This is a genomic window from Basilea psittacipulmonis DSM 24701 (genome assembly GCF_000743945.1).
GTDB lineage: Bacteria > Pseudomonadota > Gammaproteobacteria > Burkholderiales > Burkholderiaceae_B > Basilea > Basilea psittacipulmonis.
Genome location: NZ_CP009238.1, coordinates 864739 through 1326111 on the forward strand (window position 1 = coordinate 864739; position 461373 = coordinate 1326111).

Annotated in this window: 398 protein-coding genes, 6 tRNA genes, 1 other RNA gene, 1 pseudogene and 1 CRISPR repeat array (2 of these 407 cut by a window edge); of the genes and pseudogenes, 169 read left to right on the plus strand and 237 right to left on the minus strand. The window is 40.0% G+C overall.

Annotation, left to right across the window (positions count from 1 at the left end; genetic code table 11):
* Positions 1-1039: the 5' portion of a Na+/H+ antiporter family protein gene (locus IX83_RS03735; RefSeq protein WP_038499363.1), read on the minus strand. The gene continues 323 nt to the left of window position 1, outside the view; 1039 of the gene's 1362 nt are visible here — the first part of the coding sequence; it begins with the start codon at positions 1037-1039; its stop codon lies off the left edge, out of view.
* Between the two features lie 119 nt (positions 1040-1158).
* Positions 1159-2955, minus strand: coding sequence for a M61 family metallopeptidase (locus IX83_RS03740; protein WP_038499366.1), 1797 nt, complete (start codon positions 2953-2955; stop codon positions 1159-1161).
* A 250-nt stretch (positions 2956-3205) separates the two neighbouring features.
* Between IX83_RS03740 and IX83_RS03745 the strand changes: the two genes are divergently transcribed.
* The 12 genes from IX83_RS03745 to IX83_RS03800 all read left to right on the plus strand — a co-directional run bounded on the left by IX83_RS03745 (position 3206) and on the right by IX83_RS03800 (position 12800).
* Positions 3206-3601 (plus strand): ATP synthase subunit I, encoded by a 396-nt coding sequence (locus IX83_RS03745; RefSeq protein WP_038499369.1) that lies wholly within the window; start codon positions 3206-3208, stop codon positions 3599-3601.
* A 27-nt stretch (positions 3602-3628) separates the two neighbouring features.
* Positions 3629-4519: a F0F1 ATP synthase subunit A gene (gene atpB, locus IX83_RS03750; protein ID WP_038499372.1), complete on the plus strand. Its 891-nt coding sequence runs from the start codon at positions 3629-3631 to the stop codon at positions 4517-4519.
* 114 nt (positions 4520-4633) lie between these two features.
* Positions 4634-4855, plus strand: a complete 222-nt coding sequence (gene atpE / locus IX83_RS03755) for a F0F1 ATP synthase subunit C (protein ID WP_038499375.1) — start codon at positions 4634-4636, stop codon at positions 4853-4855.
* A 151-nt stretch (positions 4856-5006) separates the two neighbouring features.
* Positions 5007-5477 carry a F0F1 ATP synthase subunit B gene (locus IX83_RS03760; protein WP_038499378.1) on the plus strand — a complete coding sequence of 157 codons (471 nt, stop codon included), beginning with the start codon at positions 5007-5009 and terminating at the stop codon, positions 5475-5477.
* Between the two features lie 12 nt (positions 5478-5489).
* Positions 5490-6032, plus strand: a complete 543-nt coding sequence (locus IX83_RS03765) for a F0F1 ATP synthase subunit delta (RefSeq protein WP_038499381.1) — start codon at positions 5490-5492, stop codon at positions 6030-6032.
* Positions 6033-6065: 33 nt separating this feature from the next.
* Entirely contained in the window at positions 6066-7601 is a 1536-nt protein-coding gene (gene atpA / locus IX83_RS03770; RefSeq protein ID WP_038499384.1) for a F0F1 ATP synthase subunit alpha, read from the plus strand.
* Between the two features lie 44 nt (positions 7602-7645).
* Entirely contained in the window at positions 7646-8551 is a 906-nt protein-coding gene (gene atpG, locus IX83_RS03775; protein WP_038499387.1) for a F0F1 ATP synthase subunit gamma, read from the plus strand.
* Between the two features lie 37 nt (positions 8552-8588).
* The gene (atpD, locus tag IX83_RS03780; protein WP_038499389.1) at positions 8589-9989 is read left to right on the plus strand and encodes a F0F1 ATP synthase subunit beta; all 1401 of its coding nucleotides are present in this window, start codon (positions 8589-8591) and stop codon (positions 9987-9989) included.
* Between the two features lie 11 nt (positions 9990-10000).
* Positions 10001-10417: a F0F1 ATP synthase subunit epsilon gene (locus IX83_RS03785; RefSeq protein ID WP_038499392.1), complete on the plus strand. Its 417-nt coding sequence runs from the start codon at positions 10001-10003 to the stop codon at positions 10415-10417.
* 282 nt (positions 10418-10699) lie between these two features.
* Positions 10700-11671, plus strand: coding sequence for a phage head morphogenesis protein (locus tag IX83_RS08555; RefSeq protein WP_051919229.1), 972 nt, complete (start codon positions 10700-10702; stop codon positions 11669-11671).
* The gene (locus IX83_RS03795) at positions 11671-11961 is read left to right on the plus strand and encodes a hypothetical protein (RefSeq protein WP_038499395.1); all 291 of its coding nucleotides are present in this window, start codon (positions 11671-11673) and stop codon (positions 11959-11961) included. The genes IX83_RS08555 and IX83_RS03795 overlap by 1 nt, the downstream gene beginning before the upstream one ends.
* An 83-nt stretch (positions 11962-12044) precedes the next feature.
* Entirely contained in the window at positions 12045-12800 is a 756-nt protein-coding gene (locus IX83_RS03800; protein ID WP_051919232.1) for a DUF2213 domain-containing protein, read from the plus strand.
* A gap of 427 nt (positions 12801-13227) precedes the next feature.
* Here IX83_RS03800 and IX83_RS03805 read toward each other — a convergent pair whose 3' ends face one another.
* The 3 genes from IX83_RS03805 to hslV all read right to left on the minus strand — a co-directional run bounded on the left by IX83_RS03805 (position 13228) and on the right by hslV (position 16246).
* Positions 13228-14019 carry a (S)-acetoin forming diacetyl reductase gene (locus IX83_RS03805; RefSeq protein ID WP_038499398.1) on the minus strand — a complete coding sequence of 264 codons (792 nt, stop codon included), beginning with the start codon at positions 14017-14019 and terminating at the stop codon, positions 13228-13230.
* Between the two features lie 342 nt (positions 14020-14361).
* On the minus strand, positions 14362-15681 hold the full coding sequence (hslU, locus tag IX83_RS03810) for an ATP-dependent protease ATPase subunit HslU (protein ID WP_143244855.1): 1320 nt from the start codon (positions 15679-15681) through the stop codon (positions 14362-14364).
* 28 nt (positions 15682-15709) lie between these two features.
* Entirely contained in the window at positions 15710-16246 is a 537-nt protein-coding gene (hslV, locus tag IX83_RS03815) for an ATP-dependent protease subunit HslV (protein ID WP_038499404.1), read from the minus strand.
* A gap of 442 nt (positions 16247-16688) precedes the next feature.
* Between hslV and IX83_RS03820 the strand changes: the two genes are divergently transcribed.
* On the plus strand, positions 16689-18980 hold the full coding sequence (locus tag IX83_RS03820; protein WP_158074733.1) for a TonB-dependent receptor domain-containing protein: 2292 nt from the start codon (positions 16689-16691) through the stop codon (positions 18978-18980).
* A gap of 168 nt (positions 18981-19148) precedes the next feature.
* On the opposite strand, the gene IX83_RS03825 is transcribed toward IX83_RS03820, so the two are convergent.
* Positions 19149-19400 (minus strand): GNAT family N-acetyltransferase, encoded by a 252-nt coding sequence (locus tag IX83_RS03825; RefSeq protein WP_038499409.1) that lies wholly within the window; start codon positions 19398-19400, stop codon positions 19149-19151.
* Between the two features lie 392 nt (positions 19401-19792).
* Here IX83_RS03825 and IX83_RS03830 point away from each other — a divergent pair, with 392 nt between their 5' ends.
* The 5 genes from IX83_RS03830 to IX83_RS03850 all read left to right on the plus strand — a co-directional run bounded on the left by IX83_RS03830 (position 19793) and on the right by IX83_RS03850 (position 25941).
* On the plus strand, positions 19793-21271 hold the full coding sequence (locus IX83_RS03830; RefSeq protein ID WP_038499413.1) for an aldehyde dehydrogenase family protein: 1479 nt from the start codon (positions 19793-19795) through the stop codon (positions 21269-21271).
* Between the two features lie 173 nt (positions 21272-21444).
* The gene (gmd, locus tag IX83_RS03835; protein ID WP_038499416.1) at positions 21445-22536 is read left to right on the plus strand and encodes a GDP-mannose 4,6-dehydratase; all 1092 of its coding nucleotides are present in this window, start codon (positions 21445-21447) and stop codon (positions 22534-22536) included.
* Positions 22537-22547: 11 nt separating this feature from the next.
* A complete protein-coding gene (gene fcl / locus IX83_RS03840) occupies positions 22548-23510 on the plus strand; it encodes a GDP-L-fucose synthase (protein WP_038499419.1) in 963 nt (320 codons plus the stop codon).
* Between the two features lie 8 nt (positions 23511-23518).
* Positions 23519-24949, plus strand: coding sequence for a mannose-1-phosphate guanylyltransferase/mannose-6-phosphate isomerase (locus IX83_RS03845; RefSeq protein WP_038499422.1), 1431 nt, complete (start codon positions 23519-23521; stop codon positions 24947-24949).
* Positions 24950-24951: 2 nt separating this feature from the next.
* Positions 24952-25941: a glycosyltransferase family 10 domain-containing protein gene (locus IX83_RS03850; RefSeq protein ID WP_038499425.1), complete on the plus strand. Its 990-nt coding sequence runs from the start codon at positions 24952-24954 to the stop codon at positions 25939-25941.
* A 127-nt stretch (positions 25942-26068) separates the two neighbouring features.
* Here the strand turns inward: IX83_RS03850 and IX83_RS03855 are convergent, their stop codons facing one another.
* The 3 genes from IX83_RS03855 to IX83_RS03865 form a co-directional block, all read right to left on the minus strand.
* Entirely contained in the window at positions 26069-27202 is a 1134-nt protein-coding gene (locus IX83_RS03855) for an NADH-dependent flavin oxidoreductase (protein WP_038499428.1), read from the minus strand.
* Positions 27203-27307: 105 nt separating this feature from the next.
* Positions 27308-27619 (minus strand): ArsR/SmtB family transcription factor, encoded by a 312-nt coding sequence (locus tag IX83_RS03860; RefSeq protein WP_038499431.1) that lies wholly within the window; start codon positions 27617-27619, stop codon positions 27308-27310.
* Positions 27620-27797: 178 nt separating this feature from the next.
* Entirely contained in the window at positions 27798-28244 is a 447-nt protein-coding gene (locus IX83_RS03865) for a MarR family winged helix-turn-helix transcriptional regulator (RefSeq protein ID WP_038499434.1), read from the minus strand.
* 127 nt (positions 28245-28371) lie between these two features.
* Between IX83_RS03865 and IX83_RS03870 the strand changes: the two genes are divergently transcribed.
* Complete coding sequence (locus IX83_RS03870) at positions 28372-29226, plus strand: ABC transporter six-transmembrane domain-containing protein (RefSeq protein ID WP_038499437.1); 855 nt, start codon at positions 28372-28374, stop codon at positions 29224-29226.
* Positions 29227-29552: 326 nt separating this feature from the next.
* Here IX83_RS03870 and IX83_RS08560 read toward each other — a convergent pair whose 3' ends face one another.
* Positions 29553-29828, minus strand: a complete 276-nt coding sequence (locus IX83_RS08560) for a hypothetical protein (RefSeq protein ID WP_162472469.1) — start codon at positions 29826-29828, stop codon at positions 29553-29555.
* Positions 29773-30063: a transposase gene (locus IX83_RS09175; protein WP_077315958.1), complete on the minus strand. Its 291-nt coding sequence runs from the start codon at positions 30061-30063 to the stop codon at positions 29773-29775. Before IX83_RS09175 ends, IX83_RS08560 begins: the two co-directional genes overlap by 56 nt.
* A gap of 69 nt (positions 30064-30132) precedes the next feature.
* On the opposite strand from IX83_RS09175, the gene IX83_RS03880 reads away from it, so the two are divergent.
* From IX83_RS03880 to IX83_RS08565, 3 genes are all read left to right on the plus strand, one after another.
* A complete protein-coding gene (locus IX83_RS03880; RefSeq protein ID WP_077315959.1) occupies positions 30133-30372 on the plus strand; it encodes a transcriptional regulator in 240 nt (79 codons plus the stop codon).
* 106 nt (positions 30373-30478) lie between these two features.
* Positions 30479-32815, plus strand: coding sequence for an N-6 DNA methylase (locus IX83_RS03885; RefSeq protein WP_038499442.1), 2337 nt, complete (start codon positions 30479-30481; stop codon positions 32813-32815).
* Positions 32815-34176 (plus strand): restriction endonuclease subunit S, encoded by a 1362-nt coding sequence (locus tag IX83_RS08565; protein ID WP_051919237.1) that lies wholly within the window; start codon positions 32815-32817, stop codon positions 34174-34176. Before IX83_RS03885 ends, IX83_RS08565 begins: the two co-directional genes overlap by 1 nt.
* 134 nt (positions 34177-34310) lie before the next feature.
* Here the strand turns inward: IX83_RS08565 and IX83_RS03895 are convergent, their stop codons facing one another.
* The 3 genes from IX83_RS03895 to IX83_RS03905 all read right to left on the minus strand — a co-directional run bounded on the left by IX83_RS03895 (position 34311) and on the right by IX83_RS03905 (position 37094).
* On the minus strand, positions 34311-34604 hold the full coding sequence (locus IX83_RS03895) for a PoNe immunity protein domain-containing protein (RefSeq protein ID WP_158074734.1): 294 nt from the start codon (positions 34602-34604) through the stop codon (positions 34311-34313).
* A gap of 150 nt (positions 34605-34754) precedes the next feature.
* A complete protein-coding gene (locus tag IX83_RS03900; protein ID WP_201770258.1) occupies positions 34755-35270 on the minus strand; it encodes a plasmid fertility inhibition factor family protein in 516 nt (171 codons plus the stop codon).
* A 672-nt stretch (positions 35271-35942) separates the two neighbouring features.
* The gene (locus IX83_RS03905) at positions 35943-37094 is read right to left on the minus strand and encodes a DnaB-like helicase C-terminal domain-containing protein (RefSeq protein WP_038499449.1); all 1152 of its coding nucleotides are present in this window, start codon (positions 37092-37094) and stop codon (positions 35943-35945) included.
* Positions 37095-37303: 209 nt separating this feature from the next.
* Between IX83_RS03905 and IX83_RS03910 the strand changes: the two genes are divergently transcribed.
* A complete protein-coding gene (locus IX83_RS03910; RefSeq protein ID WP_051919240.1) occupies positions 37304-37687 on the plus strand; it encodes a TrbG/VirB9 family P-type conjugative transfer protein in 384 nt (127 codons plus the stop codon).
* Between the two features lie 446 nt (positions 37688-38133).
* On the opposite strand, the gene rho is transcribed toward IX83_RS03910, so the two are convergent.
* Positions 38134-39390, minus strand: coding sequence for a transcription termination factor Rho (rho, locus tag IX83_RS03915; protein ID WP_038499452.1), 1257 nt, complete (start codon positions 39388-39390; stop codon positions 38134-38136).
* A gap of 112 nt (positions 39391-39502) precedes the next feature.
* A complete protein-coding gene (gene trxA / locus IX83_RS03920) occupies positions 39503-39823 on the minus strand; it encodes a thioredoxin (protein ID WP_038499456.1) in 321 nt (106 codons plus the stop codon).
* A gap of 134 nt (positions 39824-39957) precedes the next feature.
* Here trxA and parE point away from each other — a divergent pair, with 134 nt between their 5' ends.
* The 12 genes from parE (at position 39958) to IX83_RS03980 (ending at position 56487) form a co-directional block, all read left to right on the plus strand.
* Positions 39958-41928 carry a DNA topoisomerase IV subunit B gene (parE, locus tag IX83_RS03925; RefSeq protein WP_143244854.1) on the plus strand — a complete coding sequence of 657 codons (1971 nt, stop codon included), beginning with the start codon at positions 39958-39960 and terminating at the stop codon, positions 41926-41928.
* Positions 41929-44226, plus strand: a complete 2298-nt coding sequence (gene parC, locus IX83_RS03930) for a DNA topoisomerase IV subunit A (RefSeq protein ID WP_038499460.1) — start codon at positions 41929-41931, stop codon at positions 44224-44226.
* Positions 44227-44389: 163 nt separating this feature from the next.
* Positions 44390-45418: a Fe(3+) ABC transporter substrate-binding protein gene (locus tag IX83_RS03935; protein WP_038501504.1), complete on the plus strand. Its 1029-nt coding sequence runs from the start codon at positions 44390-44392 to the stop codon at positions 45416-45418.
* Between the two features lie 193 nt (positions 45419-45611).
* The gene (locus IX83_RS03940) at positions 45612-47045 is read left to right on the plus strand and encodes an ABC transporter permease (RefSeq protein ID WP_051919243.1); all 1434 of its coding nucleotides are present in this window, start codon (positions 45612-45614) and stop codon (positions 47043-47045) included.
* Positions 47042-48058: an ABC transporter ATP-binding protein gene (locus IX83_RS03945; protein ID WP_038499463.1), complete on the plus strand. Its 1017-nt coding sequence runs from the start codon at positions 47042-47044 to the stop codon at positions 48056-48058. The genes IX83_RS03940 and IX83_RS03945 overlap by 4 nt, the downstream gene beginning before the upstream one ends.
* A 69-nt stretch (positions 48059-48127) precedes the next feature.
* Positions 48128-49150, plus strand: coding sequence for a CDP-6-deoxy-delta-3,4-glucoseen reductase (locus IX83_RS03950; RefSeq protein ID WP_038499465.1), 1023 nt, complete (start codon positions 48128-48130; stop codon positions 49148-49150).
* 78 nt (positions 49151-49228) lie between these two features.
* Positions 49229-51601, plus strand: a complete 2373-nt coding sequence (locus IX83_RS03955; RefSeq protein WP_038499468.1) for a DNA internalization-related competence protein ComEC/Rec2 — start codon at positions 49229-49231, stop codon at positions 51599-51601.
* Between the two features lie 10 nt (positions 51602-51611).
* Positions 51612-52448 carry a PHP domain-containing protein gene (locus tag IX83_RS03960; RefSeq protein WP_038499471.1) on the plus strand — a complete coding sequence of 279 codons (837 nt, stop codon included), beginning with the start codon at positions 51612-51614 and terminating at the stop codon, positions 52446-52448.
* Positions 52441-52923 (plus strand): transcription elongation factor GreB, encoded by a 483-nt coding sequence (gene greB, locus IX83_RS03965; protein ID WP_077315961.1) that lies wholly within the window; start codon positions 52441-52443, stop codon positions 52921-52923. The genes IX83_RS03960 and greB overlap by 8 nt, the downstream gene beginning before the upstream one ends.
* Positions 52923-53690 (plus strand): glycerophosphodiester phosphodiesterase, encoded by a 768-nt coding sequence (gene ugpQ / locus IX83_RS03970; RefSeq protein WP_392387053.1) that lies wholly within the window; start codon positions 52923-52925, stop codon positions 53688-53690. The genes greB and ugpQ overlap by 1 nt, the downstream gene beginning before the upstream one ends.
* Entirely contained in the window at positions 53683-54519 is an 837-nt protein-coding gene (locus IX83_RS03975) for a 23S rRNA (adenine(2030)-N(6))-methyltransferase RlmJ (protein ID WP_038499474.1), read from the plus strand. Before ugpQ ends, IX83_RS03975 begins: the two co-directional genes overlap by 8 nt.
* A 48-nt stretch (positions 54520-54567) precedes the next feature.
* On the plus strand, positions 54568-56487 hold the full coding sequence (locus IX83_RS03980) for a SurA N-terminal domain-containing protein (protein WP_038499477.1): 1920 nt from the start codon (positions 54568-54570) through the stop codon (positions 56485-56487).
* 293 nt (positions 56488-56780) lie between these two features.
* Here the strand turns inward: IX83_RS03980 and IX83_RS03985 are convergent, their stop codons facing one another.
* Genes IX83_RS03985 through gmk form a run of 3 tightly spaced genes read right to left on the minus strand, consistent with a single transcriptional unit; the run spans position 56781 to position 59877 of the window.
* A complete protein-coding gene (locus IX83_RS03985; protein ID WP_077315962.1) occupies positions 56781-59009 on the minus strand; it encodes a RelA/SpoT family protein in 2229 nt (742 codons plus the stop codon).
* Between the two features lie 23 nt (positions 59010-59032).
* Positions 59033-59239 carry a DNA-directed RNA polymerase subunit omega gene (rpoZ, locus tag IX83_RS03990; RefSeq protein WP_038499480.1) on the minus strand — a complete coding sequence of 69 codons (207 nt, stop codon included), beginning with the start codon at positions 59237-59239 and terminating at the stop codon, positions 59033-59035.
* Positions 59240-59256: 17 nt separating this feature from the next.
* Positions 59257-59877, minus strand: coding sequence for a guanylate kinase (gene gmk / locus IX83_RS03995; RefSeq protein WP_077315963.1), 621 nt, complete (start codon positions 59875-59877; stop codon positions 59257-59259).
* A gap of 98 nt (positions 59878-59975) precedes the next feature.
* On the opposite strand from gmk, the gene IX83_RS04000 reads away from it, so the two are divergent.
* A complete protein-coding gene (locus IX83_RS04000; RefSeq protein ID WP_038499483.1) occupies positions 59976-60632 on the plus strand; it encodes a DedA family protein in 657 nt (218 codons plus the stop codon).
* Between the two features lie 418 nt (positions 60633-61050).
* Here the strand turns inward: IX83_RS04000 and IX83_RS04010 are convergent, their stop codons facing one another.
* On the minus strand, positions 61051-61956 hold the full coding sequence (locus tag IX83_RS04010) for a YicC/YloC family endoribonuclease (protein ID WP_038499489.1): 906 nt from the start codon (positions 61954-61956) through the stop codon (positions 61051-61053).
* Positions 61957-62032: 76 nt separating this feature from the next.
* On the opposite strand from IX83_RS04010, the gene rph reads away from it, so the two are divergent.
* Genes rph through hemW form a run of 3 tightly spaced genes read left to right on the plus strand, consistent with a single transcriptional unit; the run spans position 62033 to position 64594 of the window.
* On the plus strand, positions 62033-62755 hold the full coding sequence (rph, locus tag IX83_RS04015) for a ribonuclease PH (protein WP_038499493.1): 723 nt from the start codon (positions 62033-62035) through the stop codon (positions 62753-62755).
* A complete protein-coding gene (gene rdgB, locus IX83_RS04020; RefSeq protein WP_038499496.1) occupies positions 62755-63363 on the plus strand; it encodes an RdgB/HAM1 family non-canonical purine NTP pyrophosphatase in 609 nt (202 codons plus the stop codon). The genes rph and rdgB overlap by 1 nt, the downstream gene beginning before the upstream one ends.
* Positions 63350-64594 (plus strand): radical SAM family heme chaperone HemW, encoded by a 1245-nt coding sequence (hemW, locus tag IX83_RS04025; RefSeq protein WP_051919247.1) that lies wholly within the window; start codon positions 63350-63352, stop codon positions 64592-64594. Before rdgB ends, hemW begins: the two co-directional genes overlap by 14 nt.
* A 38-nt stretch (positions 64595-64632) precedes the next feature.
* On the opposite strand, the gene IX83_RS04030 is transcribed toward hemW, so the two are convergent.
* From IX83_RS04030 to IX83_RS04040, 3 genes are read right to left on the minus strand one after another with little or no spacing between them, the layout of a single operon-like run.
* Positions 64633-66288: a formate--tetrahydrofolate ligase gene (locus IX83_RS04030; RefSeq protein ID WP_038499499.1), complete on the minus strand. Its 1656-nt coding sequence runs from the start codon at positions 66286-66288 to the stop codon at positions 64633-64635.
* Positions 66289-66309: 21 nt separating this feature from the next.
* Complete coding sequence (locus IX83_RS04035; protein WP_038499502.1) at positions 66310-67542, minus strand: D-amino acid dehydrogenase; 1233 nt, start codon at positions 67540-67542, stop codon at positions 66310-66312.
* Positions 67539-68339: a ferritin-like domain-containing protein gene (locus tag IX83_RS04040; RefSeq protein WP_038499504.1), complete on the minus strand. Its 801-nt coding sequence runs from the start codon at positions 68337-68339 to the stop codon at positions 67539-67541. Before IX83_RS04040 ends, IX83_RS04035 begins: the two co-directional genes overlap by 4 nt.
* Before the next feature lie 179 nt (positions 68340-68518).
* Between IX83_RS04040 and IX83_RS04045 the strand changes: the two genes are divergently transcribed.
* From IX83_RS04045 to IX83_RS04065, 5 genes are all read left to right on the plus strand, one after another.
* Positions 68519-70624 (plus strand): ABC transporter ATP-binding protein/permease, encoded by a 2106-nt coding sequence (locus IX83_RS04045; RefSeq protein WP_236620624.1) that lies wholly within the window; start codon positions 68519-68521, stop codon positions 70622-70624.
* Entirely contained in the window at positions 70624-71403 is a 780-nt protein-coding gene (locus tag IX83_RS04050; protein ID WP_236620625.1) for a TSUP family transporter, read from the plus strand. The genes IX83_RS04045 and IX83_RS04050 overlap by 1 nt, the downstream gene beginning before the upstream one ends.
* 21 nt (positions 71404-71424) lie before the next feature.
* A complete protein-coding gene (rnr, locus tag IX83_RS04055) occupies positions 71425-73788 on the plus strand; it encodes a ribonuclease R (protein WP_038501522.1) in 2364 nt (787 codons plus the stop codon).
* 6 nt (positions 73789-73794) lie between these two features.
* Positions 73795-74544, plus strand: a complete 750-nt coding sequence (gene rlmB, locus IX83_RS04060) for a 23S rRNA (guanosine(2251)-2'-O)-methyltransferase RlmB (RefSeq protein ID WP_038499507.1) — start codon at positions 73795-73797, stop codon at positions 74542-74544.
* A gap of 171 nt (positions 74545-74715) precedes the next feature.
* The gene (locus IX83_RS04065) at positions 74716-75006 is read left to right on the plus strand and encodes an HU family DNA-binding protein (RefSeq protein ID WP_038499511.1); all 291 of its coding nucleotides are present in this window, start codon (positions 74716-74718) and stop codon (positions 75004-75006) included.
* 523 nt (positions 75007-75529) lie between these two features.
* Here the strand turns inward: IX83_RS04065 and IX83_RS04070 are convergent.
* Positions 75530-75605: transfer RNA gene (locus tag IX83_RS04070), tRNA-Val, on the minus strand.
* A gap of 20 nt (positions 75606-75625) precedes the next feature.
* A tRNA-Val gene (locus IX83_RS04075) sits at positions 75626-75701 on the minus strand.
* Between the two features lie 846 nt (positions 75702-76547).
* Here IX83_RS04075 and IX83_RS04080 point away from each other — a divergent pair.
* From IX83_RS04080 to purF, 8 genes are all read left to right on the plus strand, one after another.
* A complete protein-coding gene (locus IX83_RS04080) occupies positions 76548-78173 on the plus strand; it encodes a lactate permease LctP family transporter (protein WP_038499514.1) in 1626 nt (541 codons plus the stop codon).
* Positions 78174-78280: 107 nt separating this feature from the next.
* Positions 78281-80965, plus strand: coding sequence for a pyruvate dehydrogenase (acetyl-transferring), homodimeric type (gene aceE / locus IX83_RS04085; RefSeq protein ID WP_038499517.1), 2685 nt, complete (start codon positions 78281-78283; stop codon positions 80963-80965).
* A 12-nt stretch (positions 80966-80977) separates the two neighbouring features.
* A complete protein-coding gene (gene aceF, locus IX83_RS04090; RefSeq protein ID WP_051919257.1) occupies positions 80978-82294 on the plus strand; it encodes a dihydrolipoyllysine-residue acetyltransferase in 1317 nt (438 codons plus the stop codon).
* Between the two features lie 14 nt (positions 82295-82308).
* Positions 82309-84405 carry a dihydrolipoyl dehydrogenase gene (lpdA, locus tag IX83_RS04095; RefSeq protein WP_077315965.1) on the plus strand — a complete coding sequence of 699 codons (2097 nt, stop codon included), beginning with the start codon at positions 82309-82311 and terminating at the stop codon, positions 84403-84405.
* Positions 84406-84442: 37 nt separating this feature from the next.
* Positions 84443-85738: a bifunctional tetrahydrofolate synthase/dihydrofolate synthase gene (folC, locus tag IX83_RS04100; RefSeq protein ID WP_162273007.1), complete on the plus strand. Its 1296-nt coding sequence runs from the start codon at positions 84443-84445 to the stop codon at positions 85736-85738.
* A gap of 12 nt (positions 85739-85750) precedes the next feature.
* Entirely contained in the window at positions 85751-86512 is a 762-nt protein-coding gene (locus IX83_RS04105; protein ID WP_038499523.1) for an SPOR domain-containing protein, read from the plus strand.
* Between the two features lie 3 nt (positions 86513-86515).
* Positions 86516-87019, plus strand: coding sequence for a CvpA family protein (locus IX83_RS04110; RefSeq protein WP_051919259.1), 504 nt, complete (start codon positions 86516-86518; stop codon positions 87017-87019).
* 5 nt (positions 87020-87024) lie between these two features.
* On the plus strand, positions 87025-88482 hold the full coding sequence (gene purF / locus IX83_RS04115; RefSeq protein ID WP_038499526.1) for an amidophosphoribosyltransferase: 1458 nt from the start codon (positions 87025-87027) through the stop codon (positions 88480-88482).
* A gap of 98 nt (positions 88483-88580) precedes the next feature.
* Here the strand turns inward: purF and gshAB are convergent, their stop codons facing one another.
* From gshAB to map, 5 genes are all read right to left on the minus strand, one after another.
* Positions 88581-90854: a bifunctional glutamate--cysteine ligase GshA/glutathione synthetase GshB gene (gene gshAB / locus IX83_RS04120; RefSeq protein ID WP_038499529.1), complete on the minus strand. Its 2274-nt coding sequence runs from the start codon at positions 90852-90854 to the stop codon at positions 88581-88583.
* Positions 90855-90860: 6 nt separating this feature from the next.
* On the minus strand, positions 90861-91358 hold the full coding sequence (locus IX83_RS04125) for a disulfide bond formation protein B (RefSeq protein ID WP_038499532.1): 498 nt from the start codon (positions 91356-91358) through the stop codon (positions 90861-90863).
* Positions 91355-92074: a MarC family protein gene (locus IX83_RS04130; protein ID WP_038499535.1), complete on the minus strand. Its 720-nt coding sequence runs from the start codon at positions 92072-92074 to the stop codon at positions 91355-91357. Before IX83_RS04130 ends, IX83_RS04125 begins: the two co-directional genes overlap by 4 nt.
* A complete protein-coding gene (locus IX83_RS04135) occupies positions 92071-94650 on the minus strand; it encodes a [protein-PII] uridylyltransferase (RefSeq protein ID WP_038499538.1) in 2580 nt (859 codons plus the stop codon). Before IX83_RS04135 ends, IX83_RS04130 begins: the two co-directional genes overlap by 4 nt.
* A 152-nt stretch (positions 94651-94802) precedes the next feature.
* Positions 94803-95615: a type I methionyl aminopeptidase gene (gene map / locus IX83_RS04140; RefSeq protein ID WP_038499541.1), complete on the minus strand. Its 813-nt coding sequence runs from the start codon at positions 95613-95615 to the stop codon at positions 94803-94805.
* A gap of 180 nt (positions 95616-95795) precedes the next feature.
* Here map and rpsB point away from each other — a divergent pair, with 180 nt between their 5' ends.
* From rpsB to IX83_RS04245, 20 genes are all read left to right on the plus strand, one after another.
* Positions 95796-96572, plus strand: coding sequence for a 30S ribosomal protein S2 (gene rpsB, locus IX83_RS04145; RefSeq protein ID WP_038499544.1), 777 nt, complete (start codon positions 95796-95798; stop codon positions 96570-96572).
* Positions 96573-96591: 19 nt separating this feature from the next.
* On the plus strand, positions 96592-97470 hold the full coding sequence (gene tsf, locus IX83_RS04150) for a translation elongation factor Ts (RefSeq protein WP_038499545.1): 879 nt from the start codon (positions 96592-96594) through the stop codon (positions 97468-97470).
* Between the two features lie 730 nt (positions 97471-98200).
* Positions 98201-98917 carry a UMP kinase gene (pyrH, locus tag IX83_RS04160; protein WP_038499551.1) on the plus strand — a complete coding sequence of 239 codons (717 nt, stop codon included), beginning with the start codon at positions 98201-98203 and terminating at the stop codon, positions 98915-98917.
* Positions 98918-98941: 24 nt separating this feature from the next.
* Complete coding sequence (gene frr / locus IX83_RS04165) at positions 98942-99502, plus strand: ribosome recycling factor (RefSeq protein WP_038499555.1); 561 nt, start codon at positions 98942-98944, stop codon at positions 99500-99502.
* 4 nt (positions 99503-99506) lie between these two features.
* Entirely contained in the window at positions 99507-100256 is a 750-nt protein-coding gene (uppS, locus tag IX83_RS04170; RefSeq protein WP_038499558.1) for a polyprenyl diphosphate synthase, read from the plus strand.
* 4 nt (positions 100257-100260) lie between these two features.
* Complete coding sequence (locus tag IX83_RS04175; protein ID WP_038499561.1) at positions 100261-101145, plus strand: phosphatidate cytidylyltransferase; 885 nt, start codon at positions 100261-100263, stop codon at positions 101143-101145.
* A gap of 1 nt (position 101146) precedes the next feature.
* The gene (gene dxr / locus IX83_RS04180) at positions 101147-102325 is read left to right on the plus strand and encodes a 1-deoxy-D-xylulose-5-phosphate reductoisomerase (protein ID WP_038499564.1); all 1179 of its coding nucleotides are present in this window, start codon (positions 101147-101149) and stop codon (positions 102323-102325) included.
* Complete coding sequence (rseP, locus tag IX83_RS04185; RefSeq protein WP_038499567.1) at positions 102315-103664, plus strand: RIP metalloprotease RseP; 1350 nt, start codon at positions 102315-102317, stop codon at positions 103662-103664. Before dxr ends, rseP begins: the two co-directional genes overlap by 11 nt.
* Before the next feature lie 82 nt (positions 103665-103746).
* Positions 103747-106098 carry an outer membrane protein assembly factor BamA gene (gene bamA, locus IX83_RS04190; RefSeq protein ID WP_038499570.1) on the plus strand — a complete coding sequence of 784 codons (2352 nt, stop codon included), beginning with the start codon at positions 103747-103749 and terminating at the stop codon, positions 106096-106098.
* An 18-nt stretch (positions 106099-106116) separates the two neighbouring features.
* A complete protein-coding gene (locus IX83_RS04195) occupies positions 106117-106635 on the plus strand; it encodes an OmpH family outer membrane protein (RefSeq protein WP_038499572.1) in 519 nt (172 codons plus the stop codon).
* Between the two features lie 6 nt (positions 106636-106641).
* The gene (gene lpxD, locus IX83_RS04200; RefSeq protein WP_038499575.1) at positions 106642-107721 is read left to right on the plus strand and encodes a UDP-3-O-(3-hydroxymyristoyl)glucosamine N-acyltransferase; all 1080 of its coding nucleotides are present in this window, start codon (positions 106642-106644) and stop codon (positions 107719-107721) included.
* A 4-nt stretch (positions 107722-107725) separates the two neighbouring features.
* On the plus strand, positions 107726-108172 hold the full coding sequence (fabZ, locus tag IX83_RS04205) for a 3-hydroxyacyl-ACP dehydratase FabZ (RefSeq protein ID WP_038499578.1): 447 nt from the start codon (positions 107726-107728) through the stop codon (positions 108170-108172).
* A gap of 21 nt (positions 108173-108193) precedes the next feature.
* Positions 108194-108979 carry an acyl-ACP--UDP-N-acetylglucosamine O-acyltransferase gene (gene lpxA / locus IX83_RS04210; RefSeq protein ID WP_038499581.1) on the plus strand — a complete coding sequence of 262 codons (786 nt, stop codon included), beginning with the start codon at positions 108194-108196 and terminating at the stop codon, positions 108977-108979.
* Positions 108980-110125: a lipid-A-disaccharide synthase gene (gene lpxB / locus IX83_RS04215; protein ID WP_038499585.1), complete on the plus strand. Its 1146-nt coding sequence runs from the start codon at positions 108980-108982 to the stop codon at positions 110123-110125.
* Positions 110126-110140: 15 nt separating this feature from the next.
* Positions 110141-110752 (plus strand): ribonuclease HII, encoded by a 612-nt coding sequence (gene rnhB / locus IX83_RS04220; protein ID WP_051919261.1) that lies wholly within the window; start codon positions 110141-110143, stop codon positions 110750-110752.
* A gap of 72 nt (positions 110753-110824) precedes the next feature.
* Positions 110825-111910 (plus strand): fatty acid desaturase, encoded by a 1086-nt coding sequence (locus IX83_RS04225; protein WP_038499588.1) that lies wholly within the window; start codon positions 110825-110827, stop codon positions 111908-111910.
* Between the two features lie 106 nt (positions 111911-112016).
* Complete coding sequence (locus IX83_RS04230; RefSeq protein WP_038499591.1) at positions 112017-112772, plus strand: TrmH family RNA methyltransferase; 756 nt, start codon at positions 112017-112019, stop codon at positions 112770-112772.
* A 3-nt stretch (positions 112773-112775) separates the two neighbouring features.
* On the plus strand, positions 112776-113543 hold the full coding sequence (locus IX83_RS04235) for a TatD family hydrolase (RefSeq protein ID WP_038499594.1): 768 nt from the start codon (positions 112776-112778) through the stop codon (positions 113541-113543).
* Positions 113540-114523 carry an ankyrin repeat domain-containing protein gene (locus IX83_RS04240; protein WP_038499597.1) on the plus strand — a complete coding sequence of 328 codons (984 nt, stop codon included), beginning with the start codon at positions 113540-113542 and terminating at the stop codon, positions 114521-114523. Before IX83_RS04235 ends, IX83_RS04240 begins: the two co-directional genes overlap by 4 nt.
* A gap of 62 nt (positions 114524-114585) precedes the next feature.
* Positions 114586-115872: a Glu/Leu/Phe/Val family dehydrogenase gene (locus IX83_RS04245; protein ID WP_038499600.1), complete on the plus strand. Its 1287-nt coding sequence runs from the start codon at positions 114586-114588 to the stop codon at positions 115870-115872.
* 224 nt (positions 115873-116096) lie between these two features.
* Here the strand turns inward: IX83_RS04245 and galE are convergent, their stop codons facing one another.
* From galE to ndk, 22 genes are all read right to left on the minus strand, one after another.
* Positions 116097-117131: a UDP-glucose 4-epimerase GalE gene (gene galE / locus IX83_RS04250; protein ID WP_038499603.1), complete on the minus strand. Its 1035-nt coding sequence runs from the start codon at positions 117129-117131 to the stop codon at positions 116097-116099.
* 531 nt (positions 117132-117662) lie between these two features.
* Positions 117663-118136 carry a hypothetical protein gene (locus IX83_RS04255; RefSeq protein WP_038499606.1) on the minus strand — a complete coding sequence of 158 codons (474 nt, stop codon included), beginning with the start codon at positions 118134-118136 and terminating at the stop codon, positions 117663-117665.
* Positions 118137-118275: 139 nt separating this feature from the next.
* Positions 118276-118352, minus strand: a tRNA-Ile gene (locus IX83_RS04260).
* A 21-nt stretch (positions 118353-118373) separates the two neighbouring features.
* Positions 118374-120725, minus strand: a complete 2352-nt coding sequence (gene rpoD / locus IX83_RS04265; RefSeq protein ID WP_077315891.1) for an RNA polymerase sigma factor RpoD — start codon at positions 120723-120725, stop codon at positions 118374-118376.
* A gap of 120 nt (positions 120726-120845) precedes the next feature.
* Entirely contained in the window at positions 120846-122768 is a 1923-nt protein-coding gene (dnaG, locus tag IX83_RS08570) for a DNA primase (RefSeq protein ID WP_077315890.1), read from the minus strand.
* Positions 122769-122771: 3 nt separating this feature from the next.
* Positions 122772-122984 (minus strand): 30S ribosomal protein S21, encoded by a 213-nt coding sequence (rpsU, locus tag IX83_RS04275; protein WP_038499609.1) that lies wholly within the window; start codon positions 122982-122984, stop codon positions 122772-122774.
* Between the two features lie 109 nt (positions 122985-123093).
* On the minus strand, positions 123094-123636 hold the full coding sequence (locus IX83_RS04280; protein WP_038499612.1) for a phosphoribosyltransferase: 543 nt from the start codon (positions 123634-123636) through the stop codon (positions 123094-123096).
* A 9-nt stretch (positions 123637-123645) separates the two neighbouring features.
* Positions 123646-124938: an adenylosuccinate synthase gene (locus IX83_RS04285; RefSeq protein WP_038499615.1), complete on the minus strand. Its 1293-nt coding sequence runs from the start codon at positions 124936-124938 to the stop codon at positions 123646-123648.
* Positions 124939-124957: 19 nt separating this feature from the next.
* Positions 124958-126157 (minus strand): ATP phosphoribosyltransferase regulatory subunit, encoded by a 1200-nt coding sequence (locus IX83_RS04290; protein ID WP_038499618.1) that lies wholly within the window; start codon positions 126155-126157, stop codon positions 124958-124960.
* A gap of 2 nt (positions 126158-126159) precedes the next feature.
* On the minus strand, positions 126160-127035 hold the full coding sequence (gene hflC, locus IX83_RS04295; protein WP_038499621.1) for a protease modulator HflC: 876 nt from the start codon (positions 127033-127035) through the stop codon (positions 126160-126162).
* The gene (gene hflK, locus IX83_RS04300; RefSeq protein WP_077315848.1) at positions 127028-128170 is read right to left on the minus strand and encodes an FtsH protease activity modulator HflK; all 1143 of its coding nucleotides are present in this window, start codon (positions 128168-128170) and stop codon (positions 127028-127030) included. Before hflK ends, hflC begins: the two co-directional genes overlap by 8 nt.
* Positions 128139-129242: a GTPase HflX gene (hflX, locus tag IX83_RS04305; protein ID WP_038501537.1), complete on the minus strand. Its 1104-nt coding sequence runs from the start codon at positions 129240-129242 to the stop codon at positions 128139-128141. Before hflX ends, hflK begins: the two co-directional genes overlap by 32 nt.
* Before the next feature lie 33 nt (positions 129243-129275).
* On the minus strand, positions 129276-129524 hold the full coding sequence (hfq, locus tag IX83_RS04310) for an RNA chaperone Hfq (RefSeq protein WP_038499624.1): 249 nt from the start codon (positions 129522-129524) through the stop codon (positions 129276-129278).
* Between the two features lie 77 nt (positions 129525-129601).
* On the minus strand, positions 129602-130675 hold the full coding sequence (gene hisC / locus IX83_RS04315; RefSeq protein WP_038499627.1) for a histidinol-phosphate transaminase: 1074 nt from the start codon (positions 130673-130675) through the stop codon (positions 129602-129604).
* Positions 130672-132048, minus strand: a complete 1377-nt coding sequence (gene der / locus IX83_RS04320) for a ribosome biogenesis GTPase Der (RefSeq protein ID WP_038501539.1) — start codon at positions 132046-132048, stop codon at positions 130672-130674. The genes hisC and der overlap by 4 nt, the downstream gene beginning before the upstream one ends.
* Positions 132049-132058: 10 nt before the next feature.
* The gene (gene bamB, locus IX83_RS04325; RefSeq protein WP_038499630.1) at positions 132059-133210 is read right to left on the minus strand and encodes an outer membrane protein assembly factor BamB; all 1152 of its coding nucleotides are present in this window, start codon (positions 133208-133210) and stop codon (positions 132059-132061) included.
* 3 nt (positions 133211-133213) lie between these two features.
* Positions 133214-133870, minus strand: a complete 657-nt coding sequence (locus tag IX83_RS04330; protein ID WP_038499631.1) for a YfgM family protein — start codon at positions 133868-133870, stop codon at positions 133214-133216.
* 2 nt (positions 133871-133872) lie between these two features.
* Positions 133873-135153: a histidine--tRNA ligase gene (gene hisS, locus IX83_RS04335; protein WP_038499634.1), complete on the minus strand. Its 1281-nt coding sequence runs from the start codon at positions 135151-135153 to the stop codon at positions 133873-133875.
* Positions 135146-136375, minus strand: coding sequence for a flavodoxin-dependent (E)-4-hydroxy-3-methylbut-2-enyl-diphosphate synthase (ispG, locus tag IX83_RS04340; RefSeq protein ID WP_392387057.1), 1230 nt, complete (start codon positions 136373-136375; stop codon positions 135146-135148). The genes hisS and ispG overlap by 8 nt, the downstream gene beginning before the upstream one ends.
* Positions 136376-136404: 29 nt before the next feature.
* The gene (locus IX83_RS08575) at positions 136405-136884 is read right to left on the minus strand and encodes a helix-turn-helix domain-containing protein (RefSeq protein ID WP_051919271.1); all 480 of its coding nucleotides are present in this window, start codon (positions 136882-136884) and stop codon (positions 136405-136407) included.
* Between the two features lie 20 nt (positions 136885-136904).
* A complete protein-coding gene (gene rlmN / locus IX83_RS04350; protein ID WP_038501545.1) occupies positions 136905-138053 on the minus strand; it encodes a 23S rRNA (adenine(2503)-C(2))-methyltransferase RlmN in 1149 nt (382 codons plus the stop codon).
* 8 nt (positions 138054-138061) lie between these two features.
* On the minus strand, positions 138062-138466 hold the full coding sequence (ndk, locus tag IX83_RS04355) for a nucleoside-diphosphate kinase (RefSeq protein WP_038499637.1): 405 nt from the start codon (positions 138464-138466) through the stop codon (positions 138062-138064).
* Positions 138467-139029: 563 nt separating this feature from the next.
* On the opposite strand from ndk, the gene IX83_RS04360 reads away from it, so the two are divergent.
* Positions 139030-141894, plus strand: coding sequence for a valine--tRNA ligase (locus IX83_RS04360; protein ID WP_038499640.1), 2865 nt, complete (start codon positions 139030-139032; stop codon positions 141892-141894).
* Positions 141895-142232: 338 nt separating this feature from the next.
* Complete coding sequence (locus tag IX83_RS04365) at positions 142233-144284, plus strand: site-specific recombinase (protein WP_051919273.1); 2052 nt, start codon at positions 142233-142235, stop codon at positions 144282-144284.
* A gap of 130 nt (positions 144285-144414) precedes the next feature.
* Here the strand turns inward: IX83_RS04365 and IX83_RS08970 are convergent, their stop codons facing one another.
* The 7 genes and pseudogenes from IX83_RS08970 to tldD form a co-directional block, all read right to left on the minus strand.
* Positions 144415-156390 (minus strand): YadA-like family protein, encoded by an 11976-nt coding sequence (locus IX83_RS08970; protein ID WP_038499643.1) that lies wholly within the window; start codon positions 156388-156390, stop codon positions 144415-144417.
* A 229-nt stretch (positions 156391-156619) separates the two neighbouring features.
* Complete coding sequence (locus tag IX83_RS04375) at positions 156620-157057, minus strand: c-type cytochrome (RefSeq protein ID WP_038499646.1); 438 nt, start codon at positions 157055-157057, stop codon at positions 156620-156622.
* A gap of 71 nt (positions 157058-157128) precedes the next feature.
* A complete protein-coding gene (purB, locus tag IX83_RS04380; RefSeq protein ID WP_038499649.1) occupies positions 157129-158511 on the minus strand; it encodes an adenylosuccinate lyase in 1383 nt (460 codons plus the stop codon).
* Positions 158512-158521: 10 nt separating this feature from the next.
* The gene (gene mnmA, locus IX83_RS04385; RefSeq protein WP_038501549.1) at positions 158522-159622 is read right to left on the minus strand and encodes a tRNA 2-thiouridine(34) synthase MnmA; all 1101 of its coding nucleotides are present in this window, start codon (positions 159620-159622) and stop codon (positions 158522-158524) included.
* Between the two features lie 183 nt (positions 159623-159805).
* Positions 159806-160027: pseudogene (locus IX83_RS09080) on the minus strand (barstar family protein); the annotation flags it as partial.
* A complete protein-coding gene (aroG, locus tag IX83_RS04390; RefSeq protein ID WP_038499652.1) occupies positions 160027-161085 on the minus strand; it encodes a 3-deoxy-7-phosphoheptulonate synthase AroG in 1059 nt (352 codons plus the stop codon). The gene aroG and the pseudogene IX83_RS09080, both read right to left, overlap by 1 nt.
* 56 nt (positions 161086-161141) lie before the next feature.
* Positions 161142-162584, minus strand: a complete 1443-nt coding sequence (gene tldD, locus IX83_RS04395) for a metalloprotease TldD (protein WP_038499654.1) — start codon at positions 162582-162584, stop codon at positions 161142-161144.
* A gap of 102 nt (positions 162585-162686) precedes the next feature.
* Here tldD and pepN point away from each other — a divergent pair, with 102 nt between their 5' ends.
* Positions 162687-165329 (plus strand): aminopeptidase N, encoded by a 2643-nt coding sequence (pepN, locus tag IX83_RS04400; protein ID WP_038499657.1) that lies wholly within the window; start codon positions 162687-162689, stop codon positions 165327-165329.
* Positions 165330-165336: 7 nt separating this feature from the next.
* The gene (locus tag IX83_RS04405; RefSeq protein WP_392387058.1) at positions 165337-166329 is read left to right on the plus strand and encodes a class 1 fructose-bisphosphatase; all 993 of its coding nucleotides are present in this window, start codon (positions 165337-165339) and stop codon (positions 166327-166329) included.
* Positions 166330-166615: 286 nt separating this feature from the next.
* Here IX83_RS04405 and IX83_RS08580 read toward each other — a convergent pair whose 3' ends face one another.
* Positions 166616-167032 carry an RnfH family protein gene (locus IX83_RS08580; RefSeq protein ID WP_051919276.1) on the minus strand — a complete coding sequence of 139 codons (417 nt, stop codon included), beginning with the start codon at positions 167030-167032 and terminating at the stop codon, positions 166616-166618.
* A complete protein-coding gene (locus IX83_RS04415; RefSeq protein WP_038499663.1) occupies positions 167019-167456 on the minus strand; it encodes a type II toxin-antitoxin system RatA family toxin in 438 nt (145 codons plus the stop codon). Before IX83_RS04415 ends, IX83_RS08580 begins: the two co-directional genes overlap by 14 nt.
* A gap of 64 nt (positions 167457-167520) precedes the next feature.
* Between IX83_RS04415 and smpB the strand changes: the two genes are divergently transcribed.
* From smpB to IX83_RS04430, 3 genes are all read left to right on the plus strand, one after another.
* A complete protein-coding gene (gene smpB, locus IX83_RS04420) occupies positions 167521-167976 on the plus strand; it encodes an SsrA-binding protein SmpB (RefSeq protein ID WP_038499666.1) in 456 nt (151 codons plus the stop codon).
* A gap of 926 nt (positions 167977-168902) precedes the next feature.
* Positions 168903-169388 carry a HugZ family pyridoxamine 5'-phosphate oxidase gene (locus IX83_RS04425; RefSeq protein WP_038499669.1) on the plus strand — a complete coding sequence of 162 codons (486 nt, stop codon included), beginning with the start codon at positions 168903-168905 and terminating at the stop codon, positions 169386-169388.
* Positions 169389-169618: 230 nt separating this feature from the next.
* The gene (locus tag IX83_RS04430; RefSeq protein WP_038499672.1) at positions 169619-170278 is read left to right on the plus strand and encodes an NAD(P)H-dependent oxidoreductase; all 660 of its coding nucleotides are present in this window, start codon (positions 169619-169621) and stop codon (positions 170276-170278) included.
* A 263-nt stretch (positions 170279-170541) separates the two neighbouring features.
* Here IX83_RS04430 and ppsA read toward each other — a convergent pair whose 3' ends face one another.
* Positions 170542-172914: a phosphoenolpyruvate synthase gene (ppsA, locus tag IX83_RS04435; protein ID WP_038499675.1), complete on the minus strand. Its 2373-nt coding sequence runs from the start codon at positions 172912-172914 to the stop codon at positions 170542-170544.
* Between the two features lie 287 nt (positions 172915-173201).
* Here ppsA and ppsR point away from each other — a divergent pair, with 287 nt between their 5' ends.
* Positions 173202-174053 (plus strand): posphoenolpyruvate synthetase regulatory kinase/phosphorylase PpsR, encoded by an 852-nt coding sequence (gene ppsR, locus IX83_RS04440; RefSeq protein WP_038499678.1) that lies wholly within the window; start codon positions 173202-173204, stop codon positions 174051-174053.
* Between the two features lie 426 nt (positions 174054-174479).
* Here ppsR and holB read toward each other — a convergent pair whose 3' ends face one another.
* From holB to mltG, 3 genes are read right to left on the minus strand one after another with little or no spacing between them, the layout of a single operon-like run.
* Positions 174480-175505 (minus strand): DNA polymerase III subunit delta', encoded by a 1026-nt coding sequence (gene holB / locus IX83_RS04445; protein ID WP_051919660.1) that lies wholly within the window; start codon positions 175503-175505, stop codon positions 174480-174482.
* Entirely contained in the window at positions 175502-176107 is a 606-nt protein-coding gene (tmk, locus tag IX83_RS04450; protein ID WP_038499680.1) for a dTMP kinase, read from the minus strand. The genes holB and tmk overlap by 4 nt, the downstream gene beginning before the upstream one ends.
* Before the next feature lies 1 nt (position 176108).
* Entirely contained in the window at positions 176109-177110 is a 1002-nt protein-coding gene (gene mltG / locus IX83_RS04455; protein WP_038499683.1) for an endolytic transglycosylase MltG, read from the minus strand.
* A 49-nt stretch (positions 177111-177159) separates the two neighbouring features.
* On the opposite strand from mltG, the gene ygfZ reads away from it, so the two are divergent.
* Both ygfZ and IX83_RS04465 read left to right on the plus strand, forming a co-directional pair.
* Positions 177160-177993: a CAF17-like 4Fe-4S cluster assembly/insertion protein YgfZ gene (gene ygfZ, locus IX83_RS04460; RefSeq protein WP_051919281.1), complete on the plus strand. Its 834-nt coding sequence runs from the start codon at positions 177160-177162 to the stop codon at positions 177991-177993.
* Positions 177990-178778, plus strand: a complete 789-nt coding sequence (locus IX83_RS04465; RefSeq protein ID WP_038499686.1) for a TatD family hydrolase — start codon at positions 177990-177992, stop codon at positions 178776-178778. The genes ygfZ and IX83_RS04465 overlap by 4 nt, the downstream gene beginning before the upstream one ends.
* A 168-nt stretch (positions 178779-178946) precedes the next feature.
* Here IX83_RS04465 and fdx read toward each other — a convergent pair whose 3' ends face one another.
* The 13 genes from fdx to IX83_RS04530 form a co-directional block, all read right to left on the minus strand.
* Positions 178947-179285 (minus strand): ISC system 2Fe-2S type ferredoxin, encoded by a 339-nt coding sequence (fdx, locus tag IX83_RS04470; protein WP_038499689.1) that lies wholly within the window; start codon positions 179283-179285, stop codon positions 178947-178949.
* Positions 179285-181144, minus strand: a complete 1860-nt coding sequence (gene hscA / locus IX83_RS04475; RefSeq protein ID WP_038499692.1) for a Fe-S protein assembly chaperone HscA — start codon at positions 181142-181144, stop codon at positions 179285-179287. Before hscA ends, fdx begins: the two co-directional genes overlap by 1 nt.
* Before the next feature lie 13 nt (positions 181145-181157).
* Entirely contained in the window at positions 181158-181646 is a 489-nt protein-coding gene (hscB, locus tag IX83_RS04480; RefSeq protein WP_038499695.1) for a Fe-S protein assembly co-chaperone HscB, read from the minus strand.
* A gap of 3 nt (positions 181647-181649) precedes the next feature.
* Entirely contained in the window at positions 181650-181973 is a 324-nt protein-coding gene (gene iscA, locus IX83_RS04485) for an iron-sulfur cluster assembly protein IscA (RefSeq protein ID WP_038501556.1), read from the minus strand.
* 16 nt (positions 181974-181989) lie between these two features.
* Entirely contained in the window at positions 181990-182373 is a 384-nt protein-coding gene (gene iscU, locus IX83_RS04490) for a Fe-S cluster assembly scaffold IscU (protein ID WP_038499698.1), read from the minus strand.
* 15 nt (positions 182374-182388) lie between these two features.
* The gene (locus IX83_RS04495) at positions 182389-183615 is read right to left on the minus strand and encodes an IscS subfamily cysteine desulfurase (protein WP_038499701.1); all 1227 of its coding nucleotides are present in this window, start codon (positions 183613-183615) and stop codon (positions 182389-182391) included.
* 9 nt (positions 183616-183624) lie between these two features.
* Positions 183625-184113: an Rrf2 family transcriptional regulator gene (locus IX83_RS04500; RefSeq protein ID WP_038499704.1), complete on the minus strand. Its 489-nt coding sequence runs from the start codon at positions 184111-184113 to the stop codon at positions 183625-183627.
* Between the two features lie 498 nt (positions 184114-184611).
* Positions 184612-185097, minus strand: a complete 486-nt coding sequence (locus tag IX83_RS04505; protein ID WP_236620598.1) for a low molecular weight protein-tyrosine-phosphatase — start codon at positions 185095-185097, stop codon at positions 184612-184614.
* 89 nt (positions 185098-185186) lie between these two features.
* Positions 185187-185939 (minus strand): tRNA (guanosine(37)-N1)-methyltransferase TrmD, encoded by a 753-nt coding sequence (trmD, locus tag IX83_RS04510; RefSeq protein WP_038499708.1) that lies wholly within the window; start codon positions 185937-185939, stop codon positions 185187-185189.
* Complete coding sequence (gene rimM, locus IX83_RS04515) at positions 185939-186583, minus strand: ribosome maturation factor RimM (RefSeq protein WP_038499710.1); 645 nt, start codon at positions 186581-186583, stop codon at positions 185939-185941. Before rimM ends, trmD begins: the two co-directional genes overlap by 1 nt.
* Positions 186584-186592: 9 nt before the next feature.
* Entirely contained in the window at positions 186593-186844 is a 252-nt protein-coding gene (rpsP, locus tag IX83_RS04520; RefSeq protein WP_038499712.1) for a 30S ribosomal protein S16, read from the minus strand.
* 75 nt (positions 186845-186919) lie between these two features.
* Complete coding sequence (locus tag IX83_RS04525) at positions 186920-187756, minus strand: SDR family oxidoreductase (RefSeq protein ID WP_038499714.1); 837 nt, start codon at positions 187754-187756, stop codon at positions 186920-186922.
* Entirely contained in the window at positions 187756-189918 is a 2163-nt protein-coding gene (locus IX83_RS04530; protein WP_051919284.1) for a carboxy terminal-processing peptidase, read from the minus strand. The genes IX83_RS04525 and IX83_RS04530 overlap by 1 nt, the downstream gene beginning before the upstream one ends.
* A 136-nt stretch (positions 189919-190054) precedes the next feature.
* On the opposite strand from IX83_RS04530, the gene IX83_RS04535 reads away from it, so the two are divergent.
* Positions 190055-191287, plus strand: coding sequence for a lytic murein transglycosylase (locus IX83_RS04535; protein ID WP_051919287.1), 1233 nt, complete (start codon positions 190055-190057; stop codon positions 191285-191287).
* Positions 191288-191365: 78 nt separating this feature from the next.
* Positions 191366-191442: transfer RNA gene (locus tag IX83_RS04540), tRNA-Met, on the plus strand.
* A gap of 181 nt (positions 191443-191623) precedes the next feature.
* Here the strand turns inward: IX83_RS04540 and IX83_RS04545 are convergent.
* The 9 genes from IX83_RS04545 to IX83_RS08590 all read right to left on the minus strand — a co-directional run bounded on the left by IX83_RS04545 (position 191624) and on the right by IX83_RS08590 (position 200617).
* A complete protein-coding gene (locus IX83_RS04545) occupies positions 191624-192124 on the minus strand; it encodes a ribonuclease domain-containing protein (protein ID WP_077315828.1) in 501 nt (166 codons plus the stop codon).
* Positions 192125-192211: 87 nt separating this feature from the next.
* Positions 192212-193111 carry a formate dehydrogenase accessory protein FdhE gene (gene fdhE, locus IX83_RS04550; protein WP_038499716.1) on the minus strand — a complete coding sequence of 300 codons (900 nt, stop codon included), beginning with the start codon at positions 193109-193111 and terminating at the stop codon, positions 192212-192214.
* A gap of 1 nt (position 193112) precedes the next feature.
* A complete protein-coding gene (fdhD, locus tag IX83_RS04555) occupies positions 193113-193919 on the minus strand; it encodes a formate dehydrogenase accessory sulfurtransferase FdhD (protein ID WP_038499717.1) in 807 nt (268 codons plus the stop codon).
* Positions 193916-194569, minus strand: coding sequence for a formate dehydrogenase subunit gamma (locus IX83_RS04560; RefSeq protein WP_038499720.1), 654 nt, complete (start codon positions 194567-194569; stop codon positions 193916-193918). Before IX83_RS04560 ends, fdhD begins: the two co-directional genes overlap by 4 nt.
* The gene (gene fdxH, locus IX83_RS04565; RefSeq protein WP_038499722.1) at positions 194566-195483 is read right to left on the minus strand and encodes a formate dehydrogenase subunit beta; all 918 of its coding nucleotides are present in this window, start codon (positions 195481-195483) and stop codon (positions 194566-194568) included. Before fdxH ends, IX83_RS04560 begins: the two co-directional genes overlap by 4 nt.
* 10 nt (positions 195484-195493) lie before the next feature.
* Positions 195494-198565, minus strand: a complete 3072-nt coding sequence (gene fdnG, locus IX83_RS04570; RefSeq protein WP_077315827.1) for a formate dehydrogenase-N subunit alpha — start codon at positions 198563-198565, stop codon at positions 195494-195496.
* Positions 198566-198950: 385 nt separating this feature from the next.
* Entirely contained in the window at positions 198951-199409 is a 459-nt protein-coding gene (locus IX83_RS04575; protein WP_038499724.1) for a hypothetical protein, read from the minus strand.
* A gap of 88 nt (positions 199410-199497) precedes the next feature.
* On the minus strand, positions 199498-199992 hold the full coding sequence (locus IX83_RS08585; protein ID WP_143244774.1) for a hypothetical protein: 495 nt from the start codon (positions 199990-199992) through the stop codon (positions 199498-199500).
* 73 nt (positions 199993-200065) lie between these two features.
* Positions 200066-200617 carry a hypothetical protein gene (locus tag IX83_RS08590; RefSeq protein ID WP_051919296.1) on the minus strand — a complete coding sequence of 184 codons (552 nt, stop codon included), beginning with the start codon at positions 200615-200617 and terminating at the stop codon, positions 200066-200068.
* Positions 200618-200683: 66 nt separating this feature from the next.
* Between IX83_RS08590 and IX83_RS04590 the strand changes: the two genes are divergently transcribed.
* On the plus strand, positions 200684-201394 hold the full coding sequence (locus IX83_RS04590) for a cytochrome b/b6 domain-containing protein (RefSeq protein WP_038499726.1): 711 nt from the start codon (positions 200684-200686) through the stop codon (positions 201392-201394).
* Positions 201395-201483: 89 nt separating this feature from the next.
* Here IX83_RS04590 and IX83_RS04595 read toward each other — a convergent pair whose 3' ends face one another.
* The 6 genes from IX83_RS04595 to glnA form a co-directional block, all read right to left on the minus strand.
* Positions 201484-202419, minus strand: a complete 936-nt coding sequence (locus tag IX83_RS04595) for a LysR substrate-binding domain-containing protein (protein ID WP_038499728.1) — start codon at positions 202417-202419, stop codon at positions 201484-201486.
* Between the two features lie 5 nt (positions 202420-202424).
* A complete protein-coding gene (gene recG, locus IX83_RS04600; RefSeq protein WP_038499730.1) occupies positions 202425-204476 on the minus strand; it encodes an ATP-dependent DNA helicase RecG in 2052 nt (683 codons plus the stop codon).
* 5 nt (positions 204477-204481) lie between these two features.
* Positions 204482-204868, minus strand: coding sequence for a Rid family detoxifying hydrolase (locus tag IX83_RS04605; protein WP_038499732.1), 387 nt, complete (start codon positions 204866-204868; stop codon positions 204482-204484).
* 99 nt (positions 204869-204967) lie between these two features.
* Positions 204968-206416, minus strand: coding sequence for a nitrogen regulation protein NR(I) (gene ntrC / locus IX83_RS04610; RefSeq protein WP_038499734.1), 1449 nt, complete (start codon positions 206414-206416; stop codon positions 204968-204970).
* Positions 206413-207489 carry a nitrogen regulation protein NR(II) gene (gene glnL / locus IX83_RS04615; protein ID WP_038501570.1) on the minus strand — a complete coding sequence of 359 codons (1077 nt, stop codon included), beginning with the start codon at positions 207487-207489 and terminating at the stop codon, positions 206413-206415. Before glnL ends, ntrC begins: the two co-directional genes overlap by 4 nt.
* Before the next feature lie 82 nt (positions 207490-207571).
* Positions 207572-208987, minus strand: a complete 1416-nt coding sequence (gene glnA, locus IX83_RS04620) for a type I glutamate--ammonia ligase (protein ID WP_038499736.1) — start codon at positions 208985-208987, stop codon at positions 207572-207574.
* Between the two features lie 460 nt (positions 208988-209447).
* On the opposite strand from glnA, the gene yccS reads away from it, so the two are divergent.
* On the plus strand, positions 209448-211565 hold the full coding sequence (gene yccS / locus IX83_RS04630; protein ID WP_051919300.1) for a YccS family putative transporter: 2118 nt from the start codon (positions 209448-209450) through the stop codon (positions 211563-211565).
* Between the two features lie 521 nt (positions 211566-212086).
* On the opposite strand, the gene IX83_RS04635 is transcribed toward yccS, so the two are convergent.
* The 4 genes from IX83_RS04635 to metK form a co-directional block, all read right to left on the minus strand.
* Positions 212087-212503: an ExbD/TolR family protein gene (locus IX83_RS04635; protein WP_038499746.1), complete on the minus strand. Its 417-nt coding sequence runs from the start codon at positions 212501-212503 to the stop codon at positions 212087-212089.
* Positions 212504-212508: 5 nt separating this feature from the next.
* Complete coding sequence (locus IX83_RS04640; protein WP_051919303.1) at positions 212509-213456, minus strand: MotA/TolQ/ExbB proton channel family protein; 948 nt, start codon at positions 213454-213456, stop codon at positions 212509-212511.
* A gap of 12 nt (positions 213457-213468) precedes the next feature.
* Entirely contained in the window at positions 213469-214239 is a 771-nt protein-coding gene (locus IX83_RS04645; RefSeq protein ID WP_051919306.1) for an energy transducer TonB, read from the minus strand.
* A 566-nt stretch (positions 214240-214805) separates the two neighbouring features.
* A complete protein-coding gene (gene metK, locus IX83_RS04650) occupies positions 214806-215963 on the minus strand; it encodes a methionine adenosyltransferase (RefSeq protein ID WP_038499748.1) in 1158 nt (385 codons plus the stop codon).
* A 177-nt stretch (positions 215964-216140) separates the two neighbouring features.
* On the opposite strand from metK, the gene IX83_RS04655 reads away from it, so the two are divergent.
* Genes IX83_RS04655 through xerC form a run of 4 tightly spaced genes read left to right on the plus strand, consistent with a single transcriptional unit; the run spans position 216141 to position 219483 of the window.
* The gene (locus tag IX83_RS04655; protein WP_038499750.1) at positions 216141-217028 is read left to right on the plus strand and encodes a lysophospholipid acyltransferase family protein; all 888 of its coding nucleotides are present in this window, start codon (positions 216141-216143) and stop codon (positions 217026-217028) included.
* Positions 217021-217908: a diaminopimelate epimerase gene (gene dapF, locus IX83_RS04660; protein WP_038499752.1), complete on the plus strand. Its 888-nt coding sequence runs from the start codon at positions 217021-217023 to the stop codon at positions 217906-217908. The genes IX83_RS04655 and dapF overlap by 8 nt, the downstream gene beginning before the upstream one ends.
* Positions 217905-218546 carry a DUF484 family protein gene (locus tag IX83_RS04665; protein WP_038499754.1) on the plus strand — a complete coding sequence of 214 codons (642 nt, stop codon included), beginning with the start codon at positions 217905-217907 and terminating at the stop codon, positions 218544-218546. The genes dapF and IX83_RS04665 overlap by 4 nt, the downstream gene beginning before the upstream one ends.
* Positions 218539-219483: a tyrosine recombinase XerC gene (gene xerC, locus IX83_RS04670; protein WP_038499756.1), complete on the plus strand. Its 945-nt coding sequence runs from the start codon at positions 218539-218541 to the stop codon at positions 219481-219483. The genes IX83_RS04665 and xerC overlap by 8 nt, the downstream gene beginning before the upstream one ends.
* 123 nt (positions 219484-219606) lie before the next feature.
* Here the strand turns inward: xerC and IX83_RS04675 are convergent, their stop codons facing one another.
* Both IX83_RS04675 and IX83_RS04680 read right to left on the minus strand, forming a co-directional pair.
* Positions 219607-222336 (minus strand): restriction endonuclease, encoded by a 2730-nt coding sequence (locus IX83_RS04675; RefSeq protein WP_051919309.1) that lies wholly within the window; start codon positions 222334-222336, stop codon positions 219607-219609.
* A gap of 9 nt (positions 222337-222345) precedes the next feature.
* Complete coding sequence (locus IX83_RS04680) at positions 222346-224175, minus strand: site-specific DNA-methyltransferase (protein ID WP_201770232.1); 1830 nt, start codon at positions 224173-224175, stop codon at positions 222346-222348.
* Between the two features lie 561 nt (positions 224176-224736).
* On the opposite strand from IX83_RS04680, the gene IX83_RS04685 reads away from it, so the two are divergent.
* Both IX83_RS04685 and IX83_RS04690 read left to right on the plus strand, forming a co-directional pair.
* Positions 224737-225528 carry a hypothetical protein gene (locus tag IX83_RS04685; protein ID WP_038499758.1) on the plus strand — a complete coding sequence of 264 codons (792 nt, stop codon included), beginning with the start codon at positions 224737-224739 and terminating at the stop codon, positions 225526-225528.
* Positions 225525-228755 (plus strand): DEAD/DEAH box helicase, encoded by a 3231-nt coding sequence (locus IX83_RS04690; RefSeq protein WP_038499760.1) that lies wholly within the window; start codon positions 225525-225527, stop codon positions 228753-228755. The genes IX83_RS04685 and IX83_RS04690 overlap by 4 nt, the downstream gene beginning before the upstream one ends.
* Positions 228756-228840: 85 nt before the next feature.
* Here IX83_RS04690 and IX83_RS04695 read toward each other — a convergent pair whose 3' ends face one another.
* Positions 228841-233922 (minus strand): autotransporter outer membrane beta-barrel domain-containing protein, encoded by a 5082-nt coding sequence (locus IX83_RS04695; RefSeq protein WP_158074688.1) that lies wholly within the window; start codon positions 233920-233922, stop codon positions 228841-228843.
* 222 nt (positions 233923-234144) lie between these two features.
* On the opposite strand from IX83_RS04695, the gene IX83_RS04700 reads away from it, so the two are divergent.
* Positions 234145-235101: an FAD:protein FMN transferase gene (locus tag IX83_RS04700; RefSeq protein WP_038499764.1), complete on the plus strand. Its 957-nt coding sequence runs from the start codon at positions 234145-234147 to the stop codon at positions 235099-235101.
* A 78-nt stretch (positions 235102-235179) separates the two neighbouring features.
* On the opposite strand, the gene IX83_RS04705 is transcribed toward IX83_RS04700, so the two are convergent.
* Both IX83_RS04705 and IX83_RS04710 read right to left on the minus strand, forming a co-directional pair.
* Positions 235180-235812: a DsbA family oxidoreductase gene (locus IX83_RS04705; RefSeq protein WP_201770233.1), complete on the minus strand. Its 633-nt coding sequence runs from the start codon at positions 235810-235812 to the stop codon at positions 235180-235182.
* Entirely contained in the window at positions 235809-236693 is an 885-nt protein-coding gene (locus IX83_RS04710; protein ID WP_038499766.1) for a DMT family transporter, read from the minus strand. Before IX83_RS04710 ends, IX83_RS04705 begins: the two co-directional genes overlap by 4 nt.
* Before the next feature lie 105 nt (positions 236694-236798).
* Here IX83_RS04710 and IX83_RS04715 point away from each other — a divergent pair, with 105 nt between their 5' ends.
* From IX83_RS04715 to IX83_RS04725, 3 genes are all read left to right on the plus strand, one after another.
* Complete coding sequence (locus IX83_RS04715) at positions 236799-237689, plus strand: LysR family transcriptional regulator (RefSeq protein WP_038499768.1); 891 nt, start codon at positions 236799-236801, stop codon at positions 237687-237689.
* Positions 237690-237935: 246 nt separating this feature from the next.
* Positions 237936-238625 carry a pirin family protein gene (locus IX83_RS04720; protein ID WP_038499770.1) on the plus strand — a complete coding sequence of 230 codons (690 nt, stop codon included), beginning with the start codon at positions 237936-237938 and terminating at the stop codon, positions 238623-238625.
* Positions 238626-238773: 148 nt separating this feature from the next.
* The gene (locus tag IX83_RS04725) at positions 238774-239004 is read left to right on the plus strand and encodes a hypothetical protein (protein ID WP_038499772.1); all 231 of its coding nucleotides are present in this window, start codon (positions 238774-238776) and stop codon (positions 239002-239004) included.
* A gap of 84 nt (positions 239005-239088) precedes the next feature.
* Here IX83_RS04725 and IX83_RS04730 read toward each other — a convergent pair whose 3' ends face one another.
* Positions 239089-240297: an ATP-binding protein gene (locus tag IX83_RS04730; protein ID WP_038499774.1), complete on the minus strand. Its 1209-nt coding sequence runs from the start codon at positions 240295-240297 to the stop codon at positions 239089-239091.
* Positions 240298-240497: 200 nt separating this feature from the next.
* Entirely contained in the window at positions 240498-240653 is a 156-nt protein-coding gene (locus IX83_RS09020; RefSeq protein ID WP_158074687.1) for a hypothetical protein, read from the minus strand.
* 376 nt (positions 240654-241029) lie between these two features.
* Between IX83_RS09020 and IX83_RS04735 the strand changes: the two genes are divergently transcribed.
* Both IX83_RS04735 and IX83_RS04740 read left to right on the plus strand, forming a co-directional pair.
* Positions 241030-242085, plus strand: coding sequence for a HindVP family restriction endonuclease (locus tag IX83_RS04735; protein WP_038499775.1), 1056 nt, complete (start codon positions 241030-241032; stop codon positions 242083-242085).
* On the plus strand, positions 242082-243056 hold the full coding sequence (locus tag IX83_RS04740) for a DNA cytosine methyltransferase (protein WP_038499777.1): 975 nt from the start codon (positions 242082-242084) through the stop codon (positions 243054-243056). Before IX83_RS04735 ends, IX83_RS04740 begins: the two co-directional genes overlap by 4 nt.
* Positions 243057-243336: 280 nt before the next feature.
* Here the strand turns inward: IX83_RS04740 and IX83_RS04745 are convergent, their stop codons facing one another.
* The 5 genes from IX83_RS04745 to IX83_RS04765 all read right to left on the minus strand — a co-directional run bounded on the left by IX83_RS04745 (position 243337) and on the right by IX83_RS04765 (position 247507).
* Positions 243337-244119 carry an ABC transporter ATP-binding protein gene (locus tag IX83_RS04745; RefSeq protein ID WP_038499779.1) on the minus strand — a complete coding sequence of 261 codons (783 nt, stop codon included), beginning with the start codon at positions 244117-244119 and terminating at the stop codon, positions 243337-243339.
* An 8-nt stretch (positions 244120-244127) separates the two neighbouring features.
* Complete coding sequence (hisM, locus tag IX83_RS04750) at positions 244128-244838, minus strand: histidine ABC transporter permease HisM (protein WP_038501584.1); 711 nt, start codon at positions 244836-244838, stop codon at positions 244128-244130.
* A gap of 35 nt (positions 244839-244873) precedes the next feature.
* A complete protein-coding gene (locus tag IX83_RS04755; protein ID WP_051919320.1) occupies positions 244874-245593 on the minus strand; it encodes an ABC transporter permease in 720 nt (239 codons plus the stop codon).
* 216 nt (positions 245594-245809) lie between these two features.
* Positions 245810-246595, minus strand: coding sequence for a transporter substrate-binding domain-containing protein (locus IX83_RS04760; RefSeq protein WP_038499781.1), 786 nt, complete (start codon positions 246593-246595; stop codon positions 245810-245812).
* Positions 246596-246613: 18 nt separating this feature from the next.
* Positions 246614-247507, minus strand: a complete 894-nt coding sequence (locus tag IX83_RS04765; protein WP_038499783.1) for a recombination-associated protein RdgC — start codon at positions 247505-247507, stop codon at positions 246614-246616.
* A 222-nt stretch (positions 247508-247729) separates the two neighbouring features.
* Here IX83_RS04765 and recA point away from each other — a divergent pair, with 222 nt between their 5' ends.
* A complete protein-coding gene (recA, locus tag IX83_RS04770; RefSeq protein ID WP_038499785.1) occupies positions 247730-248806 on the plus strand; it encodes a recombinase RecA in 1077 nt (358 codons plus the stop codon).
* Positions 248807-248880: 74 nt separating this feature from the next.
* Positions 248881-249315 carry a recombination regulator RecX gene (gene recX, locus IX83_RS04775; RefSeq protein WP_038499787.1) on the plus strand — a complete coding sequence of 145 codons (435 nt, stop codon included), beginning with the start codon at positions 248881-248883 and terminating at the stop codon, positions 249313-249315.
* Positions 249316-249319: 4 nt separating this feature from the next.
* Here the strand turns inward: recX and IX83_RS09180 are convergent, their stop codons facing one another.
* The 4 genes from IX83_RS09180 to IX83_RS04790 all read right to left on the minus strand — a co-directional run bounded on the left by IX83_RS09180 (position 249320) and on the right by IX83_RS04790 (position 253070).
* Positions 249320-249469, minus strand: a complete 150-nt coding sequence (locus IX83_RS09180; protein WP_077315824.1) for an IS3 family transposase — start codon at positions 249467-249469, stop codon at positions 249320-249322.
* Positions 249470-249537: 68 nt separating this feature from the next.
* Positions 249538-251103 (minus strand): IS1634 family transposase, encoded by a 1566-nt coding sequence (locus tag IX83_RS04780; protein ID WP_038498512.1) that lies wholly within the window; start codon positions 251101-251103, stop codon positions 249538-249540.
* An 82-nt stretch (positions 251104-251185) separates the two neighbouring features.
* Positions 251186-251512, minus strand: coding sequence for a hypothetical protein (locus IX83_RS04785; protein WP_038499788.1), 327 nt, complete (start codon positions 251510-251512; stop codon positions 251186-251188).
* A gap of 355 nt (positions 251513-251867) precedes the next feature.
* Complete coding sequence (locus tag IX83_RS04790; protein WP_038499790.1) at positions 251868-253070, minus strand: amino acid aminotransferase; 1203 nt, start codon at positions 253068-253070, stop codon at positions 251868-251870.
* A gap of 77 nt (positions 253071-253147) precedes the next feature.
* On the opposite strand from IX83_RS04790, the gene uvrB reads away from it, so the two are divergent.
* The 9 genes from uvrB (at position 253148) to IX83_RS04840 (ending at position 261567) form a co-directional block, all read left to right on the plus strand.
* On the plus strand, positions 253148-255166 hold the full coding sequence (uvrB, locus tag IX83_RS04795; protein WP_038499792.1) for an excinuclease ABC subunit UvrB: 2019 nt from the start codon (positions 253148-253150) through the stop codon (positions 255164-255166).
* A 751-nt stretch (positions 255167-255917) separates the two neighbouring features.
* A complete protein-coding gene (gene lexA / locus IX83_RS04805; protein ID WP_038499797.1) occupies positions 255918-256568 on the plus strand; it encodes a transcriptional repressor LexA in 651 nt (216 codons plus the stop codon).
* 347 nt (positions 256569-256915) lie between these two features.
* Entirely contained in the window at positions 256916-257419 is a 504-nt protein-coding gene (locus IX83_RS04810; RefSeq protein WP_051919323.1) for a MarR family winged helix-turn-helix transcriptional regulator, read from the plus strand.
* A gap of 85 nt (positions 257420-257504) precedes the next feature.
* On the plus strand, positions 257505-258233 hold the full coding sequence (locus IX83_RS04815) for a YebC/PmpR family DNA-binding transcriptional regulator (protein ID WP_038499799.1): 729 nt from the start codon (positions 257505-257507) through the stop codon (positions 258231-258233).
* Between the two features lie 2 nt (positions 258234-258235).
* Positions 258236-259519, plus strand: coding sequence for a phosphoribosylamine--glycine ligase (gene purD, locus IX83_RS04820; RefSeq protein ID WP_038499802.1), 1284 nt, complete (start codon positions 258236-258238; stop codon positions 259517-259519).
* The gene (gene nadD, locus IX83_RS04825; RefSeq protein WP_077315874.1) at positions 259495-260103 is read left to right on the plus strand and encodes a nicotinate (nicotinamide) nucleotide adenylyltransferase; all 609 of its coding nucleotides are present in this window, start codon (positions 259495-259497) and stop codon (positions 260101-260103) included. Before purD ends, nadD begins: the two co-directional genes overlap by 25 nt.
* Positions 260104-260105: 2 nt before the next feature.
* Entirely contained in the window at positions 260106-260492 is a 387-nt protein-coding gene (gene rsfS / locus IX83_RS04830; protein ID WP_038499805.1) for a ribosome silencing factor, read from the plus strand.
* 5 nt (positions 260493-260497) lie between these two features.
* Positions 260498-260968 carry a 23S rRNA (pseudouridine(1915)-N(3))-methyltransferase RlmH gene (gene rlmH / locus IX83_RS04835; RefSeq protein WP_038499807.1) on the plus strand — a complete coding sequence of 157 codons (471 nt, stop codon included), beginning with the start codon at positions 260498-260500 and terminating at the stop codon, positions 260966-260968.
* Positions 260969-260970: 2 nt separating this feature from the next.
* On the plus strand, positions 260971-261567 hold the full coding sequence (locus IX83_RS04840) for a Maf family protein (RefSeq protein WP_051919325.1): 597 nt from the start codon (positions 260971-260973) through the stop codon (positions 261565-261567).
* Here the strand turns inward: IX83_RS04840 and IX83_RS04845 are convergent.
* From IX83_RS04845 to IX83_RS04920, 16 genes are all read right to left on the minus strand, one after another.
* Complete coding sequence (locus IX83_RS04845) at positions 261544-262320, minus strand: BUD32 family EKC/KEOPS complex subunit (protein ID WP_038499811.1); 777 nt, start codon at positions 262318-262320, stop codon at positions 261544-261546. The two genes, IX83_RS04840 and IX83_RS04845, sit on opposite strands and share 24 nt — an antisense overlap.
* 97 nt (positions 262321-262417) lie before the next feature.
* Entirely contained in the window at positions 262418-263977 is a 1560-nt protein-coding gene (locus IX83_RS04850) for an AbgT family transporter (protein WP_038499813.1), read from the minus strand.
* A 326-nt stretch (positions 263978-264303) separates the two neighbouring features.
* A complete protein-coding gene (gene ppa, locus IX83_RS04855) occupies positions 264304-264831 on the minus strand; it encodes an inorganic diphosphatase (RefSeq protein WP_038499815.1) in 528 nt (175 codons plus the stop codon).
* A gap of 21 nt (positions 264832-264852) precedes the next feature.
* Positions 264853-266166 (minus strand): heme biosynthesis HemY N-terminal domain-containing protein, encoded by a 1314-nt coding sequence (locus IX83_RS04860; protein WP_038499817.1) that lies wholly within the window; start codon positions 266164-266166, stop codon positions 264853-264855.
* A 12-nt stretch (positions 266167-266178) separates the two neighbouring features.
* Positions 266179-267645, minus strand: coding sequence for a uroporphyrinogen-III C-methyltransferase (locus IX83_RS04865; protein ID WP_038499819.1), 1467 nt, complete (start codon positions 267643-267645; stop codon positions 266179-266181).
* A gap of 29 nt (positions 267646-267674) precedes the next feature.
* Positions 267675-268442, minus strand: coding sequence for a uroporphyrinogen-III synthase (locus IX83_RS04870; RefSeq protein ID WP_038499821.1), 768 nt, complete (start codon positions 268440-268442; stop codon positions 267675-267677).
* Positions 268427-269353, minus strand: a complete 927-nt coding sequence (hemC, locus tag IX83_RS04875) for a hydroxymethylbilane synthase (protein WP_038499823.1) — start codon at positions 269351-269353, stop codon at positions 268427-268429. The genes IX83_RS04870 and hemC overlap by 16 nt, the downstream gene beginning before the upstream one ends.
* Positions 269346-270050 (minus strand): TerC family protein, encoded by a 705-nt coding sequence (locus tag IX83_RS04880; protein ID WP_038499825.1) that lies wholly within the window; start codon positions 270048-270050, stop codon positions 269346-269348. The genes hemC and IX83_RS04880 overlap by 8 nt, the downstream gene beginning before the upstream one ends.
* Positions 270051-270115: 65 nt before the next feature.
* Positions 270116-271000: a succinate--CoA ligase subunit alpha gene (sucD, locus tag IX83_RS04885; protein WP_038499827.1), complete on the minus strand. Its 885-nt coding sequence runs from the start codon at positions 270998-271000 to the stop codon at positions 270116-270118.
* An 11-nt stretch (positions 271001-271011) separates the two neighbouring features.
* Entirely contained in the window at positions 271012-272172 is a 1161-nt protein-coding gene (sucC, locus tag IX83_RS04890; protein ID WP_038499829.1) for an ADP-forming succinate--CoA ligase subunit beta, read from the minus strand.
* A gap of 72 nt (positions 272173-272244) precedes the next feature.
* Entirely contained in the window at positions 272245-272904 is a 660-nt protein-coding gene (locus IX83_RS04895) for a sulfate/molybdate ABC transporter ATP-binding protein (RefSeq protein WP_038499832.1), read from the minus strand.
* Entirely contained in the window at positions 272898-273575 is a 678-nt protein-coding gene (gene modB, locus IX83_RS04900; protein WP_038499834.1) for a molybdate ABC transporter permease subunit, read from the minus strand. Before modB ends, IX83_RS04895 begins: the two co-directional genes overlap by 7 nt.
* Positions 273576-274322 carry a molybdate ABC transporter substrate-binding protein gene (gene modA / locus IX83_RS04905; protein WP_038499836.1) on the minus strand — a complete coding sequence of 249 codons (747 nt, stop codon included), beginning with the start codon at positions 274320-274322 and terminating at the stop codon, positions 273576-273578.
* 179 nt (positions 274323-274501) lie between these two features.
* On the minus strand, positions 274502-274732 hold the full coding sequence (locus IX83_RS04910) for a sulfurtransferase TusA family protein (RefSeq protein ID WP_038499838.1): 231 nt from the start codon (positions 274730-274732) through the stop codon (positions 274502-274504).
* On the minus strand, positions 274725-277346 hold the full coding sequence (alaS, locus tag IX83_RS04915; RefSeq protein WP_038499840.1) for an alanine--tRNA ligase: 2622 nt from the start codon (positions 277344-277346) through the stop codon (positions 274725-274727). Before alaS ends, IX83_RS04910 begins: the two co-directional genes overlap by 8 nt.
* Before the next feature lie 182 nt (positions 277347-277528).
* Entirely contained in the window at positions 277529-277819 is a 291-nt protein-coding gene (locus tag IX83_RS04920; RefSeq protein ID WP_038499842.1) for a DUF3579 domain-containing protein, read from the minus strand.
* 63 nt (positions 277820-277882) lie between these two features.
* Here IX83_RS04920 and argF point away from each other — a divergent pair, with 63 nt between their 5' ends.
* Positions 277883-278818 carry an ornithine carbamoyltransferase gene (gene argF / locus IX83_RS04925; protein ID WP_038499844.1) on the plus strand — a complete coding sequence of 312 codons (936 nt, stop codon included), beginning with the start codon at positions 277883-277885 and terminating at the stop codon, positions 278816-278818.
* Positions 278818-279537: a thermonuclease family protein gene (locus IX83_RS04930; protein ID WP_077315872.1), complete on the plus strand. Its 720-nt coding sequence runs from the start codon at positions 278818-278820 to the stop codon at positions 279535-279537. The genes argF and IX83_RS04930 overlap by 1 nt, the downstream gene beginning before the upstream one ends.
* A gap of 176 nt (positions 279538-279713) precedes the next feature.
* Here the strand turns inward: IX83_RS04930 and IX83_RS04935 are convergent, their stop codons facing one another.
* A complete protein-coding gene (locus IX83_RS04935) occupies positions 279714-280649 on the minus strand; it encodes a 2-hydroxyacid dehydrogenase (protein ID WP_051919327.1) in 936 nt (311 codons plus the stop codon).
* Positions 280650-280723: 74 nt separating this feature from the next.
* On the opposite strand from IX83_RS04935, the gene IX83_RS04940 reads away from it, so the two are divergent.
* Together IX83_RS04940 and IX83_RS04945 are read left to right on the plus strand one after the other, a co-directional pair.
* Entirely contained in the window at positions 280724-281995 is a 1272-nt protein-coding gene (locus tag IX83_RS04940; RefSeq protein WP_038499848.1) for an aspartate kinase, read from the plus strand.
* A 27-nt stretch (positions 281996-282022) separates the two neighbouring features.
* Positions 282023-282116: transfer RNA gene (locus IX83_RS04945), tRNA-Ser, on the plus strand.
* Positions 282117-282579: 463 nt separating this feature from the next.
* Here IX83_RS04945 and IX83_RS04950 read toward each other — a convergent pair.
* The 5 genes from IX83_RS04950 to msbA form a co-directional block, all read right to left on the minus strand.
* Positions 282580-283548, minus strand: coding sequence for an ArsA family ATPase (locus tag IX83_RS04950; RefSeq protein ID WP_038499850.1), 969 nt, complete (start codon positions 283546-283548; stop codon positions 282580-282582).
* Between the two features lies 1 nt (position 283549).
* On the minus strand, positions 283550-283807 hold the full coding sequence (locus IX83_RS04955) for a cory-CC-star protein (protein WP_038499852.1): 258 nt from the start codon (positions 283805-283807) through the stop codon (positions 283550-283552).
* A gap of 66 nt (positions 283808-283873) precedes the next feature.
* Positions 283874-285562, minus strand: a complete 1689-nt coding sequence (locus IX83_RS04960) for a carbon starvation CstA family protein (RefSeq protein ID WP_038499854.1) — start codon at positions 285560-285562, stop codon at positions 283874-283876.
* A gap of 149 nt (positions 285563-285711) precedes the next feature.
* Positions 285712-286056, minus strand: coding sequence for a hypothetical protein (locus tag IX83_RS04965; RefSeq protein WP_038499856.1), 345 nt, complete (start codon positions 286054-286056; stop codon positions 285712-285714).
* 11 nt (positions 286057-286067) lie between these two features.
* Complete coding sequence (gene msbA / locus IX83_RS04970; RefSeq protein WP_077315871.1) at positions 286068-287852, minus strand: lipid A export permease/ATP-binding protein MsbA; 1785 nt, start codon at positions 287850-287852, stop codon at positions 286068-286070.
* Between the two features lie 132 nt (positions 287853-287984).
* On the opposite strand from msbA, the gene IX83_RS04975 reads away from it, so the two are divergent.
* Both IX83_RS04975 and IX83_RS04980 read left to right on the plus strand, forming a co-directional pair.
* Positions 287985-288899: a glycosyltransferase family 9 protein gene (locus IX83_RS04975; RefSeq protein ID WP_158074703.1), complete on the plus strand. Its 915-nt coding sequence runs from the start codon at positions 287985-287987 to the stop codon at positions 288897-288899.
* Complete coding sequence (locus IX83_RS04980) at positions 288892-289650, plus strand: YdcF family protein (RefSeq protein ID WP_038499860.1); 759 nt, start codon at positions 288892-288894, stop codon at positions 289648-289650. Before IX83_RS04975 ends, IX83_RS04980 begins: the two co-directional genes overlap by 8 nt.
* Positions 289651-289665: 15 nt before the next feature.
* Here the strand turns inward: IX83_RS04980 and dnaE are convergent, their stop codons facing one another.
* Positions 289666-293103, minus strand: a complete 3438-nt coding sequence (dnaE, locus tag IX83_RS04985; protein ID WP_038499862.1) for a DNA polymerase III subunit alpha — start codon at positions 293101-293103, stop codon at positions 289666-289668.
* Positions 293104-293198: 95 nt separating this feature from the next.
* Complete coding sequence (gene hrpA, locus IX83_RS04990; protein WP_077315870.1) at positions 293199-297074, minus strand: ATP-dependent RNA helicase HrpA; 3876 nt, start codon at positions 297072-297074, stop codon at positions 293199-293201.
* Here hrpA and argA point away from each other — a divergent pair.
* Both argA and IX83_RS05000 read left to right on the plus strand, forming a co-directional pair.
* Positions 297063-298454 carry an amino-acid N-acetyltransferase gene (argA, locus tag IX83_RS04995; protein WP_038499864.1) on the plus strand — a complete coding sequence of 464 codons (1392 nt, stop codon included), beginning with the start codon at positions 297063-297065 and terminating at the stop codon, positions 298452-298454. The two genes, hrpA and argA, sit on opposite strands and share 12 nt — an antisense overlap.
* A complete protein-coding gene (locus IX83_RS05000; protein WP_038499866.1) occupies positions 298451-298723 on the plus strand; it encodes an oxidative damage protection protein in 273 nt (90 codons plus the stop codon). The genes argA and IX83_RS05000 overlap by 4 nt, the downstream gene beginning before the upstream one ends.
* Before the next feature lie 206 nt (positions 298724-298929).
* Here the strand turns inward: IX83_RS05000 and phoU are convergent, their stop codons facing one another.
* The 8 genes from phoU to alr form a co-directional block, all read right to left on the minus strand.
* Entirely contained in the window at positions 298930-299694 is a 765-nt protein-coding gene (phoU, locus tag IX83_RS05005; RefSeq protein ID WP_236620599.1) for a phosphate signaling complex protein PhoU, read from the minus strand.
* 45 nt (positions 299695-299739) lie between these two features.
* On the minus strand, positions 299740-300438 hold the full coding sequence (gene rpiA / locus IX83_RS05010; RefSeq protein WP_038499868.1) for a ribose-5-phosphate isomerase RpiA: 699 nt from the start codon (positions 300436-300438) through the stop codon (positions 299740-299742).
* Between the two features lie 12 nt (positions 300439-300450).
* Positions 300451-301275, minus strand: coding sequence for an ABC transporter permease subunit (locus IX83_RS05015; RefSeq protein ID WP_051919329.1), 825 nt, complete (start codon positions 301273-301275; stop codon positions 300451-300453).
* Complete coding sequence (locus IX83_RS05020) at positions 301275-302168, minus strand: ABC transporter permease subunit (protein ID WP_038499870.1); 894 nt, start codon at positions 302166-302168, stop codon at positions 301275-301277. The genes IX83_RS05015 and IX83_RS05020 overlap by 1 nt, the downstream gene beginning before the upstream one ends.
* On the minus strand, positions 302165-303292 hold the full coding sequence (locus tag IX83_RS05025) for an ABC transporter ATP-binding protein (protein WP_038499872.1): 1128 nt from the start codon (positions 303290-303292) through the stop codon (positions 302165-302167). Before IX83_RS05025 ends, IX83_RS05020 begins: the two co-directional genes overlap by 4 nt.
* 104 nt (positions 303293-303396) lie before the next feature.
* A complete protein-coding gene (locus tag IX83_RS05030) occupies positions 303397-304497 on the minus strand; it encodes a polyamine ABC transporter substrate-binding protein (protein WP_038499874.1) in 1101 nt (366 codons plus the stop codon).
* Between the two features lie 109 nt (positions 304498-304606).
* A complete protein-coding gene (gene radA, locus IX83_RS05035) occupies positions 304607-305962 on the minus strand; it encodes a DNA repair protein RadA (RefSeq protein WP_038499876.1) in 1356 nt (451 codons plus the stop codon).
* 3 nt (positions 305963-305965) lie between these two features.
* On the minus strand, positions 305966-307075 hold the full coding sequence (alr, locus tag IX83_RS05040) for an alanine racemase (RefSeq protein WP_038499878.1): 1110 nt from the start codon (positions 307073-307075) through the stop codon (positions 305966-305968).
* 67 nt (positions 307076-307142) lie between these two features.
* Here alr and IX83_RS08595 point away from each other — a divergent pair, with 67 nt between their 5' ends.
* Both IX83_RS08595 and IX83_RS05050 read left to right on the plus strand, forming a co-directional pair.
* Positions 307143-307988, plus strand: coding sequence for a squalene/phytoene synthase family protein (locus IX83_RS08595; RefSeq protein WP_051919334.1), 846 nt, complete (start codon positions 307143-307145; stop codon positions 307986-307988).
* Positions 307989-308001: 13 nt separating this feature from the next.
* Complete coding sequence (locus tag IX83_RS05050) at positions 308002-308343, plus strand: fluoride efflux transporter FluC (protein ID WP_038499879.1); 342 nt, start codon at positions 308002-308004, stop codon at positions 308341-308343.
* Between the two features lie 57 nt (positions 308344-308400).
* Here the strand turns inward: IX83_RS05050 and thrC are convergent, their stop codons facing one another.
* From thrC to alaC, 3 genes are read right to left on the minus strand one after another with little or no spacing between them, the layout of a single operon-like run.
* The gene (thrC, locus tag IX83_RS05055) at positions 308401-309822 is read right to left on the minus strand and encodes a threonine synthase (protein ID WP_038501602.1); all 1422 of its coding nucleotides are present in this window, start codon (positions 309820-309822) and stop codon (positions 308401-308403) included.
* A gap of 2 nt (positions 309823-309824) precedes the next feature.
* Positions 309825-311132 (minus strand): homoserine dehydrogenase, encoded by a 1308-nt coding sequence (locus IX83_RS05060; protein WP_038499881.1) that lies wholly within the window; start codon positions 311130-311132, stop codon positions 309825-309827.
* A complete protein-coding gene (gene alaC / locus IX83_RS05065; RefSeq protein WP_038499883.1) occupies positions 311122-312318 on the minus strand; it encodes an alanine transaminase in 1197 nt (398 codons plus the stop codon). Before alaC ends, IX83_RS05060 begins: the two co-directional genes overlap by 11 nt.
* A 130-nt stretch (positions 312319-312448) precedes the next feature.
* Here alaC and IX83_RS05070 point away from each other — a divergent pair, with 130 nt between their 5' ends.
* From IX83_RS05070 to IX83_RS05085, 4 genes are read left to right on the plus strand one after another with little or no spacing between them, the layout of a single operon-like run.
* Positions 312449-312880: an Mth938-like domain-containing protein gene (locus tag IX83_RS05070; protein ID WP_038499885.1), complete on the plus strand. Its 432-nt coding sequence runs from the start codon at positions 312449-312451 to the stop codon at positions 312878-312880.
* A 5-nt stretch (positions 312881-312885) separates the two neighbouring features.
* Complete coding sequence (locus tag IX83_RS05075) at positions 312886-313518, plus strand: LysE family transporter (RefSeq protein WP_038499887.1); 633 nt, start codon at positions 312886-312888, stop codon at positions 313516-313518.
* Positions 313519-313539: 21 nt separating this feature from the next.
* Positions 313540-314004 carry a peroxiredoxin gene (locus IX83_RS05080; RefSeq protein WP_038499889.1) on the plus strand — a complete coding sequence of 155 codons (465 nt, stop codon included), beginning with the start codon at positions 313540-313542 and terminating at the stop codon, positions 314002-314004.
* 11 nt (positions 314005-314015) lie between these two features.
* On the plus strand, positions 314016-315833 hold the full coding sequence (locus tag IX83_RS05085) for a PhoH family protein (protein WP_158074702.1): 1818 nt from the start codon (positions 314016-314018) through the stop codon (positions 315831-315833).
* 66 nt (positions 315834-315899) lie between these two features.
* Here IX83_RS05085 and IX83_RS05090 read toward each other — a convergent pair whose 3' ends face one another.
* Positions 315900-316358, minus strand: a complete 459-nt coding sequence (locus IX83_RS05090; protein ID WP_174407398.1) for a GatB/YqeY domain-containing protein — start codon at positions 316356-316358, stop codon at positions 315900-315902.
* Positions 316359-316404: 46 nt separating this feature from the next.
* Here IX83_RS05090 and IX83_RS05095 point away from each other — a divergent pair, with 46 nt between their 5' ends.
* From IX83_RS05095 to IX83_RS05110, 4 genes are all read left to right on the plus strand, one after another.
* Positions 316405-317073 (plus strand): alpha/beta hydrolase family protein, encoded by a 669-nt coding sequence (locus tag IX83_RS05095; RefSeq protein WP_038499893.1) that lies wholly within the window; start codon positions 316405-316407, stop codon positions 317071-317073.
* Positions 317064-318272 carry a bifunctional phosphopantothenoylcysteine decarboxylase/phosphopantothenate--cysteine ligase CoaBC gene (coaBC, locus tag IX83_RS05100; RefSeq protein WP_038499895.1) on the plus strand — a complete coding sequence of 403 codons (1209 nt, stop codon included), beginning with the start codon at positions 317064-317066 and terminating at the stop codon, positions 318270-318272. The genes IX83_RS05095 and coaBC overlap by 10 nt, the downstream gene beginning before the upstream one ends.
* A 33-nt stretch (positions 318273-318305) precedes the next feature.
* Positions 318306-318752: a dUTP diphosphatase gene (gene dut / locus IX83_RS05105; RefSeq protein ID WP_038499897.1), complete on the plus strand. Its 447-nt coding sequence runs from the start codon at positions 318306-318308 to the stop codon at positions 318750-318752.
* Between the two features lie 504 nt (positions 318753-319256).
* Positions 319257-319499: a cold-shock protein gene (locus IX83_RS05110; protein ID WP_038499899.1), complete on the plus strand. Its 243-nt coding sequence runs from the start codon at positions 319257-319259 to the stop codon at positions 319497-319499.
* Between the two features lie 243 nt (positions 319500-319742).
* Here IX83_RS05110 and IX83_RS05115 read toward each other — a convergent pair whose 3' ends face one another.
* From IX83_RS05115 to IX83_RS05240, 26 genes are all read right to left on the minus strand, one after another.
* Positions 319743-320573, minus strand: a complete 831-nt coding sequence (locus IX83_RS05115; protein ID WP_038499901.1) for an HAD family hydrolase — start codon at positions 320571-320573, stop codon at positions 319743-319745.
* A 613-nt stretch (positions 320574-321186) separates the two neighbouring features.
* Positions 321187-321765 (minus strand): superoxide dismutase [Fe], encoded by a 579-nt coding sequence (gene sodB / locus IX83_RS05120; protein ID WP_038499903.1) that lies wholly within the window; start codon positions 321763-321765, stop codon positions 321187-321189.
* A 386-nt stretch (positions 321766-322151) separates the two neighbouring features.
* Complete coding sequence (locus tag IX83_RS05125) at positions 322152-322724, minus strand: nitroreductase family protein (protein WP_038499905.1); 573 nt, start codon at positions 322722-322724, stop codon at positions 322152-322154.
* Complete coding sequence (locus IX83_RS05130) at positions 322708-323439, minus strand: pyridoxine 5'-phosphate synthase (RefSeq protein ID WP_038499907.1); 732 nt, start codon at positions 323437-323439, stop codon at positions 322708-322710. Before IX83_RS05130 ends, IX83_RS05125 begins: the two co-directional genes overlap by 17 nt.
* Before the next feature lie 2 nt (positions 323440-323441).
* Complete coding sequence (locus tag IX83_RS05135) at positions 323442-324830, minus strand: efflux transporter outer membrane subunit (RefSeq protein WP_051919336.1); 1389 nt, start codon at positions 324828-324830, stop codon at positions 323442-323444.
* A 1-nt stretch (position 324831) separates the two neighbouring features.
* Positions 324832-327990: a multidrug efflux RND transporter permease subunit gene (locus IX83_RS05140; protein ID WP_038499908.1), complete on the minus strand. Its 3159-nt coding sequence runs from the start codon at positions 327988-327990 to the stop codon at positions 324832-324834.
* Positions 327991-328000: 10 nt separating this feature from the next.
* Complete coding sequence (locus IX83_RS05145) at positions 328001-329167, minus strand: efflux RND transporter periplasmic adaptor subunit (protein ID WP_051919340.1); 1167 nt, start codon at positions 329165-329167, stop codon at positions 328001-328003.
* Positions 329168-329268: 101 nt separating this feature from the next.
* Positions 329269-330063: an ABC transporter ATP-binding protein gene (locus tag IX83_RS05150; protein ID WP_038499910.1), complete on the minus strand. Its 795-nt coding sequence runs from the start codon at positions 330061-330063 to the stop codon at positions 329269-329271.
* Positions 330063-330953, minus strand: a complete 891-nt coding sequence (locus tag IX83_RS05155; protein WP_038499912.1) for an ABC transporter permease — start codon at positions 330951-330953, stop codon at positions 330063-330065. Before IX83_RS05155 ends, IX83_RS05150 begins: the two co-directional genes overlap by 1 nt.
* 75 nt (positions 330954-331028) lie before the next feature.
* Positions 331029-331997: an ABC transporter substrate-binding protein gene (locus tag IX83_RS05160; protein WP_038499913.1), complete on the minus strand. Its 969-nt coding sequence runs from the start codon at positions 331995-331997 to the stop codon at positions 331029-331031.
* Between the two features lie 60 nt (positions 331998-332057).
* Positions 332058-332798, minus strand: coding sequence for a spermine/spermidine synthase domain-containing protein (locus IX83_RS05165; RefSeq protein WP_038499915.1), 741 nt, complete (start codon positions 332796-332798; stop codon positions 332058-332060).
* Complete coding sequence (locus tag IX83_RS05170; protein WP_038499917.1) at positions 332788-333372, minus strand: IMPACT family protein; 585 nt, start codon at positions 333370-333372, stop codon at positions 332788-332790. Before IX83_RS05170 ends, IX83_RS05165 begins: the two co-directional genes overlap by 11 nt.
* Before the next feature lie 9 nt (positions 333373-333381).
* Entirely contained in the window at positions 333382-334407 is a 1026-nt protein-coding gene (locus tag IX83_RS05175) for an LD-carboxypeptidase (RefSeq protein WP_051919343.1), read from the minus strand.
* Positions 334388-334867, minus strand: a complete 480-nt coding sequence (gene tadA, locus IX83_RS05180) for a tRNA adenosine(34) deaminase TadA (RefSeq protein WP_038499919.1) — start codon at positions 334865-334867, stop codon at positions 334388-334390. The genes IX83_RS05175 and tadA overlap by 20 nt, the downstream gene beginning before the upstream one ends.
* A gap of 91 nt (positions 334868-334958) precedes the next feature.
* A complete protein-coding gene (locus IX83_RS05185) occupies positions 334959-335390 on the minus strand; it encodes a molybdenum cofactor biosynthesis protein MoaE (protein WP_038499921.1) in 432 nt (143 codons plus the stop codon).
* A gap of 3 nt (positions 335391-335393) precedes the next feature.
* Positions 335394-336233, minus strand: a complete 840-nt coding sequence (moaC, locus tag IX83_RS08875; RefSeq protein ID WP_081888801.1) for a cyclic pyranopterin monophosphate synthase MoaC — start codon at positions 336231-336233, stop codon at positions 335394-335396.
* Positions 336211-336825, minus strand: a complete 615-nt coding sequence (gene mobA, locus IX83_RS05195; RefSeq protein ID WP_051919346.1) for a molybdenum cofactor guanylyltransferase — start codon at positions 336823-336825, stop codon at positions 336211-336213. Before mobA ends, moaC begins: the two co-directional genes overlap by 23 nt.
* Positions 336822-337355, minus strand: a complete 534-nt coding sequence (moaB, locus tag IX83_RS05200) for a molybdenum cofactor biosynthesis protein B (protein WP_038499923.1) — start codon at positions 337353-337355, stop codon at positions 336822-336824. The genes mobA and moaB overlap by 4 nt, the downstream gene beginning before the upstream one ends.
* 4 nt (positions 337356-337359) lie before the next feature.
* Positions 337360-338337, minus strand: a complete 978-nt coding sequence (moaA, locus tag IX83_RS05205; RefSeq protein ID WP_038499925.1) for a GTP 3',8-cyclase MoaA — start codon at positions 338335-338337, stop codon at positions 337360-337362.
* Positions 338334-339566, minus strand: coding sequence for a molybdopterin molybdotransferase MoeA (locus tag IX83_RS05210; RefSeq protein ID WP_038499926.1), 1233 nt, complete (start codon positions 339564-339566; stop codon positions 338334-338336). The genes moaA and IX83_RS05210 overlap by 4 nt, the downstream gene beginning before the upstream one ends.
* A gap of 260 nt (positions 339567-339826) precedes the next feature.
* On the minus strand, positions 339827-341212 hold the full coding sequence (locus IX83_RS05215; protein WP_316242962.1) for a NarK family nitrate/nitrite MFS transporter: 1386 nt from the start codon (positions 341210-341212) through the stop codon (positions 339827-339829).
* 19 nt (positions 341213-341231) lie between these two features.
* Entirely contained in the window at positions 341232-342455 is a 1224-nt protein-coding gene (locus IX83_RS05220; RefSeq protein ID WP_038499931.1) for an MFS transporter, read from the minus strand.
* 60 nt (positions 342456-342515) lie between these two features.
* Positions 342516-343190 carry a respiratory nitrate reductase subunit gamma gene (gene narI / locus IX83_RS05225; RefSeq protein WP_038499934.1) on the minus strand — a complete coding sequence of 225 codons (675 nt, stop codon included), beginning with the start codon at positions 343188-343190 and terminating at the stop codon, positions 342516-342518.
* Positions 343187-343855 (minus strand): nitrate reductase molybdenum cofactor assembly chaperone, encoded by a 669-nt coding sequence (narJ, locus tag IX83_RS05230; RefSeq protein WP_038499936.1) that lies wholly within the window; start codon positions 343853-343855, stop codon positions 343187-343189. The genes narI and narJ overlap by 4 nt, the downstream gene beginning before the upstream one ends.
* On the minus strand, positions 343855-345414 hold the full coding sequence (gene narH, locus IX83_RS05235; protein ID WP_038499938.1) for a nitrate reductase subunit beta: 1560 nt from the start codon (positions 345412-345414) through the stop codon (positions 343855-343857). The genes narJ and narH overlap by 1 nt, the downstream gene beginning before the upstream one ends.
* Before the next feature lie 32 nt (positions 345415-345446).
* The gene (locus tag IX83_RS05240; protein ID WP_038499940.1) at positions 345447-349142 is read right to left on the minus strand and encodes a nitrate reductase subunit alpha; all 3696 of its coding nucleotides are present in this window, start codon (positions 349140-349142) and stop codon (positions 345447-345449) included.
* 298 nt (positions 349143-349440) lie between these two features.
* On the opposite strand from IX83_RS05240, the gene IX83_RS05245 reads away from it, so the two are divergent.
* Genes IX83_RS05245 through IX83_RS05255 form a run of 3 tightly spaced genes read left to right on the plus strand, consistent with a single transcriptional unit; the run spans position 349441 to position 352408 of the window.
* Positions 349441-351330, plus strand: a complete 1890-nt coding sequence (locus IX83_RS05245; protein ID WP_038501616.1) for a type IV pili methyl-accepting chemotaxis transducer N-terminal domain-containing protein — start codon at positions 349441-349443, stop codon at positions 351328-351330.
* Positions 351327-351989 carry a response regulator gene (locus tag IX83_RS05250; RefSeq protein ID WP_077315814.1) on the plus strand — a complete coding sequence of 221 codons (663 nt, stop codon included), beginning with the start codon at positions 351327-351329 and terminating at the stop codon, positions 351987-351989. Before IX83_RS05245 ends, IX83_RS05250 begins: the two co-directional genes overlap by 4 nt.
* Complete coding sequence (locus tag IX83_RS05255) at positions 351986-352408, plus strand: TOBE domain-containing protein (protein WP_077315813.1); 423 nt, start codon at positions 351986-351988, stop codon at positions 352406-352408. Before IX83_RS05250 ends, IX83_RS05255 begins: the two co-directional genes overlap by 4 nt.
* Before the next feature lie 381 nt (positions 352409-352789).
* On the opposite strand, the gene ssrA is transcribed toward IX83_RS05255, so the two are convergent.
* From ssrA to IX83_RS05265, 3 genes are all read right to left on the minus strand, one after another.
* Positions 352790-353119: a transfer-messenger RNA gene (ssrA, locus tag IX83_RS08880) on the minus strand.
* Positions 353120-353322: 203 nt separating this feature from the next.
* The gene (gene ispH, locus IX83_RS05260; protein ID WP_038499946.1) at positions 353323-354246 is read right to left on the minus strand and encodes a 4-hydroxy-3-methylbut-2-enyl diphosphate reductase; all 924 of its coding nucleotides are present in this window, start codon (positions 354244-354246) and stop codon (positions 353323-353325) included.
* The gene (locus tag IX83_RS05265) at positions 354246-354704 is read right to left on the minus strand and encodes an FKBP-type peptidyl-prolyl cis-trans isomerase (RefSeq protein ID WP_038499949.1); all 459 of its coding nucleotides are present in this window, start codon (positions 354702-354704) and stop codon (positions 354246-354248) included. The genes ispH and IX83_RS05265 overlap by 1 nt, the downstream gene beginning before the upstream one ends.
* 65 nt (positions 354705-354769) lie before the next feature.
* On the opposite strand from IX83_RS05265, the gene radC reads away from it, so the two are divergent.
* A complete protein-coding gene (gene radC, locus IX83_RS05270; RefSeq protein ID WP_038499952.1) occupies positions 354770-355444 on the plus strand; it encodes a RadC family protein in 675 nt (224 codons plus the stop codon).
* Positions 355445-355635: 191 nt separating this feature from the next.
* Positions 355636-355896: a type B 50S ribosomal protein L31 gene (locus IX83_RS05275; protein WP_038499954.1), complete on the plus strand. Its 261-nt coding sequence runs from the start codon at positions 355636-355638 to the stop codon at positions 355894-355896.
* A gap of 346 nt (positions 355897-356242) precedes the next feature.
* Here the strand turns inward: IX83_RS05275 and rlmD are convergent, their stop codons facing one another.
* Genes rlmD through surE form a run of 5 tightly spaced genes read right to left on the minus strand, consistent with a single transcriptional unit; the run spans position 356243 to position 360812 of the window.
* Positions 356243-357622 carry a 23S rRNA (uracil(1939)-C(5))-methyltransferase RlmD gene (rlmD, locus tag IX83_RS05280; RefSeq protein WP_051919349.1) on the minus strand — a complete coding sequence of 460 codons (1380 nt, stop codon included), beginning with the start codon at positions 357620-357622 and terminating at the stop codon, positions 356243-356245.
* A 19-nt stretch (positions 357623-357641) separates the two neighbouring features.
* Positions 357642-358427 (minus strand): 3'-5' exonuclease, encoded by a 786-nt coding sequence (locus IX83_RS05285; RefSeq protein ID WP_038499956.1) that lies wholly within the window; start codon positions 358425-358427, stop codon positions 357642-357644.
* 1 nt (position 358428) lies between these two features.
* Positions 358429-359256, minus strand: coding sequence for a peptidoglycan DD-metalloendopeptidase family protein (locus tag IX83_RS05290; protein WP_167931240.1), 828 nt, complete (start codon positions 359254-359256; stop codon positions 358429-358431).
* 21 nt (positions 359257-359277) lie between these two features.
* Positions 359278-360069, minus strand: a complete 792-nt coding sequence (locus tag IX83_RS05295) for a protein-L-isoaspartate(D-aspartate) O-methyltransferase (protein WP_077315812.1) — start codon at positions 360067-360069, stop codon at positions 359278-359280.
* Entirely contained in the window at positions 360054-360812 is a 759-nt protein-coding gene (gene surE, locus IX83_RS05300; RefSeq protein ID WP_038499958.1) for a 5'/3'-nucleotidase SurE, read from the minus strand. Before surE ends, IX83_RS05295 begins: the two co-directional genes overlap by 16 nt.
* 106 nt (positions 360813-360918) lie before the next feature.
* On the opposite strand from surE, the gene plsY reads away from it, so the two are divergent.
* Positions 360919-361548, plus strand: coding sequence for a glycerol-3-phosphate 1-O-acyltransferase PlsY (gene plsY / locus IX83_RS05305; RefSeq protein ID WP_038499960.1), 630 nt, complete (start codon positions 360919-360921; stop codon positions 361546-361548).
* Positions 361549-361560: 12 nt separating this feature from the next.
* Here plsY and tsaD read toward each other — a convergent pair whose 3' ends face one another.
* Positions 361561-362589, minus strand: coding sequence for a tRNA (adenosine(37)-N6)-threonylcarbamoyltransferase complex transferase subunit TsaD (gene tsaD / locus IX83_RS05310; RefSeq protein WP_038499961.1), 1029 nt, complete (start codon positions 362587-362589; stop codon positions 361561-361563).
* A gap of 223 nt (positions 362590-362812) precedes the next feature.
* Here tsaD and xth point away from each other — a divergent pair, with 223 nt between their 5' ends.
* Complete coding sequence (gene xth, locus IX83_RS05315) at positions 362813-363586, plus strand: exodeoxyribonuclease III (protein WP_038499963.1); 774 nt, start codon at positions 362813-362815, stop codon at positions 363584-363586.
* Between the two features lie 9 nt (positions 363587-363595).
* Positions 363596-364129 (plus strand): SecDF P1 head subdomain-containing protein, encoded by a 534-nt coding sequence (locus tag IX83_RS05320; RefSeq protein WP_038499967.1) that lies wholly within the window; start codon positions 363596-363598, stop codon positions 364127-364129.
* A gap of 86 nt (positions 364130-364215) precedes the next feature.
* Here IX83_RS05320 and IX83_RS05325 read toward each other — a convergent pair whose 3' ends face one another.
* From IX83_RS05325 to IX83_RS05335, 3 genes are read right to left on the minus strand one after another with little or no spacing between them, the layout of a single operon-like run.
* A complete protein-coding gene (locus IX83_RS05325) occupies positions 364216-364950 on the minus strand; it encodes a pseudouridine synthase (protein WP_038499970.1) in 735 nt (244 codons plus the stop codon).
* The gene (locus IX83_RS05330; protein WP_038499973.1) at positions 364950-365288 is read right to left on the minus strand and encodes a P-II family nitrogen regulator; all 339 of its coding nucleotides are present in this window, start codon (positions 365286-365288) and stop codon (positions 364950-364952) included. Before IX83_RS05330 ends, IX83_RS05325 begins: the two co-directional genes overlap by 1 nt.
* Before the next feature lie 12 nt (positions 365289-365300).
* Complete coding sequence (locus IX83_RS05335) at positions 365301-366965, minus strand: NAD+ synthase (RefSeq protein ID WP_038499975.1); 1665 nt, start codon at positions 366963-366965, stop codon at positions 365301-365303.
* A 197-nt stretch (positions 366966-367162) separates the two neighbouring features.
* Here IX83_RS05335 and argH point away from each other — a divergent pair, with 197 nt between their 5' ends.
* From argH to IX83_RS05380, 9 genes are all read left to right on the plus strand, one after another.
* Positions 367163-368557: an argininosuccinate lyase gene (gene argH / locus IX83_RS05340; protein ID WP_038499978.1), complete on the plus strand. Its 1395-nt coding sequence runs from the start codon at positions 367163-367165 to the stop codon at positions 368555-368557.
* A gap of 2 nt (positions 368558-368559) precedes the next feature.
* On the plus strand, positions 368560-370314 hold the full coding sequence (locus IX83_RS05345) for a hypothetical protein (RefSeq protein ID WP_051919351.1): 1755 nt from the start codon (positions 368560-368562) through the stop codon (positions 370312-370314).
* A 5-nt stretch (positions 370315-370319) separates the two neighbouring features.
* On the plus strand, positions 370320-371702 hold the full coding sequence (locus tag IX83_RS05350; RefSeq protein ID WP_038499980.1) for an MATE family efflux transporter: 1383 nt from the start codon (positions 370320-370322) through the stop codon (positions 371700-371702).
* A 119-nt stretch (positions 371703-371821) separates the two neighbouring features.
* Entirely contained in the window at positions 371822-372058 is a 237-nt protein-coding gene (gene rpmB / locus IX83_RS05355; RefSeq protein ID WP_038499983.1) for a 50S ribosomal protein L28, read from the plus strand.
* A gap of 27 nt (positions 372059-372085) precedes the next feature.
* Positions 372086-372253: a 50S ribosomal protein L33 gene (gene rpmG, locus IX83_RS05360; RefSeq protein ID WP_038499986.1), complete on the plus strand. Its 168-nt coding sequence runs from the start codon at positions 372086-372088 to the stop codon at positions 372251-372253.
* A 585-nt stretch (positions 372254-372838) separates the two neighbouring features.
* Positions 372839-374569 carry a dipeptide ABC transporter ATP-binding protein gene (locus IX83_RS05365; protein ID WP_038499989.1) on the plus strand — a complete coding sequence of 577 codons (1731 nt, stop codon included), beginning with the start codon at positions 372839-372841 and terminating at the stop codon, positions 374567-374569.
* Between the two features lie 11 nt (positions 374570-374580).
* The gene (locus IX83_RS05370) at positions 374581-376131 is read left to right on the plus strand and encodes an ABC transporter substrate-binding protein (protein WP_038499992.1); all 1551 of its coding nucleotides are present in this window, start codon (positions 374581-374583) and stop codon (positions 376129-376131) included.
* Positions 376132-376198: 67 nt separating this feature from the next.
* Complete coding sequence (locus IX83_RS05375; protein ID WP_038499995.1) at positions 376199-377185, plus strand: ABC transporter permease; 987 nt, start codon at positions 376199-376201, stop codon at positions 377183-377185.
* A complete protein-coding gene (locus tag IX83_RS05380) occupies positions 377182-378090 on the plus strand; it encodes an ABC transporter permease (protein WP_038499998.1) in 909 nt (302 codons plus the stop codon). The genes IX83_RS05375 and IX83_RS05380 overlap by 4 nt, the downstream gene beginning before the upstream one ends.
* Positions 378091-378377: 287 nt before the next feature.
* Here IX83_RS05380 and IX83_RS05390 read toward each other — a convergent pair whose 3' ends face one another.
* The 5 genes from IX83_RS05390 to cysS form a co-directional block, all read right to left on the minus strand.
* On the minus strand, positions 378378-378905 hold the full coding sequence (locus tag IX83_RS05390) for a methylated-DNA--[protein]-cysteine S-methyltransferase (protein WP_051919354.1): 528 nt from the start codon (positions 378903-378905) through the stop codon (positions 378378-378380).
* Positions 378906-379489: 584 nt separating this feature from the next.
* A complete protein-coding gene (tilS, locus tag IX83_RS05395) occupies positions 379490-380566 on the minus strand; it encodes a tRNA lysidine(34) synthetase TilS (protein WP_038500004.1) in 1077 nt (358 codons plus the stop codon).
* On the minus strand, positions 380566-381525 hold the full coding sequence (locus IX83_RS05400; RefSeq protein WP_038500007.1) for an acetyl-CoA carboxylase carboxyltransferase subunit alpha: 960 nt from the start codon (positions 381523-381525) through the stop codon (positions 380566-380568). Before IX83_RS05400 ends, tilS begins: the two co-directional genes overlap by 1 nt.
* 3 nt (positions 381526-381528) lie before the next feature.
* Positions 381529-382179, minus strand: a complete 651-nt coding sequence (locus tag IX83_RS05405) for a DNA-3-methyladenine glycosylase family protein (RefSeq protein ID WP_051919357.1) — start codon at positions 382177-382179, stop codon at positions 381529-381531.
* Between the two features lie 17 nt (positions 382180-382196).
* Positions 382197-383642, minus strand: coding sequence for a cysteine--tRNA ligase (gene cysS, locus IX83_RS05410; protein WP_143244813.1), 1446 nt, complete (start codon positions 383640-383642; stop codon positions 382197-382199).
* Positions 383643-383702: 60 nt separating this feature from the next.
* Between cysS and IX83_RS05415 the strand changes: the two genes are divergently transcribed.
* Genes IX83_RS05415 through IX83_RS05425 form a run of 3 tightly spaced genes read left to right on the plus strand, consistent with a single transcriptional unit; the run spans position 383703 to position 385470 of the window.
* Positions 383703-384197 carry a tetratricopeptide repeat protein gene (locus tag IX83_RS05415; protein WP_038500013.1) on the plus strand — a complete coding sequence of 165 codons (495 nt, stop codon included), beginning with the start codon at positions 383703-383705 and terminating at the stop codon, positions 384195-384197.
* A 24-nt stretch (positions 384198-384221) separates the two neighbouring features.
* A complete protein-coding gene (locus IX83_RS05420) occupies positions 384222-384722 on the plus strand; it encodes a peptidylprolyl isomerase (RefSeq protein ID WP_038500016.1) in 501 nt (166 codons plus the stop codon).
* A gap of 1 nt (position 384723) precedes the next feature.
* The gene (locus IX83_RS05425) at positions 384724-385470 is read left to right on the plus strand and encodes a UDP-2,3-diacylglucosamine diphosphatase (protein WP_038500018.1); all 747 of its coding nucleotides are present in this window, start codon (positions 384724-384726) and stop codon (positions 385468-385470) included.
* Positions 385471-385480: 10 nt separating this feature from the next.
* Here the strand turns inward: IX83_RS05425 and IX83_RS05430 are convergent, their stop codons facing one another.
* On the minus strand, positions 385481-386323 hold the full coding sequence (locus tag IX83_RS05430; RefSeq protein ID WP_143244814.1) for an undecaprenyl-diphosphate phosphatase: 843 nt from the start codon (positions 386321-386323) through the stop codon (positions 385481-385483).
* Entirely contained in the window at positions 386323-387111 is a 789-nt protein-coding gene (locus tag IX83_RS05435; protein ID WP_038500025.1) for an inositol monophosphatase family protein, read from the minus strand. The genes IX83_RS05430 and IX83_RS05435 overlap by 1 nt, the downstream gene beginning before the upstream one ends.
* A gap of 56 nt (positions 387112-387167) precedes the next feature.
* Between IX83_RS05435 and IX83_RS05440 the strand changes: the two genes are divergently transcribed.
* From IX83_RS05440 to IX83_RS05455, 4 genes are all read left to right on the plus strand, one after another.
* Positions 387168-387926, plus strand: a complete 759-nt coding sequence (locus IX83_RS05440; protein WP_236620600.1) for an RNA methyltransferase — start codon at positions 387168-387170, stop codon at positions 387924-387926.
* Positions 387927-387996: 70 nt separating this feature from the next.
* The gene (mutS, locus tag IX83_RS05445; protein WP_051919666.1) at positions 387997-390561 is read left to right on the plus strand and encodes a DNA mismatch repair protein MutS; all 2565 of its coding nucleotides are present in this window, start codon (positions 387997-387999) and stop codon (positions 390559-390561) included.
* Positions 390558-391742, plus strand: a complete 1185-nt coding sequence (locus IX83_RS05450) for a JmjC domain-containing protein (protein WP_038500030.1) — start codon at positions 390558-390560, stop codon at positions 391740-391742. The genes mutS and IX83_RS05450 overlap by 4 nt, the downstream gene beginning before the upstream one ends.
* 165 nt (positions 391743-391907) lie before the next feature.
* Positions 391908-391983 (plus strand) — tRNA-His (locus IX83_RS05455).
* Positions 391984-392213: 230 nt separating this feature from the next.
* Here IX83_RS05455 and csm6 read toward each other — a convergent pair.
* The 10 genes from csm6 to IX83_RS08600 form a co-directional block, all read right to left on the minus strand.
* Positions 392214-393359, minus strand: a complete 1146-nt coding sequence (gene csm6, locus IX83_RS05460; protein ID WP_038500033.1) for a CRISPR-associated ring nuclease Csm6 — start codon at positions 393357-393359, stop codon at positions 392214-392216.
* Between the two features lie 244 nt (positions 393360-393603).
* A complete protein-coding gene (locus IX83_RS05465) occupies positions 393604-394785 on the minus strand; it encodes a Card1-like endonuclease domain-containing protein (protein ID WP_077315903.1) in 1182 nt (393 codons plus the stop codon).
* Entirely contained in the window at positions 394775-395080 is a 306-nt protein-coding gene (gene csx16 / locus IX83_RS05470) for a CRISPR-associated protein Csx16 (RefSeq protein WP_038500039.1), read from the minus strand. The genes IX83_RS05465 and csx16 overlap by 11 nt, the downstream gene beginning before the upstream one ends.
* 57 nt (positions 395081-395137) lie before the next feature.
* Positions 395138-396070, minus strand: a complete 933-nt coding sequence (cas6, locus tag IX83_RS05475; RefSeq protein ID WP_038500042.1) for a CRISPR system precrRNA processing endoribonuclease RAMP protein Cas6 — start codon at positions 396068-396070, stop codon at positions 395138-395140.
* A 1-nt stretch (position 396071) separates the two neighbouring features.
* Positions 396072-397691, minus strand: a complete 1620-nt coding sequence (locus IX83_RS05480; RefSeq protein ID WP_038500045.1) for a hypothetical protein — start codon at positions 397689-397691, stop codon at positions 396072-396074.
* 12 nt (positions 397692-397703) lie between these two features.
* Complete coding sequence (csm4, locus tag IX83_RS05485) at positions 397704-398660, minus strand: type III-A CRISPR-associated RAMP protein Csm4 (protein ID WP_201770234.1); 957 nt, start codon at positions 398658-398660, stop codon at positions 397704-397706.
* A 16-nt stretch (positions 398661-398676) separates the two neighbouring features.
* A complete protein-coding gene (gene csm3, locus IX83_RS05490) occupies positions 398677-399390 on the minus strand; it encodes a type III-A CRISPR-associated RAMP protein Csm3 (RefSeq protein WP_201770235.1) in 714 nt (237 codons plus the stop codon).
* A gap of 18 nt (positions 399391-399408) precedes the next feature.
* A complete protein-coding gene (csm2, locus tag IX83_RS05495; protein WP_038500048.1) occupies positions 399409-399801 on the minus strand; it encodes a type III-A CRISPR-associated protein Csm2 in 393 nt (130 codons plus the stop codon).
* A 9-nt stretch (positions 399802-399810) separates the two neighbouring features.
* Positions 399811-401802, minus strand: a complete 1992-nt coding sequence (gene cas10, locus IX83_RS05500) for a type III-A CRISPR-associated protein Cas10/Csm1 (RefSeq protein WP_236620633.1) — start codon at positions 401800-401802, stop codon at positions 399811-399813.
* Entirely contained in the window at positions 401802-402197 is a 396-nt protein-coding gene (locus IX83_RS08600; protein ID WP_051919362.1) for a hypothetical protein, read from the minus strand. The genes cas10 and IX83_RS08600 overlap by 1 nt, the downstream gene beginning before the upstream one ends.
* A 388-nt stretch (positions 402198-402585) precedes the next feature.
* On the opposite strand from IX83_RS08600, the gene IX83_RS05505 reads away from it, so the two are divergent.
* Positions 402586-403635, plus strand: a complete 1050-nt coding sequence (locus tag IX83_RS05505; protein WP_038500051.1) for a glycosyltransferase family 9 protein — start codon at positions 402586-402588, stop codon at positions 403633-403635.
* 310 nt (positions 403636-403945) lie between these two features.
* Here the strand turns inward: IX83_RS05505 and IX83_RS05510 are convergent, their stop codons facing one another.
* Entirely contained in the window at positions 403946-405688 is a 1743-nt protein-coding gene (locus IX83_RS05510) for a proline--tRNA ligase (protein WP_038500054.1), read from the minus strand.
* Positions 405689-405758: 70 nt separating this feature from the next.
* Here IX83_RS05510 and IX83_RS05515 point away from each other — a divergent pair, with 70 nt between their 5' ends.
* The 11 genes from IX83_RS05515 (at position 405759) to IX83_RS05565 (ending at position 415382) form a co-directional block, all read left to right on the plus strand.
* Positions 405759-406313 carry an RNA pyrophosphohydrolase gene (locus tag IX83_RS05515; RefSeq protein WP_038500057.1) on the plus strand — a complete coding sequence of 185 codons (555 nt, stop codon included), beginning with the start codon at positions 405759-405761 and terminating at the stop codon, positions 406311-406313.
* 187 nt (positions 406314-406500) lie between these two features.
* Positions 406501-408053: direct repeats of the CRISPR family, unit length 36 nt; unit sequence AGAATAGACTCCCTGATTGCAAAGGGATTCGGATAC.
* Between the two features lie 337 nt (positions 408054-408390).
* Positions 408391-408585, plus strand: coding sequence for a hypothetical protein (locus tag IX83_RS05520; RefSeq protein ID WP_038500060.1), 195 nt, complete (start codon positions 408391-408393; stop codon positions 408583-408585).
* A gap of 263 nt (positions 408586-408848) precedes the next feature.
* Complete coding sequence (locus IX83_RS05525) at positions 408849-409070, plus strand: hypothetical protein (protein WP_038500063.1); 222 nt, start codon at positions 408849-408851, stop codon at positions 409068-409070.
* 420 nt (positions 409071-409490) lie between these two features.
* Positions 409491-409895 (plus strand): tol-pal system-associated acyl-CoA thioesterase, encoded by a 405-nt coding sequence (ybgC, locus tag IX83_RS05530; protein WP_077315892.1) that lies wholly within the window; start codon positions 409491-409493, stop codon positions 409893-409895.
* Position 409896: 1 nt separating this feature from the next.
* On the plus strand, positions 409897-410556 hold the full coding sequence (tolQ, locus tag IX83_RS05535) for a protein TolQ (RefSeq protein ID WP_038500069.1): 660 nt from the start codon (positions 409897-409899) through the stop codon (positions 410554-410556).
* A complete protein-coding gene (locus IX83_RS05540) occupies positions 410556-410981 on the plus strand; it encodes an ExbD/TolR family protein (protein WP_038500072.1) in 426 nt (141 codons plus the stop codon). The genes tolQ and IX83_RS05540 overlap by 1 nt, the downstream gene beginning before the upstream one ends.
* Before the next feature lie 10 nt (positions 410982-410991).
* On the plus strand, positions 410992-412140 hold the full coding sequence (tolA, locus tag IX83_RS05545) for a cell envelope integrity protein TolA (RefSeq protein ID WP_038500075.1): 1149 nt from the start codon (positions 410992-410994) through the stop codon (positions 412138-412140).
* An 11-nt stretch (positions 412141-412151) separates the two neighbouring features.
* Positions 412152-413384, plus strand: a complete 1233-nt coding sequence (locus tag IX83_RS05550) for a PD40 domain-containing protein (protein ID WP_051919365.1) — start codon at positions 412152-412154, stop codon at positions 413382-413384.
* Positions 413385-413401: 17 nt separating this feature from the next.
* Positions 413402-413893: an OmpA family protein gene (locus IX83_RS05555; RefSeq protein ID WP_038500078.1), complete on the plus strand. Its 492-nt coding sequence runs from the start codon at positions 413402-413404 to the stop codon at positions 413891-413893.
* Between the two features lie 11 nt (positions 413894-413904).
* Positions 413905-414561, plus strand: coding sequence for a tol-pal system protein YbgF (gene ybgF / locus IX83_RS05560; protein ID WP_038500081.1), 657 nt, complete (start codon positions 413905-413907; stop codon positions 414559-414561).
* Positions 414561-415382, plus strand: coding sequence for an alpha/beta fold hydrolase (locus IX83_RS05565; RefSeq protein ID WP_038500084.1), 822 nt, complete (start codon positions 414561-414563; stop codon positions 415380-415382). Before ybgF ends, IX83_RS05565 begins: the two co-directional genes overlap by 1 nt.
* Here IX83_RS05565 and IX83_RS05570 read toward each other — a convergent pair.
* The 11 genes from IX83_RS05570 to IX83_RS05620 all read right to left on the minus strand — a co-directional run bounded on the left by IX83_RS05570 (position 415379) and on the right by IX83_RS05620 (position 425113).
* Positions 415379-416035, minus strand: coding sequence for a phosphoribosylanthranilate isomerase (locus IX83_RS05570; RefSeq protein WP_038500087.1), 657 nt, complete (start codon positions 416033-416035; stop codon positions 415379-415381). The genes IX83_RS05565 and IX83_RS05570 overlap by 4 nt on opposite strands.
* Positions 416035-417678 carry a TRAP transporter large permease gene (locus tag IX83_RS05575; protein ID WP_038500090.1) on the minus strand — a complete coding sequence of 548 codons (1644 nt, stop codon included), beginning with the start codon at positions 417676-417678 and terminating at the stop codon, positions 416035-416037. Before IX83_RS05575 ends, IX83_RS05570 begins: the two co-directional genes overlap by 1 nt.
* Before the next feature lie 18 nt (positions 417679-417696).
* Positions 417697-418269 (minus strand): TRAP transporter small permease subunit, encoded by a 573-nt coding sequence (locus IX83_RS05580; RefSeq protein ID WP_038501641.1) that lies wholly within the window; start codon positions 418267-418269, stop codon positions 417697-417699.
* Between the two features lie 5 nt (positions 418270-418274).
* Positions 418275-419063 (minus strand): tRNA pseudouridine(38-40) synthase TruA, encoded by a 789-nt coding sequence (gene truA, locus IX83_RS05585; RefSeq protein WP_038500093.1) that lies wholly within the window; start codon positions 419061-419063, stop codon positions 418275-418277.
* Between the two features lie 2 nt (positions 419064-419065).
* Complete coding sequence (locus IX83_RS05590) at positions 419066-419254, minus strand: hypothetical protein (protein WP_038500096.1); 189 nt, start codon at positions 419252-419254, stop codon at positions 419066-419068.
* Between the two features lies 1 nt (position 419255).
* Positions 419256-420386: an aspartate-semialdehyde dehydrogenase gene (gene asd / locus IX83_RS05595; protein ID WP_038500099.1), complete on the minus strand. Its 1131-nt coding sequence runs from the start codon at positions 420384-420386 to the stop codon at positions 419256-419258.
* A 25-nt stretch (positions 420387-420411) separates the two neighbouring features.
* Positions 420412-421485 carry a 3-isopropylmalate dehydrogenase gene (gene leuB / locus IX83_RS05600; RefSeq protein ID WP_038500102.1) on the minus strand — a complete coding sequence of 358 codons (1074 nt, stop codon included), beginning with the start codon at positions 421483-421485 and terminating at the stop codon, positions 420412-420414.
* Positions 421486-421487: 2 nt separating this feature from the next.
* The gene (leuD, locus tag IX83_RS05605; protein WP_038500105.1) at positions 421488-422138 is read right to left on the minus strand and encodes a 3-isopropylmalate dehydratase small subunit; all 651 of its coding nucleotides are present in this window, start codon (positions 422136-422138) and stop codon (positions 421488-421490) included.
* 1 nt (position 422139) lies between these two features.
* Positions 422140-423546, minus strand: coding sequence for a 3-isopropylmalate dehydratase large subunit (gene leuC, locus IX83_RS05610; protein ID WP_038500108.1), 1407 nt, complete (start codon positions 423544-423546; stop codon positions 422140-422142).
* 123 nt (positions 423547-423669) lie between these two features.
* A complete protein-coding gene (aroC, locus tag IX83_RS05615) occupies positions 423670-424737 on the minus strand; it encodes a chorismate synthase (protein WP_038500110.1) in 1068 nt (355 codons plus the stop codon).
* Complete coding sequence (locus tag IX83_RS05620; RefSeq protein ID WP_038500112.1) at positions 424727-425113, minus strand: DUF2069 domain-containing protein; 387 nt, start codon at positions 425111-425113, stop codon at positions 424727-424729. Before IX83_RS05620 ends, aroC begins: the two co-directional genes overlap by 11 nt.
* Positions 425114-425206: 93 nt before the next feature.
* Between IX83_RS05620 and IX83_RS05625 the strand changes: the two genes are divergently transcribed.
* Together IX83_RS05625 and IX83_RS05630 are read left to right on the plus strand one after the other, a co-directional pair.
* Entirely contained in the window at positions 425207-426409 is a 1203-nt protein-coding gene (locus tag IX83_RS05625; RefSeq protein ID WP_051919367.1) for a YihY family inner membrane protein, read from the plus strand.
* 1 nt (position 426410) lies between these two features.
* The gene (locus tag IX83_RS05630) at positions 426411-426872 is read left to right on the plus strand and encodes a CBS domain-containing protein (protein ID WP_038500114.1); all 462 of its coding nucleotides are present in this window, start codon (positions 426411-426413) and stop codon (positions 426870-426872) included.
* Positions 426873-427039: 167 nt separating this feature from the next.
* On the opposite strand, the gene IX83_RS05635 is transcribed toward IX83_RS05630, so the two are convergent.
* The 6 genes from IX83_RS05635 to IX83_RS05660 form a co-directional block, all read right to left on the minus strand.
* The gene (locus IX83_RS05635; RefSeq protein ID WP_143244802.1) at positions 427040-429094 is read right to left on the minus strand and encodes a TadE/TadG family type IV pilus assembly protein; all 2055 of its coding nucleotides are present in this window, start codon (positions 429092-429094) and stop codon (positions 427040-427042) included.
* A 299-nt stretch (positions 429095-429393) separates the two neighbouring features.
* Positions 429394-430581 (minus strand): cytochrome-c peroxidase, encoded by a 1188-nt coding sequence (locus tag IX83_RS05640; protein ID WP_201770236.1) that lies wholly within the window; start codon positions 430579-430581, stop codon positions 429394-429396.
* Positions 430547-431482: a sterol desaturase family protein gene (locus IX83_RS05645; RefSeq protein ID WP_038500118.1), complete on the minus strand. Its 936-nt coding sequence runs from the start codon at positions 431480-431482 to the stop codon at positions 430547-430549. The genes IX83_RS05640 and IX83_RS05645 overlap by 35 nt, the downstream gene beginning before the upstream one ends.
* A 20-nt stretch (positions 431483-431502) precedes the next feature.
* Entirely contained in the window at positions 431503-432537 is a 1035-nt protein-coding gene (locus tag IX83_RS05650) for an imelysin family protein (protein ID WP_038500121.1), read from the minus strand.
* Positions 432534-434030: a di-heme oxidoredictase family protein gene (locus tag IX83_RS05655; protein WP_077315865.1), complete on the minus strand. Its 1497-nt coding sequence runs from the start codon at positions 434028-434030 to the stop codon at positions 432534-432536. Before IX83_RS05655 ends, IX83_RS05650 begins: the two co-directional genes overlap by 4 nt.
* Before the next feature lie 318 nt (positions 434031-434348).
* Positions 434349-435704, minus strand: coding sequence for an imelysin family protein (locus IX83_RS05660; protein WP_038500124.1), 1356 nt, complete (start codon positions 435702-435704; stop codon positions 434349-434351).
* A 272-nt stretch (positions 435705-435976) separates the two neighbouring features.
* On the opposite strand from IX83_RS05660, the gene IX83_RS05665 reads away from it, so the two are divergent.
* Together IX83_RS05665 and IX83_RS05670 are read left to right on the plus strand one after the other, a co-directional pair.
* The gene (locus tag IX83_RS05665; protein WP_051919371.1) at positions 435977-437203 is read left to right on the plus strand and encodes an MFS transporter; all 1227 of its coding nucleotides are present in this window, start codon (positions 435977-435979) and stop codon (positions 437201-437203) included.
* Positions 437204-437457: 254 nt separating this feature from the next.
* On the plus strand, positions 437458-439638 hold the full coding sequence (locus tag IX83_RS05670; protein WP_143244800.1) for a fused MFS/spermidine synthase: 2181 nt from the start codon (positions 437458-437460) through the stop codon (positions 439636-439638).
* A gap of 276 nt (positions 439639-439914) precedes the next feature.
* On the opposite strand, the gene IX83_RS05675 is transcribed toward IX83_RS05670, so the two are convergent.
* Together IX83_RS05675 and IX83_RS05680 are read right to left on the minus strand one after the other, a co-directional pair.
* A complete protein-coding gene (locus IX83_RS05675) occupies positions 439915-440718 on the minus strand; it encodes a nitrilase-related carbon-nitrogen hydrolase (RefSeq protein WP_038500126.1) in 804 nt (267 codons plus the stop codon).
* Positions 440715-441914, minus strand: coding sequence for a phosphoglycerate kinase (locus IX83_RS05680; protein ID WP_038500129.1), 1200 nt, complete (start codon positions 441912-441914; stop codon positions 440715-440717). The genes IX83_RS05675 and IX83_RS05680 overlap by 4 nt, the downstream gene beginning before the upstream one ends.
* 282 nt (positions 441915-442196) lie before the next feature.
* Here IX83_RS05680 and IX83_RS05685 point away from each other — a divergent pair, with 282 nt between their 5' ends.
* A complete protein-coding gene (locus IX83_RS05685) occupies positions 442197-443279 on the plus strand; it encodes a glycosyl hydrolase family 28 protein (RefSeq protein WP_158074701.1) in 1083 nt (360 codons plus the stop codon).
* Positions 443280-443505: 226 nt separating this feature from the next.
* Here IX83_RS05685 and xseA read toward each other — a convergent pair whose 3' ends face one another.
* The 3 genes from xseA to IX83_RS05700 all read right to left on the minus strand — a co-directional run bounded on the left by xseA (position 443506) and on the right by IX83_RS05700 (position 447706).
* Complete coding sequence (gene xseA, locus IX83_RS05690) at positions 443506-445215, minus strand: exodeoxyribonuclease VII large subunit (protein ID WP_051919377.1); 1710 nt, start codon at positions 445213-445215, stop codon at positions 443506-443508.
* Between the two features lie 562 nt (positions 445216-445777).
* Entirely contained in the window at positions 445778-446581 is an 804-nt protein-coding gene (locus IX83_RS05695) for a hypothetical protein (RefSeq protein ID WP_038500134.1), read from the minus strand.
* Positions 446582-447106: 525 nt separating this feature from the next.
* Positions 447107-447706 (minus strand): hypothetical protein, encoded by a 600-nt coding sequence (locus tag IX83_RS05700; protein ID WP_038500137.1) that lies wholly within the window; start codon positions 447704-447706, stop codon positions 447107-447109.
* 125 nt (positions 447707-447831) lie between these two features.
* Here IX83_RS05700 and IX83_RS09025 point away from each other — a divergent pair, with 125 nt between their 5' ends.
* Positions 447832-448005, plus strand: a complete 174-nt coding sequence (locus IX83_RS09025) for a hypothetical protein (RefSeq protein WP_158332741.1) — start codon at positions 447832-447834, stop codon at positions 448003-448005.
* 513 nt (positions 448006-448518) lie between these two features.
* On the opposite strand, the gene IX83_RS08605 is transcribed toward IX83_RS09025, so the two are convergent.
* From IX83_RS08605 to aroA, 10 genes are all read right to left on the minus strand, one after another.
* On the minus strand, positions 448519-450339 hold the full coding sequence (locus tag IX83_RS08605) for a hypothetical protein (protein ID WP_051919380.1): 1821 nt from the start codon (positions 450337-450339) through the stop codon (positions 448519-448521).
* A 1-nt stretch (position 450340) separates the two neighbouring features.
* Positions 450341-452467 (minus strand): RecQ family ATP-dependent DNA helicase, encoded by a 2127-nt coding sequence (locus IX83_RS05710; RefSeq protein ID WP_038500140.1) that lies wholly within the window; start codon positions 452465-452467, stop codon positions 450341-450343.
* A gap of 386 nt (positions 452468-452853) precedes the next feature.
* Positions 452854-454581, minus strand: coding sequence for a D-lactate dehydrogenase (gene dld, locus IX83_RS05715; RefSeq protein WP_038500142.1), 1728 nt, complete (start codon positions 454579-454581; stop codon positions 452854-452856).
* Between the two features lie 335 nt (positions 454582-454916).
* Positions 454917-455237, minus strand: coding sequence for a ComEA family DNA-binding protein (locus IX83_RS05720; protein WP_051919384.1), 321 nt, complete (start codon positions 455235-455237; stop codon positions 454917-454919).
* A gap of 228 nt (positions 455238-455465) precedes the next feature.
* Positions 455466-456458 carry an ADP-glyceromanno-heptose 6-epimerase gene (rfaD, locus tag IX83_RS05725; protein ID WP_038500145.1) on the minus strand — a complete coding sequence of 331 codons (993 nt, stop codon included), beginning with the start codon at positions 456456-456458 and terminating at the stop codon, positions 455466-455468.
* 16 nt (positions 456459-456474) lie between these two features.
* On the minus strand, positions 456475-457437 hold the full coding sequence (gene rfaE1 / locus IX83_RS05730) for a D-glycero-beta-D-manno-heptose-7-phosphate kinase (protein WP_051919386.1): 963 nt from the start codon (positions 457435-457437) through the stop codon (positions 456475-456477).
* Positions 457438-457521: 84 nt separating this feature from the next.
* Complete coding sequence (lapB, locus tag IX83_RS05735; RefSeq protein ID WP_038500148.1) at positions 457522-458682, minus strand: lipopolysaccharide assembly protein LapB; 1161 nt, start codon at positions 458680-458682, stop codon at positions 457522-457524.
* A 101-nt stretch (positions 458683-458783) separates the two neighbouring features.
* Positions 458784-459077, minus strand: a complete 294-nt coding sequence (locus IX83_RS05740) for an integration host factor subunit beta (protein WP_038500151.1) — start codon at positions 459075-459077, stop codon at positions 458784-458786.
* A 1-nt stretch (position 459078) separates the two neighbouring features.
* A complete protein-coding gene (rpsA, locus tag IX83_RS05745) occupies positions 459079-460794 on the minus strand; it encodes a 30S ribosomal protein S1 (RefSeq protein WP_038500154.1) in 1716 nt (571 codons plus the stop codon).
* A 72-nt stretch (positions 460795-460866) separates the two neighbouring features.
* On the minus strand, positions 460867-461373 hold the 3' portion of the coding sequence (gene aroA, locus IX83_RS05750; protein WP_051919389.1) for a 3-phosphoshikimate 1-carboxyvinyltransferase. 1461 nt of this gene lie beyond the right edge of the window; the window shows 507 of its 1968 coding nt (coding positions 1462-1968); its start codon lies off the right edge, out of view; the stop codon is at positions 460867-460869.

A 461373-nucleotide genomic window follows, 5' to 3' on the forward strand; every position in this document is an offset into this window, starting at 1 on the left:
CTAATCCTTTGCTTGCATAAATACTTTGACTAAAGGAATCAACTAATTCAGGGATGCCACCTGTTGCCTTAATAACCGCGGCATAACCAGATGCAGCAATCATCACAAATCCAATCATCGCCATCAGTTTGAGGCCTTGTTGCATGATGTCTGTGCTGTCTTTAAGTTTGTAAATGCCACATACACCAAAAATAACCAATCCCACTAAACCCGCAATAATAGTGGAGTCAACAATAAGTTGAAGTGCAAACGTTACGATGATGGCAAGAATGCTTACGATGATATGAAACGGATTGATTTGGAGGATACGTTCAGCAATATCATCTGCTGTAGGTTCTTGAACATCGGCATAAATTCTAGGTTTGCGATAAGAAATAAATACGGCACATAGAAGACCTAAAATCATTCCGATCACTGGAATTACCATACCGTAAGAAACTTGTGAAACAGTGGTCACGAAAGGGTGCTCCAGTGTTGCGGCCGCTTCATTAATGTTTTTAACCAAAATGCTTTCAATAAAAATCTTACCAAAACCAATAGGCAGTAACATATACGTCGCTGTTAGACCGAATGTCAGTACGCAAGCAATGGCACGACGGTCCATTTTTAGGTAATTAAAAATGCTTAATAGGGGTGGAATAACAATGGGAATGAACGCAATATGCACCGGTAGAATGTTTTGAGAAGAAATGGAAAACAATAAAATCACGGTGATTAAAGAACATTTAACCCATAACATCACTTTTGAGTTAGGTGCTTTACCTAGGCCTTTGATGATTTTGTAAGCTAATAAATCGGTAATGCCTGAACGTGAAATAGCCACTGCAAAAGCACCTAAAATAGCGTAGTTCATGGCAACCGTTGCTCCGCCGCCTAAACCACTGGTAAACGTTTCAATAGTTTTGCTGGTTCCTAATCCCCCTAATAAACCTGCAACGAGTGCAGCAATAATGAGCGATAGGATAACGTTAATACGCAGCACACTCAGTACCAGTAGCACGATAACAGACAGTGTTACCTCGTTTGTAAGTAATGACATAATTTTCCTTTGGTCTTGAAAAAGACAGTGTATTCGAGCAAAGTGTCGATCGCTCAGATATTCAGAGATAGATCGACACTACAGTATTATGGTGAAAAAAAATAATAAAAGCAAATAAATTACTTTTTGCTAGACTTTTTTGTAGTCATAACGTCAATTTTTTTGGCTAGGGCCTGAATACGGCACTGAGGCTGTGTGTAAGTGGTGAACGTCAGTTTAAATTCACGCAGTTCATCGCGTCTAAATGCATGAACCATTGCCGTATCGCCTTTTTGATAACGTTGTAGGATTTTGTCTAATGATTTGACACGAATGCCGTCTATCGCCACAAGTGTATCGCCAGCACTTAATCCTGCACGATGAGCGTCAGAGTGCTCTAAAACAGATTGGATAACGCAATCGTTTTGAGTTTGGTAGGTGATGCCGATATTGACTTGAGTAGGCTGATCATCCCATGATAGCTTGAGTTGATGGGGTTTTAAAAACTTGTTATAGGGGAGATCTTTGGTGCCATAAACATAATGATCAAGGAATTTATGAATCTTAACGCCCGTGACATGATAAACAATATCGGCAAATTCATCTTCGGTCAATCCTTTTGCATCGCCTGTGAAGAAGTTTTGGCCAAAGGTTTGCCATAAGTGACGCATCACATCGTCAAGGCTGTACGCACTATTGGTTTGGATAAATAAATCCAATAACCAAGCCACGACGGCACCTTTAGTGTAGTAACTAATGAGGCTGTTGCGAGCGTTTTCATCTTGTTTGTAATACTTGGTCCATGCATCAAAAGAACTCTCTGCCAAAGACATCTTGTAACGACCTGGCGTTTGTTCGATATATTGGATATTTTTTTGCATCAGTTGATGGTATTGCGATTGACTGATTAAGCCTGTTCGGTAGAGGATTAAATCATCATAATAGCTTGTGAATCCCTCAAAAATCCACAATAACCGAGTATGATTTTCTTTTTGTAACTGGTAAGGGACAAACGCTTGAGGTTTGATGCGTTTAACATGCCATGTATGGAAATATTCATGGCTGACTAACCCCAAAAATTTAATGTAATCTGCAGAGGTCTCTTTTTGGCCTTTTACGGGTAAATCATAACGAGAAGCTAGTAAGGCAGTACTACTTCGATGTTCTAAGCCGCCATAATCATTGCCTGTCACAAAGGTAATAAACAAGTAACGGTCACTTACATCTAAGAAAGGTGCTTTTTTGTGTTGTGGATCAAAAAAAGCTATTTCGTATTCACAGATTTTTTTGCAATCGTCAGCGATGCGTTTAAGATCCAAATTAGGTACGATGCCAGAGAATACCATTTCATGTAAAACACCATGTGCTTTAAAGCGGATGTAATGGGGCGTGCCCAGTTCAACGGGGTGATCGATCAGATCATCGTAATGGCGAGCTTGATACATACCAAAGTGATGTCGTTTGGCTTTTTTAGGGTGTTTGGATGCCTCTGGTAGGGTGGTGTAAACTTTCCAATCCTTATGTTCTTCGGGTGCTTGAATGTGAACCCAACACGGTTCTTGTTCTTTGCCATCAACCGCCAAAAATACGCTACTTCCATTGAAAAAGCCTCGTTTTTCATCCAGATAAGCTGAACGAATGGAGGTATCACAAGCATAGACCGTATAGGAAATTTTTATGTGATCGGCACCTAATGTCGTGACGGCCCAAGTATGGCTGTTTAACTTTTCAATCTTTAGTTTTTTTTCAGTCTTATCCAAAGAAACTGCTTCAATATGCTCAATGTGTTTGGAAAAATCACGGATCATATAAGAACCAGGGATCCAAGCGGGCAGTTTGAGTAATTGTTCACGCGGATCGGGGTGGTGAATGTCTAACTGAATATGAAAACGGTGACCCGCTAAATCAATAGGCTTAATGGTATAAATAAGATTCATGATATTCCTTTGTGGGGTGTTTTTATTTATTGCTATTTTTCTCAAATGCTTAGTATTTTAGCCTAAAGTGACTTGTAAAATAAGTTATCTAACTGTATTTTGCTTTGTGTGGGAAATATCTGACGAAATCATAAATTTTGTTTGCCATTTAAAGAAACATCATATAAAATTAACACGCTTGGTTCATATCATATCAAGTGATGAGATAAGCAGAAATACAGAGGGGTGGTAGATAGGAGTCGCTAGTGTGATGCAGATAAGTGAAGCTGATCAGAGAATGATTAAAAAACGTTCGATTCATCAGCTCAGAACATTAGTGATAGCACAGTGTCTGTTGCTACTAGTTGCCAGTCTTTTTTGTGGGATATTTTTCGGTTTAAATGCAGGTTTATCAGCCTTAGCGGGCGGCATAACATGTTTAATTCCTACTTGTCTTTTTGTGGCTCATTTATTACTTAAAATGCAACTAAAAAATCAGCTGAATGTGTTCGGTATCTTTTTTAGTGAAGCAGGTAAGATAATGTTAACCTTGATAATGATGGCATTGATGATTAAATATGCTAGAGATGTGTTGGTATTTCCTGCATTTGTTTTTGGTATAATCGTTGTGCTAAAAGCGTATTTGCTTGCCTTGCTGAAGGCGTAGTTTGTTAATAATTTTGGAGTAAGCATAATGGCCACAGAAGCCTCTGTTAACCCAGCATCAGAATATATTACCCACCACTTGGTGCATTTTAATAATTTTGGCGAGAAACAAGCGAATATCGCTGATTTTAGCTATATTAACTACGATTCTATTTTTTGGTCTTTGTTTTTAGGCCTAATCGTTGTCTTTCTTTTATGGTTGGCAGCACGTAAAGCGACGGCAGGTAAGCCAGGTCGTTTCCAAGCTGCTGTTGAGATGGTTGTGGATATGGTTAGCGAACAAGCTAAAGGCATTATCCATAATGAACAGTCTCGTAAATTCATGGTGCCGTTAGCTTTGACGGTCTTTCTTTGGGTAATCTTTATGAATACGATGGACTTGTTGCCAGTAGATTTACCTGGCCAAGTGTTCTCGTGGGTAGGTTTGGCAGGTGATCACCATCATCGCGGTCCTTTGTACTACCATCGTATTTTACCGACAGCTGATTTAAATATTCCGCTTGGCATGTCTTTGGGTGTATTGTTGATATCGATTTACTATGGTATTAAGATTAAACATCCAGGTGGTTTTGTGAAAGAATTGTTTACAGCACCGTTCCATGCTCATAGTGCAGTAGGCGTAATCTTATTAGCACCTGCTAACTTTTTGATGAATTTAGTTGAATATTTTGCCAAAACAGTTTCCTTAGCGATGCGACTTTTTGGTAATATGTTTGCAGGTGAATTGGTCTTTATGCTGATTGCTTTAATGGGCGGTGCATGGTCTGGATTGAATGCGTTGAGTTTAAGCTTAGGCATTGGACAAGTTATTGCAGGTTCTGTGTGGGCGATTTTCCATATTATGATTATTGTCTTACAGGCCTTTATCTTCATGATGCTGACTCTGGTATATGTGGGTCAGGCTCACGAAGGGCATTAGAATTGAGTGTGACGGTTGATCAAAGTGGTCAGTCGTCACATTTAATATATGAGTAGTAATACTCGATCCATCTTTAATTAACTTTATTGGTTCATAACCACAAGGAGTATTTTCATGGTAGCTATTGCTTGCGCAATTATCATTGGTTTAGGTGCGATTGGTGCCTGCTTAGGTATTAGTTTGATGGGTGGTAAGTATCTAGAAGCTTCTGCTCGTCAGCCTGAATTGATGAATGCTTTGCAAACTAAGATGTTGCTATTGGCAGGTCTTATCGATGCGGCATTCTTGATTGGTGTTGGTATTGCAATGTTATTTGCATTTGCAAGTCCATTCTAATTTCTGACTTTCAATCAGAGTTTTCTTCGTTCAACTGAATGGTAAGTGAACCAGATGGGAAGACCCTGTCAAGCTGGCAGGGTCAGAAAGCCAGAAGGTTCAAAGTTGTTCATAGTTTGTAAAAACTATTTTTAATTATAGGGAAACGACCGTGAATTTAAACGCGACGCTCATTTTCCAGATGATTGTGTTCTTCGTCTTAACGTGGTTTACCGTTAAATTTGTGTGGCCACCGTTAGTGAAAGCCATTGACGAACGTCGTCAGAAAATTGCTGACGGCTTAGCTGCGGCAGAACAAGGCAAAGAGGATTTGGCAAAGGCTGAAGAACGTGTTCGTCTGATTGAAGCTACAGCTAAACAAGAGACACAAGCTCGTTTAGGTGATGCAGAAAAACAAGCTACTTCTATTATTGAAGCGGCTCGTGCAGAAGCTGAAGAAGAACGTGCAAGAATCCTTGCTCAAGCGAAACAAGATGTACAGGCGGAAGTCCAACGTGTACGTGAAGGTTTGCGTGAAGAAGTGGCTGCATTAGCAGTACAAGGAGCACAGCAAATTCTTAAACGTGAAGTGGACGTAAAAGCTCATGCAGATTTGTTAAATCAGCTTAAAGCTCAACTCTAATCGGGATTACTTATGGCTGAATTATCAACAATTGCACGCCCTTATGCAGAGGCGTATTTTCAAGTGGTTAGTATTGATGCTACGAAAACAGAAACCGCATCAAATGAACTAAAAAGCTTGGTGGCAATCTCTCAGGTACCCGAGGTGCGTGAGGCGATGGCTGATCCTCGTTTGGATAAAGTACAACGTGCTGAGCTTTTTTTAAGCTTAGTTAAGTCTGAACTATCCGAATCATCTAAGAATTTTGTTCGCTTGCTGGTTGACAATGACCGCTTGCTGTTATTGCCTGAGATTTTGGAACATTTTGAACAGCTCAAAAACGCCAAAGAAGGGTCGGCAGCATGTGTGATTACAAGTGCTTTTGAACTCACCGAAGATCAACTGCGCGAACTCACAGCCATGCTTGAGAAAAAATTCGGCTATAAACTTAAACCTGTCGTTAAGGTTGATAATACACTTATCGGTGGGGTACGTGTCACTGTAGGTGACCAAGTTTTAGATACATCTGTGCAAGGCCAGTTGGTGCGCTTGCATGAAACTTTAACTGCCATTTAAGCAGGCAAATAACAGGATTTCAGGAGTCCGATTATGCAACTTAATCCGTCAGAAATTAGCGAATTGCTCAAAAGCCGTATTCAAGGCTTGGGTTCTTCAGCTGACATTCGTACACAAGGTACAGTGATTTCTGTCACCGACGGTATTACTCGTATTCACGGTTTATCAGATGCCATGCAAGGGGAAATGCTTGAGTTTCCAAATGGTATTTATGGTTTGGCTCTAAACTTAGAGCGTGATTCTGTAGGTGCAGTAATTCTTGGTGATTACACTCAAGTATCAGAAGGTGACATTGTAAAAACAACTGGTCGTATTTTAGATGTGCCAGTAGGTCCAGAATTATTAGGTCGTGTTGTGAACACTTTGGGACAACCTATCGATGGTAAAGGTCCTATCAACACGAAACAAAGAGATATTATTGAAAAAGTGGCTCCAGGTGTGATCGCTCGTCAATCAGTCTCTCAACCACTACAAACAGGTCTTAAAGCGATTGACTCAATGGTGCCTATCGGTCGTGGTCAGCGTGAGTTGATTATTGGTGACCGTCAGACAGGTAAAACAGCCGTCGCGGTTGATGCGATCATTAACCAAAAGGGCAAAGGCGTAAAATGTATTTATGTCGCGATTGGTCAGAAAGCCTCTACGATTAATAACGTTGTGCGTAAATTAGAAGAAGCGGGTGCTTTAGAGTACACGATTGTGGTGGCGGCTTCTGCTTCTGACTCTGCAGCGTTACAGTATCTTGCTCCTTATGCAGGTTGCACAATGGGTGAATACTTCCGTGATCGTGGTGAAGACGCGTTGATCGTTTATGATGATTTAACTAAACAAGCATGGGCTTATCGTCAAGTATCCTTGCTATTGCGTCGTCCTCCAGGTCGTGAAGCGTATCCAGGTGATGTATTCTACTTACACTCTCGCTTGCTAGAACGTGCAGCACGTGTGAACGCTGATTATGTTGAAAAATTCACAAAAGGCGAAGTAAAAGGCCAAACAGGTTCTTTGACAGCATTGCCTATCATCGAAACTCAAGCTGGTGACGTATCGGCATTCGTTCCAACGAACGTGATTTCGATTACAGACGGTCAGATTTTCTTGGAAACTGACTTATTTAACGCAGGTATTCGTCCAGCGATTAACGCGGGTATTTCGGTATCTCGTGTTGGTGGTGCGGCTCAGACAAAAGTTATTAAGAAACTTTCAGGCGGTATCCGTACTGACTTGGCTCAATATCGTGAATTGGCTGCGTTTGCACAGTTCGCTTCAGACTTAGATGCGGCGACTCGTAAACAGCTAGAACGCGGTAAACGAGTAGTAGAACTATTGAAACAGCCCCAATACCAACCTCAACAGGTTTGGGAATTAGCCGTCGCTTTATATGCCGTGAACACAGGTGCGCTTGACGATATCGAAGTTGAGAAAGTATTAGTGTTTGAAAAAGCTTTAAAAGACGACTTGAAAGTAAAACACGCTGATTTGATCGAACGTATTGAAGACAAGAAAGAATTGTCTAAAGAAGACGAAGAAGTGTTGAAAAAAGCGATTGAGGATTTCAAAAAAATCTTCTAAGGTAATTAGTGTGAATGTTTCACACTAAAGTGAAAGGAAAGTAAATGGCTGGAATCAAGGAAATCCGTACGAAGATCAAGAGTGTACAGAACACTCGTAAGATCACGAAAGCGATGGAGATGGTGGCTGCTTCTAAAATGCGTAAAGCACAAGAAAGAATGCAAGCGACTCGTCCCTATGCGACGAAAGTGCGTGAAATTGCCATGCATATGATGCAGACCAATCCTGAATATTCACATATTTACCTAGAAGAACGTAAAGATGTGAAATCGGTTGGTGTGATTTTAGTGACAACTGATAAAGGCTTATGCGGTGGTTTGAATACCAATATCACTCGTATGATGCTCAAGAGCTTTAAAGAGTTTGAACAAAACAACGTTAAAGTTCAGGTAACCGCTTTTGGAAACAAAGGACTTGGCTTTTTAACACGTTTAGGAGCTAATTTAGTTTCAAAAGAAGTTCAGTTAGGCGATACACCTAGCTTTGAGCGACTTATCGGTGCACTAAAAGTCCAACTAGATGATTATGCGTCTGGTAAGATTGATGCACTTTATATTGCGACAACACGTTTCATCAACACCATGAAACAAGAGCCAACGATGATTCGTTTGCTACCTTTGCCAAATGGTCTAGAAGATCCGTTCCAAGTGAACATGGCGGAAAACTCTTCTGAACAGAAAGCACATAACTATCATTGGGATTATATTTTTGAACCTGATGCGGCTTCTGTGATTGATGAATTGTTGAAGCGTTATGTAGAAGGTTTAGTATATCAAGCTGTTGCTGAAAATATGGCCTCTGAGCAATCTGCTCGTATGGTGGCGATGAAAGCAGCATCTGATAATGCTAAGAAAGTAATCGGTGATTTACAACTTGTCTATAACAAAACACGACAAGCGGCGATCACTAAGGAAATTTCAGAAATTGTAGGGGGTGCAGCCGCCGTCTAACGGCAGCAGCCTTTTATTAATAAACTAAGGAATCGATATGAGTAACGGAACAATCGTTCAGTGTATTGGCGCAGTTGTGGATATTCAGTTCCCACGTGACAATATGCCAAAAGTTTACGAAGCGCTCGTTTTGGTGGATGAATCATCAGAGTTCGCTGAAAAAGGTCTCACCCTCGAAGTGCAGCAACAATTAGGTGATGGTGTGGTACGTGCTATTGCTTTGGGTTCAAGTGACGGTTTACGCCGTGGCATGAAAGTTGATCGTACGAATGCACCGATTTCAGTACCTGTTGGTCAAGGTACTTTGGGTCGTATTATGGACGTGTTGGGTCGCCCAATTGACGAAGCAGGTCCTATCGCTCACGAAGAAAAACGTGCGATTCACCAAGATGCACCTAAATTTGACGAACTTTCTCCATCTGTTGAATTGTTAGAAACAGGGATCAAAGTGATTGACTTAGTTTGCCCCTTTGCAAAAGGTGGTAAAGTGGGTCTGTTCGGTGGTGCCGGTGTGGGTAAAACCGTTAACATGATGGAATTGATTAACAACATCGCTAAACAGCACAGCGGTCTTTCAGTATTTGCTGGGGTAGGTGAACGTACTCGTGAGGGTAACGACTTCTACCACGAAATGGAAGAATCTAAAGTACTCGATAAAGTAGCGATGGTATTCGGTCAGATGAACGAACCTCCAGGTAACCGTTTACGTGTGGCTTTGACAGGTTTGACAATGGCGGAAAAATTCCGTGATGAGGGCCGTGATATCCTATTCTTCGTGGATAACATCTATCGTTATACTCTAGCAGGTACTGAGGTATCGGCTTTGTTAGGTCGTATGCCATCAGCAGTAGGTTATCAGCCAACGCTAGCGGAAGAAATGGGTAAACTTCAAGAACGTATTACATCTACGAAGACTGGCTCTATTACGTCTATCCAAGCGGTATATGTACCAGCCGATGACTTGACTGACCCATCTCCAGCGACAACATTCCAGCACTTGGATTCAACCGTTGTATTATCTCGTGATATTGCTTCATTAGGTATTTATCCTGCGGTCGATCCTTTGGACTCAACTAGCCGTCAGCTTGACCCACAAATTATCGGTCAAGAACACTATGAAGTGGCTCGTGCTGTTCAACAGACATTACAACGCTATAAAGAATTGCGTGATATTATTGCCATCTTGGGTATGGATGAATTGTCTCCAGATGATAAGTTGGCAGTGGCTCGTGCACGTAAGATTCAGCGTTTCTTGTCTCAACCATTCCACGTAGCGGAAGTATTTACAGGTTCTCCAGGTAAATATGTTCCATTATCTGAAACCATTCGTGGCTTCAAGATGATTGTGAATGGTGAATGTGATCACATTCCAGAACAAGCATTTTACATGGTAGGAACAATCGACGAGGCCTTGGAAAAAGCTAAGTCAATGCAATAAGGAGTCAGATGATGACTACCATTCATGTTGATGTCGTTAGTACCGAAAAATCGATTTACTCGGGTAAAGCAAAATTCGTTGCCTTACCAGGTGAATCAGGAGAACTCGGTATTTTACCAGGACACACACCTTTGATTACTAAGGTGCGTCCTGGAATGGTCAAACTCGTTCATGAAGATGGACAAGAAGAAAGCGTGTTTATTGCAGGGGGTATTTTAGAAGTACAACCTTATCACGTAACCGTGTTGGCTGATACGGCTATTCGTGCGGATGACCTTGATGAAGCGAAAGCTTTGAAAGCGAAAGAAGAAGCACAAATTGCCCTTCAAAATACCAAAGACAAAGCGGATATTGCGACACTAGAAGCTGAATTAGCGATGTTAGCTGCTCAGATTCACGAAGCTCGCAAGCTATCAAAAAGACGCTAATCTTTAAACGAAACAGAAAAAGCCTGAGGTATGATGCCTTGGGCTTTTTTTATGGGTGTTTGGTGTTATGGGGGCATGTGAACAGAAAAAGCACGAAGTGTGATGCTTTGGGTTGATTGCTAATTGAGTGTTGGTACTGTGTGAAACAGATCATATTGAGTGAAATGAGGGATAGATATCACTGTTGATGCATTGTTTTCTAAATAAATTTTCATTATAGCTTATTAAGTCGGCATCGATTTAAAGGGCTATTTAAGTGCGTCTCCGCTTGTCACAATGAAAATGCACGAGGCACTACAGGACAACGTTTCGCTCATCTCAAGCATTGCCAGTAAATATTACGATGATATCGAAAAGCACGTCAATAAAGCGGTACTCAATGGAACGCTTAACCGTGACCTTTCTAAAATCATACAAGAACGCTATGACGTATCTAAGAGCCGAGCTAACCTAATCGCACGAGACCAATCTGCCAAGCTTAATAGCACGCTATCACAAGCACAGGCACAGGCGTGTGGGGTAACCCAATACAGGTGGCACACGTCAAAGGATAGCCGTGTACGTGAAAGTCACGCAGTGCTAGACGGCAAGGTATTTTCGTATGACAACCCGCCGTCAGTAGGTAACCCGGGTCAGGATTTTCAATGCCGTTGTGTAGCGTTGCCAATCTTTACGAATCTATTCGAGAAGGAGCAAGAGGCACAACAGCAGGCAAGTACATTTGAACGCTTGATGACTAAATCCGATTATGCGATTGCATTACAACACTTTCAGAAGCCTCATATACAGCAAGCAATGGCAAGCATGAATCTTACGCATGAGGAAGCTTTTGCGATATCAGCTTATACAGGGCAGTTCGCTAAAGTGTTAAATGAATCATTACGCAAGGGCGAGTTTAACGTTTATACGAAGCATTTCGTTAAGCACCTTAATTCAGGGTTAGACAAGGCACCTATTTACAATAAAGTGACGTACCGAACGGTTAAATTAACCCAAGAGGAAATAAATAGGTATAAAATAGGTAGTATTATCGAAGAAAAACAGTTTATTAGCACATCGAAGCTTAATGAGAATGTAGGTTTTCACGGTAATGTTCGTTATGAAATACGAGGTAAAGACGGACGAGAAATTGAAAACCTATCTCAATACCCTCATGAACAAGAGGTATTATTCAAGACTAATAGGCGGTTTTTAGTCAACGATGTAAAAGTTAGAGGAAAATTAAGAATTATTGAAATGACAGAGGTAGACTAATGAGCGTTTTAGATTTACCAATAGAAAGACAAAGAGAGATAGCGAAAATCTGTGGTTACGATTCGTTAGAGAAATGGCAAGCGGATAAACGTGCAGAGCTTGAGGAAAACGAAAGATTGCGTGCAGAAATGGAAGCCTATAAACCTACTAAGGCAGAAATTAGGATACGAATAGACGCACTTAGAAAGCACCCTAATGCGATTTGTTACTATCAACGTATTAGCGGAGATTTTGACCTGACCGCAGAGGAAGTAATACGAAACCTAGAGAACACAGAAACAATCGATTAAGAAGCCACTACTAGCCTAGTGGCTTTTTTCATATATACGCCGATTAGATTAAGTCTAGTCGGCTTTTTTATTGGACAAACAGCATGAATATTGTTGACAGTATTGAACGCCCTAGCGAGCGGGTCTATACGCAGGACGGCTATTTGATCGCCAATGCGAAGTTATCCAAGCTAGGCACGTTCGATTATTTACACAAGGAACTAGACCCTGATGTTAAGACAGGGGGCGAGGAAATTAAACGCGTCAAACGAAGCGAATATAGCCTTTTCACAGACGAGACGATTAAAAGCTTTGAGGGCTTGCCGATTACCTTAGGACACCCTCAAGACAAGCGCGTCAATTCAAAGAACTGGAAAGAGCTTGCAGTAGGCACGGTGCGAAACGTCAAACGTGAGGGCGACTACCTAACCGCACAAGCCTACATCTATGACGAGAACGCGATTAAAACAATTCAAGAGCATGGCATTAAAGAACTCTCATGTGGCTATGCTTGTGAAGTGATTCCGTCACAAGACAAAGACGCAGATTACGAATTAACGCCTATGATAGGCAACCATGTCGCATTAGTGGCTAACGGGCGATGTGGTTCTACTTGTACGTTAGCCGATGAGGATAGACCAATGAGTATCTTACAAAAAGTACTGAAGAAGCTAGGAGTCGAGCTAACGGACGAGCAGGCTAAACGCTTGCAGGACGCAGAAGCAGACGCAACCAAAGACGAGAATGAGGACGGCGAGAACAAGCAAGCTCAAGCCTCTCAAGACCCTCAAGGTACTAGCGAAGACGATAACACCAAGGAAGACGAAAACGCAGAGGACAAGCAAGATATAGAAACTTAAAGAAGATTTGATGGCAAGACAGAAACGAGTCATATGGCGTGAGTTTTCTTAACGAATATGCTTCTCAGCCTAACTTAGAGATTTTTTATTGGGTAATTTTTTTGTATTATATACTTCATGAATAAATAGTGTGGTTTTTAGTATATTGGAGATAAATTTTGATGTTAGATTGACAAGTTGGTAAACATTAAAATTTGTTGTTTATTTTAATTGGTTAGAAAAATATACTGATAGGATAATGTTTTTCAATATTTGAATCGGGTTGAAAAAGATGATATTGATATACTGTTTTAGAGTATCTCAGATATTTTCTATTTATCAGGTAAAAAACAACCCCTTGTCTATGAATTCATCAGTGGATGTTGGTACTGATGAAGCAGATGAAAGGGGGTGTTTGATATGTTTAAATCAGGTAGTGACTGAGTGATTAGTTGTAAGTCATGCCACCATCAATGATTAAGGCTTGTCCAGTCATATAGTCTGAATCAGGACCAGCGAGGTAGGAGACGCAAGCAGCCACTTCTTCAGGTTCAGATAGACGACCTAGGGCAATGTTTTTGGCAAATGTATTCATACCCCAATCAAAATCTTTGCCATTTTCATCGGCAACTTGTTGTGCAATGCCGTACATCATTGGAGTTTTAACGATGCCTGGGCAGAACGCATTGACGGTAATGCCTTCTAGTGCGAGGTCTTTGGCAGCGGTTTGTGTGATACCACGAACGGCAAATTTAGTCGCTCCGTAAACCGCTAAGCCAGGGTTGCCGACTTGACCTGCTTGAGAAGAGGCGTTGATGATTTTACCGACGATTCGTTCGCGACTGGTGCCTTGTTTTCTAAATTGTTCCACGGCAGCTTGGATACCCCAATAAACGCCACCCACGTTGACATCAAAAACTTTACGATAGATTTCTGGGGTGATTTTATCAATCGGCGTTTGTGGTCCTAAGCCTGCGTTATTCACCATTACATCTAAGCGCCCAAATGTTTTGACCACTTCAGCCACACCTTGAAAAACGTTTTCACGATTGGCAACATCAACCGTTACCGCATGGGCTTTTCCACCTGCTTGAGTGATGAGATCTGCGGTTTCTTGGTTCAACTGAGGGTTTAAATCGGCACAACCGACTGCGAAACCATCTTTGGCAAGGCGAATCGCAATGGCTCTTCCAATACCTTGTCCAGCACCTGTGACGAAAGCAACTTTTTGTACACTCATTCTATTCTCCTAGTGTGTATGTTGAAGCATGAGGTAAAACACACGATAGGGATTGAGGTGTCTTTTACCTCGAATGTAGTTGTTTGATTTTAAATAAATTTCTCTAAAGTTTTTAGAGGGGTATCAAAAACCTACTTTATTTAATACCTATAACAACTGTGCTTATTGTACTGCTAGAAATGATGTTATTTTTTGCGGTGTAACAATATTTTTGCTAATTCACAGCTCACAAGATAAATCAGGTGGTGTTCTTAGCCAGTTTCATACAATGGGTATCATCTAAAACTGGCTAGATTCATCGTTTATATACGTCTGATAAAACCTTGTTGTATTAATTCGTTGTTACAACACGTATCGTGCTAGGTCTTCACTGCTAGCAGTTTCTTCCAATTTGTCATTGACATAGGTTTTATCAACGACAACGACTTTGCCTTGTGAGTCGGTAGCATGGAATGAAAGGTCTTCTAACAGTTTTTCCATCACGGTATATAGGCGACGGGCACCGATGTTTTCTGTTTTCTCATTAACGTTATAAGCAATTTCAGCGATACGACGAATACCATCTTCTTGGAATTGTAAATCCACACCTTCGGTTTTCATCAAAGCGGTATATTGCTTCGTGAGTGAGGCATCGGTACTATCCAAAATCTTGATAAAGTCTTCAACGCTTAATGACTCAAGTTCCACGCGAATCGGTAAACGTCCTTGTAATTCAGGAATGAGGTCACTTGGGCGAGATAGGTGGAAAGCTCCGGAGGCAATGAATAAAATATGATCGGTTTTAATCATGCCGTACTTAGTATTAATGGTCGTGCCTTCAACTAAGGGTAATAGGTCGCGTTGGACACCCATACGTGAGACATCAGCGTTATTACTGCCTGAACGACCAGTGATCTTGTCAATTTCATCTAAGAATACAATACCGCGTTCTTCAGCTGCTTTTAGAGCCTTTTCGCGGATTTCTTCTTCGTTTAGGTGCTTACTCGCTTCTTCGTCAGTAATTAAACGTAGAGCTTTCTTTACAGTCATTTTTTTCGTGGTTTTACGACTATTTTTCATGCCAGACAGCAAGCCTTGTAGCTGTTCTGAAATTTCTTCCATTCCAGCAGGAGCCATGATTTCCATCTGAGGTAGGGATGGACTGACTTCGATTTCAATTTCTTTATCATCGAGTTGACCTTCACGTAGGCGTTTACGGAAAATCTGGCGTGTATTATTTGCTTCATCACGGATCGGATCGCCATTTGCATCTCTAGAAGGGGGCAAAAGTGCATCCAATATACGATCTTCTGCTGCATCTTCAGCAATCGAACGTACGCGTTTTAGTTCCTGTTCGCGAGTCTGTTTAACAGAGATTTCGACTAAATCACGGATAATGCTATCGACATCGCGTCCCACATAACCGACTTCGGTAAATTTAGTGGCTTCAATTTTTACAAAAGGGGCTTTCGCAAGTTTTGCTAATCGTCTGGCGATTTCGGTTTTCCCCACGCCAGTGGGTCCAATCATCAGGATGTTCTTAGGGTAGATTTCATGTCTAAGTGGCTCTGGCACTTGTTGGCGTCTCCAACGATTTCTTAACGCCACCGCCACTGAACGTTTTGCTTTCTGCTGTCCAATGATGTTCTTGTCTAATTCAGAGACGATCTCTTTAGGGGTCATAATGTCTAAATTATTCATAGGGTTCTCTTTATTCTAACGTTTCAATTACATGATTGCCATTTGTGTAAATACACATATCACCAGCGATTTCTAATGATTTCTTAACAATTTCAGCTGGCGTTAAATCGGTGTTTTGTAATAGTGCAATGGCTGCAGATTGGGCATAAGGACCGCCAGAACCAATCGCAGCCAAGCTGTGTTCAGGTTCTAATACATCGCCATTACCGGTCAACACTAAGGTGTTATCTTTATCCGCGACAATTAACATGGCTTCTAATCGTCTTAATACTCGGTCAGTACGCCAGTCTTTGGTTAATTCAACTGCTGCACGCATGAGATGACCTTGGTGTTTTTCTAATTTTGCTTCAAATAATTCTAATAAAGAAAAAGCATCAGCTGTGGCACCGGCAAATCCAGCTAATACTTTTCCATGAAATAAGCGGCGAATTTTACGTGCGGTGCCTTTGATAACGATATTTCCTAATGTCACTTGGCCATCTCCACCAATGGCGACTTGATTTCCACGACGTACACAAACAATCGTAGTAGCATGAAATTGTTCCATATTTGTTCCTTTTTATTAATATCTTGAGTGTAGATGGGGGCAAAGAATGAAATTTCAAGCAAAAAAATTTCTAGCCGAACAGGGTAATGCTTTTTCTTTCACTTGATTTTGAAAATGATTATGATTATTATTTACAATAACAGTTTAAATATAAAAAAAGAGGGGATAAATGCTGAGAAAGGAATCGTGTTTTCAGAAGTTTAAAAAGTGTTTTTTATGGACGAACAGAAAAATAACTGTAAAACAAAACTTTTCTCAGTATCACTTTAAGGCACAACGGTCTTATCAACAAAATCGATCGTGGTTAAGTTTTTACATTTTGAAAAACATTTCTCAAGGCATGTTTAAAAGGCAAGGAGTACATCAACAAAAACGATCGTGCTTAAGGTGTTATCTTGCTTTGACAGGTATGCTGATGTGTTTGTTCAGTTCGTCATTGGTCATGGCAGCACAACCGTCTGCTATCTTAAAAAAGATAGAGGTAAAAGGGCAAAGAACGGTGGTAACTCGTACGATTGGCAAAACCACACAAATGAGAGCTGACCCAAACGTTTCTTTAAGAGATTTTCTAAATGACAGTCCAGGTGTGAATTTGGTGACGAATAGTGAAGGGGGTATTGCTAATTTGAATATTCGGGGATTGGGAGGCAAACCGGATATGTACGGGCAAAATTCTGGTCGTATTCAGATGACATTGGATGGTTTAACTTTGCCTGAGAGCTTTGCTTTTTCTCACCAAGCCAAAGATCATGGTATTGGCTATTTTGATTCATCCACGATTTCTACCGTTACGATTGATCGAGGACCGACGGTTTCTAGTGCGGTTAGTGCAATGGGTGGTGTGGTGGCGTTGCGTACCAAAGAACCAGAGGATGTGTTGTTGCCTGATCGTAAGCTGGGTGGTCAGTTACGAACTGGCTATGATGGACGTTATCGAGGGAAGTTTGTAACAGGGGCTACGGCAATTAAAACAGATAAGTTTTCGATGCTGTTGCAGTACACAAAAAGACGTACGCATGAGGTGCAATTTGATCATTTGCACAGTCAAGAGGTGATTGATGAAGAGGGAAAGTGGCCGTATTTTTTAGAGGATATGCAAGAGTCGGGTTTTGATGTGAGTGAGATGACGCAAGAAGAGATAGATGAGCTTTATAACGATATCTATGGCGACGAACCCAAGTACGATACCTATAAAACCGTCACTAAAGATATCTCCGATAAATATGTATTGAACACGTATAGTTTTTTAAATAAATGGCATTGGGATATTAATGAAAGAAACCGTTTGTCTTTGACCATTGATCGCTTTGAAAGTATGAGGAAAGAAGCGGTAAAAGAAGAATTGAAATTTGAACAAACACATGAAAAAGTGTGGGATTCACGACAAATGAAGCGATTGACTTTAATGTTAAAAGGTGAACATGATGAGGTTACGCCTCTAACGGACCAGATTAGCTGGACCTTAGCGAGTATGAAAACGGAACAAGTGCATCAAAATCTTCTCAATCAAAAAACCTTGGGAACGGATAATTATGCCGATATTCTCGCCCATAATATGTATCACACGCGTACCAAAACGATTCAGCTTAATGCGATTAAGTGGATGGAAACGGGATTGCTGAAACATAGATGGGATTATGGTGTGAATTATCGTCAATCTGAATTAACGAACCGGATTGCTTATCAAAATACGATATATCAGAATCGAGAGTGGACGAAAAAAACGGGAGCCTCTTCTTATTTTCCTGATTCTAAGCGTGTTGAACAATCAGTTTTTATCAGTGATCGCGTGCAATATCGAGATGGGCCGATTAGTATGACACCTAGCCTTAAATACACCAAACTTAAAGAACATTCTTTTGTGGACGGTGATTATGAATTGAGGGAAGGAGAAAGCCACGATCTTTATCAAAGCAATCAAGCCAAGAAATTTTATGCTTGGGATTATGCTTTGGCATTCGGTTGGGAAATAAATACCTCGCATTATGTGAGTTTATCTTATTCTCAGGCTCATCGATTTCCAGGATATGCTGAATTAAATCCATCCACTTATTTTCATTGGGAAGCACTTCCTAATCCTAATTTGAAACCTGAAAAATCACAGGCGGTTTCATTAGGTTGGGCTTGGAAAACCGCTTGGTACCAGCAAAATATTGAATTAGCCGATACCAAAGTGATTGATAAATTAGAAGGTAAAAGCATGAATTGTCATGCAGGGACGTGTCGCTCCAGAATGCTTGTTAATTTTACAGAACCTGTTCGCATCCGTTCGATTGAATATAAGGGCGAGGTGGACTTTGGTGGGTTAAGTGATGCATTGAAATATTGGCGATTAGTGGCCGCCATTTCTTATTCAAAAGGAAAGGATAAAGCTCATGGATTACCTGTCAATTCTATCGCTCCGTTAAATGGTTATGCGAGTTTAAATTTTAAACGTGGCGATATCAATGCCTTTGCTCGAGTTAATTTTTCTAAAGCAAAGAAAGCCAAGGATATTGGACAATATGATAATGTGATCGGTGGAACACCGCCTCCTATGGCTGGTTGGGCAACCTTGGATGTAGGTGTAGGGTATTCGCTTGGCAAACGGTTGGACTTAAATATTATGCTTTACAACGTATTTGATAAACAATATCAACGTTGGGAAAATGTTAATGCTCAAAATGCTTCGTTTCGCGATCAGTTTTGGGAGCCCGGACGTGCTTGGGTAGTGAATTTAGGCGTGAAATTTTAAAACTAAACGCGATACATAATGAGAGTTTGACGAAGCGAAAATGCTGATGTTTATATCAGCTGGACTTGCCATATGGATGTGGCTGTCAGATATAAAAGTACGAGAATCTCGTGGCGATATTAGCCTCATCTTTAAAATTCGTTTTCATACACGAGACTCTCTTCATGCTTACATCAAACGTGCAACAAAAGGGCATGTCGCTTTGACCTTGATACCATGTTCTTTGGCATAGTTTAAAGCAAAAAGTGCTAGTTTTTTACCAATGCCTTGTCCACCTAGCTCTGGAGCAACTTCCGTGTGATAATAGTCGATTTCTGAGGGTTCATTGATCCATCGATAGGCTAAAAATGCTTTGTCCTCATATCCTTCTAATTCAAAGCGGTGCGTGATTGGATTATGAATAATCGTATGTGAACTCATCTCTGTCTCCTTAATTAAGGAATATCTATAATATCGTATTCGATACTGCTTATTCAATCAATTGTCTTAGTCTATTGGAGATTTCGCAAACATCAGTGTTCATAATAAAATTATCAAGTATAAAGGATCCGACTATCTTAGTTCAATCCAGTAAATTCAAATGGTTTAACCACTGTTCTTACTCTAATCAACATTCTTAACTAATTAAAATAACGTAGGATTTTTGATGAATTTTATAGGGATTTACCCTTGTTTATCTTGCATATTTGTTAAATAAGTTTATACTAAAAATAAGTGTATTATGACACTTTGATGGGATGTGTGGAGTCGATTGTAATAAGTTGATTTTGTGCATATTATCGTTAAATTTGTTCTAATAAAGGGGACATATTATGACAAAAAATTTAAATGTATTTGATCAAGAATACGGTTTATTGATTAACGGCGAATGGGAAATGGGTGGAGAGTTGATGAGCTCTTATAACCCAGCCAACGGACAGGAGCTTGCCAAGTTTGTGGATGCGTCTGATGCCGATGTTGATGCAGCGGTAGTTGCCGCTCAGAATGCGTTTAAAACATGGAAGAAAACAACCGTCGTTGAACGTGCAGCGATTTTGAATAAGATTGCGGATGTAATCGATGAACACGCAGAATTATTTGCGCTACAAGAAACACTAGATAATGGTAAACCGATTCGTGAAACACGTGCGGCAGATATTCCTTTAGCATCTGACCATTTCCGTTATTTTGCAGGAGTTATTCGTGGTGAAGAAGGCAGTGCTAATCAGTTAGATGAAGAAGATTTGTCTTTGATCCTACGTGAACCGATTGGTGTGGTGGGGCAGATTATTCCTTGGAACTTCCCGTTCTTAATGGCAGCTTGGAAGATTGCGCCCGCTTTGGCAGCAGGTTGTACGATTGTGATTCACCCATCAAGTAGTACGTCTCTAAGCCTATTATCCTTTGCTCAAAAGATTAATCATTTGCTACCGAAAGGCGTTTTGAACGTGATTACAGGTCGTGGTAGTAAGTCGGGTGAGTATATGTTGCAACATAAAGGCTTTAACAAACTAGCCTTTACAGGATCGACAGAAATTGGTCGTCGTATTGCGGTGGCTGCAGCAGAAATGTTGATTCCTGCTACGTTGGAGTTGGGTGGTAAATCTGCCAATATCTTCTTTGATGATATGCCTTTTGATAAAGCGATTGAGGGGGCCCAAAAAGGTATTCTGTTTAACCAAGGGCAGGTATGTTGTGCAGGTTCTCGTATTTTTGTGCAAGAGTCGATTTATGACTGTTTCATCGAGGCATTGAGTGCTGAGTTCAAAAAAGTGAAAGTGGGCTTGCCTTGGGAAGATGATACGCAAATGGGCTCTCAGGTCAATGCACATCAGTTAGAACAGATTTTGAAATATGTTCATATTGGTGAGCAGGAGGGATGCAAATTAATCACAGGTGGTAAGAAAATTGAACAAGGGGCATTAGCTCAAGGTCAGTTTTTAGAACCTACTTTGCTTGAAATCGGCACTAACCACGCTAAAGTAGCCCAAGAAGAAATCTTTGGTCCTGTCGCAACAGTGATTAAGTTCAAGACTGAAGAAGAAGTGATTCAGATGGCAAACGATTCTGAATATGGCTTGGGTGGCGGTGTTTGGAGTAAGGATATTAATCGTTGCTTGCGTGTCGCACGTGGCTTAGAAACAGGTCGTGTTTGGGTGAACTGCTATAACCGTTTGCCTGCAGCAGCACCATTTGGAGGCTATAAAGCTTCTGGTATTGGTCGTGAGACGCACAAAATGATGTTAGATGCTTACACTCAAGTGAAAAATATTTACATCAGCACACGTGAAGAACGTGAAGGTATGTATTAATCACTGATTAAACATTAAGATAACCATTCATGCTGGCTTATTGCAAGTGTGAATGGTTTTTTTATGGACTAAAGAAATGTGCGTGAATCAAAAAAACTATCACAATAAATCTAGTTCTCATGCACTCAATAAAGTATAATGAAGACTATTCAATAATTTGGTGGAACGATAAGATGAAGAAGGCGTTGATAACAGGTGTTACAGGGCAAGACGGTTCGTACCTTGCTGAATTTTTATTGGAAAAAGGTTATGAGGTTCATGGTATTAAACGTAGAGCATCATCGTTTAATACGGATAGGATTGACCATATTTATCAAGACAAACATCAGGAAGCAGCTAATTTCTTTTTGCATTATGGTGATTTGACGGATTCTTTGAATTTAACACGATTAATGGCAGAAATTCAGCCTGATGAGGTGTATAACTTGGCTGCTCAAAGCCATGTGGCGGTTAGTTTTGAAATGCCTGAATATACCGCGAATGTGGATGCTTTGGGGACTTTGCGTTTATTAGAAGCCATACGCTTTTTGAGTTTAGAAAACAAAACTCGTTTTTATCAAGCCAGTACTTCTGAGCTTTATGGTTTGGTTCAAGAAATCCCCCAAAGAGAAAGTACGCCTTTTTATCCTCGTTCTCCTTATGCCGTAGCGAAGTTGTATGCTTATTGGATTACGGTCAATTATCGTGAAGCTTATGGTATCTATGCGTGCAATGGTATTTTGTTTAACCACGAATCACCACGTCGTGGAGAAACGTTTGTGACGCGTAAAATCACTCGAGAATTAACTCGAATCGCGATGGGTTTGTCAAAATGCCTGTTTTTAGGTAATTTGAATGCGTTGCGTGATTGGGGACATGCTAAAGACTATGTCAAAATGCAATGGATGATGTTGCAACAAGAAAAACCTCAAGACTTTGTGATTGCTTCTGGAAAACAATGCAGTGTTCGTGATTTTGTACGATTATCCGCTAAAGAACTAGGTATTGAGTTACGTTTCGAGGGCGAGGGCTTGTCGGAGATAGGGATTGTCGAAAAAGTAGATGAGGCCTTTAGTCAGCATATTAAAGTAGGCGATGTGTTGGTTCGTGTACACCCTGAGTATTTCCGTCCGTCAGAGGTGGAAACGCTGTTAGGGGATGCGTCTTTGGCTAAAGACAAATTGGGTTGGCAGCCTGACATCACCATGGAACAAATGTGTTCGGAGATGGTTGCAGAAGACTTGAAGTTAGCAAAACAAGAGTATTTACTACGTCAACACGCTTAATGGTTTAACGTATGAAAAAAAGAATTTTTGTCGCTGGACATAAAGGCATGGTTGGATCAGCACTGCTTAGGGCATTGCAGAAAGATCCTAATGTTGAGGTGTTAACGGCTGATCGCCAAACGTTAGATTTATTAAACCAGTCAGCAGTTCATCAGTTTTTTGCGACTCATGCGATTGATGAAGTTTATTTGGCCGCTGCAAAGGTCGGCGGTATTCATGCCAATCATGCCTATCCCGCTGAATTTATCTATCAAAATCTCATGATTGAGTGCAATGTGATTCATAGTGCGTATCAAACGGGTGTCTCTAAATTATTACTGTTGGGGTCCAGTTGCATATATCCCAAACATGCGACGCAACCTATGCAGGAATCGGCTTTGTTAACGGGAGCTTTGGAGCCGACTAATGAACCGTATGCGATCGCAAAAATTGCGGGTATTAAATTATGTGAAAGTTATCATCGTCAGTATGGATGCGATTTTCGTAGTGTGATGCCAACGAACTTATATGGTCCGCATGATAATTTCCATCCTGAAAACAGTCATGTCGTTCCTGCCTTATTACGTCGTTTTCATGAGGCTAAGATTGAACGCCAACCTACGGTTACGGTCTGGGGCAGTGGACAAGCCAAGCGTGAGTTTTTGTATGTAGATGATATGGCAGCAGCTAGTATTTTCGTGATGAATTTGCCTCAAGAAACGTATCAATCTGTGACGCAGCCGATGTTAAGTCATCTGAATGTAGGCACGGGTCAAGATTGCTCGATTAAAGAATTAGCCGTTGCGATCGCAGAAGTAGTGGGCTATACGGGTGAGATTATGTGGGATCAAAGTAAACCCGATGGCACGCCTCGAAAATTATTAGATGTCAGCAAATTAAAGTCATTGGGTTGGGAGGCTCAAATAGACTTAAAAGAGGGATTAAAAGCAAGTTATGAATGGTTTTTAAACCATCAAAACGACTATCGATCTTAGGAGGAATAATGAGTTTATATCCTGTTATTTTGGCTGGCGGTAAAGGTAGTCGTCTGTGGCCAGCCTCTCGTGAACAATATCCCAAACAGTTTTTATCTTTTGGTCATAAAGAAACTTTTTTTCAACGTACGTTAAAACGTGTTCAACACCTTGATGAACAGATGAATCTGCCGTTGGTAGTATGTGCCGAAGACCATCGGTTTATCGTGGCGGAACAGTTACGACAGTTGGGGTGTTTGAAAGAAAATATTTTATTAGAACCGATTGCTCAGAATACTGCCCCCGCTTTAGCGATGGCGGCTTTTTATGCCTTAGAAAAAGATGCTGAAGCGGTGTTATTAGTGATGCCAGCGGATCATCTTATTGAACCTCAAGAGACGTTTAAACAAAGTGTACGCGATGTGTTGTCGTACGCTAGTCATGGTCATATCGTTACGTTTGGGATGGTGCCGAATCGTCCTGAAACGGGATATGGTTATATTAAGAAAGGAACGTTGTTAGCTAATGAAGATGCGGTTTTTGAACTAGAAAAATTTGTAGAAAAACCACCTTTGACCCAAGCACAGCAGTTTTTAGATAGTGGAGAATATCTTTGGAATAGCGGTATTTTCTTGCTGTCGGCTAAACAATACTTACAAGAATTACAGCAATACGCCCCTGATGTGTACCAATCCTGCCTGTTAGCGTGTGAATCCTTTCAAAAAGACGGCGATTTTGTTCGTGTTCATGCCTCATCTTATTACGCAGATTGCCCTAATATTTCTATTGATTATGCTGTGATGGAGCATACACAAAATGCTTTGGTAATGGCTTTAAATCTTGCTTGGAGCGATGTTGGGGCATGGGATGCACTATGGCAAACCGCTGAATCAAAGGATGCACAAGGTAATGTTACTTTAGGCGAACAGATTGTCTTGCATGATTGTCGTGATAACTTGGTGATGAGTGAAACGGGAGTGGTTGCGGCGATTGATGTGGACAATATGATTATTGTGCATACCAAAGATGCGGTGTTAGTGGCGCCTCAATCTTCTGCCCAAAAGGTTAAAGACGTTGTGCAAACACTGGCTGAACAGGGGCATGATTCGATTTATCAACATACTAAGGTGTATCGCCCTTGGGGACACTTTGAAACCATCGATTCAGGTAGTCGTTTTCAGGTAAAACGTATTACGGTAAAAGAGGGAGCCAAGTTATCGTTACAACTACATCATCATCGCTCAGAACATTGGGTGGTGGTGTCGGGCACCGCTAGAGTCACTTTGGATAATCAAGTGCATTTGGTCACAGAAAATCAATCGATTTACATACCGTTGGGTAAGCAACATTGCCTTGAAAACATTGGTAAGATTCCTTTGGAGTTGATTGAAGTGCAGACAGGCTCTTATTTAGGAGAAGATGATATCGTGCGGTTTAGTGATGATTATGGGAGAAAATAATCATGAGCGTGTTAAAAAAATTAGTCAGGACATTAAAAAAGAAAAAAGATATTCCGTCTGAAAACCAAGAAGACATTAAGCCTCAAGAATTTGGGCATATCAAACATTATCATTTCTGGCCCTTATCAAATGAAACTTTTTTTAATCAGTTTGCTCAAGAAAAAAATCTAGATTTAAGTCAAACGGCACTGATTTCTTGTTTTGGAGAACTCTCCGCTATTCCCAAAATCCCCGAACGCTATAAAGTGTTTTTTACAGGCGAAAACATCTATCATCCTGATCGTATCAGCTATTCAGATCCTGAGCTTTATCGTATGGTGGATTTATATTTGGGTTTTGAATACCGCACGGAACCTAAGTATCTGCGTTTTCCTTTATGGGTTTGGTATTTGTGTGGTTTAACCAAAAAACCTCATTTTTCGCATGAATCGATTGCTGAATTTATTCGCAAAATGAATCAGCCCGAGTTTCGTTTACAATCCTCGCGGAACCGTTTTTGTAGTCATATTTCTAGTCATGATACCAATGGTATTCGCAAAAGAATGATTGATTTGATTTTGCCTATTGCTTCGGTGGATTGTGCAGGTAAGTTTATGAATAATACGGATGAGTTGAAAGCTAAGTTTAACGATGACAAGATCGACTATCTCAAACAATATCGATTTAACCTTTGCCCCGAAAATTCCGAATCCGTAGGCTATATCACAGAAAAGATTTTTGAATCGATTATGGCAGGCTGTATTCCAATTTATTGGGGGGGGGTAAAGCAACTATTTGTAGAACCTGATATTTTGAACCCTGAAGCGTTTATTTACTACGAAAAAGGCAAAGAAGAGCAGTTGGCTAAACAAGTTGAAGAACTATGGATATCGCCCAAACGATATGAAGAGTTTGCCGCCATTGCACCTTTTAAAGAGGACGCGGCAGAAGTGATTTATACTTGGATTGAAGAATTAGAAAAACGACTCAGAGCGTTTGAACCAAAAGCATAATGATAAGGTGGTGGTGAGTGAGGTGTTTAATTGAACATCCTATGTTTTTAGCAGAATAGTGATAAGATACGCTAAAAACATGGATGTTTAGACCTGTTTAGATTCAAGCTATTTCTTTCTGACTCAATCAAATATCCAACGGACGCCAATCTTTTCCTTTGAGTGGAGGTAAATAAGCCAGTCCTTGTAGTTGCTGTGCCCAAAGGTTATCGGGTAGGTCGTAATGATCGGCACGGTTAGGATCAATGCTGGTTTCGATTTGGTCATATTGTCCCGTTTGGATAAGGGTTGCAAGGTTAGGGTTCATCATGACTGCTTTACCGACTGCGATGAATTCTGCCCAGCCAGTGTTGAGTGCATGGATAATTTGTTCGGCACTTAGTAGATTACCCACACCGATTAATGGTAGTTTGCCAGCGATACGTTGATGGATTTGTTCGATACGAGTTTTGTTCGTATCCGCACCGCGTTTGGCTAGTTTGTAAAAATCCCATAGCGAAACATGCAGGTATTGCAGCGGTTGATCCACGAGTGCATCAATAAGGTCAAAAGTATCTTGCATGGTTAAGCCCTTGTCGCCTGCTTCTTCAGGGGAGAAGCGGTAACCGATAATAAAGTCTTCTCGTTGTGCCTGTTGTTTGACTTGGTGTACCGCTTGGATCACCGCTAATGGAAAACGTAAACGATTTTCAAGTGAACCGCCCCATTGGTCTTGGCGTTGGTTGCTTTGAGCGGAGAAGAATTGTTGGATCAAATAGCCATTAACGCCGTGAATTTCTACACCATCAAAACCCGCTTGAATAGCGAGCTCTGTGGCTTTGGCAAAACCCTTAATAATTTCTTCGATCTGTGTTTGCGTCAAAGCTTGACTACCATTCGTGCCTGATGGTGAGTAGGTTTGGTGGTTGGGTACAATATCCGCTACCGCACGATCGCCACCGTGATGAATTTGTAAGATGGCTTTTGCTCCTTGTTGTTGGATAATTTGTGCAGTCGCTTTTAAACTATCTAGGTGTTTATCATCGAATGCATAAGGTTGTCCTACAAAGGCTTTTCCCTCTGGCGAAACCAATGTGGCTGCGGTAATAAATAAGCCAAAGCCTGTGGCACGATGAGCTAAAAATCGGCGTTCTTGTTCGCTGATCGAACCATCTTCATTGGACGCATAATGCGTCATAGGTGCCACAACAAGGCGGTTTTTAATGTTCACACCATTATTGAAAGTGTAGGATTGAAAAAGAGAAGGGGAATGTGTATTCATGATAGTTCCTTTTATCTTTAAATCTAAAATTGTAGATTTGTTTTATTCAATAAAATGCCAATCGGAATTGGCAAGAATAATCGTCATAACAGATGACGTAATAACTTAAATCTGTTGTTCTAACTGGCTTAAAAACTCGGCAACTGCTGGAGCGTTATAACGGTAATAAGTCCATTTACCGATACGCTTGGTTTCCACTAAACCAGTTTGCTTCAAGCTATTTAAGTAGCCTGACACTACCGATTGAGCCAACCCTGACTTGGTGGCAATCGCCCCCACGCAAACACCGCCTGTAAATGCTTTTTCTGTACTGGCAAGATGTTCAGCAGAAAAATGCAGGGCAGGCTCTTTCAGCCACTGCAACATTTGGAGGCGATAATCATTGCCTAAGGTTTTTAAAATATCAATAAGTTCCATAGTACGAGTATTTTATATCTATATTTATAGATATGTCAAATTGTGATGGATGAAAAGTGCGGTGAAAATTGATTTTAATATTGATGGGAGAGGCTTGTTCATGGTTAAAGATGATAGTGAGTGAGAAAAGCCTCGTTATAATGGTGGTGATGCGGTATATAAATGTTAGTTTGGCGATTTAATTATTTTTGTGTTCGATTTGGCTTAATACTTGTGTGTAACTCTCTGAAAATTCTTGTAATAGTGCAAAGAGTTGTTGGGTTTTTTGACTGCCAAAACGCTGAAAGACTTGTTGGCTAACAGCTTGGGTGGCATAAAGTACCGGCATAGCTTGCTGGTTACCCAGATCAGTAAGTTGTAGAATTTTCTCACGTTTGTCTTTGGGGCTTTCTTGAAATAGAATCCAACCCTTTTGTTTATAGTCTTGGCAAATATTAAATACGGTCTGTTTAGGCAAAGACCATTCCTCACTAATTTGTTTTTGTGTGACTTGATTGTCCTTTGATGAGGCAAGGCAGTACAGTACAGCATAATGATTGTAGTGAAACCCTAAGTTTTTTACCATTAAATTCATTGCTGTTTCAATTTCACCAAGGTATTGTGCAAGTTTATCTAACTGCTGCATATCATTTTATTAGTCATTTTTAAGATGGATTAATTTTAACTTAAAAACATGAAAATAAGAAATAATATTTTACAATAGTCCCAAAATTTACTATAATTTAGTCAATTTTAATACTATTTAAAATGCTATGAAAACGATCTTAAAACAAATTGCTATCCATCATCACCTTAAATTAATTCAAACTTTTGCTCTGGTATTATTAGAAAATGCTTTGATTTTGATTTATCCGCTCATGGCTAGTTTTGCCATTAATGCCATGGTGGCTAAACAAACAGGGTTGGCATTAAGTTATGCTGCTTTTGTTTTATTCGTTTGGTTAATTGGATCAGCTCGGCGTGCGGTGGATACACGAACATTCGCACGTATTTATGCACAAACGGTTGTACCAATTATTGTGAACCAACGTAAACAAGGGCAAGCAGTATCAGCAATTACTGCAAGAGTGGCTTTATCACGGGAGTTTGTGAATTTTTTTGAAGAACATTTGCCAACCTTTGTAACCGCAGTGATTTCCTTATTTGGAGCGGCTTTAATGTTGTGCGTATTAGAGCCACTAGTAGGAGTGACAGGCTTGTTGATTTTATTGATATTTATGGGGTTTTTGCCTAAATTTGCCCAAATCAACGATCGGCTTTATTTCAAGCTGAATAACCGCTTAGAGCAAGATGTACATATGATTTCAGGTGGCAAAGAGGCCCAATTAACCAAGCATTACCGCTTTATTGCCAAATTGCGGATTTTAATTTCTAACCGTGAAGCATTAGGTTACCTCTGTATAGGTACAACCATGAGTTTATTATTTACCATTGCCATTATTAAGCTTAGCTTAGCTCCCAACCTTTCCGCAGGGCATATTTACGCATTATTTAGCTATCTATGGACATTTGCTATTAGCTTAGACGATGCCCCTAGATTGATTGAGCAATATTCAGAACTGAAAGATATTGGTAAACGGGTGCAGTTGGAGCAAGAAGTGGTGTAGGGGGGCATTAAGTTTCTTTTAGGCAGGTATAATGGGTTTTGGGAAAGTTTTGCGGTATTACGTAGCAGTTGCACAAAGATTTAATCGATTGAAGACACTATAAATCCTGTTGAAATTTATTGTACAGCAGAAATCTATTGTGCTACAAAACTTACCTAAAACCGATCTTTTTGATAATAAACTATTGAGGCAATTTTTTAATCACAGAAGCGCTTTCAGAATAGATAACAAACACATGGGTACGCTTTGCCCCTTTTTTTCCCTTCTTCTTTTTCAATGTTTACGAGCGACTATCACACAACGTTTATTGGGATTTTTATTTTCTTTTAAACGATTAAACGATAATCAATATGCTCAACTTTTCGATTGGCTTTACGAGGGACAGGATGAACATACATTCTATCCATATCAATTTCTCTGTGCATAAGGGTTAGTTCTCTTTGTTCAAGTAGGGCTTTGCATAATTTATTAGCAAGGACATAGGTAGTTTCATACTGTACCTTCAAATCTCGTGATAATTGCAAAGTAGAAATGCCTTTTATCGCGTTAACAAATAACACAACGGCGATCATGGGTTTGGATAGATAGTTTATGATTGGCAAAAATCGTGCCTGAAGTAGGGCTAAAGGCATGTCGACAATGTTTACAACGAAATTGTTTTCGACTTGTGATAAAATAGGCTTGATGAATACAACCGCACTTAAGGCAAGTTACTTTATTTTGACTTCCCTCTCTCAAGTCACAAAGCAAATTAAACGCCTGTTTATCGGTCAAGTTGACTACTTGACGGATGGAAAGGGTTTTGGCTTTGCTTGAAAGTAGAAAGTGTTGAGGCATAGTTGTAATGCTTCCTTAATTAAACTAGAATAAAAAATAAGTCTGTACTAAATTTCTTATCGTTCAGCGATGAACTATCGTAATGAAGGGCGTGATCCAAATGTGGAAGGGTTGGCAAAAATTCACGAAGCGTTAGAAATTAGCCTCTCTTGGCTATTAACAGGTAAAGGGGCGATGTTCCAATCAGCAACCAAAGAAAGTGATCTGTCTAATCAAGAGGAAAAATTGATTTCTGATTATCGTTCAATGCCTGAAAATCTTAAAGAAGCTTTTGCTATTGATTTTAAAGAAGTCTTTTATAATCAATAAATTACTTGATATTCTAAAATTAAAAAGGACGCAAAAATGTTCCATACAATTAATCTAAATTCCTCTGCTTATTTGTCAAACCTCTTTATTCTGAAAGGGGTATAACATGACTCTTGACTATCAATTCAATGAAAAGAAAAATCAAATTTTTGCTCCTCTTAAAAATAGTTGGTTAAGCTACTCTCCTGAAGAAGAAATACGTCAAAAATTCATCTGCACATTAGTTAATGAATATGGCTACTCTCTTGAACAAATGGCACAAGAATTAAGCCTAACTAATTCCAGTCGTGGCACAGGGCGGGCTAGAGCAGATATTGTCATTTGGAAAAATGAGCAATCAAAAAAAAATAATGAACATGCCGCTATTGTTATTGAATGCAAATCTGATAATGTAACTATTCAACCTGAAGATTATTACCAAGGATTGAATTATGCTACTTGGGCTGGAGCCGATTTTTTTGTTACTCACAACAGCAAAGAAACACGCTATTTTCAAGTTTTTAAAGAAAAATTACCCAAACATTTAGGTAAAGAGTTATCTGATTTACCTACAGCAAAACAATTAAACAGTAACGCCATTGAGCAAATCCTAAAAGAAGAAAAAGTTTTTGAACGAGATGAATTTGCCAAACTACTGCAACAATGCCACAATGTCATCCGCAACAACGACAAATTATCGCCTGAATCTGCTTTTGATGAAATCAGTAAAATTTTGTTTACCAAAATCGTATTTGAACGTGATAACCGCAACAATAATGATAAAACTAAAATTTTCTCAAAAGCAGAATTTGAAAGCCAAGAACAAAACTACAATGACAACGTCCGCCCTTATCTGCAAGGCGATGACAAAAAAACTGATTATGTTCAAATTATTTTCCGCCAAACCAAAGAAAAATATTCACAAGAAGTCCTATTTTCAGAAGATGATGTGATTAAAATCCGCCGTGAAAGTTTCCTTTCTATTGTAGAAAAATTGCAGATTTATAATCTTTCTAAAACATCCGATGACGTTAAAGGTATTGCGTTTGAGAAATTTTTAGGTACGACATTCCGTGGCGAATTGGGACAATTTTTCACACCACGTACCATTGTGGAATTTATGACCGAAATCCTAGATCCACAAGAAGGCGAGCGAGTATGCGATCCTTGTTGCGGTTCAGGTGGATTTTTAATTAACGCTTTTGAATATATGCGTGAAAATATCAAGCAATCCATTGAAAGAGAAAAAGAAAATATCAAAAACCGCTATTTCAATGAGCAATACGAAAACGCCAATGACAGCGAAAAAGCACGCATTGAAAAACAAGTAGATGATTTATTTGTAGAATTAAATAATGAATTAAACTTGGATAATAAAAACAGCCGAATTTATCAGCTTTCACACAATTGTATCTACGGCACAGACGCAAACCCACGAATGGCTCGTGTTTCCAAAATGAATATGATTATGCATGGTGATGGGCACGGTGGCGTACACCATAATGACGGCTTGCTAAACATTAACGGCATTTTTGAAGAGCGTTTTGATGTGATTTTAACTAATCCACCTTTTGGTTCTCGTGTGGCAAAAGATTTAAAAATAACCGCTGAAGACAGTTTAAAAAGTAAACCGCATTACAAAAAATGGATTGATAAATATCCTAACTATACTGACATTGTTGACAAACGAGAGCAAGACATTAAAGAAAATAAAGCAATCGTAGAGAAATACGATGTAGCTCAATACAGCACATTAACCGAGGTGATGTTTATTGAACGTTGCCTAAAATTGTTACGCAAAGGCGGGCGTATGGGTATTGTGCTACCCGAAGGTGTATTAAATAATGGCGATTTACAAAAAGTTCGTCAATATTTTGAAGGCAAAGCAAAAATTATTTTAATTACTTCCATTCCGCAAGATGTGTTTATTGCGTCAGGTGCAACTGTCAAACCTAGCCTTGTCTTTTTAAAACGCTTTACCAAAAGTGAAGAGCAAGCCTATCTGACCGCACAAACACAAGCAATCAACGAAATTGAGCAAAAATACGCCAGTAAAAAAGCTCAATTACAAGCAATTTTGGATAAGAAAGCGAATAAATTGCCAGCCAAAGCCACGAGCGAACAAAAAGCCGAACAGGAAATCTTTAAAAAACAACTTAAAGAGGATAAAAAACAAGCCAAAGAGGAGCTTAAATCGCTAGAAACTCAAATTCGAGATGAAATCCGCCAATCAATCAAAGAAAAATTTGATTATCAAATTCCGCTTGCCGAAGTGGAAAAAACAGGGATTGACAGCAAAGGCGTAGCGATTGAAAACCAGTTGCCAGCGCTTAAAGACGAATATACGCAATACCGCCAATCTGCCAATATTTGGGAAAATCATACCGCTTGTCATTACGAATACACCGAAAGTAACGGAAAATTAAACCGCACTTTACGCACAGTTGAACAGAAGGTGGAATAATGGGAGCGACAAATTTTCAGGCAGCATTTTTGCATTTTGTGGATTTTTCACAATTAACAAATTGGAGTGTTAGTCATTTATTAAAAAATGAGATAAGCTACAATCATAACTTTCAATTAGTGCCTTTGAATAAAATTTTAAAAAGAAACAAAACAGCTATTCAAGTAACTGATAATAAAAAATATAAAAGAATAACTATCAAAATGAATAATGGCGGTGTTTTTGTACGAGATGAAGTTTTAGGCAAGGAAATTGGTACAAAAAATCAATTTTTAGTAAAAGAAAAGCAATTTGTTTTATCTAAAATTGATGCAAGAAATGGGGCTTTTGGCATTGTTAAGAAAGATACCAGTAATGCAATTATTACAGGAAATTTTTGGGCTTATGATGTAGATTATTCATTAATTGAACCTGTATATCTTGAGCTAATTACGACCACAAAACAATTCATTAAATTTTGCCAGCAAAGTAGTGTTGGGACAACAAATAGACATTATTTACAAGAAGATTTATTTCTGGTGGAAAAAATCCCATTACCCGACATCAATACCCAAAAAGCATTAGTCCAAACCTACCAAGACAAAATAGCAAAAGCTGATGAATTGGAAAAACAAGCCAATCAAATAGATAGCGATATTGAGAAATATTTGTTTGAAGAGCTTGGTATTGAAATCCACCAAACTGAGAGAGCCGAAACAGGTAAATTACGATTTGTGAATTTTAGGGAGTTGAATTTGTGGGGTGTCGCCAGTCAAGATGCGATTACTGCCGAGACCATTTTTATATCTAAACAGTTTAAAAATGAACCAATAACAAATTTTTTTGAAATTAATCCAACAACAAAGATTCCGAATAATCAAATAATTAGCTTTATTCCAATGACAAACATTTCTGATATTTATGGAGAAATTACTGTTCATGATAAACAAATATTAAAACCCAACTATACTAAATTTAAAGAAAATGATTTGATTTGGGCAAAAATTACGCCATGTATGGAAAATGGAAAGTCTGCGATAGCAACAAATTTAGAAAATGGCTTTGGGTTCGGCTCAACGGAATTTCATGTTTTACGAGCAAAAAATAATGATTTTTCCATTCATTTATTGCATATACTTTTACGTACTAAACATTTAAGAAGAATTGCAACTCAATATTTCACGGGTTCAGCGGGTCAACAAAGAGTACCAAAATTATTTTTGGAAAAGTTAACACTACCTATCTTAAATTTAGAAATACAAACCCAAATCGTCACCCACATTCAAACCCAAAAGCAGCAGCAAAAAAGCCATCTAACCACTGCTACTGCTTTACGTTGGGACGCACTGGCAGAATTTGAACAAGCTATTTTTCATGCATAAATGCTTAAAATATTTCTTATCTTAAATTTGTAAAATAAAATTAGGAACAACATGTTATTTTTGTTGTTCCTATTTTTTAACTCATATCTTACATTTACTTTTTAATCAATTATTTTGATTATTCTTTAATATCATCACTTAAATAATAGTTTATTATCAAAAAGATCGGTTTTAGGTAAGTTTTGTAGCACAATAGATTTCTGCTGAACCATAATTGAAAACCCTGCAGAATATGTTGAGATTAATATCTCACTTTGATATTCAAAAATAGTTTCTAATATAGACTGTATAATATTTGAGTTTGTTTTTTTATTTCTTTGTATATTATTAACTTCATCATTTTTCAAATAGTTTATTTTTTCATATCTTTTAGAAATAGCATTTCTATTAAATAAGATATTAGCTTTATAATTTTCTAATGTATTCAAACAATCTCTTACTTTCATTTTTCTATAACCGTAAACTTTTCTCAATGATTTTAATTTTATCTACGTTATTATCTTGACTTATATTCCGATAAGGCGTTAGTACTAAAAGGTTGGAGTATTTCATTTAAAGCTTAAATATTATCAGTACAGTTAGTGTGGATTATAAATATTAATTTCACTTATCTTTTCAAGCTCTTTGTTTAGCTCTAGTGATCCATAATATGCTTCTGAATATATACCAGCGTATTCTGCGAGTAATCTAGCATTTTCTTTGCTGTATGTATATACTGGAAACGGTTGTACCTCATTCGCAAACAACCAAATGGTTCGACTTATTCCATCTATAAATGAACAAGCAGTTTCAGTTCTTTGAGAATATCTGATTAATTTATTAAACCAGATAAATGGTTTAATATATACAGACTCCTGTTTTATGTATTGCTCATACGCTATTTGAGCAAGTGGTACTGGGTTTGAGAGACCATAGCTAAATCCTGTTTCAGCATCTCGGAATTTATAGTCATTACGCCAATCCATTTCATTTCCAAACCTAAGTTCGGGGGTTTGTGGAAATTGCGTATTTTGCCACATTTTTAAAAATTTTGTTGATTTGACAAAAACGATATGATGTTCATTATCTGGTTTGCGATAAATAGGGTGTTTCATATAAACCTATTTTTGCTTATTTGTCATTAACTCAAAAACCAGATAATTTTTAAGGTGATAATCGGGACATTCAATATAAATATTATGATTAGGAAATTTTTTTAATTCCATTTTTAATTGCCTCTTTTATAGAATATTAATTTGATCAACTCTCAGAATTGATAGATGAGTTCTGTATTGTAAATATATCGTTATTTATGAACAATATTTTTTAAGATATGTTTATATAACTAATAAACTTAATTTTGTATGAAAACCTTGTCAAGGTTGGGATATTGCAAGATAGATACAGTGGCTCATTTGTTTTGATGATAACAAAAAATGGCAATGGCTTTAAAGTTCGTCACATTTGAACATACAAAACTTAACTTCATTAAGAATGATACTCGGTTTAGTATAGAGCTTAATTGTCTCAGATACGGCTTGTATGTGACAGAATAGTCGATATATTATAAAAAGTTTTTTATGGTTATAACCATAAAATTTAAGTTAAACGAGAATTCTCACCGTTACAGTTTATTGCTCTAATGTAGACCTTAAATTACATTACATGCCAGTTTACAATAATAAGAAAACCCAACCAATCGACTTGATTTTATTGTGTTTTTTACATTTAGATATTATTTGTATGCTATAAAATGAAGGGGAATTAGCTTTGACATATTCTCCACATCAAGGTGGGTAGTTCGTTAAAGGTTGCGAAATAAAAGGTTCAAAGTACATAAATGTTTGATGATATTTCAGTAAAAACATATCTAATTTTGCTTGGTTATAGACTTTGATTACTTTTTCGGTTTCTGTACGTTGTCTCTTATGTTCAAATAATTGAATCACTTCATCAAAGAATGTTGGACAAATACCTGTAAATGCTAATTCTTCATAGTCTTCAATATAATCATCATAACTTCGATTGCTAAGAATAATAGGAGCTTTCAGTCTTTTTGCAATATCTTTAAATGCATCAATTACAAATTTACTTCTAACTAAGTCGGTGTGATAGGGTAAAAATCGTAGTAATCCGTCAATGATAATAACGGGCTGAATGTTTGGTATTTTTTTCTTATTTTTGCATTGGTGTAAAATTGCTTGAATCCAAATGTCATCTGCAGTTTTTAGTTCAAAATCAAAGTGATACAACTTTAATTTGCTTAATTTTTCTTGAATGGATTGAATGTAATCTTTTTCTTTTTTATTAAGAAAATCAGGGTATTTAATATCTTTTAAAGCAAGGCGAGTATATTTTGGAATGAGATGATATTTGATTTTTTCTTTTAAATACTCTCCACAGATAAAAATAACGCAATGAGTATGTGCCAAATATTCTGCAATAGATAGTAGTAATTGTGTTTTACCAATGCCTTTGGGACCAAAAATAAGACTAATTTTTCCGGGCGTTAGCAATTTCCATTCTTTAAGAATTTGACCGATCCAGTCGTATTCTTGAATAATTGAAGTATCAGAAGATGTTGGGGATAGATATAGTTTTTGATTTTGAATTTTTAAATTTGCTGAAGAATGATTAAGTCTTGAGTTCTTATGGATGCTTTCTTGAGTGATTTCTGTTGCTTTTTCTTTATCTGTTGGTAATTTGTTGTTCATTTTGGCAGGCGTAATTTTATTAACAAATAGACTTGCTTCTTGATGAATGGCTTGATTGTAGCTTGTATTAATAGGGGTTGTTGGCCTGTTTGAAAGTGTTTGGGCGGTGTTCGATGGTTCACAAGAATTGAGTTTCTTGTTAAGACGTAGAGATTTCACATTTTTGTTTATTGAAGTGATTTGACGTACACCTCTTTTTTCCACAAAGAGTTCTTTCTTCCCCATGATGATCTCCTATTACCTCATATTGTCTTTATTTTAAGAAAAATATATTAAATTTAAAATAATTTAAAATTAAATTCCCAAAAAATATGCTGAATCATGTGGTTATATGGATAAAGTAATAAGTGAAACTACTTATTTGCGTAGAGTCCACAATATTTTTTTTCATCAAAACAGTGCAATATGATGATGAAGAACAAAAAGGAGTGAAAATGAAAAAACTTGTTTTATTCGTATTGACCATATTTTTAACGGGATGTATGTCCGATCAGCCAGCTTGGTTAAAAGTCAGACGTTCCTCACCGAATTGGGAAAGTGTGAATCGATATGCACAGCAGTATGATTTTCATTGGAATTTGTATGGAAGTCGTAAAACGATGGTCACACAGGTCTTTAGCACCGAAAAAGAGGTATGGGTGCAGTTGGCTTCGATGGAAAGCATTCCTGCCGTATTTGTTGAATTAGAAGATGGTAAAGTTTGGCCACTAAAAACATACCGAAATGAACCCTATCTCGTTATAAAAGGTAATTATCAGCGTTTGGTCTTTCAGATTGGGAAAGAGAAAACCACAGCGGTTTATATGGGTAAAAAGTGAAGTTTGAAACGTTTATCAGGCGATCAGCATCACATCATACAGACAAGTCATCAGCCACGAGATGGGAGGATGTAGGCCTGTGATGTAGGTGGCGACACCGTGTTAGTGTCAGAAATGAAGTGATGACCTCAGCCTTATCTATCATACAGATAAGCCCTTAGCCACGAGATGAGATGAGTGGAGCTGTGATGTAGATGGCGACACCGTGTTAGCGTCAGAAATGAAGTGATGACCTCAGCCTTATTCGTCATACAGACAAACCCTCAACCGCAAGATGGGAGGATGTAGGCTTGTGATGTAGGTGGCGTAACACTGTGAATCTGGATTTGAATGATGTGCGTTACTGATCAGAAAAACGTGAGGTGATAAAAAATACCGACCAGTCTTGGTCGGTATAAAAGAAGTGTTATTTCTTCATTATCTCTGAGTCAGTATGAGAAGAACGTTTATTTTTTCATCATATCGAAAAATTCGTCATTTGTTTTTGTTGCACGAATTTTATCGATAATAAACTCCATGGCTTCCACTTCATCCATATCATGGATAAATTTGCGAAGTACCCACACTTTTTGGAGAATTTCTGGAGGCAGTAATAGTTCTTCACGGCGGGTGCTGGATTTATTCAGGTTAATAGCAGGGTACAAGCGTTTTTCAGCTAATCGACGTTCTAAGTGAACTTCAGAGTTACCTGTGCCTTTGAACTCTTCATAAATCACTTCATCCATACGACTACCTGTTTCAATCAATGCCGTACCAATAATTGTCAAAGAACCGCCTTCTTCAAGATTACGAGCAGCACCAAAGAAACGTTTGGGACGGTGAAGTGCATTAGCATCCACCCCGCCTGTTAATACTTTTCCAGAAGAGGGAATAACTGTGTTATAAGCACGTGCTAATCGAGTAATCGAGTCAAGCAGGATGATAACATCTTTTTTCATTTCAACTAAACGTTTGGCACGTTCGATCACCATCTCCGCTACTTGTACGTGACGATTAGCAGGTTCATCAAACGTAGAGGCAATCACTTCGCCACGAACAGTGCGTTGCATCTCAGTAACTTCCTCGGGACGTTCATCTACCAATAAGACGATTAAAGTCGCATCAGGATTATTTTCAGAAATAGAATGAGCAATTCTTTGCATCATAATAGTCTTACCTGATTTAGGGCTGGCAACGATTAAGGCACGCTGACCAAATCCTAATGGGGCAAAAATATCTAAAATTCGTCCAGTACAGTTTTCTTCGCCTTTTAGGTTTCGTTCCAAACGTAGCGAACGATCGGGGTGCAAAGGTGTTAAATTATCAAACATAATGCGATGTTTCATAATTTCAGGTGCGACACCGTTTACACTGTCAACTTTAACCAAAGCAAAGTAACGTTCACTGTCTTTAGGAACGCGAACTTCACCCTCAATCATATCGCCGGTATGAAGATTAAAACGACGGATTTGGGACGGTGAAATATAAATATCTTCCGTACTGGCCAAATAAGATGTTTCTGGCGAACGCAAAAAACCAAAACCGTCAGGTAATACTTCTAATACGCCGTTACCGAAAATTTGTTCGCCTTGTTTTGCATGTTTTTTTAAGATGGCAAACATGAGTTCTTGTTTGCGAAAGCGGTTGGCGTTATCAATTTCTAGTTGCTCTGCCATGTTTAATAACTCAGATACATGAAGAGCTTTAAGATCATTAAGATGCATGAGATTTTACTATTTTATGGGAGAAAAATTAAGAATATTAAGTGTCTATCTCATTATTAATCATTCGTCTTTTCGACCTTTAGATAGACACTTAGCAATGAATTGGTTCAGATTATACAAGATTTTTAGAAACAAATTCAAGTAGTCCGTTCGCACCGACATGAGAAGCGGCTAACTGTCCGTTTTTAAACATTAATAATGTTGGGATGTTACGAACACCGTACTGAGCAGGTGTTTCACGATTTTCATCAACATTGACTTTAACCACTTGCAATTTTCCAATATTATCCTGGGCGATTTTTTCTAATAAAGGTGCAATGGCTAAGCATGGATTACACCAAGGGGCCCAAAAATCAACTAATACGGGAATATCAGATTCTAAAACATCTAATTCAAAAGAGGCATCATTGACGCTTTTTATTAAATTACTCATTTTTATCGATTCCTTTTTCGCACAATTTATCAATTATATATTGTTATCAAATTTTTTTTCAATAGAAACAGACAAGACTTCACGAAATCATATAAAATATATCTGTAATTAATAACAGTACTAATGAGGTATTATTGGTGTCAAAAAGTCATTATGATGAGTCGTCCATTCGAGTGTTAAAAGGACTTGAACCCGTACGTGAACGTCCTGGTATGTATACTCGGACAGATAATCCTTTACATATTGTCCAAGAACTTATTGACAACGCGGCAGATGAGGCTTTGGCGGGGTTTGCTAAACGTATTGAAGTGATTTTACATGCCGATCAGAGTGTAACCGTAGCAGATAATGGTAGGGGAATTCCGACAGGATTGCATCCCGAAGAAAAAGTACCCGTTGCCGAGATTGTGTTTACTCGTTTGCATGCAGGTGGAAAATTTAATAAAGAAGCTGATGGTGCTTATGCTTTTGCAGGCGGACTGCATGGTGTAGGGGTTTCGGTGACGAATGCACTATCTACCCGACTAGAAGTAGAAATTCAGAGAGATGGGCATCTTTATGGTTTATGCTTTGAAAATGGAGGGCAGGTTGCTGAACCGTTGCATATCATAGCTGAAACGAAGAGTAAACGAACTTCTGGGACGAAGGCTCATGTATGGCCAGATCCCAAGTATTTTGATTCTGCTATTATCCCCGTTAATGAACTTATCCATTTGCTAAGATCGAAGGCAGTGTTGATGCCAGGGATTAAGGTCAGTTTAAAAGTTGAAAAAACGGATACGGAATACGACTGGTGTTATGAAGATGGGCTAAAAGGCTATTTGGCGGAGAATCTGGATCCTGAGTGGATGTTGACCTCTATTTTTACTGCTCAGGAATATATGAGTGAGTCAGATGATCATTTCTCAAAGGGTGAGGGAGCACAGTGGGCTTTGGCTTGGACCACAGAGGGAGCGATAACACGTGAGTCTTATGTGAACTTGATTCCCACTACAGCAGGAGGTACGCATGAAGCAGGTCTAAGAGAAGGGCTGTTTAATGCGGTGAAAAACTTCATTGAAATGCACAATCTGATGCCAAAAGGAATCAGATTATTGCCTGACGATGTGTTTTCAAGAGTAAGCTTTGTTTTATCAGCTAAAGTGCTCGATCCTCAGTTTCAAGGACAAACCAAAGAACGACTCAACAGCCGTGATGTTTTGCGTTTAGTCAGTAATTTTGTGCGTTCACAATGCGAGCTTTGGTTAAATGCAAATGTAGAATACGGTAAAAAACTGGCTGATTTTGTGATTAAACAAGCTCAAGCACGTGCTAAAGCTACGAAGAAGGTAGAAAAGCGTAAAAGTTCAGGCGTGGCCGTTTTGCCAGGTAAACTGACCGATTGCGAATCACAAGATAGCACTCGCACGGAAATCTTTTTAGTGGAGGGGGACTCTGCTGGTGGATCGGCCAAAATGGGGCGTGATAAGGAATTTCAGGCGATTTTGCCTTTGCGTGGTAAGGTGCTAAATTCTTGGGAAGTCGAAAAAGATCGTTTATTTGCGAATAATGAGATTCATGATATTTCAGTGGCTATCGGTGTGGATCCGCATCGACCCGATGAAGATGTCGATTTGTCTGGCTTACGTTATCGTCGTATTTGTATCTTATCGGATGCGGATGTGGATGGTTCGCATATTCAGGTATTGTTGTTGACTTTGTTTTATCAGCATTTTCCCAAGTTGGTTGAAAATGGTTTTATTTTTGTGGCTCGTCCGCCTTTATTCCGTGTGGATGTCGCGGCACAGGGAAAACGTCCTGCTCGTAAAATCTATTGTTTAGACCAAAAAGAATTGAATAAAACAATCGATAAGTTGAAAAAAGAAGGCCATAAAGAAACCCAATGGTCAGTCAGTCGTTTCAAAGGTTTGGGTGAAATGAATGCCCAACAGCTTTGGGAGACAACGTTAAATCCCGATACGCGTCGTTTAAGTCCAGTCGGCTTGGGTCAAATGACCGCAGAAGAAACTCAAAAAGTATTTTCGATGCTGATGTCAAAAAGTGAATCACCAAGCAGACGTAGTTGGCTAGAAGAAAAAGGAAATTTAGCACAGGTAGATATTTAAATGCAGAACGAAATTCATTCTATTTTTAATCAAGACGATGATGCGATTACATTGGGACGATATGCCGAACAGGCCTATTTAGACTATGCAGTCTCCGTCGTCAAAGGTCGTGCCTTACCCGAAATTAGCGATGGACAAAAACCTGTCCAAAGACGTATTTTATACACCATGAATCAAATGGGCCTAAAGGCGGGGGCTAAGCCTGTTAAGTCGGCTCGCGTAGTAGGGGATGTGCTAGGGAAATTCCATCCACACGGTGATAGTGCTGCTTATGAAGCAATGGTTCGCATGGCTCAGGATTTTTCATTACGTTATCCTTTGATTGATGGACAAGGTAATTTTGGGTCGCGTGATGGGGATGGTGCCGCTGCCATGCGTTATACAGAGGCCCGTTTAACGCCGATTGCCTCACTTTTATTGGATGAATTGGATGAGGGAACAGTCGAATTCACGCCTAATTATGACGGTACACAAGAGGAGCCTGTTTGTTTGCCTGCTCGTTTGCCAATGATGTTATTAAATGGTGCCTCAGGTATTGCGGTGGGCATGGCGACTGAAATTCCATCACATCATTTAGGTGAGGTGGCACAAGCCTGCATTAGTTTATTAAAAAATCCTTTGCTCAGTCATGAAGAATTAATGACCTTGATTCCTGGTCCTGATTTTTCGGGGGGAGCACAGATTATCAATACACCAGAAGAGTTGTCAGAAATGTATCTCACGGGGAAAGGCAGTTTGAAAACCCGTGCAAGATGGGAATTTGAAGAGATGGCAAGAGGCCAATGGCAATTAGTTGTTTATGAATTGCCTCCTAGTACGTCCTCCCAAAAGGTGCTTGAAGAGATTGAAGCGATAACGAATCCGAAAATCAAAGCAGGCAAAAAAACATTAACCTCTGAGCAACAACAAGCAAAACAAGCGATGTTGAATGTGTTGGATACGGTCAGAGATGAATCAGGTAAAGATCATCCTGTACGATTAGTGTTTGAGCCAAAATCCTCGCGTATTGATCGCGATGAGTTTGTTAATATGTTATTAGCTCACACTAGCATGGAATGTAATGTTCAGCTTAATTTGGTTTGTATTGGTTTAGATGGTCGTCCTGCACAAAGAAGCTTGCTTGATATTCTCAAAAACTGGTTGGCTTTTAGACGAAATACGGTTCTAAAACGTACACAATATCGTTTGGACAAAGTCATGGACCGTATTGAGGTGCTAGAGGGAAGACGCATTGTTTATTTAAATATTGATGAAGTCATTGCGGTGATTCGTGAATCTGAAACGCCTAAAGACGCACTAATGGCTCGATTCCAGCTTACCTCGCGTCAAGCCGAAGATATTTTAGAGATGCGTTTGCGTCAGTTAGCAAAATTAGAAGGTATCAAAATTGAACAGGAATTGGCCGATAAGATCCTCCAAAAACAAGAGCTGACACATTTATTGACTGATGGCAAGGCACTTGAAAAATTGATGATAAAAGAAATTCAAGCCGATGCCAAACAATTTGGTGATGAACGCAGAACCTTAATTCAAGCGGCAGATAAAGCCAGTGTTGAAGAAAAAATCATTGATGAACCCGTCACGGTCGTGATCTCGAAGATGGGCTGGATTCGTTCTCGCCAAGGCCATGGTCATGATTTAAGTAATGTAAGTTTCAAAACAGGGGATAAGCTCTACGCTGTTTATGAATGTCGCACCGTTGATAAGATGATTGTTTTGGGGACAAACGGGCGTGTCTATACCTTGCCAGTTGCGAATTTACCTGCATTTAGAGGTGATGGACAACCCATTACTACCATGATAGATTTAGAATCAGGCACGAAGTTTGCCCATGCTATCGTGGGTGCGTCAGATTCTCGTTGGATTTTGGCCAAAACATCGGGATTAGGGTTTGTTTGTCAGTTCTCTGATATGGAAAGTCGCCTAAAAGCGGGTAAAAACTTTATCACGATGGACGATGAATCTAAGCTTTTAAAACCTGTTTTATTAGATGAAACGGCCCAAATGATTGGTTTGCTCAGTGAATCAGGACGTTTCTTGGTAATCTCAAAAGATGAGCTTAAAGTACTATCTTCAGGTGGATTAGGTACGATATTAATGGGCTTAGATCCTAAAGATTCATTGGCTCAGGTCATTCCTATTGGTCCACAAGGAATTAAAGCCAGTGGCATTTATCGTAGCAAACACACCGAAGATTTGCTTACTTTGGATGATTTGAAAGAGTATGAGGGTAAACGTGCCAGAAAAGGTAAGTTATTGCAAGTACGCATGAAACAGGCAAGTTTATTTTCTTTATAAACAAAAAAACAACATTTTTAAAGAAAATCGTCCCTAAATGAGGATGATTTTCTTTTTTATTTAAATTATTTTTGATAATCATTCTCATTCTTATTGAAAAATATTAAAACCTCAAGTATGATAGCTTGAGTAATCGAAAACGAAATTATTTTATATGGGAGGAATGATGAAACTTCGTTCATTAAATTACGCATTACTTAGTGTTTTAGGTTCAACTATCATCGCCACAACAGCATCAGCAGATGTAAATGTGTATTCATACCGCCAAGAATATCTTATTAAGCCGATGTTAGATGAGTTTACTAAAGAAACAGGCATTAAAGTCAATGCAATTTATGTCAAAGAGGGGATTGCAGAACGTTTAAAACGTGAAGGTAAATTAAGCCCAGCGGATATTGTTTTAACGGTGGATATTAGTCGTTTACAGGAATTAGTGAACGAGGGATTGGTCCAGTCATTTGACTCAAAAGTCGTGGACGCAAATATTCCAGCGAATTTCCGCACTGATGATTGGGTAGCATTGACATCAAGAGCCAGAGCCATCTACACGTCTAAAGATAGAGTGGGTCGTTTACCTGAAAACTTTACTTACTTAGATTTGGCCGATCCTAAGTATAAAGGTAAGGTATGCGTTCGTTCTGGTAAACATCCTTATAACGTTTCATTATTGGCATCTATTATCGAACACCATGGTGAAAAAGCGGCTAAAAAATGGCTTGAGGGCGTTAAAGCTAATTTAGCGAGAAAACCTCAAGGTGGCGATCGTGATCAGGTCAAAGCGATCATGGAAGGGGTGTGCGATTACGCGTTGGGTAACTCTTATTACTACGGTAATATGTTGACGAATGATAAGAAACCTGAACAAAAACAGTGGGCTGAATCAGCTTATATTAACTTCCCTAACCAACAGGCGGAAGGAACGCATATGAACGTTTCAGGTGTCGCGTTAACTAAATACGCTCCTAATAAAGCAGAAGCGATTAAATTAATCGAGTTCTTAACGGGTGATAAAGCTCAGGAAATGTATGCTGATGTGAATTATGAATATCCCGTTAAACCTGGTGTGCCTACTTCAAAATTAGTCGCGTCTTGGGGAACATTTAAGCAAGATTCTGTTGATTTGAAGAAGATTGCCAAATACCATAAACAAGCGTTAAAGTTAATTGATGAAGTGAAGTTTGACGTTGAATAAGAAGAATCGTTCATTAACTAAAAAAAGCTGGCACCATCTTATATGGTTGCTAGCTTTTTTACTCTTTTTACCTATTTTTGCCTTATTTTGGGAATCTTTTTCGGGATTCTCTGAACATTTTTCACACCTATATCATACGGTGTTGTTCATCTATATCAAAAACTCCCTGATCCTTTTAGTAGGGGTCTGTTTAATGGCCATTATATGGGGCGTTCCCAGTGCTTACTTTGTTAGTCGCTTTCAGTTTCCAGGGAGAAAGTTTTTTAGATGGGCCTTGTTATTGCCATTGGCCTTGCCAGCCTATTTAGTGGCTTTTGTTTATACGAATATCTTAGATTATGCGGGACCGATTCAGATTTTTTTAAGGCAGTTATTTGAATGGCAGACGGCATCAGACTATTGGTTTGTGGATATGCGAACCATGGGAGGTGCTATCTTTGTGCTATCTTTGGTTTTTTCGCCCTATATATTTTGGCTAAGTAATATTAACTTTTCTGAACAGTCTATGTCCTTGATCCATGCCGCAAAGTTGCAGGGGAAAAGCCAACAACAGATTTTCTGGCGCATACAATTACCATTAGCTAGACCTGCGATTGCCGTGGCATCCACGCTGGTGGCGATGGAAACGTTGGCTGATTACGGTACCGTCGCGTATTTTTCAGTATGGCATATCACCACGGCGATTTTTAATGCATGGATTGATTTGGGAGATTTGCCACTGGCATCGCAATTGTCCTGCTTGACTTTATTATTTGTGGTCGTACTCATTGTATTAGAAAAAAGAAGCAGAAGAAAAACGACATTATACGCTCATGAATATGAACCCATTGTGCTAGAGAAACCAAAGAAAGTGAATGCTTGGTTGATGACAGGCTGGTGTACATTAGTCTGGAGCTTGGCTTTTTTAGTTCCTAGTATTTGGTTAATAAATGAAGCATATGTGTATATTGATCAAACGGATTGGTCCGTGTTTTACCAAATGTCCATGACTTCTTTTTCCTTAGCTTTTTGGGTGGCTTTGATCGCAGTCATCATCGCGTTTATCCTCCAAGTGGCTAAAAGAGTGAATTTTCCTCATGCCACCTTGTTAACACGAATGGCCTCGTTAGGGTATGCCATACCTGGCACGGTATTGGCCATTGGGGTGCTAATCGTGACAAGTACCTTGGATCATTGGATAAATGATGGGGTGGTTTATTTTGGAGGTTCCATTATTGGCTTAGTCTTTAGCGGTACCTTATTGGCGATTGGCTTTGCCTTTCTTTGTCGATTCAGTGCTGTTGCGATTGGATCGGTGGAATCTGGATTTGAAAAAATTCCAAATAGTTATGATGAAGCCGCTAAGCTACAAGGCCATTATTTGAGGTCAATCGCACAGAAAATTTGGTTGCCTTTGTTAAAAAGTAGTTTGTTTACGGCTTTTTTGCTGGTGTTTTTAGAGTCTCTAAAAGAACTTTCTGCGGCTTTATTACTGCGTCCATTTAATGTAGAAACCTTATCAACTTATATTTATCAATATATGGCCACTGAACGTTTTGAACTGGTTTCTATTCCAGCATTATTGATGGTTTTGATCGGATTGCCTCCTGTTTTATTATTGACGTATTCTATGGATAAAAGAAAATGACATTAAGCTTGGAAATAAAGGATTTAAAGGTATCTTACGGACAGCAAACCGTCATTCAATCTTGTCATTTAAGTTTGAACAAAGGAGAAATTTTAAGCTTGCTGGGGGCTTCGGGTTGTGGAAAAAGCACGATCCTACGAGCGATTGCTGGCTTGAAATCGATTGACGCTGGCACGATTCGTATTGCGGGTCAGATTGTTGATGAAGCAGGGTACTGCCTACCGACACAAAAACGTCCTGTCGGCATGATTTTTCAAGACTATGCTTTATTTCCACATATGACCGTGAACGAAAATATTTGCTTTGGCTTGGAACATTTAGATAAAACGACTCAAACGCAGCTAGCCAGAGAAAGCCTAGCGATGGTTCGATTAGAACATTTTTCTGATCGCTATCCGCATGAGTTATCAGGTGGTCAACAACAGCGAGTGGCTATCGCTCGGGCATTGGTGCGTAAACCTCATTTACTGTTATTAGATGAACCGTTTTCTAACTTAGACCAAAGTGTCAAAGAAGAGTTAATGAGTGAAATGAGACAGATATTTAAACAATCACAAATGAGTGCGATTATGGTCACCCACCATAAAGCTGAAGCGATGTTTCTATCTGATCGCATTGCCGTGATGGGACAGGGAAATATTCAGCAAATTGATACCGTGATGGCCATTTATGATTTTCCTCAAAATAACGCTATTTCAACGATGCTGGGCCATACTACCTTATTAAAAGCAAAGAAAAATCACCATGGTTATGAAACGGCTTTGGGGCCGTTAAAAACCTTAGAGGGCTTGCATTATGAACATCAGGAAGCGGACATTATCCTACATTTGAGGCCACATCAAATTAGTCTCAACACAGACACGATGCCTCATAATGCAGTGGTTAAGTCGTTTATTTTTATGGGCGATTACTGTATTTATGATTTATTGTTGACATCGGGTGAGATCATCAGTGTGATGGCGTTTAAACGTTATCATCCAGGACAATCGTTACATTTACAAATTGATCTTTGAGATAAATCGAATCCTTAATCGCTATATTGTATTAAAATCCTAAGTTTCAATTTTCAGAAGGACGTTGACATGAGTTATCAGGTTACTGTTTTGCCATCTGGCCATCAGTTCCAAGTTAATGAATATCAAAGTGTATTGGATGCTGCGTTAGAGGCGGGTATCATTATTCCTTATAGTTGCAAAGGCGGTAATTGCTGTAGCTGTAAAGGAAAAATTGTGGAAGGAAAAACCACGGATGTGCCGTTAGAAAACTTGCTGGAGACTACCGAAATCCAAGCAGGATACACCTTATTATGTCAGGCTAAACCGCTTTCTGATTTAAAAATTGAGGTCAATGAAGTTCGTTTGGCGGGTGATGTTCGTATTCGCAAATTACCTGTACGGGTGATGGGTTTAGATCGTTTATCAGATGATGTGATGAAAGTAACGCTTCAACTGCCTGCAAACGAAGATTTTCATTACTATCCTGGCCAATATATCGAGTTTATTCTAAAGGGAAATGTCAGACGTGCTTACTCCATTGCCAATATTAGCAATGAACAGAAACAGCTCGAATTACATATTCGCCACCTCCCATCTGGAATGTTTACCGATCATGTATTTGGTGCAGGTCAAACCGCGATGAAAGTAAGGGAAATTTTGCGTATTGAGGGGCCTTTAGGTACGTTTTACTTACGTCAAGATAGCGATAAACCTATTATTATGTTGGCAACGGGTACGGGTTTTGCACCGATTAAGGCTTTGGTTGAAACGTCGATTAACGCCTCATTACAACGTCCGATTCATATTTACTGGGGTGGACGCTACCAAAAAGATCTGTATATGCAGTCTTTAATTGAACAGTGGGTCCAAACCTATCCTCATATTAAATTTACTCCAGTTCTATCGCGAGAAAAACCAGCAGAAAATTGGCATGGAAAAACAGGTTATGTGCAAGATGCGGTGTTGTCCGATATACCGAATTTAACAGGGTATGAGGTATATGCATGTGGCTCACCTGCGATGATTGAGTCAGCTAGACATGCGTTCTTAAAATCGGGGTTAAATGCGGATGATTTTTATGCGGACGCTTTTATTATCCAAAAAACTTAATCATCGAATAGGACAAAATATACCTAGTTAGTATTCTTTGATTTATTTACACTAGGCATGACCATTAAGGTTGTGCCTATGTTTTTTAGATTACTCATCTTTGCTGTTTTAATCTGCATTGCCAGTGTCCAGCTTTTACCTGATTTATATATTCTCCATGCACTGCTTGCTTTGGGGATATGCGTTCCGTTTTTCTTTTTTCAGAAAACGAGAACAGGTGCCTTTTTTGTATCGATTTGTATCTTGGCGTTTTTATACAGTCATTATCGAGCTTGGATGCGTCTGGAACAAAGATTAGATGCTGCAGTCGTCAATCAGTCCATTTCCTTAACGGTTAAAGTGATTAGCTTACCCGTTAAACGTCCTAATCAAATAACGATGATGGTCAAACGAGTTGGGCAAGATAATCAGGCTTCATGGCCAGAATATTTTCAATTACACATTAAGTCTTCTTTATATGAGTCTGAAGCGGACCTTGAACCTTGTGATGAAATCGCTTTGACCGTATCATTGCGTCCTATCCACGCTTTACAGAATTTTCATGCCTTTGATTACGAACAATATGCTTTTGCTCATGATGTACTGGCAGTGGGGCAAGCAAAGCAAATCCGTGCCATCGAGAAAGGTGATTGGTCTGCGGACTGTGCGATAGATTTGCTTCGACAAAAAATCAAGCAACAATTAAGTCGCATATTACCCAATAAAGCATATCAACCCATCATGATAGCCTTGGTGGTAGGGGATCAAGCTTCAATCACTCAAGAACAATGGAATTTGTTTAATATATCGGGCATTACGCATTTGGTTTCCATCAGTGGCTCGCATATCACCATGTTATGCACGATGGTCGTGTTTGCATTAAGTAAATTGGGGGCAAGAATCAAGCGACGTGGTTTATGTCTGGGTGACTACATCAATATCAATCATATGGCATTGGTGCTGGGGCTGATGGTGGCTTGTTTTTACTGTTTTATTGCAGGGTGGGGGATTCCTGCACAAAGAACCTTTTTTATGCTGGCCATTACCAGTATGAGTTTGGTGTTTATGAGAAAAGTGGCCTTAATCGATTCCTTATTATTGGCAGCTTTGGGCGTGTTGTTATGGGATCCTTGGGCGGTTTTAGCTAGCGGTTTTTATTTATCATTTATTGCGGTCGCTATTTTGTTTTATGCCTCTCAGTTGCATTTGGGGTTTGCACTGATCAAAGCTCAGCTGGTGATTACCTTTGCACTGATTCCTATACTTATTTTTTTATACCATCAAGTTTCGTTAATTTCACCGATTGCTAATGCATTAGCGATTCCTTTAATCGGCTTTATCATTACGCCATTAAGCCTGTTATTGGCCATTCTGAGCTGTTTTGAATCCATGGATGTCGTGAGTATTCAGTTGGCGGCATTGACCTATTTTTGTCTAGAAAGCTTAATGATATTCATACAGTATTTGGCGGATTGGAAATGGGCGTTAATTCCTATGTCAGCACCCACCACGAATGTGTTTTTATTAAGTTTAATCGGCATGATTATGTTGGCTTTGCCATGGAAGAAAACAGCAATATTACTAATGATACCTTTGCTGACGTTAAGCTCGGTTATACCTGTGGCCAATTGGCAATTAGTCGCTCTTGATGTCGGACAGGGAAGTGCCATTATCATCCGCGAGAAAGACAAAGTACTACTGTATGATACGGGCATTGCTTATGGTTTAGATTACGATATGGGCAAAAGGGTGATTTTGCCTTATTTACAAGCCAAAGGTATCGATAAGATTGATGTGCTGGTTTTATCTCATTCTGATAATGATCATGTGGGTGGTTTGATCAGTCTATTGGAAAATATAAAGATCGAACATATCTATGCTTCATTTCAGGTAGATGCTTGGTTGGCTTTACAGGAAGCAAATTATCAAACTCAGATTAAGCTACATTCTCCTCAAGTGATGTATGAACCATGTGATGATAAGCAGTCATTTAATTGGGAGAATTTAAGTTTTCGTTTTTTAAATCATCGTTCTTTGATGCGAGCAAAAAGTAGTAACGATGACTCTTGTGTCTTATGGGTTCAAGATGCAAAAGGGCGTTCAGCCTTGTTATTAGGGGATGTGAGTAAACGTATTGAAAAACAGATAATCGCGACCCATCAATTAGGACAGGTTAGTGTGCTAATGGCTGCTCATCATGGTTCTAAGACCTCCTCCAGCCGTGAACTCATTGAACACTTAAAAGTCGATCATGTTGTGTTTCAAAGTGGCTTTTTGAATCGATTTAAACATCCTCATTTTTCTGTTTGGAATCGCTGGAAAGACAGTCATCGTTGGGCAAATGTGGTAGAGGGGGCGATAGAATTTAATTTCTTTGAACAGGATATAGAAATTTCAACGGCCAGAAAAAATCGTTATTGGTCTCAAAAGTGGTTATTTAAAAGATTACATGGTATGCTAATGCCTGAATAAAGGTCTGCTTATGAGTAAAGATTTACACTGTCATTCAAATGTTTCGGATGGTATTTATCGCCCCAGCCAATTAGCCCATATGGTTTATGAACATGGTGCGGATACTTGGTCTTTAACGGACCATGACGAAATAATGGGATTGGCTGAAGCCCGACAGGCCTCTGAATCCTTGGGATTGACGTTTATTAACGGTGTGGAAATTTCATGTTTGTTTATGGATAAAACCGTGCATATTGTAGGCTTAGGTTTTGATGACCAACATGAGGGGTTGAAACAGTTTTTACGTTCGATACAGGAAGATAGAATCCGACGAGCAAAATTAATGGCTGAAAAATTAGAAGACCTTATTCATATTCCCCATATTTATCAAGGAGCATTACAATATTGCCAACGCGAGCTACAAATTGGCAGAGTGCATTTTGCACGCTACTTGACTGATAAAGGTTGCGTGGAACATATTAATGAAGCGTTTGATCGATATTTGGCCGATGGAAAACCCGCTTATGTGCCTGGAAAATGGGCCAGTATCCAAGAAGCCGTTTCTTATTTGAAACAAGCTGGTGGCGTGGCGGTGATTGCTCATCCAGGCCGATATGCGTTAACCAAAATGGAATTTTATGCTTTGTGCTTAACGTTCAAAAAGTCGGGAGGACAAGGTATTGAGGTAGTCACTGGTTCGCATCGTAAGGAGTTGTATCGAACTTACGCTGAGATAGCGAATGAATGGGGGTTTTATGCCTCATGTGGTTCAGACTATCATGGGATAAAACCTTATGAAATGATGATCGGTAAGGTGCCAGCATTACCGAGTCATGTAACGCCTATATGGAAGTTGTGGTGTGAGTGAAAAAAATTACATAACCAAAGCAGGTTATCGACAGTTAAGAGATGAACTTCAACATCTCGTCAATAAAGAACGTCCAGAAGTGGTGAATATTGTTTCATGGGCCGCTTCAAATGGCGATCGTTCGGAAAATGGAGATTATATTTATGGCAAAAAACGTTTAAGAGAAATTGATAAGCGTATCCGTTTTTTGACCAAACGTTTAGAGTTGGCTGAAGTGATAGACCCTTCAGAACAACCTAACCAAGACTATGTGTTTTTTGGTGCTTGTGTTGATTATATTGATGAACAAGACGAAGAAGTGCATGTACAGATTGTTGGTGTGGATGAAGCCGATCCTTTGGCAGGGAAAATCAGTTGGGTTTCGCCCGTTGCTAAGGCCTTATTACGTAAAAAAGTAGGGGATACGGCTTTTTTGCAAACACCTTCAGGACCGAAAGAATTAGAAATTATTGATATTACTTATCCAGAGAGTTAATGATGAATACAAAAAATTGGCCTTATCCTAAATTAATCGCTCATCGTGGTGCAGGTAAGTTTGCACCTGAAAATACCTTGGCTGCCATGAGATGTGGGGCAGATCATGGATTTGAAATGTTTGAGTTTGATGCTAAGTTAAGTAAAGATAATCATGTGGTTTTATTGCATGATGATGACGTTGATCGCACTTCAAATGGCAAAGGAAAAGCGGCACAGAAAACCTATTTGGAATTATTGTCTTTAGATTTTGGTTCTTGGCATAGTGCTTATTATGCGGGTGAATCGATCCCTAGTTTGGCGAGTATTGCCTCATACACGATTGAAAATGGTTTGTATTGTAATGTAGAGATTAAGCCTTGCCCAGGACGTGAAGAAGAAACAGGTACCTTAGTTGCTCGTGCGGTGAAAACCTTATGGAAAGACGCAGATTTGCCCGTGTTGCTTTCTTCATTTGAGGAAAAAACATTAAGAGCCGCTCAAGCAGAAGCACCTGAGATCGCTCGAGCTTATTTATGCGAAGCTTTGCCTGAAAATTATATGCAAGTGTTTAAAGAGTTGGGATGCGTAGCGGTTAACTTAGATGACAAAATCGTCACTAAGCCTTTGATCGATGAATTCCATCAAGAGAATATTCGCGTATGCGTGTGGACGGTCAATGATTATCGCCGTGCCAAAGAGTTGTTTTCATGGGGATGTGATGCCATTATTACTGACGAAATGGAGCGTTTAAGTCCATTGAGTATGGGACTGACTCAATATGTTTAGCTATCGACATGGGTTTCATGCAGGTAATCATGCTGATGTGTTAAAGCATGCGGTGTTTTTGGACATTATTCGCTATTTTCAACAAAAAGATAATCCTTTTTGGATAATTGATACGCATGCAGGTGCAGGGGTCTATGACTTAACTAGCCAATGGGCCCAGCAATCAGGGGAGTTTTATGATGGGGTCGAACGACTTAAAGAACGTCCTCATTGCCCCGAACTGATCGATCATTATCTTACGTTTATTCACGATACGATGGAGGATAATGTGTATCCTGGATCGCCGTGGATAGCGATGTCTATGTCACGTGACCGAGATAAATTACGCTTTTTTGAATGGCATCCTAATGAGTTTCAAAATCTAAACGCGTTTGTCCAATCCCAAGACAGAGCCTTGCAAAGAAATATCATGACGTTTCATGCTGATGGTTTTGTGGGAATTAAAGCTTTATTACCGCCACCCACTAAACGAGCTATTACCATCATTGATCCGTCTTATGAAAATAAGCGAGATTATCAGTCGGTGATCACGTGTTTACAAGAAGCATTAAAACGCTTTGCCACGGGGTGTTATATCGTTTGGTATCCTTTGGTTAAACGGGTAGAACGACAAGAGATGCTTAAACAGCTTGAAAAAATGAAGGTCTCATGGTTGCATGTTTCATTGCAAGTGAAATCGCCCGAAGCGGTGGGTTTATATGGAAGTGGCTTATTTATCGTGAATCCTCCTTATCAACTTGAACAAAAGTTAAAGGAGGCCATGCCTGTTTTATGTGAAATGTTGGCACAGGATGAAAATGCTCATTTTGTGATAAAAACATCCGCGTAACATGATAAAATCATTTGTTTTACTTTATTAATCGTAGAGAGTTGTTTCATGTTGGAATTTATTCGAAGACATCAACGAGTCGTACTAATTTTATTAGCATTACTGGTATTTCCTTCCTTTATATTCTTTGGCGTAGCAGGATATACGAGTTTTCTGACTCATAAAGTGGTTATTGCTAAAGTGAATGACACTGAAATCACAGAAGACCAGTTTAAACAGGCATGGAATCATTATATTGAGAGCCAACGTTCTGAATTAGGTGCAAACTTTGATGTTTCTATGATTGACACTCACCAAAATCGCCTAGATTTTCTTAATGCGATGATTAATGAAGTGGTAACACGTGATACGGTTCGTAATAACTATTTCCGTGCGACAACAGCAATGTTACGTCAGGTTATTGCAAGTAACCCTGAATTCCAAGAAAACGGTGTGTTTTCTCAAGAAAAATATTTGAATTATTTGCGTTCATTCCGTATTACAGCTGAGCAGTACGAAAATTATTTGGCTAATAATATTGCTTTGTCTCAAGTGCTTGACCCCGTGGTCAAAACCAGTATCATTTCAAATAAATTAGAAAATGATATGAAACAGTCACTAACTCAAGTGCGTAAAGCTACGTTGAAAAATTTCTTAGCCAGCGATTATCAGTCTTCGATTAATGTTACAGACGAGGAAATGCATCAGTGGTATGAGAAAAATAAAGATACGTTGAAAATTCCTGAGACAGTGGACGTTTCTTTTATCTTGTTAAACCGTGAAGCAGCTGAAAAACAATTAAACGAAACGGTGACAGAAGCCGATTTAAAACAGTATTATGACCAAAATATCCAAAAATACGGTACACCAGAAAGACGTGAAATCAGTGATATTATTTTAACGATTCCAGCATCGGCTTCTGAGCAAGAACAGAAAGAAATTGAAGCAAAAGCCCAATCATTGGCACAAGAGGCGAGAAAAAATCCATCTAAGTTTGCTGAATTAGCAAAATTACATTCAGATGATTTAGCCACGAAATCCTCTGGTGGTCATATTGGCTTTATTTCAAAAGATGAGTTTGGTGTATTAAGCCAAGCGGTTTACCAAGCTTCGTCTAATGCGGTTTTGGATCCCATCTTGTATGCAGGAGCATGGCACATTGTTCATATTGATAAAGTAGAACCTGCCGTGGTGAAATCGTTTGATGCGGTAAAAGAATCGATTAAGAAAGAAGTTTATGAACAGCTATTAGCAGAAAAATTCAATGCGATGGCCACGACATTGCAAGATAAGGCTTATGAAATTCATGATGAGTTAGAAAGTATTGCTAGTGCTGTAGGCGTGCCTGTTTATTCCATCAAAGGATTAACACGTGATGGACTGATCGACCCAGAAATCTCAGGTAAAAGCATATCGCCAGAATTTGTTCAGTTATTTGAAATTCCAAGAGTGCGTGCCACGGTTTTTTCTAAGGAAGTCTTAGATGAAAAACAAAATTCTGGTGTTATTGAAATTTCGCCTTCTGAACAGTTGGTGTTACGTGTCACACAGGTGACACCTGCGTTTTCTCCAAACTATATTGAAGCCAAACCTATTATTGTGAACCAATTAGTGGCCCAAAAAGCCATGGAGAAAGCCAAACAAGCGGCTGAAAAATATCAGGGTAAAAACGATAAGGTCGTCGAATTGAGTTACTTTACAACAGGATTATCGTTGAATACCTTACATGATGTATTGTCAGTCCCAGAAAAAGATTTTCCTAAAGTTGTCTTAGAATCGAATCCAAATGGTTATACGGCGATTCGTGTTTTATCTTCATCGAAGTTGGATAATAAGATAATCGACCAAGCCTTTATTCATAATATCGAGCCTAATATATTATCAGGTATCCAATCGCAAGAAAGATTGATCTTCTTTGAGGGTTTAAGACAGTTAAATAAGGTAAAAATTATGCCTGAAGCAGAGGCTGTATTACAACCTGAATCCTGATAGAGGTTGATGATTCGATAGATCCGCTTATTACTTAATAAGCGGATTTTTTTATTTAAAGGACGCAATGATGCTTGGCAGTTGTCTGGGAATTAAAGACTAGACGATGGCAACAGCTTGTTTCGAGAGAATGGGGGTGATAGGTGGTTATTGGATGGACGATAAAATGATATTTGGAGCTAGCTCTACCCAGAATTAAAGACAAGACGATGGCAACAGTTTGTTTCCAGAGAATGAGGGTGATAGAGGCTTGTGGGATGGACGATGGTGTAGGACACCATCTCCATTCTGAACTAATCTCTAATACGAGAGATTTTGCCCACTTGTCCAATATTCCGAATGCTTTTAATCACGCGTGCTAGATGTTGTCGGTTATCCACTTCTATCGTGATGTCAACATCAACAATCTCGGTGCGTTGATCAGGCATATTTAACTGAGTAATATTGGCATTAGCATTTGAAATTTGTGCGGCAATGCGAGCAATCATGCCTTTTTCATTCAGATGTGACACACGGATTCTGACGGGTAATCCTTTGGCAGGCTGACTATCCCAGTTAACCTTAATCCATTTGTTGGGTTCAAGTGATTTCTGCTGGAGAGCAAGGCGACAATCATCCGTATGGACAATCAAACCGCTACCTGGGCGAATAAACGCAATAATTGAATCTCCAGGAATAGGGCAACAACAATGAGATAACTGTACAGTTTGGCCTTCGTTTCCTTGGATGGTAATGCCTTGTTCTTTGAGTTCATCCGTTTGTTGGTAATCGTTTACCGTCGTTTCAAAAATCTCTAGATTATTTGTCGAGGTAAAACGATGAGCCACCACTGCTGCTAAACGATGTCCCAAGCCAATATCGGCCAGAATTTCTTCAATAGAATTTGCATTCGTACTTTTGATTAAATTCGTCCAGATAGGGTTATCATCGCTAGGATAGGGGATGTTCAAAGATTGGGTCGCTTGTTCCAATAATCGTTTCCCAAACTCAACGGCATCTTGGTATTTCAGTGTTTTGAGATAATGACGAATTTGGGCTCTGGCACGTCCTGTTTTCACGACATTGAGCCATTGGATGTTTGGAACCGCATCAGGAGCTGTCACAATCTCAACCATGTCTCCACTTTTGATGACGGTCTCTAAAGGCACGACTTCCTGATTAATTTTGGCACTGACCGCATGATTACCAATAGAGGTATGGATATTATAAGCAAAGTCAATGGTGGTCGCTCCACGTGGTAGCGAGATAATCTTACCTTTGGGGGTGAGTACAAAAATATCTTCAGGGAATAAATCAACCTTGATGGCATCGATAAATTCTTGAGAGTCGCCAGTTGTCTGGTTTTGGATATCCAAAAGTGACTGCATCCATCGATGAGTTTGTTGTTGTAATTCACTGAGCGTGACTTGATCGTTTTTGTAAATCCAGTGAGCAGCTACCCCAGTTTCGGCTATTTGGTCCATCTCTTTTGTACGAATTTGGAATTCAATTGGCGTACCATAAGGGCCTACCAAGGTCGTGTGCAACGATTGATAACCATTGAGTTTAGGAATAGCAATATAGTCTTTGAATTTTCCAGGTACAGGGCGGTAAATCTGATGAATCACGCCTAAAGCAAGGTAGCAATCCGACAGTTTTTCGACCACAATACGAAAACCATAAATATCCAACACGTCTGAAAAAGACTTCTTTTGTTCCAACATCTTATTGTAGATGCTGTATAGAGATTTTTCGCGTCCAGAAATCGTAGCCTTGATGCCTTGTTGTGGCAAGGTTTCTTGAATCTTTTTGGAAATCGTTTCAAGAACTTGTCGGCCATTGCCTTGGGCACTTTTAATCGCTTTCTCAAGGGTTTTATAACGATTAGGATAACTGGCCGCAAAACACAAATCATGTAATTCTCTCACTAAGCCATTCAGTCCTAAACGATTGGCAATGGGAGCGTAAATATCTAAGGTTTCTCGCGATACTCTGCGTTTTTGGGCGGCTGAACAAGCATCCAAAGTTCGCATATTATGTAGCCTGTCTGCTAGTTTTATCAAAATAACGCGAATGTCTTTTGACATGGCCAAAAGCATTTTTCGGAAACTTTCAGCTTGTTGTTCGGCTTTCGATGCAAATTGGATTTTGTCGAGTTTGGTTAAACCATCCACCAAGTCTGCTACATCGTCATTAAACTTTTCTTTTAGTGTGTCTTTCGAGACGTTTTGGTCTTCAATCACATCGTGAAGCAAAGCAGCCATCAAGGCGTTTGCATCTAACTTCCATGAGGCACAAATCTCCGTGACGGCCACAGGGTGAGTAATATAGGGTTCTCCACCGTGTCTGAACTGGGTTTTATGAGCTTCTTTAGCAAAAAGATAAGCCTGTTTCACTTTTTCAACGTCACTGACGTTCATATAAGTGTGACAAATTTCTGCTAAATGTCTGAAGTAATATCCTGACTCGGAGGGGGTAGGTGCATCTTCTTTGGACGCGTTGTATTTAAATACTTTAAATAAAGAAGATTTACTCAGCCGCATAAGACGCACCTCATGATGTGGAATTAGGTCGATAGTTTTCTAAGCATCTCTATGCCTGTTTGTCCAGCAGCGATTTCGCGAAGTGCCGTAACGGTAGGTTTATCTTTATTCGGTTCAACGCGAGGTTCGTGTCCTTGGGCAAGTTCGCGAGCACGACAAGTTGCCGCTAAAGTCAATACAAAACGGTTAGGAATTTTCTGGATACAATCTTCAATAGTAATACGAGCCATATGGGTTCCTTAAATGATTAAATCGTAAAAGAATCAAAGAGTTTTTCGTGACGCAAGCGTTGTTTTTCATAAGTAAGTCTTGCTGCAGAAAAAATGCTCTGTAGTTCTTTTAAGGCAGTGTTGAATTCATTGTTGATAATAACATATTCGCACTCGTTTGCGTGTTCGATTTCATGACGGGCAGCGAATAGGCGTTGTTTTATTACATCTTCCGAATCTTGTGCACGATTTCTAAGACGTTTTTCTAATTCCTCAATAGAGGGGGGCAAAATAAAAATACTGGTGATATCAGGGTAAATATTTCTGACTTGTTTGGCACCTTGATAATCAATTTCCAGTAGAATATCTTCGCCTTTTGCTAAACATTCATCGATAGGTGGTTTAGGCGTGCCATAGTAATGACCATGGACTTTGGCCCATTCTAATAAGTTGTTTTCATCACGTAGCTTAAAAAATTCCTCTTCTTCTAAGAAATAATATTCTCGACCATTTTGTTCGCCAGGACGCGGTTTTCGGGTGGTGCAAGAGATGGATAATTTAATGTTAGGATTATCTTTTAGAAGTGCTTGGATTAAGCTAGATTTTCCTGCACCGCTGGGGGCAGAAATCATAAACATATTACCGATATAGTTGTGCATCATTTTTGGTTTAGTTTTTGAAAAAATAGCATATGGGCGTGTTAGAATGATTCACTTATTTTACTCTAGCTTGCTTAACGAAACAACGGAAAATACGGATGGAATATATATCATTTATCGTTGACTTTATTCTTCATATTGATCAGCATCTCATGTTTTTAACCAGTCAATACGGTGCTTGGATATATATTATTTTGTTTTTAATTGTTTTCGCTGAAACAGGGTTGGTGGTAACGCCTTTCTTGCCAGGTGATTCCTTATTGTTTGCAGCAGGGAGCATCGCTGCCTTAGGTGGCATGAATATTTATGCGATGATAGGCTTGTTACTGGTGGCTGCTATATTGGGCGATGCGACGAATTTTGCGGTAGGAAAATATTTTGGCGAAAACTTGTTCAAACATCCTGATTCTAAAATTTTCAAACAGTCTCATCTTGAGAAAACGCATGCGTTTTACGAGAAATATGGTGGTAAAACCATTATTCTGGCGAGATTTATTCCTATCGTTCGCACCTTTGCTCCTTTTGTTGCGGGGATGGGAAAAATGCACTACGGAAAATTTGCTTTGTACAACGTTGTGGGTGCTTTCTTGTGGGTGATTGGGTTTTCTTTACTGGGCTATTTCTTTGGTAATTTGGATATCGTTAAACGCAATTTAAGCCTTGTATTAATCGCTATTATTGTGATTTCCTTTTTGCCAATATTGATTGAATGGGGTCGATACCGGATGCAAAAAAATCGTTCCTCAAAAAATTAATGATGAACGATGATGGCCCCAAGATCTGATTCACTTTTTGGTGAGCTGCAAAAAGAAATGATACTAGCACCTTGGGCCACACATCCAAGATCTGATTCACTTTTTGGTGAGCTTATCACTAACGACACATCAATAAGGTTTCTAACACACAGAGAGGCTTTCGATCTGACTATAATTAGCACGGCACATAGACATACCTTGTAACGGGCGACAATTAACACACAAACACGCCTTGGGAACAGTAGCCATTAGTGAACGATTAACCAGTGCTTCCATCCAAAGGCGTGTGACATAGGCCTACCTTGTAAATGACGACAATTACCACACAAACACGCCTTGGGAATAGTAGTCATTAGTGAACGATCAACCAGTGCTTTCATCCAAAGGCGTGTGACATAGAAGTGCTAAACACTCACTATTATTCAATGTTTTGGACCTGCTCGCGAATTTTATCGATGAATAGTTTCAGATCCATGGATGCTTTGGTTTGCTCCAAAGAAAATGATTTTGACCCTAAGGTATTAGACTCTCTATTCATCTCTTGACATAGAAAATCTAATCGTTTTCCACTAGAATCTGAGCCATTTTTCAGGATGTTTTTGGCCTCGATAATATGAGATTCTAAACGTGTGATTTCTTCAGCCACATCATTACGAATCGAAAAAATATTGATTTCTTGATTGATGCGTAAACTCAATTCTTGTCCTGAAATTTGACTTAAATTTTCCAATGCAATGACAGAATTTAAGGTCTCGGTCAAACGCTGTGTCATACGTTCTTTTTGTTGGGCCAATAAATCGGGTAATTGGGATTTTAAAAACGTGATGATTTGACTCATTTGCTCAAGATAGTCAAATAGGGCGGTGGCTAATCGTTGTCCTTCGCGTAAACGATTGGCGTTAAAATTCTGGATAGCATGCTCAAATGCTTCATTAAACAAAGCAATCCACTGTTCATCGGTTTCACTTGGCAGTTTTTGTTGTGTTTGCCAATTAAGCATTTCATTTAAGCTCGGTGGTGCTGTGTTGGGGATTTTGTTTAGTGCTTGTTGATAAAGGGCTTGAAATAAAGCGAGTGTCTCATCTTTTAGTTGATAAGATACGGCATCAATACGACGTTGGTAGTTCAGTTTTATTTCAACCTTTCCTCTTTTTAGATGAGAAGCGATTTTTTCACGAATCATGGCCTCTAATCCATTTAACTCTTCAGGTAAACGAATATTCAGATCCAAATAACGACTATTGACAGAACGTAGGTCAATGTTTAAGGTGCCAAAATTAGATTGGGCTGTGCCATTGGCAAAAGCAGTCATGCTATGAATCATGTTTCTTCTCATTAGATGGTTAGCGTAAAATGTTATTATAACGCTATGATGAGAAGATAACATTTAGGAAAAAAGAATGAATACGAATTTTCACCGTCCATCAGGCCGTCAATATAATGAAATACGCGATGTCAAAGTCACCCGTCAATACACCAAATATGCAGAAGGATCGGTATTGATTGAAGTAGGTGATACCCATGTTTTATGTAATGCCAGTGTCATCGATTCCGTGCCTGGTTTTTTGCGTGGCAAAGGACAAGGTTGGGTGACGGCAGAATATAGTCTTTTGCCTCGTGCGACGCATACGCGTTCTGATCGTGAGGCAGCACGCGGTAAACAGTCTGGTCGTACGCAAGAAATCCAACGTTTAATTGGTCGCAGTCTGCGAGGTGTTGTGGATTTAGAAAAGCTAGGCGAACGAACGATTCATCTGGATTGTGATGTGATTCAGGCTGATGGTGGTACGCGTTGTGCCAGTATTACAGGTGCTTGGATTGCATTAAGAGATGCGATCAATAGCCTGATGGAAAACGGTTTATTAGATGAAAATCCTTTGAAGGATCAAGTTGCGGCTATTTCTGTGGGAATGTATAAAGGTTATCCTGTATTAGATTTGGATTATGCAGAAGATAGTGATTGTGATGCCGATATGAATATTGTCATGACAGGGAAAGGCAAGTTTATTGAAGTTCAAGGTACAGCAGAAGGGCATGAATTCAGTCGTTCAGAGCTTAACACATTGTTGGACTTATCTGAGTTAGGTATTGCTTCATTATTAAACATTCAGGAGCAAGCATAATGTCCGTGAAACGAAAAATCGTATTGGCTTCTAATAATAAAGGCAAAATCGCTGAATTTCAAAAAATGTTAGCACCTTTGAATTGGGAAGTGCTTGCTCAAGGCGATTGTGGAGTTAGTGAGGTCAACGAGGTTCATCATACTTTTTTAGAAAACGCTTTATTGAAAGCCAGACATGCCAGTGAAGTCACAGGATTGCCTGCTTTGGCAGATGATTCGGGTATTGTGGTAGAGGCTTTAAATGGTCAGCCAGGTGTCTATTCTGCTCGATACGCTTTGATGAATGGTCGAGAAAAGGGAGATGTATCAAATAATGCCTATCTGATTGAACAATTACAAGGTTGTGCCAATCGTCGAGCATCTTATGTGGCTGTGTTAGTGTTCCTTAACCACGCTCAAGATCCGAACCCTTTGGTGGCTCAAGGTATCTGGACAGGAGAGATTGTTGACGATGCTCGAGGCGAACATGGATTTGGCTATGATCCTCATTTCTATTTGCCTGATTTAGGCTGTACGGCTGCTCAGTTATCACCTGAACAAAAAAATACATACAGTCATCGAGCTCAAGCACTGAAAAAACTTTTTGAGATGATTCATGCTGTCGATTAAGCCACTTCAACCTGATTTATCGCATGGTTTGCCGCCTTTATCGTTGTATATTCATGTACCTTGGTGTGTACAAAAATGTCCGTATTGTGACTTTAATTCACATGGTATTGGTCAACAATCTTCCGACCAAGTGATTCAGTTTTTTTATTCCAAACAAAGCTTACCTGTTGCTCAAGAGATTCCTGAGGAACGTTATTTTCAAGCATTAAAAAGCGATTTAGAACAGCAGTTACCTGATTTTTGGGGTCGTCCGATTTATTCTGTTTTTTTTGGTGGCGGTACGCCTAGTTTATTATCTGCAGAGACAATTGATCGTATTTTGTCCATGGTGAGAAGTTACTGTCAACTCGTTCCTGATGCAGAAATTACCCTAGAAGCAAACCCTGGAACAGCAGAAGCCGCTCGTTTTGCTGACTATGTATCAGCAGGCGTGAATCGTTTTTCTCTGGGTATTCAAAGTTTTGATGATACCTTACTACGCAGAATTGGTCGTATTCATGATGCACATCAAGCACGTTGTGCGATTGAAATGGCACAAAAGCTGACTCATCGCGTGAACCTAGATATTATGTTTGGCTTACCCGGTCAAAGTCTAGAAGCGAGTAAAAAGGATATTCAAGAGGCGTTATCCTATGGCACAGAACATTTGTCTTTGTACCAGTTTACGTTAGAACCCAATACTTATTTTGCTACCCATGTGCCTGATGATTTGCCTGATGATGAATGTTTATTTGAGATGCAAGAACAAGCAGAACATCTCACTGCTGCAGTAGGAATGGAGCGGTATGAAGTCTCTGCTTATGCACGTGGTGTTTCAGCTCGTTGCCTGCATAATCTGAACTACTGGAGCTTTGGCGACTATATTGGGATTGGTCCAGGCGCTCATGGAAAGATTAGTTTTCCTAATCGTATTATGCGGACGGTCAAAGTCTCTCACCCAGAACGTTGGATACAAGCCTGTTTACAGCAAGATGGCAGTCATGTGAATACTCATGATGTGACGGTCGATGATCTACCATTTGAATTTATGTTAAATGCGTTGCGTCTAAAAAATGGCGTACCCACTCATTATTATCAAGATCATACGGGACTGCCTTTGAATACCGTGATGAAATCTATCGATAGGGCGGTGCAAAAAGGTTTGATGAGTGATGATCCTTTGGTCATTAAAACCACCGAAACGGGTTGGCGTTTCTTAAGTGATGTCCAAAGTCTGTTTTTGGAAGCGTAAAAAAAGGAGCGAGTCGTATCGCTCCTTTATGCTAAAGCTTAGAATAAACCTGAAATCACACCGTTTTCATCGATATCGATCTTGTTGGCTGCAGGTTCTTTGGGTAAACCTGGCATCTTCATCATATTGCCACATAAGGCAACGACAAAGCCAGCCCCAGCCGATAAGGTTAAACCGCGAACGGTGATATCAAAGCCTTCTGGGCAACCTAATAATTTTGCATTATCACTAAGTGAGTATTGAGTTTTTGCCATACAAATAGGTAAGTGACTATAGCCCAACTCAGTGAAACTGCGAATATCCTCTAGTGCCTCAGTGGTAAACTGTACATCACGAGCTCCATAGACACGTCTAGCGATGGTACGGATTTTTTCTTCAATGCTAAGATTTAAGTCATAAGCATATTGGAAATTAGCTGAGCTATGTTCAATCGCTGCCAATACTTTTTCAGCAACGGGAACACCACCTAAACCGCCTTTTGCCCAAACTTCGGCTAAAGCGACTTCAAAACCATGTTCTTTGCCTGCGTTTTGAATCACCGCTAATTCATCATCGGTATCCGCGACAAAACGATTGATAGCCACAACAACAGGCAGTCCAAACACTTCTTTTAGGTTTTTAACATGTTTGAGTAGGTTAGGAAGTCCTTTTTTCAAAGCTTCAACATTTTCTTCGTTTAACTTCGCACGTTCAACACCACCATTGTATTTTAAAGCACGAACGGTTGCGACAACCACGGCCACGTCGGGTTTGTTACCAGATAAGCGGCACTTGATATCGCAGAATTTTTCTGCTCCTAGATCCGCACCAAAGCCAGCTTCTGTAACAACATAATCGCCTAAGCTTAATGCTAAATCCGTGGCAATGACAGAGTTACAACCATGAGCGATATTGGCAAATGGACCACCGTGAATAATCGCTGGTGTACCACCTAAAGTTTGTACAAGATTAGGCTTGATGGCATCTTTCAATAATGCAGCCATCGCCCCTTGAGCTTGTAGTTCTTTGGCATAAACAGGTTTTTTGTCATACGTATAAGCTACGAGGATATTGCCGAGTCTTTCTTTAAGATCATTTAAATCTTTGGCTAGACAAAAAATTGCCATCACTTCAGATGCCACCGTAATATCAAAACCATCAGCACGAGAAACGCCATCGACAGGTTTACCCAGACCACTAATAATATGTCTTAATTGACGATCATTCATATCGATCACACGTCTCCATAGTACACGTTTCGGATCGATGTTAAGACTATTGCCTTGGTAAATGTGATTATCTATTAAAGCCGCTAATAGGTTATTGGCAGAGGTAATGGCATGAAAGTCTCCCGTGAAATGTAGGTTAATATCCTCCATCGGTACAACTTGTGAGTAACCACCTCCTGCAGCACCACCTTTGACTCCAAAAACAGGACCTAGTGAAGGTTCGCGAAGTGCCACAACAGCTTTTTTGCCCATACAACGTAGGGCATCTGTTAAACCAATCGTAATCGTGGTTTTGCCTTCACCAGCGGGCGTAGGGTTAATGGCCGTTACTAGAATCAGTTTTCCTTTTTTGCCAGAAGGTTGTTTATTGATTTTTGCCTTATAGTGACCATAAGCTTCATATTCATGTTCGGATAAACCTAGTAATTTAGCAATCTCATGAATAGGTTGCATCTTGTGTTGCTGTGCGATTTCTACGTCTGTCATATTGTGACTCCCAGTGTCAGTTTAAAGTCTAAAAGCGTTGGTATCAATGGATGTTTTTTCTTTCAATATCAGTTCTGTTATAAGTTTGGCAGAACCCATGGATAATGTAAAGCCTAACATTCCATGTCCTGTATTCAACCATAAATTTTTGTAAGCGGTTCGATCAATAATCGGTTTGCCTGTAGGGGTGGAAGGGCGTAATCCTGCCCATTGTTGAGCTTGATCGTAGTTGCCAATGGGGAATAAATCCTTGGCTTCTTTTATCATGGTACGAATTCTTTCTGGGTCGATGCGACGGTCCATACCGACACGATCGCCAATTCCAGCCACTCTGAGCTTATGGCCTAATCTGGTATAGACGACTTTGCGTTCATAATCTGTAATGCTTAACTGAGGTGCTTTGGCTTCTTCCTCAATATCCAACGTCAAACTATACCCTTTTAGTGGGCTAATAGGCACGTTGACTGAGATCTTGCTTAATAAATCCGTGCTATCACTGGCAAGACAACAAATAATATGGTCGGCTGAAAAGCTACCTTGTGAGGTTTGGACACTGACGGTTTTATCCATATGTGTGATGAAACCCGTGATATTTGTGTTAAATACAAACGATACGCCTTCTTGAGCGAGATAGGTTTGTAATGCTTGGCATAATAAGTAGCAGTCAGCTGCTTGTTCAGAGGGCGTATAGATCCCACCGCTAAATGAACGTGCAGAAAGTGCGGGTTCCTTTTCTAAGCAAGCTTCGCGATCTAAGGCGTATTGCTCGCAACCAAGTGCCTGCATCGTTTTCATTTCAGCTTTGGCATGCTCAAAAGATTCTGGTGAACGATGAATGATCAGTTTTCCTTTTTGAGAAAAAGCAAATTCAAATCCATGCGTATCGCGTAGTGTTTGGATTAAATCACGCGTAAGGTAGGAGAGTGTTAATAATTCAGCGGTCGTTTGATGATGTTGTCGTTCATTGCATGCCGCGATAAATTTTAAATTCCAACATATCTCTGATGGCCTGAAGTTTAATTTCATTCTCATTGGAGAGTCTGGATTTAAAAGCCATTTGGGGACGTTTTTCAATACACCTGCCGAGGCCAAAGGCGATACATAACTGTAAGCGAGTTGTCCTCCGTTTGCAAAACTTGTCTCCATTCCCGCTGCGGATTGTCGGTCAATAACCGTTACGTCAAAACCAGCTTTTTTTAGATAATAAGCGGTGGTGATACCAATAATACCAGCACCTAGCACGAGTGCTTTCATAGCATTTCCTCCTTGTTTGATTCTGTTGAAAACCAGGTGATTTCTGTGTCAGAAAAGCCTGCCTGTTCACGAGCTGAAAGATTGATCTTTCCTTGTGGTTTGGCTAATTGATAAGCGTTGAGTAAATCACGATAAGTTTTTGCGGGATCAAGATTTCTTTCTTGACATAAATAATGAAACCAAATCGATCCAAATCGTACATGCCCAATCTCATCTCTAAGAATAATAGTGAGAATATCAATGCCTTTTTGATCGGCGATGGATTGTAGTTTTTCTTGAATAATTGGATTAACATCCAAGCCTCTAGCTTCCAAATAACGAGGAACTAGGGCAATGCGAGCTAATAAATCGTCTTGAGTTTTTTCCGCCATATCCCAAAGTCCACGATGGGCGGGAAAATCGCCGTACTGATAACCTAATTCATTTAAATAAGCATTCACTAAACTGAAGTGATACACCTCTTCTTTGGCAACTTGTAACCAGTTTTGATAATAAGCCGTTGGCATGGAGTCAAAACGCCAAATCGCATCCAAAGCAAGATTAATCGCATTAAATTCAATGTGAGTGATGGCATGAAGCATAGCAGCGTGGCCTATTTTAGAGGTGACGCTTCTGACGGGAACCGTTCTAGGATCGACTAATTCAGGTTTAGCGGGAATGCCTGGGATGGGAAGATGGGGCGTTAATGTTACATGCGTATCAATAGGGCTATCCTGTGATATGGCTTGAACGAGTTGACATTTTTTTTCAATATCGGTTTCACATAAAGCATTTAAAGCCTGACGACGCATATCCATAAGAGGTTCCAATGAATCAAAGATAAATTTACTGTAAAATTCTAATATAAAAAATAGATATTGTTAAACAGTCTCATTACTTTTAATTTAAATATTGTTGTAATTTATTTTTCTATCATAAGAAAACTTATGTATTAGATAAAATATAACGTTTTTATCCTTATCAAGGCAGGACATTTGTGAGTTTTTCAGCAGATATATCTTCCATTATTATTTGGTTAGCGCAAGCATTTACCTATAGTTTAATTGGTTTGATTGTTGTAGGTTATCTTTTGATTCGTTATACGCTGTGGGGACAACAATTTTGGAGAATCGCTCATACATTTGTTTTACCCATGAGTGCCAAAAAACTGATACGTCCTTTGACGATAGGTTTGATAGCCAGTTTAATCTTATTTTATTCACTGGCGTTTTTTACTTATTCGGGTGCAAAACTAGCGGTTGAAGCCTTTTCATTATTGATTCCAGAAGAAACGAGTCACTGGTTCTTGGGATTAGGGTATCAGTTGGCGTTTACGGTTTGCTTTATTGTTTGTGCCTTTGCTTTGGGATTATGCTTGCAAGTGGCGGGGGCATATGTTTTAAAGCTATTGGGTCAAGCAAAATACTGGCGAGAACGAGCTTTGCCAGTTTTTCCCATCTTTTTATTTGTCGTTATTTTATTTTTATCGTTGTTTGCCGTTAAGTTAAATGTGTTATTTTCGGACTGGTATAACGCGATGTATAACTCATTACAGAACCACAATGAAGCGAATTTTTGGTTCTTAATGTTGGTATTTGCGATTTTGGCTGGCATTCATATCGTACGCATTTTGTTATCGTATTATTTGGATCAGTTCTTTGGGATTATCTGGCGAACAGAATTAAATGATCGTTTGGTCAAAAAATGGATGACACACCAAAATTATTATCGCATTCATTATCTAAAATCCTCGATTGACAACCCTGACCAACGTATTCAACAGGATGTGGTGACGTTTGCCAGTACGTCCATGGATTTAATTTTGGGGGTCATTTCTTCTTTGGTCTCAACGGTGGCGTTTACACAGATTTTATGGAAGTTGTCTGGACCGCTGACTTACGCAGGTGTGACGATTCCTCATGGTATGGTGTTTATCTTGTTTTTGTATGCTTTGATAGCCACTGTATTTGCTTACAAAATCGGAAAACCTTTGATCCGCTTAAATTTCTTGAATGAAAAGTTTAATGCGAATTACCGTTATTCCTTAATTCGTGTTAGAGAATATGCAGAAAGTATCGCGTTTTATCATGGTGAGAAAGTTGAACAATCCAAACTCACGCATCATTTTAGCCATGTTATTAAAAATGCATGGGACATTGTGCATCGAAACTTGTTATTCCAAGGATTTAACTTTGCGATTTCTCAAATTGCTGCAGTATTTCCGTTTATCGTGCAAGCAGGACGTTTTTTTACGAAACAGATTCAATTAGGTGATATGGTGCAGACGGCCAATGCATTTGGCACCTTACATGGCAATATTTCGTTCTTTCGTAATGCGATCGATAGTTTTGCAGCATTTAAAGCGGTTTTAGATCGTTTGATTCAGTTTCTGGATTGTGTGGAAGAGGCGGAAACCTTAAATCGCCCTCAAGTCAGTGTGGGGGCCACTCAGTTAAAGGATTTAAGTGTATGGTCACCTAATGAACGGTTACTTATTAAAGATGTGAATATCCAACTTCATGCTGGTCAAGCTTTGTTATTAAAAGGCCCATCGGGATCAGGCAAAACCACGCTTTTGAGAACGATTGCGGGATTATGGCCTTATACAGAAGGACAGGTGACACGTCCAGATGTCGTAACCTTATTTTTGTCTCAAAAACCCTATTTACCAGAAGGGACGCTTTTAGATGCTTTGTATTACCCGCAGATGGCCCCTGAAAATGTGAATGATGAAATTTCACAAGTGCTTAAAGCGGTGAATTTAGGGCATTTAGACAATCAATTGTTCAAAGAAAGTAACTGGATGATGAGCTTGTCTTTGGGAGAGCAACAAAGAGTGGCTGTTGCAAGATTATTATTGATTAAGCCTGAAATTGCCTTTATCGATGAAGCGACTTCGGCAATGGACGAAGGTTTGGAAGATGCCATGTATCGTCTTATTAGAACGAGCTTGCCTAATTTATGCTTATTGAGTGTGGGTCACCGTTCTACTTTGATCAAACATCATGATCTTGTATTGGAATTAGAGGGGCAAGATGGTAAATGGCAGTTACAAACACCCCAAGAGGCGATACAAAAGATTGAACAAATGTTAAATGGTTAATGATGATGGATGTTGTAAATAGTCAATTAGGTATTGAGTGGATTTTTCTAATCTTGTTAGGTGTCTCTTTTGTCGCTGGCTTTATTGACGCGATCGCTGGCGGTGGGGGCATGATTACCATTCCTGCTTTATTATTATGTGGTATTGCACCGATTAATGCCTTAGCCACGAACAAATTACAAGGCACATTTGGTGCATTAACGGCATCCATTGCCATGCTAAGGAAACGAATTATTCATTTCTCTCAAGTAAGGATAACGGCACTATTTGCTTTTTTGGGTTCGGTAATAGGCACGATTACGGTCCAATTCATTGACTCTAATCAGCTTAGTTTTGTCATTCCCATTGTCTTATTGCTGATTGCCTTATATTACTTATTTAATCGTTCTATCGGTCAAATCGAATCCAAACCCCGTGTCAGTGATAAGGTTTACCAGACGACCGTGATTCCTGCTATTGGGTTTTATGATGGCTTTTTGGGCCCAGGTACGGGTTCGTTTTTTGCTTTAGCAAATGTTGCCTTAAAAGGGATGGATTTAGTTAGGGCTACTGCTGCGTCTAAGGTATTTAATTTAGCGACAAATATTGCGTCATGCCTTTTATTTATAATGGGGGGCAAAGTGATATGGAGTATTGGTGCGGTGATGATAGTGGGGCAGATGACAGGTGCTTATTTTGGTTCGCGTCTGTTGATTGCAAAAGGAGCCAGTTTTATTAGACCGATGGTGGTGATCACCTGTTTTATAATGCTCGCTCGTTATATGTACAATTATTTTTAATCGATAAAAAAAGGTATTGGTTTGAATAACGATAAAAAAATATTAAGAAAAAAAAGTATTCGTCAAATGAATTATGAGTTTTCTGTCCCCAGCAGAGAACAAATTTTGTCTTTATTGAGAAAACGTAAGACGGCCGTAAGCCTGTCTAATATCATTAAAACGTTTGAATTATCAGGGCCTGATGCTTTAGAGGGCTTAAATCGTCGTCTGACCGCAATGAAAAAAGACGGCATTATCGTTCAAAATAAAAGAGGATCTTGGCTATTAGGTGACTGCACTTCATTTGTTATCGGCACGGTTATTGGTCATAAAGATGGCTTTGGTTTTTTAAGCCTTGATGATGGTAGCCAAGAGGATATGTTTATTCCTCAACACGAGATGCTTCAATTAATGCACGGTGATAAAGTCATGGCACGTGCATCAAAGAGTGCAAAAGGTGGCAGTGAAGCCAGTGTGGTTGAAATTTTGCAAAGAGCGAATACCCACATTGTGGGTCGGATAGTCTATGAGGGGACTCATTATCTGTTAGTGCCTGAAGATCAAAGAATTAAACAGGATATTTATATTGCCAAAAATCATCTTGGAGGTGCAAAATTAGGGCAGGTCGTGGAAGCGGTGATTCTTGAACAACCAACCAAATACACGCATCCACAGGGTAAGGTGATTGAAGTATTAGGCGAGATTGACGATCCCGGCATGGAAATTGAAATCGCTGTTAGAAAGTTTAAAGTGCCGGTAACGTTTTCTTCATCTACCCAAACACTGCTACAAACAATGCCAGATGGGGTTTTGCCTAAAGAGTTGCGTAGTAGAATTGATTTAAGAGACATTCCTTTTGTCACGATTGATGGTGTTGATTCAAGAGACTTTGATGATGCCGTATTTGCGACACCTTGCACCCATCAAGGCAAAAAAGCTTGGCGTTTATTGGTTGCGATTGCGGATGTTGCCCATTATGTGAAACCTGAAGAGGCACTGGATTTGGATGCACGAGAAAGAGGGACATCTGTTTATTTTCCTCGTCGTGTGATTCCGATGTTGCCCGAAAAATTATCTAATGATTTGTGTTCGCTTAATCCTCAAGTCGATCGTTTGTCCATGGTATGTGATATGGTCGTCGATCAACAAGCCAACGTTGTGGCGTATCAGTTTTATGAGGCGGTAATTCATTCCCATGCTAGAACCACTTATGATCAGGTATGGCAAGTGTTACAACATCAGGATCCAGCCCTTGCTTTGCTGTGGGAGGAAAAAGGCGTACGAGAAGTCATTGAACACCTGTATCAACTTTATCAACTTTTGGATAAGGCTCGTCAAAAAAGAGGAGCTATGGATTTTGATACGGTTGAAACCCAGATTATTTGCGATGAGTTAGGAAAAATTCAAGAAATTAAGCCCTTGGTAAGAAATGATGCTCATAAATTAATTGAAGAATGTATGTTGTTGGCCAATACATGTGCGGCTGATTTCATCATTCGACATAAAAAAGAGGCCTTATTTCGAGTGCATGAAAAACCGAATGAAGAAAAGTTAAGTGCATTACGAGAGACGCTTAAACCCTTGGGTTTAAATCTTCCGGGTGGCAGTACACCTACAGGAAAAGATTATGCCAGTTTGTTACAAGCCGCTTCTAATCGTTCAGATTATGCCATCATCCAAACCTTATGTTTGCGTTCTATGCAACAGGCACTATATAGTCCAGATAATATCGGCCATTATGGCTTAGCTTATGAGGCTTACACGCACTTTACTTCTCCCATTAGACGATACCCAGATTTACTCGTACATCGTGTGATTAAGTCCATTTTAAAACGTCGAAAATATCAACCCAAGCTCCAAGAATTGGTTCGTGCAAAAGGTGAGACCGCTAAAAGCTATGAACATGAAGTTTGGAAATATTTGGGCGAGCATTGTTCTTGGACGGAAAGAAGAGCGGATGAGGCATCGCGTGATGTGCTGGCATGGCTAAAATGCTGGTATATGAAAGAAAAAGAGGGAGAGGTGTTTCAAGGAACCATATCTTCAGTGACGAATTTTGGTGTCTTTGTGACCTTAGAACGGTATTATGTAGAGGGAATGATTCATGTGACGGCTTTGGGCAATGATTATTTTGTATTAAATGAATCATTGAATGAGTTAAGAGGACAGCGTTCAGGGATACGTTTTCGTTTGGGCGATAAGATCCCCGTCCAAATTTCCCGAGTGGATTTAGATAATCGTCGAATTGAACTTTGCTTAGCTAAAAACACGGGCTTTAAATCTTTGATGAAACCTGAAAAACGAAAGCTTAGTCAAGCCAAAAACCTCAAGAAAGCAAAAGCCAAAACCAAGAAAGTCCAACAAGCCATCGATAAACGTCGGGAAGCGAAACGAAAAAGGAAGTAGATAGCGATGAAAGGAAATAAACAGTTATTAGCAGGATTTCATTCTATTGAAGCAAGATTACGTCATGCACCAGATAGTGTGATTGAGGTATTTATCGATGTTTCACGCCATGATAAACGTATCCAAAGTTTAATGGATAGATTAAAGCAATTTGCCTTTATTAACATCCATCTAACGGATTCAGTTGAGCTGGATAAGATGGTGGAGGGCGTTCGACATCAAGGCGTGGTGGCTTGGGTAAGTCATCGTGTGTTGGCAACAAGTGTTGAGGAACTTTTGAGTGATTTGTCGGGACCCGCACATTTATTGGTTTTAGATGGAGTGACGGATCCTCATAATTTAGGAGCTTGCTTGCGAACGGCTGATGCGGCGGGCGTTCATGCCATTATTGCTCCTAAAGATAAATCGGTAGGATTGACAACCACCGTTCAAAGAGTTGCTTGCGGAGCGGCTGAAACGGTTCCTTATTTAATGGTGACCAATCTCTCACGTACTTTGAAAACCTTAAAAGAACACCATATCTGGGTGGTGGGAACGACCGATCAAGCAGAACAATCAATGTTTGATCTAGATTTGAAGATGCCTATTGCGTGGGTGATGGGGGCAGAGGGCGATGGCATGCGTCGTTTGACCAAGGAAACATGCGATGAATTGGTGCGTTTGCCTATGATGGGAACCGTAGAGAGTTTGAACGTTAGTGTTGCGTCTGCATTATGCATGTATGAGACGTTAAGACAGCGTAAATTCAGTGCTTAGCTTGCTTTATAAGGGGTGAATCGCTTGTTTTTGTTGTTTTATTGTAATAAATACGGTCTTTATTTCTGAAAATGTAATAATTTTAAGACGATAGCTTGACAAAAAACGCATATAGGTTGAATATTGATATTGCCTTATTTATTAACTATTAATTAAAGGGAGTTTTCCGACATGAATAAGTCACAACTAATTGATAGCATTGCAGCAGAATCTAAACTAACTAAAGCTGACGCTGGTCGTGCTTTAGATGCAACATTAGCTAGCATTAAAAAAGCTCTTAAAAAGGGTGATACAGTAACTTTAGTTGGTTTTGGTACTTTTGCAGTAGCAAAACGTAAAGCTCGTACTGGTCAGAACCCACGTACTGGTGAAGCGATTAAAATCGCTGCTGCGACAGTACCTAAATTCCGTCCAGGTAAGGCACTAAAAGAAGCTGTTAACGGAGCTAAACGTAAAAAATAATTAGCTTTGATAAAGCTAGAAGCCACTCGTGATAGAGTGGCTTTTTCTTTTTGGTATATCCGCTTACTTCCTTACCAATCCTAGTATTTCCTGCAATCACCGCAACAATCACAACCCTTTAGTTTGCATCCGCCTTTATCAATGGTGGTCGAGGAGGTTGTTAGCTGAAGAGGTGAGTGTGGGAGATCGTGGGTGATGGAAGGTTAAGGGAGATGGTGATGAGGTTTGTGGATAGCGAGCGGGTAATGGTGAAGTTTGCTGAATGAGAATAGTTAAAGGTGGTGACAAGGATTGGAGATAAATGAAGAGTTAAAGGTGACGGCAAGGTTTGGAGACAAATGAACGGTTGAGGGGGATGACAAGGATTGGAGATAAATGAAGAGTTAAAGACGATGGTATTTTGTGGGTATGTAAATGGTTAAGAGTGCTTGCTGATTGGTGAAAAGATGATGAGATTTTTTTCAAATGAGTGATTGTCGATAAATAATTGCAAAGTGGGAAATAGAGTGATTGTGTGGACTAGTGGTGGGTGCTACAGGGGTCGAACCTGTGACCTACGCCTTGTAAGGGCGCCGCTCTACCAACTGAGCTAAGCACCCACTAGTGTGAGGGATTCTGATGGTGGGTGCTACAGGGGTCGAACCTGTGACCTACGCCTTGTAAGGGCGCCGCTCTACCAACTGAGCTAAGCACCCATCAGTAAAAACATAATTATGTCTCATCTATCCTTGGTCAGTCAAGCAATATAGTAGATTTTTTTTACTCATGTATTTTTTTTGCTACAGATGAGTGGTATTTTCGATGATTCATCAAGCATATCCTTTCGTGTAAGAACGTGTATCGATGGTACATCACGCTCGTCTCACGTTTTTAGAAAACTTGAAACTTAAATTAGGTGCAAAAAAACATAAAAAAGATGGCTTGAATGGTGAGAGGTGGATAAAAAAGAGGAGAACCCCTCATAAGCCCTTATAAGGAAAACGAACAGAAAACACCTTTAAAGAAAAAAAATACTGATAAAGAAAGCGGGCGATAAGAGGCAGACAGAAAAACGCTCAGATGGAAAGCGGTGTGAATAGGCCTTCATAAAATGAAAAAGCCGAATACCTGATGCGATATTCGGCTAAAAAGGGCGTCCGACTTGGGTATCTTAGGTTTGGAAACTACCTGGGTAAACCGTAGGATACCAAGGCGGACATTGACTGTTCAAATTGATTATTATTCTATCACTAAATCCTTTAATATTTGAAGTTTTTAATAAATGTTGTGTAGCAAGAATCATTTTGCAAAATACTAAATAATTCATCGATACTCATTATAATTCCTATTTATCAGCATTCTTGCAATGCAAGATATAATTTTTTGCGTGTGTTGTGAAAATGCACTTTTTTGTTTTTTATCGTATTTAATAACGGTAAAAATGATAAACTGCCACGTCCTAAATTATTTTATTTAAAATAAGCCTCATCATCATGATGATTCTTTAGTCGTTATAATGATGTTTTTCCCCATAATCGATTGACATTTATAGGAATCACCTTATGGATATTTGGGTTCAGAATTATCTTCCGATTAATGGGAGCTTGTGGCTATCATCTTTGGTAGCGGTGTTGCCGATTGTATTTTTCTTTTTGGCACTGACCAAGCTCAAATTAAAAGGTTATGTTGCTGGCGGTCTAACCATGCTTATTGCATTGGGCGTGGCGATTTTTGCTTATCGTATGCCAGTTGCTTATGCAGTTTCTTCGGCATTATATGGGTTTTTATATGGTTTATGGCCCATTGCGTGGATTATCATTACGGCTGTTTTTTTGTACAAAGTGACGGTAAAAACAGGGCAGTTTGATATTATTCGTAACTCCATTATTTCTATTACGCCAGACCAAAGGATTCAAGTGATTCTGGTTGCCTTTTGTTTTGGTGCGTTTTTAGAGGGTGCAACAGGATTTGGGGCATCTGTAGCGATTACCGCCGCTTTATTGGTGGGTTTAGGCTTTAATCCACTGTATGCTGCGGGATTGAGTTTGATTGCGAATACAGCACCTGTGGCTTATGGGGCTATGGGCTTGCCTATTTTGGTGGCAGGACAGGTGACTGGGGCGGATCCGTTTTATATTGGTCAAATCGTGGCCAAACAATTAACCGTATTGACGATTATTTTGCCTTTCTGGTTAGTGGCTATGATGGACGGTATCAAAGGCATTAAACAGACGTGGCCAGTGATTTTGGTATCAGGTATCTCATATACCATCACGCAATTGATTACCTCTCATTATATTGGGCATGAATTACCGAATATTACGTCTTCATTAGTCAGTTTGGTAGTAACAGCCTTATTTTTAAAAGTTTGGCATCCCAAGGAAATCTTTACCTTTAATAAAGAGTTATCTTCTGAAAAAGACGAGAAAAAGGTGGCCTTGAGCGCCAAAACAGTCTTAGTGGCATGGTCTCCCTTTATTATTCTGACCGTGATGGTTTGCTTATGGTCTGTGCCATCCGTAAAAGAAGCCTTGTCTTTTGCGACGATTAAGTTTGATTGGCCATATTTAAATCAGTTAATTGCCAAAGCCGCTCCGTTTGCTCAACAAGAAAATGATTTGATAAAAGTGGTTTACAAAGTGGATGTATTAGGGGCGGTCGGGACATCCATTTTCTTAGCCGCCGTGTTAAGTATTTTGTTCTTACGTTTACCTTTGTCTCAAGCGGTCAAAACATTTGGCGAAACACTCTATGAGTTAAGATATCCAATTATTTCGATCGGGTTTGTATTAGCCTTTGCCTTTATTGCTAATTACTCGGGACTTTCTTCAACATTGGCCTTATTGCTTGCACATACTGGTTTAGCATTCCCATTCTTTTCACCATTTTTAGGTTGGTTAGGGGTGTTTTTAACGGGTTCAGATACATCTTCAAATGCTTTGTTCTGCTCGTTGCAAGCTAATACGGCTCATCAGATCGGCGTTGATTCTAACCTTTTGACGGCTGTCAATACAACAGGTGGTGTAACGGGCAAGATGATCTCTCCTCAATCCATTGCCGTTGCTTGCGGTGCCGTTGGTATTTCGGGACAGGAATCAAGTTTGTTTAAGTTTACCGTTAAACACAGTTTAATTTTCTGCGTGATGATAGGGATAATTACTGTTTTACAGGCTTATGTGATCACGTAAGGTTAAAAGGTTTTAATGAGGAAAATAGGGGCTTAACTTGAACAAAGCCTCTATTTCGTCTTAAAATTTACAGGTTAAATCTGGCATATTCCAAAAAGGAGTAACCTATGTCAAATACAATAGATAAAGATATTGATGCAGTAGAAACACAAGAATGGTTGGACGCGTTAGCTTCCGTTTTAGATAGAGAAGGTCCAGAACGTGCTCACTTTTTGTTAGAAAAACTTATCGATGAAGCTCGTCGATATGGCTCAAATATCCCTTATTCCCCAAATACAGCTTATGTTAATACGATTCCTCCAGGTCTAGAGCCTCCACATCCAGGTAATTTGGCCATTGAGGAACGTATTCGTTCTTACATTCGTTGGAATGCGATGGCAATGGTGGTACGTGCTAACCGCTTACATCCTAAAGATGGCGGTGATTTAGGTGGCCACATTGCTTCCTTTGCTTCTTTAGCCACGATGATTGGTACAGGCCAAAACCATTTCTGGCATGCAGAAACCGCTGATCATGGTGGTGATTTGGTTTATTTCCAAGGTCATTCGTCTCCAGGTGTTTATGGACGTGCTTTCTTAGAGGGACGTTTAACAGAAGACCAAATGAATAATTTCCGTCAAGAAGTAGGCGGAGAGGGCTTGTCTTCTTATCCTCATCCTAAATTAATGCCTGATTTCTGGCAATTCCCAACGGTATCAATGGGTCTAGGACCATTGATGGCGATTTATCAAGCTCGTTTCTTAAAATATTTACATGCTCGTGGCATTGCCGATACCAGCAAACGTAAAGTATGGGTATTTTGCGGGGATGGTGAGATGGATGAGCCTGAATCACTTGGTGCGATTGGCATGGCCGCTCGTGAAAAACTTGATAACTTAATCTTTGTGGTGAATTGTAATTTACAACGTCTTGACGGTCCAGTTCGTGGTAATGGCAAAATCATCCAAGAACTAGAAGGTGAGTTCCGTGGTGCAGGATGGAATGTGATTAAGTTAATTTGGGGCGGTTATTGGGATCCATTATTAGCAAGAGACAAAGATGGTATTTTGCGTAAAGTCATGGAAGAGACGGTTGATGGAGAATACCAAGCATGCAAAGCAAATGATGGTGCTTATGTAAGAGAACATTTCTTTGGCAAAGATCCACGTTTATTAGAAATGGTTAGTCGTATGTCTGATGAAGATATTTGGCGTTTAAACCGTGGTGGTCATGATCCTAAGAAAGTGTACGCGGCTTTTGATGCAGCGGTGAAAACAGAGGGTCAGCCTACTGTTATTCTTGCTAAGACCGTTAAAGGCTATGGTATGGGGCGTGTTGCGGAAGCGAAAAACCCCGCTCACCAGCAGAAAAAACTAGATGGCGACTCTGTTCGTTGGTTTAGAGATCGTTTTAATATCCCCGTTCCAGATGATAAGTTAGATGAATTGCCATACTTGAAATTTGCTGAAGATTCAGCAGAGATGAAGTATTTGCGTGAACATCGTGAAAAATTAGGCGGTTACTATCCAGCTCGTCGTATAAACAGTGATGAACAACTAAAAGCCCCTGATTTAAAATTCTTTGAGTCTATTTTGGAACCAACCCAAGAGGGACGTGAGATTTCAACCACACAAGCATTTGTGCGTTTCTTAAATCAGTTGCTTAGAGATAAAACGCTTAAAGACCGTGTGGTGCCTATTTTGTCTGATGAATCACGTACATTTGGTATGGAGGGTTTGTTCCGCCAAATCGGTATTTATTCACCAGAAGGACAGAAGTATGAACCTGTTGATAAAGCTCAGGTGATGTACTATAAAGAATCGAAGAACGGTCAATTACTTCAAGAGGGAATTAATGAAGCAGGTGCCTTTGCATCTTGGATCGCAGCGGCAACTTCTTATTCAACCAATAATAAGATCATGATTCCTTTCTTCATTTACTACTCTATGTTTGGATTCCAACGTGTCGGCGATTTAGCTTGGGCGGCAGGCGATATGCAAGCACGTGGTTTCTTACTAGGTGGTACAGCAGGTAGAACGACATTAAATGGTGAAGGCTTGCAACACGAAGACGGACATAGTCATTTGCTTGCTTCAACGATTCCAAACTGCGTGTCATACGATCCAACCTTTGCTCACGAAGTAGCAGTTATCATGCAACATGGTTTAAAACGTATGGTAGAAAACCAAGAAAATGTTTTCTATTACTTAACCGTGATGAACCAAAACTACGCTCATCCCGGCCTTAAAGCAGGCGATGAAGAGGGTATCATCAAAGGGATGTATAAGATTCAATCTAATGATGGTCAGGAACGTGTCCAATTACTCGGCTCAGGCACTATCTTGTTAGAAGTGTTAGAAGCTGCAAAATTGCTTAAAGAAGATTGGGGTATTGGTTCAGATGTTTGGAGCGTCACTAGCTTTACCGAATTACGCCGTGATGGTATGGATTGTGTTCGTTACAATACCTTGCATCCAACGACTGATCGTCCACATATTCCTTATGTTGCTCAGTGTTTGTCAGCAACTTCAGGTCCAGTAGTGGCTTCAACAGATTATATGAAGATTTACGCTGACCAGATTCGTGAATATATTCCGAACAATCGCACTTATCGTGTTCTGGGTACAGATGGTTTCGGTCGTTCTGACTTCCGATTCCGTTTACGTTCTTTCTTTGAAGTGGATCGTTATTATGTCGTGCTTGCAGCATTGAAAGCATTGGCTGACGATGGCAAAATCCCAGCAGAGAAAGTCTTGGAAGCGATTGAAAAATACAATATTCCACAAGACAAACCTAGTCCACAACATTCATAATAAGGAACTAAGATGAGTAAAGATATATTAGTACCAGATATTGGAGATTTCAAAGATGTTGAAGTTATCGAGGTATTGGTATCTGTAGGCGATTTAGTCAAGGAAGAACAAAGCCTTATTACGGTTGAATCCGATAAGGCTTCAATGGAAATCCCCGCTCCAGCAGCTGGAAAAATCACTGAAGTTTTAGTGAAAGTAGGCGATAAGGTTAGCAAAGATTCTTTGATTATGCGTTTTGAATCCGCTGCAAGTGAACCTACCATGGTCGCGACGGCACCACAACCTGTTGCCGCACCTCAAGTTGAGAAACAGCCCTCTGAGGTTATGGCACCAGAAGTCACGGCAGTTCCTGCTACGGTTTCGCCTACCGCTGCCTTTGCAGGGATTCCGACTTCCACGAGAGGTTTGCCTTTTGCTTCTCCCTCTGTTCGTAAGTTTGCAAGGGAGTTAGGTGTTGATTTAACGCAGGTTAATGGTACGGGTAATAAAGGTCGCATTACGCCTGATGACGTGCGCGCCTTTGTTAAAGCGACTTTACAATCAGCTTATCATCACCAAACTTCGTCTTCTTCAAGTGCGACCGTGTCAGGGTCTGGATTTAAGGTATTAGATTGGCCAAAAATCGATTTTGCTTCGTTTGGTCCAGTTGAAAGCAAGCCTTTATCACGCATTAAGAAAATATCAGGTGCCAATCTTCATCGTAACTGGGTGATGATTCCTCATGTTACTAACAATGAAGACGCGGATATTACGGACTTAGAAGAGCTTCGCAAAACGTTGAATAAAGAATATGAACGTGAGGGCGTGAAATTCACGTTATTGGCGTTCTTGATCCGTGCGGTTGTGCAAGCACTTAAAAAATTCCCTGAATTTAACGCCTCTTTGGATGGTGATAATTTAGTTTTGAAAAAATACTATAACATTGGTTTTGCTGCCGATACGCCGAATGGCTTGGTAGTGCCAGTGATTAAAGAGGCAGATAAAAAGTCTATCTCTGACTTGGCGAAAGAAACCAGTGAGTTAGCAAAAATGGCTCGTGATGGTAAACTCGGTCCTCAACACATGCAGGGCGGTTGTTTTACGATTTCATCTTTAGGAGGCATTGGTGGTACCAGTTTCACACCTATTGTCAATGCACCAGAAGTAGCGATTTTGGGTGTTTCTCGTTCTGCGATGAAACCTGTTTGGAATGGTAAAGAGTTTGTACCACGTCTGATCATGCCATTGTCATTGTCTTATGACCATAGAGTGATCGATGGGGCGGCTGCCGCAAAATTTAACGCTTATCTTGCTAGTTTATTAGCAGATTTTCGCCGTGTGATTATCTAAGGAGTCTTACAAAGATGAGTCAAATTGAAGTCAAAGTCCCCGATATTGGTGACTTCAAAGAGGTTGATGTAATTGAAGTCTTGGTGTCCGTTGGCGACGAAATTACAGAAGAACAAAGCTTAATCACCGTAGAGTCAGATAAGGCATCGATGGAAATTCCAAGCAGTGCCGCAGGTAAGGTGACCGCGATTGCTGTGAAAGTAGGCGATAAGGTGAGTAAAGGTAGTTTGGTATTGACCGTAGAATCGAGTGGGGCACAGCTTGAACAGCCTGCTGCACCACAGGTCAGTACACCCGCAGCCCAAACTACCACACCCGCTCCACAGGCTAGCACACCTGCTAACTCGGCAACGTCAAGTGTAGAGGTGTTTGTTCCTGATATTGGTGACTTCAAAGAAGTTGATGTCATTGAAGTCTTGGTGGCGGTGGGAGATGATGTTAAAGAAGAACAAAGTCTAATCACCGTAGAATCAGACAAAGCTTCGATGGAAATTCCAAGCAGTGCCGCAGGTAAAGTGACTGCGATTGCGGTGAAAGTAGGTGATAAGGTGAGTAAAGGTAGTTTGGTGTTAACGTTAGCATCTCATGCTTCAACACCTGCTTCATCATCGGCCTCATCAGATGTCCCACAAAAACCCGTGGCATCAAGTAATCCTGCACCTGTTCAACAAACGGTTGCAACCGATAATTTTAACGATCCTAATGCCTATGATGTCATGGTATTGGGGGCGGGTCCAGGCGGTTATTCAGCTGCCTTCCGTGCAGCGGATCTAGGCCTAAAAGTTGCCTTGGTGGAAAAATATGCTACGCTTGGTGGGGTGTGTCTGAATGTAGGATGTATCCCCTCAAAAGCTTTACTTCATAATGTAGCCGTACTGGAAGAAGCCAGAGAATTGGCTCATAACGGTATTGAATTTGGTGCACCCGTTGTGAATCTTGAAAAACTACGTGCCTATAAATCATCGGTAGTGTCTAAATTAACAGGTGGTTTGGCCAGTATGGCTAAAATGCGTAAAGTCACGGTGATTCAAGGTCAAGCAACATTTGTCGATAATCATCATCTTGAAATTCATAAACCTGATGGTACTCAAGAGACGATTAGCTTTAAAAACGCGATTATTGCTGCAGGTAGTCGTGCGGTTCATTTACCATTCTTGCCCGATGATCCTCGTATTATCGATAGTACAGGTGCTTTGGAATTACCAAAAGTGCCCAAACGTATGTTGATTATTGGTGGTGGCATTATCGGTCTTGAAATGGGTACCGTTTACTCGGCATTAGGTGCTCGTTTAGACGTAGTTGAGATGATGGATGGTCTGATGCAAGGTGCCGATCGTGATTTGGTCAAAGTATGGCAGAAAAAGAATGCTCATCGTTTTGATCATATTATGACGAACACGAAAACAGTGTCCGCTGAAGCCAAAGAAGATGGTATTTGGGTAACTTTTGAGGGCGAGAATGCTCCTAAAGAGCCCCAATGCTATGACTTAGTTCTACAGTCTGCAGGCCGTGCCCCTAATGGAAAACTCATTGGGGCTGAAAAAGCAGGTGTCACGGTAACGGACAGAGGCTTTATTCCTGTGGATCAACAAATGCGTACAAATGTACCGAATATCTTTGCTATTGGTGATATTGTTGGTCAGCCTATGTTGGCTCATAAAGCCGTTCATGAAGCACATGTTGCGGCAGAAGTGATTGCAGGTCATAAAGCTTACTTTGATGCACGCGTGATTCCAGGCGTTGCCTTTACGGATCCTGAAGTTGCTTGGGCAGGGTTGACTGAAGATCAAGCCAAAAAAGAAGGGATTAAAATCGATAAAGCGGTATTCCCTTGGGCAGCTAGTGGTCGTGCCATTGCCAACGGTCGCGATGAGGGCTTTACTAAACTCATTTTTGATGCAGAAACTCATCGTTTACTGGGCGGCGGTATCGTGGGTACCAATGCGGGTGACATGATTAGTGAGATTGCATTGGCCATTGAAATGGGGTGTGATAAAGAAGACATCGCACATACGATTCATCCTCACCCAACACTTGGAGAGAGTGTGGGTATGGCGGCAGAAGTGGCCATTGGTTCGTGTACCGATGTACCACCCACTAAAAAACGATAATTAGTACGATTGGCTAGGTTAATAACCTAGCCAAAACATTATGATGATAAAACCTAACCTATCTTCTAGCTTAGATACTTGGCTACATTATTTAGAAAATATTCATACGAAAACCATTGATATGGGCTTAGAACGAGTCAAAACCGTGGCCACTCGTATGAATCTCTCTCTTAACAACAGCATCATTGTAGGCGGCACAAACGGCAAAGGTTCTGTTTGTCATATGTTAGAGTCGATTTATAAAGCAGCAGGGTATCGCACAGGGCTTTATACATCGCCTCATTTGGTTCATTACAACGAGCGTATTCATCTCGATGGAGCCCCTTGTTCAGAAGAAAAAATCGTTGAAGCATTGGCAACGATTGAGCAGTTTCGTGGTGACGTAAGTTTGACTTATTTTGAATATAGCACCTTGGCAGCCTTATATTTGTTCTCACAAGAGCAAGTGGATGTGGCGATTTTAGAAGTCGGGCTAGGTGGACGATTAGATGCGGTGAATATTATCGATGCAGATTGTTCCATTATTACGAGCATTGCCCTTGATCACACGGATTATTTGGGCGATACCAGAGAAAAAATTGCTTGGGACAAAGCTCATATCTATCGTGCTGGAAAAACCGCTATTTGTGCCGATCCCGAACCTCCCTCAACGCTTATTGAATATGCAGAACAGATTCAAGCTGATTTATGGTTGTTTGGTCGAGATTTTAACTACTCGGGCGATAAACAACAATGGGCTTTTGCAGCAAGAGGTACACATAGAAGTGCCTTACCTTGGCCCTCTTTACGCGGTGCCAATCAGCTAATTAATGCTAGTGCGGCCTTGGCAGCCATTCAAGCCTTGTCTCATCGTTTGCCTGTACACAACCAAGCGATCAAAGAGGGTTTGTTGCAGTTAAATTTACCGGGTCGTTTTCAGATTTTACCTGGCCAGCCTACCATTATTTTAGATGTGGCTCACAATCCTCATGCCGTTGCTACATTGGGACATAATTTGGACCATATGAGTTATCATCCTTATACCCATGCTGTCATTGGTATGTTAAAAGACAAAGATAGTCTAGAAAGTATCAAATGTATGGGCAAACGCATCGATCATTGGTATTGTGCCACCTTAGAGGGCGAAAGAGGGCGAGCAGGTGATGAACTGGCCGAAACGATACGTGCTTTAAATCCCGCTGATAAAGATGGACTGCCTAGTGTTCAAAGTTTTAATACCCCTGAAGAAGCCTTTGAAAAAGCCCTACAGAATGCTCATCAGGATGATAGAATAGTAGTATTTGGATCTTTTTTGACGGTTGCCGCTATTCTAAAAAAACTCGGCCGAATCTGATAAAGGAAGACTATGACACAACCCGAAAGACAAACGGATGCTTCTTATTTACGTGCTAGAAATAGACTAATCGGTGCCATCATTTTGGTGGTATTGGCGATTATTATCGTGCCGGTTGTTCTAAAAGTTGATACCGAAAACAGAAGACAGTCACTCCAAGTAACCTATCCTAATGGGTTAACGACCAATAATGCTAAACCTGTGGCCGCAACGGTACCAGGTGAGGGGCGTGAATATGTTGAAACACCTGCCCAGACAGAGGTAACTGAAAATGCTAAGAAGGTTGAAGTGCCAGTTGCCCAAGTCACAGAAGCCCCCAAGCCTGAACGAAAACTGGTGCAGAATGAGCCAACGAAGACAGAGAAAAAGCCTGTAGCACCGATTCAGAAAGTAGAGAAAAAGACAACCCCTAAAAAAACGGTGAAACCTACGCCAGAAGCCAACCCTACGCGTGATCAGGATGGTGCTGAAGCATTGGCTATTTTAGAGGGTAGAAAGACTCCTGTCGCCACCCAAACCGCCAGTCGAACAGCGTATTATATCCAGCTGGCTGCGTTTAAAGAAGAGTCATATGCTAAACAGAGATTACGTCAGCTCCAAACGAATGGTATTTCAAATGGTTATATTGAGCCAGCCGTCATCAGAGGACAGAAACTATTTCGTTTAAGAATAGGGCCGTTTGTGCAGAAAAAAGAGGCTGATGCGGTGCTTAAAAAAGCAGCTGCACTAGGTTATAAAAACTCTAAACTACAGTCATTTGATACCAAAAGGTAAGTAATGAACACATTTGATATTTTATTATTATCAATCATTGTTTTATCTGGTTTGGTAGGGCTTTTAAGAGGTCTGGTTAGAGAGATTTTTTCTTTAATTTCTTATGCAGTTGCTTTGATAGGAACCTTATGGCTTGGCCCTAAAGCATATCCTTTGGTTTACAGTTATATTGAGCATGAGTTAATTGCCTTGGTCATGTCGTATGTCCTAGTGTTTATTGCTATTTTGCTGTTGATGGGCGTGATTAACTATTTATTTGCTAAATTAATCACAGGAACAGGGCTTACGCCAGCCGACAAAGGCTTGGGAATGATTTTTGGGCTGGTAAGAGGGTTCATTATTGTTGCGATTATCGTGGTGTTTAGTGATTACTTGGGCTTTTCTAAAGAAGATTGGTGGCAAAATGCTCGGATGCCAACGCCCATTCAACAGTTAGTGAAAAAAGTAAGCAGTGAATGGTCGCTTGAATATCAGAATTTCGAGTCTATAAGTAGTGGGAGTGAGTAATTATTATGTGTGGCGTGGTGGGTGTCGTTGGTAACAATAGTGTTAACCAATTAGTCTATGATAGTCTTTTGTTGTTACAGCATCGCGGACAAGATGCGGCGGGGATTGCAACCGTTAATGGCAGTATCTTTGGCTTATTTAAAGCAAATGGAATGGTCCGTGATGTTTTTCGCACACGAAATATGAGAAGTTTGTTGGGCAATAGCGGTGTTGGGCATGTACGTTATCCGACCGCTGGTTCATGTAGCAGTGAGGAAGAAGCTCAACCTTTTTACGTGAACGCACCTTTTGGTCTCATGTTTGCCACTAATGGTAATCTGACGAATGCTCAACAACTTCGCAAACATCTTTTCCGTGTGGATAGACGACATATTAATACGAACTCTGATTCTGAAGTCTTGCTGAATGTATTGGCACATGAGATTCAAAATCACGTCACAGGACTTAATCCTACGCCAGATGAGTTATTTGCAGCGGTGGCACAGGTTCACAAACGCGTGAAAGGGGCGTATGCAGTGGTTGTCCAAATCGCCGATTATGGTATGTTGGCTTTTCGCGATCCGAATGCGATTCGTCCCTTATGTATGGGTAAGAATGAGACAGAGCAAGGCACAGAATATATGTTTGCCTCTGAATCAGTGGCTTTATCTGGTGTGGGCTTTGAACTAGTTAGAGACATTGAACCTGGTGAAGCGGTATTTATCAATAACGAACGCCAAATTTTTAGTCAACAATGTGCCGAACATTCTCAGTTAAGACCTTGTTTATTTGAATATGTTTATTTTGCACGTCCAGACTCTACGATAGATGGTATTAATGTGTATAACGCTCGTTTAGCCATGGGTGAGGTATTGGCCGATAAAGTAGCAAAAGAACTGCGTTTGGGCGATATTGATGTGGTGATGCCGATTCCAGACACTTCACGTCCCTCAGCAATGCAGCTGGCCTCACGTTTAAATTTAGATTATCGTGAAGGCTTTATTAAAAACCGTTATATCGGTCGCACCTTTATTATGCCTGGCCAAGCGGTGAGAAAAAAATCAGTTCGTCAAAAATTGAACGCTATGAGTGCTGAATTTAAAGGCAAAAGCGTTCTATTAGTGGATGATTCTATTGTTCGTGGCACCACCAGTCGTGAAATTGCAGAGATGGCTAGAGATGCGGGAGCTCGTAAGGTGTATTTTGCTAGTGCGGCACCTGCTGTGCGATTCCCTAATGTTTATGGAATTGATATGCCCACTCAGAAAGAATTGATCGCCTTTAATCGTAGTACCGAAGAAGTGGCTAAGGCGATTACAGCAAATGGATTGGTGTATCAAGATTTAGATAGCTTAAAAGACTGCTTACGTGCTATCAATCCTCATATTAAAGATTTTGAATCGTCTTGCTTTGATGGTTATTACGTCACAGGCGATGTGGATGAGGCGTATTTAAAACGTTTGGGCGAAAGTCGAGAAAGTTAAGGCCAAGCCATTCATCAAAAAGCGGGGCCTCGTGTCACGCCAATCAATCATTAAAAGCCATTCATCAAAAAGAGGTGAATGGCTTTAATGAATAAGAATCAAATAATTTTCAGCTCAGGAAAGAGCATTTGCAAAACATTTAAGCTGATTCTTCTGGATTTTCCTTGGTAGGGGAAGATGTGCATCATCATCATGGGATTGAAATTCGTTTCAATGACTCCCCAATTGTTTTCAGACGCTGGCTGGGTATAATCGGTAATCATCATATCGACACCACATACCGCCGCACCCATTGCCTGCGTGATACCAACAGCTAGTTTTTTGTAAGATTCATCCATCTGATCCGTCATATCAATCGAGTCACCACCCGTACTGATATTGGAGTTGGCACGAAGCAAGACATGTTCACCTTTTTTAGGAATGCTGTCTAGCGTTAATCCCTGTTCTTTTAATTGCAGTATTTCTATATCACCTTTTTGTATTTTTTTCAAAGGCGTACGACTACCATCCCCGCGTAAAGGATGACGATTTTTCTCATCAATGAGTTCAGAAACGGTATGTTCTCCATCACCGATAACGTGGGCGGGAACCCTTAATAAGATCGCTAAGGTTTCATTTCCCAAAACAAAAAAACGATACTCTGTGCCTGGAATAAACGCCTCAATCATGATTTCTTTGTCTTCTTTAAAGGCTATTTTGACAGCTTGTACAAAGTCTTCAAAATTTTGAGGGCCTTGACGGAAGATGGTAATGCCTAAACCAAAATTGGTGCTTTTGGGCTTAATCACAATGGCTTTATGTTCATATAAAGCAAAGTCGGCGATCGCTTGTTCCAACGTGAGGTATTGCGTGCTTTTAGGTACTCGAAAACCCGCTTTTTCTAACACTTTCTTCGTGACCACTTTGTTTTCCATGATTAAGGGAGCAATGTATTGGTCACGAGAAGTCATATTGCCATTTTTGACATATTCGATATGAGAGCGGTGCTTGAGACATAGAAACTGATCTTGCTCATCTAAAATTTCAGTAGCAATACCTTTTTGTATCGCATCAAAAATAAGTGCTTGAGTGGATAATTCCATATGTTGAAAAGCAGATAAGCAGTAGGGAGTTTCTAATGCTTGAGCTTTGTTTTTTATCGCTATCTCGCTTGCTAATTGTTTCGCACTGCCAGTCGATTTAATGGCGGTGACGAGTTGTGCTGATAGGGTTTGTTCGGGATGGTGGAATAAATCAAGTTTTTGCTGTGCAATATCTAGATAAGACGGATCCGCATGTAAGGTTTGAAGCATCGCCATCATTTGTTTAATTAACTGAATTCCCTCATCTTGATGAACAGTGGGCTCAAAAGGATTCTCCAAAGCGACTTGATTTAAATAATCTTGTCCTTTTTTGACCCCCTCATTATCTGCTGTCTCGTCCATCCAAGCCATCAGTAAGATAAACGCATGTATAAACTGTGCGTCGGCCTGCGTGATCCCGTAAGGAGCAAATGGATTAAGATCAAATAAACGAAACTCTAAGTACTGGATGCCTCGGCTCAGTAATTCTCTGGCTTGTGAGCCCCCTCTAAAACGAACATTCGAGTAGAATTCTTTTTCAGCGATCAAACGTCCTGCTTGAACATGTTCTTCTAACGTTCGAACGTAGTCTTCAATACTATTAAAAGATACTTGAATATCAGGATGGTTGACATAGCCATATTGGCTAGAACGTAAACTACGCACAAAAGGAATGGCAGGGGCTTTATTAAAAGACGAGAAATAAGCAGGATCAACGGTTGGGGATGCACTTAATAAATAAACCAATACCCATTGATAACGAAAGAAGTTCTTGGCGATTTTTAAATAAAATGCATTGTTGAAATCGAGGTAATGGCTGTATTTTTCTTGTTTTTGGAAGATTTGCTCCGTGACAAACGGATCGATTTGAAAATTATAATGAATGCCACTGACCATTTGTTTGGCTTTTCCGTAAACATTCACTAAATAATCACGATAGGCAACATCTTTTGGGTCATCAAACTGAGCAACCTTAATGCTTTCAAGATTACTGAGATCCGTTGGCATGCTAAGCGGGGTGATGTATTCATTTTCAGGTAAAGAACGCCAGACGACCTCATGAATCGTACCTAACCAACGCAGGCATTCTTGAATACTTTTGGCGGTAGGCGTGATGAGTTCTAATTGACTTTCAGCAAAATCAGTTTGGATGTAAGGATGGTAGGAACGGTTGCCGAAAATATGAGGATGAGGGGAGGTCATGATATTTCCGTGTGCATCAATGCGATGTCCCTCTTTTTCTATGCCAAATGTTCCTTGAAAAAACCATTGTTCTAAATGATTTTCCTTGATGATTTGCTGAATATTCATCGTTTGTCAATCCTCCTGTACGTTTTTTTTCTGGTCACGAATAAATAAAGCGATTAAAGAAATAAAAGCTAATAAAGAAAATAAAAATAATGACCATAATGCGTAATCAATGCCCCAAATGCTTACTTTTGCATCCATGCAACTGGCGTAAATACCAAATAACCAAGGCACGGCCGTATCTAATCCGCTGATTTGGTGCATAAATCTATCTGCAAACGTCATATCGCAACTAAATAAGTTTTGTGCAACGGAATACTGGAACCATGCTGCAGAAATCCCCGCTACACTGATGCCTAGACTCAGCAGTGCCCAAAATCGACGTATCACGCGGATAGGCGTAAAAAAGCTCACTAAGCAAACGGCCGCAAGACACAGATAGATGAAACGTTGGAATGAGCACCATGCACAAGGCCTCATATCAAAAAAGTGTTGAGAGATTAAGGCAAAAACGACGGCCAACAAAGACAAAAGACAGTTAAGATTCAGTAAACGTTGAGTATTCATTTTTTAAAATTAAAAATAGTAGGGGTTTGAGTTTCATAGTATAACTGCACGTACAAATCATGTAATCCTAGCCATACGATTTGTATGCCAATACATAATAATATAAATGCAGAGAGTTTCATAAAAATAAGCGTGCCTGTTTCACCTAAGAAGTGCAAAATCTTGGTAGCAAATCTTAGACAAAAATACACCATCACCGCTAATGCGAAAATGCCCAGTAAGTTTCCTAAACTACTTAATAAGAAACTGCCGGTATCGCTTTGACCATGAATGACCGAACCAATGGTAATGGCGGCAGAAATACTTCCAGGTCCGCAAAGAATAGGGAATGTAAAGGGGAAAAAAGTGCTTTGTTCCGCTTTTTTGACATTGTGAGATTCCGCATAGGCCTCAGTTGTGTCGGCATCGACATCTTTAGCGTTTAATAAGCTCCATGCACTGCTCATCACTAACAAGCCCCCACCTAAACGTACGATCGGGATGGAGATGCCAAAAAAGCCCAAGATAATACTGCCAATCCACGTCGAGATCGTAAGGATAATAAAGGTGTTTATCGCAATGCGTTTGGCCAATATTTGTCTTACGGACTGTGAAGCCCCTTTTGTAAAGGATAGAAAGATAGGGGCCGCACCAGGTGGGTTGATGATCGGCAATATCGTACCAATAATCAGTAAAAAGCTTTGGGTCAGAATAATAAAAGATTCGTAAACAGTCATGATTTATATGGGTTAATGTTACTTAAAGCATCTAATACATCACGCTTAAAATCCAGTTGTGTTCTAGGATTATTAAGTGCCTGTCCATTCAGGATAAAAACGTCTTCCACGCGATCACCTAATGTCATTACTTTGGCCATTTTAATCTCAATATGATATTTGGCAAAGTAATAACTCATGGTATAAAGCACGCCAGGCATATTGATACAGACTAAATCAAGACGCCAGTTGGCATTTTTTTCATCTGGACTAAGATCGATAGTGGGGACCAAAGGAAATGTTTTCAACCGTCTATGTCTTTCGCCAAATGTAAAATCGGTACCAATAGCAGGTAATTGGGGGTTTAACAACTGTTCTTGTAGTTCGACCTCAATAATCGAGGCACAAGAACGAGCATCTTCTTTAATCTGGGGGCTGGTCACGAGAAAGCTATCCAATGCTTGCTGATTTGGGCAAGTATGGATTTTGGCTTCGAGAATATTGATTTTACGTTTATAAAAATAAGCACAGATAATCTCAAATAAATTCTTTTTGTCGTGAGTATATACCATGATTTGCAAGGCATTGATCAAAGGCCGAGAACGAATGATGGTGATATCATCCTTTTGCATATAGGGGTGTAAAATCCGCGTATGCCAAGCGATTTCATCTGAGGTATGTCTTAAAAAATAAGCGACATCCATGGCATTCCAAAAAGTATCTCTGTCCTGTTTTAATATCCCCGATAACTCCACTTTGTGAGCCGCTTCTTGTTTTCTTTGGCTCAATACGCTTTGATTATCGTGAGATTTACCGCCCATATAGGCTAAGGCAGTTTGATAGAGTTGGTTAATCTGCATGGATTTCCACTGAGTCATCACCTTGGGGCTGGTGCCTTGAATATCCGAAATGGTTAATAAGTATAAAGCGGATAAGTGCTGTTCATCTTTGACTTTTTGAACAAAATGTTGAATGACCTCGGGATCCGATAAATCGCGTTTTTGGGCGGTGGCCGATAAGAATAAATGTTCTTTGACCAAAAAGACCATCAGTTCCGTTTCGGACTCGCTCAGGTAATGACTGCGTGCAAAATTCTCAGCATCAATCGCCCCTAATTCTGAGTGATCGCCACCACGTCCTTTGGCAATATCGTGAAAAAGGGCTGCTAAATACAGTAGCCAAGGGTGTTCAAAATTATTCATCACGGCACTGGCAAACGGATCTTCTTGTGCATGTTCATCCATGGAATATCGTCTGAGATGGCGAATAACCTGAATGGTGTGTTGATCAACGGTATAAATATGGTAATGATCGTGTTGTAGCATCCCCACAATCTTTTTAAACACTGGAAGATAGCGGGGCAGTACATCTAGCATAATCATGCGGCGTAGATTGTGCACAATGCCACGATTTCGTTTAAAAATCTCGATAAACTGTTTTTTGTTGACAGGATTTTCTCTAAATTGTTTATTGATTTTTGAACCTGCTTTCCATATCGCTCGTGCTGTATTGACATGAAGTTCTGAAATCTCAGGATGATCCGCCATGACAATAAATGTGCGTAAAATTTCCTCTGGTTTTTTGATAAATAAGTTTTGATCATAAATATCTAAGCGACCAGAACGATTAAAAAAATGTTCATCGATGGGAATGCTTGTCTGGGTGGCATTAGGGTAGAAATAATCCTGAAAACTTTGCAATAAAAACCGCATGAGTTGATAGACAATTCTGGCTCCCCAGTAATAATTTCGCATGAGTATTTCACTGGGTCTTTTTTGATGTGAATCGCCTAATTTAAAAATTTCAGCTAATTGTGGTTGCCAGTCGTAAATAAGCCGATCTTCATTTTTTTTCGCCAATAAATGCAATGCTACTCGTAAGCGGATAAACTCATGTTCAACTTTTGTTAAGGTTTTTGCTTCATTCGCCAGCATAAGACCCGCTTGTATTAGTCCTTCCCAAGTGGAGCCTAACTTAGCCGCTTTTGCTAACCAATGTATCAGATGAATATCTCTTAATGCCCCTGGAGATTCTTTACAATTAGGCTCAATCACAAAAGGAGTATCGTTAAATCGTTGATAACGCTGTTGTAATTCTAGTTTTTTGGCCAGAAAAAAAGCACCCGCATCAAACTGTTGCCAAAACTGGGTGTTAAAGGTGTCATAGGGCGTTTTATCGCCTGCTAAAAAACGAATATCCAAAAAAGAAGTTTCTGTGGCAATGTCCTGATGGGCTTCTTCTAGGCATTGTGCGATGGTGCGAACGCTGTAACCAATTTTTAGCCCTAAATCCCAAAAAGCCGTCACCAATCTTTCCAACTTTTCTGTATCTTGATCACTGATTTCATCGGGGGTGATGATCAGCAAATCCACATCAGAATAGGGAAACATTTGTTCGCGACCATATCCTCCTACGGCACATAAAGCGGTCTGAGGCGGTAAGGGATAGTGCTGAATAAATGCGTTAAGTAAATTATCGGTGGCACGAGAAAGTGATAAGATAAGACCATTAGCATCTATTGAATTATTTCTATAGGATAGAATAACTTCCTCGCAATCAGCCTTATATTTGTCTTTTAACTTTATGATATTATTCATATTAACACCAAAAAAATCATCAAATCACTTTAACTTGTCACCATAACTTATTGAATATTAATAAAATTACCTAATACTTAAGCATAACTTTAAGTTATTTGTATAACCCATTGTTATGTATGGAATATTACCTTGCTAAAAAGCTTGTAAGGCTAAGTATTTGCAGATTTAACAAAACTCGGTGGCGGTGGGCAGTTCGGTGAAAGTGTTAATACCTCGTAACCATCAGCCGTCACGCGTACGACATGTTCCCACTGGGCAGTCAAACTATGATCCTTGGTAACGACTGTCCAGCCATCACTTAAATGTTTAATATCTTTTTTGCCTGCATTAATCATGGGTTCGATGGTAAAGGTAAGTCCTTCAAATAGCTTCATCCCAGTATTAGGTTTACCATAGTGAAGTATCTGGGGTTCATCGTGAAAAATCTTACCCACGCCGTGACCGCAATACTCGCGAACAACGGAAAAACCAGCATTCTGAGCATGTGTTTGAATCGCGTGTCCAATATCCCCTAAGGTAGCACCTGGGCGAACTTTTTCAATCCCTTTCCACATCGATTCGTAAGTAATATCAATCAGACGTTTAGCAAGTATGGATGGGGTGCCAACGGTAAACATGCGACTGGTATCCCCATACCAACCATCTTTAATAACCGTTACATCAATATTCAAAATGTCGCCGTTTTTAAGTTTCTTGTCATTTGGAATACCATGACATACCACGTGATTAGGTGAAATACAAACACTTCCGGGGTAAGGAGGGAATTCTGGGCTCATTTGATAGCCAATAGTGGCTGATTTAGCGTGCAATACCTCAGTGATATATTTCAAGCATAGCTGATCAAGCTCGTAAGTGGTCACACCTGCTTGTATAAAAGGTTCAATATAATCGAGTACACTGGCAGCAGCTTCGCAAGCAGCTTTCATTTTGGCAATATCTTGAGTTGTTTTTAAAATTTGCATAGTACTTGAACAAATAAGTTAAATAGGTGTATAATCAAAAGTCTTTGCTATTGATTTTAACATTTTCTTAGCAAAGAGAGTTATCTTTTTTAATATGTTTGGGTTTTTTCCTTAGGTGTTGGTGTTAAGGAATGCCAATTATCTAAACCCAAAAAAACGTAACCTTTGGAGTTATTTATTATGTCACTAATGCGTGAATTATTGGAAGCAGGTGCTCACTTTGGTCACCAAACTCGTTACTGGAACCCAAAAATGGCTCAGTACATTTTCGGTCAACGTAACAAAATCCATATCATTAACCTAGAAAAAACAGTAGAAAAATTTATCGATGCTACGGATAAAATTCGTAAAATTGCTGCGGAAGGCGGTAATATTCTATTCGTAGATACAAAACGTGCCGCTCGCGACATCATCGCTCAAGAAGCAGCTCGTTGCGGTATGCCTTATGTTAACAGCCGTTGGTTGGGCGGTATGATGACGAACTTTAAAACTGTAAAAAGTTCAATTAAACGCCTAAAAGACATGGAAGCAGCGGTTGAAAACGGTACAGCTGACCAGTTGACTAAGAAAGAAGCTTTGTTGTTTAAACGCAATCTTGAAAAATTAAACAAATCTTTTGGTGGTATTAAGAACATGACTCGCTTACCAGAAGCGATCTTTGTTATCGACGTAGGCTACCACAAAATTGCGATCCAAGAAGCTCGTACATTAAAGATTAAAGTATTTGGCGTGGTGGATACTAACCATAGCCCAGAGGGTATTGATTACGTGATTCCAGGTAACGATGACTCTGCAAAAGCAGTTGCTATTTACGCAAAAGGCGTTGCTGATGCGATTCTTGAAGGTCGTCAAGAGCGTCTAGATGGTACATTAAGCGAAATCAGTGCAAATGCTGACGAAGACGAAATCGCGGAAATGGACGCTGAAATCGTTACAGAAGATAATGCTCAAGAGTAATTAATTAACGGAGAATAGGATGGCTGCAATTACTGCTGCATTGGTAAAAGAACTGCGTGAAAAAACTGACGCTCCTATGATGGAGTGTAAGAAAGCTTTAACAGAAGCTGAGGGTAACTTAGAACGTGCTGAAGAGATTCTTCGTGTCAAACTAGGTAACAAGGCTAGTAAAGCTGCCACTCGTATTACTGCTGAAGGTCTAATTGGCTTGTTCATTTCTGATGATAACAAAACAGGTGCTATCATCGAAGTTAACTGCGAAACAGACTTTGTAGCGAAAAACGACGAGTTTGTGAACTTTGTAAACAGCTTGGCAAAACTAGTAGCTGAGAAAAACCCTGCTGACGTTGAAGCATTGGCTCAGTTGCCATTAGCTGATGGTACAGTAGAATCTGTACGTTCAGAGTTGGTTGGAAAAATTGGTGAAAACATGACGATTCGTCGTTTCCAACGTTTCCACACTGACCAACAATTAGCTAGCTATGTTCACGGTGGTCGTATTGGTGTATTAGTGGACTTCTCAGGTGCACCAGAAGTAGGTAAAGATTTGGCGATGCACATCGCTGCTACGAAACCTAAAGCATTAACAGCTGAGGGCGTGTCTGCTGAGGACGTGGCTCGTGAACGTTCAGTTGCTGAACAAAAAGCAGCTGAATCAGGTAAACCTGCTGATATCGTTGCTAAGATGGTTGAAGGCTCAATCGCTAAATTCCTAAAAGAAGTGACTTTATTGGCTCAACCATTCGTTAAAGATCCTAACGTTAGCGTTGAACAAATGCTTAAATCAAATAAAGCGAGCATCTCTGCATTTGCTTTATTCGTAGTAGGCGAAGGTATTGAAAAACGTACATTAGACTTTGCTGCTGAAGTGGCTGCTGCCGCTGCAGGCAATAACTAATCGTTCGTTTTAGTAAAAACCCGACAATAAACTGTCGGGTTTTTTTTATGAGCGCTAACCTGAAACGGTTATTAAATCATCAAAAGATCATCGAGCGTAAGATCGCTGAAAATAGAGAATCACCGAAAGAACATCAAGCCTTAGATCACTAAAAACAGAGGATCAGAAAAGACCCTCAAGCGTAAGATCACTGAAATCCAATAATACTCAAAGGACCATCGAGTGTAAGATGGCTGAAAATAGAGAATCATCAAAAGATCATCGAGTGTAAGATCGCTGAAAATAGAGGGTCACAAAAGACTATCAAGGGCAAGATCGCTGAAATCCAAGAATACTCAAAGGACCATCGAGTGCAAGATGCCTGAAAATAGTGAATCACCGAAAGAACATCAAGCCTTAGATCACTAAAAACAGAGGATCAGAAAAGACCATCAAACGTAAGATCGTTGAAAATAGAGAATCACCAAAGACAATCGAGCGTAAGATGGCTGAAAATAGACGATTACCAAAGATCATCAATCCTTTGATCACCAAAAACAGAAGTAAATAATTAAAAAGGGTAATGATCTCGCTGCATGCAGAATATTCAGCGATTCGTTTAAGGCCACACAACATACCAATATGAACCAAACATCCTATTTATCTTATCTGGGATGTGCTTGGGCTATTGTTTTATGGGGGCTAAGCTTGTTAAAATAGACGGAATTTTATTTACCCTCTTGGAACGAAAATGTCTGAACCAAAATTTAAACGTGTACTTTTAAAACTATCTGGCGAAGCACTTATGGGCGATGATCAGTTTGGTATCAATCGCTCAACGATTATTCGTATGACGGAAGAGATTGCTGAGATCGCAAAAATCGGAGTGGAATTAGCCATAGTTATTGGCGGCGGTAATATTTTTAGAGGTGTTGCTCCAGGTGCCCAAGGTATGGACCGTGCCACGGCTGATTATATGGGGATGATGGCAACCGTCATGAATTCGCTAGCACTTCAGGATGCTTTGAAACATCATGGGGTAGAGTCGCGTGTTCAATCTGCCTTAAATCTTGATCAGGTAGTAGAGCCTTATATTCGTTTGAAATCTTTGCATTATTTAGATGAAAAACGTACGGTAATCTTCGCCGGTGGTACTGGTAATCCGTTTTTTACCACGGATACGGCCGCAGCGTTAAGAGGTGCTGAGATAGGGGCTGAAGTTGTATTAAAAGCCACGAAAGTTGATGGTATTTACAGCAGCGACCCTAATAAAGATCCTAATGCGACGCTTTATCACAAAATCAGTTTTGATGAGTGCATTAGTCGTCGTTTAGAAGTGATGGATGCCACGGCGTTTGCCTTATGTCGTGATCAGAAGTTACCCATTCAAGTCTTCTCAATTAATAAGCCAGGTGCCTTAAAACGTGTTATTATGGGCGAACAAGAGGGTACTTTGGTACATATTTAATAGAAAATATAGAAAAGGGAATATATGAGTTTGTCAACTATCTTAAAAGAAACCGAACAGCGTATGAAAAAATCGATTGAAGCGCTGAAAACCAATCTTTCTAAAATCCGCACAGGACGTGCACATGCAGGCATTTTGGATCATGTACAAGTCGAGTATTATGGTTCTTTGGTGCCCGTTAGCCAAGTGGCTGCTGTTAACGTCGCAGACGCACGAACATTAACGGTTCAACCTTGGGAAAAGGGCATGGGTGCGGTGATTGAAAAGGCGATTCGTGAATCAGACCTAGGTTTGAATCCCGTAACAGCAGGCGATAGTATTCGTGTCCCGATGCCAGCTTTGACAGAAGAGCGTCGTAGAGACCTCACAAAAGTAGTCAGAAGCGAAGGGGAAGATGCGAAAATTGCTGTACGTAATCTAAGACGTGATGCGAACGACGATTTGAAAAAATTAGTAAAAGACAAGGAAATCTCTGAGGATGATGAACGTCGCGGTCAAGGCGATGTCCAAAAACTTACCGATAAATTTGTGGCGGAAATTGATACATTAGTGGCTCAGAAAGAATCTGAGATCATGACGATTTAATCATATGTATCAACAAAGTTCCACTTTGGTGATTCCTAATCATACAGAAAAGCCCAATCACATTGCCATTATTATGGATGGCAATGGAAGATGGGCAAAACAGCGTATGATGCCTCGAAATTTAGGACATATTTACGGCACCCGTGCGGTACGCCGAGCCGTTAAATACTGTCTGAAACATCAGATTCCGTATCTCACTTTATTTGCGTTTAGTTCAGAAAACTGGCGAAGACCTAAAGACGAGGTATCTTTACTGATGAATCTTTTTATTCGTTCACTAAAACGTGAGGTCCAAAAACTGAAAGCTCATGGTGTGCGATTAAAAGTGGTTGGAAAATTAAGTGATTTTTCTCAAGAATTACAACGAGAAATACACTACGCAGAAACCGAAACTGCTTGTAATGACAAGCTGGTATTAACGATTTGTGCGAATTATGGTGGCCGATGGGATATTTTAGAGGCAATCAAAAAAATGATGAATGAATATCCTAATCTGGCTGCAGAAGAATTACATGAGTCTCATTTATCGGCTCATTTGAGTATGTCTTGGGCCCCAGAACCTGATTTACTCATTCGAACTGGGGGAGAGAGTCGTTTGTCTAATTTTTTAATTTGGCAACTGGCTTATACCGAATTGTATTTTACTGACAAGTATTGGCCTGAGATGAATGATCAGGAGTTTGATAAAGCTTGTCAGTGGTATGCCCAAAGAGAGCGAAGATTCGGTCGTACCAGCGATCAACTAAAAGGTTAAAAAGATGCTTTTAAAGAGAATAATTACCGCTGTTGTTTTATTTGTTATTTTGCTGATAACGACCTTATCGAATAATCCTGTTTATTTTGGCCTGTTTTCGGCTTTGTTGGCCTCGCTTTGTGTGTGGGAAATGTTACGCATGATTTACACTCCTAATGCCAACAAGTATCTAAATTTGATGGTGTATTATGCGGTGCCAGCAGCGATTTACGGTTTGTTTTGTCTTATGATGACGCACCCCGCATGGATCGAAGCGGTATTAGGAGGATTTTTCTATTTGAATATTCTATTAGCGTTTTCGTGGTTAATTATTGCTCCCATGATTATGATCGCTAGAGAAAAAGCCTTACCAAAACTTAGCGTCCAACTTTTCATTGGTATATTCTGCATTTTAAGCATGATCTCAACTTGGATGACCGTATATACGTCTTACACCTTTGGCAAAAATGCAGGCATTCTCTTTCTTATCTCGTGGATGGCAATTGTCTGGGCTGCGGATATTATGGCTTATTTTGGCGGAAAATATTTCGGTGGCAGAAAGTTGGTCGTCTCTATTAGCCCTGGGAAAACCTTATCAGGTGCTTTGTGCGGTATTGCGGCAGGGGTATTTTGGACATGTTTATCCGTTGCGTTTAACGGTTCATTTGGACATGCATTATATGCGAATCCTTACAGTTTAGATTGGTCAGCCCCCATTATTGCGGGTTTGGTGATCTCTGTCTTGTCCATCGTGGGCGATTTATTTGAATCCATGATTAAACGTTATGTGGGCGTAAAAGATTCCAGTCAATTATTGCCAGGACATGGCGGTGTATGGGATAGAATGGACTCACTGCTAGCGATTGCACCAGTCATCTATATTTTTTGGTATTTAAGTGGCCTACAATAATATGGAAAATGTTGTGATATTGGGTGCTACGGGATCCATAGGTAAAAATACCTTAAATGTTATAGCTAGCCACCCTGATAAGTTTAAGGTGTATGCGTTAACGGCTCATCGTAACACTAAAATGCTATTTGAACAGGCGAAAGTTTTTTTGCCCAACGTCTTGGTCGTAGGGTCAAAAGATGCTGTACAAGAACTCAATACCTATTATGAAAGTTGTCCCGAACTGACGGTCCCAAAAATTTTAGTAGGGCAAGAGGGCTTGTGTGAAGTGGCTCAAGATTCAGCGGTAGATACCGTGGTGGCAGCGATTGTGGGCATTGCAGGATTATCGTCTGTGTTCTCAGCAGCGAAAGCAGGCAAAAAAATTCTGTTAGCCAATAAGGAATCCTTGGTGGCAGCAGGCGATTTGTTCTTAAAAACCGTACAAGCCAGTGGCGCTACCTTATTGCCAGTAGATTCTGAGCATAATGCGATTTTTCAGTGCCTAAACCAAAATCAAGCCAAGATGCTTAGAAGACTGATTTTAACCGCATCAGGTGGCCCATTCTTGAATACACCATTAGCGGAACTGGCCCAAGTCACTCCTGAACAAGCCTGCAAACATCCTAACTGGTCGATGGGAAGAAAAATCTCGGTTGACTCGGCTACCATGGCTAATAAAGGCTTAGAGGTAATTGAGGCTTATTATCTTTTTGGGGTTCAAAGAGAACAGATAGAAGTGTTGATTCACCCCCAAAGTGTCGTCCATTCAATGGTAGAGTATGCAGATGGTTCCATTTTGGCACAAATGGGCTATGCCGATATGCGTATTCCTATTTCTTACGCACTCGCTTATCCTGATCGCATCAGTAGCAATGTGCCAACGTTTAACCTAAGCCAGTTAACAGAATTACGTTTTTCATTGCCAGATTATGACAAATTTACCTGTTTGAAACTGGCTTACGATGCCTTATCATTAGGTTCTGCCTACTGTAATGCGTTTAATGCGGCTAATGAAATGTTGGTTAATACATTCTTGAATAAAGAAATTAGCTATCCTCGCATTGCACAAGGGATTGAAGCGATATTAAATGATATGGTGGCCGAGAATTTACCCGCACCTCAATCCTTAGATGATGTCTATGATACAGATTTAATGGTGCGTGAAAAAACAATTTTATGGATAAGAAATGCTCAGTAGTCTTATATTTTTTATTATTACGATTTTAATCACGGTAAGTTTTCATGAGTGGGGACATTATCTCGCTTGTCGTTTGTTTGGCGTGCGAGTTGAACGTTTTTCGATTGGGTTTGGCAAAATTCTATTGAAAAAAATAGACAAAAAGGGGACTGAATGGGCGATTTCGGCGGTTCCTTTAGGTGGTTATGTGAAACCCTTAGCTGAGCCGATAGAAACGGATATTCACAAAAATGAAGCCTTATCGCAAAAAACACCTTTTCAACGATTTATCATCTTTTTTGCAGGGCCTTTCTTTAGCTTATTATTAGCGGTGATTATCTACACAGGTATCAATATTTACGGTCAAGAAGAGCCGATTCCCTTGTTAGAAACGCCCGTTGCTGGGTCTATTGCACACGCAGCAGGCATTCAAAAGGGAGATTTAATTCTTGAAATTAATGGTGTGCCCGTAAAAGGTTGGAACCAATTTAACGCTCGTTTGGTGGGGCCGATGACTTTGGGCGGTCAGGTAAATTTAAAATTGCTTCAAGCTAATGGTGAGAGTAAAAGTATTACCTTAAATTTTCCCACCCAAACAGGTAATCTTGAAAAAGTCGATTTTAATAAATTATCAGGTATTCGTCTAAAATCGCCTATCACCACCATTGGTGAGATTATTCCAGGCGGACCTGCTGAACAAGCTGGATTGAAAGCAGGGGATGTGATTCTCTCTATCCAAGGCTTATTGCCGAATGAGGGCCTAAATCCGAGTAGTTTAGTCGATATGATTGCCAAACACCCCGAAGAAACCTTAGTTTTTAATATCGAAAGAGATCATAAATTACTTGATATCCCAGTGAACACTATTCGTGTTGCGGTGCCAAATCAAAAAGGTGGCAAAGACTTCCTCGGCAGAATCAATGCTCGTATTCAAGCAAAATACGCCACTGAAGTGATTAAAATGTCTCCTGTAGAGGCCATCTTTGCTGCGTTTTCACAGACTTACATGACATTTTCTCAAAGTGTGACCTCGATCATTAAAATGGTTCGTGGCGAAATCTCTGTTAAAAATTTAAGTGGCCCGATTTCTATTGCCAATTATGCTGGCAAAACAGCCAGTTATGGTGTTATCACTTTTTTAAAATTCATTGCTTTGATTACCATTAGTTTGGGCGTGTTTAATTTAATCCCCATCCCTGGCTTAGATGGCGGTCAAATGCTCACTAGCGTTGTCGAAATGATTATTCGTCGCCCCTTGTCAGCACAGGTGCAGATGGCCTTAACTGTCACGGGTTACACTATTTTATTGGCGTTAATGATTTTTACGTTTACATTGGATATACAAAGATTAAGCTCCTAGCGTATTTTCAGTGTATTTTTTTTATTTATGGCTTAAAATCTAAACTTACAGACTTAGTTAAATATCATCAAAGGAATTATGTATGGCATCGCGTCCATTTAAAACATTTAAAAAATCAGCTTTATTTGTCGCTTTGGGCTTGAGTACGTCTATGGCAGCTCAGGCTTTTATCGTTAAAGATATTCAAATAAAAGGGCTAGAAAGCACGGATTCATCGATGATTTACTCTCGCTTGCCTATCAAGGTAGGTCAAGATTTTAATGCAGCGAGTTCATCTCGTTTAATTCACGCTTTGTACAACACAGGTCTTTTTTCTGATGTACAGTTATTTTCAAATAATGGCGTATTGACTATCCAAGTTAAAGAGCGTCCGATTATTTCTGCCATTACCATAAAAGGGGCACGCGTATTTTCCGCTGATGATATTACGAAAGGTTTAGCAAATGGTGGACTAAGCACTGGTCGCACGTTTGACCCCTCTATGGTAGAGTTGGCGATTAACCAGATTAAACAAGAATACCAAAACAGAGGTCGTTATGGTGTTGATATTCAAGCCTCCCAAACACCGTTACCTAATAACCGCGTAGGGATTAACTTTACGATTAACGAGGGGGTGAGTGCGAGAATTGAGAATATTACCATCATCGGTAATCACGCTTTTTCAACCTCTAAAATTTTAGATAGCATTACCTCTACAACACCTGGTTTTATGACGTGGTACACAGGTAGTGATAAGTACTCAGCTGATAATGTAACCGCTGATATTAATGCGATTAGAAACTTGTATCTGAATAACGGTTATTTTAATGTTATCGTTGCTCCGCCACAAGTCGCCATTTCACCTACACGTCAGAAGATTAGCCTTACTTATACGATTACAGAGGGTAGTCCGTATCACATCCAACGTGTGCGTTTAGCAGGTAATTTATTGGACAGAGATGGTGAGTTATATGAATTGGTCACGATTAAAGACGGTGAACTATATAACGCAGAGAAGTTGAATAAAATTATCTCCAACATTACAGACCATTTGGGCAAATATGGTTTTGCCATGGCTAAAGCGACACCTTCTATCATTCCAAACGAACAAGATAAGACGTTGGATATCGTGATTGATGTCCAACCAGGTCGTCCTGTTTATGTACGTCGAATTAATATCGGCGGTAACACACGAACACGTGATGCGGTGATTCGTCGTGAAATTCGTCAGCAGGAATCAGCATGGTATAACTCTGAACAGTTGGCACTATCGCAGTTGCGTTTGAATCGTTTAGGTTATTTTGATGATGTCAAAATCACCCAAGCCCCTGTTGCAGACACCAATGACCAGATCGATATTGACGTAAATGTCGTTGAAAAACCGCTAGGGATGATTAACCTAGGGGTGGGGTATGGTAGTACGGATAAGTTGTCTTTCCAAGGAAGTATCTCACAATCGAATATTTTTGGTTCAGGTACAGACTTGGCTTTGGCGGTAAATACAGGCCGCACCAGTACCGTATATTCGATTACCCACGTGGATCCTTACTTTACCTCTAGTGGGATTAGTCGTACTACGTCTTTGTACTATCGTAAACTAAAACCTTATAACAACAGTAGCTATTACTCAGGTAACTATTCGACTAAAACACTCGGTTTGAGCATGAATTTTGGTATTCCTATTTCAGAAACCGATCGTGTTTACAGTGGATTTACCGTTGAACGAAACATTATTGAATTGCCAGACAGTAATTCAAATATTCCTGTTGCTCGAGCTTATCACGACTATGTGGACGAATACGGTAAGACCAATAACTCGTTAGTATTGAACTTTGGTTGGGGTAAAGATACGCGTAATGACTCGATCGCACCAACAGAAGGTCATGTGTTATCGTTAAATGCTGATGTGGGCGTATGGGGGCTAAAATACTATCTATTAAGTGCAACTGCCCAAAAATACGTACCGCTATCAAGCGATTTTACGTTGGCCTTTAACTTTGCAGCGGACTACGGTAGAAGCCTAGACAGCAGCAAGAGTTATCCTGTTATTAAAAACGTTTATCTAGGCGGTATTGGCTCGGTAAGAGGATATGATTCGTCTTCATTAGGCCCACGCGATTTGGATACAGGTGACTATATTGGTGGTCAAGCTCGTCTTTATGCCAATGCACAGCTTTATCTTCCATTCCCTGGTACACACCATGATCGCAGTTTAAGATGGTTCTTATTTGCCGATGCAGGTAAGCTGACAACCACTGGAAAAACCGTTTGCGTAAATGGTAATAACCGAGTAGGTACGGTTGAAGATCCTTGCGGTTGGCGTTATTCTGCTGGGGTAGGATTGTCATGGAATTCTCCTATCGGACCATTGCAGTTCTCATACGCCAGACCGTTGAACAAAAAACCGGGTGATGCGACAGAATATTTCCAATTCCAAATTGGTACCTCTTTCTAATTTTTTAAGGATTCTTATATGAAAAAATTAATTATTTCTTCTGTTATTGCAGGTCTTTGTGCCGTTTCTGTTGCCGCTACTCCTGCGACTAATGAAGCGCCTTTAAAGATTGGTTTTGTTAATACGAATAAAATCTTGCATGATTCTGCTCCTGCTAAAGAAGCCCAAAGCAAACTTGAGGCTGAATTTAAAAAACGTGAAGATGATTGGCAGAAGAAATTTAATGATTTGCAAGCTAAGTATGAACAATATAAAAAGAATTCTTCTATCATGAACGATACACAGCTGAAAAAAGCTGAGAATGAGATCAAAGACTTAGAAACGTATTTAAGTCGTCAAAAACGCGAAATCCAAGAAGACTTTGATCGTCGTCGTAATGAGATTATCGCCTCTATCGTTGAAAAAGCTAACCAAGCGATTGATGATATTGCGAAAAAAGAAAACTATGATTTGATTTTGCAAGATGCGGTAACCGTTAGTGACCGTATTGATATTACGGATGAAGTATTAAAACTTCTTGGTACTAAAAATAACTAAGCTGATATGACCGCGATTCATTTATCTGCACTGATGCAGCAGGCACCGTTACAAGGGATTGAGTACACCATCCATGGTGATGAACAGGTGCTGATTGAGCATATTGCTTCGCTTGAAAAAGCCGATAAGAAGAGTATTTGTTTTTTGGCGAATCCCAAATACTTTCCTTTGCTTTTAAGCAGTCAAGCGACGGCGGTGATCATGCCACAAAGAGGGCTGGATGAGATTAAAGAAAGACAAATCCCCATCTCTTTTACCGTGGTGGTCTGTGAAGATCCTTACCTGATGTTTGCTCGTCTAAGCCAGTACTTTGACCAAGAACGCTTGGATCAGATGCACACAGGTATTTCGGATAAAGCCGAGATTCATCCAACCGCAAAACTAGGTAAAAACGTGACGATTGGTCCTTTTGCGGTGATCGAAAAAGACGTGGTGATTGGTGATAACACGATTATATCGGCAGGCTGTTTTGTCGGGGCCTCGACCGTTATTGGTCACCATAATATTCTTTACCCCAACGTCACGATTTATCATCACGTAACGATTGGAAATCAGTGTATTATTCATTCTGGCGTGGTGATTGGTGCCGATGGTTTTGGTAATGCTCCTGATCATACGGTGGAAAAAGGGGCGTGGTCTAAGATTGCTCAGTTGGGTAGTGTACAAATTGGCGATAAGGTAGAAATTGGGGCGAACACCACGATTGATCGCGGTGCAATTGATGATACGATTATCAAAGATGGGGCGAGAATTGATAATCTGGTGATGATTGCACATAATGTTCATATCGGCCGTCATACCGCCGTTGCAGGTTGTGTTGCCATCGCGGGTTCTACGCATATTGGCGATCATTGTATTCTGGGTGGTGCCGTGATGATGTCGGGACATCTGGACATTGCTGATGGCGTCACTTTTTCAGGCGGTTCAAGTGTGATGTCAAACATCAAAAAACCTGGACAATACACTTCTGTATTCCCGCTTATGGAACACAAAGAATGGCAAAAAAATGCAGCAGTCGTTACCCAATTAGCTTCATTGAGAAAGAGAATTCAACAGTTAGAACATCAACTTAAACAGGAAACTTGAGAAAATGCAAATTGATATTCAAGGGATCATGGAACGTATTCCACATCGTTATCCGATGCTTTTAGTCGATCGCGTATTAGAAATGCAACCGGGCAAGAGTATAAAAGCCATTAAAAATGTGTCTATTGGCGAACCATTTTTCACTGGCCATTTTCCTCATTTGCCAGTCATGCCAGGTGTATTAATCATCGAGGCGTTAGCACAAGCAGCGGCTATTTTTACATTCAGTACCGAAGATGGTAGCACTTTGGATCCATCTAAAACAGGTTATTACTTGGTGGGGATTGATAATGCACGTTTTCGTCGTCCTGTTGTGCCAGGCGATCAGCTCGTGTTAAATGCCGAAGCGATCCGTGTCAGCAAAGCGATGTCAAAATACAAGGCATGGGCCACTGTCGATGACCAATTAGTCGCCGAAGCCACGATTATGTGTGCGGTGCGTGATTTATAAAAGATTGAAGAAGGTTATTGCATGAACATCCATCCTACGGCCATTATCCACCCAGGTGCTAAGTTACACCCCAGTGTGAAAGTGGGGGCCTATACTGAAATTCATGAACATGTCTCTATCGATGAGGGGACCGTTATCGGTTCTCATTGTGTGATTGATGGACATACTCGTATTGGTAAACACAATCATTTTTATCGTTTTTGTTCCATTGGTGGTATGCCTCAGGACAAAAAATATGCGAATGAACCGACCCGCCTAGAAATCGGTGATCACAATACCATACGTGAATTTGTGACGATCAGCACAGGAACCATCCAAGATCAAGGGGTCACCAAACTGGGCGATGATAACTGGATTATGGCCTATGTGCATATTGCCCATGACTGCGTGATCGGCAGTCACACGATATTAGCCAATGGTGTCCAATTAGCAGGTCATGTTCATATTGGTGATTGGGCGATTATCGGTGGATTAAGTGCTTCACACCAGTTTGTCAATATTGGGGAACATTCCATGACAGGCGGAATGAGTGCGATTCGCCAAAATATCGCTCCTTACAGCTTGGGGGCAGGTCAACCTTATCATCCTGTTGGCATTAATAGTGAGGGGCTAAAAAGAAGAGGGTTCACCGCTGAACAAATCGCTTTGTTAAGAGAGTGTTTTAAAATTATCTTTAAACGCCAACTTAGCACCAGCGAAGCGTTGATACAAGTTCAAGCCCTACAACAAGAACATCCCGAACATAAAAATATCATCGAACCCTATATCCAGTTTTTGTCTCATTCAGAACGAGGCATTGGACGTTAAATGAAGAAAATTGGTATCGTTGCAGGTGAACCATCTGGCGATCTCATTGCTTCAAGACTGATGCAATCGATGAATGCCCAATACATCGGGATAGGTGGTCCTCATATGCAAAAAGAGGGCTTAGACAGTTTGTACAATATGGATGTACTGAGCGTATTTGGTTATGTAGATGCGTTAAAAAGTCTGCCTAAGCTCATCCATACTTATTATGGACTAAAAGACCAATTACTAAAAAGCCAATTAGATGTGTTTGTGGGAATTGATGCACCAGACTTTAATTTAAGACTGGAACACGCCCTTAAACAAAAAGGCATTCCCACTGTTCATTACGTCAGTCCTTCGATTTGGGCATGGCGTTATGAGCGTATCCATAAGATTCGTGAAGCGGTTTCACATATGTTGGTTTTGTTTCCCTTTGAAGTAGCGATTTATGAGAAAGAGGGGATTCCTGTCACATTTGTTGGCCATCCATTAGCGTCACAAATCCCCGCAAACCCCGATCCTTTGATCTCTAGAGAACGATTAGGGATTGCAAAAGACAAACCTGTTTTGGCGATTTTGCCAGGTAGTCGCCAGACAGAAATTGAGCTTTTGGCGCCTCGCTTCTTAGAAACGGCCCAAAAACTCCAACAAGAACATCCTGACATCTGTTTTATCGTGCCGCTGGTAAATGAAAAAAGGGCCAAACAGTTTAAAGCGATCTTAAAAAATTATCCTCTTAAAAACCTTTTCTTATTCCAAGAACCTGTTTCAAACTGGCCGATTGCTTGGGATGTGATGCAAGCCTGCGATGCGGCACTGGTCGCTAGTGGGACTGCCTGTCTAGAACTGGCTTTATTCCAGAAACCCATGGTCATTTCTTATGTGTTAAGTCCTTTGATGAAAACGATTATGAAATGGAAATCAGGCCAAGACAAACCAAATATACCTTGGGTAGGCTTGCCTAATATTCTTCTCAGTGAGTTTGCGGTACCCGAGTTATTGCAAGATCAGGCAACGGTAGCCAATTTATATCAAGCCTGCATAGAAGCCTTGTTTGATACGAGTCACCGTGATGTGGTGAAGAAAAAATTCCAGACGATTCATCAGATGTTGCATCAAGACACGGCTAAACTTGCTTCAGAGGCCATTGCACGTCTTGCCTGATATCTAGAGATGATCATGTATCAAAGCGAACTTAATTTTGAGGAATCTTTGCAACCATCTATTTATATCGCTGGGATTGATGAAGCGGGCAGAGGTCCTTTGGCTGGCGATGTATTTGCGGCGGCCGTGATACTGGACCCTCAGTGCGAAATCACGGGGTTAAATGATTCAAAAAAATTAAGTGCCGCTAAACGAGAGGCATTGGCACAAAGGATCAAAGAAAAAGCACTGGCCTATGCAATTGCTCATGTGTCGCCTCAAGTCATCGATGAGATCAATATTTTGCAAGCTACGTTACAAGCGATGAGAGAAGCTTTTTTGCAACTTCCCATACCTGCTCAACGTGCATTGATCGATGGCAATAAAATCCCTGAAAACATGCCTGTTCCTTGTGAAGCCGTGATTAAAGGGGACCAAAAACATCCTTGCATTATGGCCGCTTCGATCCTAGCGAAAACCGCTCGTGATGAACATATTATGCAAGCACATCAACAATATCCTGAATACGGCTTTGACCAACATAAAGGCTATGGTACTGCCTTGCATTTAGAGAACTTAAAAAAATACGGGCCAAGTCCGATTCATCGTTTTAGTTTTGCACCCGTTAAACAATCTATAAAAAAATAATCTGTCAGTTTTTTGTCAGCTTTTATAAAATTGGTTATAATGCTGGTTTTACATTACGAATATAGGACGTTTATGTCTTCTGATACACACATTACACCTATTCCACCTAATGAGACTTTACCACCACGTAAAGTCATCCGTGGTTGGATCGCTGGCTTTGCTAATGAGAAAAACACAGTAAGAGCGATTATCTTGATGAGTATTGATATCGTACTGTTTTTCGCCACGTTAGCAGGGGTGGTTTTATTTGATTTTTGGCTTTGGAAACTATTTTGTTCCTTGCTTTGCGGGTTTGTCATTGGTCGTTTATTTATTATTGGACATGATGCGTGTCATCAGAGTTTGACGGACAATCGTAAATTAAACAAAATTTTAGGTCGCATTGCTTTTTTACCCTCTGTCTCGCCCTATAGTTTGTGGGATGTAGGGCATAATGTGGTCCATCATGGTTATACGAATTTAAAAGGTGTGGACTTTGTATGGGCTCCCTCAAGCAAAGAGGAATACGATGCGATGAGTCCTCTACGCCAGTGGCTAGAACGCGTGTATCGTAGTGGCTGGGCCCCAGGTTTGTATTACATGATTGAAATCTGGTGGAAACGTATGATGTTCCCCTCTAAGGCCTATATGGGTACACAGCGTAAAAGCTTTTTCTGGGATGGCTTATTGTGCAGTGTTTTTGGTATCGCTTGGGCAGGCGTGATGATTGGCTTGGCGATGATAACGCAACAGTCGATTGTGTTGTTATTATTGCTTGGCTGGGCCGTACCATTATTCTTTTGGTTCAGTATGATTGGATTGGTAGTATATGTTCATCATACTCATACGAAAGTTGTTTGGCATGATGATAAGAAAGAGTGGGCCGAAGCAGCACCGTTTGTTTCAACGACCGTGCACCATACCTTTAAAATGAATTTTGGAGCGTTGTTGCATCATATTATGGAACATACTGCTCATCACGTGGATATGAGTATTCCTTTATATGAGTTAAAAAAGGCCCAATCCACATTAGAAGAGATACTCCCAGAACGTATCGTGATTCAACCATTTAGTTGGGATTGGTATATGCGTACGGCTCGTGCATGTAAACTTTACGATTTCAAACATAAGGTTTGGACGGATTTTGACGGCAAGCCTATTGAACGAGACGAAGTTTAAAGCTGTATAGAAAACCGATGTATCCCAGCATCGGTTTTTTACTAATTCAGACCTCTTTTTATGATACATTAATCCAAGAACGATCACGATACCTGTTGGAGACCTTATGAATTTTATTACCTCAAAAGAAAATCATTTATTTAAACGATGGAAAAAGCTTCCTAAAGAACAGGTATTGCTAGAGGGGGAACATCTTTGTCAATCATGGTTATCGACTTATGGAAAGCCAAAAGCCACGCTGATTTCGGAACATGCCGTCGGTAAATATGCTCGTTACGGTCACCAAGATGGACAAACCTTTATATTAGCCGATCGATTATTTAACCAATTATCCTCTGTTCCGAGTCCACAAGGGGTGATGTACTGGGTCGATATCCCCATCGAAAACACCCAAGAGGTCTTAGAAGAAAATGCTTTATTACTGGACCGCATACAAGATCCTGGTAATTTAGGGACGATACTCAGAAATGCCGCTGCGGCAGGCGTTCGCTTGGTGTATCTGTCCTCAGGCTGTGCTAATCCTTGGTCAGACAAAGTATTAAGAAGTGCACAAGGGGCTCATTTTGTGCTAAAAATCTTAACTCAACAAAACTTATCTCAAGTGATTCAACACAAAAAAATTCCAATTTTTGCGACCACCTTGTCTAAAACCGCTAAAAATCTATATACGTTTAACATTCCACCATCATGTGCTTGGTTGATGGGAAACGAGGGTAGTGGGATAGAAAAAACATTATTAGACTTGGTTGATGACAGTATTTTTATTCCCCAAGACTCATGCGTAGAGTCTTTAAATGTAGGCGTTGCCAGTGCATTGGTTTTGTTCGAGCAGCGCCGACAATCTTTTTATAGTCAAAAATAAATTATGTATATCGATTCACATTGTCACTTAAATTTTCCTGAACTGAAAGAAAATTTGCCTGATATTTTACAAAAAATGCAAGCTAACCAAGTAAAGATGGCACTTTGCATTAATGTTGATTTGGCAGAATTTGAAGAAGTATTGGCGATTGCTCAAGCACATGAACAGTTGTATTGTTCAGTAGGCGTTCATCCTGAAGAGGCCAAAGCCTGTGAACCAACGGTTGAACAGCTTGTCAGCCTTGCCCAACATCCCAAGGTCGTAGGTATTGGCGAGTGTGGCTTGGATTATTATTGGCCACAGGATAGCTATGATTACCAAACAAAACGCTTTGCCACACATATTCAGGCTTCTAAGCAAACGCAGTTACCTTTGATTGTGCATACTCGTTCAGCACGTGAGGCGACCATCGATGTATTGCAAGCAGAACAAGCCGAAAGCGGGGTATTGCACTGTTTTACAGAAGACGAGGAAATGGCGAAAAAAGGCTTGGATATGGGCTTCTATATTTCTTTTTCGGGCATTATTACATTTAAAAGTGCCACCGCATTACAAGAAGTCGTGAAATACGTGCCTTTGGACCGTATGTTGATTGAAACGGATTCGCCTTTTTTATCACCAGTGCCTTATCGTGGCAAAACGAACGATCCCTCGAAAGTCATTTATGTGGCAGAGAAAATCGCTGAATTAAAGGGATTGAGCGTTCAAGAAGTGGCGAGACAAACCACCGCCAATTTTTTTCAATTATTTTCAAAAGTGATCCCGATATGAAAAAAATCGTCATACTTGTTTGCGTTGGTTTATTAACTGTCCATCACGCTTGGGCCAAAGATCCTGACTATGTAGGCAGTAACTGGGGGACGGCATACGGACAAAGCGTGACCTCTGATTTTGATGAGCCAAAAATAGATAAAACCAGTGATGCAGCGTTTATTGATGCGACGGGGATAAGTGAAGAAGAGGGTTTGAAAACTAGTGATGCGGTGTTTACTGATACGACGGGGATAAGTGAAGAAGAGGGTTTGAAACAGACGGATGACGAATCATTATCGTCTCAAACCGCTGAAAACGCTTTTGATAAACAGTCAAAAACAAACGATGCGATGACACCATCCGCTGAAAACGCCTTTGATAAACAGTCAAAAACAAACGATGTGATGACACCGTCCGCGACGATTCAAGACAGCACCAAACAAGCTTTTCGAGTGGCGATCCGAAACAATCGTTATCAAGATGTGGCACGCATGATTCAACAGTATCCAAAGATTGTGAATACTGTGTTGCCAGATGGTCAAACACCGTTGCAGGAAGCAATTATCGCATCGGCTTGGAATAGTTATGAACAGATATTGAATGCCCGTGATCTGAATATCAATACCGTTAACCAATTTGGCGAAACGGCTTTGATGTATGTCTCCATCATCGGTGATTTAAAACGTACCCAACAGCTGATTAAAAAAGGGGCCATGATCGATAATTGGGGCTGGAATGCTGTACATTATGCGGTAATCAAAAAACATCCCAAGGTGTTGGCGTATTTACTAGAACAGCATCCTTGGGTAGATGCTCCTACGCCTGATGGAAGCACGGCTTTATTACTGGCGGTTGAAAAAGATTGTGATGAGTGTGCATTACAGCTTTTTGTGGCAGGTGCAGACCCTTATTTGAAAAATTCAAAAGGTGTCTCGGCCTTTGATCAAGCCAAAGCACGAAACAATCAAAAGATGATAAATATTTTCGATGTAAAGTAATAATTCATTGATTTTTGTATGTTATGATGAAAAATGTTTCATTTGAAAATAAGGATAGAAATATGAGTTCAAAACATGATTTACCTTCATGGATTCAAGCAGATAACCCAGGTCCTTGGGGTATTTTCCTGAAACAAGTTGATCGTGTTGCCCCTTACCTAGGTCATTTAAGTAAATGGGTCGAAACACTGAAACGCCCCAAAAGAGCCTTGATCGTTGATATTCCTGTTGAGTTGGATAATGGCACGATTGCTCACTTTGAGGGGTATCGAGTACAGCATAATTTATCGTTAGGTCCTGGTAAAGGTGGGGTGCGTTATCACCAAGACGTTTGCCTTTCCGAAGTCATGGCGTTGGCAGGCTGGATGTCGATTAAAAATGCGGCGGTTGGCTTGCCTTACGGTGGTGCAAAAGGGGGGATTCGTATTGATGTGAGCAAGTATTCCCAAAAAGAAATCGAACATGTCACACGTCGTTATACGAGTGAAATTGGCATGATTATTGGTCCTCAGAAAGATATTCCTGCTCCTGATGTGAACACAAACGCCCAAATCATGGCTTGGATGATGGATACGTATTCCCAAAACACAGGCAGTACCGCAACAGGCGTGGTAACAGGTAAACCCATTGTTCTAGGCGGGAGTTTAGGGCGTGTTGAAGCGACTGGACGGGGTGTTTTTGTCGTCGCGTCAGAAGCAGCTAAAGATAAAAACTTATCGATTCCAGGTGCCAAAGTGGCCGTACAAGGCTTTGGTAATGTAGGCAGTATTGCGGCAAAACTTTTTTATGAAGCGGGTGCAAAAGTACTGGCCATTGCGGATCATACAGGCGTGGTTTATCACCAAAATGGCTTAAATATTCATGCTTTACTCGATTATGTGAAAGAACATAAAGGAGTGAAAGGATTCCCAGAGTCTGAGCCTATTGATGTTGATCAGTTTTGGCGTTTAGATCTGGATATCTTAGTTCCTGCTGCATTGGAGCAGCAAATTACACGTGATAATGCACCGCATATTCGTGCCAAAATCATCGTTGAAGGGGCAAATGGTCCAACCACACCAGAAGCCGATGATATTTTGAAAGAAAAGGGTGTTTATCTCGTCCCTGATGTGATTGCGAATGCAGGTGGTGTTACGGTTTCGTACTTTGAGTGGGTACAAGATTTCTCAAGCTTCTTCTGGACAGAACAGGAGATTAATGAACGCCTTGAGCATATTATGAAAAATGCCTATCGTTCGATTTCAGAAGTGGCCGCTGAACATCAAGTCAGTTTACGTACAGCGACTTATATCGTAGCGTGCAAACGTATTTTAGGAGCAAGGGATCTAAGAGGTTTGTATCCGTCTTAATTGAGCGTTTTGTTCGCAAGTTCATCGCCAAAGCTGGTTTGTGCACGAACACCTAAGCTAGCTTGTGCATGGTGACTGTCTATGGTCATGGGGATACAATCAGCTTATACAGGAACACCCAAGCTGGCTTGTGCATGGTGGCTATTAGGCTTAAAAGTTTGGAAATATCGGGCTAGGCATAAAAAAACACCTAAGATAAAAAATACCTTAGGTGTTTCATTTATTTATTCTTTCTCATCATAACCAGCAGGGTATTGATGTTGCCATTGTAAGGTGTGCTTCATCATATCTGCCAAAGTATAACGGCATTGCCAGTTTAATTCGCGATACGCTTTGCTTGCGTCCGCATAACAAGTGGCAATATCGCCCGCACGACGAGGCTGGATTTTGTAAGGAAGTGGTTTTTGGCTTACGGATTCAAAAGCTTGAATAATCTGCAAGACAGAAAATCCTTGACCGGTACCCAAGTTATAAACATAAAAACCTGCTTGAGGATTGTGTTCCAAAGCTGCCAAATGACCAGAAGCCAAATCCATCACGTGAATATAGTCTCGAACTCCCGTTCCATCAATCGTAGGATAATCATTACCAAATACATTTAAATAGGGGAGTCGTCCAGCATAAACTCTGGATATATAAGGCAGTAAATTATTCGGGATACCTTTTGGATCTTCTCCCAACATACCACTCGGATGTGCACCGATAGGATTAAAATATCTCAAAACAGAAACTTTAAGATGAGGGTAAGCTTTTTGTGTGTCTTCTAAAATCCGCTCAACCATATATTTGCTTGTGCCATATGGATTCGTTGTATTGCCAGTCGGTAAGTTTTCATGCAAAGGCATCACTTCGCTGAATCCATACACCGTTGCTGACGAGCTAAAAACGATTTCGTTAACCTGTGCTTTTTTCATCGCTTCCAACAGCACCAATATCCCTGTGACATTATTGTCATAGTAAAGAATAGGCTTTTCAACGCTTTCGCCAACCGCTTTCAATCCCGCAAAATGAATCACGGCATCAATCTGATAGGTCTCAAATAGCTGATCTAATACCTTTTGATCACGCACATCACCTTGAATAAACGTTAAATCGTTTTGTTTTTCGGGATACAAAGCCTGTAAATGTTTTAAAACTTTTGGACTGGCATTACTTAAATTATCCAATAAAACAACATGATAACCTTTATCTAATAGACAAGTAGCGGTATGTGAACCAATAAATCCCAAACCACCCGTTAATAAGATACGTTTAGACATAAAAAGCCTCATTGATCAATCTAACGCACATTATAAAGGTATCAATAAAATAATCAAAGCATAATGTAAAAATGTAAATATGGAATATTAGAAGTTTAAGAAATATTAGAAGACGTTAAGTTTGAAAAATATTAGAAGACATTAATAAGGCTTAAAGCATAAAATTTAAATGCCTTAAAAATGTATATCAATAAAATAATCAAAGCATAATGTAAAAATCAAAATATGGAATATTAGAAGCTTGAGAAATATTAGAAGACGTTAATAAGGCTTAAAGCATAAAATTTAAATGCATTAAAAACGTATATCAAAAGTAAAAGAAAGCTTAGGGTATAGGGTATAGGGTAGCTTGGGATTTCTAATAATCACCCATTTTAATATTTATATTATTCGTATAATGTATATTATGTTAAATTAGATAGATCGATTTATAGGGATACTATCAATATACGCCACCCAGTATTCACCTCTGGTACTAAAGGAACGTGTTCACTGCTCATCTCGTATTTATCACTCATCAGCACCATCTATTCACTTTTCATCCGTACGAGTCATTGAGGACATGGGAATCAGGTCTCTACGTTTCATATCGTCCCAACAGGCTTGAACATCTTTTTTGTGAACCCAATATCCCTTTTGACGTAAAACATACGTTAAAACGCGTGTGCTATGAATAGTACGTTCATTTAAACTTTTTTGGATTTCCGATTCCAACAGAACATCACCAAAGACTAATTTTTTCCCTTTGTTTTTATAATTGTAATAAGTGCTTTTGGAAATACCGTACAGTCCTAGCAAATAATCCAAAGAATAAATACCTAATAATGAGGTGATGTGTTTGACGCACTCAGCAGTATCCATCTCAATCAGATGCCCACTTTGTTTTAGTTGACTGTAAATCTGTGCTTTTAAAATATTAATGTCTTCCAGCAATTCCTCTCTGGTTTTTTCACTATCTGGTTTGTTTAATAAGCGTTTGACCAGATCTTCGTACTCTCGTTTCATGATACAACCTCCCTTTTCTCATTACTTTATATTATTTTTTTTATAAATACATGAAAACAAAAATAAACTAGGGTTTCTACCAAGATGAAGACAAAAAAATACTCGCACCCTATTATCAAGTGCGAGTATATAAGTGAATTGGTAGGCCCTGCGGGACTTGAACCCGCGACCAACGGATTATGAGTCCGCTGCTCTAACCAACTGAGCTAAAGGCCCAATTTGTACAAAGTCTCTATTTTACAAGAAACCTTTTAATTTGTCAGCTCGACTAGGATGTCTAAGCTTACGAAGTGCTTTCGCTTCGATTTGACGAATACGTTCACGAGTCACATCAAACTGTTTACCGACTTGTTCCAAAGTCTGTGGCGAGCTGATACCAATACCAAAACGCATACGTAGGACTTTCGCTTCTCTTGGCGTTAAAGAATCTAACACTTCTTTAATCGCTTCACGCATCGATTCATACTGAGCCGATTCTACAGGAGACATGGTATTCGTGTCTTCCAAGAAATCGCCTAAATGCGAATCATCGTCATCCCCAACAGGTGTTTCCATCGATACAGGGTCTTTGGCGATTTTTAGGATCTTACGAACCTTATCTTCACTTAACCCTGTCTTCTGTGCAATAACAGATGGATCGGGCTCTGAACCTGTTTCCTGCAAAATCTGTCGTCTGATACGCGTGATTTTATTGATCGTTTCGATCATATGAACAGGAATACGAATAGTACGAGCATAATCCGCAATCGCACGCGTAATCGCTTGACGTATCCACCAAGTAGCGTAGGTTGAGAACTTGTAACCACGACGGTATTCAAACTTATCAACCGCTTTCATCAAACCGATATTACCCTCTTGAATCAAATCCAAGAACGATAAACCACGGTTAGTATACTTTTTGGCAATAGAAATGACAAGACGTAAGTTGGCCTCAATCATCTCTTTTTTCGCGTTTTTCGCTTTCGTTTCGCCAGTAACCATGCGTTTATTAACGTCTTTTAGATCTTTAATCGGTAGGTAAACTTCTTTTTCCAAATCGATAAGTTTCTGTTGTAATTCTTGGATATCTGGCGTGGTACGTTCCAAAACATCCGCGTAAGGAGGTTTTTTCGCCAATTGGTTTTTCACCCAGTTCATATCCGTTTCATGGTCAACGAACGTGGCGATAAACGTCGCACGAGGCATGCCAACACGATCCACACATAGGTGTAAAATCGCACGTTCATGTTTACGCACTTCTTCAACCTGATTGCGTAGAATCGTCGCTAAACGTTCTACCATCTTAGCGGTAAAGCGAACGCCCATTAAATCTTGAGCGATTTTATCTTGGACTTTCTGATACGCAGGTGTGCCGTATTTGCCATCATGATAAAGTTTTTTCATATCGGCAAGATTCTTACCTACTGCAGCAAACTTCGTTAACGTCTCTTCTCTCAAAGTATCAATCTGAGAGCTCGTCATACCGCCTGTTGGGATATTAGAATCTTCTTCCTCTTTATCAACGACCCCTGAACCAGCAATTTCCTGTCCATCGTCAGAAATTAATCCATCAATAATCTCTTCGACTGAAACAGAGGTATCTTTAATCTTTTCGATCTCTAATAAGATTTGTTCAACGATACTTGGACAAGTAGCAATGGCCGTTACCGTGTGTTTCAAACCGTCTTCAATACGTTTGGCGATGTCGATTTCTTGGGCACGACTTAATAACGGTACATTACCCATCTCACGCATATACATACGTACAGGATCAGTAGTACGACCAAAGTCTGAATCTACCGTGGTCAACGCAGCTTCTGCTTCATCTTCCACATCATCGTCTTGACTGATAGAGGTTTGTTCTAACAGGATCAAATCATCTTCATCAGGGGCTTGATCGTAAATTCGGATACCCATATCCGTAAAGGTACTGACCATGCCGTCAATCGCATCAGTATCAACCAAATCATCTGGTAAATAATCGTTAATTTCAGAATAAGTGAGGTAACCACGACTCTTACCCAACTGAATTAACATCTTGAGACTGGTTTTACGTGCTTCTAATTCCTCAACAGATAAGGCACCTCTAGACTTCTCAACAATAATATCTTTATTGTCTTTAGAACGTTTTCCACGCTTAGGTTTGATGACTTCGATTTCGCTGTCATCATCGTCATCATCACCATAATCATCGTCTTTATCGTCCAAATCGTCGTCTTTTAGATCGAGGTCGTCGTCTAAAAAGTCATCATCTTTTAGATCATCACTATCCTCGAACTTGGATTCTTTTACTTTCTTTTTCGTCTCTGTTTTCGCTTTCTTGGCAACCGTTTTCTTAGATTCTTTCGTTGCAGAGGTCTTAGCGGGTTTCTTCACCTTTTCAGTGTCTTGAGACGAAGTCGTTGCTTTCTTCGCACTGACTTTTTCTGTCGTTTTCTTTTTCGCGGTCACTGGTTTTTTGGTGGTGACTTTCTTTTCTGTTTTAGTCGAAGCGGTGGCTTTTTTAGTTGCTACTTTCGCTTCACTCACCTCTTTAGTAGAGGTTTTTTTGAGAGTTTTCTCGCTTGAGGTTGTTTTAGGTTTTTTTACCTGGGTTTTCTTAGCTACCATCGAAATATCCACTATGCCAAAAAACTCCTATGCCCCCTATTTATCTCAAGGGCAATAGAAGTAAAATTTATCATGATAATCTTGTGATTATACACTATCTAAGAACAAAATACTAAAGATTTATGATGAAGATAACTTGCTGTTTATTTCATTAATACGATTAATACGTGCCTTGATGTATTTAATTCTTTCGATAGTATCGTTATCTGGATCCTCAATGAGGTATAACTTATTTACTTCGTTATGCAGTTGTTCACGCTCCAAAAGATATAAACAGCCTTTTAAGTACTGCTCTGCTTCTTGTCGCCACTGCTGATAATCAAATTCAGAAGCCATCAGTTTTGGATCCTCATTAATGCTCAGCATCTGGCCTAACATTTGAGCAAAAGGTTCTGGCAAATCCTGTCGTTGGGATAATTGATACAGTTCAGCGGTGGTTTTAATATGATTCGTTTGGATGTAGGCAACGAGTTGGCTAACGAACTCCATCCCTACTTGATTATCTAAAATAAACAAATCATCCTCAGATAAGTTCAGTCCCAAAGAGGGATCATTGATCAGATAACGTAAAATTTTCTGAGCAGATGATGTCGGAGGTGCCATAATGTGGCGAGCGGGTTGGGCTGGTGTGAACCGATCGCGTTCCGTCGCAAGCGATCGAGTCGCCTGTCGTTCTTGCGTATAAGCGGATTTGGCAGGACTTAACTGGTGATGACTTTGGAAAAATGAAGCTTTTTCTTCCTGAGCTTGCTGATAATCCTGAATATTCTTTTGTAGTTCTTGTTCCAGCATGGCCAGTTTGGGAGCAAATTCTCGAATAAACTGTTGTAAGATTAGTTCATTACGAATACTGGCTAATAAAGGTCTGGCATGATTTAAACAGGACAAACGCCCCTCTGCTTCATTTAAATCAAACTGTTCTTGGAAATATTTTTGAAAAAATACCGATAAAGAAATAGACTGGTCCAAAGCCTGAAAAAACGCGTCTTTACCCTTTTCACGAACAAAACTATCTGGGTCATGTTCAACAGGCAAGAATAAAAAACGAAACACAACATCTTCGCGTAACAGCGGTAAACACACTTGCAGGGCTTTCCATGCTGCTTTTTGTCCCGCATTATCTCCATCAAAGCAAAAGATAATACGATGGGCGTAACGCATCAGTTTCTGGATGTGAAATTCTGAAGTAGCGGTTCCAAGTGTGGCCACCGCAAAGTCAATACCATGTTCATAAAGGCCCACCACATCCATGTAGCCCTCTACAACAATCACTTGTTTGGCTTTGTGAATACCTTGTCGATTTTCAAACAAACCGTACAGTTCTTTTTTCTTCTCAAAAATTGGTGTTTCTGGAGAATTAAGGTATTTGGGCTGACCTTGGTTTATCACACGACCGCCAAACCCAATTAAAAGCCCCTTATCATTACGTATCGGGAACATCACACGTTCACGAAAGTAATTGTGAGCTTTTCCTTGTTCATTTTCCTTAATTAGTCCTGATTCAACGAGTAAATGACGTTGGGCCGGTTCGACCAGTTTCGTCAAATCGTCATAAGCATTTCCCGAATAGCCAATCCCAAAGACTTTGGCTGTTTCGCCACTCATTCCCCGCCCTTTTAGATAGTCGATAACGGGAGACGATTGTTTGAGAAACTGTAGATAATGCTTTCTTGCTTTTTCCAGCACCCCGCTTAAACTAAGTTCTTCTTGTTTTTTCTGAGCGATTTGTGCTTTACGTGCAGGACTCATTTTCTCTTCAGGAACGGTCATCCCAACGCTAGAAGCTAATTGTCTAATCGCTTCAGGATAATTCAGTCCCGAATACGCCATTAAAAAACCAATGGCATTTCCATGGGCCCCACAACCAAAACAATGGTAAAACTGTTTAGTAGGAGAAACGGTAAAAGAGGGAGATTTTTCGTCGTGAAAAGGACAAAGGCCAGTTAGGTTAGCACCAGCTTTCTTTAATGAAACATACCTACCTACCACGTCTGTAATATCGACGTGGTTAAGTAGGTCTTGAATAAAATACTCAGGTATCACCTATTAGTATAAACGTGTAGGCAATTGTTGGCTACGAATACGTTTGTAGTGACGTTTTACCGCAGCAGCGTGTTTACGCTTGCGTTCAGTCGTAGGCTTCTCGTAAAACTCGCGAGCACGAAGTTCTGTTAGTAATCCAGTTTTTTCAATCGTACGTTTAAAGCGACGTAATGCTACTTCAAACGGTTCATTCTCTTTAATACGTATTGATGGCATATCTTAAAAATTAAATAAAGGTTTAAAAAACCAGCATTATAACAAAAACAACGCTATTTGTATAGGGTTTTTGTTAATTTATTGCATAAATTCAACACTTACCAGTTTATCAGCCCTCTTGACCTTTACGAATCCAAGCTTCCAACTGATGAGGACGAATACTATCATAATCTTCAAAAGGCTGATGAATCCAAGGATTATGAGGAAGTTTATCCACATAATAATCAGGTGTAGCCTTAGAATGACCTTTCCACCATAACACGGCGGTTCGGATCTCCGTAATCGCAGGATACTGTCTAAGCAGGTGTTCATGAACACGATTAAACGTTAACCCTGTATCCACCATATCGTCCACTAGCAATACCTTTCCCTCTAGTTCACCTTGCGTAATCGTGATGAACTTGGCAATATCGAGACTGCCTTGTTGGGTGCCAGCCGCCTCGCGATAACTACTCGTGGCCAAAATACCCAAAGGAACATCAAAGATTCTCGATAACACATCGCCAACTCTCACCCCTCCTCTTGCCAAGCATAAAATCTTGTCAAATTTCCATGAAGAGTGATAAACCGCCAAAGCTAGTTTTTCGACTAAACGATTATATTCTTCCCAACTTATCCAAAGATCTTTTTCTGTTGAAACGGGTGTGGACATATTGACCTCTTAATCCAAAGGGTTGTGTTTAACAATAGTTTCCAAGCGATCTGGGCCGGTTGAAATCATGGCAATCGGCACCTCACATAAATTTTCGATGCGTTCTAAGAATTTACGTGCATTCTCGGGTAATTTATCGTATTCTTTTACGCCGACAGTTGACTCACTCCAGCCTGGAATCATCTCAATCACAGGCTCTGCACGGCCTACCTTCGCCGCACCATAAGGTAATAAGCCAACGTCTTTACCGTCGATTCGATAACCTGTGCAAATACCGATTTCTTTAAACCCGTCCAACACGTCTAATTTAGTCACACAAAGTCCAGAAATACCGTTTAAAATCACGCTACGTTTTAAAGCAGCGGCATCAAACCAACCACAACGACGTGGACGACCTGTTACGGCACCAAATTCATTACCGATTTTTGCGATTTGTCCGCCTGTTTCATCAAACAATTCAGTTGGGAATGGCCCCGAACCAACGCGAGTCGTATAAGCTTTTGTGATACCGAGTACATAATGTAAGTTCTGAGGGCCTGTACCCGCTCCTGCACTGGCTGCACCTGCCACACAATTAGAACTAGTCACAAATGGATAAGTACCATGATCCACGTCTAATAAAGTGCCTTGAGCTCCCTCAAACAAGATGTGTTTTCCTGCTTTTTGAAGCTGATACAACTCTGCCGATACATCAGCGACCATCGACTCAATCTCTTTGGCAAGTGCCATCGCCATATCATAAACCTGTTCAAACGAAACCTCAGGTGCATGATAGTAGTGTTTAAGCATGAAATTATGATGAGCCAAAACCGCCTCTAAGCGTTCTTTAAACGTTTTCTCATCATATAGATCTTGGACACGCAACGCTCGTCTAGCTACCTTATCTTCATAAGCAGGGCCAATTCCACGTCCAGTCGTACCGATCTTACCATCGCCTAGTTTTGCTTCTCTAGCTTGGTCAATCGCGATATGGTAAGGCAAAATTAAAGGACATGCTTCAGAAATTTTTAATCTTTCGCGAACGTTAATACCTGCACTTTCCAACTCACGAATCTCTGAAAGCAAGGCTTCTGGCGACAATACAACACCGTTACCAATATAACAAGTCGTATGAGGGTGCATAATACCAGAGGGAATTAAACGCAACACCGTTTTCTTACCACTAATCCATAAGGTATGACCTGCATTATGTCCACCTTGGAAGCGAACCACGGCGGCAGCCGATTCTGCCAACCAGTCAACTATCTTACCTTTACCCTCATCGCCCCATTGGCTACCAATTACAACAATATTTTGCTTCATATCTTTTCGCTTTAAAAAATTAAAAATCCTCTAAACACCAAGTGCCATTTTTCTTGACTATTTTACTGACAAAAACAAAATTTTCATACGTTTCTGTCGAATTAGGAAAAACTTCTATCACGATATTTCCTGCTTCTCTGAGCTGTTGAATATATTCGTGAAGCGTTTTGTCATGCGTAAAGTCAGCTCGAATAGCCTTTGTTTTTTCCATTGTGTGAACATCAATCAAGCTTTTTAGATTTAAACTAAAGCCTGTTGCGTGTCGATAACGACCAAATGCCTTACCTGCCCCATCATAACGCCCACCTTGTACCAAAGCACTTCGCCAACCGAGGGCATATAAAGAGAAACTCAACCCTGAATGATAGGCATAACTACCCACATCTGATAAATCGATGTAAACATCATCAAAATAATCACATACCTTATCCAAAGAAGCCAAAATCTCTTGGGGATAAAAGACGGCTGGCAAGACTTCACGGGCTTTTTGAATCACTTCTCGATTACCGAACAAGCCCAACAAACCTAGTAACGCCTGTTTACGTAATGGAAATAATTCTTTTACGTCCGCAGACATTTCCTCGAATGCCATTTGGGATAAGATATCCAAAAACGCGGATAAATCTGTACGATTTTTGTTTTGGAGGTAGGTATAAATCGTTTCTTCTACATCCTTTGTAAAACGTGGGTCGGGTATCGGTCCAGACAGAATCTGACGCACGATACCTGGATCACAAATATGGATGCGAACATCGTGAATCCCGCATAAATGCAAGGCTTCTTTTGCAAGTTTAATCAAAAGAATATCGGCTTCGATGCTCTCACAGCCATAAATCTCGGCCCCCATTTGAAACAACTCACGTTCACTGAGTGCATCAGCGGGTCTAGCATGGACCACGGGACCTGCATAACACAAACGTGTTTCAGCACGATTTAATAAATGAGCGTCAATTCTCATAATCTGAGAAGTCATATCCGCACGAAGCCCCATCGTCAAGCCTGACAGCTGATCGACGAGCTTCATCGTCCGTTTTTCCAAATCAGGTGCCTGAAAAACCTTGAGAGACGTTTCGTATTCAAGCAAAGGCGGTTGTACGAATTCAAAGCCATGCAGAAAAAATACATCTAATATCTTTCTGCGTAGCTGTTCAAACGCTCTGGCCTTTTGAGGGAGCAAATCGCTTAAATGTTCTGGCAAAAGCCAATACTGCTCATTCATCCTTATTTACTCTGTGATTGGTGAAAAAAGTTAAAAAATTCAGATTCAGGATCCACCACAATCATATCATTAGGCTGTTTAAAGCTCTCTTTATAGGCTTCTAAACTGCGATATAACTTGAAGAACTCAAGGTCTTTATTATAAGCGTTTGCATAAATCGATGCGGCGGTAGCATCACCTTGACCGCGAATTTCTTGAGATTTTGCGGTAGCTTCAGCCAAAATTTCCTGAACTTTACGATCGGCTTCAGCACGAATTTTCTCACTTTCAGCATAACCAGTCGCACGCAGATTATTGGCTTCTTGCTTACGTTCTGCACGCATACGAGCATAAACAGAATCAGATACCTCTGCAGAGAATTCAATACGTTTAAGACGTACATCCACCACTTGGATACCAAAAGGTCTTGCTCTTTCTTCCATGGTTTTAAGAATCTCTGCCATCACCACATCACGTTCTTGGGCAATAACAGCTCTAACCGTTCTTGTGTTCACTGACGCGTTCAAGGCATCACGAATCAAAGCACCGAGGCGACTTTGGGCCGAATAATCACTTGAACCGAATGAAGTGTAGTATTTAAGCGGATCAACAATACGCCATTTAATGTAAGAATCAATAATCAAATTCTTTTTCTCAGATGTCTGAATACGTTCTGTATCGCGTGATTCAATCGTCTGGATACGTCTATCCAAATAAACCACATTCTCAAATGGTGTCGGCAACTTCCAATGCAAGCCCGGTTCACTTACCGTTCGTTGCCATTGACCAAATTTAAACACTAAGGCATAACGCGTTTCAGGCACGGTAAATAAGCAACTCACCATCACAAATACCGCTACGATTATTAATAGTAACAAAGCCAGTAATTTTTTATTCATGGTTGGCTCCTACTGAGGTTTGGGTGGTGGCTGGATTTATCGCTTGAGGCGTGCTACCAGGCAAATATAAGATATTATTTTTGTTACGTGTATCCAGCATAACTTTTGGTGTGCGTGCATAGATTTCTTGCATAGTGGAGATATACAAACGATCACGCGTTACTTGAGGGGCTTTTTGGTACTCAGCGACGATTTGTGAATAACGAGAAGCTTCCCCTTTCGCCGCACCCACTACCGTAGCCGCATAACCCTCGGCACTTTGAACCATGCGAGCAGCTTGACCTTGAGCTTCAGGAATGACTTTAGAGGCATACGCATTCCCTTCGTTTTTCTGTTTCTCATTATCTTGTCCTGCTTTAATCGCATCTTCAAAAGCAGCTTGAACCTGTTCTGGTGGCTGTACGTTCTGAATCGCGACACTGGTAATATCCACGCCGACTTTATAACGATCTAGAATTTGTTGCATTAACTTCTTCACCTGTTCAGCCGCTTCAACACGTGACTGATAAAGGATTTTGTTCATGGATTGTTTACCAACGACTTCTCTCATCGCACTTTCAGCTGCTTGACGAACGGCATCATCAGGATCTTTGGCCGAGAATAGATATTGAGCAGCAGAAGAAAAACTACCATCAGAAAAACCAAATTCAGGTTTTAAACGATACTGCACATCAAACTGTATATCCACGATGTTCTCATCTTCTGTGAGCATCAAGGCTTCGGGTAGCACCTTGTTTTTCGTGTTTTCGCGATAGCCCACATTAAAAGAACGCACCTTAGCAATATCGACTTTTGTGGCAGACTGAATAGGATACGGAATATGCCATTGGATACCAGGCAAAACGGTTTTATCGTATTTACCAAACTGCGTAACGACCGCCACATTCCCCTCTTTTACGATGTAAAAACCTGAGGCTAACCAAATAACGATGATTAAACCGAGTATGGTTAAAAAACCAGACCATGAAAAATGGCGACCAGACGAAGGATCCGAAGAACCATTATCTGAAAAAAGGTGTTTTTTAAGTTTGGAGAAAAAATCGGTAATTATCTTATCCAGATCAGGTGGTGATGATGAGTGAGGATCTTTTCCCCAACCGTTATCATTCATATTCTTTAATGGTGTATTGTTCATATTTTCCTAATTTTCGTGCATATTCAGCAATCGCATGCCTAAGTTCGCTCAAGCCTTTTGTCTCCAAAGCACTTACAAAAACTTTTTTAGGCATCCCCTCTTCATCAAGTATGACCTTAGGTTCTAGGCCCGCTTGATCTATCTTATTGTACACGAGAATAGCAGGAATTTCATTAGCACCAATTTCCTCTAAAACTTGATGAACAGAACGTATCTGCTCATCTCTTTGCTCACTACTGGCATCAACTACGTGCAAAAGTAAATCGGCCTCCACCGTTTCCTCTAAGGTTGCTTTAAAGGCCGCAATCAAAGTCGTTGGCAAATCACGAATAAATCCTACTGTATCGGAAATAATGACATTCCCGCACTCTTGAATCCATAGTTTGCGAGTGGTCGTATCTAATGTGGCAAATAATTGATCGGCAGCGTAGGTATCTGCTTTCGTGAGGGCGTTAAATAAAGTCGATTTACCTGCATTGGTGTACCCAACTATCGAAACGGTCAGGATATTACTGCGATAACGAGATCGTCTTTGTGTATGGCGTTGTCGTTCCACCTTATCGAGACGTTCTTTAAGGGTTTTGACTTTCGCACCAATCATCCGTTTATCCATCTCGAGCTGCGATTCACCCGGGCCTCGCATACCAATTCCCCCACGTTGACGTTCCAAATGTGTCCATAATCGGGTCAAACGTGTCACCAGACGTTGTAATTGGGCGAGTTCCACCTGAAGTTTACCCTCATAACTTCTTGCTCTTAAGGCAAAAATATCTAAGATCAAAGCCACTCGGTCAATGACTCGGATTTTAAATAAACGCTCGAGGTTTCTTTGTTGGGCGGGAGTCAGTATCTGATCGAACAAAACAATATCTGCCTGAACAGCAGACATCTGGGCAAGTGCTTCTTCTGCCTTACCCGAACCAATAAACAGGGCCGAATCAGGTTTATCTCTCTTTGCTTCTAAATATCCGACAACCTCAGCTCCAGCCCCTTTCGCTAGCATCATAAACTCATCAGCGTGTGCTTGGTAATCAGGGTCACCAAAATTAACACTGATAATATATGCTCGCATCATATAAACAAAAATACATTAGGATGTAGGAAATTATCCCTCTGCACTTTCATTAGCGGGTGCATTATTGAAACTAACGGCTCTTGCAGGCACCACCGTTGAAATAGCGTGTTTATAAACCATCTGGGTCACGGTGTTACGCAACAAAATAACATACTGGTCAAAAGACTCAATCTGTCCTTGTAGTTTAATGCCATTTACCAAATAAATGGAAATAGGCACATGTTCTTTTCTAAGTGCGTTTAAAAAAGGATCTTGTAATGTCTGTCCTTTGTTACTCATTATACTGACTCCTATTCTAGTGAGTTTTTGTTAAAACTAATAATAGTTATACTATTTACTAGCATTGTAATGTTAAATCACTTTAAGATATTATTCAATGCTTGAATCAATGTTTCACACTCAAAACGAGTTCCAATCGTAATTCTTAGATAACGATCGATCTTGGGTCGATTAAAGTATCGAACCAAAATAAATTGTTCTTTCAACTTTTCCTGTAATAAAGCAGCGGGATAATCAGGATGGGTGGCAAATATAAAATTTGCTTTAGAATCAAGCACCTTAAATCCTAACCCTTTCATCTCTTGCGTTAAAAAATCGCGATTTTCCTGCACTTGACACGTGGTTTCTTGAAAATACGTCACATCTTCCCATGCGGCCACGGCGGCTAATTGTGCCAATGTATCGACGGGAAAAGAATTTGTACTGTTTTTAAGACGATACATCGCTTCCAAGGTGTTTTCTTGGGCAAAAGCAAAGCCTACTCGCATACCCGCTAAGGCTCGAGACTTTGATAAAGTCTGAACGACAATTAAATTAGGATACTGTTGTATTAGAGAAACACTTGATTGTGCACCAAAATCAACATACGCCTCATCGATAACGACAGGTAGATCAGGTTGGGCCTTTAATAAACGCTCAATCTCTTCTAAGCTAATCGCCAAGCTTGTCGGGGCGTTCGGATTGGCAATGATAATCCCTGCATAGTCATTGGGGTTGGCTTGAATATAGGGCGTTAAATCCAAAGAAAAATCATCTCGCAATGGCACATACGCTAAATCGATACCATAAAGATTGGCATAAACAGGATAAAAACTATACGAAATCTCAGGGGTTAATACCTTTTTTTGGCCATGTTTAAAATAAGCTTGAAAAATTAAGGATAAGGTATCATCTGAACCATTACTAACGATCACTTGGCTATCTTGAATGCCATAAAAATCCGCTGCAGCTTTTCTAACCGCATCAGACTCGATGTTAGGATAAAACCTTAGCTTTTCCCCTATTCCAGACGCTATCGCTTCCAGTACTTTCGGAGATGGCGGATAACACGCCTCATTCGTATTTAATCTAATATAAGAACCTGTTTTAGGCTGTTCGCCTGGCACATAGGGCTGTAATGCCGCAATGTGGTCACTCCACCATTTACTCATTTATCGTCCTGAACATAAGGATTATTGGATGATTTGAATTCAATTCTTAACGGCGTTCCCTCTAGCTTAAAGACCTCACGAATACGAGATTCCAAAAAGCGTTTGTAAGAATCTGAAATACTATCCAAAGCGTTACCGTGAATCACCACAATAGGAGGATTTTGACCGCCTTGGTGAGCATAACGTAACTTGGGTCTAAAGATGCCTTTTCGAGGAGGCGGCTGTTCACTACTAGCATCTCGAATCACTTGCGTTAATTTAGACGTAGATAGTTTCTTAAAGGCAGCTTGATGAGCTTGTTGAACAGACTTGAGCAAGGCCTTGATACCAAACCCTTTCAAAGCAGATGTCGTGTGCATATTGGCAAACGATAAGAATCTTAACTTGCGATTAAATTCGCGTTTAATCCATTCTTTTCTATCTTCTTCCAGCCCGTCCCATTTGTTGATGGCCACCACCAAAGAACGTCCACTTTCTACAATAAATCCAGCGATATGTGCATCTTGTTCGGTAATATCAGACTGAGCATCCAACACCAATACCACGACATTAGAAGCCTCGATCGCTTGTAAGGTTTTGATGACTGAAAACTTTTCTATCGTCTCAAATACCTTGCCACGTTTGCGTAACCCTGCCGTATCGATTAGCGTGTATTTCTGATCGCCTCGATCAAAGTCGATCGAAATCGCATCTCGCGTCGTTCCGGGCATATCAAAGGCAATAACTCGTTCTTCGCCAAGAATCGCATTGATCATCGTTGATTTACCGACATTGGGGCGACCCACAATCGCTAATTTTAAGCGATGCTGATGTTCCCCCTCTTCTGTATCAGCGTCAGATTCAGGTTCTGAAACAAAGGTATCGGCTTTTTGTGCCACTATCTTTTCTAAAGCATGCTGGATCATATCCACCACACCATCGCCATGTGCCGCAGAAATGGGAATCGGCTGTCCTAAGCCCAATTCATAAAACTCTGCCATCGCCTTGGTATGCGTCATACCTTCTGCTTTATTGACGGCCAAAATAATCTGACGACCTGTACGACGAAGACGTTGAGCAATCTCGTGATCATGGGCATTAACGCCAGCTCGTGCATCCACCAAAAACACCACGATATCAGATTCCATGACGGCTTGCTCGGTTTGTTTCGCCATCTCTAATAAGATTCCCTCTTTGGCAACTGGCTCAAAACCGCCTGTATCAATCACCAAAAACGGAATATTAGACACACGCCCCTCGCCATAGTGACGATCGCGTGTTAGGCCAGAAAAGTTAGCAACAATGGCATCCCTTGAACGTGTTAAACGATTAAACAAGGTTGATTTTCCGACATTGGGGCGCCCTACCAAAGCGACAACAGGCTTAAAAGTTATATTACTCACATTAATCACTAATCATTACCAGTTTACCAGAACCGTTTTGGACTAATACGCCATAAGACGTAGTCATCAACGGTGCATAAATTCGAGTACTGTTACCCGAAGAAATACGACCCACTAACTGTCCCGTTTGTTCGTCAACAAAATGCACATAACCCTCGTAATCCCCTACCACAATGGCTTGATGATACTTCGTGGGAGTGGTTAAGAAACGATTTTTAAGTGCATCATTGGTCCATGCAAATTCGCCTGTATGGATATCTGCCTTAACGATCAAAGCATGTTGGTTAATCGCATAAAGGTTATGTCCATCGATTGCAGGACCGACATAGCTAGAGAAATTTTTGTCCCAAATCTTGGAGATATTTTGATTCGCGGCGATTAAACAACTTAACTGACTTTGGTATGAGGCCACACAATAGGTATTTCCTGACACAGCAGGCAAGCCAACAACAGAGGTAATGGATTCCACTTCGGTATTACCTAATGCAGGTGCCACGTAAACATCCCAGTTTGGCTGACCATTCGCTAAGTTAATGGAAACCAATCGTCCTGCAGGTAAGCCAACTAAAATCGTGTCACCTTGCACTAACATGCGACTATTGGCTTTTACCATTAAACGTGGCTGTGTGCGTGCATACACCCATTGTAATTCGCCAGTATGCTCATCAAAAGCTTGTAAACGATAATCATCTGAACGCACCACTACTTTACCACCAGCCACCACAGCAGGTACAGAACTGTTGGTACTTAATGTTTTGGACCAAAGATGCTCACCACTTTGGGCATCTAGTGCATGAACGTTTCCATCATCGGTTGTGTAAACCGCGACCTGTCCATCTGTGGCGACACCCCCGATAATCTTACGCTTTTCTTTGGCACGCCATACGATCGTCCCATTATCCAATCTAACTTTTGCAATGTTTCCATCAGGTGTGGCCGCATAAACGTCGTCACCCACGATGGCAGGTGCAAAACCATAATCTGACCCCGAACCAATAGAAGTGGACCAAACAATTTTAGGCTGAATCGTTGCTTGATAAGATGGTAATGACACGGGCTCAAAGCCTGTTTCATTTTCAAAAATACCGCATGCTGACAAACCTAGAGTGCTAGCCAGTATCAAGCTGACGATAGCTGTTCTTCTTATTTTCATACCTTACTCCTTTGATTTTCCCAATGTACTAATCTTAAATACAATGTAATTTCTAAATCCAGGGCTAAGGGTCAAATGCTCATCCTGAATGATAGAACGCCACATATCCACGGCTTTTTGAACCTCACCTTGGGCAAAAGCCAAATCAGCTAATTTATCCTTAACCATCGCTTGGGCTTTTTCATCTTTAATGGCATTTAGGTTGTTTTGGGCTGCCTCATACTCACCCTGCTCAATCTGAATGGTTGATAATCTTAAACGAGCAATATCCGTAAATTCTGGAAACTCTGATGTTTGGGCAATCAACCATGAAAGGTTGTCTTTTGCCAAATCCAAACGATTGGCCTTATAAAAATAATCAGAAGCAATCATGATCGCACGACTGGCGTAAGCGGTGCTTGAATACGATTCGCGCAACTTATCGATCGACACTTTAATGCGAGCCGTATTTTCCTCAGATATATCGCCTGATGCATTGACGATCTCATCGTAATAAGCCAAAGCATTTTCAGCATGCTGTGCTTGGTACCATTTCCATCCTGTATGGGCAAAAAATGCGACCACCACTAGCACGACAGCGATAGTAATCAAGTTACTCCATTTGTCCCACCATGCTTTGATGGCGGAGATCTTCTCTTGTTCTTCTAAGTTAAAGGCCATTTTTATAACATCCTTTTAAGTTGATTGATAAGTTCGGATTGTGGGATATTTTGCTGATTCAGCTCACTATTTCTCAATGCTTTGATACCAATAGTGCCTGTCTCGATTTCATTATCGCCCAAAATCAACGCTAAGGTAGCACCACTATTGTCGGCACGTTTAAATTGTGATTTGAAGCCCGTACTGCCTGCATGAACTTGAGTATGATAACCATGAGAACGACATAACTCACCGATTTCAAATGCTTTGAGACTGGCTTGTTTTCCTTGGTGAATCACATAAATATCACAAGTCACTGTTTTTTCGGACGACTCGTTTAGCTCCATCAGTTCTAATAAACGTTCAATGCCAAGCCCAAAGCCCACAGCAGGCGTGGGTTTACCACCTAACATTTCAACCAAACCATCGTAACGACCGCCACCGCAGACCGTTCCTTGAGCACCTAATTTATCGGTGACCCACTCAAATACAGTTAAATTGTAATAATCCAACCCTCTTACTAAACGAGTATTGAGCGTATAGGGAATGCCTATTTGATCCAATCGTTCGCAGAGTTCATCATAATGTTGGCGAGATTCCGTACCTAAAAAATCAAATAATTTAGGTGCCGCATTAGCCATATCCTGCATGGTGGGGTTTTTCGTATCTAAGACCCTAAGCGGATTGGTGTACATACGACGTAAGCCATCTTCATCCAAACTATCTTTGTACTTTTCCAAATACTCGATTAATACTTGTCGATGTGCCAAACGTTCTTGAATATTCCCCAATGAGTTCAATTCTAGGCGAATATCCGTTAAGCCTAGTGTTTGCCAAAGACGATTTAACAAGGCAATCAGTTCTGCATCAATATCTGGACCAGTAAATCCTAAAGCCTCTACAGAAAGCTGGTGAAACTGGCGATAACGACCTTTTTGGGGACGTTCATGACGAAAAACGGGGCCAAATGAAAATAATTTCTGAGGACGATCATAGACCAAATTATGCTCAATCACCGCTCTGACAATCCCTGCGGTAAATTCTGGACGTAAGGTCATCATATCGTCAATCGTTGGATTCGGTTTCATGCTGAACGAATACATTTCTTTCTCAACAATATCCGTCACATCTCCAATACCCCGTGCGAAAAGTTTTGTCTCTTCCATAATCGGTGTACGGATATTCTCAAAACCGTATAAAGCCATTAAAGACGTAATCGTACGTTCTAATTTTTGCCATTTAGGACTGTCGCTAGGCAGAATATCATTCATGCCTCGCAATGCTTTAATCTTCTCTTTACTCATGTTTTTTATAACGCTCTTTTACATACTGCTGCACAATCGCCTGAAAATCTTTGGCAATCGTCTCACCTTTTAACGTAACCGTTCTTTCGCCATCCACAAAAACAGGGGCTGATGGCACTTCACCTGTACCTGGCAAGCTAATACCAATGTTTGCATGACGACTTTCACCAGGTCCATTTACAACACAGCCCATCACTGCGACTTTCATATCCTCAACACCTGAATATTGTTGACGCCATATGGGCATTTGATCGCGTAACCATGATTGAATATCATCGGCTAACTCTTGGAAAAACGTACTACTGGTGCGACCACAACCGGGACAAGAAATCACCGTCGGCGTAAAGGCACGTAATTCCAAGGCTTGTAGGATTTCTTGGGCAACGATGACCTCTTTACTACGACTGCCTCCCGGTTCTGGCGTTAAAGAAATACGAATCGTATCGCCAATCCCCTCTTGTAACAATACGCTCAAAGCGGCCGTCGAAGCCACGATACCTTTACTTCCCATCCCTGCTTCCGTTAAACCAAGGTGCAAAGCAAAATGAGAGGTCGCTGCCAACTCACGGTAAACAGCAATCAAATCCTGTACCATACTGACTTTACAGGAAATAACAATTCTATTTTCGGGCAAGCCTAAAGCGATGGCTCGCTGGGCATTTTCCAAAGCCGAACGAACCAAGGCCGCACGCATTAATTCATCAGATGACCATGGTTCGGCACGAGCACGATTTTCATCCATCATTTTGGCCATCAAATCATGATCCAAACTTCCCCAGTTCACGCCAATACGCACGGGTTTATCGTGTTGGCAAGCCACTTCAATCATCTGTGCAAAATTATCTTCACGACGTTTACCGCCGCCTACATTACCAGGATTAATACGATACTTAGACAAGGCTTTGGCACAATCGGGATACTGCAGTAATAACTTATGTCCATTAAAGTGAAAATCACCTACTAATGGTGTGTGAATCCCCATTTTATCCAGCTGTTCACGAATCTCAGGAACGGCTGCAGCGGCCTCTGGCGAGTTGACCGTAATACGCACCAACTCCGATCCTGCTTGCGTGAGTTCTTTGACCTGAATGGCTGTGGCAATCGCGTCTGCGGTATCCGTATTCGTCATCGATTGGACAACGACGGGGTGATGACCACCGATATACACATGATGATCGCCCCAAGAAATATCTACGGTATGCGTGCGATGTCGCTGGGTAATGCCTTTCACACAAGGTCTATTTTCTTGATTCACTGTTTTGTTCCTAACCAACCTTTTACAAATTCGATGACAGAGGTGCCCGTCGCTAAACTAATCATTAACACAATAATAACTGCAATAATGATGATTAAAAATAACCATGAAAAATTGCCTGAATGCATTTCACCATGCGGTTCTTCAATACTGGGAGCATGCTCGTTCACATAGACTGTTTTATTGAATAGCGTGTATTTTTCTTGTTTAGGTAACATCGCCAACGCACGATCAGCCGACACCCCCACTCTTTTGCAGTATTTTTTAATGAGACCTCTTAAAATAAAATCTTTTGGCAACTTATCCCATTGTTCTTTTTCAAGTAGTTCGATGGTTGAGGGTAAAAACTTGATATCTTGAGAAATCTCTTCAATCGTCAACCCTTTTTGTTCTCGATGAAATGATAGATACAAGCCTAATGACTGAGGATCTTGTCCACTCGAATTTTCGTCTGTATGCAATAGAGAATCACTCATAAAAACTACCCTTTCAGAGATTACAAAATTTCCTTAATGGGAATGTGTTTTAAGCGTAACATACGCTCGGAGATTTTTGTGCGATCTTTGACATCGCCCGCTAATTGGCCACAGGCGGCATCAATATCATCCCCTCTTGTTTTTCTCACTGTCGTGACAATACCCGCATCTTGCAAACGTTTGGCAAAACGAGTCACGCTGTCACGTGGAGAACGCTGTAAACCTGATTCTGGAAAAGGATTAAACGGAATCAGATTTAATTTACAATTCACTTGTTTAGCAATTTGAATTAATTCCTTTGCGTGTTCGTCTTGGTCATTCACCCCATCCAACATAATGTATTCAAAGGTAATAAAATCACGTGGTGCAAATTCCAAGTAACGATTACAGGCTGCGATCAACTCTTTCAAAGGAAACTTCTTATTTAACGGGATAAGTTTATCCCTTAACGCATCATTGGGTGCGTGCAATGATACCGCTAATGCGACAGGACAGTCTTGTGATAGACGGTCCATTAAAGGCACTACACCTGAAGTAGAAACGGTAACACGACGACGCGATAAATTATAAGCATGATTATCTAACATCAAGCGTAAGGCGGGTAATAGCTGGTCATAATTCAGCAAAGGCTCGCCCATCCCCATCATGACAACGTTAGAGATAATATGCTCGTTTTCATTAATCGCACCATCACCTGTACGTGCCGATGCTAAATCTTTCATCAACTCACGACGTGCGACCCATAATTGGCCGATAATCTCAGCTGAAGTTAAATTTCGACTAAACCCTTGATGCCCTGTAGAACAGAAACGACAAGCCACTGTACAGCCGACTTGACTACTAATACAAAGTGTTCCACGGTCATCTTCTGGAATAAAAACCGTTTCAATCGCATTATGCTGCCCCATATCAAACAGCCACTTGCGTGTACCATCAGAAGCGACTTTTTCTAAGATAATGGAGGGGGCTTGTATATCGCATTCATCAATGAGTCTTTGGCGAAAAGTTTTAGCCAAATCACTCATTTGATCAAAAGAATCAACTCCCCGCTGATGTATCCAGCGAGGAAGTTGCGTTGCACGAAATGGCTTATCACCCCAAGAGGTGACCAAATCACGTAATGCCGCAGCATCCATGCCTAATAAATTAATTTTGCCATTCGTACGTATTGTCATGATTAACCAAAGAAGTAAGCAATTTCTACTTTTGCTGTTTCTGGTGCATCAGAACCGTGTACGGCATTAGCATCGATGCTTTCAGCGAAATCAGCACGAATGGTACCAGGAGCCGCTTTCTTAGGATCCGTAGCGCCCATTAATTCACGGTTTTTAGCGATCGCATCTTCACCCTCTAATACTTGGATGAATACAGGGCCAGAGATCATGAACTCAACTAGGTCATTAAAGAATGGACGTTCTTTGTGAACCGCGTAAAAGCCTTCAGCTTCAGCACGAGTTAAGTGTTTCATTTTCGCTTCAACCACTTTAAGACCGTTCTTTTCAAAACGAGAAATGATTTCACCGATTACATTTTTCTTCACTGCATCAGGTTTGATAATAGATAACGTACGCTCAATAGCCATCGTAAACTCCAGATATTTAAATAAAAATTAAAAACAAAATGGTACCAATCGTTTATGATACCCAAGATAAACTTTATATTTTATCATGTAAACAGGAATTTGATGTGCGACATCAAAGCAAAGGCGTTTAACGCGTCGATCGGTGCCATATCAATATTCATTAATTTAATGTGCAGCATCAGAATAAAGACTTTTAACAACCCTCTTTTCCCTAAACTACGCCTTTTTCTTTAAGTCCCCCCTCTGTTCACTTCCCTTGTCTTTTCTTTCAGACAAGCCTCTCTCACCACTTATTCCTACCATGTTCGTAAGATAATCCCTCTCTCTTCACTTTCTCCTATCGCTTTCTTTAAGATATCCCTCTCCATCACTCCCTCTTGTCACGTTTATTAAGACAAACCCTTGTCATCACTTTCTTCCGCCACTTTCTTTAAGTCATCTCCTCTCATCATCCCCTCTCACCGCTTTCTTCACTAAGAATCCGCCAACAGCTCTTTTCTGCCCTAACACCCTCACAATATATTAAAATATAGGGTTATTTAATTTTTATGGACAAAAACTAAATGAGTGATTCAACAACTCCATTATTAGATGAATTAAGCCCAAGCTTTGATCCAGCAGGTATTGAGAAAAACTGGTATGAGCGTTGGAATGCCTTAGGTGTGTTCAAAGCGGGTCAGCATACGACAACAACGGCACCAGAGTCTGGTCAGCCTTATACGATTCAGTTCCCGCCTCCTAATGTCACGGGTACTTTACATATGGGTCATGCGTTTAACCAAACGATTATGGATGGTTTGGTACGTTATCATCGGATGTTGGGTTGTGATACGGTTTTTGTTCCAGGTACAGACCATGCAGGGATTGCGACACAAATCGTGGTGGAGCGTCAGCTAGATGCTCAGCATATTTCACGTCATGATTTAGGGCGAGAAAAGTTTTTGGAACGCGTTTGGTCATGGAAAGAGCAATCAGGTAATACGATTACATCTCAGGTGCGTCGTTTAGGCTCTTCAGCGGATTGGTCACGTGAATATTTCACCATGGATCCTCAGATGTCACGAGGGGTGATTGAAACCTTTGTTTGTTTATATGAACAAGGATTGATTTATCGTGGTAAACGTTTAGTCAACTGGGATCCTGTTTTAGGTACAGCCGTTTCTGATCTAGAAGTTGAAAGTAAGGAAGAACAAGGGTCTTTGTGGCATATTCACTATCCATTGAAAGAAGCTTCAGGTGATTTGAAGTTTTTAACGGTTGCCACCACACGTCCTGAAACGATGTTTGGTGATGTGGCTATCATGGTTCACCCAGAAGATGAACGTTATGCTCATTTAATTGGCAAAACCGTTATTCTGCCTTTAGTGGGTCGTGAAATTCCGATTATTGCTGATGAGTATGTTGATAAAGAATTCGGTACAGGCGTGGTAAAAGTGACCCCTGCTCACGATTTTAACGATTATGCTGTCGGACAACGTCATCAGCTTGCCATGATTTCTGTCTTAACACTTGATGCCAAAATGAATGATCAAGTACCAGAAAAATACCAAGGTTTAGATCGCTTTGAAGCTCGTAAATTAGCGGTAGCCGATTTAGAAAATCAAGGTTTATTAGGCGAAATTAAACCTCACAAATTAATGGTGCCTCGTGGTGATCGCACGAATTCAGTGATTGAACCCATGCTCACGGACCAATGGTTTGTGGCCATGAGTAAACCTGCTCCTGAGGGTACATTTAATCCCGGTAAAAGCATTACAGAAGTGGCTTTGGAAGTGGTTGACAATGGTCAGGTGAAGTTTTATCCCGAAAACTGGTCAAATACCTATCATCAATGGTTAGATAATATTCAAGACTGGTGTATTTCACGTCAGCTTTGGTGGGGACATCAGATTCCTGCTTGGTATAGTGCTAACGGCGATGTGATTGTAGCCCGTTCAGAGGAACAAGCCTATGAACAAGCCAAAGTCAAAGGGATTACAGGTACGTTAACACGCGATCCCGATGTTCTGGATACATGGTTCTCATCTGCTCTTGTCCCCTTTACGACCATGGGTTGGCCTGAGAAAACACCTGATTATGAGCGTTACCTGCCCTCTAACGTGTTAGTGACAGGTTTTGATATTATTTTCTTCTGGGTCGCTCGTATGATCATGATGAGCATGCATTTGACGGGACAAGTGCCTTTTAAACAGGTCTATGTGCATGGCTTAATTTTAGATGCCAATGGTCAGAAAATGTCAAAATCTAAAGGTAACACCTTAGATCCCGTGGATTTGATCGATGGGATTGATTTAGACCGTTTATTAGAAAAACGTACAACAGGATTGATGAATCCTAAACAAGCTAGCCAGATTGAAAAGCAAACACGTAAAGAGTTTCCCGATGGTATTCAAGCGTATGGCACAGACGCATTACGCTTTACCCTATCCGCTTATGCAACGTTGGGACGCAACATGAACTTTGACCTTAAACGTTGTGGCGGTTATCGTAATTTCTGCAATAAGCTGTGGAACGCAACCCGCTTTGTATTGATGAATACGGAGGGTAAAGTCCTTGCTCCTTCTCATGGTGGTTTGGGTGCTAAAGAACATACGTCTTTTGTGGACAAATGGATGGTATCTCGTTTACAACAAGTCACGGCAGACATTAACAAAGCCTTTAAAGACTTACGTTTTGATTTTATTGCCAATAGCCTCTATCACTTTATTTGGGACGAATATTGCGATTGGTATGTGGAATTAGCGAAAGTTCAGATCCAATATAGCACGCCTCAAGAACAAGCGGCCACACGTCGTACACTGATTGATGTACTAGAGGTATTGCTACGTTTAGCACACCCCATTATTCCTTTTATTACCGAGGAATTATGGCAAAAAGTGGCCTTAGTCAGTGGTAAGATAACGGCAGAAGACGAACTCACTATCAGCACGCAGTCTTATCCTTTGCTTCAGGAATCTTATGTTGATACGGTGTCCATGGAACAGATGAAACAGCTACAGGCCCAAGTCGATTCGATTCGTGCCTTACGCGGTGAAATGAATCTATCGCCTGCCGAACGTGTCCCTTTAATCGCTCAAGGCCAGACAGATTTGCTGAAACATCATGCTCCTTATTTGAAAGCATTGGCGAAGCTAGAGGATGTTGAAATTGTCGATCAGCTACCTGATTTAGGTGCACCTGTTCAGATTTTAGACAATACGCATTTGATGTTACGTGTGGAAATTGACGTAGAAGCCGAATTAGCACGTTTATCCAAAGAGCAACAACGTTTAGAAACTGAACTTGCCAAAGCTCAAGGTAAATTAAATAATGAAAACTTTGTCTCGCGTGCCCCTGCTGCTGTGGTGGCACAAGAAAAAGAACGCGTGACACAGTTTAGTGAATTATTGACTAAAGTCAAAGAACAGATAACGAAGCTTCAAGCTTAATGATGAACTCAGTGATCTTTTCGTCTATTCGGAAAGGTCACTGAATACGTGCTTAAATCCATGACAGGTGATCGTTTCTTTAGCAAGTATATCGTGTTGACAAACATTCAGAATGGCTAATAGACTTGAATATAGGCATGCCCCAAGTTTGACGTGAGTGATATACTTTTATGCTTTACATTCAAGAACGAGACTATAAGCGCTATTTCAGCACGTTGTGAACAACGCCGTTGTTTAAGAAAACAGAATGTATTGATCTTATTTCATCTATTTTAAATATCCGTGTGTAAAATATGGTTTTTTTTACACTTTTTCCCTTTTAATGCTAAGTGTTGACTATGATTTTTAAACTATCTCGTCGTACTCAAAAATCTATCAGAAAGGCTACTGCTGTGCAATTGGTACAGATACTGGCTCAAGAAAATCGCCCTTTTGTCGAAAAGCTCAGTTGTTTTACACTGTGGTTTCGTAAACAGACCCATACGGAGAAAGCATTTGATGAATTGATTCAAGCACTTTATCAACAGACAGAAGATACTGAGAAATTAGCCACTGCTTTTTATGAATGGGTCTCTAAAATCCGCTGGTATCCTAGCTTTGTGAGTATGGGCTTATTTTCACGAGAAGGATTGTTTAAAGATATGGTGGATATTATTTACCGAAAAATCAATCCACCTCCCCGTTCTGCTGACTCCCTGCAAGATGTATTGTCAATTGCATTTGATTGGACAATTGATCAGGTTTGGTTAGATAAAATTCAAGCAAAAGATTGGACAAGACTTTATCTCATTCTTAGTCGTAGTGGCGATCACGAAAAAAATGCACATGTAGCCTCCTTACAGTTTTGTAATGAATGTCTTTATGCGATGGAAATGTTATCTATTTGGATAGCTGCTGAAGAACTTGATCCAGATTTATTGCGTTTAGATGCTTGTTTACAAGATGTGGATTCCCCTTTTGTCGCTTTGCATCGTGAAATCACGTTATTTGTACATAGTTTCCATGAACACATGATCCATCCTGATGTTCCTTTGCATGATAATAGTCATGCCTTGGTGATGATTGAACAAAGTCAGGAATTAATTACCCGTTTAAAAAAACGAGGGATTGTGGCCGGTACAGGATCATCCATGAAAGTATCTTATTTACTTGAACGACTGGAACAAACGTTATGGCGCTTAAAAGATCTACTTGATATCCAAACTACTGACAACTTTGTTCAACGTAATCAAATGATTCAACGTTTAAGTTATGAATTTATTCGTATTAGTTCTAACAAAAAAACATTGGGACAAGTTTGGAAAACCAGTACACGGATGCTTTCACAAAGTATTACCCAGAACAAAAGCGATCATGGTGAACATTACATTACGCAGGATAGCACACAATATTGGCGTATGTTCCGATCAGCTGCGGGCGCTGGGGTAATCATCGCCTTAATGGCATTATTAAAAATTTATATCACTGGATTAGGATTGAGTAAATTTCAGACTGCTGTACTGGTATCTTTAAATTATGGTTTGGGCTTTATGTTGGTGCATATCCTGCGATTCACTATTGCCACCAAACAACCCGCCATGACCGCTACCAGCGTGGCATTGGCTGTCCAAAAAACAGCCACAGGTTCTGCTAGCCAGCATTTAAGTCAGTTACTGATCGATGTAAATCGTTCCCAAAGCATTGCTGTGATTGGTAATGTGAGTATTGCTATTTTAGTAGCCTGTTTCCTCAGTTTAGGATTTGCTTATTTTAGTCAGGGCATAAACCTGATTGATCAGGCTACAGCAGAACATTTAGTTCAAATGAACGAACCTATTTCGGGTTTGGCGTTGTTTTATGCGGCTATTGCGGCGATATGGTTATTTTGTTCCGGTATTATTACAGGTTTTTTTGATAATCGTGCCGATTATTTAGAACTGAACAAACGCATTGAACAGCATCCAATCCTCAATCGCTTACTAGGACATCGTATTTGTCAATGGTTAGGAAATTATTTACATGAGCATTATGGTTCTTTAATTGGAAATTTCTCATTTGGCGTATTGCTAGGCATGACGGGTTATATAGGCTATCTCACCGGATTGCCTTTAGATATTCGTCATGTAGCTTTTTCATCAGCAAACCTAGGGTACGCCGCCACTAGTCAAGGCATGAGTATCCTAATGTTTATACTCAATCTCCTTTTTGTCTTGATGATTGGACTCGTCAATCTCTGGGTCAGTTTTGCATTAGCATTAGTGGTGGCATTACGTGCCAGAGATGCTCATATTGGTGATATTAAAGGATTAATGCGAGAAGTAATTCGACGTATTATTGACAACCCTATCAGTTTAATCTATCCGCATAAAATGGTTTTAATAAAAACAGATAATCCTTTAAATAAAAATTAAGCTTATTCGTTAACCACTCAGAAGAAAACACCTTTTAGTGAAACTAAAGATGGATAAGGGTTTATCTCAATTAAATAAAAAAACCATTCCACCAAAATTAGTGGAATGGTTTTTAAATATTTAAAGGAAATTACCAAGAATAGCCAACACCCGCTCCAACGCCTACGTCTCCACGACTGTTTGTGCTACCACTAAATTTCACTCTAAATTTATTATTTTCGCTTACACGAGCATAACCGACCGCCATAGCTGTTTGACCTTTATAGCTACCAGCTGCCACCGATACCGTACTTCTACCTGCTCCGCTATCCATGACTAGATTAGACATAGCAATCGTACCAGCAATACCTGCACGCAAATCTTTGTCAACAGTGTCTATATGCTTACTTAGATTATTAATAGCCAATTTATTATTCAAAACCTGCATATTGGTTGCATGTAACTGGCTACCGTTAATCGCATCGGTTGAAGTTGCCGAAATCACGCCAGGAGCTACATGTTGTAACTGACGTTCAGCACCTTCAGTACCAAAGGACACAACAGCTGGACCGGTTGGGTTCTGGTCGTTCACCGTTAAGCCGGCGACTTCACCGTCAAATGCCGCATAATAACCGTTATTATCTTGTGTTGGTTTATGTGCTGCTTTTGCTTTTGAACCTGCACCGATAGCCACAGAGCCTTTGGTTGCACCGTCTTCAACCGTCGCACCACTACCTACAGCGACACCTTCCTCACCTTTGGCTACTGCTGCCTCTCCGCTTGATTTAACGTTCACGTATTTGTTGGACACAGAAGCTACTACTGCTTTCAACTGTCCATAGTTCACCGCATCGGTGTCTTGTTCGCCAGCTTTCACATTGGTAATCTTATTACCGCCATTATCTAAGCCATTTGCTGATAAAGCGACTGTTTTACGGTCTGTCGTTTCGCTTCCATCGGTTGCGGTAGTCGTTGATGTTGTACTTAGGACTAATCCATTCGTAGCATCAATCCTTGCCGTTGTTTCAGTCTTCACAGAGTTACCCTCACTATCTTGAGTCGTTTGGGCTTCTGATTTAAATGATGCGCTATTCATATCTACTAAGTCTTTCGATAATTTCACATTGAGCGAGCCTTTATCATCTGCCACCACACCAATATTACCGTCACTTAGATTCATTGTCGCACCACCTTTGATCGTTAAGGTCTCGCCAAGTGTCTTCGATACCGCCTGACCATCATCACCTTGGAAGCTTAACTTGCTCTCCTTAATACCTTTAACAGCATTTTGAATTGCAAATAATTGGCTACCATTCACTGCATCGGTGCTAGCTGCGCTAATATCGCCAGCAGCCACGCCAGTAATCTTGTTACCACCGTTATACAAGCCATCTGCAGAGATGCTGACTGTCTTGCCATCAGCTCCCATATAAGTGCTGCCTGCCGCCATATGTAAGGCTTTGTTACCTTGATCATCTGTGCTGATCACGCCCATATCTGATACCGATGTACCGTTGGACTTATCAGCCACCTTACCAACAGTCAAGCCTTTGTCGCCATCTAGCGTTACGTTAGCCTTACCTTCCTTGTTATTCAAGGTCACCTTACCTGTTGAGTCTTTTTTACCCAATGTTACTTGGTCGTTTAAGGCAACTTTCACGGCATTATTATCCACCGATGTAGTGATATTCTGATTATCGCCATTCACAGTAATGGTATTACCTAAATTAGCTTTAACCTCGTTATTATCATCAGCTTTCAGACCAAATCCACCTGTAGCAGAGGAGGTGATCGCGTTCATCGCATTTTTCAAGTCACCAATATTAGCTGCATTGGTCAAAGTATCACCAGTTGCAACGGCAAGTTTCGTGTCTCCTAGACCACTAGCCACCTTCGTGATCTTCTTATTACCTGCATCGATACCGCTCGTGGTTACACTTGGGCCGCCTGTAATCGTTAAGCCATTGCTGTTCAAGCTTGCTGCACCATTATTTTCAAACGTAATACCGTCCGCAGATACCTTCGTATTACCTGCCTTCAGACTTCCGGTGCTACCTAAGTCCACGTCCTTAGCCAGTTTCACCAACAAGTTCGTGCCGTCACTTTCAACTTTGATGTTGCCTGTGCTTGCTTCACCTGTCGCTTCACCTTTAATGGTTAAAGTCTCGTTCAATTTCTTAGCAATCGCGTTACCGCTATCACCTGCAAACTTCAAGCCATCTTCTAAGGTCGCTACCGTGTGACTACCGCCCTTATCATCAGCATACACCACTCGTGTAATGCTTTCGCCGTTAACGCCTGCATCACCTTTCTTACCGTCAACGCCATCTTTGCCTTTCACAGTTAAGGTCACGCCGTCTTGACCGTCAGCTCCATCTGTGCCTTTCTCTCCTTTAATCAAGACCTGCTCTGTTTCCACTTTCGTGACTTGAACATTGTCCGCTGCATTGACAGTTACCACTCCATCTTTATTCTCTAAACTGATGTTGGTTCCTGCTTTAAGCGTCACTTTCTTGTCTTTAGCCGTTACGTTCTCAGTAGTCTCACCATTCTGTACTGCCAAGCTCCACTGATTGCCTTCTAGTGCACTCTTCGCAGTTTCAATTGCGGTATAAACTTCACCTCCAGTTACAGCATTCGTTGAACCATTCGTTACACCACCGCTTGCAATGTTGGTAATTTGTTTATTGCCTGCATTAATACCTTCTTTAGTGACACTTGGTCCACCTGTGATGCTTAAACCATCAGTGTTGATTGTGGTATTTCCTGCTGTAAATGTATCCGCACTTACACTGCTTAAGCCGGTTAATGCTTTCGCTAGTTTCACCACAAGGTTAGTACCGTCACTTTCAACTTTGATGTTGCCTGTGCTTGTTTCACCTGTTGCTTCACCTTTAATGGTTAACGTCTCGTTCAGTTTCTTAGCAATCTCTGCACCACTGTCGCCTGCAAACTTCAAGCCATCTTCTAACGTCGCTACCGTGTGGTTTGTTGTACCATCTGGGTCGGTGTACACAATACGCGTGATACTCTTACCGTCTAAGCCAGCTTCGCCAGCTGCACCTTCAGTACCACTCTGACCATTCGTACCGTTCTTACCATCTTTACCTGCAATGGCGATCACAGTGCCGTTGCTACCGTTAGTGCCACTTGAGCCGTCAGTACCAGTACCACCAATAGTAATCGTCTTCGCTCCAACATTGTCCGCTGCTAGCTTCTGTGCCGATGTTGCAATCGTGACTTCGCCATTAGCACCTTTTGTTAAGGTGACATTGTCGCCTGCTTTCAACGTGACTTTCTTATCGCTGCTTGGCGTGATGCTTTCAGCAGCTGCCTCACCATTCTGTACCGCTAAACTCCACTGAGCATCACCAGCATTATTTGCTGCAGTTTGAGCTGCTTCTGCTGCTGCTTTAGCTGCATCGGCTGTACCTTGAGCTTTCTGTGCCGCTGTTTGTGCGTTGTCAGCTTTCGTCTCTACGCCTTTTAACTGACTAAAGTTCACCGCATCACCATCAGCTGTGCCATTCGCTACGTTGCTGATTACCTTGTTACCTGCATCAATACCGCTAGCTTTAACACTTGGTCCGCCTGTGATGCTTAAACCATCAGTGTTGATTGTGGTATTTCCTGCTGTAAATGTCTCCGCACTTACACTGCTTAAGCCTGTTAATGCTTTCGCTAGTTTCACCACAAGGTTAGTACCGTCACTTTCAACTTTGATGTTGCCTGTGCTTGCTTCACCTGCCGCTTCACCTTTAATGGTTAACGTCTCATTTAGTTTCTTAGCAATCGCTTTTTCATCATCGCCTTGGAACTTCAAGCCATCTTCTAATGTCGCTACGGTGTGGTTTGTTGTACCATCTGGGTCAGTGTACACAATACGCGTCATGCTTTCGCCATCTAAGCCTGCTTTACCAGCTTCGCCTGTCGCACCATTGGCACCATTCGTACCGTTCTTACCGTCTTTACCTGCAATGGCGATCACAGTGCCGTTGCTACCGTTAGTGCCACTTGAGCCGTCAGTACCAGTACCACCAATAGTAATCGTCTTCGCTCCAACATTGTCCGCTGCTAGCTTCTGTGCCGATGTTGCAATCGTGACTTCGCCATTAGCACCTTTTGTTAAGGTGACATTGTCGCCTGCTTTCAACGTGACTTTCTTATCGCTGCTTGGCGTGATGCTTTCAGCAGCTGCCTCACCATTCTGTACCGCTAAACTCCACTGAGCATCACCAGCATTATTTGCTGCAGTTTGAGCTGCTTCTGCTGCTGCTTTAGCTGCATCAGCTGTACCTTGAGCTTTCTGTGCCGCTGTTTGTGCGTTGTCAGCTTTCGTCTCTACGCCTTTTAACTGACTAAAGTTCACCGCATCACCATCAGCTGTACCATTCGCTACGTTGCTAATAACTTTGTTACCCGCATTGATACCGCTCGTGGTTACACTTGGGCCACCTGTAATCGTTAAGCCATTGCTGTTCAAGCTTGCTGCACCATTATTTTCAAACGTAATACCGTCCGCAGATACTTTCGTATTGCCTGCCTTCAGACTTCCGGTGCTACCTAAGTCCACGTCCTTAGCCAGTTTCACTAACAAGTTCGTACCGTCACTTTCAACTTTGATGTTGCCTGTGCTTGCTTCACCTGCCGCTTCACCTTTAATAGTTAAAGTCTCGTTCAGATTCTTCGCAATCTCTGCACCACTATCACCTGCAAACTTCAAGCCATCTTCTAACGTCGCTACCGTGTGCTGTTTGTTATCTGGATCAGTATAAACAATACGTGTAATGCTATTACCGTCTACACCCGCTTTACCAGCTTCTCCATTTGCTCCATTCGCACCATCTTTACCCGCTATCGCAATGGTTGTGCCGTTCGTACCATCACCTAACTTCACGGTCTTACTCTCTATCGTGTCTGTATTCGCGTTGATCGTGACCGTTCCATTCGCATTATCCAAGCTTACGTTCTTACCAGCTTTCAACGTCACTTTCTTCGGTGTGCCATCTGGCGTAACATCTTGGCTTCCAGAACCGTTATCTACTGCTAAACCCCATTGAACGCCTTGTGCCTCTGTAATCTTACCGGTCACCGTCTCAATGGCTTTATCTAACTGGCCTTTATTCACCGCATCACCATCAGCTGTACCATTCGCTACGTTGCTGATTACCTTGTTACCTGCATCAATACCGCTAGCTTTAACACTTGGGCCGCCTGTGATGCTTAAACCATCAGTGTTGATTGTGGTATTTCCTGCTGTAAATGTATCCGCACTTACACTGCTTAAGCCTGTTAATGCTTTCGCTAGTTTCACCACAAGGTTAGTACCGTCACTTTCAACTTTGATGTTGCCTGTGCTTGTTTCACCTGTTGCTTCACCTTTAATGGTTAACGTCTCGTTCAGTTTCTTCGCAATCTCTGCACCACTATCACCTGCAAACTTCAAGCCATCTTCTAACGTCGCTACCGTGTGCTGTTTGTTATCTGGATCAGTATAAACAATACGTGTAATGCTATTACCGTCTACACCCGCTTTACCAGCTTCTCCATTTGCTCCATTCGCACCATCTTTACCCGCTATCGCAATGGTTGTGCCGTTCGTACCATCACCTAACTTCACGGTCTTACTCTCTATCGTGTCTGTATTCGCGTTGATCGTGACCGTTCCATTCGCATTATCCAAGCTTACGTTCTTACCAGCTTTCAACGTCACTTTCTTCGGTGTGCCATCTGGCGTAACATCTTGGCTTCCAGAACCGTTATCTACTGCTAAACCCCATTGAACGCCTTGTGCCTCTGTAATCTTACCGGTCACCGTCTCAATGGCTTTATCTAACTGGCCTTTATTCACCGCATCACCATCAGCTGTACCAGTAGCTACGTTGCTGATTACCTTGTTACCTGCATCAATACCGCTAGCTTTAACACTTGGTCCGCCTGTGATGCTTAAACCATCAGTGTTGATTGTGGTATTTCCTGCTGTAAATGTCTCCGCACTTACACTGCTTAAGCCTGTTAATGCTTTCGCTAGTTTCACCACAAGGTTCGTACCGTCACTTTCAACTTTGATGTTGCCTGTGCTTGTTTCACCTGTTGCTTCACCTTTAATGGTTAACGTCTCGTTCAGTTTCTTAGCAATCTCTGCACCACTGTCGCCTGCAAACTTCAAGCCATCTTCTAACGTCGCTACCGTGTGGTTTGTTGTACCATCTGGGTCGGTGTACACAATACGCGTGATACTCTTACCGTCTAAGCCAGCTTCGCCAGCTGCACCTTCAGTACCACTCTGACCATTCGTACCGTTCTTACCATCTTTACCTGCAATGGCGATCACAGTGCCGTTGCTACCGTTAGTGCCACTTGAGCCGTCAGTACCAGTACCACCAATAGTAATCGTCTTCGCTCCAACATTGTCCGCTGCTAGCTTCTGTGCCGATGTTGCAATCGTGACTTCGCCATTCTCACCCTTAGTTAAGGTGACATTATCACCTGCTTTAAGCGTCACTTTCTTATCGTCACTTGGTGTGATGTCCTGTGCAGCTTCACTACCATTCTGTACCGCTAGGCTCCACTGATTGCCTGCTAGCTCAGTCTTAGCGTTTTGAATGGCGGTATTCGCCTCATCGGCTGTTTTTTGAGCTTTCTGTGCCGCTGTTTGTGCGTCAGTAGCTTTCGTTTCCACCGCACTTAACTGGCTAAAGTTCACCGCATCACCATCAGCTGTGCCATTCGCTACGTTGCTGATTACCTTGTTACCTGCATCAATACCGCTAGCTTTAACACTTGGTCCGCCTGTGATGCTTAAACCATCAGTGTTGATTGTGGTATTTCCTGCTGTAAATGTCTCCGCACTTACACTGCTTAAGCCTGTTAATGCTTTCGCTAGTTTCACCACAAGGTTCGTACCGTCACTTTCAACTTTGATGTTGCCTGTGCTTGTTTCACCTGTCGCTTCACCTTTAATGGTTAAAGTCTCGTTCAATTTCTTAGCAATCGCGTTACCGCTATCACCTGCAAACTTCAAGCCATCTTCTAAGGTCGCTACCGTGTGACTACCGCCCTTATCATCAGCATACACCACTCGTGTAATGCTTTCGCCATTAACGCCTGCATCACCTTTCTTACCGTCAACGCCATCTTTGCCTTTCACAGTTAAGGTCACGCCGTCTTGACCGTCAGCTCCATCTGTGCCTTTCTCTCCTTTAATCAAGACCTGCTCTGTTTCCACTTTCGTGACTTGAACATTGTCCGCTGCATTGACAGTTACCACTCCATCTTTATTCTCTAAACTGATGTTGGTTCCTGCTTTAAGCGTCACTTTCTTGTCTTTAGCCGTTACGTTCTCAGTAGTCTCACCATTCTGTACTGCCAAGCTCCACTGATTGCCTTCTAGTGCACTCTTCGCAGTTTCAATTGCGGTATAAACTTCACCTCCAGTTACAGCATTCGTTGAACCATTCGTTACACCACCGCTTGCAATGTTGGTAATTTGTTTATTGCCTGCATTAATACCTTCTTTAGTGACACTTGGTCCACCTGTGATGGTTAAACCATCTGTATTAATCGTGGTATTTCCTGCTGTAAATGTATCCGCACTTACACTGCTTAAGCCGGTTAATGCTTTCGCTAGTTTCACCACAAGGTTCGTACCGTCACTTTCAACTTTGATGTTGCCTGTGCTTGCTTCACCTGTCGCTTCACCTTTAATGGTTAACGTCTCGTTCAGTTTCTTAGCAATCTCTGCACCACTGTCGCCTGCAAACTTCAAGCCATCTTCTAACGTCGCTACCGTGTGGTTTGTTGTACCATCTGGGTCGGTGTACACAATACGCGTCATGCTTTCGCCATCTAAGCCTGCTTTACCAGCTTCGCCTGTCGCACCATTGGCACCATTCGTACCGTTCTTACCGTCTTTACCTGCAATGGCGATCACAGTGCCGTTGCTACCGTTAGTGCCACTTGAGCCGTCAGTACCAGTACCACCAATAGTAATCGTCTTCGCTCCAACATTGTCCGCTGCTAGCTTCTGTGCCGATGTTGCAATCGTGACTTCGCCATTCTCGCCTTTAGTTAAGGTGACGTTATCACCTGCTTTCAACGTGACTTTCTTATCGCTGCTTGGCGTGATGCTTTCAGCAGCTGCCTCACCATTCTGTACCGCTAAACTCCACTGAGCATCACCAGCATTATTTGCTGCAGTTTGAGCTGCTTCTGCTACTGCTTTAGCTGCATCAGCTGTACCTTGAGCTTTCTGTGCCACTGTTTGTGCGTTGTCAGCTTTCGTCTCTACGCCTTTTAACTGACTAAAGTTCACCGCATCACCATCAGCTGTGCCATTCGCTACGTTGCTGATTACCTTGTTACCTGCATCAATACCGCTAGCTTTAACACTTGGTCCGCCTGTGATGCTTAAACCATCAGTGTTGATTGTGGTATTTCCTGCTGTAAATGTCTCCGCACTTACACTGCTTAAGCCTGTTAATGCTTTCGCTAGTTTCACCACTAAGTTACCGCTACCATCATTGACGACACCGATGTTGTTGTCAGTTAACTTGCTTGCCTCACTCTCACCACCTTTAATGGTTAAAGTCTCGTTCAGTTTCTTAGCAATCGTGTCACCACTATCACCCTTGAACTTCAAGCCATCTTCTAACGTCGCTACCGTGTGGTTTGTTGTACCATCTGGGTCGGTGTACACAATACGCGTCATGCTTTCGCCATCTAAGCCTGCTTTACCAGCTTCGCCTGTCGCACCATTGGCACCATTCGTACCGTTCTTACCATCTTTACCTGCAATGGCGATCACAGTGCCGTTGCTACCGTTAGTGCCACTTGAGCCGTCAGTACCAGTACCACCAATAGTAATCGTCTTCGCTCCAACATTGTCCGCTGCTAGCTTCTGTGCCGATGTTGCAATCGTGACTTCGCCATTAGCACCTTTTGTTAAGGTGACATTGTCGCCTGCTTTCAACGTGACTTTCTTATCGCTGCTTGGCGTGATGCTTTCAGCAGCTGCCTCACCATTCTGTACCGCTAAACTCCACTGAGCATCACCAGCATTATTTGCTGCAGTTTGAGCTGCTTCTGCTACTGCTTTAGCTGCATCAGCTGTACCTTGAGCTTTCTGTGCCGCTGTTTGTGCGTTGTCAGCTTTCGTCTCTACGCCTTTTAACTGACTAAAGTTCACCGCATCACCATCAGCTGTACCATTCGCTACGTTGCTAATAACTTTGTTACCCGCATTGATACCGCTCGTGGTTACACTTGGGCCACCTGTAATCGTTAAGCCATTGCTGTTCAAGCTTGCTGCACCATTATTTTCAAACGTAATACCGTCCGCAGATACTTTCGTATTGCCTGCCTTCAGACTTCCGGTGCTACCTAAGTCCACGTCCTTAGCCAGTTTCACTAACAAGTTCGTACCGTCACTTTCAACTTTGATGTTGCCTGTGCTTGCTTCACCTGTCGCTTCACCTTTAATAGTTAAAGTCTCGTTCAGATTCTTCGCAATCTCTGCACCACTATCACCTGCAAACTTCAAGCCATCTTCTAACGTCGCTACCGTGTGCTGTTTGTTATCTGGATCAGTATAAACAATACGTGTAATGCTATTACCGTCTACACCCGCTTTACCAGCTTCTCCATTTGCTCCATTCGCACCATCTTTACCCGCTATCGCAATGGTTGTGCCGTTCGTGCCATCACCTAACTTCACGGTCTTACTCTCTATCGTGTCTGTATTCGCGTTGATCGTGACCGTTCCATTCGCATTATCCAAGCTTACGTTCTTACCAGCTTTCAACGTCACTTTCTTCGGTGTGCCATCTGGCGTAACATCTTGGCTTCCAGAACCGTTATCTACTGCTAAACCCCATTGAACGCCTTGAGTAACATTTGATGCTATATTTTTTATTTCTTTAATGGCATCATTAATATTATTTTTTCCAGTTCCGCCAATATCCGTCATGGTTACTGTGCCATTTGTGGCGACAGCAGCGTTTCCACCTAGAAGTGTTTTAAGGTTATTTTGTTGGGCTTTTAACTGTGCAACCGTAGCAACATCATCATTTAATACACCATCCGCTACGTTGGTAATACGTCGGCGACTAGTGTCTGTACCCACTGAGATAACGCCATTTGTGCCGTTAGTAACGGCATTGGTTAAATAACCATTATTTGTAGTAATATCTCTTGTAATAGTAGTTGAGTTTGACCCCAAGGCTACGGAATCAGCTACTGAAGCATTCGCAAAATATCCCAATGCAGCTGAAGAATCCCCTGAAGCCTTCGCTTCTGCACCGATGGCGAGTGCATTATTATTCGTTACATTAGCTAAAAAGCCGATTGCAAGAGACCTATACCCTTTTGCGCTTGCATATGCTCCTAATGCAATAGAAGACGCTGCGAATGAAGTACTCTTATTATTAGCATCGGTAATATTTTCAATGGAAGCACCTTTACCAATGGCGATATTCATTGAGCCATCGTCTTTATATTTACCCTCATATGCAGCATTGAAGAACCCAGTTCCCTTAGTAATAGCTCCACCAATTGCAATATCATTTTTTCCTGAAGCATTTGAATTAGCCCCTAATGCAATAGTATTAGTATTTGACGCCTTAGCGCCACTACCAAACGCCATACTATCGCTTCCTGTGGCAGTTGGTGCGGTGAAAGTTGAGCCTTTTTTATAGGTGAGCCAATCCATACTGTCCGCAACGGATTTAATGGCATCATGAACGGTTGTTTTGCCAGTGCCACCAATATCCGTCATGGTTACTGTGCCATTTGCGGCAACAATAGCGTTTCCGCCTAGAATATTTTTGACATTATTTTGTTGGGCTTTTAACTGTGCAACTGTAGCAACGTCATCATCTAATACCCCATCTGCTACGTTGGTAATACGTCGGCGAATAGCGTCTTTACCCACTGAGATAACGCCATTTGCCTCCCTAGTAACTACATTGGTTAAATAACTTTTATCTGATGTTACATCACCTTGGGAAGCTGTTGAGCCTGAACCTAAGGCAACAGAATTCATCACTGAAACATTTGCATATGTTCCCAATGCTACAGAATTAATTAATGAAACTGTTGCATTTAAGCCTAATGCAACAGAGTTATCCCCTGTAGCATTCACATTCACCCCCAACGCAACTGAATTCTGCCCTGAAACCTTTGTATTCACCCCCAATGCAGTGGCATTAGCTGCTGAAGCAGTCGCATTCACCCCCAATGCAGTGGCATTAACTGCTGAAGCATTTGCGTAAAGTCCCAATGCAGTGGAACTTCCCCCTGAAGCATTTGCGAAATGTCCCAATGCAGTGGAACTTCCCCCTGAAGCATTTGCGAAATTTCCCAATGCAGTGGCATTAACTGCTGAAGCAGTCGCATTAAAACCCAATGCAATGGCATCCCTAGTAGCAGTTGCATTAACACCCAATGCGGTAGCATTCCACCCTGAAGCGTTCGCATTATCACCCAATGCGGTGGCTCTCCACCCTGAAGCGGTCGCATTATTACCCAATGCGGTGGCATACCACTGTGAAGCAGTTGCATTATAACCCAATGCGGTGGCATAATCCTGTAAAGCAGTTGCTTTATGTCCTACAGCAGTTGAGCTGTTGGCATCTGCTTTCGCATCATTACCTAATGCCGTAGCTGACGTTGCATTTGCCCTTGTTCCAGAACCTACTGCAACAGAAGACACCCCAAGCCCATTAGCACCATTTCCCAAGGCAGTTGCCCAATTTGCCAAAGCATTTGCGGAACGCCCCAATGCAATAGAACTCTCTCCATTAGAATTTGCCTTTGACCCCAAAGCAATTCCATAGTTTTTTAAAGATGTTGTGTCATCTCCTATTGCAATAGCAGAGGCAGCACTGGATGAAATGTTTACATTATCACCTTGTTTAATAGATGATGCGATGGCTAATTGTGGATAAATAGAGGAAAGTAAGAAAAGAGATAGCAGGCCCAAACGAAACGATTCAGTTCCTTTACGATAAGAGGTATTTTCAAGTTCATTACCTTGACTTGAAGACTTCACATGCCCTTTTGCTAACTCACTTACAACAACAAAACGACCAACACTATGACGATAAATAACTTTATAAATTCGATTCATTTCTATCTCATTAACTTACAATTCTTTTGACTTTTACTTCTAATAAAATCATTAAAAAAAAGAGAGAGAGTTTACAATAATTAAACTGCATTACAACAAATATATTTCATTAGTTTGTTTTATTTGCAATAATCCCCCTCCCATATGAAACATTTCAATCATTTATGTTGTTTAGACACAACATATTTTTAATAAAAAGAATCATCTTTTTTCTCATTAGCAATAGAGCTTAGTTTCTAAAATCGTTGTGACAGGATTTACAGCTTGCACCTACTTTACCAAAAGCAATCTTCACTTGGTTTAAATCACTTGTATCAGCTGCTTCCTGTAGGGCTTTGACCGCGACCTTAAAATCATCTGTTTTCTGATTAAAGGCAGATGCTTGGCTCCAAATTTCTGTTTTTGCATCACCTCCTTCAGTACCTACATCAAACCCTTCAAAAGGTAAATCAGCTAAGGTGGCAATCAACGCGACTTGTGCTTTGACCTGATCGGCTTGGTAAGGGGTACCCCCTTTTACCACTGATGCTAATTTACCAAACTGGTTGGCTAACACAGTAAAAGCAGATTGGCGATATTTAATCGTACGTTCCTGCGTAGTAGGCGCCGCTTGGACAACCCCAACCGTAATACAGACTAATAAAAAAGCTAATAATATTTTTTTCATCTTCCATTCTCCTTGTAAAAAAAGTCTATGCAATATTTTAAATACACAGACTAATGATAAAACGATAAAACTTATTTACCAACATTCTTCGCCAATTGAACCGCTAAGCCCAAATAACTTCTCGGCGTCATCGCTAATAGTCGATCTTTAGCTTCAAACGGCAAATCTAACTCTGAAATAAAGGCTCTTAATGTTTCTTGCTCAATCCCCTTACCTCTGGTTAATGCTTTGAGCTGTTCATAAGGCTGTGGAAGCCCATAACGTCTCATCACGGTTTGAACGGGTTCAGCCAAAATCTCCCAGCAAGCATCGATATCGGCATCAATCACTTCAGAGTTCAATTGTAATTTCGATAAGCCTTTCAAACTTGCCTCCCAAGCCACGACAGAATAACCTAATGCCACGCCTAAATTTCTTAATACGGTGGAGTCTGTTAAATCCCTTTGGAAACGAGAAATAGGCAGTTTCGCTGATAGATGGTTTAATAAGGCATTTGCTACACCAAGGTTACCTTCAGAATTTTCAAAATCAATTGGATTCACTTTATGCGGCATGGTAGACGATCCCACTTCTCCCTCTTTGAGCTTTTGTTTAAAAAAGCCTAAAGAGACATAACCCCAAATATCACGGTCCATATCCAAAATAATGGTATTGGCACGAGCGATCGCATCAAATAATTCTGCCATCCAATCATGTGGCTCAATCTGAATGGTATATACATTCTGAGTCAGCCCAAAGCCCGTAATCACTTTTCTTGCCAATGCCTGCCAATCGACATTAGGATAAGCACTAAGATGAGCATTGAAATTTCCTGTAGCACCATTCAGTTTTGCCAAAGGTTTTACTACTTCAATCGCTTCAATCGCACGATGTAGACGAGCTGCAATATTCGCAAACTCTTTACCCATCGTAGTAGGCGTTGCAGGTTGACCATGCGTACGGGATAACAAAGGCTGCCTAGCATATTCATGTGCTTTATTTTGTAGCTGCGTCAGTAACTGTCTCAATGTCGGCAGAATCACTGTTTCTACCGCACGAGTAAGCATCAACGCATGTGAGGTGTTATTGATATCTTCCGAAGTACATGCAAAATGGATAAATTCTGCTGCCTTAGTTAATTCAGGATTAGTTTGCACCTTTTCTTTCAGAAAATATTCCACTGCTTTCACATCATGGTTGGTGGTTTTTTCAATTTCTTTAATGCGGGCTACATCAGCCTCACTAAAATCAATCACAATCTGATGTAACTGATCTTTTGCCGTTTGAGAAAATGCGGCTAACTCAGGAAGTCCCGCCTCAGATAAAGCAATCAGCCAAGCAACTTCTACTTCCGTACGATGTGCCATAAACGCAGCTTCTGAGAAATAGGGACGTAAACTGTCCACACGTGAAGCATAACGCCCATCGAGAGGCGATAAGGCATTAAGGCTACTTAATTCTGTATGAATCTTCATCATCTTCCTTTTATAAAATAATTCCACCCCCCAAACATACTTCTCCATCATACAAGACGGCAGATTGTCCGGGGGTAATCGCCCACTGGGCTTGCGTAAACTTCAAAGTAATGTGCTTAACATCAGTATTAACCAAATCACACATAGCATCGGTCTGACGATAACGTGTTTTGGCAGCATAAGCACCTTCATGTGGCGGATAACCCGAGATCCAACTCACTTCATCAGCTACCAAGGTCTTTTTCAATAACCACGGGTGATCATGTCCATTGACCACATATAAGGTATTTGTATTAAGATCCTTTTTGGCAACGTACCAAGCATCTACCTGACCATCGGCTTGTTGATGTCCCTTGACCCCGCCAATACCGAGACCCTTTCGTTGTCCCAAAGTATAAAACGATAGACCAATATGTTCACCGAGATATTCACCCTCTGGTGTCATCATCGGACCGGGCTGAGTAGGCAAGTATCGATTTAAAAATTCTCTGAAAGGACGTTCTCCAATAAAGCAAATACCGGTCGAGTCTTTTTTCTTGGCATTCGGCAGACCAATTTCTAGGGCAATCCGTCTGACCTGTGTTTTAGGCAGTTCGCCGACAGGAAATAAGACACGATCTAACTGCTGTTGGGTTAAACGGTGTAAAAAATAACTCTGATCTTTAGCCGGATCTAAGCCTTTTAGCAATTGTACTTCTCCACCCACACGACGTACACGAGCATAATGCCCCGTAGCAATATAATCGGCCCCTAAGGTCATCGCATGATCTAAAAAAGCTTTAAACTTAATTTCAGCATTACACAAAACATCGGGATTCGGCGTGCGACCTGCTGAGTACTCTTTCAAAAATTCCGCAAATACGCGTTCTTTGTATTCGGCTGCAAAATTTACCGCTTCAATATCAATCCCAATCAAATCAGCAACGGCAACCGCATCGAGCCAGTCTTGACGAGAGGAACAATATTCTGAATCATCATCTTCCCAGTTTTTCATGAATAGCCCGATTACTTCATAGCCTTGCTGTTTCAACAACCAAGCACTCACGGAAGAATCCACCCCACCCGATAGACCGATAACCACACGTGGTTTTTTAGGAGATAGCGATGAGATAGCATCTCCTGTGATGGCAGATGCTATGAGATCCGAATTTGCCACAACGGTGGCCTTACTCGTGACAGCAGTGTCCGCCTCTTCAACGAGTATGTTTTTTGAAACCTGTGCGGGTGGAACGTGGTTGACTGCCCCATCCGTTTCCTCATCTAACTGAATCACTGGTTCTGGTAGCTGTTCGATTAACGCCCTTAGTTTCTGTGTAAAATTCGGATCAAACTGGTCCAAAGCATGGATATGCTGGATCTGAATGCATACTTCTTCGGGCTGACACGATAAGACATCCCACAAAGCATCTAAATTAGCCCCAAGTTCCTCAAACTGTTCCTCTGCACCTAACAGACGATACAGCGACTGATAAAACTGAGCTAATGATTCAACATGTTGACAATCTAATACTAACATTATTTCAAACGACGACGTTGACGTACTGCCGAAGCAAGACGCTCCAATACTTGAACAGAGGTATCCCAGTCGATACAACCATCGGTAATACTTTGACCATAAACCAATGCCTGACCTTCGACATAATCCTGACGACCTGCTTTTAGATGGCTTTCAATCATCATACCAAAAATACGTTTATCACCTGCTTCGATCTGCTTAGCGACATCTTCTACCACCAAAGGCTGATTTTCTGGTTTTTTACTACTATTGGCATGACTTGCATCAATCATAATGCGAGGTGATAAACCCGCTTTTTCCAATTCTTGTGCGGCTGCTTCAACACTGGCCGCATCATAATTTGGCTGTTTACCACCGCGTAAAATCACATGACAATCCTCATTACCAATGGTACTAACTATAGCAGAATGCCCACCTTTCGTAACTGACAAGAAGTGATGAGGATGAGCAGATGCTTTCATCGCGTCAATTGCAATCTTCACATTTCCATCTGTACCATTTTTAAAGCCGACTGGACAGGATAATCCTGATGCTAATTCACGATGCACCTGACTTTCTGTGGTTCTGGCACCAATCGCTCCCCATGAAACCAAATCAGCAATATACTGAGGCGTGATCATATCCAAATACTCACAACCGGCTGGCAAGCCCAAGGCATTCACGTTTAATAAAAGTTCACGTGCAATACGCAATCCTTTATTAATATTAAAACTATTATCTAAATCGGGGTCATTAATCAAACCTTTCCAACCAACTGTGGTACGCGGTTTTTCAAAATAAACACGCATAATCACTTCCAGATCTTCAGCAAAACGTCCCCTTTCTTTAGCCAAACGCTGAGCATATTCTAGGGCCGCTTCATGATCATGGATCGAGCAAGGACCAATAATCACAGCCAAACGATCATCTTTGCCGTGTAAAATCTGATGCAAGCTATCACGCGTATGATGCACAATGCCTGATACTTCAGGAGTACAGGGAAATTCTCTCAACAAATGAGATGGAGGGCTTAACTGTTTAATTTCGCGTATGCGTATATCGTCTGTGTTATATGACATATTACTTTTTCTCCTTTATAGCCTTTATCCTAGCATAACTGAGTACACGTGTATAGCTATGCTGTACCGCCTACTGTGATACGATTCAGTTTAATGGTCGGCATGCCCACGCCCACGGGAACAGACTGACCTTGTTTACCACACATCCCCATACCGGGATCTAAGGCTAAATCATGTCCAATCATTCCAATTTCGTTCATGGTGTCAGCACCTGTACCTATTAATGTCGCACCTTTGATCGGACGGGTAATCTTCCCATTTTCAATCAAATAAGCACGTGAGGCGGAAAACGTAAAGTTACCGTTAGTGATATTCACCTGACCGCCACTAAAATTCTTGGCATAAATCCCTTTTTTAACGGATGCAATCATCTCATCTGGTTCATAATGACCTGCCATCATAAAAGTATTTGTCATGCGTGGCATCGGAACGTAAGAATAATCCTCACGACGACAATTACCCGTACTGACACTGCCCATCAAACGAGCATTTAAACGGTCTTGCATATAGCCTTTTAAAATACCATCTTCAATGAGTACGGTCCTTTGTGTAGACGTTCCCTCATCATCAACATTCAAGGAACCGCGTCTATCCTGAATCGTAGCATCATCAATCACCGTCACGCCAGGCGAGGCCACACGTTCCCCAATACGTCCTGAAAACGCGCTACTGCCTTTACGATTAAAGTCGCCCTCTAAACCATGTCCGACCGCTTCGTGCAATAAGATACCGGGCCAGCCATTACCTAGCACCACTTCCATCTCACCTGCGGGAGCTTCGTCGGCCTCTAGATTATGATGTCCCTCATCAATCACTTCTTGAATATACGTATCGATTAGAGCATCGGTATAAAAATCAAGGTCACGTCTTGCACCGCCACCTGTGCGAGCCACTACCTTTTTGTCCCCTTTTTGCATCAAAACAGATAAACTTAAATGCACCAAAGGACGAATATCCGCCAAACGACGACCATCTGAACAAGCAATGTAAATCACTTCATAATCCATCGACAAGGACGCATTCACTCTGATAACATGAGGACTTTTTAGACGACATTTCGTATCTAAGGACTCTAATAATTGGATTTTTCGGCTTGTCTCCCAACTCGGCAAAGGATTGACACACTCGTAATATTTTTTAATGGCTTGAGTGCTCACATTCACCGCAGGATAAGTCGAGTCAGTCTGGGCTTGAGCAATCGACTTAACCGTTTTACCCGCTTGCATTAAGGAATCTTTAGACAAAATATCAGAATAAGCATAGGCCGTTTTTTCGCCACTTACTGCTCGAACGCCCACGCCCTGTGAAATTGAGAATCCACCTGATTTAACCTGTCCCTCATCTAAAGACCAAACTTGACTACAGGCATATTGAAAATAAAGGTCCGCAAAATCAGCATGCCCAGACATAATCTCATCTAAGACCTGCTTTAGGTCGGTTTCAGATAGTCCCCAAGGATCTAATAATTTTTCTTTTGCTATTGAAATAGCCGAATTCATACTGCATTCCTTAACTTAGACATATTTAACTAAATTACAATCATAACACGTAAAGAAAGGCTAAAATAGATAGATTTACAACCTTTAGACTTTTAATGAGTTATGGCGAATTCAACCATCTATCGAAAAGATTATCTACCTTTTGATTTTGATATTCTTCGTGTTCATTTGTGTTTTGATATTCATCCCGAAAAAACCTATGTCACCAATACCATGAATATCCGTTCTAAACACAGCTCTGACACCGCTCACGGACTGAAACTGAATATTCAAGACATTACTATCGATAAAGTATTTTTAAACCAAAAAGAACTACACCCTCATGAATACCAGCTTAGCGAGCAGTTTTTAGAGATTCCTAACTGTCAAGGTGACTTTGAATTAACGGTCCAAAGCCATTGTCACCCTCGCACGAACAGCACCCTAATGGGCCTGTATGAGTCGAACCAGTCTTTATTTACCCAGTGTGAAGCTGAGGGATTTCGCCGTATCACCGCTTATCCAGACAGACCCGATGTTTTGTCTTCTTTCACAGTGACCATTCGCGGTGATAAACAACGCTATCCATACATGCTATCCAACGGTAATCTTATCGTTTCTCGAGATTTGGCCGATGGTCGTCATGAATGCGTTTGGGAAGATCCTTTTAAAAAACCTTGCTATCTATTTGCTTTAGTGGCAGGCGACTTTGATGTGCGTGAAGAAAAATATCGCATTAAAAGCGGAAAAGAAGTCTTATTACAGGTGTATAGCGACAAAGGTAATTACGATAAAACCGCTTGGGCGATGCAATCACTGATTCATGCGATTGAATGGGATGAAACAAGATTTAATCTCGAACTGGACTTAGACCGTTTTATGGTTGTCGCTGTGAATGATTTTAATATGGGGGCCATGGAAAATAAAGGATTGAATATTTTCAATGCCGCCTATGCATTGGCAGACCCAGAAACCGCGACCGATGCGAGTTACGCTGATATTGAGGCGGTAATCGGACATGAATACTTTCATAACTGGACAGGCAATCGTGTCACGTGTCGTGATTGGTTCCAGCTCAGTTTAAAAGAGGGGTTGACCGTATTTCGCGATCAAGAATTTTCAGCCGATATGATGTCCAAAGGACTAGATGAAGAGACAGCAAAAAGTGCTCGTGCGGTTAAACGTATCGATGATGTGAGTGTGCTCAGAACGGCCCAATTTGCTGAAGACAAAGGTCCCATGGCCCACCCTATTCGTCCAGATAGTTATGAGGAAATTGGTAACTTCTACACCGTTACCGTGTATGAAAAAGGTGCTGAAATTATCCGTATGCAACACACCTTACTGGGCGAAGCTGGTTTTCAAAAAGGCATGAACATCTACTTCCAACGCCATGATGAACAGGCCGTTACTTGTGACGATTTTGTCGATGCGATGGATACGGTTTATCGTGAACAACATCCTGGCAAGAGTCTGGAACGCTTTAAAAACTGGTACAGCCAAGCAGGAACGCCCACTGTTCATGTTCGCACGGAATACGATGATAAAGCACAGACTTTGACCCTGCATCTAAAACAGACTTGCCCACCTGTAGGATTAGAAACAAAACGTGAAAACTGGGTAAAACAGCCTTTTCACATTCCGTTATCCATGGGGATATTGAATGAACAAGGTCAGGAAATCCTCCCAACACAGGTGTTACAACTGACAGAAGCGGAACAGACATTTACGTTTGATCAGATAGCGTCACGTCCGATTTTATCGTTACTGAGAGACTTTTCTGCACCGATTATCATCAATTACCCCCAGCAAACACAAGCCGAAAAAGTCTTGTTGGCCTTACATGATACCAATGCCTTTGCACGTTATGAAGCCAAACATCAGTTAGCGGCCCAAGAAATCATTCGCCTTAGCCAAGCACCTGATAGCGAGGTTTCGCCTGATCTCATTCATATCTGGGAATCGAACTTATTAAATCCCTCGTTTGATGCCAATTACCGTTTTGTTTTATTATCCTTACCCTCTGAAACGGGCTTATATACGATGGTAAAACAGATTGACCCGATCGCGATCCATCAGGCCCATCAGAAAACGATACGAACACTGGGTGAACGTTTAAAAACACATTGGCAGACGCTGTTAGCCAATCACCTCCCCACTGCTTCTTATCAACCTGATTTTATCAGTGCGGGAAGACGGGCTTTATGTAGCAAAGCATTGCAACACCTCATGGCGATTAAAGATCCCCACGCTATCGAACAAGCGATTTACATTCATGAACACGCTAATAACATGACCGATGCGTTTAATACCTTAGCGTTAATCAGTGAATATGGCCCTCAAGAGGTGAAAGAACGCTTACTGGCTGCTTTCTACCAAAAATGGAAAGATAATCCGCTTGTTTTGAACAAATGGTTCTCTTTAGTGGCACGACACGCCGATCAAACCCGTATTCGTGAACTTATCAACGATCCTTTGTTTACCATGCGTAATCCTAATCGCGTGCGTGCGGTGATGGGAAGTTTCTGCACCGCCAATCCTATCGCCTTTCATCAATCTGGTGGACAAGGTTACCAATTCTGGGCTGATTGTGTCGTGGCATTAGATAGCATTAACCCAGAAGTGGCTGCACGTATGGCCAGAATCATGGACCAATGGAAACACTATGTTCAAGCCGATCGCATGAAACAATCATTACAATACGTGCAACAACACACGCATTCAAGTAATGTACAAGAGATTGTCAATAAAGCCCTTAACATCTAAAGGACACATCATGAATTTAACGCTATCACAATACTTACATCAACACACGAACGATCCATCGCTAAAAGAGTTATTACAACAGCTTTGCCATACTTGCACGATGATTGCTCATGCCGTGAGCAAAGGAGCTTTGTCTGGGGTTCTCGGCAGTACCACACATGAAAACGTTCAAGGTGAAGTCCAGAAAAAACTCGATGTCATCTCTAACCAAATGCTATTAGAGGGGCTAGAATGGACGGGAACCTTGTCTGGGATGGCTTCTGAAGAGATGGATGAGATTTACCCTATTTCATCCTCGTACCAAAAAGGCCCTTATTTACTGTTATTTGATCCTTTAGATGGCTCGTCTAATATTGATGTCAATGTTAGTATTGGTACGATTTTCTCGATTTTAAAAGCACCACATCACGCTGATCATCAAGCCATTACCGAAAAAGATTTCTTACAAAAAGGTCGTGAGCAAATCGCGGCAGGTTATGTGATTTATGGCCCTCAAACGATGTTGGTGATGACCTTAGGCAAAGGCGTAGTCGGCTTTACATTAGATCGTGATACCGCTACTTGGTATTTGACCGTACCTGAATTTAAGATCCCTAGTACCACTAAAGAATTTGCAATCAATATGTCTAATATGCGACATTGGGAACCCAATATGCGTGCGTATATTGAGGATTGCTTAGCAGGTGAAACAGGACCTTTGAAGAAAAATTACAATATGCGTTGGATTGCTGCCATGGTGACCGACGTGCATAGAATTTTAAACAGAGGTGGCGTATTTGCGTATCCTTGGGATGCTCGTGAACCGGGTAAAGCTGGTAAATTACGCTTAATGTATGAAGCCAATCCGATGAGCTTTTTGGTGGAGCAAGCAGGTGGCAAATCCATCACAGGCAAAGAAAATATTCTAGATATTGAACCTGAAAAAATCCATCAACGTGTTCCTGTGATATTAGGCAGTGCTCAAGAAGTGGATTGTATTCAGGAATATTTAAATCGATAAAGAAACGCGTGATTGAAGTTAGAAACCGTGAAAATAGCGTGATCACGGTTTCTAAGAGATGATTCAAGGTGTGAGTGTTTGAAGTTGTTAGGTGGGTATGTGATTCGTTTCTGTGACGATCGGCTTATTTATTTACTTACTCACGACAGCCTCATCATCACTTTATTAGAAACGTTTTTAATCCACCCACGATCATTGCGAGATCCGTCCACGATCACTGTGAGAACCGCCCACGATCACCGTGAGTGTTAAGGTGGGTATGTGATTCGTTTCTGTGACGATCGGCTTATTTATTCACTTCATTAGCCAATATATGGTTTCTTTGTTCGGCCAGAATCTGTTTACGTTTCGCATTTAAGCGATTATGTTCTTGCGGTTTTACTTTTTTCAATCTTCTAGGAGGCGGTTGTTTTTTGGCTTGTGCTTTGTGAGCCGCCCTTCTTCGTCTGGATTCCATTGGATCAAAACTTAATTCACGACAAATTTCGATGCGATCAGTAGGTTTTAAGACATCCTCCAAACCTATCTTTTTACCAAAAATAGCCAGCCCCATTTTATCAATCGATAAATGAGGAAAATCCTTAAAAAAATCAGCTTGTTCTAATGCTGTTTGGACCGTTAAATTTTCCGACCATGCAATATGCTTTTGCCAAATATGAGCCTGAGCATCTACAAAATACAATGAAACTTTATGATTGACCATAAACCGCCTCAGCCCTATTCGTGAAGGAATCAATAAATGTATTAGCCACCTTGTTAAATACGGGAGCAATCAAACGTTCAACCAGTATATTGCTAAAACTGTAGTCCAAATTAAATACGACCTTACAAGCCTGTTCATCTAAAGCCTGAAATTCCCACACCCCTTTTAATGAGGAAAAAGGCCCCTCTACTAAATCCATCTGGATGCTGTGAGGAAACACTCGTTTATTCTGGGTCGTAAAGTGTTGCTTAAGTCCTGCAAACTGTATGTAAATAGTGGCTTTCATACTGTCTGATGTTTTTTCATGGATGGTTGCACCCCCGCACCAAGGCATAAATTCAGGGTATTTATCAACATCATCGACTAATTGAAACATTTGCTCAACGCTGTATGGGACCAAAACACTACGATTTACTTGGTACATATTGAACTTCATCTCATTTTTAAGGATAATGAAACATTATACATTTAACTCAGGTTAATCGGATATGGTTATCGCAGAAAATCGCAAAGCAAGACACGACTACTTTATAGAAGAACATTTTGAAGCGGGTCTCGTCCTACAAGGTTGGGAGGCTAAAGCCATTCGTGCTGGACATATTCAGCTTAATGACACCCATGTATTGATCAGGGAGGGCGAACTATTTGTCTTTAATATGCACATCAGCCCTTTGAGAACGACCTCTACACACGTAAAAGCCTATCCCGATCGTTCTAGAAAGTTACTCATGCACCGCTCACAAATCAATAAACTTATTGGTAAAGTGGAGATGAAAGGCTACGCTCTTGTGCCATTAAACTTACATTTTTCAAAAGGCAGAATTAAATTAGAACTCGCCTTAGCAAAAGGTAAAAAATCATTTGATAAACGTAATACGATTAAAGACAGAGATTGGGCAAGAGAAAAAGAAAGGCTGATGAAACACGACATCCGCAATACCTAACCCTACCCCCCTTTACATCAAAGGGGTTTTTATTTACCAAGCATCCATGCAGTAGTTGTGCGGACGTTAACCGTTAAATCTTTGTGATGCGTGGTACGTTAGTGTTTATGCAGTGATACAGCGATTAGGTTTTATCGTTTAATATTTTAATCACACGAAATCGTTGTCTCGAACGTCACTCCGAAGCCTTGCCATCGTTAACTATTAAATCTGTCTGATGCGTGGTATCTTAGTGTGTATGCAGTGATACAGCGATCGGGTTTTATCGTTTAATATTTTAATCACCCGAAATCGTTGTCTCGAACGTCACCCCGAAGTCTTGCCATCGTTAACTGTTAAATCTGTAAGATGCGTGGTATCTTAGTGTCTATGCAGTGATACAGCGATTAGGTTTTATCGTTTAATATTTTAATCACCCGAAATCGTTGCCTCGAACGTCAGCCCGAAGCCTTGCCATCGTTAACTGTTAAATCTGTGTGATGCGTGATATGTTAGTGTTTATGCAGTGATACAGCGATTAGGTTTTATCGTTTAATATTTTAATCACCCGAAATCGTTATTGCGAACGTCAGCCCGAAGCCTTGCCATCGTTAACTGTTAAATCTGTGTGATGCGTGATATGTTAGTGTTTATGCAGTGATACAGCGATTGGGGTTTATCGTTTAATATTTTAATCACCCGAAATCGTTGCCTCGAACGTCACCCCGAAGTCTTGCCATCGTTAACTGTTAAATCTGTGTGATGCGCGATATGTTAGTGTTTATGCAGTGATACAGCGATTAGGTTTTATCGTTAAATATTTTAATCACCCGAAATCGTTGTCGTTTCATGTTAATGTGAATAAATGAGATACACTATTTCTAGCGATAAGTAATTTATTTTCGTGGAGTCATCCACTATTTTTTCATGAGATGTAGGTTATTTTTATGGACTTAAAAGACATTCATCAGCAGGCATTAGCGTTTCCTCATCAATTTTCTTCTTTGATTTTGGCAACCTCTTCTTTGAACAACATCCCGTTAAGCAGTTACGCTTGTTATGTTTATGATGACCATAAATACTATCTGTACCTCAGCGGGCTGGCTGCACATGAAAAAAATCTCATTGAAAACCCCGTTGCAAGCTTGATGTTCATTGAAAACGAGGAAAATGCTAGACAAATTTTTGCTAGACAACGTTTAACTATTCAATGCAAGGTATCATTAATTCCTCGTGATAATGCAGTGTTTACGCAAATCTTAGACAAATTTTCTGATAAATACGGTCATTTTATTAAAGCGATTCGTTCATTAACTGACTTTCAATTGTTTGAACTCACCCCAGAATCCGCGAATTACGTCTCAGGCTTTGCCAAAGCATACGACCTGTCAGGCCCCAACCTTTCCCATATCGAACATAAAACGGTAAAATAATATCGTTTCAAAACCTCATGGCCAGTTTCAAAACCTCAACGCCATTTCGTTTAACAGAAGTTTGAGAAAGGATTTTCGCCTGCTTGTCTGATGCCAAAGCATACGACCTGTCAGCCCCTAACCTTTCCCATATCGAACATAAAACGGTAAAATAATATCGTTTCAAAACCTCATGGCCAGTTTCAAAACCTCATGACCATTTCGTTTAACAGAAGTTTAAAAAGGATTTTATGATGATCGACAAAAAAACGATTTTAGATATATTCAATTTTAGACATGCTTGCAAAGAATTTCGTACCGATAAAAAAATACCTCAAGAAGATCTACAAGTTATTTTAGAAACAGCCAGACTCTCGCCCACCTCTTTAGGCTATGAGCATTGGAAAATCTTAGTCTTACGTGATCCCGCACTCAGAAAAGCGATCCAACCTTATTCTTGGGGAATGGTTAAACACTTAGATAACGAGGCTTGCGAAGTATTATTTTTTATCGTTGAAAAAAATCCTCGCTATGATAATGAAAAATTTCCTAAGATCTTTGAGCGTCGTGGTATTCCAGCTGACAAATTGCCTAAGGCCTTAGAACGTTATAAAAGCTTCCAAGTTGAGGATATGAAGTTATTAGAAACGCCTCGTGCCTTGTATGATTGGGCTTGTAAACAATCCTACATTGCTTTGGGAAATGTTATGACTGCCGCTGCGATGATGGGTATTGATTCATGTGCCATCGAGGGAATGCATTATGACTCTGTGAATAAGATTTTAGCGGATGCAGGTGCGTTTGATCCTGAAAAATATGCGGTTTCCGTTGCTGTGGTATTTGGCTATCGTGCCAATGACGCACAAAAACGCCTCAGATTAGATTTAGATGAATTAGTCACCTATCTTTAATTAAAAAACTGACAGGCAACTCTAGTTCTTTAATCTTCAAAAAATAAGAGCTGTTCAAACAGAACACGATAAATACATGTTAAAGTCGTGTGCTTTAATCTCCAAAAAAATAAGGGGGTACTCAAACTTTATAAAGGTCTCCCCCATTCCCTCTAGGGTGCTTTAATTTAAAAAAATAAGGGGTATTCAAACCCCTTATTCTTTTCGCCTTTCCTACTAACGTCACACCAATGTGCAACGCTAGTATTTAAGCGGTTTTCAGATTATCCCTGCAAACGCTTCCATGTTGAGACAACTGTATCCGGACTCAATGAAATAGACTGTATGCCTTTTTCACATAGCCATTGTGCCAAATCAATATGATCGCTTGGCCCTTGACCACAAATACCAACATATTTGCCCAGTTTATTGCATGCCGTGATGGCTCGTTCTAGCATAAACTGTACGGCCTCATCTCGTTCATCAAAGTCTTGAGTCAGAATATCCATGCCTGAATCTCGGTCTAAACCTAAGGTTAATTGGGTCATATCATTAGATCCAATCGAGAATCCATCAAAATATTCAAGAAATTTTTCAGCTAGGATGGCGTTCGTAGGTACTTCACACATCATCACGATACGTAAACCATTTTCCCCACGTTTCAAACCGTATTTGGCCAGTAAATCAATCACTTTTCTGCCTTGTTCAATGGTTCTTACAAACGGTACCATCAATTCCACGTTTGTTAGGCCCATCTCTTCACGCACAAACTTCATCGCTTCACATTCCATACGGAAACATTCAGCAAAGTCCTCTGCCAAATAACGAGACGCACCTCTAAAACCAAGCATAGGGTTTTCTTCAATCGGTTCATAGCGTGAACCACCCACTAACTTACGATACTCGTTAGATTTGAAATCCGACAATCTAACAATCACAGGTTTAGGATAGAAAGCCGCCGCAATGGTCGCTACACCCTCTGCCAGTTTTTTCACAAAATAATCTCTGGGACTTGCATACCCTCTAGCAGCAGATTCCACCGCCAATTTCAAAGTATGGTCGATGTTCGGATAGTCCAATACAGCTTTAGGATGTAGGTTAATGTGGTTATTGATAATGAACTCTAAACGAGCTAATCCAACACCTGCATTAGGAATTCTAGAGCTTGCAAAGGCTAATTTTGGATTACCCAAGATCATCATCAATTTTGCGGGTTTTTCAGGGTGTTCAGGCATATCTTGATAATCGATTTCTTCGATAACCGTCTCTAAAAGGCCCTCGTAAATCTTACCCTCATCGCCCTCAGCACATGAAACCGTCACTTCTTGACCGTCTTTCAATACTTCAGTCGCATCCCCACAACCTACTACCGCAGGCACACCTAATTCACGTGCAATAATCGCCGCATGACAAGTACGACCACCACGGTTTGTCACAATAGCCGCCGCACGCTTCATCACGGGCTCCCAGTTTGGATCCGTCATATCGGTAACTAATACATCACCCGGTTGAACTGCATCCATCTCACAAGCACTATTGATAATACGAACAGGGCCTGAACCAATCATCTGTCCAATCGCACGTCCTGATGTCAATACCGCACTGCTGGCTTTTAACTTATGACTGCGGATAATGCGTTCTTCTGACTCTTGGGAACGTACGGTTTCAGGTCTAGCTTGAAGAATGTAGATTTTACCATCGACACCGTCTTTGCCCCATTCAATATCCATCGGACGACCATAGTGTTCTTCAATGATGCACGCGTATTTCGATAACTCAATCACTTCTTCATCAGTGATAGAAAAACGATTGCGATCACTAATATCCACACTGACATCTTTTACCGACTCATGAGCATCAGGATCATCGTTAAAAATCATTTTCACTAATTTAGAACCCATGCTACGGCTGATAATGGGATATTTGCCCGCTTTTAGCGTAGGTTTAAACACATAAAATTCATCTGGGTTCACCGCACCTTGGACCACTTTTTCGCCCAAACCATAAGATGAAGTCACAAACACCACGTCTCTAAATCCTGACTCTGTATCCAATGTGAACATCACACCAGAACTACCTTTATCAGAACGTACCATACGCTGAACACCCGCAGAAATAGCCACTTCCGCGTGCGTAAACCCTTTGTGAACACGATAAGAAATCGCACGGTCGTTATATAACGAAGCAAACACTAAATGTACTTTTTCTAAGACATCCTCAATGCCTGCGACGTTTAAATAAGATTCTTGTTGACCTGCAAAAGAAGCATCGGGCAAATCCTCCGCAGTAGCTGATGAACGAACGGCAAACGATCCTTTACCATCGGCATCTAACTGAGCATAAGCCTGGCGAATCGCATCATCAAGTGCTTGGGGAAAAGGTGTGTCGATAATCCATTGTCTGATTTCTTTACCTGCTTCAGCTAAAGCAATTACGTCCTCAGGATTCAGATCTTCTAAACGTGCTTCAATGCGTTTATCCAAGTTATCGGTTTTCAAAAAGTCTCTAAACGCATCGGCCGTCGTGGCAAAACCACCCGGAACACGAACACCTGCAGAAGAAAGCTGACTAATCATTTCGCCCAACGAGGCATTTTTACCGCCCACCGAGCCAACATCAGTCATACGCAACTGCTCAAAAGGTAACACATAAGACATATCACGTCTCCTAATAATTGAAAAAAATTAAAAAAGCGAATTAATTAGAAACACAGCCATGTCGTTATACTTCTAGTTAATGAGCCTTTTATTATCGATAAGTTTATGTGACCTTTTTAAGCAATTATCACTATCAAGGATTGTACTATTTTGAGGGGGCTTTGTCACAGAATTATGACTCATTCACCGTAAAACCCTTTCACTTTTTTTGTATCAAAGGTAACTTGTTTTAAAATCAATGCTAGCTTATGGATAAACAACTGTATTGACTCAAAACGGGGAACACTATGTCAACTACCTTACCACAAAGAACCGTATTTATTGTTTCGGATAGCACGGGGATTACTGCCGAGACGTTTAGTAACTCTGTCCTGACTCAATTTATTTCAGATTTTGATTTCAAACAAGCCAGAGAACCTTATATTACAACGGTTGAGAAAGCAAAAGAAGTTTTTTACGCCATCAAAGAAGCCCATATTGCGGACAATGCCAAGCCTATCGTGTTTAGTACGCTTGTCGATCATGAACTACAAAATATTATCAAAGAGGCTCCTTGTATTTTTCTGGATATTTTTGGTTCTTGTGTTCAACAACTATCTAACGCTTTGGAAGTCAGCCCCAAACGCGTGGTCGGTCGTTCACATTTAGATGCAGAATCCGCCGCTTATCGCAAAAGAATGGATGCCATCAACTTTACCCTTGCCCATGATGATGGACAGTTTGTTCATGGTTTAGATCAGGCAGATGTCATTTTAGTGGGAGTCTCACGTTGTGGCAAAACGCCTACTAGCCTGTATCTTGCCATGCAGTATGGTTTAAAAGTGGCCAACTTTCCGTTAATTCCTGAGGATTTTGAGCGAGGCACTTTACCCTCTACACTTCATCCTTTCAAAGACAAACTTTTTGGCCTCTCTATCAATCCTGAACGATTAAGTCAAATTCGTGAGGAACGACGACCAAATAGCAAATACGCGTCTATCGTCCAATGCGTGATGGAAGTGGAAGCGGCCGAAGATATGATGAAACAAGAAGGCATCGAGTGGTTATCCACCACCACACGTTCTGTGGAAGAAATCTCAACTACTGTTTTGCATATTTTAGGATTAGACAGAAACATGAAGAAAACGCTGTCTGTTTAAGATAAGTCGATGGTGTTAAGGTGATGTATGAAAAAAACACTGTCTGTTTAAGATAAATCGATGGTGTTAAGGTGATGGATAAAGAAAACGCCGTCTGTTTAAGATAAGTCGATAGTGTTACGGTGATGTATTTTAGATAAATACGGAAGTTAAAAACGATAGATTATTTGCGATCTTAGTTTTATGTTCGGATTTCATTCGTTTTTACATTTCATTTTTTGCGTTTTAGTTAGATTAGCCAGAATAAGTCATACGAAAGATACTCTGGCTAATTTATTTTTAACCTCGTCACGAACACACCAATCTACCACACATTCCGAGTAAAACAAGCATCTACCTACGTATCGAAGTAAACGACCTATTCATGCGGGATCGAGATAACTGTTAACATCATCAACATCCACACGTTCCGATCGCACCGTCAATTTATTTTTTTAAATTTTGAACAACCTTTTGCAAAACCGTTAACGCAAAGTTTTTAGGATTGAGGTTAATATTCAAATTATTTAATGCAATTTGTTCATTTAACCATTTTTGTAATTGGCTGATCACCAGACAATTAGTCTGTTGAGCGATGGTCTGATAATATGATTGCAATGAGGGATAGTAGTGCGAATGGCCTGTTCGTTGGACCAAAGCAATATCTAACAAGAAACGATATAAACTGGCCAACCACTCTGAAATCGTTATATTTTCTAGCTTTTCAACATAGGATGAAAGACTTGGAAACTGAGGCAAGCATAAATGATGAGCAAAGTCTTTTAACCAATAAGCAATCGGTTCATTTTCTGATGAAGCATAACTTGCAGCCTGCAAAGGGGCTCCACTACCGGCCGCCAGATAGTCCTGAGGATGTTCAATGCCTTGTTGTGTTAACCATGCGATGGATTGCGATTCAGGCGGAATGGGCAAGAAAAGACGACGACATCTTGAAATAATCGTCGGCAACACACGGCCCATCGAATGTGAAACCAGCAAAAAGACGACTTCTCCATAGGGCTCTTCAATCGACTTTAATAAAGCGTTTGAGGAAGCAATATTTAAGTCTTCGGCCAAATAGATCATCACGACACGTCGCCCACCTCGGTGACTGGAGATGCTTAGAAAATCATCTAATTCACGTACTTTGCCAATCAGAATTTGTTTTGAAGTCGCTTTCTGAGGATCGTCAATTAAATGCGTCAATAATCCTCGTTCTGAAGCTTCCATATCTGAAATCAATAATCGAAAATCAGGATGATTCCATGATGCAAATAAATGACAAGATTGACAATGACCACAAGCCAAGCCATTTTTAGGCGATTCACACAACAAGCTAGCACTGCCAGCCAAGGCAAATTGAAACTTACCTATTCCCTTTTGACCATGAATTAACCAAGCATGATTCATTCGGGGGTCGGTTAACCAAGCTTCAGGAGACTGCCAAGGATAAAACTCAAATGGACTCATCATAAACTCACCACTTTTTGCCATAATTGCTGACGAATAACATCCATCGATTGGCTACTATCGATTAGACAGTACCTAGCTGACGTTTGACTTTGCTTGATAAATCCATGTCTGACCTTATTAAAAAAATCTAAGGCTTCTTGTTCAAAACGATCTTTATGCGTGCGAGAGGCCGCCATTCGTTCATTAGCAATCATCGGATCAATATCAAAAACAAAGGTAATATCAGGTTCTAGCCCTTTCTGAATCAAATCCTTAAACTGCTGAATCACATTCAACGATACCCCTCTACCATAGCCTTGATAAGCAATGGTGCTATCGGTAAAGCGATCACATAACACCACTTTACCCGCCGCCAATGAGGGCAAAATCACTTTTTTTAAATGATCGTCACGTGCTGCAAACACCAATAACAACTCTGATAAATCCGACATATCTTCGTTTAACACTAACTGTCTTAACTGTTCTGCCACAGGTGTGCCGCCCGGTTCACGCGTTCTGACTACCTGTCTGCCTTGTTGGACAAACTGTTGTTCTAACCAATCGATATGCGAGCTTTTGCCTGCTCCATCAATCCCCTCAAGTGTAATAAATAAGCCACTCATCTCACTGTCCTTTTTTCAGTATGTATTTTTTGACGTTTTTATTATGCTCATTTAAATTTCGAGCAAATGCACTGGTTGTATCGCCTTTTGAGACAAAATAATAGTAGTCATGTTCTTCAGGATGTAACACTGCTTTAATAGAGGCCAAACTGGGATTGGTAATAGGTGTGGGTGGCAAACCCAAGCGTGTATAAGTGTTCCACGGTGTATCGGTTTGTAAATCTACTTTTCTGATTCGACCTGTATAGTTCTCACCCATGCCATAAATCACGGTCGGATCAGTCTGTAGCTTCATATTGGCTCTCAAACGGTTGATAAACACGCCAGCAATTCTTGCACGATCTTCTGGATGACCCGTTTCTTTTTCCACAATAGAGGCCAGAATTAAGGCTTCATAAGGCGTTTTCAAAGGTAGGTTCGCTTGCCTATTTGCCCATTCTTGTTGCAAAATTTTCTGAGCTTGTTCATAAGCTTTCTTTAGCACGACAAGATCTGAAGCCCCATAATAAAATACATAAGTATCAGGATAGAACAGGCCCTCCATGCTTTCATAAGGAATGCCTAATTTTTCTTTTAGCTGGCTTAAATCAGTGTGAACTAAGTTCGGATCAGCGTTCACCGTGTTTAAATAATCCTTGGTCGTGCGTCCTTCTACCAAAGTCACTTTAAACTGCAATACCTGTCCGTTTTTAATCTTATCAATAATGCTTCTTGGCGTATCTCCACGATGAATTTCATACGCACCTGCTTTAAATAATTTCGCATCCCCCTCCCAATTCACGTAAGCAACCCATAAATCAGGAATAATCTCAACGCCCTTTTCTTCCATGGTTTTAGCGAGTTTTCTAATGGATGTCCCTTTGGGAAACTCGATAATTACTTTGTCTTCTTTCATCGCAACAGGGTGATCAATCCAATGATACACTTTTCCGATGATTGCCACCACTAAGACTAGGCATAGAAAAATTAATGCCGAAAAGGTATACTTAATAAAACGCCACATAATTCGTTGGTAATTTAAAAAAATTATTTATCCTCTATTATAGAAAACTATGTCATATACTACATCTAAAACCACATTATTCGCTATTTTAACTTTCCAAGGCGAAGACGCTAGCACTTTTTTACAAGGACAAATCAGCCAAGACGTTCGCACACTAAACGAGACGGAACTTAAACTAGCTGCTTACTGTTCGCCAAAAGGCCGATTGTTAGCGAATTTCTGGCTGTGGAAAGATCAAGAAACCATTTATGCTTTAGTGCGTGCAGACATTGCAGAAAGCGTCCAAAAACGCCTAAAAATGTATATTTTGCGTGCTAAAGTTACCATTGATATTCATGATCAAATTGGCATGAGTTTTGAGCCCTCTGAACAGCCTAAACTCTCTGTCAAGAAAATCAATGACACCTATCACTTGTATTTTGGTGCGGATCGCCATCTTATTTTCCCTTATACCGAGAATACGGCCGTTTCTAAAGAAGATGAATTTGCTTGGCAAAAAGCTGATATTCTTGATGGATATCCTTGGATTACGGCTGGAACGCAAGAAAGATTTCTCGCACAAGCGTTGAATTTTGATGCTTTAGGTGGCATCTCTTATACAAAAGGTTGTTATACAGGGCAAGAGATTATCGCTCGCACGCATTATCGCGGACAGATTAAACGTGGTTTACGTAAAGCTGAATTGTCTTATGAAAGCCTCTCTCTTGGCGACACACCGCTAAACGAAGACGGGGATTATAGCGATCCTCTGTATTTAAAACCGGGCCAAGATCTGACCTTTCCGAATAATGAAATCGGAGAAATCGTGAATGTCTGTCATCATGACGGAACGGTTTTTGTTCTATGTGTCGTCTCCCTCACTCCCGCTAAAGAAGCACAATGAAACTGATCGATACACACTGTCATCTTGACTTTATTTCTTTTGAAAAAGAGATTGAACATGTATTAGAACAGTCCGCCCAAGCAGGTGTTGGGGCCATTATCATACCGACAGTCAGTATGTCCAAGTATGAAACCGCCTTAGCATTAAGTGCTCGTTATAAACAGCTGTACTTCTGTTTGGGCATCCACCCTCTTTTCATGCACGAAACGCAAGAAAAGGATATTGAGACCTTAGAATCCTTAATCAAAGAACAGCTCGATAACCCTAAGTTCCTAGGTTTGGGCGAGATTGGATTAGATTTTTATTATCCTGATAACGAGGAAGAAAAACAGATTCAGATTTTTAAGGCACAACTATCCTTGGCTAAAAAATACCAATTACCCGTGATGTTGCACACACGCAAATCCGCTGATCAAGTAATCAAATACCTCAGACAATACCAAATCACTCGAGGCATTGCTCATGCGTTTAATGGTAGTATGCAACAAGCTGAATCCTATATTAAACAAGGGCTAAAACTTGGGTTTGGCGGTGCTTGTACATGGTCCAGAGCCAAAAATATTCGTCGTCTTTTATGCGAAGTGGATCTATCGTCCATCGTGTTAGAAACGGATGCTCCCGATATTCCGCCTTATTGGCTAGATAAAGATGAGATGAACCTACCTCATGAATTAGGCAGAATCGCAGAAGAAATCGCACAGATTAAAGGCGTTCCTTTGGATACCTTGATTCAAAGTAGCACAAAAAATACTTTAGAGATCTTTCAGAAAGACATCGTTTTTTAATAGTTTTTTTTTCGTCTATCACGAATGCTTTTTAAGTCTTATTCATACAAGAAACTGAAGTGACTGATTTTAGAGACATCGTTTTTTTGTAGTTGCTATAGATATAAAAATAAGCTGAAACGCCCTGTTTTTGGACATTTCAGCTTAATCTTTTATTTTCACCAAAGATTAATGATGTTCTCTAGCGTGATTTAAAGTGTATTTTGGAATTTCAATGACTAAATCTTCATCACCCATCTTTGATTGACAGGACAAACGAGAATACGCTTGCAAGCCCCATGCTTTGTCCAACATATCCTCTTCTTCATCCGTTGCCTCGTTTAATGAATCAAATCCCTCTTTGACAATCACGTGGCAGGTTGTGCAAGCACAGGACATTTCACAGGCATGTTCGATTTCAATATCCGCTTCCAACAAAGCCTGACACAGATTTTTACCCGTTGGAACTTCTAGTTCAGCTCCTTGCGGACATAAGGTTTCATGAGGCAATACAGTTAATTTTGGCATTATAAATCTCCTACAGACTTACCAGACAATGCTTGGCGAATACTTCTATCCATTCTTTTGGCAGCGAAACCATCCGTTGCTTGGCTTAAAGCGGATACATTAGCACGAATCTCTTCTGTACTGCCCTGTTCAACCGCTTGCATAGTGGTCTGGATTAATCGTTCAATTTCAGCTTGTTCTTCTGAGCTTAATAAATCAGCATCCGTTTTCAACGCGGAGTGAACAGACTCTATCAGCTGTTTAGCCGACACTTGCTGTTCGCGATGAATGCGAATTTGGGCATCTTCATTAGAATGTTCTATACTATCGCGTAGCATATTAGCGATTTCTTCCTCACTGATGCCGTAAGAAGGTTTTACCGTCACGCCTGCATTAACGCCTGTACTTAACTCTTGGGCTTCAACATTTAACAATCCATCCGCATCCACTTGGAATGTCACACGAATACGTGCTGCACCTGCCACCATGGGCGGAATACCTCGTAATTCAAAGTGTGCCAAAGAACGGCAAGCTTCTACCGTATCACGTTCTCCTTGCAGAATATGCAAGCTCATGGCAGTTTGACCATCTTTATAAGTGGTAAATTCTTGAGCTCGTGCCACGGGAATAGTGCTATTTCTAGGAATAATATGTTCAACCAAACCGCCCATTGTCTCCAATCCTAACGATAACGGTGTCACATCCAATAACAACCAATCCTGATCAGCCATTGTATTACCGACTAATAAATTGGCTTGGCGAGCCGCACCTAATGCCACCACTTCATCGGGATTTAAATTTGACAAAGGAGCTTGTCCAAAAAACTTCTCTAATTCATCACGGATAATCGGCATACGTGTCGCACCCCCTACCAACACCACGCCATCAATATCTTTAACGGATAATTGGGCATCTGAGAGGGCCTGTTTCACAATATCCAACGTTTTATGTACCAAAGGCTGTGCAATGTTTTCAAAATGGCTTCGCGGATAATTTTGATCAATATGCAAACCATCTGACAAACTAATCTTAATATCAGCCCTAGGTTCTGTACTCAATCGTTCACGTGCTTTGCGTGCCAAAGTCAACAAGGAACGCTTATCTTGGGCGGTTAAATGATCTTTGTCATGGTGACGCAAAATATCGTCCACCACTAATTTATCAAAGTCATCGCCTCCTAACTGCGTATCACCTGCGGTGGCAATAACTTCAAAGACTCCTTTGCTTAACTTTAAAATCGATACATCAAAGGTACCACCGCCCAGATCATAGACCACAAAAACGCCCTCGATCTGATTGTCTAATCCATAGGCCAAGGCTGCTGCAGTCGGTTCATTAATCAAACGAAGTACATTAATGCCTGCTAATCTTGCTGCATCTTTAGTTGCTTGTCTTTGGGTATCATCAAAATAAGCAGGTACCGTGATGACGGCCCCCACAATATCATCTTTTAAAGTGTCTTCTGCACGCTTTCGCAAAACTTCTAAAATTCTGGCCGATACTTCCACTGGTGTGACCACTTTGTCATAAACCTTGAGTTTCACCATCGTATCTGAGGCTTCAAGGTGATATGGCAGTCCGAGACTTTGGGCCTCTTCATATGATCGCCCCATTAAACGTTTCACAGAAACAATGGTATTAACGGGATCTTGGTTTTGACTACTGATGGCTTGATAACCGTATTCATATTGACCATTCTTTAAATAACGAATCACAGAAGGCATCAACACGCGTCCGTTCTTATCAGGGAAAGCTTCGGCAACATCATTTCTAACGGATGCCACCAAAGAATGAGTCGTTCCTAAATCAATACCAATTGCTAAACGTTTTTGGTGAGGTTTGGGAGATTGACCCGGTTCAGATATTTGAAATAATGCCATAATGTATTGTTAATTAATTAAATTCTTTAAAAACTTTTTGCAAAAACATACCCTCACGAACAAGCGTAGCACCGCGAACAAAGTCTTTTTCTTGATCAAGAGCGTTGGCCAATTGTTGAATCAATTGATGCCAGTCTTTGTTTAAATCGGACTTTAACGCTTGCATCGCTTGAGGGTTAGAACGAGCCATATCAATGGATTCACGCAGTTGCATCTGTTTCATCAGAAATTCAGGAGACATCGCTGTATTCGTTTCCGACTCAATCTCAACGCCATGAAGTTGACACAAATAACTGGCACGTTTAATCGGATCTTTCAAGGTTTGGTAAGCATCGTTAATTCGCGTAGCCCAAACCATAGCTGTTTTCTTTTCTGCAGCACTGGCCCAAGCAAAGCGATCAGGATGGACTTTGGCTGAGGCCGTTTTCCATCGCTGATCTAAATCTTCTAACGATAATTCAAACCGCTGCGGTATGCCTAAAAGTTCAAAGTAATTGTCCATAGGTTATACGCTAAAGGATTCACCACAGCCACAAGATGCTTTTTGATTAGGATTAGTAAATTTAAATCCCTCGTTTAAGCCTTCACGCACAAAATCCAGTTCCGTGCCAGCAATATAAGGCAAACTCTTAGGATCCACAAATACTTTTACACCAAAGCTTTCAAAAACATTATCACTGCTTTCAGGATCATCCACGTATTCCAGTTTATAAGCCATCCCTGAGCAACCTGTCGTGGTCACCCCAACTCGCAAGCCTAAACCTTTACCGCGACGTTCAAGATATTTTTTGATATGTTCTGCTGCACGTTGTGTGAGTGTCACTTCCATTGACATGATTCACCTCTTACTTTTGATGTTTTTTGCGATAGTCTTCTACCGCTGCTTTAATCGCATCCTCTGCCAAAATAGAACAATGAATTTTTACAGGTGGTAGTGCCAATTCCTCAGCAATATCGGTATTACGAATGTCTAAGGCTTGATCTAAGGTTTTACCTTTGACCCATTCTGTTACCAAAGAACTCGATGCAATCGCCGATCCACAACCATAGGTTTTAAATTTTGCATCTTCGATGACCCCCTCTTCATTTACTTTGATTTGGAGTTTCATCACGTCACCACAGGCGGGTGCTCCCACCATACCTGTTCCTACATCTTGATCATCTTTATCAAATGCACCTACATTTCTAGGATTCTCATAATGATCCAAAACTTTATCACTATATGCCATGTTATATCCTTTAAATTAGTGAGCTGCCCATTGGACAGTGCTTAAATCAATACCCTCTTTGTACATATCCCACAAAGGCGACATGTCACGTAATTTGGCAACATTTTCAATAATCAATTTTGCGGCAAAGTCCACGTTTTCTTCTGTGGTAAAGCGTCCCAATGTCATGCGAATAGAACTATGTGCCAATTCATCATTACGTCCCAAGGCTCTCAATACATATGAGGGTTCCAAACTGGCTGATGTACAGGCCGAACCGCTAGATACCGCCAATTCTTTTATCGCCATCATCAAAGACTCGCCCTCAACATAGTTAAAGCTAACGTTTAAGTTGTGAGCAATGCGGTGTTCCATATCACCATTGATATAAATTTCTTCAATATGACTGAGCTGATTCCACAAACGATCGCGTAGAAGACGAATACGTTTATTTTCTTCGGCCATCTCTAATCTAGCCAATTCATAAGCTGCCCCCATACCCACGATTTGGTGAGTAGGCAACGTGCCCGAACGCAAGCCTCTTTCATGGCCACCACCATGCATTTGAGACAAAATTCTGACTCTTGGTTTACGGCGAACATACAAGGCACCAATGCCTTTGGGTCCGTAGCATTTATGTGCCGAAAAGCTCATTAAATCGACAGGTAATTGGGCCAAATTAATCGCTACTTTTCCTGTTGCTTGAGCAGCATCAACGTGAAAAACAACGCCTTTTTCACGACAGATATTGCCAATTGTTTCAATGTCTTGAATAACACCAATTTCGTTATTTACCAACATCACGGATACGACGGTCGTATCCGGTCTAATGCTGTCTTTTAGATAATCGATGTCGATCAAACCATTTTCTTGTACATCAAGATAAGTGACTTCAAAACCAATTCTTTCTAACTCACGACAGGTATCTAACACAGCCTTATGCTCTGTTTTTACCGTGATAATATGTTTACCTTTCGGTTCATTAAAAAGTGCGGCACCTTTGATCGCTAAGTTATCCGATTCCGTTGCACCTGAAGTCCAAATAATCTCTCTCGGATCGGCTCCAACCAAATCTGCCACTTGTTTTCTAGCCTGTTCAACCGCTTCTTCAGCCTCCCAACCCCAAGCGTGACTACGTGAGGCAGGATTACCAAAATGCTCAAATAACCAAGGAACCATCTTATCTACCACTCTCGGATCAACAGGCGTTGTGGCCGAATAATCAAGATAAATAGGTAGATTGGGATTAAGTTGATAAGTCATGAATGCTCCTTAGATACCAGTTGTATTTTGAATAAATTTGGCTGGATGAATAATGGCTTGTTGCTGATTCATTGTCATACGATTTTCATCTACCAAACTTTGTAAACTTACAGAATCTAAAAACTGTAGCATCGTGCGATTGAGTCTTGACCAAAGATTATGGGTCATGCAACGACCATCTTCCATACCGTTGCGACCCGTTGTACAGGGCTCATTATTCCCACAGGAAGTCGCATCAATCGGTTCGTCCACAGCTAAAATAATTTCTGCAATACTTATACTATTTGCGGAACGGGCTAATACATACCCACCTCCCGGACCGCGAAAGCTATCGACCAGTTTGACCTTTTTTAGCTTTCCAAATAATTGCTCCAGATAAGAAAGTGAAATGTTCTGACGTTCAGCGATAGAACTTAATCGAACAGGCCCTTTATTCTGTCTCAGAGCAATGTCGATCATTGCTGTTACAGCAAATCTGCCTTTTGTTGTTAGACGCATCACTATCCTCTTAATATGTATTGGGTCATTAAAACAGACGATAGTATAACATAATTCCCGAGTAAATTACTAAGGAATTATCGAGACATGAGAAAATAATGATAAAAAGATGAGTTTCTGAGGTACAAGAGGGTCAAAAGTGGTAATTTAAGCCAATCTCGGTTTAATTAAAACTAAAAATATATGATTCTTATCGTTAACCAAACCAGACAAAATTTCTATTATACAATGAATTAAGTGAGTTTTTTCTTATTTAAGACATTCGGGAACAAGTCTGTCAACTTGAGCGTGGGTTAACTTAGAGCGACATGGCGTGGTTGTGTTGCGGACACCTGACTTAAGTGCGTTAACTCAGTACGGCGTGATGTCGCATGTTGTGGATACATGACCTAGATGTGGGTTAACTTAGTACGGCGTGGCTGTGTTATGGACACCAGCCTGAATGCGAGTTAACTTAGAACCGCACAACGTATCTATATCATTAAAAAAACTTAAACTTTAATCCACTTGGAACTGGGCCGAACGTTTAGAAACATTCTCAAACACGCCAGCACACGCGTCTTCTAGGTAATCCATCATCTTCACAAATCCCTCCAATGGACCATAGAACGGATCTGAGACGGTCGCCTCTTCATGATCGTTTGCAAAACGCATCAACAACATGATTTTATGATGTAATGAACGTGGACAAATCTGTTGCATATAGGTGATATTGTCCCAATCCATAGCAAGAATTAAGTCATACTTTTTAAAATCTTCTGGTGTAATCATTCTTGCTCTGTGCCCAGAAATATCAATATTACGTTTCTTGGCCACTAACTGAGCTCGACCATCAGGCGGTTCGCCCACATGATAATCACTTGTCGCCGCTGACCCTACTTCAATCTCAGACTCCAACCCATGTTCAGCGACCATTTTTCTCAAAATGCCCTCAGCACTGGGAGAACGACAAATATTGCCCATACAAACAAAAAGTACTTTCATTTTTCCAAACGTAATTAAAAATAATTTCTGACGAACCTAAACTAGCATTCTACACTAAAATACCGTTTTTTTATAGACCTAAAAATATTTCAAAAATCTGATGAATGTAAGGTTTTTAAAAAAGCCAAATCTTTATCACTTAATCGATGAGCTGCTTGTTCTAATAATTCTGGACGACGTTCAAAAGTAAGTTTTAAACTCTCTTGACGACGCCATTGTTCAATCAAAGCATGATTACCTGACATCAACACTTGAGGCACCGTCATACCCTCAAAATCCACGGGTCTTGTATAATGAGGACTGTCTAACAAACCTGACAATTCTTCTTGAAAAGAGTCTTGTTTATATGAGGCTTCTGAGTTCATCGCTTGTGGAATTAAACGCACACTCGCATCCATGAACGCCATGCATGCCAGTTCACCTCCACTTAACACAAAATCTCCCAGACTATATTCTTCATCCACACATAAATCAATAAATCGTTGATCAATCCCCTCATAACGGCCACAAACAAAAATCGCCCCAGATTCCTCTAACAATCGTTGAGCATCCGCCTGAACAAAAGGTTTTCCACAAGGGCTTAATAAAATCGTTCTTCTTTGGCTAGGGATTTGAGTTTGAATATCTTTCCACGCATCATGCAAAGGCTTTGCCAACATCACCATTCCAGGCCCACCTCCATAAGGACGGTCATCAACCGTGTGGTGAACATCTTGCGTATAATCGCGAGGATTCCAACACCTTAACGTCCATAGACCTTGTTGCCAAGCCCTGCTCGTAATACCGTACTGAGTAAGGGCTTGAAACATTTCTGGAAACAAAGTAATGACATCAAAACGCATTAATTTTCTGGAGGTATATCAGTAATAATGACCGCTGTCTGCAAGTCAACATAAGGGACGCGTTGTCTGACAAAAGGAATAAGCTGATCAACATACTGCCCTTTCGGTGTACGTTTAAAATCCTTTTGGCCATCAGCCAACTCCACCTCTGGACAAACATGCAAAATCGCATGAACGCCGTTTTCAGAAACAGTTCTGACCTTGCCCATATAGGTCAATGCCTCGGCTATCGGGTCAATTTCCTCAAACTCTTGAGACTCAGGGCCTGCAAACAAGCGTTCATCCTGTTCTTCATTTGCATAAAAGACATCACAGCCAATAAGATCAACCCAATAAAAGGTTTCATCATCTGTTTCAGGAAAATCATCTCGTGCCACTTGGACGGTATAACCGCGTAAAGCCTGAGCCGCGTCACGATCATTAATTCCCTCAAACTGACAAATAATCTCATCGCCATGCAACTTAATCTGCTGAATGGTGAGTTTTTTGGTTTCTGAATTTCTTTGGTTCAAAAGAGAAAGATAGCACTCTTTCTGAGAAAAAAGAATGCTATCTTGGGGATGACAATATACCTTTAGTTTCACCATGCCTTTAATACCAAAGGCACCTGAAACATAACCTAATTCGATAAGGTTACTGTCCATAGCATGAGATTAGGCAACGTTAGCTGCGTATTCTTTTACAAGACGTTGTACAGTTAATGATACCTGTGCACCGTTATTTGTCCAGTGATTCAAACGTTCCAAATTAATACGAAGATTTTCAACACCCTCTTTACCTACTGGGTTGTAAAAACCTAAACGTTCAATAAAACGACCATCACGACGATTACGAGAATCAGTAGCTACGATGCTGTAAAATGGGCGCTTTTTAGAGCCACCACGAGATAAACGAACAACTACCATAAAATCGGTATTCCTTATTTTTAAAAGATTAAATTAAAAAATGGGCTAAAACCTAAAGATTATACCTAGTTAGCGTTAAATTGTAAAGGTCTTATATATTTTTTCTTGACTTAATTGTAATCTTAATGGTCGTTTTGCAAAATCAGCGTGTTGTTTTTGCAACCATTCTTGAGTAGAAATCGGCACTATTTCATTCGCTAAAAACAAGCCTTTTTCTTTCTCTTGCTGCCAAACCTCTAAAGCATATTGGTACAACGATTTTGCTTCTTTAGGAACCAGATGATAAATACCCGCATTGTCAGGAGCAAGCTGATTTAACAACTGGGCAAGCTGTGTTGAGACCCATTGCGTATCCGTAAAATGGCCCCATTGGTCGTCCACCACCTCTACTCGCTTTTGCTTGCTTAATTGTTGTTTCAAACGAGCCGCAAAATGTTGCGAGGAATCAACACTATATAAACGACTTAAACGAAATATCCAAGTCTGTTGAGGTAATGCCTGCCTTAATAAACGCTCACTTTCAGCTTTAGTGATACCGTAGTAATTGATGGGCGATGGCGTATCCTCTTCCACATAAGGACGATAAAAGTTTCCTGCAAAAACAAAGTCAGTGGAAAAATGGATAAAAGCGGTGGGTAATTGGGCGGCACGGATTTTTTCAGCGATCAAAAAAGGAATGTGAGCATTCACTTGATACGCTGTTTCTTGTTGCTTTTCGGCCTGATCCACCTGCGTAAAGCCTACGGCATTGATTAAAATATCAGGCTGATAATCCTCAATCTTCTTAAAATCAAAGGACGTTTGAAAACAAAAGTCTTCTCTTGACCATGCTTGTACATCGTGTTCTTGAGCCAATCTCAAAAACAAAGAACGGCCGAGTTGACCGTTCTTTCCTAGTATTAAAATTCGCATTATGGTTTTTTCTTAGACAAAGCAATTTGATCGACTAAGATATAAGCGGCTTCACGTGCAGCAGAGTCAATATTCTCACGCATTTTTTTCTCATCCGCCACTTCATCTTTGATATTGCCCTCACCATAAGACAAGCCGTCATCCAGTTTAAAACTATCAACTTCAGACTCGCCTAGCGCTTTACGTCTTTGTTCAAAACCCTCACGCACTTTTTCTTGTTCCTCACGTTCAGATAAACGCACTTTGTAATTCAAGGACAATACTTTCTTATCACGAACTTTCTTCACGTACTCAATTCTATCCACCATCAAATTCCATGATTTAGATTCTTTTGTACGTTCCTTATGAAGCTGTGTCAGTTTAGATAAATACTGTCTGACATCGCCAACAGGACGATAATCCGCAGGTTCAATCTCTGTCCATGGCATAGCGTTTTCATAGCTCGACTCGCCTAACTCACTTGTATCCACACTGCTTGGGAAAGCGATATCAGGAATGATGCCTTTAAGCTGATTCGACGCACCACTGACCATAAAGAATTTTTGTTGCGTCCATTTTAAAGCTCCAATCGAACTTTTTTGACGATCTCTTGCAGACAAGAAATTATCAAGCGATTGGTACACTTGAACCGTACCTTTGCCCCATGTAGAATCGCCCACAACCAAGGCTCTACCATAATCTTGCATCGCACCTGCAAAAATTTCAGACGCTGAAGCAGAGAATTTATTGACCAAAACAATAATGGGCTTATCCCAGAATGTTGGTGTGCGAGGCGAACGCACATAATCGATATGACCATTAGCGTTTTGGATTTGGACCACAATGGAATCAGGTTCTAAAAACAAACCACTTAATGCAGCAGCTTGTGGCAATGAACCGCCTCCGTCATTACGTAAATCCAATACCAAGCCCGCAACATTCTCTTTTTGAAGTGATTCAATAGCTTTTTTCACGTCGGTACTGACGTTTTTAGTCGCCCCGCTTTTATCAGATGAAGAACGAAATTCCTCATAAAAGCTAGGAATCGTGATAATACCAATATTAATCACTTCTTTACCGCGTGTCACAGGCAAAACCTTAGAACGCACGGCCTGTTCTTCCATCAATACTTTTTCTCTGACGATACGCACAACCTTATGCTTGGCATCTGCCCCTTGATCAGAAGACATCAACTCCAAACGAATAACCGTGCCTCGTTTACCACGTACCTTTTTGACGATATCGTTTAAACGCATATCGATAACATCCTCAAAAGGCCCTGTATCACCTTGGGCGATCGCTACAATCTTGTCACCTGGGTTAATCATGCCAGATTTTGCTGCTGGACCACCTGGCACTAATTCACGAATTTGGGCATATTCATCCGTTTTCTGTAATACCGCACCAATCCCCTCAACCGATAAGGACATAGACACCGCAAAGTCTTGTGCAGAAGACGGGCTATAGTACTCACTATGAGCATCTACTGCTTTAGTGTAAGCATTGATAATTAACTCGCCCACATCCTCGCTATTCATGCGTAGCACTTGGTTTTTCGAGTTATTGTAACGACGTTTTAAAATCGTTTTGATTTTTTCATCAGAATTATTAGCAAGCTTCAAACGCAAATAATCGTTCTTCACTCGCTTTCTCCAAATATCTTTTATATCGCTTTCATTCTTAGCCCAAGGCGATTTTTTTCGATCGATTTCAACACTTTCTTTCTTAGTGAAATCAAACCCTTTGTCCAGTAAAGAAATCGCGTATTCATATCGCTCCTGAACACGATGACGATAATGAATAAAAAAGTCAAAACAGTCATCAAACGAAGAACGTGCAATGTAACTCGCCATTTTATTTTTCATATAGGCGTAGTCATCAATATCTTTCTGAGTAAAAAAGACTCTTTGGGGATCCAAACTTTTTAAGAAAGTCTTGTAAATTAATGCAGATGTCTCGAGATTAAGCGGTTTCGGGTCATAGGCTAATTTACTTAAAATCGCTGCGGTGATGTAACTGGCCTCTTCTTGGGCAAGCTGAGGTATAAATGTGTCATCCGCAGGAATCGTATTGGATGAGCTAACATTCGATACAGGCTCAGTGACAGAGATTTCAGTCGCAAAGCTAGCTGTACTAACCGCAGTTAGCAATCCTAGCGTCAATAGTAATTTTTGCACTTTCATAAAAATTCATTTATTTTTTACTAATAAAACGTTACTATACAAGAAAACAAGGAGAATTTCTTAATTTTGCAATTTTTTTAGCAAACAAAGTGAATATCCATGTTTTCATCATGCTTTTATTCAGGGGGATTATCTTATGACATCACTTCATATCTCCAAAACACTTTTTACCTGTGCCGTCTTAACATTCAGCACCAGTGCACTGAGCCAAACATTACCCCAAACCAAAGAAGCACTACTGACTTGTCTAAACTCGATAAAGCCTAAAGATATTGATACGGCGTTATATCAGAAGATTACTGCCTCTATCGAACCCGATTTCTCTGTATTAGACAAGCTTAACTATCAGCCTGAATTTAAGCTACCCAGCTGGGATTATTATTCAGTGTTAGTCGATCAGGAACGTGTGAATGATGGACTGGTGATGATGAACCAATACAAAACCGTTTTAGATCGCATCCATCAACAATATAAAGTCCCTCCTCAGGTAATCGTAGCTATTTGGGGTATCGAAAGCAATTATGGCAAAAACATCGGACAAACGCCGATCTTAAATTCACTGGCCACGTTAAGTTGTTACGGTCGTCGCCAAAACTATTTTAGAACAGAACTAACAGCCGCCTTGAAGATTATTGCTTCGGGAGATGTACGTGCTGAGGATTTAAAAGGTTCTTGGGCAGGTGCTTTTGGCAATACCCAGTTTATGCCTAGCACTTATCGCCGTCTTGCAGTAGATTTTGATAAAGATGGCAAAAAAGATCTCGTTAATAGCGTGCCAGATGCATTAGCTTCTACCGCGAACTTCCTGATTAAATCAGGCTGGAAACCAGGTCTAGCATGGGGACTTGAGGTCAAACTACCCCAACATTTTGATACCAGTCAAACTGCATGGAACAAAAGAAAAACCGCCAAACAATGGCAAGATCTAGGTTTAAAGCCCTATGCATCCAGACAGTCTATTACCCAAGTGTTTCCTGAACACACATCACTTGGTTTGTTATTGCCTGATGGACCGAATGGGATTGCACTTTTAGTGAGTCAAAACTTCACCGCTGTCTATCGCTATAATGCATCGACTAATTATGCCTTGGCTATTTTAGGACTTGCTCAAAAACTCAATTTAAAAACGGATTTTGAGAAAAAATGGTCTCGACAAGGCCTATCGCGTAAAGATAGAGTCCAATTACAAGATCATCTAAAGTCTTTGGGTTATGACATCGGCAGCAGCGATGGTATTCTGGGAAGTAAGAGCCGACACGCCATTCAAGCATTACAGCAGGAATGGGGAATGACGGCTGATGGCGTGGCGGATAAGGAGTTTTACCAAAAACTTATCCATCATTCCCAAGCCACCTCCTCTCAAGAGTAAGGCGGATGTTGTTTTTATTCACAGGATGGCAAAAAAAGATTGACCTTGTACCATTGATTCATTAAAATTATGTTTCTTGGCTCTTTAGCTCAGTCGGTTAGAGCGACGGAATCATAATCCGCAGGTCCCCCGTTCGAGTCGGGGAAGAGCCACCAGAATTTAAGATGCCTGATATTTGTCAGGCATTTTTTATTGCCTGAAAGATGTTACCCCGCCTCTGGTGCATACCGAGTGATCGAGTGACCTCTCCACACTGAGTGATCGAGGCACGCTTCATACAAAAAAGCCCGCTCAAATACGTGACTTGAACGGGCTGTTCAGATGAGCTATTGTCTATCACTGACAATCTGGAACTTTTCTAAATGACTGGTAATGGTCAAAAGTAATGTATTGCTGGGTTTTTGAAAAAATAATACGTTTAGCATTACGCTGACGACTTCCTTGGTAATCAAAATCTGCCTCTTGCCATCTGCCTTGAGGGAGTTTTTGTTCAAAATTACCAAAATAATCACCACCGATCATCTTACCCTCTAAAACGTCTTCATCCCATAAAGAACGGCCTGGGCGCCATCCTCGATGCATGGCTTTTTGTTTCGTGATATAAAAACTAGGCAAACTCGCTTTGTTTTTTAGCATTCTGATGGTCAATGCTAACTTAGGCAAATCATAGATGCTGGCATTTTCTTCTCTAGCGAGGTTTCTTAATACATTCTCACAACTATTGGCAGCACGTGCAACACGGGCAGACGCACGCAAATCATTAATCATCAGGTATGCCACTGCAATAATCGTGACAAATACCAAACCTAATAAACTGATAAACATTTTCCTAGTCATCTTTTATCCTTGTCTTAATCTAATTTCCTGTGCATTGAGAATCCAGTCCACATTAATCAAACCGATCTTCTACCTCTTTGACTGAGCCTAATTTCCCGTAGATTGGGTATCGCTTTCTAATATCAAATAAGGATTTTCTCCACCTCTAGAATACGTGTCTGATACCAAAATGTCCAGAATAACACTCGCAATATCATCCGCAATGGGGTCTGCGTGTGGTTGTTTAGTCTGAAATATAATTTTGGCATAATGTGAGCATTCCTCGCAAATATGAGCTTTTGCTCCCAAATAACTTGGATTCTCGCCGTTTTCCATATCTTTTAATGAAATCGACTTTTGAGAATCGCAAAAAGTACATTTTGCTCTCAATACATTCCAACGTGCATTACAACGAGGGCAATGCTGATAACGAAGATTGTAATAATCCGATTTTAGCAAAACGATACTAGAAACCGCTTCATGACCACAACAAGGACAATGAACACGTTCTTTTTTTATAGGCACATCTTTTTCTTTCAATGTGATACAAGCACTGGTCCACAGCACTTCTAACAATGCTCGCACGATGATTGTCTGAACAACGGGTTTACGTGGGCCGTCAGTTTGGGCCAACTGCCATAAAGCATCTATGCTTTTTTCTTTTACGGCTTGGACGGCCTGCTTGATTTTTTCTTCTTTTGTTTGTTCCTGCAATATCGACAAAAATTGAGAAAAATACGTTTGAAAAACATCAGGAACTTCCTGTGTATCAAAAGGTTTTAAAATCGTCTGCTCTCGAATAATAAAGCTTTCTAACGGTGCAATGGATCGTAATAAAGTGTCTTGAGCATGACAAATATCTGCCAATATTCGCAAATATAACGACCAAGGAGTTTGATCGGCTTGAGCTAATTCTTCATAACGAGCCGCCCTTAAAGCAAAGACATCTTGGCTGGGGGGCATAAAAAAAGGTTTATGAAAAAACTCATCAACTTGTATTTCTATCATCTTATTGTTCACTCACTAATTCAGCATGCGTGTAAATTGTAAATCTATCTGGTCTGGCAAATCCAATTAAACACATACCTGCTTCATCCGCCATATCGATCGCCATAGAGGTTGCTGCCGAAACGGCGACAAGGATACTGACTCCCATAACATTGGACTTTGCAACCATTTCATAGCTTGCACGACTGGATACTAATATAAATCCTTGGGGCAACACAGGATGCTTTTGAGATAAATCGCCTAATAATTTATCCAGTGCATTGTGTCTGCCTAAATCCTCAAAAATTGCTTGTAACTGACCATGCGTGTCAAACCAAGCGGCGGCATGCATAGAACCCGTCATATAACGCATAGCTTGGTGATTGGGAAAGTCAATAATGGCTTTTCTAATGGCTTGTGCCTTCACTGAAAATTCAGGATGAATCTTTTGGATAGGCATGACTGCCTGTGAAAGACTATCAATACCACACAAACCGCAGCCTGTTCTTCCCGAAAGATTTCGACGACGTTCTTTTAATCGATGAAAACACGCACTACTAATCTCAATTCTTAGTTCTATGCCTTGCTTCAAGTAATGTATATCGATATCATAAATATCGGTGATACGCGTCACAATCTGTTCACTCAGACTAAAGCCAATGGCCAATGCTTCTAAATCCTGAGCCACTCCCATTAACACAACATGAGAGATACCATTGTAAACCAGGGCTATCGGAACCTCACAAGAAATGATATCTGTTTCGGTTTTTTCTAGCCCTGATGCGTCACTTCTTTTTACCCAATATGCCTTGATGGCTTCATGGTTCATTCTGGTGTTTTTTCCTCAGTTTGATGTTGTTCTGCTTTTTGCATCATTTCACGATACCAACGAGGATGATGTTTCTTTGCCCAGTGTTGGGTCACCACACCCTCGATCATGGCACGAATCGTTCCTCTTACCCAAATCGCTGCATAAACATGAACGATGATGCTGGCAATTAAAATCGTTGCCGACCAAGCGTGGAACAATAATGCCAAGCGAATGACAGGAATAGAAAAATGAGGAGCAAAGTAAGGACGCCAAGCAATCAAGCCCGTTACCACCATGACTAACATACAAAGAGTCATCACCCAGAACATGGCTTTTTGGCCACCATTGTACTTGCCAATATCGCCCACTTCATGACCTTTTAGTACTTGTCTAACTGCCAACATCCACTTGACGTCTTCTTTGTTGATAAAGTTATGACGAAAATATCTAAAAAACTGCACCGTAAACCCTACAAACATGACAACGCCAACAATAGGATGAATCATGCGTGCCAGTTGAGGCGTACCAAACACATTACTTAACCAGAAAAAAGCGGGATAAAAGAATGCTAATCCTGAAATGGCCAATAGCACAAAACAAACCGCCACTACCCAGTGGTTAATCCGTTCAGAACGCGAATATCTTTGAAGTAAAGGTTTTTTCATCATTTATCATCCCCTTTGTGCAATTTTCCATCTTTACCAATAACCGTCATGTCCTCCAATTCATCATCTGAACGATTGGGGCCCACTGTAATATAGTGGAAAAAGCCAAATAACGTAGCCGCTGCGATACCGAATGTCGCTAAAGGTTTTAATAGGCCTTTCCAAAATCTTACCGTAGGACTAATCTCTGGATTCTCTGGCAATCCGCTATATAAGTTAGGATTATCGGCATGGTGAAGCACATACATCACGTGTGTACCGCCAACGCCTTGGGGATCATACAAACCAGCATGCTCATAACCTCTTGCTTTCAAATCATCAATACGTTCTTGGGCAAGCTGTTTCATGTCTTCTTTGCTACCAAAACGAATGGCCCCTGTTGGACAGGTTTTCACACAAGCAGGCTCTTGTCCCACAGCCACGCGATCTGAACACAAAGTACATTTGTAAGCACGATTGTCTTCTTGATTGATGCGAGGAATGTTAAACGGACAGCCCGAAATACAATAACCGCAACCAATACAATTTTCCTGATGAAAATCCACAATACCATTTTGATATTGAATAATGGCACCAGGTGAAGGACAGGCTTTCAAACAGCCCGGTTCACTACAGTGCATACACCCGTCTTTACGAATTAACCATTCTAATTTACCATGTTCTTCAACCTCATTAAATCTCATGACCGTCCAGCTTTTTGCCGTGAGATCAATGGGGTTATCATACACACCATGACAGGTGCCAATCTCATCTCTTAAATCATTCCATTCTGAACAAGCCACCTGACATGCTTTACAGCCAATACAGGTACTCACATCAATAAGTTTTGCAACTTCTACAGGTTTACGAACACCAGGTGGCGGTGTCACTTCTACCGTTGCAGAACGGCGTTTAATATCTAATGATTGTAATGCCATTTTCTGCTCCTTATACTTTCTCAATATTGACTAAAAATGCCTTGTATTCTGGCGTTTGGGTATTACAGTCACCCACAAAAGGCGTTAAAGAATTAATCAAATAAGCCTTAGGTGCTGTTTTTTCTTTCTCCCAACCCCCGTGCAAAGGAATACCGACTTGATGAACTGTTTGTCCATTAACGGTCAACGGTTTAATACGTTTCGTTACGACTGCAACGGCTTCTACCGCACCGCGTTTGGATGACACACGCACCATATCTCCTTTGACAATTCCTTTTTCTTTTGCCAATTCCTCACTGATTTCCACAAATTGTTGAGGCTGAGCAATCATCAAAAGCTTGACGGATTTTGTCCAAAACTGGAAGTGCTCTGTTAAACGATATGTCGTGCCCACATAAGGGAATTCGCTCTTATCGCCAAAGCGAGATTTTACGCCCTCTAACAAACGAACGGCTGGCGATTGTACCTGTTCGGGATGCAAAGGATTCGTACCCAAAGGAGATTCCATTGGCTCATAATGTTCAGGGAATGGACCATCCACCATTTTTCTTTGGCTAAATAATCGTGCCACGCCCTCTTCGTTCATGATAAACGGATTCATGCCAGATTCAGGACTTGCATCGGCTTTAAAGTCCGCCACATCAATACCAGTCCATTTCGTGCCATCCCACTCGATTAACACGCGTTTAGGATCCCATGGTTTGCCACTCGGATCACATGAAGCACGGTTATACAGAATACGACGGTTAGCAGGCCATGCCCATGCCCAATTTGGCGTATTACCTAGACCGACGTTTGTATTATCGCGGCGGTCCATTTGGTTACCTTTTTCCGTCCAAGAACCTGAGAAAATCCAAGTCGCACAGCTAGTCGAACCATCCGCACGCAATTCTGAGAAACTGCTCAATAACTCGCCTTTCTTACGAATTACTTTACCATTCGCATCGGTAATATCAGCCAAAGCCATACCGTTATTTTCTTTTGCCATCTCTACAGGCTTAGGTGCACGAGGATCATAATAGTTCCACGCACAATTCAAGATAGGTTCAGGACTAACACCCCCTTCTTTGCGATATAAATCTTTTAGACGTGTCATTAACTCACCTAAAATATCTAAATCAGGCAAAGCTTGTACAGGTGGTTCTGCCGCTGGATGGTGCCATTGTAACCAGCGTGATGAGTTCACGATCGATCCCTCTTCTTCCGCAAAACAAGGCGTTGGTAAGCGGAATACTTCTGTCGCAATCTTGCTAGGATCCGTATGGTGATTAATATCTTCGTGATTTTCCCAGAAAGACGCTGTTTCTGTTTTCAAAGGATCCATCACGACCATGTATTTTAATTTTGAGAAAGCTTCCGTCACATAGTTAGCATCAGGGAATGAGCCTTGTGCATTAAAGCCTTGTACCAAACAACCATTCATTTTGCCTTGGTGCATCAGTTCCACCATTTGTAGGACATCGTACATTTTGTCCCATTTAGGCAACCAATCATAGCCCCAATCATTTTCTTTTGTGGCATGTTCACCAAAGAACCATTTCAAGCAACTTACCATGAAAGCAGGTGTATTATTCCAATAATTAAGCTGTCCTGCTTCCAATGCTTTAGGTGTTTGTTTGGCCAAATAAGTCGCTAAATTCGGATGTTCTTTTTCGCTAGGTAAACTTAAATATCCTGGCAAACTGGTCGATAACAAGCCTAAATCCGATAAACCTTGAATATTAGAGTGACCACGCAAGGCATTCACACCGCCACCAGCCATACCAATGTTTCCTAGCAATAGCTGAATCATGGCCATCGTACGGATATTCTGAGCACCTGTCGTATGTTGTGTCCAACCCAATGCGTATAAAATGGTCATCGTTTTATTCGGAGCACAGGTCTCACCAATGGCTTGTGCCACTTTCAAAAAGTCTTCTTTTGGCGTTCCTGTCAACGTCGTCATCATCTCTAAACTATAGCGAGAGAAATGATTTTTCATGAGCTGGAATACGCAACGTGGGTCTTGTAAGGTCATATCGCGTTTAGCGTAACCCTGTTCATCCAATTCATAGAACCAAGTGTCACGATCATAAAATGGCGTGCGTTTTTCGCCATCTTCTGGATGCCCCGAAAATAAGCCATCATGGAAGTCATAACCATCTTTGACAATAAAGGAAGCATTCGTGTACGCACGGATATATTCCCAATGAATCTTATCGTTTTCAATCAACCAATTAATGATGGCTCCTAAAAAGCCAATATCTGAACCTGCACGAATTGGTGCATAGAAATCGGCCACTGAAGCGGTTCGATTAAAGCGTGGATCGACGACATAAAGTTTTGTGCCTTTGTGTTTTTTGGATTCAATCGCCCATTTAAAGCCCACAGGATGAGCTTCGGCAGCATTACCACCCATCACCAAAATAAAATCGGCATTCTGGATATCTGTCCATGTATTTGTCATCGCACCACGACCAAAGGTAGAGGCAAGTGCTGATACCGTTGGACCGTGACAAACGCGAGCTTGAGCATCTGTTGCTACGATCCCTAATGAACGCATGAATTTTTGGGTCAAAATCCCTGTTTCATTTGAAGAAGCTGATGCCGTTAACATCGACAAGGTTTCCAAACGATTAACCGTCACACCTTGCTCATTTTTTACTTTTAGATTCGCATCACGATCATCTTTTAAATGACGAGCGATACGATCAAACGCCTCTTCCCAAGAGATTCGCTTCCATTCATTGGAATAAGGTTCTCTTACTTCTGGATAATGCAATCGATTATCGCTATTGACAAAATCGACTAATGAAGCCCCTTTTGGACATAAAGATCCTCTACTTACAGGATGATCTGGGTCTCCCTCAATGTGATAGATTTTCTTTTTCGCATTTTTTGCCCCATCACCTAAGCTGTATAACAAGGTACCACAGCCCACAGAACAGTAAGTACAGTTATTTCTAGTTTCGTATGAGTGAGTTAGTTTGTATTGTCTAACCTCAGAAAACGCTGTTCCTGGTGCCATGCCCAAAACAGTTGCACCCGTTGCACTCAATCCTGCAGCGGTGATTTTAAAAAATTGCCGTCTATTAATATTCATAAATGTTCTCTGCAAAAATTACTTGAGAATGCTTATCATTAAGATTAAGTTCTTGTTATCTAAAAGATTTTTCTATTTTATCGAAGTTTTACCCATTTACCAATGATTTATTCGCTTTTGTCATTCTTGAACAACAGCTACTTTGCTTGATTTACACATACGTTAAGTTCACTACTTGGCATCGCTTGCGTAAAGCATGAAAAAAGCATAGTATCGCCCTGCATTAATGTTAAGTTCACCACTCAGCAACACCCGCGAAAGGCATGAAAAAAAAACATAGTATCGCCCTGCGTTAATGTTAAGTTCACTACTTGGCAACACCTGCGAAAGGCATAAAAAAAGCACTGTATGACAGTGCTTTTAAGGGATTAGATTGGTCAAACGTTTATTTTCCTATAGACTTAATCACGTTTTGTGAAACTTGATGATCTTTTACTCTAAAAATAAAACGTTTCTTGTTGTGACTGAGTGTTCCCGCCGCTGAAATAATTTGATCCTGATACTTTAAGACCCAGCCATACTGACCTTTTAGTTTAGAAATCTTGACAATGGCTTCTAAGGGTAAGTCAAATACGAGGTATTCATTGTTAAATTTATCGTGATAAGAACTGACCGCATTAAAATCTTGGGCATTCAAAATAGCAGCACGCGATAAAAACACCTGTTCTTTTTCAGTAATATTTACTTTGTGCTGAGTGTGGGGGCTGGCTTTTTTAGTGGCTGCAAAAATCTGCACCACTTCTGGCGACACAGGTGTTGTGCTTGTCGTCGTTGGCTTTAAAAACGCACATCCTGTTAACCACACGATCAAATATAAACTAAAAATTATCCTCAATCTTTTCATGTCCACTCCGTCTTAACATTTGTCTCATGTAACCCGATTTTCTCGGGATTAGCGAAAAATAAAATATCGATGATGAGGGAGGACGAGATTACTCTCGCTGACGAATTAAACGAGCGATATTTCTAGCGTACACAAGACTGGGAGTAGGCACTAACAAGACTTCGTCCTGCAAAGTGGCTTGATCCAAATTTAATCTGGCAATCGTATCACCATCTACGGTCACCATAAAACTATCGCCTTTTGTTCTCAAACTTCTAAGCAATTTAGTAAAGTATTTTGCCGAGTTAGGCATGAGACGAACACCTAATGCGGGTTCATCGCGAACCGTTTTTGAAACAAATGCTGTTTTAATATCTTCTTTTTTAATGACTGGATTGCGGCTCATATAGTAAGACTGTCCTTGGTATTGGACTTTATGAGCATTAGCAAAAGGCTTAGCACTTGCAGTATGAACCGTAAACTTCACGGTTTGGTAAACTGGGGCACGATTAGCAAACGCATCGGTTGTTTTTGTATTTTTCTGAGTCATGCCACAAGCCGTCATCAAAGTAGAGACAAGCACTAATCCAATTATTTTTTTCATTTTCATGAGTGTCTATTTTATAAACTATCGATTAAAGGGTCATTCTTTCGAATATCAAAGGCGTTATTTTATTCTATAAATCCTCAAAAAAACCAGCACACGCGTCTTTATCAGTAATATTTATTTGATTCGTACCTGCCACCAGATCGATTTTCTTTGCAAGCAAGCCTCCGTACTGTGTCACGCCTGAATCCCATTCGTATCGCGACCAATAAAATTCAGCGACAAGATAATAGCGTCCTGGATGGATCTGATCAAACACATAGGCACCTTGATCTTGTGTATCGGTTTTTTGAATAAATTGTTGATAACGACTATCGATCTCCCCTTTTAAATAATTACCTTTCTGGCACACTTCACGATACCATTGCTGACTCATATTAGAATAAGGATTTAACACAACCTTGATTTGTTCGGCGGTAAACAAACGTTGTGCTTTTTTGTCGTCAATCGCCACCTGCCCTTTTAGTAAGGCATTAGTATGCTGTCTATCGATACGAAGACTAGATGGATCAAAGGCTGTGCGAAGTATGGTCAAACGTTCTTTTGGTGCCGTTTCAATATGCGATGAAGTGGCACATCCAACTAAACATAAGGCCAAACAATAAGATAATTTTCGTCTCATAAATCACAATCAGATTCAAGCGAGCCTATTATACAATAATACTATTTCTACGTTTTAGGATAAAAAATGAATAAGATTCGTGTTTGGGACTTACCTACCCGCCTTTTTCACTGGTCGCTCGTCATTTGTGTGGTCGGTGCATTTTGCTGTGTAAAATTTGCCAGTGTTACCCAAGGCTGGATTGCAAACCTAGGTGTTTACTGGCTATCGTACCACGTCTTCTTTGGTTACTGTGCATTGACTTTAATTCTTTTTAGACTGATTTGGGGCTTGGTAGGCGGTCATTATTCTCGTTTTACAACCTTTATCAAAGGCCCGCGTTATATTACCCGCTACCTAAAAGGAGAATATCATCCTTTGGGACACAACCCTTTAGGTGCTTTATCCGTCATTGCTTTATTAGGTTTATTCGGCCTACAAGCCGTCAGTGGTTTGTTTGTCAGCGATGATATTGCTTATATCAGCAGCGGACCTTTTGCAGGAACAAGCTATAGCAAAGTTTTATCGAGCATTCACAAAAGTACCGAACCTCTTCTTATTTTGTTAGTCTGTGTGCATGTTTTGGCGATTATCATCTATCGTTTAAAAAATAAAAACCTCGTGATTCCTATGATTACAGGTGATATGCTAAGTGATCGTCATGCAGCCGTATCACAAGACAGTACCAAAACTCGATTATTTGCATTAATCATCTTCATCGCTTGTATCGTACTTGTTTACTACATCAGCGGAATTAAACTGGGTGGAACAACAAGCAGTTTTGATGATTTTATGTAAGCGATAAAATACGAGTCACCGTTTAATCTTCTGAATCGCTGTTATTTCCTACATCAGCGACATCACAGTCGGTGGCTCGATGGATGATTTTATGTAGTCGGAAAAAAATTCAGTCCCTCGATTTCTACTTTTTTAATCGCTTTGGCCAAAGCATAAACGGCTTCTTTGCGAATAAAACTTTGGCGACACACTAAAGCAACGGTTCGTTTAGGGAGAAAGCCCTCTTTATTCGGTTTAAGCGAAATATAACTTAGCAATTTACTTTTATTTTTATACGTTGCCGAAAGCGGTAAGATCGTATAACCCAAGCCTGTTGCCACCATATGGCGTATCGTTTCCAAAGATGAACCCTCTAAGGTATGTGAGGCATCTTGCGCTAATTTAGAATAATGATTATTTTCTGGACAATATTCCAACACCTGATCTCTGAAACAATGCCCTGGCCCTAACATCAACAGCGTTTCATTTTTCAATTCGTCCATACAGATAACGTCTTGATGGGCCAATGGATGATGAGCAGGTAAGGCCGCCACAAACGCTTCATCGTACAAAGGAATAATTTCTAAACTTTTGTCTTCGATGGGTAAAGCCAAAATAGCACAGTCTAATTCACCTGATTTCAAAGCAACCAATAGATCGGCGGTATATCCCTCTGATAAGACCAAAGGCATCTCAGGAGTCATCTTTTGTTCAATCGGAATGAGATACGGCAGTAAATACGGTGCAATTGTATAGATCGCTGCCAACTTTAAACTCCCCACCAATGGGTTTTGACCTTGTTTTGCCAAGGCCTTCAGATCATTCACCTCACTCATGATCTTATGGGCTTGTTCGATAATTTTTTTGCCAATATCGGTAACACTTATTTCAGGGCCTCGTTCAAAAATCACGACCCCTAATTCATCTTCTAATTTTTTAATCGCGATCGATAAAGTGGGTTGGCTAACAAAACAACTATCCGCCGCCTTTCCAAAATGCCGTTCTTTGGCCACGGCAATAATGTATTTGAGTTCTGTGAGTGTCATTTTAGTTAACTCCTTAAATACTGCGAGGATTGGGCTACCCAGCGATCCATATGTTCTTTTGCTAAATCAGGATAACGTTGTAACGTCATCGCAATCTCTTTGGCAACCTCGATTAAATCAGCATCTAATGAAAGATTGACAAATCGAAGCTCAGGAGCACCCGATTGTCGAATACCTAACATCTCTCCTGGTCCACGGATTTCTAAATCACGACGAGCAATTTCAAAACCGTCATTTGTCTCATACATCGCTTTAAGACGTTCTTTGGCCTCATCACTTAACTTATGCCCAAACATCAACACGCAAAGTGATTCTTTGGATCCACGCCCCACACGCCCTCTTAACTGATGTAACTGAGCTAAACCAAAGCGTTCTGCATGTTCGATCACCATCACAGAGGCATTAGGAACATCAATACCCACTTCAATAACGGTCGTGGCCACCAAAATATCAACTTCTTGTTGACTGAATGCTCGCATGATTTCTTTTTTCTCGTCCGCTTTCAAACGCCCGTGAATCAAAGCAATTCGTACATTGGGCAAGCTATGTTGTAACTGTTCATAAGTTTCTTGAGCCGCTTGTAATTGCAATTTTTCACTTTCTTCAACCAAAGGACAAACCCAATAAATCTGCGATCCTTTTTGCACCTCGTATTCAATATTTTGGATAAGCTCCATGCGTTTTTGATCCGAGACAAGCTTTGTTTTTACAGGGGTTCTGCCAGGTGGTAGTTCATCGATAACCGAAATCGTCATATCTGACAAATAAGTCATCGCCAAAGAACGCGGAATGGGCGTTGCACTCATGCTTAATTGGTGCGGATACAGCTGAACGCCTTGCCGATCCTGTCCACCTTTTTCTAACAAGGTTAAACGCTGGCCCACACCAAAACGATGTTGCTCATCACTGATGACCAAAGCTAAATTTTTAAACATCACTTGATCTTGAATGATGGCTTGTGTGCCAACCACTATCTGAAAAACACCGTCTTTCAAACCCGTTAGAATTTGTTTTTTTTCTGAAGCTTTTTGGCTTCCTGATAACCAAACAACAGGGATACCTAAAGGTTCAAACCACGCTTTAAACTTGTCATAATGCTGATTTGCTAAAATTTCAGTCGGTGCCATAATGGCCACCTGATACTGATTTTCAATCACTTGGCAAGCTAATAAGGCCGCGACAATGGTTTTACCTGCACCCACATCACCTTGTAACAGACGATGCATAGGATAAGGACTTTGCATATCTTGGCTAATTTCTGCTAAAACACGTTCTTGGGCATTCGTAAGTTTAAAGCCAATGGTATTTAATAGTTTTTGGGCCAATACACCAGTATTTTTAATCTGGTAAGATTGAAACTGTAATCGACTTTGCCTAGCTTGGTCCAAAGCAAGCTGTTGAGCCACTAATTCATCAATTTTTACGCGTTTCCAAGGCTGATTAACACGTGGCATAAATCCTTGGAGATCCGTGCCTTGTGTGGGTAAATGTATCGATCGAATCGCTTCTTGGATACCCATCAAATTCCAACGTTTTAATATCTCTTGAGGAAAAGTTTCCTTTAGCGTCACTTGATCGACATAAGATAAAATCGTTTCTCTTAATTTTTCTTGTGGAACACCTTTAATGGTGGAATATATCGGCGTTAAGGTCTTGGATAAGGGTTCACCGTATTTTTTAATAGTAGGATGCAACATCTGAAGATTCCATCCATTTTCCCTTACCTCGCCAATGACCCTGATACGTGTTTGTGCCTCTAAAAACTTTACCTGATTAGGATAAAAATGAAACCACGTTAATATAAGCCGATCACCTGCATCATCCGTGAAATAAGCTTGTAATCGTTTTTGACCAGGGCGAATTTGATGTATTTGTATATCGCTGATAGTTCCATCAATCACCGCCAACTGCCCCACTTTCACTTGAGCAATCGGGGTCAAATGCGTGTGATCTTCATAACGAAAAGGCAGATGCAATAAAAAATCTATCGGCCTATTCAAGCCCATTGAGGCAAGTTTTGATGCCCATCCTGAGCTTGTTTTTTTAGAGGCTACCATACGGTTTAAACAACAATAATCGCTTCTACCTCAAACTGTGCATTTTTAGGTAACGCACTAGCCTGAACACAAGAACGAGCGGGATAAGGAGCAGGAATCAAGTCAGACATGATTTGATTAACGGTTGCAAAATTTTTCAAATCCGTTAAAAAAAGCGTCAACTTAACGATATGTTCAAAACGACCACCTGCCGCTTCAATCACCGCTTTCATATTTGAAAAAGCTTGTTTCACTTGGTCCTCAAAAACTTCTGAGACCAATTCGCCTGTTTCAGGATTTAAGCCAATTTGACCAGAAAGATATATCGTTTTACCTGCAGGTGCCACCACGGCTTGCGAATAAGGACCTAAGGCAGCAGGAGCTTGAGACGTTGCAATTATTTCTTTCATCATTAACCTTTTCTTCAACTATAAACTCTTCATATCATAGCACACGAACGAGATACGATTCTTGCTTCACATGCTGATAACACGGTGCATATTTTGATCTTATCAATCCTTTATCTCTAATTCTTTTAATTTACGACTCACTGTATTTCTCCCCATTCCTAATCGTTGAGCAATATTAATTTTCTTACCTTGGCAAACTTCAATGGCCGTATTTAATACTGTTTTCTCAAAGTCCATTGTGAGTGCTGCCATCACATTCTCACGCCCTAACTGCAACTGTTCTCGCACTGTTTCAGCCAATAACGTTTGCCATGTTTGACCTTGCAACGATAAGGTATTATCAATCGTGGGCAGCTGTGATGCGGATACATCTTTTTCCGTTAATTTCGACTCAACCGCCTTATGTTCTTGATGTGCTAACACCTCTTGTGGCAAGTCTGATACCTGAATAACCGAGCCTGAAGACAATACCATCATGGATTGACAAAAATTCTCTAACTGACGTACATTGCCTGGAAACGAAAAAGCCATCAAAGCGTTCATCGCATCTGCTGATACCTGTTTAATCGGCACCTCCAAAAACATAGCCGCTTGTTGAATAAAATAGTTGACCAACTGGGGAATATCTTCTTTTCGCTCTCTTAAAGGCGGCACTCTTAATCGAATCACATTCAAACGATGAAACAAATCTTCACGAAATAAGCCCTGTTTGACTCTGTCTTCAAGTGGTTGATGAGTGGCGGCAATAATTCTTACATCGACTTTAATCGGTTGTGTACCGCCGACCCGATAAAAACTCCCCTCTGACAATACTCTTAACAATCTCGTTTGTAGTTCTAGAGGCATATCGCCAATTTCATCTAAAAATAAAGTACCGCCATTAGCCTCTTCAAATCGACCTTTTCGGGTGACATTTGCTCCCGTAAACGATCCTTTTTCATGACCAAACAACTCAGCTTCCAACAAATCTCTGGGAATAGCCGCCGCATTTAAGGCAATAAACGCTTGTTTATTTCTCAAACTATGTTCATGTACAGACTTAGCGATTAACTCTTTGCCCGATCCTGATTCTCCTGTAATCAGCACCGTTGCTTTAGATGGAGCCAGTCGTCCAATCGCTCTAAATATTTCCGCCATGGCTTTAGCGTGCGATTTAAATACATGCGAGGGTTCTACATTCGTTTCTGGCTTAATCGTTTCGCACGCACGTTTCACTAAGCCAATCATTTCCTGCACATCAAAGGGTTTTGATAAATAATCAAAGGCCCCGTCATGAAAGGCGTTAACCGTACTATCTAAATCATTAAATGCTGTCGTCACGATGACAGGCAACTGCGGATATTGCTGTTTAACCTTTTTCAACAACTCCAATCCTGATATATCTGGCATGCGAATATCCGTGATTAAAACATCGGGGGCATGCTGTTTTAACGCCTCAAACAAATCTGACGACGCACTAAATGTTCGTGCCACAAACTGCTCTCTTTGTAATGATTTCTCTAATACCCATCTTATGGCAGGATCATCATCAATTACCCACACTTCTCTCATTTGTTGACCTCCAATGGAAGAAAAATCCTAAATTCTGTTTTCAAAGCATTAGAATCAAAATCAATAAATCCGCCATGTAGATGCATCAGTTCTTGAGCCAAACTCAAGCCCAAACCTGTTCCCGTTGGCTTGGTTGTCACCAGTGGATGAAACAACTTGTCTTTAACACTCGCACTAACTCCCACGCCATTATCAATAACGGAAATGCACATCATTTTTCCAGACGATTGCCCTGGCATGATTTCTGACACATTCACTCGCGTTTTAATCAAAATCTCAGGCTGATAATCGCTTTTTTCTTGGCGTTTTTGCATACAAGATTGAGCAGCATTTTGAACCAGATTCAAGACCACTTGCACAAATTTATCAAAATCAGCCTGCACCAAAGGAATGGAGGCATCATAATCTTTTAACAAACGTATCTCATCGCGATATTGAGCATGAATCAAGCTTATGACTCTTTCGCACACTTCATGAATATTCAGTTTAATTTTGTTTAAAGGATGTTGAAAGGATCGACCTAATTGGTCCACCAAAGACTGCAGTCTGTCCACCTCTTGCGTAATGACCTGTGTATATTCGACATAATCACTATTTTCCAGCTCTAAGGCTAATAATTGGGCCGCTCCTTTTATACCTCCTAAAGGGTTTTTAATCTCATGGGCTAAATTTCTCAACACTTCTTGATAAATCGTGACTTGTTGTGAAGATTGCTGATGATTCGTTTCAAACGCTGCAAGGTTTCGAATCTCGACCATATAGGAAAAATCAGCTTGTTCGAGTTTTTGAATCGTACACACAACTGGGATATGAAACGACAATACGTCTTGAAATATCGAGGCATAGAACGTCACCATGCACTCTTGCGGATGTTGCAAGCGTGCCCAAGCCAATTGATAACTATCTGTTGACTCGCGATCCTGCAAAATAAACGCATCTAGCCGATGTCCATATAGATATTTTTTAGAACGCATGAAGATATTTTCTGCCGCATTATTGGCATAAACAATTTCTCCTTGTTCATCTAGACACAATACAGCTGTCATCAGAGAATTGGTTAAATCATCTTGCATCGCTTTTTCATTCACCATGGTTTAAAAAAAAGTGCTGGAAATTGGCTCCAGCACTCAAATTTTCGACATGAATCCACTTTTATTATAGAGAGTAATACATATCAAACTCTACAGGGTGTGGGGTCATACGTAAACGATTGACTTCTGCCATTTTCAATTCGATATACGCATCAATCATATCATTACTAAACACACCGCCACGAGTTAAGAACTCACGATCTTTGTCCAAAGCCTCTAATGCTTGTTCTAAAGACTCTGCCACCGTTGGAATTTTCTTATCTTCTTCTGGAGGTAAGTCATACAAGTTTTTATCCGCTGGATCCCCTGGATGGATTTTATTTTGGACCCCATCTAAACCAGCCATCATCAAGGCAGCAAAGGCTAAGTAAGGGTTTGCCATAGGATCAGGGAAACGGCATTCGATACGACGTGCTTTAGGATTAGCCACGTAAGGAATACGAATCGAAGCTGAACGGTTACGTGCAGAATAAGCCAATTTCACAGGGGCTTCAAAACCTGGAACCAAACGTTTATAAGAGTTAGTCGTTGGGTTAGTAATCGCATTTAAGGCACGAGCATGCTTGATAATACCGCCAATGTAATACAAGGCAAATTCAGACAATCCTGCATAACCATTACCTGCGAATAAGTTTTGACCATCTTTCCAGATAGATTGGTGAACATGCATGCCTGAACCATTATCACCACAGATTGGTTTTGGCATAAACGTTGCAGTTTGACCATAAGCATCCGCCACGTTCAATACAGTGTATTTTAAGATCTGGTTCCAATCTGCACGCTCAACCAAGGTGCTAAAACGTGTACCAATCTCTAACTGACCTGGAGAAGCAACTTCATGGTGATGAATTTCAACAGGCACACCTTGCTCTTCCAAAATCAAGCACATCTCTGAACGCAAGTCGCTAAAAGAATCTACAGGGCTAACAGGTACATATCCGCCTTTGTGAGCTGGACGATGTCCTTTATTTCCCTCAGGATAGTCTTCGCCACTTGCCCATGGTGCTTCTTTAGCTGTAATTTTCACAAAGTTGCCTGATTTATTATCTTCCCAACGAATACCGTCAAAAACAAAAAACTCTGGTTCTGGGCCAAAATACGCTGTATCACCGATTCCTGATGATTTTAAATACGCTTCAGCACGCTTAGCGATAGAGCGAGGATCACGGTCATACCCTTTCAAATCAGAAGGCTCAATGACATCACACGTTAAAATCAAAGTCGCTTGTTCACGGAAAGGATCCATGCGAGCTGTGTTGGCATCAGGAATCAACAACATATCAGACGCTTCAATCCCTTTCCAACCCGCAATCGATGAACCATCAAATGGCTGGCCTGATTCAAATTTATCTTCATCAAATTGGTGTACGGGTAACGTCATATGATGTTCTTTACCCATCGTATCAGTAAAACGCAAATCCACGAAAGCGACTTCATTTTCACTGATAAAACTCATTACATCTGCTGGTTTTTTTGCCATTTCTTTCTCCAATAAAAGACATTCGTTACTATTATACAAGCAAAAACTGTGCCAAAATTTTTATCATTACTCTTACTAACTGAAATATCGGGATATTTTTTTATATACCCATCCTAAAGCGTTTAGTAAACGTCGATCCATGATGATAAAAATGCACCAATATGAATCACTTTTGCACCATTATAAATCAGACTAATACAAAAGTCAGATTTTTTGCACTCTTTTAAGTCAGATGGTTTGTATGTATTTACGGCGTTTTGTTTGGATGCCTTTCAATCAGATTGTTTGCCGTTTTTCCTGCTTTTTTTTGGACGCTTTTCAATCAGATTGTTTGCATGCATTTACACACTTTTTATCATTCATATAAAAAAGCAAGCCAAACAAGTCACGGTGGCGGTTGTGGAAGCCTATTTAACAAAGGATTATAATAATAGCGTTTTTTTTACCGCTTTTATCAAAGATGAAACACATATTAAAACCTCTACATCTTGACAATAAAACCGTACAGCTTTTGCCTGTGATTGCTAGTTTTATTTTAGTGGGCGTGATTACTTCTTTATTTCATTTAAGGTATGAGGCAACGGCCCTGTTTCTGGGAGTGATTGCAGGAGGCTTGGGCGATGTTGACCATCGAATTACCGGTAGAATCAAAAACCTTATTATCATTATTCTTGGGTTTGGTTTATGTGCGTGTCTCGTTCAATTGGCCCTCCCCAACCCCTACTATACAACGTTATTAATCACCTTTATCGCCTTTGCCACGATTATGATGGGGGCGATCGATTCACGTTATCGAATTATTTCCTTTGCTACATTACTAGTGGCCATATACGTTCTTTTGACCTACGTTCCCGATCAACTAGAATGGTATATTAACCCGCTGATGCTGATTATTGGCTGTCTTATCTATCAAGGCGTTAATCTAACCTTTCAAATTATTTTTCCTAATCACCCTGTACAAGAAAGTTTGGCCAAAAGTTTTTATCATCTCTCTGCCTACATTCAGATTAAAGCACGCTTTTTTGCGATTGATGAATACGATGAGTTGAATATGGCTGAGTATGAACTCGCCACCAAAACGCGTGATGTAACAGAGTCTTTTAATGCTACACGCGATATTTTGTTTAATCGTTTGGCAGGCCAACGTTTACCTAATCGACGCAGACGTCAATTAAATGATTTTTTTATCGCTCAAGATATTCATGAACACGTCAGTGCTTCTCACGTTGATTATCGTGAAATCGTGCCAGAATTAGAGCACACGGACTTATTATTTAGAATCGAGCGATTATTAAACTTACAGGCTCGTGCTTGCCGACAATACGCTAATACATTAATCGACGATACGGAATTCAAAATCTTTCCACAACTTGAACGTGCTTACGAGGGGCTAGAACACTCGCTTGAACGATTTATTAAAGAACATCCTAATAGACCTAGAAACGCCGATCTCATCAGACTGGTGACAAACTTGGGCGATATCAATGTTCAAATCAAACGTTTAGGCACCCTACCTGCTCATTTGAACGATGCATCCTTAGCCACCAGCAATGCCAGTCATTTTAAAGAAAGCATCACTCGTTTAAAAAACAATTTAACCGTCAAATCGCCTTATTTTAGACATGCCGTGAGAATGGCGGTCGTTGCGTTTATCGACTGCGTCATCATTCGCAGCTTTGATATTCATTTAGGTTATTGGATTTTATTAACATCTGTATTAGTGTGCCAACCCAACCACAAAGCCACTAAAGAACGACTTCGCCAGCGTGTATTAGGTACTGCAGCAGGCGTTTTATTTAGTTACCTACTATTGATTTTGCAACTCAATAGCACGGGATTCCTATTATGTATGGTGTTAGCTAGTATTTTATTTTTCTGGTCTCGCACCAGCAGTTACTCACTCACCAGTTTTTTCATTACGGTTCAGGTATTTTCGGGCTTTGCTTTTATTGGCATCCTCACGCCGTCCGCCCTATTTTCTCGTATTATCGATACAACATTAGGTGCCTTTATTTCACTGGTTCTTTTAATTTATTTATGGCCAGATTGGAAGTTTATGTCTTTAAAATCTGTCTCTAAAAATGTGATTACCTCTAATGCGAATTATCTAAGAATCATCTTAAAACAACTTCAAGAAGGTGAAGAAGACGATATCGAGTATCGTATTGCACGTCGTGCTGTTCACGAAAACGCAGCGTCTCTAGCAAGCATTGCAACGGAATTACAAGACCACCAAAAACATCACGGTAATCTCATTGATATTACCAATAAACTGGTACAACTGAACTACAAATTAGTCAGCCATATTTCTGTTTTAGGGGCTTATCGCGGACATCTACATGACAAAGACAAAGAAATACTCAATGATGTGGTTCAAAGCGGGTTAAACCTATCCAATCTTTTGGAACAAATCCCCGTTTTAGACACAGTTAACTTTAACGAACATCTAAACAGCGTACAACTTGCTTTACATGAGCAAAACACCCAAAACGACAGCATCATGACGCATCCTTTGGAACGTTGTACTGAGTTATTAAATGAATATGCCCAGTTAATCAAAGTCTGCCAACAAAGTTAAAAATTGCCTCTCGGAGTCGATGTTAAATTGTTATCAGCTGATTTTTTACTACGAGCATGAGTGCGTGCTCGTTTTTAAGAGTGGCTTAAATGCTTCATTTATGATGCGAAATAGGCCGAATGAGTTTAAATCGAGATACCTTAAATTAAGGAATGGGCGTTAAAGATTCGCTCTCGGATGCTGATGTTAAATTGTTGTCAGCTGATTTTTTACTACGAACATGGGTGCGTGGTCGTTTTTAAGAGTGGCTTAAACGCTTCGTTTATGATGCGAAATAGGTCGAATGAGTTTAAATCGAGATACCTTAAATTAAGGAATGGGCGTTAAAGATTCGCTCTCGGATGCTGATGTTAAGTTATTGTCAGCTGATTTTTTTACTACAAACGTGAGTGCGTGCTCGTTTTTAAGAGTGGCTTAAATGCTTACCTCTTTTTGATAACAAAAACCCATAGAATTTAAACACACTTTAAATAAAGATACGCTGAATAAGATAAACGAGGCATTTCGCCTCGTTTACTCATTTACTTTTGTTTTACTTCTGTCACAAACCCTATTTTTGTCAAACCAATTTGTCTGGCTTCATCTAATACTTTTGCGACATATTCATACTGTGCGGTTTTATCTGCTTGAATCGCGATTACTGCCGCATTATTTTTCTGATAAATCTCAGCCAATTCAGCACGAATGGTATTAATAGAGACTTCTTTGTCATTCACAAAGTACTCACCAGTGGGCTTAATCACCACTCTCACCAAATCCGTGTCTTCCAGTTTTTCTTGCGTACCAGATTTTGGCAATTGAACCTTAATACTTGACGTAAACACGGGCATTGCAATCATAAATACAATCATCAACACCAACATAACATCCACTAAAGGGGTTACGTTGATATCGGACATCTCGTTTGAACCCGAATTATTAAGCCCACCAAATGCCATAATGTTTACTCCTTATTTTCAGATAAGAATGCACCATAAATATCATGTGCAAATACATCGATTTGTCTTGCAAATACACGATTACTACGATTAAACAAGTTATAGGCCAATACAGCTGGAATCGCCACAAACAGACCAAACGCCGTAGCAATCAACGCTTCACCAATAGGACCCGAAATCGTCGCAATATTAATCGTTCCCATTGAAGCAATGTTTGCCAAAGCATGATAAATCCCCCAAACCGTACCAAACAAACCTACGAATGGAGCGGTTGCACCGATGGTCGCCAAAAACGTCAACCCTGCTTCACGTGATGCCAAAATCGAATCATAGGCAAAACGCACATTTCTCATTAAATAATCACTGTAAGAAATACTTTGAAGACGCTTGCTTTGAGACTGTTGATAAGTTTGAGTCGCTTCTACAGCAGATGCCAGTATTTGTTTAAAAGGTGATTCGCCTTGCAATTCCTCATAAACCTCAGCATAACTGCGTGACATATCTTTTTCCAACGCCAAACGGTGTTGTTTCATTTTTGATTTCACGCGTAATGCCGAGAAAATGCGTCCCACTATAACGGTCCAGCTTACCACTGACATCAACACTAGGAATAAGAAAGTGCCTTGTAACACCCAATCGCCGTGACCAAAAATCAAATCCAATACACCTGGTTGAGCATTATCAATCACGCCAGGAACTTGTGCCATGTCTGCGGCTTGATGAACAGTTGAAGTAGCCAGATCCGATGCTTGATTGACCACCGATGATGCGGTATCCACTGTGTTTTGCAATGTTTCCTGAGTGTGCTCTAAAGTTTGTTGAACGGTTTTTGCACCCTCTTGCAAGACTTCTTGAGTGTGTTGTGACACCTCGTTAACCGCTTTGGCTCCCTCTTGCAAAGAATTAGTCACTGCTGTTGCTTTGTCTGTTAAATTATTTGTTACACTGCTCATAATCAAAAACTCTTAATCAATTTTAAATTCAATACTAAACACATAACTACTACGAACTGGCACACCTGCTCTTTTGGCAGGAATGAAGCGGTAGCGTTTTTTGACCGTCTCTACGGCCGAACGATCTAAACGTCGATAACCACTCGATTTCTCGACGGCTACGCTAGACGGTAACCCATCTGCTTCAACCATCACTCTCAATGTCACCGTTCCCTCCTCACCATTCTCTAAGGAATAAGACGGGTAAGGTGGTTTAGGGTTATTCAAATAGCCACCCGATTCTGAGGCCGAGGTAAAGTCATTGGCACCATCTCCTTTATTGCCCCCTGCATTCTCGTGCACGCCACCATTACCTTTCAAAGCATTTTTCTCAGATTTTGCAACCTTTGGCTTCTCAGTCTTTGGTTTCTGCTTGGGCTTAGGCTTAGGAGGTGGTTCAGGCTTTTTCTCAGGCTTGACTTCTGGCTCTTTCGGCTTCTCCTCTTCCTTTTTCACGTCCGCTACTTCCGTTTCTGGTGCCACGACCGCAAAATTCTCCTCTTTAATCTCCACCTGAGGAGGAGGCAGTATTTCTTGTACTTCAATATACTGAACTTCTCCTCCCTTTGATCTCCCTTCCTCCTTATCAAACCGTCCACCTTGCGTGCCAACCATCACATTAGCATCACTTTGCCAAAATACCCCCACTGCTACGAGGATATGAGCGACCAAGACGATAGTCCCTGAAACCACCCATGGATACTTAACGGGGACCATACGATACTTAGATTTTTTGTTAAACATCTTTAAATAAATTTTTTAATTTCAAAACAAACTATTCACTAATATTTGAATGAGAATAATTTTCATTCTTGAATGAATAAAGCAAAAGTATATCAAATTAAAAATAATTCGTCATCACTTCTACTTTATTTTCTTTAAATACGTCAAATTAATTGAGGTAAAACCTTAAAACAAATATATATGCAATGCAAATTTTCAAAGGCATATTTCTTTAATTTCTATATAAAAAGAGTTCACTTTTGCAAAATAATAAGTATTTTTCAAGCAGTTAACGCAAACACTTAACTATAGTAGTTTTGCAACAATTTTCACTTTGCCAAGCCTTAATAAACCTTGTTTTATCTATCGCGTAAGACTAAGAAAGGCTTAAATCGTGCGTGACATAAGCAACTGGTAAGCAATCCCCGAGCATAGCAAAAGTTATAAATTAAATCGACCAAACATTTGCTGTGTATCGAAAAAATTACTATCACAAACAAAAAAGACCCTCACTATGGAGAGTCTTTTATCTTAGAAATTTATATATTTTAAAGGATAAGGCGTGAAATCCTTTTAAAACCCGTATCTTATGCTTTTAGCACATTCACCTTATCCAAGGCTTCCCAAGTAAACTCGGGTTCATTACGACCAAAATGGCCATAACTAGCTGTTTTTGCATAGATAGGTCTTAACAAATCAAGCATATGGATGATACCACGAGGACGCAAATCAAAGTGTTCGCGAACAAGTTTGGCAATCTCATCATCAGGTATCACGCCTGTACCCTCTGTATATACCGTGATATTAATCGGTTCCGCAACGCCAATCGCATAAGAAAGCTGTACTTGACACTGACGAGCCAAACCTGCGGCAACAATGTTTTTGGCCACATAACGAGCCGCATAAGCCGCAGAACGGTCAACTTTCGAGGCATCTTTACCTGAGAATGCACCGCCACCGTGAGGGCAAGCACCACCGTAAGTATCCACGATAATTTTACGACCTGTCAGGCCACAATCTCCCTCAGGACCGCCAATAATAAACTGTCCCGTTGGATTGACCAAATAACGTGTTTTAGGGGTTAACAAACCTTCTGCAAAAGAGGGTTTAATAATCTCTTCAATCACCGCCTCGCGAATATCGGCTTGGCTGATTTCTGGATGATGCTGTGTTGAAAGCACTACCGTATCTACCTCAACAGGTTGACCATCCACATAATGGAACGTCACTTGAGATTTTGCATCAGGACGCAACCAAGGTAATTTGCCACTCTTACGCAATTCGCTTTGGCGTTGGACCAAACGATGAGCATACCAAATCGGTGCTGGCATCAAATCAGGCGTTTCATCACACGCATAACCAAACATCAACCCCTGATCACCTGCCCCTTGATCAAGAATGTTTTCATCTGAACGATCCACGCCTTGGGCAATATCAGGTGATTGGCGACCATATGCCACCAACACTTTACACGTGTCATAATCAATCCCGTAAGCAGGATCATCATAACCAATGCGTTTAATCGTATCTCTGGCAATTTTTTCGTAATTTACATCAGCTGTCGTGGTAATCTCACCTGCCAACACCACCATCCCCGTGCTACATAAAGTTTCGGCCGCAACACGTGCATTAGGGTCTTGGTCTAATATCGCATCCAAAACGGCATCGGAAATCTGGTCAGCTACTTTATCAGGATGCCCTTCTGATACAGATTCTGAAGTAAATAGAAAATCTTTTGACATAATATGCGTCCTTTATCCTATAATTGTTTAGACGCGTCATTACGCTATAATAAGCGTACGACGCTTTAGCGGTATCACATTAAAGTACATTAAAGTAATATGTCGCCCCGCAAGTAGTCGTTTAAATCAGCGACAAACTTATATCGTAACTTTTAATAGACAACTAGTCAATATCTTTTCATGAAGAAATTTTTATTAACTTTTCTTTTTAAATTTTTGGCGATTTTGCCTACCCGTATCAGACTGCTGATCGGTGCATCGATAACGCTTGCTTCTCCCTTGTTTTTCAAAAAACGTATAGAAGTTGTAGAAAAAAATCTTTCACTTTGTTTTCCTGAACTTTCTGAAACACAACGTCATCAGCTTTGCCAACAACATATTCGTGCCTTATTTCAATCCTTTATCGATCGCAGCGTGTTATGGTACGGCTCTACACAACGCATTCAAGAAATGGTTGAGACCCAAGGTGAACATTATCTGCATGACGCTATCGCAAAAGGAGATAGTATTTTATTACTGGCTCCCCATTTTACGGGGCTTGATGCGGCTGCCACACGTTTAACCATGAACGTTAAAGAAAGTGCCACCATGTATGCCCCCCAAAAAGACCTTGTATTCGATGAGATCATTCGACATGGTCGTGCAAGATTTAATACCGTGCATTTATGCAGTCGTCATGAGGGAATTCGCCCTATTTTGACCTATTTAAAAAAAGGCGGGATTCCTGTTTATTATTTGCCCGACATGAGTTTTAGCAAAAAGGACTCTATCTTTGTTCCTTTTTTTGGTATTGATACCGCCACCCTACCCAGTACCGCTATTTTAGCAAAACGATTTAATACCACCGTTTTACCTATCTTAACTTTTTGGAACCCAAAAACAGGAAAGTATTTGGTCAAAGTTTTGCCTGCCATGCAGAATTTTCCTGGCGATCAAGACATTGCCTCTGCTACAGCTGAACTGAATCTTATCTTGGAAAATTGGATAAGAGACAATCCTAGCCAATACTACTGGGTACATAAACGCTTTAAAACACGCCCTGAGGGAGCCCCTAATCTTTATGAGTAATATTTGGACTTTTACAAAAATGCAAGGTGTCGGTAATGACTTTATCATGCTAGACGGCGTTAGTCAGCGAATTGATCTTACCGCAGAAATCGCTCAAGCCTTGGCAGATCGTCATTTTGGCATTGGTGCGGATCAAATCTTATTAGTCGATACGCCTTTGCACCCCGACGCTGATTTTCGTTACCGTATTTTTAATGCTGATGGTAGCGAAGTTGAACATTGTGGCAATGGGGCGAGATGTTTTGTGCGATTCGTGCATGAACAAGGATTATCTCAACGTAATCCGCTAAAAGCCGAAATTTGCACAGGATTGATTGAATTATACGAAAACCCTGATCACACGGTTAACGTGAATATGGGCTTAACAAGCTTTGAGCCAGAACGCTTGCCCTTTGATCCCCAAGGATTAAGTCAGCGTATGGTTGGCGACATTCCTCTTTATACCTTACCGATCGATGGTCATCACGTTGAGTTAGCGACCGTCGCCATCTCAAATCCGCATGCCGTCATCACGGTGCCAGATGTGCTTCAGGCCCCCGTTCAAGAAATAGGCAAACAAATAGAATCTCATCCTCGTTTTGCTAACCGCGTCAATGTTGGATTTATGCAAATATGTTCCGAACATGAGATTCGCTTACGTGTGTTTGAGCGAGGCGTGGGCGAGACCTTGGCCTGTGGCACGGGTGCTTGTGCCGCCGTCGCAGCAGGCATAAAAATGCATCGCCTCAAGTCTCCTGTTGTTGTTCACACTCAAGGTGGCCAATTAAACATCGCTTTTGATGGACAACAACTAACATTAACTGGACCTGCAACCACCGTGTTTTCAGGCACTATTGATATTGATGTATTACTGAAAAACGCTCGAAAGGCCGTATTATGAACACACAAGAAATCATTCAATTTTTTCAATCAGAACCCGATTTTTTCAAAAAAAATCCTGAATTGTTAATTCATCTTAATTTGCCTCAACCCGAGGAATTGGGCGTGCTTTCATTAACAGACTATCAACTCAAAGAGTTAAGAGACACCAATCGCACCTTAAATGAACACTATCAAAAACTGCTTCAAAATGCTTCGATCAATACAGATATTAACGATGCTATTTTGAAATTATGTGTTCAGCTATTATCTATTAAAAACGACTCACAGATACCCGAAACACTGTTAAAGGAACTAGAACAGTCTTTTGATCATCTTCATGTCGCTTTGCGTTTATGGTCTTTAGAAAATCTTTCTCATTCTGATATATTTTGTGTTGACGAGAATTTACAACAATGGACTGAAACGCTTGAAAAACCTTACTTAGGCACCACTCCATATTTAGAAATTACTCAGTGGTTCACCTCTAGCATACAGTCTTATGCTTGCATTCCTTTGAAACACGATGAAAAAAGCATGGGTTTATTAGTGTTTGCGTCTCAAGACAAACAGCACTTTACGCCCGATATGGATACTTATTTCCTTGGTCTTATCCGAGATATTTGCCAAGCTACATTAAGTCGATTAAAAAATGAATAAGCCCACTGAATCGCTTCTTTTGCCCAGTGATATGCAAGCATGGCTCGCCTATTTAAAAGCTGAAAAACGCTATGCTCAGCATACATTAATCTCCTACGAACATGATCTTAAACGACTGGTTCAAAAAAATGAAGCAAAAGCTGTTAAAGACTACAGCGAGACAGATTTAAGGCTGACGTTGGCTCATTATCATGCAAGTGGCATGCAAGCAAAATCCTTGGCGAGAATGGCTTCTTGTTGGCGAAGTTTTTTTCATTGGTGGTCCATTAAAAACAGAACAGACATCAACCCAGCCAAAAATCTCAAGTCCCCCAAAACCCCTCATAGCTTACCCAAAGCACTTTCGATCGAACAGGCCCAAGTCTTGTTAGACACCCCTGCTCCCGATGATGAAACGGGGATTCGTGACCATGCGATGTTTGAATTACTCTATTCATGTGGTTTACGTTTATCGGAACTCACTAGTCTAGATTGTTATTATCTCAAAACCCCTGATTACGAGTCAGAAAGCTGGTTAAACCTAGATGAAGCTGAAGTCACTGTTAAAGGAAAAGGTCAAAAAACAAGGATTTTACCTGTAGGTAGCAAAGCCATTGAAGCATTAAAAAAATGGTTATTAGTCAGAGAAAACTTTGTTAAACCTCAATCTGGAAACGCTTTATTTCTGGGAGTTAGAGGTGCTAGAATCACCCCCAGAGTCGTTGAATTACAACTTAAAAAATACGCTCTCCAAAGCAATATTAACATCGATATGCACCCCCATATCTTTCGACATAGCTTTGCCAGCCACATCCTACAATCCAGTCAGGACCTACGTGCCGTCCAAGAACTCTTGGGCCACGCCAACATCTCCACCACCCAGATATACACCAAATTAGACTTCCAACACCTTGCCAAAGTCTATGACCAAGCCCATCCCCGAGCAAAGAAAAAATGATTATTCAGGCGTGGTTATGGTTGTCAACCGCGAGAATCTGTAAATAACAAACATCGGGTTAACAACCGTTATGGGCGATTGATGCCATGTTGACGCATTCAGTATATCGATAAACCTTCGCGATCAGTCAGGATCCTGCGATTCTACGTTATGATTTAAACTCGAGAATGTTGAATTTTCAGACTGATTCTCTGGATTAACACATTCATCAAGATCGGAGACCTTTTGTACCACTCGATAATTCACATTATCAAACTCTTTTAAACACATCTTTGCACAGTGAACTTTTTGCTGTTCACTCATGCGTAGCTTGTCATAAGTAATACCTTTTTTATCGTCGCCCGTATTTTTGGTTTCAGCGATAAAATAAACCTGTTTCAGTTCTTCATTCTGCTTACCTTTTAATTCTTCATTTAGATCTTTTTTTACCAATGCCCAATCAGGATTGTAGTCACCAATAGGCGTGGCAATCTTAAACCATCTGGGAAGCTTGAAATACAGTAATACATCATCGCGACTTTGACAATCCTCTGCAAATTTCTTTTCTGTTTCAGAGTCTAACGCGATATAGTCCGCATGAACAGTTTTAACTTTTTCATCTGGTTTAATCGCAAAGGTATAATGATTTTCAAAAAACTCCACCCCTTTATCTTGCATTTCTTTCCATTTATTTATATTTTGCTCATAAACGGCCTCATCCTGCGTTTCTTGTTTCAAATACACGACACCATCAACCATTAAATCTTTTAGTTTCGAGGCAATCCTTTCACTGACTTGCTCAATAAAACGTTGAGGATTATTTTTTAGATCACCAATACGGCCTGAATCTTTGATGATGTTAAAAATCGTTTGTCGCGTTAATCCTGTTTTACGTTGAATCTCATACAGTACATCAGGAATATTCCAATCATGTTCAATATTCTGAACATAAGAAAGTTTTTCTTCACCCCACACGCCTTTTTCCTGACTCTGATGAATCACGGCCCTCTGTATTACCAGTTGAGGAGGCTGAATAGAGGGCATATTTTTAACGTCTTCACTGGCTTGCTTAATGAGTTCTGCACTATCAAATTTAACGGCATAAACGGTTTTACGTGATATTCTTTTCCAAATTTCAGAAAAGTAAGGACTCAACTTTTCATCCACACGGAAAGTTTGTTGTTTGCGTGCACCAGATGATTTGGCACCACCATTTTCAAACACAATCCCACACTCTTCTTCATACTCTCTTTGCAAATTGGTAGCAAAACTTTCATAACTTTCATTAGGAATCACCGTTAATATATTGATGCTTTCATCATAGACACGTTGACCTTCCTGATTAACCGCTAATCTCAAGCCACGACCAATTTCCTGACGTTTTTTAATAAGTGATTGCGTTTCATTAAGTGTACAAATTTGAAAAACATTAGGATTATCCCATCCTTCTTTCAAAGCAGAATGTGAAAAAATAAATCGTAATGGACTATCAAAAGACAATAACTTTTCTTTGTCTTTCATAATTAAGTTATACGTCGCCTCATCTGCTTGACTATCACCGTTAGTATCCTTATCTTGAGAGAAATAGCCTTCATGAACACCTATTGCTGGTTTACCTGTCAAACGTTGATATATTTCCTCAAACCATTGGAAGAATTTACCGTTGTTTCGGTAATGGGCAACTTTATCAATAAAAAATAAAGAAAGTACCTTAATGCCTAGTGGATTCAAGCGTGCTTCTTTTTTTAAATGTTCAGCAATCGTACATTCGATTTGTTTTTTCATGATCTCATCACGAATCACATCATCTTGTTCCCCTGCACCACTTATCTCTCCATTTGAAAAAATGATCTCTTTGCTTTCAGCATTTAAGCCATTCACCACAAAACCTTGTCGATAGCTTTCATTACCGCCCGATTTTTCAAACAGATCATCGCCTACTTTCACAGCAACTACTTTTTTCTTGAGTATTTTGTCTTTATCTAAACAATGCAGTTCTACTTTGGCTGTCAGCTTTTTCTTACCTTGAACAATTTCTTTAAGAAAAACATAAGCACCATTCACTTCATTTCTGACCGATACAGGATGAACCTCAACTTGTTTCACCAGTTTTTGTTTATAAGCCTCTACAGGATTTAAACTATAGACCTTATGATAGTCATGTTTATGAGTGGCTGAATAACGCAAAATAAACAAAGGATTCAAGGAAGCAATCGCTTTTTTTGCTGAATCCGTTTCCATATTTTGAGGTTCATCAATAATCACAATGGGATGAGTCTCACTAATTTTCTTGATAGGTGCTTCACCATCTTCGTTGACACGATTAATCACATTTTCATCTTTATTAAAAGCACCAATGTTCATCACCAGAATTTGAATACCTGTTAATTGTTTAAATGTATTTAAATCTGATAATTTGTCACGATAATATTCATAATGCTTAACGATGACATTATTAAATTCAGTTTCAAAATGCGATTTCGTCGCCCGTAAACTTTGCAATACACCTTCGCGAATCGCCACATTAGGCACAACAATCACAAACCTTGACCAACCATATTGAAGATTAAGTTCAATAATCGTTCGCAAGTAAACATAAGTTTTACCTGTCCCCGTTTCCATTTCAACAGAAAAGTTAGGCACTTCATTACTTGCAAGAAGCGTTTCTTTCAATTTATTTTCTTTCTGTATTTCATTAAGATTCTTGTTTATTTCTTGTAAGCTTAATTCCAGCTGATTGCTTATCGCCGTTCTATCATTAGGTGCAACTAAGACAAAAGATTCCATTTGGCCGTTTGATTGACCTTGAAATAAACGAATCACAGAATCAATCGCCTGACGCTGATACGCTAAACGTTCAAATTTTAATTCCATTACACTCTCCTAGAACGTTTCAAAAGCGATCCCTGCGTCTTTGAGTTGGCAATCCATATTTGTTTTAAACGCATCTCGGTTTAAAAACAATTTATCCAAAGCAAATACCTTAACAGGCGATTCAGCAAGCAGTTTATTTAATAAATTATCATCTACCGATTCCAGTAACAACGCTGTTTTACGCGTACCTCGTTGATTATTCACCCAGAAGATTTGATCCGAATAAGTCAATGGATCGGTCAATGTAAAACCTAAGCGTAATATCAGTTCAACAGCCATATGTTCAACACGTACATTATCTTTCACTACATCTTGATACTTTTCAAATAGCTTTAATTGCTCCTCTTCACTCAAGCCCTTAAAACTAGGATTTTGCCATTGTTTGAAATTACTTTCGCTGAGTTTAAAGACTTTAAAACCTGTGTCGATTTTTTGATTTTCTTTTAAGTTGTTTTGAATATGTTGACCAGCACGGCGAATACGTTCCTTAGCAATATCGGCGATAGTTGCAAAACCCGCTTTATATGCTTCGCTTTTTTCGTCTGTGGCTTCAGGCAGTTGCACACAAATATAACGGCGATTACCACCATCCTCAGCATTCAATTGCATCACCGCATGGGCGGTAGTGCCTGAACCTGCGAAAAAGTCGAGGATGATTTGATTATTATTTAATGATCCAATTTGCATTAATACTTTAATAAGTGGTGTTGGTTTTGGATAATCAAAATAGCGTTTATTGTTGAAAAGTAATTGTGTTTGTTTTGTACCGTATGCTGTATTTCTGGCATCTTCATAACTTAAAACTTCTTCTAATTCTTCTAAGATTTCATCTTGTAACCATGCTGAATATAGTCTTGTTCTATATTCTCCATCTAAAGGTTGATAAATTTTTTCATAAATTTCAACAACTCCATTATTTCTCTTTAAAAATTCTACATCTTTATTCTTGATGGCTTGTTCTAATCTTTCTTTTTTCCAACGCCAGCACCCATCTTCGCCATTTGGCAAAATAGGAAATATTTCATTGCCATCATAATCAAGTACTGAATAATAAAGATTAGGTCGATCTTCTCTTTTGGAATTACTTCCCCACTTCCTTGCAAGTTGTATTTTGTAATTACGCTGTTTCTCCACATCAAATTTTGGAAAAATTTCATTATCTTTAATTTTTCTTCCTACAGTAAACTCCTCCTTATTCTTTACATACATTAAAATATATTCGTGATTTTTCAAAAGATTTTTATCATCTGCACCACCTCCACGACCTCTCCAAGGCAACTCCGCCACAAAATTCTCCGATCCAAATACCTCATCACACAGCAATTTCAGCTGAGCCTGTTCGTTATCGTCAATCGAGATAAAAATCACGCCATCATCGCTTAACAAGGTTTTGGCAAGGTGCAGACGGGGCAACATCATAGAAAGCCAGTTACTATGGTAATGTCCATTATCTTTGCTATTTTTACGCCACGCACCTTGAAAGGCTCCTTCACGATTAAGGTAACCCTCTTGATTTACATCCCCTACTCGCTTAGCATATTCATCACGTGTTTCAGAAAACTTATCAGGATAAATAAAACTATCATTGCCCGTGTTGTAAGGTGGGTCGATGTAAATCATTTTGACTTGCCCAGCATAGGATTTTTGAAGGATTTTCAAGGCTTCTAGGTTTTCAGCTTCAATAAATACATTCTGCGTATTTTCAAAATCTACGCTTTCTTGAGGACAAGGCGTTAAGGTGTTGTAAGTGGGAGATTGTAATGTTCGGTAAGCCTTTGATTTACCCGCCCAGTTTAGGTGATACCGTTCATTATTAAGATCAATATTTTCTTCACCCAAAACTAATTTTAATTTCTCAACATCTACTTTTTCTTCGCAAAATATTTCTGGAAAAATTTGCTTTAATTGTTCAATTTTATTTTCGATGTAAAGACTATTTTCTCTATCTTGCGAACATGTTTTTAGTGTATAATTGTTCTGTTCTGTTCTGTTCTGTTCTGTTCTGTTCTGTTCTGTTCTGTTCTGTTCTGTTCCATTAGTGCACCCATAAAATCTAGAATCTAACTAAGTAATTTTACTCATATTAAAATACGCAGTAAAGCGAAAAGTATATAACATTCGTTTATTCTGAAATCATCAATGCGTTTGGATATTAAGTGGTACTAAGACCTTTAAATCGTGTGGATGTATGAGAATAAACCTGCTCACATTGAACGTATCAAGCTATTGTTTATGATTGATAATTCTATTCTTCCTATATAACTAATTTTATTTTTTCAACCATATTTATCAAATTCCGTAAAACTACTTCTTTGCTATTTTTCGTCATACTGGACATGCAACAATATAATATAATTTAAAAAAATCGTTATCTACTCAAAACTTTCTGGGACAAATGACATGACCATTGCTATAGGAAAAATAGAATACCAACGCGGAACACATCCTGTCACCGCCCTTGGTTTTTCTTATTCTGAGATGGAATTAAATGAAGCTTTGGCAAACGACGTGAAAAAGATTGTTTTTGATGTAGAAGAAACACAAGAAATCAGTAATATTCTTCAAAATACAGGTTTTGTGAAGGAAAGTATCGAAAAAATTTTCAATCCTAGTTTAATCTCTACAGAAAATTGGCGCATAGGTGAAAGTATTGCCCAATGTTATCTAAGCAATCATCGTCAGTGCTTTTTCCCTTGGCATAGCCATAGAGACGAACGTCAAACAAAATCTTCTTTACCTGGTGCTGATTTGGTAGGATTTCAAATCATAGATAACCACACTTATTTTGCCTGTGTAGAAGTAAAAACTTCCAGTGAAAATCAACATCCACCCCGAGTCATGACGGGAAATTCAGGATTAGAATCTCAAATTAAAAAAATCGTGGAGAATGAAACTTCCAAAAGCGTATTAATTAAATATCTTGCTTACCGATGTGTAAATGTAAATTGGGAGCATCTTTTTAAAGAAGCATTCCAAAACTTTCTGGAAAACTCTAATAATATGAGGTTATTTGGATTTTTAATTAGAGATACAAAACCTAATTCCAAAGATATTGAAAGAAGTATCGAAAATTTAGCTAAATATACCTCTTCCAACCCATATATTGAATTTCTTGTCCTTTATCTACCCGATAAAAGCATTCCGTCTTTAAGTAGTAAAATCACAAACTATCAATATGGCGGTGTAGCATGACCATCACACAAGAATCTTTAGAAAAATTAAATACACATTGGGCCATTCAAGCTATTAGCGAAAATGAAAGAAAAGAGGCATTTAATCTAGCTAATAAATTAATGGTAAATAATGCTGTCGGCTCACAGTTTAATCTTGAATTATCTTCTATCAATTTTGACTTATTAGAACGCATTGCTTTAGCATATGAAGTGGCTGCCATAGAACATCTTAATGCTTTATTAAATCCCACGTCTAACGATACTGAATTAAGAGAACAATGCATCGCTGCATCACATCAAGCTTTTGAATTTTATAGATTATTACCCATCCCCACTCAACAAGAACAAAAAATATTTCATACATTACATTTAGCCTGTTTAGCTTATTGCGGACAAAGAAGTGTTGATTTATATCGATGGCTAAATGAAAATAAAGATAAGATTGTTATTTCAACATCTTCTGATGCCACTTGGGATATTAAAATTCTTCATACCTTGTATCGCTGTTGGCTACGTCTATTTCAACATAACGATTGGCAAAGTATTAACGAAATCATCCATTTTGTAAACGAGCTAAGAACATCTCAAAAAGCATATGAGGCAGATTTTTTTAATCATGGAAGTGTTGCCGAAAATCAGGCTAAAGCACTACATTTAGTCAGTTTGTATCATTGGGCAAAGGCAACCGACATTCAAGCCAATTACTTATTAAAAGGTGAACCGATTACGGTCGCCCAGCTACTAGACAAACATTTTGAATCTGCCATTGAAGCTGCTTTTAACTACTCTGACATGCAACTTGAAATGTTACTTAGATGGATGCAAGTCGCTTCACGCCAAATGGTAGAGACCTCAATATGGTGGGTGGCTCGTCGCATTAACTCACGAGTCACGAAATTTATTAATCACGTGACTAAATCTAACGCTTTATTTGAACTTATTCCGCCTCAGAAAACTGCCATACAAGAACAAGGTTTATTAGACGTTGCCGCCACTGCCATTGTTGTTGACATGCCTACATCTGGCGGAAAAACTTTACTTGCCCAATTCAGAATTTTACAAGCTTTAAATCAATTCGCAGAAAGCGAAGATGGATGTTGGATTGCCTATATTGCTCCAACTAAAGCACTAGTATCCCAAATTACACGGCGTTTACGAAAAGATTTTGAACCTATCGGCGTTAAAGTTGAACAGCTTACTGGATCAATTGATATTGATACATTTGAAGAAGCACTTTTAACGCAGGAAAACGGACAAAAAAGCTTTGATATTTTAGTTGCTACTCCTGAAAAACTACAACTCATTATTCGTAATAAAAAAGTACCTCGCCCATTGGTATTGGTAGTTATGGATGAAGCTCATAATATCGAAGATGAACAACGAGGCCTAAGAATAGAACTTTTATTAGCCACCATAAAAGCTGAATGCGATAAAGCCAACTTTTTATTATTAATGCCTTTTGTAGAAAAAGCTGAAACCATCGCACGTTGGCTAGCTCATGACCGTCATGCAGGACGAGCCATCAGTCTTGGAACCACTGCATGGAAGCCTAACGAACAAATGGTAGGAATATTTCGACCTATCAATGAACATGATGAAAAAAGTAGTTGGCGTTTAGAATATGAAACATTGACGACCACACGCAATACTATTCATTTAAAAGGAAAACATTATGTAGGGGGCATCAATCCCCTTAATATAAACAAGCGTCAATGCAATCTATCCTTACAAGCGGTTGCCATGGCAAAAATTATGTCTGTACGAGGAACCAGCATTGCTATTGCTACCCGGATAAATGACGTTTGGAATATGGCTCGAACAGCGGCAAAAAATATGCCCCTCCTTCACCCTATTCCAGATGAAATTGTATTAGTTCAAAAATTTATTCAAGCCGAAATTGGTGAGAACTTTGAACTAATCGATATGCTCTCAAGAGGGATCGGTGTCCATCACGCAGGGCTATCTGATGAGATAAGAACCTTGATGGAATGGCTCGCAGAAGAAGGAAAGTTAAAAATACTTTGTGCCACCACCACTATCGCTCAAGGTATCAATTTTCCAGTTTCATCAGTATTTTTAGCTTCTCGATACTTACCTAGCAAAAAATACTGCAAAGAAATGTCAACACGTGATTTTTGGAACTTAGCTGGTCGTGCTGGACGAATGAATCATGAAAGTGTTGGCATAGTTGGTATCGCCGCTGGACAGCATCCCGATAAAACGATTAATTTTGTAAAAAATAAAACGGGCGAGTTGGTTTCTCGTTTAATTCAAATGCTCGAAAAGTTAGAAGAAGTCGGGCAGTTGAATGAATTAAATAAAAAAATATACCTTCCTGATTGGGAAGATTTTCGTTGTTATGTGGCACACTTATGGAATGAGAAGAAAAATCTTGATCTTGTATTAGCCGAAACAGAACAGCTTTTACGCAATACATTAGGTTACGGTGTTTTAGAAAGTGATTCAAAAAATAAACAAAAAGCTCAGAAACTATTAGATGTTACGCGTCAATACGCACAATCTTTAAACGAGAAAATAAAATTTGTCACCTTAGCTGATATGACAGGATTCTCTCCCGAGGGTATTAGCAAAGCCATAACGGGATTCAATCAGCTAGAACAAAAACTAACTATTAACGATTGGAAACCCGATAGCTTATTTGGTGAACATTCTGGTATGTCTGAACTTTATGGGATTATGTTAAAAGTACCCCAATTAAAAAATTTAGAAAACATCGCTTCAGATGGCACAAAACATACACTAATAGCTGATATCACCAAAGCATGGGTTTCAGGCCAACGCATTGAAGATATTGCAAAAGCTTATTTTCAGGATAGTGATAAGACCACTTCAATTAGCAATACTTGTAAAGCTATTTATCAAAAATTAATAAATAATGGTACTTGGGGATTTTCTGCACTGAGTAAGTTAGGATTAGACTTCGATAATCTTTCTCAAGAAGAAAAACGCCATATCAATCTCTTACCAGCTATGATTTATCACGGTGTTAAAACGGAAGAAGCTGTTTTGATGAGAATGAATGCTTTACCTCGTAGCATCGCTGAATCTTTCGGCGAAATATTAAAAGACTGCGTTTCAAGTACCGAATATTCTGTCCAACAAACAAGACAATTTCTTAAAAATGCTGATACCTCCCAATGGAATCAAGCCTCGAAAAACTATGCAAATATTTTAAGTGGTCAAGAATATAAAAAGATTTGGAATATATTATCAGGCGAAAGCTAATTTAACCACATCATTCTAAATGCAAAGGTTCTTTTAAAGATTCACTCACCCACCTCGAAAGATGGATGAGTGTTGAATATCATTTTTAGAATTTTACGTTTAATTTTAATTGAGCTTGGTGATCGATGTAATGCTGACGCATTCGTGTTTGATACTGTACACCTAATTCAGCAGCTTTTCCCAGATGATACTGTACTCCAAGCCCAAACTTACCTTGTATTCGTCCTCTTTTAACCGCATGAATATCAAAAGTTTTATCAGGAGCGACTGTATATGAGGCTTGTACTGTATTTTGGGTATCCTTTAGATCAACGCCAACGCCTAACACAGCATTAAACCGTAAAGTGTCTAAGGGTCGATACTCACTCCACATCCCTAATTCAGTTGTCCAAGTATCATAGTGATTTTTTGCAAACCTCAAGCTGTAAACAGATCCTGTCTCTTGATACCCCGCTACCTTAGTTTTTTGATAATCCATTTTGACATAAGGTTTAAACTGCCATTGATCATTGATTTTCATCTGATAAGCCGTTGCAAGTGAGGCATACCATACATCTGCATGGTATTTTGCTTGAGCTTTTTCTGATGCAAAGGCTATATCTCGTTTACCCTTTATCGAACTTCTGGCATAACCCAACTGAGCAGACATTAAAACTTGGTCACTCATATAGGCTTGACCATATACGCCTAACTGCCATGTATTGAGCTTATTTTCCTCGTGTCTTGCTTCATCTAAACCTGTGACTTTAGAGTCCATATAAGCAGTTAACAGTCCTAACGTAGCACGTTCTCTTTGCAAAATATCCGCCCCCAATACAAAGCCATAGTGCTGAGCTTTATATCCTGGTAAACCATGTGAAGACTGTTGTTGCCAGCTTGCCATTGGTTTGAACCAAAGCGACTTTTCTGGACTGGCTTCTGGCGTGCGTAATAAACCAATGCCCAAATGATCATTTACCTCACTTATCTCTTTTGAAAGCGAATGAAGAATAATTGCTGTGTTAGGACTTAACCAAGCGACCATATTGAGTATCGCTTGATTGACTTGCTCACTACTGCTTAGCTTTGTAAAAGAATCGGCTAATTCACTATCTCCCTTTTCATCAAGCACTTCATCTAAAATTGTAGCGACTTCTGTTATGGTTGAATTATCTGGATTCAACATATCAACAATCGATTCTGTTTTTGTCGCCACTGCATGAATAGCGGTTGAAAGTGTGGTAGCGGGACTTGGAGCATCACCCTCAGCCCTGCTACTGCCAATGGATTCGTCAACTAAGTCTTCCATATTCACCCAAGCGTCATCATAGTGTAATGTAAAGTCATATAAAGCACTATTATCCGAGACTTGAGCAAATTTCCCTTTAATATAAAATCGTTGTTCCGTCACTAATGCTTCAGATTGTTGTTCTGCCATACGTTGAACAGAAACAATATGATTTAATGTCTCTTTCAAAGCACCGTCGGTAAAATTTTCTGCATCGATGAAAAGTTTCCCTTTGCTAATATCGAGATGACCATTTTCTACCAATAAACTTCCGTAATCATCTTTAGCGTGTACAGTCAACACTATGGTCTGCCCTTCACGCATCGCATAATTTCCCTGATAGACCAACGCATCATTTAATACCATTTCATCGACGGGCTCTAATGCGGCCACTTCTTGAATCACCGCAGGCGTATTGACCACGATACGTTCTAATGATGCCAACGGTGTTGAAACTTTAATAGGTTGATCTAACGTGGCACTCACACGATCCTTGCCTAAAACCAAGGTATCACGCCCCTCTCCAAAGTTTACTAAACGAGCATTTAAACGTACGGTATCATCAGCGATGAGTAATTGATCATCCCCCTCTTTGAAATCAATATCCCCATTTATAATGGCGTGATGTTCTAATATCAAGGTATTCGGTGATTCATCGCCCAATACAGCATAGGGTAAAAAAGCCAATTTTTCGCCCTCTTGAGACATCGCTAATACTTCAAAACCATTAGCATTTAGGGTACTTTCATTTAACGTTACCTTTGTATTATTGCGAATCCCCAAAGCATTGACCAAGCCATTAACCGTTGTTTTATTAAGCGATAAATCTTGATTGGCGACCAAAGCAGCATTCGATAAACCTACTCCATTAATAATATGATTTTCTATATGGCTGTCCATAGCGGTATAACTACTATCTAAGCCACTGTTATCTTTAGGTGCATTTAGAATCTGATACTGTTCGCCATTCCATTCTATCGTACTATTTTCAGCCACCACCACCGACTGAATCGCACCATAACGCGAATTATCAGATTTCACCACACGTATTAAATGTTCATCTTTTAACTCAGGTTTCTCTGGAGCACCATAACGTTCTGTCAATAGTTTATTAACGGTATTCAATTGATGATTCATGATTGAAATTTCACTATTAACAAAATCATGATACAAATCTACTAACTTTTGGAATCCTGCTCCCAAAGTGATGTCTCCCAAGCTCTTTAAATATGCATCAAAATCTTTACGACGATTCATCAATTTGTTTTTGTAACCTAAGAAATCTCGTGCATTTTTCTCTAATGCAAAATGCCCCTGAGCTTTAGTTAGCCAAGATAAATCTGCTATACGAAACTGAGATGAACTTTCATTATGATTATTAAGCGCATCATATATCTTATAGAAAAAATCCAACCGCTGATCAATACTTAAACCTGTCGTAACACCGCCATAATACTGTTCAACTTTTTCTACTGAACGAGCATAGCTAGCGCGCATTGTTATACCAAAATTCTTTACACGTTTTCTTACTCCCTTTACCGTTTTAATGTCAATTTTTAACATAACATCTGTCGATTTTTCAAAATTCTTATCTAACTCTGTACGCACCGTATCAATCTGCTTCCTATTGTATTTTGCAGTAGCCAACTCATATCGGTCAGGTACCTTGGGAGCAAAATAAACCAATGTTCCCTTATTCTGTACGGGGTCTTCATCCGCATTAAAATAAAGATACGTATCTTGTTTGGCCTCTGTACCCGTGCGTGTACCATCATAATTACCTGCAATCATGGTACCTGCCATTAATCCATAATTTTGAATTTGCCCTTCATATCCTGATAAATACTTGGGTTCATTCACACTATAAGCATCATCAATCTTAGATTTTGCCAATAACGCTGCGTGATTGCCTGAGATAATTCCTGTATTGATAATGTCGGATTTCATCTTTTGATCAAAGGCTATTCCTACACCTGATGCTAAGTAATCAATTCGTGCATAACTGCCGTTGGAATAACCATGATACATCTTGGCATAACCACTAATGACACCGCTATTATTGATATGACCCAAAGAAGCCGTATCGCCATTATGTCGTCCTGTAAACAAACTGATACCATTACCACTACCTTTGATATCGCTAATAGCATTGACCTCACGACACCCGTCAGAACTGCAAGTACGAACATTCTGTGGCGCATCAGGAACTTGATTGGGGCGTTGAAGTTTTGACCAAGTATCATTCGTAATGAGTAAAAATGCCAACTCAGGGGATTCAATATGTTCATTTCCACCTATTCCAGCTTTAGTCACCAAAGACCCACTAATGATCCCTTTATTATCAATATTACCCATACTAGCAGAATAGGTTTGGGCGGCTCCTGCCTGTAAAAAAGCAGAAATACCGTTACCCGAACCATAAGCAATCGCTCGAATATCGCCGTAGCCATTACCAGCACGTATATCGGCTTGTCCACTGATAACACCTATATTATCAATATCACCTATTTTCAATACTACCGCATCATCAGCCCGTTCCCCTTGTTCGTTCAAAGTCCCCAATGCCTGCTGTACCATTTCCAAATAAACATTTATACCATTCCCGCCACCGTAAGCTTGGCTTTGAGAGTACACATGAATCACATCAACCGAGTTATTAGCGGACTGTTGTGACAATTCACCCATCAGTCGTCCTGTATTATTAACTGTCCCTAATTCACTAGCAGTTCGGTGTTTTGCAAATCGTAAGGTATGAGCGGCGACACTAATAGCATTACCAGAATCATATGACCGAGTATAGTTAGTGCCTGGCGTGGTCACCGTTGCTCCTGCCGTTAATCGTGCCACCCCACTGATTACGCCATCATTATGGACTGCATTCAACATCGCTTTGTTTTGTTCTTCATAAGCATAGGTACGTTTATCTTTGGTCATAGCTTTAGCTCGTAAAGAAACACCATTACCAGACGACCAACTCACTGTAGCATAGTCCTGCGATGGTGTATCTTTCGCTGCCACACTATCTTGATGCCCATTTGCATGTAATTGACCTTGTATCAGCCCCTGATTATCTAGTCGTTCCAATGCAATCACTACCGACTTACCATATAAATCCGTATTTTTTTCTAGCCCTGCTAAATGAATATTGTCTGGCGTGACACTCATGTTCGCGTCAGCAAGCATGCGTAATGCAGACGTACGCATTGATACAGCACTTCTGGATCCGCCTACCATTGCATCTACGGCCACAGCATCACCTGTCCCATTATCAATATAGGTTCCATAATCAGTATCACCATAAATACTGACACCATTTGCACTTGCATTACTTAGAATAATGCTACGATGAGTCCCTTTGCCCGCATTTAATATCGCTCGTCCCTCTACAAGCCCACTATTTTCAATCGTTCTGAGATTTATCTCCACATCATTGTGGTTAGGCTGTGCGGTCCAGCCATAAGCATCAATTCCATTTGCCTCTCCATCTGTAGCAATGCTAGAACGATAGTCTTTCCATTCTGTCAAAACAGCGTCTTGAGGCAAAGGTATCTCTTCAATAATCCTATATGACTCCTGTGCATTTACCTCCAGTGAGCCATAAATATAGCCTTTATTTTTTGCACCTATTTGTGGAATCAGTCCATCCAAGTCATCTGGATTACCATACCAAATAATCCTAACAGGGTTACCTGTACGATTACGTGTACCCGCAAAGAAATACGCCTCTTCGGGATTCGGCTCCGTTACTTGAGAATTCATTAACACGCGTACATTTTCTGGCACAAAAGCATATTCAGAGTCACCCTGAACATATAGTTTGCGATCATTTGTAATCGCCCAAGATGTACTTAATGCCATTGCCACGATTGCGACAGTAGATTTCACTGCAAAAGATTTCATCTCTCCTCCCTTTTTTAATAAAAATAATGACCTAATAGGAACATTTCTATGTCCCATTGGTCATTTCATTTTCCCCTAACAAACCTTTTTCATCATAACAATATTATTAATGATAATCAATATCATTATTATTGTTTATAATATATAGTTATCCATAATGAAATAGCTTTGATGCTTAATAAATGACTCACTAGCATTACGTCGTAGAAAAAAGGAGGAAAAATGATAACTTTAACAGGTGAGACTATGGGTTCATTGTGGCAAGTGAAAATTGCTCAAGACCAGATTCCTATACAAGATACACAGACGATTCGACGCAGTATTGAACTTGTGTTGGCGATGATTAATGATCGTATGTCAACCTTTATTCCAACCTCAGAGATAGAACAAATTAACCAAAATCACAGTACCTCCCCTATTAAAATCTCACCAGAAATGCACGAAGTGTTAACTCATGCACTTTGTGTATGTAAAGAAACTGATGGCATATATGACATTACCGTTGGAGACTTGGTAAATGCTTGGGGTTTTGGTCCAGTAAAGACCGTCAATCGTCCAGAGAATGCACAAATTCAGGAATTGTTAAAGCATGTAGGTTGGCAAAAAATTTCTTTAACAACGGACGGTTACTTATTAAAAACCGATGCTCATGTCCGCCTAGATCTTTGCTCAATTGCTAAAGGGTATGCCATTGATAAAGTTGCTCAATTATTAGAAAGTTGGGGCTATCATGATTATTTAATCGAAATAGGCGGAGAAGCCTGTGTAAGTGGCTACAAATATCATGAACCATGGCATATTGGTATTGAACGCCCTGAATGGGGTGGCGGTCATCATTATGAACAAATATTGGGGCTGGGTGGCACCAAACTAAGTATGGCGACCTCAGGTAATTATAAGAACTATATCAAACAAGGAAATATCGTGACAGCACATGAAATCGACACCCGAACAGGCTACACAAAATATTCGTCACTACTTTCGGTAACCGTTATCGCACCGACTTGCATGATGGCCGATAGTTACGCAACCGCCCTTTATTTACTGGATACACAAGCCTTAGAGTTTGCCACCACACATAACATTGCAGCGTTTTTCATTATCCATGATCCTAGTTTAGAACAAGGCTACCGCACTGTCATCAGCCCAAAGTTTAAAACACTTGTAATGCAAAAATAAAGAACTCACCCCCTTGGATACGGTCATTCATCAAGAGGGTTGCTTCGTTTTCTGTTAGGCTTACTACACATTATTGTGTTATTCCTCTTCTTGTACCTGCTCCAATATCTTTAGAAAATCTGCACTCGAACGAGAACCCGTTAGGGCAATTTTTTGATTGATCAGAAAAAAGGGAATGCTCTGAATATTTAACTGCATGGCTTCTTGTTCATCATTTCTAACTTCTTGGCAATATTCATCACTATTTAGCATGTCAGCCACTTCATGCGGATTCAGTTCTACTTCCTGAGCCAATAAAATAAGCGTTCGATGATCGGCAAGTATCAAATTATCTTCAAAATATGCTTTCATCAGTCTTGCATGCATCGCTTGTTCTCGCCTTTTCCTACGTGCAAAGTGAGTTAAACGGTGTGCATCAAAAGTTTGGGTATTTTGTACTTGTTCATAATTCATCAAAATACCCGTTTGGCGTGCATAATGTTCGATAGAACGAATCATATGGAGTGCCTCTTCTGGACTTTTTTGATATTTTCTCTCAATGCGTTGCTGCGTACTGTTTGTCACGATATGACTGGCATGAGGATAAAGTTCAAACGATTTATATTGCACATTTACTGGCTTTTGAAACTGGATAAGTGCTTGTGCCAGTTGCTTTTCAGCAATATAACAAAATGGACAAGCGTAATCGAACCAAATATCTATTGTCATCATGAACATACCTTATTTCTTACTTTGATAAAATGGCTCAAACGGAAAAAGATAAGTGCCACAAGAATCAGCCCGATTCCTAATATCTTGCCACTATTTAAAATCTCTGACATAAAAATAACACTTAACAATAAGGTCCAGACAGGTTCTAGAATCATAATAATGGCTGCATGACCGATGTCACTATGCTTTTGTCCCAAAGTCTGCAACAAGAACCGAGCATTCGTGCCAATCAATACACTGAGCAAAAGCCAAAGCCATGTATCAAATGCTACGTGAGTGGGTATCGGTTCTACTATTAATGAATACATACCATTTAATAAACCTACCATCAATAGCTGAATGGTGGTTAATGCTAAAACAGGAACATGCTGCGTATAACGATTATTCAAAACAAATTGAATGGCAGCAAAAATCGCTGCTAATAAAAAGAAAACACTATCGAGTGCAAAACTTCCTTTCCCTTGTGTATTAGCAAGAAAATAAATACCTAAAATGGCGATTGGAAAAGCATACCAAAATGGTTTACTAGGTATTTGGCGAAAGAAAAGCCAAGCCACCATAGGTGATATCAACATCGCCACACTTAGTAAAAATGCGCCTTTACCTAGTTCCGTACTATACTTAACACCTAATACCCAAAAGAAAAGATAAAAACTAAAAGTAATCCCAACGAGTAACGCATTTTTCCATTGTTTTCGATTCATTTGTCGCATTTGTGGTAATGCAAAGGGTAAAAAAATTAACCCTGCAAAACAAAATCGTAAACTTACAAAAGCTACCGCTGAAAGCCCCGCAATCGCATGTTTTGAAAATAACCAGCCTAATGCTGCCGCGATGGTAGTGATAAATAATATGATTTCACCATAATATTTGGTTTTCATTGTTGTCCTCATTATTTGACAAATAATCAACTTGCATATAATAATTTATTTATTGTTGAATTTGTGTCAACCATAAGATGTAAAAATAGCAACTAGGATAAAATAATGGAAATCAGTAATTTAAATGATTTAATCGCATTTGTAGAATCGATAAAATATCAATCTTATAGCGTTGCAGCCAAACAACTGGGACTTAGTCGATCAGCCATTAGCAAACGTATTAGTCGCTTAGAGGATAGATTGGGCATTCGATTATTACAACGCAATAGTCGTCATATCAGTTTAACGGATGACGGACAATTATTTTATGAACGTTGTGTCAATATCTTAGAAGAATTAGAAGATGCTGAACAATTATTAGCTCAACGCCTGAATGAACCTCGCGGTAAATTAAGAATCAGTGTACCAACGGGTTTAGGATTGCTCGTACTTCCACCCATTATTCAAGCGTATTTAAAGCAATATCCACAGGTAGAAATAGAAATATCCTTATCTGATCGTTATGTTGACTTGGTCGAAGACGGGTTTGATTTGGCTGTACGCGTTGGCATACCTAATTCCGAAAGTCGTCTATTAGCACGAACCATCAACTTGCAGCCACTATTACTATGTGCCTCGCCCGATTATCTAAAACAATACGGTACACCCCAAAAACCTGACGATTTAGTCAATCACCAATGTCTTCACTATGTACAAAATGGCAGTATTTCCGCTTGGAAATTTCAACATGGTGGAAAATTACAAACCTTTATTGGAAAAGGACGTTATCGAGCAGATAATGTCCAACAATTAGTTTCGTTTGCTGCCGCTCATTTTGGTGTGGTGCAGTTATTTCATTATTTGGTCAAAAATGAACTCGAAGAAGGACGATTAGTACCTATTTTAACGGAATATCAAATCCCTGAAACCGCGATTCAAGTGGTCTATTCAAGCAGAAAACAACTCTCCCCTAAAATTCGTTCTTTTATCGATTATCTAGCTGAAAACTGGAGATAATGCAGTTTTCAGGCAGTTTGAACCGTTTCGCTTATTCTCGGTCACAAAGTATCCTTTACATTAAAGTTGAAGTTTGAGTATTTAAATATTTTTGCTAAATATGAATAACTATCTATCTGATATGACATTTAGATTTTTATTATTTCCTATTACTTAATTGTGTTTTTCTAAAATAGCTCTTTATTGTTTATGCTTTGTTCGCATATAGTTATTGATGTGAAATTAAACAATCCATAAGGAATAAAAATGATAACGATTAGAAAATCTGAGCAACGTGGACAAGGTCAATTAGAATGGCTGACCAGCTTTCATAGTTTTTCTTTTGCCCAGTATTATGATCCTCAACATATGCATTTTTCACATTTGCGTGTAATCAATGAAGATTTTATTGCCCCTACCAAAGGCTTTGGTATGCACCCTCATCAGGATATGGAGATTTTAACTTATGTCTTACAAGGAAGCGTAGCACACCAAGATAGCATGGGCAATCGCACTCAAGTCAAAGCAGGAGAATTTCAAATCATGTCTGCTGGTTCAGGAATTTTTCATTCTGAAATTAATCCTAGCCTTGATGAAACTTTGCATTTATACCAAATATGGATTATTCCAAATCAAAAAGGTATTACACCTCGTTATGCACAAGGGAAATTTGCCGATAAACAAGGGGCAAGTCTGATTTTATCACCACAAGCAGAACAAGGATCATTTAAGATTTATCAGAATATGCGATTATGGCGTTATCAATATCCAGCTTCTCAAAATATTAGCTTGAATTTAGATAAAAACAGACGTTATTGGCTACAGTTGATTAAGGGAAAATTGCTGTTAAATGGGGAGTATTTAGCAAGCGGTGATGCAGTGGCTATCACACAAGAATCCGATTTAACCCTGCAAACAGAGGCAGATACTGAGTTTCTATTGTTTGATTTGGTTTGAGTTTTTATGAACAACCTTGCCCTAGATACATTTTCTCTTCAAATAGGTTAAACTCTAATATTCTTAATAAATTAGAGGCAATGATGAAAATGAAATATGGAGTGATTCTCAGAAAATTCTAATGTTTTATTAGAATTAGGAGAATCCTATGAGTAGAAGCTACAGAAAAACATCAATCTGTGGATATAGCTGTGCAGAAAGTGAAAAACAAGACAAGCTTATGGTCAACCGCAAGTTTAGACGTTGCTCACGACAGCTGATTAAAATGGGTAAAGATGCACCTATTCATCTTCGTGAAATTAGCCGAAGATGGCTTTTTAAAAAGATAGGAAAGCAGTATTTTGATGCCAAAGATTACCCAAAAGGAATGCGAAAGTAGCTTAAAATAAAAGCCCCCGTATCATAGTGATCGGGTAGAACTAGGTGAAATATTCATATCGAATCATTTCACCTAGTTTTTTATTTACCCCAACAAAAAATCCCGAATATGTTGATGCATCACCCCTTCTACATTCTCCTGCCAGAGTTCATCCATTGTCACAACATATTTGGGATAATTATCTGCGATAGATTGTAGCGGTGAGAATTCTCGTTTAACGGTTTCCTCACTTTCTAGTTTATAAGCTACTTGAACATAGATTTTTTCATTTTGTTTTTCAGCAATAAAATCAATTTCTTTGTTACCTAATTTACCTATATAAACTTGATAGCCGCGTCGTTTAAGCTCCAAATACACCAGATTTTCTAAAATGCCTGCAATCAGACTAGTACGAAATCCCATTTTTGCATAAAGCAAAGAAACATCGCCTAAATAGAATTTTTCTTGTGTTTTTAGAATCTCTTTACCTTTTATATCAAATCGCTCAACACGATGCAAAATAAAAGCACTTTCCAACGCTTTTAAATAGTTATAAACCGTATTTAAATCCACTTTTCGCTGCTGACTTTTAAAATAATCTGCCACATTTTTACCTGAAAAAGTATTGCCAATATTATCAAAAGCATATTTAACAATCCGTTCCAACAGTTCAACATCACGGATTTTATGGCGTTGAACCGTATCTCGCAACGTTACCGAAGCATAAATATCTTGCACAATTTTATAGACAGTTTCTGAATCATAATCGGCGGTATGTACCATAGGAAAGCCACCTTTGTGCAAATACTCATCAAAAAGCGTATTAAAATTTTGTACCGTTTGTTCCGTATAGCTTGCTTTAAAATCCAAAAACTCTTGATAAGAAAGCGTAAAAATCGGTATTTCCACGTAGCGACCTGCTAAGTATGTAGCCAATTCGGACGACAACAGATGAGAATTTGAACCCGTAATATAAAGATCAAGATTAAAATCCACCATAAAAGCATTAACCGCCTTTTCCCATTCCACCACTTCCTGAATTTCATCAAGCAGAAGATAATATTTTTCTGTCGTCTGCACCTTTTCTTTGACCAAAGTATAAAGTTTGTCTGCCGTTTTAACATCAGCAAATACAAAGCTTTCAAAATTAATATAAATGATTTGATGCTCCGCAACACCCTGCTTTAACAATTCTTTTTGTAATATCTTAATGACCGTTGATTTCCCTGAACGACGAATACCCGTGATCACTTTGATAACGGGCATATTGATAAATAGTTTAATTTTTTTCAAATAATTTGGACGGTTGATCATAAAGTTTTTTAGTTATGCTCATCATAATAATATCATTATGATATTAACATATTTTACGGTTATAACCACAAAAACTTTATAAAATTACATACTTTTTATGGTTATAACCATAAAAACTTTTTTGTTTATGCAAAGTAAATAATCGCTAATGGAATTAATTTTTTGATTACAGATGAATTTAAACATATTCGTCCAATCTATCATTCTAATGTAACGTTACCTAATGCTTGTTCTACGATTTTTTCAATATTATTGTCGTTTCCACTTATGGAATCAAATAATTTTTCATTTCTTGAATGAATTTCAAAAGAGTCTGCTTTTGCACTATCGAAAACTATTTTTGTATTTTTCGCCAAATGAGTCGCTATCAATTCAAAAACGTCTTTATCTACTTTTCTAGCATAAAAACCATTATCTAAATCTTGGTGATATCTGTCTATTTCTGCATTAAAGTACTCATCATTTTTCTCCTTATATCGTTTTGATTATATAAAAAAATAAATTAAACAATCAATTAGGGTTTTATACTAGTGTATAACTCCTGCCCCAACTCCACCGCACTTTTTTTTACTTTAACCCGTCTTACTCCGATTTTTACTTTTAACACGATGATGTTCTATATATCAGACCGATAAATAAGAGGAATAAAAATATGATGTTAAAAACTTGGCTTATTATCTAATTGCGATATAATTTTAAGTCAGGAAATATTGCTTTACATGGGAATATCATATGATGAAGCCACAGTTGTTTGGATTACAATCATCCAACAGAGATTTTTCACAGAAAGAAGCATGGGGAAAAAATCAATTTAATTCATCGTTCCCAGTAGCTTTATGTTGCTATATGTCACATAAAAACATAGAGGCTAATTATTTAATTGTTCAAAATAATAAAATCATTCATACCACAATTGACATTCCATCTATTTTAAATATCGATCCAAAAGATAAAAACACATTTTTTGCCTTTGAAACGGCACACTCTCCTTTTACTAAGTATGTTGTTGGTTCTTTACCCCGCACAGATGTAGTTATACAGAATAAAAACACTGGAGTTTGTTTACGTGGATTGGAAATTAAACTTACTGCGTTACCCGATCATACAACCTGTCATCTAACTGATGCAGAATTTGGTTGTGAAATTGTCATTCGTCCTGATACTATTTGTTATTTGGCATGTAGCCTAGCAGAACTATTTGCTGATAACCTTCAACAATACATAATATTACCTAAAGTATCAAAAAAAATTAATTGGTCAGATCCTGCACAAGTTATCACTTTATTTCCTGATATAAAAAGAACTTTAGAAAACCTGTGTCAAGTGCCAGAATCATTACAAAAACCATTCTTACTTCAACCAATCTGGAAAACAGAGGGAAAGTCCTCAAGACTAGCAAATAACTGTTTAGATGTATTTGTTTGGAGTGAGATTGCTTTTGTGCAGTTTATACTATCTATTTCCAATTTAAATACCAATATATTCTCTATCAATAGACAAACAAGGACGGCTATTTGGCTTTATAAAATGTTAGTAGAAATTATTCAACAAGGACAATTTAACCATCATCGTATTATTGATGAATGTTCCTATAATACTAAAAATGATAAGGCTTTTGCTTCATCTGGACAGATAACTAATCCATTTATGCAGTGCAAACGATTAGAAAACCCAATAATTTCAAAATCTGAAATTAAAGAAATTATTTTGGGTGGCGGACAGGAATTATTAAGTCCAGAAAGACGTTTTGATGCCATTATTTATAATTCACCAGAGTTATTTTTATGAGATGTATTGATTTATTTGCAGGTTGTGGCGGATTATCTTTAGGCTTTCAAAAAGCAGGGTTTGAAATATGTGCCGCATTTGAAAACTGGGAAAAAGCCATTGATATTTACAAAAAAAATTTTGATCATCCTATATATCAAATTGATCTAAAAGATGAACAAAAAGCCATAGAAACAATTTATCCGTATCAACCTGACTTAATTATGGGTGGACCTCCGTGTCAAGATTTTTCAAGTGCAGGCAAAAGAGACACTAGTTTGGGACGTGCTGATTTGACTTATCACTTTGCCAATATTGTTTGTCACATCAAACCGAACTGGTTTGTTATGGAAAACGTAGAACAAATCAAAAAAAGTCATATTCTACATGATGTTATTAAACAGTTTATAGAGGTAGGATATGGTTTAACTTCCGTTATTTTAGATGCATCTTATTGTGACGTGCCTCAAGCAAGAACACGCTTTTTTTTAATTGGCAAATTAGGTGAAAACCACCATTTTTTAACCAATGAATTAACAAGAAACCTTTCTCAAAAGCGTATGACGGTGCGTGATTATTTAGGCGAATCACTAGGTTTAGAATACTATTATCGACACCCAAGAAACTATAATCGACGAGGCATATTTTCAATTGATGAACCTAGTCCAACTATACGCGGTGTTAATCGCCCTATTCCTAAAGGGTATAAACTAAATCATAGCGATCCTCAAGGCGTTAATTTATCTGACATTCGTCCTTTAACAACAATCGAACGTAGTTACATCCAGACATTTCCCAAAGATTTTATATTTTCAGGGACAAAAACAGATTTAGAACAAATGATTGGTAATGCAGTACCTGTCAATTTAGCAAAATTTATTGCAAAAGCAATTCAAAACTTTACCTATCATAATGGTTCGGAAGTGCAAATGAGTTTATTTCATCTCCCAGAAAATACATTTAAACTACCCACAAGAACCTTAGTGAAGTAGTTTTCCTTTATAAGTCTGTGTTTTCTCTTACGGCAACGTGATGAAGGGATATGAAAGATGGGCTAACAAACACTATTGGCCAACTTCATTATGTATGAATGACAAAAGGATTAATGACATTTTTTCTCAAGTAATTACTCAAGAAAAAAATCATTGTTTTCTAGTTCTATAGAGTCAAAAAACCTTCTAGCCTGTGATTCAACTTTGATTTCAACGAATTCAATCACATTATTAGTCACTTATTCGTTATAACCATCCACCTTAATATACAGGCTGTTTATCACTTCAAATTATTTGATAAAAATTTTATCAATCGTTCACTATGTGGATGATTGAGTACTTCTTGAGGGCTACCTTGTTCGGCAATTTGGCCTTGATCCAGATAGATAATCTGGTTAGAGACTTCACGAGCAAAGCCCATTTCATGCGTCACCACGATCATCGTTCTACCTTCTTCAGCGAGTACTTGCATGGTTTTTAATACCTCACCTACCAGTTCAGGATCTAAGGCAGATGTAGGTTCATCAAACAATAATACCTCAGGATCCAAAGCTAATGCCCTCGCAATAGCCACTCGTTGTTGTTGTCCACCTGATAATTGAATCGGATATTTGTGAAGCACATCAGAATTTAGTCCGACTTTGGCAATCATGGCTTCAGCACGCTCAACCGCTTGTTGTTTAGGCATTCCAAGTACATGAATGGGTGCCGCAATAATGTTTTCCAAAGCATTCATGTGTTGCCATAAATTAAAATGTTGAAACACCATGCTTAATTTGGTACGCATACGTTGAAGTTGGTGAACATCTACAGGTACCAAATGACCTTTTACTTGTTTGACTTTTAATTCTTCGCCATGCACAAAAATCTGACCTGAATCAGGTGTTTCCAGAAAATTAATACATCTTAAAAACGTACTTTTGCCCGAACCACTGGATCCGATAATACTAATGACATCTCCTTTTTTTGCATCCAAAGAAATGCCTTTTAGTACCTGAACATTACCGTAACTTTTATATATATCTTTGACTGAAAGACTATAAACTGGTGTTGTAGTATCCATATTCTTTCCTAACGTGAACCCTGATCACGATTTAAAAATTTCATCTGACGCTTTTCTATAACTCTAAATATGCCGACCAATATAAACGAAATAATGGCATATAGGATAGCAGCAATACCAAACGCACTAAATGAATCATAAGTAGCACTATTGACATCGCGAGCCACTTTTAGGATTTCGGGTACGCTAGCCGTAAACGCCAATGACGTTGCATGTAAAACCAAAATGATTTCATTCGTGTACAAAGGAAGTGATCGTTTAATCGCTGAGGGCAAAATAATATATCGATAAATTTTGTACTTGGAAAATCCATAGGCCTGAGCCGCTTCAATCTCATTTTGGGGTAGCTGTCGTATTGCACCAGACAAAATCTCCACCATATAAGCACAGGTATTTAATGTGAATGCCAAAATCGTACAATTAAAACCAACTTTAAAGAAATCATCCAAATACGGAATACCTTTGACTAATGAAAAAATCCCCGTATAAATAATGAGTAATTGGACATATAAAGGCGTTCCACGGAACACAAAGGTATAAACCAAGACTGGCCAGCGTAAAAATTTATTTTTAGAAGCTTGGCAAATGGATAAAGGAATGGCAAAACAAGTTCCTATCATCACACTTAAAATCGTGATCCATAAAGTCATTGCAACGCCAGAAATATTATCTGTCACACCTAGGTATTGGCGCCAATATTCCAACCAAATAGTTAGCAAATCAGAATCTGCTAGTAGCGATTGTAATTTTTCAATCATGTGCTACTCCTTTGCGTACCGACAGAAAAACGTTTATTCAGCAGATTCAAAATAATGCCAGCAATAACCGAAATCATCAAATAAATAACGCCCGCCATGACGGCAAAATACATAAATTTCTGAGTCGATCCCGAAGCATACTGGCTAATACGGACAATATCTTCTAATCCAATGAGAGACACTACGGCAGTGGCTTTCAGAATCACTTGAAAATTATTACTGACCCCTGGTAAAGCATGTCTGAGCATCTGCGGAAACGTAATATAACGAAAAACCTGCCATTTACTCATTCCACAAGCAAACCCTGCCTCAATCTGTCCTTTGGGAATCGATAAAAAGGCACTTCTAAAGGTTTCGGTCATAAAGGCACCATAAATAAAAGATAAGGTGATTACGCCAGAAATTAGGGCATCTAACTGGTAACCTTGTTCATTACCAAATAACTCGCAAATCCAATTTACAATTTCTTGTAGGTTATAAAAAATCAATAGCAGCAATACTAAATCTGGCACACTACGAATCAATGTACTGTAGGTAGTCGCTGGGAAACTAATTAAGGGGTTACGAGACAACTTGCATAGTGCGGCAAACACACCAATTATCGTTGAAAACAGCACTGTCAGAACGGTCAACTCTATCGTTAACCAAGTTCCCGACCATATTTGCTCGCCATATCCATAAAAAATGGACTCATTTATCCAATGCCAAAAACCCATAACTTTATCGTATCTAAAACTTCTTTTCTTCTAATAACTATCGGTCATATTTATTAGATTTGCAATTATCTCTTACCATACCTTTTTATTTATTGACTAGGGTTTGTCCTGTCAATATTTAAATAGAAAAAATGCCTGAGTTATACCTTAAAAGGTACAGCGTCAAGCATTTTAACCGTTTATATTAAAAAAATCTTTTTTTCTTAACCGCTGACACTATTTCTGTGTACGAGGGTCCAAAATACCGAAACGATTGTATTTCTCTAGAATCTTAGCATAAGTGCCATCTGCTCTCATTTGTTCTAAAGCTTTATTAACATCAGCGATAAGTTTTTTGTCATTCTTACGGAAAGCAATACCACAACCTTCGCCAAAAATAGCTTTATCATAAACAAACTCGCCTGTTAGTTTAAACCCTTGTCCCTCAGGCGTGTCTAAGAAATAAATGGTCCCTGCTACATCCTGTAAAGACGCATCTAATCGACCTAGTGCCAAGTCTTGTTTTACCAACTGGTTCGTATCAAAATCCACTACTTTCACCCCATTAGGTTCCCAATATTTTTTGGCATAAGCGGATTGAATCGTACCTGCCTGAACCCCTACTGTTTTACCTTTCAATTCTTCAACTGAAGCACCAATATCAGGGCTGTTTTTAGCTACCATCAAACGTGTAGAGGTCACGTATAGCGGTTCACTAAAGCTGACTACTTTCTGACGTTCTGGCGTAATAGACATGGTCGATAACACCATATCGATTTTCTTAGAACGCAACGCTGGAATCATCGAATCAAAGGATAAGGTTACCCATTCACATTCCACATTCATCGCCTTACAAATATAATCCCCGATTTCAGGATCGATACCGACTAAATTACCCTTTGCATCATAAGACTCAAAAGGTGGATCAGCTGGATCGGTACCAATTCTTAATACCTGAGCTGCCTGAGCCTGGGCAAAGAACACAGTGGCCAATAAACTTGCAACCAATAGTTTCGCTTTCATAACTTCTCCTTAGCCAGCTTATTTGCTAGGCGATAAAACACTATATAAATCTGTCAAAAGTTGACTCAATTCAGTTGCCATCAACGTCATCGCAACATCATAACGTTCAACTTCATCCATATCACTATGATACTCATCTTCTTCCAGAATATCTATAGGGAAAACCCTTTTAATATCCCCATTATCAGTCAATAAGAATGACACCTTATCTTTCCAAGTAAGTGCTAATTTTGTGCAGCATTTGTCAGTCTGTAACAGGGTTTTGATTTGGGGATCATCAAGGCGATGATGAACGTATCGGATTTTAGCACGAGACTCATTAATGGATGTCAGCTCTGCGTCTGAATCAATGGTAAATTTACTAGGAGCCTCTTCTAGCAACCATTCACTCATGGCACTAGTGGGCGAACGTTTTAATTCAACCATCTCCAACGGTAATGGTGATAAAGAATCAGATAAAGTCGCGATCACGGCATCTGCTTTACTGGCCGAAGCCGTATCAATAACCAACCATCGATTGATGGGATCAATCCATACCGATAAATATCTAAAGATACTAAATGCTTGGGGACGTAATGTAAATTCAACCTCATCACGAATTTCTTTCATCTGTTTTCGACCTGGTTTAAACCCTTGTCTTTCCTCGATTTCTTGGGCTTTCTGAGCAGCAACCTGTCGAATAACTGAGGCCGGTAATAGTTTCGTTTCACTACAAAACTTTAAAAAATATTGTCCATTAACATGGTGGACAATAGAATCATCTGATTTAAAAACAGGCATCCAACCATCATTCTTATTATCAGAAAACTCGCCTGGCACAAACGTTTTATTAGATAAAGCCTTTTTTAAGCCTTCTAAATCAAAATTCCAATCTTTCGTTAAACGATATACTTTTAAATTTTTAAACCACATGCTGGGCCTCACTTTTTATTTAGTCCTACATTTTGCCATATCACTGTCTAAATTTCTAGTGGACAAAAAGGTCTCAACGACAAGCGATGTCTTGAAAGAATTGAATAAAATAAGCAACACATGACGAATAAAAAATATTTTTTGTATTTTTTTATTTACTGTTATTGCATACAGTACTTTTTAGTGTCATAATATTAAAAAACGGATTAATTAGGAACTTATATGTCTAGTAAGAAAACTACTGATAAAGCACAGTCTGAACGCGATAAGGCATTAGCGAACGCATTATCACAGATTGAAAAACAATTTGGCACAGGATCCATCATGCGATATGGTGATAACCAGGTACAGCACGATATTCAGGTTGTATCGACTGGTTCTCTTGGTTTAGATATTGCATTAGGTATTGGGGGATTACCTAGAGGCCGTGTGATCGAAATTTACGGACCTGAATCATCAGGTAAAACCACGTTAACGCTACATGTTGTTGCTGAAATGCAGAAGATTGGTGGCACCTGCGTATTTGTGGATGCTGAACATGCATTAGATATACAGTATGCGAAAAAATTAGGCGTTGACTTAGATAAGTTGCTTATCTCTCAGCCTGATACAGGTGAACAGGCATTAGAGATTACCGACGCATTAGTACGCTCGAACTCTGTCGATTTAATCGTTGTTGACTCGGTTGCCGCATTGACACCTCGTGCAGAAATTGAAGGCGAGATGGGAGATAACCTCCCTGGCCTACAAGCTCGTTTGATGAGCCAAGCACTAAGAAAATTAACCGCTTCGATTAAACGTTCTAACTGCACCGTTATCTTCATTAATCAGATCCGTATGAAGATTGGCGTGATGTTTGGTAACCCTGAAACCACAACAGGCGGTAACGCACTAAAATTCTACTCATCTGTTCGATTAGATATTCGCAAAGCAGGCAGTATTAAGAAAGGCGAAGAGATACTTGGTAGCGAGACGAAAGTTAAAGTCGTTAAGAATAAGGTAGCTCCTCCATTTAAAACCGCTACGTTTGACATTATGTATGGCACAGGTATTTCTCGCGAAGGCGAAATCATTGACTTGGGTGTAAAAGCAGGCATTATCGATAAGGCAGGTGCTTGGTACAGCTATAATGGCGAGAAAATCGGCCAAGGTAAAGATAATGTTCGTGAATTACTAAAAGACAACCCTGCTCTATCTGAAGAAATCGAACGAAAAATCCGTGAAAGCGTTGGTGTATTGACTGCCGACTACGAGGATGAATCAGAAGAGACTATTTTAGGCGATGATATAGAAAATTAAGTTTCCTACCCCGCACTCATATCATTTTTATCTCCTTACATGATATGAGTGCTTTTTTACATCTGGATACTTTTATGACTGTTTCTTTATTTGCACGAGCGATTTCTCTACTTTCTAAACGAGAGTATTCAGAACATGAACTTCGCAAAAAACTAGCTCCGTATAGCACAGACGATCCCGCCTTACTGGAAGAGGTTATCCAACGACTAAAAGAGCACCATTGGCAATCCGATAAACGTTTTATTAATGACTACATCACGAATAAATCGACTCGTTGGGGAACTCGAAAAATCCTATACGAATTAGAGAAACACCAGATTGATGATGAAACACTTTCTGAGCTAAAAGAAACGCTAAAAGAAACAGAGTTTGAACGAGCTTATGAGGTATGGAAAAAGAAATTTAAAGATACACTCCCCGAAACACCACAGGAATGGGCGAAGCAAGCAAGATTCCTTGCATCGCGTGGGTTTTCTCAAGATGTCATTATCAAGATTCTAAAGCCATAAAGCCTTATACTCGCTTATCCCCACCTTTAATACCCAGTGCTATCATTAATTTGCGGACTGTTTTGGCATTAATAATACGCCCAGAACTTCTTAACTTCTCTGTCACTCTTCGATAGCCGTAAGTACGATTACTTTTTGTATAGATTTTTTGTATCTCTCTTAAATTCCCGCTTTTTTATACCTCACAACAATCCCACCAACTAAAGTTGGTGGGATTGCTTTTTATAAAGTAATATTTAACGCTGTTAAAATATTTTTCTGCATTTTGGTTAGTGGAGCGGTGGTCGATCTCAGTTTTCCTTTATAGGTGTTAATCTTTTTCAGCTCCTTAATACTTCTTTTCAATCCTATATTTTTAGTTAATTCATGACTCGATAAGCAATGAATCATGTGCATTCTAAGGATTAATGCAATAAACCCTATAAATAACTTACCTTCCACTCTATCGCCTGAGTGAACACGTAATCGACTAAAGTCTAGACCATTTTTTAAATTATCAAACGCTTTTTCGATAAGCCCCTTTTTTCGATACACGTGTAATGCCGTTTCCGCATCCAATGATGGATGATTGGTAATGAGAACAATAAATCCTAATCGACTTATCGCTAGATCAATGGCTTCATTATTGGGCTCATACGCCAGATCGAGGTCTTTAGACTGTGTGACGTTAAATAATGCCGTCAATCCTGGTCTAACGAGTTTCTTGGTTTTTTGTAGTAGCTTTAATTCCTGTTCCTTTCTATCTAGGTCGTTATAAAAACTAACCAGTTGCTGATTGAATAAATCCTGATCCTTAATCACATGAGCTTTTAACTTTAACCCTTGAAGCGTGATATCAAGCGTTTTCGCTCTTTTTTGTGGGTTACTGAGTCTATCGACGTGCTTAAAACCTATGGCGTTACACTTATCGATTAAATCATCATACGTTTTTAAATTCGACGGTAAAAGTGTCAGAAACTCAATGCCTCTACGTTCAAGATCTTTAAATGTCTCGCTTCGATGAAACCCTTGATCCATCACCAAACTGATTTTTTTATCAATAGTATCCTGCATCATTTCAATCGCATAAGGCAGGTAGGTTTTATCATTCAGACTGCCTGAATACCAATCATACAGTAATGGTAAATGAACATTACGATCTAATAAAACAGAGAGATTAATCTGCCTTAACAGCTCCTTATCTCGGTTATACCCCAGTTCTAGCTCATCAATATTCTCACTGTAAGATGAAATGCTGGTCACATCATAAGCGTAAAACGCTGAATTAAAGCATTTAGAGTTTGACCACTTGTTTTTAAACTCCTCAATGTCGACAGGCATAATACCTTCAAAAAATTCACTTAACCTTTGTGAATTTTTTTGAAATCTCTCAGGTATTCTATGGTCTTGTGCCCAGTCCTTAAACCCCTCCATAACATTGCCTTCAGGCACCATATAACCAGCCAGATGACTAATTAATTCGCCCTCGTCTCCAAATATATTTAAAAGAATATCGCTAATCCCAAGTTGACGAAAAATGTTCATATAACAACTCACATATCCCGTCGAATACTCGTTAGATAGTTTGTGTGTCTTAGGCATTGGCTTATCAAAAATAACAAAATAATTTTTATTGGGAATGAGAAACCCTGTTTCCTCATCTAACTTCCCAATCAACGTGTCATTCGTTCTTTTAACTTTTTTATTCTCATCTCGATAACACTTTCCTCGTTTATAGAGGTATATGCCACTTTTCGTTTTTTGCTTTCTTAAACCAACATCAGGTAATGGGTACAGTTGCTTAATCATCTTTATTCTGTATGGTAGATATTGAAGTTACAATTTATTATATATTGTACCATACTAAATAAAATAAATAAAAGATTTTTTGTTAATATTCATAACAAAAAATCTTTTTGATACTGAAGTATGGTATAGAATTACGGGAATTTAAGATCTCTTTTTTAATAGTTTCGTATTTATCGCCACGTTTAATCACGCCAAGTTGGTAATAATAAGTACTTGGTTTGATCCCCACCACTTTAAAAAGTAAAGTTAAGCGGTAAGCATGTCGTAATTTATAAACCAACGCCGCACGTTGTGTGTTATTCAGACTATCTAGCGTTTTGTCTTTTAACAACACCCCTAACTTCTTCTCCAAAGAAATAAGCGCCCTATCTTGAGCCAGCCCATTATGTTTTGGCAACTTTTTACTCATAGCTTTTTCTCCTTTGAAAAAGAAATAGCAACACTATTTAATTTCATTCTATGCCTTTAATGATACATTGCAAAATCTGACTAATATTAAGGGTGCAGTTTTGTTATTTTTTTACAACACTGATGAACAAATATATTTTCTATTAAAAATAACAAGTAGCTTAACAAAATAGGCATCTTTGATCTGATTATTGTGCAGTGAACAAGATGGTTTATTTCTTTATTTCTTTATTTCTTTATTTCTTTATTTCTTTATTTCTTTGTTTCTTTGTTGTTTATAACAGAAAAGCTCCTTTGTGCATAATGGGCAACAAAGGAGCTTTTAACAATCGTTCTATATCGAATAATATGTCACATTAGGCTTCAACGCTTGCGATAGCTTTTGCCACATAATCGATGTTTTGTGAATTTAATGCCGCCATACAAATACGACCACTCTTAACAGCATAAATACCAAATTCATCTGCTAAGCGTGCGACTTGATCAGCCGTTAAGCCTGAGAAAGAGAACATACCTTGTTGATCAACCATAAAAGAAAAATCACGCTTGACCTCCAAAGCTTTTAATTTAGCAACCAAATCCACTCTGGTTTGGTGAATACGCTGACGCATTTGTGCCAACTCATTTTCCCACAACGCAAATAATTCAGGGTTATTCAATACTTTAGCCACCATCGCTGCACCGTGAATAGGTGGGTTTGAATAGTTAGAACGAATATTGCATTTTACTTGAGACTGCACTCTTACGGCATCATCAGCTGTTTGCGTGGTAATCGTTAAAGCACCCACACGCTCACCGTACAAAGAGAACGATTTAGAGAATGAGGATGCCACTAAAATTGAAATGCCTTTTTCTGCAAATAAACGAACGGCATACGCATCTTCATCCAAGCCTTTACCAAAGCCCTGATAAGCAATATCAAGAAATGGTGTCAATTCTCTTTCTTTAATAATATCTGCCAACACTTCCCATTGGGCATGGGTCATTTCTGCCCCCGTAGGGTTATGGCAGCACGCATGCAATACCACAATAGAACGTGGTGCTAACTGTTTAAAGAACTGTGTTAACGCCTCAAAATCTACTGAATAGGTTTGGGGATTGTAGTAAGGATAGGTATCTACTTTAAAACCCGCATTGGCAAAAATAGCGTGATGGTTCGCCCAAGTTGGGTTAGAAACATATACCGTAGCATCAGGAGTAACTGTTTTTAAAAAGTCAGCTCCTACTTTTAACGCCCCTGTTCCACCTAAAGATTGAAACGTCACCGCACGTTTTTCAGTGATAATTTTTGAGTTAGCTCCTAAAAGTAATTTTTGGGCCCCTAAATCATAAGCTTTTAAACCATCAATCGGCAAATAAGTACGAGGACTGTTTTCCTTTAGCAAGGTCTCTTCAGCCTGACGAATCGCTTGAAGCAAAGGAACTTTCCCATGATCGTCATAGTAAACGCCCACCCCTAAATTCACTTTATTAGGTCTTGCGTCAGCATTGAATTTTTCTGTGATACCCAAAATCGGATCACTGGGAGCTAACGGTACTGACTCAAAAATATTACTCATAATTATCGCCTTACGAAATAGTTAATGATAGTGTTAAAATTATATACTTTTTTAAAGAGAATGAAATCCTATTTTATATGTCTGAAGCTCATTTCAAACAGTTTGCAGGAAGCCCTTTCCAACTTTTACAACTCTACCCTCCTGCTGGCGATCAACCTCAAGCTATCGCATCCTTAGTTCAAGGAGTCAAAGATGGACTGATGTTTCAGACTTTATTAGGCGTAACAGGTTCTGGAAAAACCTATACCATGGCGAATGTGATCGCTGAATTAGGAAGACCTGCTTTGATCCTTGCTCCTAATAAAACCTTGGCGGCACAGCTATACGCGGAAATGCGAGCTTTTTTTCCTCGAAATGCCGTTGAATACTTTGTTTCTTACTACGACTATTATCAACCTGAAGCTTACGTTCCCACTAAAGATTTATTTATCGAAAAAGATTCCTCTGTCAATGAACAAATTGAGCAGCTTCGTTTATCTGCCACCAAAAGCCTTTTGGAACGCAGAGATACGATTATCGTAGGCACCGTTTCTACTATCTACGGTATCGGCAATCCTAATGACTACCATGCCATGGTGTTAACGTTAAGAACGGGTGATGATATTCCTCGAAAAGAGTTATTAGCACGCTTAGTTAGCATGCAATATCAAAGAAACGATATTGAATTTTCAAGGGGAAATTTTCGTGTTCGTGGCGAAATCATTGATGTTTTCCCAGCAGAAAACGCGGAACTTGCCTTACGCATCACATTGTTCGATGATGAAATTGAAAAATTAGAATTATTTGATCCTTTAACAGGCAAAGTACAACAAACCACGCCTAGGTTCACGATATACCCAAGTTCCCACTATGTTACTCCTCGCGCCACCATTCTTAGGGCCATTGAAACGATCAAAGAAGAACTGGTCGAACGTGGTAATGAATTACGTGCCAACAACCGATTGGTCGAACTGCAACGTTTAGAACAACGAACACGCTTTGATATTGAGATGTTACAAGAACTGGGGTTTTGCAAAGGCATTGAAAATTACTCTCGACACCTATCTGGTGCAGCACCTGGTGATCCTCCCCCCACACTCATCGATTACCTCCCACAAGACGCACTGATGTTTTTTGATGAAAGTCACAATATGATGGGACAGCTAGGTGCGATGTATCGAGGCGACCGTTCGCGTAAAGAAACCTTGGTGGAATACGGCTTCAGATTACCTTCTGCATTGGATAATCGTCCCTTAAAATTTGAAGAATTTGAACAAAGAATGCACCAAAGTATTTTTGTTTCCGCTACCCCTGCAAAATACGAGATGGAGCATTCGGATCAAATCGTGGAACAAGTCGTTAGACCGACAGGATTAATCGATCCAGAAATCATCATTCGCCCCGCCCTAAGTCAAGTTGACGACTTATTAAGCGAAGCAAATGCTACCATCGCAAAAGGTGAAAGAGTCTTGGTCACCACATTAACCAAACGGATGTCCGAAGACCTCACCCAGTTTTTATCTGAACATGGACTAAAAGTACGTTATCTTCATTCTGATATTGACACCGTTGAACGTGTTGAAATTATTCGTGATTTACGTTTAGGAAAATTCGATATCTTAGTGGGTATTAACTTATTAAGAGAGGGATTAGACATTCCAGAAGTCAGTTTAGTAGCCATTCTTGATGCGGACAAAGAAGGCTTTTTACGTTCTGAACGCAGTCTTATTCAAACCATTGGGCGAGCAGCTCGAAACCTGCACGGAAGAGCCATTCTGTATGCGGACCATATTACCGACTCCATGAAACGTGCCATCGACGAAACCAATCGAAGACGGCAAAAACAATTAGAGTTCAACAAAGTTCACGGCATTATTCCAAAAGGAGTCAGCAAAAAGATCGATGATTTAATCGATGGCGTTAGCTCAATTTCTGATACATCTGACACAGATACTCATGAACTTTTCCAAGGCGATGAAAAAGCCATTGCCAAAGAAATTAAACGATTAGAAAAACAGATGTTAGAACATGCGAAAAACCTTGAGTTTGAACAAGCTGCCGCTACACGAGACCAACTTAATCGACTCAAACAACAATTACTATTTGAAGCTTCCTAATACACCTTAAATCGTTGTGATGGACCTTGTGTTTTTCTTGTTTCGAGACATAGCAAGAGCTTCAAACCGAGCAATCAAGCTTTTGTCTGCCGATGTTTTACGCTCTAAACCGCTGTGATGGACATCTTAAATCGTTGAGATGGACCTTGTGTTTTTCTCGTTTCGAGGCATAGCAGGTGCTTCAAACCGAGCAATCAAGCTTTTGTCTGCCGATGTTTTACGCCCTGAACCGCTGCGATAGGCACCTTAAATCGTTGTGATGGACCTTGTGTTTTTCTCGTTTCGAGGCATAGCAGGCACTTCAAACCGAGCAATCAAGCCTTTGTCTGCCAATGTTTTACACCCTGAACCGCTGTGATGAACATCTTAAATCGTCGAGATGGAGGTTGTGTTTTTCTTGTTCCGAGGCATGGCAGGTGCTTCAAACCGAGCAATCAAGCCTTTGTCTGTCGATGTTTTATGCTCTGAACCGCTGTGATAGGTACCTTAAATCGTTGTGATGGACCTTGTGTTTTTCTTGTTCCGAGGTAATTTTTTGTGGGGATCGTGAAATACATATTTTTTTTACAATCGCTCATTCTTTTCCCCTGAAAAACACTCGAAAAAATTACAGTAAAGACACTGTATATAAAGTGAGTAACGATAAAACCACTAAAAAATAGCTTATCCTTTAAAAAATAAGAAAAAAATATTGACATTTTGAACTTAATCATCGAAAATATAACTGTACATTTAAACAGCAGGATATTCTATGATTAAGCTTACCGAACGCCAAAGTCAGATTTACGAATACATTCTTTCTTTTTTACAAAAATACGGTTACCCACCTAGTCGTGCCGAAATTGCACAGGAATTTGGATTTAAATCATCGAACTCTGCAGAAGATCATCTAAAAGCCCTTGCGAAGAAAGGTTGTATTGAGTTGACACATGGTAAATCACGCGGGATACGTGTTATCGAAGAAGCTGAAGATAGCTCATATTTACAGGAAAAGATTACCCAAATCACTTCTCAGATTCTTGTTCCATTAGTAGGACGTGTTGCGGCTGGTAACCCTATCCTAGCGATCGAACATATTGATCGACAGTTTGCCATTGATCCGAAAACATTCGATCTGTTGCCTGACTACTTTCTTGAAGTAAAAGGCGATTCCATGAAAGACATTGGCATTTTAGAAGGAGATTTCCTTGCTGTTAAACGACAGTCCGATGCGAGAAATGGTCAGGTCATCGTCGCACGCATTGATGAAGAAGTTACCGTAAAACGCTTTTTAAGAAAAGCCACTCATATCGAACTACTGGCTGAAAACCCTAATTACGCACCGATTATTGTCACTCCTGATATGCCTTTTACCATTGAAGGACTTGCAGTGGGGCTTATTCGTCCTCACTCATTTATGTAGGCATAGACTTAACGAAGAGGGTAATATTGCATTACCCTCTTTTCTCACCTCTACTAACAATACCCGCTCTACATCTCAATCCTCACCTCTCACACACTTCAATCTCAATCATTAAGAACCTCCTAAAAACTCCCACCCACTCTACACTTAACACCACCGCACTAATCACATTGCTTTTATCGCGTCAATACACCTATCTCACCCCCCCTCAATCACTGACTCACAGACCTCTCTTTTTTAACTGATCTAATCTATAAATAGCCTATACAATAATTGATATAAGAGGTATTTGACTAGTCTATATTTTTTGTAATATGATTAAATAATGAATAAAACGAGGTGAAAAAATGCCTGAAAACAAACAATTATTTCTACCTAAAGCGAATAAATCTTTGGGTTATTTTATTTATAACATTCAGCTTTCTATGGAGAAAATGATTAACGAAAGCATGAAGCCTTTTGATTTGACCAAAACCCAATGGCTTCCTTTATATCTTATCTCCAAATACGAACAAAGTACCCCCGCTTTTTTGGCCGAACAGTGTGATGTCGATACGGGGGCGATGACGCGTACATTGGATCGCATCGAGAAAAAAGGTTACATCATTCGCCAAAGAAGTCAGAAAGACAGACGCTCTGTTATGATTATTTTGACTGAAAAAGGGCAAGAAATCTTACAACAAACTCTACCCTTTATTTCAAACGCTTTGGACTTTCATCTCAGAGGTTTTTCACAAGAACGCAAAGACCTTTTATTGGATATGCTCAAAGAAGTGCTTTTAAATGGTCATCCTGATTTAGTCAGTCGCTATCATAAAAACACCTCTCTGGAACAAAGTCAAGAAGACTAAATTATTAGAGATTTTGCCTTCAAGCTCTGATAAAATAGAGCATTTAATCATTTTTAACACCTATTTTTTTAATTGAACTAAGATTATGGCTGGACATAGTAAATGGGCAAATATCCAACACCGTAAAGGTCGTCAGGATGCCAAACGTGGAAAAATTTGGACAAAAATCATTCGTGAAATTACTGTTGCTGCGCGTGCAGGTGGCCCTGATCCTGCTGCCAATCCTGCCCTTCGTCTTGCATGGGATAAAGCAACGGCTGCTAATATGCCAAAAGACAATATTCTTCGTGCTATCCAACGTGGTAGCGGTGCGTCAGACGGCGAAAATTACGAATCGATTCGTTACGAGGGCTATGGAATTGGCGGTGCTGCCGTTATTATTGATTGTATGACAGACAATCGCACTCGCACGGTTTCTGATGTACGCCACGCTTTAACAAAACACGGCGGTAATCTAGGTACGGACGGTTGCGTAACATTTATGTTCAGACATTGTGGTCAGTTTATTTTTGGACCAGGTAATGATGAAGACAAAATCATGGAAGTCGCTCTAGAAGCAGGAGCTGACGATATTATTACCGATGAAGAAGGTGTCATTGAGGTATTATGCGAACCTGCTGATTTTCATACTGTCAAAGATGCGTTACTTCAAGCGGGTCTCACCCCTGATTCAGATGCAATTTTAATGAAACCGTTAAATGAAACAGTATTAACGGGTGAGGATGCCGTCAAGATGCAAAAAATTCTAGATATGCTAGAAGAATTAGATGATGTACAAGAAGTATATACCAGTGCTGTATTAGAGTTGGAATAAAGATGAAAATATTAGTGATAGGAAGTGGCGGTCGCGAACACGCTTTGGCTTGGAGATTATCCCAACCCGAACATATTGAAAAAGTTTATGTGGCACCTGGAAATGGTGGCACACAGGTAGGTAAACTTGAAAACTTACCTATCACTGATTTTGAAGAGTTGGCATCTTTTGTACAAACTGAACAAATTGCCTTGACTGTTGTGGGTCCTGAAGCCCCTCTAGCCGCTGGCATCGTAGACTTTTTTTCAGAAAAAGGTTTACCTATCTTTGGCCCCCGAAAAGCCGCCGCACAGCTTGAAAGCTCTAAAGACTATGCTAAAGCCTTTATGTTCAGACACCATATTCCTACTGCTGAATATGCAACATTTAGCGATGCAAAAAAAGCACATGACTATTTAAATCAACACCCTGCTCCTATCGTTATTAAGGCCGATGGCTTGGCTGCTGGCAAAGGAGTCATTGTCGCGATGACCGATGAACAAGCACATCAAGCTGTCGATGATATGCTAGAGGGTAATAGCATGGGGCAAGCTGGCTCAAGAGTGGTTATTGAGGAATTCTTAGAGGGCGAAGAAGCTAGTTTTATCGTTTTATCAGATGGTAAAAACATTCTTCCGCTTGCCACCAGCCAAGATCATAAACGTCTAAAAGATCATGATGAAGGTCCGAACACAGGAGGCATGGGTGCCTATAGTCCAGCCCCCATTGTTTCTGATACCTTACATCGTCGCATTATGAAAGAAGTCATCGAACCTAGTATTCAAGGGATGGCCAAAGATGGTTTACCTTACACAGGCTTTTTATATGCAGGTTTAATGATTGGCCCAGGTGATGACGAACATCGCTCTATCAAAGTACTTGAATTTAATTGCCGAATGGGCGATCCTGAAACGCAGCCCATTATGATGCGAATTAAAAATGACTTTTCCAAAGTATTATGCTTGGCCTGCAATGGCAAACTAAACGAAGCACATATCGAGTGGGATCCTCGAACGGCTTTAGGCGTTGTTTTAGCGGCACCTGGTTATCCTGAAAAACCTGTCACAGGTCAAGTGATCACACACCTGCCCTCACCAAACGAACATTTATGTGTTTTTTATGCGGGCACGAAACTTAACGAAAACAAAGAATTAATCAGCAGTGGCGGTCGAGTATTATGTGTTACGGCTTTGGGCGATAGCGTGGAAAGCACTCGTCATGCGGTTTACCAAGCCATCGCTGATATTCACTTCCCAGATTGTCAATATCGCACGGACATTGCATGGAGAGCGTTAAAACGTTCATGAAAGTAGCTTTGTTAGGAGGCAGCTTCAACCCCATTCATTATGCTCATCTGGCCTTGGCTCAAGCTGCACTAGAAATCGTGGATAAAGTTGAATTTTTGCCTGCCAAAGCACCTTGGCAAAAACCGACTATGTCCACCACACCCCAACAGCGACTGGATATGATTAAATTGGCCATAGCCGATGAACCAAGATTTGCCATCAACACCTGTGAATTAGAACGAGCGGGAAAAACCTATACAATTGATACGCTAAGAGACTTGTGTAGCGCCAACGATGCACCTGAATACTACTGGATAATGGGTTTAGATCAATTAAAAAATTTCAAAAGCTGGTACAACTGGCAAGAAATTCTTAGCTATGTTAAGCTATTAATTGCATCCAGACAGGAAACACTCACTCACCGCATCATTGAACATATCTTAGGTAGCGAATACGCTCATTTATGCACTATCCTACCGTTTTCTCTTTTGCCCATATCCTCTACCGATATTCGCGAAAGAATAAAAAATGATGCCTCGATCGCTCAGTTATTACCTGCATCGGTCGAACATTATATTTATCAACATCACTTATATAAAACGTAAATATGAATTTAGAAGCACAACAAAGATTAGTTATTGACGCTTTAGAAGATGTCAAAGCAATGGACATAAAAATCTTTAGCACTAGCCATATAACCAGCTTATTTGACTGCGTCATCATTGCAAGTGGTACCTCTAACCGCCAAACACGAGCCTTAGCAAATAGCGTGGAAGATAAAGCGATTGAAGCGAACATTGAGATTCTGTCTCGCGAGGGCGATGATACGGGCGAATGGATTATTTTAGACCTAGGCGATATCATTGTGCATTGTATGCAACCTGCCATCCGTGCTTATTATGATTTAGAAAGTATTTGGGGAGGTAAGCCCGTTCCAATGAAGCTATTACCCCAATCTTTAGAAGTCCCACCGATTAACCCCATCTTAGACTAATTGCAATGAAATTCTACATCATCGCAGTTGGGCAGAAAATGCCTAAGTGGGTAAGCACTGGTTTTGAAGAATACGCCAAAAGAATGCCAAAAGACTTTGCCATCGAACTGATAGAAATCAAGCCAGAACCTCGAACACAAGGCAAAACAGTCGAACAAATGATGAGTGCAGAATCAAAAAGAATTTTGAATGCGATACCTCATCATTGTCATTGTATTGCCTTAGATGAACATGGAGAGGATTTGACCACGCTAAAATTATCTAAACGTTTACATGATTGGCAGTACCTTGGACAGGATATTGCATTGATTATTGGCGGTCCTGATGGTTTAGATAAAGATTTAAAGCAATCATGCCAAGAACTTATTCGTTTATCTTCTTTAACCTTACCACACCCAATGGTTCGTATTTTACTAGCTGAACAACTGTATCGTGCTTGGTCTATTCTTCACCATCACCCTTACCATCGAGCTTAATTATGCATATCTATCTTGCCTCTGCCAGTCCCAGACGACATGAACTATTAAACCAAATTCATGTCTCTCATGATGTATTGAACGTCCCTGCTCCAGAGGGAGAAGACGAGCCCATTTTACCTGGCGAAGATCCCTTAGACTACGTCATTCGAACCGCCAAAGACAAAAACATTCTTGCCCAAGCTTATCTAAAACAAACTGAATTACCCATTCACCCTATTTTGACCGCCGATACAACCGTCGTTTATCAGCAAACTATTTTGGGCAAACCTATCCATGAGCAAGATGCTAAAGAGACGCTTCAATTATTATCTGGAAAATGGCATGACGTTCGAACCGCTGTCGTTCTCAGTTATCAAGACATCCTATTGGAAAGCATCTGTACCAGCCAAGTCTTGTTTAAACCATTAAGTGAGCAGGAAATACAAGATTATATCGATTCAAAAGAGGGATTTGGAAAGGCTGGTTCATACGCAGTTCAAGGTAGAGCGGCCACCTTTATCAAAGAAATCAAAGGAAGTTATAGCGGTATTATGGGCTTGCCACTATATGAAACACATCAATTGCTGATGGAGCTATCCTCTTTTATCAAAACTTAGTTCTTGATTCTTAAAGAAAGCCAGTAACTTATAATAAGCCTGCCCATCCTTTCCAATGTATTTTTTGCATAAATTAATGATCGGATAGGTGTACAGTAATTGTGAGATTCTTTTTGAGATATATTGCCAAGTATCGGGATCGATTTCTTCGCGATAGGTTTGCACAACCACGGGAAGTAATGATGGATCAATATGCTTATTTCTCAATAAACTATGAATAAAAATTAAAAAATCTCTGGTTTTTCTCATTCTTAAACTATGAATGAAGAAAAAAGATTCAAAATCAATAAAATAAATGTTTTTACCATCATACAAAATATCACGGATAGCAGGTCGTCCATGAATGATATCTTGACGGTGCAACTGCGCCAGCTGTTTTGCAACCATACAAAGGTATTTTTGCTGTTCTTGTCGATCAATCCCCGAATTAATTAACTGACTAATCGCTGTGCCGTGATCTGCTGTTACAAAATACTCATCACAATAATAAACCACTTGAGGAACATTACTAACTTTATTTTGTAACTCTAATAACCGAGAAAGCTCCCTTTTAAAAGCTTTCTTGGGACAAGGTTTCATGATTTTTTCAGACAGTGTAGTCAAAAACTCTACACTTTTTAACCAGTAGCCTTTTCCTTCAAAATCAAAATGAATAATTCTTTTGTGAAGATTATTATGGTAAATTTCTTGAATATAGTCTTCAAACTGCGTACTTATCATTCCATCCAATCGGGCGGTTAAAAGATTTTGCATTGTATCATAGAAATAACTGACTAGGCAACAACATCTTAAAAACCACCCTCTTGGTATTGAATGCCGTATGACTAAATTGTCACACTAGTGATAAATATTAAGGTTGATAATAAGTTGCTGAACCAGGTCCGACGGGCAAGCCCAGAACAAAGACCCATAGATAGAAAAATAAACTCCAGCAAACTAAAAACGTCATAGAATAAGGCAACATCATTGCCATTAAGGTACCAACGCCCGTGTCTTTCTTATATCGCATAGCAACAGCCATAATCAAACCAAAATAGCTCATCATCGGCGTGATAATATTGGTCACGGAATCACCAATACGATAAGCGGCCTGAATCATCTCGGGTGCATACCCCGTTAACATTAACATTGGTACAAAAATCGGTGCTGTAACGGCCCATTGGGCAGATGCCGAACCAATCATCAGATTAATCAACGCACAAATCACGATAAAACCAACCAGTAATAAAGGACCTGTTAAACCTGCCGCATTCAGGAAATTAGCCCCTTCAACCGCCATAATCGCACCTAAATTACTCCAGTTAAAGAACGCCACAAACTGAGCTGCAAAAAACACCAAAACAATGTACATACTCAAAGATGCCATGCTTTTGCTCATGCAGTTAACCAAATCTTGATTGGATTGTATGGTTTTGGTAATGCGTCCGTAGATATACCCAGGTACCGCAAAAAACACAAAAATAAAGACCACGATTCCTTTCAAGAAAGGCGAACCCGCTACTAAACCTGTTTTAGGGTTACGCAAAATACCATCTTGAGGGATAATCGTCCACGCTAATAAAAGGGCAAATACTACAGCGGCCACCGTCGCCCAGAAAATCCCCTTTTTTTCAATTGCCGTTAGTTTTTCAATATTCGTGGTTAAAGTCTCTGGATTTTGTGCTTCATCTTTGGAATATTTACCTAGCTGAGGTTCAATCACTTTTTCTGTAATGATATAGCCTAAAAAACTAATCACAAAGGTACTGGCTGCCATGAAAAACCAGTTTGCTTCAGGTCCAACGACATAATTAGGATCAATAATTCTAGCAGCCTCTTGTGTAATCCCTGATAATAAGGGATCCACCGTTCCTAACAATAAATTCGCACTGTAACCGCCTGACACCCCTGCAAAGGCTGCTGCTAACCCAGCCAAAGGATGGCGACCCAAGGAATAGAAAATGACAGCCGCTAATGGAATCAAGACCACATATCCCAACTCTGAAGCCGTATTTGACATAATACCTGCAAATACAATCGTCAAAGTCACTAATTTACGGGGAGCATTAATCACCACCGCTCTTAATAATGCAGAAATTAAGCCAGAATTTTCGGCAATGCCTACACCCAACAAAGCAACTAACACCGTGCCTAAAGGAGCAAATCCTGTAAAATTAGTCACCAACCCCGATACGATTTTGACCAAACCCGTCGCACTTAATAAATTCACCACTTCTATCGTACCCGTTTTACCTGGTCTGGGGTCAGGCACACTCAAGCCAAAATAAGAAGCGATTGCCGAAATTACTAAGAGCAATACGCACATGAAAATAAACAATACCACTGGATGTGGCAATAAATTACCAAGGTATTCGACACCCTTTAAAAAAGACTGAATCCTACCATTCGATTTACGTTCTATGGGTTGCATCGTCTCCCTCCTTTATTCTCTACTAAAAACGAATCATAAGATATGGTATAACATTTTTTGAAATAATCAAATATACAATTTAATAATATTTCATCTGTAATAACTATTCTGTGTGACGACTTTCACACAAATCACCCGAAAACCCTCATAAAAAAAGGAGCTATCCTCTAACCACTCCTATCCACACACCTGTCTCTCATAACCCACGAAAAAAGGCATCCGTCGGCTAACTCAATCCCATTACAAAGCGTTCAGATACTACTCACCCCCATAAAAAAAGGAGCTATCCTCTAGCTCCTCTTTCTTCATAAACGTTTAAGGTCAAATTAACCTTTATAGCGTTCTTTTGATGACAAAATTTCTTCTTTAGCTGCGTCAGCACCTTCCCAGCCTATTACTTTCACCCATTTACCTTTTTCAAGATCTTTATAATGCTCAAAAAAGTGTTTAATACGTTCAAGTTCTTGTACAGGCAAGTCTTCTGGTGATTGAATACGTTCAAATGTTGGGAAAAGTTTAGTCGTCGGTACAGCTAACACTTTTGCATCAACACCACTTTCATCTTCCATTTTCAATACACCGATAGGACGGCATTTAATCACTGAACCCACTGCCACCGCACATGGAGCCAACACCAATACGTCAACTGGATCGCCATCTAGAGATAATGTTTGTGGAATATAACCATAATTGCATGGATAATGCATTGCACAAATTAAGAAACGATCGACAAAAACCGCACCTGTTTCTTTGTCAACTTCATATTTCACGGGTTCGCCATTCATTGGAATTTCAATGACAACATTAAACTCTTCGGGTAGTTTTGAACCTGCGGGTACATTAATTAAACTCATCTTATTTCCTTTTCAATAAAATTAACTCTTATCTGATTTTAGTAAGTGTTCATCAGCATATTTTTGTAACTTTTCATCAGGTTGACCACTAGGATCTCTCGTCTTATCGGCAGCTTGAAGTACATACTGCTCCATAAGTACATCAGGTGACGCGGTAGAAAGCTCACTTGCGATACGCCATTGGGTCAATGCTTCATCAGCTTTGCCTAACTTATCATACATACTGCCCAAAATAAAATACGATTCTGCGTCTTTAGGCAATACTTTCAAACTATCTTGAATATAATGTTCGGCCTGCCCCCATAAACCAGAAGCCATACATAGTCGTGCCGCCGCTTTTAACAAGTCGGTATGGTCAGGATGGGCTTTAAGCCATGATTGCACCAACTTCATACGCGATTTTAGTGCCTGATTAGAACAATGAACAAATTTCGTCAATAGCGTTTTGTCCATCTTCACATCTAGACTTCTTGCCAAAATATCCGTCGCTTTTGATTCTTGATCATGCTCAGTAAAATATTTTGCCGCCACCAAAGCAACCGATGGCATGGTTTTTTCTGCATGACTTAAACTATTCCAAAGTGGGATAAAGCCGTCATCCGCATATACGTTTCTCAAGCGAAGCGATAGGTTCTCATCCAATAACTGTCGCCCCTCTTCAACCGAAATATGTTTTTTGTTCAACATCGAACGCAATAACTCGGTATATTCAGATGAATCACGTTTAATGCTGTTTAACACACGTAATTGGTAACGCTCAAAACGAACATCACGTTTAATGGCTGGATTATTTTGAAGTTCTTGCATCAAAACATTGGCTTGTTCAGCATTCCCCTCATCCAATAACCATAATATTTTCATCTGGTAGGCCACTGGTTTTAAGCTAGGATCATAGTCCACGGCTTGTTGCCAATAATGATCTCTTTTTTCCACATTCGCAACATATTGGGCCTGTTTGGCAATCGCTAAACTAGCCAAAGCTTGACGTTCTTTTGTGCGACCTTTTGAGAATAATTTTCTTAACCCTTTATCTTCGTTCTTCAAAAATACTTCTTTTAAACTTTGTGTTAATAAAAGATTTTCGTATTCTGTATTTTTAAGTTGACGCCAACGTCTAAAGCGTGAGGGTAAATTCAATAATCCCACCAATAGTCGGCATAATAAGTAGAGCACTACAAATAAAATGATTAACGCAGAAATAAATACTGCCAAGGAAATGACACGGCGTTCATCTCCCGTATAAATCATGATGGTGCCGGGAATATTTTTTAGCAACAGTGCCACCACCACTGCTACCGCGATTACCGCAATTAATTTAAAAAATTTGCTTTTCATTCTTATCCCCTTTTATCGGATGATTTCTTTTGTTTTGGCCAAAGCATCCAAGCTTAAATCCAATTTCGGTAATACTGGACGTACTGGCGTTTCTTGTAACTTTCTAACCAATGCCATGGCTTTCTGGACATTCGGATCTTGATGTTGATAATAGCGGTCCAAATTCTTCGCAATTTCATCTAATGAACTTACCCAAATATCCGAATAAGCACCTACTAATGCTTGTTGAGCAAGCTGGACCTCTAACTTCATAGAATCGCGTACCGCACGAGCTTGTGCCTCATCGATAATCTGATCATAAGGCGTTGAAATTTTTTCTACTTTAACCAAACCGCCCATATCAGAAGACCACCAAGAAGCCACCTCATCCCATGCACGTTCAAACCAATTCGGCTCTTTTTCTGGCGTTGCGGGCGTTTCTTCCTGATTCTCAGGCTGGGTTGTTTGCTCATTAGCCAGTAAGTAATCGGCTTTAATCGCATCAGTCGTGGACGTTGAATCCTCTTGAGGAGGTGTATATGCCGCACCATCATAAGTTAATAAAACCGATTTTTCTAATAAATCTTTAAGCGTTTGTGTCTCTTGGTACAAAGCGTCCACATTATCAACTTTTGCGGTCTGGATGGCCACCAAATCACTTGCAATCGCTTTAGACAAGGTACTGAAAGCCACCGATGTTTTACTTAGGTTTAAAGCCATTTCCAAAGCCTTAGTAGCAGTCTCGATATTACGAGTAAGGCTCAGTTCATTTTGTGCAGTAGTTAATAATTGTGTGATTTGTCCCAATGAATAGCTTTCATCATTAGGATTCAAAAGGTTTAAATGATCTCTTAAATTTGCATTTTCTTCTTTCAAGGATTGAAGTTGTGATGAAAGATTGTTAAGAGAAGTTTCTAATTCATCTATGCGTTTTTTGTTTTCATCGATCAATTTAGTCTCTTGCTCTTTATGCTCAGCTGCCTCAGGGGCAACTGCAGTCGGTTTCTCATCAACACTTGCTTTGTTCTCTTCGTTCAATGGTACAGCAGGTGCCTCTGTTGTCAAAGCCTCTTCTTTAGCACTAGGCTCAGAGACCACTTTATTATCTTCACTTAACGGTGTCGCTGTTGCAACCGTTTCGGGCGATTCGTTGGAAGGCTGATTATTACTTGGAGCCTCATGATGAGATACCACCTGCTTGACTTCTGTAGCGTCTTTCGCACTCGACACATCAGACTGCGTTTCAGTAACAGGTTTAAAATCCGTTCCCAAAGAGTTGCTAATAAAGTCAGGACGCACAAAATATATCGCTGCTGCGACAATAATAATGGCGACCACCGTTATCAATATCACGGGTGGACGACGTTTTTTCTTAGTAGCTTCCTGAGAATCATCACTTTTTTGTTGAACATCTTCTTCCTGCTTTTCAGTAGAAAGTTGGGGATCTTTATGTTCGTCTGTTGTTTCAGCGATTTCTTTTTCGTTCGTTGTCTTACTCATAATCATCCTTGTTAAGTGAGATGAAGAAACTATATTTTATAAAAAATACGTTCTATTGTCTTTAATATTTCATCATCTTGTGGTTTCGTTTCATAAAACTTAATTTTTTCCGTTTCCCATACACTAGTCGGTAGGCTCTTTTTGATCTGTTCAATGAACTTGGGATGCGTGCAAAGAACGTTATCAAGCTGAGAAAAAAGCTGGTATCGTTGCCAATAATCGCACAAAATAGTCGCCATCCCCGCACTACTGACTAACCACACTATCGGCTCTTTTTCATGCGACAAGGCACGAAGTTGTTCCAAAAGCGACCGATCAACAGGATTAATCTCTCTATCATAAACAGCCAAAAAATCTACTTGAACACCATATTGTGACAAGGACTCGGCCAACCATTGTCTTCCCTCTTTTGCTCTAACAATCAATACTTTTTTTAGTTGATGAAACCTATCACTTTGAAGCAAAGATTGAAACAATGATTCGGAATCTTGCTGAGCATCTTTAGGTGGGGCCAAAACATCTTTTGCACCCAGCGATTTTAAAGTTGAATAGCTTGTTTGACCCACGACAGCTTGCCAATAATGCTCCAAGGGCCGATCAAATTGTTTTTGATAATGTTGATAAAATACTTGAGCTGCGTAAGAATTAACAAAAACGATTAAATCATAATCTGTTTTAATCGGCTCAATCGGTAGTACTGAACGCTTAAAAATAGGAAAATCCACTGTTTGCCAACCCTTTTGTTGACAAGCAGCGGATAAATAATGATTATCAGGTCGTGTTAAGATAACTGGCATTCAAGAATCTCTTTGGCGCCTAATTGAATTAATTGCTGTGCCACGGTCTCACCCAAGTGTTCAGCCTGATCAACAGGTGCCCAAGCATCGGCTTTGACCACACGAGAGCCATCTGGCATCGCCACCAAAGCTTGTAAAAACAACTGACCGTCCTTGTGCGTGGCATGAGCAGCCAGAGGTACTTGGCATGATCCACCTAGTAATGTTGAAACCTTACGTTCAGCTGATGTACACGCCGTGGTAATAGGACAAATCAAAGGTTTCAGCAAAGCTCGAATATCTTGACGGCTAGACAAAATTTCAATGCCTAAAGCACCTTGTCCCACCGCTGGCAAAGAAACGTCGTAAGGTAATATCTGTTTAATTTCATGCGATAGGGCCAAACGTTTTAAGCCCGCTGCGGCTAAAATAATCGCGTGATAATCACCTTGTTTTAACTTATTTAAACGTGTTTGGACATTACCTCGTAAAGGTTTAACCGTTAAATGTGGATACAAAGCTCTTATCTGGGCCTCACGTCTTAAACTAGAGGTTCCCACGATCGCTCCTTTAGGCAAGGCTTCCAAAGTATCAAAATGCTCACTAACTAAGGCATCATGATCATCTTCTCGCTCCAGCACGGCCACCAATTCAAACCCTGCTTCAAGTTGCGTAGAAACATCTTTAAGAGAATGAACGGCCATATCCGCTCTACCCTCTAATAAAGCCACTTCTAGCTCTTTTACAAAAAGCCCTTTGCCACCTACTTTTGACAAGGTACGATCTAATATTTGATCCCCCCTAGTCGTCATTTTTACCAATTCAACTTGTATATCGGCGTATAAACTTTCCAAACGTTTTTTGACATGTTCCGCTTGCCACAAAGCTAATAAACTTTCTCGCGTTGCGATTCTAATAATTTGCTTAGCCATTTTTAATCCTTTTTCTTGCCAAAAAAGAACCCAAAGCGATCACAAAAATCGCACATGTCACTTCAGCTATTCTGACAATCAATGAAGAGGGTTGATGGCCATTTAATACATAGTTTGAAATACCCACATCATTCATGATCATGCTACCAGCAATCCAACCTAAAAGACCTGCACCAAAAATAATAATAATCTTAAATCTATCGATTAGTTTTAGTACTAATGTACTTCCCCAAATAATGATTGGCACGCTGACTAACAAACCAAAAATCACGTAGAAGATTTGATGATCGGCGTGACTATTTTCTGCGGCTGCTGTAATGGCGATTACATTATCTAGACTCATCACCACATCCGCCATAATAATGGTTTTGACCGCATTCCAAACGCTGGTACTACTTTCAATATTATTATGTTCATCGTCATGGGGTAATAATAATTTAATACCAATCCATAACAACAATAAGCCACCTATGAATTTAAGGAATGGCAGTTTAACCAACTGAATAAAGAAGAAAATCAAAATCACACGGATAGCGATTGCCCCTACCGTTCCCATTATAACGCCTAGATTTCGTTTGTCTTTTGGTAAATCTCGACAAGCTAATGCAATAATCAAAGCATTATCACCGCCCAACATAATATCGGCGAGAACTATTTGACCGACAATCGCCCAATTAATGTGCCAAAACCATTCCATATAAATCAATCCTTAATCAAAATAAAAAAGGGAGCATAGACTCCCTTTGTCTCTCATCTATTATCTTACAATACAGACTTGAGTAATGAACCCATTTTTGATGGATCGCGAGTAGTGCGAATACCACACTCTTCCATGATCGCCAATTTAGCATCAGCCGTATCAGCACCACCTGAAATCAAGGCACCTGCGTGACCCATACGTTTTCCTGGAGGAGCTGTCACACCTGCGATAAAGCCAACAACTGGTTTTTTCATGTTGTCTTTAATCCAACGTGCGGCATTCACTTCATCTGGACCACCGATCTCACCGATCATCACAACGGCATCCGTATCAGGATCATCATTGAACATCTTCATCACGTCAATGTGTTTTAGACCGTTAATTGGGTCACCACCAATACCTACGGCAGAAGACTGACCTAAACCAAGTTCAGTCAACTGAGCCACGGCTTCATAAGTCAACGTACCAGAACGGCTAACCACACCGATACGACCTTTGCGATGAATATGACCTGGCATAATACCGATTTTGATCTCTTCTGGTGTAATCAAACCTGGGCAGTTAGGACCTAAAATCAACGTTTTATCTTTTCCTGTATCACGCATACGGTTGCGAAGTTCCAACATATCACGAACAGGAATACCTTCGGTAATACATACCACTAAGTCTAATTCAGCTTCGACCGCTTCCCAGATAGCTGCAGCCGCACCAGCTGGTGGTACATAGATAACCGATACTGTCGCACCTGTGGCTTCTTTAGCATCTTTTACGGTCGCATAAATAGGAATACCTTCAAAATCTTCACCGGCACGTTTAGGATTCACACCAGCAACGAAAGCATTTTTACCGTTACCATACTCACGACACATACGAGTGTGGAACTGACCAGTTTTACCAGTAATACCTTGAGTGATGACTTTAGTGTCTTTATTAATTAAGATTGACATAGCTTATTCCTTTATTTTACCGCTGCAACAACTTTAGTCGCTGCTTCTGCCATTGTATCTGCACTGATGATGGGTAATCCAGAATCAGCAAGAATTTTCTTACCTAACTCTTCATTTGTACCTTTCATACGAACGACCAAAGGTACACTTAAATTCACGGCTTTACATGCAGCCACTACGCCCTCAGCGATCACATCACAACGCATGATACCACCAAAGATGTTGACCAAAATAGCCTTAACACCTTTGTTTTTAAGCATAATTTCAAAAGCAGCTGTCACTTTTTCAACCGTCGCACCACCACCTACGTCTAGGAAGTTAGCAGGATCACCACCAAATAACTTAATGGTATCCATCGTAGCCATTGCAAGACCTGCACCGTTTACCAAACAACCGATATTGCCATCAAGTTGAATGTAAGCCAAGTCATATTTTGAGGCTTCGATTTCATTCGGATCTTCTTCATCCAAATCACGGTACTCAACGATTTCTGGATGACGGAACAAAGCGTTAGAGTCAAAGTTAAACTTCGCGTCTAATGCGATAATATCGCCTTTTCCATCTAAAATTAGTGGATTAATCTCAGCCAAAGATGCATCAGTTTCTTGGTATGTTGTGTAAAGTTTCTCGAACTGATTGGCCGCTTTTTCAACTGAAGCGTCAGGAACACCAATTCCTTTTGCTAATTCAACAGCATCTTTTCTTTCAAAGCCAACGATTGGGTCAACAAACACTTTAAGAATTTTTTCAGGTGTTTTCGCTGCAACCTCTTCGATCTCCATACCGCCTTCACTAGAAGCCATCACGCATACTTTTTGGGAAGCACGGTCTGTAACGATACCCACGTAGTATTCTTTCTTAATGTCAGCGCCTTCTTCAATCAGCAGTCTTCTTACTTTCTGACCTTTTGGACCGGTCTGATGTGTCACTAATTGCATACCTAAAATTTCAGAAGCGTATTGACGTACTTCATCCATCGATTTTGCAACTTTCACACCACCGCCTTTACCACGGCCACCAGCGTGAATTTGTGCTTTAACCACCCACACTGATCCACCTAATTTTTCTGCTGCTTCGATCGCTTCTTCAACAGAGAATGCTGGATATCCACGTGGCACAGAAACACCGAACTTTCTTAATAGTTCTTTGCCTTGATACTCATGAATTTTCATATTTTCGCCTTCATTAAAGTAAAGTTAATGGTTATTCCAAATACTGCATTATACTGCACTTTTGACGATCCACTAAATATCTCGCCTTTCGTCAATAATAAAAAAACAATCCTGTGTTAAAAAATCAGTGTCTGCTCGATCATGACTAATTAACAACAAGGGAATATCTAGCTCTTGGCGGACATCTTTGATCAAAGATCTCATATCATTTTTTAAATCAGCATCCAGTGCAGAAAACGGCTCATCCAGTAAAAGCAAGGATGGCTCAGTGATACACGTGCGTGCCAACGCCACCCGTTGTGCTTGTCCGCCTGATATTTGATGCGGATAATGGTAAGCAATATCTGTTATTTTCAGCTTTTCCAGCCAATAATCCACCGCCTCGTTTTTAATATGTTTTGAGGGGTTAAATAGGCCTTTTTTCAAAGAAAAAGCGATATTTTGAATCACGGTTAAATGAGGAAATAAAGCATAATGTTGAAACATTAGCCCGACCTTTCGTGCCTGAGGAGATAAATCAATATTTTTTTCGGTATCCACAAGAGTCTGCCCATTTACTCGAAAATAACCAGAATCAGGTTTTTGGATCCCTGCTATCATCCGAAATAATAAGGTTTTACCTGCTCCCGAGGGACCTAAAATACCTAAACTAACGCTGGATGATTGATAAGCGTAATGAACATGAAATCCGTTTTGAAAAGATAAGTCTAAATCAAAATCAAACACTAGCATCTCATACCCTTTTGACGACTTAAATATTTAATCAAACACAACACTATCACACACACCAGTACCATCAAGCCTACCAGCTGATTGGCCAAGTCATCTTGCCCATTTTGGACAGCTTGATAAACGGCCAAAGACAAGGTTTCCGTACGCCCTGGAATACTACCTGCAATCATTAATGTTGCACCGAATTCTCCCAAAGATCGAGAAAAACCCAATAACACACCTGTTAAGATAGTCCGCCACGCCAACGGTAAACACACTCTGAAAAAAATAGCCAATGCAGACAATCCTAATGTTTTAGCCGCTTGCTCATAAATAGGCGAGATCGTTTCAAATGCAGATCGAGCTGGTTTAAAAATCAAAGGAAAGGTAATCAGCACAGAAGCCACGACAGCTCCCTGCCATGTAAAAACTAGGGTGAGATCAAAGTTTGATTTTAACCATGCACCTATTATCCCTTTTTGACCTAATAAGACTAACAGATAGTACCCTAACACGGTAGGAGGCAACACCATTGGCAACGTCAATATGGCATCTAATATTTCTTTGCCCCAAAAATCGCGTCGCGTAAAGAAATAAGCCAATACAATAGCCAATAAGGCACTGATCAACGTTGCCCACGTTGCTACTTTAAACGATAACGCTAAGGCGGTCCAAACACTACTATCTAACATTTATTTAATCGAACTAAATCCATATTCATGAAAAATCGCTTGTGCTTTTTCAGAAAATAAATAATGAAGAAAATCTTTAGCCAGCTGACTATCTGAAGCTGTTTTAGTCAAAGCGACAGGATAAAAAACAGGATCTGCCAAATCAACAGTTAACAAGACCTTAACCTTATTTTTTCTAATGCTAGCATCCGTGGCATAAACAAAACCGACATTTACCTCTGATCGTGCCACATAATCTAACGATTGACGAACATTTTTAGTCAAAATATATTTGTCTTTTAGTACATCAAATAAGCCTGCATGCTCTAAGGCAAGTTTTGCATAACGCCCAACTGGCACGCTTTGAGGGTCTCCTAGGGCAATATATTGAATCTTTTTTTCGTTTAAATCTGACAAATCTTTTACATTAAGGCCACTGTCAATCGCCGTGATTAACACCAATTCATTACCCAAAAGATTCTGCCTACTTTCTGTTTGGATAAGTCCCTCTTCTTGTGCCATATCCATTGTTTTTTGATCCGCACTAATCCATACATCCACAGGTGCTCCGTGCCGAATTTGTTGATACAACACACCAGAGGCGGCAAAATTTAGATCAATCGTCACCGATGGATGCTCTTGTTCATAACGTTTTGCCACTTGGGTCATCGCATTACTTAAACTGGATGCTGCCGAAACCGTCAAGGTGGCCGCACCAGCCAGTTGACTGCACAATGCTAAAAATAAAAAAAGTAGTCTTTTCATCATCGGAGATTCCAAAATGATATAGACTACCACAGCGTATCAAAATGTCCTATTACACAAAAGACCTATAACGACGTTCTACTACTAAAGTAGTAGTGAGATCACCTACCCCCTCAAACATAGCAGTCGATAGGCCCATCTTAAAACGAGCCTATCACTTAGAACATCTGATCAAATGGAGATTAACGTCTTTTGATATAGTGGAACATACCTGTGGGTGTCTGTTCTTGAGACAACAGTATGTTTTGAGTTTGTCGGCAGAAGTCTTGAAAATCACCCTCAGCGTGAGGGTCGGTGGTAAAAACTTTTACCACTTGACCACTCTCTAACTGATTTAATGCTTTTTTCATACGCAAAATAGGCAGTGGACAGGTTAATCCGCTGGTATCAATTTCAACGTCAGCCTCAAGCATGATTTAACTTCTCTTCTAACCAGTTGGGTAATGCTTCTAACACAGCTGGTAAGGCAGCTACGTCACTACCTGCTCCCATTGCAGCTTCAGGTTTACCACCACCTTTACCGCCTAACTGGCCACACACATGATTGACCACTTCACCGGCTTTTAGTTTAGAGTGTAATGACGAATCCACCCCAGCAGCGACGTTTACTTTGCCGTCTGCTACCAATGTTAACACCACCACACCACCAACTTGGGCCACTAGATCAGGGATCATATTACGCAGTGACTTAGGATCAATATCAGATACCTGTGCCACCAAAACAGGCGTACCCGCTAGTTTTTGAACTTGTGACAAAATCTGTTTGCTGGCTACCGCAGATAATTTATCTTTCAGTGTCGCACATTCTTTTTCAAGCGATTTTATTTGCTCTTGAGTTGATTTTGCTTTAGACACAATTTCTGCAGATTTACATTTTAATGAACCTGCCACGTCTTCTATCGTATCTTGCAAACCTGCAATCCAAGCCAACGCCCCAGCACCCGTCACAGCCTCTACACGTCTGACACCTGAAGCAATACCGCTTTCAGACACAATTTTAAACACACCAATATCGCCTGTTCTCTTAACATGCGTACCACCGCATAGTTCCTTTGAGAACCCGATATCCAACACACGAACCTGATCGCCGTATTTTTCGCCAAACAACGCCGTCACGCCCTCTTCGATTGCCTCATCATAAGCCATATGACGTACATGTGTATCCACATTCATCAAGATCTCATGATTTACGATTCTCTCTACTTCACGAATTTGTTCGGCCGTCATCGCACTGTCGTGAGAGAAGTCAAAACGCGTTTTCTCAGCATCTACCAAAGAACCTTTTTGTTGAACATGATCGCCTAACACCAAACGCAATGCTTTGTGCATCAAATGCGTTGCCGAGTGGTTTCGCATGCTAGATAAACGTTCCTCGATATTGATCGCGGCGGTCATCTTATCGCCTACGCTAATTTTGCCAAGGGTGACCACACCATAATGCCCAAATACATCAGGTTGAATTTTTTGGGTATCAGACACAGCGAACTCACTTCCATAACCTTTTAATAAGCCCGTATCGCCTACCTGTCCGCCTGATTCCGCATAAAAAGGCGTTTTATCTAAAACCACGACTGCTTCAGCACCCTCTACAGCTTCTTTCACCAAAGTGCCGTCAACATAAATAGCTAAAATTTGAGATTCTGTTTTCGTCTCTTCATAGCCTTCAAACTGCGTTAAGTCACCCTCATAATTTAGTTTTTGAGTGGCTTTAAACTTGCTATTGGCACGTGCCATTTCACGCTGTTTTGCCATCGCTTTGTCAAAACCTGCTTGATCCACCCCAAAGCCCTGTTCACGACAAATATCCGCCGTTAAATCAAATGGGAAACCGTAGGTATCATAAAGCGTGAAAATCGTTTGTCCATCTAATGTCTGACCAGATTTCAACTGAACCAAAGCCGCTTCAAGGATCTTCATACCTTTTTCAAGTGTTTCACCAAAGCGTTCTTCTTCTTGTTTCAAAACCTGCACCACTCTGTCTTTTGAGCGTGTTAATTCAGGATAGGCTTCACCCATCTCTGCCACCAAATCCTCTACCAAACGATGGAAAAATGGTTTAGTTTGGCCTAATTTGTGGCCATGGCGTAAAGCACGGCGAATAATTCGTCTTAACACATAGCCTCTACCCTCATTTCCAGGAATGACACCGTCCACGATTAAGAAACTACAAGCACGAATATGATCGGCAATGACTTTTAAGGAGTTGTTGCTTAAATCTGTACAGCCTGTTTCACGAGAAGCCGCTTTGATCAAATTCTGGAACAAATCAATCTCATAATTAGAATGAACATGTTGTAGCACGGCTGCAATACGTTCCAAGCCCATTCCCGTATCCACACATGGTTTTGGCAAAGGGGTCAATGAACCATCTTCGTGCATTTCAAACTGTGTAAATACTAAGTTCCAAATCTCGATATAACGGTCCCCATCTTCTTCAGGCGATCCGGGAGGGCCACCCCAAACATCAGGACCATGATCATAAAAAATTTCTGTACAAGGGCCACAAGGACCTGTATCGCCCATCATCCAGAAGTTATCTGAAGCGTAGCGTTTACCTTTGTTGTCGCCAATACGAACGATGCGATCGGCTGGAACACCTACTTCCTTATTCCAAATATCAAACGCCTCATCGTCTTCCGCATAAACGGTCACCCAAAGTTTTTCAGCTGGTAATTGGTAAACGTTTGTTAATAATTCCCATGCCCAATGAATGGCATCACGCTTAAAATAATCACCAAAACTAAAGTTACCTAACATTTCAAAGAATGTATGGTGTCTAGCGGTATACCCTACATTCTCGAGGTCATTATGTTTACCTCCAGCACGCACACAACGCTGGGCAGTCGTTGCACGTTTATAATCGCGTTTTTCGCGACCTGCAAACACATCTTTAAACTGCACCATACCTGAGTTGGTAAACATTAAAGTCGGGTCATTATTCGGTACCAAAGACGAACTTGGCACAACAGCATGACCTTTTGAATTAAAAAAATCTAAATATTTTTGTCTGATTTCAGCTAATTTCATACTTATAAACATGAATTTAAGTTAACTCCCCATTATAACAGGGATTTATTTATCATTAAGCAAGTAAATTTACAAACTGGCCTTACAAAAAGGCAAATCGATATTTATGTTGTAAATCTACAGCATGCCATTAGGGGAAGAAAAAAGAAAAACCAGTACAAACATACTGGTTTCATCGTTAATTAATCTGGTTTTACATCTGTTTCATAGGTTTGAAGAGAATTAGACTCAGCAAAATCCACAATAAACTTCCATGCCAAAGGAGAGACATCTCTAAGTTTATTTTCAATCACCACACAACTTATCCCATCAATGACATTAGGTGTGACATATTCCGAATACGCGATTTGTCTGCCTACCACGGTCGGGTCTGGGGTAAAACAAGACAACACACCTGCTAAACGTTGTGCCCAGTCACTAGGTCTAAACTTTTTACCTTCTTTTGTTAATCCATTAATAATGAAATATTGCAAAGCTTAACCTTTCAATCTGTTATTATAGGAGGACGTTATTTTAAACCATTTTGAGGACACAAAATGCAAAACGAACCAACACCTTTGAACATCAGACACTTTTTAAGATTAGATGATTTCAGTAAGGAGGAGATTTTATACGTATTGGATCGCGCAAAATACATTAAACAAAAATTTAAAAATTTTGAACCTCATATGCCGATGCACGATCGCACTTTGGCCATGATTTTTGAAAAAGCCAGCACACGAACTCGCGTCTCTTTTGAGGCTGGTTTCTACCAAATGGGCGGTTATGTGATTAACCTAACTTCTGGTGATTCACAGCTAGGACGTTCCGAGCCGATTGAAGATACCGCTCGCGTGATTACACGTATGGTTGACTTAGTCATGATTCGTACTTTTGGGCAAGATCGTTTAGAAGCATTTGCTAAGCATTCACGTGTACCTGTCATCAATGGTTTAACGAATGAATTTCACCCTTGTCAGATTCTGGCCGATATTTTAACGTTTGTAGAAAATCGCGGTTCGATTGAAAACAAGATTGTGACTTGGATTGGCGACGAAAACAATATGTCTTACACTTGGATTCAAGCGGCTGAATTATTAAATTTCAAAGTACATTTCTGTGCTCCTGAAAATTACCAGCTAAAGCCTGAACGTATTGCAGGGGTCAGCCCAGACCATCTAAAAATCTTTAAAGACCCCTACGAAGCATGTGCTGGTGCTGATCTAGTCACCACCGATGTGTGGACCAGTATGGGTTATGAAGCAGAAAATCAAGAGCGCCACAAAGCCTTTGCGAATTTCTGCGTGAATCAAGATATGATGAATCGTGCCAAACCAGACGCACTATTTATGCACTGTTTGCCTGCCCATCGTGGTGAGGAAGTCACCGCAGAAGTGATTGATGGTCCCCAAAGCGTGGTATGGAGCGAAGCTGAAAACCGCATGCATGTCCAAAAAGCATTGATGGAGTTTTTATTATTCGGAAAACAATAATGGGAAAAAATAATCTTTTTTCAATACTGATTAATCTGCTCAAACCATTATTTCAACTTGTGCTTAGGGGGAAAACGGCTCGCTCAATTCCCACTAGCACTAAAATCATTATTTTACTTTTGTCCATTATTGTTATTTTGTTAGGCTGGATCATTAATTTATATATCCAAGATGATCAGCCTACCGTAACCAGCGAACCCACCCGTTCCGCCACTGTGCAAGCGTCAAAAATTAATTGCCAGTATTACCTTGATAAGGAGTTTTCCGTCTCCATCCCCAACCAGCTACAAACACTTTATGTTCAGAATGTCCATGATGGCGATACGATTACAGCCATTGATCCCAATGATCTTAATGCTTCCAAACCCAAACGCATTAAGATTCGCTTAAATCACATCGATGCCCCCGAACTCAAACAAAATCGCGGTAAAGATGCCACACAATATCTAAAGAAAAAAATCAATCAAAAAACGATTGAATTTTCTCAAGAAAGCACCGATCGCTACGGCCGTCAATTGGGAACAATTTATTTTGAGGATAAAAATATAAATTTAGAAATGGTTCGTCAAGGCTATGCTTGGGTTTATCAAGATTACACGCCTGAAAGCAAGTATCCAAGCTATTATCAAGCTCAATGTGAAGCAAAAAATGAGTCAAAAGGTATATGGGGTGACAAAAGCCCTATTCATCCTAAAGATTTTCGTCGTAATAAACGCTAATGTAAAAGCGTGTTAAGCACTCAACTTAACACGCCACCTTTTCCTAATCCATGCATATTCTCAGGTCTCTAAGGATATCACGATGGATACATAACATCTCAAAACACCTATTAAACAAGAGGCGTTATCGAGGTTTAGGAGCCCATACGAAACTAGCTCGAACCTTGACATACCTATTACACAACAGGTGTGATCAAAGTACCTGACTCAAAAAACTGAATCAAATTATTTAAGGTTAATTTTGCCATCTCTAAACGACATTCTTGAGTGGCACTTCCTACATGCGGTGACAAGACCACATTAGGCAAATTTATCAGTCTAGAGGGTACATTAGGTTCATTGGCAAAAACGTCTAATCCCGCCGCCCCCAATTTACCTTGTTCTAGCACGTCAATTAGGACATTTTCATCGACCACACTACCTCTAGCGACATTGATCAAAACCCCATTTTCTCCCAAGCATTCTAAAATCTCTTTATTGATAAGATGCTTGGTTTCAGGGCCTCCTACCGTTATTACTATCAGCACATCAGCCCATTGGGCCAATTTTTTCAAATTAGGTTCAAACAAATAAGGCACGTTTTTAGCTGTACGAGAGAAATAGCGAATATCCGCATCAAATCCAGTCAAACGTTTGGCAATCACTTGGCCAATCGCCCCCAGCCCAACAATACCCACTTTTTTATGATGAATATCTGACATCAGTGGAAAGACTTTTCCAGACTGCCATACCCCTTCTCTGACCCATTTATCTGCTTGAATCAATCCTCTAGAAGCGGCCAAAAGCAAGGCCATAGCTGTATCGGCCACCGTATCATTCAATACACTTGGTGTATTAGACAAAGCAATATTTTTAGCCTTTAAACAAGCTAAATCATAAACATCATACCCCACCCCAAAGCTACTTATCACTTTTAAGTTAGGCATGTGTGCTAGCCATTTGAGATCAAAAGGAATATTGTACGCCCCAATCACCCCTGTAATATCAGCACCTCGTTCTTGAATAAGTCTATTTCTTTCTTCCAAATTCGACGCTCCTAATACACGAAAGTGCTTAGGTAGTTCTGCTTCTAAATAAGGATGTAAGTTAGTTAATGTTAAAATTGTCTGCATTTGCACCACTCCTATGGAAACAATGATAAAATTTTAATTTTTTAGAAATTATACCTTAGTTTACAGTAATTATTATGGCATTAATCGTGCATAAATATGGTGGAACATCAATGGGTTCCATCGAACGCATCAAAAACGTTGCAAAAAGAGTCGCAAAATGGCATCGTGCGGGTCATCAAGTCGTTGTTGTTCCCTCTGCCATGTCGGGGGAAACGAATCGATTACTCGGTTTGGCCAATGAAATTTCCGAAACACCTGATCCTCGCGAACTAGATATGTTGGCATCTACTGGCGAACAAGCATCTAGTGCTTTATTAGCCATTGCATTACAAACCATTGGCATTGAATCTAAGAGTTTCACAGGCTGGCAAGTACCCATCAAAACAGACGATGCATACACCAAAGCTCGAATTCGTAGCATTGATGCCGATCGCATAAAACGAGAATTAAATCAGGGCAAAGTGGTCGTCGTAACTGGCTTCCAAGGTGTTGATGAAGACAACAATATCACGACATTAGGTCGTGGTGGTTCCGACACATCTGCGGTTGCGATCGCTGCTGCCATAAAAGCCGATGAATGCTTAATTTTTACCGATGTAGATGGTGTTTACACCACAGACCCACGTATTGTGCCAGAAGCCAAACGATTGAATGTTATTTCTTTTGAAGAAATGCTTGAAATGGCCTCCTTGGGCTCAAAAGTTCTCCAGATTCGTTCTGTTGAGTTTGCAGGAAAATACCACGTCCCGCTCAGAGTCCTTTCTTCTTTAACTGACCCAGACTTACCTATCGAAGTTGAAAAACACTCCGGTACATTGATTACATATGAGGAAAATTCACAAATGGAAGCAGCTGTTGTATCTGGCATTGCATTTAGCCGAGATGAAGCCAAAATCACTCTTTTAGCCATTCCTGACAAACCAGGCATCGCTTTTGGCATTATTGGACCCATTGCGGACGCAAATATCGATATCGATATGATCATCCAAAACCAATCTGTCAACGGCACGACGGACTTTTCTTTTACCGTTTCAAAGGCTGATTTCAACCGTGCGGTACAAGTCATCAAAGAAGAAGTGGCACCTAAAATTGGTGCAAAAGATGTTTTTGTTGAACAACAAGTGTGTAAAGTTTCCATCGTGGGCATTGGCATGAAATCACATGCTGGCGTTGCAAGTCGTATGTTTGCAACACTTGCCAATGAAAATATTAACATCGAAATGGTTAGTACATCTGAAATCAAAACCTCTGTTTTAATTGAAGATAAGTATATGGAACTTGCTGTTAGAGCACTTCATAAAGCATTTGAGTTAGATAAAGAACCAGAAAATACTGGTATAAATTAATTTTTATGTTATACTAATATTTTTTTAGGAAACGTGGCCGAGAGGCTGAAGGCACTTCCCTGCTAAGGAAGCATGTGGGCTTAAACCTGCATCGAGGGTTCGAATCCCTCCGTTTCCGCCAAAATTCAAAAACCTGTATCACTTGATACAGGTTTTTTTATATCATTTCATCCCCGATCTTCACACTCTTAGTTAGCCAACTCTCATCGCCAATATATTATTTACCTGAGCCAATGGAAAACGATTTGAGATTTAATATATCATTGCACCCCAAATCTTCACACTCTTGCTTAGCCAACTCTCATCGCCAATATGTTATTTACCTGAGCCAATGGAAAACGGTTTGAGACTTAAGATATCATTGCACCCCAAATCTTCACACTCTTGCTTAGCCCCAACTCTCATCGCCAACATATTATTTGCCTGAGCCAATGGAAAACAGCTTGAGAGCTAGTTTGACCGTAAACTTTCATCTCCCATTTTATTTATCATCTGACTCATACTTGGCTGTGTCGTCACGATTTTGGGTAAACGTTCATTCCTCATTTTGTTTATCAGCTACTGACTCAATAATACAAGCGTCTTTATGCCAACAAAGCTTCCAAGGCCTCTAAACCTCGTATATCTTTGTCTTGTAATGCGACGAAATGTTTAGATAATGAGGCAAACTCTTCATTAATCATGGAAAGCACTTGTAACTGTCGTTTCGCACGATTTTGCCAAAACGCATCTGCTTGGTTTTGATCAATCACCTGATTAATAATCAGTCCTGCACAGGGCAGATGTATTTGATTAAGTTGAGACACTGCACGTTTAGTTTCTTCAAAAGGCAGTATTTCGGGAATTAACACCAATACAATGGCACATCGTTGTGCATCATGCAAAATATCTCTTGCCTGTGAAAATAATTGACGACGCTTTAACAAAATCTCTTGAGCTTGTAACCATCGTTGGCTAGAGAGTGATTTTGCTTGTTCCACAGGTGCGGCTGAAGTCAAACGCGACGCAGCTTCACGCATTTTTTGTTGACGTTGTTGCTGTGCGATTAAACCATCTGTCCAAGCTTGCATCATCTCAGGCAAAGTCAACAAACGCAAAGTATGTCCTGTCGGGGCCGTATCAAAAATAATATGGTCATATCCCCAATCTTGAAAACGAACCAAATAAGTACAAATTGCTTCCAAAATAGCGGCCTCTTCTGCTCCAGGGGCCTGTTTGGACAATTTCAAAAATTCCTGCACTTTCGGAAACATATCAGGATTAGTGTATTGACGAACATTATCCTCTATCTGCTTAAAATGCATATCGACAATCTTTTGTGTATCTAATTCGATAGCATCTAAATAAGGCGTAATAGACGTTATCTCGCCACTTAAAGGTCGATCCAATGCATCGCCCAGACTATGAGCGGGGTCCGTGGAAATAATCAAAGTTTTCTTTTTTTCTGTCGATAATCTTACCGCAATGCAAGCAGCACTGGTTGTCTTGCCTACACCACCCTTGCCACCTACAAAAATAATCGGTCGATTAAATAAATCTAATAAAAAAGACATCTTAACAACACCCAAAATGATCAAAAGGCGATTTTTCCATCCCCATACGTTGATGCCACTCGTGAAAGGCTTCCAGAAAAAAAGGCTGAAGTTCTAGCGTATAAAATGCCACAGGATTAGGCATTCCTAGACTTTCAGCAAAGAGCATTAACATAAAAAAATCTTCTTCATCTCGATTTGCTTTTAAAAGCGTACGACGATAAGGTGCATAGTAAAACTCGTTTAAGCCCTCACAGAATAATTGCCATTTTGATTTCATAAGCAGGTCACCATAAAAAAGGCATATGAAAAGTTTATTCTCATATGCCTATTGATAAACGATGAATTATTCAACGTCTCGAAGATTCGCTACCTTACCTTTGGGCCACTCTTTTCTTAAAACATGAGCACATTCCAATGTCACCATGATGGCAGAGATTAAGATAATCGCTCCCAAGACAAATAATAACCATTGTTCATTCACAAAATAACGTTGTAATTCAAAGAACAAGGCAATCACCGTCATGGTTAATAAGAACGCCATCGGTAATAAGGTGTACCAGCTCTTAATCCCTCTTCTTAACAAGATCACCGTCACGATCAACAAGGTCAACCCAGCCATTAATTGGTTAGTCGTACCAAATAAAGGCCAAATCGTTAAACCACCTGATCCATCAGAACCGCCTGTACCAAATACCAATAAGACACAAATACCAACGGCTAATAATGTAGCGACCGAACCTTTGGTCAACACAGGTAAACGATAAGCTTCACCAACTTCTTGCAAGATGTAACGCTGTAGGCGAACCCCAGTATCCATTGTGGTACCTGCAAACAAAGCCGCCATCACAGTTAACATCGTAGCCGAAAGTTCGGATGACAGGCCCACCCCTCTTTCCATAATGCTCGCACCACCATTAATAAAGGCTGTAATACCGCCTTTACCAAAGTCACTATATACTGCTTCCCATTCTGTTAATGTAGCAAACCCTGCTGTCGTAGCAATAATCGCGACTAAAGCCAACAATCCCTCACCCATGGCACCCAAATAGCCTACAAAACGAATATCTGTTTCTTTGTTGACTTGTTTAGATGTTGTTCCAGTAGAAACCAGTCCATGAAAGCCCGAGATAGCACCGCATGCAATGGTCACAAAGAGTAACGGCATGATAGGTGCACTGTAAGCTGCTTCATTCTCATTAAAAGCAGGAGCCACCACATCGGGTGAAACGATAATTACCGAAGCATACAGTACAATCAATCCTACAAATAACTGCAAACCATTAATATAATCTCTAGGTTGCAACAGCATCCACACGGGTAAAATAGAGGCGATGGCCGCATATACAAACAGAATAATAATCCACCATGCCACATCATTTAAGCCAAGCATTTCTTTGGGCAGTTCAATGGGGAACATCGGTCCCATATAAATCAATAGGTATAAAGCGATTACACCCAGTAAAGAAACGATGGGTAAAGACAATTTAAATCGATAGATACATTGACCGATGATAAATGCCACCACCAAAGCTCCCCAAACAGGTAGCACAGAACTCGGTGTATTTACCATCATGCGACCAATCACCGTACCAAAAGCCGTATTCACCATCAATAGCAGTAAAAAAATCACGACCAATAACAATACTCTAGCTCTTGGACCAATTAAATTCCCAACAATCGTCGCCATAGAATGACCTTTATTGCGGGTACTGGCCCAAATCGCCGCCATATCATGTACACCAGCCATAAAAATCGTTCCCAACACCACCCATAAAAAGGCAGGCAACCATCCCCAGAAAACCGCAATCGCTGGCCCCACGATAGGTGCTGCCCCTGCTACCGAGGTAAAATGATGGCCCCATAATACAAACTTATTTGTGGGAACATAATCGACACCATCATTAAACTCATGAGCAGGCGTTTTAAAATTCGGATCCAGTTTAAATACTTTACTCGCAATAAATTTTGAATAAAAGAAATAGCCCGACAACATGCCTGCTACGCCTAATATGAGCATCACAATACTATTCATGAACACCCTCCTACTAATATCATTTCACTTTGAAATTATTTTATTGAAAATCGGAAAAAATAGTTATAGGGGTTATCCCTAGTCGCCATCTATAAAAAAACCGCTTTCATCCATTAAGACAAAAGCGGTTAGATTCAGTCTGTGAGATATCAAGCATGGCCTTGGCTGGCATAATGCTTGAGTTCGATAATTTTCTGCTCCAGTTCTGGACTAGTTTGTAAGGCAATGACAGGCTCATGCGTATCTTCTGTTTCACTCATCTGCAAACGAATGCTTTGTCCCTCAAACGTATCAGGATCGGCTTGGATTTCTACATATTTTTTCAACAATTCATCGATCCCCGCTTGGGCTGTTTTTAAGCTATCATCCAACTGATCGGGGGTCGTATTTCTAAAAGCATTATCAATGGTTCTAGACAGATCCCAAGTAAAAAATAATAATGCCTTAGGCCCCTTTACTTCTGGGTGTTCATATCCCCATGTTTGTTCAATCATACGCTTTCTCTTTAAATATTATTAAACTGTAATTGGTAAAGATGAGCATAATGTCCTTCTTTTTTCATTAACTCATCATGCGTACCAAATTCGATAATTTTACCAGCATTCACTACTGCAATTTTATCAGCATTTTTAATCGTCGATAAACGATGGGCAATCACTAAGGTTGAGCGACCCACCATCAGCTTATCCATCGCCGCTTGAACTAATCGTTCTGACTCATTATCTAATGCTGAGGTCGCCTCATCCAAAATAAGAATAGGTGCGTTTTTAATCATGGCACGAGCAATCGCCAAACGTTGACGTTGGCCACCTGACAACCAAGAACCATCCTCACCCACTTCTGTATGAATACCATTTGGCATGGTTTTAATGTGATCCCATAAATTAGCGACTTTCAACGCGTCTTCAATTTCTTCGTCGCTGACTGCTTTGGTCGTACCATACGCAACGTTTTGGGCAATTGTACCTTTAAATAAGAATACTTTCTGGCTAACCAAAGAGATATGTTCACGCAAGGTATGCAAACTTATATCATGAATATTTTTGTCAGCAATCAGAATCTTACCCTCATCAATATCGATAAATCTAGGTAAGGTATTGACCAAAGTCGTTTTACCCCCACCAGAACGCCCCACAAAGGCAACTGTTTCACCAGGTTCAATCACCAGATTAATATTGTCCAAATTCTTATGATCACTACCTGGATAAGTAAATGAAACATGCTGATATTCAATACGTAAATTACCCACTGGCAAATGCGTTTCTTTTCCTGTGTCTTTTTCAGGTAACTCATCTAAAAACTGGTACACGTTTTCAGTTGAGGCAATCGCATTTTGCATTAAAGTCGCCAATCCTGTTAAACGTTTAATCGGATCAAAAATCTGCAACAACGCTGCACAAAAGGCCATAAATGAACCCACCGTCAAATAACCTTGTGCACTTTGGTAAATCGCGGCACCGATAATACATCCCACGGCAACAGAAATCATCAACTGCGTCACGGGGGTCACGGCCGAAGCGGCTGCAGTGGCTTTCATCGCTTGACGACGCATTTCACGGTTCACGTCGTCGTAACGCTTCATCTCAAAATCCTGAGCCATAAATAATTTAATCTCTCTTTGGCCATCAATAGATTCTTTGACTCGTGTGGTATGTTCCACGCCCAAATTAATCTGTGCACGACTGGTTTTTCTAAGCTTTAATGAGAAATAACGCGACACGACAGCAATAATCGGCATCAAGATAATAATAATCAGAGTCAGCCGCCATGATAAATACAGCAATAAGCCAAACACAGAGATAATCACAAACACTTCTCTGACCAAGTTAGTAAATAAGCTTACCGCTGAAGACGCAATGCTATTAACGTCCTGAATAAAACGGTTCAAAATTCTCCCAGAATCACCTTTCTGGTACACCGAGTCAGGCAAAGAAATGAGTTTTGCGTACATATCTCTTCTAAGATTGTATAAAACATTATTCACAATCCAAGCCACGCAGTAATCCGCACAAAAACTCAATATTCCTCTCAGTAAAAACAAGCCAACAATGGCACATGGAATCATCCAAACATAATGCAAATGAGTTTTGCTATCAAAGCCGTTATCAAGCAATGGCTTCATAATATAAGCTAGCCCTGCTTGAGTAGAAGACGCAGCAAACGTCAAGCCCATGGCCAGAATCAACATTTTCCAGTAAACCGTCACGCGACCAGCAAGTTTTCGCAATAATGCCCTGTCATTTGCTTCTTTATTTTTTACTTCAAGATTCTTTTCTTTATCCGTTTCCATGACTTTTAAAAAATTTAAAATAAGGTTATATTATCTCACAAAACACACGCTTATTAAGAGACGATAGAAACCAGTATTATGAAAAAACAAAGAATATATCTAAGAATACCTAATTGGATAGGCGATGTCTGTATGTCACTTCCCTCAATAGAAGCACTCATACAAGAAAATATCGAATTAGTCATCTGTGCAAAACCTTGGGCAAAAGAACTTTTAAGCACCCTTAACTACACAGATTTTATTGAATTAAACGGGGAAATTATTCACGATTTTACAAAAATTGCTCGCCATCTAAAAGAAAACCCTTGTGAACGCCCTCTTGCCTTGACATTACCTCATTCTTTGACCAGTGCCATCACCTTTAAAGCCGCTAAACTCAAAACTGCTGGATTTAAGGCTCAAGGTAGAAGTTTGTTACTGAGCTGGCGATTTAACATGAACCGACAAGTACATCGAGTGCAATGCTGGTATGAATTGGTCAAAAAGACCATCGAGACATGGAAAAAAATGGGAATAAATCTTAGCTCTCCGCCTGAACTTAACGACTATATTCCCTACACCATTAACCCCCAATCCCTACAAGAGGCTCAGCTCATACAGGAAACCTACCAACTTAAAGATTTTATTCTTATCGCCCCCACAGCAACTGGCAAACACAAAGGCAAGGACAAGAATTGGCCCTATTATCACGAACTGACACAAATGCTCCAAGCACAGGGATATACCGTTGCCGTGTCCGTTCCTGAAAAAGAACTAAGCATTGCAAAAGCTCACGCTCCGACGGCTTTATTTTTGCCCTCAATAAAATTAAGTACCTATATTGCATTAACGAGTTTAGCAAAATTAGTTATCTGCAATGATTCAGGTGTCGCTCATCTGTGCAGTCTTAGCCAAACACCGCAGTTAACCATGATCGGTGTCACGGATCCAAGTATTACAGCACCTTGGACTCCTCACAAATATTTAATGGGATCCTCACAAGGCTGGGCCAGTGCCCAAGACGTTTACCAAAAAGCTCTAACACTCTTACCCCCTCATCATGAGTAGTTTGCTTGTTTTTCTCATTCCACCCGTTAACCTTGCCGTTATCCTATTAGGTTTGGCCTGTTTGTGTTTACTTTGCAAAAGAAAAAAAATAGGGATTGGATTGGGATTATTTGGGGCTTTATGGGCGTTAATCTGGAGCTTACCCTATACATCCATTATGACGGGAGCTTATCTTGAAAATCTATACCCCCATAAAGACATTCAAGATATTACTGCAGCACAGGCAATTGTCGTATTAGGTGGCAACACCGCTGCCAACCGTGTGAATTGGTTTGATGACTTACCAGAAGAAACATTTAGTCGCGTTCAACGAGCGGCGGAAATTTATCACGCTGGCAAAGCACCGATTATTATTGTTTCAGGAGGCACCACTTCGGGGGTCGTCAGCGAAGCACAAGTCATGGCCCAAAGACTCAAATCCCTTGGCGTGCCATCGTCTGCGATTATTAAAGAAGAAAAAAGCACCACCACGTATGAAAATGCCAAATACACGGCCAGTATCCTCAAAGAACAGCACATTCATCACATCATTTTAGTGACATCAGCACTTCATATGCCTAGGTCCTATCATGTATTTTCCAAATATCCGATTCAGATTGAAATCGCTTCCAATCCCAATCAAATTGATATTAGCTATAACGTGCCCGTTTCTTTTTATTTTTTACCCAATGAACGGGCCTTATACGCTAGCCGAACCATCATTAAAGAATATATAGCTTGGTTTGTTTATCGTTTTAGAAATTGGATCTAATCGCTTCTAACCTCTTTAAATATAGTTAATTTTATAAACCAAACCACTATTATGTAACTGTTCTAATGCAGGCTCACTTATTGACGCTTTAAACCCGTTTAAAGACAATTCACAAACAAAATCTTGATGGGAGACCTGAACAGACACAGGCAGATGACCTGGATGTTTTTTGGCCCATTTTTTGAAACTATCCAACTGCTTCGTATCGTGAATCTCGACAGTAAGATAACGTGCATACTCATTTCTTAATGCCTCAAGCGTCATTAAACTCATGATGGCGACTCGAATAGTGCCATTGTATTCAGACACCTTAACATTAGCGATCAACAAAGATTCTTTTTGTAAGATTTCTTTGTTCATCAAATATAAATCTTCTTTGATAGAGGCTTCAATCGTTTGTGTGCCATCATTCAGTATCAAAATATAAACATGTCCATTCCCGTCTTTTTTAGGAAACACGCGGATATCCTCGATCACCCCTGCAATCATCACCGACGACATGGGTTTATTTAACTTTTGTAAAGACGTTGGAATAACTCGGCGGATTTCATCTCTCCAAATATCAAAAAGATGGTAACTAAAATGAAAGCCCAAAACAATTTTTTCATGTTCCAATAACTCTTTCATTGTCCAAGGTCGGTGGTCTTTAACCATATTATGTACCACCATGTGTGAGTCATCTGGGAATAAACTATCTTGCATACTATTTTGATGACTTTGGACAGCCGCTTCTAAACAAGATGATACAGAGGCCAACACCGCCGCACGATTCGGATCAATGCTATCAAATGCCCCTGCTTTAACCAAGTTTTCAATCATTCTACGATTCATCACTTGTTTATCTAAACGACAACAAAAATCATATAAATCTTTATAAGGGCCATTTTTCTTACGTTCCGCCACAATATACTCCATGGCCCCTTCACCAGCACCTTTAATCGCTCCCAAACCATAACGAATGGTTCGAGGCGATAAGCCTTTTTTAGTAAATTCATCTTCTACAGGCTTAAACATATAGTCTGATTCATTAATATCGACGGGTAGTATTCTTAGGCCATTGGCAATGGAATCGACGATAAAGTTTTGCATGGAATCTGTTGAGTCCATTTCAGATGAAATAGTCGCAGCCATAAACTCTGCTGGGTAATGAACTTTCATCCATGCGGTTTGCCAAGCTAATAAGGCGTAAGCAGCTGAGTGTGATTTGTTAAAACCATAGCCAGCAAATTTTTCCATCAAGTCAAACAGCTTAACGGCTAAATCGCGATCATAGCCTTTTTTGACCGCCCCTTCTTGGAATATTTCTCTTTGTTTGGCCATTTCTTCAGGCTTTTTCTTACCCATCGCACGACGAAGCAAATCGGCCCCACCCAAGCTATATCCACCGATAATTTGGGAAATCAACATAACTTGTTCTTGGTAAACAATCACACCGTAAGTACTTGATAAGGTGCTTTCTAAGTCCTTATGGAAGTAATCGATTTCCGCTCTACCATGTTTACGGTTGACAAAGTCAGTCACCATACCAGAATCTAAGGGCCCCGGTCTAAACAAAGCACATACCGCAATAATATCTTCAAAGGTACTCGGTTGTAACTCTTTTAAAAGCTTTTTCATCCCACGCGATTCTAGCTGAAACACAGCAGTCGTATTGCCCGATGATAAGAGATCAAATGTCGCTTTATCATCGACTGGAATAGACAATAAATCAAAATCTTTGGCAGCTGGATTAAAGGCTTTAATATAGGCAACGGCCCATTCTAGAATCGTTAAGTTACGTAAGCCTAAAAAGTCAAACTTCACCAAACCAACGTCTTCCACATCTCCTTTATCGTACTGTGAAATCACGCTATCATCATGTCCTGGCTGACAGTATAAAGGACAAAAATCGGTTAATTTACCAGGAGCAATTAACACACCTCCTGCGTGCATACCCACATTTCGAGTCAAGCCTTCAAGAGGAATGGAGGCATCCACTAGAGATTTAATCTGCTCATCTTGCTCATACATTCTCTTAAATTCAGGCAACTCTTTTAAAGCCCTTTCCAAAGACCAAGGATTGGCGGGATCTTGTGGAATGATTTTTGAGACATAATCACATAAGCTATAAGGTAAATCTAAGACCCTACCTACATCTCGAACAACCGCCTTAGCACCCAGCGTACCAAACGTGGCGATCTGCGATACCGCGTCTCGACCATAACGTTCTTTGACATATTCGATCACGCGATCGCGATTTGCCTTACAAAAGTCCACGTCAAAGTCGGGCATGGAAACACGTTCTGGGTTCAAAAATCGTTCAAAAAGTAAGTCATATTTCAATGGATCCAAATCCGTGATCCCCAGAGAATAAGCCACTAAAGAGCCTGCTCCCGATCCGCGACCAGGTCCGACTGGCACCTGATTATTTTTTGCCCAGTTAATGAAATCTTGAACGATCAAGAAGTAGCCAGGGAACTTCATTTTAATAATGACATCACATTCATTATTTAATCGTTCAACGTAAACAGGACGTTTTTCATTTCTTTCTTTTTCATCAGGATATAACTGAATCAGGCGTTTTTCCAATCCTTGCATGGAAAGCGTTCTTAAATAATCATCTAAGGTTTCTCCATTAGGCGTTGGAAAAATAGGTAATTGGGGGTTCCCCAACTCAATCGTGACATTACAACGTTTTGCAATCTCTATCGTATTGTCAATAGCACTAGGAATATCGTGAAACAGTGCTTTCATCTCTTCTGTACTTTTGAGATATTGTTCTGGTATAAAGCAACGTTCACGTTTTGGATCGGCTAAAAGATAAGAACCTAAAATACAATATTTAATTTCGTGTGATGTAAATTCTTCTTTTTCTAAAAATTGGACGGGATGAGTTGCCACCACAGGAATATCCGTTTCACTGGCCAACTGACAAGCCGCCTGAACATAGACTTCATCATCGTCAAACCCTGCTCGTTGCAACTCAATATAGAAATCATCACCAAACTCTTTTTTCCATGCTAAGGCCAGTGTTTTAGCTTGTTCATACTTTCCACTCATTAACAAATGGCCTATTTCACCATGTTTGCCACCCGATAAAAGAATCAATCCACGATATTTTTTCAGCCATTCTTTGCAAATTTCAGCATGATCTTTACGTACATTATTTAGCCATGCTTGGGAAATCAATTCACACAAGCTATGATAGCCTTCTTTATTTTTAGCAATAGCCAATAATCGATGCGGATTGGCTAAGTCTTCTTCATTTTCAACGATTAAATCACAAGCAACGATAGGTTTGATTCCCGCTTTTCTGGCTGCTTTATAAAGTTTAATAAAACCAAATAAATTCATTTGATCACTTAATGCAATCGCGGGTTGCTCAAAAGATTCTAACTTTTTAATCAAATGAGGAATATTAACAATACCATCTACAATCGAATACTCTGAGTGAAGTCTTAAATGAACAAACATAGCACTACCAAATTTTTATCGGGACAAACTTATATTTTAAAGGATTATGACCAGCACCTATCATGAATTTTGTAAATACTGACATTATCCGTCTATTAAGCTAAACCGAGACTCTCCCACATTTTGTATAAACGTTTTACCGACACTGGCATCGGCGTTTTTAACTCTTGTGCAAACAACATCACTCTTAACTCTTGCAACATAAAGAAAAAAGTCTCTAGATGGTCATCTACCCTACCTTTGAGCATTTGTTTTTTACGTCCATACATTTGCCATAAAGGTTTTAATTCTGACATTAGTTTTTGGTCTCTTGCGGGATCTTGTTTGATTTTGTCGATACGTCTTAGCGTAGCTTGCAAATAACGCGGGAGATGTTTTATTTGCTCAAATGGTGTACTGGATAAAAAGCCTTTAAACACCAGCAATTTCAAATTTTCACTTATATCTTCTTGTGCCTGAGTAAAGGCTTTAATGGAAGATATATTTTTTTGAACCATCGCATAATCATTTAAGATCGTCAAGGTTAATTTTGCGACTTCTTGAATGAACAGCCCCAAACGCTGTTTGATTTCCATGATTTTTAATTGAAAACTTTCTTCATCATGAGGCAAGGATTCTCCCCATCCTAAATGTTTTAATGCGGCATCTAAAATATCTTCTTTTAAGTCATCCAAAGTCCCAAAAGACAAATACAACATACCTAATTTGTCTTGTTGAGGGATTTGTTTTAATAACCCTTTGATTTGATCTTTTAAAGCAAGTTTATACAATCTTAGCAAGCCTTTTTGATGTGCGATCATTGCCTGTGCTTGTTCATCAAACACATCCATTTGACAATGATCACCATGATCGACCAAGGCTGCATAACCCATTAGGGTTTGGTGATTTTTCTGGATTTCTAAGATCTCTGGCATCGCCCCAAAATCCCATGTCACAATACGATCTTTTTTAATCTTATCCAAGTCAGACTGTTTATGAACAAGCTGTTGCAGACTTTCACGTGCCAAATGACCATGAGTCGCTTTTAACATATCCAGATGTCTTCCAGCCGATAGCATGCGTCCGTGTTCATCAACAATTTTAAAATTCATAAAACAATGAGGTGGCAAGCTTGATTCTTGGAAATCATGCACAGTGACGTGAATTCGTTTCTTCTCGTAAATATCATCACATAATGCTTGCACCAATGATTTATCCATTTTTAAATCTTGCTGATCAAAATACTGATGATAAAAATTTTCCGCGTAATCGGGTAGCGGTACACAAGACTTTCTTAATTTCTGGGGCAATGATTTTAATAAGGCCAATACTTTTTCTTTTAGCATCCCCGGTACTAACCAAGTACAAGGTTTATCCGATAGTTGATTTAAGGCATAAACAGGAACGGTAGCCGTGACACCATCTTTGGGAGAGCCCGGCTCAAAATGATAACTTAACGAGAGTTTGAGTTCGCCTAAATTTAATTTTTTGGGAAATGTTTCACTGGTAATCCCTTGTGCGTCATGACGCATCAAATCTTCTTTACTCAGCAATAATGTTTTCTTTTGTTCCTCATTTAACTGTTTATACCATCTTTCTAACGCAACTGTTTTATGGATATGTGAGGGAATTTTTTCCTTATAAAAATTCAAAATTAAGGCATCATCCACCAAAATATCCTGTCTGCGAGAGCGATGTTCCAAACGCTCAACTTCATCGATAATTTTCTGATTATGTTTTAAAAACGGCAAGTTTGTTTGTATATCTCCCGTCATCAATGCGTCGCGTATAAAGATTTCATGAGCCTGTTCAATATCGACGGGTTGTCTTTTTCTGCCTGTATAAATAGGTAATCCATACAAAGTGGCTCGTTCATTAACCAGCACCTGACCTTGTTTAGCATACCATTGTGGATCGGAATAGTGTTTTTGTAACAAGTGTTCGCCAACTCCCTCTATCCACTTAGGATCAATATTAGCGATACAACGGGCATACAATTTACTCGTCTCCACTAACTCAGAAGCCATAATCCACTTACCTGCTTTTTTTCTTAACGTTGATGAGGGATGTATCGTGAATTTGATACCTCTGGCACCTTGATAAGAGGCTTGTTGAGGAACCTCTTCCGTCAGTATTTTCAAACCCAAATTACCTAATAAGCCAGCCATTAAACTGGTATGAATCTGTTCATAGGTGGCTGCAAGCTCATTAACACGCCATCCTCGTTCTTTAATCAAAGTCAAAATCTGCGAATGTACATCATGCCACTCTCTTAATCTTAAAGAAGATAAAAAATTGTCTTTTAATTTTTGTTGTAATTTACGTTGAGAATCCTTGTGTTTAACCGCATCATGATACCAATCCCAGAGTTTTAAATAACTCATAAATTCAGATTGATCATCTTGAAATTTAGCGTGTAGCTGTTGTGCCAAATCTCTCTGTTCTAGAGGACGTTCACGCGGATCTTGAATCGTTAATGCCGACGCAATCACCAAAACTTCTTTCAGACTTTGATTTTCCTTAGCCGCCAAGATCATTCTTCCCACTCTTGGGTCCAGCGGTAAACTGGATAAAACCTTACCAATAGGGGTTAATTGATTCTTATCATTTAAGGCATTTAATTCACGAAGCTGAGCCATACCATCTGAAAAAGCTCGACGACTGGGCATTTGTATAAAAGGAAAACTTTCGACATCGTGAATCCTGAGTGCTTTCATTTGTAAGATAACGGAAGCTAACGAACTTCGCAAAATCTCTGGATCTGTAAATTCAGGGCGTTTCTCATAATCCTCTTCATCATAAAGTCGAATGCACACCCCTTCAGCCAGTCGTCCACAACGTCCACTTCTTTGTTTAGCCGATGCTTTACTAATCGGCTCAATCTCAAGCTGTTCAACCTTATTTTTCAAAGAATATCGTTTGACTCGAGCTAAACCACTATCTATCACAAAACGAATACCTGGCACAGTCAAAGAAGTTTCTGCCACGTTAGTTGCCAAAATAATTCTACGTAACTGACTATCCACTTTAAAAATACGTTCCTGTTCTTGTTGGGATAATCTGGCATACAAAGGTAGAATCAAGGCACCAGATAAATGATGTTTTTGCAAGGCTTGAGCAGCTTCTCGAATTTCACGTTCACCTGGCAAAAAAATCAAAATATCACCTGTTCCATGATGAATACACTCATCCACCGCATCCACAATAGCATCCATCAAATCACGTTCTTCATCTGTTTCGCTTGCAGTGGTATCGGTTCCAAAATTAACAGGACGATAGCGAATTTCGACAGGATATAAACGACCCGATACCTCAATAATCGGCACTTTTTTATTATTTTCCTCAAAGTGCTGGGCAAAGCGTTGTGCATCAATCGTAGCAGAGGTCACAATTAATTTAAGATCACGACGTTTCTTTAATAAAGGTTTCAGAAATCCTAATAAGAAATCAATATTTAAACTGCGTTCATGAGCTTCATCGATAATAATGGTGTCATAACGTTTTAACAGCGGATCATTTTGCAATTCAGCCAATAATATGCCATCTGTCATCAGCTTTATTTTGGTCTGTTCACTGCGTTTTTCATGAAACCGTATTTGATAGCCGACCCATTGACCTAATTCAGACTTCAATTCTGCAGCCAACCGTTTCGCCACTGAAGTCGCTGCTAGCCGTCTTGGTTGCGTATGGCCAATTATCTTTCCTTTTGCCCCTCTACCGATTTGCAGACATAGCTTAGGAATTTGTGTCGTTTTTCCAGAACCTGTTTCACCGCAAATAACGACCACTTGATGAGTTTCAATCGCTATTCTAATTTCATCAAGCATCCCTACTACAGGCAAATTATCGTCATATTCTATCGTTGGTAACATCATATTTGATTTATTTTTTCTAAACACACTATTATCCCATAGACTATAATCTTGGTAAAATAGGCAACTTAAAATCTGTTCAATGACGTTTTTATGGGAATCTCTGTCATGACCAATCATTACCCTATTCAACCATCTACTGATCATGAAACCTTTTCTGCTGCGGATGCCCCCATATCATCACCGGCACAGTTCGTTCGTTGGTTTCGAGAGGTAGCACCGCATATTCACAACATTCGAGGAAAAACTTTTGTCATTGGTTTTGGAGGCGATCTCATCAAAGCAGGACGACTTCATGCTTTGGTCAACGACTTATCGCTACTGAATTCATTAGGGGTTAGATTGGTGTTAGTTCATGGCTCTAGACCTCAATCAAATGAACAAATGGAGATCAAAGGGTTAACGCCCATTTTTAATAAAAAACCTCACCCCATTGATGAACAGGCGTTTGAGTGTGCCAAAGAAGCAGCAGGCGAAATCCGCTTAGATATTGAAGCCGCCTTTAGTCGCGGATTACCCAATACACCTATGTCAAACTCTCATATTTTGGTGGTTTCAGGTAATTTTATTACTGCTAAACCTCAAGGTATTATCGATGGCATTGATTACCAATACATGGGCGTTGTTCGCAAAGTAGATGTCGAAGCCATCAACCGTGCATTAGGCCCTAATTCTATTGTCTTACTGTCACCTATTGGATTTTCGCCTACAGGTGATGCGTTCAATGTCGGTATGGAAGAAGTTGCCACTTCAGTCGCTAAAGCCATAAAAGCCGATCGTTTGGTCTTTTTAACACCTCCAAATATTTTATTAAGAGACGAGCAAAACGAGATTATTACCGAAATTCCTCGACCTGAAGCAGAAAAATTACTGAATGACATCACCGATGAAGAAGCAAAAATCTTTTTGAAATACGCTTCTGATGCCGTTAAAAATGGCGTAAAACGGGCCCACTTCATTCCTTTTGAAATCGATGGCGGATTGCTATTGGAGCATTTTACGCATGATGGTGTTGGAACCATGGTAGTCGAGGACAAATTAGATGATTTGCGTCCTGCAGCGTTTAAAGATATTGGTGCCATTCTTCAACTTATCGAACCTTTAGAAGCAAATGGTACGCTTGTTCCCAGAGGCAGAAGCGTCATTGAACGAGACCTCAAATACTTCACCGTGCTAGAACATGATGGCGTGGTATATGGATGCGTTTCTTTAATTCCTTACCCAGAATCCGATATGGCTGAAATGGCCTGTTTGATTATCAATCCAGAATGGCAAGGGCATGGTGAGGGCGAATTACTATTACATCATATTGAACATAAAGCTAGGGCACTCGGTATCAAAAAACTATTTGTGCTAACGACCCAAACATCACATTGGTTTGTTAAACGCGGATTTGTCAAAGGCACTATTTCTGATTTGCCAAAGCCCAAACAAGCTGTGTACAATCACTCTCGAAACAGTCTAATTTTTATTAAACAACTTATGAAGGAAATATCATGACAAGAATGGTTCACTGCGTAAAACTCAAAAAAGAAGCTGAAGGACTAGCTGCTCCACCCTATCCTGGTGAAATTGGTGTTCGCATTTGGCGTGAAATTTCAAAAGAAGCGTGGATGCAATGGATACAGGTCCAAACGCGTTTAGTTAACGAAAATCGTCTTAATCTTGCTGATTCCCGTGCCAGAAAATATTTATTACAACAAATGGAAAACTATCTATTTGGTGGTGCGGAGGTAGAAGCACAAGGTTACGTTCCCCCTTCTCAGTAAATTTTAAGCGGTCATTCAGACCGCTTTTTTGTTTCGCTGTATCAGCATTAACATCGCTACGCCTTTAAGCTTATCGTGTACTGTTCAACATCAGCCAGAACAACCCGTTGAGCATGAAGTTAGTACTTCCAAGCTTATCGTTTATGCTTCAACATCAGTACTTAACACAGAAGTCACCTTATTCAAGTGACTTTTTGGTATCCGCATTAAAACAGACTTTCGGGAACGTTTTCTTCCTCTTCTGTTAAACCTGATTTAGTCCCCGGAGCTTCACGACGAGCGACTTTTTCTGCTTTTTTAACCTTTTTGTGACGAACATCCGATCCCTGAACGATGTAAATAATACCCTCTGCCATATTCGTACAATGATCTCCAATACGCTCAAAAGAACGTCCAATAAAAATCATATCGATACTTGCAGAGATATTTCGAGGATCTTCAATCATATAGGTAATCAGCTCTCGCATAATCCCTTTCCATTCTTTATCCACTGATTTATCGCTTCTTAGCACTTCAGCAGCGGCAATCGGATCTCTTCTTGCAAAAGCATCTAATACCTGTCTGAGCATATTCTTAACCATACTCGCCATATGCTCAATATCCACTTCTGATGACAGTTCCACACGTTTTTCATGTAGCTGGGCAATCATTTTTGCAATCTTATATGCCTCATCTCCCATACGTTCTAGATCCGTATTCATTTTGGAGACCATGATCACCCCACGAAGATCAACGGCAGTAGGTTGAAACAAAGCAAATAACTGAATGATGGCGTTATCAATTTCAACTTCCATGTTATTGACACGTTCTTCTAGATCATAAATCTGTTCAATAACACTATCATCTTTTGTACTTAGGGATTCCAAGATGCCATTAATCATGGCCTCAACCAACCCTCCCATTTCTAAAAACTGGGAATAAATTTTTGATAATTCATTATCAAAACGAGAATTGTAATGTACCATGGGCATATCTTTCTCCAAGCAATCATACTACGAGTTTAACGTAAAAGCATATTACGCATATCTAGGATCAGCTGTCTGACCGATAATTTTTACACCTTCTTGAGTCCCTACCAAAGCCACTGTTGCTGGACGTATCGCAAAAAGACCGCAAGTGACCACACCCGGAATATCATTAATCTGTGCTTCTAAACGAGCAGCATCTTCAATTTTTAAACCTTTAACATCGAGTATGGGATGACCATTATCCGTTAGAAAGTCTTTTCGTTCGATCACTTCAGTCGCACCTAATTGGTATAACTGACGCGACACCACTTCTTTTGAAATCGCTAATACCTCAATAGGCAAAGGAAAGGCTCCTAAATTATCGACAACTTTAGATTCATCTACGATACACACAAAATGATGTGAGGCACTGGCGACAATTTTTTCTCTTGTCAAAGCACCTCCGCCACCTTTTATCATTTCAAGTTTTGCATTAATCTCATCGGCACCATCGACATAAACTGCAAGCTCATCTACTTCGTTCAAATCAAAGACACGGATACCATGCATGGCTAAACGTTTTGCACTACGCTCCGAACTAGCTACCGCCCCACGAAAAGCATGACGATGTTCAGCCAAGGCATCAATAAAGAAATCAGCCGTAGAACCTGTTCCTATTCCAATAATCGCATCTTGAATCAAGTGCTGACGAATATGCGATAACGCTTGTTTAGCGACAGCTTGTTTTAATTGATCTTGAGTTAACATGTTCTATTTTCCTTAACGTTTAATTCGATTTTGCAAGGTGTTTCCGATAATGACACACGCCCCAACCACGCAAATTAATATCGTTGCTAAAGCATTGACTTCTGGCTTTAATCCCAATCTAACACGAGAAAAAATCTCTACAGGTAAGGTGGTGTAACCAGGCCCATTCATGAACGAAGCAATCACCACATCATCCAATGATAAAGTGAATGCTAATAACCATGAAGAAATAAGTGCAGGTAAAATCAACGGTAGAATAATTTTAAAAAATACCGTTAATGGTTTTGCACCCAAATCTAAAGCAGCCTCTTCTAAAGAACGGTCTAACTCTCTAATACGAGAAGAAACCACGACAGATACATAGGCTACACATAATGTCACATGTCCTAACCAAATCGTAAAGACACCGTTCGCTTCAGGCACACCAAACATATTTCTTAACTCAATAATCATTAAGAGTAAGGAAATACCTAAAATAACATCGGGAATAACTAAAGGTAAGTTTAATAAACCAATAAATAATCCGATACTTTTAAAGGTATTTTTTCTAACCAATACATAAGCGGCCCAAGTACCGATAAAAACTGCAGCCGTCGCACTTAAAAAAGCCACCTCGAGTGACAAATAAGCCGCAGACAACAATTCCTTATCATTGAATAATTTTTCATACCATCTCAATGAAAAACCCGTCCACGTACTACCTATCGCGGATTCATTAAATGAGAAAACAATCAAACTGATAATCGGCACATACAAAAAGAAGTAACCAAAGCCAAGAAAACAATATTTCAAAAAGCGATTATCACGGTGACTAGCATAATATTTTTTCTTTGCCATTATCGAGTCCCCCTATTGGTTTTTAGCGAGTTGTATTGGAATATCGCTAAAGGAATCAATAACACTAAAATCATCACGACCGCTACAGCCGCCGCTACAGGCCAGTTAGAATCACTAAAAAATTGATTCATCATCACTCGACCGATCATATACGTATTACTACCGCCTAATAATTCAGGGATAACATACTCACCGACGACAGGAATAAAGACTAACATAGCACCTGCAATCACGCCTGGCATGGACAAAGGTAAGGTAATGCTTACAAACGCACGCCAAGGTTTTGCCCCTAAATCATAGGCCGCATCTAACAAACGCTGATCCAATTTGACTAAATTCGTATATAGTGGCAGGATGAAAAAAGGCAAATAGGTATAAATCAATCCGATATAAACGGCAATATCGGTGCGATAAATTTCTAATGGCTGTGCAATCAGTCCCAAACTCATCAGTAATTTATTCAACAAACCTTCATTTCTTAAAATCCCCACCCATGCATATACTCGCAACAACAAAGAGGTCCAAAATGGCAGAATAACCGCCAACATCAGTATATTTCTAATACTAGGACGAGAACGAGCAATGTAATACGCCATGGGGTATCCGATCAAAATGCAGATAATGGTCGTTATCAATGCCATCTTCAAGGAATTCAAATACGCCATCAGATACATCGAATCATCCAGCATCATGGAAAAGCCTTCAAAATGCAGGCTAATATTCAACACATGATCATGTATTTGAACCAAAGGACCATAAGGTGGGATACCGAATAAAGATTCGGCAAAACTGATTTTCAAAACGATAATAAAAGGAATAAATAGACATATTATCAACCATAGATATGGCGGTAATATGGCTAAAATATCGCGATTAAATTTAAAGTTTCTCATTTTGCTAACACCGTACCACTGTCAGGTCCCCAAACAAGATACACTTCATCATCTACCCCAGGATAGTCGCCTTCCATCAAACTTAAACTTGGCACACATGCTTCTACCACTTTGCCTGAATCCAGTCTTACTTGATACAAGGTATAACTTCCCATCCAAGCAACGTGAGTCACCATGCCATGTCCAATATTATTTTCATCATCTGGATTTTCTCTTAACACGCGAATTTGTTCGGGACGAATAGAGACATACACTTCCATGCCCAAGGGTTCAGAAATACCATGACTAATGTACAAAGGCTTCATCAATTCATCTGACTCAATCAACACGTGGTCAGGCTCATCCACCACAATATGTCCCGTAAAAATATTTGTCTTACCGATAAAGCTAGCCACGAAACGAGAATTGGGATAAGTATAAATATCTTGTGGGGTACCACATTGGATAATTTGGCCATCTGTCATCACCGCCAAACGATTCGCCATGGTCATCGCTTCTTCCTGATCGTGAGTCACCATAATACAAGTCACGCCTACTTGTTCAATAATTCTGACCAGTTCAATCTGTGTTTGTTGACGGATTTGTTTATCTAATGCTGACATCGGCTCATCAAGAAGCAGTAATTTAGGACGTTTTACTAAACTTCTTGCCATGGCAACACGCTGCTGTTGGCCACCCGATAACTCATGAGGCTTACGTCTAGAATAAGCCCCCATTTGTACCAAATTTAACGCATGATAAACACGATCATGAATTTCTGCCTTATCCACGCCCTCTTGTTTTAAACCAAAGGCGACATTCGCCTCCACTGTCATATGAGGAAACAAAGCATAAGACTGGAACATCATGTTGACAGGACGTTTATAAGGAGGTACTTCGGTAATATCTACGCCATCTAAAAATATTTGTCCTGATGTAGGTGTCTCAAAACCTGCTAGCATTCTTAGCAAAGTAGATTTTCCACAACCTGAGCTACCTAATAAAGCAAAAATTTCATTACGTTCCACCGCCAAATTAACCGATTTTACGGCAACGGTATCGTTAAAAATTTTTACCACATCAACCAGTTTCACAAACTCGTCAGGGGTGACCTCATTTTGTGAACTCATGCTTATATCATTCATCGTTTCTCTACCTTATAATAAGCATAGTGCCTTATTTAACCATTTCGTAAATAAGGCACTTTTAAACGTACTTCAAACTATAATTTATTATACCTTGATTTAGACTATAGTTTGCCAGCTTTTAGATCTGACCAAAGTCTTGTCTCAAGACGCAAAATATTCATCGGTTGTGGTTTAATCACAAATAATGTTTTTGCAACTTCCTCATCAGGATATAGCTGTTTATTGTTGGCAATTTCAGGAACAATGTACTGACGTGCCGTTGCATTAGCATTTGGATAAAACATTTCATTCGTGATCGCCGCGTGAACTTTTGGATCTTCCATGTAGTTAATAAATTTCATCGCATTTTCTGGATGAGGAGCGTCTTTAGGAACGGCCATCGTATCAAACCATACTGGTGCACCACCTTTTGGAATGTAGTAATCCACTACATAATCACGTTTTGCTTTTTTGGCACGATCGGCTGAAATCATCACATCGCCGTTAAAGCCATAAACCAAGCACAAATCACCAGAGGCTAATTCATCAATATAACCTGACGAACTAAATTGGCGAATATATGGACGAATGGCTTTTAACACCTGAAAGGCTGCTTTAATGTCATCAGGATTGCTGCTGTTCGGATCTTTTCCGATATAGTGCAATACTGCTGGTATCACTTGAGCAGGCTCATCTAACACAGAAATACCGCATGATTTGAATTTCTCAGCATTCTCAGGCTTAAACAAAATATCCCAGTTAGCCAAATCAGCCTCTTCACCTAAAATAGCTTTAGCCTTAGTAACATTATAACCAAGACCATTAGTACCAAATCCCCATGGCACAAGATATTCATTACCAGGGTCAACCTGTGCCACAATCGCCATAATAGCAGGATCTAGGTTTTTTAAATTTGGCATATTTTCTTTATCTAACTTTTGAAATAAGTTAGCTTGGATTTGTCTTGCTGCATAATGTGTGGAAGGCACCACCACATCATAGCCAGAGTTTCCCGTTAAAAGTTTGGCTTGTAAAATATCATTTGAGTCGTAGGTATCATAGGAAATCTTAATACCTGTTTCTCGCTCAAATCCTGGCAATGTATCAGGTGCTGTATATTCCGCCCAGTTATAAACATTCACCACATTATCTTCTGCTTGTACTGTCCCCAGGATGGTAACACTTAATGCAGCCATCACAGCAAGTTTTAGTGTTTTTTTCATATTACAACCTCCAAAAGTTTTCTGTGTTTGATGGGATATAAAACTATTGCAATTAAAACATAAAAAATTATCGAGATAAAGAAATAATTTTATTTTCTGAAAAGTAATGTTAAAGATAACTTAACACTTCTTCTAATCTTCCTACTGCCCTAATTTCCAAGCCCTCTATCGGTTGTTTGGGAGCATTATGTTTAGGCACCAAGGCAATAGAAAATCCTAGTTTTGCCGCTTCTTTTAAACGTTCTTGCCCACGGGGTGAAGGACGAATTTCACCTGATAAGCCCACTTCTCCAAAAGCTATCATACCTTTGGGCAAAGGACGATTTTTCATCGAAGAAATAATCGCCAATAAAATGGGTAAATCCGCGGCGGTTTCTTGAATACGCACCCCACCTACGGCATTAACAAATACATCTAAATCAAAGGTACTGATACCCGCATGACGATTTAATACAGCCAATAACATCGCTAGTCGGCTAGACTCTAGACCAATACTCAAACGTCGAGGATTAGGCACATGGGTGGTATCCACGAGGGCTTGAATTTCAACCAGCAACGGTCTTGTGCCTTCTTGAGTCGCCATCACACATGATCCCGGAATAGAATGATCGTATTGTGAGAGAAAAATAGCGGAGGGGTTATTAATGCCTTTTAGTCCTTTTTCCGTCATCACAAAGACCCCTAATTCATTGACCGCACCAAATCGATTTTTGATAGCACGAATCAAACGATAGGTAGAATCTCCCTCTCCCTCAAAATACAACACCGTATCGACAATATGTTCTAATACTCTAGGCCCTGCTAAAGCACCATCTTTAGTGACATGGCCGATCATAATTAATGAAATGCCATGTTGTTTAGCAATCCGAGTTAAACGTGCAGCACATTCTCTGACTTGAGAAACAGAACCGGGGGCTGCGGACAATTCACCTGAAAACAAGGTTTGAATCGAATCGATGACCACCACTTTGGGATGTTCGGTTTCTAATACCTGTTCGATGGTTTCCAACTGAATTTCTGCCATCAGGCGAACATGACTGGTATCCAATTCCAAACGTTGGGCCCTTAATGCAACTTGTTCAGCGGACTCTTCGCCCGTCACATATAAAGTGGCATATTGTTCCGATAAATAACAGAGAGACTGTAGTAATAAAGTCGATTTACCGATTCCTGGATCGCCACCTATTAGCGTAACCCCACCTGGTACAATGCCTCCGCCCAAAGCACGATCAAGCTCTGCAATACCAATTTTCATACGCGTGACTTCCTGTGGTGTCACCGTTGATAAATTAATAATGCCCGAACTTTTTGCTAAATGAGAAAAACGGTTCTGAGTGCTTGTTTCGACTGCAACGGCCACCTCTTCAATCGTATTCCAAGCATGACAATGCGTACATTGACCAAGCCATTTATTCGTTACGCCACCACATGCTTGACAGACAAATTGCGTTTTTTTCTTAGCCAATTTTTACTCCTTTGTGATCACTTCCACTGGCACTCTTTTTGCTAATGCACACATTAATTCATATCCTAATGTACCTGCTTGTTGAGCCACTTCATCAATACTAGGACCTCCTTGCCCCCATAATCTAACCCAATCCCCCTCTTTTACTTGAGGCAAATCAGTAACGTCTATCGTCATCATGTCCATGGACACACGACCGACAATCGGAGCAACACCACCTTTTAATATACGCACGTTAGCCCCCTTTCCAATCACCCTTGGATAACCATCGGCATAACCACAAGCTATCACCGCAATACGAGAAGCCCGTTTTGTTACAAAAAGGCCACTATAACCGATTGCCTGTCCACTACAGACATCTTGAATGGCGATAATTTGAGCGTCTAGATTCATGGCGGCTTGCACCTTTAACCAATCTGTCTCATCATAGGCTAAGGCATTGGATCCATACAAACTAATACCAGCACGCACCCATTGTCCTAGTGAAACCGCCTCTGGCAGTTGCAAACTCGCCGCTGAATTGCAACAGCTTATCCAGTCCCAATCAAAGCCAGCAATCATTTCTTGAAAAGTTGATAATTGTTTTTTTGCATGCTCTAAACATTTTTCATCTGCACGAGCAAAATGTGTGATGACACCAATACTTGAAACTTTTCCTAACTGTTCAAGCTGTTTAATTTCTGTATAGGCTTGCGATAAATTAGCATGAGTAAATCCCAATCGATTCATGCCTGAGTTAACTTTTATCGCCACACGAATAGGATGGTGAATCACAGCTTGTTTTATCCATTCTATTTGACGAGTTTGATGAATGCTAATGGTCAGATCATATTGTTGCACTCTATCTAAATCCGCTGGTTCAAAAATACCTTCTAATAATAAAATAGGCTTTTTCCAGCCATATTCTCGACATTTTTTGGCTTCTTGAATATCCAACATCGCCAATCCATCAGCTTCTGCAAAGCCTTGACAAGCCTGTTCAATACCATGCCCATACGCATTTGCTTTCACAACGGCCCATACGTTCTTATCTGCCGGCAATGCTTGTTTGAATACGGATAAATTATGTTTCATAGCTGCAAGGTTGATTTGAGCTTTAATCGGACGTGGCATAATCGATCTCTATCATTTACAATATGCAAAGATTATAATGCAATGTCTAATTCATTTCATCGCCACTATGACAAACTTTACTGACACTCGTTTACCACCCTATCTTAAATTCCCAGAATTTGCTTCCATTATGTATTATGCCATTCGTTTTGCACCGGAAACGCAACAATTCTTACTGACTGTTTTATACACACTAAATGAGGAAATCAGCGAAGTACGTCAAGTTTCTGACCCTAATTTGGCCAAGGTCAAATTACAATGGTGGCGACACGAAATTGAAAAGTTATACGAAAAAAAAGCAGAACACCCCGTTGTACAAGCCTTATATCCTTATCTCTCTGTCTTACCCAAAGAACATTTGGAAAAAATCATTGATTTATATGAAATGGATTTAAACCAAAATCGATATCAAGATTTCACCGAGCTTGGGGAATATTTAGGGCTGTATGGACAAAGTTATTTTATTTGTTTGGCCTATGTTTCAGGCCTACTTCATCACGCTAGTTCTCATGCTGATCACTTACTGATCGCATCCATAGGAGAAGCTGCTTTACTTACCGAAAAGTTGCATAAAATGGGACAAGATATTGCTAAAGGATATATTTATTTGCCCATTGACATGCTTAAAGAAAAACAACTCAAACCCGCCCAATTACTTCATTACGAGCAATCACCTGAAATTCAGGCTATCTGCGAAACACTCGCTACCACGCTTAAAAACACCTTGACAACAGGTATTAAAGAACTAAAAAAATTCCCAAAAGATAAGCGTTGTTTTATTCGATATATCGCACGGGCTAGTTTATTTACTTTGAAAAAATTAGAACAAGACCATTGGCAAGTGCTTAAACATCAAGTCACACTTTCTCCCATGAAACTACTTTGGATGGCTTGGAAAAATAGCCATTTTTAAATAAGAGGAACACATGAATTTTCTTGCAGTCGCACTCGGTGCCATGCTTGGCGGAATCGGTCGTTATAGTATTTCGTTGTTGATACCGAGTTATTGGGGAACGCTCACGGCTAATGCTATGGGTGGCTTTCTCATTGGATTATTACTCTGTTTTTCTGGATCAGACACCTTTCGCTTATTTGCCATCACAGGCGTATTAGGTGCATTCACCACCTTTTCCACGTTCTCGGCTGAATCCATTCGTTTTATCATGGCTGGTCAACTACTATCTGCCTTACTTTATATTCTAGCAAGTCTTGTTATCACATTATCGTTGACTGCATTAGGCTTATATCTAGGCAAACAATTCCTGTAAAAAACCAATCTCACTCAGACAGTGTCATAAATGAGATTGGTCTTCAAATTTAGAACCTTAGCCAAATAAATGTTTTTCCATATAGGCTTTTACATCTTGGGCATTATTGTTTAAGACATCCACTTTTTGAGGCAAGTCCAATAAATGCTTCAAATGCTCAGGATAAGGAACTTGTACGCCAATCGCCTCTTGAATAGTTGCCGCAAACTTAATAGGTAAGGCCGTTTCCAACACCAACATGGGAACATCTTTCTCAAGATAATGTCGAGCTACTTTCACACCATCTGCGGTGTGAGGATCAATCATTACCTTATCTTCATTCCAAACCGTTTGAATGGTCTGGATTCGATCGGCATGAGTACTGCTATCTGATTGGAATCCATATTTTGATTCAAATAAAGGTCGGTATGACGATAAGTCAAAATAACCTTCTGTTGACAATTTATTCCATAGATTAGTTAATTTGGTGCTATCTCTATCAAGCAATTCAAACACAAATCGCTCAAAGTTAGATGCTTTGGAAATATCCATTGAGGGACTAGAGGTGGCATAAGTCTGTGCCGATGAACGGGTGCGATAAATCCCTGTTTTAAAGAACTCATCCAACACATTATTTTCGTTTGTGGCTAACACTAAACGACGAATTGGTAACCCCATTTGACGAGCCATAAAGCCAGCAAAGATATTACCAAAATTTCCAGATGGTACACAGAAAGACACTTCTTTGGCCCCTGTAGCATCTGTTGCACGTAACCAACCCCAGAAATAATAAACAATCTGTGCAGCAATTCTGGCCCAGTTAATAGAATTAACCGCTCCCAACTTTAGTTCTTGACGAGTTTGATCGTGACCGCTTAACGTTTTCACAATATCTTGGCAATCGTCAAAAACCCCTTTGATAGCGATATTGAAAATATTCTTATCGGTCAAACTGTACATCTGGGCACGTTGAAAATCACTCATTCTGCCATAAGGCGATAGCATAAAGACATTCACGCCTTTTTTGCCTTTCAAAGCATGTTCAGCAGCCGAACCCGTATCACCTGAAGTGGCCCCGAGAATATTGATCTGCTCATTTTTTTGGGTCAATACATACTCAAAAATATGTCCCAAAAACTGCATAGCCATATCTTTAAAAGCTAGGGTAGGCCCCTCTGACAAGCCTAATAAGAAGATGCCGTGAGATAATTTTTTTAAAGGCACCATCTCACTCGTAGAGCTAGCATTAAATACCTTTGCTTGATATGTATTGTTTAGCAATTCAGCCAAAGTATGTTTAGGAATATCCGATATATACAAAGATAAAATTTCTGTCGCCAAACTAGGATAATCCAAGCCTCTCCATGATTCCAATAACGAAGCCGTGACGGTTGGAATCTTTTCAGGCATCATCAGACCTCCGTCTGTGGCCAAGCCTTCAAGCAAAATATCACAAAACTGTTGGCCTTTTGCCTGTCCCCTAGTGGATATATAATTCATCGTCATACAAAATTCTCCATACGAATGCGAACGACTTTTGAGTTCACGCAACTTAATGACTCAATATCCTTAATCGCTTCATTTGCGGCCCCTTCTTTGGCACGATGCGTCAAAATAATAATCGTTGCTTGACCATCATGTTCCTCATCTTGCAACATACTTTTCACGGAAATACGGCCTTTTGCCAAAATTTCAGTAACCTCTGAAAGTACGCCAGGACGGTCAACTACCGTAAATCGCAAATAATACGAGCTAATCACCTCTTGCATGGGGAGTAAATTAATATCACGCAAAGAACGAGCTTGGAAAGCCAATGCAGGTACTCGATGTTCAGGATTGGCATTTAACATTCTGGCTACATCGACTAAATCAGCCACGACCGCAGAAGCAGTGGGTTCAGAACCCGCTCCTTGTCCATAAAATAGCGTTTGACCTACTGCATCACCATCCACGACAACTGCATTCATCGCCCCATCTACACTGGCTAATAATTGTTGTTGGGAAACGAGCGTAGGATGCACTCTCATCTCAATCCCCTCTTCACGATGTTTCGTAATCCCTAACAACTTGATACGATAACCCAATCTGCGAGCATAACTAATGTCTTTTTCTTGAATCTCTCTAATGCCCTCAGTATAAACATGTTTAAAATTCACGGGAATCCCAAATGCAATGGCCGCTAAAATCGATAACTTATGTCCTGCATCGATGCCCTCAACATCAAAGGTCGGATCCGCTTCTGCATAGCCCAAACGCTGTGCTTCAGACAACACCTGCTCATATGCCAACCCTTTTTTGTACATTTCACTCAGGATAAAATTAGTGGTGCCATTAATAATGCCTGCCAACCATAGAATGCGGTTTCCCGTTAACCCTTCTCTCATGGTTTTAATAATCGGAATCCCGCCCGCAACCGCCGCTTCAAACGCCACAATCACTTTCTTTTCAGCAGCCAAAGCAAAAATTTCATTACCATAATGTGCGAGCAACGCCTTATTAGCCGTCACGACATGTTTGCCATTTTCAATCGCTTTAATCACAATGTCTTTGGCCGTGGTCGTCCCACCAATCAGCTCCACCACAACATCGACATTCGGATCGTTAATCACATCTTCCATATTATCTGTTACAGGAATATGTTCATCAACGTGTCCTATGGCTTTTGAAGGCGTACGTGTGGCAATACGCACCACTTCGATGTTACTGCCTGCACGACGCGTAATCTCATCAGCGTTACGTTTTAAAACATCATATGTACCGCCTGCGACGACACCAAACCCTAATAACCCAACTTTAATTTTATTTGTCATTTTTCAAAAAACCATCTTTACGAAACATTTCTTTAATACCACGCACTGCTTGACGAATACGCTGTTCATTTTCAATCAAAGCAAAACGAACATGATCATCACCATAATCGCCAAAGCCAATACCTGGAGAAACCACTACTTTAGCCTCTTGTAGTAGTTTTTTAGCAAACTCCAACGACCCCAATGATTTGTAAAAATCTGGAATTTCTGCCCAAATATACATTGAGGCTTTTGGAATTTCTACATTCCATCCAATATCATGCAAGGCTTTACACAATACATCACGACGTTTTTGATAAGTGCTACGAATATCTTCTACGCAGTCTTGTGGACCCTCTAATGCAGCAATAGCCGCCACTTGAATCGGCGTAAACGTGCCATAATCATTATAGCTTTTCATACGTGCCAATGCAGCGATAATCTCTTGGTTACCCACCATATAACCGACTCGCCAACCTGCCATATTGTAGCTTTTGCTCATAGTAAAAGACTCAACCGCAATATCTTTAGCACCTGGCACCTGCATAATAGACGGAGCTTGATAACCATCAAAGGTAATATCCGCATAAGCTAAATCATGCACCACAATAATGTCATAACGTTTTGCTAATTCCACAATACGTTCAAAAAATGCTAAATCTACGCACTGGGCGGTCGGATTACTTGGGAACCCGAGAATCATCATTTTAGGTCTAGGAATCGTTTCAGTAACCGCTTTTTCAATTTCTGCAAAAAAATCTTTCCCCGGTTTTATGGGTACCGATCTAACGCTCGCTCCTGCAATCACCACCCCATAGATATGAATAGGATAACTAGGATTAGGCACTAACACCGTATCACCGTGATCTAATGTGGCCAACATCAAATGTGCCAATCCCTCTTTTGAACCAATCGTCACAATCGCTTCTCTATCAGGATCAATCGTGACATCATAACGTCTGCGATACCAGTCAGAAATGGCTTTGCGTAAGCGAGGAATCCCTCTAGAAGCAGAATACCCGTGTGTATCTGGACGAATACTGGTTTCTTGCATTTTTTTCAAAATATGTGCAGGAGTAGGACCATCAGGATTACCCATTGACATATCAATAATATCTTCACCTCGACGGCGTGCAGCCATCTTTAACTCAGACATAATGTTAAATACATAAGGAGGCAGGCGATCAATACGAGGGAAATGACGCATAATTTGTTACCTATTATTCTATTAAGTTAATACAAAGATACTAATCTAGCACAAGTCAACAATTTTGGGCAACTCATCTTCTATACGTTATAAAATAATGTGTTATTTTTGACTATTATTGGAAAGATTTGTGTTACTGCAACAAGAATTAACGCCTCATCTTAATACGATTACCGCCTACGGAAATGGTTTCATAGAAATCAACGCCCAAAAATTCCACCAACCTGTTTTTCTACGTCCTAATGGAAATATCCAAGAATGGAATATTCGTTCATTGGATGACATCAATCTTGATATGTTAGAAAAAATTGCAGGTGTCACCCATGCTAGTTCAGATGTTTTTGACTTTTTAGAGGATCAGGTAAAACGATATGAAAACGGTCCTGAGTTGATGATTATTGGCACAGGCAAGACCCAACGTTTTTTACCGCTTCATATCACAGCCCCTTTTTTACAATCCAGAATTGGTATCGAAACCATGGATTCACAAGCAGCGGCTCGAACCTATAATATCCTGATGTCTGAGGGGCGTGATATTGTACTAGCTTTATTTATCGAATAACGTTTATGCTTAATCTCATCATCATCCAATTTTTTGGTTTATTAACGCCAGGACCTGATTTTTTCTATGTCAGCCGAGTGGCCGTTAAACACACACAAAAAGTTATTCTAGCTAATATACTCGGCATTACAGCAGGAGTATTGTTTTGGGCCACTTTAGCCACGCTTGGTTTATCACTTTTAATGCATGCCTACCCGAATTTACATGGTGCATTAATGTTGGCAGGTGGCTCCTATATTGGATACTTGGGGGTAAAACTCATCAATGTCAAAAACAATATCAGTGATGCCCAAGCCCCTGTTCTATCCAAACCACATCAATCACTGACAAAAGAATTCCTCAAAGGCCTATTTGTCAATCTTTCAAATGCCAAGGCCATCATGTATTTTGCCAGTGTGATGTCCAATATACTTGGTGATATAAAGGATCCTGAACATATTCTTATCGCACTTGCGATTATTGTGATAGAAACCTTTGCTTATTTTTATTTAGTGGCATTATTATTTTCACGAAAAATAGCCAAATCATTCTACTATCAACACAGCAGACGCATTGATAATCTGGCGGGTTGTATTTTCTTGTGTTTTGGGATTTGGTTGATTTATAGTGGATTGAAAGAATTATTTTTATTATTTTGATAACAATGGAGGCTAATCATTATGTCAGTTGAAATCGGAAAAAAAGTTCCTACGTTTCAAGCTCAAACTCAATTCGGAGACATCAGTTCAAACGATTTTAAAGGAAAAATAACGGTTTTATACTTTTACCCCAAAGATAATACGCCCGGTTGCACAACAGAGGCCCAAGACTTTAGAGATCATTTAGAGGCTTTTAAAAAGCTGAATATTCAAGTGATAGGTATTTCAAAGGATACCGTAAAAACTCATGCAAATTTTGATCAAAAACATCAGTTAAATTTTCCGCTAATTGCTGACCCTGAAAAAGAAATCTGCCAGATGTTTTCTGTGATGAAAGAAAAAAATATGTATGGCAAAAAAGTTTGGGGAATTGAACGCAGTACCTTTTTATTTAATCATGATGCGGTATTAGTGAAAGAATGGCGTGGCGTAAAAGTTCCAGGCCACGTACAAGAAGTACTTCAAGCTGCACAAGAACTGATTTAAAAGGATGTCATATGCCATTACCTTTAGAACCTAAAATCCTGGGCGATACGGTTAAAACCTCATCTAAAGCTGTTTCCAAACAGTCTTTCTCTTTGATCAAAGAAGAGAAAAACAAAATCATGGTCTTGGAAAAACAAGTAGAACATGATTTTAAAACCTTACAAAAAGAAATTCATCACCCCAAAAAATCTAAGGTTCAAGGGAAAGCATCGACTGAACACGAAGTTTTTTTTGAACATATCACGCATGCTCAATCTCAAGTTAAACAGATCATCGCTGATTTAAACAAACTTCAAGATGATTCAGACGCTAAAGATGACGTGATCCAGTATGCCCAAGCAGTGCTACAAAAAATCAGTATCATGAGAAACACCGCCACTGAGTTATTGTCCACAATTGGCGTGAACACGGATTCTCAAGTTATCAAACCCACAAGCACCAAAAAACCATCTATGGCATCCAAGCACAAAAAACTTTATGTTCTGGATACCAACGTGCTGTTGCATGATTCAAGCTGTCTTTTTAAATTTAAAGAGCACGATGTCTTTATTCCCATGATTACATTGGAAGAACTTGATCATCACAAAACAGGGAATAAAGATATTGCTCGAACCGCTCGTGAAGTCAGTCGAACGTTGGCAAAATTATGCGAGCATTCTAGCATCGATAAGGTCACGCAAGGTATTGCCTTAAATACCATTGGTCATAGCGATGCCCTAGGATTATTGTTTTTTCAAACACAAGCATTGCAGGCTGATTTAAGCCATATTCTGCCTCATCACACCAAACCAGACAACACTATTTTAAGCGTGGTCAAATGCCTAAATGATACAGAAAAACGAGAAGTGATTTTAGTATCGAAAGACATTAACATGCGTATCAAAGCACTCGCGTTAGGATTAAAGGCCGAAGACTATCGTAATGATCTGTCACCGCTCATGGATGAAGACTTTTTATATACAGGCAAATATCAGCTTGAAGATCCGATTACTCCTTACATCAAGCGTGAATATCACCAAAACGGCAAAACCTATCTTGAATTAGAAGGCCCTTTTGAACATATTTATCCCAATCAACTTTGTTATAACCAAGATATTGAGGCTATCTCCAAATCTATCACACCCAATGGCATTATTTTGGAGAAACTGCGTGCTTACACAAAACAAGCAAAAGCCCATGTCTGGGGGATTTACGCCAAAAATCGTGAACAAAACTTTGCTTTAAATATACTGATGAATCCTGATATTCATTTAGTGACTATTCTGGGAAGTGCTGGCACAGGCAAAACATTGCTCACCTTAGCGGCGGGTATTGCTCAAGTACTTGAAACGCACACATATAAACAAATTATTGTCACGAGAGCCACCGTGTCGATGGGTGAGGATATTGGCTTTTTACCAGGTACAGAAGAGGAAAAAATGTATCCTTGGATGGGTGCTTTGGAAGATAACTTAGATTTTTTATACAAAAATACCAAAAATCATCTTTCTATTTCTGAGTCATCCAAACAAGAAATTCAAGCTCATATTCAATTTAAATCAATGAGTTTTATGCGTGGTAGAACGTTTACCGATACATTTATCATTATCGATGAAGCCCAAAATTTAACGCCAAAACAAATGAAAGCACTGATTACACGTGCGGGACATAATACTAAAGTCGTGTGTTTAGGCAATATTGCACAAATCGATACGCCTTATTTGACCGAAGGTAGTTCTGGCATTACGCATATTGTTGAACGTTTTAAAGAATGGGACAAAGCATCGCATATTATTTTAACCAAAGCTGAACGTTCGGAATTAGCTGAATACGCTGAACAGTATCTGTAAGATACGCATAAAAATCTCTAATCGCCAAGCACGATGAAGCTTATTTACGATTAGAGATTTTTTTATTTACGATAATTTTTCTTTAAGCCATTTTGAAACCAACGCCATATCTGCACGGCCTGCAAACTGGGCTTTTAGCACGCCCATGGCTTTACCCATCGCCTGCCCGCCTGATAAACCTTGGGCTTTTAATTCATTGACCACCGCATCAATGGCCGCATTTAACTCATCTTGAGAAACCTGTTCTGGCATAAACTCGCTTAATACCTCGATTTCGGCTCTTTCTGATGCAGCACTTTCTTCGCGTCCCGCTTGTTCAAACGCGGCGATAGATTCTTTACGTTGCTTAATTTGTTTTTCGATGATCTGTTGAATTTGTTGATCATTTAATTCAACACGCTCATCAACTTCTTTTTGTTTGATCGCAGCACTCAAGAAACGTAATGTCGCTAATCTCGCTGTTTGGCGGGATTTCATCGCTTCTTTTATAGCTTCATTTAAAGTTTGTTTTAATGTCATGCTCATAATGGTAAGATAAGAAAAATATTGACTCTATTGTAAACCAAAATTTATGAATCGTATTTTTACGCAACATATATTAGTACCTAATCATCAATCGGCACAACAGTTATTGGTCTTGTTCATGGACCCTAATCTTCCCATTGAATCCATTAACTTACTTTTGCAAAAATTAACCCAACACTTCCCTTTTGCTGCCATAGCACTCATTCAGGCAAGATGGACAGATGAGGAAAAACAAATCACCCAAGAAAAGGAGATGCGTTCATTAATCTCCAAATACTCAGAATCATTAGTCGATTACATCAAGAAACTTCAAGAACATTTTCACATTGCATCCGACGCAACGGCCCTCATCAGTTCGGGGCTTGCATCGAGTATTTGTCTAGATTTAATCGCTGAAAAGAAACTTTTGCCTGGTCGATTTATTGGTTTAATGCCCTTACTGGTTAATTATCCCCAGCATATTTCAGCCCAAACCACCCTACATTTGTTTTACAACCAAGATAATCCTTTTATTTCTTTACCTCGCATTCACGCCGATACACAGCATCTCAAAGAAATTGACACGGATTTTACCTATGATATTTTTGAGCATCCTTACCCTTTTAATGATGAAATCCTTGAAAGTATGATAAAACGCATACTCAATACCATTCCTTTGCGTATTATTCGCGAAGTTCACAAAAGCCAATCCAAGGATGACAAGACATGGAGTTAAGCCAAAAAACCATTATTTTAGGTGTTACAGGGGGTATTGCCGCTTATAAGTCAGCTTACTTAGTACGCCTATTGACTCAAGCAGGTGCGACTGTACATGTCGTGATGACGCGTGCTGCACAGGATTTTGTTGGAAAAACCACATTTCAAGCACTTAGTGGCCACCCCGTCTTAACAGACACCATTGGTAACGATCACGATACCATGGAACATATCCATCTCACCCGTCAGGCCGATGCGATTATTATTGCACCCGCCACAGCCAATACCATAGCGAATCTTGCAAATGGACAGGCCCATGATTTGTTAAGTGCGATGTGTCTGGCAAAAGGAAAATGCCCTTTGCTGATTGCCCCTGCTATGAATCATGAAATGTGGTCACATCCAGCCACCCAAAGAAATATTCAGACATTAAAACAAGATGGCTGCCAAATTTTTGGCCCCAATTCAGGCGTTCAAGCATGTGGTGAAAATGGACCTGGCAGAATGTTGGAACCAGAGGAATTGTTGGCAGAAATCATTGCTTTTTTCCAACCAAAGTATTTATCACAAAAACATGTGTTAATCACTGCTGGTCCCACTCAAGAGCCGATTGACCCCGTCCGAGTCATATCGAATCTATCATCTGGTCAAATGGGCTATGCACTGGCACGAGCCGCCAAGGAATCGGGTGCCAAAGTAACCTTAATCTCTGGCCCCACTGCCTTGCCCCAACCTTACGGCGTTGAGCGTATTAACGTTCACACCGCTAAACAAATGTATGAAGCGGTTATGAAAGCGGTCGATGAGTGTGATATTTTTATTTCCGTGGCGGCGGTGGCGGATTGGTATATCAAGAACTATCGCTCAGAAAAAATTAAAAAATCGAATCAAAAAATAGGCTTAGATCTTGAGTTTGGCGAAAATCCTGATATTTTAGCAAGTGTCGCACAACTTCCTCACCCGCCGTATTGCGTAGGTTTTGCGGCCGAAACCAACGATCTGTTTGAACATGCCCAAGCAAAATTAACGCGCAAAAAGATTCCTATGATCATTGCCAATCTGTCTCAAGATGCCATGAACTTGCCTCACACGGATGTTTGGGTACTAACAGAAAACGAAAAAATTCATCTTCATCCCGGTCCAAAATTAGCTGTTGCCCGGAACTTAATTAACATTATTGCCGAACACTATTATCAATCGTTACGATCTCAAGCTTAATGATGACGTACAACACTCAATATAGAGGAACACATGAAAATCGATCTTAAAATTTTAGATGAACGCATGAAAGAACAACTACCCGCCTATGCAACGGCAGGGTCTGCTGGCTTGGATTTACGAGCTTGCATCGATGAACCCATCACATTAGAAGCTCATCAAACCACATTGATTCCAACTGGATTAGCCATTCATATCGCCAATCCTAACTATGCTGCAACGATTCTTCCTCGTTCAGGATTAGGACATAAACATGGCATTGTATTAGGCAATCTGGTGGGACTGATTGATTCTGATTATCAAGGGCAGCTAATGGTATCAGTATGGAATCGCTCCGATACTGCTTTTACCATTCATCCTATGGAACGAATCGCCCAATTAGTAATACTCCCCGTTGTTCAAGTTGGTTTTAACATCGTTGATGATTTTGATAAAACCGAACGAGGCAGTGGCGGATTTGGTAGCACAGGTGGAAAATAAACCATAAAACTGAATCGCTAAGATCCACTGGTACCCTAGCGATTCAGTAGCCTGAATATAATCATCACTTTATCTTTTATCCTCTTACAACAAAGCTGTCATTAAAGATTTTGTTGTGTTGCAACGAAAATAATCGTATTGTTTAAAACTATTACACTCCTTTTCTAACAATAGAAAATCAATAAAACTGAACCTTTTTGTTTAAATTTTGCACAGCAACACAAAAAGTCAGAGAATGGCTTAAAACGTTCATTTTAAGTTTAAAAAATAGTATTTACACAACAAAAAATGATGAATTTTAAAAACTGTTAAAATTTTAACCTTTTTGCCTTGACTTATTTTCATTAAAAATACATCATATAGTTAGTTAGATGTTTTTTGTTTTTTTGCAGTACTACACAATTAATATCTGACATAATGGCAAGGGGAAGGCTTCCAGGTAGTATTAAAGTTTACTCAAGTGCTATTGTTTTAATTAACAATCTACATTAAGAGGCACATAAAATGTCTAATACCAACCACGCCAACTCTTTAGGAGAAAACCTACTTAAAGGAACTGTTAAGTGGTTTAACGACGCCAAAGGATTTGGGTTTATCACCCCCGAAGGCGGCGGAGAAGACTTGTTTGCTCACTATTCTGCCATCCAAATGACAGGATTTAGGACACTAAAAGAAGGTCAAGAAGTGAAATTTGAATTAGCGGAAGGGCCTAAGGGTAAACAAGCTATTAACATTATTGCCGCGTAGCACAGAGAACTGATGTTTTATTTGCATTAAGTAGTACCGCAGAAAACAAACTGACTATCTGTAAAACCACAGTTACTTTTAATAGTAATAGGCTTCTTCTTTAGAGATGCAACTAAGCCACCGTAGTTTTTTCTACGGTGGCTTTTCTTTATTCTCCTACAAAAAACTCGTTTTTATGATTCTTTGTTCATGCTTTACTCTGCTTTTTAACCTGACTAGAATCCAGCATCGCGATGATTTTTCTCAATCAAGCGTCTGAGTCTCTAACAAGCGATAATGAGCGTGTATGCCATCGATAATGGACTTTATCGCCAAATCTAAAGGTTTGTTTTCTTCATAATTACTTTCTAAAGCCACATGTACCCTGCCTTCACGAATTAATTTTTCAGCACTGGCCGCTTTTTCATTATTGGCATAAACGGCAATAGAATGTCCTCCCGACTCTTTCACTAATCGCATACAAGGCACATCAGTTTCACCATCACCAATAAAAATCATATTGAAAAACGGCACAGGACGTTCATTTTGAGGAACATATTCATTGATTTTTTGTACATCCGACTCATCCTCACAACCTTTATTAATACGAAATAAAAACTGTGTTTTGGTCGTGTAATTCACTGCTGTAGCGGGCCACATCGCCACATCATAAATATCATACAAATACCCTGAGGCATAAATTTTATGAATGTACGGGGCAATACTCGTCCCTTCTATCATCTCTCTCAATCCTGACGAAATAATATAATGCCGTAGCTCAAGACCTCGTTCTTTGGCGTATTCATTCAGTCTTTGAAACCAATCTTCCACCCCTGGGTAAAAACGAATTTCTGAACCGTATTTGAGAAAGTCTTGTTTTCTAACCCTTACCTCTGCTTCTTCCGCTTTCTTTAACATCCAATACATATAACTCAAAATACCGTCAGCTTTATTTTTTTGAGCCAAAGCATTAGACTGTTGCCAAAATTCTTGTGCGGTTATATTCAACTCAGGAATAAAATTATGTTCCTGCATATTTCCTGGCGCCAAGGTACCATCAAAATCATAAGCGATTGCAACAATAGGCTTTTTCATTATTTCCTTACCATTCCGATTAATAGCATTTCAATATTTTATCTTTTTATTCTTTACGATATTTCGCATTCACTCACATTTACTGTAACAAAAATAAGAATGAGATAATCTGCCTTTCAAATTCATTATCAGGCCCGTTTTTAGCGGTTTCTGAGACTTTAATTTCCAGCACACACACGTTTACTGTAACAAAAATAAGAATGAGATAATATGTCTATTAACTTCACCATCAGGCCCGTTTTTAGCGGTTTCTGAGGCTTTAATTTCCACCACACTCACATTTACTGTAACAAAAATAAGAATGAGATAATCTGACTTCCAAATTCATTATCAGGCTCGTTTTTAGCGGTTTCTGAAGCTTTAATTTCCACCACACTCACATTTACTGTAACAAAAATAAGAATGAGATAATATGTCTATTAACTTCACCATCAGGTCCGTTTTTAGCGGTTTCTGAGGCTTTAATTCGCACCATACACACATTTACTGTAACAAAAATAAGAATGAGATAATCTGCCTTTCAAATCTCGTTTTTAGCCTGGATGGCTAAAATAAAAAAGCACTGTTAGCTCATAAGCATAACAGTGCCGATATTCAAACGATTATTCGTTCATTAAGCAAAATTTTGCTCAACAAAATTCCAGTTCACCAAGGCCCAGAAGTTTTCCAAATATTTTGGACGAGCATTGCGATAATCGATATAGTATGCATGTTCCCACACATCACAGGTTAGCAAAGGTTTGTCATCACCTGTTAATGGTGTCGCTGCATTACTTGTATTAACAATTTCCAAATCACCTGATGGTTTTTTCACTAACCAAGTCCAACCTGAACCAAAGTTACCTGCTGCAGATGCTGTAAAAGCTTCTACAAACGCTTCAAATGAACCCCATTTTTTAGCAATCGCTTCAGCCAAAGCACCTTCTGGTTTTGCTTTAGCATTAGGAGTTAAACAATTCCAGTAAAATGTGTGGTTCCAAACCTGAGCAGCATTATTAAATACACCGCCACTAGATTTTTTGATAATTTCTTCTAAGCTTGCGTTTTCAAACTCAGTACCTGCTACTAATTTATTTAAGTTCGTAACATAAGCTTGATGATGTTTTCCGTAGTGAAACTCTAACGTTTCTTTTGAAATGCGTGGTTCTAACGCATCCATTGCATAGGGCAATGCTGGCAACTCAAATGACATAATAACTCCTTCTAATATTTAGGGTAGCCTGCCATTATAACAAGACTATTGACTTTTCGACTAGTCTTTAACAAGACTAAGAGATGAAGTCAGGCTTAATTCAGAATTCACCTGTTAATGCAAAAAATGTTTTTTATAGACAAACAGATAAGGATACAGACTTTCTAATCGTGCAACAATATATGGAAAATTCCAATACGCCAATCCCCCGCTTTGAACACAGCTAAAGGGTTATCTTTATACTTTGAAAAACAGCCATATCACCACTTTCAGAAAGTTTAAAGGGGCTGTGTCCAAAAAACAGCCCCACTCAACTTCCATCTAAACACAGCTAAAGGGTTATCTTTATACTTTGAAAAACAGCTATATCACCATTTCCAGAAAGTTTAAAGGGGCTGTGTCCAAGTTTCGACAAACTGGCGCCAATCAGGACGCTCTTTTTCTGGCACCCCTGACATATGCGTTCCTACCGCCAAAATACCCAAATAACGGTATTCTAAAGCATCAAAACCCATACCTTGTTGGAATTCATCGATATAAGTAGCGGCCCCTGTACTCCAAAATGCACCGTATCCCAACATATGAATCGCATTCAACATGTTCATGACGGCACAACCTGTTGCCAAAATAGTTTCCTCTTCTGGAATACGCTCAGAACCTAATTTTGAGCCAATGGCAATAATCAAAGGTAAATTCGATAACCATGCTAGAGTTGCTTTTGCTTTTTGTTCAGGCATCGGATGATCGCTTTTTTGGCGTAATTCAATGCTGTATTGAGCAAACTTAGCAATACTTTCTGGATCATTAATTAATTTAAAACGCCATGGTCTAACGCTACCATGGTCAGGTGCACGCATAGCCGCTTGAAAAATCAAGTCCAATTCTGCTTCATTCGGACCTGGTGCTACCAATAATTTACTTGATGCTCTATCTAACAAACGTTCAATATCTTGATTCATGTTCACTTACCACCATCAATGTTTTCATGCGACGAACCGCTGACTCTAATCCTTCAAAAATCGCTTGTGAAATAATACTATGGCCGATATTTAATTCTGTTATACCTGATAATTTCACAATAGGCAACACGTTCTCATAATTTAAACCATGACCCGCGTTCACCTGTAAACCACATTTTAGGCCCTCTTCGACACCGAGTTTAACTCGTTCTAATTCTTTTAACTGTTCCTCACCTTGGGCCTCTGCATACGCACCTGTGTGAATTTCAATCACTGAAGCACCTAATATCGCTGCTTGTTGTATTTGGTCTTTATCAGGATCAATAAACAAAGAAACCGTAATACCTTGATCTTGTAGTTTAAGAATCGCCTCTTTAACCACCTTAGCATGCGTAATGATGTCTAAGCCCCCTTCTGTTGTTAATTCCTGTCTTTTTTCAGGAACCAAACACACATCATGAGGGCGTACTTTGCAGGCAATATCGATCATTTCTTCTGTTATCGCACATTCCAAATTCATTTTTGTGCGTAACAAAGGACGCATGCGGTAAACATCAGCATCTTGAATATGTCGTCTATCTTCTCTTAAATGCAAAGTAATTGAGTCTGCACCCGCATCTTCAGCGAGTAAAGCAGCTTGCACAGGATCGGGGTAAACGCCTAAACGCTGTTGTCTTAACGTAGCAACATGATCGATATTAACGCCTAATAACATCTTTAATTTTCCTTAATATCGTCATTTGTCCAACCACCACCAATCGCTTTAAACAAATTAATACGATTGCTTAACGCGTTATATTGGGCAGTAATCAATGACTGTTGTGCTTGGAAATAGCTAATCTGAGCGGTTTGAACATTTAAGAATGTATCGGTACCAGAACGATAACGCACATCGGCTATATCGGCATAACGTTTGGCAGCCTTAACTTGATCATTAAGCACAGCCAATTGTTTAGCATAGCTTTCTTCACCCGCCAAGGTATCAGAAACCTCTTGGAAAGCTGTTTGGATCGCTTTCTCATACGTGGCCACTGCCGCTTTCTTACTAGCCTGCATAGCTTTGACATTATTGTAAATAGTACCACCTGCAAAGATAGGCAAACTGGCTGACGGTGTGACACTCCAAGTACGATTATTCCCTTCAAACAAAGAACTCAAGGCAGGACTTGCGATACCTAAAGCAGCGGTTAAAGAAATACTTGGGAAGAAAGATGCTCTGGCAACACCAATATTCGCATTAGCAGCTCTTAAAGCATTTTCAGCCGACATCACATCAGGTCTTCTTAACAACACCTCTGACGACAAGCCCTTAGGTAAAGTGGCCAAAGAGTCCATGCTAAACGGAGCAGCCTCAGGTAAATCAGCTGGCATTGCCTGTCCCAACAATAACTCTAAAGCGTTTTTAGCTTGTTCTTTTGATAATTCGTATGATAGTTGACTTGCTTGTGCAGATGCTAAGGATAATTTTGCTTGATTTAACGTTTGTTCATCAGCAACCCCCGCACGATATTGACGTTCGACCAAATCATACGTAATTTGACGAGCTTTAACCATTTGGGCTGAGAATTTTTCAAGTTCAGAAACCTCTCGCCACAAGTAATAAGTGCTTGCTAACTGCCCAATAATACTGATTCGAGTTGATTTTGCTGTTTCTTCACTTGCCAAATAAGTTCGGAAAGCTGCCTCTGAGGTATTTCTTAATTTACCCCAAAGATCAATCTCAAAACTACTCAATGCCAAGCTCAATGTCGCTTGTCGATTAATGCTATTGCTGGCACGAGAACCACTATTACTGTAGGCACCTTGTCCCGAAATGCTGGGTAATTGTGAACCAAAGGCGATACCGTAACTCGCTGCCGCCTGTTCAGCATTCGCTAAAGCAACTCTCAAATCTCTGTTGTTCTTTAATGCAATCTCAATCAATGCTTTAAGCTGAGGATCTTTATAAAAAGATTGCCAATGCAAGTCTAAAGCTTGATCTTGCTGTAACTGACCTACCTGAGATGCAACAGGCAGATCAGGACGTTTATAGGTAGGTGCCAGAGAACAAGCGGTTAACCCTGCCACCAATACCACGCCTACTAAAGGTTTCAAAATCATATTCATATTAGTGCATTCCTTCTTGACTGCCATGAGTATCTTCTAAATGTAAGTTTTCTTGTGAACGTAATAATTTAGACTGTTTAACTCTAAATAGTTTCATGACCACCACAAAAAAGGTCGGAACAAAGATCACGGAGAAAGGTGTCGCCGCTAACATACCGCCAATTACGCTAATACCGACTGCATTTTGACCAGCTGAACCCGCACCTGAAGCATAAACAAGTGGCACCACACCTAAAATAAAGGCAAACGAGGTCATTAAAATAGGACGGAAACGTAATTTAGCCGCTTCGATTGCCGATTCAACCAAGCCTTTACCACTTGCATACGCATCTTTAGCAAATTCTACAATCAAAATAGCATTCTTAGCAGACAAACCAATAATCGTAATCATCCCTACGTTAAAGTAAATGTCATTCTGTTTACCTGTCAACCAAGTTAACACAACCGTACCTAACATACCTAAAGGTACGATAAGCAAAGCTGAAACGGGAATAGCCCAACTTTCATACAGTGCTGCCAATACCAAGAATACCACAATCATCGCCATAGCAAGCATCATACCTGCTTGGCTACCTGCTTGAACTTCTTGGAAAGTTGCACCTGTCCACTCTAAACCAACACCAGAGGGTAATTGTGCCACCAATCTTTCTAATTCGGCACGAGCATCACCACTAGAATAGCCGTCTTTAGCAGACACGTTCATGGTCATTGCAGGGAAACTGTTAAAACGTTTCATCAACGTTTCGGCACTTTGGTGAGAAATTTTAATCATGCTACCAATTTCGACCAAATCGCCACTGCTGTTTTTAACTTTTAATGTCTTGATATTGTCTTCCGTCAAACGGAATGATTGATCCGCCTGAACCCAGATATTTTGGATATGTCCTTTGTTAGAGAATGTTCCCACATAAGAACCCCCCATCGCATAAGACAATGCAGTACTAATATCGCTAATGCTCACCCCTTGTTGAGTGGCTTTCACCCTATCAATATCAATATAGTACATAGGACCTGTTCCCAAGCCTGTAATACGCATACCTGTCAATACAGGACTTTGTTGGGCTAATGCAAGCAACTGATTAGATGCCGCACGTAATTTTTCCATTCCCATCGAAGAACGATCTTGAAGGACAAAATCCACCCCACTAGAGGTACCCAAAGACATAATCGCAGGCGGTACAGTCGCAAAAATAATCGCTTCTGGAATACCAAAATAAAGTTTTCCAGTAATTTCAGCCGCAATTTCTTTGGCACTACGTGAACGATCTTTATGATCTTTCAAGTTAATGAACGCCAAACCAGCATTTAAGCCTGAACCATTAAAACTGAAACCACGCACAGTAACATAATGATTGACTTCTGGAATGGTTTTTAACATCTGTTCAACTTTCTGAATAACCTCATCAGTACGCGTTGCACTGGCATTTGAGTTTAGCTGAATATTTGTCATAATCAAGCCTTGGTCTTCATCAGGGATAAAGCCCGTTGGCAAAGACATATATTTCCAACCCATAAACGCCGATAAAATCAACCAGATAATCATCATGCGTCCACCGCGAGTCACCCAACGCTCCGTTCTCGTACTATAAGCTGTCGTCAAACGTGTAAAGTTACGATTAAACCAACCAAAAAATCCTTTTTTCTCACCATGATCGGTAATCGGTTTTAACACCGTTGCACATAAGGCAGGCGTAAAGGTTAGTGCTAGGAAAGCAGAAAAAATAATGGATACGATAATCGTAATGGCAAACTGTTGATAAATAACACCAGCAGAACCAGAAAAGAATAATAATGGCACAAACACCGTGCAAAGTGCCAATGTAATACCAATAATCGCACCAGAGATTTGTGGCATCGCTTTAACCGTTGCATCAAAAGGACTCAGATGCTCAGTAGCCATAATACGTTCCACGTTCTCAACAACAACGATCGCATCATCCACCAAGATACCAATTGCCAGTACCATGGCGAACATGGTTAACACGTTAACCGAATAACCTAGCGAATATAAAACCGCAACAGTCCCTAATAACGCAACAGGCACCACAATCGCTGGAATAATCGTATATCGGATATTTTGCAAAAATACAAACATCACGATAAACACCAACACCATCGCCTCAAACAAAGTATGCATAACTTGTTCTAAGGATTGTTCAATATTGGGAGCCGTGTTATAAGGAATCACATAGTCCATACCATCTGGGAAGTACTGTGCTAACTGTTTCATCGTTTCTTGCACACGCCCTTCTGTTGCCAAAGCATTAGCATTGGGCGCTAATGAGACCGCAAACGCCACGCCAGGCTGTCCGTCAGTTTTGGAACTAAAGTTATAGCTGTTTTGACCAATTTCGACTTTGGCCACATCTTTTAAATAAACGGTCGCACCATCACTACCTGATTTTAAAATCACATTTTCAAATGCTTTCACATCATCAAGTGTGCCGCTACCTTTAATCATCGCGACAATTGTTTGATCTTTAGGTGTAGGAGGAGCGGCTAAAATACCGCCAGAAATCTGTGCATTTTGTGCTGAAATCGCAGACGCTACCTCTGCAACCGTTAAATTATATTTACTTAACTTATTCGGATCGACCCAAACACGCATCGCCAAGGCTGAACCAAACAGCTGTACAGAACCAACCCCCTCAAGACGAGAGACTGAGTTTTTAATATTACGAGTGAAATAATCACCTAAATCCTGCACAGACATTGAACCATTTGCAGAACGTAGGGTCACCACCATTAAGAAACCACTATTACTACGTTTAAATTGAAGTCCTTGAGCACGAACTTCTGAAGGCAAAGTTGATTCAACGTTTGAAACTTTGTTTTGTACCTCAACCTGTGCTAACTGAGGATCAGTACCTGGTTTAAAGGTAACATCAATTTGTCCTGTACCCGTTGAAGTCGCTGTAGAAGAATAGTACAACAGGCCATCTGCCCCGTTTAATTCTTCTTCAATCACACTATTAACTTTTTCAGCAACGTCTTGTGCACTCGCACCGGGGTAAGTTGTACTGATTGAGATCGTAGGCGGTGCCACATCAGGGTACTGAGCAACAGGAATTTCATTCACTGCCAAAGCACCTGCCATCGTAATCAAAATAGCGATTACCCAAGAGAATACGGGTCGTCTAATAAAAAATTGTGAAAGCATGAATCACCTATTACTGTTGTTCACCAGATGTTTGTGCATCGCCTGACTGAGGTTTAGCATTCAAAGGAATAGGCGTAACCGTCGCTCCAGGTGCTGTTTTGTCAAACCCATCCACCATGACCATATCTCCTGCTTTGATACCAGAAGTAATAATCGCCTGACCATCTTGTTGTTGACTAACCGTAACATCCACGATGCTTACTTTCTTATCTTGAGCGTTCACTAAATACAATTTTGCATGATGTTCATCTGTTGAACCCTGCAAAGCACGTACGGGCACCAATAACGCATTTTCTGCGATACCATGGTTCAAACGTACCGTCACAAACATACCTGGCAACAATGCTTTATCGCTATTATCAAACAAAGCACGTTTATTCACTTGACCTGTTGACGTATCGATATTGCTTCCAGTGAAAATAAGTTTACCTTTAGATTGGGCATCATTTAGAATGGTAACTTCAGGCAAGCCATCTTCAGGTAGCTTTAATGTCTTAGAAAGTTGATTCCAGTACACTGTCAAATCAGCATCTTCGGTAAAATCAGCATATACCTTAGACGCGTTTTGAACCGTTGTCAGCAAAGTGCTCGAACTTGAACTCACTAACGTTCCCACCACCACTTCTGCCATATCCGTTACACCATCAATCGGTGATTGCACTTCGGTATATTCCAAATTTATACGTGCCTGTTCTAAACTTGCTTTAGCCGATTCTAATGAGGCCAATGCCGAAGCTTGATTCGCCTTTGCTGTGTCAAAATCTTGCTTACTCACGGCATTTAATTTAACAAGTTTTGTGTAACGTTTTAATACCAAATCCGCATTATCAAAAGTCGCTTGAGCTTGAGCAACGGCAGCTTTAGCGGCATCAAATTGTGCCTGATATACAGCAGGGTCAATCGTAAATAGACTTTGACCAGCCGTCACCTGACTACCTTGTTCATAATTAACTGATTTAATCGTACCTGTCACTCTGGCACGTACTTCAGCACTTTCTATCGCTTTAATGCGAGCAGGATAATCTGTGTACAAACTAACAGATTTAGGTTGAACAATAACGACATTCACAGGCATCGCTGGCATTTGTTGTTTCGCAGTATTATCTGAACATCCAGCCAAAGCCAATGCCGAACAAAAAGTGGTCAATAGTAAACGCTTATGAATATATGATCTCATATAAATCTCTTGATAAATCTGGGAAAAAAAAGTAAATAACTATTATCACACAAAATACTTGACTGTGCAACAATTTCATCGGATGATATTAAAAATGATACCTAGCCTAGTAGCAACGCATCATCGGAAACTTCTTCACCACGAACCTTTTCAAACATTTTCAACAAATCTGTCACACTCATCCCCTCACGTTCTGGACCAGATATATCCAAAACGATTTGACCTTGGTGCAACATAATCGTACGATCACCGTACTCCAATGCTTGTTTCATGCTGTGGGTAACCATCATGGTCGTTAATTTTTGTTCATTCACTAATTGAGAAGTCAGTTCTAGAACAAAATGAGCCGTTCGCGGATCTAACGCTGCGGTATGCTCATCTAACAATAAAATCTTACTAGGTCTTAAAGATGCCATTAAAAGGCTAACCGCCTGTCTTTGTCCGCCAGATAATAAACCAATACTATCGGTTAATCGGTTTTCTAGCCCCAATCCTAATACAGACAATTTCTCGATAATTTCTTTTCTTAACTTGGTATTTAATGCTCGACCAAAGTTATGCGATAAACCGCGACGATAAGCCAAAGCCATATTTTCTTCAATGGTCAAATCTTCACAGGTACCATGTAATGGGTTTTGAAATACGCGAGACACCATACTGGCACGTTCCCAAACTGGCATTTTAGTTACATTCGTGCTACCAAAATATATCTCACCGCTGTCAACTTTTTGTTCGCCAGAAATTGCATTTAAAAAGGTTGATTTTCCAGCACCATTTGAACCAATGACCGTTACAAACTGTCCTTGAGGAATTTCCAGTGACACCCCTCTTAACGCTTGGGTTTCTATCGGCGTGCCTGCATTAAATGTAATTTTCAAGTCTTTTGCTTTTAACATTATCTAGCCTTTTTAAAATAGCTTTTTAATTTTGGGAAAACCAAAGCAATCGCCACTAATACCGCCGTTAATAAATTCAAATCCTGTGCCTGTAATCCAATCCAGTCCGTGTTCATGGCCAATGCCACAAAGAAACGATAAATCATGGAACCGACGATAACAGCCAATATGGCATAGAACATTTTTCGGGACGTAATGATATTTTGGCCAAGGATCACGGAAGCCAAACCAATCACAATGGTACCAATCCCCATTGAAATATCGGAACCACCTGCTGATTGAACAAATAAGGCACCACCTAAACCTACTAAAGCATTAGATAGCCCCATTCCCCAAATAATCATTTTACCCGTTGCAATTCCTTGTGCTTTTGCCATACGAATATTGGCACCCGTAGCACGCATAGCCTGTCCAGAACGAGTCGAAAAATACCAATCTAATAATAACTTGACTAACAGTACCACCAATAGCAACAACAAAGGTCGCCAAATATAATCATATTCCTCAAAATACTCAGGCTGTAATAATGAAAAAACGGTATCACTATTTAATAATGGGACATTTGAGCTACCCATAATACGAAGATTAACGGAATACAGGCCAGTCATCACTAAAATACCTGCTAACAAATTCATAATATGGAATTTGACATTTAGCACACCCGTCAACACGCCCGTTAAGCCACTTATTAAAAATCCCAATAAGGTAGCCGTAAAGGGATCCCCACCTTTTGCAATATAGATGGCGGCCACCGCACCACCTGTTGCAAAGCTTCCATCCACTGTTAAATCAGGAAAGTTTAAAATTTTAAATGAAATAAATACACCCAAAGCAACTAGACCATATATCAGCCCTAGTTCTAAGGCTCCCATGAATGAAAATAATGACATCGCTCTAAATAAATGTGAAAGTAGCCCCAAAGGGCTACTTAATTTTAAAAATCACTTATTATACACTGATATAACTTATTGCAACACTTTTGAAGCTCTATCAATGAGAGATTGTGGCAAGGTGATACCTTGTTCTTGTGCTGCTTTAAGATTTATGTGTAATTCAGGGTGTTTATCCGTTTCAATTGGGATATTCGCTGGTTTCTCACCTTGTAGGATACGATATACCATCTCACCAGCCTGTAATCCGATATGGTAATAATTCACCCCCAAGCTTGCCACCGCACCACGTTCAACAGACGGTGTATCGGAAGCAACCAAAGGAATTTTAGCCTCATTAGCGACTTTGGCCATAGATTCATAAGCAGCCACCACATTATTATCTGTTGTGGTATAGAACATATCGATTTTACCGATCAAAGAACGTGCTGCAGACTGTACATCAACCGTTCTCGGTGCGGCTGCCGTTACCAGTTTAATATTATGTTTAGGCAATACTTCTTCTAAGGTTTTGATAGCCGCCACTGAGTTAGCTTCTCCGGGATTATAGACCACACCTAAGGTTTGGATGCTAGGTAAAATTTCCTTAATTAAGGCAATCTGTTGTTCGATCTCTAATTTATCAGACACCCCTGTAATATTCTTACCTGGTGTTTCCCAATCTTTAACCAATCCCGCTGCAACAGGGTTAGATACCGCCGCAAATACAATAGGAATATTTTTAGTTGATGAGGCTGCAGCCTGAGCCATCGGAGTAGCAATGGCCACGATCACATCTGGTTTACCGCCCACAAACTGACGAGCGATTTGTACGGCAATAGACGTATTACCTTGGGCATTTTGATATTCCCATTTTAAATTTTTACCTTCTACATAACCATGTTCTGCCAGCTTATCTTTCACACCATCTCTAGCCGCATCCAATGCTGGATGTTGAACAATCGCAGCGACTTTAACATTTGCTTCTTTGGCTTGTGCAACTGGGTGAATCAAGCTTAAAGAAAGCAATCCCGTCAATAATAAAAGTGAACGTTTTAATAACATAGTCTGATTCCCAAATAATGTTGAAGTTAAACTCATTAAACAATACGCAATAAGAGAAATTTAGTCAATAGTTACCGCTTGAGATAAATGGGAATCACGCAACTCATTCAACCATTTTCGAGCAGGAAAATGCCATTCTTTTTCGATTGCCAATGCCCTACTTTTGCTAAATTTCATATTCTTACCTGCTACCACAATACAATTTCCATCAGGGGTTTCTGGCAAAGCAAAACACTGTTGTTTAAATGAATCATGTATTCGATGTAGATTTTTCTCAAAACTACTATGGTTGGCAAATAGATTGACAGACATCACCCCAGACGGTTTCAGAGATTCATAACAACTTTTATAAAACAACTTACTTGAACAGCTTGGGCCTTTTGCTTGATGATCATACAAGTCCACCAACAAAATATCGTATTTATTTTTTTCCTGTTTCATATAGTGTTTGGCATCATCGTGAATATAATTCAGACGTTCATCTGTTGCAGGCAACATAAAAGATTCAATACATAATTCGGTAACCGCCGGATTATATTCCACCACATCAATCATGGCCCGAGTATGTCTTAAACAAAATCTAACCAGAGAACCTGCACCCAAGCCCAAAATCCCAATGCGTGACGTTTCGCTCGGTTCATGAAACAGTAAGCATGACATCATCTCTTGAGTATATTGCCAAACAAGTTCTGTAGGCTTTCTTATCCTCATCGCACCTTGCAAATAAGCACTCGCAAAATGCAGATAACGAATACCGTCTTCTTCTGAAACAAAAGGGGTTTCTCGGTAATCATTCACCATTTTTTACACTCCAAATGGCTTGACCTCTAGTGATATTTTGGTGCCATTGTTCTATTATAGAAACGTCATTATCGGGAATAAGTAATTGCCAAATAACGCCTTTATCATCATAGTCTTCTTTTTCGATAGTCACCGTTGTCAATTTTGCACGTAACCGCTCTATTTCACTAAAAGGACAAGTACAATACACCGTGGTCTTGGGAACACATGTAATGGTCTCTGCTTGTTGAAGACACTTGGCAGCACAGCCTCCATAAGCTCTAACCAAACCACCTGTTCCCAGTTTTACGCCCCCAAAATAACGAATTACCAAGACGAATACATCCATTAATTGTTGTGATTCAATCGCCTGTAGAATCGGTCTTCCCGCCGTTCCACCTGGTTCTCCATCATCACTAAAACGGTATTCTTGACCAATCTTATAAGCCCAGCAATTATGCGTCGCCTGTGGATCCATATTTTCTTGCAAAAGTTGCATAGCCTGCTGAACCTGAGTTACAGGAAACGCCTTAACGATGAACTTACTTTTTTTAATCTCTTCTTCGTAGTACTGTTTTTTTAATAATAACTGCACCGTTATTCCTTATTCTTGCTGTCCACATGTGCAATTATCATGTTCGCATTGACCCAAATACGATTCCTCGTGATGATGTTCTTCTAGTAATAAATAAGCCATGCCCTCTTGCGTCGCGACACCCACCTCTTTACCGACAGGCAACGTAACACGAACATCACCATGTCCATAAGGCAATCCTTTAATAATCGGCAATTTAGTCGTTTCTCTTAACCACGAAATAACGGATTCCATATCAAAGCCATTATCGTAATCGGTCGTTTGATATTCTGTAAAATGCCCCAGAATTATCGCTTTCTGATGTTCAAAAACACCTGCTTGCCACAAACTCACGAGATTTCTTTCTATTCGATAAGGATGTTCACCCACATCTTCGATAAACAAAATGCCATTTTCTACTTTAGGAAAATACGGTGTTCCCAGCAATTGTTGCATCACGCATAGATTACCTCCCCAAAGAACACCTCGTTCATCACAAGGATCAGACCCCTCTGATTCAAAATTTAATATTTCTAACTCACCTCTCATGGTCTCCGTAAACAACTCAGCGTTCAGTAACTCAATTTTTTCACGACCAAAATCAGTAATCAAATTAGGACCAGAGTAGCTAACCAAGCCTGTTTTGGCTAAATAGGCCAAATTAAAAGCGGTAAAATCGCTAAATCCACAATATTTTTTAGGATGTTTTTTTAATAATTCCCAATCAATTAAAGGCAAAATTTTACTTAATCCATAACCACCACGAGAGGCCATTACAATGGGGCTATCACTTAACGCAGCACGAGAAAAAGACAATGCTCTTTGTTCATCAGTTCCTGCAAAACGCTCATATCTTGCACCCAAGGTTTTATCTCTTGTCAACGTAAAACCATAGTTTTTCAGACGCTCTTGAGCAACGCTAATCATCTCAATATCTTTGATATAGCCAGACGGTGAAATAGCGTAAATATCCATCATCTCTGAATAGTCATAATGAAATGGAATATCGTCGTAATCCTCATCCTGTTCGATTTGTTTATCGTAGTTTTTCGCCATGTTTACGCTGCCTTCTAAGCTTGAAAAAATCCGTTAATATCTGTGAACAATCCTGTTTAAGCACACCTGAAATGACTCTTGTATGGTGATTAATATGGCTATTGCCTCCTAGATTCACGATAGACCCACATGCTCCTGTCTTAGGTTCATTCGCACCATATACTAAATAAGCCAGTCGAGTCTGAAAAATAGCCCCTAAACACATCGTACAAGGTTCTAAAGTAACATACAAAAAACAATCATTCAAACGATAATTATTCACTTGCTGACAAGCTTGTTTAATGACTTGTATTTCTGCATGTGCCGTCGGATCATTTAGCGTCATCACTTGGTTGTGAGATTCAGCCAGTATGGTTCCATCTGAAGCCACTAATACAGCACCAACTGGCACTTCTTCTTTCTGATACGCCAATCTTGCTTGTTCTAGTGCTAGTTTCATGTATTGTTCATGAGACCACATACTTCATCTACTCAATCAAATTAAAATTATATTGTAAACTGGCCTAGTACTTTTTTATTGACGCTTTTCACAAGAGAAAATGAGACAATGATCAGCGTTGTGCTTGAGGATTAGCCAACCAAGCATGAGTGGCTTGTTCTAAATAAAATTCTTGTTTCCAAATAGGAACCGTCGCCTTCACTTCATCAATAATATATCGACAGGCTGCAAAGGCCGCATCTCGGTGGCCTGCACTCACACCCACATACACGGCCATATCACCAATTTCAAGTCGTCCATATCGATGCACGCAAATAGCATCCTCAATCTGAAATAAAGTTTTAGCTTGTTCAATGACCCGTAAACCTTGTTTTTTAGCCAATTCCTCATAAACAGAATAAACCAAATAATCTACTTTTTTACCGTCATTGTGTCGTCTTACCCAGCCCTCAAAACTAGCATATGCTCCGCATTTCTCGTTCTCAGTGAGTTGATTTCTTAATGCGATATGATCAATTTTTTGATCGGTAATATCAAAAAACATCGTCTAACCTCCAGCCACAGGGGGAATCAATGCCACGATATCATTATGTTTAAGCACTGTATCCCACGATGAAAAACTATGATTAACCGCTACCAACAACTGTTTCGGGTCGATAGGAAATGAATAACGTTGGTTCAACTCCTCAAACAACTGACGAGCCGATATACCATCAATAATTTCTAAATACTCTTTTTCTTTTTTGGCAACTTCTTGCAACTGTCCAAAATACTTCACTTCCACACTAATCAAAGATTGATTAACAAACTCTCTTCTAGCTTGAATCCCTGTTTTAAGAGAAAGTGAATTCGTTTGTTTATCCGAGGATGAGGCTGTATTTTCAGTGACATTATCGGATGTCTCAATTTTTTCCTCACGATCAAAATCACGTTTACCACCTGATTTATGAACCAAAGAAATATCACTGATGCAAATATCGTGACTGAGTGCTTTAGTCATATCGTAAACCGTCAAAGCTGCCACAGACACCGCCGTTAACGCTTCCATTTCTACGCCTGTTTTATGAGTAATGGCCACCTCGGCTGTTATATACAGACTGCAGGTATGGTCATCATATGAAAACTCAAGATCGCATTTTTCTATCATCATCGGATGACACATAGGGATTAAGTTGGCTGTATTTTTAGCCGCCATAATACCTGCAATTTTAGCGACCTCCACAATACTACCTTTTGCCGTACGCCCATGACTAGACTGGATCTGTTGATAGACTTGAGGAGGAAAAATCACACGACCTTGTGCTTTGGCGATTCGTTTGCTAACTTGTTTGGCGCTGACATCCACCATACGGCTTTGTCCATTTTCATCTAGGTGTGTAATACTCATTTTCGATACTCGTCTTGACCGCCTGCTCAAATGCCTCAGGCGTATTAAAATTCGATAAAGCCTGCCATTGTTCAGGCAAAGAAATTGACACATGATCCTGTGTACCAATATAAACCTGAACTTTACGCTGATCGGCTTCTAAATACTCTCTCAGAAATGGGATTTGTTTAATTGACCAATGAGATAAAAGTGGATAATTTTTATCATTCCCTTTCAAATAAACAATCCCCGTATGCCATATACTATCAGTTTGGGCTTTATCAAGCAAATGAATCACCGCTTGGGGGTCCAAAAGCGTATCACAAGCCATCACGTATATCCCTTGGTATCCTGCTGATTTAGCTTCTTCCAAACCCGCTAAAATACCCGACAATGGACCTATTCTGTTGGGAAAAGCATCGCTTAAATATTTGCAAGGTCCAACTAAATCGGGAAAGTAATCCCCTGCTGCCGCCATATAAATAGGATTAGGCGACAAATCAAACATTCGTTGAAGCAGGGTTTTTCCTTGGTATTCTAGCAATCCTTTATGCGTACCCATGCGACGACTCAAACCGCCACATAAAATCAATAAGGGTTCTTTTGAATTCATGCTGACTGTTTATTAGCGGTCCAAGTGTTAAAGACACGGGTAAAGCCACAAGCATTGATTCTAGGATCTAATTGGGGAGCTATCACCTTTTCCCAAGCAGTGCGACATGCATTAGTAGAGCCTGGCAAACAAAAGATCAATGTTTCATTGGCAATCCCTGCTATAGCACGCGATTGAATCGTTGACATACCAATTTCTTCATAAGACACGGCACGGAACATTTCACCAAAACCTGGAATACTCTTATCAAATAACAATTCCACAGCATCGGGCGTAACATCTCTAGGGAACATACCTGTGCCACCTGTGATCAACACAACGTCAATAGCGGGATCGGCAATGGCAACAGATACTCTGGCACGAATATCATATAACTCGTCTCGAACTAAATCTCGTGAAACCAGCTTGTGTTCGCCCTTTTGCAACGCTTCGCATAAATAATCGCCGCTACCATCTTCCTTGTATGAACGCGTATCTGTAACCGTTAACACATGGAAATTCAATGCTCTAAATTCGGGTGCTTTCTTCATGGGTTTAACCTCCAATCATAGATAAATCACGAATCAAACCTACTTTTTTCTCATGTAAAAAATGATGTTCAGGTTTTTCTCGGATAATGGATAATAAGTACTGTTCTAGCCCCTTATCATCACCTTGAGATAAAAAATCACGGATATTATAGGCAATCCCCCCAAACAAACACAAATGCACTTTTCCTTGAGAAGTCACTCTTAAACGATTACAGCTGGTACAAAAATCCTTACTATAAGGAGCAATAAAACCAATACTTCCTTGGTAATCTTCGTGATAATATTCTCGAGCTGGCCCTGCATTTGGTCCTCTGGGCGACAACAACCATCCCTGTTCTATCAATTTTTTCTCAACCGATTCTGCCGAAATATGCTGTTTTTGAAAAAAAGCATAATTATCCTGAGTCTGCATTAATTCAATAAATCTTAATGTAATAGGACGGTTTCGGACATAATCAAACACGTCTTTCATCGAACTATCAAAATACTCTTTTAACAAAAGCGTATTGACTTTAATCGATGTAAATCCGCTTTCAATAATTTCATCTAAGGCTTGAACGATACGTTCACTTTCTCTTTTTCCTGTAATTTCATAAAACTTATCAGGATCAAAGCTATCGATACTAATATTTAATTTGTCTAAGCCTGCCTCTTGGTACAAAGGAAAAAGTTTTTTAAGATGAAAGCCATTACTCGTTAAAGCAACCGTCTCAATATGAGGCGTTGACTTGCACACACGAATAATATCAGGCAAATCTTTTCTTAACGTTGGTTCACCGCCTGTGAGTCTGATTTTTTTGGTTCCTAAACGAGAAAATGCAGACACTAAGGTCGCGATCTCATCAACCGTTAATTCATCAGGCTTTGCCTTACCTTGATAACCATTAGGCAAACAATAATTACATCTAAAGTTACACAGATCGGTCACCGATAAACGCAAATAACTTAGTTTACGGTTATAGGGATCTTGCAAAATACTCATAAGAAGCAGTCCTTAAATGGCTGAACCATAATTGACTCCCCTGCTTTTAATGCAGCCCCATCTGCAGGCAATATCGCGAATGCATTGGCTTGACTAGCTCCCAATACATTGTGAGAATCTTGTCCACGTAACAAGGTCACTTGCCACTGTCCCACAGAAACCTCTTCTATTCTTGCTCTTTGATATTCTTTTCTGCCTGGAGATTTTTTCAAATCGTGCGTCAAAACAGCTGGAAATCTCAACATCTGTGGTGTCGCTGATTTTGCTTGTAACTCAGTAATCGCGTGACGTACAAAGACTTCAAAACCTGCAAATCCCGAAACAGGATTACCTGGCAAGCCAAAATACCAACTATCGCCCAATGCCCCAAATACAAAGGGTTTACCAGGCTTCATCGCAACTTTATAATGATGAATCGTACCAATTTTCTCAACAGCTTCTTTAATAAAATCGTAATCGCCTACTGAAGCACCGCCAGAAGTAATCACCACATCGGCTTTTTTTCTAGCCTCGTCCAACATTTGAGTGATGCCTTCTAAACTATCGTGAGCGGATCCACAATCAATCACTTCCACAGCATTCATCGACTTGAGTTTTGCCATAATCATTTGACGATTACTATCAAAAATCATATCGTCATTCGTAATATCTGTGCCAACTTCTTGTAACTCAGATCCCGTAGAAAAAACCGCCACTTTTACTTTGCGATAAACCTTGACGTGAGCATAACCTAAAGATGCCAACATCAAAATATCACCAATACTCAAGACTCTGCCTATCTCAAATACGGGATTGCCTTGTTTGACTACTTCACCTAAATAACGAATATTTTTGCCAGTTTCAACAGGGCTTTGTAACGTAATCGTGTCGCCCTCACGAAGCACATTTTCTTGGATAATCACTGTATGACAATCAGCTGGTACATGGGCTCCCGTCATAATTCTTACAGCTTGGTCAGCCGCCACATGCCCTTCAAACGATTTACCAGCAATCGATTCACCAATAACTTGAAACTGATCACCCGCATTAGCTGGTCCACACAAAGCATAACCGTCCATAGCAGAAATATCAGCATTAGGAATATTTAAAGTCGCCACAATCGGTTCAGCCAACACTCTACCCGTTAAATCAGAAACAGGCACTGCTTCAACGTCAAAAACAAGACGAGATTGGGCAATATTTTCAGAAATCAGTTTTTGTAAAGATTCTACTGTGATAAGTTCAGACATGATTTTATACTTTCAAATCAGGGAAATATTCATTATTTAATAACTCGATTTACACAAAACGACCTTATCTTCATCAGGTACTTTGTTTGAGATAAATCACTACGTGCCACTATTGTAGTCGTTTATCTAAAAAAAAGTAATCATCAAAAATAAGTAGAAAATAAATTTTATAAAAATCACTAGCGATTTTGAACAAGCTCATCGCTAGCTATCGTTGTTGTGCTATCCACCCCAGAAAATGAAGTGGATAGCGCGATTTATTAGCACTTAGACTTCGCACCAGAACGTGTATAGAACCACCAATTCAACACAAAACAAATCGCGTAGAAAATGATGAATCCAACAAAGGCCGCATCATAAGACCCTGTCATATTATGAGAAGTACCAAAACTTTTTGGAATAAAGAACCCGCCATATGCTGCAATCGCCGAGATAAAGCCAATGACCGCAGCAGACTCTTTCGCTACATTTTGCTGTTTCAATTCAGCTTTTTCCAAGCCTTGTGCCACCAAACGTTCATGTACTTTTGAGAAGATCGTCGGTACTTGAGCAAAAGTGGAACCATTGCCTAAACCTGTTAAAGCAAATAACAACATAAAGCAAATAAAGAAGATGGTGAAATTGCCTGTTGACGTTTCAGTAGGCATGCTGTAAAGAACACCAAACAATACAATCACCATACATCCATAAACAAATGCTGTGATTTTTGCTCCACTGTTAATCTTATCTGACAACCATCCTCCAATTGGGCGAGCCAAAGCACCAACCAAAGGCCCTAAAAACGCATATTTAACAGGGTCAACATCTGGGAATGAGGTTTTAATCAATAGAGGAAACCCTGCCGCGTAACCAATAAAAGAACCAAATGTACCCAAGTACAAAATACACATTAACCAATTATCACTTCTTTTGAAAATGCTAGATTGATCTTTAAAACTAGCTTTGGCACAAGTTAAATCATTCATACCAAAAATAGCCAAAACCGTTGACAAAATAATAAAAGGTACCCAAATGAATCCCGCATTTTGTAGCCAAATTTGAGTGGTACTATCCCCTTGTTGAATAGTTTGTGGTTCTCCGCCCAAGGCACCGAATACCGCCATCGTCATCACGATAGGTACACAAAGTTGAACCACTGAAACGCCTAAATTACCTAATCCAGCATTCAAGCCTAATGCCGTACCTTTCTCAGACTTGGGAAAGAAAAAGCTAATGTTAGACATACTAGATGAGAAGTTACCACCGCCAAAACCACATAATAAGGCAAGAATCGCCATGGTGGTGTAGCTTGTTGTTGGATCTTGAACTGCAAAACCAATGCCCAAAGCAGGAATCAATAAACTAGCAGTGGAAATCACCGTCCATTTTCGACCCCCAAAAATAGGCACCATAAAAGAATAAAAAATACGCAATGTTGCCCCTGACAAAGCAGGCAAAGCCGCTAACCAAAATAACTCATTGGGAGAATATTTAAAACCTACCTTGGGTAGATTCAATACAGTAACACTCCAAACTTGCCAAATAGCGAATGCTAAAAGCAAGGCAAAGATAGAAATCCACAGATTTCGACGAGCAATTTTTCTTCCCTTTGATTCCCAGAATTGCGAATTTTCTGGATTCCAATCAGTAATTAAATAAGACATTATTATTCTCCGTACATAAACCTTACGCTTTATTTACTTTTTTCATTGAGAAATGCATCCATACCAAGGATACACAAACTGTACCGTACAACAACATAAACGTGGTTGAACGAATGCCTGTCACATCTAAGGCGATACCAAACATAATAGGTAAAATAAATCCACCCAAACCGCCCGCTAAACCGACTACGCCAGAAACAGCACCGATATTATCAGGATAGTCATTCGCTACAAACTTAAAGACAGATGCTTTACCGATAGCCATCGCCACACCCACAATAAACATCAAGATTGTAAAGACAACGACATTAAGCTGAATAGAAAGACTGACATCACCTTTTGTCGTATGAATAACAAAATCTGTGTGAGGATAAGACAGAATAAAGAAACAAACCCAGCAAACCCACATCACGCCCCAAGTCACTTTGTAAGCACCAAAACGATCCGATAAATAACCGCCAAAGGCTCTTAACACGCCACCAGGCAAAGAAAAGCAAGCAGCCAAGAAAGCAGCTACACCCAAACTGAGATGATATTCTTCCACGTAATATTCCACCATCCACAATGCCAATGCAACATAGCCTCCGAATACAACGGAATACAACTGGCTATAACGCAACACACCAGGATCGGCCAATAAAGCGATTTGTTGCTTTAAATCGACCTTAGATGAAACCAAATGTTCTTTCTTACTATAAGTAAGGAACCAAAACAAAATCGCCGTTCCGAACATCAATGCAGCATATACTTGGGGAACCAAATGCCATGTGCCGATTGCAATTAAAGATGGGGCCAATAATTTGGTTAAGGCTGAACCTGCGTTGCCTGCACCAAAAATACCCATTGCCAAACCTTGTTGTGACTTTGGAAACCAACGTGCCACATAAGGTGTACCGACCGAGAATGATCCACCCGCCAATCCAAGGAATAAGCCGATCACCACAAAATGCCAATACTCATAAGCATAGGTCACTAAAAAGATAAACGGCACGCTTATCAACATCAATAAGAAAAATACAATACGACCACCGTATTTATCAGTCAAGATGCCTAATGGAACACGGACCAATGATCCACTTAAAATCGGAATCGATGTTAGCAAGCCAAACTGAGTATGCGTCAAGTTCAACTGTTCTTTAATGGGAATGGCCAATACTGCAAACATGACCCAAATCATAAAACATACCGTAAACGCAAATGTACTAGAAATCAGCACAGAATAACGTTTATATTGTTCTGAAACCATGATTTTTTCTTAATCGTAAAAAAACAGGTCATACAAAATGTATCACCTGTTAACAAATAATCAGCGTCTTCTCACCAGCTGCCAGGGGCGAATAATGTAATACAGCGTACCAAAACCACTCCACGCATGTACCATTCGTGTAAATGGGAAAATGGCAAAAAACGTCATACCCAAGAAAATGTGAATACGGAAGATAATGTCCGTTCCTTGAATATAGTCAGAGGCACTGACTCTAAACGTCACAATATGCTGTGCCCATTCCATTAATTTGACCATTTCTTCACCGTCCAAATGGTGTGCACTAACGAAAATCGTACTTAATCCAAAAGACAAGGTGATAAAAATCCACCCCAATACTAGATAGTCACGCCATGTAGAATTCGCTCTTAAACGTTCACAACGCAAACGTCTGTGAATAAGAATGACTAAGCCTATCCACGCTAAAGAACCAAATAATCCCCCCATAGACATGGCAAAAATTTGTTTAGCCGTATGCGTAACACCTAGAAACTCCCAAACACTTAACGGCGTTAATAAACCAAATAAATGCCCTAAAAACACCATCAACACACCCAAGTGGAACAATCGGCTTCCTAAAATCAACTGTCCACGATAGAGTAATTGACTTGAATCGCTTTTCCATGTGTATTGTTCTCGGTCATAACGCACTAAGCTACCCAGTAAGAAAATACTCATGCAAATATAGGGATAAATACCAAAGAAAAATAAATTCATCTTAACGCTCCTTTTGTTGCCTCATAAGCAGCTTTGGGAAAAAACTTAACGATCTCTTGCTGTGGTTTATTAAGCAAAGGTTCTACTCCCGAAAAGTCTGGTCCAAACATTTCCATCGCCTCATCCATATCACGAACAGGCGGTTCTATTAATGGTTGAGGTTTGACTGGGCTTAATGCAACCAAAGTTTCAAGGATACATTCATAAGGTGACTGACTATCAGCAAGTTTTGAGCGAATATGTTCAATCACATGAACAGCATCTCCCAACAATCTAAACGATTTATCGGTGTCCACTTGAGATAAGAATTCCAATAACACAGGTAAGTAATCGGGCAATTCATCATCACCTAATTCAAACCCGTTTTTACGGTATTCTTCTAAAAGATCCACCATTGCCGAGCCACGATCACGATCTTCGCCATAAACATGCTCAAAAATATACAAAGCATGTTTACGGTTGTTATCAAACGTTGCAACATATTTTTCTTGAAGCGTAATCAAATCATGTGAACGCATATAATCAAAAAATACATTTAATTTAGAAGTATCTTTGATATATTGGCTCTGTAATAGATAGCCTTTTATTTCATCAAGACTATCTATTAACGATTGTTCAGGATAGCAAAGCATCGCTGATAAACATTTAAACTCTAATATAGCCATCAGCGTTTATCCTCTTCATGATTTTCTTTTAGCTGTCTGCGTAAGTCATGAAACACAATAGGCGTACCTTTACGTTTACCAAATAAACTTTCAGATGTATGTCCGTCAGAACAGCCGTTACCAAAAGAGAACCCGCAAGATGCTTTGTCCTCAAAACTATTTTCCACCAACTCTTTATGACTACTTGGGATGACAAAACGATCTTCATAATTAGCAATCGCCATAATCTGATACATATCTTCGACCATTTCAGGGGTCAAATCTGTACCCTCAAGAACAGAAACATCCGCTTTTTTCTCAACCGTTTCTGAACGTTTATAACGACGCATAGCGATCATTCTTTCTAATGCAAACTTAATCGGAGCGATATTACCAGCCGTCAACAAGTTTGCCAAATAACGTAAAGGAATTCGCATCTCTTCAACAGATGGAATAATACCGTTATTCTGTAGTACACCACTTTCAATAACAGATTGAATTGGAGATAAAGGTGGGATGTACCATACCATTGGTAAGGTGCGATATTCAGGATGTAATGGGAAAGCCACTTTCCACTCCATCGCCATTTTGTACACAGGTGATTTTTTCGCCGCATCTAACCAATTTTGGCTAATACCTTGTTTTAGTGCTTCCTTTTGAACCTCAGGATCATGAGGATTTAAGAACACACCTAATTGAGATTCATAAAGATCTTCAGGATTTTCAACGCTTGCTGCTTGTTCGATCTTATCGGCATCATACAACAAGACACCTAGATAACGAATACGTCCCACACAGGTTTCTGAACAAACAGTAGGCTGACCACTTTCAATACGTGGATAACAGAAGATACATTTTTCGGCTTTACCACTCGTCCAGTTATAGTAGATTTTTTTGTACGGACAGCCAGACACACACATACGCCAACCGCGACATTTATCTTGGTCGATCAGTACGATACCATCTTCTTCACGTTTATAAATACTACCTGAAGGACAAGATGCCACACAGGATGGATTCAAACAGTGTTCACATAATCGAGGCAGATACATCATGAATGTTTGTTCAAACGCCGCATGCATTTCTTTTTGAATACCTTCAAAAAGCTTGTCTTTAGAACGTTTTTCAAACTCACCACCGAGGTCATCTTCCCAGTTAGGGCCCCATTCGATCTTATCCATTTTTTTGCCAGTTACTACCGACACAGGACGTGCGGTAGGTGGCGTTTTCATTTCTGGTGCATTTTGTAAATGCTCATAATCATACGTAAACGGTTCGTAATAATCGTCGATTTGTGGTAGGTTAGGATTACCAAATACGTTTTTAAGAATATTTAATTTACTACCCTGTTTCAAGGCTAACTTACCATTAGGTTTTCTAACCCATCCACCTTTCCATTTTTCTTGGTCTTCCCAGTTCTTAGGAAAACCAATACCTGGCTTAGTTTCTACGTTATTAAACCATGCGTACTCCACGCCATCACGACTCGTCCAAACGTTTTTACAGGTTACGGAGCAGGTATGGCAACCGATACACTTATCTAAGTTTAGAACCATACCAATCTGTGCTCTTATTTTCATTTTGAATTCCTTCTAAACAGTTTCATTAACGATTACAGTTCATGTTGAGATGACGCACCGGCTGGCTCATCTAACCAATCAACATGTTTCATTTTTCGTACGATAACCCATTCATCGCGGTTAGCACCTACCGTACCATAGTAATTAAAGCCCCATGCTTGCTGAGCATAGCCCCCAATCATGTGTGTAGGCTTGGTCACTGTACGAGTTACCGAGTTATGAATACCACCACGTTTGCCTGTTACTTCAGCACCTGGAACATTCACAATTTTCTCTTGTGCGTGATACATCAAAATCATGGTTTCAGGAATACGTTGACTGACAACTGCACGTGCTGTTAACGAGCCATTGGCATTAAACACTTCCACCCAGTCATTATCAACAATACCCGCTTTTTTAGCATCATCTTCACTAATCCATACGTGAGGACCGCCACGCGATAACGTTAACATTCTTAAATTATCGGAGTAGGTACTGTGAATACCCCATTTTTGGTGAGGTGTTAAGAAATTCAATACAATTTCTTTATTACCATTACTCTTAGCACCCAACAGTTTTTTCGTTGTTTTCAAATCGACCGGTGGTTTATAAACGCATAAATGCTCACCGAACATACGCATCCACTGGTGGTCTTGATAGAACTGCTGACGACCTGTAATCGTACGCCATGGAATCATTTCATGTACATTGGTGTAACCAGCGTTATAGCAAACCTCTTCACTTTCGACACCCGACCAAATAGGCGATGTAACGATCTTACGAGGTTGTGCTTGAATATCTCTGAAACGAATTTGAGTATGTTCAGCAGAAGCAATCAGATGAGAGTGATCACGACCTGTAATCTGACTCAAGCTATCCCAAGCCTTGCGAGCAACATGTCCGTTTGTTTCTGGAGCAAGCGTCAAAATCATTTCAGCGGCATCAATGGCTGTGTCTAATTTAGGCTGTCCTTTACCCGCACCGTCTTTAGCTACACCATTTAATTTACGCAAGAAATCGACCTCATGCTCAGTTTTCCAAGCGATACCCTTACCATTGTTGTTTACTTTTTCCAACAAAGGGCCTAGCGTTGTAAACTTGTCATAAATCGCACCATAATCACGTTCCACCACTGTCATCGCTGGCATCGTTTTACCTGGAATGGGTTCACACTCTCCTTTTTTCCAATCTTTTGGATCAAAAGGTTGACCTAATTCACTTGGGCTATCGTGCATTAATGGTGTTAAGACAATATCTTTACGTACACCAATATAATCCTTGGCAATTTCTGAGAAACGTTTAGCGATTAATTTATAAATTTCCCAATCTGTTTTACTTTGCCATAATGGATTCACCGCTTCTGATAGAGGATGAATAAATGGATGCATATCCGATGTATTCATATCATCTTTTTCATACCAAGTCGCTGTAGGCAAAATCACATCAGCATATAAACAGGTGGTTGACATACGAAAATCAAGTACTGTCAACAAGTCTAATTTACCCTCTGCAGCTGGACGAACCGTGATTTCAGAAGGTTTAATACCATCTGATTCATCACTCATCACCGCATTTTGTGTACCTAATAAATATTTCAAGAAGTACTCATGACCTTTGCCAGATGAACCTAAAATATTTGAACGCCACACAAACATATTTCTTGGGAAGTTTTGTGGATTATCTGGGTCATTACAAGCAAAGTCTAAAGCACCAGATTTCAATCCTTGAACTGTGTATTGAACTGGATCTTGACCTTTTTCTTGAGCTTGAGTCACCACATCTAATGGGTTACAGCCTAACTGCGGTGCACTTGGCAACCACCCCATTCTTTCTGCTTTTGCGTTGAAATCAATCAATGACATGGATGTCATTTTTCCATCAGAAGTAGGTGCCAAAATCTCATTCACACCTAATTTTTCATGTCGCCATTGGCTGGTATGAGCATAGAAGAATGATGTACCATTCATTTGTCTAACAGGGCGATTCCAATCTAAAGCAAAGGCTAATGGTGCCCAACCGCTTTGTGGACGCAATTTCTCTTGACCCACGTAGTGACACCAACCACCGCCTGATTTACCGATACAACCACACATAATCAATAGATTGATAATGCCACGATAAGTCATGTCCATGTGGTACCAGTGGTTCAGTGCTGCCCCTAAAATCACCATACTACGACCGTTCGTATCATGTGCGTTTTGAGCAAATTCATTGGCAACCTGGATAACTAACTCAGGTTTAACACCTGTATGTTTTTCTTGCCATTTAGGCGTATATGGTTTGTCTTGCAAAAAGTCAGTCGCACAGTTTTCATCGTTCAAGCCACGCTCTACACCATAGTTAGCCAAGCTCAAATCAAAAACAGTCGTTACATAAACGTCACTACCATCAAGCAAACGCACTTTTTTGACAGGGACTTTATGCATAATCACGTCATCATGCTCATTTCCAAAGTAGTCAAATGCTACATCGACCACTTCGTCACAACTGTCTTTCAAACTCAACAATGGATCAATGTCAGCATCTTTTGCTTTGCTTTCCAAGTTCCATTTCTGACTGTTGTCCCATCTAAAACCAATGGACCCATTAGGCACCACCATTTTGCCTGTTTTCGCATCAATCAACAATGTTTTCCAATCAGGATTTTGGCAATCTGCATGTTCGCTTAGCTGTGACGCTCTCAAGAAATAACCAGGTAACAATCGTCCCTGTTCATCTTTTTTCAACTGAACTAAAACAGGAAAATCGCTATAACGTTTGGTGTAATCAAGGAAGTAATCTGATGGTTTTTCAATAAAGAAATTTTTCAATACAACGTGACCCATCGCCATGGCCAAGGCCGCATCCGTACCTTGTTTCGGTGCTAACCAAATATCACCAAATTTCGCCATTTCTCCAAAGTCTGAAGACACTGCAACGGTTTTGGTTCCTTTATAACGCACTTCTGTATAAAAGTGTGCATCAGGCGTACGCGTCATCGGAACGTTAGATCCCCAAACCATTAAATAGTTTGAGTTATACCAATCTGCCGATTCTGCCACGTCAGTTTGTTCACCCCAAACCTGTGGACTTGATGGAGGCAAATCGCAATACCAATCATAGAACGATAAAGGCACGCCACCAATCAATCCTAAATAACGAGCACCCGCCGCATAACTAACCATCGACATAGCTGGAATGGGAGAGAACCCTACCACACGGTCAGGTCCAAAACTTTTAACCGTATAAGCATTAGCGGCCGCCACCATTTCTGAGGCTTCATCCCATGTTGCACGAACAAAACCACCTAAACCACGTTTTGATTTATATAATTTTGCTTTAACAGGATCTTCTACGATAGAACGCCAAGCTTCTACAGGACTCATGGTCTTTCTAGCTTGACGCCACATATTTGCTAATACACCGCGAATCATCGGGTATTTCACACGTTGAGCTGAATACACATACCAGCTATAAGAAGCACCTCGTGGACAGCCTCTAGGTTCGTGGTTCGGTAAATCTGGGCGTGTACGAGGGTAATCTGTTTGTTGTGTTTCCCAAGTAATTAAGCCATTTTTAACATACACTTTCCAACTACAGGAACCTGTACAGTTAACTCCGTGGGTTGAACGCACTATCTTATCTTGCGACCAACGGCTACGATAGCCATCTTCCCACTTTCTACTTTCATCTGTGACTAAACCATGTCCATTAGAGAATAACTCTTTGTGACGCTTAAAAAATTGCAATCTATCCAAAAATTGACTCATATTTTTCCTCATATTTTGGAGCTTTATCAAACAGCTAACATCATACATCCCTGATAAAAACTTGGTAATTGCCAGAAAGTCTAGATTTCATTCATAAATAGTGGCATACAAAATAAATCGTTTGAACTAGATAGAACTATACTTTAGTAGTAGCCTTTAAAAACTTTATGTCACCTAGCCCCAGATAAGGTTTTTCGTGACTATTCGTTATAAAATACCAATTTGACGCTTCTTTACCTACCTTTGAATGATAATGAAGCACCCGTCGCTATTAATCTTTCCCCAAAAATCTAGCTCTATGTTTTTAAAAAGTCTTTCTTCACGTTTAAAAATCAGCACGTTTATTTGGATAACCGCGGCATTAATTTCTATTTCCTTAACCTTATTGTTTTCATGGAAATTAGAAGGTGGTGCAGCAGCGATTAATACGGCTGGCAGTTTAAGGATGCAAACCTATCGTTTAGTTAATCTGATTCAAAGACATGAGCCTGTTGATCTAGTTGAAGAAAAAATTGCTTTTTTTGATAAAACACTAAAAACCATCGAACAAGGCGATCCCAGTCGTCCGCTATTTTTGCCATCTGTTGAAGAAGTCGTCAACAATATGGATCTAATTCAGGCCCAATGGAAAACCCAAATTCGCCCTGTCTTACTAAATGCCTTACACCATTCTGATGCTTTTATTGATCACCAAGTTATCGAAAGTTTTATCGATCGAATCAATCAACTGGTCCTATCCATTGAAATCGTAGATGACCGCTATACCGCGTGGTTAAGAGTTTTTCAAACGGGCTTGATGTTAATGGTCATCATCGGTGCAGGCATTATGATTATCTTGTTATATTCTTGGATTATTTCGCCATTGGAAAACTTGCAAAATGGGGTCAAAGAGATTCTTAAAGGAAATTTCGGCACACAAGTTCCCGTTGCGACGACTTCAGAATTTGCCCAAGTCGATAAAGGGTTTAACCAGATGAGCCAGCATCTTCTTATGTTGTATTCTAATTTGGAAAAAGAAGTAGCCCAAAAAACGTCTGATTTAGCGAAAAAGAACGATATGTTAGAAACGCTATATCAGTTCTCTAGCTTTTTTAATGTCAGCCATTTTATCGGCGAAACTTGCGAAGGTTTTTTGCAACGATTACAAGCGATTTTTCCTTTTATTAACGCTTCTTCTATTCGTTTAATCGATACCAAAACACAGCGTTCAGATCTTATCGCACAAAACAATCTACCACTGGCCATTCAAGAATCGTTTAACTGCGATCACTTCAATGCTTGTCTATGCGGAGAGTCTTACATCACAAACGATTGGGCCCCTATACACTTAAATAGAAATGTCCCCCATCACAAAAATCTAGAATGTTATAAAGAACATTTTAAGAGTTTAAGAAACTTCCCTATTCGTTTTAAGAACCAAGAAATTGGTTATTTAACTTTATTCTTTCATGATGATCCTAATCTACAAAATCAAGATTTAGAACTATTAAACAACCTTTGTAATCAATTAGGCATTGTCTTATCAAACAACCAACTTATTGAGGAAAGTAAGCAATTAGCGGTTTTACAAGAGCGAAACTTAATTGCACAAGGACTACATGATAGTATTGCTCAAACACTTAATTTCTTAAACTTACAAACACAGATGTTGGATGATGCACTCAAACAGCAAAACCAAGATATGGTGTTAGAAAACCTGCATTTTATTCAAACAGGTATTAAAGAATGTTATGACGATGTCCGCGAATTGTTATTGAACTTTCGCACAAAAATCACGAACAAAGAATTTAATAAAGCCGTGGAAGATTTAGTTGCACGTTTTGAAAAACAAACTAAAATCGCCATCGACTTACATTGGAATGGTTCTGGCCCCACACTCATTGCCGATCAACAATTACAGTTTTTATTTATTTTGCAAGAAAGTCTATCAAATATTCGCAAACATTCTCAAGCCAGCAGTGTTTCCGTTAGCTTTTCTAACGACCATGACTATATAATGACGATTAGAGATAATGGTTGCGGTTTTAACACCGATGAGATGAACTTATTATCGGCAGAACATATTGGGCTGAGAATCATGAAAGAACGAGCCAAACGAATCAATGCTACGTTCAACATTGAATCGATTATTGATCAAGGCACCACCATTATTTTAACCTTACCTCATAAAGAAAGGACATACTCGTGAACTCAAAAATCTCCATTGTACTGATTGATGATCATACACTTTTTAGAAGTGGCATTAAGGCATTACTAAGTCGCCAATCTGACTTTGAGGTCGTTGGAGAAGCAGCAGACGGATTATCAGGAATCAAACTGGTAGAACAGCTTAAACCAGATTTGGTGCTATTAGATTTAGATATGCCCGTTATGGACGGCCGCGAGACACTGAACCAAATTTTCAGTAGCAATCCTCAACAAGCGGTCGTGATATTAACCGTATCTGAAGATAGCAATGATTTAACCGAATGTATTCGTTCAGGAGCACGTGGTTTTTTACTTAAAAACATCAGTGCAGATTTTTTAATAGACAGTGTACGTAAGGCTGTCGATGGCGATAATGTTTTTTCACCAGAAATGACCGCCAGACTAGTTGAGTCACTCATTAAACCACAACATACGACGGAACCCTCTGAATTAGAAAGTCTCACCCCCAGAGAGCTGGAAATTCTTGGCTATTTGGCTATTGGACATAGCAATAAAATTATTGCCAGACATTTAGATCTAGCCGAATCAACGATTAAGGTACATGTCCAAAATATTCTGAGAAAATTAAATTTAAGCAGTCGTGTACAAGCCGCTGTTTATGCCGTTCAGCACAATATCAAATCACCTGATATATCATGAAAAGCAGTACTAGAAACCAATTATGTGGCATGATAAAAAACATTCATCATTATCATGACTTGCATATCCTAGCTATCGATATTAATGGGCTGACTATCTACGCTGAGTTAAATTCTTTTGCTTACCAAAATTTATCAGTTGACCCAGATAAACCCACAATGGTGTTTATCAAAGCCCCTCATGTTTCTGTGATGACGGATCTACCACCGTTTAGACTGTCTGCTGAAAATCAAATCAAAGGGATCATTAAAAAAATTGAAACAGGTGCTGTGAATACCTTAATTGAGTTGCTCACCGAATCAGGACACTCCCTATTCTCTGTCATTACCGTAGGAAGTTGCGAAACACTACAATTAAAAACAGGACAAAGCGTTTACGCTGTTTTTCGTGCAAATCAAGTAGTTATTGCCCAAACATAACACACAACACTTAGTTTATATAAACCAGCATGAGTTGCTATACACTCAAACTCCATGCGAATGTGAAATATCGCTTGTCACCCACTCACATCGCATCCATCGAATACATGCGGTTGGTCGGTAAGCTTCTGCCTACATTAAAGCGAATGTGAAATATTGCTTGTCACCCACTCACATCACATCCACCGAATACATGCGGTTGGTCGGTAAGCTTCTGCCTACATTAAAAGCGAATGACCGTGAAATATCGCTTGTTATACACTCACATCCCATCCATCGAATACATGCGGATGGTCGGTAAGCTTTTGCCTACATTAAATGCGAATGTGAAATATCAGTTGTTATATCGTGCAAATAAAAGAAATGAGGGAATAATAGACATAAAAAAAGGGGCAAAGCCCCTTTGACCTATTCTGTTGCCAAGTGGGTCACACTCCTGGCTGAACTAATCAAGCAGCCAATGCAAAGTTTTCGTCGTTTGCATTTATAAATTTGCTAGATTTACGGTCTTCGCCTACCGGCTGCCGATCTCCCTATCTTTCCCTGTCGAAACCAGTACGTCCCCATCAAAAGCAGTCTCATGTAAAACAACTTTTGGTGGAGACGGCGGGAATTGAACCCGCGTCCAGAAAACCTTCAGTCAACCAGATATACAGCTTAATGTATATTATACAATTATTCTTGCCATCATGATACAAAAAAATCGCTTCTTTAATCGATCTCATCAGATGAGATGCGTACCTGAAACATTTTTTTATATCCGTTGAACTCTTTTTCCGCCTTTTCTTACCCTGACATCAGTAACAGAGAGGAATTAGCAGAAAATCAAAGTCTATCATTTCATAAAACAAGTGATGAAATAATACAAATTAGCATTTACCAAAGCAAGCACCGCATTACATTCGGCACATGATTTACTTTAACTCTTTGGGCAATGGAAAACGAACGTTTTCTTCCACACCTTTGACTCGTCTTACAGAAATCGCCCCTAACTCTTTTAATCTTAGCAGTACTTCTTGCACCAAGACTTCTGGAGCAGATGCACCTGCCGTAATCCCAATATGTTGCTTACCCTCCAACCATTTTGGGTCAATGGAACTTGCTCCATCGATTAAATACGCCTCGCATCCTAATCTATCAGCGACTTCTCTTAAACGATTAGAATTTGAGCTATTGATGCTACCAACCACAAAGAATAGATCACACTTGGGAGCAATCATTTTAACGGCATCTTGACGATTTTGAGTGGCATAACAAATATCACTTTTGTGCGGTTCCACAATATTAGGAAATCGCTGACGCAAAGCATTGGCAACGCTTGCCGCATCATCTACCGATAACGTCGTCTGGGTAACGAAAGCCAAACGTTCTGTTTGAGTCACCTGCAACAACTCGACATCTTGAGGCGTTTCCACTAAATGAATGCGTCCTTGAGCCTGCCCTAATGTTCCCTCAACTTCAGGATGGCCTTTATGACCAATCATAATAATTTCATAACCATCCGCGTGCATTTTTCTAACTTCTTTATGAACTTTGGTCACTAACGGACAGGTTGCATCAAAGACTCTTAACCCACGCTTTTCGGCTTCTTCGCGAACAGCCTGTGAGACACCATGTGCTGAAAAAATAACAATGGCATCTTCAGGCACTTCATTCAATTCATTAATAAAAATGGCACCTTTATCTCTAAGGCTTTGTACCACAAAACGATTATGCACAATTTCATGTCGCACATAAATAGGTGCTCCGTGAATTTCTAACGCACGTTCAACGATTTCAATAGCACGATCGACACCCGCACAGAAACCCCGTGGTTCAGCCAACAAGATATCGGACATTACAATACTCCCAGAATCTTAACATCTACCTTTAAGTTTTTACCTGCAAACGGATGATTAAAATCTAAGATCACGTAATCTTCGCCTACTTCCTGAATAATGCCAGCGTAACTAGCCCCATCATCTGCATTAAACTGTATCATTTCTCCCGGCTCAAACAAAGGATTATCCTCTGTAGAACCGCTTTCTAACTCAGATTTTGAAACAGATTTAACCAACTCAGCATTATGTTGGCCAAACGCCTCATTAAGTTCAAAAGAAAACTCATCGCCTACTTTATGTCCGTAAAGATGTTTTTCCATGGCTGAAATCCACTGTTCAGCACCTAACTGAATGGTTGCAGGTCTATCGACAAACGTATCGATAAACACCTGTCCCTTGCCCTCACCTGAATTTAAGGTAATTCGATAGTGTAATGTTAGGTATGAATTCTCTTGGATGATTTCAGTATCGCTCATATTTATATTCTCTATCTTGCATTATGCTAATAAAAATTTGTCGTTGCTATTTTAAAGGATAATTCATGGAAGTTAAACAAACATTTGATGAAAGACCGAGAGAACGTTTATTCAAATACGGTGCCAGTACGCTAACCAATGCAGAACTTCTTGCTGTCATTCTAGGCACGGGTTGCAAAGGAAAATCAGTTATTCCCTTTAGTAAAGAATTAATCCAGCACTTTGGCAGTTTTAGTAAATTACTTGAGGCCACAGAATCTGATTTAGAAAGCTTTTCGGGTTTAGGTAAAGCAAAAATTGCCAAACTCAAAGCGATTAATGAATTGGCACAACGATCTTTGCACGAGCAATTGACCGAACACAATGTGCTAAATACCCCTGATATAGTGAAACGTTACTGCATCAAAGAAATCGGTCAACAATCTATAGAACATTGTATCGCCCTGTTTCTCAATGCGAGCAATCAGCTTATTTGCATGCAAAAAATTTCGTTTGGCACAATTGATGAAACGGCTATCTATCCTAGAGAAATCATTAAACATGCTTTGAAAAATCATGCCTACAGCGTTATTTTGGCTCATAACCACCCGTCTGGCTCATGCACTCCTAGTTTGGCCGATATTAACATCACCAAAAAAATCAAAAGCACTTTACAACTGGTGAACATTCATTTACTCGATCATATTATCGTGACACAATGCGAAGCCATTTCCTTAGCAGAACTAGGCCATCTTTCATAACATGACGGATGTCGAGTCTAAGTCATGTCTATCAAATGCTATTGTGGACATGTTTAAAAAACTCTTGTCTAAAAAACGCTACTTAAATGAAAACACTAGACAAAAACAATTAAATGAAGTAAAATGGTTGGCTTTTGGAACGTGATTGTGTATGAGACGCAATTGGCGACCTGTTTTTAGAGGATTTTAAAATGAAAGAAGGCATTCACCCAGAATATCGTGACGTTGTATTTTTAGACGTACAAACCGGCACAAAAATCATCACTCGTTCTACTGCTGTTACACGTGAAACGATTGATATCGATGGCGTTACTTATCCTTTGTACAAGTGTGACGTTACTTCAGAATCTCACCCATTCTACACGGGTGCACAGACACGTATTGTTGAAACAGGTCGTGTTGAGAAGTTCCGTGCTCGTTTTGCTGGCAAAACTGGTGCGTTGAAGAAATAATAGATTCTTTATACCTAAAAGCCTGCGAGCTAATTGCTTGGCAGGCTTTTTTATTTCAGTCACCACACCACCCACTTCCACTGAAAACATTTCACCTCCAACCTCATCTTGAGTCAGCACCCACTTGCGCTGAAAACGCTTCAACCCAACCTCATCTTGAGTCAGCACGCCCCCACTTACACTGAAAACGCTTCCCCCAACCTCATCTTGAGTCACCACGCCCCTCCACCATCAACCAACATCAAGCCTCATCATTTCTTATTTTTGAAACCTATCTAAAAAAAGACACGTCATCTAACGTGTCTTTTTTTGCGTAAATGATTCGTTTAACTTCTCTTAAACTACTTTACACCTCATCAACGGGTGTGTCAGACTGAGTTTCTACGTCAATCTCTTCTTCCACTTCTAAAGGTTTTTCACCCGCTTCAAACACTGCAATAGACTCCACATGAGAGGTATGAGGGAACATATTCACTACCCCTGCTTTCATTAACTTATATCCGCCTACTCTTACTAAAATAGCGGTATCTCGAGCCAATGTTGACGGATTACAGGAAACATACACGATTCGTTTTGGACGTTCGTGTGTATCTAATTTTGCTAATGCTCGACTAACCGCCAAAGCTCCCTCTCGAGGCGGATCAATCAACATTCGATCAAAATATCCCAAATCTCTCAACCACTGAACATCTACCTCAAATAAATTCAGTGTTGTAAAACGAGTTTTCTTATCTAAACCATGTACTTGAGCGGCACTTAATGCACGATCGGTTAACGCACTGGAACCCTCAATACCCACCACTTCTTTTGCTTGAGTAGCCAGTGGCAAAGTAAAGTTTCCTAAACCGCAAAACAAATCTGCCACGCGGTCGTTCTTATCAGCCTCTAATAAACTCAATGCTCGAGCAATTAACACTCGATTAATCTGATGATTGACCTGGGTAAAATCCGTCGGACGATAGTTCATTCGCAAGTTAAATTGGGGCAAGGTATAAGCAAGCAAAGCACGATCCTCTTCATGCAATGGTTTTACCGTATCAGGCCCTTTTTCTTGTAACCACCAACTAACTTGATAGTCTTGGGCAAACTTATCTAATTTTTCAAAATCCTCTGCAGAGAAAGGCTCCAGATGACGAAGTACCAAAACAATTTTGTCACCCATTGCCAATTCAATTTGGGGAATTCTTTCAAAATTACTCAAAGAACCAATCAGTGTTCTCAACGGCATCAACATGTCCGAAACAGCTTTCGGCAAAATAGGACAGGTATGATTATCAGCCACATAGCGACTTTTTCGTTCATGAAACCCAATAAGAATACCGCCTTTTTTCTCAACATATCTAACCGATAAACGAGCACGATAACGATAATGCCAAGCTGGCCCATGAATGGGAGGCAATACCTGTGGAATAGTAACTTTAGCAATATGTTTAAACGCATCCTCTAATGCTTGCTGTTTAATGGCCACTTGAGTGCTGGGATCGATATGCTGCATAGCACAGCCACCACACACACCAAAGTGTTCACATTTTGGGGTAACTCTAGCAGAGGAAGACTTAATCACTTTAATTGTTTTCGCTATTTCATAAGATGGTTTTTTGCGAAACACCTCTGCTTCAACGTATTCTCCAGGCAAAGCACCTTCTACAAATATCGTTTTTCCATCTCTACGAGCAATACCTCTGGCCTCTAAATCTAAAGATTCAATTAAAAATAATTCTGTCATGACAAATTAGTATAAAAGATTAATCTACCCAAGCATCCAAGAAATCTTGCCAATGGGCGTGGGTTTTGGCAAGTTCTTGAACCAGCGAACGAGCCAAATTCATTTCTTCCTCGTAAGCTCGATCAAAAATATCGCCTTTGATATATAAAAATCGACAATACAACAACCAAGTATTCATCACATCCGTTTCACAATAATCGCGTACGGCTTTTGATTGGCCACTATACCACTGTTGCCATACTTGGCTACCATCCATGTCTAATTTTCCTGGGTAACCACAAAGTTTGGCCATCTGATCAAGCGGTGCATTTCGACCACTTAACTTGGCTAAAGAATCCATCAAATCGATATGTTTGGTGTGATAACGAGACAAATAATTGTTATATTTCTTATCTCTTTCATGATCGCCTGTATCCCAGTAAGTTTGGCTAGCAATCTTATGAATCAAAGAACGATAATGCAATACAGGCAAATCAAATCCGTTACCGTTCCAAGACACTAATCGAGGAGAATAAAAGTCAATAATTTTGAAAAACTGCTGAATGAGTTCTTCTTCACTACTGTTTTCTGAACCAAGCGAACGGACGGATAACGGTTCTTTGCCCCCTCGAAAAACACAAGAGATAGTGACAATTTTTTGTAGGTGCAAAGGAAAAAAATCAGTCCCTTTCTCTTCCTGCAATCGTTCCGTTGCTTTTTTGATCACTTCTACATCATCCGTCAAATGTGCAAGATCGGCATGCAATCTTTTAAGACCTTGCACATCAGGGACCGTTTCTAAATCAAAAACTAAAACATGCGACATATTAGTGAGACAAATAATTTAACGGGTTCACAGGTGTGCCATCACGACGAATTTCAAAATGCAATTTAGGAGTATCGGTATCCGTTTTTCCTAATGTAGCGATTTGTTCACCTTTCTTAACCTGCTGGCCTTTTTTAACTAATAGTTTCTGATTGTGTGCGTAAGCTGAAATATATTTATTCGCATGCACAATCAAAATCAAATTACCGTAGCCACGTAAGCCATTACCTGCATAACTGACGGTACCATTAGCGGTGGCATAAACAGGCTGCCCCTCTTTACCAGAAATATCAATACCGCGTGAACTTGCACTAAATGAACGGATAACTTTACCTTTAGTAGGCCATGCCCAAGAACCGCTAGTAGCAACGGTTTCCTTAGCTTTCTCTTGAGTAGTATGTTTAGTTGTTGGGGTCACTTGAGTTTGAACTTTCTCTGCTGACGCTACTTTTTCAACCTGATTAGTGACATCCGCTTTCGATGGCAACAATAATTGCTGTCCCACCGATAATTTTGAGGCATCACTTAAACGATTTATACTTTTAAGCGTGGCCAAATCGGTGTTTGAACGTTTGGCAATGCTATAAAGCGTATCACCCGCTTTTACCTTATAGTAGGTTGCCGCTTTTTTTACTTTCTCGACAGACTCTTGCGTGGTTTTTGTCGCTTGATTAATCGAAGAAACGGCATTGGAAATCGTTGTACTAACGACGCTTTTTTGTGTTGATGAATTTTGCCAAATCGAGGTAATTGGAGCAGGATTATTGGTCGTACATGCCGCCATCATGCTCGTCAACGATACACCCATTACAAAACGTAAATATCTCATAGAATATGCTCTTTTAATTCACTAAATAGATTGTAACCCAGATAATAAAGGAACAAAAAAAACATCCTCCCGTTTTTCTTGTGTCCACTCGGTTTCCGAAATTCGTTTTACCCACACCAGACATTGTTTATCTTGGTCGCCCACTGGAGCGATCAAACAGCCTCCTACTGCCATTTGGTTCAGTAATACAGAAGGAATTTTTATGCCTGCCGCCGCTAAAATAATGGCATCATACGGGGCATATTGTTCACAGCCCAACATACCATCACCATATTTTATTGTAACATTTACATCTAGGTTTAATGCTTTTAAACGTCGGCTCGATTCGTTATAAAGTGCTTCTATTCTTTCTATAGAAACCACTTGTTTAAAAACCTTTCCTAACACTGCCGCTTGATAACCACATCCCGTACCAATTTCCAATACCTTGTCACGACGTGCTTGTGCAATCAACTCAATCATTTTGGCAACCACATAAGGCTGTGAAATGGTTTGGTCATATCCAATAGGCAGGTTGCGATTCTTATAGGCCTCTTTTTGCAAAAACTGACTAACAAACAGATGTCTCGGGATGGTTTTCATCGCCTGTAATACCCGTTCATCCCTTATACCCAAACTTTGTAACTCATCAATCATCGCCTGTCTTTGTCTTAACCCATACGACGCATTGTTCACATAACGCGTTGAAGCCGCCTCCAAAGAGGGAATTCTGCGAATCTGATTATCCGCATTTTGAGTTAAGATGCCTTTTTGACCAGACGAACGTTGGATAATACTGGCATTACTATTGGTGATTTTTATCCTTTTTTGCATATGCTTTTTTTCCAATCCCTCATCTGTGTCATTTTTTCATTATTGGTTAAATCTATCTTTAAAGGGGTCAAAGAGATTTTCCCTTGATTAATGGCATAAAAATCCGTTCCCTCTTGACTGTCTTTAATCTGACCACAAGGGCCAATCCAATACATACGCTCACCAGAGGGATGATACGTTTCTTGGGCGGGTTCTGACGGATGTCTTCGGCCCAATCGAGTGATTTCCACATCTTCAACACTATATGTATCTTTCACTGGAAAATTAATATTCATCAATACATCTGATACAGGGTTGTCTAAAGCGGATTTTACAAGTTCAGCGGCAATATCAGCTACCTTAGTTAAATTCGGCCATCCTTTTTGGGTCAACGATAAAGCGATCGCGGGAATTCCAAACAAAAAGCCCTCTGTGGCAGCTGCTACCGTACCTGAATATAGGGTGTCTTCACCCAGATTAGCACCATTATTAATGCCCGAAACCACCAAGTCTGGAGGTGAGCTTAACAGACTCGTCAATGCCAAATGAACACAATCACTAGGCGTACCATTGACATAATAAAAACCGTTTTTAGATTGATGAACAAACATGGGACGTGATAAGGTTAAGGAATTAGAAGCCCCACTATGATTAACCTCTGGTGCGATTACAGTGACTTTTGCAAAAGTTTTCAATCGTTCCGCAAGTGCTTCTAAACCCAATGCAGAATACCCATCATCATTAGACAATAAAATATGTTTCATCAAAATAACCTCCGAAAGCTATTTTAAAACATCAACAAGAAAAAACATTTTTTCTGCCCGCAATTCGCTTAAAATAAAAAGATTGGTGTCAACATGATGTATTGATATGTCTCTTGCTTTATTAGTTTTTGTAGTCTCTTTTCTTTTAGGATCCATACCTTTTGCCGTCATTGTTTCTAAAGCGTTTAAATTAGACGATCCCAGAAACTTTGGTTCAGGAAATCCAGGTGCTACGAATGTACTACGAACGGGTAATAAAAAAGCGGCCGCTTTGACCCTTTTAGGCGATATGATAAAAGGCTTTATCCCTGTTGCTTTTTGTCACTGGGTATTAGTCGATCAGTACCAACTATCTGAAAACCTCATTGCCTATTCTTTGTTAGGAGCGTTTTTAGGACACATCTACTCTATTTTCTTAAAATTCAAAGGTGGCAAAGGTGTTTCCACCTCTTTAGGCGTGTTATTAGGACTTCACCCACTTTTAGCATTCATCGTTTTATTTATCTGGATAGCTGTTGCTTTCATCACTGGCTACTCTTCTTTAGCCGCTATTATCGCCGCTGTATGTGCCCCTGCAATCTACGCCTTAGGCACGGGTTCGCTATTTGGTGACTTTAACCTTACCACTCAGATCTGTCTGATTATCATGGTGCTAGTATTGCTTTATCGCCATAAAACGAATATCCAAAAACTATTAAACGGCCAAGAAAGCGGTTTTAAAAAACGCCAGAAATAAACATCATCGCATTCATGTCTGATAACTAGCCAAATCCCAGCGAGGATGAATTTCCGTGCGATAATCCAGCTTATTGATATCTAACAACCCCGCACGAATTCTTAATGCAGCCGCATGTGCAATCATCGCACCATTATCAGTACATAAGGCCAATGGCGGAAAATAAACCGATCCGCCTAATTTTTTCATCTCTTCTGTCAAAAAAGAACGTAACTGCAAGTTGGCCCCCACTCCTCCTGCAACCACCAATCGTTTTAAGCCTGTTTGCTTCATCGCCGCGATAGATTTTGAGCCCAAAATATCAATAATCGCCGCTTGTATCGAGGCCGCCACATCATTATCGTCAATCGATTTCCCCTCTTTTTCTAATTTTTTAGTTAATGTCAGTACCGCTGTTTTTAAACCACTAAAAGAAAAATCAAGGTCGCCACTGTGCTTCATAGGACGAGGTAAATCATAGGCCTTAGGATTTCCATGAGCCGCCATTTTGGCAAGAACCGGGCCACCTGGATAACTTAACCCCATTAATTTAGCGGATTTATCAAATGCCTCGCCAGCCGCATCATCCAAGGTTTCGCCTAACAATATATAATCACCCACCCCATTGACCTGCATAATTTGGGTATGGCCACCCGACACCAACAAGGCCACAAAAGGAAACTCTGGCACTTCTTCGCCCATTAAAGGAGATAATAAATGCCCCTCTAAATGATGAATCGCTACAGTTGGGATCTTTCTCGCATAAGCTAATGCTTGAGCAAAAGAAGCCCCCACCAACAAAGCACCGCCCAAACCTGGACCTGCGGTATAGGCAATGACATCAATATCGTTTAAAGTCACCCCTGCTTGTTCATAACAGGTTTGCAATAATGGCATGATTCTTCGAATATGATCGCGAGAAGCCAGTTCTGGGACCACGCCACCATAAGCCCTATGCATATCGATTTGACTGTGTAGCGTATGAGCCAATAGCCCTTTTTCTAAATGATAGATAGCCACACCTGTTTCATCACAAGAGCTTTCAAAAGCAAGTATATTCATTATTTGAGCATTCATTATTCAGACAAAGATACTATTTTACTCTAATAAAACCCGCACATCATACATCTGCTTATCTTGTAGTCAGTTTATAAACAGTGCCTTCAAACCTCGCTTACATCACCGTCTCCAGATACACCCATTTATTTGTAAAAAAATAAAAAAACATCATCATTCTTTTTCTTGAATGATATTTGCTAAAATAGCAAAATTAAAAAGGAAAAATATGAAACTTGCCACTTGGAATGTCAATTCACTCAAAGTAAGACTTGAACAGGTATTAGCGTGGTTGGATGAATCCGAATGCGACGTACTGTGTTTACAAGAACTAAAAATGGATACCCCTTTATTCCCCCAAGAACGATTTGAGGAAAAAGGATTTCATTGTGCGTGGATAGGTCAAAAAACCTATAACGGTGTTGCCATTATTTCACGTTATCCATTGAGCGATATAATTTACAACAATCCTTATTTTGAGGATACCCAAAAACGTTTAGTAACCGCTACCGTTTCCGCTCCTATCGGTAATGTTCGAGTTATTTGTGCCTATTGTCCTAATGGCAGTGATATTGAAAGTGAAAAATACCATTACAAACTATCTTGGTTCAAAGCACTGAATCACTGGGTCGCCGAACAATTACAACAACATCCTAAACTCGTATTGAACGGAGACTTTAATATTGCGCCTCAAGACCAAGATATTCACTCAGGATACAAAGGTCCTATTCTAATTTCAGAAGCAGAACGTATGGCGTTTCAACACTTACTGGACTTGGGATTGCATGATGCGTTTCGTTTATTTGAACAAGAAGAAAAAAGCTTTTCTTGGTGGGACTATCGTATGATGAGCTTTAGAAGAAACGCGGGATTAAGAATTGATCATATTCTTATTAGTCAATCGTTGGTGAATGAATGTCATGCTTGCGTGATTGACAAAGCACCACGAAAAAATGAAAAACCATCTGATCACACGCCAGTTGTCGCCACATTTTTATCATAAGGAAACATTATGTTATTCAATAAGAATCTATTGTTAATCGCTGGTCTTTCACTGATTCTCACGGCTTGTGAGACTGTTGAACTGTACCCCAAAACATCATCCACATACTTTGCACCTAATTATCAATTAATTGATAGCAATCTTCAATCCAGCCAATCGGATGATACTGAGTCAAGTTTTGTGATTAAATTGGCCTCTACTCGACCTGGTTTTGATTTTACGGATGAGTTACAAGTCAAAGAACAGACGATTTATGCCCATCCCAATCTTTATATTACCCGTAACGATTTAGAAAACGTCACTGCAAAAGCAAACAAAAAATCGGGTAAAGCTTGGGTAGTTCTCACGCTGAACGATGCTGGAGCCAGAAAACTTGAATCGATTACTCGTGATTATCAAGGCAAGTATCTTGTCGTCAGTAGTAAAAATCAAATCGTATCACTATTAAAAATCAATAGCATCGCTTCGGACGAGTTAGATATTCCGATGTCAAACGCTTTTCAAGCAAGTGCTTTACAAGAACAAATTTTAGATGGGGAATAACGAATCGTTAAACTCATTTAACACCATGAGAAAAGCAATTCGGGGGCGATGTTCAGCCCCCGATTTTGTCACCACGACACGATTTTTTAAAACCGTTCATGCGGATTTAAATAACGCCATTTACCCAGTGGCAAGTCGCCTAGTCTTACTCGTCCAATTCTGACACGTTTTAGACCCACTACTTTCAACCCCACCAATTCACACATTCTTCGTATCTGACGTTTCTTTCCCTCTTTTAATATGAACTTTAATTGATCTTTATTTTGCCATGTTACTTTGGCTGGTTTTAAAGGCTTTCCATCTAAGCTCAAACCATGATTTAACAAGGCCAAACCATTTTCGATTAAACGACCTTTTACACGCACCAAATACTCTTTTTCAATATCTGAATCATCACCAATTATCTGCTTAGCAATCGTTCCATCCTGAGTCAAAATTAACAATCCCGTAGAATCAATATCTAAACGTCCTGCAGGAGCCAATCCTTTAAGATGTTTTGATGAAAAAGCTTGAGTATCCTTTTCATATTGATTCTCTTTTTTTACCAGCACACTAGCAGGTAAATATGTTTTCTCAGCTTGCCCAGACACATACCCCACTGGTTTATGAAGAACAATGGTGACTCTTTGTGATTGGGTTCGCAATGCTTGTTTATTTAAGGTGATAACATCATCTGCAAAGGCTTTTTGCCCCAGTTGTGCTACCTCTCCATTGACGAGAACCCATCCATTTTCTAAATACGTATCGGCCTCTCGACGTGAACAAAGTCCGCGTTGAGCAAGTAATTTTGAAATTCGTTGAGCAGATTGATCGCTAGACATCACAATGCACTATCACCTGATTCATTAGTACGAATGCGAATCGCATTTTCTACTGGCATGACAAAAATCTTACCATCCCCGATCTTACCCGTTCTGGCGGCATTACTAATCGCTTCTAAAGCAGAATCTACCATGCTATCATCCACCACCAGTTCTATTTTAATTTTAGGTAAAAAATCGACCACATACTCAGCACCACGATACAGCTCTGTATGGCCTTTTTGACGACCAAATCCTTTTACTTCCGTAACGGTTAGACCACTGACACCCAAGCCTGACAACGCTTCGCGTACTTCATCCAACTTAAAAGGTTTAATGATTGCCATAATAAGTTTCATAACACACTTTCCTTAAAAATAATACGATTGTGCAATAGGATAACGCCAATCTCTACCAAACGCACGACTGGTAATTTTAGGACCTATCGCTCCTTGTCGTCTTTTGTATTCATTTATCTTCAATAAACGAGCTACTTTAAGCACCTCTTCTTGTTTAAATCCTCGAGCGATAATCTCACTTGAGGACTCATTTTTCTCTACCATATACCGTAATATCGCATCTAATACGTCATACTCTGGCAAACTGTCTTGATCGACCTGATTATCTCTTAGTTCTGCAGATGGGGGTCTAGTGATGATACGTTCAGGAATAACGGGACTGTGCTGATTACGCCATTTTGCCAAATCATACACCAATGTTTTATACACATCTTTAATCACGGCGTAAGCACCCACCATATCACCATAAAGCGTACAGTAACCCGTCGCTAATTCCGACTTATTCCCTGTTGTCAACACCAAGGATCCGAACTTATTAGACAGGGCCATCAATAAATTACCTCGAATTCTTGCCTGTAAATTTTCTTCAGTCGTATCTTCTTTGAGACCCGCAAAAATAGGAGATAATGCAGAAGCAAAACTTTGCATCATAGGAGCGATTTCAATTTCATGATACGTAACATTCAGGTCTTTAGCCATTTTAGCCGCATCCAACAAAGAAATATCAGCCGTATATCGTGAAGGCATCATCACAGCTCGACAATGTTCACTTCCTAAAGCATCATGAGCGATAGCCAATACCACCGCTGAATCGATTCCACCCGATAATCCCAATACAATATCTTTAAAACCTGTCTTATGAACATAATCTCGCGTCGCCATGCACAAACAACGCCAAATTCTAGCTTCTATCGATTTATCATGAGCCAATACAGGTTCTTGTTCTAATGGGATACAAGTTTTCGCCGACCATTTAGTTCCGTTTAGAGAAACAAATCCGATGGACTCTTGACAGTCTGGCAATTCATCCGCGATGACACCATCTGCATTCACCACCATCGAAGAACCATCAAACACCAGTTCATCTTGACCACCCACCATATTGACGTAAACACAGTTTAAACCGCGCGAAACGATGTTTTTCTGTATCACCGCTAGTCGTTCGGAGACTTTTGAGTAGGTAAACGGAGACGCATTCAATGATAAGATGGTTTCAACGCCTAGTTTTTCGTATGTTTGGGCAATATGTTCAAACCAAATATCCTCACAGATGGCGATACCAAACTTATGTCCATCGATCTCCAGTACACAAGGGGTTTGTCCAGGGGTAAAGTATCGTTTTTCATCAAACACCGCATAATTAGGAAGTTCGTGTTTATAATATGTGGCCACTAACTCACCATTTTTGATACAAACCGCGGTGTTGTAATAACATTGACGACTTTCATCAAAATCAATCAGCCCCAAAATAACATATATATCAGGATACTGTGTTAATGCTGTTTTCAATTCATTTAATGCCAAAGATTGATTTTTAATAAAATCAGTTCTTAGCATTAAATCTTCCGTGGGATAACCTGATAACATCAGTTCTGGCAACAACAATACCTTGGCATGACGATTTGACGCTTGATGAACGGCATCTAAAATTCTTTTTTTGTTTTTCTTAAAATCACCAACTGTAGCGTTAAGTTGGGCATAACTAATGATTAATGAGTCTTTATCTTTCGTATTCATGTTCAATTGGGGTTCTATCAATATCAAGTCACTTATTTTAAACGCACCCTTAAATCCTTGCTTCAAATCCCATTCATCATCTTCAAATGAGACCGTGTCGTTTCAAAATCAATTGACTATTATTATTACATGATAAGCTTAGCTTAGCTATAATTACACTAGTTTAATTTTAGATAACTTACTTTCAGGAATTTTTTATGTCGAATAAAAACCAATTTGATAACAAGTCTCAAGCTTGGTCTGCTCGTTTTTCAGAACCTGTTTCAGATTTAGTAAAACGATATACCGCTTCTGTTTTTTTTGATAAACGATTGGCTTTATTTGATATACAAGGTTCTTTAGCTCATGCTGAAATGCTAGCCCACGTGGGCGTTATCACCTCAGATGATTACGCTAATATCCAAAAAGGGATGGCTCAAATTACCGCCGAAATCCAATCTGGCCAGTTTGAATGGTTATTAGATCTGGAAGATGTACATTTAAACATTGAAAAACGCTTAGTTGAACTTATTGGTGATGCAGGTAAACGACTTCATACTGGGCGTTCTCGCAACGATCAGGTTGCCACCGATATTCGTCTTTGGTTAAGAAATGAAATTGACCATATCATCGTGTTGCTAAAAGCACTACGCAAAGCATTAGCAACCTTAGCGGTAAAAGAACATGCAACGATTATGCCTGGGTTTACGCATTTACAAGTGGCTCAGCCCATTACCTTTGGCCATCACATGCTTGCGTATGCCGAGATGTTTGGTCGCGATATTGAACGTTTAGAAGATTGTCGAAAACGCACAAACAGACTACCACTGGGTGCGGCCGCTTTGGCAGGAACCACTTGGCCTATCGATCGTCAAAGAGTGGCCCAAACGCTTGGTTTTGACTCGGTTTGCGTAAACTCGCTGGATGCCGTATCTGACCGCGATTTTGCCATTGAATTTGTAGCCGCCGCTTCATTAATCATGATGCATATTTCCCGTTTTTCAGAAGAACTGGTTTTATGGATGAGTCCTCGTATCGGATTTATCGACTTAGCGGATCGTTTTTGCACAGGTAGTTCTATTATGCCTCAGAAGAAAAACCCAGATGTTCCTGAACTAGCCCGTGGCAAAACAGGTCGTGTTTACGGACATCTTCAAGCATTGCTTACCTTGATGAAAGGCCAACCATTAACATATAACAAAGATAATCAAGAAGACAAAGAGGGACTTTTTGATTCAGCCGATACGATCAGAGATACCTTAACAATTTTTGTCGATATGATTCCAGGTATTCGTGTCAAAAAAGAACGTATGGAAACTGCCGCCAAAGAAGGTTTTTCGACCGCAACAGACCTAGCCGACTATCTTGTTAGAAAAGGCATGCCTTTTAGAGATGCTCATGAAACGGTTGCTCTAGCGGTTCGTCAATGTGAAGAAAAAGGTTGTGATTTAGCGGATTTATCATTGGCTGAACTTCAAACACTCCACCCTAGTATCGGTGAAGATGTGTTCCAATTCTTAACATTAGAAGGTTCTGTTTCAGCACGTAAACATATCGGTGGCACTGCTCCTGAAAGAGTATTAATTGAAGCTCACTCCATTCTTAATGAATAAACATGATGAATTACATTCCCAAAAGTAGTCCGGCCCGATTAACCGAGCCGGCTACTCGAAAACTCCCCAGAAAAGCACTTGTTTTTGCCATATTCTTATATACTTTTTTTGGTCTTTTTTATCGTGAACCATGGAAAACACCTGATTTAGTCGGTTTATCCACCATGATTCATGTTGCGGAACATAATTTTAGCGATTTAATGCCTCAAGTTGGTGGCCTACTTTATCCGAATGAAGGCTTGATCACCGCATGGATAGGGGCTATTTTTATCAAAGTATTCAGCCCTTTTATTGCACTATTTACCCAAGCAGACGAAGCGATCATTATCGCCGCTCGTTTAGCTAACTTTCTTTACATTACCCTTATCTTATACGGGGTATGGTATGGCACTTACCTACTATCTCGTCGAAAAGAATGTCAGCCAATTGCACTACCTTTCGGTGGCGAACCACACCCCAGAGACTACGGCAGAATGTTAGCAGACGTTGCATTTATGTTCGTTATTGCCACACTTGGCATTATCGTTCCTTTGCACGAGACATCAGGATTTCCAGTAACCTTAGCTTTAGTTTCCTTATGCTTTTATGGTTTTTGTCGCTTACTGGATCGCCCCTATATCGCCTTTTTCTGGCTTTTAGCAGGATTCACTGGCTTATTACTTAATCATGAATGGATAGCTTGCATCGCCGTGTTTATCACTTCTTGCATACTGATGGGCACTCCTAATATTTACACCCAACCATCCAAAGCAAGCTTATTAATGGCACTTGTTATCTCCATCATTTTAAGTTTGCTCGTATTAGCCTACGCATTAAGTACTTATCATCCTATTTCTTTATCACTTGATCAATGGCTTCAACAAACATTATCAGCGATAAAATTGGACCGAATCAGCGATTTTTTCAGTAAATTTAGAGATAGTTTTTGGTTTTATTGGCCCATTTGGCCTTTTGCCTTAATGGCTTTATATCGTTGGAGACACTATCTTTTGTCGCCTCATATTTGGATTCCAACCGTCTTTTTTATCACGGCCTTTGTGTTGTCACTGGTTTTCAATGATGATCATAAACTTCACTCTCTTGCATTTAGCGTTATTCCTATGGCATCGTTAGCCGCCATGGCGATTCCGACCTTACGTAGAAATATTATCAATGCTATCGACTGGTTTGCCATCATGGTGATTTCGTTAACCTTAGTGGCTATATGGCTAGGTTGGTTTGCTTTATATTTCGGATGGCCTACAAAACTTCACTTCAATATTATTCGTTTATTAAATGGCTATAACCTATTTCCGTCTTTTTGGGCCTTATGTGGCAGTATTGTCGTGACCATTTTGTGGGTGATGCTGGTTTCATGGCGTTTAAAACTTAAACCCAGTGCATTGTGGCGTGGACTCGTGTTATCTGCAGGAGGCCTTATTTTATCTTGGATTATGTTGGCATTATTATGGTTGCCTGCCATTAATTACAATCGCAGTTATCAAGAAGTCACCTTAGCATTAGCCGATGTCGTTAAGCAACTGCCCCAAGATGCCTGCATCAATGCCTCACATATCGGTATTGGACAAAGAGCGGCTTTTGAAGTATTCGCACATCTGCGTTTTTCTGAGAATCCCGCTTGCACTTACACACTGGTACAAACTCATAAACGTCATGATGCTTTAATCATTAATACCCTTCGTCAAAGCGATAAAGTCGTATGGGAAGGCGCACGAAAAACCGACAGATATGAGCATTTTATGTTGTTACACAAATAATAAACATGAGTATATTTAAAACCATTGCCAAACAAACTGCCCCTATTTACATCACTTCTTTAGCGTCTATGTCATTCGGCGTTATGGATACGGCCATGCTAGGACATTACAGTCCAGATTCACTACAAGCGATGTCCCTAGCAACATCCATTTATGTAACGGTCTATATCTCTCAATTAGGGCTATTAGAAGCACTTATCCCTATTTGCTCGCAACTGTTTGGCAAAAAAGATTACGATAAAATCAGTTATTTTGTCGTACAAGGATATTGGTTTGCCATATTTTTCTCGATTATTGGTGCCATTATCCTACTGCACCCTGAAATATTCTTATGGATGTTGAGCGTTGACCTAGATGATCAAGTCCTAAAAGAAATCAAAGTGTATTTATCGATCAATACCCTTTCTTTGCTTGCTAGCAACCTTTTTCGTGTTCAATACGCCCTTTGCACCTCCATGCAAAAACCTCAGATGATTATGTACATTAACCTCATCTCTATGGTTTTCAAAGGCATCTTTAATTATCTATTTATTTTTGGATGGTTTTTCATTCAACCTATGGGTAGTACAGGTGCCGCCATATCAAGCTGTTTAGTCGCATGGATAATGTTTTTTCTAGGATTTTGGGTCATCAAAAACGCTCACTTTTACACGCAATTAAAATTTTCATCTTTTAGACCATGTTGGCAAGCACAAAAAGAAATTTTAAAGCTTGGATTACCCATGGGAGGCTCATATTTAGTAGAAGTTAGCTCTTTTACACTGATGGCATTACTTGCAGCAAATGAAGGCAAATTCGTTTCGGGTGCCCATCAAATCATGGCCAATTTAGCGGCAGTATTTTATATGTTTCCCATGTCTTTAGGTATTGCCAGTTGTTCGATTATCGCTTATACGATTGCCCAACAAAATCAAGAACGAATCAATCAAATCGTTCGCGACAGCTTCATCTTGGCTTTTTCTGTGGGTCTATTTACCGTAGTCGTAACGACTTTATTTAAAGATCATATTATCGCCGCCTATACGAATATCGATGAGACGAAAGCCATTATTGCAGGCTTATTGTGTATCATGCCCTTTTTTCATTTATCCGATGTATTGCAATGTATGATGGCCAATATTTTAAGGGCTTACAAAATCGCCACCACACCTTTTGTATTACAAACACTAATACTCTTTATTTTTGGTTTAGGCGGCGGATGGTATTTTGGTTATTACCAAGACAGCAACCTCTTAGCCTTTATCAATACATGGGCAACCCCTCACGTGCCAAAAGGTATTGCAGACTTATGGATAATGTGTAGTATCGCCTTGTTTATATGTGGCAGTATGTTATGTATTTGGTATTTCCGCTACATCAAAAAAATACCTTTGGAAAAATTTAACTAAATATATTGATTTATTATCAAAATTCATATAAAATTATCGTTTACCTAAATTTTAGGTGTTTTTTTTAGAAGGCAGATTCGGGCCAAAAATCGAATCTATAACTTAATGAGGTATTTATTATGGCTAAAGTATGCCAATTAACCGGCAAACGCCCAATGTCGGGAAACAACGTTTCACACGCACAGAACAAGACTCGTCGTCGTTTTTTACCTAACTTACAAAGCCGTCGCTTTTGGGTTGAAAGTGAAAACCGCTGGGTTCGTTTACGCTTATCAACTAACGCTTTGCGTACAATTGACAAAAAAGGCATTGATGCAGTATTAGCTGAAATGCGTGCCAATGGCCAAAAAGTTTAAGCCAATTTTTAAATAAGGAGTTTACAAATGGCTAAAGGTATTCGTGAAAAAATCAAACTTGAATCTACTGCTGGTACTGGTCACTTCTACACTACGACGAAGAACAAACGTACGATGCCTGAAAAAATGGTTATCAAAAAGTACGATCCAGTAAAACGTCAACACGTTGAATACAAAGAAACGAAGTTGAAATAATCATTCAAGAAGCCTCAGAACCTTATTTCTGGGGCTTTTTATTTACCACGCCGATTTTCTTACCATCATTTTTCCTAAAGCTTTACCCCTCCCTCATTCTCTATTCATCCGCTTGATCAAACGGGATATTATTCTTCTAATGCTTTTTATCTTTATGTTTTCCCGTTTGAAGAACTTCATCCGCTTAACCCGCCGAGAAGTCTTTTTGTAACACGTTCTTACCCCCCCCCACCCCTCCACATCCTAAACTGTAATATCCACCCACCATCCACTTATTAAGCCACTTAAACACTTATTATCAGACGATTCGTTCTTTCAAAAGCACTCCAATACAGATTATTTTCTCATCCATCACTTCAACATCTGATGATTACAGGCTCTTTTTCACTTTCTACCCCCTTTATTAGGAAAAATCCTAATACCAGAAATTTAAGTTTTTTTATCATTAAATATCAACCACCTAAAAACCAATCGCTTGTTTTCAAAGACAGAAATTATTTTTTGTCTAAATTTATTCATGCAATCTTCTATAAATTCATATAAACTTAGTCAAATGGAGAAAACGCGATAAAAAGACAGAACGACATGAATGAGCAAATAACACATTCCCCACTTCTATTAGAAGTTAAAAATTTAGAAGTCAGTTACCCAACTCGGCACGGTACCTTTCATGCTATCAAACATATATCATTTAACTTAAACAGAGGCGAAATTCTCGGTATCGTAGGAGAGTCTGGTGCTGGAAAATCCACGATTGGCAACGCTATCACAGGCTTATTAACACCACCAGGCAAAGTGACTTCTGGTGAAGCATATTTAGACGGTCAATCCCTACAAACACTTGATGAAGAAACGTTAAGAAAGATTCGAGGCAAAGACATTGGCTTTATTTTTCAAGACCCAATGACCTCTTTAAATCCTTTACTAACGATCGGCGAACAGCTGATGGAGCCGATGTTTATTCATTTAAACCTATCAAAAAACGAAGCTTATGAAAAAGCAATCCATTTGCTCAATAGTGTCGGCATTAATAATCCAGAACTGCGTTTAACTCAGTATCCACACGAGTTTTCTGGAGGTATGCGTCAACGCGTAGTAATCGCTATTGCATTATCAACCGATCCTAAGCTAATTATTGCCGATGAACCGACTACGGCACTGGATGTATCTATCCAAGATCAAATTTTGCAACTTATCAAAAAACTCTGTAAAGAACATGATGTTGGCTGTATTTTAGTGACCCATAATATGGGCGTGGTCTCAAAAATCACGGACCGTGTGATGGTTACCTATCGTGGCGAATTAATGGAGATTGGTCCCACCCATCAAGTGTTAACACAACCCCAACATAACTATACTAAAAGTCTGATTTCTGCTGTCCCGCCGTCAGAAAAGAAAATTGAACGTTTTCCTTTGGTCAGCTACATTGAAGAAGGGGCGACGCATCAAACTTTGAACATCTCTGAACATTGGTTAGGCACTAAAACCGACGAAGATATCGCCGTCAATTATGACGACATCTTACAAGTGAATCACATCAATCTAAAATTCTGTATTCAGCATTCCTTACTGCCTCAACGTAGGCGATATTTACATGTCGTCAAAGATGTAAGTTTTCATGTTGCAAAAGGCGAGTGCTTTGGTTTAGTGGGTGAATCTGGTTCAGGTAAATCAACGATTGCCCGCATGATTTCTGGTTTATATACGCCAGATAGTGGACAAATTATTTTTGAGGGAACGGATCTCACTTCACTTAAAAATGAAAAGGCCCGTTTACCTTATCGAAGAGCCATGCAAATGATTTTTCAAAATCCGTACTCTTCGTTAAACCCTAGAATGAAAGTTAAAGATATTATCGCTGAACCTATCTTATTTCATCACTTAGCCAAACCAGATGAAGTCACAAAAATCGTTGATACTCTTATCGATTATGTGGGCCTATCCAAACTATCAGGAAACAAATATCCACACGAATTTTCAGGTGGTCAACGACAAAGGATTTCAATTGCTCGTGCCTTAGCCACACGCCCAAGACTATTGATCTGTGATGAACCCACGTCCGCTCTGGATGTCTCGGTACAAGCTCAAATTTTAAATTTACTCAAAGATCTACAAGATGAATTACAACTGAGCATGATTTTTATTAGTCATGACTTGCCTGTCGTTCGTCAAATGTGTCATCGTATTGGGGTATTAAAACTAGGTGAACTCGTTGAAGTCAATGATAGTGACCGTATTTTTGAAGCACCTCAAAACTTATATACCCAAGAGTTAATTAACTTAATTCCGCGTTTTGACAGCAGAAATTCTTACTAAAGGAGCTTTTTATGAAGAAAACACTTTTATCACTGATTCTTTCAGCTACATTGGGGGCGACGGCCCATGCAGCAGACTTAACGATTGCTTATAGTGCGGATCCCGTTTCTATGGACCCGATGGAGCAGCTATCACAAGAAACCATGCAAATGGCTTATACCTTATTTGAGCCATTAGTCTATAGCGATCAACATTTAAAAACACAGCCTCGTTTAGCTGAACGTTGGGAGCAAATTGATCCCAAAACCATGCGTTTTTATTTAAGAAAAGGCGTGAAATTTCACAGTGGCAATACGATGACCGCTGACGATGTGATATTCAGCTTTAATCGCGAAAAACAATCTGTCGATTTCAAAGCCTTATTTGAGCCATACACTGAAATGAAAAAAGTGGATGACTACACAGTGGATTTGGTCATGAAAGAACCTTATCCTTTGGTATTACAAAATATGACATACTTGGTTGTGATGGATAGCCAGTTCTATAGCGGGAAAGATGAAAATGGCCAAGACAAAGGTTTAGTAGAAAAATCATCGAACACCTACGCTTCTCACCATGTTTCTGGTACAGGTCCATTCAAGTTACAAAGCTTCCGTCCTGGACAACGTAGTGAATACGTGCGTTTCGATGACTATTGGAACAAAGCTAACACAGGTAACGTTGATAAAATCACCTTAGTCGTTATTAAAGAAAATGCCACTCGTTTATCTGCATTATTATCCAATGATGTGGACTGGATTTATCCTGTACCACCAACGGATTTAGACCGTGTACGCGATGATAAAAACCACAAACTCTACTCTATTCCCAGTGATCGATTGATTGCCATCCAAATGAACGCTAACGTGGTGCCTGCTTTTAAAGATGTACGCGTCAGACAAGCCGTCGTGGCAGCTGTCAATAACGAGGGGATTGTTGAAAAAATCATGAGAGGCAATGCCACCGCTGGCGCTCAATTCTCTCCAGATGGCTTTTCTGGCCACAATCCAGACTTGAAACCTCATTATGATTTGAAAAAGGCCAAAGAACTCATGAAAGAAGCGGGTTATGAAAAAGGATTTAACGTTACATTCATCTCGCCTAACGATCGTTACGTAAACGATGAAAAAATCGCTCAAACCGTTTCCGCTATGTTATCTCGCATCAACATCAAAGTCGATCTGAATGCTATGCCACGTGCACAGTACTGGAATGAATTTGATAAATGTGCCGCAGGACTACAACTGATTGGCTGGTCTTCTGACACCATGGATTCAGCAAACTTTAGCGAATTTTTAACCATGACCAGAGATGAAAAAACTGGCTATGGCCAATACAACTGTAATGGTTATAGCAACCCCAAACTTGATAAACTCGTGCAAGATGCTAATTTTGAAACAGATACGAACAAGCGTAACGAAATGCTCAGAGAAGTTTCTAAAATTGAATATGATGATGCCGTTGTCATTCCATTGCACTGGGAAAACCTTAACTGGGGCATGAGCAATAAAATTGAAAACTTTGATGAAGTAGTTAACCTTAAAAACTTCCCATTGTGGGATCAGCTCAAAATCAAAGAGTAAGCGTTACATTCATCTCATCTTTCAGGGTGTGTCTCGCACCCTGATATTTGCTTAAAGATATAAAAATATGTTGACATTTCTTTTTAAACGCCTAGTACAACTGCTGATTGTCATGCTCGCCATTTCGTTTATTGCTTTTGCTATCCAGCAAAACCTTGGCGACCCTGTGGCCCAAATGACTGGACTGATGACTTCAGCTGAAGATAAAGCACTCTTACGAGAGAAACTAGGACTTAACGATCCCTTCTTAGTACAGTATTGGAACTATATTGTTGGCATCGTCACTCATGGCGATTTTGGCAATAGTTACTTCTATAAAAAACCAACGATAGCATTAATTTTTGAAGCACTCCCCGCTACATTAGAACTTGTCTTTGTCACCGCAGTTATCGTCATCGGTTTATCCATTCCTTTAGGAATTTATGCCGCCATTCATCCCAGAAATTGGCTCACCAAAATTATTATGGGTGTTTCTACCATTGGGATTTCTATTCCTGTGTTTTTGACCGCTATTTTATTGTTGTATATATTCTCTCAGACATTAGGTTGGCTACCTTCTTTTGGCAGAGGTGAAGTGGTCGAATTCTCCGATGGTGCTTGGTCAACAGGCTTATTAACCAAAGATGGGATTTTGCATCTTATACTGCCATCCATCGCCTTATCAACCATTATGTTACCTTTGTTTATTCGCTTAATTAGAAGTGAAATGATGGAGTCGCTTGGACAAGAATACATTCGTTTTGCTTATGCCAAAGGATTACCCAAACGTTTAATTTTTTACACACACGCTTTAAAAAACACCATGCTTCCTGTCATTACAGTGGGAGGCGTACAACTGGGAACCATGATTGCTTATACCATTTTGACCGAAAGAGTGTTCGAATGGCCTGGATTAGGGAATTTATTTTTATATGCCATTAATCGTGCCGATGTGCCACTTATTACGACCTATATTATTTTTGTAGGATTTATCTTTGTCTTCACCAATACCGTTGTAGATATTATTTATGGATTGATTGATCCTCGTGTCAAAAATATCGGAGGTAAATCATGAAAAAGTTTTTGCAAAGTGATTTCTTTTATTATTTTAAACATGACAAAGTGGCGATTTTCTCCTTTTGCGTACTTGCATTAATTATTTTAGCTGCTTTGTTTGCTCCCGTGATAGCCCCTCATAATCCCTATGATCTCTCAACCATTGATATTATGGACTCTGAGTTAGCACCCATCGGGCTAAATGGTTATGATGAACGTTTCTTATTAGGAACAGATGAACAAGGACGCGATATTTTATCCACCATTTTATATGGTCTTCGCACTTCATTAACCATCGGCTTTTTTGCGGTACTAGCCCAAATGATTTTAGGGGTGCTCATCGGCCTTTTGTCTGCTTATTATGGCGGATGGGTTGATAACTTATTAATGCGAATTGCTGATATTCAACTATCTTTCTCAACCCTAATGGTGGCTATTATTATTTCTGCCATTTTTAAAACATTATTTGGCACCGCATTTTTTGCAGACAATGCAATAATTATTTTGATCATCATTATCGGTATTGCTGAATGGCCTCAATATGCCCGAGCAATCAGGGCCAGTGCATTAGCTGAAAAAAGCAAAGAATATATCGAAGCGGCTAAAGTCATGGGCTTACCTCCCAAACGCATTATGTTCAAACACATGTTACCGAATTGCCTATCGCCGATTTTAGTTATTTCAACCGTACAAATTGCCAATGCGATCATGAGTGAAGCTGCCCTATCCTTTTTAGGACTCGGCATGCCTCCCGATAAACCATCACTCGGTTCTTTGATTTCAAATGGCTTTAATTATATTAGCTCGGGATCATGGTGGATTACCTTATTCCCTGGCATTATGCTAATTATCCTAACCTTAGTCGTTAATCTATTAGGTGATTGGCTAAGAGATGTCTTTAATCCAAAACTGTATAAAGGATGATGGTGACAGATAGTGACAGCGACCTGTTGGATACAGGAATGAAGCATTGTCCACGTTCTTTATAAAAAAATAAGCCATGATGAGGGGGGGGGTGTATCACGATAGCGATGCGACACTCCTTTACTTTTTCGATATAAAAAAGTCGTTCACATTCTGCAATAAGCTCGCATTATTTTTCGATGCATTCGTGATGTATTCGATGCATTATCTGTCTAATGACTCAACGTACCTATCTCTTATGGGTGAGATATTATTTTGCAGTAAAGAATTATTTTTGGAAATGAGGTTTAAGATGCATGTTTTTTGAGGCAAGAAAGATCATATCCCTCTGCCGTTAATAATGCTTTTTTTATGTCTAAACCCCAGTGATAACCTCCTATTCCGCCTTGATGAGCTATCACTCGATGACAAGGAATTAAAATCGAAATAGGATTTTTGGAGATGGCGTTCCCTACTGCCCTAAATGCCTTGGGCTTACCAATTTTAATGGCAATATCTTTATAACTAGCAAACGATTGAGGTGGAATTGTCATCAAAGCTTGCCAAACACTTTGTTCAAATACAGTTCCTTTTAATCGCATTGGAAAATGTCTAATTTCTTGAGAACCGATATGGTGTAAATAAGCAAACACCTCTTTGTGTAAGATCGTCTGTCGCTCAATAAATTCATCATTCGGATACATGCATTTCAAATCAGCCCAAGCCAACGAGTCACTGCACTCCCCCTCAAATAGGCCCAAAAACACAATCTCATCATCTTGAGTCGCTAACAACACACAAGCAAAATCAAAGCATTCAGTAGAATAAACGATCATTTAAATCAAAAAACTCAATAAAACTTTATTTTATCTCTATTAGTACGCCCAACGTTACCTTGATTTGAGATCAGGATCCATGTTGTCCCGATAGTTCTTCGTTACCTGCCTGTTTATTACCCTTTAACAACTCACTTAAAGATTTGGCATCGCCGTTTCTTAAATATCTACACCACGCCCATCAAAATAATTAACAAAATCCAACAATTAATAAAATCCCCTTGTCTTAAAATTGGTTTTTATGTATAATCGTAATCAGAGGCTGCGTTTGTAGATTCAACCTCCCTCGGATTTGTGATCCGAGACCGATGTTGAATACTATTAAATGTAGCCTTTTTCTTATTCTCGTGAATAATAGTGCTTTCCTCACTACAATTTTCACATCTGTCAACTTAGGATTTGGCAGTCTCGACGTATCCTAAACATCTCGTAATACTATAATTTTCGCGTCCATCAACCTCTCCACAGATACGCATTGTAATTTCTTCTTTTTTTCCAATATTGTTCAAATTAAACGATCCGTCATTTGCTTATAAAAACCATGATTTGACCGATCGAATTTAAAGCTGAGAGTGGTTGGATCTTCATTGAGATGTCGAGAAACGCAGTTTCCTATCTTTTAACACCAAAGTAACATCTTCTTGACTTAATCTTGCCGCCCTATCTGTGCCCATTTGATGAACTTGGTTGATTTGTTTAATCCATTCTAATAATCGTGCTTGGGTAGGTGCTTTATAGCCATTTTTTTGTAAATAAAATCGTAATAAATTCATTTGACGTTCAGGACTTAATTGACGCAAAGAAGCGATATTCAATGGTTTAGATAATATTAAACTCGTATCCCCTCTCAAACCCGCACCATCAGGCAACTCACCAACCTCATCACTACAACACTTCGTTGTATCATCGCATAAACCCGCCACATATCGATAATCACTTTCTGCCAGTTCTTCTAGCAAATGTTGTTCTTGTTTCATAATATCGGATAGGCGAAGCAAGTTTTCTTGCCACATCGGCCAGTTTTGATTCAAAACAGGAATAATATGTTCACGCAAAACACCTCTTGCGTAATGTGTATCATGATTACTAGGATCTTGAATATAAGCCCAGTTCAAGGCTTTTGACCATTTATCGGCACGTTCTACAATTTCTTTTTTATTAACCATCAAAAACGGTCTATGAAGCTGGTAATGCTCATAAGAAGTCGTTTCTGACATTGCCTGCAAGCCCGCCACTCCTGTACCTCTTAACATACGAAACAGCAATGTTTCCGCTTGATCTTGTAAGTGATGAGCCGTCATAAAATGATGAATATCATATTCGTTTGCAATATCAGAAAAGGCTTGATACCTTGCTTTTCGGGCCGCTGCTTCAATTCCTTTGCCTACATTATCGACCGTGACATATTTCACCACTAAAGGCAAATTCAACTGTTGACAAAGCAAACGACATCGTTGTGCCCATTCATCGGCCTGTTCCAATAAACCATGATGAACATGCACAACTAATAATTCAATCTTATTAGCAAAATGCGTTCGGATAATTTTTTCTAGTTCAACCAGTAGTACAAAAGAATCCGCTCCGCCACTAAAGGCAATAGCCCATTTGGAAGAGGCTCCAAGATGGGCTATTAGCTGTTTTTCACCTGAAAATGTTGGCATTATTTTTCTTGGTATTGACCGTAAGACAACAAGCGATTGAGACGTTTTTCAAGCAATTGTTTCTTGGGTTGGTTTTTCAATTTACGATAATGCTCAACCAAACTCTTCTTGAGTAAAGCAGCCGCTTCTTGAGGGTTACGATGGGCCCCACCTACTGGTTCTGGCACCACTTCATCAATTAAACCCAGTTCGTGCAAACGAGGAGCCGTGATCGCTAAAGCTTCAGCCGCAACTGAGGCTTTATCAGCACTACGCCACAAAATAGAAGCACAACCTTCTGGTGAAATCACACCATAAGTTGAGTATTGAAGCATCTGAACGACATCACCTACAGCAATAGCCAAAGCACCACCAGAACCACCTTCACCGATGATCGTCGCAATAATTGGCACTTTAAGTTCCGCCATTACATACAGATTATGACCAATCGCTTCTGATTGACCTCTTTCTTCAGCACCAATACCTGGATAAGCTCCTGGTGTATCCACAAACGTGAAAATAGGCAATTTAAATTTTTCTGCCAACTTCATCAAACGCTTGGCTTTACGATAACCTTCAGGTTTTGGCATACCAAAATTACGTCTTGCACGTTCTTTAGTGTCACGTCCTTTTTGGTGTCCAATCACCATACACGCATCACCGTTAAAACGAGCTAATCCGCCGATAATAGACTGATCATCTTCGTACATACGATCGCCATGCAATTCATGGAAATCGGTAAAGATCTCGTTAATATAATCCATGGTGTAAGGACGTTGTGGATGACGTGCCACTAAAGCGGTTTGCCAAGGTGTTAGCTTACTATAAATACTTTTGGTTAAAGCCTCACTTTTTTCTTGGAGCTTCTCCACCTCTTCAGATATATCCACTGCAGAATCAGACGACATATGTCTTAACTGCTCTACCTTATGTTCTAATTCAGCAATCGGTTGCTCAAAATCTAAAAATGTTCTTTTCATAACTTATTCCGTTTGGTCTAGCTCAAGGCTTTTCCATAAATACCAAGTGGCGACAGTACACCATGGTTGCCATGCTTGTGCTAAATTTTTCATGACAGCTGGCGTAACTGTTTCACCTCCAAAATAATGCTTTTCAATCGCCTTTTTCAATCCTAAATCAACAATAGGTAGAACATTAGGACGCTGTAAAAACATCATCAAAAATATCTGTGCGGTCCAAGGTCCAATCCCCTTTATCGCACAAAGCTGTTTCACGATCTCATCATCACTCATTTTAGACCAATGAGAAGGTGTCACCCATTCATTTTGAAAATAAATTGCCAAATCTTTTAGATAAACCACTTTTCGTGTACCTATTCCGATACCCTTTAACGCCTGTTCAGACAGTTTCAGCACTACGCTAGGTTCAACTTGTCGCTGGCACAATTCTCTTTCAAAATTCGACCAAATCTTATTTGCCGTTTTCGTAGAGATTTGTTGGGCCACAATAGAACGAGCCAATGTTGAAAATGCGTCCATTTGTTTCTGGGGCAATTTCTTTTCATTCAAACTGATAATTTTACCTAAAATTTTATCAGCTTGCTTTAAATCCACCACCGCTTTCGTCCAATAATCTTCAAACGCCAATGACGATTTATCTACAGATGACTTCATTTTTCAAAAAGATATACCTATATTCGTCGCCATTGAGTGATACCACCTGCCTTATCTTCCAGTTCAATACCCGCTTCTTTCAAAGATTGACGAATCGCATCTGCACGAGCAAAGTCTTTTGCTTTTTTCGCATCCGCACGTTCCTGAATCAATGATTCAATCGCTTCATCCGTTAAGGCTGTATTCACTTGTGTTTGGTGTTTAGAGTAGCGTGTAGCAGACTTCACATATACTTGTGGATTTTCTTGTAACAATCCCAATATACCTGCCAATGCTTTTAGTTCCTGTGCTTTTTCTAAGGATTGAAGACGATTGGCGTCATTTGCTAACTCAAATAAAACCGACACCGCTTCAGCCGTATTAAAGTCATCATTCATAGCTTGAGCAAAGCGTTTGGCATACTCAGAATCCCACTGTACACTAACTTCTGAAGACACTCCCAAGTTTAATAAACACTGGTATAAACGATCTAATGCCGTTTGGGCTTCGATCAAATTATCAGGCGTAAAGTTCTGTGGACTTCTATAATGATTGCGGATAATGAAAAAACGTAGCATTTCAGCTTCTCTTGGATTCACTGAATAGCTTGGCGAATCCGCCTCAGGCGAAACCCCAATTACTTCGCGGATTGTTCTAAAGTTACCCAATGATTTAGACATCTTTTCATCGTCCACCATCAATGGACCACAATGCATCCAAATATTAGCCAGCGGCTTATCAAACGCCCCTTCACTTTGGGCAATTTCATTTTCATGGTGTGGGAATTTCAAGTCTGGACCACCGCCGTGAATATCTAAAGGCAAGCCCAATTCCATACTCATGGCCGAACATTCGATATGCCAACCTGGTCGCCCTAAGCCATAAGGAGAAGCCCATTTAGAATCTTCTGGCTCCGAATCTTTAGCCGATTTCCACAACACAAAATCTAGCGGATCGTTTTTAGCATCAGAAACCGCCACGCGTTCTCCTGCACGCAAATCGTCTAAGGAACGTCCTGACAACTTACCATACTGAGGAAAATTTCTTACCGCATAATTCACATCACCGTCTTTTGCTTGATAGGCCAGCTGTTTTTCTTCAAGTTTTTTAATGATGCTTAACATCCCAGAAATATGTTCCGTTGCACGCGGTTCATGAGTCGGTGCAATCACGCCCAAAGCTTTTTCATCAGCGTGCATCGCATCCGTATAGAATCGAGTAATATCCGCCAATGGTTTATTCAGTGCCACTGCTTTGCGAATAATTTTATCGTCAATATCTGTAATGTTTCGCGTGTAGTCAACGGTGTAACCTATCTGTCTTAACCATCTCGCCACCACATCAAAACCTACCAACATTCGAGCATGTCCCAAATGACAAAAATCATATACGGTCATCCCACACACATACATACGCACATGATTTTTTTGTAATGGCTCAAAGACTTCTTTTTTACGACTAAGCGAATTATAAATTTGCATGATTAGGTTAAAATAATATAATCGAACAAGTCTATAATTTTATCACTCAAATAGGTCATCAACGTGAATATACATTTGAATCGTATTCGTCAAACAGGCTTGCTGTGTCTTTTGTTATGTCTTACTCACGCACCTGCCCATGCTGGCGAGGGATGGCGTTGGCTAAATAAAGAACTCGGAAAAATCACGCCCTCAGTGGACACCTCTATCCCCGAAAGTAAAACCACCTTTTACAAAAGAATGGATAGTTTGATCAAATCTAAAAATGCCAAAGCCGCTCTTAAAGAATTAAACAAGGCCACATCTGATCCCATGATCGAGACCTTGAAAGCACGTGCTTATGAGACGTTAGGCGACACTGCAACCGCCCTAAAAATCTACACTAAACTGAGCGAATCCTATCCAGAGTTAGCAGAGATCTGGAATAATATCGGCGTTATTAAAGCCAAAGAAGGGAATATTGACGAAGCCATTGCATTGTTTAAAAAATCAATCGTCACCAATCCCGATTTATCAGCCCCCTTGAAAAACCTCAAAAAGCTCCAATCTAAGGAATAGCAATTATTTTTATAAAGGATAGTTATGAGTAAAGTACTGTTAGAAACTAATTATGGCAACATCACGGTCGAACTAGACGATGAAAAAGCACCGATCACGGTCGCTAATTTCCTAGACTATGTAAAAGATGGCTTTTACAACAATGTCATTTTTCATCGTGTGATCAAAGGGTTTATGATCCAAGGTGGCGGTTTTGAACCTGGCATGAAACAAAAACCAACCAAAGCTGAAATTAAAAACGAAGCAGACAATGGTCTTCGTAATGACAAATACACCATTGCGATGGCTCGTACATCAGAACCTCATTCTGCAACCGCTCAGTTCTTCATCAATACTGCAGATAACGATTTCTTAAACTTTACGGCTCCGAATGGCAATGGTTATGGCTATGCCGTATTTGGTAAAGTTGTTGAGGGTCAAGAAACTGTTGACAAAATCGAAAAAGTTCGCACAGGTTCTCATGGTTTTCACCGCGATGTTCCTGTTGAAGAAGTCGTGATTAAATCAGCTAAGATCATTGACTAACGTGAAAACATTTCACTTAACAGGCTCTATTTGGATCGCTTCGGATATTCATTTAGGGCCTAATATTCCCCAAACTTGTCAGGCTTTTTTTGAGTTTTTAGAAAAAGCCTATCAACAAGCCGATCACATTATTTTATTAGGCGACATCTTTGATTATTGGGTCGGAGATGATTGTCCCAGCTACGATTTAGAGAAATTTCATCAGGCTCGTCAGGCCAGTGGACACCCCGCTAAACTTTATCTTTGTAGAGGTAATCGGGATTTTCTCATTGGGCAAAGACTAGCGAATGAGCTTGATGCTACTTTATTAGACGACACCTGCTTCATCGAAAACGAAGGTCATACCTACCTAATTTTGCATGGCGATCAACTCTGCACGCACGACCAAGCGTTTATGCGATTTAGAGCATTTACCCATCGACCTTGGATCCAACAAATTTTCCTTGCTCTTCCTAAATCATTACGAAAATGGATAGGTGAATTTGCTCGCAAAAAAAGTCGTCAAAAGCCCTATATCCCTCAAACTGCCGATGTTCACGAAGAAACTGTAAAAGACTTATTTAATACTTATCCCCACGTCACGGCCATGATACATGGACATACGCATCATCCTAAACAAGTCTTGTATTTATTAAATGATCGTCCATATCAACGCTGGGTGTTGCATGATTGGGAAAAAGACAAAGGCTTTAATCGAGCAGGCTTTATAAAAATAGAAAAAGGTAAGGTTCAAGCCCTTACCTATTAATAGTCAGTCGTTACAGTATCCAATACGCCCAAACGGCCACAAACAAGCCTAAGGCAATACGATACCATGCAAAAGGACGATAAGAATGCTGTGACAAAAATCTCATTAACACTCGAATGACAAACAAAGCACTCACAAAAGCCAATACAAAGCCAATGATCACGGCATAGAGGTGATCAGCCACTTCTAACTGGGCACCCTGTTTAATCAGTGATAATGTGCTTGCACCAATCATCGTGGGAATGGCAAGAAAAAAAGAAAATTCCGTCGCCACTTTTCGAGGAATACCCGCCATCATCCCCGCCACAATCGTCGAACCTGAACGCGAGGTGCCTGGAATCATGGCCAGACATTGGGCAAATCCTACCACGAGTGCTTGTTTCCAAGTGATTTTATCTAAATCTTTACCTGCTACCTCGTTATCCTTTTGGGCAGCTTTTGACATCACAGGATGGCGTTCCACCCATAACATCACTAACCCACCTAAAAACAAAGTAGAGGCATAAACAAAGAAGTTTCCTTCTAATAACTGGCTAATGTAACGATTCAACAATAATCCGATACATGCCGCAGGTAAAAAAGCCAAAATTAAATTCAAGGCTAATTTACGATCGGATGGTCGTCCTGTAAAAAAGCCCACGATTAATTCAGTAATTCGCTGGCGATATAAAACAATCACAGCTAAAATCGCCCCTAACTGAATCACAATCGCATAAAGTTGAAATGAATCCAAATCAAAGGACAGCCATTTTCCCACGATAAGCAAATGAGCCGTACTTGAAATCGGCAAAAACTCAGTAACCCCTTCAACTATACCTAAAATAGCCGATTTAATGAAATACCAAACATCCATCATGCTTCTGTATTCAACACTTGGACCATTTTGGCAAAGACTCTAGGATTACCCGCGATAATTTCTTGTTTTTCCTGCCAAGACTGTTCGCCTTTGTAATCACCGACCAAACCGCCTGCTTCTTGGATTAACAACACGCCAGCGGCAAGATCCCAAGGACGCAAATTATAGTTACATAAAGCGTCAATACGTCCTGCTGCGATATAAGCCAGTTCTAAGATACTCGAACCAAACTGACGATAAGCGGCCATAGACTTCATCAAGGTTAAAAACTCTGTTCTAACCGTCTGATCGGCCTTTGAAAAAATAGGCAAACGACCAACTAAAATACCCTCTTGTAATGAACGGCATGATGACACTCTGACACGACGATCATTTAAAAACGTGCCACTACCACGGCTAGCCGTAAACATTTCATTTCTAATGGGATCAAAAACAACCGCATGTTGGGCAACGCCATTTTTTAGCACCGCAATGGATACGACATAATCAGGGATATTGTGAACAAAGTTTCTTGTTCCATCTAAAGGATCAACAATCCACTGGTATTCTGCATGCTCATCGCCGATTAAACCTGTTTCTTCTGAAAGAATCGCATGATCAGGATAAGCCTCTTGCAACACCTCAATAATCGCTTGTTCTGCTGCAAAATCGACAGAAGTAACGTAGTCATTAGAACTTTTACGGGTTACTTCTACCTTGTTCATTTCCATATCTAGACTACCGCGAATAATCACGTTAGCCGCACGTCGAGCTGCCTTTACGGCAATAGAAAGCATTGGCTGCATTTTGTATCTTAATATTGAGTAAAATGTCTATTATAACAATACAAGAGGTTTTTCTCATGAATTTTTTACATAACGGCTGTCGTTTTGTGATGGTAAGACCAAGCCATCCTGGAAATGTCGGGGCAGCCGCCAGAGCAATGAAAACCATGGGTTTTTCTCAACTCGTATTAGTCCATCCCAAAGATCCAAACGTACGACAACATCCTGATGCCATTGCCTTAGCCAGTGGAGCCAGCGATGTACTTGATCAAGCACGCATCGTTCATACTCTTGAAGAGGCATTAAATGGCACCACGCTATCTTTTGCACTCACCTCACGACACCGCGATATGGGCCCTCCTGTTATCAATGCACGTGAATGTGCAGAATTAAGCAGTCAACACCTACATCAAAACGAAGCGATTGCCATGGTTTTTGGCACAGAACGCACAGGTTTAGAGAATAAGGAAATTGCCTTATGTTCCTATATTTGCCATATTCCTGCCAATCCCGAATACAGTTCATTAAATGTTTCGCAGGCCTTGCAAGTACTAGCATGGGAAGTGCATTATGCTCTTTTAAATCATTCTGAGACTCCCATCACCTCATCTCGCCAAGAAACACCTGCCACACATGAACAAATACAAGCTTTTTTAAAACATTGGGAACAAGCATTAATCGAGATTGATTTTTTAAACCCCAAACACCCCAAAAAACTCATCCCTCGCATGCAATATTTGTTTTCAAAATCGCAGCTCACCACTGAAGAAGTCGCGATGTTAAGAGGTGTCTGCACTCAAATTTTAAAAACCAAAAAACACCTCAATAATCAATAATGTTATACTTTTTGTTTTATAAAAAAGGTTCTTACAAGTGGATAAAGATTTAGAAAATCACACCCCTGCCATGCGTCAATATCTTGCCTTGAAAGCAGAAGTTCCTCATATGCTTTTGTTTTACAGAATGGGCGATTTTTATGAAATGTTTTTTGATGACGCACTCAAGGCATCTCGAATACTAAATCTCACCTTAACCAAAAGAGGCACGACTGCTGGACAACCTATCCCCATGGCTGGCATACCTGCTCATACCGCCGAACAATATATCGCTCGCTTAGTGAATATCGGTGAAAGTGTGGCGATCGCTGAACAAGTAGGTGATGTGAATAACAAAGGCCCCGTCGAGCGTAAAATCGTTCGCATTATCACCCCCGGCACATTGACCGACAGCAACCTTTTACCTGCCAAAGCTGACAAATTAGTATTAAGTCTATTCATCAAAAAAAAACGTGTGGGCTTGGCTTGGTTAAACCTATCTAATGGGCGTTTCCTATGTTCGGAATGTTCGTTACAAGAACTTGACTCCGAGCTCAATCGAATTAACCCCGCTGAGATTATCTATCCTGACAACCAAACCCATCCTATTCATTATGCTTGTGCGTTTTCACATATTCCCGAATGGCATTTTGATGAGAAAGATACCACTACTCGACTATGTCAACACTTTCATATTGACTCGTTACAAAGCTTTGGTATTGAGGATGAAAGTTTAGCGGCTCGAGCAGCAGGTGCCTTATTACGATATGCCCAAAACACTCAGTCAGATGAACTTCGCTATATCGAAAAACTTACCTCTGATCAAAGCAGTCACTACCTAATTCTCGACCCCATTACTCGAAAAAACCTAGAGATTACCCAAACCTTATCTGGTGAAGAAAACCCTACCTTATTTTCTTTATTGGATCATTGTGCCACCTCCATGGGAAGTCGTTTGCTGAAATATTGGCTACATCACCCACTTCGCCAAACCAGCATTATTCAGGAAAGACAAAAAAGAATTCAACAGTACTTTGAGTCTTTTGCTCACTCACATCAAGGTGAACGAGACATCAGTCCAAACAGGCTTCAACAGCTTTTGTCAGAGATTCCAGATATTGAACGTATTGCCACACGAATCGCACTCAAAACCGTCAGACCTAAAGAATTAGCCAGTCTTAGAGATGCCATAAAAGTCATCCCTTTGATCAAAGAGATAATTCAGCATTACCAAGATCCCATCTGTGATGCCTTAACGCTGCCTCTTGAATATCAAGAAAAATTAAATGCCGTGCTAAAAGAAGAACCTAGCACACTTATTCGCGATGGTAATGTCATTGCAGACGGCTATGATGCAGAACTAGATGAATTGCGACAGCTTAACGAAAACAGTGGACAGGTACTCATCGACATTGAAAAACGAGAAAAAGAACGCACAGGTTTAACGACTTTAAAAGTTGAATACAATCGTGTACACGGTTTTTATATCGAGGTCAGTAAACTTCAAGCGGCCCATATTCCCGATGATTACAGACGACGTCAAACACTAAAAAACTCTGAACGTTTTATCACTCCCGAGTTAAAAGAGTGGGAAGATAAGATTCTATCGTCAAAAGAACGATCCTTAGCTAAAGAAAAACAAATTTACGATGAGTTATTAACTTATTTATCAACAATCGTTCCAACACTGATGAGCATATCAGAGAGTTTGGCAACCATCGATGTACACATATCACTGGCTCATCATGCTTATTTCAACCATTGGATAGCCCCGCATTTAAGCGATGAACACATTATTCATATCGAGAATGGTCGCCATCCCGTCGTAGAAAAAACGATAGAACATTTCACCCCCAATAACTGCTTACTGAGTCCCAAGCAAAGAATGTTGATGATTACTGGTCCCAATATGGGCGGTAAATCAACTTATATGAGACAAAATGCGTTAATTGTTTTATTAGCTCGCATCGGCAGTTTTGTCCCTGCTTCTAATGCCACTATCGGTGATATTGATCGAATATTTACGCGTATTGGTGCGGCAGACGACTTGGCCAGCGGACGCTCTACTTTTATGATGGAGATGACCGAAGCTGCCAATATCCTGTCTTCCAGCACCCATCAGAGTTTAGTGCTGATGGATGAGATCGGACGAGGTACCTCTACTTACGATGGCCTGTCCTTGGCTTGGGCCATTTCATGTCATCTGATTGATAAAAACCAATCATTGACTCTTTTTGCCACCCATTATTTTGAGATGACAAAACTTTCCGAGAAATACCCTGAGTGTCATAACGTCCATTTGACCGCCACAGAAAGCGATCGTGGCATTGTATTTTTACACGAAGTCAAAGATGGTGCGGCTAACCAGAGTTATGGTATTCACGTTGCACAAAGGGCTGGAGTACCAGAAAGCGTGATACGCCTTGCCAAAAAAGAGTTACAAAAATTAGAAGCCCAAGTACCTGCTCATATTCAGTTAGATCTATTTGAGAATCTAACGACGGAAACAGAGATCGACCCTCTACAGGCAGAAAAAGCCAAGCGATACGAAAAACTGGAGCAGCTGTTAAATGAACATCATCCAGACGATCTCACCCCTAAACAAGCACTAGATTTAGTCTATACCTTACAATCAACATTGAGAGAACCATCATGAATATCAACGAACCCATCACTCTTCTAGGAAACATCAGTCCTGCCGAGTTTATGCGTGATTACTGGCAAAAGAAACCTTTGCTCATCCGCCAAGCTTTTCCTAACTTCAAACCACCCATCAGTATTAAAGATCTTCATCAACTGGGCAAAAAAGATGAGGTGGAATCACGTCTCGTATGGCGTGAAAAAGGCCAATGGAACATGGAGCAAGGCCCTTTTGAATCCTACCCTCCTGCTAAAGAACCTGATTGGACATTACTGGTTCAAAGCGTTGATATTCATCATGAAAAAATTTCAGATCTCATCCAGCATTTTCGTTTTATTCCCGATGCACGATTTGATGATGTGATGATTAGCTGTGCAACTCAAGGTGGTGGGGTTGGTCCTCATTTTGATACCTATGATGTATTTTTGCTTCAAGGACAAGGTAAACGTCGTTGGCGTATCAGCACCCAAACAGATAAAGAGCTGATTCCTGGCTTACCCTGCCGTATCTTAAAGAATTTCCAAGTCGAACAAGAATGGGTTTTGGAACCGGGCGATATGCTTTATTTGCCACCCCATTGTGCTCACGACGGCATTGCCGAAACGAATGATTGTATGACGATTTCTTTTGGTTTCCGCACCATTACCAGTGCCAACTTAGCTCGAGGTATGTTAGAAGCGGCTGCCGATCAAATTTCAAGTTATGCGGGAATGGGCTATGGCACGTACTCTGAACCGCCTTTACCTAAGCGTATCGCTAACTTCCGTGGCGACTATCATGATAAACGCCAAAAAGCGACTCAAACACCTGCCCAACTTCCCGAGCTTATGATCAATAAAGCCGTAGAACTGGCCCAAAAAATTACCTTTGATCATCATCTTGCTGCTCGATTTATTGGGATTCAAATGAGTGAACCAAACCAATTAGCACTCTTTATGCCTTCGATTAATTTAAATTTTGATTTAGAAGCCATTTTAGAAACGGGGTTTGTATTGAAACTCAATAAAGCCAGTAAGATGCTATATTACGGCGATGAAATTTACTTTAACGGCGAATGCTTTATCTCTAAATCGCCAGCCATTCGTAAATTAGCCGATGAACGCTCTATTCCCATTATTGAGTTTAAAGATGCCGATAAACACACCTTATCGTTGTTAACAGATTGGTTAGACGCAGGTTGGATGGATATGGCCTAATTATCATTTACTTTGCATGCCTGACTCGATAAAAGCCATTCAAACACGGATAGGTATGAAGCGTATTAAGGCAAGAGAAGTGTTGCAGGAATGATAAGAATTTAAGTTTTATACTTTAACGTATTGGACATTTAAAAAAACTATTGTATAATTATCGTTTCTTTGGTGACTGTAGCTCAGTTGGTAGAGTCCCGGATTGTGATTCCGGTTGTCGTGGGTTCGAGCCCCATCAGTCACCCCAAAATTCCTAACCCTGTATATTCGTTGTACAGGTTTTTTTATTTCCGACAACTCATCAATATCTTTCGTGGCAACACAACATCTCTTAGCCCACCTCATCATAAAAGAATATGACGATACAGAAGACTTAACGCTACTGGTAGTAGGCACCTCTTAACTGAGCTAATCCACAAGCTCATTCCAGTTTTACAAACGCCTCCCCAAGCCACACAGCATTATGTACCGCGGTTATCACGTTTCAAAAAAGGGTAGAACATCTTTTAGATCTTTCTCTATCGCTTTCCAATTAATCTTTGTGATATCTATATCGATATAGTACGTGGAATTTGTCGCACTCGGTAAATAAGGCATTTTATCCCGTTTCACACCAAATAATTCATTCAACTTTTTACGTAGCTCTGTTCGCGAATCAGCCAACAAAGACTTCGCATTATTCAATTTAAAACGCCAAGTGCTTTTATCGTAAAAACCCATAATCTCGCCATAAACCGCTTCGATTAACTCCAAGCTATTACCTTTTTCATGATAAGAATATGCTTTACCGTAGTGTTTGAACAAACATACTGATAGTAAAAACGCATAACTTCTCGGTGACAATTCGGTAATGGACTCTCCAAATTTCACTTTTCGATCATCAACGGGAGAAATAAACGTGATGGAATAAGGAGGCAATAACTCCTGCATTTTTTGAACTGTTTCACTATAAGAATATTTTTGTTGCAATAAGCTTTCAGGAAAACCTTGACTAAGTCTTACCCATGGAATTTCAGCCAACATAACCTTGGCCTGTGAGGCATCAATCTCACGTCCTTGCAAATCGTTAATCATGTAAGGTTGAGGTTTAGGGTAATAAAAATTAGGTAGATTTTCAAAATCACTCGACACCAAGACATGTGACAATGAATCCTGCTCACGACCATATAAGGACAATGCATATCCCATAAAAAATCCCATCGTCTTTCTACCACCCGCGATGGAAACATGAACCTGTGTCTGTTTATCACGACAAAAATCTCCCACTAAACCAATAATGACATCAGCGGCCAATTGGTTTTCTTGAGGGGTCCTAATATCAGAAAGTTCCTCGTCGTTTTCATTGGTAATCACATGAATGCACGACTCATCAAACTTAATCGGTGGCAAATTATAATCTTCACAAAATTCAGCCAACGCTCCTTTACTCTTTTGTCTGCCCCCTTCTATCCCCAATAACGCAGACATCACTTTGTTCTTACCATTTAAAGTCGTGATAACATGGATTTCTGTCGGAATCATTTTCTTTTCATGTACCAACGCGTATAACGTCTCTGTCACCACAGCTGGCGACATTCCTGTAACGGACAATAATATTTTCTTTGAATATGTTTGAGCAACCATTAATTTCCCTATCCTAATTTCTAAAACAACTACCTTATCGTTCACCGCTATTTCACAGCGTTTATCAAGATTCGCTTCTTGTCATCATCTTTTTTTTAACGAGCAAAGATTGTTCATCTCAAAACACCTCTGCTCGTTTATCGCTATTTCACAGCGTTTATCAAGATCTGCTTCTTGTCATCATTTTTTTTAACGAGCAAAGATTGTTCATCTCAAAACACCTCTACTCGTTTATCGCTCGATGTTATCGAGTTTTTGAGTCAATCCAATTTTTAATTTCGTTTCTCATGTTCATGATATGTTCACCATCAATAACCTTAATCCTCATATCTTTAGCTCTTTTTTTGACATTTTCATTTACTGGATAATAGCTAATCAGACAGTTTCGAGTAAAGCTACCTCCGCAGTTTCTTAATGCTTCTAATTTATATAAGAAATCCTGACTGTTTTCTGATTTTGCATCAGCGGTTTTACATTCAATCAAATGAACAAAGTTATGAGCCAAAAACACAACATCTAATTCGTTGTTTTTACCAGCATTCATATGTTTTTTTTGTGTTTCATCATAAGAAATCGAACCTATTTCTACATTTAAACGTAGGTCTTGAATTTTTTCGTTCTTTTGAGTATCTTGAAGTTCTTTAACAGCCGTGTAACAACGTTCTTCAAACCACATCCCTTTTAAATATTCACAATTTTTATGATTTTTAAAATCGATCACATGACCATCAAATCGAATCAACCCATCTTCCACTAAGGTGTTTAATAAGTCCGCAAATACGCCTTTTTTATCTTGAGATTGAAGCGATGCTTTAAAACCTTGAGCTTTGCTTGCATAATAATTTAAAGTTCTCACCGTATCTTGATACTTACGATACTCTTTAATTAACAAATCAATAAATTTATACGAACTCGCCTTTTTCTTCTCATCATCGATATATGTCAAACCATAGGATTCAAAGTACAAAGGCAGTTCTACCTTAGTTTTCAATTTATGTACAAACGGTTCTTTTGTATCAGGGTGATTTAAAAAGATCACTTCCCCATTGCTGGAATCCAAGTAAAATACTGGCTTATCAAAGCCTGTGAATACGTTGTTAGCCAAAATACTCATCAACTTTGTGCCACCTGTTGCGTTTAAAGCAATATTTTTCTCCTTATAATTACCCATTATGTCATATAGTCTTTTGCTCATTTCCGCGATAGACAGGCCATCACTAAAAGGCTCGATTTTTACATTTGCCACGATACGATGTTTTTCTAATGCTTTCTTTAAATTCTCTGCCTTACTTTTCATTTTTTCAGAAGCCAATAACACCACGTTCGTGGGCTTAAAGCTACTATCCAACAAAGGTAATAAATTAGCGGCTGCCTCTTGAGACACTAAACAAAAATGCGTATCTGGACGAGTTGAATTATTCATCATGTTCTTCCTTTTTCACAAAATACTTAATCAATCGAGCCTGACCATTATTTAAATCATCAGCCGTCAATTCTTGCCCGCGTTGATGAGGTAATATCTCAATAGATAAAAAATAAAACGTTGCCCCTCTTGCACAAACTTCTCCTGCCAAATGAATCGGCAAGGTTCCCATCACCACATCACCTGCCTGAATGTCACGAATATCCGACAAATGATCGCACCAACGATCGATACTGATACCTTTACGCTTGACCCACGCTTTGGCACCGGGATGTCGTGAAATAAACCAAGTTGTCATTCATGCTCCTTTTGAATAAACATCATCATAAAATATTCATTCAGCGGTGAGATGAATTTACAAATTTGTAACGGTGTAGCCCCCTAGCCCAAACGTTGCATTCTTCCCACAATGCAACCATTGACCCAAATAAATGAGTTCATAGATTAAAGGCGAAACGTCTGATAATTCCCAAGTCCCCATTAAGCCGCCTAACACCATGGTTTGTTTTTGACGTGAGGAATATCGCGTCCAATTCTTCCAATACAGCTGTTTCTCGTCTTTTAACTGAGCAATGGCTTCTTTTAATTCGGCGAAATCAATCTCTAGTTTTTGATCGGCATGAAACTCAGCCAACAAAATTAAACGTTTAGCCAAAGTAATCACAAAACGTTCTATCGTCACTTGTGTATTGTTCAAAGGCTGTCCATTATGCTGCAATCTCAACGGGGTATGAAGATTTAAAACCAATTTATCGCTGGGTGTCGGCATCTCAATCGTTTCTATCGACGGTAGCACAATCTTATCTTCTTCATAAATCGATATCACATTACCGTTAGGCGAAAGGTAATGCACATCGATAAGTTCAGCTTTGCCATGACCAACTTCACGTTCAAAGGCCCTTTTCCAAGCATAGGCAATTAAGGGCATTTGAAAAATAGCACGTCCGAATAAGACCATATCAAAATACAAAATATCCTTAACTTCATAATGAGCCCGTCCCCATTGAGACGGTTCAATTACGTAAGCATTCGGCACTTGACTAAACTTTTGTAAATGATGTTCTAGTGGTGCTGGTTTTTCAAAAATTTGTGGATAAGGACAGGAACGGTACAACGGACAGGCGTGGCAATCCTTTTGCTTGGTCATGCAAGAAATCATTCTCAATGCACGACCAAACGCCCCTCTTAACTTAGAACCCGCATATTCAGGTAAGCTGATGGGTTCAGTTACCTGAAATGAAAAACGAAAACGGGCAATATCCATATTTAAAGGCAGTTCAGAACTCATATTAATTTTTTAATTTATTAGTGAATTTTTTTCTAAAATCTCTTTCATTCATACCTTGGAATTTCACCGCTTTTTTAATCATTAGCTGATAAGTCAACTGCTCTGCCATAAAAGCTTTATCTTCGGCTGTCCAAGTCGAATCAGGAGCGGTTGCTTGTGCAAGTAATGTTTGAAACTCTTTAAATAAAGGAGAGTTCGTGTACATCTGAACTTCCGTCGCATCCTCAAATTTAATTTTCAGTTCATACACTGATTTCTGATGTTCATTAAGCGATGCTTGCATCTTTTCTCGTTCCGCTTTCATAGCATTTTCTTCAGCTTCACGAGCCAAGCGTTCAGCTTCTTGTCTCTGAGCATTCTCGCGTTCTTGCTGTTGTTGTTCACGACGTTCAGTCATGATTTTTTCACGATCAAGAAACACCTTGGGAGCATGTTCTAAACTCCAAGACGCTAACAAACTATTTTCTTCACTAGGATTAATTTCCACTATCGCCCACCCCAAAGGTAGCGTACTGTGGTTCCCTGTTCTACCTTTGTCACTGGCCAACCATATTGAAGTCGTATGATCTAATTTTTCGAATGTATTTTTACCTGTTTTAACCTCAATCTGACGCATGCTTTTATCACTGTAGGTCTTAGACTCTGCCCCCGTGTTGCGACCCAATCGGATTAACATCATTTCAGCATTATCGAATGCCTGGTTTAAATTCTTGAGTAAACTTTTTACGGATTTCAACCAATTTTGATCAATATAAGATTGATTGACTAAAAATTTATATTCTTCGTCAAAACAACGACGATAATAGACATTGCACATCCTCACCATTTCGTTAAAGGAACGTTTTTGTGAAGGATGAGATTGCTTTTTAGGATGATCATAATGCACCACTTCACCCGAAAAAGCACGGTATTGCCCTGATTCGATACACTCACGGCGAATAGGGATACCTGCAGGCATATCTGCTTTAGAGTCTTTTTTACTGCGGTTAACGATATATTGGACTTTTGTTTGTGCATTCATCGAGGTGGCATTAAAATCAGCTGGTTTTAATAACACACCTATTCCCTCTCCAAAATCACCCAGATAATGTTTTTTGAGTGCTTGATCCTGAACTTGCGGATCGTTTATTTTTTTTACCCCGTCTTTTTTAGACAAGTAATCTAGGATCGCCGTCATCCACGCACCTTTGAAACCACTAGCGGGTATAAAAGGCAGATGTGACATCGGATGATAACTAGTGCGTTCAATTTGTAATTGATTATAAATATTATCTTCAACCCCAGGATTCACCTCTTTGCCAATCTTTTTCTCAAAGTCATCTTTCACAGCTCGAGAAACCAAAGTGAGATAATTTGCCTGTTTTTTTGCCTTATCTTTTATCGTATAAAAAAAGCGTTGAATCGAAGCAATTGAGGGATTGGCACTATTAACAAGATCTAACAATTCATTCCGCTTTATTTCTGGTAACTTTATATGACTCGGATCGAAGCCATATAGCACGTTTTCATCATAATCAAGCACATAATTAATGGGCTCGAAATCTTCACCATTTCCCATATGAATCGGTGAAATCGGTGTGATATAAAACTGATAGTGTTTAAAAAAACTGATTGGATTCATCTATCCCACCTTTTATGAATGAATGGTTAAACACACTGGCAATACAGGTGCATAGCCTTGATGGACGGTTTCACGATGTTCCCAAGAAACCGACGTTAAACCTTGACCTATAAATGATCGTTGCGAGTAAGATTTAGGCGTTAACAAAGCTGCTGTTTTCACCAGAATAATAGGCTTTTTGAATGTTTTCCCTGTCAACGCTAGATCTTGACCATGACGACCGAAACGCGTGACGATTTGGTAGTAAGAATGCAAAACATCACAATCATCCGTCTGCGGTGCACTATTTGACAAGGTTAACCAAGCATTAGCATGAGGAATCGAATCAAAGCTAAAGGATTCAATCGTAAAATCAAACTTACCCATGCCGATACTGGCATCCTTGCCATAGCCTGTTTGTCCAATGTCTTTCAACACTTGTTCAAAATCTGAACGACTAAAACGAGTTTCGTCTAATAGAACGTATAAATCTTGTTTCAGTCCCGTAGGATAGCAAATTTGTTCAACCACATAGGAAGCCGCAAAAGCATCCTGCCCTGCTTTATTGGTGGCACGGTTTACCGTGTTATGCATTTGCTCAACAGTAACTTGGTAAGGTGTATCGGACCCTAATACATTTAATACCACCTCACGATCGTTAAGAGCTAGTTGTTGCCAAGATGATAGCGGCTGAGTCAGATGTGTTAAGGCAATCCAACGTTTCTTTTTCAACGCTTTACGATCTTCGTTTCCTTGAGTCGCCCACAACTTTGACGGTAAGGTAGGAAGCGGTAAATAACCTGATGGAAACGCATCCGATACCACCATAAAAGGATTTTTTTCAGCATATCCTTTAAGCAAAGATTGCAAACAATCCTCACCATACCGATTAACGATACCCCAGCAAAGTTGCCCAAATAAGGTATCGCCAACCAAAGGTGTGGCAAACGCACTTTTGGCCTCTAAAGTTATCCGATAAAGATTCATCATGCGTGCTCCTTTTGGATTATTTTGCAAAAGGCTGAATCTTATCCAGATCGCGTGGCTGTCCGTCTATTTCTAGTTTTTCAAATTTCACTTTACCGTATCCTCGAGAACCCGAGCCACCGACACTATCCATTTCCAAAAGTTTTAAACCTTTTAGCACCAAGTTCAACAACGCTTCTTTATCATCACCTGCAAACTGTTTCATCATGAGTTTGAACTCAAATTCTGCACCTGCGGGAATACGTTCCATAAAACGTGGGTGTTCTGCCGTTGAAGTGATACGGTTAATGGTGTTTTCACTTTTAACTTCGGTTAGCAATAAATTACTTTCGCGAACATCCGCTTCCCATTCTTTGCTTAAATGAGCATCCCAGAACGATAAGCGACCTACGCCTAATTCCTTAACCAACTGGTCTTTACCTACATCCGCACTGGTACCAAATAAACGGAGAATCATCTTAACCGCTTGAGGATCTTGGGCGTTTTTTACATCGTTTAATGACAAGGGCTTCTCACGCACTTCCCCACTTAACCATTCTAATAAGGTACGCATTTTCCCTTTCAAACTTGAACCAGGAATGTAGGGAGATTGGGTAATCGGGTGTTTGATAATGGCGTTATCTACCCCACCAATGTGCATTTCCCCATCGCCAGCACCAATATGCAAGCCTGTTTGTAATACTAACTTCGCTTTAATTTCAACGATTTTTTCTAACTTCATCTTTTCCATCATAATCCTCTACTGTTAAATTCACTTTTTTCTCTCTAATGCCTTGGCATACCCCATCATCGCTTCCATAAAGAGTTTGGCATCTCTTAACGATTCTGCTGAGTCGGCCTGATCAATGCATCGATTAAAGACATTACAAAAATTATCATCTACGTATTTTCGACCTTTTGCATAAGCCACCTTAGCTTTTAGCATTTTGATAAACGGCTCTAACTCCTTAAATTTCTCTTCACGATGATGACGATCTAAATACACTTTTTCGTACCACATCACCAATTCATCGTAGAATTTTCGGATCTGTGTATTTTTGTTCTTTTCCCCTGAATATTCTGTAATATATTTCGCAGCCTCTTCTGCAATATCAGAAAAAATGCCAGGTTCTTTATTTTTAAAATTAATTTTTGTAATATTCATACAAAACTCCTATGAGCGGTACTTATAAAAATAATTAAACAAAGGCAAGGCAAACCTTTCATCCCAAGTCGCAATGCCTTGCTCCCCAATGGTATGGCTAAGTCGAGACAAACACTCTTTTCGTTCGTGCTCATCCGAAATTTTATCGGTCACATATCGAGCCGTACGATAATAAAACTGACTACGCCACATAGAATCTTCAAGACGCACTTCATACTTCGCTTTACCATCTTTACCTTTTTTCTCGCTAAACTTCGAACGAGCTGCTTTTTGCGCCAAGGCAATCAAAGAATACAAATAAGAAGTCGAAAGATGATATTTATCTTTTAATTCAGCGATCTCATGTTCAAATTCCATGAGTTTGCCCCAATCTCCCCATTTCACAGACTGCTTAAATAAGGTGACAGATGCTTTTCCTTCCTGTGCCTTAGAATACTCCAGTGCGTCTTCCGCCATTTGTCCTAAATGCGTAACAGGCAAGCCAATTTTCGTCATCACCATGCCTGCTGAAAAATGAATCTCAGAGTTGAGAGCCACGTAATCAGCGAATTTCTGTGACATCTCGTATGCCAAACGTTGTGTTGCATACCAAGGACCAATTAAAAAGAAGTCATCGCCACCTGCAAATACCGTGTAAGTATGGCGGAACGCTTGTTTACAATAAACTGGCAACCACAAACTAAAGAACAGGTTCATTTGTCGCGATAAGCTCGCCATTTTCGTAAACGTTAAGGATCTAATTCCCTTTTGGAAAATCATACCGAGATTATCCACATCCCCTTTTAACGTGCCCAATGCAACCTGTCCCACGTATTCTCCGTCTGCATCTTTTAAAATGCGATCTTCGCAAGCAATATAATCAAAGGTTTTGATGTCGCCAATACGAGCAACATGTTCTTTCACTACGTAATGTTCTTGAGATGCAGGATCCTTTTCGTGCGTGGGAATAAAAGCATTGATATAACGTGTTGCATACCCTTGCCAGACTGGTGCAGACAAGGTATCTGGAATCGCAAAACTCCAAGCACGGTACAAATGATGATTCTTAACGTATTGACCAAATTTTCCCGTGTCTTCTTGACCTTTTGTGAAAACCACTCGATACCCAAAGATAGGCAAAGTCAATATGTCTGTCTCATACGTTTCACGCAGGTTTTCAGCAGCTTCATCCAGAATCAAAAGGCGATCTTTTTTCGTTAAATGTTCACCAATCTTAATCTGATCACTTGAAATGACCGACAGTCCAGATTCATCCTTAGCAGGCAAAAAGTGATTTAAACGACATACGCCATGAGGATAAGAAACAGGTAACACGCTATCGGTACTGTTCGTCATATCCAAACGTTGATATTTAGAGACTTCTAAGGTTTCAAACAAAGATTTCACTAAATCAGAAAAATGAGCTTGAGAAAAATCATTAGCACTAGCTTCCTGATACGCAAGGCCCAATCCCACCATACCGAAAGCATGTTTGATAAACCAAGCATTCAGTTCCTTTTGGACATGTTCAATGCTTGCTTTGATGTCGGGCGTATTAGGTGCCACAATCAAAAACTTACCCGCTGCATTTAAGACTTGGCTCGTTGGCGGTAAATCACACGCTTGGAGTAATTTCAAAGCTGCTAATTCAGAGAACAAAGAAACCTGAAACGAGCGACCTCTTAATAATTTTGCAGATTGTTTATTCGTCTCCCTACCAGCTGAGAAAATAAAATCTTGAATGCCGTAAAAATCGCCCTGTACTAATAAAAACGGTTGTTCTTGGTTAGACAACGTGTCCCAATCTAGTTCATTATTCTTCTCGTAGCATCGCCATAATGCTGTCGCCATCGCAGCCGTCAGCTTGGCTTCATCATATAAAGATACTTGGGGATCGGTGGACATTGATGGCACCGCCCACAAATAAGACTGGCATAAACTTTCAAAATGATCGAGCCATAAATCCCAAGTGTCTGAATGAGCGGCGGGGATCTTGGAAAGCCCTTTCAAAAATCCATCGATTAAAGCCTCGTATTCGCGTTTTGAGGCGTTTTCATCGCATTGGGGGGGGTAGAGGCTTTTGGGAAAATACTATCAGCAGATAGCGGTTTTAAGAGATAGGAATAGGTTTGAGATGAGGGATTGGAGGCCGTTAAACGAATCGATTCAAATAAAGGAGCCAATCGTTTTTGGTAATCGTATTCTGAAGAAGAAGGTTCTTTATCTAGGCCCAAAACAATGCGGTGAGCCAATGAAATTATCTTTTTTAATAAGACATCTTCTTGCCATAAGTCGCTTTCATGTTTAAGATGAGGCAAATGCTCTCTTATTTTCTGAGACGGTATCACTGGAGAAATGATATCGACTAAGGCTCGAAAGGCAACTTTTGAAGAAGAACTTAATCGTTCTTTGTTCATATTTTCGCTCTCTTTGTTTCATTTATACCTAAACATATACTACACGATTTTTTTGGTTTTTGCACAAAATACAAATTTGTTAATAGTCATATAAAACATTTAAGGCAACACGTTCTAAAACACTTTCTGTCCTTGATAGTTACCTTAACGATGAATCATGACATGAGATGTCAAAATTAAATAAAAAAGGGGCTATCGTCGATGAACAGAGCGTATCAATAAACCTTATATGTAGAAAAAGGAAGTCGTTTAGATGAACGTTATATTTGTGATGTTTGCTAAAGAAATTTAGGGCTAATCCTGAAGATGTTGGGGAGACTGATTTTTTTTTGGAAAATGCTTGCATCATTATATAATGGCATAAATTAAACAGTTACGATGATTACTCATGAGAAAAATACGTCAAGCGTTAGGACGAATTCGCCGTTCAATTGGAAAATTTCTTTTAGATAAGAAAGTTAGTCCTTATACCTCTTCTACCCCCCCCCAACTGAAAACCATTAAGAAAATCGTATTCTTACGCCAAGATGGCAAGATTGGCGACTATATCGTTAGTTCCTTTGTTTTTAGAGAGATCAAAAAGCAATCCCCCGATACGCATATTACAGTGGTGGCCACACGTGCTTTGGCAGATCTGTTAGAAGCGAATCCTTATATTGATGAAATTTATTATGTCAAACGTCGTCATATTTGGGATTTATTAAAGTGCGGATGGTATCTTTCTCGTCAGCAGATTGATGCGGTGATTGATTTAACGCACGTCATTAATAATCGAGGCTTGTGTTTGCTTCGTCTCATCAAAGCTAAAGTGTATGTGGGCTCTCGAAAATCCCATTATAAAATTTTTGATATCAGTATTGATGAAGCCTGTCACTTTTCTGAGTTATACATCAAAGCAGTAGAATCCTTGGGGTTCAAAGTAGTTGACCGTCATTATGACATTCCTGCTCATGCACAATCTGCACAAAATGTTCAAAATTTTCTAAAAGTACATTCATATCAGTCTTATACGGCGATTAATTTTTATGGTTCTTCACGTCACCGAAAGTTTGGTGACAAAAAGATTAGAGAACTATTGGCTTATTTATCTCAAGTAATTCCCAATGTAAAGATTTGCTTGCTCAGTAGTCCAGCGATGAATGAACATTTAACCACTATTGCTCAATCGTTTGAACAAACTTTTGTGTACCCCACCCAATCTATTTATGATTCGATTGAATTAATTCGTAATGCTCGCTTACTCATATCTGTTGATACGGCAACGGTGCATATTGCTTGTGGATTGAATAAACCAATTATCGCGTTCTACAACCATGATGACGTGAATTTTAAAAGTTGGCATCCTAATTGTCCCGATAATGCTCACGTGATTCGATATGTGGATAACGTCGATGAAATACAGCCTGAACAAATACAAAAAGAATGGCTGGTTTCTTGAGTTTGCAGGCACGTAACGGCAAGAATATCCGTAAGAGTATTATATGAAAACGGCTGTTTTTTTTAAGTTTGCAGACATCGTAACGGTATTTAAATGTTCGATTAAATCAGTTCACTGACTTGTGTAAGATAAGGTATTCTTTACCCTTAACCTTATATGACAATGTTATTAAGCGAACAGCCTTGGATAGCTCAAAATAGTGTGTTTCAGTGGACGACGGTGACATTTTTATTATCTAAAACTTTATAAAAATCGCTCCCAAGATAGTGTCATCTATTGGGAGCGAAAATATTTAAAGATAAGGTATTTCCTATACTTTCAACATCTGTTTTTTCAAATCAAGTACTTTTTCTACAATCGTTTCAGTAGATACTTTTTCAGTTTCAGAGCCTTGACGAATGGTTAACTCCACCAGGTTATCGTTTAGGTTCTTATCACCAATGGTGATACGTAGCGGCACACCAATTAACTCCCATTCAGCAAACATCACGCCTGGTCGGGTATCACGATCATCTAAAATGACATCAACTCCTGCTGCTTGAAGTTCTTGGTAAAGTGAATGTGCAACTGTTTTGACTGACTCACTGCGATTTAGACCAATAGGACAGATCACCACTTCAAAAGGAGCAATATTCATTGGCCACACAATTCCTTTTTCATCATGGCATTGTTCAATAGCAGCAGCCGCGATACGGCTGACACCAATACCGTAACAGCCCATTTGGAAAGGAGTTGCTTTGCCTTCCTCATTTAAGAAAGTGGCATTCATTTTTTTAGAATATGTATCCCCTAAGAAGAAGACATGACCGACCTCAATCCCACGCATAATGGCTAATTTTCCTTTGCCATTAGGAGCAGTATCTCCCTCTACAACGTTACGCAAGTCTAGTACTAACTCGGGTTCAGGTAAGTCTCTTCCCCAGTTCACGCCAGTATAATGGTATTGACTATCATTAGCACCGCAGCAGAAGTCGCTCATATGTGCAACGGTTAAATCTGCAACGACATGAACCGATTTTTTCGTTTGGATCGGACCTAAGTAACCAGGTTCTGAACCAAAATATTCAAGAATCTCAGCTTCAGTGGCTAATCTAAATCCTTGAGTAAAAGCAGGAATCTTGCTGGCTTTGATTTCATTAATCTCATGATCGCCACGAACTAATAACAAGTAAATATCCACCTGCTCATCGGAATCCACGGCGAATACAACAGACTTCACCGTTTTTTCTAGACTGATCCCAAGCTGTTGGGCAACTAGCTCACATTTGGGTGCATTAGGGGTAGAAACCTTTTCTAATGGCGCCGTTGCTGTGGCACGTTCGGCGATCAAACAAGGTGCAGGTGCCAGTTCAATATTTGCCGCAAAGCTCGTATCTTCAGGATCATAAACGATCAAGTCTTCTCCTGCTTTAGCAATTACTTGGAACTCATGGCTTAATGAACCACCAATCGCTCCCGTATCCGCTTGAACAGGACGAAACTCTAAACCCAGACGATTAAAAATACGCACATAAGCATCATACATATTTTGATAACTGGCTTTGGCATCTTCCGCTGTTTTATCAAATGAATAAGCATCTTTCATAATAAATTCGCGACCACGCATCAAACCAAAGCGAGGACGTCTTTCATCGCGGAATTTTGTTTGGATATGATAAAAGTTAATGGATAGCTGTCGCCAGCTTTTGATCTCATTACGTGCAATATCTGTAATGACTTCTTCTGAAGTAGGTTGTAACGCAAAATCACGACCATGACGATCTTTGAGTCGCAGTAATTCATCGCCCATCTTTTCCCAACGACCCGTTTCAGACCAAAGCTCAGCAGGTTGAACCATCGGCATGAGTAGTTCAATCGCCCCTGCACGATTCATTTCTTCACGAATAACACCTTCAATTTTTTTTAATACCCTATAACCCATCGGCATGTAAGTGTAAATACCACCTGCTAATTTGTTAATCATACCAGCACGAGTCATATATTGATGACTGACTAACTCGGCCTCTGCTGGAGACTCTTTTAAAGTATTAATATGGAATTTTGTTGCTAACATCTGTCTCAACCTAAAGTATAATTAAGGATTAATATATTGTATATAAAAATAGATTTTTGAGGTAGGCTAAATGCTAGATCGTGAAGGCTACCGCCCAAATGTTGGTATTATTTTGTTAAATAACGACAATCAGGTGTTTTGGGGGAAACGTATTCGTGGCCCATCGTGGCAGTTTCCTCAGGGTGGTATCAAATATGGAGAACGTCCAGAACAGGCGATGTATCGTGAATTGTACGAGGAAATTGGACTCAGACCGAAACATGTAAAGATTTTAGGACGCACTAAAAATTGGCTACGCTACAACGTACCAGATGAATACATTAGTGCTGATGCGAGAGGACATTACAAAGGACAAAAACAGATTTGGTTCTTACTACGATTTACAGGAAGTGATACGGACATTAATTTGCGTTCCACTAAACACCCTGAATTTGATGCTTGGCGTTGGCATAACTACAACGTTCCTTTGGACGTGGTGATTTCGTTCAAAAGAGAAGTATATACGTTGGCGTTGCAAGAATTGGAAAATTTGATCTATAAAACCAATCGCTTAATTTATCCTCGTCGTAGTTGGAAAGGTCCAAAACGTCAGCACTCACACCTACGTCGTCGAAATCATACGTGAGGAATTGACGTAGGAGTATATATTTGAGTGACATATAACTCAGTTGGCAATCGTTATTATTGCCAGCATTTGTTCTTAAAAAATTAGGATTTTTTTTGGAAAAGACAGTTTTTTTGTCAATAGATGTATTTTTTTATATAATGAAAACCCCTATGAACGCCTGTCCATGCGGTTTTGGTGGACAGGTAGAATAGACTCCCTGATTGCAAAGGGATTCGGATACTTTACCGAAAGGCAAGGCGAAGAATAGAGTAGAATAGACTCCCTGATTGCAAAGGGATTCGGATACCCGTTGTTTAAACTTCTTAACCCGTTCTTCAGAATAGACTCCCTGATTGCAAAGGGATTCGGATACAAATCATAGGTATGATAAAAGAACCATAATAGAATAGACTCCCTGATTGCAAAGGGATTCGGATACCATGTTACAAATTATTAAACTTGTCTTCTAAGAATAGACTCCCTGATTGCAAAGGGATTCGGATACTGAACCAACACTCACCTCAATAAACTCATAAGAATAGACTCCCTGATTGCAAAGGGATTCGGATACAATACCCATCTTTCTAATTGATGGTCTCTTAGAATAGACTCCCTGATTGCAAAGGGATTCGGATACTCATAGGCATAATAAGGTTCGAGCTTGCGAAGAATAGACTCCCTGATTGCAAAGGGATTCGGATACCGGTAAGTTTACAAAAGTTTCCCCCCTTCAGAATAGACTCCCTGATTGCAAAGGGATTCGGATACAACAAGCTCAAAGAAATGCATTTTGATTTCAGAATAGACTCCCTGATTGCAAAGGGATTCGGATACAGAAGATATTTGTTTATACAAATTGATAGAAGAATAGACTCCCTGATTGCAAAGGGATTCGGATACTAATCTGTATTTGTGACAAGCACAATTTCTAGAATAGACTCCCTGATTGCAAAGGGATTCGGATACTTCTTTTTTTAGCTCTAGCCAGCCCTTCCCAGAATAGACTCCCTGATTGCAAAGGGATTCGGATACATTTAGCGTTGCCTGCTTCTAGAGACTCAAAGAATAGACTCCCTGATTGCAAAGGGATTCGGATACCATATCGTCTTATGCCTGTACTTTTTTCTAAGAATAGACTCCCTGATTGCAAAGGGATTCGGATACGAACCGATAAAGAACTTATAGAAACATACGAGAATAGACTCCCTGATTGCAAAGGGATTCGGATACAGGTGGGTTATCTTAGTCGTCCAAGAATTGAGAATAGACTCCCTGATTGCAAAGGGATTCGGATACACAAATGTTATCTATATGAACCGATAAAGAAGAATAGACTCCCTGATTGCAAAGGGATTCGGATACAGCATTTGGTGTAATACGATAGCGAGTACCAGAATAGACTCCCTGATTGCAAAGGGATTCGGATACCATAAGGCTTGCCGATAATACAATAATCTTAGAATAGACTCCCTGATTGCAAAGGGATTCGGATACCTGAGTAACTATATACTCTGTTGCCCCAAAAGAATAGACTCCCTGATTGCAAAGGGATTCGGATACAATCGTAGGTAAGATATGGCGGAGCTTGCGAGAATAGACTCCCTGATTGCAAAGGGATTCGGATACCAATTTTCATATCCTCCCAGTCTATATCTGAGAATAGACTCCCTGATTGCAAAGGGATTCGGATACTATAGCTTGGATTCTTCGGAGTTTAGGGATAGAATAGACTCCCTGATTGCAAAGGGATTCGGATACCCAATATATTAGCGATAGATTCTGACGCATAGAATAGACTCCCTGCCTCAAAGGGATTTGAATACGTCTGCTACCAATATTACTGGCACATTAACACCCCGCCCCCACCCTGAAAAACCACAAATTTGCATTTCAAACCATTAGGTTTTGGTCAGGTTTAGAATACATTTCATACGTTGAACATAATTAACCGTTTTTAAGTTTTTCAGGAGACAAAAATGCTATTGCAGCTAATTTTTACAATATTTATATCTCCGATTTTTGAAATTATGATTTATGGGCTTCCTCATATTATTCTAGTGTTAATATTGCATTGTTTATTTAAACGGAGTAACTGATGAAAATCGAGCAAAAAGCGGTGGATGGCAAAGATGGAATTAGTCTTCATCTGACTTGGAAAGAGTTGACAGTGGGTGCGGTAGCAACGGTTTCATATGCGATATTTCCCAAGTTAACAACGGTGGTTTTGGGTGCTGCAGCGGTTTATTATGTGGCCGATAAAACGGGAATCTTGGGGAACAAAAAGCCTTGAGAAGCGATAAAAAACGTTTGAATGACACATGGTAACAATCATTTTCATAACATTTTCATAATCATTTCATAACATGCTCCTATATTTAAGATACCTGATAAAAAGGGTATCTTTTTTTTTACTCAAAAACGACATTCTATGTCATCACAATTCGTTAAGATATGTTTGTTAGGGCGGATCAAAGCACCAACTATTTATGGTAGTTTTTTGATTGTCTTAACGTATCATTGTTCTGGTATGATGTTTTTGAAAAGGACTTAATTATGAAAATTGAACAGCAAAACGTGGAAGGTAAAGCAGGTGTTAGCGTTCATCTTACTTGGAAAGAGTTAACGTTAGGAGGGGTAGCAGCCGTCTCTTATGCACTATTTCCCAAATTAACAACGGTAATTTTAGGTGCTTCAGCCGCTTATTATGTAGCGGACAAAGCAGGTATCCTTGAAGATCTTGAAGATAAACAGCAGTCTGATATTATCGAACAATAGTTTTTATCACTACCTCCCTCTATTAGGTACCTTGGCATCAAGGTATCTTTTTTTATGCTTATTCATAAATAAGATTTAATCTATCGCCACTGTCTTTAAGCAATCGTCCTCACTTCACTCTCCACCCGCTAAAACGCTTACGATCCAGCCAGCACACCACTCTTTCTAAAAAAACATTTCCATCGCCCACCACCAAAAATCCTTACATCCTCTTCAAACGTCACCCTCCTAACAATGGCACACGCTCGCCATCCTCATCAACGTTTCACACGCTCACCCTCCATCCTCATCAACGCTTCACACCTACCCCTTATTTCCTGCTTAATCAGCTTTTTTGAAACATTTAGTAAACAAAAAACCATCCAAGATTGATTTTTAGGTTAATATAACCCTTTATTTTAAAAAATGAAAACGATTAATATGTTTACTTTTCCCATTCGTGTATATTATGAAGACACTGATGCAGGTCGTGTCGTCTTTTATGCCAATTATCTAAAATTCTTTGAAAGAGCAAGAACCGAATGGTTACGTCATTTAGGCATTCATCAATCCGATCTGATGGAAAAAGACCAATGCATGTTCGTGGTGGTGGACACTCAAGTAAAATACAAGCGTCCTGCCAAACTAGATGATCAAATATTCATTCTCAGCACCATTGAGAAACTGACGGCCAGTTCAGTCGTATTTGCTCAAAAAGCTTATCGAGGTGAAACCTTATTGGTTGAAAGCCTTATTAGAATTTGTGCTGTTCACAGCGAAACTTTTCGTCCGATCAGCATTCCAACTCACATAAGAAATCTTTTTGAATCTGCACAGGAATCCTAATATGCAAGGACTGTCTATTATTGATATTTTTTCACATGCTAGTTTAGTGTCTTTAATCGTACTAGCGGTTTTATTCATTATTTCGTTCTTTTCATGGGCGTTTATTTTTGGCAAATGGTTTGAGTTAAGCCGTGCCAAGTCTCAAATTAAACGTTTCAAAACAAAGTTCTGGAAAACAGATAATTTGAACGCTTTAAAAGACGAAGTGTTTGAGCAATACAAATCTTCAGGTCCATTGGGCCGTGTCTTTTTCAGTGGCATCGAAGAGTTTATTAAAAGTCATCAAGCTCATATTGCCTCACCGGCAGACAGTGCCAATCGTGCCATGAAAGCGACTATTCAAGCTGAAATCGATCGAATGGAATCGCGTCTTAACTATTTAGCAACCACTGGTTCAGTAAGCCCTTACATTGGCTTGCTTGGAACGGTATGGGGTGTGATGGCTGCGTTCATGGGGCTTTCTGGTGATGTTCAAAACAGTATTGCTGCTGTCGCCCCAGGTATTGCTGAAGCACTTATTGCAACCGCAGTCGGTCTATTTGCAGCGATTCCTGCCGTGATTGCTTATAACAGCTTTGCCAATCGCATCGACAAAATAGCTAATGAAATGGACTCTTTTGTCGATGAATTATTGAATATTTTGCAGCGTCAGGTTAAATAATGGCAAGAAGAAAAACCACCTCTCGCTTAAAAAGTGAGATGAATGTTGTTCCGTACATCGATGTCATGTTGGTGCTTTTGGTGATTTTTATGGTGACCGCCCCGCTTTTAGTAGCAGGAAACATCAAACTCCCTTCCATGGGACAAGCTGGCACGATTCCTAGCCAACCTATTGAGATTCAGGTGGCTCAAAATGGTTCTTTATCCATTCGACTTAGGGAAGCAGGACAAGACTTCATCCGCACTAATAAAGAGGATTTATTGGCCCAAGTACGTGAACTACACCAACATAACAACCCTATTGTTATTTCAGGTGACGGACGGGTCGCCTATGAAGAAGTTATCGCGTTGATGGATATGTTAAGAAAAGCGGGATATACCAATCTCGGCCTTTTGGTCAACCAAAAAGATCACGCCAATCATTAATTAAAGCAGTATGAATCGTTATCACAAAGACCTATCATACAAAGAAGATACACAGCGAGGGTTTTTCATCGCCTTAGGTATTCATGTTGCTTTAATCATCAGCATCATTATCTTTAGTACCTTATCTTCAGAAACAGCTTCTGGTCCTGTTCAGGTCGAGCTTTGGACAGAAGGTCAAGAACGTGTATTAGATACTCCCGCACTTTCTAGCGATCCGACACCTAGCGACATTGATACCCGTGTCACGCCTGATGAACCCTCACTTCCTGATTCTGAACCTACTGAACAAGCGGTTCAAACACCTACACCTGTTACTTCATCAAACGATGCCGTACCACCAGAAAGCAGTCAATCGCCTACGATAGAACCTCCTGCTGCTGTGACGACACCGCCTTTGCCCGTGAATCAAGAAGCAGATATTGCATTAGAAAAAGCACGTCAAGCGTTAGAAAAGGAACGTCTTGCCCAAGAAAAAGCCGCACTTGAAGCACAACGTCAAGCTGAACAAAAAGCACGCGAAGAAAAATTACGTCAAGAACGTGAAGCCAAGCGTCTGGCTCAAGAAAATGCAAAAGCCGAACGTGAGGCACAACGCCTAGCTGAGCAACAAGCCAAAGAAGAAAAATTACGTCAAGAACGCGAAGCCAAGCGTCTAGCGGAACAAAAAGCGAAAGCCGAGCAAGAGGCCAAACGCCTAGCCGAACAAAAAGCCCAAGAAGAAAAATTACGTCAAGAACGTGAAGCCAAGCGTCTGGCGGAGCAAAAAGCGAAAGCCGAGAAAGCAAAAGCTGAACGTGAAGCAGCTGCTTTGCGTGCGGCGATGCGAGGCACAGCAACCTCAGTAGCAGGTATTGCAGGTGGCGTGAATGATAAAAATCAATTAGGCGGTGCTGGTGGGACTTCCGATTACCAAAGAGCGGTACAATCTTGTGTACAGCCCCATCTCATTTTTAATGGTGGCACAAATTTACAGTTACGTTATCGTGTTTATCTTGATGAACAAAGACATCCGATAAGAACTGAAATTACCAGACGTTCAGGTAATCCAGCCTTTGATCGTGCGGTCCAAAATGCGTTGATGGCATGTGACCCTTATCCCCCATCAAAAGAGCCTGTGCCTGTTATTAACGGCATCTATAAATATAAACCTATCCAATAAGGAATTTTGATATGAAGAAAATTTATCAATACCTCCTAGCCTTTATGATTACGCTGTTTTACAGTGCATCCTATGCGAATGTAACCGTCAATCTCCAAGGACAAGGTCAGGCTCAAGCGATTCCTATTACCATTTCTTCTTTTGATGGTGACACCACTCAAGTTATCAGCCAAGTACTGGCTAATGATTTAACTCATTCAGGACAGTTTGAAGTGTTTAAACTCGAGCAAGTGATTAATGGCAATCATCTGCCACAAAGCACTCACTACGTGGTTTCTGGTGAATATAATGGTCGTCAAGCTACTCTGACACTTTGGGACAGTAGTTCTAAAACGGCTATTGCACGTTTTCACTCGAATCGACAAAACCTACGCCAATTAGCTCATGAACTTTCTGATCAGGTTTACCAAACTCTAACAGGTGTTCAAGGCATTTTCAGTACAAAAATTGCTTACACCATCGGCAATACCTTGTATTTAGCAGATTATGATGGCGATAATGCTCAAATCGTGGTTCAAGCAACCGCACCGATTCTTTCGCCTGCTTGGTCTCCAGATGGTGCTTACCTAGCTTACACCAGTTTAGAATTAGATAAACCTGTCGTATTTACGATTAATTTACATACAGGTGAACGCAAAATCGTTGCCAATTTTAAAGGCAATAATAGTGCACCAGCATGGTCGCCAGATGGGCAAACTCTAGCGGTTGCACTCAGTGGTGATGCGATTTCCAATATCTATCTTATCGCAGCTAATGGTTCAAGCAGTAAACCCCAAAAATTAACCTACACCAGCGAAATCGACACTGAACCTGTATTTTTCCCTAATAACTCAGGCATTATCTTCACGAGTGACCGTAGCGGTTCGGCCCAAATTTACCGTACAGGCCTAACACCTAACGGATTAGCTAGTCGATTAACCTATTCAGGCACTAAAAACATCAATCCTGCCATTTCTTCTGATGGCACTAAAATCGCCTACTCTAGCTTGAGAAACGGACATTATGTCATTGCCGTTCAACCCATTGGCGGCACCTATTCAAACGTTTTAACCGATGGCGATCTAGACCTATCGCCTACTTTCTCACCCAACAATATGCAAATATTGTATTTAGATAATGGACAATTAAGTTTAGTGAGCCTTGACGGTAACTATCATTATCGTTTTCCATTGATGAATAACATCAGTAGCGTAGCGTGGGGACCTTATGCTACGTCATCATTTACCAACTCATCTAGCCAATAATATTTTTGGAGTATATTATGAAAAATTTTATCCGCATTGCACTTTTATCCGCAGTTGGAATCGGCCTCGTCGCATGTAGTACAACAGGTTCATCTAATGCTAACGACACCGCTTATTACACGGATGCAAATGGTAATCGCATTATCTTGGATCCATTTAATCCTCAAAGTCCGCTTTACCAAGAAAAATCAGTGTATTTTGGTTACGATCAATATACCGTTAGCCCTCAATATCAAAACATTCTTCAGCTTCATGCTACTTACCTTTCTCGTCATCCTCAACAAAAAGTCAGAATCTCTGGCAATACCGATGCACGTGGAAGCGTAGAATATAACTTGGGTTTAGGACAACGTCGTTCCGTTGCTGTCAGAAACATTCTTGTACAATACGGAGCATCGCCTTTGCAAATTGAAGCGATTAGTTTTGGTAAATCAAAACCAAAAGCATTTGGACATACTGAACAAGACTATGCTGAAAACCGTCGTGCAGACATTACTTATATTCAATAAGGAATTTATTCATGATGCCATTTTATAAAAAACTATTATTTTCAAGTTGTGCTTGCCTATTATTGTCGCCTGTTGCTCATGCTTTTGTAGAGGACAGTGATGCACGTCGTGCTATTTTAGAATTGCGTGCTCAAATGCGCCAAAGTCAGTTAGCACGTGCAGAATTACAAAACCAGATCCAAGCCCTACAACAAGAAGTAGCTAATCTTCGCGGTATGGTTGAATCTTCACAAGGTCAATCACTTAACAGCGATGCTAGTTTAAACAGTGTGAACAACCCACAAGTAGGCGATCCACAACAACAGCAATCTTATGATCAAGCCATGGACTTGTATCGTCAAGGACTGTACACACAAGCGGCTAATGCTTTTTCTAGTTTTAGCAAACAGTACACCTCAAGTCCATTAACGCCAAAAGCCATGTTCTATGAAGGTAGTGCTCGTTATGCTAGCAAGGATTACAAAAATGCAATCGCAGTGTTAAACAATGTGGTCAGTTCATTCCCAAATGATAGCACCGCACCAGACGCATTATTAGTCGTTGCTGCGGCCCAAGTAGAACTTAATCAGATTAAAGATGCCAAACAAACTTTATTACGCATCCAGAAGTTCTACCCGAATACTGCCGCCTCTGATACAGCCACTGAACGCTTAAAATACTTCAAATAATGAGCAACACCGCTGAAAAACTAGATTTTTTTCATACAGAAGATAACAGCCCACTCTTTTTCCAACAAATGGGAGAAGGTGAGGCTGTTATACTCATTCATGGATCTTTGTGTGATTATCGTTATTGGCGAACTCAAACACCCGTACTGAGCGAATCTTACCGTATCATCGTTCCCAGCCTACGTTATTATTGGCCGAATCATCGAAATGTTGATTTATCGCTTAACACGATAGTTCCTGCGTTTTCGATTGCTCAACATGCTCAAGACATCCTTGCTTTAATGGATCATCTTAACCTTGAGAAAGCTCATATTTTAGGGCATTCACGTGGTGGAGTCGTGGCGTTAAAACTTGCTTTTGATCATCCCGAACGCGTCCAATCGCTTATTTTAGCTGAACCGGGGTTAAGAAAAGATCTTAATCACCAAACGTGGCAAAGTGAGGCGTGGAGCCAAATTCAACAAGGTAATATCGATGCAGGTCTTCAACAATTTATCAATCAAGTGTCTGGGCCTCACACTTGGGAGAAAATGGTTTCATGGTTTAAAAATATGGCTAGAGACAACGCTCACACTCTACAATGGCAATATCAAGAACCCTTTCTAGATATTCAAGACAAGTCGCTACAAACCCTAACCATCCCAACCTTATTACTAGGTGGTAGCCTATCTCCAAGCCCCTTTCCAGAGATATTAGAACGATTAGCCACCCATCTTCCCATTCATGAACAATACACCATCGAACACGCCTCACATGGACTTAACCTATCCCACGCAAAAACCTTTAACCAACATGTTTTAACGTGGTTGACACAGTTCTAACCCCTGAACGAAACAGCATGCACGGCATCCATTAAGGCTTTTACTTTGTCAGGGTCTTTCACGCCTTTTTCACTTTCCACGGCACTGCTTAGATCCACGGCATACGGTTGTAGTCGTTTGACAATCTGCGGGATATTATTTGCATTAACGCCACCTGCAATAATGCGTTGGTGCTGGGGAATCGCATCTAACACCGCTTCAAGCAAAGCATGATCAAATGTTTTTCCCTGTCCACCATAATGTTGACCTGCAGGTGCATCAAAAATAAACGCTTGGGCATGAGGATATTGAGACAAGGTATGTCGAATATCACTAGGAGTCGTCATTCCATGCGATCCTACGGGCAAAGCACGTATATAAGGATAATGAAATTGTTCACAAAATGCCGGTGTCTCATCTCCGTGAAATTGGATATAGCTGGGTCTTAGACGCTCAATCACTTCTTTGACCTCATTAACGCTAGGATTCACCATCAACGCCACCGTGCTCATCCACACGGGACAAGCCTCTTTTATCACTATCGCTTCTTCAAGTGACACCGCACGAGGACTTTTCTCATAAAGCACTAAGCCAATGGCATCAGCCCCCATGGAACTGACCATCATGGCTTGCTCTGGTGTACGAATCCCACAAATCTTAACCCTAAGTCGCATTAAAAGAAATCTCCAGCATCCGTATTGTAGTCATTTACAGGCTGTTCAATCTGAATGGTATTCGGATCGATTTTGGGTGCATCGTCCTTATAATGAGTCACCACAGAGGGAATAAACATCACGATTAACACCATCAATAACTGAATCACGATAAACGCAATCGCTCCCTTATAAATATCACCAGTCGAAATACGTTTAATCAATTTACCTGTCACGGAATCAATATAATCAGCCTTTGGAGCGACCGAACGCAAATAAAATAATGCAAAACCAAAAGGAGGATGAATAAATGATGTTTGCATATTAATGGCAATTAAAATACCAAACCACACCAAATCGATCCCCATACTTTGAGCCACAGGTGCTAATAACGGCACCACGATAAAGGCCAACTCAAAGAAATCCAAGAAAAATGCCAAAAAGAAAATAACAATACTCACGACAATTAAAAAGCCATAAACACCGCCTGGCAAACTACTAAATAAATGCTCTACCCATACTTGACCACCAAAACCAGTAAACGTCAACGTAAAGATAGTCGATCCCACCAAAATAAACATACAAAAACTGGTAATTCTGGCGGTAGTGGACATGGCTTGTTGTAACAAATCGAAGTTAAGTCGTTTACGTAACGTCGCCAAAATAATCGCACCGACAGCTCCCATCGCACCGCCCTCTGTTGGTGTTGCGATACCAATAAAAATTGTCCCTAATACAAGGAAAATTAAAAACAACGGTGGAATCATTACAAACACTGAACGTTCAGCTAACTTAGATAAAAAGCCTAGTTTTAAGAAACGATTCAGTAAAGCAAACACAAAAGCGACTATTCCCCATAACAATAGGCTGGTAACCACGCGTTGATCAAGTGGTGCACTTGAATCCATCAACCATTTGTCTAGGAAATAAGCCACCACAGCCGACACTAATGTCAAGACACCCAAAGAACGAACACCACGAGAGCCATTGGGTTCTTGGTAAATACGATGTTCATCAGGAAGTGCTGGTACGGTGGTAGGACGGAAAATCGCATTAAAAATAATATATAAAATATAAGCACCCGCTAACATTAAACCTGGTAGCATGGCACCGCGATACATATTACCGACAGATGTTCCCACCTGATCTGCCAAAACAATCAATACCAAGGACGGAGGAATAATCTGCGATAACGCACCAGAAGCAGCGATGACACCTGTTGCAATACTTCGGTTGTATTGATAACGAAGCATAATGGGAAGCGAAATTAATCCCATAGAAATCACAGAAGCAGATACCACCCCAGTTGTTGCCGCTAACATGGCACCAACGATGACAACAGCAATAGCAAGTCCACCACGCAAAGAACCAAAAATCTGACCGATGGTTTCGAGTAGATCTTCAGCCATTTTCGATCGTTCTAACACCAACCCCATCAACGTGAAAAAAGGCACCGCTAATAAAGAATCATTAGCGACAATGCCAAAAATACGTTCTGGTAAGGCTTGCAAAAATGCGAAAGAAAAAGCTCCTGTCGCAATACCTAAAAAACAATATAACAAACCATTTGCCGCCAAAGAAAAGGCAACAGGAAAGCCCATCAACAGTAAGCCAATTAGCGTTACAAACATGATCGGGGGCATATTATTTAAAATAAAATCCATTTTCCTTATTCCTTTTTCTTATGATTTAATACTTTGAATTTCAGCTTCGATGGCTTCTTCTGCGGTTTCTCTTTGTAGCGGATCAGGCACCAACCCTTTTAAGTAAGCCACGCATTTAATTAAATGAGAAAAGGCTTGCAACTCTAGTAAGAAAAAGCCGACAGGAATTAACAGTTTCACTGGCCAGCGAATCAAACCACCAGAATTACTCGATAATTCCCCGCTGACAAAAGAATCCCAAAAAAACGGAATCGACAACCACACAATTAAAAAACAAATAGGAATGAGGAAAAAGACCGTTCCTACAATATCAATATAAGTTTGCGTTTTTTTAGAAAACCGTTGAGACAAAATATCAACGCGTACATGTTCATTTTTAAGAAACGTATAAGCGGCACCCAACAGGAAAATCGCACCAAACAAATACCATTGAATTTCAAGCCACGCATTAGAACTTTCATTAAAAAGCTTTCTTACGATAGCATTTCCCGCACTAATGAGCACGACCAATAAGGCTAACCAGGTCACCACCACACCCATCATTGAATTCAATTTATCAATCAGTTTTGATATGTTGAGTAAAAATTTCATCATGATTACCAGTTTTTTCCAAATAATTTTTCTGTGTATAAATCGCTGGCTTGCCAGTCAGGATACCTTACATCTGACAAATACAAACCATCTGCCATAAAAGTGGGGGCTGCCAAGGAACGATTTTTTTGGTCTAATAAATCGCTTATCCATGAAACAGGCTTTCTGCCTTGTCCTACATATAATAAAGAACCTATTAAATTCCTGACCATATGATGCAAAAACGCATTGGCTCTAAATTTAAAAATAAACAATGCACCATGTTGTTCAACACAGGCTTCATACATATGTTTAATCGGACTTTTAGCTTGACACTCAGATGCTCTAAACGAGGAAAAATCATGTTCTCCCACCAATCGTGTCATCGCCTCTTGTATTTTATGAACATCCAAAGGTCTAAATTCCCAACCAACAATTCCACGCCAAACGGGCATTCGAACAGGTTCATTACGCAAATAATAAAGATAAGAACGTTCTACGGCATCAAATCTGGCGTGAAAATCATCAGCTACGACTTTACTCCAATTAACTCGAATATCGGGCGGGAGATTAGCATTCACCCCTTTAATCCATGAATACAACGGTCTTTCAACAGGCGAATCAAAATGAACAACTTGATTAAAAGCATGAACACCCGCATCGGTGCGACCTGCACAAATAACACGAATAGGGTGTTGTGTAAATAAACTCAAGCTTTGTTCCAAGCAATCCTGTATATTAGGCAAATCAGGCTGACTTTGCCAACCATGAAAATCCCGACCATTATATGAAATGCCCAGTGCCATACGTGGCATGATCAGTCCTCATCTAAATCTAGATTAATCTTACTCATGCGTTCACGTAACTGTTCATCAGTCAGGGGTGTGGGTGGGTGTCGTTTCGTTTGAAGTAGCATCCAAAAAAACACGATAAAAATAATAAAAATACCTGCAAAACAAAGTAATGAAACAGGTAACACACCCCAAGACATGATATGTTCAAGCATTTTATAAGGCTCCAATTGCAATACGAAGCATGCGGCGCAATGGTTCTGCCGCTCCCCATAGCAACTGATCGCCCACTGTAAAGGCACTTAAATACTCAGGTCCCATAGACATCTTTCTAAGGCGACCGACTGGAATAGTTAAGGTTCCTGTTACCGCAACAGGCGTTAATTCACGCATGGTCACTTCTTTTTCATTCGGAATCACTTTGGCATAATCGGTACCTTTAGCAATCATATCGCTAATTTCATCAAGCGGTACATCACGTTTAAGCTTAATGGTGAGTGCTTGGCTATGACAACGCATTGCACCGATACGCACACACAAACCATCGACTGGAACAGATGATGTGCCAAAGGCAGGACCACGACCTAAAATTTTGTTCGTTTCTACCTCAGCTTTCCATTCTTCACGTGATTGACCATTACCTAAATCCTTATCAATCCAAGGAATCAAGTTACCTGCCAACGGTACACCAAAATTATCTCTAGGAAGCGTAGGATCCTTTTGTCCATCTAGAATCATGCGATCGATTTCTAAAATAGCAGAAGCAGGATCGTCTAATAAAGAAGCAACTTTCGCATTCAAAATACCGAACTGAGTGATAAGCTCACGCATATGTTTTGCACCACCGCCAGAAGCCGCTTGGTACGTCATGCTCGTCATCCATTCGATCAAATCATGTTGGAACAAACCATTTAGGCCCATTAACATACAACTAACGGTACAATTTCCACCCACAAATGTGCGACCACCCTTTTCTAAAGACTGATCAATCACATGACGGTTAACAGGATCTAACACAATGACCGCTTCGTCTTTCATTCGCAAAGTACTGGCTGCATCGATCCAGATACCTTTCCAACCCGCTTCACGTAACTTGCCATACACCTCAGTTGTGTAATCGCCCCCTTGAGCGGTGACAATAATCGGTAACTTTTTTAACGATTCAATATCATATGCGTCTTGTAACAATCCCGCACCATCCGCCCATTCAGGTGCGTTGCCACCGACATTACTCGTGGTAAAAAATACAGGATTGATTAATTTAAAATCATTTTCCTGACGCATACGGTCCATCAAGACAGACCCTACCATTCCACGCCAACCAACAAAACCAACTGAGGTATTCATGTTCCCTAACTTCCTATATTAAGATTTAAAGTGCTTTTAAAACAGCATCGCCCATTTCTGAGGTGCTAACTTGTGTGCAACCTGCTTGCATAATATCTGCGGTTCGCAATCCCTCGCTTAACACATGATTGACGGCTTGTTCGATTCTCACTGCTGCAGATTCCAAACCTAAAGAATAACGCAATAACATAGCAGCCGACAAGATAGTTGCTAATGGATTGGCAATATTTTTACCCGCAATATCAGGAGCAGAACCATGACTCGGTTCATACAACCCTTGAGCTGAAGCATTTAACGAAGCTGACGGTAACATACCAATCGATCCCGTTAACATAGAAGCCTCATCCGATAAAATATCACCAAAAATATTACCTGTGACGATCACATCAAATGATTTAGGTGCTTTAACCAGTTGCATCGCGGCATTATCAATATACATATGCGATAACTCAATATCTGGATAATGCTGATGTTCATCTATCATAATGTCACGCCAAAACTGCGATGTTTCCAATACATTAGCCTTATCGACACTACATACTTTTTTGTGACGTTTACGAGCAGCCTCAAAAGCCACTTTCGCGATACGGCGTACTTCGGTTTCCGCATAACGCATCGTATCAAACCCCTCACGTTCACCTTTAAAAGGACCATCTGGACATTCTCTTTGCCCTCTTGGTTGTCCAAAATAAATATCCCCTGTTAACTCACGAACAATTAAAATATTCAAACCAGACACCACTTCTTCTTTCAAAGTCGATGCACTGGCAAGTTGGGGGTATAAAATAGCAGGTCTTAAATTTGCAAATAAACCTAATGATTTGCGTAAGCCCAAAATAGCTTGTTCTGGTCGCAAAGATCGAGGCAATTGATCATATTTCCAATCACCTACCGCCCCAAATAACACCGCATGAGAAGATTGTGCCAAACTCAACGTTTCTGGAGGAAGTGGATGGCCTTTGGCGTCATAAGCCGCACCTCCGACAACACTTTCTTTCAGAACCAAATCCAAACCTAATGCCGTCAATACTCTGCTAGCTTGTTCAACAATCTCAGGACCAATACCATCTCCTGGTAATACAGCAATTTGATACGTCATATTTACTCCTGATGAGAGGGGTTTAACCACGGGTATTTTTTAAAATAATTTTGCTCAAAATGGCGAATTTCTTCGGCTTTTTGCAAAGTCAATCCAATATCATCCAAACCATTTATTAAACAATGTTTTCTAAAAGCCGTGATGTCAAAAGCATAGGTTTTTGAAGAGGGAGTGATCACTTGTTGATTCGGTAAATCAATCGTTAACTCATACCCCTCATTTGCTTGTACCGCTTGAAACAACTCATCCACATCTTGAGCAGACAACACAATCGGCAACAAACCATTTTTATAACTATTATTGAAGAAAATATCAGCAAACGAGGGAGCAATAATCGCCCTAAATCCATATTGAATCAAAGCCCAAGGAGCATGTTCACGACTAGAACCACAGCCAAAATTTTCTCTAGCTAATAAAATCGAGGCCCCTTGATAACGTGGAAAATTCAACACAAAATCAGGATTCAGTGGACGTTTAGTGTGGTCCATACCTGGTTCACCATGATCCAAATAACGCAATTCATCAAATGCATTCGGACCAAACCCAGTACGTTTAATTGATTTCAGAAACTGTTTAGGAATAATCAAATCCGTATCAACATTGGCCCGATCCAAAGGTACCACTAAGCCTTTGTGAATTGAAAATGCCTGCATATTATTCTCCCATTGTTCTGACATCAACAAAATGCCCTGCTATTGCTGCCGCTGCCGCCATCGCTGGACTTAATAAATGCGTGCGTCCACCCTGTCCTTGACGACCTTCAAAATTACGATTAGAGGTTGAAGCACAACGTTCACCTGGTGCTAATCGATCCGCATTCATCGCCAAACACATCGAACAACCGGGTTCTCGCCATTCAAATCCTGCTTCGATAAAAATCTTATCTAAACCTTCTTTTTCAGCTTGTTCTTTGACTAAACCAGAACCTGGTACGACCATCGCCAGTTTTACATTTTTGGCAACTCGTTTTCCTTTTGCTACCGTTGCCGCTTGACGCAAATCTTCAATACGCGAGTTCGTACAGGAACCAATAAATACCTTATCAATCATCACGTCTTTAATCGCTTGATTTGCTTCCAACCCCATATACTGCAACGCTCGTTCAATGCTATTTTTCTTCACAGGATCAGATTCTTTAGCAGGATCAGGAATACGATCTTCTATCGTCAACACCATCTCTGGCGAAGTTCCCCAAGTCACTTGAGGGCGAATATCTTTTGCATCAATACGCACCACTTTATCAAAAGTCGCCCCCTCATCACTATGCAAGGTACGCCAATATGCGACTGCTTTTTCCCAATTAGCACCCTTGGGAGCAAAAGGACGATCTTTAAAATAGTCAATCGTTTTTTCATCAACAGCCACCATGCCTGAGCGAGCACCCGCCTCAATCGACATATTACACAAGGTCATACGACCCTCCATGCTCAACGCACGAATCACGGGGCCAGCAAACTCGATAGCGTAACCTGTACCCCCTGCTGTTCCAATCTTACCGATAATATGAAGCGCCAAATCCTTAGCACTACAACCAAAAGGCAGTTCACCCTCTACCTGAATAAGCATGCTTTTGCTTTTCTTCATCAATAAGGTTTGTGTGGCCAACACATGTTCAACTTCTGATGTACCAATGCCAAACGCTAAAGCCCCCATGGCACCATGAGTACTGGTGTGTGAATCGCCACAAACCACTGTCATACCAGGTAACGTAGCCCCTTGTTCTGGTCCCACCACATGAACGATACCTTGGCGAATATCATTCATACCAAATTCTGTAATGCCGAATTCACGACAATTCGCATCTAAGGTATCAACTTGAAGTTTTGAAATCGGATCAGCAATGCCTTTCCCACGTTCAGTAGTCGGCACATTATGATCAGCCGTTGCCAAATTTGCTTGAATACGCCATGGTTTGCGATGAGCGATATGCAAACCCTCAAAAGCTTGTGGACTCGTTACTTCATGCAATAACTGACGATCAATATAGATTAAACAGGTACCATCTTGTTCTTCATGAACAACATGTGCCTGCCATAATTTATCATATAAGGTTTGAGCCATTTTCTTTCCAAAAACTATCTATCATTCATACCAATAAAAACTGAAAATTATAACGATTTTTCACAACTTTAGATTGTATTTATCGCGTTCTTGGTGAGATTCACCCATTTTTAACGGTAAGGTTTATTCGTTCAAAGGTGCCACCGCTCGAGCTTGCAAGGCCGCATCTAACAACACCAAAGCTAATAACGCTTCTGCAATGGGCGTAGCTCGAATTCCCACACAAGGATCATGTCGCCCCAATGTCTGCACCATCACCGCTTGTCCAGTGGTATCGATAGATGGTCTTTCAACACGAATACTGGATGTCGGCTTAATCGCTAAAGACACACGTATGGTTTGTCCTGTTGAAATACCGCCTAAGATTCCACCTGCGTGATTGGACAAAAAGCCCTCTGGTGTCATCGCATCGCCATGTTCGGAACCTTTTTGAGTCACACAATCAAAACCGTCACCAATCGAAACCGCTTTCACCGCATTTAATCCCATCATCGCATAAGCAATCATCGCATCTAAACGGTCATAAATCGGTTCCCCTAACCCTACGGGTACAGATTCTGCCAGTACTTCAATTCTCGCCCCAATAGAGTCCCCTGCTTTACGCAAATCATCCATATACGACTCTAGCTCTGGAATAATTTCCTGATTAGGTGCAAAAAATGGGTTTTGTGATACCCATTCCCAAGACTGGAACGGAATCATAATCGGACCTAATTGACTCATATACCCTTTAATTTCCGTGCCGAACATCTGTTTCAATATTTTTTTAGCAATGGCCCCTGCCGCTACCGTTGGAGCCGTCAAACGTGCTGACGAACGCCCACCTCCTCTAGGATCACGAATACCATACTTCTTCCAATAGGTATAATCAGCATGCCCAGGTCTAAATTGTTGGGCGATATTCTGATAATCTTTACTACGTTGATCCGTATTGTGAATCAATAAAGCAATCGGTGCTCCTGTCGTTTTACCCTCATAAACACCTGATAAAATCTGAACCTGATCCGCCTCTTGTCGTTGGGTAACATGACGAGAAGTGCCGGGCTTACGTCTATCCAATTCATGTTGGATATCCGCTTCACACAATGCAATCTGGGCGGGAACACCATCCACCACACACCCAATTGCGGGACCATGAGACTCACCAAAATTCGTGACCGTAAAAATTTTACCGAAAATACTACCTGCCATTTTTTTCCCTTTTTGCCCATTGTTTAAGCGGTCTTACATAAACTATCGCTGTAAAAAAAGCCAAACTGCTTAATATCACTTGAATCATCGCCAAATATCTTGACGTATCGGAGACATCTGAACATAATCTAACCACGCCAATCATCAGATAAAACAACACTAACATTGATGTCCATTGAAATGTATAATTCTGGTTTTTGATTAATCCTGGCAAGGTTAACAACAGTGGCCAAGCATATAACCACCAAAATGTGCCACCTGTTTTAAGCGGATCAATCCATTGTTCCCACAAAAGAATTAATAAAAATAAGCCCACGATGCTAGCGATACAACCGTAACGCCATATCGGATTCAGTTTAATTTGATGATGTTCCATACGCTCAATACATTCTTTAAGTCCTACATTATAGTCATCAATACGTTAAAATAAAACATTTGTCTATAAAATAAATTTCTAAATTCAACACTTATGATTAGTTTGACTCGTCAACAATGGCTATCTTTTTTAAAACACTTGATTCGAGAAATTCAACGAACACGGATTTTAGATGTAGCAGGTAGTTTGACCTTTACAACCACCTTAGCGGTTGTTCCCCTATTAGCGGTGATTTTATCCCTATTTACCGCCTTTCCCATTTTTAAAGATTTTCAGGTAGAAGTCGAACAATTTATGATGCACAACCTTTTGCCTGAAACCATGTCCAGCACGATTCAAGGCTATTTAACAACGTTTGCCAATTCAGCCAAAAGTATCACGACATGGGGGATGATCTTTTTAATGATCACCTCTATTTTGTTAATCAAAACCATCGATGATGTTTTAAATCGCATTGCCAATGTCAGCCAGCAAAGACACGTTATACATCGTATTTTGGTGTATTGGGCCGTATTGACTTTAGGCCCTATCATGCTGGGAGCAAGTTTATGGGTGACTTCTTGGGTAGCTAGTGCCGAGTTTGGGTTTACGAGTTTGAGTATAGGGTTAAGACTCAGCTATGCGTTTTTAAATTTTTTATTATTTACCGTTGCGTTTACCCTTTTATATTTTGTCGTACCAAATCGTCGCATAGCGTTTAAAGATGCGTTTATTGGTGGGATTATCGCCTCGATCCTTGCTCAAGCCATGAAAACTGGATTTACTTGGTATATCACCACATTTCCCTCATACACTTTGATTTATGGTGCGTTTGCAGCCATACCCATTTTCTTAATTTGGATATATTTATCTTGGACGATTGTATTATTGGGAGCCATTATTGCGACAAGCTTACCTCAGCTTAACATCAATCCTCAACAACAACGTTCCAAAAAAGGACACCAATTTATCGACTGTTTAGCCATCTTGAGTTTTTTAAGTCAGTTGCGAGACCATCACCAGCCTGATGTCAACAATATTGAAATCGCCCACAAACTTAACCTACTTCCTCAAGAAAGTGATACACTGTTGAGAATCATGAAAAAGCTACATTACGTAACACATACATCACAAGGAAAATGGACCTTGAGCTGTGACAACGATCAAGCTATCAATCAGTTAGCCTATCACTTCATTTTTGATCAATCCTACCTCAATCCATCGTTACATCATATTTTTAACGATATTTTCATCAAAAATGAATCTTTATCTTTAAGAGATAGCTTGACATACCTACACCATCCTCATGGAGAATAACATGCTAAAAATAAATGAAGTTCTACACGTCAGTTCTGATATATTGTACGTTGGTAAACCAGAAGACAGCGTTCAATCCGCTATTGATTCCATGGCAAAGTACCATAAAGGCTGTATTTTGGTGATGGAATCAGGCGAACTCGTCGGGATCGTAACCTTTTTTGACATCATCTGCTTATTATCAAAAAAACGCGGTGTGGTAGGCGATGCTCGTTTAAGAAGCATCATGAATGACGCCCCTATCACCGTCACTCCCTCCACGTCCGTAAAAGAAGTCCAACGTCTAATGCTCGATCACAACGTACGTTACATCCCTGTATTAGATGGTTCAAAAATCATCGGCGTGATTTCCATTGCAGACGTATCTCGATTCCTTTTATATGCTGAGAAATATGAAAACAACCTACTCAAAGCCTATATCAAAACACTTGGCACCGATAATGAGGATATGAAGGAAGTTTAATATTCAAGGCATAAAAAGATGGTTTTTTGATTAAAAACTTAAATATAGAATGCAAAAAGTGAAACGATAAAAGAAAGTTCATTCAAACCTTATGTGATTAAATGTGTTTAAATGTTAAGCAAAAAATTGGGTACCTAGTTAGGTACCCGTTTTATATTCAGATATGATTAGTTGATACTGATGCCACTTTCTGTGACCGATGATTCACCCTCCTTCTCGGTAGTAGTAGATGATTCATCAATTGTGACAGTCGTTTGAAACTCCATCGAAGCTTTACGCAGTGCTTCTTTAAATTGAGATGCATTATCAGCTGTATAAACTGCATCAGCACAAGATCTCCAGTTATCCATCTCCTCAGGTGAACGATAATTTAAAAAATCTACAAATATAATCTTAGCCCGAGGAATACTGGCATAAGCTTCACCGTCTAAAGCATCTAAACGTTTTCTAATAGCTTCACAAAAACCTAGCCCTGTTTTCTTTCCCTTAGCTGTAGCAAAAAGTTTTTGCATTTCATCCATTTCATATTCAGGCGCTTTTTTACCTGTAGGATAGGGGCGAAGTGCAGAAAAATACAATTTACCTGCACTAACTAATTTTATAGATTTATCAAGATAATAGCGAGAATTTGATTTAATCCATGATTTCTCGCGATTATTACATTTCCTTCTTTTCACAATATCAGAAGCTGACTGAGTTGCATCACCACAATACCAATCCGACTCTTCAACAGCTTTCATATAGCCTGGAGCAAATTTTGCACCTGAAGATACAATAATCATCATTCGTTGCCTTGGTACAGCTTTTACTTCAGGAGAATCTTGAGCGTCTAAATTAATAAAGTTCTGTAATCCAACAATCATACCTGAAGTAACATTTGCAACACCAAATGCATAATTATTTAAAGTACTACTTACAAAACTTTGGTAGGCACTTATATCTTTAGAAGTGTACCAACGAGATGATAACTCAATATTCTTATCTGTTGTGCGTCCAAAACAAAAACGCTTATTTAAACCAATATTCAAACGATATGTAGATGTATCAGTTAATAAAGTATCAACATTCATTTCACTAATCGCATCGATAGTCAGCGATACATCCACATATAAAGGAAGATATTTGGCAATATAGTAAGCATAATGATAATTCCCTGTATTCTGTAATGTATCAAAAGAATTTAGCGCATTTCTAAGATTTTCACCCATATTGTCAACAGATGAAAAACTTTGTAAGGGTTGCATTGCATACATACTTTTACTAGATGCTGCATTTTTTGGCCAAACCAATGTTTCCAGATAATCTCTACCTGCTTTTTGCTGATTATAAGTCGATAACCCTTTTGCATCAATGCCATGATACGGTACAACACATATGGATCTAGAACCTGCTTTTTGGGAGCGAACCTGTGCCCCAAAACTAAATGGCGTAATGGCTAGGCGATTAACTTGGTTTTTAGCACTACCATCTTTTTGAACATCAAACACAGGCAATTCATAACCATTAATCGCATTATTGAAAGCAACTGCACCCACCTGAGCTGTACATTTTTGTTTAGTTCTCTCTTTTGTTAAATAGGCTCTCATCGCATCTGGATAATTCGATGGATTTGTAAAATAAACGCTATTACATCGAGAATTACTCTCCTCTCTATCTGAAGTCATGTACCCGTCTGAGAAATCAGCCACTAACATAATATCCATAGGCACTTTCTGCACCATGGGTATTTTTTCTTCTTTTCTTGTCTCGATACTTTTAGTCACCAACTTCGCTGCTTTACCCGAACCACCAACATTTATTTTTTCAGGTACAAACACAACGCCTTGGACAGAAACGGGAAGCAAGTTATGACGCACAAAGTTTCCAGTGGCTTCACAAATAACACGGCCCTTCGAGTCTTTTTCACAAAGGCCTTTAAAATTCGGATCGACCGATTTAGTGGAATAAAGAGATGCGTAAGTATTCGCAATATAGTCATTTCGTTTTTGTATCTCGGCTTTTTCAAGTCCAGAATTAGACCGATAATTATTATTCTCCGTCACTAAATTCAAACTAGCTTGTTCCAAACTATCTGCCAAACGAGCTTTATCGTTTAACATACCCGTGTAATCAACGGAAGTTGCCATTCCCCCTGCCACGAATACACTTACCAAGCCAAAAATCACGGCATAAGCACCTTTCTCATTACGATAGAACTGTTTCAACATGCGTAATTTCTTCATCTCGTTTCCCAAATATTTCCATATGTTTCATCACGATATATCACTCCGATTTTACCATACCCCCCTATATTTCTTTCTTGATTTTTAATAATTTGAAACGATTTTGAAACAGCTTTATCTTATCTGGCTGAGCAATTTTTCCATTAAAAATATAAAAACCCTGATAAAAACAAGGTTTAATCAACAATTATTTTTTGTTGTTTTATTTTCTTTGAATATTAAACAATATTTTCCACCTTCACGATATGACTGTTTGCCTCAAAATAAAAGACCCTGCTTTACACAGGGCCTCATTCGCATCATTTTTTACTTGCTTCTTGTTTTTTGATTTCCTCCAATAAAGGTTCGTATCGTTTATCCGTCAGTGTTTCTAAAAATGCCACTAAAGCATCAATCTTGGCGGGAGTCAACGCAACGGCTTTTAATTCATCTAAAGCAATATTATCTTCAACTTCTGGAGGGGCCCATGGCAAGCCAGTTTCGGGATTGATATTATCTTTAGGATCATTGTATTTGTTGTAGAATTGAATGACCGTACGTAAATGTTGAAAAACACCATTGTGCATATAAGGCCCTGTCACCGCCACATTACGCAAGGTTGGCACCTTAAATTTACCTCTTTGTGCCTCTTTGTCTTTAACGTTAGGATTTGCCGCTAAACCTTGATCGACAAAATTAGGATCACCATGAACTTCGATCAGCTTGGGATTAGCGGGTACACCAATATTACGATACTGAAAATTAGTAAACGTTTCTTTTGGATCCTCAACCACACGATTAATCAAATGGCATGTCGAACAGTTAACGTTATTATTTGAGAAAAACAAGGTTCTACCTAGATCTTCTTCGATAGTTAATTCATATTCACCTTTTAGGAAACGATCATATTTTGAATCAAAGGTACTAAAATCCTTTGTTTTCTCAAAAGCCTCAATCGTTTCCGTCACGGCACGATATGCTTTATCCGTTTCATTCCAAACATCGCCTCCATAAATCGCTTCTAATGTTTCCTTGTAATAAGGCACCTCTTTAAGGCGATCCACCACTGCTTTAGCATCAGGCATCATCATCTCAGCAGGGTTAACAGGCGGGCCACCGGCCTGATTAGCCAAGGTTTCTGCCCTACCATCCCAGAATTGACCACCCACATATTGCTTCAATTTCTCATCGTAATGAAAACGAGGAGAAAACGCTGCATAGCTTGCTGTCGGTGCATTACGATCGCCAAATGCGTGTCCATCTGCCCCTTGCGAAGCAACGCCATTAGCTCGAGTCAAACGTCTATCAGCAAAGGCTGTATCTGGATTGTGGCAAGTCGCACAACTTATCGTATTATTGAAAGAGAGTCGTGCATCAAAAAATAAAGCTTTGCCCATTTCTTGAGCCATTTCTTCCTTGCTTTTGTCTACCGCATACGACATAGAAGTCATAAGACAAGCAACTAATAACACGCTATGTTTCACGATATGACGCATTCTTTTTTTCATGTTTTCTTCTCCATAAATACAGACAATCTACAAAAGGTTGCCAAAGTAAAGCCATGACACTATTGTATTGAGACGCTAATTTTTCAGGAAATCCAAACGTTTTAGGAGATAAAGTCGGATGAGCGATTTTCAATGTTCCAAACACATTATCCCAAATCGCCAAATAACCACCATAATTAAATCGATGATAACGTTGGGTATGATGAAGTTGGTGTTGAGCGGGCGATATAAACCACTTTTCCAAGCAAGCAGGATAACGAAAATAAATAGGCGAATGTCTTAAATTTCCACCCAAAAAATTAAACACGGCGACAAAAAGATTCACCCCCAATACCGTCCATGTACTCAACCCTGTACCAAACAAACATAGAAAAATAGCCGTTACGCCTCCTACACTCAAAGCATAACGTAGCCCAAATAAAAAGTTCTCAACAGGATGAACGCGATAAAACGTAAAAGGAGTCAAAATATTGGGACTGTGATGGACCTTGTGAAACTGCCATAACCAAGTAACGGTATGTAACCATCGATGTAGCCAATAACGAGTAAACTCGCCAAACACAAATAAACAAATAGTGTAACTAACGGCCACCCAAAGCTCAGAAACATGTTCTGAAAACCAAGGTGCCGATATATACTCTCTAAAAAAGCTGTAAACAGGAATACTAATGGTGCTCGGTGCAATGACTAATGGCACGACAACGTATAATTTAATCAGCCAAATAAGTACAAAATAAGCATAATCTAGCCTTGCACTGGGATGCCACCAATAGTCTGACCATCGCCAGTTTATCTTTTGCCAGCCTCGTTGCCAGATCACGGCCCATACTATCGCACTAAGCAGATACACCCAGTATAGACGTTGGTCTGGATCCAGTAGGTAATAATTTAAAAAATACATCACCTATTCACCGTTTTTGATTAATCCCCATCTGCCTCTAAGATTTTTTGAGAGACATCCAAAGCGGGAATCAGCACATTGTAATAATCTTTTTGAAGATTATTAACGCTATCATAAGCTTTTTTGACCTTTTCGTTCGGTGTTTGCAAATCATCATCACTTAAAACAAAAACATCTTGAGTTGCTTGTTTTAATAAATCACGCGTCGTTTCCAGCTGTTTGGTGGCTCCCGACAATTCAATTAAATCACCCAAATTTAGATAATCTTGTTCTAATATCAACGCTTCTTGCACCTCAAACAAAGCTTGCATTGCCTGACTACTTAAATGGCTATAAGGGTACTCAGAACGATTGTATGACGCACCTGTATCTTTATATTTCAAGGTGTACCCCATCACATCCCCTATTCGCCAATCTTTAATCTGAAACGTCAAGTTTGATAACTTATCCATAAAATTGGTCAACATCAATTTAGGATCACTAATAATCTGGGGGTGAAACTCTTGGTAAGCCTGATAAATGTTTTGTAGTTGGAAACAAACGTTTTCTGTGACAAAACGAGCCAATTCTAACTGTCGCTCAGATACTTCATCTTGGGAAAATAAAAAATATTCCAAGGCATTAATCGTTTGGTAAGATGTTTTATACAAGGCTGAAGAAGCAGGTTTATCGCTATTTACAATACGTTCAAGCTGTGCAAATAAATCCCCCTTACCCACATGAAAGTTATCAATAAAAACAGGCGTATCTTTCATATCATCATTGTATTCTCCCAAGATATAACTACCTTGGACTTTTTTCCACGACAACACGAGCTGTTTAAATGATGCAGTCAGATTCGCCTCTCTGGAACCTGCTTGCGTGTGTTTTAAAACCTCATTAAACTCTGTACAGGAATCTACTGCTTGTTGAGCATAAGGTAACAAAATATGATCATAAATCGAATCCATCGTTTCTTGTTTTTGGGCTTCAGGGTCTTTTACAAACACCAATACGCCAATAACGACTAGGACAGCCATACCCATTAATATTTTTTTTAACCCACCGTTTTTCATAAAGACTCCAAAAATTCTAATAAAGCTTGGCGATCACTTGCATTTAATTGCTGAAATTTTTCTTTCGAGTACAAGGCTTCACCGCCATGCCACATAATCGCTTCCGTCATTGTTTTTGCTCGTGCATCATGCAACAAAGGGATACCTGCCATCACTTTGGCCCCCAAGCCCCACAAAGGTGTTGTGCGAAACTCTCGGTCCGTAGCCTCAAACTCAAAGCGTCCATCAGACAAAGCGTCCCCCATATCATGCAACAACACATCCGTAAAAGGCTGAAACACGAGTCCTGTCACCGTTTTTTGTTCGGGTGTGTGACAAGATGCACATTTAAGTGATTTAAACAAAGCATACCCTTTACCTTGCAAAGCAATATTAGCAGGAGATTTCATATATAACAAATAATTTGCAATCGCCTGCAATCGATTATCAGGTAAATCAAGATTACCCTCAGGAGTTTGTGCTGATTTAGGAGCATTCAAACAAGCTTGTTGATACGAAGTACATAATTCTTCTGGATAATATGAATTAGTTAAACCCATATCATTGGCAGCTGCATGAGCCGTTTGCATTGCAATATTTGCAGCACTCGCTTTATACCCAAATCGCCCTAACTCTTTTGTCCGCGTCAAAGGATTATATACCCAATTGACTCGACCGCTTATCCCATCTTGATCACGATCGTCGGGATCGGCATGACTTAAAATATCCTTTTCAGCGATTTGTGCCAGCAATCCTTGCCCCACCAATAAAGGCGAAAAACGAATACTGATAACACTATCTTTATTCAAAGGACCATAATTTAAATGATCAACTTCTGCAATAGGCTTTTTAAGCACAACGATCGTGCCATCTGCCAACTTTTCTTCATGTGTTTGCCATTTGATTTTTGTTTCCATCTCAAAAGGCACTTCCACACTACCATTGATAGCAATTTGTCCACCATAAATCGGATCATAAACCGTTGCCTCTTCCATAGGACGTTGCGAATGTTGTTTAGGCATTGACAACTTAAACACTAAGGCCCGATTAATACCTGATGTCGGGGTAAACAAATCTGCTTTTAAACGATTAACTGCATGACAAGATGTACAGGAATTCGCATTAAACAAAGGGCCTAAGCCATCTCTTGCCGTTGTCGCGGTCGGTGCCAACACCCACGGTTTTGAAAAAAACGACTTCCCCAACATAAAAGAATCGAGCTGCTCATCGCTAATATCAGCCACTGGACGATGTGACGGCAAATTGGCACGCGATTCAAATAAGCCTTGATTTTGTGATGTAAAAACTGTTTTCTCATCTGTGTGGACGATGTTTTGACGAGAATCTTGAGCATCCTTTACATGTTCAATATGCTTTTGAGCTATATTGCCAGCAACCGACTTATTCTCAACTATCTGGTGATCTGGCGTGGTACTAACGATATGAGCATTCGCCACACAAAAAAATGAACCATTTAAAACAACCCAAAACCATCTATTTAATGCTTTCATCATTCCCCACCAGTCGCTCAACTTACCCAACCTAGCCTTTAACCACCCGATGATCCGTCATGACGACTAAACTCACCACATCATTCATTTCGTTTAATGTTCACGTTTCCCATCATTCACATCTAGGTACGTTTACTTTTAACCACCCGATGATCGGTGATAACGACTAAACTCATCTCATCATTCATTCGTTTAATGTTCACGTTCCCCATCATTCACATCTAGGTCCGTTTACTTTTAACTACCCGATGATCGGTGATTTTTAAATCATTTTGATGGGATCAATACCATCAAAAAAGGGGCCATCGCCCCTTTGTACATTTAGCCTTTTGAGCCATTTTCTTCGTAACTACGATTTTCTTCTGAATCAGTCACGTCTTGAGTGGTTAAACTAACACCGTAATTTTTAGCGACAACCACCATTTGGTCACCAATACGACGCAATTCATTCTTCAAACTCACGATATTCTGACGTTCTGCACGATTTTCAGGATGAATCTGATAGTCAAAGTGCATCGTTGTTTTCGCCAATTTGTCAATTTTCGCGATACGTTTTTGGGCAGATTCAATCATTTTATCGATGGCTTGAGCATCTGCTGTCGGCAAGACAGATTCTAACGAAGCACCGTATTTCTTACCTTGATACGTACCACGGAAGACGTTCACAAACCCTTGGAAGTTTGCATCAATATCACGGTGAGTGTTATCAGAAAAGCATGAATGCTCATCTTCTTCACTAGGAGTCAAGACGGCCACAGCAATACGTTCATTCGCCAATTCTGACTTAACAAACTGACCCATTCCAATGAAAATATTACGCAATGACTCTTCGTAAGGAATGTTTTTCTTCGCATCATCACCTTTTAATTGGTGAGTCAACGCCGCACGATATTCACCTGTTTTCGGATCCCATGCACTGGTTACCAAAGTCAAGTCATCGACTAATTTATTCGCAGCCGCTTTCAAATATTCTAAACGGCGAGCGGCAAATTTATCTGTTGTAAAATCGCTTAAAGGACGTTGTCCCGCAACCGTTGCACCATGCGTCACTTTATCTTCTACAAAATTAGCATAGTCTTGGTCTTGACCCCACAACAAAAACTCGATCGCGTGGTAACCTGAGGCAACGTTTGCTTCACCGCCATTTTCATTCAATTCAGTCAAGACTTCAGGCGTAATCTTATCGATATTAACGGCAGTAGGCTTCTCACCACCTGGCGTATAGTCGCCTTTACTTTGGATGATATTATGGCCTGTTAGCTGACCATCCGCATCCACCGTATAATCAATCATGTTTTCATCTAATGGCCACGCATTAATCTGCCCTTCCAGATTACCGTATTTTTCAGCCACCCATCCCTCTTCTGCATCAATAGGACCTTGAGACAAACGGAAAATTTCTGACTGGCCGTACGATTCGCGAGCCACTAACCATGCTTGACGAGCTTTCTGGTATGTGTCTTCTGTTGGATTCGCCGCAAACGCATCAATCGCCACTTTTAATTTTTTCGCATCTTCTAAACTATCGTGATAGTTCGCGTAGGCCAATGCCGCATAAGTATTTAAAAAAGTTTCTGCGTTTTTTGTTTGTTCAGCTGTCAACTCCGCATGGGCCACACCTCCAAATGTCGCCCAACCAATCGCCATTGCAAGCGTTAATTTTTTCATCGTTTTCATGGATCTTCCCTTTGAATATAAAACCATAACAGCATGATTATAATCACTTTAAATCTCAAATGCAAATAATTTTTATTTAGTTTTATGCCAAATTATTTTACCCAAAATAAATATGTTTTTTTCTACTTCTGAGCCATCAACTTACTTAGTTATTTTGAGATGAATCATTTTTTATCGTAAAATAATAACTTTTTTCTAAGTTACCTATATCCATATTTTTTTAAAAATTGACTTAGAAATCGTTAATTACCCTTTTGAATGAAAAATATTTTATGTATATTTCATCGACTCCCAACGTTACGGTCAAATATCCCGGTCTTGTTATTTTTAGTTTAGCCCTCGGTGCGTTTTCTTTAGGCATTACAGAGTTTTCAGTAATGACCTTGATTGTTCAAATCGCACAAAGCTGGCAAATTCCTACCACTACGGCGACGCATCTAATTAGTGCCTATGCCATCGGTGTCGTTATTGGGGCCCCTTTACTATCACTGTATCTCACTAACTTACCTCGACGCAAAGCACTATTAACATGTATGGGCTTTTTTGTTCTCACGCATATTGCCTGCATTCTTTCTCCCAACTACGAATTATTATTAGTCTTTAGATTCTTATCAGGTCTGCCACACGGTGCTTATTTAGGGGTTGCTAGCCTAGTTGCTGCGGGTATCATGGGCCCTGAAAATAGAGGAAAAGCCGTCGCTAGGGTCTTGCTAGGATTAACGATTGCCACCATTATTGGAGCCCCTTTGCTTAATTATGTCGGCAACTTCATTAACTGGCGTATTTTCATGATGGTTGCCATCCTGACGGCTACTTTATGCATCATGGGTTTAATCTTTTCTATTCCCACCCACTATCGACAAGAACATGCGGATCTTAAACAAGAACTAAAAGCATTGGGCAATACTCAAATCTGGCTAGCACTTGCTTGCGGGGCAGTTGGTTTTGGTGGTATGTTTGCCGTTTACTCTTATATGGCAGACGTATTGCAACATTACACTCATATTTCCCATGAAGTAGAACCTTGGATATATTGTGTATTTGGTATCGGCTTCTCCTTAGGGTATATGATTATGGGCCATTTTATCGATAAAAGCGTAACATGGTCTGGTATCGGCATTATTTTATGGGCGATTTTGTGGTTAGTAACTTACCCTTTTATCGTGCACCAAATATATCTTGTCTTTATTTGGTCAATTGCTATCGGTATAAGCGGCGGGATTGGAGCTGTTTTGCAAGTTCGATTAATGGATGTGGCGGGCAATGCTCAAACGATGGCCGCCGCTCTCAATCACAGTGCTTTTAATACTGCCAATGCCATTGGGCCATTATTGGGAGGCTACGCGATTACTCATCTTGGTGGCGGTTCGTTCTACCCAATAGTCGGTTATGTCGGTGCAGGACTGGCTGTATTAGGGCTTCTATTATGGATTATCGGCACCATGACCTATCATCCGCATACGCACCAAGTCCCTCAAAGTCGCGTGATCAAACACTAATTTTTTTATCTGACAAGAACGTTCTGAATGATACACTTCTTTTAACAAAGATATATCGTTATTAACGAACGTTCTTACTAACATCATTCCCCTCCCACACCCCACACAAATCCTCATCATGAGTGGGATAAATCTCTGAATCCTTGTCATCCGCAAAATGCTTTTTTGACTCCACAGGCTTGTTCTCATTGGCTCAAATCATTACTTAAACGTTCAATTAACTATATAATATCTGTTATAAAAACAATTGAAAGATGATGATGAGAAACCGTTCTATTTTATTATTTGCATTAAGTATCATTTTTTTCTTTTCTGGGTTTTCAGCCCTTATTTATCAAGTCAGTTGGCAACGACTGTTATTTGCCAATATCGGCATTGACTTAACGTCCATTACAGTCATCATTTCTGTTTTTATGGCAGGATTGGGAATTGGGGCGTTTTTTGGTGGACGTATCGCTGATCGTTTTTCTCATCGAATCATTTATTTATTCTGCTTTACCGAACTACTAATTGGCTTATGCGGATTCATCAGTTACACCGTGTTATTAAATATCGGACACTGGCTGGCTCAATCTCATTGGATCATCGTCTCTTTATTCAGTTTTTTGGTCTTAATTCTCCCCACCTTTCTCATGGGAGCAACCTTACCATTATTGACGTGTTACTTTAATCAAAAGCTCCAAAACATCGGCCAATCCATTGGTATCCTTTATTTCACTAATACACTAGGTGCTGCTTTTGGTTCTTTAAGCACCTCTTTATTTTTATTTAATCATTTAACCCTTTCACAAACCATTCATCTTGCTGCAAGTATCAATGTTTCTCTGGCTATGGGGGTCGCCTGCCTCATTCTTTTGTATCGAAAAACAAATATTCCCATTATTCCTCAAAACAAAGAGAATGACCCCATTATCAACACTCAAACATCTATACCACTTATTTATCTACTATCTTTTGCCAGTGGTTTTCTTTGTTTGGGTTTAGAGGTTATTTGGATTCGCCTTATTTCCTTTTCCATGTTTTCAGTGCCACAAGCCTTTGCGATCACGCTGGGTATCTTTTTAATAGGCATTGCGATAGGTGCATGGTTTGGCAAACGCATTTGTGAACAAAAAGATTTAAGCATACTCGATGTCGCCCAATACTTCTTTTTATCAGGTTGTTTGGACCTTCTTTTATTAATTATCAGCTACATGTTTATGGGCACTGCACTCTTTTCAAAAGTCGCCTTATTGTTGATTTTAATTAGTGCAAGTGTTAGAGGGCTGATATTTCCTATGGTTCATCATATTGGCACCATCAAAAATAAAAACGGCAAACAAATTTCTAATGTTTATTTTGCCAATGTATTAGGAAGTTCTTTAGCACCTATTTTAATCGGTATGGTGGCATTAGATTATCTCCATACTCAACATATTTATTTGTTAATCTGCCTTTTATCGGTTCTCATTTTTTTAATCTGTCAAATCAAACTGAGCACGCCTATTTTACGCATACCTGTCATCCTAATTAGCTTGGGTTTAATCGGTTCACTATGGGTGCCTGAAAAAGTCTTACATTCATTGTCTCAAACACATTATCGTTCTTTGATCCAATTAATTGAAAACAAACACGGCATCATCCAAATTTATCAAGATAACGATGAACACGTGGTATTCGGGGCCAATGTTTACGATGGTATCTTCAACGTTAATCTACTTAAAAAAGATGCACATGATGATGCCAGTGTTAATCGTATCGAACGTGCCTATTTACTAACCACGCTTCACTCGCATCCTGAAAAAGTGTTGATTATTGGGTTGAGCACAGGTTCATGGGCCGAAATTCTTGCTAGTATGCCTGAAGCAAAAGAGATAACCATTGTTGAAATTAATTCTGCTTATCAAGATCTCATTACCCAATACGACAGTATTCGACCCTTGCTTGATGATCCTCGCGTACACATCATCACCGATGACGGTAGAAAATGGTTACGTCAACATCCTAAAGAAAAGTTTGATATGGTATTGATGAACACTACTTGGCATTGGCGTGCTTATACTGCGAATTTACTGAGTATTGATTTTATCGAGATGATTCATCAACACCTCAATCCTCAAGGTATTTTGATGTATAACAGCACGGGTTCACGTGAAGTATTTAATACAGCCATAGCCGTTTTTCCTCACGTTTACCAATACTACAATATGGTAGTCGCATCCAATCAAGCTATTGATTTCCCCAGTGATGAGGTTTTAAGCGAACGTTTAGCACGTTTACAGTGGCAAAATGGACAAAACGTATTTACGCCTGTTGAACTACCTCAAGCCATTAAACAGATTAAATCCATTACCTTTAAACCTATTACTAAACCGTTTAACCAAGGTGAAATCATCACGGATAATAATATGTTGACCGAGTTTAAATATGGATTGTGGAACCAAGTTCAAAAGTAACTATGCGTAAACAGCAGTTTAATCAAGCGTGTCCACAGATATTCAAGCATCATCTGTTCACCTTATTTTAATATACGTCCGAAAACCGCTTGTATAAAGGGGATTGATTGTATGTTTAAATTTATTTTTTTAATAACTCTAAAATGACTCTTAAAGAACGGCTTATTTAGTACGTTTTAAAGTCATCACTCAAAAAACGTTTTTTAACGAGTGTTGAAAAACATCATCACGAATTGTTTTAAGAAATGTTATTCACGATCTCGTGATAAGAACGGCTTATTTAATTTTTCGATTTTCTAAACATGGATTTTCTTGTCGAATAGAAATTATCTTTTGATAATCGAGCTCAGCAACAGCCATTCCAAGCCCATCATTTCCAACCCCTGACAAGATATTGCCCATCGGATCAATAATCATACTATGCCCACAAGATCGTTTTGGTGACTGTCCGCTAGCCAGTACATAAGCCGTATTTTCAATCGCTCTGGCACGATTTAATATTTCCCAATGAGCCTCTTTATTTTGTCCAGCAATCCAAGCAGCACTCACGGACAATACATTCACGCCTTTATCAATTAATCGACGAGCCAGTTCTGGAAATCTTAAATCATAACAATTAATCAAACCAAAACGAAAATCGCCTATATCAAAGATACCGATCTGATCTGGGTGTCCCGAGCAAATGCGATCGGATTCTTTATAACTAAACGCATCGTAGGGATGGATTTTGTTATATCGAACCATTAACTCCCCATCAGCATTAAACACGACTAATTGGTTGCAAACACGATGATCAGCACGGTTTTCAGGTAATGCCACGATGCCTGCAACCAAATAAATATTATTTTTAATAACTAATTGTCTTAATCGCTCAAGAAAGACAGGCGTATAATGTTCGGCTATTTCAGCGACATCTTTACTGGCAAATGAAACTTGACAAGCCTCAGGCAACACCAACAAACGGACGGCCTGTTCTGAAGCCTCATTTACCAGACGCTCAATGTGAGACCAATTCGCATCTAAATCATAGCCCGAAGCAAACTGGCCCACGGCTACCTTTAAGCGATTTAGCGATTTCATGAATCCGTTCTCGCTTCCAATGCCGCAACTGCTGGCAATACTTTACCTTCCAAAAACTCAAGAAAAGCACCACCCCCAGTTGAAATATAGCCCATCTTATCGGCAATATTAAATTTTGCAATGGCTGCCAACGTATCGCCACCTCCAGCAATAGAAAAGGCTTTCGAGTTAGCGATTGCGTTAGCCAACACCTGAGTGCCTTGTGCAAAAGCATCAAACTCAAATACACCCACGGGACCGTTCCAAACAACTGTACCTGCTTGATCAATAATACCAGCCAATGTGCGAGCGGTTTCTGGACCAATATCCAAAATCATATCATCGCTATCAACCTCTTGTGCAGACTTAATCGTCGCTTTGGCCGTCGCTGCAAACTGATCTGCCACCACCACATCCGTTGGGATAGGCACTTGAGCTCCTCTACTTTTCATCAACTCAATAATATCTTTGGCTTCTTGTACTTGTTCCACCTCAACCAAGGATTTACCCACTGGCAGGCCCATTGCTAACATAAACGTATTGGCAATCCCGCCACCAACAATAAGCTGGTCAACCTTTTGAGCCAAAGACTTCAAAATACTTAATTTAGTAGAAACTTTAGAACCTGCCACAATCGCCACAAGTGGACGTGCAGGATGCTTCAATACTTTGTCCAATGCTTGAAGTTCTGCTTCTAACAAAGGACCTGCACACGCGATTTTGGCATATTTGGCCATACCATGTGTTGTCGCTTCAGCACGATGGGCCGTTCCAAAAGCATCATTAACATAAATATCACACAGTGAGGCCATTTTCTGGGCAAGCTCATCATTATCTTTTTTCTCACCGACATTCACACGACAGTTTTCCAACAGCACGACTTCGCCAGGTTTAACAGACACGCCGTTTTCTACCCAATGCTGAACCAAACGAACTTCTTTACCTAATAAATCAGACATACGCTTTGCTACAGGCAATAAGCTGTCTTTTTCGGTCAATACACCTTCTGTAGGACGACCCAAATGAGAGGTAACCATCACGGCTGCCCCTGCTTGCAAAGCTAACTCAATCGCTGGCAAAGACGCTCGTATACGAGTATCCTCCGTGATATTTCCTTTGTCATCAAAAGGGACATTTAAATCAGAACGAATAAAAACTTTTTTGTCTTTCAAAGCATTTGCTTTCGCAAGTTCAGTTAATGTTTTAACCACGGTCATACTCCTTTTTTGGTCACCCGCTCATTTTAAACGATGTATTCTGTTTCTGGGCTAAATAAATCACAATTAAAGCATGATATATGAGAGAATAAGCAAAAAAATCTTGTGTCACTATCTAACATGAAGCATCTAAAAACCTTGACCTTTTTGTTATTGAATTATGGGCTCTGTTCGTTTTCTTTAGCAAACACCAACATTAATCTGGGGAGTCATTCTCTTTTTTATGCAAACGTCCCCCCTGTTTGCATCACGGTTATTGCCAATGATCAAGAAGCCACCTCTATGATTCAAAATGCTTTAAACCGCTGTCCCGCAAACTATGCCGTAAAAATATCGCCTGCCATTACCAGCAATAGCATTTACACAGGCCCGATTTTTATTCCCAGTTCTCGCTATTTGTGGATTGATAAAAATGTAACGGTCAAGCCTATTCAGAACCTTGCTTTGTTTAATAAAGACCAAGAAACTTGCGGTTCGATCACATCAACCGCCAAAAAAACATGTCATGCTATTTTCAATCTAAAAAACACCAAAAACAACGGTATTATTGGTGAAGGTGTCATATATGGTAATGGCGATGAAAGCTATCAATCCAATCGACGCACGGCGTGGGAAGTGAATCAAAAAGCGACTGCACAAAAACGTTATGTTGATTTTCCCAACCTTATTGACGTTGAAAATAGCACCAATGCATTGATACAAGGACTCAATTTAACTCAATCTGCAGACACGCATATTGAAGTGAACAAAAGTGCAAACATACGGATTAAAGACATTACCATTCAAACATTCACCTCTTTAAATCGAACAAATGGTATTTCAATTACCGCCTCGCACCACATTAATGCTAATAATTTAAACATTCGTACAGGCGGGGCCCATGTTCTGGTTACCACCACTCTGCCGCATGAAAAAACGGAATACATTGAGCTTAAAAATTTAAAATTGTATGAGGGACGAGGATTGTTGTTTGCCCCCAATTATCTTGGTTCCATTGCTCACGTTCTAGTTGAACAGGCTAATTTTCACAAAGCTACTAACGGTGTTTGGTTGGTCAGCAATATGAAAATGGGAGGCAAATTTTCCGATTTTCAGATTAACCATACTTTGTTTAACGAAACAACTCACGCCATTCGCATCGATACCAGTTTTGGCAACAATCCAAAAGGAACGACAGAACCTGACATTCAAAATATTTCCTTTAATCACTTTACGATTTACGGCTTGACTAACCTTATTTACAATGGCATCAATGCGATAAAACCTCCGACCATTTATATGAGTGATGGCGAGATTATTGGGCCTTATAAGACCATTCGACAAAAAATTCACCTCAAAGAAACTAATGTCACCTACAGAAGATAAGGCTTTTCATTTAATACGTGTAAAACTGGCTGGTACACATGAATAAGCAATGATGTGCTTGTATGGCTCAATGCTGTTCGTTCAACAACTGGCTATTACACGTGAATAAGCAAGGATGGGTTTGTATGGCTCAACGCTGTTCGTTCAACAACTGACTGGTTCACACGAATAAGCAAAGATGGGTTTGTATGGTTCAACGCTGTTCGATTGGTATCAAGGAAACAAGTTACTTATGAACAGCTTTTACATCCACATCCAAGCTACCTTTACCTAACATCACCGTCAACGATTGGCCTTTTTTCACATCTTTAGCATTTCTAATCGCCTTATCCTCATCCAACACAATGGCATAACCACGTTCCAGAATCGCTTTAGGATTAAGATTGCTTAATCGATGTTTCAACGGTTCATAACGATCTTTTATTTTTTGGTAGTGTTCTTTTTGAGACTGCGTTAACTTAAATAATAAGTATTGAACTTGAGTTTCTTTGTTTTTTAATTTTTCCTCCATTAAATGATGCAACGTTGATCGTGTATCCCCAATATCTTGCGAAGCTTGAAACAAAATATTTTCCGAATAAAGCACCAAACGAGTCATCAAATTCTGATACTTTGAAGTCGCCATATTGATTCGATGTTCTGGCGTGACTAATTGATTTTTCAATGTTTGCAACTGATAAGCCATCATCTGAAGCCTTTGATCCATGGCCTGTTTCAGGCGACTTTCTAGGTTTTGATACCTTGTTCTTGCTATATCAAACTGTCGCTCTGGAGTCACTAATCTCGACGTTAACGAACTTAAATGATAACTTAGTCCTTGCAAACGTTTATCAACAGAAGCATCCATGCGAGTCGGCAAATATGAAACTCGATGAGCATATTCAGTTAACCGATTTGCCTGAGCATGATGCAAGCGAGACAGATGTTCATTTAACTTTTGTTTTTGTAATAACAAAATATGATCAGGCGAACGCAAGCCCGCTCTTGCTTTATCGACACGAATCATATTTTCATGAATCTTATACAAGATGTATTGATTCAATCGAGTAGATAAATCTTTAAACGTGGTTTCTTTTTCTTCAAACTGAGTTTCAAAGAAATAATTTAAATGCAGTTTAGCGTGGTTTAAACGCTGGATAATATGTTCATTCGACGGACAAGCCAACTCCGCTGCGGCAGTAGGGGTCGCCGCTCTCATATCGGCCACATAATCACAAATCGTGGTGTCCACCTCATGTCCTACCCCACTAATGATAGGAATCGGGCAATGAAAAATATCTCTTGCCAAATCGGGGTCATTAAAACACCACAAATCTTCTCGCGATCCTCCGCCTCTAACAATCAAAAGAACATCTACCTCATTTCTTTCTACAGCCTGTTGCAAAGCCTGTCTCAGACTTACTGCTGCTGTCTTTCCTTGAACCAATGAGGGATATAAAATAATTTTGACAAAAGGCGAACGTCGTCTCAATGTCGTGACCACATCATGAAAAGCCGCTGCTTCGCTAGATGTAATTAACCCAATCGTCTGAGGATAAGTAGGAATATTTTTTTTGTGTAATGGATCAAATAAGCCCTCATCTTGCAACGCCAATACTAAACGTTTAAAAGCCAGTTCTAAATCACCCTCACCCGCCAAGGTCATATAACTGACAATAATTTGAAATTCGCCGCGTGGCACAAATATATTGGCTCGAGCAATCACTTCTACCAACATACCTGTTTTCATCTCGAAGTTTAAACTGGACGCTGAACCTGAAAACATCACCGCATTAATCGAACCATCGTTATCTTTCAAGGTGAAATAGACATGCCCAGAAGCTGCTTTAACATGCTTTGAAATCTCCCCTCTTATCCGAACCACACCATAACGTTCAGACAAATCAAAAGAGACCATTTTGTTAAATTCTGATACGCTTAATACTTTGACGCTCATACTCTCAGACCATTGAATCCATCAAATTTCAATATGCAATCATCATTATATACAAATCACCGTATCAAAACGAGGGATGATGCGATTTTTTGAATGTCGGTTCAAAGCGAAACACCTTAGTTCAATCTCGTTTACATCACACGATTGGCGTTTTAAGACGACTTCAATCTCTATACAGGATGGGGCTTATCGTTTTATTAAAGTGTTGGCTAGTTTAAAGTCGTGAACTCATGCTTTTGTAGTGCTGTGTTTAAGGATGCTACCACTTTTTTTTGTTGGCTAAGATTAACGTTTTTTTAGTAAAGAATGCTAAAGAACAGGCTTATCGAATGTTGGCTAGTTTAAGTCGTCATTCATGCTTTTGTAGTGGTGTGTTTAAGGTTGCTACCACTTTTTTTTGTTGGCTAAGATTAGCGTTTTTAACGGGGATATATTAAAAAAGCTTATGAGCACGAATTCACATCCTTGTAGCCAATCTCTAACAAAACTTAAAAATATTTTTTCACATAAAAAAACAGGATAAGAACATCTTATCCTGTTTAATTTTACTTCTCGACTCACATTACCAAGGCCATGTACTCTCGGTCGTTTCTGTATCCTTGTACAGCTGTTCATTAATCTGGTTCATCTGTCTCATCTGACGTTGGAACTGCATCTGTTGCTGTAAAAGTTGTTGCTGTTGGATGGCTGCATTCAACTGAGCCGCTTGTTGTTGAGCAACTAATTGTTCATAAACTAAACGCTGTTGCTGTGCTAACTGCTGTTGCATCGCTTGTTGTTCAGCTAATTGTTGTTGCTGAACTAACTCCATTTTACCTTCAGCTGTTTGGTAATATGCTTCTAAAGCCTGTTGTTTACGACGTTCTTGTTCTCTTTGGCGAGTAATTTGTTCTCTTTCTTGTCGCTTCATCAAGTCTTCAACAAGAACAGCCTCTTGTTCAAAATTACGTCTAAATGCACTACATTCAGCAGGTGGCAATACACTGGCAACCTGTTCAATACGCATTTTAGACAATCTTGGCCATAATCTTTTCTCTAAGTCCATTTTATATCGCATCGCTGCAGGACTAGAACGTAACGTACGACTATTATTGATACCTAGAATTGCCTGTTCAAAACTCAAATAATAGTTATACATGAGATAAGCCTGAGGCTTAGTCAAGTTCATCGGATTACTCTGGATGTCTTCCAAAGTGCGTCCCTCATATTCAGGATTCAAACAAAGATCAATACCCTTTGTTACCCCGTAAAGCCTCATAAAATCTTGTTCTGAAATTTTATAGACAAGCTCACTAGGATTTTCCTTTACCGCACAAGCCGTAAGAAAAACCACAGATAATAGTGCTATGGCTGCCTTTTTAAACATAACAATCCCTTAAAACTTAACCACTCATCAAACCCAAACATGACAGATTATAATCTGAAATGCCCTGATTCCTTTAGTATAAATGATTTCTTAGATAAATCTCTATAGTAACAACCTCATATTATATGATGTTGATAACACTTACTCAACTATTTAAACAATTTTTGTAACAAAAAACGAATATCTTAGATGATTTTGTTTTAAAAATGGTTCTTTTTCATCAAGAATGATACAAATCATACAGTGGCTTTTCTTTTTCTTTTGATCTAAATTAATTTTATTCATATATCACAACTGTTTTATTTAATTTTACTCATTTTGAAATTTTGTTTATTTCTCCACACTTGATCCCCACTTTTGATGCTCACCATTGTCTGGATGATACGGACGATAACATTTACAGATGGATAATGAGGATATTTTGTTTTAAGGCGTGTGGCGGTTTTTAAGCGTTTAAGTGTGGGATATTTTTTTATTGAAGTTCTAGAAATTTAAGCGATACGATGTGCCAAAACTATTTAAATTTTAATCTATGTTGTAGCAATAATAGGCCTCTACATCATAATGAAAATCTTCAAACAAATCCACATCCGTAACACACTGACTATACATTTTAGATAATTGAACTCTTAACGCCCCGATGTTATGTATCCACTTCAAGCCATTTTTAATAAAATAACGCCCTCTATAGGCTTTCTCATCTTCAACCATCTCGTAACCTAGTTTAATGGCTAATTTCTCACTTTCCGTAAGCCTTAAAGCAAAGTATTTATGAGTATTGAAATAAGACCCAGCCTCTGACTGTTTCGACTCTTTTTTAATCAAATCGACGTTAGATTCTTGAGATAGCTTATCTGAACTTAAAGACGTTTTTTCATCTAAACCTATATCACCATTAAATGGTAAATTAATATAACCATCAGATAAATCTATAGAAGGTCTAAAAACTAGTCTTTTAGGTTTTTCAACCTGTTGACTGGAAAAAGAAAGATCGGAAATATAAGGATTTTCATGAATACCTGGATAGTCACGACTAGGTTTTTTATCGGTTTCAGGCGGATTTACGATAAGCCCCTGAACATCACGGCTTAGCTGTAACCCAGAAAACGCAAAACGATTATTCATATTACTTACCTACCCTAAAAAAACCAAAAGTATTTTTAACTACCTCAACAAAGCCCTGAATCCTTGCTTTCATCGTTATTGTGAATCTTTATTTCATCGTTTCGTTTTATTTACGAATTTGTGTGGTGGCAGAATCACAAGTGTTAGATGATTTTGCTTCATCGCTAACACAGGCATGGATCCTTGCTTTCATCGTTATTGTGAATCTTTATTTCATCGTTTCGTTTTATTTACGAATTTGTGTGGTGGCAGAATCACAAGTGTTGGATGGTTTTGATTCATGGCTAAAACAGGCATGAATCCTTGCTTTCATTGTTATTGTGAATCTTTATTTCATCGTTTCGTTTTATTTACGAATTTGTGTGGTGGCAGAATCACAGGTATTGGATGGTTTTGCTTCATCGCTAACACAGGCATGGATCTTTGTCTGATTTTTCTAATAAATTTAATAGGACAAAGACGCATTCGTAGGAATCGTAGCATTCATCAGCATTCCTACATCTTTTAAAAGGTACTCTTGAAAAGGGATAAATAAAAAAGTTACTCAAGTCAACAAGACTTTAAAAAAAAATGACCGTCTGCAAGAACATAACATCAATTAGACTTGATGAACGTTATACATATCGGTCATTCGTTTATCTGAGTGTAAATGCAATGCGTTGTTTATCGATGGTTAATGAATAATGCCATCAACGCTTTATGCAGTAAAAGACTTCAAGAAAGAACAGCTGTCACTTAAACAATCAATAGTCAACGATCTTGATAATCATTCTAAACCAGTTATCGTAGCTGGTTTTAGAAAGATCATTAACTTATTCATCTATTTTAAGCGTCAATTGCTCAAACTCTTGATTTACTTGGTTCTTTACATTGCCTTCTTTTTTTCGATCACTCTGTTTCTTACTCGCTTGAGATTTTCGTTTTTCTTTTTTGATCTTTTTTGCGTCTTCCAAAATCATTGCTTGTCCCTGAACGGTCAGTTCTAAACTCCCTTCTCCCGCTGCTTGCTCAGCCAGTCCAGCATTCACCGAATCTGCCTTTTGCTCCTGCTCACTCTGTTCAGCATTCTCCCGATCCACTTCTTGCTCTTGAACATTCGACGTTAAATTCGCTTTTTCCGCTGCTTGCTCAGCCAGTCTTGCATTCACCGAATCTGCCTTTTGTTTCTGCTCACTCTGTTCGGCATTCTCCCGATCCACTTCTTGCTCTTGAACATTCGACGTTAAATTCACTTCTTCCGTTGCTTGTTCAGCCAGTCCTGCATTCACTGATTCTGCCTTTTGCTCCTGCTCACTCTGTTCGGCATTCTCCTTATCCATCGTTTGTTCCTGAGAGAACAGTTCTAAATTCTCTTCTTCCTCTGCTTGCCCCTGCCGATCCTCTTCTGAATTGATTAGATCTTTAACCGCTTTTTCTTTTTTTAAAAGTTCATCATATTTCTTACGAATTAACTCATATTTTTTAATGTTCGTAAATTCTTTTTCAACCATTTCTCCTTTATCTTTAGCTTGATAGGTTTCGCTCACATTAGGCTCATTCTCGTATAGTTTGAGAAGTCCTTCTAAATCACTAAGGTTTTTCAATGCCTTATATTGAATTTTTTTATCATAAACATAAAAGAATTTAACGGATTTACCTCTCATTAGCAGTTGAATCGTATTTCTTAACGTGCCACTACTAACTTGGAAGTGTCCAAAACGTTTATTTTTACTAACAGGATGAAAAATGGCCAAACCATAATCAGCCAAATTACCCATCACTCTGTCTTTTTCCATCTGTTGTTCTTGAGGTTTTTTATTCGAGTCACTCACAGAAATCGACGTATATTTCCATTCATCAGGTATTTCAACCCTTGGATACTTTCCAATCGTATAGATATGTACGTGTGGATATAAAAGATTCAATCTGTAATAATCTATAATTACCTTGTCTATACCTTTATCAGAATCCCCTATCAAGATTTGAAATCCAGCCTCTGAAATTTTTTTCAAAGAATGCTGAATTTCTTCAGGTATCTTACTAAAACTTCTTGAACCAGAAATAAAGACAGATTTTCTAGAATCACTTGACGATAAGTCCTTTTCAAGCTGATTATCCAACTCATCATTTTTTGAACGCACTACCATAGCCTTAGATTTAATCCTGTTTGAGACAATTAAAAGTTCTTTATTTTCAATTTTATCACTGACTAGACGTTTTCTTAGTAACTCATCCAAACTTCTATCGGCTATTAAAATACTAGGTGGACTATGTTTTTTGAGTGCCCGCAAACTTTCGATCACTGGAACATGCTCGTTCAATAATGTTTCATGACCACAAAGAAAAATAAAAGGAATCTGTGGCAACAAACGATGACTGATCGCAGACGGGAGTGTTAAATATGGCTCAAATTTAATCTGAACACCGCGTCGATTCAATTTCTCCAGCTCATTTCCCAATCGAAACGCTTGTCCATTTAGGTAATGTAGCTTATTAATCAACTCATCAGAAATATATTCATTCCAACGATCTGCTTGAACATCGCCCGCATCAACCAGCTTTCCCAACTCCACACATTCTTGCTGAGAAAGTGGTTGATCCAGCAAATCACTAAACCAAGCAATCAATTGTTTTTCATTACTACTTAAATTCATACTAATCTGCCGATCCTGTTTGTACCAAAGCAAACGGATAAACCGCCTTTGCTCCATTACGCAATAATAACTCAGAAGCAACAGTAAAGGTCCATCTAGAGTCAACCATATCGTCAACCAATAAAATTATACTGTCTTTTATATAACGTGGATCGCACCCAAGTGAATCTCTTACATTTGATTCCTGCAATACACTATTTGATTGAGTTTTTTGTTCATGCGAGGGTTTGGTTTTAAACAGTGCTTGAGGCACAAATCTTAAACCGAGTGCATCCGATAACCGATGTGCAAAGTCTGGTACCAACTCAGGTCGATTCAAGCTCGGAATCGCTACCACGGTATCAATTCCCAATCCTGCAACTTCATCTTTAAGTAATGCCACAGATTCTGCGAGCAACTCATCCGAAAAACGATTATCTATATACTTTCCTGCTTTAACCTTCTGACCAAGTAATGAGTAGTACATATCTGTTAAAACCCATCCTTCCTGCATTCGGAGTTTAACAGGAATATTACTGCGATCTGCAAATTTTATTCTTGGCGAAATTTTTCCAGTCGTACATTTAAGGAATTCATCCACTTTTCGAATATCATTTTCTAAAATATTCATTGTTGAAAACAACTCTTTTCCTTGGCAAACAGCACATACACCGCAAGTTTCATATCCATCAGGAGCATCCAATTCTTTGGCAACCGCTTGCATTAGACACTCTTTTTTCGTACTGTATTCTTTCAGTGCTTTATATTCATTTTGTTTAGATTCACGTAAACGCTGTTGTTTTTCAGCTTCTTGGGCAATATTAAAATTATTCATTAAATTTTTTCTATAAATACTATTCTCTTTATAGATATAACGATGAGTCTCCAAATACTTTAAAGAAGAACCTATTATCCCCGTTTTTAAATTCATCTTTTCCATGATTTCAGTTTGTTTTACACCATTCTTAGCCAAAGAAATGATTTCATCCAACCCTTGAGGAGAAGCTAATGATCCTTTATTAAAAAAATCAATAATTTCATCATCTTCAGATCCATGAAGCAATACGGCATAAGACAGCTTGCCATCGCGACCTGCACGACCAATTTGTTGATAATAGGCAATCAAGTTTTGAGGTAGCTGATAATGTATGACAAATCGAACATCGTGTTTATCATACCCCATCCCTAGTTTGGTCGTCGCCACCAACACGTTAATTTCATTACGGTAAAATTTATCAAGATAACTGGCACTTTCTTCCTTATCCAGTGATCCGTGGTATTCTTCTGCAAGAATATGATTTTCTTTTAACAAACTAGCAATACGGTGACACTCACGGGTGGTCAAACAATAAACAATCCCCTGAAGACCATGCAGTTTTCCACCTGGTGATAAAACAGATAGCAACCATGCCATTCTTTCTGAAAAGTTTTGGCTAGGATTAATCTGAATCGCTAAATTTTTCTTTACCAAAGGACCTTTGAATACCTGCGTATCCTCACCTAGCTGTTGTCGAATATCTTTAATCACGCGTTCATTCGCAGTGGCAGTCGTGCCTAAAATAGCTACATTAGCGGGTAAATTTTGAAGCAAATAAAGAATACGCTGATAATCTGGTCGAAAATCATGCCCCCATTCTGAAATACAATGTGCCTCATCCACCACAATTAATTCAAGTGTGGTAATCTGCTCCAATTTTTTCATAAAAGTGGCATTAGATAGGCGTTCAGGCGAGACAATCAAGGCATCGATATTATGCAGATTCGCATAAATAGCATTTTCTTCATCTTTTGATTTCTCACTATTTATCGTTACTGCATTCACCCCCAACTTTTGTGCTGCTTCTACTTGGTTATTCATCAATGCCAAAAGTGGACTAATAATCAAAGTAGTAGGGCCACTTGTGCTGTATAAACTTCTAAATATATTCGGTACATTGGGCGGTATGGGGGATGATGGTTTTTTTAATAATTTAGTAGCGATAAAATAAACCAGCGATTTTCCCCACCCTGTTTTTTGAACAACCAGTGTTTTTTGTTTTTTAACGACAGACACAATCGCTTCCAGTTGATCGTCTCTGAACGTCGCATTTTCCCCGTATGCAGATTTTAAAATTTTCATTGCTTCTAATTCAATTTTTTGTTGATCCATTGCTTGTTCCTCATTCAAAACTTATATTGATAAATTTATCAACAACTATTCAATTAATGGATTTTTTACAAATTTGTATTATTCAAAAAAACAACACTTTATATAAACATCTTTCTCATTTAGTTTTATAAAGTCCTCAATCCACACTAAACACTAACTTTGACCATCCACATTCCACTACCAATCATCTCTTTTTCATTAGTTAGACATGATTCACATTACTTTAACCCCCTCTCCATGAAACTCTAATATCCACCCAGATCACTGATTTTATAAGCCTCTTGTACATTTAGTTTTTTGTTTTGACAGAGATAACAATGCATAAAAAAAACTCCCATCATCTCTCACAGACAATGGGAGTGCTAGGTAGAAAACGGATGACAGTTTTATTTCATGCCTGAAAATAAGCCATCATGTTCCTCGCCACAATCACACCAGTTTTTCAGACGTGATGTTTTACCAATCCCCGGGTTAAATGAGTTGGTCGGATCGTTTTCACGATAGAAGTTTTTAAGCTCTTCTTTGGCTTGATACAAATGCCCTACATTATGTTCTGCAGGATATTGGGCCCCACGTTGGTCAAAAAGCGGGAATAACGCCATTTTTGCTTCCATCGGATCCACACCCGGTTTAACAATATAATCTTGGTGCATCACATGACAAAAGAAATGCCCGCAATAAAGTTTAGACACAAATAGTTTATCTAACTCTGGTGGCAAGACCTCGAACCAATCTTCGTCATTACGTCTTAACGCGACATCAAAGGCAATAATACCGCCAGATTGTTTACCCAGTGCCACTTGATAACGTTTCGCAGCACCTGCAGCAGCAAAACGATGCAAAATCGCCATTTCACCTTCTTCTGGCGTGCAAGCGTGACAAGCCCCTTCGTGCTCTTTGAAGAATTCATCAAAATACTGTTGGGCCTCGTCCACACCATCATCCGCCATTTTCAAAATCAAATGATGTTCGTATTTTTTATTAAAATCCAACATAAACTTAGGTAAATGGCTAGGCAACAGGTTCATGAAAAACTGAATCACTAAGTCTGACGTACCTTTTGGCAAGAAAGAAAAGCGATTTAACACGCGATCTACACTACTTTTGAACGAGAAAAACTTGGGAATATACTTAGAACCCACGCTTTTAATCACACGCACTGTATCGCGTCCGTATTTTTCAGAAACCGTAAAATAGTCTCGATGAATATACTCGCCTGAAACGGGAAGTTCTTTGAAATGACTCAAAATATGGCGACGGATTTTAGATAGATTTTTCGTTTCATTCGTCGCAATATAGAAAACTTTTTCACGTTTTGGTTTTTCAAATGTATCGACTCTAACCGCAAAAACCACCAAACGACCAGCAGACCCCGAGGCACCGTATAAACGTCGTCCGTCATTATTAAAACGTGCGGGTGTATCTGCGTCCACATCTCTAATTCTTTCTTGGTACTCGTGATCGGAAGCGACTTTGCTTGGATCATTAATCACATCATCAGACGTAAAATCTCTGTTTTGTAATCGTGTCAAAATCGTTTCAGGATCGTCTCCCAAATTCACACCCAATTCATTGTGCAATCTCAACACACCGTCTTCATGCAGTTTGGCATAAATCGCTAACTGAGTATAAGCAGGTCCGCGATGAATCAATGCACCACCCGAGTTATTGCAAATCCCACCCACTACTGAGGCACCAATACATGAAGAGCCAATCACAGAGTGGGGTTCGCGGTTATGTTTTCTCAATTCATCTTCTAATTCAAATAAATTCGCACCTGGCAAAGCGATCGCTTGGCTTTCATCATTAATAAGAAAAATACCTTTGACACGTCTATTCGACATGATAACAACGGGACGATCATAATCACCATCTGGTGTAGAACCGCCTGTTAAGCCAGTATTAGAGGCTTGGTTAATAAGAATAAGATCATGCTTGACGCAAGCCTGAGCAATTTTCCACATCTCCAACAAGGTAGCTGGCTGAACCACTACCAAAGCACTACCTGAACCGAATCTAAACCCTTTGGTAAAACGTTCCATCTTGCGGGGATCGGTAATGGTATGCTCCACCCCTACTATTTGTCTTGCTTCTTGAATAAACGGATGCGACATAAAACATTCCTATTGAGAAAAACAACTAAAAACGAATATTTTACATTCTTTTTTAAGCATTCGTTGCTGATTAATGATTCTTATAAAACGTTATTTTTACTGATTAATCAATATTTTTGATAGATTGATCAAAGCATTCATTAACACATCATTAACGTTCTTTTTTACCCTTAACAAATAAGTATTATTTCCCTGTTCCAAAACGACTTTTATCGTTAAAAACTAATCATCTTTACCCCCCTCCAACCCCGATTCTAGCTAGCGACACAGCCTCCTCATCACGCCTATCTGTCATCTATACCGACAAATTATCACGAAAAGAATCTTTTAAGAGGTTATTTAATTTCCACCATCTTTTTAACGGGTTTCACAGGTCTAGGGTAAATGACTTGGGCGGCGGTATTTTCTGAAGCAGGAATCTTTAATCCCTGTTTAAGTAATTTGGCCAATTTCACTTTCCCTAAGCCTTTAACGCGTTCAAGCAAATCTTCTTCTGATTTAAACGATGATTTTTGACGTTCTAAATAAATCGTTTCAGCCAATTTTGGACCTACTCCCTTTAGGGTTTGCAGTTCTGCCATACTGGCGGCATTAATATCAACCGCCCATGCCGTGTTAAATATAAAAATACAGCAGCATAATATCCAATTCTTCATATTTATTTCTCCTAATTAACCATCAAAAATCTCACATCAACACACTCTTCCCATTTCCTTATACAACAAAAAAGCCCCTGTTCATCACGAAACTAGGAGCTTTTTATCTCATGTAATAAATACGAAAAAATATTATTTCATCGCCCGCGTCACATATCACTCACCGACATCAAAACACCGATACAGTCATATCCTTGACATCAGGCACAGGGCGATGAACACATCCGTTTAGGCCTGTTCTTCTAAAAACTGAACATACGATTTAACACCTTGAGCAACATCCAAGAATGACTGATCGTAACCTGTACTTCTTAACAAGTTTAAGTCTGCACAAGTATAGCTTTGGTAGCGACCTTTTAAATCCTCTGGGAATGGAACGTAGCGAATATATCCTTGGGCCACCAACTCATCTAAAGATAAGGTCGGTTTTCCAGCTTGTGCATTTAACGTATTCACCACGGCAACTGCAATATCATTAAATGGTTGTGCACGACCTGTACCACAGTTATAAACACCCGAAATCTCTGGATGATCTAAGAAAAACAAATTCACGTTCACCACATCATCAACATGAATGAAATCACGGCTTTGTTCGCCATTACCCCAGCCATCCCAACCACCAAATAATTCTACATAACCGTTTTTCTTAAATTGGTGATAGTGATGAAACGCCACGGAGGCCATACGTCCTTTGTGTTGTTCATAAGGCCCATAAACATTAAAGTAACGCAATCCCACACATTGAGCTTTTAAGCCCTCTTTCATCTTACGGCGAAGTACTTGGTCAAAAAGAAATTTTGAATACCCATATACATTTAATGGACGTTCATTTTCTAAACGTTCCACATAATGAGGACCCGCCCCATAAGTCGCTGCTGAGGACGCATAAATCAAAGGCACTTCAAATTCTTGGCAATATTCAAACAAATCACAAGTGTATTGATAGTTATTGTCCATCATATACTTGCCATTTCGCTCAGTTGTCGCAGAACAAGCTCCTAAATGAAACACCGCTTTAGGAATATCGATCAATCGAGCTAACAGCAGTTCTCTAAACTCATCTTTATCATAATAATGGGCAATCTGATGATCACGTAAATTGATAAACTTGTCGCCATCTAAAAGATCATCCACCACAATAATATCGGTAATACCGCGTTTATTTAACCCTTTAACAATATTACTGCCAATAAAACCAGCACCACCTGTGACGATATACATTCGTTTTACTCCTTGATTAAATCTGTTGAGCCAATATCTCAGATTCTTTGACAAATTGATTTAACTCTTCTGCGGTAATCGTTGACGTACCTAACTTTCCGACCACAATACCACCCGCAATATTGGCCCAATAAATAGCATCTTCCCAAGACATTCCCATGGCTTTAGAAACAGCCAAGGTCGCCAATACTGTGTCGCCTGCCCCTGAAACATCAAATACTTCATGTGCATTGGCATCGACATGAAAACGGTTGTTTTCTGTATATAACGTCATTCCTTGTTCAGACTTGGTCACCAATAAGGCTTCTAATTTCAAATGTTTTAACAAACGATCAGCCTTTTCGGTTAATGTGGCTTCATCGGCCCACGCTCCTACGGCTTGACGCATTTCACTACGATTAGGGGTAACTAAACTGGCCCCGATGTAACGGTCATAATCCGTACCTTTTGGATCCACCAAAATCAGTTTATGTTTACTTTTGGCGTAAGCGATCAAAGCAGGCACGTCATTTAACACGCCTTTTGCATAATCGGATAAAACCAAAACATCATGTTCATCCAACAAACGCTCTAAATTATTTTGGATCTGTTTTAAAGTATCAGCATGTGGCTTATCTTCAAAATCGATACGTAAGAGTTGTTGTTGACCACCTAAAATTCTTAACTTTAAAGTCGTTGGTAATTTTTCATCCACCACAAAGTGAGCATGGATGCCCTCATCAACGGCAAGTTGTTGAATTTTTCTTCCTGCATCATCCTGTCCAATAATGCCGACCAAGCTTACTTGTGCCCCTAAACTTTTAATATTTCGTGCCACGTTCGCCGCACCACCCAAACAATCATCGGATTTTTTAATATGCACAACAGGCACAGGTGCTTCAGGCGAGATACGATCAACCGAACCAAACCAATATCGATCCAACATCACGTCGCCAATCACTAAAATCTTCACTGATTTTACTTTTTCTTTTGAAAACATAAAAAGATTACCTACCTGATTTATTTTTAAATAAGATGTGATCCAAACTACTTATCATTCCTTTTTAAACGGATCGTCAGTGACTCAAAGCAACTCGCCTTTCTTAGGAGAGTATGTTTCCCATTTATTACAACCTGGACATTGCCAATAAAATATCTTGGCATCAAATCCACATGAATGACAATGGTACTTATCTAGTTTTTGACTATCTCGACGAATAATATTGTACAACAAACCCACATCATCCGTGAGTGAGGCCAATTCCTTTTCCATCGACAATGTCTTCTCTAAAGCTAGTAAAGACGGCATCAAACGCAAAGCTTGGCGAGCAAACTGACGCGCCTTTTCTGGATCATGTGCATACAAGGCCTTAGATACCGCCGTGAACAAATCCACATTAGGATATTGCATAAAGTGTTTTTCTAATAAATCAAAAGCGATTGCTTGCTCCTGTGTATGAGCGTAGTTTTGAATCATCGCTGGTGCAATCAAGCCTGCATATTCTGGGGAATGTGTCAAAATATCCAGATAATATTGACGAGCGGATAACACGTTTAAAGCATTAAACTGAGCCAATAAAATATTTAATCTTGCGCGAGCGGCAGGCGTTTCAAAGCGTTTTAATGCCTGTTGCGCTAATTGTAAATATTCTTGCGTTTTCTCAGGATCAGTTGACATATAGACCTGAGCCATCTCGCAATAATAGTGAATAACTTGAGGGATGGATTCATGCGATAATCTTGCCCACTGATTCACTGCTTCAATCGCATTAGGCCAATCATGCACAATTTCATAAATATGAATCAAAGAACGGGTCGCCTGCTCTGCATAACTGCCAGATTGGACCATTTTAAACGTTTCTTCTGCTCGGTCATACATGCCTGATTTCAAATAATCTTGGGCGATTTCAAATAAGGCTTTTTCTCTGTCTTTCAATGGCAAATCTTCACGAGACAGTAAACTTTGGTGAACATAAATGGCTCGTTCTATCTCACCTCTACGTCTAAATAAACTTCCCAAAGCAAAGTGCAAATCTATGGTTTCAGGATCGAGTCTAGCAACTTCTACAAAGGCTGCAATTGCCTTATCATGTTCTTCTTCCAATAAAAAATTTAAGCCTTTGAAATAAGAATCAGGCAATGACTTATTTTCTTTCAGTAACTGTCGAACATCAAAACGAGCAGCCAACCATCCTAAAGCAAAAATAATCGGAACAAAGATTAATAACCATGGTTCAAATTCCACTGCGACTCCTTAGAAGCTAGAATATCTTGTCTAAACCTGAATTATAAAAGAAAACCCACTTACTTATCAGCAAGTGGGTTAACATTTTTTAGGTTATCAAATTATTTACCTTGAAACTTAGCATCCACGCGTTGGCGTAACTCTTTGCCAGGTTTAAAGTGTGGTACCCATTTTGCTGGCACTTCCACTGGTTCACCTGATTTAGGGTTACGACCCATTCTCGCTTCGCGATGAGTCAAAGCAAAACTTCCAAAACCACGAACTTCAATTCGACCACCATCGGCTAATGTATTAATCATTTCGTCCAATAGCACGCGAACAGCAAGTTCAGAATCCCTTGCGGGAAACTGAGGGAATTGTAATGACAACGCTTCAATAAGTTCAGATTTTGTCATATTAGTCTTCTTTCTTCTCATCAAGTTTAGCTTGCAACAATGCACCTAAGTTAGTCGTACCAGACGAAGCACTAGAGTCTGAAATACGTTGCATTGTTTCTGCTGCTTCAGCATGTTCAAGAGCCTTGATAGAAAGCTGAATAGAGCGAGCTTTACGATCGATATTGATGATCATCGCTTCAACTTCTTGACCCTCAGTCAATACAGTTGTCGCATCTTCAACACGACCAGCCGCCAATTCAGAAGCACGTAAATAACCGTCAACTTCAGGATCTAAACTGATTGTAGCACCCTTAGCTTCTACAGCTTTTACGATACCTTTTACAACTGAACCTTTGTCATTAGCTGACACGTAGTTATTAAATGGATCGCCTTCAAGCTGTTTGATACCAAGAGAAATACGTTCTTTTTCTGTATCGATAGAAAGAACCACTGCTTCCACTTCTTCGTTTTTCTTGTATTTACGAACCGCTTCTTCACCTGGCTCGTTCCAAGATAAATCAGATAAGTGAACCAAACCATCGATATTACCAGGAAGACCGATAAACACACCAAAGTCAGTAATAGACTTGATCGCACCTTTCACACGATCACCACGTTTGTGTGTATTAGCAAACTCTTCCCATGGGTTAGGACGGCATTGTTTCATGCCCAAAGAAATACGACGGCGTTCTTCGTCGATCTCAAGAACCATAACTTCTACTTCGTCGCCCAAGTTAACCAATTTACGTGGGTCAACGTTTTTAGAAGACCAATCCATTTCAGAAACGTGTACCAAACCTTCGATACCTGTTTCCACTTCGATGAACGCACCGTATTCAGTCAAGTTAGTTACTTTACCGAATAAACGAGTACCTGCTGGGTAACGGCGAGCTAAGCCGATCCATGGATCTTCGCCTAACTGTTTCACACCTAGTGATACACGGCTCTTGTCTTGGTCAAATTTAAGTACTTTAGCTTCGATTTCTTGACCCACTTGAAGTACTTCAGATGGGTGACGAACACGACGCCATGCCATATCTGTGATGTGTAATAAACCATCAATACCGTCAAGGTCGATGAACGCACCGTATTCAGTGATGTTTTTAACGATACCTTTAACGATAGCACCTTCTTGTAATTTTTCAAGAAGTTTTTCACGCTCTTCGCCCATGTTCATTTCTAACACAGCACGACGAGACAATACAACGTTGTTACGTTTGCGATCAAGTTTGATCACTTTAAAGTCCATGGTCTTGCCTTCAAAGCTAGAAGTGTCTTTGATTGGACGAATATCAACCAAAGAACCAGGCAAGAACGCACGAATACCATTTGTCATAACAGTCAGACCACCTTTGACCTTGCCTGTTACGGTACCTTTTACTAATTCTCCAGATTCTTCTGCTTTTTCTAAAGCTACCCAAGCAGATAAACGTTTAGCGCGATCACGAGAAAGAATCGTCGCACCGCTACCGTTTTCCAAAGAATCGATCGCGACAGAAACGAAGTCACCTTCTTTTACTTCCACTTCGCCCTGATCATTTAAGAATTCTTCAATAGGAATATTCGCTTCTGATTTTAAGCCAGCATTCACTACTACAAAGTTGCGGTCAATACGAACCACTTCAGCAGAGATTACTTGTCCAGATTTTACGTCTTGGTTTTTTACGCTTTCGTTGAATAAATCAGCAAAGCTTACGCCACCAATAGCGTCTTGCAATTTAGTAGATGTAGTCATTAAATATCCAACAGGATTGACACGCCATGAGTGCTTGGCGGAGTTAATAAAAAAATTGGCTTAACACCAATACTATGGCAACCTTTGCCACAGATTTAGGATAGTATTGACGCACTCTTCAACACTCATATTAGAGGAATCCACCACATAGGCCCCTAAAGCAGGAGTTAGCGGTGCAACGGTACGCTGATAATCACGAGCGTCACGAGCCTCAAGGTCCTCTAACACGTCCGTAAATTTAACACAAATCCCTTTTTCATTCAACTGCTTAACACGTCTTTTTGCACGAATTACAACATCAGCTTCCCAAAAAATTTTCAAATCAGCTTGGGGAAACACCACTGTCCCCATGTCTCGGCCCTCTGCCACCAACCCTGGCAACTGACAATAGGCCTTTTGTCGTGCTAATAAGGCTTCTCTAACAGGAGGTTGTGAGGCGATTTGAGAAGCCAAAGCACCTACTTCTTCTGTTTGAATAATATCGCTAACATCACGTCCTTCTAAATAAATCTGCCCTTTTTCAAACGTCGCATCTAAACAAATTGCTATGTCCACCACTTTTTCAGTATCTTGAGCAGA

Bases quoted from the DNA above. Each gene is read 5' to 3' on its own strand.
- IX83_RS03855 (WP_038499428.1), bottom strand. From the start codon at position 27,202: ATGAATACACATTCCCCTTCTCTTTTTCAATCCTACACTTTCAATAAT.
- IX83_RS05580 (WP_038501641.1), bottom strand. From the start codon at position 418,269: ATGAAATTTTTACTCAACATATCAAAACTGATTGATAAATTGAATTCA.
- IX83_RS04715 (WP_038499768.1), top strand. From the start codon at position 236,799: ATGGAAATCAGTAATTTAAATGATTTAATCGCATTTGTAGAATCGATA.
- IX83_RS04290 (WP_038499618.1), bottom strand. From the start codon at position 126,157: ATGAATGAGCAGTATTGGCTTTTGCCAGAACATTTAAGCGATTTGCTC.
- recA (WP_038499785.1), top strand. From the start codon at position 247,730: ATGTCTAGTAAGAAAACTACTGATAAAGCACAGTCTGAACGCGATAAG.
- IX83_RS04940 (WP_038499848.1), top strand. From the start codon at position 280,724: ATGGCATTAATCGTGCATAAATATGGTGGAACATCAATGGGTTCCATC.
- IX83_RS04560 (WP_038499720.1), bottom strand. From the start codon at position 194,569: ATGATGAAAAAACCTTTACTTCAAAGATATTCGCGTTCTGAACGGATT.
- IX83_RS05450 (WP_038500030.1), top strand. From the start codon at position 390,558: ATGAATATCAACGAACCCATCACTCTTCTAGGAAACATCAGTCCTGCC.
- IX83_RS03910 (WP_051919240.1), top strand. From the start codon at position 37,304: ATGAAAAAACTTGTTTTATTCGTATTGACCATATTTTTAACGGGATGT.
- sucD (WP_038499827.1), bottom strand. From the start codon at position 271,000: ATGTCAATCTTAATTAATAAAGACACTAAAGTCATCACTCAAGGTATT.
- IX83_RS03985 (WP_077315962.1), bottom strand. From the start codon at position 59,009: ATGCGGCTGAGTAAATCTTCTTTATTTAAAGTATTTAAATACAACGCG.
- ppsA (WP_038499675.1), bottom strand. From the start codon at position 172,914: ATGTCTTATGTGTTACCTTTTGAGCAGTTGCGTATGACTGATGTTGGC.
- rlmD (WP_051919349.1), bottom strand. From the start codon at position 357,622: ATGACAGAATTATTTTTAATTGAATCTTTAGATTTAGAGGCCAGAGGT.
- IX83_RS05645 (WP_038500118.1), bottom strand. From the start codon at position 431,482: ATGTATTTTTTAAATTATTACCTACTGGATCCAGACCAACGTCTATAC.
- IX83_RS05635 (WP_143244802.1), bottom strand. From the start codon at position 429,094: ATGAAGAAATTACGCATGTTGAAACAGTTCTATCGTAATGAGAAAGGT.
- IX83_RS04010 (WP_038499489.1), bottom strand. From the start codon at position 61,956: ATGATTCATAGCATGACTGCTTTTGCCAATGGCACAGCCCAATCTAAT.
- IX83_RS04760 (WP_038499781.1), bottom strand. From the start codon at position 246,595: ATGAAAGCGAAACTATTGGTTGCAAGTTTATTGGCCACTGTGTTCTTT.
- IX83_RS05505 (WP_038500051.1), top strand. From the start codon at position 402,586: ATGAGAAAAATACGTCAAGCGTTAGGACGAATTCGCCGTTCAATTGGA.
- IX83_RS03850 (WP_038499425.1), top strand. From the start codon at position 24,952: ATGAGCGTGTTAAAAAAATTAGTCAGGACATTAAAAAAGAAAAAAGAT.
- rlmB (WP_038499507.1), top strand. From the start codon at position 73,795: ATGAAAGGAAATAAACAGTTATTAGCAGGATTTCATTCTATTGAAGCA.
- tldD (WP_038499654.1), bottom strand. From the start codon at position 162,584: ATGAATTCGGCTATTTCAATAGCAAAAGAAAAATTATTAGATCCTTGG.
- IX83_RS08605 (WP_051919380.1), bottom strand. From the start codon at position 450,339: ATGAATTTAAGTAGTAATGAAAAACAATTGATTGCTTGGTTTAGTGAT.
- glnA (WP_038499736.1), bottom strand. From the start codon at position 208,987: ATGGCAAAAAAACCAGCAGATGTAATGAGTTTTATCAGTGAAAATGAA.
- hflC (WP_038499621.1), bottom strand. From the start codon at position 127,035: ATGAATAAAAAATTACTGGCTTTGTTACTATTAATAATCGTAGCGGTA.
- aceF (WP_051919257.1), top strand. From the start codon at position 80,978: ATGAGTAAAGATATATTAGTACCAGATATTGGAGATTTCAAAGATGTT.
- IX83_RS05365 (WP_038499989.1), top strand. From the start codon at position 372,839: ATGAATGAGCAAATAACACATTCCCCACTTCTATTAGAAGTTAAAAAT.
- IX83_RS03955 (WP_038499468.1), top strand. From the start codon at position 49,229: ATGTTTTTTAGATTACTCATCTTTGCTGTTTTAATCTGCATTGCCAGT.
- IX83_RS05150 (WP_038499910.1), bottom strand. From the start codon at position 330,063: ATGTTAAAAGCAAAAGACTTGAAAATTACATTTAATGCAGGCACGCCG.
- IX83_RS04860 (WP_038499817.1), bottom strand. From the start codon at position 266,166: ATGAAAAGCAAATTTTTTAAATTAATTGCGGTAATCGCGGTAGCAGTG.
- coaBC (WP_038499895.1), top strand. From the start codon at position 317,064: ATGGAGTTAAGCCAAAAAACCATTATTTTAGGTGTTACAGGGGGTATT.
- trxA (WP_038499456.1), bottom strand. From the start codon at position 39,823: ATGAGTAATTTAATAAAAAGCGTCAATGATGCCTCTTTTGAATTAGAT.
- smpB (WP_038499666.1), top strand. From the start codon at position 167,521: ATGGTTATCGCAGAAAATCGCAAAGCAAGACACGACTACTTTATAGAA.
- IX83_RS04710 (WP_038499766.1), bottom strand. From the start codon at position 236,693: ATGAAAACCAAATATTATGGTGAAATCATATTATTTATCACTACCATC.
- hemW (WP_051919247.1), top strand. From the start codon at position 63,350: ATGCTGTCGATTAAGCCACTTCAACCTGATTTATCGCATGGTTTGCCG.
- IX83_RS05570 (WP_038500087.1), bottom strand. From the start codon at position 416,035: ATGCGACTTAGGGTTAAGATTTGTGGGATTCGTACACCAGAGCAAGCC.
- trmD (WP_038499708.1), bottom strand. From the start codon at position 185,939: ATGCGTTTTGATGTCATTACTTTGTTTCCAGAAATGTTTCAAGCCCTT.
- sucC (WP_038499829.1), bottom strand. From the start codon at position 272,172: ATGAAAATTCATGAGTATCAAGGCAAAGAACTATTAAGAAAGTTCGGT.
- IX83_RS04240 (WP_038499597.1), top strand. From the start codon at position 113,540: ATGAAAAAAATCGTCATACTTGTTTGCGTTGGTTTATTAACTGTCCAT.
- IX83_RS05435 (WP_038500025.1), bottom strand. From the start codon at position 387,111: ATGCAGCCAATGCTTTCTATTGCCGTAAAGGCAGCTCGACGTGCGGCT.
- IX83_RS05030 (WP_038499874.1), bottom strand. From the start codon at position 304,497: ATGAAAAAAACACTAAAACTTGCTGTGATGGCTGCATTAAGTGTTACC.
- IX83_RS08595 (WP_051919334.1), top strand. From the start codon at position 307,143: ATGACAAACTTTACTGACACTCGTTTACCACCCTATCTTAAATTCCCA.
- IX83_RS05115 (WP_038499901.1), bottom strand. From the start codon at position 320,573: ATGAAAAAGCCTATTGTTGCAATCGCTTATGATTTTGATGGTACCTTG.
- IX83_RS05680 (WP_038500129.1), bottom strand. From the start codon at position 441,914: ATGACCGTGGTTAAAACATTAACTGAACTTGCGAAAGCAAATGCTTTG.
- IX83_RS03870 (WP_038499437.1), top strand. From the start codon at position 28,372: ATGAAAACGATCTTAAAACAAATTGCTATCCATCATCACCTTAAATTA.
- rpoZ (WP_038499480.1), bottom strand. From the start codon at position 59,239: ATGGCTCGTATTACTATTGAAGATTGTATCCAGAAAATTCCTAACCGT.
- IX83_RS04575 (WP_038499724.1), bottom strand. From the start codon at position 199,409: ATGAAAAGATTGAGGATAATTTTTAGTTTATATTTGATCGTGTGGTTA.
- rpiA (WP_038499868.1), bottom strand. From the start codon at position 300,438: ATGTTAACTCAAGATCAATTAAAACAAGCTGTCGCTAAACAAGCGTTA.
- ybgF (WP_038500081.1), top strand. From the start codon at position 413,905: ATGATGCCATTTTATAAAAAACTATTATTTTCAAGTTGTGCTTGCCTA.
- IX83_RS04135 (WP_038499538.1), bottom strand. From the start codon at position 94,650: ATGAATAATATCATAAAGTTAAAAGACAAATATAAGGCTGATTGCGAG.
- IX83_RS05245 (WP_038501616.1), top strand. From the start codon at position 349,441: ATGTTTTTAAAAAGTCTTTCTTCACGTTTAAAAATCAGCACGTTTATT.
- glnL (WP_038501570.1), bottom strand. From the start codon at position 207,489: ATGCAAGATGATTTAACCAATTCTCTGATGACAGCTGTATTGTGTCTA.
- IX83_RS03945 (WP_038499463.1), top strand. From the start codon at position 47,042: ATGACATTAAGCTTGGAAATAAAGGATTTAAAGGTATCTTACGGACAG.
- argF (WP_038499844.1), top strand. From the start codon at position 277,883: ATGCAAAACGAACCAACACCTTTGAACATCAGACACTTTTTAAGATTA.
- argH (WP_038499978.1), top strand. From the start codon at position 367,163: ATGTCGAATAAAAACCAATTTGATAACAAGTCTCAAGCTTGGTCTGCT.
- IX83_RS04430 (WP_038499672.1), top strand. From the start codon at position 169,619: ATGATGATCGACAAAAAAACGATTTTAGATATATTCAATTTTAGACAT.
- IX83_RS05420 (WP_038500016.1), top strand. From the start codon at position 384,222: ATGAGTAAAGTACTGTTAGAAACTAATTATGGCAACATCACGGTCGAA.
- IX83_RS04465 (WP_038499686.1), top strand. From the start codon at position 177,990: ATGAAACTGATCGATACACACTGTCATCTTGACTTTATTTCTTTTGAA.
- IX83_RS05285 (WP_038499956.1), bottom strand. From the start codon at position 358,427: ATGTCGCATGTTTTAGTTTTTGATTTAGAAACGGTCCCTGATGTGCAA.
- IX83_RS04545 (WP_077315828.1), bottom strand. From the start codon at position 192,124: ATGACTAGGAAAATGTTTATCAGTTTATTAGGTTTGGTATTTGTCACG.
- IX83_RS03865 (WP_038499434.1), bottom strand. From the start codon at position 28,244: ATGCAGCAGTTAGATAAACTTGCACAATACCTTGGTGAAATTGAAACA.
- IX83_RS04675 (WP_051919309.1), bottom strand. From the start codon at position 222,336: ATGGAATTAAAATTTGAACGTTTAGCGTATCAGCGTCAGGCGATTGAT.
- mutS (WP_051919666.1), top strand. From the start codon at position 387,997: ATGCGTCAATATCTTGCCTTGAAAGCAGAAGTTCCTCATATGCTTTTG.
- phoU (WP_236620599.1), bottom strand. From the start codon at position 299,694: ATGCCCATGGTACATTACAATTCTCGTTTTGATAATGAATTATCAAAA.
- IX83_RS05375 (WP_038499995.1), top strand. From the start codon at position 376,199: ATGTTGACATTTCTTTTTAAACGCCTAGTACAACTGCTGATTGTCATG.
- IX83_RS04965 (WP_038499856.1), bottom strand. From the start codon at position 286,056: ATGATTGAACAAACATGGGGATATGAACACCCAGAAGTAAAGGGGCCT.
- IX83_RS05350 (WP_038499980.1), top strand. From the start codon at position 370,320: ATGAGTATATTTAAAACCATTGCCAAACAAACTGCCCCTATTTACATC.
- alr (WP_038499878.1), bottom strand. From the start codon at position 307,075: ATGCCACGTCCGATTAAAGCTCAAATCAACCTTGCAGCTATGAAACAT.
- IX83_RS04815 (WP_038499799.1), top strand. From the start codon at position 257,505: ATGGCTGGACATAGTAAATGGGCAAATATCCAACACCGTAAAGGTCGT.
- IX83_RS04840 (WP_051919325.1), top strand. From the start codon at position 260,971: ATGCATATCTATCTTGCCTCTGCCAGTCCCAGACGACATGAACTATTA.
- IX83_RS05370 (WP_038499992.1), top strand. From the start codon at position 374,581: ATGAAGAAAACACTTTTATCACTGATTCTTTCAGCTACATTGGGGGCG.
- csm6 (WP_038500033.1), bottom strand. From the start codon at position 393,359: ATGGTTGCTCAAACATATTCAAAGAAAATATTATTGTCCGTTACAGGA.
- IX83_RS05555 (WP_038500078.1), top strand. From the start codon at position 413,402: ATGAAAAATTTTATCCGCATTGCACTTTTATCCGCAGTTGGAATCGGC.
- pyrH (WP_038499551.1), top strand. From the start codon at position 98,201: ATGTCTGAACCAAAATTTAAACGTGTACTTTTAAAACTATCTGGCGAA.
- IX83_RS08580 (WP_051919276.1), bottom strand. From the start codon at position 167,032: ATGGTCAATCATAAAGTTTCATTGTATTTTGTAGATGCTCAGGCTCAT.
- truA (WP_038500093.1), bottom strand. From the start codon at position 419,063: ATGCCACGTATGGCACTGGGCATTTCATATAATGGTCGGGATTTTCAT.
- hfq (WP_038499624.1), bottom strand. From the start codon at position 129,524: ATGAGTAACAAAGGACAGACATTACAAGATCCTTTTTTAAACGCACTT.
- bamA (WP_038499570.1), top strand. From the start codon at position 103,747: ATGGCATCGCGTCCATTTAAAACATTTAAAAAATCAGCTTTATTTGTC.
- IX83_RS03935 (WP_038501504.1), top strand. From the start codon at position 44,390: ATGATGAAACTTCGTTCATTAAATTACGCATTACTTAGTGTTTTAGGT.
- atpB (WP_038499372.1), top strand. From the start codon at position 3,629: ATGGCCACAGAAGCCTCTGTTAACCCAGCATCAGAATATATTACCCAC.
- IX83_RS04365 (WP_051919273.1), top strand. From the start codon at position 142,233: ATGATTTTTAAACTATCTCGTCGTACTCAAAAATCTATCAGAAAGGCT.
- IX83_RS03825 (WP_038499409.1), bottom strand. From the start codon at position 19,400: ATGAGTTCACATACGATTATTCATAATCCAATCACGCACCGCTTTGAA.
- msbA (WP_077315871.1), bottom strand. From the start codon at position 287,852: ATGGAAACGGATAAAGAAAAGAATCTTGAAGTAAAAAATAAAGAAGCA.
- rdgB (WP_038499496.1), top strand. From the start codon at position 62,755: ATGTCCGTGAAACGAAAAATCGTATTGGCTTCTAATAATAAAGGCAAA.
- ppa (WP_038499815.1), bottom strand. From the start codon at position 264,831: ATGAGTTTAATTAATGTACCCGCAGGTTCAAAACTACCCGAAGAGTTT.
- IX83_RS04225 (WP_038499588.1), top strand. From the start codon at position 110,825: ATGTCTTCTGATACACACATTACACCTATTCCACCTAATGAGACTTTA.
- tsf (WP_038499545.1), top strand. From the start codon at position 96,592: ATGGCTGCAATTACTGCTGCATTGGTAAAAGAACTGCGTGAAAAAACT.
- rlmH (WP_038499807.1), top strand. From the start codon at position 260,498: ATGAAATTCTACATCATCGCAGTTGGGCAGAAAATGCCTAAGTGGGTA.
- IX83_RS05625 (WP_051919367.1), top strand. From the start codon at position 425,207: ATGATTAGTTTGACTCGTCAACAATGGCTATCTTTTTTAAAACACTTG.
- hslV (WP_038499404.1), bottom strand. From the start codon at position 16,246: ATGGAACAATTTCATGCTACTACGATTGTTTGTGTACGTCGTGGAAAT.
- xth (WP_038499963.1), top strand. From the start codon at position 362,813: ATGAAACTTGCCACTTGGAATGTCAATTCACTCAAAGTAAGACTTGAA.
- IX83_RS04980 (WP_038499860.1), top strand. From the start codon at position 288,892: ATGAGTAGTTTGCTTGTTTTTCTCATTCCACCCGTTAACCTTGCCGTT.
- tmk (WP_038499680.1), bottom strand. From the start codon at position 176,107: ATGAGTGGCTTATTTATTACACTTGAGGGGATTGATGGAGCAGGCAAA.
- IX83_RS05295 (WP_077315812.1), bottom strand. From the start codon at position 360,069: ATGCAAAAAAGGATAAAAATCACCAATAGTAATGCCAGTATTATCCAA.
- IX83_RS04740 (WP_038499777.1), top strand. From the start codon at position 242,082: ATGAGATGTATTGATTTATTTGCAGGTTGTGGCGGATTATCTTTAGGC.
- IX83_RS05380 (WP_038499998.1), top strand. From the start codon at position 377,182: ATGAAAAAGTTTTTGCAAAGTGATTTCTTTTATTATTTTAAACATGAC.
- IX83_RS05525 (WP_038500063.1), top strand. From the start codon at position 408,849: ATGAAAATTGAACAGCAAAACGTGGAAGGTAAAGCAGGTGTTAGCGTT.
- IX83_RS09175 (WP_077315958.1), bottom strand. From the start codon at position 30,063: ATGCCTCAACACTTTCTACTTTCAAGCAAAGCCAAAACCCTTTCCATC.
- atpE (WP_038499375.1), top strand. From the start codon at position 4,634: ATGGTAGCTATTGCTTGCGCAATTATCATTGGTTTAGGTGCGATTGGT.
- IX83_RS04935 (WP_051919327.1), bottom strand. From the start codon at position 280,649: ATGCAGACAATTTTAACATTAACTAACTTACATCCTTATTTAGAAGCA.
- IX83_RS04895 (WP_038499832.1), bottom strand. From the start codon at position 272,904: ATGCTAGTGTTTGATTTTGATTTAGACTTATCTTTTCAAAACGGATTT.
- ybgC (WP_077315892.1), top strand. From the start codon at position 409,491: ATGTTTACTTTTCCCATTCGTGTATATTATGAAGACACTGATGCAGGT.
- iscA (WP_038501556.1), bottom strand. From the start codon at position 181,973: ATGGAAGTGACACTCACACAACGTGCAGCAGAACATATCAAAAAATAT.
- IX83_RS04230 (WP_038499591.1), top strand. From the start codon at position 112,017: ATGAATTTTATTACCTCAAAAGAAAATCATTTATTTAAACGATGGAAA.
- IX83_RS03785 (WP_038499392.1), top strand. From the start codon at position 10,001: ATGACTACCATTCATGTTGATGTCGTTAGTACCGAAAAATCGATTTAC.
- IX83_RS03740 (WP_038499366.1), bottom strand. From the start codon at position 2,955: ATGAATCTTATTTATACCATTAAGCCTATTGATTTAGCGGGTCACCGT.
- IX83_RS04765 (WP_038499783.1), bottom strand. From the start codon at position 247,507: ATGTGGTTTAAAAATTTAAAAGTATATCGTTTAACGAAAGATTGGAAT.
- nadD (WP_077315874.1), top strand. From the start codon at position 259,495: ATGGAGAGCGTTAAAACGTTCATGAAAGTAGCTTTGTTAGGAGGCAGC.
- cas6 (WP_038500042.1), bottom strand. From the start codon at position 396,070: ATGAGTTCTGAACTGCCTTTAAATATGGATATTGCCCGTTTTCGTTTT.
- IX83_RS04975 (WP_158074703.1), top strand. From the start codon at position 287,985: ATGTCACTTCCCTCAATAGAAGCACTCATACAAGAAAATATCGAATTA.
- IX83_RS03950 (WP_038499465.1), top strand. From the start codon at position 48,128: ATGAGTTATCAGGTTACTGTTTTGCCATCTGGCCATCAGTTCCAAGTT.
- rpmG (WP_038499986.1), top strand. From the start codon at position 372,086: ATGGCTAAAGGTATTCGTGAAAAAATCAAACTTGAATCTACTGCTGGT.
- hscB (WP_038499695.1), bottom strand. From the start codon at position 181,646: ATGGACAATTACTTTGAACTTTTAGGCATACCGCAGCGGTTTGAATTA.
- IX83_RS05590 (WP_038500096.1), bottom strand. From the start codon at position 419,254: ATGCTTGAACATATCATGTCTTGGGGTGTGTTACCTGTTTCATTACTT.
- IX83_RS05020 (WP_038499870.1), bottom strand. From the start codon at position 302,168: ATGAGAAACTTTAAATTTAATCGCGATATTTTAGCCATATTACCGCCA.
- IX83_RS03805 (WP_038499398.1), bottom strand. From the start codon at position 14,019: ATGAGTGTACAAAAAGTTGCTTTCGTCACAGGTGCTGGACAAGGTATT.
- hflK (WP_077315848.1), bottom strand. From the start codon at position 128,170: ATGAACAATACACCATTAAAGAATATGAATGATAACGGTTGGGGAAAA.
- atpG (WP_038499387.1), top strand. From the start codon at position 7,646: ATGGCTGGAATCAAGGAAATCCGTACGAAGATCAAGAGTGTACAGAAC.
- moaB (WP_038499923.1), bottom strand. From the start codon at position 337,355: ATGAAGAAAGCACCCGAATTTAGAGCATTGAATTTCCATGTGTTAACG.
- rpmB (WP_038499983.1), top strand. From the start codon at position 371,822: ATGGCTAAAGTATGCCAATTAACCGGCAAACGCCCAATGTCGGGAAAC.
- IX83_RS05135 (WP_051919336.1), bottom strand. From the start codon at position 324,830: ATGAATATGATTTTGAAACCTTTAGTAGGCGTGGTATTGGTGGCAGGG.
- IX83_RS03800 (WP_051919232.1), top strand. From the start codon at position 12,045: ATGAATATTGTTGACAGTATTGAACGCCCTAGCGAGCGGGTCTATACG.
- IX83_RS05650 (WP_038500121.1), bottom strand. From the start codon at position 432,537: ATGAAAAACGGTGGGTTAAAAAAAATATTAATGGGTATGGCTGTCCTA.
- aroC (WP_038500110.1), bottom strand. From the start codon at position 424,737: ATGGCAGGTAGTATTTTCGGTAAAATTTTTACGGTCACGAATTTTGGT.
- IX83_RS04255 (WP_038499606.1), bottom strand. From the start codon at position 118,136: ATGAAACGAGAGTACGAAGATCTGGTCAAACGCTTATTAAACAAACCA.
- IX83_RS05465 (WP_077315903.1), bottom strand. From the start codon at position 394,785: ATGATGAATAATTCAACTCGTCCAGATACGCATTTTTGTTTAGTGTCT.
- IX83_RS08590 (WP_051919296.1), bottom strand. From the start codon at position 200,617: ATGAGACGAAAATTATCTTATTGTTTGGCCTTATGTTTAGTTGGATGT.
- IX83_RS05095 (WP_038499893.1), top strand. From the start codon at position 316,405: ATGAATCGTATTTTTACGCAACATATATTAGTACCTAATCATCAATCG.
- IX83_RS05695 (WP_038500134.1), bottom strand. From the start codon at position 446,581: ATGTTTAAAAAGGCAGCCATAGCACTATTATCTGTGGTTTTTCTTACG.
- IX83_RS05160 (WP_038499913.1), bottom strand. From the start codon at position 331,997: ATGTTATTAAAACGTTCACTTTTATTATTGACGGGATTGCTTTCTTTA.
- IX83_RS05050 (WP_038499879.1), top strand. From the start codon at position 308,002: ATGAATTTTCTTGCAGTCGCACTCGGTGCCATGCTTGGCGGAATCGGT.
- plsY (WP_038499960.1), top strand. From the start codon at position 360,919: ATGTCTCTTGCTTTATTAGTTTTTGTAGTCTCTTTTCTTTTAGGATCC.
- IX83_RS05740 (WP_038500151.1), bottom strand. From the start codon at position 459,077: ATGACAAAATCTGAACTTATTGAAGCGTTGTCATTACAATTCCCTCAG.
- lexA (WP_038499797.1), top strand. From the start codon at position 255,918: ATGATTAAGCTTACCGAACGCCAAAGTCAGATTTACGAATACATTCTT.
- IX83_RS04030 (WP_038499499.1), bottom strand. From the start codon at position 66,288: ATGACAGACGTAGAAATCGCACAGCAACACAAGATGCAACCTATTCAT.
- IX83_RS04640 (WP_051919303.1), bottom strand. From the start codon at position 213,456: ATGAGCAGTGTAACAAATAATTTAACAGACAAAGCAACAGCAGTGACT.
- narJ (WP_038499936.1), bottom strand. From the start codon at position 343,855: ATGGCTATATTAGAGTTTAAATGTTTATCAGCGATGCTTTGCTATCCT.
- IX83_RS04960 (WP_038499854.1), bottom strand. From the start codon at position 285,562: ATGAATAGTATTGTGATGCTCATATTAGGCGTAGCAGGCATGTTGTCG.
- IX83_RS03905 (WP_038499449.1), bottom strand. From the start codon at position 37,094: ATGGGGAAGAAAGAACTCTTTGTGGAAAAAAGAGGTGTACGTCAAATC.
- fdhD (WP_038499717.1), bottom strand. From the start codon at position 193,919: ATGAACCATGAAGCCATCAAGGCATATTGGGTAAAAAGAAGTGACGCA.
- IX83_RS04360 (WP_038499640.1), top strand. From the start codon at position 139,030: ATGAGTGATTCAACAACTCCATTATTAGATGAATTAAGCCCAAGCTTT.
- IX83_RS04930 (WP_077315872.1), top strand. From the start codon at position 278,818: ATGGGAAAAAATAATCTTTTTTCAATACTGATTAATCTGCTCAAACCA.
- dxr (WP_038499564.1), top strand. From the start codon at position 101,147: ATGGAAAATGTTGTGATATTGGGTGCTACGGGATCCATAGGTAAAAAT.
- lpdA (WP_077315965.1), top strand. From the start codon at position 82,309: ATGAGTCAAATTGAAGTCAAAGTCCCCGATATTGGTGACTTCAAAGAG.
- IX83_RS04865 (WP_038499819.1), bottom strand. From the start codon at position 267,645: ATGAGTAAGACAACGAACGAAAAAGAAATCGCTGAAACAACAGACGAA.
- IX83_RS04110 (WP_051919259.1), top strand. From the start codon at position 86,516: ATGAACACATTTGATATTTTATTATTATCAATCATTGTTTTATCTGGT.
- xerC (WP_038499756.1), top strand. From the start codon at position 218,539: ATGAATAAGCCCACTGAATCGCTTCTTTTGCCCAGTGATATGCAAGCA.
- purF (WP_038499526.1), top strand. From the start codon at position 87,025: ATGTGTGGCGTGGTGGGTGTCGTTGGTAACAATAGTGTTAACCAATTA.
- IX83_RS03860 (WP_038499431.1), bottom strand. From the start codon at position 27,619: ATGGAACTTATTGATATTTTAAAAACCTTAGGCAATGATTATCGCCTC.
- IX83_RS04130 (WP_038499535.1), bottom strand. From the start codon at position 92,074: ATGACTGTTTACGAATCTTTTATTATTCTGACCCAAAGCTTTTTACTG.
- IX83_RS04280 (WP_038499612.1), bottom strand. From the start codon at position 123,636: ATGTCCACACCCGTTTCAACAGAAAAAGATCTTTGGATAAGTTGGGAA.
- aceE (WP_038499517.1), top strand. From the start codon at position 78,281: ATGTCAAATACAATAGATAAAGATATTGATGCAGTAGAAACACAAGAA.
- ntrC (WP_038499734.1), bottom strand. From the start codon at position 206,416: ATGAGAGAAGTGTGGGTAATTGATGATGATCCTGCCATAAGATGGGTA.
- IX83_RS08585 (WP_143244774.1), bottom strand. From the start codon at position 199,992: ATGAAAAAAATAATTGGATTAGTGCTTGTCTCTACTTTGATGACGGCT.
- hisS (WP_038499634.1), bottom strand. From the start codon at position 135,153: ATGAGTAAAGAGAAGATTAAAGCATTGCGAGGCATGAATGATATTCTG.
- atpA (WP_038499384.1), top strand. From the start codon at position 6,066: ATGCAACTTAATCCGTCAGAAATTAGCGAATTGCTCAAAAGCCGTATT.
- IX83_RS03975 (WP_038499474.1), top strand. From the start codon at position 53,683: ATGTTTAGCTATCGACATGGGTTTCATGCAGGTAATCATGCTGATGTG.
- IX83_RS05325 (WP_038499970.1), bottom strand. From the start codon at position 364,950: ATGTCTAGCGATCAATCTGCTCAACGAATTTCAAAATTACTTGCTCAA.
- iscU (WP_038499698.1), bottom strand. From the start codon at position 182,373: ATGGCATATAGTGATAAAGTTTTGGATCATTATGAGAATCCTAGAAAT.
- ndk (WP_038499637.1), bottom strand. From the start codon at position 138,466: ATGGCTATTGAGCGTACGTTATCTATTATCAAACCTGATGCAGTGAAG.
- IX83_RS05255 (WP_077315813.1), top strand. From the start codon at position 351,986: ATGAAAAGCAGTACTAGAAACCAATTATGTGGCATGATAAAAAACATT.
- rpsP (WP_038499712.1), bottom strand. From the start codon at position 186,844: ATGGTAGTTGTTCGTTTATCTCGTGGTGGCTCTAAAAAGCGCCCATTT.
- asd (WP_038500099.1), bottom strand. From the start codon at position 420,386: ATGAATACCTCAGTTGGTTTTGTTGGTTGGCGTGGAATGGTAGGGTCT.
- IX83_RS05330 (WP_038499973.1), bottom strand. From the start codon at position 365,288: ATGAAACTTATTATGGCAATCATTAAACCTTTTAAGTTGGATGAAGTA.
- IX83_RS05165 (WP_038499915.1), bottom strand. From the start codon at position 332,798: ATGGTGAATGATTACCGAGAAACCCCTTTTGTTTCAGAAGAAGACGGT.
- gmk (WP_077315963.1), bottom strand. From the start codon at position 59,877: ATGCACAACTATATCGGTAATATGTTTATGATTTCTGCCCCCAGCGGT.
- IX83_RS08970 (WP_038499643.1), bottom strand. From the start codon at position 156,390: ATGAATCGAATTTATAAAGTTATTTATCGTCATAGTGTTGGTCGTTTT.
- gshAB (WP_038499529.1), bottom strand. From the start codon at position 90,854: ATGAATATTCAGCAAATCATCAAGGAAAATCATTTAGAACAATGGTTT.
- IX83_RS08575 (WP_051919271.1), bottom strand. From the start codon at position 136,884: ATGAGTGATTCTCTATTGCATACAGACGAAAATTCGAGTGGACAAGAT.
- IX83_RS05405 (WP_051919357.1), bottom strand. From the start codon at position 382,179: ATGAAGTCATCTGTAGATAAATCGTCATTGGCGTTTGAAGATTATTGG.
- mobA (WP_051919346.1), bottom strand. From the start codon at position 336,825: ATGAATTCAAAAGAACCCTTATTGATTTTATGTGGCGGTTTGAGTCGT.
- IX83_RS05440 (WP_236620600.1), top strand. From the start codon at position 387,168: ATGAATTTTTTACATAACGGCTGTCGTTTTGTGATGGTAAGACCAAGC.
- recX (WP_038499787.1), top strand. From the start codon at position 248,881: ATGACTGTTTCTTTATTTGCACGAGCGATTTCTCTACTTTCTAAACGA.
- rfaD (WP_038500145.1), bottom strand. From the start codon at position 456,458: ATGTATATCGTCACAGGTGGTGCTGGTTTTATTGGCAGTAATATTGTT.
- IX83_RS04530 (WP_051919284.1), bottom strand. From the start codon at position 189,918: ATGAAAGTGCAAAAATTACTATTGACGCTAGGATTGCTAACTGCGGTT.
- IX83_RS05185 (WP_038499921.1), bottom strand. From the start codon at position 335,390: ATGTTTTTTGATATTACCGATCAAAAAATTGATCATATCGCATTAAGA.
- IX83_RS04000 (WP_038499483.1), top strand. From the start codon at position 59,976: ATGGAATATATATCATTTATCGTTGACTTTATTCTTCATATTGATCAG.
- IX83_RS04505 (WP_236620598.1), bottom strand. From the start codon at position 185,097: ATGAAAGTACTTTTTGTTTGTATGGGCAATATTTGTCGTTCTCCCAGT.
- IX83_RS04425 (WP_038499669.1), top strand. From the start codon at position 168,903: ATGGACTTAAAAGACATTCATCAGCAGGCATTAGCGTTTCCTCATCAA.
- IX83_RS04755 (WP_051919320.1), bottom strand. From the start codon at position 245,593: ATGGGTTTTTGGCATTGGATAAATGAGTCCATTTTTTATGGATATGGC.
- holB (WP_051919660.1), bottom strand. From the start codon at position 175,505: ATGATGAGTCCATTTGAGTTTTATCCTTGGCAGTCTCCTGAAGCTTGG.
- IX83_RS05480 (WP_038500045.1), bottom strand. From the start codon at position 397,691: ATGAATCCAATCAGTTTTTTTAAACACTATCAGTTTTATATCACACCG.
- IX83_RS04700 (WP_038499764.1), top strand. From the start codon at position 234,145: ATGATAACTTTAACAGGTGAGACTATGGGTTCATTGTGGCAAGTGAAA.
- IX83_RS04725 (WP_038499772.1), top strand. From the start codon at position 238,774: ATGAGTAGAAGCTACAGAAAAACATCAATCTGTGGATATAGCTGTGCA.
- IX83_RS05175 (WP_051919343.1), bottom strand. From the start codon at position 334,407: ATGGCGAAAAACTACGATAAACAAATCGAACAGGATGAGGATTACGAC.
- alaC (WP_038499883.1), bottom strand. From the start codon at position 312,318: ATGCGTCATTTCCCTCGTATTGATCGCCTGCCTCCTTATGTATTTAAC.
- IX83_RS05345 (WP_051919351.1), top strand. From the start codon at position 368,560: ATGATGAATTACATTCCCAAAAGTAGTCCGGCCCGATTAACCGAGCCG.
- hslU (WP_143244855.1), bottom strand. From the start codon at position 15,681: ATGACCCCTAAAGAGATCGTCTCTGAATTAGACAAGAACATCATTGGA.
- IX83_RS05275 (WP_038499954.1), top strand. From the start codon at position 355,636: ATGAAAGAAGGCATTCACCCAGAATATCGTGACGTTGTATTTTTAGAC.
- thrC (WP_038501602.1), bottom strand. From the start codon at position 309,822: ATGAATTATATATCCACTAGGGGACAGGCAAAAGGCCAACAGTTTTGT.
- ugpQ (WP_392387053.1), top strand. From the start codon at position 52,923: ATGATGAATACAAAAAATTGGCCTTATCCTAAATTAATCGCTCATCGT.
- rpoD (WP_077315891.1), bottom strand. From the start codon at position 120,725: ATGGTAGCTAAGAAAACCCAGGTAAAAAAACCTAAAACAACCTCAAGC.
- IX83_RS04735 (WP_038499775.1), top strand. From the start codon at position 241,030: ATGATGAAGCCACAGTTGTTTGGATTACAATCATCCAACAGAGATTTT.
- purB (WP_038499649.1), bottom strand. From the start codon at position 158,511: ATGAAGATTCATACAGAATTAAGTAGCCTTAATGCCTTATCGCCTCTC.
- xseA (WP_051919377.1), bottom strand. From the start codon at position 445,215: ATGAGCGTCAAAGTATTAAGCGTATCAGAATTTAACAAAATGGTCTCT.
- IX83_RS04695 (WP_158074688.1), bottom strand. From the start codon at position 233,922: ATGAAATCTTTTGCAGTGAAATCTACTGTCGCAATCGTGGCAATGGCA.
- IX83_RS05075 (WP_038499887.1), top strand. From the start codon at position 312,886: ATGCTTAATCTCATCATCATCCAATTTTTTGGTTTATTAACGCCAGGA.
- rpsU (WP_038499609.1), bottom strand. From the start codon at position 122,984: ATGCCATCAATACGTATTAAAGAGAATGAACCGTTTGAAGTAGCATTA.
- rho (WP_038499452.1), bottom strand. From the start codon at position 39,390: ATGCATCTTAATGATCTTAAAGCTCTTCATGTATCTGAGTTATTAAAC.
- rpsA (WP_038500154.1), bottom strand. From the start codon at position 460,794: ATGACTACATCTACTAAATTGCAAGACGCTATTGGTGGCGTAAGCTTT.
- parC (WP_038499460.1), top strand. From the start codon at position 41,929: ATGCAGAACGAAATTCATTCTATTTTTAATCAAGACGATGATGCGATT.
- dnaE (WP_038499862.1), bottom strand. From the start codon at position 293,103: ATGTTTGTTCATTTAAGACTTCACTCAGAGTATTCGATTGTAGATGGT.
- IX83_RS04785 (WP_038499788.1), bottom strand. From the start codon at position 251,512: ATGAGTAAAAAGTTGCCAAAACATAATGGGCTGGCTCAAGATAGGGCG.
- ppsR (WP_038499678.1), top strand. From the start codon at position 173,202: ATGTCAACTACCTTACCACAAAGAACCGTATTTATTGTTTCGGATAGC.
- IX83_RS04040 (WP_038499504.1), bottom strand. From the start codon at position 68,339: ATGGATATGCGTCGTCAGGCTTTAAATGCTTTATGTGAAACCGATATT.
- hrpA (WP_077315870.1), bottom strand. From the start codon at position 297,074: ATGATTGGTCATGACAGAGATTCCCATAAAAACGTCATTGAACAGATT.
- csx16 (WP_038500039.1), bottom strand. From the start codon at position 395,080: ATGACAACTTGGTTTATTTCACGACATCCCGGTGCCAAAGCGTGGGTC.
- IX83_RS05700 (WP_038500137.1), bottom strand. From the start codon at position 447,706: ATGAATAATCGTTTTGCGTTTTCTGGGTTACAGCTAAGCCGTGATGTT.
- IX83_RS05620 (WP_038500112.1), bottom strand. From the start codon at position 425,113: ATGGAACATCATCAAATTAAACTGAATCCGATATGGCGTTACGGTTGT.
- dld (WP_038500142.1), bottom strand. From the start codon at position 454,581: ATGTCGCATCCGTTTATTCAAGAAGCAAGACAAATAGTAGGGGTGGAG.
- IX83_RS04125 (WP_038499532.1), bottom strand. From the start codon at position 91,358: ATGAATACTCAACGTTTACTGAATCTTAACTGTCTTTTGTCTTTGTTG.
- IX83_RS05320 (WP_038499967.1), top strand. From the start codon at position 363,596: ATGTTATTCAATAAGAATCTATTGTTAATCGCTGGTCTTTCACTGATT.
- IX83_RS05675 (WP_038500126.1), bottom strand. From the start codon at position 440,718: ATGAAATCGCTAAATCGCTTAAAGGTAGCCGTGGGCCAGTTTGCTTCG.
- IX83_RS05015 (WP_051919329.1), bottom strand. From the start codon at position 301,275: ATGGCAAAGAAAAAATATTATGCTAGTCACCGTGATAATCGCTTTTTG.
- rnhB (WP_051919261.1), top strand. From the start codon at position 110,141: ATGTATCAAAGCGAACTTAATTTTGAGGAATCTTTGCAACCATCTATT.
- fabZ (WP_038499578.1), top strand. From the start codon at position 107,726: ATGCAAATTGATATTCAAGGGATCATGGAACGTATTCCACATCGTTAT.
- IX83_RS05090 (WP_174407398.1), bottom strand. From the start codon at position 316,358: ATGAGCATGACATTAAAACAAACTTTAAATGAAGCTATAAAAGAAGCG.
- IX83_RS05145 (WP_051919340.1), bottom strand. From the start codon at position 329,167: ATGAGATCATATATTCATAAGCGTTTACTATTGACCACTTTTTGTTCG.
- IX83_RS04810 (WP_051919323.1), top strand. From the start codon at position 256,916: ATGCCTGAAAACAAACAATTATTTCTACCTAAAGCGAATAAATCTTTG.
- IX83_RS04685 (WP_038499758.1), top strand. From the start codon at position 224,737: ATGACCATTGCTATAGGAAAAATAGAATACCAACGCGGAACACATCCT.
- IX83_RS04175 (WP_038499561.1), top strand. From the start codon at position 100,261: ATGCTTTTAAAGAGAATAATTACCGCTGTTGTTTTATTTGTTATTTTG.
- IX83_RS05240 (WP_038499940.1), bottom strand. From the start codon at position 349,142: ATGAGTCAATTTTTGGATAGATTGCAATTTTTTAAGCGTCACAAAGAG.
- bamB (WP_038499630.1), bottom strand. From the start codon at position 133,210: ATGAAAATAAGAAGAACAGCTATCGTCAGCTTGATACTGGCTAGCACT.
- IX83_RS04080 (WP_038499514.1), top strand. From the start codon at position 76,548: ATGGATATTTGGGTTCAGAATTATCTTCCGATTAATGGGAGCTTGTGG.
- IX83_RS05520 (WP_038500060.1), top strand. From the start codon at position 408,391: ATGAAAATCGAGCAAAAAGCGGTGGATGGCAAAGATGGAATTAGTCTT.
- IX83_RS03980 (WP_038499477.1), top strand. From the start codon at position 54,568: ATGTTGGAATTTATTCGAAGACATCAACGAGTCGTACTAATTTTATTA.
- alaS (WP_038499840.1), bottom strand. From the start codon at position 277,346: ATGAAATTAGCTGAAATCAGACAAAAATATTTAGATTTTTTTAATTCA.
- lpxB (WP_038499585.1), top strand. From the start codon at position 108,980: ATGAAGAAAATTGGTATCGTTGCAGGTGAACCATCTGGCGATCTCATT.
- moaC (WP_081888801.1), bottom strand. From the start codon at position 336,233: ATGAGTATTACACACCTAGATGAAAATGGACAAAGCCGTATGGTGGAT.
- IX83_RS08555 (WP_051919229.1), top strand. From the start codon at position 10,700: ATGCACGAGGCACTACAGGACAACGTTTCGCTCATCTCAAGCATTGCC.
- IX83_RS05575 (WP_038500090.1), bottom strand. From the start codon at position 417,678: ATGGATTTTATTTTAAATAATATGCCCCCGATCATGTTTGTAACGCTA.
- IX83_RS03845 (WP_038499422.1), top strand. From the start codon at position 23,519: ATGAGTTTATATCCTGTTATTTTGGCTGGCGGTAAAGGTAGTCGTCTG.
- hisC (WP_038499627.1), bottom strand. From the start codon at position 130,675: ATGAGTAAATGGTGGAGTGACCACATTGCGGCATTACAGCCCTATGTG.
- IX83_RS04720 (WP_038499770.1), top strand. From the start codon at position 237,936: ATGATAACGATTAGAAAATCTGAGCAACGTGGACAAGGTCAATTAGAA.
- IX83_RS03900 (WP_201770258.1), bottom strand. From the start codon at position 35,270: ATGAAACACCCTATTTATCGCAAACCAGATAATGAACATCATATCGTT.
- IX83_RS05390 (WP_051919354.1), bottom strand. From the start codon at position 378,905: ATGATCGTTTATTCTACTGAATGCTTTGATTTTGCTTGTGTGTTGTTA.
- IX83_RS03830 (WP_038499413.1), top strand. From the start codon at position 19,793: ATGACAAAAAATTTAAATGTATTTGATCAAGAATACGGTTTATTGATT.
- IX83_RS05710 (WP_038500140.1), bottom strand. From the start codon at position 452,467: ATGGATCAACAAAAAATTGAATTAGAAGCAATGAAAATTTTAAAATCT.
- fcl (WP_038499419.1), top strand. From the start codon at position 22,548: ATGAAAAAAAGAATTTTTGTCGCTGGACATAAAGGCATGGTTGGATCA.
- IX83_RS04415 (WP_038499663.1), bottom strand. From the start codon at position 167,456: ATGTACCAAGTAAATCGTAGTGTTTTGGTCCCATACAGCGTTGAGCAA.
- uppS (WP_038499558.1), top strand. From the start codon at position 99,507: ATGTATCAACAAAGTTCCACTTTGGTGATTCCTAATCATACAGAAAAG.
- hscA (WP_038499692.1), bottom strand. From the start codon at position 181,144: ATGGCATTATTTCAAATATCTGAACCGGGTCAATCTCCCAAACCTCAC.
- yccS (WP_051919300.1), top strand. From the start codon at position 209,448: ATGAAACACATATTAAAACCTCTACATCTTGACAATAAAACCGTACAG.
- IX83_RS05670 (WP_143244800.1), top strand. From the start codon at position 437,458: ATGATGATGAGAAACCGTTCTATTTTATTATTTGCATTAAGTATCATT.
- hemC (WP_038499823.1), bottom strand. From the start codon at position 269,353: ATGGCTAAGCAAATTATTAGAATCGCAACGCGAGAAAGTTTATTAGCT.
- map (WP_038499541.1), bottom strand. From the start codon at position 95,615: ATGCAAATTTTAAAAACAACTCAAGATATTGCCAAAATGAAAGCTGCT.
- IX83_RS04870 (WP_038499821.1), bottom strand. From the start codon at position 268,442: ATGCCAGTTATCTTAACACGACCTGATAATCATTATTTATCCGCTGCT.
- IX83_RS04535 (WP_051919287.1), top strand. From the start codon at position 190,055: ATGACATCACTTCATATCTCCAAAACACTTTTTACCTGTGCCGTCTTA.
- IX83_RS05550 (WP_051919365.1), top strand. From the start codon at position 412,152: ATGAAGAAAATTTATCAATACCTCCTAGCCTTTATGATTACGCTGTTT.
- leuB (WP_038500102.1), bottom strand. From the start codon at position 421,485: ATGACGTATCAAATTGCTGTATTACCAGGAGATGGTATTGGTCCTGAG.
- IX83_RS04705 (WP_201770233.1), bottom strand. From the start codon at position 235,812: ATGATGACAATAGATATTTGGTTCGATTACGCTTGTCCATTTTGTTAT.
- IX83_RS05085 (WP_158074702.1), top strand. From the start codon at position 314,016: ATGCCATTACCTTTAGAACCTAAAATCCTGGGCGATACGGTTAAAACC.
- IX83_RS04235 (WP_038499594.1), top strand. From the start codon at position 112,776: ATGTATATCGATTCACATTGTCACTTAAATTTTCCTGAACTGAAAGAA.
- IX83_RS05210 (WP_038499926.1), bottom strand. From the start codon at position 339,566: ATGTCTGAACTTATCACAGTAGAATCTTTACAAAAACTGATTTCTGAA.
- IX83_RS04590 (WP_038499726.1), top strand. From the start codon at position 200,684: ATGAATAAGATTCGTGTTTGGGACTTACCTACCCGCCTTTTTCACTGG.
- rseP (WP_038499567.1), top strand. From the start codon at position 102,315: ATGCTCAGTAGTCTTATATTTTTTATTATTACGATTTTAATCACGGTA.
- IX83_RS04845 (WP_038499811.1), bottom strand. From the start codon at position 262,320: ATGCAAAATCTTTTAACCGCCCGATTGGATGGAATGATAAGTACGCAG.
- sodB (WP_038499903.1), bottom strand. From the start codon at position 321,765: ATGTCATTTGAGTTGCCAGCATTGCCCTATGCAATGGATGCGTTAGAA.
- IX83_RS03880 (WP_077315959.1), top strand. From the start codon at position 30,133: ATGAACTATCGTAATGAAGGGCGTGATCCAAATGTGGAAGGGTTGGCA.
- leuD (WP_038500105.1), bottom strand. From the start codon at position 422,138: ATGCAGGCATTTTCAATTCACAAAGGCTTAGTGGTACCTTTGGATCGG.
- radC (WP_038499952.1), top strand. From the start codon at position 354,770: ATGGAAGTTAAACAAACATTTGATGAAAGACCGAGAGAACGTTTATTC.
- IX83_RS05025 (WP_038499872.1), bottom strand. From the start codon at position 303,292: ATGAATGATATAAGCATGAGTTCACAAAATGAGGTCACCCCTGACGAG.
- IX83_RS03820 (WP_158074733.1), top strand. From the start codon at position 16,689: ATGGCAGCACAACCGTCTGCTATCTTAAAAAAGATAGAGGTAAAAGGG.
- IX83_RS03765 (WP_038499381.1), top strand. From the start codon at position 5,490: ATGGCTGAATTATCAACAATTGCACGCCCTTATGCAGAGGCGTATTTT.
- IX83_RS04665 (WP_038499754.1), top strand. From the start codon at position 217,905: ATGAACACACAAGAAATCATTCAATTTTTTCAATCAGAACCCGATTTT.
- dapF (WP_038499752.1), top strand. From the start codon at position 217,021: ATGAGTAATATTTGGACTTTTACAAAAATGCAAGGTGTCGGTAATGAC.
- tolQ (WP_038500069.1), top strand. From the start codon at position 409,897: ATGCAAGGACTGTCTATTATTGATATTTTTTCACATGCTAGTTTAGTG.
- gmd (WP_038499416.1), top strand. From the start codon at position 21,445: ATGAAGAAGGCGTTGATAACAGGTGTTACAGGGCAAGACGGTTCGTAC.
- IX83_RS04375 (WP_038499646.1), bottom strand. From the start codon at position 157,057: ATGAAAAAAATATTATTAGCTTTTTTATTAGTCTGTATTACGGTTGGG.
- rimM (WP_038499710.1), bottom strand. From the start codon at position 186,583: ATGGACAGTAACCTTATCGAATTAGGTTATGTTTCAGGTGCCTTTGGT.
- IX83_RS05515 (WP_038500057.1), top strand. From the start codon at position 405,759: ATGCTAGATCGTGAAGGCTACCGCCCAAATGTTGGTATTATTTTGTTA.
- tilS (WP_038500004.1), bottom strand. From the start codon at position 380,566: ATGCCAACATTTTCAGGTGAAAAACAGCTAATAGCCCATCTTGGAGCC.
- IX83_RS05540 (WP_038500072.1), top strand. From the start codon at position 410,556: ATGGCAAGAAGAAAAACCACCTCTCGCTTAAAAAGTGAGATGAATGTT.
- IX83_RS04050 (WP_236620625.1), top strand. From the start codon at position 70,624: ATGATGATGGATGTTGTAAATAGTCAATTAGGTATTGAGTGGATTTTT.
- IX83_RS04910 (WP_038499838.1), bottom strand. From the start codon at position 274,732: ATGCTTGAGGCTGACGTTGAAATTGATACCAGCGGATTAACCTGTCCA.
- IX83_RS04330 (WP_038499631.1), bottom strand. From the start codon at position 133,870: ATGGCCTTTAACTTAGAAGAACAAGAGAAGATCTCCGCCATCAAAGCA.
- modA (WP_038499836.1), bottom strand. From the start codon at position 274,322: ATGATGAAAAGACTACTTTTTTTATTTTTAGCATTGTGCAGTCAACTG.
- IX83_RS04245 (WP_038499600.1), top strand. From the start codon at position 114,586: ATGAGTTCAAAACATGATTTACCTTCATGGATTCAAGCAGATAACCCA.
- IX83_RS08565 (WP_051919237.1), top strand. From the start codon at position 32,815: ATGGGAGCGACAAATTTTCAGGCAGCATTTTTGCATTTTGTGGATTTT.
- IX83_RS05130 (WP_038499907.1), bottom strand. From the start codon at position 323,439: ATGTTATTAGGCGTTAATATCGATCATGTTGCTACGTTAAGACAACAG.
- IX83_RS04745 (WP_038499779.1), bottom strand. From the start codon at position 244,119: ATGGATACTACAACACCAGTTTATAGTCTTTCAGTCAAAGATATATAT.
- lpxD (WP_038499575.1), top strand. From the start codon at position 106,642: ATGACCGCGATTCATTTATCTGCACTGATGCAGCAGGCACCGTTACAA.
- IX83_RS04595 (WP_038499728.1), bottom strand. From the start codon at position 202,419: ATGACACTCACAGAACTCAAATACATTATTGCCGTGGCCAAAGAACGG.
- IX83_RS05720 (WP_051919384.1), bottom strand. From the start codon at position 455,237: ATGAAGAATTGGATATTATGCTGCTGTATTTTTATATTTAACACGGCA.
- frr (WP_038499555.1), top strand. From the start codon at position 98,942: ATGAGTTTGTCAACTATCTTAAAAGAAACCGAACAGCGTATGAAAAAA.
- IX83_RS05510 (WP_038500054.1), bottom strand. From the start codon at position 405,688: ATGTTAGCAACAAAATTCCATATTAATACTTTAAAAGAGTCTCCAGCA.
- IX83_RS04780 (WP_038498512.1), bottom strand. From the start codon at position 251,103: ATGATTAAGCAACTGTACCCATTACCTGATGTTGGTTTAAGAAAGCAA.
- IX83_RS05060 (WP_038499881.1), bottom strand. From the start codon at position 311,132: ATGACAAATAAAATTAAAGTTGGGTTATTAGGGTTTGGTGTCGTCGCA.
- IX83_RS04950 (WP_038499850.1), bottom strand. From the start codon at position 283,548: ATGTCTTTTTTATTAGATTTATTTAATCGACCGATTATTTTTGTAGGT.
- IX83_RS05125 (WP_038499905.1), bottom strand. From the start codon at position 322,724: ATGAATCAAGATATTGAACGTTTGTTAGATAGAGCATCAAGTAAATTA.
- csm4 (WP_201770234.1), bottom strand. From the start codon at position 398,660: ATGATGAATCTTTATCGGATAACTTTAGAGGCCAAAAGTGCGTTTGCC.
- IX83_RS05640 (WP_201770236.1), bottom strand. From the start codon at position 430,581: ATGAAAAAAAGAATGCGTCATATCGTGAAACATAGCGTGTTATTAGTT.
- dut (WP_038499897.1), top strand. From the start codon at position 318,306: ATGAAAATCGATCTTAAAATTTTAGATGAACGCATGAAAGAACAACTA.
- narI (WP_038499934.1), bottom strand. From the start codon at position 343,190: ATGAATTTATTTTTCTTTGGTATTTATCCCTATATTTGCATGAGTATT.
- tolA (WP_038500075.1), top strand. From the start codon at position 410,992: ATGAATCGTTATCACAAAGACCTATCATACAAAGAAGATACACAGCGA.
- IX83_RS04065 (WP_038499511.1), top strand. From the start codon at position 74,716: ATGAATAAGTCACAACTAATTGATAGCATTGCAGCAGAATCTAAACTA.
- atpD (WP_038499389.1), top strand. From the start codon at position 8,589: ATGAGTAACGGAACAATCGTTCAGTGTATTGGCGCAGTTGTGGATATT.
- IX83_RS05220 (WP_038499931.1), bottom strand. From the start codon at position 342,455: ATGGTTTCAGAACAATATAAACGTTATTCTGTGCTGATTTCTAGTACA.
- fdxH (WP_038499722.1), bottom strand. From the start codon at position 195,483: ATGGCATTACAATCATTAGATATTAAACGCCGTTCTGCAACGGTAGAA.
- IX83_RS05335 (WP_038499975.1), bottom strand. From the start codon at position 366,965: ATGAATACGAAAGATAAAGACTCATTAATCATTAGTTATGCCCAACTT.
- IX83_RS05265 (WP_038499949.1), bottom strand. From the start codon at position 354,704: ATGAGCGATACTGAAATCATCCAAGAGAATTCATACCTAACATTACAC.
- modB (WP_038499834.1), bottom strand. From the start codon at position 273,575: ATGTTAGATAGTAGTGTTTGGACCGCCTTAGCGTTATCGTTTAAAGTA.
- IX83_RS05155 (WP_038499912.1), bottom strand. From the start codon at position 330,953: ATGTCATTATTTTCATTCATGGGAGCCTTAGAACTAGGGCTGATATAT.
- IX83_RS05140 (WP_038499908.1), bottom strand. From the start codon at position 327,990: ATGCTTTCACAATTTTTTATTAGACGACCCGTATTCTCTTGGGTAATC.
- purD (WP_038499802.1), top strand. From the start codon at position 258,236: ATGAAAATATTAGTGATAGGAAGTGGCGGTCGCGAACACGCTTTGGCT.
- ispH (WP_038499946.1), bottom strand. From the start codon at position 354,246: ATGTCCGATATCTTGTTGGCTGAACCACGGGGTTTCTGTGCGGGTGTC.
- IX83_RS08600 (WP_051919362.1), bottom strand. From the start codon at position 402,197: ATGAACAAAGAACGATTAAGTTCTTCTTCAAAAGTTGCCTTTCGAGCC.
- IX83_RS05000 (WP_038499866.1), top strand. From the start codon at position 298,451: ATGACAAGAATGGTTCACTGCGTAAAACTCAAAAAAGAAGCTGAAGGA.
- IX83_RS05080 (WP_038499889.1), top strand. From the start codon at position 313,540: ATGTCAGTTGAAATCGGAAAAAAAGTTCCTACGTTTCAAGCTCAAACT.
- IX83_RS04105 (WP_038499523.1), top strand. From the start codon at position 85,751: ATGACACAACCCGAAAGACAAACGGATGCTTCTTATTTACGTGCTAGA.
- argA (WP_038499864.1), top strand. From the start codon at position 297,063: ATGACCAATCATTACCCTATTCAACCATCTACTGATCATGAAACCTTT.
- IX83_RS05110 (WP_038499899.1), top strand. From the start codon at position 319,257: ATGTCTAATACCAACCACGCCAACTCTTTAGGAGAAAACCTACTTAAA.
- IX83_RS03885 (WP_038499442.1), top strand. From the start codon at position 30,479: ATGACTCTTGACTATCAATTCAATGAAAAGAAAAATCAAATTTTTGCT.
- IX83_RS04035 (WP_038499502.1), bottom strand. From the start codon at position 67,542: ATGAAAGCACTCGTGCTAGGTGCTGGTATTATTGGTATCACCACCGCT.
- fdnG (WP_077315827.1), bottom strand. From the start codon at position 198,565: ATGAATATTAATAGACGGCAATTTTTTAAAATCACCGCTGCAGGATTG.
- IX83_RS05430 (WP_143244814.1), bottom strand. From the start codon at position 386,323: ATGGATGTTTGGTATTTCATTAAATCGGCTATTTTAGGTATAGTTGAA.
- IX83_RS05665 (WP_051919371.1), top strand. From the start codon at position 435,977: ATGTATATTTCATCGACTCCCAACGTTACGGTCAAATATCCCGGTCTT.
- IX83_RS04500 (WP_038499704.1), bottom strand. From the start codon at position 184,113: ATGCGTCTAACAACAAAAGGCAGATTTGCTGTAACAGCAATGATCGAC.
- IX83_RS04525 (WP_038499714.1), bottom strand. From the start codon at position 187,756: ATGCGAATTTTAATACTAGGAAAGAACGGTCAACTCGGCCGTTCTTTG.
- IX83_RS03940 (WP_051919243.1), top strand. From the start codon at position 45,612: ATGGCCATTATATGGGGCGTTCCCAGTGCTTACTTTGTTAGTCGCTTT.
- IX83_RS04880 (WP_038499825.1), bottom strand. From the start codon at position 270,050: ATGGAATGGTTTTGGCACATTAATTGGGCGATTGTCGGTCAAATAGTT.
- rpsB (WP_038499544.1), top strand. From the start codon at position 95,796: ATGTCACTAATGCGTGAATTATTGGAAGCAGGTGCTCACTTTGGTCAC.
- leuC (WP_038500108.1), bottom strand. From the start codon at position 423,546: ATGGCTCAAACCTTATATGATAAATTATGGCAGGCACATGTTGTTCAT.
- IX83_RS05400 (WP_038500007.1), bottom strand. From the start codon at position 381,525: ATGAAAAGAACATTTTTAGATTTTGAGCAACCGATTGCTGAATTAGAA.
- IX83_RS04635 (WP_038499746.1), bottom strand. From the start codon at position 212,503: ATGGCATTTGGTGGGCTTAATAATTCGGGTTCAAACGAGATGTCCGAT.
- IX83_RS04285 (WP_038499615.1), bottom strand. From the start codon at position 124,938: ATGAAGCAAAATATTGTTGTAATTGGTAGCCAATGGGGCGATGAGGGT.
- IX83_RS04645 (WP_051919306.1), bottom strand. From the start codon at position 214,239: ATGTTTAACAAAAAATCTAAGTATCGTATGGTCCCCGTTAAGTATCCA.
- narH (WP_038499938.1), bottom strand. From the start codon at position 345,414: ATGAAAATAAGAGCACAGATTGGTATGGTTCTAAACTTAGATAAGTGT.
- IX83_RS04605 (WP_038499732.1), bottom strand. From the start codon at position 204,868: ATGATGAAAGAAATAATTGCAACGTCTCAAGCTCCTGCTGCCTTAGGT.
- lpxA (WP_038499581.1), top strand. From the start codon at position 108,194: ATGAACATCCATCCTACGGCCATTATCCACCCAGGTGCTAAGTTACAC.
- aroG (WP_038499652.1), bottom strand. From the start codon at position 161,085: ATGTCATATAACACAGACGATATACGCATACGCGAAATTAAACAGTTA.
- tsaD (WP_038499961.1), bottom strand. From the start codon at position 362,589: ATGAATATACTTGCTTTTGAAAGCTCTTGTGATGAAACAGGTGTGGCT.
- IX83_RS04790 (WP_038499790.1), bottom strand. From the start codon at position 253,070: ATGAGTAATATTTTTGAGTCAGTACCGTTAGCTCCCAGTGATCCGATT.
- IX83_RS04655 (WP_038499750.1), top strand. From the start codon at position 216,141: ATGAAGAAATTTTTATTAACTTTTCTTTTTAAATTTTTGGCGATTTTG.
- mltG (WP_038499683.1), bottom strand. From the start codon at position 177,110: ATGTGGCGTTTTATTAAGTATACCTTTTCGGCATTAATTTTTCTATGC.
- moaA (WP_038499925.1), bottom strand. From the start codon at position 338,337: ATGAGTATTTTGCAAGATCCCTATAACCGTAAACTAAGTTATTTGCGT.
- IX83_RS05565 (WP_038500084.1), top strand. From the start codon at position 414,561: ATGAGCAACACCGCTGAAAAACTAGATTTTTTTCATACAGAAGATAAC.
- fdx (WP_038499689.1), bottom strand. From the start codon at position 179,285: ATGCCAAAATTAACTGTATTGCCTCATGAAACCTTATGTCCGCAAGGA.
- rph (WP_038499493.1), top strand. From the start codon at position 62,033: ATGAATACGAATTTTCACCGTCCATCAGGCCGTCAATATAATGAAATA.
- rfaE1 (WP_051919386.1), bottom strand. From the start codon at position 457,437: ATGTTTTCAAAAGAAAAAGTAAAATCAGTGAAGATTTTAGTGATTGGC.
- IX83_RS05630 (WP_038500114.1), top strand. From the start codon at position 426,411: ATGCTAAAAATAAATGAAGTTCTACACGTCAGTTCTGATATATTGTAC.
- fdhE (WP_038499716.1), bottom strand. From the start codon at position 193,111: ATGATAGAAATACAAGTTGATGAGTTTTTTCATAAACCTTTTTTTATG.
- IX83_RS04955 (WP_038499852.1), bottom strand. From the start codon at position 283,807: ATGAAATCAAAATGGCAATTATTCTGTGAGGGCTTAAACGAGTTTTAC.
- uvrB (WP_038499792.1), top strand. From the start codon at position 253,148: ATGTCTGAAGCTCATTTCAAACAGTTTGCAGGAAGCCCTTTCCAACTT.
- IX83_RS05685 (WP_158074701.1), top strand. From the start codon at position 442,197: ATGATTCAAAATGCTTTAAACCGCTGTCCCGCAAACTATGCCGTAAAA.
- surE (WP_038499958.1), bottom strand. From the start codon at position 360,812: ATGAAACATATTTTATTGTCTAATGATGATGGGTATTCTGCATTGGGT.
- tadA (WP_038499919.1), bottom strand. From the start codon at position 334,867: ATGTGGTCTCATGAACAATACATGAAACTAGCACTAGAACAAGCAAGA.
- IX83_RS03960 (WP_038499471.1), top strand. From the start codon at position 51,612: ATGAGTAAAGATTTACACTGTCATTCAAATGTTTCGGATGGTATTTAT.
- IX83_RS04495 (WP_038499701.1), bottom strand. From the start codon at position 183,615: ATGACTTATCAACTTAATCCCAATCTACCTATTTATCTTGATTATTCG.
- csm3 (WP_201770235.1), bottom strand. From the start codon at position 399,390: ATGATGGAAAAGATGAAGTTAGAAAAAATCGTTGAAATTAAAGCGAAG.
- pepN (WP_038499657.1), top strand. From the start codon at position 162,687: ATGGCGAATTCAACCATCTATCGAAAAGATTATCTACCTTTTGATTTT.
- IX83_RS04690 (WP_038499760.1), top strand. From the start codon at position 225,525: ATGACCATCACACAAGAATCTTTAGAAAAATTAAATACACATTGGGCC.
- ygfZ (WP_051919281.1), top strand. From the start codon at position 177,160: ATGTCATATACTACATCTAAAACCACATTATTCGCTATTTTAACTTTC.
- IX83_RS04195 (WP_038499572.1), top strand. From the start codon at position 106,117: ATGAAAAAATTAATTATTTCTTCTGTTATTGCAGGTCTTTGTGCCGTT.
- IX83_RS05660 (WP_038500124.1), bottom strand. From the start codon at position 435,704: ATGAAAACGATGAAAAAATTAACGCTTGCAATGGCGATTGGTTGGGCG.
- recG (WP_038499730.1), bottom strand. From the start codon at position 204,476: ATGGTAGCCTCTAAAAAAACAAGCTCAGGATGGGCATCAAAACTTGCC.
- IX83_RS05290 (WP_167931240.1), bottom strand. From the start codon at position 359,256: ATGAGATATTTACGTTTTGTAATGGGTGTATCGTTGACGAGCATGATG.
- IX83_RS03795 (WP_038499395.1), top strand. From the start codon at position 11,671: ATGAGCGTTTTAGATTTACCAATAGAAAGACAAAGAGAGATAGCGAAA.
- csm2 (WP_038500048.1), bottom strand. From the start codon at position 399,801: ATGAATATTACAAAAATTAATTTTAAAAATAAAGAACCTGGCATTTTT.
- IX83_RS04850 (WP_038499813.1), bottom strand. From the start codon at position 263,977: ATGCAACCCATAGAACGTAAATCGAATGGTAGGATTCAGTCTTTTTTA.
- IX83_RS05655 (WP_077315865.1), bottom strand. From the start codon at position 434,030: ATGATGAAAGCATTAAATAGATGGTTTTGGGTTGTTTTAAATGGTTCA.
- IX83_RS04730 (WP_038499774.1), bottom strand. From the start codon at position 240,297: ATGATCAACCGTCCAAATTATTTGAAAAAAATTAAACTATTTATCAAT.
- rsfS (WP_038499805.1), top strand. From the start codon at position 260,106: ATGAATTTAGAAGCACAACAAAGATTAGTTATTGACGCTTTAGAAGAT.
- galE (WP_038499603.1), bottom strand. From the start codon at position 117,131: ATGTCTAAACGTATCTTATTAACGGGTGGTTTGGGATTTATTGGTTCA.
- IX83_RS03745 (WP_038499369.1), top strand. From the start codon at position 3,206: ATGCAGATAAGTGAAGCTGATCAGAGAATGATTAAAAAACGTTCGATT.
- hflX (WP_038501537.1), bottom strand. From the start codon at position 129,242: ATGCGAGCATATATTATCAGTGTTAATTTTGGTGACCCTGATTACCAA.